The following is a 450693-nucleotide window of genomic DNA, read 5'->3' as shown; positions in this document are numbered from 1 at the left end:
GGATCGAAGGGGTCGACGACTCGGCTTTCGGCCACCGTGGCGCCTTCTTTCGCCTTGTACCGCCGTACCTCCGCTGCATCGACCCGCACGATCTCCGGCCGCAGCCGGTCAGAGCCAGGCACTCGGTGCCACCGGCAAATCACCTGACTCTTCTCACCGACCAGCCAGCTTGGTGCCAGCGGGATGTAGTAGTCGCAGCCCTCGGGTTTGACCTCGACGCAATAGAGGAATGCGTCGGCGCGCTCGCCTCGATCGTTGTGCTCAATACCCCAGGTGGTGACCTGCTCGTCAGCAGCCTTCATCGCCGCGGCCTGTAGGCTCATCACTTCCCTCTGCACCTCGGGTCCGCCCCCTAGCAGGTTCAGGCTCGCCCATGTCAGAAGCCCGGCCACCGGGTTCAGGTCGGAACCGAAGGAGTCGCAGCCGATGCGTGCCGCCTCAAACGGGATCGATCCGCCGCCGCAGAAGGCGTCGCCCACACGCGGCCGGTGGCCGAGCTCACGTTGACCAAGCTGCTCCACCAGCTCCGGCAAGCTGCCCGCGTTCGTGCCGAGGTGGGCGTTGATTGCGGCCCAGGCCTGGGGAGAGGGGCCAGCGATACTTTCCGGTCGGTCGCAGTTTGCGATGCGCTCGGCGTAGGACAGAGCGTCGAACGCGGCGCGGCCGAGCTTGCGTTGCGCAGCCGGCTTACATCGCGCCCAGGCACCTTCGTCGTCCATCGTGAGGATCTGCAAGAAGACCTCTCGGTCCTTCTTCGCATCGTTACTAGACGGCATCAGCAGACCGAGGATGGCCGCTCGAACCAGGATCAGCGGCTTGCGGCCCCACCATTTGCCTAGGCGGGTCAGTGTCTGGTTGCCACCCTTCCGCTCCTTGTAGGACTCAACCGACAGACGCGCGATGGGGAACTGTGTCTCAATGAAGGCGGGCATTGGCAAGCGGCGAATCAGATTTCTACAGGCTGAGCGAGAGCTGTGAGTGCCCGAGCAGTTCGCGCCGGGCACGCGGCGACAGGCCCTCGCCCTTGACGAAAGGGTTGTCGGCGATCGCGGCGCGCAGCGCCTTGCGCCAGCCAATGCCCTTCTGCAGCGCCTGGCCCGTGGTGGCAACCGTCATCGTGTAGAGCCACCAGCGCTCCTCAGGGGCCAGCGCCTCCCAGTTGCGCACCGCGTTAGGAATATCGTCTGGCGGCGCGTCCTCCACCGCCCAGCACAGCACGCACAACTCCTTGCCGAGCGAGGCGTGCAGCGGCACCGGGTTGCCCGGGTTCTTGACGAAGCGGGCCACCGGCAGGCCGTTGGCGCGCAGGCGGCGGTTGGCCTCTTCCCAGAACGCGGGCGCGAGCGCGAGCCAGCGCGTGCGATCGATCAGCACACGCAGGCCGGTGTCGGCCGGATTCGGCGCCGCGCTGTGGCGGTGGCCGAGCTGGTCGAGGTCGGCGCCGCGGTGCTCGGAGATGCAGACAAGCTCACCCGGGCCACTGCCCTTGGGCACGTCGACCAGGAAGCCGTGGCGCGCCTCATCAGGCAAGAAGCCCAGGCCGATGGCCTTGCGGCCCGTGGAGCGGGATGCGGATGCCATCGCTCAAACCTGCTGCTGCACTTTGGCCGCGTCGAAGGGCTGATTGGTCGCCCGCAGCCAGTCCAGGAGGGCTTGACCCGTCGCGAAGCCGAGCGAGCCCACGGTCATGCGCAAGGTGCCGACCCCCACCATCTCCTGAAGCTTGTCGGCGGACGCCCTCAACGTCGCCGCCGTGTAGCCGACCTCCAACGCACCGGAGTACTCGACGTGCTGCAGACCGTCGGCGCTCTCCGCGGTGAGCTGCAGGTCGTAGGCGATCACCGTTGCGGCTTCGTCCAGGCGCTGGATGAAGTCCCACACCGCGCCACTGTCGTCGAGCTTGGTCCGCTGAATCCAGCGCGCCGGACTGGCGGGATCGAGCTTCGGACCCGTGCCGCCGGGCTGCGGGATGGCGATGCGCAGCACCTCCGAGGCAATGCCGAAGGCCGAGGCCACCGCCACAGCGCACACGAGCCGGCTTCCCGCCTGGACGCGGAACGCGCCAGAGTAGGCGGCTGCGCCAACATGGGTCGGCGCCGACCCGTCCGTGGTGTAGCGGATGTCGACGCCTCCAGCGAGCGGCAGCGCGCGCAACTCGACCTCGAAATGATCGCCACGGTTGTGGAGTTGGTACTTCAGCCGCAGGCGCGCCGTCCACTCCTTGACCGGGCTGATACGCGTGAAGTCGGCCGGGTCATGCGCCAGGAAGCGGTAACGCAGGGCCGTGGCCTCGAAGCGAGCGGGGGTGGGCACCGGGCTCGATGCTGGCGTGGGCTCGGCGTCGCCGGTCTCGAAGACGACGGCCGGCGCGTGCAGCGGCTCGACCTTCAGGTAGGTGCGGCCGTCGCCGTCGTCGTCGACCGACAGCTCGCGGATCTCCACCGACGGCGTGGGCGGCGGGAAGGGGCCGCGCCGAACGTGGTTGCCTTCCTCGCGCCACAGGCCACGGCGCAGGCAGTCGGTCTTCAGGTCATCGAGCGCCGAGGTCTTGTGCAGCGGCCAGTTGGTGTTGACTGCGGCGTTGCGTTTGAAGTCGGCCCACAGCACGACCTTGCTGTCTGCGCCCCCGAAGAGCCGCGCCTCGGCCCGCGAGCGGAAGGCGTCGTCGTCGATCTTCGTGGTGAACTTCTGCGCACCTTCCAAGGTCTGGCGGATCGTCGCCTCGCCGCTGCGGTTGCCGGCAAAAGCCAGGTCGACCCCGGTGGCGCGCATCGCGGTGTTGATCGACGGGTAGACGATCTGGTCGAAGGCTTCCTTCAGTGCGGCGCTGAACTGGAGCGCGATGCGGTCGCGCAGGCCGTCGAGCGCGCGCCACTGCGGATCGTCCGCGGGGGTCTGCTCCTGACGCAGCTCGTCCTCGATGCTCTGCAGCGCGCGGGTCTGGCGCGCGGCGTCGATCACCTTCTGGAAGGTGTCGCGCGAGCCGGTGAGGAAGAGCACGCGGTTCTTGTAGGGCTGTTGCTGCCACCACGCCTGCCAGTCCCCCGAGATCGGCAACTGGTTCGCCTGGCCGCCGGGCCGCACGACCACGAGCGTGGTGCGCTCCTGTTCGAGCTGCACTTCGTCCAGCGGGGGCAGCACCTTCACGAGCTGGTAGCAGTCGCGGAGGCTGGCGGTGAACTGCTCTTCCAGGTGCTCGCGCAGCATGCGGTCCACCGTCTCGGCGTGCAGCGACAGCGCCGTGGCGCGCAGCTTGGCCGCGAGGTTCTGCTGGTTCTTGAAGAACAGCCGCCCGTCGGCCGAGTTGTGCAGATACCAGGCCCGCGTGGCGAGCTTGTCTAGCACGTTGGCCTTGAAGGTGGACAGGTCGCGGCCAGGGCGCTGCAGCGCATCGACGAGCTGGTACTCGCGAAGACCGTGGATGGCGCCCGGCGTCGTCGACAGCGACGCGATCAGGATCAGGCGCGCCGCCTCGGAGGCGTCGGGGTTGCCGTTGGCGAGGTCGATCTGCTCGACCTCGGCATCACCGCCGTGCGCGATGTCATGGGCGATGGCCTCACTGAGCGAGGGATTGATCGTGCGGATCTCGGACGCGATCTCGTCGACGTTGAGGTCGATGTCGTACGGGTGGATCAGGTCCTTGGCCTCGGCCTTGCGCGAGTTCCACAGGTCGGCCACTACCATCTGCATCAGGCGGATGACGCCGCGCGTCTGCTGGAAGCCGTCGTTCTCCTTGAACTTGCCGACCAGCTCACGCAGGTCGGGGTGGAATGGGTAGGCGTCGACGACCCGGGTGTAGTGCGACTCCGGCGACGTGGTCGTGAGGTTCATGCGTGCGGCTTCGCGCAGCGCTTCGCGGTACGCGCCGGCCACCCGTTCAATCTCCGGCTTCGGTGCCACCGATTCAAACAGGCGCTTGCGCAGGATGTGGTACAGCTCGTCGCCGTTCGGATTGACGGGCGTGATGGGCACGGCAATGCGCTTGGATTCGGCGCTGATGCCCTGTACGGCACGGTCAAAGGCGGCCTGGAGGTTGGACTGTCCGATCGCAAAGTTCGTCCCCGCCAGGTCAGACAGAACCAGACAGACGTTGTCCATCTCGGCCACCGCGACGAAGAGATTGGCCAGCGCCGTGGTCGTGACGACGCCGAGGTCCGCATGGCCCACCGGCACGGCGACGGCGTACTCCAGATATGGCGGCAACTCGTCGAGGAACAGCACCAGGGGGTCGCCGCCGAGGAGCTGCTTCCACGCCTCAGGACCGGGTGCGCTGAGCAGGGGCGACACATAGCGGGCGAATTGCTCGGCCTTGCCGAGCTGCTCCGCGATCGAGCCCCAGATGCCGCCTGGGGCGTCGGTGCTGCGGCCGTTGAAGCCGACGACGCGGCAGCGGCCAAGTTTGGGAGCCGGGTCGCGCTCAGCCAGCACTCGGCGGCGCAACTCTGGGTCTTTGGCCAGCAGGCCCAGCGCGATCATGCTGTGCGTCTTGCCGCCGCCCATCGCCTGGGACAGCAGGAACACCGACGAACCGGCGGTGCTGCCGGCGAGGTGCCGGAACGCGCGGTCGACCAGCGTCAGCATGCCGGTGGTGAAGTAGTTCTCGTCGAAGAACTCGCCGCCGTGGACTTTGCCCCCAAGGAAAGCGTCGAGGCTCAGAACGGTGGCCCGGCGATCGGAAGCGAAGACGGAACGCCGCGGTACGCAAGTCTGCTTGAGAGTCATGGGGCCTTCATCAGGGTTGCCGGTCTGCCGCTGGGCTGCCGCGGATCGTTGGGGATGCTACGGGAAACATCCCTGGGCAACGCTAACCCCGCTCACTGTCGCACTGGGCGACACCCTCTCTTCAAGCCAAATGCCTGCCGCGACCCAGGATCACACGGCGAGCTCGTCAGTGGCATCCGCCGCGGCGGCGTCATACTTCGACGACCAACGCCCGCGCGATTCCTTGACGACGATGCGCTGCCCGGTCAGCCGCTCCACGGTGCGGATGCGATCCATCGCGCGGCGGATCGACACGTTGCCATCGGCATGCGCCAGGTACAGAAGCCGCACCAGCTTGTCGGCCCACTTGGGGACGCGGCCAGTCTTCTCCCAGCGTGCGACCGATTGCCCGTCGGCACCCATCATCTTGCCCAGGGCAGGCTGGGACAGAAGCATCCCGCTGCTGCGGAGATAGCGGAGTTCTGCACCGGTCAGTGCCCCGGGCTTCTTGGTCAGCGCCGTGCAGATCGCCATCGTCAGCCCGTCCAGGTCGTGAATCGACACGCCTTCGCCGAACGGCGTGCGGTGCCGGGTGTAGCCGTTAACCAGCCACACGTTGCGCAGTCCGCCGTCGGTGTAGTGGTACATGCTCATCCTTCGCTCACGTCGATCACCGTCACCACGATCAGCGCCGGCTGTGGGTACTCCACGTACACCACGGCCGCCACGTTCACGCCGGCCACAAGGCGGCGCATCTCGCACTTCAGTCCCGGATGCCGCATGTCGGGTTCCGGGCGTCGTGCCAACAGCCCCATCTTCAACGTTTCCGCCAACATCGCCCGCGTGATGCGCCGTTGCTTCATCCGTCGCTCGGCATGTAACGTCAGCACGACGTTCGCCGAGTCGGCTGCACTGGCCCGGATGTGTCTTTCGAGTTGGCGGTCAGTGGGGCCGGACACGGGGCAACGATACTATCAAAATGATAGGGTGCGCGCAGTTCAAGCGGCAGGCTTGAAGCGGCCCAAGATCACGCGGCCTGAGCCCATCAAGGCTTCGATGGTGTCGGCCCATTGCTGCAGCATTTCGCGACGCTGCGTGGCGTACTCAGCGCGGTTATAGACCCCGCGAACGCCGCCGATGGTGTGGTTCAGCGCCTTTTCCACCACGTCTGACGGCCAGCCGTTCTCATGCAACAGCGTGGATGCAGTGCGGCGCAGGTCGTGGACCGTGAAGGCTGGAATGTCCTGCCCGGCCAGTGCCACCTTCAGCGCGTTGTTGATCGCGTTGTGCGCAAAGGGCTTGGTGAGGCTGCCGCGGCCGGGCATCACCAGCGAGCTTCCGCCGGCCAGCGCCTGCAGTTCCCTGAACAGCGCCACGGCCTGCGTGGACAAGAACACGATGTGTGGCTTGCCGGTCTTTGAGTGCTCGACCGGGATGTGCCACTCGGCTGCGTCGAAGTCCACATGCTCCCAGCGCGCCAAGAGTAGTTCGGACTTGCGCACCATTGTCAGCAGGATCAAGTGCAACCCGATCTTGAACTGGCGCCGAATGTTGGACTCGAAGGCAGCGCGCAGGAAGGTCTTGATTTCCTCTGGCGACAGTGCGCGCTCGCGGGCCTTGGCCTTGTGAACGTGACGCATGGGCAGCGCCAGGACCGGATTCGTCGTCACAAGCCCCGCCGTCATGGCGAAGTCGAACAGCCGCTTCAATACACCGCGAATCTGTCCGGCGGCAGCGTCGAAGCCCTCGTCCTTCTTGCGCCAGATGATGGCCCTCACGTCCTCGGTGGTCACGTCACGCACCGGCTTGGCGCCAATGGCAGGCACGATGGCCTTGTCGAAGTACCGGCGGGGGATGGTCAGGTCGGCGCGGTCCTTCGCCACGATCTCGGCGAAGAAGCGTTCGCCAAACTCGGCCACGGTCGTTGCATCGGCTGCCGCCACCTTGGCGAGTTGCTTCTGCTGGGCTGGTGACGTCCCCATCGCCACCGCCTCGGCGGCCTCGTCCCGCTTCTTGCGGGCGTTCTTCAGCGTCAGCGCCGGGTACTTGCCCAGGGTCAGCTTCTCCAGCTTGCCATTCAGCCGGTAGCGGTAGCGCCAGACCACGCCGCCCGTGGGGAACACCTCCACATACAACCCCCGGTCGTCTGCCACCGTGAACACCTTATCCATGGGCTTCAGCGCCTTCAACGCCGTGTCGGTGAGTGCCACTTCCCGTACTCCTATGTCCAAGTTGTCGGCGTCTTCGTGTCCAAGCGTCAGTATGGACACGTTCTTGGACACCAAAAGCCTAGGCTTGTGTTGGGTCAGCTAGGACATTGTAGGAACAAAAAAGCCGCGTCTGACAGCGGCTTGTGTGCGTTGACTAGATTCCGTTGGACGACCTAGGAACTCATGTTATTTCCCGATGCAGAAGTTCGAGAAGATCTCGCCCAGCAGGTCCTCGACACCGAACTGACCGGTGATCTCGCCCAGCGCCCGGTGCGCCAGGCGCAGTTCCTCGGCCAGCAGGTCCAGCGGCGCGTCGTGGTGCGCCGCCAACGGTGACGCCAGCGTCACCGCCACCTCCAGATGCCCGCGGGCGCGTGACAGCGCCTGCAGGTGGCGCGTGCGCGCGATCGCCACGCCCTCGGCGGCCGCCTGCCAGCCGGCCCGCCGCAGCAGGTCGGCACGCAGCGCGTCCAGCCCGGCACCGGTGCGGGCCGACAGCACGATGGCGCCGTCGGGCAGGCCGTTGGCGGTGACCGGTGCCGCATCGGCCTTGTTGAACACGTGCAGCACGGCCGCGGCCGGCAGCTCGGCGGCGATGGCCGCGTCGGCCGCCTCGTAGGCCAGCTCGCCACGCCGCGTCAGGTCGTGCAGGAAGAGCACGGCATCGGCGTCGCGGATGGCGTCCCAGCTGCGGCCGATGCCCAGGCGCTCGACCTCGTCGGCCGCCTCGTCGTGCGCGCGCAGGCCGGCGGTGTCGACCACGTGGACCGGCACGCCTTCGATCTGGATCGTCTCGGCCACACGGTCGCGCGTAGTGCCAGGGATCGGCGTGACGATGGCCAGCTCCGCGCCAGCCAGTGCGTTGAGCAGGCTGCTCTTGCCCACGTTGGGCTGGCCGGCCAGCACCACGCGCATGCCCTCGCGCAGCAGCGCGCCCTGGCGCGCGCCGGCGGTGGCGGCATCCAGCGCGGCCAGGATCTCGTCGAGCTGGCGCCGTGCCTGGGCCTGTTCCAGGAAGTCGATCTCCTCCTCCGGGAAGTCCAGCGTGGCCTCGACCAGGGTGCGCAGGTGCACGATGCGCCCCGCCAGCGCGTCGATGCGCTGCGAGAAGTCGCCGGCCAGCGCCCGCGCCGCACTGCGGGCCGCGGCCTCGGTGCCGGCCTCGATGAGGTCGGCCACCGCCTCGGCCTGGGCGAGGTCGAGCTTGTCGTTGAGGAAGGCGCGCTCGGTGAACTCGCCCGGCCGCGCGAGCCGCAGCCCCGGCAGCACCGCCAGGCAGCGCGCCAGCAGCAGTTGCAGCACCACCGGGCCGCCGTGGGCCTGGAGTTCCAGCACGTCCTCGCCGGTGTAGCTGTGCGGTGCCGGGAAGTACAGCGCCAGGCCCTGGTCGATCGCCGAGCCGTCTTCGGCCTGGAACGGCCCGTAATGCGCCACCCGCGGTGTGAGCGAGCGCCCACACATCGCGTCGATCAGCGGCTGCAGGCCCCAACCGGAAACGCGCACGATGCCCACCGCACCGCGCCCGGGGGCGGTGGCGATGGCGGCGATGGGTTCGGTGGGCGCCGGTGGCGCGGCGGGGCCGGAGCGCATGGTGGCCTGATTCTGGCGCGCCCCGGCGGAAGATGGCGCGGGTGGAGAGGCCCGGCTGGCCGCGTGGCCGACGGGCCGGGCTCCTGAGCCGGCATGTGCCGGGTCGACCCGCATGACTGCATCGTCGGCCCTGGGCCGGGCCGGATCAACCCCCGTGGCAGCGGACAGACGGCGGTGGCCGTGAACTAAGCCTGCATTCGGCCATCGGCCCCGGCAGCCACCGCCCGACCATCACTTGCCCAGCACGCCCAGCCGCTTGTTGATGTACCACTGCTGGGCAATGGACAAAATGTTGTTCGTCAGCCAGTACAGCACCAGACCGGCCGGGAAGAAGAAGAACATCACGCCGAAGGCCAGCGGCATGATCCACATCAGCCGGGCCTGCACCGGGTCCGGCGGCGTCGGGTTCAGCCACACCTGGAACAGCGACGACGCGGTCATCAACACCGGCAGGATGTAGTAGGGGTCGATGGCCGCCAGGTCGGTGATCCAGCCGATCCACGGCGCATTGCGCATCTCCACGCTGGACAGCAGCACCCAGTACAGCGCGATGAAGAACGGCATCTGCACCACGATGGGCAGGCAGCCGCCCAGCGGGTTGACCTTTTCCTCGCGGTAGATGCGCATCATCTCCTGCTGCATCTGCTGCGGCTTGTCCTTCAGCCGCTCGCGCATCTCCATCACCTTGGGGTTGATGGCCTTCATCTTGGCCATCGACGCGTAGGCCTTGGCGTTGAGCCAGTAGAAGGCGATCTTCAGCACCACCACCAGGGCCACGATGGCCCAGCCCCAGTTGCCGATGAGGTTGTGCAGCTGGGTCAGCAGCCAGAACAGCGGCTTGGACAGCACGGTCAGCCAGCCGTAGTCCTTGACCAGGTCCAGGCCTGGCGCCAGCGCGGCGAGCTTGTACTCCTCCTGCGGGCCGACGTAGAGCGTGGACGACTGCGTGGTGCTGGCACCCGGCGCCACCTCGCCCATCGGCGTCACCAGCGCCACCGAGTACAGGTTGTCGGCCACCTTGGCGGTGCGGAACTCGCGCTGCGCACCCTCGGGCAGCAGCCAGGCGCTGGTGAAGTAGTGCTGCACCATGGCGGCCCAACCTTCGGTGGCCGGCGACGGCAGGTCCACCTTGCCCTTGGCGATGTCGTCGAAGTCGATCTTCCTGAACTTCGTGGCGTCGGTGTAGACCGCCGGGCCGGTGAAGGTGAAGTAGAAGCTCGACTCGCCCTCGGGCTTGTTGCCGTCACGCGTGAGCTGCAGGTAGAGCTGCGGGTTGACGGCCGCCGCACCGGCGTTGACCACCTCGTGCGTGACGCCGATGGTGTAGGCACCGCGCGGGAAGCGCAGCGTCTTGCGCAGCGTCAGACCCTCGGGCGTCGTGCTCTCGAAGCTGACGCTCACTTCCGTGGCCTTGTCGCCCAGCCGGCGCTCGCCCGGCAGCACGCGCATCGGCGTCAGGTGGTTGGGCAGGCTGACGCCGTTGGTCTGCGCGATCAGGCCGGTCTGCGCCAGGTACACGCGGGTGGCGCTCTGGTCGAGCAGCTTGACCTGACGGGTGGCGTCGTTCTGGTCGGCGTACTTCAGCAGTTCCAGCCCCACCAGCGTGCCGCCGCGGCTGTCCAGCGTGGCGCGCACCACGTCCGTCTCCACCGTCACCGTCTCGGCTGCTGGTGCAGCGGGAGCAGCCGGCACACCCGCGGCTGCGGCGGTGCCCGCGGTGGTGGCAATGGCCGCCGGCACGCCGCTGGCCGCCGTGGCGCCCGGGGCGGTGCCCGGCGCCGACGCTGCGGGCCGGGCCTTGGGCATGCCGAAGATCGTCGGCTGGCCGGTGTGCTTGTTCCACGCGTCCCAGAGCAGGACGAGCGACATCGTGAAGACCACCCACAGCAGGGTGCGGCGAATGTCGGTCATGAAGGAGTCCGATGCGAGAAGTCGGGAGAGTCGGGGTCGGCGCCCAGGCCCAGGCGCGTGAAGAGGCCGGGCGCGCGCGCGGGCACATGGTCCAGACCGCCGTCACACCAGGGGTGGCAGCGCAGCAGGCGGCCCGCGGCCAGGCTGCCACCAGCCACGGCACCGTGGCGGCGCAGCGCGTCCAGCGCGTACTGTGAGCAACTGGGTTCGAAGCGGCAAGCGTTGCCCAGCCAGGGCTTGAGCAGGTAGCGGTAGGCCAGCACGATGCCGATCATCAGCTGGCGGGGCCATTGGCCCATGCGGCGCCAAAGGGTGGTCACGGCGCATGCCCTCCGGTGGCGCGGGCGCCGCGATCCGGTCGTGACGCGCTCCGCCCTGCCGTCCCGAGGGCAGCATCCAGTTCGCCGCGGGCAGCCGCACGCAGCACTTCCGACGCCGCGGACACGAAGTCGCTGCGCGCAAAGCCGCTGCGCAGCCGCACCACCCACAGGCCACCGGGCAGCGACCCGGCGTGCCGCTGCAGCGCCGCGCGGATCTGCCGCCGCAACAGGTTGCGTGTGACCGCCCGTCGAGCCAGACGCTTGGGGAGCACGGCACCCAGCCAGAACCGCCCGCTCAAGTCATCCACAGGTTGCGGTGACTTGTTCACGTCGTCTGTGGATAACTCTTGCCGGGCAGCCTGCTTTCCAGCAGGACGGGGGCGTGACGGCGCCGCCGGCAGGTGATGCACGGCGAAGTGGGCACTCCGCGACCAGGGCGGCGTGGACAGCAGGCGTTGGAAATCGGCGCTGTGCACAAGGCGCCCGATCATCGCGGCCGGCGATGGCAGCCTGCCACCGATGTCGCCGCTCAGGCCAGGCGCTTGCGGCCCTTGGCGCGTCGCGCCTTGATCACCGCACGGCCGCCGCGCGTCTTCATGCGGACGAGGAAACCGTGGGTGCGCGCGCGGCGGGTCTTGGAAGGCTGGTAGGTGCGCTTCATGATGAAGTCCTGGACGGTGATGGCGCCGTCACCTGGCGCCGGAGGCTGCGAAAAAGCCCAGGCCGGGCGGGTGGCCAGGCACAGGTCGAACCGGGAACATGCCTTGGGGCGGATGGGTGGATGCCGACCTGCCTGATGTGCCCTCGGCACGCGCAGGGGAACGGGCCTGCAACGACCACCCTGGACACAGCCCCTGTGGATTCGGCATCCCCGGCACCCTGGCGCACCGGCACCTGCAGGGGCCCGCCTCGAAGGGCGGGCCGCGCGAGCGCACGGCCGTTGCCAGATCGGCACATTCACGTGCCGCCCCCGCATTTTTCCGGATCCGGGGAACCCTTCATTAGAGCAGAAAAGCCTTTTCCGGTCAAAGACTTGCACCACAACCTGCGGTGATGCGCAGGGCTTGACCATTGGCGCGACATTGTGGATAACTGCCCTCCCCGCAGCGTCAGGACCCCCCTGCGCGGCGCCGAGACAAGAAGATTTCCACACCCCACCGGTATGACGCCCGACTTATGGCAGCGTGGCTGCGAGCGCCTCGCGAGCGAACTGCCTGAACAGCAGTTCAACACCTGGATCCGCCCGTTGCCCCCGGCCGAAGTGCTGCCGCAGGACGACGACACGATGCGGGTGGCGCTGCGCGTGCCCAACCGCTTCAAGCTCGACTGGATCCGCAGCCAGTACGCCGGCCGCATCGAAACCGTGCTCAGCGACTTGGCCGGCCTGCCGGTGCGGCTGGACCTGCAACTGGCGCCGCGTGAGCTGCCCCCCGTGCGCCCGGGCCCCGCGGCGAGCACGTCGCCGGCCCATGACGCGGCGCCGGGCCTGGTGGCGGCGAGCGCAGCCACCAGCATTGCCACGTTGGCCGCAGCAGCCGACGGCACCGCCACGCCTCCCCCGGCGGCCAGCCGCCACAAGCTCAACCCGGCGCTGACCTTCGACACCCTCGTGGCCGGCCGCGCCAACCAGATGGCGCGCACCGCCGCACTGCACGTAGCCGGTGCGCCGGGCGCCATGTACAACCCGCTGTTCATCTACGGCGGCGTGGGCCTAGGCAAGACCCACCTGGTGCACGCCGTGGGCAACGCCCTGCTGAAGGACCGCCCCGACGCCCGCGTGCTGTACCTGCACGCCGAGCAGTTCATCAGCGACGTGGTGCGCAACTACCAGCGCAAGACCTTCGACGAGCTCAAGGCCAAGTACCACCAGCTCGACCTGCTGCTGATCGACGACGTGCAGTTCTTCGCCGGCAAGGAGCGCACCCAGGAGGAGTTCTTCAACGCCTTCGAGGCGCTGCTGGCCAAGCGCGCGCACATCATCATGACCAGCGACACCTACCCCAAGGGCCTGGTCGACATCGACGAACGTCTCACCAGCCGCTTCGACGCCGGCCTGACGGTGGCCATCGAGCCGCCGGAGCTGGAGATGCGGGTGGCCATCCTGATCCAGAAGGCGCGCGTGGACGGCGTGGAGATGCCCGAGGACGTGGCCTTCTTCGTGGCCAAGAACGTGCGCGCCAACGTGCGTGAGCTCGAGGGTGCACTGCGCAAGGTGCTGGCCTACGCGCGCTTCACGCACAAGGACGTGAACATCGCGCTGGCCCGCGAGGCGCTGAAGGACCTGCTGTCGATCCAGAACCGGCAGATCAGCGTCGAGAACATCCAGAAGACGGTGGCCGACTTCTACAAGATCAAGGTCGCCGACATGTACAGCAAGAAGCGCCCGGCCTCGATCGCCCGCCCGCGCCAGATCGCCATGTTCCTGGCCAAGGAGATGACGCAGAAGAGCCTGCCCGAGATCGGCGAGCTCTTCGGCGGCCGCGACCACACCACGGTGCTGCACGCGGTGCGCAAGATCGGCGGCGAACGGCAGAAGAACAGCGAACTGAACCAGCAGCTGCACGTGCTGGAACAGACGCTCAAGGGGTGAGGCAGGACGTACAGGTCCGCCTGCGCGGACCCGTTCGCCTGTGGAACCGGCCTGGCATGCTTGCCGGGCCGTGAGCGAACCGCCCGAGCGCTGCGAGGGCGTAGGGTGCCGTGCCGAACAACAGACACCTTCACAACCCTGTGCACATCTCCCGAACAACCGCGCCCTTGTCCACAGCCCCTGCCCGCACCCCGGTTTTGTCCCCAATCCGCGACGCCGCCATCCCTGTTCCCACCCACAGGGTTCGTGCCCGACTAAAGCCTTGATCAATCAGGCGAAAATAGCGTTGTTCACAGCCCAGGCCGGGGCCTACTACGGCTACCAGGCTTAAAAAGGTAAAGACATGATCGTCCTGAAGGCAGCCCAGGAAAACCTGCTCGCCGCCCTGCAGTCGGTGGCCGGCATCGTGGAACGTCGGCACACCCTGCCCATCCTGGCCAACGTGCTGCTGCGCAAGAACGGCCCGGCCATCGAGTTCACCACCAGCGACCTGGAGATCCAGGTGCGCACCACGGCCGAACTCGGCGGTGACGCCGGCAGCCTGTCGGTCACCGTGGGCGCGCGCAAGCTCATCGACATCCTGCGTGCGCTGCCGGCCGACCAGACCGTCACGCTCAGCGCCAGCGGCTCCAAGCTCACCCTCACCGGCGGCAAGAGCCGCTTCACGCTGCAGACCCTGCCGGCCGACGACTTTCCGCTGGTCAACGAGGCGGTGGACTTCGGCCCCGCGTTCTCGGTGCCGCAGAAGACGCTCAAGGGCCTGATCAACCAGGTGCACTTCGCGATGGCGGTGCACGACATCCGCTATTACCTCAACGGCATCCTGTTCATCGCCGAAGGCAGCACGCTGACCCTGGTGGCCACCGACGGCCACCGCCTGGCCCTGGCCCAGGCCACGCTGGACCACGAGGTGCCCAAGCAGGAGGTCATCCTGCCGCGCAAGACGGTGCTGGAACTGCAGCGCCTGCTCAAGGACGACAAGGACAACGACGACGGCGCCATCGAGATGCGCTTTGCCGCCAACCAGGCCAAGTTCGCCTTCAGTGGCATGGAGTTCGTCACCAAGCTGGTCGAGGGCAAGTTCCCCGACTACAACCGCGTGATCCCGAAGAACCACAAGAACCACGTCACGCTGGGCCGCGTACCGCTGCTGGGCTGCCTGCAGCGCGCGGCCATCCTGACCAGCGAGAAGTTCAAGGGCGTGCGCTTGAACATCGAACCCGGCGTGCTCAGGATCGCTTCCAGCAACGCCGAGCAGGAAGAGGCCAAGGAAGAGCTCGAGATCGACTACAACGGCGACGCCATCGAGATCGGCTTCAACGTCACCTACCTGATGGACGCGCTGACCAACATCCCGCAGGAGATGGTCAAGCTCGAGCTGCAGGACAGCCAGGCCAGTGCGCTGCTGACCGTGCCGGAGCAGGCCGGCTTCAAGTACGTGGTCATGCCGATGCGCATCTGAGGCCACGCGCCGCAGACCAGCGTCCAGCGGGCTCCGGCCCGCTGTCGTGTTTCCAGAGAAAGCCACCATGAGCGAGAACACCACGCCGCAACCCGGTTCCGACGCCTACGGCGAAGGCAGCATCCAGATCCTGGAAGGCCTGGAGGCCGTGCGCAAGCGGCCCGGCATGTACATCGGCGACACGTCCGACGGCACCGGCCTGCACCACCTGGTCTTCGAGGTGGTGGACAACTCCATCGACGAGGCGCTGGCCGGCCACTGCGACGACATCGTCGTCACCATCCATACCGACAACAGCATCAGCGTCGTCGACAACGGCCGCGGCATCCCCACCGGCGTGAAGATGGACGACAAGCACGAGCCGAAACGCTCGGCGGCCGAGATCGCGCTGACCGAACTGCACGCCGGCGGCAAGTTCAACCAGAACAGCTACAAGGTCTCCGGCGGCCTGCACGGCGTGGGCGTGAGCTGCGTCAACGCGCTGAGCAAGTGGCTGCGGCTGACGGTGCGCCGCGACGGCCAGGTGCACTACATCGAGTTCCGCAAGGGCATCCCGCAGGACCGCGTGCTGGAGATGCGCGACGGTGTCGAAGTCAGCCCGATGAAGATCACCGGCGCCACCGACAAGCGTGGCACCGAGGTGCACTTCCTGCCCGACGAGGAGATCTTCACCGCCAACACCGACTTCCACTACGAGATCCTGGCCAAGCGCCTGCGCGAGCTGAGCTTTCTGAACAACGGCGTCAAGATCCGCCTGGTCGACGAGCGCAACAACAAGGAAGACAACTTCGGCTACGTCGGCGGCGTCAAGGGCTTCGTCGAGTTCATCAACCAGGGCAAGAAGACCCTGCACCCCAACATCTTCCACGCTACCGGCGACCGCACCAGCGACAACGCCACCAACATCGGTGTCGAGGTGGCCATGCAGTGGAACGACGGCTACAGCGAGAGCGTGCTGTGCTTCACCAACAACATCCCGCAGCGGGATGGTGGCACCCACCTCACCGGCCTGCGCGCGGCGATGACGCGCGTGATCAACAAGTACATCGACGACAACGAGCTGGCCAAGAAGGCCAAGGTGGAGATCAGCGGCGACGACATGCGCGAAGGCCTGTGCTGCGTGCTCAGCGTCAAGGTGCCCGAGCCCAAGTTCAGCAGCCAGACCAAGGACAAGCTCGTCAGCTCCGAAGTGCGCGGCCCGGTGGAGGACGTGGTGGCCAGCAAGCTGGGCGAGTGGCTGCTGGAGAACCCCACCGACGCCAAGATCGTCTGCGGCAAGATCGTCGAGGCGGCCAAGGCCCGCGAGGCCGCGCGCAAGGCACGCGAGATGACGCGCCGCAAGGGCGTGCTCGACGGCCTGGGCCTGCCTGGCAAGCTGGCCGACTGCCAGGAGAAGGACCCGTCGCTGTGCGAGATCTACATCGTCGAGGGCGACAGCGCCGGCGGCAGCGCCAAGCAGGGGCGTGACCGCAAGTTCCAGGCGATCCTGCCGCTGCGCGGCAAGATCCTCAACGTGGAGAAGGCGCGCTACGAGAAGCTGCTGACCAGCAACGAGATCCTGACGCTGATCACCGCGCTGGGCACCGGCATCGGCAGCGCCGGCGGTGGCGGCGACGACTTCAACCCCGACAAGCTGCGCTACCACCGCATCATCATCATGACCGACGCGGACGTGGACGGCGCCCACATCCGCACCCTGTTGCTGACCTTCTTCTTCCGCCAGATGCCGCAGCTGGTGGAGCGCGGACACATCTACATCGCGCAGCCGCCGCTGTACAAGGTCAAGCACGGCAAGCAGGAGCAGTACCTGAAGGACGGCCACGAGCTCGACGCCTACCTGCTGAAGGTGGCGCTGGACGGCGCGCGCATCGACCCCGGTAACGGACAAGCCGAACTGGCGGGAGAGCGCCTGGCCGAGCTGGCCGCGGCCTACCTGCGCGCCAACAGCGTGGTCAACCGCCTGTCGGCCTGGATGGACGTGGAAGGCCTGCGCGCCATCGCCGACGGCCTGGTGCTGGACCTGGACACGGCCGAAGCCGCCGAAGCCAGTGCCGTGCGCATGCAGGCTGCGCTGCACGACGCCGAGGTGGCGGCCGAATACGACGCGCGCAGCGACAAGCACCTGCTGCGCATCAGCCGCCGCCACCATGGCAACGTCAAGAGCAGCGTGATCACCACCGACTTCGTCCATGGTGCCGACTACGAGGCGCTGAGCCAGGCCGGCCGCACCTTCCAGGGCCTGCTGGGTGCCGACGCCGTGGCCCGGCGTGGCGAAGGCGACAAGCAGAAGGAACAGAAGGTGGCCGACTTCCGCGCCGCCATGGCCTGGCTGATGCAGCAGGCCGAGAACAGCGTGGGCCGTCAGCGCTACAAGGGCCTGGGCGAGATGAACCCCGAGCAGCTGTGGGAAACGACCATGGACCCCGGCGTGCGCCGGCTGCTGAAGGTGCAGATCGATGACGCGATCGAGGCCGACCGCGTGTTCACGATGCTGATGGGCGACGAGGTGGAGCCGCGCCGGGACTTCATCGAGAGCAATGCGTTGAGGGCGGCGAATATCGACGTGTGATCCGGGACTGCCTCATGCGCGCCTATTACGCCAACTCCATCGGCGAATACCTGGCAAGCGATGAGGACAGCGTCCTAGGTGCGCTGACGGCGGCGAGCACGTTTGCCGTCGATATCGCCCAGCGCAACGCGTGGCTGGAGGAGATTCGGCTCCTGCGCGAGACCCTGCCCGCCTTTCCTTCGGGTGAACTCCTCCTGGAGTTCGTGGTGCCGCGGCTTGGCAAACGGATCGATGCGGTCCTGCTCCTGAATGGCGCGGTGGTCGTCATCGAATTCAAGACCAATGCGACGGCCTTTGCCCGGGCCGATGTGGAACAGACCTGGGACTACGCGCTCGATCTGAAGAACTTCCACGAGACCAGCCATCACCGAACGATCTACCCGGTGCTCGTGATCACCGGTGCAAGCGGAGAACTCCGTCGAGGTGAACACCGTTCGACGGACGGGGTGGCCGATCCTAGCCTGGTCTGTGCCGATCGCTTCGCGGAGTTGCTGCAGCAACTCGTTGGCCAGCGTGTTGAAGAAAGCGCACCCCTTGGTCATTGGGAAAGTGGCCGCTATCGGCCCACGCCCACGATCATCGAAGCGGCGACCAGCCTGTACCGGCGTCATTCGGTGCAGGAGATCGCGCGACATGGGGCCGACGCCAAGAACCTGACTTGCACTTCGGAGAAGGTCGCGGCCATCATTCGGCAGTCGCGTGACTCGTCGAGCAAATCGATCTGCTTCGTGACCGGTGTCCCAGGCGCTGGCAAGACACTGGTTGGACTCGACGTGGCGACGCGATTCCAGGATGCCTCGAGTGAACTGCACAGCGTCTACCTGTCAGGCAACGGCCCACTGGTCGCCATCCTGACCGAAGCCTTGGCGCGGGACCGCATCCAGCAGGAGCGGCTCCAGGGTCGTGCCGTGAAGAAGGGCGAGGCCCGGCAGGCCGTGAAGGCCTTTATTCAGAACGTGCATCACTTTCGTGACGAAGGACTGAAGGATCCCACGCCGCCGCCCGAGCATGTGACCATCTTCGACGAAGCACAGCGCGCCTGGAATCTGGCGAAGACGGTCGACTTCATGCAGCGCAAGAAGGGTCACCGCGGCTTTCAGCAGTCCGAGCCTGACTTCCTGATTTCCTGCCTGGACCGACACCCAGACTGGGCTGTGGTCGTGTGTCTGGTCGGGGGTGGCCAGGAGATCAACACCGGTGAGGCGGGCATCGGGGAATGGCTGGAGGTGATCAGGACCAGGTATCCCGATTGGCAGGTGCATCTGTCGTCGGAACTGACCGAGTCCGAGTACGCGGCGGCCGATGCCATCGCGGTGCTGGCGGCGCAGCGTGTGGTGCACTTCGACGACGACCTGCACCTGCCGGTTTCGATGCGCTCGTTCCGGGCCGAACAGGTGTCCCCGTTCGTTCGCCATGTGCTGGACCTGGAGGTCGACGTGGCTTCCGACCTCTACCGCTCGATCGCCCGTCAATTTCCGCTGGTGATGACCCGCAGCGTGGAACAGGCCAGGCGCTGGCTGCGCCGTCAGGCTCGGGGCAGCGAGCGCTACGGCCTCGTGGTCTCGTCACAGGCGCTGCGCCTGAAACCGCACGCCATCGATGTGCGCGCACCGGTCGATCCTGTCCATTGGTTTCTGGATGATCGGGACGACGTCCGCTCGTCCTTCTATCTCGAGGACGTGGCCACCGAGTCCCAGGTTCAGGGGCTGGAACTCGATTGGGTCGGGGTGGTCTGGGACGCGGACCTCCGGCGTCACGGCACTGGCTGGCAGCATCATTCCTTCGTGGGCAGCCGGTGGCAGCGCATTCTCAAGCCCGACCGACAGGCCTACCTCAAGAACGCCTACAGGGTGCTGCTGACCCGAGCACGCCAGGGCATGGTGATCGTGGTGCCGCGTGGCGAACCCGACGACCCGACGCGCGACCCGGCCTTCTACGACGGCACCTACCGGTACCTGCGCTCGATCGGCATCCCGGAATTGGGGTGATGCCAGGGCTGTGTGTTGTCGACAGACCAGGAGCGGTCTGGTGCCATGGGTGCAACGGCAGGTTGTCCTGACGGTCGGCACTCTTGAATGCAGTCGTCCCGAGGACAGGGCCGAGCCAAGCCGGTGGTCTGAGCGCTTGGACCAGGTCATCTGTTGGTCAACGTGTATGAAGGAGCCGAACTTCTATTCATGTCGTGGCTGACATGCACAGCCTATCGACACGTCCCTTGTACGTCGGCCGGGCCGCTGACCGGCCAGCCTGTCCGCAGGTGCTGAAGATGTGTCGATAAACGACAGGAATATCGACGCGTTCTGGCATCATGTCGATCCGATGAACATGTCCCGGCGATAAGTCGATCCTGGGCGCCTTGATCGACACATGCCCTTCGACCCGACCCACGCCTTCAACGACCTGCCGGCACTCCCGCCAGCCGTCGACGTGGAGTCGCGGGCGGTTCTCAAGGCCTGCATTTCAGCGCGCGCCGCGGTGGCCGAACTGAAGGCCGCCGGCCGGCTGATTCCCAACCAGGGCGTGCTGATCAACTCGATCCCGCTGCTCGAGGCCCGGGCCAGCAGCGAGATCGAGAACATCGTGACCACCACGGACCAGATGTTCCTCTTCGACGGCGTCAGTGAAGGCGAAGCCGACCCCGCGACCAAGGAAGCCCTGCGCTACCGCACTGCGCTGTGGCAAGGCCATCAGGCGCTGAAGAACCGCCCGCTGTCCACGAACACGGCCATCCAGATCTGCCGTGTGATCAAGGGTGTCGACATGGACATCCGCAGGACCCCGGGCACGACGCTCGCCAACGACCATACCCGCCAGGTCGTCTACACGCCGCCTGAAGGGGAGGCCCTGCTGCGCGAGAAGCTGGCCAACTGGGAACGCTGGATGCACGGCACCCTGCCGGGGTCGGCGGAGATCGATCCGCTGGTGCGCATGGCCGTTGGGCACTACCAGTTCGAGGCCATTCACCCGTTCACCGACGGCAATGGCCGCACCGGGCGCATCATCAACCTGCTGTACCTGGTCGAACAAGGACTGCTCGACATCCCGGTGCTCTACCTGAGCCGCCACATCCTTCGCCACAAGGCCGGTTACTACGGTGGCCTGTCGGCCGTCACGGAGGCCGGGGCCTGGGAGCCATGGCTGCTCTACATGCTGGCCGGCGTGACAGACACCGCGCGCTGGACCCTGGACAAGATCCTGGCGGTGCGTGCATTGCTCGAGGAGACGGCCGAGAGGATGCGTCGCGACGCCGGCCCGGTCTACTCCCGTGAACTGGCGGAACTGGTCTTCGTACGGCCTTACTGCCGAATCGCCCATGTCGTGGAGGCCGGGCTGGCCAGGCGCCAGACCGCGAGCGTCTACCTCAAGGCGCTGGTCGCGGCCGGCATCCTGCGTGAGCACAAGGTCGGGCGCGAGAAGGTCTTCCTGAACCCCGCCTTCCTCGACCTCCTGAAGCAGGACTGAACGCCGCGGCGCCCAACCGTCACCGCGCCGCCCCCAGCACCATGGTCCAGTAGGTCCGGTACGTGTTCCCGCTGCCTCCGGCCACACACGCCAGGCCGATGTCGCCGAAGCGTGCATTCATGATGTTGGCGCAATGCCCTGGGCTGGCCATCCACGCCGCCACCACGGCGTCCACCCCCACCTGCCCGGCGGCGATGTTCTCGCCCCAGGTGCGCCAGGTGTAGCCGGCGGCGGTGGCGCGCTGGCCGGCGTTGCTGCCGTCGCTGCCGGTGTGGTTGAAGAAGTTGCCGGCCACCATGTCCTCGCTGTGCACCAGCGCGGCCTGGGTCAGCGTGGCGTTCCACGCCAGGTCGGCGGCGGCCGGGTAGGCCTGCGTGCCACAGGTGGCGCCGCGCGCCCGCCAGGCGTTCACCGCGGCCATCACGGTGGCCTCGAAATCGGGCAGGTCGCAGGTGGCGCGGGTGCCGGGAACCGGGGCAGGCGAGGGTGCCGGTGCCGGTGCCGGTGCCGGTGCGGGTGCAGCTGGCGCCGCCCCGGTCGGCGGACTGGCCGACGCGGCCGTGCCGTCGTCGCCGCCGCCACCCCCGCCGCAGGCGGTGACGGCAGCGGTCAGGCACAGCAGCGCCAGCAGCGCAGGGCGGTGGGGTCGGGCGTGGGTGGCGCGCATGCGCTCAGCATCGGCCATCGCGGCGGCAGCTGATGGCCAGATGCTTCACACGCCGCCCGCCTGAAACATGCGGCAACACGCACCCGCGGCAGGCGTGACTTCCTGCCGCGCCTGCGGGCAGGCGGTGGCCGGACGGCGGGCTTCAGTGCGCCGGCTGCACGGCCGCCGCGGCCGGCCGCTCCCGCGGCAGCCACAGCACCGTGAACGCGGTGCACAGCGCCACGCCGGCCAGCAGCAGCAGCACGCTGTCGAAGCCCATGCGCTTGACCAGCGGGCCCAGCAGCCACACCGCCAGCGAACTGATGCCAAGCGACACCGCCAGCCGCAGCCCGGCCACACGGGAGCGCATGCGGTCGTCCACGTAGCGGGCGATCATCGCGTCGGTGAATGGGATGGCGCCGAAGACCAGGATCATCGTGCCCAGCAGTGCGGCATACAGCCACCAGCCCTGGGCCTGCGACGCGGCCGACAGCACCGGCACCTGCAGCAGCGCCACGCCCAGGTACAGCGGCCTGAGCGCAAAGCGGTCGATCAGCCGCCCCACCACCACCTGTGCCAGCGACGCCACCGCATACACGCCGGCCAGCAGCAGGCCCAGCGTGGCCGGGTCGTCCATCACGCCGGCCAGGCGTTCGCTCAGCAGCTGCGGGTTGCCGTTGGTCGTCAGGTTGAACAGGATGCCGCCGGTGGCCGACGCCACCGTCATCACCACCAACGCCCGCGCCACGTCGGCCCGCGACAGCGCCACGGTGGCACCGCCCTTGCGACGCACGGGCGGCTCGGTCTCGCGCGGCACCACGCGCACGAAGAGCACGCCCAGGGCCAGGCACGCCAGACCAGGCACGGCAAAGGCGGCGCGCCAGCCGGCCCACTGCACCAGGGCACCGGTCAGCACCGCGGAGACGGCAATGCCCAGGTTGCCCGCCAGCCCGTTGACGCCGATGACGGCCCCGGGCCGCGCCGCACCCTGCAGCAGCATCGGGATGCCCACCGGGTGGTAGATGGCGGCAAAGCTGCCCACCAGCGTCAGCGCCGCGGCCAGCTGCCACGGGCCCTGCGCCAGCGCCGCCAGCAGCAGCGAGACACCGATGCCGAAGAAGAACACCACCATCATCGCGCGCCGGCCCCACAGGTCGCCCAGCCGGCCGGCGGGCAGCGACCCCAGCCCGAACATCACGAAGGCACCCACGCCGAAGGGCATGAGGTCCTCCCAGCGCGCAAAGCCGAAGTCGCTGGCGATGCGCGCCACCGCGGCGGCAAAGATCAGCAGCGCCATGTGGTCCACCGCGTGGGCCACGTTGAGCAGCAGGATGGCGCGGCGGGGGTGCATCGGGCGTGGAGCATAGGCGCTCCGGGGCCTGGCAGGGGGATCTTTCCGTGGTGTGGGCAAGAGCGTGGGTGACCGGTGGGGGCCCGGCCCTCGGGGTGGCCGGCTCACGGCCCCCAGTAGCGCGCCTCGCCCAGCATTCCGGTGCAGACCACGCGGCGCGTGACGCCGTCGGCCGCCAGCCGTTCCAGCGCCCCGGGCTGCAGGGACTGCACCATCCAGGCGTCGCCATATGCCGGCGGGATGGCGTGCTCCGGCTGCAGGCCCCAGCGCGCGGCGGGTGCAAAGCCCAGGCGCGTGTAGTAGCCCGGGTCGCCCAGCACGAAGACCAGTGCGGTGCCGGCGTCGCGCAGCTGCGCCAGACCCTCGCGCGCCAGCCGCTGGCCCAGGCCCTGGCGCTGCAGCGCCGGGTCCACCGCCAACGGGGCCAGGATGGCGGCCGGCACGGCCGGTGTGGGTGCCGGGGCCAGTGCCACCGGCGTGAACAGCACATGGCCGCACAACCGCCCGCCCGGGTCGGCCGCCGCCAGCGACAGCGCCTGCGGGTGGCCGCCGGCGACGATGGGGTGGCCCAGCAGCCCGTGCAGCAGCGCGGCGATCTCCGGGCCCTCGTCGGGCCCGAAGGCGGCGTGGGCCAGGGTGGACAGCGCCGGCAGGTCGGCGGCCGTGGTGGGGCGACAGGTCAGCGGGGCGCTCATTCGTGACATCGGGCCCATTTTGTACACGCGTACCGGTTCCCGCATGGGGATGCCCCGCCTCAAGTGCGGCGCCCAGGGCCCGATACCCCAGGTTCCCTCGCCCGATCACAAGACGAGCCGCCATGAACCTCGCCGCCCTCACCCGCATCCCTGGCAGTGCCCGCTGGGCGCTGGCCCGCATCAATGAAGGCGCCGCGGCCCTGAACACCCGTGTGCTGCCGCTGACCCCTGTGGCCTGGGCGGTGTCGAGCTTCCTCAGCCGCATCCGCGGTCTGGTGCTGGCGGCACGCGGCGGCAGCATCGTCACCGCCACCAACGTGGCCCACCTGAAAAAGCACGTGGAGCTCACCGCCACCCGGGCCGAACAGCAGCTGGGGGACGCGCAGAGCCTGCAGCAGGCCGCCGCGCGCGTGACCGAGCTGTCGCAGGCGGTGGAAGGCGGGGCGCAGACGATTGCCGAGATGTCGTCGCGCAACCTGGCGTCGGCCGACGGGTCGATGACCGAACTGCAGCAGGTGCGCGCGCGCATGGCCGAGATGGAGGCCACCGTGGCTGCCTTCGGCACCACGGTGCAGCAGCTGGCCGAAGGCGCGCGCGCCATCGAGGCCATTGGCACCACCATCCGCGGCATCGCCATGCAGACCAACCTGCTGGCGCTCAACGCGGCCATCGAGGCGGCCCGTGCCGGTGAAGCAGGCCGCGGCTTCTCGGTGGTGGCCGCCGAGGTGCGCGGCCTGGCCGCGCGCGTGAACCACGAAACCAGCGAGATCAGCACCCGCAGCAGCGCGATGCTGGCGCTGGTGCAGCAGACGATGGACGGCACGGCGTCCATCACCGCCGGTGTCACGCAGTCGGCCGGCAGCATCGACAGCACCGCCCGCCGTTTCGAGGGCCTGGTGGACGACTTCCGCAGCATGGCGGCCACGGTGCAGCAGATCGCCGGATCCATCGGCGAACTCGCCGGCGTCAACCGCGACATGAACTCCCGCATCGGCGCGGTGTCGGACTCCGCCCGCGTGGTGCACGAGCTGATGGGCCATTCGGCCGCCCGCGTGGACGACCTGCGCCAGAGCACCGAGACCATCCAGGGCACGCTGGCGGAGTTCCGCACCGGCGGCACCACCTTCGATGCGCTGGTCGAGGCCACGACCCGCCTGCGCGACGACACCGCCGCCGCGCTGCAGCGCCATGCCGACGCCGGCGTGGCCATCTTCGACCAGGACTACCAGCCCATCGCCGGTTCCAACCCGCCCCGTTTCACCACGCGCTACGACCAGGCCGTGGAGGCCGAACTGCAGGCGCTGTACGACGCGCTGCTGGGCCAGCTCGACGGCGCCCTGTACGCGCTGGCCGTCGACAACAAGGGCTATGCACCGGCGCACAACCGCAAGTTCTCCGAGCCGCCCAACGGCGACTACGACCACGACCTGGCCAAGAGCCGCCACAAGCGCATCTTCGACGACCCGGTGGGCGCCAAGCTGGCCCGCAACACCAAGCCCTTCCTGTTCCAGACCTACCTGCGCGACACCGGCGAGGTGGTCAACGACCTGTCCATGCCCATCATGATCGGCGGCCGCCACTGGGGCGCCATCCGCGTGGGCTTCGACAGCGAACGGCTGAAGTGACGGTGCGCGGCGCGGCGCGCCGTCAGCGCCGCACCGCCTGCCAGGTGCCCCAGGTGGCCACCGCCGACAGCACGGCGCAGCCGACGATCACGCCGCCGTAGCTGCCGCTGGCGTCGAACACCCACCCTGCCAGCCAGGGCCCGGCCACGTTGCCCAGCGCCGCCCCGGTGTAAAGCGTGCCAATGATGGACGCCACCGCCCGCGCGCCGTAGAGGTCCATGCACAGCGCCGGCATCAGCGAGACGATGCCGCCGTAGCTCAGCCCCATCCACAGCGCAAACACCGCCAGCGCCACGTAGCCGTCGGCCGCCCACCACAACGCCATCGACACGCCCAGCGACGCCTGCATCGCCACGAGCGTCAGCGGCCGGCCCACGCGGTCGGCCAGGCTGCCGATGGCGAAGCGCCCGGTCAGGCTGCCGATGCCGATCAGCCCCACCAGGCCCACGGCCTGTGCCTCGCCGATGCCGAGGTCGCGCGCAGACGCCGACAGGTGGGCGAACGGGATGAACATGCTCGGTGCGGCCAGCACGCACATCGCGTACAGCCAGCGGAAGGACCGGCTGCGCAGCGCCTCGCGCAGCGTCATGCCGGGCACCGTGCCACCGGACCGCCGTGTGGCCGCGGGTGCCGGGCGCAGCAGCACCGTGGCCGCCAGCCCCAGCACGACCACGCCAGCGGCCAGCGCCAGCATCGCGCCCCGCCAGCCCCACCACGCGATGGCCGCCGTGGCCAGCAGCGGCACGGCAAAGGTGCCGGCCCCGATGCCGGCGCTGGCGATGCCGGCGGCCAGACCGCGCCGGCGCGTGAACCAGGGCTGCACGCAGCCGATGGACGGCGTGTAGACCAGCGCGATGCCCACGCCCAGGCCCAGGCCGTAGAACAGCGTCAGCTGCGTCATGGACGTGGCCTGGCTGCCGCCGGCCAGCGCGGCGGCGATGCACAGCATGCCGGCGCTGGTGACCACGCGCGGCCCGAAGCGGTCCGAGAGCATGCCGCCGAAGGCGCCGAGCACGAAGTACAGCAGGCCCGACAGGCCGAAGACCAGGGACACGTCGGCCCGGCTGGCGCTGAAGGTGGCCTCGAACGGCGCGAAGAACGCGGCGAAGGCATAGGCCACGCCGAAGATCACCGCCAGCGCGGTGAAGGCCGCGCCCACGATCACCCACCCGTAGGGCGCTTCGTCGGTCGCGGCCGGGGGCTGGGTGGGCGCCGTCACGACACCGTCGCCGGCCAGGTGGTGTGGAACATCTGCCCGGCCGGCCGGTCGGTGCGCTCGTAGGTGTGGGCGCCGAAGAAGTCGCGCTGCGCCTGCAGCAGGTTGGCCGGCAGGCGGGCGCTTCGCGCCATGTCGTGGTGGGCCAGCGCCGCACCCATGGCCGGCAGCGGCACGCCGGCCTGCACGGCCGTGGCCACCACGCTGCGCCAGGCGGCCTGTGCACCGGCCAGGGCGTCGACGAAATACGGCACCTGCAGCAGGTCGGCCGCGCCGGCACCGGCCGCGGCCACACGGCCCAGGAAACGCGCGCGGATGATGCAGCCGCCGCGCCACAGCCGCGCGATGGCGGCCAGGTCCAGGCCCCAGCCCTTTGCCTGGCTCGCGGCCTGCAGCAGCGCCAGGCCCTGGGCGTAGGCGACGATCTTGCTGGCGTACAGCGCCTGCGCCACCTGGTCGGCCCAGGCGGCGGGCTCGACACCGGTGATGCGCCCCGGCGGCCCGGCCAGCCGTGTGCTGGCGGCCACGCGTGCGTCCTTCAGCGCCGAGAGCAGGCGCGCATCCACCGCGGCCGTCATGGTGCCGATGGGCACGCCCTGCTCGGCGCCGGCCACCAGGGTCCAGCGGCCGGTGCCCTTCTGGCCGGCGCGGTCCTGGATCACGTCCACGATCGGCGCGCCGGACTCGGGGTCGCGCGTGGCCAGGATCAGGCCGGTGATCTCGATCAGGTAGCTCTGCAGCACGCCGGTGTTCCAGCGCCGGAACACGGCGGCCATGGCGTCGGCGTCCAGGCCAGCGGCCTGCAGCAGCGCGTAGGCCTCGCCGATGAGCTGCATGTCGGCGTACTCGATGCCGTTGTGCACCATCTTCACGAAGTGGCCGGCACCGCCGGGGCCGATGTGGCTGACGCAGGGCTCGCCGTCCACCTTCGCCGCGATGGCCTCGAACACCGGGCGCAGCGCGGCCCAGGCCTCGGCGCTGCCGCCGGGCATGATGGCCGGGCCCGTGCGCGCGCCTTCCTCGCCGCCGGAGATGCCGGCGCCGACGAAGTGCAGCCCGTGCGCTGCCCAGGCCGCGGCGCGGCGTTCGGTGTCGGGCCAGTGGCTGTTGCCGCCGTCGACGACGATGTCGCCTGGCTCGAGCAGCGGCCGCAGGCCATCGAGCACCGCGTCCACCGGCGCGCCGGCGTTGACCATCATCAGCAGCCGGCGCGGGCGCTTCAGCGCGGCCACCAGGCTGGCCAGCGTGGCGTGGCCGGTGGCGGCGGGGCCAACCGCGGCCACGGCGTCCACGCAGCGCGCCACCGCCGCGGCGTCCTGGTCGTGCACCGCCAGCGTGATGCCGTGGCCGGCCAGGTTGAGCGCCAGGTTGCGCCCCATCACGCCGAGGCCGACGAGGGCGAAGTCTTGCAGGGGGGTCATCGGCGTTGTCCGGCGGAACGTTTCTGCGGCGCTCAGTGCTGCAGGATCCGGGAGAGGAACAGCTGCGCCCGTTCGCTGCGCGGGCTGCCGAAGAAGTCGTCCTTGGGCGCGTCCTCGACGATCTCGCCGCGGTCCATGAAGATCACCCGCCCGGCCACCTTGCGCGCGAAGCCCATCTCGTGGGTGACGACCATCATCGTCATGCCCTCCTCGGCCAGCTGCACCATCACGTCCAGCACCTCGTTGATCATCTCCGGGTCGAGTGCCGAGGTGGGTTCGTCGAACAGCATCGCGATCGGGTCCATCGACAGCGCCCGGGCGATGGCCACGCGCTGCTGCTGGCCGCCCGAGAGCTGGCTGGGGAACTTGTCCTTCTGCGCGATCAGGCCCACGCGGTCCAGCAGCTTGAGGCCGCGCTCGACGGCCTCGTCCTCTCGGCGGCCCAGCACCTTCACCTGCGCCAGCGCCAGGTTGCGCGTGATCGACAAGTGCGGAAAGAGCTCGAAGTTCTGGAACACCATGCCGATGCGCGCGCGCAGCTTCGGCAGGTCGGTCCCCTTGGCGCCGACGTCGATGCCGTCGACCGTGATGCGGCCCTGCTGAAAGGGCTCCAGCGCGTTGACGGTCTTGATCAGCGTGGACTTGCCCGAGCCCGAGGGCCCGCAGACGACGACGACCTCGCCCTTGCGGACCTGCGTGGTGCAGTCCTTGAGCACCTGGAAGCTGCCGTACCACTTGCTGACACGGTCCATCTCGATCATCGGCATGCGGCCCTCACTCCGGAGACGCGACGATTGTCGGCCCTCTCGAGCCCCGGCAGCCTTCTAGAAGACACGGTGCGCGCCGAGATCGGCATGGCCTTCCCCGCGCAGCAGCTGCGCATAGTGATCTGCCAGCGTCCGCGTGCCCCAGGCGGGTGTGGCGTCGGCGTCGTAGCGCTGCGCCTGCATGTCCCACACCAGCATGGACTCGGTGGCGTAGTAGTGGCCGATGCGCGCCAGCTCGGCCTTGGCCGCCAGTACCGGGCGCACGCGCGCGGCCAGGTCCAGCATGCCGGCGATGCCGCGCAGCAAGCCCGGAGGCACACTGCGAAAGCACGGCGGGCGGCCGGCCAGGCGGCACAGCAGCTCGCCCTGTTCGCGCGGCGTGATCGCCGGGCCGGGGCCGCCGATGGGCAGCACGCGGTCCCAACGTGCCGGGTCGTCCAGGCAGCCGGCGAGGTAGTCGGCCAGGTCCTCGTCGGCGATCGGCTTGCAGGCGGTCAGGCGGCCGTTGCCGAAGAGCAGGAAGGGCTTGCCGGCCTGCACCCGCGCCACCTGACCCGACAGCGACTTGAAGAAGGCCGTGGGCCGCACGATGCTGTGGCGCAGGCCGCTGGCGGCCAGTTCGCGCTCGAAGGCCAGCTTGGCCTGCTGGAAGGCCAGGCGCGGCTTCTGCACGCAGATGGCCGACAGGAGGACGAAGTGTTCCGCGCCGGCGTCGCGCAGTGCCGTCAGCGCCTGCACATGGGCACGGTGGTCCACCGCCCAGGCGTCGGCCGGCACGCCGTTGCGCGACGCGAGGCACGACACCGCGGCGTCGAAGCGTTCGCCGCGCAGGCCGTCGCGCTGCAGCGATCCGGCGTCCAGCACATCGCCGTCGCGCAGCACCACGCCGGCAGCGGCCAGCGCCTGGCGAACGGCCGGGTCGCCGCCCGGCCGCACCAGCGCCACCACCTCGTGCCCGCGTGCCGCCAACGCCCGCGCCGTGGCCTGGCCGATGGTGCCGGTGGCGCCGAGCAGGAAGATCCGGCGAGGACGGCTGCCAGGCATCGGATGCGACGACGCCTCAGCGCCCCTGGAACCGCGCCGGCCGCTTCTCGACGAAGGCGCGCACGCCTTCGGCCGCGTCGTCGGACTGCGCCAGCCGCTGCTGGGTGGCGATGAACTCATGCATCGCCGCCAGCGGGCCCTGCTCCACCGCCTTCAGCGCGTTCTGGCGCGTGGCCACCACGGCCAGTGGCGCCTGCGCGGCAATCGCCTCGGCGATGCCGATGGCCACGTCCCGCTGCGTGCCCGCGGGCACCACCTTCTGCACGAAGTTCAGCCGCAGCGCCTCGGCGGCGTCGAACACGTCGGCCGTGAGCAGGTGCAGCAGTGCGTTGCCCAGGCCGGCGCGTTCGGCCATGCGCAGCGTGGCACCGCCGGTGGCCATGATGCCGCGCTGCACCTCCAGCTGGCTGAAGCGGCAGTCGTCGGCAGCGACCACGATGTCCGCGGCCAGCATCAGCTCGATGCCCAGCGTGTAGGTGATGCCCTGCACGGCGCAGACCATCGGCTTGGTGCGCCGCCGGTAGCCGGGGGTGCCCAGGTCGGTGGGCTCGACGAGACCGAAGTCGAAGGCCTTCTCGCCACGCTGCATCAGCGGCGCGAAGGATGGCAGGTCCAGCCCGGCGGTGAAGTGCGCACCGTGCGCGAACAGCACGCCCGCGCGCAGCGCCGGGTCGTCGTCCAGCCGCGTGTAGGCCTCGGCCAGCTGGCGGAACATGGCCGGCGTGAAGCCGTTGCGCTTGGCCGGGCGGTCGATGCCGATCAGCAGCAGGCCGTCGCGGGCTTCGCTGGTGATGCGGCCTTCGGGGGTGGCGTCGTGGGCGGACATCGGGAGGCTTCCAGTCAGTAGTGGGGCGGCAGGTCGTCGCGCAGGCTGCGCGGTGCGTCGCCTGGCCCGGCGGCCACCTGGGTGCGCAACTCGGCAAGGGCGCGGCTCAGCGTATCGATCTGCAGCTGCTGCCGTGCCACCGTCGCGTTGAGCGCCTCCAGCAGATCGTCAGCCCAGCTGGCCTTGAGCTCGAGGTCGACCAGGCGTTCTTCCAGCCTGTCGTCGGGGCTTGGTGGTGGAGCGTGCGTCATCCGGCCATCGTAGCGGCGCTACGCTTGCGGCCATGGCAGACACGAACATGTCCATGGACGCCCTGAGCGGCGTCAAGGTGCTGGAACTCGGCCAGCTGATCGCCGGCCCGTTTGCCGGCAAGACCCTGGCCGACTTCGGTGCCGACGTGATCAAGGTCGAGCCTCCGGCCGGCGGCGACCCGCTGCGCCAGTGGCGGCTGCTGCGCGAGGGCACCTCGGTGTGGTGGGAGGTGCAGTCGCGCAACAAGCGCAGCGTGGCGCTGGACCTGCGCACGCCGGAAGGTCAGGCCGTGGTGCGCGCGCTGGCGGCCGAGGCCGACGTGCTGATCGAGAACTTCAAGCCCGGCACGCTGGAAGGCTGGGGCCTGGGCTGGGACGCGCTGCACGCGCTGAACCCCGGGCTGATCATGCTGCGCATCTCCGGCTACGGGCAGACCGGGCCGTACGCCGGCAAGCCGGGCTTCGGCGTCATCGCCGAGGCCATGGGCGGCCTGCGCCACCTGACGGCCGAGCCCGGCCGCGTGCCGGTGCGCGTGGGCGTGAGCCTCGGCGACACGCTGGCGGCGCTGCACGGCGTGATCGGCGTGCTCACGGCGCTGCGCCACCGCGAGGTCCACGGCGGCCAGGGGCAGGTTGTCGACGTGGCGCTGTACGAGGCGGTGTTCAACGTGATGGAGAGCCTGCTGCCCGAGTACGACGCCTTCGACGTGGTGCGCCAGCCCGCGGGCAGCGCGCTGCCGGGCATCGCGCCCAGCAATGCCTACCGCTGTGCCGATGGCGCCTGGGTGCTGGTGGCCGGCAATGGCGACGGCATCTTCCGCCGGTTGATGACGGCCATCGGCCGCGCCGATCTGGCCGTCGACCCCGGCCTGCAGGGCAACACCGGGCGCGTGGCGCGGGTGGCGGAGATCGACGGCGCCATCGGCGACTGGACGGCGCAGCACCCGATCGAGCACGTGCTGGCCACGCTGGATGCGGCCCAGGTGCCGGCCGGGCGCATCTACACCGTGGCCGACATCGCCGCTGACCCGCAGTACCAGGCGCGCGGCATGGTCGTGCAGACGCAGGACCACGCCGGCCGGCCGCTGAAGGTGCCGGGCATCGTGCCCAAGCTGTCGGCCACGCCGGGACGGCTGCGCACCCCGGCGCCGACCCTGGGCGCGCACGACGACCAGCTGGCCGGGCAGGGCTGGCCCGCGCCGGAGGTGCCGAACACCTAGGCCGAGGCCGCGCCCGCCAGTGCCGAGAACAGCGCCTTGGCGTCGAGCGCACCGTCGGCGGTCAGCACGCGGGCCTGGTCGAACGCCGTGTGCCCCTGTGCCGCGACGATGGCCTGCACCGCCGCCACGTCCGTGCCTTCGTCGACCAGGCACACGGTGCGTGGCAGCGCGCCTTCGCGCGCGAGCAGGCCGATCTCGTAGGCCGTGCCGTCGCGCCGGCGGGTGAAGCCGCGCAAGTCCAGCAGCACCACGTCGCTGCGCGCCAGCAGTGCCTGCACGCCGGCCTGCCAGACGTTGGCGAAGCAGAACAGCTCGTTGACGCGGTAGCGGCGGTCGGGGTCGGGGTGCAGGTCCAGCGTCTCGACGCGCTGCGCCAGCTGCTCGCGCGTGGTGACGAACTGCTCGCGCGCCCGGCCGCGGATGAAGGCCAGCAGCTCGTGTGGGTCCAGCGTCTGCTGCGCCATGTCGGGCCCGCCGATCATGTGGATGGGGCCGATGAAGCGCCAGCGGAAGGCGGTCTCGTCGAGCAGGCGTTCACCGCGTTCGTCGTGGGCGAACACGCGCAGCAGCAGCAGCGAACGCGGCTGCGGCCACGCCGGTACGCGATGCAGGCCCACCGCGTACACGGCCAGCGCCACCACGTTGGCCGCCAGCAGCAGCGGCAGCCATGGGCCGCTGGCCTCGCGCTCGAAGCCCAGTACCGCCAGGGCGACGAACACCGTCAGCGTCAGCAGCCAGCTGCCCGTCTGCAACTGCGCGTCGCTGACGGCCTTGCGCTCGTAGCGCTGGCTCAGCCAGTGCACCAGCCGCCACGCGAACCAGGCCGTGCCCAGCGCCGGCACCAGCGCCGCCAGCACGGCCAAGCCCAGTGTGGCCTCGTCGGCGCAGCGTCCCACCACCAGCAGCACCCACAGCACACCTGCCATGCCGGCGTACAGCGTGCCCATCAGCACGTTGAGCAGCGGTGCCACCTGGCGCGCGTGGCGCCGCGCCACGGCCACCCAGAACAGCGCGACGAAGCAGCCGCCGAGGAACAGCGCGATGAAGGCCATGCCCAGCGTGGCGCCCTCGCTGCCGTCGGTGTGCACCGACCAGCGCAGCGCGGCTGCGGCCAGGAACAGCGGCACGAAACGGCGCCAGTACAGGCGCGTGAAGCGCGGGTGGGCGGTGCCGATGAGCACGATGGGCATGCACAGCGCACCGACCAGCAGCGCGTCGAAGAGCACGGTCAGCCCCCACTGCAGCGGCGTGCGGTCGGGCAGCGCCGCGGCGGCCTTGGCATCCAGCACCACGTCGGGCGAGAAGGTCATCATCAGCCCGGCCACCAGCGAGTACACCGCGCACGCGGCCACCAGCACGTTGCGCAGGCGCTTCTGACGCGCCGCGGCCTCGATGGCGAGCTGCCCGGGCGCCAACGGGGCGGCCTCCGCACGGCCATGGGCCGGCAGCGCGTCGGCGTCGACCTCGTCGCGCTCGGCATCGTCGCGCGCCGACATCAGCGCCACCACCCGCCGCCGGTACAGCCACATGACCAGCGGCGTGCCCAGTGTCGACACCACGAACATCAGCAGCACGAACACGCCGGCGCCGAACACCATCACCTGGTTCAGGCTGCGCCAGGCGCTGTCGGCCACGCAGGCCAGGTCCATCGACTCCTCCCGTGGGCGCGATGCTCCCGGCAAGGCCGGGGGCCGTCAACCGGGGTGCGCCCGCGCAGCCCGCGGTTCAGCCGCCGCCGGAGGCTGGCGACGTCGGCCCGGGCGCGGCGGCCGACGCCGCAGAGGCGGCCGGTGCGGAGGCCGGCAGCACGACGATGTCCATCATGCCGCCCACGCAGCCCCGCAGCTGCCCCGGCGCGCACGGCGGCGGTTCGGCGAACTTGAGCGCCAGCGCGGCGCGCACGGCGGCGGCGTGCGGCGTCAGCATCGCCAGCCCGATGGTCAGCGTGGTGCCCAGGGCCAGACCGGCGATCACCAGCCGCCGGCGCAGGCTGGTGGGCCGGAACGGGTCGTCGGGCAGGCCGCGCGGCAGGGGGTCTGGCGACGTCAACCCAGCGCCTCCAGGGTCAGCGGGTCCGGCTGGCCGCCGTCGAAGCGGGCCAGCACGGCGGCAAACAGCGGCTCGCTCGGCACGGCGGCGGCGAACAGCGTCATCGAACTGCGCAGCTTCAGGTGGTCCGGCGGGCCCAGGATGTCCAGGCTGCTGCGGCCGGGGGGCGCCTGCAGCAGCCAATCACAGGCCGCGCGCAGCCGCGCGCCTAGGACCGGGTGGGCCGCGTAGGCGCGGGCGTCGTCCAGACCCGTCAGGCCGAAGTGGCGCGCCGTGGCGCTGCGGCCCAGCACCGCCAGCTGCGGGAAGACGAACCACATCCAGTGGCTGCGCTTGTCGCCGGCCCGCAGTTCGGCGGCCACTGTGTCCCAGACAGGATCCTGGGCGGCGACGAAACGCTGCAGGTCGTGGGGGTCGGCGGCGGGCGGCATGGGGGGCGGAGCGTACCGGATTCCACACCGACCTTCGGCGCGCAGGGGGGGCGGAGAGGCGACGTCATGCGACGGTCGCGCGCATGCGGCATGCTTGGGCCATGTTCCAAGCGCCCATCCTGCGCTCGCTGAGTTGCGGCACCGTCGTCGTCAACCCGGCCGGCGAACTGCTGCTCTGCCACGTCACCGGCCACGACCACTGGGACCTGCCCAAGGGCCGGCCCGACCCGGGCGAGACACCGCTGCAGGCCGCGCTGCGCGAAACCCGCGAGGAAACCGGCCTTGCGCTGGACGCCCGCACGCTGCTCGACCTCGGCCGCCTGGCCTACCGGCCGCGCAAGGACCTGCACCTCTTCGCCGCACTGCAGCCGCGCTTCGACCCGGCCACGCTGCACTGCGAGAGCCGCTTCCGCGACGCACGCGGGCAGCCGCAGCCGGAGATGGACGGCTTCGGCTGGTTCCGCTTCGACCTGGCACCGCTGCGCGTGACGCATCGGCTGGCCACCGTGCTGACGCAGCGGCTGGACCTGCACGACCTGCTGCGGCGCCTGCAGCAGATGGCCCCGGCGGCAGCATGACCGCGGTGCGTCGTCCCGGGCCCGAGCGCTGGCAGGTGGATGCCGGCGAGGCCGACATCGCCGTGTTGACCGTACCGCCGGTGCTGCGCCGCGAGCGTCTGTTCGACCTCGACCTGCAGTTCCGCGTGAAGCTGCCGGCGGCCGATGCCCCGCCCGGGGAACCGTGGCTGGCCGTGACGCTGGAGATCGACGGCCGGCGCGAATGGACGCGCCGCATCGACGCCCGCGGCCCCGGCGACACCGACGTGCTGGACTTCCATTGCCGCCGCGCGCTGCCGGCCGGCAGCGCCCTGCGACTACGTGCGGTGACGCAGGTGGGCGGCGGCGCGAAACGCCAGCGTCTGGTGCTCAGCGCCGAGGCGGCTGGCGATGACTGAGCGCGCCGCACCGCAGCCGGACCTGCCCGGCCTGGCCTTCAGCCCGGCGGCAGAACGCAACCGCGGCCCGATCGCCGCGCAGTTGACGGCGCACCTGCCGGCCGACGCGGCGGTGCTGGAAATCGCCAGCGGCACCGGGCAGCACGCTGCGCACCTGGCGGCGGCGTGCCCGCGCTGGCACTGGCAGCCGACCGATGTGGACGCAATGGCGCTGCAGACCATCGCCGCGCGCTGTGCGGGCCTGCCCAACGTCGCGCCGCCGCGCCGGCTGGACGTCTGCCGCGATGCCTGGCCAACGCACCCCGGCCCGGCCGGCGGGTGGACCGCGGTGTTTACGGCCAACCTCGTGCACATCGCGCCCTGGGCAGTGACACCAGCGCTGATGCGCGGCGCCGCGTCGGTGCTCGCCCCCGGCGGCTGGCTGCTGCTGTACGGCCCCTTCGTCGTCGACGGCGAGCCGCTGGCCGACAGCAACGCGGCCTTCGATGCCAGCCTGCGTGCCCGCGACCCGGCGTGGGGACTGCGGCGTCTAGCGGACCTGCAGGCCGAGGCCCTGGCCGTGGGCCTGCAGTGGGCGGGCCGGCAGACCATGCCGGCGAACAACCTCTTCCTGGCCTGGCGACGGCCCGGCTGAACCGCTGCATCCGTCACGGTCGAGGCGGCTGCGCGGCCGCGGCTCCCAAGGACTAGGGGCGGGGTTTCCCGCCCCTTACGGGGGGTAGGCCCTAGGCTGGTGCCTGTGGTGCAATCCTTGCGTGTCCGGAAGTTTCCTTCCGGGCATGGAGCGACGAACAGACGAGGCCGACGATGCAGCTCCAGACCCTCACCTCCCCGACCTTCCGGCTGCCAGCGTCGCTGGGACCGTTGCGCCGTCGCGCCGCGTGGCTGTGTGTGGCGGTGCTCGCGTCGGGGGCGGTGGCCGCGCAGGCCGCGGAGTCCCGCCACGCGCTGGTCATCGGCAACAGCCGCTACGCGCAGATGCCGCTGGACAACCCGGCCAACGACGCGCAGGCCATGGCCAAGGTACTGCAGCGCGCCGGCTTCCAGGTCGACCTGCAGCTCGACGTTGACCAGCGCCGCATGGACGCCGCCATCCGCAGCTTCGGCGACCGCCTCAAGGGCGACAGCATCGGCCTGTTCTACTTCGCCGGGCATGGCGTGCAGGTCAAGGGCCGCAATTTCCTGCTGCCGGTGGGCCAGCCCATTGAGCGCGAGGACGAGATCCCGTTCAAGGCCGTCGACGCGCAGCAGGTGCTCGACAAAATGGCTGCGGCGAAGAACCGCGTCAACATCGTGGTGCTCGACGCCTGCCGTGACAACCCGTTTGCCACCGCGTCGCGGTCGGCGGCCGGCAACGGAGGCCTGGTGGCCATGGATGCGCCCAGCGGTTCGCTGCTGGCCTTCGCCACCGCGCCCGGCGGCGTGGCCAGCGACGGCAAGGGCGCCAACGGCCTCTACACGCAGCACCTGCTGACCAACATCGAGCGCCCGGGCCTGACGGTGGAACAGGTCTTCAAGCGCACGCGCCTGGGTGTGCGGCTGGATTCACGCGGCAAGCAGGTGCCCTGGGAGAACACCTCGCTGGAGGGCGACTTCTTCTTCATCCCGCCTGTGGCCGGCAGCACGCCGGTGAACCCGGCCCTGCTGCCGCCGCCGCCCAGCGTCGAGCACATCCTGCGCACCGAGAAGGCCTACGAGCTGCTGCGCCAGCGCCAGCTCGACGCCGCCGAACGTGAGTTCCAGGCCCTGGCCGGCGTGAGCACCCACCCCGAGGTGGCGCTGATGGGCCGTGAGGGCCTGGCCGAGGTGGCGCTGGCGCGCGGCAACCCGCAGGCGGCGCTGCAGGCGGCCAACGACATCATCGCCACCTCGCCCACGCGCAGCGCTGCCTACCTGATCCGTGGCCGGGCGCTGGCCGCCAGCGGCCAGGTTTCCGAAGGCGGTGCGGCACTGAAGCAGGCCGCTGCGGCGCAGACCGAGGCCGACTTCGCCTGGCAGAAGGCACAGGCCCATGTGGCCGTGGGCAACCTCGAGCGGGCGCAGAACCCGCAGGCCGCCGTGCAGCGCTACGAACAGGCGCTGAAGGAAGACCGCCACTCGGTGCCGGCGCTGTCCAACCTGGCGGTGGCACTGAACCAGAGCGGTCAGCCGGCGCGCGCCAAGGCGCTGCTGGAGCGCGCCCAGGCGCTGGACCCGCAGGACACCATGACCGCGGCCCTGCTGCGCCAGGTGCGCGACAACCTTGCCGCCGAGCAGGACGCCGCGAAGCAGAAGTACATCGACGACACCGTCAAGGCCCTCGCCGCGCGGATGCAGGCCGGTCCCGCCAAGGGCGCCCCCCCGGCCGACGACTGGACCTCGCCGGTGATGGCGTTGAGCGTGCTGCCGTTCCAGGACCGCTCGCTCGAATCGCTGACCGGCCGCATCGGTTTCGACAGCCTGCTGCAGGAAGCCCTGATCGGCGAGCTCCAGGCGCGCGGCTTCACGCTCGTCGAGCGCCGGCTGCTGGACAAGCTGATCGCGGAGATGAACCTTGGCGCCTCGGCGCTGGCCGACCCCGACGCGCAGACCCGCCTGGGCCGCGTGCTGGCGGCGCGGCTGATGGTCTCCGGCGTGCTCAACAGCCAGGGGCCGCAGCTGGCGGCAGCGCTGCGCGCCATCGACGTCGAGACCACCCAGCTGGCGCTGGTGCGCACCGAGCTGGCGCCCACCCCGGCCGACCCGGCGGCGCTGGCCAGCGCGATGGCGCAGCAGATCGCCGCCACCGTGGCGCAAAAGTACCCGCTGAAGGGCCGCGTCGCGGCGGTGGACGGCGAACAGATCATCATCAACCTCGGCAGGAAGCACGGTGTGAAGGCCGGCCAGTCCTTCAACGTGCTGATGCGCGGCGAGGCCATCGAGCTCAACGGCCGCGTGCTCGGCTACAAGGACAGGCGAATCGCCCGCCTGACCGTGACCCAGGTCGACGACGGCCTGGCCTACGCCAGTGCCGCCGACGTCAGCGGCGCGCTCGAGAAGAACCAGCGCATCGTCGCCCGCCTGGAATGAACCTGCACGCGTCCGCCCCCCTGCACGGCGCGCCCGGCTTGACCCGGCGCGCCGCGCTGCTGTGGGCGGCTCTGTCCACAGCGGCGGTGGCAGCACAGACGCCCACCGCGCCAGCGGGCTCGCCACGTCTGCCGGCGGTGGTGGTCTGGGACTTCGAGGACCGCACCGTGCCGGCGCTGTCGGCCGTGCCCCGCGGCCAGGCCGACTGGTTGCGCCGCGCGCTGGCAGAGGGCCTGGTCAGCGCCCTGCTGCGCACCCCCGGCCAGGCCGTGGTGGACCGGCTGCGCCTGCGCGAGGTGCTGGCCGAGCAGAACCTGGGCAGCGCCGCGCTGGCCGACGACGAGGCGCGGCTGCGCCTGGGGCGCATCGTCGGTGCCGAGCGCATGGTCTTCGGCAGCTTCTTCGTCGTCGGAGATGCGGTGCAGGTCAACCTGCGCCTGGTCGACAGCGCCACCGGGCGCGTCCTGTTCGCCGACGAGAACACGGCTCCTTTCGACACCGTGATGACCGACCAGCCGCAGTGGGCGGCCCGTGTCGTGCGAGCCCTCGGCGGCGGCGCGCCGGCCGGTGGTGCCTATCCGGCCGACCTGTGGCAGGCCCACGACGCGGCGGCGGCCCTGGCCGACGCCGGGCGCTTCGACGACGCCGTCGCGGCGCTGCAACGCCTGCTGCAGCAGCGCAGCGACTTCGAACCCGCCGAAAGGCTGCTGTCGGCGTTGTTGCAGACGATGGCACGCCGCTGATGGCCCCAACCTCCATGCCCGCCTTGCGCCTGAACCCCCTCCTGCTGGCCGTCGCCCTGGTGCCGGCCGCCCTGGCGCCCGCCATGGCGCAGACCGGTGCCGGCCCGCTGCTGCAGCAGCAGCGCCAGGACAACCGCCCGCTGCAGCCGCCGGCGCCGGCGCCGCAGGTGCTGGAAGCGCCGGCGCGGCCGACGGTGGAGATGCCCGAAGGCACGACGGTGAAGGTGGAGGGCTTCCGCATCACCGGCGCGCGGTCGTACCCGGTGCCGGAACTGGACGCGCTGCTGCGCCCCTGGGTCGGCCGCACGCTGGACCTCAAGGGCCTCAACGAGGCCGCCGGTGCGCTGACGCGCCGCTACCAGGCCGACGGCCACCTGCTCAGCTACGCCTACCTGCCGGCGCAGAAGGTGGCGGCCGGCATCGTCGAGATCGCGGTGCTGGAAGGCCAGATCGCCGCGGTGCAGGTGGTCACGGCGCAGGAGGTCCGGCTGCGCGATGCCGTCGTGCAGGCCCACACCGCCGGCCTGACGCAGGCCCAGCCGGTGCTGCAGCCGGAGGTCGAGCGCCAGCTGCTGCTGCTCAACGACATCCCGGGCGTTGTTGCCCGCGGCACGCTCACGCCGGGCGCCAGCACCGGCACTGCCGACGTGGTGGTCAGCGTGGCCGAGGACGAACCGCTGGCCCTGCGCGTGCAGGCCGACAACCACGGCAGCCGGTCGAGCGGCGAATACCGCGCCGGGCTGCAGATGCAGCTGCGCGACCTCTCCGGTTGGGGCGACGCGACCACGCTGCAGGCCACGGTGTCCAACGGCGGCGGCCTGGTCAGCGGCAGCATCGGCACCCGCGTGCCGGTGGGCGGCGACGGCTGGCACGTGGGCGCCAGCCTCTCGCGCCTGACCTACGACCTGTCGGGCGACTTCGCCGCGCTGGGTGCCACCGGCGTGGCCACGACGGCCAGCCTCAGCCTCGAATGGCCGATGGTGCGCCGCATGCAGGCCAACCTGTGGCTCGAGGCGGCCATGGACTACAAGCGGCTGAACGACGAGGTGCGCCTGATCGGCCAGGAAAACCAGCGCGCCAGCCGCCTGGGCCAGCTGTCGGCGCGCGGCGACCTGCAGGACGGTCTGTTCGGCGGCGGCGCCAGCGTGGCGTCGGCGGCGCTGTGGGTGGGCGAACTGCGCGCTGGGGATGCCGGCCGCAGCAGCTTCAAGAAGGCCCAGCTGCAGCTGGCGCGCCAGCAGGCGGTGTGGGGCCCGGTGTCGGCCTATGCGCGTGTGCTGGCGCAGTACACGGGCCGGGCGCTGGACAGCTCGGAGAAGCTCAGCCTGGCGGGGCCCACGGGCGTGCGCGCCTACGCGCCGGGTGAAGCGTCGGTGGACATCGGGCGGCTGTGGAGCGCCGAGCTGCGCTACGGCCTGGCCCACCTGGGCGGGCAGATGACGCTGTCGCTGTTCCACGACGCGGCCAGCGGCACGCGGGTGCGGGGCGCCGTGCTGGACGACAACGACGTGCGACTGCGCGCCACCGGCGTCGGCCTGCAGTGGACCGGCGGCGACCTCGGCGTGTCGGCCTCGCTGGCCTGGCGTGGCGGCCGGGTGCCCACGGCCGAGGGCGGAGACCCGAAGCCCCGCGTCTACCTGCAACTCTTCGCCACGCCCTGACGGACACCGGGGACACGCGCCATGGCCCAGAACCGCCCCAACCTGCTGCCGCACCAGCGCCGCATCTCGCGCCTGCTGGCCTCGATGCTGGCGCCGTTCTGCGGCTGGAGCCTGGCGCAGACGCCGCCCCCGGCCGCGCCGGCGCTGCCGGCCGGCGCCCTGCCGCAGGGCGGCCAGGTGCGTGTGGGCAGCGGCACGCTGTCGCTGACCGGCAACCTGCTGCTGATCACGCAGCAGACCGGCCGCCTTGGCCTGGACTGGCAGAGCTTCGACATTGGCCGCGACGCGACGGTGCGCTTCGTGCAGCCCGGGCGGGACTCGATCGCGCTCAACCGCATCACCGGCCAGTCGGCATCGCGCATCTTCGGCCAGCTGCAGGCCAATGGCCAGGTCTTCCTGAGCAACCCCTACGGTGTGCTGTTCGCGCCCGGCAGCCGGGTCGACGTGGGCGGCCTGGTGGCCACCACGCTGGACCTGTCGCAGGCCGATTTCGCCGCCGGCGAGCTGCGCTTCAGCGGTGACGACGACGGCACCGTGGTCAACGAAGGCGAGCTCACCGCCGAGGCCGGTGGCTACCTGGCGCTGCTGGCGCCCACGGTGGACAACCGCGGCAGCCTCACGGTGGACGCCGGTTCCGTCGTGCTCGCGGCGGGGCGTGCCGCCACCGTGAGCATCAGCGGCCATGGCCTGATCTCGGCGGCGGTGGACGCCGGCATGGCCGGCACCGTGCTCAACAGCGGCCGGATCCAGGCCGACGGCGGCACCGTGCGGCTGACGGCGGCGTCGGCCGAGGCGGTGGCGCGGTCGCTGGTCAACAACAGCGGCTTGGTGCGTGCCGACGCGCTGGAGGACCGCGGCGGCGAGATCTGGATCACCGGGGACCGCGTCGAATCGAGCGGCACGCTGCAGGCACGCGGCGCCGGCCGCATCGACGGCGGGCGCATCACCGTGCAGGGCGGCATGGCCAGCGGGGCGCTGGCGCTGTCCGGCGAGATCGATGCCACGGCCGAACAGGGACGCGGCGGCCGTGTCGACACCTCGGCCGCACACGTGCACATCGCCACCGGCACGCGGGTGAACACGCTGTCGGAGGCCGGCACGCACGGCACCTGGCGCATCGACCCCACGGACTTCACCGTCGTCGCCGGCGGCGGCTCGAACGACGGCTCGAGCATCGGCGCGCTGACACTGGCGAGCAACTTGGGCCTGGGCAACGTCGAGCTCGAGACCGCGCCGGGCGGCGCCGAGCCGGGCGACATCCGCGTCAACGCCGATGTGTCCTGGACGGCCAGCACCGTGCTGACGCTGACCGCGGCACGGCACGTGCTGGTCAACGCGAACATCACCGCCACCGGCGGCGGCGCCGGTCTGGTGGTCAACACCGGTGCCGGCGGCGCCTTCACGCTGGACACCGGCGTGCGCGTGCGCCTGCCGGGTGCCAACAGCACGTTCACGCTGGACGGCAACGCCTACACGATGATCCGCACGCTGGCCGACCTGCAGGCCATCGACGGCGACACCACGGCGCTGGCCGGCCGCTACGCGCTGGCCGACAACCTGAACGCCAGTGCCAGCGCCGTCGACGGTTTCAGCCCGATCGGCAACGAAGCCACCACCAGCGTCAACAACGCCAACAGCTTCCGCGGCCAGTTCCAGGGGCTGGGCCACACGATCGCGGGCTTGGTGGTCGATGCACCCGCCAGCAATGCCACCGGTCTGTTCGCGTCGGTGCAGAACGCGCGCATCGAGAACCTCACGCTGAGTGGCGGCTCGGTCGAGGGCAGCCAGGCGGCCGGCGCGCTGGCCGGCGTGGTGGCCGGCAGCACGGTGATCGACAACGTGCACGCGTCGGTGGACGTCACCGCCATCGACGACAGCAGCAGCGGCGTGCGCGCCGGCGGCCTGGTGGGCGACAACAACGACACGCTGGCGGCGGTCATCAGCCGTAGCAGTGCCGCGGGTGCCGTCTCCGCCGAGACCAACACCAGCACCGCCTACGTCGGCGGCCTGGCCGGCAGCACGGCCCGTGGCAGCCTCAGCGATGTTTCTGCCACCGGCAGCGTCACGGCCGTGCTGCGTGCCGGGTCCACCAACGACAGCGGCTTCTACGTCGGTGGCCTGGTGGGCCTGTCCAGCAGCGCCATTGCCGACGCCAGCGCTTCGGGCAACGTGACCGGCGGCCACGAGGCGGGCGGCTTGGTGGGCCGCTACACCCCCGTGGCCGGCGGCGGCATCGTCAACAGCCAGGCCTCGGGCAGCGTCAGCGGGACGGACACCGCCGGTGGCCTGGTCGGTTCGGCCGCCTCGTCGGCCGTTGGCGTGGGCATCGCCGACAGCAGTGCCAGCGGCGCCGTCACGAGCACCGGCACGGCCGCAGGCGGCCTGATCGGCCAGTACGGGCTGGTCGGCGCGCTGGAGCGGGTCGACGCGTCGGGCGACGTCGTGGGCAACACCTACGCCGGCGGCCTGGTCGGTTATGTGCCGGGCGCGGCGGCCATCGACACCGCCACGGCCACCGGCAGCAACGTGACCGCAGCACGTTATGCCGGCGGCCTGGTGGGGTATGGCGGCAGCGGGGCGATCAGCAACGCCACCGCCGAAGCCGACGTGCTGGCCACCAGCACCTCGGGCGTCTGGGTCGGCGGCCTGGCCGGGCGCACCGGCGGCGCGGTCAGCAACGCCACGGCCAGCGGCAGCGTCTCCGCCAGCAATGCCACCGGCCAGGCCTATGCCGGCGGCCTGGTGGGGAGCGCCGATGGCGGCGCCAGCGCCAGCTTCACCGACGTGGCCGCCACCGGTGCGGTCACGGTCGTCTCGACCTCGACCTCCGCCACCCGTGCCGGCGGCCTGATCGGCAACGGCAGCCTCGGCAGCATCACGCGCGCGCAGGCTGACGGTGCCGTCAGCGGCGGTCTCTACACCGGAGGTCTGGTCGGCTACTACAGTGCCAGCAGCGGCACGCTGTCCGACAGCACCGCCAGCGGCGATGTCAGCGGCTTCGGCGATGCCGGCGGCCTGGTGGGCTTCGCCACCGGCACCGGCACCATCACCGACAGCAGTGCCAGCGGTGACGTGGCCAGCAGCGCCACCAGCACCTACAGCGTCGGTGGCGCCATCGGCTACAGCGCCCTCAACGGCGGCGTAAGCGACGTGGCCGCCAGCGGCAGCGTGAGCGGCGGTGCCCAGACCGGCGGCGTGATCGGCTACCACGTCAACGGCGGCCTCAGCGGCCTGACGACCACGATCACGAGCATCGAGGGCCGCGGCTGGGTGGGTGGCCTGGTGGGCTACAGCACAGGCAGCACGGTCAGCGGGCTGGTTTCCGCGGTCGACGTGACGCACACCGGCACCAGCGGTGGTGCCGGCGGTGTGGTCGGCTACCTCAACGGCAGCATCGACGGGTCCAGTGCCAGTGGCAGCGTCACGGCCAATGGCGGCGGCAATGGCGACGTCGGTGGCCTGGCCGGCCAGGTGGCCGGCGGTGCCATCACGGCCAGTAGCGCCACCGGCAACGTCACTGGCGGCACGGCCACAGGCGGCCTGGTGGGCCGCTTCGCCGCCAGCAACGGCAACCTGCTCAGCGATGGCAGCGCCAGCGGCGACGTCACCGGCGCCGGTTCGGCCGGCGGCCTGGTGGGTGTGCTCAGCGGCGCGGGCGGTGTGGCCGATGCCAGCGCCACCGGCAGCGTCGACAGCACCGGGTCGGAGAACGGCGCGAACTACGTCGGCGGTGCGGTGGGGCAGTACGGCGGCTCGGTGAGCCCCGTGGCGCTCACCGCCGCGGGCGACGTCAGTGGCGGGCAGATGACGGGCGGCGTCATCGGTTATCTCAGCAACGGTTCGGTGGCCTTGGCGGCCGGCAGTGTGGTCAGCGTGGTGCCGCCGGGGCAGACGAAGACGGTCAGCGGCCCGCGCTGGGTCGGTGGCCTGGTGGGCTACAGCGACGCCACAGGCCTGGCCGACGGCCTGGGCTTCACCGGCATCGTCGAGGCCACCGGCAGCAGTGGGGCGGCCGGGGGCCTGTTCGGCCGCAGCGCCGGGCCGGTGAGCAACAGCAGCACCAGCGGCACGGTCAGCGGCCTGGGCGACGTCGGCGGTCTGGTTGGCCGTGCGCAGGGCAGCGGCGGCTTCACCGACGTGGCCTCGACCGCCACCGTGACCAACGGCGGCAGCGGTGGTGCCGTGGGCGGCCTGGTGGGCTACTACAACCACGGCGGCACGCTGCTGCGCGGCAACGCGAGCGGGGCGGTGAGCGGTGGCGCCGAGACCGGCGGCCTGGTGGGCTGGGCCAGCAGCGGCACGGCCGGTACCGGCATCCAGAGCAGCGGTGCCACCGGCGACGTGACCGCCGCGGGCGGCACCTATGTCGGCGGTCTGGTGGGGCGCTACGGCATGCCGGGCGAGATGACGGCGGTCACCGCCTCGGGCGACGTGCTCGGCGGCAGCAACTCCACCGGCGGCCTGGTGGGCTACTACAACAGCAATGGCGCGCTCAGCGATGCCACCCCCAGCGGCGCCACGGTCACGGCCACGGCGGGCTGGATCGGCGGCTTGATCGGCTATGCCGATGCGCCGGCGATCAGCGACGTGACGGCCATCGCCGACGTGCGCAGCACCGGCTCCGGCACGGTCTACATCGGCGGCCTGGTCGGCCGCACCGCCGGCACCATCAGCAACGCCAGCGCCAGCGGCAGCGTGACCACCGACGGCGACACCGGCGGCGTCAACGCCGGCGGCCTGGTGGGGCAGAAGGACGGCAGCGGCAGCCTCACGGACGTCAGCGCCACCGGCACCGTGTCGGTGGCGTCCACGTCCAGCGGTTCCATCGGTGGCCTGGTGGGCTATGTCAGTGGCGGCGGCATCGAACGCGGCCTGGCCACCGGCGACGTCTCGGGCGGCCGCTACGCCGGCGGTCTGGTGGGCTACTTCTCGCCAAGCACCGGCTCCATCGTCGACAGCGACGCCGGCGGCGACGTCAGCAGTTTCGGCGACGCGGGTGGCCTCGTGGGCTTTGCCAATGGCACCGGCAGCATCGCCACCAGCACCGCCGGCGGCACGGTCACCAGCAGCGATGCCGGCAGCTACAGCGTGGGCGGCGCGGTCGGCTACTACGGCATGACCGGCAGCCTGGCAGGCGTCAGCGCCGCGGGCAACGTCAGCGGCGGCGGCAACACCGGTGGCGTCGTCGGCTACCACTTCAGCACCGCGGTGCTGGACGACGTGTCGACCACGGCCACGTCGGTCAGCGGGGTGACCTGGGTCGGTGGCATCGTCGGCAACAGCCGCGCCGCCTCGATCAGCGGCCTGGCCGGGACGGCGACGGTGACGCAGTCCGGCAACGGCGGCGGCGCCGGCGGCCTGGTGGGCTACAGCGGCGGCGACATCACCGCCAGTTCGGCCACCGGCGCAGTCACCGGGGGCAACGGCGACGTCGGTGGCCTGGCGGGTCAGGTGCAGGGCGCGATCGCCGACAGCAGCGCCAGCGGCACCGTGACCGGTGGCAACGGCGACGTCGGCGGCCTCGCGGGCTACGTCAACGGTGCCGTGAGCAACAGCACGGCCAGCGGCACGGTGACGGGCGGCAACGGCTTCGTGGGTGGTCTGCTGGGTCAGCATCACAACGGCGTCTTGAGCCAGCTCACGGCCACGGGCGATGTCACCGCCGGCTCCAGCGGCTCGGCCGGTGGCCTGATCGGCTACAGCAACAACGCCGGCGACGCGGTCAACCTGCGCGCCGAGGGCGACGTGACCGCGGGCAGCTACGCCGGCGGCCTGTTCGGCCAGTGGCAGAACGGCACCCGCCTGGCCGACAGCCAGGCCATCGGCCAGGTCGCCTCCGGCAGCTACGCCGGGGGCCTGGTGGGGCAGGCCAGCAGCAACGACACCGGCATCGTCAACAGCAGCGCCAGCGGCACGGTGCGCGGCAGCACCTACGTCGGCGGCCTCGTCGGTTATGCCACCTACACGCCGATCGACCGCGGCGAGGCCAGCGGCGCGGTCACCGCGGTGTCCACGAACGGCGGCACCGTCTACGCCGGTGGGCTGGTGGGCTACTACGCGCAGTACACGGCCGGTGGCGGCATCGTCGACAGCAGTGCCAGTGGTGCCGTGCTGGCCGATGCCAATGGTTCCGACGCCGGCGGCCTGGCGGGCCGCATCGACGCCGGCAGCGTCGAGCGCAGCAGCGCCAGCGGCACGGTCACGGCCCAGGACAGCAGCGGCAGCTCGACCTCGCACCGCGCCGGCGGCCTGGCCGGCAGCTACAGCAGCTACCCCGGCATGGTGTTTGCCGACAACGCCGCCACGGGCCACGTGTCGAGCGCCGGCAACGCCGGCGGCCTGGTGGCCAACTACAGCGGCTACCCCGGCGTGGCGGCCCCGAGCAACGTCTCCGCCTCCGGCAACGTGAGCGGGCATGGCGACGTCGGCGGCCTGTTCGGCCGCCTGGACTACATCGGTGTCGACAACGGCAGCGCCACCGGCGACGTCGTCAACAGCAACGGATCTGGGCGGACCGGCGGCCTGGTCGGCCGCCAGTACCGCTACTACGCCGGCTCGACGATCAGCGACAGCCGCGCCACCGGGCATGTGTCCGGCGGTTACTACGCCGGCGGCCTGGTCGGCGAGGCGACGGACTACTGGTTCAACGTCGGCACGGTCAGCTACGGCATCGTCGCCAGCGAAGCCAGTGGCGATGTCAGCGACGCGTTCATCGCCGGCGGGCTCGTCGGCTACTACTACGGCGGCTACGGCAGCGGCGCCGATGCCAACACGCCCATCGACCTGGGCATCCGCGACAGCCAGGCCAGTGGTGCCGTCCAGGCCAGCTACACCGCCGGCGGGCTGGTCGGCAGCATGGCCAGCTACGGTGGCATCGTGGGCAGCCGCGCCAGCGGCGACGTGACCCTCAACGCCGAGAGTTCCGCTGCCACCGCTGGCGGCCTGGTCGGCGAGCTGACGGCCTACAGCGGTGCCGCGGGCGACGGTCGCATCCAGCAGAGCACGGCCAGCGGCAGCGTGACCCTGGCCGCCGGTACGGGCCCGGTGGCCGGCGACAACTACAGCGAGCTGCATTTCGGCGGCCTCGCTGGCCGCCTCAGCGGCCCGAATGCTACGGCGGTGGTGGTGTCCGACAGCTATGCCACCGGCGCTGTCTCGGCGATTGCCGACGGCGGCCGCGTGCGCGCTGGCGGCCTGGTGGGCAGCACCGACAGCAGTGTCGAGCGCGTCTACGCCACGGGTGCCGTGACAGGCACGGGGCTCGAGGCCTCGCGCCTGGTCGGCGGGCTCGTCGGCCAGATTCGCCGCGACGGCGTCACGGCGGCCGCCAGCTACTGGGCCACCGACGCCAGTGGCCAGGCCACCAGCGCCGTTGGCACCGCCAGCACGCTGGCGGCCATGCGCGACCCGGCCACGTTCGACGGCTGGGACATTGCCACCGCCGGCGGCAGCACAGCCGTCTGGCGCCAGTACGAGGGCCAAAGCCTGCCGCTGCTGCGCCGCTTCCTGACGCCGCTGACGCTGACGCTGGACGACGTGAGCCGCGAATACGACGGCACGGCGGGCCTGGGCAGCGGCACGCTGGACTTCGGCGGCGTGCTGGTCGACAACCCGGGTGCCATCGTCGTGGACGGCGCGGCGGTGGACGTCGGCAGCTACGCCATCAGTGCCGGCAACCTGGTGTCCACCCAGGGCGGCTACGACCTGGACATCAGCGGCAGCGGCACGCTGACGATCACGCCGCGCACGCTCGGCCTCACCGGCGTGGTGCTCGACAAGGTCTACGACGGCACCACCTCCGCCACGCTGGCCGCGTCGCCGGCCTTCGGCAACCTGGTGGCCGGCGAGGACCTGCAGTTCGTGCCCGGCGGCGGTTTCGCCGCCGCCTTCGCCGACCGCAACGCCGGCGTCGACAAGACCGTGGTGCTCAGCGGCAGCTACGGCATCGCCGATGGCGCCGTGGGCAAGGCCTCGAACTACAGCCTGCCCGGCGGCCTGACCACCACCGCGACGATCACGCCCAAGCCCGTGACGGTGGGCGCCATCACCGCCGTCGACCGTGTCTATGACGGCACCACCGTGGTTGCCGTCGACGCCGCTGCCGGCGCGCTCGGCGGTGTGATCGCCGGCGACGTGGTGGCCTTCGACCCCGACAGCGTCACCACCGGCAGCATCCCCGACAAGAACGTCGGCACGCGGCCGGTCACCGTGGTCGGCGCCACGCTGACCGGGGCCGATGCCGGCAACTACACGATCACCGGACTCGACGGCATCACGGTACAGATCACGCCCAAGGCCCTGACGCTCGACGGACTGGCGGCACGGGATCGCGTCTACAACACCAGCACCATCATCAGCATCGACACGTCGGGCGCGACGCTCACGGGCGTCGTGGCCGGCGACCTGGTGCTGCCGCAGACCAGCGGCGTCTACGGCGAGATGGCCGACAAGCACGTGGGCGTGGGCAAGCCGGTGGACATCATCGGTGCCGGCCTGCGCGGGCCGGATGCCCTGAACTACACGGTGACACCGGGCGCGGTGACGGTGGACATCTCGCCGTACCAGCTCACGGTCTACCTGGCGCACCAGGGCTCTTCGTCGCGCGTCTACGACGGCACCAACAGCGCCGCCACCTACTGGCCCACCTACTGGTACGGCGGCGACGACATCACCGTCAACGCCACCAGCATTGGTTATGCCGACAAAAACGTGGCCTACAACGGCAGCGGGCAGGTGGTGGCCAAGACCATCACCGCCAGCGGGCTCACGCTGTCGGGTGCCGATGCCGGCAACTACGCGCTGCAGAACACGACCGCCACGCTGCAGGGCACGATCACGCCGAAGGCGCTCACGGTCACCGGCGTGGCCGCCGTGGACCGCGTCTACGACGGCACGGTCAACGTGCAGGTGGACATCGGCAGTGCCGCGGTCGACACCGGCGGCGTGATCGCCGGCGACACGGTCAGCGTGCTCGTGCCTGGCGGCGGCACCGTCACCGGTCTGATGGCGGACAAGCATGCCGGCAGCGACAAGGCGGTCACGGTGCCGGGCCTGTCGTTGACCGGCACTGACGCTGGCAACTACACCATCACCGGCAGCGGCAGCGGCGTGACGGTGGACATCGCGCGCCGCGACCTCACGGCCACCTACACCGGCCAGGACAAGGTCTACGACGGTTCGCCCTACGCACTGGTCACCGCCACGCTCGACGCCGTGGTCGACGGGGATGCCGTCAGCCAGTACATCAACGACTACTGCAGCTACATCTACTACGGCTGCGCCGTCTACACCGAGCCGGGCGGCACACCCGACAGCTACACGGCTAACCGACACGCCGGCACCGACAAGCCCATCGTCGTCGTCTACAACGCGCTGCTGGGCAGCGATGCGGCCAACTACCGGCTGCTCAACCCGACTGGCAGCGCCACGCCGTCGGACGTCACGCCCAAGCCGGCGACGCTGGCCTTCACCGGCGACAGCAAGGCCTACGACGGCACCACGGCCGCCACGGTCACGCTCAACCGCTCGGGCTCGGGCATCGTCGGTGGCGACACCGTCGAGACCACGCAGAGCGCCCTCTTCACAGGTGACGGCGCGAAGAACGTGGGCGCCGGCAAGCCCATCGCCGTGGCCGACATCCTGCTGTCGGGCACGCATGCCGGCAACTACACGGTGCTCAACGACACCGCCACCAGCAGCGGCAGCGTGACCGCACGACCGGTGGTGATCTCGGGCATCGAGGCCGCCTCGCGCGCCTACGACGGCACGACCACGGTCGCCGTGTCGGCCCCGGGCGCCATCGGCTCCAGTGGCTTCGTCGATGGCGACACCGTCAGCGTCGTGCAGCCACCCGAAGGCCTGAGCACCGGCACCATCGCCACGCCCGACGTGGGCAGCGCCAAGTCGGTCACCGTCACCGGGCTGTCGCTGGCCGGCGCCGACGCCGGCAACTACCTGATCGACCCCGCGGCCAGCGGCATCACGGTGGACATCACGCCGCGCCTGCTGACGCCCAGCTTCGACGGGCTGACCAAGGTCTACGACGGCGGCGTCACCGCCAGCGTGGTCTCCACCACCGCCGGCATCATTGACGGCGACGTGCTGACCTTCTCGCAGCTGGCGCTGTTCACCGGGGCCGGTGCAAAGAACGTCGGCACCGACAAGCCCATCGCTGTCAGCGACATCCGTCTCTCCGGCGCCGATGCCGGCAACTACGCGCTGGCCAGCACCACGGCGCAGGCGACCGGCGACGTGACGCCCAAGCCGGTGGCGCCGCTGTACACCGGCGGCAGCCGCGTCTACGACGGCGTGGACAACCGCAGCGCGCCGGTCACCGGCGATTCGCTGGGCTTCGTCAACACCGACACCGTCGGTCTGGGCCAGACCGCGTTGTTCACCGGTGACGGCAGCGCCGGCGCCGGCAAGGCCGTGAGCGTGACCGACATCGTGCTCGTCGGCGCCGACGCCGCCAACTACACGCTGACGGCCAGCACCGCGAGCACCACCGCCACCGTCACGCCGCGGCCCATCCGGGTGGCCGGCGTCACCGCCATCGACCGCGTCTACGACGGCACGACCACGGTGCAGGTCAACGTCACGGGCGCCAGCGTCGACACCAGCACCGTGATCGCCGGCGACGATGTGGACATCGCATTGCCGCCCGAGGGCATCAGCACCGGCAGCGTGGCCGACCGCTTCGTCGGCAACAACAAGACGGTGACCATCAGCGGCGCCGTGCTCACCGGCGCCGCTGCCGGCAACTACCAGATCGTCGGCGCTACCGGCCTGGTGGTGGACATCACGCCGCGCACGCTGACGGCGGTCTACACCGCGGCCGACAAGGTCTACGACGGCACCGCTTCTGCCACCATCGCCGCCACCACGGCCGACCTGCTCGGCGTGGACGCCGGCGGCGTGGCCATCCTGGCCAGCGGCGTGTTCAGCGACGGCCGCAACGCCGGCACCGACAAGGCCGTGGCGGTCACCGGCGGCTTCCTCTCCGGCGCCTTCGCCGGCAACTACACCCTGGCCAATGCCAGCGGCAGCACCACGGCCGACATCACGCCGCGCCCGTTGACGCTGAGCTACACCGGCGGTGAACGGGTCTACGACGGCACGGTGGCCGCGCCGGTCACCGGCACTTTGGGCAACCGCATCGGCGGTGACGTGCTGACGCTCACGCAGACCGCGGTGTTCACTGGCGACGGCGCGAAGAACGTCGGCAACGCCAAGCCCATCGCCATCAGCGGCATCGTGCTCGGCGGTGCCGATGCCGGCAACTACCTGCTGCCCGCCGACACCGCCAGCGCCACCGGCCGCATCACGCCACGGCCGGTGGTCGTCGAGGGTCTGGCGGGCGTGCAGGCCGTGGACCGCGTCTACGACGGCACGCTGCTCGTGGACGTCAACGTGCCCGGCGGCATTTCCGGCACGCCGCGTGCCGGCGACCTGATCGCCGGCGACTACGTGCTGCTCTCGCTGCCGGCACCGGGCACCGCGGTGGGCCGCATGGCCGACCGCCATGCCGGCACCGACAAGCCGGTGCTGGTGGACGGCCTGGGCCTGTCGGGCGCCGACGCCGGCAACTACGTCATCGCCGCCGCCAGTGGCGTCACGGTCGACATCACGCCGCTGACCATCAGCGCCGCCTACGCCGGCATCGACCGCGTCTACGACGGCAGCACCAACGCCCCGGTGGCCGTGACGCTGGCCGGCGTGCTGGCCGGCGACGTGCTCTCCGGCAGCGCCAGCGGCCTGTTCACCGACGGCAAGAACGTCGGCGTGGCCAAGCCGGTGGCCGTCAGCGGCGGCCAGCTGATCGGGCTGGACGCCGGCAACTACCGGCTGGACAACACCAGTGGCAGCACCACCGCCAGCGTCACGCCGCGCAGCGTCACCGCGGTCTACGCAGGTGGCACGCGGGTCTACGACGGCGGCACCGCCGCGCCGGTCACCGGCAGTGTCGACGGCATGGTGGCCGGCGACAGCCTGGTGCTGTCGCAGAGCGCCGTGTTCAGCGACGGGAAGAACGTCGGCGACGCCAAGCCGGTGGCCGTCAGCGGCATTGCGCTGTCGGGCACCGACGCCGGCAACTACCAGCTCACCGGCGACACCGCCAGCACCACCGCCAGCGTCACGCCGCGGCCGGTGGTCATCGAAGGCCTGAGCGTCAGCGCCGAGGGCCGCGAATACGACGGCACCACCACCGTCACCGTGCAGGTCAGCGCGGTGGACGGTGCCGGCCCACGACCGGGCGACCTGATCGCCGGCGACGACGTGAGCGTGCTCGTGCCGCCGTCAGGCGCCACCACCGGCCAGATGGCCGACAAGCACGCCGGCGCCGACAAGGCCATCGTCGTCGACGGCCTGGGGCTGGCCGGCGCCGATGCCGCCAACTACCTGATCGTCGGCAGCGCCGGCCTGACTGTGGACATCGCGCCGCGCACGCTCACGGTCAGCTGGGCCGGCGTCTCGCGCGTCTACGACGGCACCGACGTCGCCAGCGCCATCGGCAGCGGCGACCGCGTGGTGGCCGGTGACGACCTCGCCATCGCAGGCAGCGGCGTCTTCGAGGCCGGCCGCCATGCCGGCACCGGCCTGGCGGTGCGCATCGACACCAGCACGCTGGGCGGTGCCGATGCCGCCGACTACGTGCTGGCCAACCCCACGGGCACCGCGCTGGCCGACATCACGCCCAGGCTGCTCACCGTCAGCTACAGCGGCGGCACGCGGGTCTACGACGGCACCGTGACGGCACCGGTCAGCGGGTTGCTGGCCGGGCTGATCGACGGCGACAGCGTCACGCTGGCGCAGACCGCGGTCTTCACCGGCGCCGGGGCCAAGAACGTCGGCACCGACAAGGCCGTGGCCATCAGCGCGATCACGCTGCAGGGCACCGATGCCGGCAACTACGTGACGGACGTCGACAGTGCCAGCAGCACGGCCAGCGTCACGCCGCGCCCGGTGGTGCTCGAAGGCCTGACCGCCAGCGCCACCAGCCGCGAATACGACGGCACCACCGCGGTGGTGGTGGACCTGGTGGCCGTTGGTGGCGTGGCGCCGCGCGCCGGTGACCTGATCGTCGGCGACGACGTGGGCGTCACCGTGCCCGGCACCGGCCAGACCCTGGGCCACATGGCCGACAAGCACGTCGGCACCGGCAAGGCCGTGGTCATCGACGGCCTGGGCCTCACCGGCGCCGACGCCGCCAACTACGTCATCGAGGGCGTGCAGGGCGTCAGCGTGGACATCACGCCGCGCACGCTCACCGCCGTGTGGGTGGGCGTGGACAAGGTCTACGACGGCACGGCTGCCGGCACCGCCACCGGCAGTGGCGACCGCGCCGTGGCCGGCGACGACCTGGTGCTGTCGGCCAGCGGTGTCTTCGCCGCCGGCCGCAACGCCGGCAACGGCCTGCTGCTGAGCTTCGACAACGGCACGCTCGGTGGCGCCGACGCCGGCAACTACCAGTTGCTGAACTCCAGCGGCAGTGTGACCGCCAGCATCCTGCCGCGCACCGTCACGGCCGTGTACACCGGCGTGGACAAGGTCTACGACGGCACCACGGTGGCCCAGGTCAGCGGCGTGCTCGACGGCGCCATCGATGGCGACGTGCTGACGCTGACGCAGACCGCGGTCTTCAGCGGCGGCCGCAACGCCGGCGCCGGCAAGGCCGTCAGCGTGGGCGGCATCACGCTGGGCGGCGACGACGCGGCCAATTACGTGCTGGCCGACACCACCGCCAGCACCACCGCCAGCATCACGCCGCGGCCGCTGACGGTCACCGGCCTGGGCGGCCTGAACGCGGTGGACCGCGAGTACGACGGCACGCTGCTGGTCGCGCTCAACGGCGCGCTGGAAGGCACGGCCGGGCTGGACGGCCTGGTCAGCGGCGACGACGTGAGCCTGGGCGTCGGTGGCCTGGTGCCGACGCAGGGCCTGATGCTCGACAAGCACGTGGGCACCGACAAGGGCGTGGTCATCGAGGGCCTGTCGCTGTCCGGTGCCGACGCGCTGAACTACGTGCTGGCCGACACGCTGGGCCTCACGGTCACCATCACCCCGCGCACGCTGACGGCCAGCGGCCTGGCGGCGATGGGCCGCGTCTACGACGGCAGCACCCGCGTGGCGCTGGACACGTCGGCCGCAGCCCTGGCCGGCGCCGTGGCCGGCGACGACCTGAGCCTGCGCCTGGACGGGGCCACGGCCAGCATGGCCGACAAGCACGTGGGTGTGGACAAGGCCGTGGTGCTGGACGGCGCGGCGCTCGACGGTGCCGATGCCGGCAACTACCGGCTGGTAGCCGACGCCGACCTGCGGGTGACGATCACGCCGCGCACGCTGCAGGTCACTGCCAGTGCCGCCAGCAAGGTCTACGACGGCAGCACCGCCGCCAGCGTGACCGTGACCGACGACCGCCTCGACGGCGACGCGCTGACGCTGGGCACCAGCGCCAGCTTCGCCAGCGCCGGTGCCGGGGTGGGCAAGGCGGTGAACGTCGGCCTGACCCTGGGCGGCGACGACGCCGGCAACTACCTGCTGCTGGCCGACACGCTGGCGCTGACGGCCGACATCGAACGCCGCGCGCTGGAGCTGGCGGCACCCACGCTGGCCAAGGACTACGGTGACGCCATCGTGCTCGACGGCAGCGAGTTCATCGCCAGCGGCCTGGTGGCCGGCGAGACCATCGGCCGTGTGCAGTTCGCCAGCGACGGCCTGGCGGCCACGGCTGCGCCTGGCAGCTACACCCTGAGCATCGGCGACGCGCAGGGCGGCAGCTTCGACCCGGCGAACTACGTGCTCAGCTACCGCGCCACGGCGCTGCTGGTCAGCCCGCGCCCGCTGACGCTGACCGCGCTGCTGCAGTCCAAGGTGTATGGCGACCTGTTCGCCTTCGGCGACGGCAGCTACAGCATTGGCGGCCGAGGGCTGGCCAACGGAGAGACCCTGGGCAGCGTGGACATTGCCAGTGCCGGCGCCGCCGCACGTGCCGGGGTGGGCGTCTACGACATCACCATCGGCAACGCCGGGGGCGGCAGCTTCAGCGCCCTCAACTACGCCATCACCTACGAAGGCGGCACGCTGACGGTGACACCGCGCCCGCTGACCGTGGCCACGCAGAGCGTGGTGCGTTTCGCCGACGAGCCCAACCCGGCCAGCTTCGGCTACGCGCTGGGGGGTGCCGGCCTGGCCAGCGGCGACGTGCTGGCCGGCGTGCTGCAGCCGGTGCCGCCGGGCAGCGTCGGGGCCCCGGGCGGTTCGATCTTCGAGCTGCGGCCCACGGGCCTGGACTTCGCCAGCGGCAGTGCCGCGAACTACGCGGTCAGCTACGTCAGCGGCCTGCTGATCGTGCTGCCGACGCCACCGCGCATCGACGACCCCGACGGTGGCACCACCGGTGGCGACACGCAGTTCGCCGTCGTGCTCGACCCGGCCACGCTGGCGCGCGCGGAGGACGCGCTGCGCCGCAGCAGCGAGGCCCTGGGCGGCGCCGGCGGTTCGGGCTCCGGCGCCACCGGCGGCAATGCCGGCCCGGCCGAGCTGGATGCCGAAGCCGCCGCCGTGATCGCCGCGCTGCTGCGTGGCGAGACGCAGCAGGTCTCGCTGCCGGTGCTACTGCGCCTGCCGCTGCTGTCCATCGACCCCACCCTGCGCCGGCAGCTGCTGAGCGCCGTCACGACACCATGACCTTCCTGCGACGACGCACCGCCGGCCTTCGCCGCAGCGCCACCACGCTGCTGCTGGCCGCTGCCCTGGGCACGGCCGCCGCTGCGCCGCTGGACGACCTGCGCCGGCTGGTCGAGAGCAGCCAGTTCGAACAGGCCGTGATGCTGGGCCAGCGCCACCCGGAGCTGATCGGCGACGTGCACTTCGACTTCCTCTACGGCATCGCCGCCGTCTCTGCCGGCCGCGTGCCCGAAGGCCTGCTGGCGCTGGAGCGCCACCTGGCCGCGGTGCCGGCCAACGACCGCGCGCGGCTGGAACTGGCGCGTGGCTACTTCCTGGTCGGCGAGTACGCGCGGGCGCGCTCGGAGTTCGAGTTCGTGCTGCGCTACAACCCGCCGGCGGCCGTGCGGCGCAACATCGAGGGCTTCCTGGCCGCGATGCAGCTGCGCGACGACCGCCGGCGCGCCAGCAGTGCGCGCGTCTACCTGGAAGCCGGCCTGGGCCACGACAGCAACGTCAACAGCGGCACCACGCTGGACGAGATCGACCTCATCTTCGGCACCGTCAGCCTGGCCGATTCGCCGTCGCAGGCGGTGGCCGACGGCTTCCTGCAGCTGGCCGCCGGCGCCCAGCAGGCCTGGCGCGTGAGCCCGCAGTTCTCGGTCTTCGCCGGTGCCGACGTCGACCACCGCGAGCACTTTCGCGAGCGCAGCTTCAACCAGAGCAACATTGCCTTCAACGCCGGCTTCACGCAGCTGCGCGGCGAGGCGCTGTACCGCTTCACGCTCGGCCTGGGTGAACTGCGGGTGGACGACGACCGCTACCGTGACACCTTCTCCGTCGGCGGCGAAGCCAGTTTCACGCGTGGCCCGCAGCACAGTGCCACGGCCTTTGCGCAGTACTTCGAGTACCGCCACGCCGGCGCCGACCAGGTGCGCGACGCACGCGCCGTCACCGTCGGCGGCAGCTGGACCTGGGGTCTGCCCGAACTGGCCGGTGCACCCCAGGTGGGCCTGCGTGCCAGCTGGACGGTGGAACACAACAGTCGCCTGCGCGACGACCTCAGCCGCGACGTGCCGCTGCTGCGCCTGTTCGGTTCGGCCTCGCCGATGGCCAGGCTGCGCGTGGCCGGAGGGCTGACGGTGTACGGCCAGAAGTACCGCGGCCGCGACATCGGCTTCGGCAACACGCGCAGCGACACGGCGGTCAATGTCGACCTGGCCGCCACCTACGCGCTCGATCCGCGATGGTCGCTGCGGGCGGAATGGAGTTCGTTCTGGAACCGGTCCAACCAGGACCTGTACGACACCGAACGCCACACGCTGACGGTGAAGACCCGCTACCAGTACTGACGAGACCGACGAGAAGGCCACGGCATGAAACACACCCTGATCACCCTGGCGGCGCTGCTGGCCTGCGGCACGGCGTGGTCGCAGGCCCGCTTGGTGCATGCCGAAGGCACGGTCACGCTCGACGGCCGCCCGGTGGTCGAAGGCACCGACTTCGACCAGGGCCGCGTGCGTACCGCCGACGGCGGCACGGCCCAGCTGCGCTTCATCGACGGCACGCTGCTGATGCTCGGCAGTGCCAGCGAGGTGGCGCTGCCGCGCGCCGGCTTCAAGGAACTGGCGCTGACCGCCGGCGGGCTGCGCCTGGCCACCGGATCGCCGGACTGGTACGTGCTGGTCGGCGACGGCCAGGCCGGCGAGCGTCAGCTGCGCGCCACCGGTTTCTTGAAGCTGGAATGGTGCCGTGCCGACGCCGGCTGCACGCTGACGCCAGGGCTGTACGGCAGCGTGGCCCAGGGCGAGGCGGTGCTGGAGTACCAGGGCGGGCGCTCGGTGCTGCGCAACCGGCACTTCCGCTGGGACGGCGCTGCCGTGCGGCCGGAGATCCTGGCCCAGCCGCCGCTGCTGGCGGTGGACCAGCCGCGCCGCGAAGCCGCCGAGCAGGCGCGCGTGGCCGTGGCCGCGCAGCTCAAGGCCGGCATCGAGGCCTTCGGCGCCGAGCAGGATGCCGTGGCTGCCGAGGCGCTGAAGCGGGTGCGCGAAGCGGCGCCAGGCGAACCGCTGGTGCCCTACTACCTGGGCCTGATCGCGCTGCGCCAGGGCGACAACGCCGAGGCGCTGCGCCAGCTGCAGCAGTACGCGCGCGAGGACCCCGAGGGCGCCACGGCGCGCGAGGTACCCAAGACGCTGACCGTGCTCAGCTCGGCCCAGCTGCAGCAGGAGGTGCAGGCGGCGGTGGCGCGCGAGCGCGAGGTGGCCGTGGCCGAGCCCGAGCCCGGCAGCATCGCGGTGCAGGCCTTCGTCAACCGCGGCGACGAACAGTACCGCGCCATGGCCAAGGGCCTGGCGGCGATGATCATCGCCGACCTCACCAAGGTGCCCGGCCTGACCGTGCTCGAGCGCGAGAAGGTGCAGCTGCTGCTCGACGAGATGAAGCTCGGCGACGCCGGCCTCGCCAACCCCGACGGCGCCGTGCGCTCGGGCCGGCTGATGCGGGCCGAGAAGGTCATCGTCGGCAACTTCGAGGTGCAGTGATGAACCGCCGGACGACCCTTTCCGCGGCCCTGCTGGTCGCCACCGCGCTGGGCAGCGCGGCCCTGCCTGCGGTGGCCCAGACCACCCCCCCGCAACGCTTCGTGCTCGAAGGCGCGGTGATCGACAGCCGCAACGCGCAGAACCTGGGCGTGACCAGCGAGAGCGGCGAGATCGCGGCGCTGTTCCGCGCGCAGAAGACGCTGACCTTCGGCATCCTGCGTTCCGCCGGCATCGACCTGGACACCCTGCCGCCCGAGGTGCGCGCGCGCATCGAGCGTTTCCAGACCACCAACGTCGAGGCGTTCCGCGCCTTTTCCAACGGCCTGGACCTGAAGGACCAGGGCCGCTTCGCCGAGGCGCGCGAGCAGTTCCGCCGCGCGGCCGAGCTGGACCCTGGCTTCGCGCTGGCGGTCGAGCAGCAGCAGGCCATGCCCGAGATCACGCTGGGCACGCAGGTGCAGATCCGTGCCGTGGTGGCCGCTGCCGCCGGCCAGGCGGTGGACCGCGGCAAGGCCACCTACGTGATCGACGCGGCGCGCGCCGTGGCCGCCATCCAGGCCGGCCAGACCGTGGTGCAGGTGGCCGCGGCCGCGCCCACGGATGCCACCGCGCTGTCGGCCGGCGACCGCAGCCGCGACTACACCAGCAACCCCGCCGGGTCGGGCACCGACTTCGTGCCCAACCTGGCCACGGGGCTGGCCTTCAACGTCACCAACGCCGGCCAGCCCACGCTGGGCTACGGCCTGAACACCGAGTGGAAGGGCGACACCTACCGCGTCAGCGACACCGGCGCGCTCGAGTCCGTGGGCCGGGCCGGCGACTTCCAGGCCCAGCGCGCTGGCGCCACCCAGCAGGCGCTGGGCAGCAGCACGCTGGCCGACGGCACCGTGGCCTACTGGGGCCGCTGGCTGTCCACGCCGGACGCCAGCGCCAGCGTCACGCTGGGTGGGCAGGTCGTGCGCGCGCCGGCCCTGGGCGCGGTGGACTGGATCGCCGGCGACGCCACGCGCGGCATGCCCACCACCGGCACCGCGGTCTTCACGCCGGCCGGTGGCGGCAACCTGACCGGGGTCAGTGGCAGCGTGGCGGTGAACTTCGTGACCCGCGACGTGGGCGTGCAGAACCTCGGTTTCACCGTCGACGGCCTGGTCTTCAGCGGCCTCAACGGCAGCACGCGATTCGACGCGCGCACGCTCTCGGGCGCGTTCTCCGGCAACTACAGCAGCGGCAGCTGCACCGGCTGCACCGGCTTCGTGCCGCAGTCGTCGGTGTTCGGCGGCAACTTCCTGGGCAGCAACGCCGACGGGCTGATCTTCTCGACCATCCTGCTGGACGGCGCCGCCACGCACGGCGGCACGACGCTGCTGAAGCGACCCTGAGCCTGGTCGCCCAGGCCCAGGGCGCCCACTCTGTGGGCTCAGTGCGACCCCGGAGCCCGCCCTGCGGGCTCAGTGCGACATCAACACCGGCACCGTCATGGACTTCAGCATCGTCCGCGTGACGCCCCCCAGCGCCAGTTCGCGCAGGCGAGCGTGGCCGTAGCCGCCCATCACGATCAGGTCGGCATTCGTATCCGCGGCATGCGACAGCAGCGCCTCGGCCACCGGCACGTCGGGCGTCCAGCCGGCACCCAGCAGGCCGGCAGACAGCGGCGCCGACCCGCGTGCCACCACGTGCACCGTGGCCTCCACGCCATGCCGGCGCAGGTAGCCGCACACGCCGTCCAGCGGCGGCTCCTCGCCGTCGGCGTCGGCCAGGGTCACCAGTTCCACGGTCTGCGCCATGGCCAGCAACGGCATCGCGTCGCGCAGCGCGCGAGTGCTCTCGCGCGTGGGCGCCCAGGCCACCAGCACGTGGTGGCCGCAGCGCGGCGCGCCGTCGGCGTCGGCGGGCAGGGCGTCCACCGACGGCACGAACAGCAGTGGCGCTCCGGCACCCACCAGCACGCTGCCGGCGAACCCGGCCACCTGGCCGTCGCCTGGCGTGTGCTGCGCCAGCACGACGAGGTCGCTGTGGTGGGCGGCGGCCAGCGCCGCGGCCACGGCATCGCTTTCTGCCGGTGCCAGCGGGATCGCCAGCCCGTGCGACTCGGCCGCGGCGGCCACGCGGGCCGCGGCGCGGGCCTGTCGCTCCGCATCGGCCTGCGCCGCGTATTCGATGGCCAGGCCGGCGGCCTCGGGTGACAGGTAGCCCCCGGCGCCTGCGGTGGCGGTGGGCACGGCGTGCAACGCCTGCACGCTGGCGCCGTGGCGCGTGGCCAGCTGCGCGGCCAGAGCCAGCACGGCGTCTGCCCGCGGGCCGTCGTCGATCAGGGCGAGGATCTGGCGGATGGAACTCATGGCACACCTCCTGTGCCCATGATGCGGCGCCGGCCTCTCGACGCGTTGACCGATGTCAAGCGCTGGCCGGGTCGTCGCCGCGTTCGCGCACCAGCGCCTCGACGGCCGCGGCCACCTGGGCCGGCGTGCCACGGGTGTCCAGCACCTGCAGGCCTTCGTCGGCCGCGGGCCGCTCAGCCACGCGCTGCTGCAGCGCCAGCACGGCGGTGTCGGCGTCGGACGCGTCGGTGCCTGCGGCCTGCCGGCGGCCGATGCGCGTGGCGAGCACGTCTGCGGGCGCATCGCACCACAGGCCCATGAAGCACGCACCGGCGGCCTGCGCGGTCGCACGCAGCGTGTCGCGCTCACCGCGCCTCAGGGCCGCGGCATCCACGATGACCGACACGCCGCTGTTCAGCGCCGTGGCCGCCACGGCGTTCAGCCGCGCATAGGTGCGTAGGGTGGCGTCGGTGCCGTACAGCGTCGCCGTGTCGGCCGGCCGCGCCGTGGGCGCCAGGCCGTGCAGGCGCTTGCGCTCGACGTCGCTGCGCACGCGCACGGCACCGGCGGCCTCCACCAACTGCTGCGCCACCGTGCTCTTGCCGCTGCCCGAGAGCCCTGCCGTCAGCCACAGCGTGGGCCGGGGTGTGGCGGCCAGACGGCGCGCCAGCGCCAGCCGTCGGCCAGCCACGGCGGCCCGGCCTTCGATCAGCGCCACCTTGGCGCGCACCGCAGCGCGGTAGGCGGCCTGCCAGTGCAGCAGCGGCAGCGCGTCCTGGTCGCCGCCGGCCTCGCACCAGGCGCTGACGAAACGCCAGGCCAGCCGCGGCAGTCCGTGGTCCAGCAGGTCCATGAAGGTGAAGGCGGGATCGGCGCCGCGGTCGCCGCAGCGCAGCTCGGGTTCGAACTCCAGGGCGTCGAAGAGCACCGGCGCGCCGTGGTGCCAGACGATGTTGCCCAGGTGCAGGTCGCCATGGCCCTCCACGGTGCAACCCTGCGCCTGCCGTTCGCGCAGCAGCGGGGCCAGTGCCGCCGCCTGTGCCGCGTCCCAGGCGATCAGGTCGTCCAGTGGGCCGGCCACCTCGGCGGTGCCGGGCAGGGCCTGCAGTTCCCGCAGGTTGGCCGCCGCCCAGCGCGTGGCCACGTCGGCGGCGTCGAACGGCCCGTGCACCGCCGGCAGCGTGGCCTGGAACGCCGCCACCGCCTGCGCCAGCGCGTCCACCTGCAACGCTTCCAGCGTGCCGGCCTCGGCGAGCGTGTGGAACAGCTGTGTCTCGTCGAAACGCCGCATCCACACCGCCGGCTCGCCTGCGATGTGAACCACGCCGCGGTACAGCGCGGGCGCGGTGCGGCGGTTCAGCCGCAGCTCCTCGTCGCAGAAATGCTGGCGCAGCACGCGCGTGGAGAAGTCGGCGAACGGCAGCTTCACCGGCCGCTTGAACTTGAAGACCTGGTCGCCGGCGAACAGCAGCGACGAGATGTGCGTGCGGTGCAGCCGGAAGTCGTTCATCCCGCCGTATGCATCAGCGCGGCGCCGCCAGCGCACGCGCGATGCGCTGCCGCCCCACGCGCGCCTTGGGGACCGGGAAGTCGAACCAGGCGCGCACGTCCTCGTCCAGCCCGATGCCGTGCATGAAGTTGTAGACCGCCTTCTTCAGCCCCGGGCCCAGCGCGTCGTGGTCGGTGCCGGTGGGGTCGTCGAAGGCGACGTCGTTCTTCGCGAAGCTGCCGGGCGGCAACGGGCGCAGCGTGACGCCGTACTGTGCCGGGTGCAGCCCCACCGGCGAATGCACGGTGCAGGCGAAGCGGTGCCAGAAGCCGCTGTGGAGGCAGCCTTCGGCGAACAGCTGGCGCACCGTCTCCAGCGCGTCCACGGTCTCCTGCAGCGTCTGCGTCGGGAAGCCGTACATCAGGTAGGCGTGCACCAGGATACCGGCGTCGCTGAAGGCCTTGGTCACGCGCGCGGCCTGGTCCACGGTGACGCCCTTCTTCATCAGCGCCAGCAGGCGGTCGGACGCCACCTCCAGCCCGCCGCTGATGGCGATGCAGCCACTGTCGGCCAGCTGCTCGCACAGCTGCGGGGTGAACGTCTTCTCGAAGCGCACGTTGCCCCACCAGCTGATGGCCAGCCGGCGCCGCTGCAGCTCCGCCGCCAGCGCCTTCAGCGACTTCGGCGGTGCCGCCTCGTCGACGAAGTGGAAGCCGGTCTGACCGGTCTCGGCGACGATGGCCTCGATGCGGTCGGCCAGGGTCTCGGCGGTGGCCGCGTCGTAGCGGCCGATGTAGTCCAGCCCCACGTCGCAGAAGCTGCACTGCTTCCAGTAGCAGCCGTGCGCCACCGTCAGCTTGTTCCAGCGCCCGTCGCTCCACAGCCGGTGCATGGGGTTGAGCATGTCCAGCAGGCTCAGGTAGCGGTCCAGCGGCAGGCCGTCCCAGGTGGGCGTGCCGGCCTCGGCGAACGGGATGTCGGGCTCGGCCAGGTTCAGGTAGCGCACCGTGCCGTCGATGCGGGTGAAGGTGCGCACCAGGCGGCTGGCGCCGCGTTGGCCCTGCAGGTGTTCCAGCAGCGCCAGCAGCGGCCGCTCGCCGGCGTCCAGCGTGACGAAGTCGAAGAAGTCGAACACGCGCGGTTCGGCCAGTTCGCGCAGCTCGGTGTTCACGTAGCCACCGCCGAGCACGGTGACGATGTCGGGGTCCTTGGCCTTCACCGCCTGCGCGATGCGGAAGGCCGCGAAAACCGCGCCGGGGAACGGCACTGATACCAGCACCACCTGCGGCGAATGGCGGGCCAGGGCGTCCGTTACCAGGCGCTGCAGCGTGCCGTCCACCAGGTTGGGCGGTGCCGCCAGGGCGTCGGCCAGCGGGTCGAAGCTCGGCTGGCTCATCGCCAGCCGCTCGGCGTAGCGCACGAACTCGAAGCGTGGGTCGGCCGCCTCGCGGATGACGTCGGCCAGGTCGTTGAGGAACAGCGTGGCGAGGTGGCGCGCCCGGTCCTGCACGCCCAGGCTGCCGAAGGCCCAGGCCAGCGGGTCGTCGCCTTCGTCGTCGCCTGCGTCGGGAGGCCCGTAGGCGTCCAGCACCGCGAAGCGCGGCCCCTCCGGCAGGAAGGCCCGGCCGGCGATGCGGTGCGCCAGCGTCGGGTCGCGCCCCTGCAGGAAGGCGATTGCCGGGCCGATGGCGGCGCGGCAAGCGTCGAAGGCCTCGACGAAGCCGCGCGACAGCGGCCCGGGTGCGGGCTGCGCGTCGATCGCTGCCTTCAGCGCATCCAGCCCCGCCGGCGAGAGCAGTTCCAGCGCCAGCGCCAGCGCCAGGTCGGCCTGCGCCGCGGGCACGCCGCGGCTGCGCAGGAAGCCGGTGAGGTAGGCGGTGGACGGGTAGGGCGTGTTGAGCTGCGTCATCGGGGCGATGAACGACAGCACGCGTGGCGGGGAGGGACTCACCCCACGATTGTCGGCCTCACGGCGACGCGCCTGCGGCGCCGGGGCATCAGCGCTTGTGACGCTCCGCGCGTTCGCGCCGCGCCACGTCCAGCTGCGCGTCGAGATCGGCCTCGCTGATGCGCTTGAGCACGCAGAAGTTGGCCTTGGTCAGCGGACTGGACTCGAACTGGCGCAGCAGCAGCGCGCGCTCGCGCTGCGCGGGGTCCTGCGGCTCCGGCGCTTCGGCGGCCGGCGCGGGGCGTTGGGCCGGGCGGGCATCGGGCCGGCGGTCGGGCCGGTCCGCGCGCGGCGGCCTGCCCGCGCTGCCGCGGGGGCCGTCATCGCGACGGCGATCTGGGCGACCGTCGCGCGGCGGGCGTGGGGGGCGGTCGTCACGCCCGGCACCGCGATGGGCGCCACGATCACTGCCGCGCTCGCCTGCGCGCTGGCCATGGCGTTGCCCCTCGTGCTGCCCGTCACGACGCGGCCCGCGCTCGGGGCGAGACCGTTCACCGCCTGCGCGCTCCGCGGTCTCGCCCGCGGGCGCGCCGGCCCGGCCCTGTGCACCCGCGCGGCCGGTGCCGCGTTCCGCGGCCCGTTTGGCGATCGCGATCTCGCGGCGCCGGGCCAGTTCCGCCACCGCGGCACTGCGATGCTCCTCGGTGACCTCGCCGGCAGGCTGGCCATCGAGGTCGAAGCGCTCGGTGGCCGTGCTCAGCACCTTCAGGTACGCATTGCTGGTGGTGTAGCGCGCGAAGAAGGGGCCGAGCACGCGGCGCGAGAACACGCCGGGAGCCCGCGCCTGCAGGTCCACGTGGATGCGCAGCTTGATCGGCTTGGGCGGGCCTTCGGTGCCGAACAGCGCCGGGAACAGCTCGGCGAGCCTGGCGCCGCAGGCAGCGGGGCTCATGCCGGGCGGCGTCGGGGCCGGTGCCTCGACGGGCGCGGACGCCTCGGCGGGCAGCTGCCCCACCGCTGCGTCCAGGGGTGTCGCCTCCGCCTCGGCCGGCGCCAGAATCTCCATCGGCATGGCCGCGGCGGCAACGTCCTGCGGCGCATCGGCCGACACCCCGGCAGGGACCTCGGCGGGCGGGGTCGGGGCGTCGTTCGGTGGCACGGCAGGATCGGACATCACGGGCAGGACAGGACAGTGGGGCCGCGATTGTCGCCGCTGCGTGTGCACAGGGTCCAGCGCGGGACTACAGTGCGGGCATGCCCGCAAGCATTGCTCCCGTCCCGCGGTCCCGGCGAATGGCCTGGACGGCGCTCGTCGTCCTGTCCATCCTGCTGCCTGCCACCTCGGCGCTGGCGCAGAGCCCGCCGCCGGACCGCGGCCGGCTGCTCTACGAGACCCACTGCATCGCCTGCCACACGACGCAGATGCACTGGCGCGACAAGCGCGTGGTGCAGGACTGGGCCAGCCTGCTGGGCCAGGTGGGCGCTTGGCAGGCGCGCGCGAAGCTGGGCTGGAATGCGGCCGACATCCGCGCGGTGGCCGAGCATCTCAACGCCAGCATCTACCGGCTGGCCGATGCGCCGGTGCGCGGCGAATGAACGCCGCCGACCGCGCGCGCTGACCGCTGCGCTCAGCCGGCCGCGGTCGGCTCCGTCGCCGGCGGCACCATCGCCGCGATCACATCGCTCATCGTGATCACGCCCAGGTGCTTGCCCTTGGCGTTGACCACGTTGGCCGCCTCGCGGTTCTCGGCGCTGAGCAGGCGCGCGGCTTCCTCGATCACCAGCCCGGGGTCCACGGTGGGCCCTTCCACGGGCGCACCGGCCGTCATCAGCGTGCGGCAGCGGACCACGCGGCCGCGGTTCACGTCCTTGACGAAGTTGCTGATGTAGTCGTCGGCCGGCTTGAGCACGATCTGCTGGCCGGTGCCCTGCTGCACCACCTCGCCGTCGCGCAGGATGGCGATGCGGTCGCCCAGGCGCAGCGCCTCGTCGAGGTCGTGGGTGATGAAGACGATGGTCTTGCCGATCTCCTGCTGCAGGTCCAGCAGCACGCTCTGCATGTCGCTGCGGATCAGCGGGTCCAGCGCCGAGAAGGCCTCGTCCATCAGCAGGATGGGTGCGTCGTTGGTCAGCGCGCGCGCCAGGCCCACGCGCTGCTGCATGCCGCCGGAGAGCTGGTTGGGGTAGTGCTCGCCATAGCCGGCCAGGCCCACGCGTTCGATCCAGCGCGTCGCGCGCTTGGTGCGCTCGGCGCGCGGCACGCCCTGCACCGCCAGGCCGTACTCGGTGTTCTCCTGCACCGTCATGTGCGGGAAGAGCGCGAACTTCTGGAACACCATGGCCGTCTGCGTGCGCCGGAACTGGCGCAGGGCCATGGCGTCCATCTGGACGACATCCACCTCGCGGCCGTCCACCTGCACCATCACCTCGCCGGCGGTGGGATCGATCAGCCGGTTGATGTGGCGGATCAGCGTGCTCTTGCCCGAGCCCGACAGGCCCATCACCACCTGGATGCCGGCCGGCGGCATCTCGATGGAGATGTCGCGCAGGCCCAGCACGTGGCCGTGGGTGTCGCGCAGTTCCTGCTTGCTCATGCCGTCGCGCACGGCGTCGAGGAACTTCTCCGGCGTCGGGCCGAAGATCTTGTAGAGGTGGCGGATGGAGATGCCGGTGGCCGAGGATTCGGCCGCCGCTGCGGGGGCGGGCGCCTCCTGGTCGGCTCGCAGGACGGCTTCAGCCATGCTGGACCTCCAGGTGCCGCTGCAGCCGCTTGCCGTAGGCCTGCGAGACGCGGTCGAAGATGATCGCGATGCCCACGATGGCCAGGCCGTTGAGGATGCCCATCGTGAAGTACTGGTTCGAGATCGCCTTGAGCACCGGCTGGCCCAGGCCCTGCACGCCGATCATCGACGCGATCACCACCATCGCCAGCGACAGCATGATGGTCTGGTTGATGCCGGCCATGATGGTGGGCAGGGCCAGCGGCATCTGCACCTTGCTCAAGCGCTGCCAGGTGGAACTGCCGAAGGCGTCGGCGGCTTCCAGCAGGTCCTTGTCCACCAGGCGGATGCCCAGGTTGGTGAAGCGGATCACCGGCGGGATGGCGTAGATCACCACCGCAATGACGCCCGGCACGCGGCCGATGCCCAGCAGCATCACCACCGGGATCAGGTAGACGAAGCTGGGCATGGTCTGCATCACGTCCAGCGCCGGCGTGATCAGGCGCTGCAGGCGGTCGGACCGGCTGGCCAGCACGCCGATGGGCACGCCCAGCACCAGCGCCACCACGGTGCAGACGAAGATCATCGACACCGTCTTCATGGTGTCGTCCCACATGCCGAACAGGCCGATGGCCATCAGCGTGACCACCGTGCCGACGACGATCTTCCACGAGCGCGACGCGAACCAGGCGATCAGCGCGATGACGCCGATCACCACCGGCCAGGGCGACTGCGTCAGCAGCCGCTCGCTGAACAGCAGGAACTCGCGCAGCGGGTCGAACAGTCGCTCGAGCACTTCGCCGTATTCACGCGTGAAGCTGCGAAAGGCGCCGTCGATCGCGCGGCGCAGCGCGCTGAGCGTTTCCGCGCCCAGCGCCGGGAAATCCTCGAACCAGCTCATGCCGGCGCCGCCGCGGTCAGGCGGCGTCCAGGGCGGCACGCACCTTGTCGGCCACGTCCTTGCTCACCCAGGCTTCCCAGACCTCGGGCTGCGTCTTCAGGAAGTGGCGTGCGCCGTCCTCGCCGGTGGCCTGGTTGTCGCTCATCCACGCCAGCAGGCCGTTGACGGTGTCGTTGCCCCAGCTGCGCTTGGCCAGGTATTCCACCGCCGGGCCGCCGGCCTTCTGGAAGCGGTCGGTGATCACGGTGAAGACCTCGGCGCTGGCCCAGTCGTTCTTCTGCGGCTTGTCGCACTCGGTCTTGGAGTTGCAGGCCTTCCACGCGGCGTCATCGTGCGGCACGCCGGCGTCGAGCTTGACCATCTCGTACTTGCCGAGGATGGAGGTCGGCGCCCAGTAGTAGCCCAGCCAGCCTTCCTTGCGCTCGTAGGCCTTGGCGATCGAGCCGTCCAGGCCGGCGGCCGAGCCGGTGTCCACCAGCACGAAGCCCTTCTTCTTCGCGTCCCAGGCCTTGAAGGCGTTGCCGGTGGTGATCTGGCAGTTCCAGCCCGACGGGCAGTTGTGCACAGCGCCCTTGCCCTTGGCCTCAGGTGCAGGGAACAGCTCCGGGTGCTTCAGTGCGTCGTCGATGGTCTTGATGCCGGGGTTGGCGTCGGCCACGTACTTCGGGATCCACCAGCCTTCGACGCCACCGTCCTTCAGTGACTCCGCGGCGTAGTGCAGGCGGCCTTCCTTGACCGCGGCGTCCAGCGGGTCGCGCACGGCGTTGATCCAGGCCTCGGGGGCCACGTCGGGCTCGCCCTTCTCCATCATCGACGTCAGCGTCGGCATCGTGTCACCCGGCACCAGTTCAACCTCGCAGCCGTAGCCCTTGCCCAGGATGAAGGCGTCGATCTGCGCCAGCACCTCGGCCGACTGCCAGTTCATGTTGGCCACCGTGACCTTGCCGCAGGCGGCGGCCACCGGGGTGGCGGTGGGCGCCGGCGCCGGGGCCGGCTCCTCGGCCTTGCCACAGGCGGCCAGCAGGGCGGCGCCAGCCAGGGCGGCGAACGTCAACGACAGGCGGGGGGACAGAGTGCGCAGGAACATGAAGGTCTCCGGAATCTGGTGGGCGGGCCGTTCGCACCGCCACGGTGCGTATCGCGACCCGTGACGGTCCCGGTCACAGCTGAACTGTGTGGGGAAAACAACAGAGTATACTCGAATGTTTTGTGCAAATGTGATTGCGACAAATGCAAATCACCGGCCGACCGGCCCGGCGCCTTTGCCCCGACTTGCCCCGCCTGAGGAAACCTCCATGACCCGAACCCGAAACCCCTTGATCCGTTCCGCCGTGGCGGTTGCCGCGCTGACCGCTGCCGGTGCCGCCACGGCCGCGAACTTCACGCTCTCCGGTGCCTTCGACATCGGCGTCTACCGTGGCTTCGACGAACAGAAGCACATGGGCACCGTGCAGCGCAGCAACATCACCCTGGCGGGCAGCGAGGACCTGGGCGGTGGCCTGAGCGCCACCTTCCGCCTGCAGCACCGCTTCGAGGCCGACACTGGCAGCACCGAGTTGGCGGGCAAGCCGTTCTGGCACGGCGAGTCCACGGTGGGCCTGAAGGGCGGCTGGGGCCACCTGCGCCTGGGCCGTGCGCTGGACGTCGTCTCGAACAACGACTGGGCCTTCGACCCCTGGTACAACTACGACCGCATCGCGTCGCCGGCCTGGAACAACTGGCACTGGAACTACGCCACCGACCGCACCAGCAACAGCGGCAATGCGGAGTACGGCCGGCTGAACAACGGCATCTTCTACGACTCGCCCAAGGTGGCCGGCTGGTCGCTGCACTACAGCGGCGCCTTCGAGAACGCACCCGGTGACACCGGTGGCAACAACAACGGCCTGGCCGTGCAATACGGTGCCGGCGGCATCGCGGCGATGGCCGCCACTTCCAAGAACCGCAGCGGCGACACCGTGCGCTTCTTCGGCCTGGCCTGGACCACCGGCGCCTGGACGCTGATGGGCGCGCTGGACCGCAGCGTTTACGACGACGTGGTCGACTCCACCGCCAAGGTCACCAGCCTGGGCCTGCGCTACGCGATGGGTGCGGCCAACCTGAAGGCTGGCTGGGCCAGGCGGGACGTGGACGGCGCCAAGTCCAATTTCATCGGCCTGGGCGCCGACTACGCCCTGTCCAAGCGCACCAGCGTCTACGCCAGCTTCGGCCGCCAGGACCCGGACGCCGGCGACACCCGCAATGCCTACGGTGTGGGCATCACCCACACCTTCTGACCGGGCTGCCCGACGGCCCGGCCGTGGAGGCTGGGCCTTCCCCGTGGTCAGCCTGGCGCCGGCGGGCGCTCGAACACCGGCCCGATCTTGAAGATGCCGCTGGCGCGCGCCACCGGGGCGCCGTCGGCGGTGACCAGGCCCTGGATGAAGGCCAGCGTGGTGGTGCTGCGCAGCACCTGGGCCTCGCCCTCCACCCAGGCACCCAGCGGCGATGGCGCGAGATAGTCGATCTGCAGGTTGATCGTCGGCAGGAAGCGCCTGGCCAGCGCGGGTTCCTGGTGGTGCGCGCAGATCGGCAGCAGCATGTCGCAGAAGCTGGCCATCATGCCGCCGTGCAGGATGCCCGCCGGGTTGGTGTGCCTCGACTCCACCCGGAAGCCCAGCCACGCCCGGCCTTCGCCACGCTTGAGGTACAACGGCCCGTTGGCCCGGATGAACTCGCCGCCCAGCGCGGCGGGCAGGAAACCGTCGGGCACGTTCGCCGCCGTCATCGAACCGTCTCCTGCGCCACGTCGGCCTGGAAGTCCTGGCCCTGCAGGGCCTGCCCCTGGTCGCCCCAGCCCGGGTAGGTGGCGCGGAAGCTCTCGACGATGGCCGCCAGCGGCACGTCGTCGAAGCTGCCGCGCTGCGCCACGTATTCCATGTGGCGCTGGCCGGCGGCGTCGAAGGGGTGGTACAGCGAGTCGCCGCGACCGTCCCACTCGAGTGGCAGCAGCCCGAAACGCTCGCACAGCGACAGGTTGAAGGCCGGCGTGGCCTTGAACCAGTGGCCGCCGTCGCCGTGGTCCAGCCAGACCTCCGTGTAGCCGTGCCAGACGAACAGGTCGGTCTTCATCGTCTGCCGCATGCGTTCCGTGCTGAGGTGATTTCGCACGTCGGCATAGCCCACGCGGGACGGGATGCCGACGGCGCGGCAGGCCGCGGCCAGCAGCGCGGCCTTGGGCACGCACCAGCCGTGGCCCTGCGCGATCACCGCGCTGGCCCTCATGCCGGCGGGGCTGAGGTCGATGCGGTACGGGTCGTAGCGGAAGCCGTCGCGCACGGCCAGGTACAGGGCCACGGCGCGCTCGCGGTCGTTTGCGCCCTGGGCATGCGTGGCGGCGAAGGCGGCCACGGCCGGGTGGTCGCTGTCGATCAGTGTGGTGGGCGCCAGGGTGGCAGCATGGGGTGGCATGGCGCGAGCGTAACCGCAACGCTGCCCGGCCGCGGCTATGCTCGCCAACCATGTACGCGTCGTTCTTCGGCCTTCACGACGAACCCTTCTCGGTGGCGCCGGACCCGCGCTTCATGTACCTCAGCGACGCCCACCGCGAGGCGCTGAAGCACCTGGACATCGGTCTGCGCGGCGGTGGCGGCTTCGTGCTGCTGACCGGTGAGATCGGCGCCGGCAAGACCACCGTCTGGCGCGCCTTCCTCGAGACCCTGCCGCCGGACGTGGACATCGCCACCGTCGTCAACCCGCGGCTGAAGGTCGAGGCCCTGCTCGCGCGCGTCTGCGAGGACCTGGGCGTGGCGCGGCCCGAGGGGGCCGCCGAGGCGGCCTTCGACCCGATCGACGCCCTGCACGGCCACCTGCTGCTCACCCACGCCCAGGGCCGGCGCACGCTGATCGCGGTGGACGAGGCGCAGGCGCTCTCCGACGACGTGCTCGAGCAGCTGCGCCTGCTGACCAACCTGGTGACCAGCGACCGCAAGCTGGTGCAGGTGCTGCTGATCGGCCAGCCGGAACTCAACGACCTGCTGGCGCGGCCGGTGATGGAACCGCTGGCGCAGCGCATCGTGGCGCGCTACCACCTGCCCGCGCTGCCGGAGGCCGAGACCCGGCGCTACATCGCGCACCGCCTGGCTGTGGCAGGCGCCGGCGGCCCGCTGCCCTTCGACGACGACGCGTTGGCCCTCGTGCATGCCATGTGCCGGGGCATCCCGCGCCGCATCAACGTGTTGTGCGACCGCGCCATGCTGGCCGCATACGAGGCGCGACAGCCGCGCATCGGCGCCGGGCGCGTGGCCGGCGTGGCCTCGCAGGTGTTCGTGCGCCAGGCCGACCCGCCGGCGGCGGCCGACGAGACGGCGGCGCCGGTGGCAGACGTCGCGCAGCCTCCGGCTGTGCCCGACGTGGCCGAGCCCGCTTTGCCGCCGGCCTCGCCGGCCCCGCCGCATGCGCCCACGCGCGTCTGGCCGTGGCTGCTGGTGGCCGGCATCGCCGGCGTGATCGTCGCACCCTGGGTGCGCGGCCTGTGGGCAGGCCCTGCGCCGGTGGTGCCGACCACCGCGACGGTGCCGGCGCCGGCGACGACGGCAGCAGGCCCCGCGGTGGCCGAGCGCACCGTTGAAGCAGGGGCCACGAACCAGGTGCCCACGGCGGTGTCACCGGCGCGCCAGGTCGCTCCGTCCGCCCTGTACGCCCGCGCCTGGGACGAGCCCGCGGCCTGGCGACACCTGGCCACGCTGTGGGGATGGCCCGCCGCCGGTACGGAGCCCTGCGCCGCCGCCTCCGCCCAGGGCCTGCTGTGCCACCGTGGCAGCGGCGGGCTGGCCGTCATCCGCACCCTGGACCGGCCGGTGATCCTGTCGCTGGCCGACGATGTCGGGCGCGCCGCGCAGGTGGTGCTGCTCGGGGAACAGCAGGGTCTGGCGCGCCTGGCGTCGGCCGACGGCGAGGTGCGGGTGCCGATGGTGGAACTGGCGCGCCACTGGCGCGGCGACTTCGCCACCCTGTGGCGGGTGCCGCCGGGCTACCGCGAAGGCCAGCTGGTCACCGCCGCCGAGCCGGCGCTGGCCGACTGGCTGGCCCAGCGCCTGGCGCGACTGGACGGCGGCGTGGGCGGCAGCCTGGCCGAGCGCGTGGCCGCCTTCCAGCGCGCCCAGGGCCTGACCGCCGACGGGCTGGCCGGCGCGATGACGCTGATGCAGCTCAACCGCGCCAGCGGCGTGGACGAGCCCAGACTCGCCGCTGCGGATTGACCTGCGGCGCGATGATCCCCCATCCACCGTCCCTTCGGAGGCCTCGGCCATGAGATCCCTTGCTGCCCTTGCCACGCTGACCCTGGCCGCCTGCGCCGCACCGGCCATCGCCACCGAACCCCGCACCGAACCGCAGCCGGTGGCCGACACGCTGCTCATCGGCGGCACCGTCTACGACGTGCGCTGGGGCCTGCCCGCGGGTGAGCCGCTGGCGCTGGCCATCGTCGAGCATGGCTTCACGCGCCGCTGCGACAACCTGCGCGGCACGCTGCAGGCCTGGGTCGACGCCGGCCTGATGACGCTGTGCATCGACGCATCGATGGTGGCCGGCAACCCGGAGCTGGCCGACGCGCTGGCCGAGTTGCTGGTCACCGAGGGCCTCGTCGGACCCGGCGGCCAGCCGGTGCCGGCACGCACCGTGGTCGGCGGTCACAGCGCCGGTGGCGCCTTTGCCGTGCGCCTGGGCTGGCAGCTGGCGCAGGCCGCCCCCGACCGCATCGCCGGCGCGGTGCTGTTCGACCCGGTGGCCTCGGGCGCGCGCTTCGTCGACGAACTGCGCGGCCTGGCCGCCTTCGGCCAGCGGCCGGTGCTCGCGGTCACGGCCAACGCCAGCGGCTGCAACGCCCAGCACAACGCCTACCCTGGCCTGCGTGCCGCCGCCGCCGACGACATCGCGGCCGGCGGCGACGGCTTCGTCGGCGCGCAGCTGCTGCAGTCATCCACCCATGTGGACGCCGAGGGTGGCGACAGCGACCTGCTCGGCTGGGTCGCCTGCCGCCAGGGGCCGCCCCGGCCCGGCAACGTGAAGGCGCTGCGCGAGCTCACGGCCACATGGGCCGCCGACGTGGCGCGGGGGGTGCGCACGCCATCGGCCTACCCCGGCGGCGCCCTGTTCGAGCGCCTGCGCGACGCCGACCGCGCCGCCACGATCGATTGACCCCGGTCAAGTGCGTTGCGGGGGCGTCAGCCGCGCGACAGGGCGGACGCGCTAATCTCGGGGTTTCCCCGCAACTTATCCCCCGGAAGGAGACAGGCATGAGCCAACGTGATGTGGTGGTGCTGGGCGTGGCGCGCTCGGCGGTGGGTACCTTCGGCGGCAGCCTGTCGGACATCGAGCCGGCGGAACTGGCCGGCCAGGTGATGAAGGCGGCGGTCGAGCGCAGTGGCGTCGACCCCAAGGCGATCAACTACGTGACGGTGGGCAACACCATCCCCACCGAGAGCCGCTTCGCCTACGTCGCGCGCGTGGCCAGCATCCAGGCCGGGCTGCCGATGGACAGCGTGGCGATGGCCGTCAACCGCCTGTGCAGCTCCGGCCTGCAGGGCATCGTGACCACGGCGCAGAACATCCTGCTGGGTGACTGCGACTATGGCATCGGTGGTGGCGTGGAGGTGATGAGCCGCGGTGGCTATCTCAGCCCGGCCATGCGCACCGGCGCGCGCATGGGCGACACCAAGCTCATCGACATGATGGTGGCCACGCTGACCGACCCGTTCGGCGTCGGACACATGGGCATCACCGCCGAGAACCTGACGGTCAAGTGGGGCATCACCCGCGAGGAGCAGGACGCGCTGGCCGTGGAAAGCCACCGCCGCGCCGCCGCCGCCATCGCCGAGGGCCGCTTCAAGAGCCAGATCGTCCCGGTGGTCAAGCAGACGCGCAAGGGCGAGGTGGTCTTCGACACCGACGAGCACTGCAAGCCCGGCACCACGATGGAGAGCCTGGCCAAGCTGAAGCCGGCGTTCAAGAAGGACGGCAGCGTCACCGCCGGCAACGCGTCGGGCATCAACGACGGCGCCGCCTTCTTCGTGCTCGGCGACGCCAAGGTGGCCGCGGCCCACGGCCACAAGCCGATGGCGCGCCTGGTGAGCTACGCCGTGGCCGGCGTGCCCAACGAGATCATGGGCGAGGGCCCGATCCCGGCGTCCAAGCTGGCGCTGAAGAAGGCCGGCCTGACAGTGGACCAGCTCGACGTGGTGGAGAGCAACGAGGCCTTCGCTGCCCAGGCCATCGCGGTGACGCGCGGTCTGGAACTGGACCCGGCCAAGACCAACCCCAACGGCGGCGCCATCGCGCTGGGCCACCCCATCGGTGCCTCGGGCGCCTTCATTGCCACCAAGGCGATCTACGAGCTGCACCGCACCGGCGGCCGCTATGCGCTGGTGACGATGTGCATCGGCGGCGGCCAGGGCATCGCAGCGGTGTTCGAGCGGCTGTGATCCATCGCACGGGACGGCGCGCCGTCCCGTGTTCTTGGGGCTTGGCCCGGGCCTGAAATCGGCTGTCCCGAAATACATTCGGTGGTTTTCCATCCCTGGAGCCCCGAATGACCGTTCGCCCGTCCCGCCGTCGCGCCACCTCGCGTGCACCCCGTGCGATCCTGGTGCCGCTGGTCCTGTCGGCGTCCATCAGTGCGGCCTACGCGGCCTCGGTCACCGTCGGCGGCACGACGGGCACGGCGGGCACCAATGGCCAGACGTCGGGCAGCTCCGGCGGATCGGGCAGCGCCGGCGGTTCGGCCAATGCCAATGCCGCCAGCGGCGCCACCAACACCGCGTCCGCGTATGGCGGTAGCGGGGGCTCCGGGGGATCGGGTGGTGGCGGCACGGCCTCCATCAAGGGGGGCAACGGTGGCGCCGGCGCCCAGGGCGGAAGTGCCAGTGCGACGGCGTCGACCAGTTCCTCGAATCCCGCGCAGGCAACCGCCTATGCCTACGGCGGCCAGGGAGGCTCCTCAGGTTCACCCGGCGGTGACGGCGGCGCCGGCGCTGGCAACGGCAGCAGTGGCGGCAGCGGCGCCAGTGCCTCGGCCAGCGCCAGTTCGACGGCGACGACGGGCAACACCTCCAATGCCACGGCCTATGCGGCAGGCGGCGGCGGCGGTTACGCGATCAGCCCGGGACGCACCGGCGGCAGCGGCGCCTCGGCCAGTGCGTCGGCCTATGGCAGCTCGGCCGGAGGCTCGGTCAGCGTCGGGGCCTCGGCCGTTGGCGGCGCGGGCGGCACGGGCTACACCGGCGCCAACGGCGGCGCCGGCGCATCGGTCTCGCAGGGCAGTTCGGTCAACGGGGCCACCACGGGCACCATGTCCTGGTCGCAGACCGCGGGCGCAGGCTCGGGGGGCTTCAGCTACGGCGGGCAGGCGGGCAACGGGGGCAACGCCAGCACGTCACTGAGCCGCAGCAACAACAACGCGGCGGTGTTGAACGTGACGGTGTCCAGCACCGGTGGTGCCGGGGGTGGCGCCATCGACGGGGGTGGCACGGGCACGGCGGGCACGGCGACCTCCAGTGCGTCCATCAACGCGAACGCCGGGAACCTGACCCTGTCGGCGAACAGCTTCGGCGGATCCGGCGGTGGTTCCATCGGCGGCGCCAGCGGCAAGAACGGAGCGACGGCCAGTTCAACGGCCAGCGGCTCGGTCAGCGGCAGCGCGAGCGCGGGCATCCAGGCCCAGTCCTACGGTGGAAATGGGGGCACCGGGGCCGGTGCAGGCCGCAGTGGCGGCCACGGTGCCAGCGCGACAGCCAATGCCAGCGGCACAGCCGGCAGTGGCAGCCTGAACGTGAACGTCTACGCGTACGGGGGTACCGGCGGTTCGGGCACGGGGTCGGCCAATGGTGGCAACGGTGCGGCGCAGACCCTCGCGAATGCCGTCAGCGCCAGCGGCACCGGTGCAGTGACGCTGACGCAGGGCGCGACCGGCGGACAAGGGGGTGCCAGCGATGGCGGCACGGCTGGTGCGGGCGGGGCGGCCAGCAGCACGCTGACGCGCACGGTCAATGGCGCGGCCACGCTCACCGCGTCGGTCTCCGCCAATGGCGGACATGGCGGCGGCACCAACGGGTCCACCGGCACAACCGCTGCTGGCGGTTCTGCCACCAGTTCGTCAACGATCAATGGCAGCGCCTCGGTCAACAGTACGGTCTACGCCTACGGCGGCAACGGCGGCGCCGGTGGGGCGTTGTCCAGCAGTGGCTCGTCAGGCGCGACGGGATCGGCCGAGTCCCAGGCCAACACCACCGGCAACAGCGTGGCCACCGCCAGCGCCTCGGCCGTGGGAGGCAGCGGTGGCTACGGGCAGGGCAATGGCCGCACCGCGGGCACAGGTGCCACCGCCAGTGCCTCGGCCTATGGCAGCTCCAACGGGGGCCATACCTCGGTGTCTGCGACGGCCAGCGGCGGTGCGGGCGGCACCGGGTACAGCACGGCCAACGGCGGCGCGGGCGCGGCGGTGACCCAGGGCAGTTCGGTGAATGGCAGCACCACCGGCACGATGTACTGGACCCAGACCGCCAACGGGGGTTCCGGCGGCTATTCCTATGGCGGACAGGCTGGCGCCGGCGGCAATGCCAGCACGACGCTGAGCCGCAACAACAACACCGCGTCGACGCTGAATGTCGCCGTCACCAGCAGCGGTGGTGACGGTGGCGGCAGCACCGACGCCGGCGGCACCGGTGTGGCTGGCACGGCCTCCTCCGACGCCACCGTGAATGCGAAAGCCGGTGCCTTGAGCCTGAGTGCCGCCGCCACCGGCGGCAGCGGCGGCAGTGCCGGCAGCAATGCCAACGGCAAGAAGGGCGGCAATGCCAGCACCACGGTGAACGGATCCGTCCTCAACAGCGCCAATGGGGCGGTCCAGGGCACCGCCTATGGCGGCGCCGGTGGAACAGGGACGGGCAGTGGGCGCAGCGGAGGGCTGGGGGGCACGTCCAGCGTCAGCGCCACGGGCACGGCCGATACGGGCAGCCTGACCGTGTCGGCCTATGGCTACGGCGGGTCAGGCGGCGCTGGCAATGGCTCGGCCAACGGCGGCAATGGTGCCGTGCAAGTCCTGAACAACGCGGTCAATGGCACGGGCAACGGGACGCTGACGCTGACGCAGTACGCCGTCGGCGGTCACGGCGGCAGCAGCAACGGTGCCGTGGCCGGCAACGGTGGGGGGGCCAACAGCAGCCTGTCGCGGACCAAGAACACGGCCAGCCATCTGGCGGCCAATGTGTCCGCGAGTGGCGGCCTGGGGGGTTCGACCAGCGGTGCGCCGGGGACCGCTGGGAACGGTGGCAATGCCACGGCGTCGGCGGTGATGTCGGGCAGTGCGACGGTCAGCACCGCCGTCACTGCGTATGGCGGCGCTGGCGGCGCCGGTGCGGCCACCACGGGCAGCGGCGCTGCGGGCGGAACGGCGAGCAGCAGCGCGCAGGCCAACTCCAGCGCCAACAGTGCGGTCACCGCAACCGGCACCGCCAACGGCGGCGGCGGGGGTTATGCCCAGGGCGCTGGACGCACCGCCGGGGCGGGCGGTACCGCCACCGCGTCGGGGTACGGCACCTCTGTGGGTGGGCAGACGAGCGTCGCTGCCACCGCCAGCGGGGGCAGCGGCGGCACGGGCTACGGCGATGCGAATGGCGGTGCCGGCGCGTCGGTGACCTTGGGCAGTGCGGTCAATGGCATCACCACGGGCACGATGTACTGGACGCAGACGGCCAATGCCGGCGCCGGTGGATTCAGCTATGGCGGGCAGGCGGGTGCCGGTGGCGACGCCAGCAACACCTTCAGCCGCAACAACAACAATGCTTCGGCGTTGAACGTGTCGGTGTCCAGCTCCGGGGGCAGCGGTGGCGGCAGCGCCGATGCCGGCACCACCGGCCAGGCCGGAAATGCCAGCACCTCGGCCACGGTGTACGCCAAGGCCGGCAACCTGAGCCTGACCGCGTCGGCCCAGGGCGGGCAAGGCGGCACCGCCAGCAGCGACGCCAGCGGCCAGAACGGCGGTACGGCCAGCGCCACGGCCAATGGCATGGTGGACGACAGCGCCAGCGGCACCGTCGTGGCCCAAGCCAGCGGTGGCACCGGCGGCACTGGCGCCGGCGCGGGCCGCAGCGGCGGTGATGGCGGCACGGTGTCGCTCACGGCCATCGGCAACGCTGGCACCGGTGCCCTGAACGTCAGTGCCCATGCCTACGCCGGCGCCGGCGGCGCCGGCAGCGGCGGCGCCGCCGGGGGCGCGGGAGCCGATGCCACACTGACCAATGCGGTCAACGGCCTCGGCAGCGGCTCCGTCACGCTGACGCAGAACGCCACCGGGGGCAATGGCGGTGCCAGTGCCGGCGGCCTGGCCGGCGCGGCCGGGTCGGCGTCCAGCAGCCTGACCCGCACCAACAACACGGCGACCAGCCTGACGGGGACCACCTCGGCCACGGCCGGTACGGGCGGCGCCAGCACCGGCGCCAGCGGCACGGCCGGCGCGGGTGGTGACGCCAGCGCCACCACCGTGCTCACCGGCAGCGCCAGCGTCACCTCCTATGCTCGCGCTTATGGCGGTGCGGGCGGTGCGGGCGCGGCCACGTCCAGCAGCGGCGCTGCGGGTGGCGTCGCCGCGAGCAACGCCCAAGCCAACAGCAGCGTCAACAGTGCGGCGTCGGCGACAGCCCAGAGCACCAGCGGCGGCGGCGGTTATGCGCAAGGGAATGGCCAGGTCGGCGGTACCGGCGGCGACGCAACGGGGGCAACGGCCTATGCCAGTTCCACCGGCGGCGTGGTCAGCGTCTCGGCCCAGGCCGGTGCCGGCAGTGGCGGCACGGGTTACAGCGGCGCCGATGGCGGTGCTGGCGGCTCGGCGACGCAGGGCAGCTCGGTCAACGGCGCCACCAGCGGCACCATGTACTGGTACCAGTCCGCAGCCGGCGGCAGCGGTGGCTACAGCTATGGCGGCCAAGGCGGGGCGGGTGGTGACGCCAGCACCACGCTGAGCCGGAACAACAACAACGCCGCCGCGCTGAACGTGACGGTGGCGAGCAACGGCGGCGCCGGCGGCGGCAGCAATGGTGGCGGTGGCACCGGGGCGGCCGGCGCGGCCAGCACCAGCGCCACGGTGGGGGCCGCAGGCGCGCTGAGCCTGACCGGCACCAGCACCGGCGGCGGCGGCGGCGCAGCGGGCAGCGGGGCCAGCGGCCAGGCCGGCGGCGCAGCGACCACGGTGGCCACGGGCACCGTCAGCGGCGGATCCACCGGCACTGTCTCGGCCACCGCCTACGGTGGTGCGGGCGGCGCCGGCGCAGGCAGCGGGCAGACCGGCGGCGCGGGCGGCACGGCCGATGCCAGGGCCGTGGTCAATGGCGCGGCCGGCAATCTCGCCGCGTCGTCGTATGCCTATGGCGGCGCCGGTGGCGCCGGCAGCAGCGCCGCTAGCGGCGGTGCCGGCGGCGATGTGAGCCTGGACAACGACGTCAATGCCGTCTCCGGCGGGCAGGGCACGGTCACCCAGTTGGCCTACGGCGGCACCGGCGGCAGCAGCAGCGGCGGCACCGCGGGCCGTGGCGGCAACGCCAGTTCGGTGCTCAATCGCGTGTTCGCCAGCCAGACCAGCACCCAGGTGAGCCTGCAGGCCTATGGTGGCGCAGCAGGGGCGGTTTCGTCCGGCGCCGCCGGTGCGGCGGGCGGCACCGGCCATGTCGGCGCCGATATCGAGCAGACCACCGCGGGCAAGCCCCTGAACGTGCAGGGCTATGCCAACGGCGGCACCGGCAGCGGCGGTGTCGCCGGTGGCGACGCCAGCGCCTCGATGGTGGCGCGGTCGACGCAGAACGTCACCCTCGGGGCCAACCTGCAGGCCGGTGCTGGCGGCAACGCCACGTCGAACATCACGGCCAGCAGCACCGGCGCCACTGCCAATGTCTACGCCACGCAGACCGTCACGGCCAGCACCGGCGAGGCCAGCGGCACCGCGCGGACTGAAGGGGTCGACAGCGCCGCGCTGTGGTCTCGCACCACGACCAACGGCGTCAGCGGCACCGCCTCGGCCATCAGCACATCGACGTCGGGCACCCGTTCGGTGTCGTCCGAAGCGCACGCCGGCACCAGCGGCAGCACGCTGGCCGATGCCACGGCGAGCTATGCAGCGGCATCCACGCTGTCGCTGCCCAATCTCAACGGCGGCAGCAACGGCTTGCAGGCGTTCGCGTACAGCTACGGTGCCCTGAACAGCACCGCGCTGAACAACATCATGCTGAACAACCCGAACGTCGCCGCGGCGGTGGGCGGGTCCTTCGACCTGATCGGCGGGGGCGTGCTGGGCGCGAACTACGGCAGCGGCGCCAGCGGCAGCCAGACCTACACGGCGGTGGCCAACTACACCTTCACGGTGGATGCGGCCACCCCGGTCAGCCTGGGCCTGCTGGACTTCACCCACCACGGCGGCGGCTTCGACAGTCTGACCCTGACCGCCACGCGCGGCGGCGCCACCCTGTTCTCGACGAGTTTCAACAACGTGGGCGACGCCGCGGCCTTCCTGGACGACCGGGTGGTCTCGCTGGGCAACTTCAACGCCGGCGTGCGCAGCGTCAAGCTCACTTACACCCTGGTGGCCGACTCGGCGCAGGGGGCGGACATGAGCTACCTGCTGACGGCCAACGCCGGCTCGGTGGCCAGCGGGGCGCCGGCGACGGCTGCGGCCACGCCGAGCACGCCGACGACGACGGCCTCGCGGCTGAGCGGCCTGATGCCCACGCTGTTCGGCACCGAGGCGGTGCTGCGCAGCCTATCGCCGTCGGTGGCGGTCGCGGAGAGCGCCGGGTCGCGGCGCAGCCCGGTGCCGGCGCGGCGCGACCTGCCGGCGTTGCGCGAACGCTAAGGGCGCGCGCGGGGCCGCCCCGGGCCCCCGTGCCCGGCGGCGTACGATCGCGACGAACCCGACCCGTCCCGACCTTGCGTTGACTCCGCCCTCCTCGACCCACCGGCGCTGCCGGCTGCTTGCGGTGTGCCTGGCCGGCGGCCTGGCCGCCCCAGCCGTCGCCGACACGGCACCGGCGCCCGAGGTCGACACCGGCCCGCGCTGGGCACTGACGCTCAGCGTCGGCCTGGGCGACGACGACAACCTCTCGCTGCTGCCGGTGGCGCCGGTGCGCGGACGCTACCTGCTCGCCTATCCGTCGCTCACCGCCACCTGGGCCGGTGGCGGGTACACCACGACGCTGCAGGCGCGCGCCGAGTGGCTGCGCCACGACGGCCATCCCGAGTTCGACCGCACCAACAGCGAACTGGGGGCGGGCGGCGTGGCCGCGCTCGGGGAGCACGCCGCCACCGCCTGGCGCGTGGTGCTGCAGGACTGGCACGACCCGGTCGGCACCGGGGCGCTGGCCCGGCCCGACGACGAGCCGGACCACTTCGTCGCCGGCGCCGGCGGCGTCGTGTTCCGCGTCGACGCGATCGACGCGCCGGCCCGCCTGGAGGCGGAGCTGAACGCGTCGCGCAAGCGGTACCAGAATCACCGCGCCGTGACCGTGGCCGGCGACCTGTCGACGCGCGGCCTGGTGCTGCGCGCCGCGCGGCCGGCCCCGCCCGGTGCGGTGCAGGGATCGGTCGAGCTGCGTAGCCTGGTCGCCGACTACGACTACCGGCCGCTGGCCCTGTCGCACGAAGACCACCGGCTGCTGTTCGGGGTCCAGATCGAGCCCGAACCGGGCTCCGCGGCGCCCTGGGCGCTGAAGCTGCAGGCGGGCTGGCAGCGCCTGGGCTTCGCGCGCCTGCGGCCGACGCGGACCGGCTTCGCGTGGGAAGGCCAGGGCCAGTGGGCGCCGCGCCCGGCCACGGCGCTGGAGCTCGGCGGGCGGCGCCAAGTCGGCGTGCTCGCCGGCGACCTGGCCGATGCCGTAGGCGAGCGCACGCTTCGTCTGTCGTGGACCGAGCGCTGGGGCGACGCCTGGTCCTCCACGCTGGCGGTGGCCGATACGCGCCTCGACTACCGCTATGGCGGCTTTGCAGACGGCGAGCCGCGCATCGAGCACGTGCGCGCGGCGGACCTGGAACTGCGCCGCCGGCTGGACGAGCGCCGGTCGTGGGTGGCCAGCGCCTCCACGCTGCGCCGCGACAGCGGCGACCCGGCGTTGCGCTACCAGCGCCGCGTGCTGCGCCTCATGCTCGAGATGCAGTGGTGAGTCGGAGGCGCACCCGCGAAACCCCTGCCTTGCCGCGGCACGCCGCTTGCTAAATTCGATGCATCACCCGCTGACACGAGGAGTCTGTCGTATGTCCCTGTCCCGCCGCACCACGCTGGGCGTCGCCCTGGCCACCGCCGCCACGCTGGCGGGTCTGCCCGGCCCGGCGCTGGCCCAGGCCAAGCTCAAGGTGGCCGCCATCTACACCGTCCCGGTGGAACAGCAGTGGGTCAGTCGCATCGACAAGGCGCTGAAGGCGGCCGTGGCGCGCGGCGAGATCGAGTACGTCTTCAGCGAGAACGTGGCCAACGCCGACTACGAGCGCGTGATGCGCCAGTACGCCGAGCAGGGCAACACGCTGATCGTCGGCGAGAGCTTCGCGGTCGAGGCCGCCGCCCGCAAGGTGGCCAAGGACTACCCCAAGGTGGCCTTCCTGATGGGCAGCAGCGGCAAGCCGCAGGCGCCCAACTTCAGCGTCTTCGACAACTACATCCAGGAGCCGGCCTACCTGACCGGGCTGATCGCCGGCGGCATGAGCAAGAGCGGCAAGATCGGCATGGTGGGCGGCTACCCCATCCCCGAGGTCAACCGCTTGATGAACGCCTTCATGGCCGGCGTGAAGGAGATGAACCCGAAGGCGGAGTTCATGGTCACCTTCATCAACAGCTGGTTCGACCCGCCCAAGGCCAAGGAAGCGGCCTTTGCGATGATCGACAAGGGCGCCGACGTGATGTACGCCGAGCGCTTCGGCGTCAGCGATGCGGCCAAGGAGCGCAAGGTGCTGGCCATCGGCAACGTGATCGACACCCAGGCCCAGTACCCCGACACCGTGGTGGCCAGCGCGCTGTGGCACATGGAGCCCACCATCGACGCCGCGATCAAGGCCGTCAAGGGCGGCAAGTTCAAGGCCGAGGACTACGGCCCGTACTCGATGATGAAGCCGGGCGGTTCCACGCTGTCGCCGCTGGGCACGTTCGACGCCAAGGTGCCGCAGGCCGTCAAGGACAAGGTGGCCGCGCGCCAGAAGGAGATCCTGGCCGGCAGCTTTAAGGTCAAGGTGGACGACAACCCGCCGAAGGCGAAGTGATCGCCCGTTGATTCAGCGGTGACGACGCCCGTCCTGCGCCTGCAGGGCATCACCAAGCGCTTCGGCGCGCTGACCGCCAACGATGACATCTCGCTGCAGCTCGCGAGCGGCGAGGTACTGGCGTTGCTGGGCGAGAACGGCGCCGGCAAGAGCACGCTGATGTCCATCCTCTTCGGCCACTACTTGGCCGATGCGGGCGCCATCGAGGTCGACGGCCGGGTGCTGCCGCCGGGCCAGCCGCGGGCAGCGCTGGCGGCGGGCATCGGCATGGTGCACCAGCACTTCACGCTGGCCGACAACCTCGGCGTGCTGGACAACGTGCTGCTCGGCCGCGAAGCGCTGTGGCAGCCGTTCTCGCGCCGCGCGGCGGCGCGCGCGCGGCTGCTGGCGCTGGCACAACGCTTCGGGTTGGTGGTGGACCCGGAAGCCCGGGTGGGCGACCTGTCCGTCGGCGAGCGGCAGCGGGTGGAGATCCTCAAGGCGCTCACGGCCGCGGAAACCGCGGGCGGTGGCGCGCGCGTGCTGATCCTCGACGAGCCGACCGCGGTGCTGACGCCGCAGGAGACCGCGTCGCTGTTCGCGTCGCTGCGCCAGATGGTGGCCAGCGGCGTGGCGCTGATCTTCATCAGCCACAAGCTCGACGAGGTGCTGCAGATCGCGCACCGCGTGGCCGTGCTGCGCGGCGGCCGCCTGGTGGCCGACCTGCCTGCGGCCGACGTCGACAAGCCGATGCTGGCCGAGGCCATGGTCGGCCGCACGGTGGCGCCGGCGGTGCGGCGAGAGCACGCGCGCGGCGAAGCCGTGTGCAGCGTGCCCGGCACGCCACTGGTGCTGCACGCCGGCGAGATCGTCGCCATCGCCGGCGTGGCGGGCAACGGGCAGGCGGCGCTCGCCGAGCGGCTGTGCGGCCTCGGGCCAGGCACCGTGCTGCTGCGTGGCCGCACGCTGCCGGCCAGGCCGCGCGAGTTCGTGGCTGCCGGGGTGGCGCGCATCCCCGAGGACCGGCACGCTGTCGGCCTCGTCGGCGACCTCGCGCTGTGGGAGAACGCGGTGCTGGAGCGTTACGCGACGCCGCGCTTCGCGCGTGCCGGCGTGATCCGCCGCGGTGCGGCACGCGCCCATGCCCAGGCCATCGTCGAGCGCTTCGACGTGCGTGGTGGCGGGCTCGACCGCCCGGTGCGCGCGCTGTCCGGCGGCAACATGCAGAAGCTGATCCTCGGCCGCGCGCTGATCGACGGTGATGCCACCCTCATCGTCGCCGACCAGCCCACCTGGGGCCTGGACGTCGGCGCGGTGGCCGACGTGCACCAGCGCCTGCTCGACGCGGCCGCCGGCGGCGCGGCCGTGCTGCTGATCAGCGAGGACCTGGACGAGATCTTCGCGCTGGCCGACCGCATCGCCGTCATCCATGCCGGCTTGCTCACCGAGGCCAGAGAGGCGGCGCAGTGGACACTGGCGGACATTGGCCTGGCGATGGCCGGTCATGCGGGCAACGCGGAGGCCGTGGCCTGATGCGGCTGGAACGCCGGGACCAGACGCCCGCCGCGCTGCTGCTGGCCGCGCCGGCCGGCGCGCTGCTGTTCACGCTGGCGGTGACGTCGCTGCTCGTGGCCTGGGCCGGCGCGCCGGTGGGCCGCGCCTACGCGCTGCTGCTTGAGGGCGGCTTCGGCTCGCGCTTCGCGTGGACCGAGACCCTCACCCGGGCCACGCCGCTGATCCTCACCGGCCTGGCCGCCGCCGTGGCCTTCCGTGCCCGCCTGTTCAACATCGGCGCCGAGGGCCAGCTGTACGCCGGTGCGCTGGCCGCGGTGGCCGTGGGCACGCTGGACGGCCCGCCGGCGCTGCTGTTCCCGGCCATGCTGGCGGTGGCCATGGTGGCCGGTGCGCTGCTGCTGCTGGGCCCGGCCTGGGCCAAGAGCCGGCTCGGCGTGGACGAGGTGGTGACCACGCTGCTGCTGAACTTCATCGTGCTGCTGTTCGTCTCGGCGATGCTCGACGGGCCGATGAAGGACCCCACCGCGATGGGCTGGCCGCAGAGCGCCGCGCTGCCGGACGAACTGCAGCTGTCCAAGCTGCTGGAGCGCAGCCGCGTGCACACCGGGCTCGTGGTGGCGGGGGTGGCGGCCGTGGCCTGCTGGGCGCTGCTGCGCTTCACCACTGCTGGTTTCGCGGTGCGTGCCGTGGGCGCCAACCCGCGCGCCGCGGCCTTCGCCGGTGTGCCGGTGCGCGCCACCACGCTGGGTGTGGCGCTGCTGTCGGGCGCGCTGGCCGGTCTGGCCGGTGCGGTGGAGGTGGCGGGGCGCACCGCCTACGTGACGCTGGACATGAGCCCGGGCTATGGCTACAGCGGCATCGTCATCGCGATGCTGGCCATGCTGCACCCGCTGGGCGTGGTGGCGGCGTCGGTCTTCGTCGCCGGCATGCTGGTGGGCGCCGACAGCATGAGCCGCGCGGTGGGCGTGCCGACCTACATCGCCGACGTCATCGTCGCCGTCGCGCTGATCGCGATGCTGGTGGCGACGATGCTGACACAGTACCGGGTGCGACGATGAGGCAGGTGCGCAGCGCCCTGGGGGCCAGATGACCGAGACGTTCGAGCTGCTGCTCGCCGCGCCCTTCTGGGTCTCGGTGCTGCGCATCGCCACGCCGCTGATCCTGGGCACACTGGGCGTGCTGCTGTGCGAACGCGCCGGCGTGCTGAACCTGGGCATCGAGGGCATCATGGTCGCCGGGGCCTTCGTCGGTTGGCTGGTGGTGTGGCAGGGCGCGGGGCTGTGGACCGGCGTGGCCGCCGCGGCGCTCACCGGCGCGCTGTTCGGGCTGCTGCACGCCGGGCTCACCGTGGGCCTGGCGCTGTCGCAGCACGTGGCAGGGCTGGGCATCACGCTGCTGGCCACCAGCCTGGCCAGCTACGCCTACCGCGTGAGCTTCCCTAAGGTGGACAGCCCGCCGACCGTGGAGCCCTTTGCGCCGATGAGCAGTCTTCCGATCCCGGTGCTGGATGCGCAGACGCCGCTGACGCTGCTGGCGCTGGCCCTGGTGCCGCTGCTGGCCTGGGGCCTGAACCGCACGCCGCTGGGCCTGGCGCTGCGCATGGTGGGCGAGAACCCGGCCGCGGTGGAGAGCCAGGGCCTGAGCGTGGCGGGCCTGCGCACCGGCGCCATCGCCGCCGGGTCGGCGCTGATGGGCGTGGCCGGCGCCTTCCTGACGCTGTCGGCCTTCAACGCCTTCTACTTCAACATGGTCAACGGCCGCGGCTGGGTCTGCGTGGCGCTGGTGGTGTTCGCCTCGTGGCGGCCGGGCATGGCGCTGCTGGGCGCGCTGCTGTTCGCCTTCTTCGACGCGCTGCAGCTGCGCCTTCAGCAGGCGGGCGATGGGGGCGTGTTCGGCCTCGACCTGCCCTATCAGGTCTACCTGATGCTGCCGTACGCCATGGCCATCGTGGCGCTGGTGCTGGTGGCGCGGCGCGCGCGTTACCCGCAGGCGCTGATGAAGCCGTACCGCAAAGGCGAGCGCTGACGGCGCCCATGGCGTTCATGGTGCCTGCGGCGCCCGTGGCGTCTGTCGCGCCCCCGGCACGCGGTGTCGCCATGCGCGGGCAATTTGCGCGATCATGGGCCTTTCGCGCGAACGAGAGCACACGATGGCCGACGCGCCCCGCGAAGCATCACCGACACCCCGCCACATCCGGCTGACCTCGCACCCCGGCCAGGGGGCTGGCGGCGCGTTGCCGCTGCACTGGGGGGCGGCCGACCCGCAAGGGCGCGGTCCGGTCGTGGGCACCACCACGCAGCGTGCGCAGCGCAATGTGGTCGGCACCCACAGCGGCAGCTACGGCGTCTACCGTGCGCTGGCCGTGGCCGCCGGCAAGATGGTGCGCGGCCACCGCGCCGACCTCACCGACACCGCGCCCACCGACGCCATCGGCCCACACTCGGCCTGGTCCGACCCGGAACGCATCGTCTCCATCGACCCCTGGGGCGCCAGCGTGCAGCAGGTGTTCGCGCCGCAGATCGCCGCGGGCGTGGACATCCGGCCCACCATCGCCGTCACCAAGGCGCACGTGCACCTGCCGGAAATCAAGCAGGCGCTGGCCTTCCAGCGCCTGCAGGTGGACGGGCGCATCCTGCTCGACGACGCCAGTGCCGCGGTCACCAAGATCGCCGTCGAGCCGGTGTGGTGGCTGCCCGGCGTGGCGCGGCGCTTCGGTGTCAGCGAGGCCGACCTTCGCCGCGCGCTGTTCGAGGAGACGGGCGGCATGTACCCGGAACTCGTCACGCGCAGCGACCTCGAGGTCTTCCTGCCACCCATCGGCGGGCAGACGCTGTACGTCTTCGGCCGCGTGCAGGACCTGGCCGATGCATCGGTGACGCTGACCGCGCGCGTGCACGACGAGTGCAACGGCTCCGACGTCTTCGGTTCCGACATCTGCACCTGCCGGCCGTACCTGACGCACGCCATCGAGGAATGCATCCAGGGCGCGCAGCGCGGTGGCGTGGGCCTCATCGCCTACAGCCGCAAGGAAGGCCGGGCGCTGGGCGAGGTCACAAAGTTTCTCGTCTATAACGCCCGGAAACGTCAGGTTGGCGGCGATTCGGCCGACAAGTACTTCCTGCGCACCGAATGCGTGGCCGGCGTGCAGGACATGCGGTTCCAGGAGCTGATGCCCGATGTCCTGCACTGGCTCGGCATCACCCGGATCCACCGCCTGGTCAGCATGAGCAACGACAAGTACGACGCGATCACCGGCAGCGGCATTGCCGTGGACGAGCGCATCAAGATCCCGGATGCGCTGGTGCCGGCAGACGCCCGCGTGGAGATCGAGGCCAAGATCGCCGCCGGCTACTTCACCGACGGCGCGGTGCCCGACGCCAGCGCGCTGGCGGCCGTGAAGGGGCGCGGCCTTGACTGAACACACCAGCTTCACCGGCCTGGACGGCACGGGCAAGGACGCCGTCGCCGAAGCCGTGCGCCTGCTGCGCAAGCCCAGCGTGGTGCGCGAGCGCTGCGCCAACATCAGCGCGGCGGTGGCGGCCGACCGTTCGCCGCACTTCCGGCTCGAACGCGCGCGGCTGACCGACGTGGTACGCCGTGTCGCCCGGCTGACGCAGGAACGTTTCCCTGGTGGCGAGGTGCCGCTGCACAGCCGCTGGCGGCACTTCGAGGCCGGGCGCGTGGACCGCAAGGCGCTGCTGGACGCGCGCATCGCCGACCTGTCGATCGCCGAACAGGCGCGCACCCGCATCGACCTGGCCGTGGTCAGCGTGCTGCTGGATGCCGGCGCCGGGCCCGACTGGCGCTTCACCGAGCCCGGCACCGGCCGCGCCTACGCGCGCAGCGAGGGCCTGGCAGTGGCGAGTTTCCACGCCTTCGTCGGCGGCGCCTTCTCGTCGGACCTGCGGGTGCCGATGCGCGTGGACGCCAATGCGCTCGAGCGCCTGGACGCTGCGCAACTGGCCCGGCTGTTCCAGGTGCGCGAGGACAACCCGCTGGTCGGCCTCGACGGCCGCGTGGCCCTGCTCAAGCGCCTGGGCGCGGCGCTGAAGAAGCGGCCCGACGTCTTCGGCAACCCCGGGCGGCCGGGCTACCTGTTCGACCTGCTGACGCACCCGATGGTGGGCGTGCCCGGCTCCACGGTGCAGCGCATCGCGGTCAAGCGGGTGTCGGCGGCGCAGATCCTGCGCACGCTGCTCAAGGCCTTCGGTGGCATCTGGCCCAGCGGGCAGGTGCTCGGCGGGCGGCCCATCGGCGACACCTGGCCGCATCCGATGGCCGGCGGCGAGGGGCCGAGTGCCGGCCGCGTGCCCTTCCACAAGCTCAGCCAGTGGCTGGCGTACTCGCTGGTGGAGCCCTTCCAGTGGGCCGGCATCACCGTCGAGGGCCTGGACGAACTGACCGGCCTGCCCGAGTACCGCAACGGCGGCCTGCTGCTGGACGCCGGCGTGATCGTGCCGCGCGACCCGGCGTACGCCGCCACCGCCTACACCGTGGCCGACCCCTGGGTCATCGAATGGCGGGCGCTCACCGTGACCCTGCTCGACGAGGTGGCCCGCGGCGTGCGCGCCGAGCTCGGCCAGCCCACGCTGCCGCTGGCGGCCGTCCTTGAGGGCGGCACCTGGCTGGCCGGGCGGCAGATCGCACAGGAGCGCCGGCCCGGCGGCCCGCCGCCGGTGCGCGTGGCGAGCAACGGCACGATCTTCTAGCTCGATGGACGTCGCGGTGGCCGGGTTCGGCATGCTGCTGCGCCACTGGCGGCGCCAACGTGCACTGACGCAGGAGGCACTGGCGCTGGACGCCGGCGTGTCGACGCGCCACCTGTCCTGGCTGGAGACCGGCCGCGCAATGCCGAGCCGCGCGATGCTGCTGCGCCTGGCCGAACGGCTGGACGTGCCGCTGCGCGAGCGCAACCACTGGCTGCGCGCCGCCGGGATGGCCGCGTTGTACCCCGAGCATGCGCTGTCGGCGCCGGCGCTGGACACCGTCCGCGCGGCGCTGCAGCACCTGCTCGACGCACACGACCCCTGGCCCGCGCTGGCCGTGGACCGGCACTGGAACCTGGTGGCGGCGAACGCCGCCGTCGGCCGCCTGCTGGCGCGTCTGCTGCCGGGCCGTGCCCTGCCGCAGCCGCTGAACGTGCTGCGCCTGTCTCTGTCGCCCGAGGGCCTGGGCCCGTTCGTGCAGGGGCTGGCCGCGTGGCGGACCCATGTGCTGGTGCGCCTGCAGCGGCAGATCGACGCCACTGGCGACGGCACCCTGGTGCGCCTGCGGGCCGAACTGCAGGCTCTTTCGGTGCCGGCGGACGATGCGCCACCGATCGGCCCGGACGCGGTGGTCATCCCGCTGTCGCTGCGCACGCCTGATGGGCCGCTGGACTTCGTCAGCACCGTCACCGTGTTCGGTGCCCCGCACGACGTGACCACGGCGGAGCTGGCGGTGGAGACGCTGTTGCCGGCCGACGCGGCCAGTGCGGCCCTTCTGCGCCGCTGGCAGGCCGAAGACGCGCCGACGCCGGTCAGCCCCTGAACGGGTTGGCGGTGGCGAACCACAGCCCGATGCCGGTGGCGATGATGAAGGCGCCGTCGAGCACGCCCACGAGCAGGAAGACCTTGGTCTGCAGCGGCTCCATCAATTCCGGCTGGCGCGCCGAGGCCTCCACGTACTTCGACGCCAGAAAACCCACGCCCAGGCAGGACCCCACGGCCCCGAGGCCGATCATGTGGCCCACGGCCAGTGGCAGATACTCGCTCATCGTGTGCTCCTTCGCGTGCTGATCTGCCGCCATCGTGGCCGGCGGCGCAGGGGGCGTCCATGACTCCGGAGGTCAAGTGATCCACACCGTCGACCACCCGCTGGTGCAGCACAAGCTCACGCTGCTGCGCGAGAAGGACCGCAGCACCAACAGCTTCCGCCGGCTGCTGCACGAGATCGCGATGCTGATGGCCTACGAGGTCACGCGCGACACGCCCACACAGCTCATCGAGATCGAGACGCCGCTGGCGCGCATGCGCTCGCCGGTGATCGACGGCAAGAAGACCGTGTTCGTCAGCGTCATGCGCGCCGGCAGCGGCTTCCTCGACGGCATGCTGGAGGTGGTGCCTGGCGCGCGCGTGGGGCATATCGGTCTGTACCGCGACCCGAAGACGCACGTGGCCGTGGAGTACTACTTCAAGATGCCGCAGGACATGCACGAGCGGGATGCCGTGGTGCTGGATCCCATGCTGGCCACCGGCAATTCCGCAGTGGCGGCGGTGGAGCGGCTGAAGGAGACCTCACCGAAGTCGATCCGCTTCGTCTGCCTGCTCGCCGCGCCCGAGGGCCTGGCCAACTTCCAGCGTCACCACCCGGATGTGCCTGTCTTCACGGCCGCCATCGACGAGCGGCTCGACGAGCACGGCTACATCCTGCCCGGCTTGGGCGACGCCGGCGACCGGCTGTTCGGCACGCGCTGAGCCGCACTGAGCCGTGCTCTGCCCGGCGGCGAGACCGGTCTACGCGCGGCCGCATGCCGACAGCGTGCCCGGCGCCTGGGCACGGCCGGTGGCCAGCAGACGAGCCACCGTGGCGTAGAGCAGGGCGATGTCGATGGGCTTGGTCAGGAAGGCGTCCATGCCGGCGTCCAGGCAGCGCTGACGGTCGTCGTCGAAGGCATTGGCGGTCAGGGCCACCACCGGCGTGTGCTGGTTCGGGCCGGCGGCCCGCAGACCGGCCGTCACCTCCAGCCCACCCCGGCGCGGCATCTGCATGTCCATCACGACCAGCGCGTAGGCCCGCTGCGCGGCGAGCGTTGCAGCGGTCTCGCCGTCCTCCGCCGTTGTCACCACGAGCCCGGCGCGCTGCAGCAGTTCGGTACAGATCTCCCGGCTCACCGGGTCGTCCTCGGCCAGCAGGACGGCGCTGCCGGCGAAATCCCGGGACAGCGTGTCGCGCAGCCCGGGACCATCCGAGGTGGGCAGCGTCGGCATGCCGGCGAGCCGGCTGGCGCGGCGCAGGCGCACGGTGAACCAGAAGCGGCTGCCACGGCCGGGCTCGCTATCCACGCCGATGTCGCCACCCATCATGCGCACCAGTTCGCGCGCGATGGCCAGGCCCAGCCCGGTGCCCCCGTGCCGATGGCCGGCGACATCGTCCGCCTGTTCGAACGGGCGGAACAGGCGCTCCCGATCCGCGGGGGTGACGCCGATGCCGTCGTCGACGACGTCGAAGCGCAGCATGTCCTCCGGCAGCAGCTGGACGAACACCTGCACGCCGCCGTGTGCCGTGAACTTGATGGCGTTGTCCACCAGGTTCAGCAGCACCTGCTTGAGCCGCAGGGCGTCGCCCATCCAGGTGCTGCCCTCGAGTGCCGGGGCCAGCGTGTGCTGCAGCAGCAGGCCCTTCTCCTGCGCGCGCGTGCCCGCCAGGCGCTTCACGCTGTCGAGCACGGGCTCGAGTTCGAACATGGCGTCCCGCAGGACCATGCGTTCGGCCTCGATCTTCGACAGGTCGAGGATGTCGCTGATCAGGCCCAGCAGGTGCTGGGAGGCCTGCTGCATGGTGTCGAGCTGCTGGCGCAGCGCCGGGTCGGTGACTCGCTCGCGCGCCAGGCTGGCGGTGCCGATGATGGCGCCCAGCGGTGTGCGCAGTTCGTGGCTCATGTTGGCCAGGAAGCGGCTCTTCGCGCGGTTGGCCGACTCGGCCGCCGCCATGGCCTGACTCAGCGCGGCCGTGCGCTGCGCCACCAGCTCCTCGAGGTGGTCGCGGTGGCGCGCCAGCTCGGCCTGTGCACGTCGGCGCTCGGTGACGTCGCGGCAGATTGCCAGCACGCTGCTCACCGTGCCGTCGATGTCGCGCTCGGGCACGGTGCGGCAGCTCACCGTGCGGCGCCCGCGCGGGGTGTCGATCTCGAACGACGACTCCTGGGGTTCGCCGCTGCGCAGCACCTCGGCCAGGGTGTCGTTCCAGTACCGGCACTGGTCTTCCGGCAGGCCGAGCTCTTCGTGCGTGCGGCCCAGGATGGCGCTGACCGGTATCGGCGTCAGCGTGGCGATGTTCTCGGAGACGAACAGGTGCCGGCCCTCGCTGTCCAGCCGCATGATCACGTCGGGCAGGGCGGCGATCAGGGTGCGCTGCGCCATCTCGCTGCGCTGCAGCGCAGCACGCGCCTCGCGTTCCTGGGTGACGTTCTGCACCATGCCCACGGCGCGCGTCGGCACCCCCTGTGCGTCGCGCTCGCAGACGCGGCCGCGGTCGAGGACCCACACGTACTGGCCATTTCGGTTGCGCAGGCGGTATTCCGCCTCGTAGCGGGCGCGCCGGCCCTGCAGGTGCTGGTCCAGCAGGTGCTGGACCCGGGCCGCATCGTCAGGGTGGATGTTGTGTGCCCAGGTGGCCAGGTCCGGCGCCATCTCGTCTGGGCCGTAGCCCAGCATGCGCTTGAGCTGCGGGCTGAAGAACACATGGCTGCTGGGGATGTCCCAGTCCCACAGGCCGTCCATGGCCTCGTTGAGCGCGAACCAGAGCTGCTTTTCGCGCGACTTGAGCTCGGCCTCCAGCGCCACGCGGCGTGTGACGTCGCGCGCCGCGGAGAGGAAGTACTCCCGGCCCTGGTCGAAGAATCGTGTCGTGTTGACCTCCACCGCCACCTCGTGGCCCGCAGCGTGGCGGTGGCGACCGACGAAGGTGTAGCAGGGCATGCTGCGGATCACCGCGGCGATCTCGCTCCACTGCGGCGCGCCGGTGACGTCCATCTGCAGGCTCAGCACGCTGTGGTCCAGCACCTCTGCCGCGCTCAGCCCCAGGCTTTCCCATGCGGCGCGGTTGCCCCAGACGATGCGTGACGTCTCGGGGTCGAGCAGGTAGACGGCGTCTGCCAGGTGCTCGAACAACGTGAGCGCGGCTGGCACGGCCACCGTGTCAGAGGACTCGACCGCCATCTCGCGGTTCTCCCTCAGGTGAAGGCCCGGTCATGCTGGCGCTGCCGGTGCGAAGTTGTTGGTTTGAGGCGCAGATCGTAGCGCCTTATGCCTGCCGTAGCATCGTTGAAGACCCGAGGAGCGCCGATGACCACCGCCTTGCTGATCCGCAACGCCACACTGCCCGACGGCCGCACCGGCATCGACCTGTTGTTGCAGGCCGGCTGCATCACCGCCCTGGGACCGGCGTTGCCCGTGCCAGCAGGCGCCGAGACCCTGGATGCCGCCGGCTGGCTGCTGAGCCCGCCGTTCGTGGATGCCCACTTCCACATGGACGCCACGCTGTCCTACGGCCTGCCGCGCGTGAACGCCAGCGGCACGCTGCTGGAAGGCATCGCGCTGTGGGGCGAGCTCAAGCCGCTGCTGACCCAGGAGGCCATCGTCGAGCGCGCGCTGGCCTATTGCGACTGGGCGGTGGCGCGCGGCATCGGCGCCATCCGCTCGCATGTGGACGTCTGCGACCCGCGGCTGCTGGCGGTGGAGGCGCTGCTGCACGTGCGCGCGCAGGTGAAGCCCTACCTGGACCTGCAGCTGGTGGCCTTCCCGCAGGACGGCGTGCTGCGCAACGCTGGCGCGCTGGACAACCTGAAGCGTGCGCTGGACCTGGGCGTGGACGTGGTCGGCGGCATCCCGCACTTCGAGCGCACGATGGCCGAAGGTGCCGAAAGCGTCAGGCTGCTGTGCGAACTGGCGGCCGAACGCGGCCTGCGCGTGGACATGCACTGCGACGAGAGCGACGATCCGCTGTCGCGGCACGTCGAGACGCTGGCCTGGCACACGCAACGGCTGGGCCTGCAGGGCCGGGTCACGGGCTCGCACCTGACGTCCATGCACTCGATGGACAACTACTACGTCAGCAAGCTGATCCCGCTGATGGCCGAAGCGCAGCTGCACGTGGTGGCCAACCCGCTGATCAACATCACGCTGCAGGGCCGCCACGACACCTACCCCAGGCGCCGCGGCATGACCCGGGTGCCCGAGCTGCTGGCCGCGGGCGTCAACGTGGCCTTCGGCCACGACTGCGTGCTGGACCCCTGGTACAGCGGCGGCTCGGGCGACATGCTGGAGGTGGCCTCGATGGGCCTGCACGTGGCGCAGATGACCGGGCTGGCGGCCATGCGCCAGTGCTTCGACGCCGTGACCGTCAACGCGGCCTGGGCGCTCGGCCTGGCGGGCTATGGCCTGGAAGTGGGCGCTCGCGCCGACATGGTGCTGCTGCAGGCGCGCAGCCCAGAGGAGGCGATCCGCCTGCGTGCAGCCCGCCTCGCCGTGGTGCGTGGCGGGCGCATCGTGGCGCGCGGCGCGCCGGCAACCATGACCCTGGACCTGCCGGGCCGTCCCTCGTCCGTGGACTTCACGCGACACCCCCCTCGATAGAATGGCTGGCGTCAGGGAAGCCTCCATAACATGCCATCCATGAAGCTCATCGGATCGCCGACCAGCCCTTACGTGCGCAAGGTGCGCGTGGTGCTGGCGGAGAAGAAGCTCGAGGTCCAGCTGGCCTACGAGGATCCCTGGAGCGGCGACGCCGTCATCAAGAACAACCCGCTGGGGAAGGTGCCCTGCCTGGTGATGGAAGGCGGCGAGGCGGTGTTCGACTCGCGCGCCATCGTCGAGTACCTGGACACGCTCAGCCCCGTGGGCAAGCTGATCCCCGGCAGCGGGCGCGAACGCGTGGAGGTGCGCACCTGGGAGGCGCTGGCCGATGGCGTGCTCGACGCCGCCATCCTGGCCCGCCTGGAAGCCACCTGGCCCGGCCGGGCCGATGGCGAGCGTTCCCAGGCCTGGATCGACCGCCAGATGCGCGCCGTTCAGTCGGCGCTCAAGGCCATGAGCCAGGGCCTGGGCGACAAGGCCTGGTGCCACGGCAACAGCTTCACGCTGGCCGACATCGCCGTCGGCTGCGCGCTGGGTTACCTGGACTTCCGCTTCCCGCAGATCGACTGGCGCGGCAGCCACCCCAACCTGCAGAAGCTGCACGACAAGCTTTCGGCGCGCCAGAGCTTCATCGACTCGGCCCCGCCGGTGGCCTGAACGGCGGCGTCAGCGGCTCAGTGCCGCGGCCTCGCCCTCGGCCGGCACGGCCGTGAAGCTGGCGCTGGACGCCAGCGGCCAGTACAGCCGGTAGACGTTGTGCGGCCAGTCCACCCGGCCTTCCATCGCCGCCAGCAGCACGCCCGGCGCCACCTGCGGCAGCAGGTTGCGCAGCAGGCGCACGTCGCTCTTGCTCACGCGGCGCACGATGTGCGCCATCGTGAACGCGTGCGGGTGGTCCAGGCCGGCAGCCTGGGTGAGCTCCTGCAGCGCGTGCAGCGTGTGGCGGTGGTAGCGATAGACCCGCTCGGCCTTGTCGGGCACCACCAGGGCGCGCTGGCGCCAGGGATCCTGCGTGGTCACGCCGGTGGGGCAGGTGCCGGTGTGGCAGCTCTGCGCCTGGATGCAGCCCAGTGCGAACATGAAGCCGCGTGCCGAGTTGCACCAGTCGGCGCCCAGCGCCATCGCGCGGGCGATGTCGAAGGCGCTGACGATCTTGCCGGCGCAGCCGATGCGGATCTTCTCCCGCAGGTTCAGCCCCACCAGCGTGTTGTGCACCAGCAGCAGGCCTTCCTGCAAGGGCGCGCCCACGTGGTCGGTGAACTCCAGCGGCGCCGCGCCGGTGCCGCCCTCGGCGCCGTCGACGACGATGAAGTCCGGCAGGATGTTGGTCTCCAGCATCGCCTTGCAGATGGCGAACCACTCCCAGGGGTGGCCGATGCACAGCTTGAAGCCGGTGGGCTTGCCCCCGGAGAGCTCGCGCAGCCGCTCGACGAACTGCAGCAGTTCCACCGGCGTCGTGAAGGCGCTGTGCGCCGCCGGGCTGATGCAGTCCACGCCCACCGGGATGCCGCGCGTCTCGGCGATCTCCGGCGTCACCTTCGGCCCGGGCAGCATGCCGCCGTGGCCGGGCTTGGCACCCTGGCTGAGCTTGATCTCGATGAGCCGCACCTGCGGTTCTGCCGCCTGCTGCGCGAAGCGCTCCGGGTCGAAGCGGCCGTCGGCATCGCGGCAGCCGAAGTAGCCCGAGCCGATCTCCCAGACCAGATCGCCGCCGTGCTCGCGGTGGTAGCGGCTGATCGAGCCCTCGCCGGTGTCGTGCATGAAGCCGCCCTTCTTCGCGCCGCCGTTGAGCGCGAGGATGGCGTTGGCCGACAGCGAGCCGAAGCTCATTGCCGAGATGTTGAACACGCTGGCCGAGTACGGCTGCGCCCGGCCTTCGCCGATGGTGACGCGGAAGTCGTGGCTGGGCAGCTGCGTCGGTGCCAGCGAGTGGTTGATCCACTCGTAGCCCTCGGCCTGCACGTCGAGCTGGGTGCCGAAGGGGCGCTTGTCGCCTTCGGACTTCGCGCGCTGGTAGACCAGGCTGCGTTGCTGGCGCGAAAACGGTGCGGCCTCGTGGTCGGCCTCGATGAAGTACTGGCGGATCTCCGGCCGGATGAATTCCAGCAGAAAACGCAGGTGGCCGATGACCGGGTAGTTGCGCAGCACCGCATGGCGCTTCTGGCGCGCGTCGCGCAGGCCCAGCAGCGTCAGGAACAGCCCAAGCAGAGCCAGCCCGCCGCCGACACCGAAGGCCACCCAGGTGAAGGTGGCCAGCAGACAGAGCACCGAGCAGGCCAGCCAGGCCCACCAGCGCACCGGAAAGTAGGCGTCCAGTCGGCGCAGCCACTCGTGCATGGGGCAGTCTCCATCGGCCGTCGGAGGCGGCCGTCTTGCTGCGCGCGACGATAACCGCGGTCGCTATACTTGCGATGCGCCGATTTGTTCCGGATTGCGGGCGCTTTATCAAATGCCGCTAAAAGGGGACGCCGACCCGGTGTCCGCCTTTGCCGGCGGCACCGGGTTTCTCGTTCATGGCCTCCCTCGGACTCGTCACACCGCAGCGCATGCACTTTGCCGAGCCGCTGCCGCTGCGCAGCGGCGCGGCACTGGCCGAATACACGCTTGTCTACGAGACCTACGGCACGCTCAACGCCGCGCGCAGCAACGCCGTGCTGGTTTGCCACGCGCTCAACGCCAGCCACCACGTGGCCGGCGAGGACGCCGACGGCCAGCGCGGCTGGTGGGACAACCTGGTGGGCCCCGGCAAGCCGGTGGACACCGACCGCTTCTTCGTCATCGGCGTCAACAACCCCGGCTCCTGCTTCGGCTCCACCGGGCCGATGCACACCAACCCGGCCACGGGCGAGCCCTGGGGTGCGGACTTCCCGGTGATGACGGTGGAGGACTGGGTCGACGCGCAGGCCCGCCTGCTCGACCGCCTGGGCATCGATCAGCTGGCCGCGGTGCTGGGCGGCAGCCTGGGCGGCATGCAGGCGCTCAGCTGGAGCCTGCGGCACCCGGCGCGCCTGCGCCACTGCGTGGCCGTGGCTACCGCGCCCAACCTGTCAGCGCAGAACATCGCCTTCAACGAGGTGGCGCGGCGCGCCATCGTCACCGACCCCGACTTCCACGGCGGCCACTTCTACCGCCATGGCGTGGTGCCGGCGCGCGGCCTGCGCGTGGCGCGCATGATCGGCCACATCACCTATTTGTCGGACGACTCGATGGAGGCCAAGTTCGGCCGCCAGCTGAGGGAACAGACCCTGGCCTACAGCACCCAGGCCATCGAGTTCCAGATCGAAAGCTACCTGCGCCACCAGGGCGAGAAGTTCGCCGGCTACTTCGACGCCAACACCTACCTGCTGATCACGCGTGCGCTGGACTACTTCGACCCGGCGCGTGAGCACGGCGGCAGCCTGGCGCGCGCCTTTGTGCCGGCGCAGGCCAGGTTCCTGCTCGTGAGCTTCACCACCGACTGGCGCTTTTCGCCGGCGCGCTCGCGCGAGATCGTCAAGGCGCTGGTGGACAACCGCCACAGCGTGAGCTACTGCGAGATCGACGCGCCGCACGGCCACGACGCCTTCCTGCTCGACGACCCGCGCTACTTTGCGGCGATGCGCGCCTACTTCGACAACATCGCGCGGGAGTGCGCCTGATGGACGCCCGCAGCGGCCTCGCCCACATCGCCGAACTCGTGCCGCGCGGCAGCCGCGTGCTCGACCTGGGCTGCGGCAGCGGCGCCTTCCTGGCCCAGCTGCGCGACGAGCGCGGCTGCCGCGGCATCGGCATCGAGATCGACGACGCGATGGTGGCGCAGTGCATCCGGCGCGACGTGAAGGTGCTGCAGCTCAACCTCGAGGACGGCCTGAGCCTGTTCGACGACGACAGCTTCGACGTCGTGCTGCAGCTCGACACGCTGCAGAACCTGCGCCACACGGAACAGCTGCTGCGCGAGACCGCGCGCGTGGGTCACCAGGCCGTCGTCAGCTTCCCGAATTTCGCGCACTGGCCCAACCGGCTGAGCGTGCTCCGCGGGCGCATGCCGGTGACCAAGGCACTGCCCTACCAGTGGTTCGACACGCCCAACATCCGCGTGGGCACCTTCGCCGACTTCGAGCTGCTGGCGCGCCAGTGCGGCCTGCGCGTGCTGGACGCCTTTGGTCTGCACGAGGGCCGGCGCATCGACCGCTGGCCGAACTGGCGCGCCAGCACCGCGGTGTTCCACTTCGAGCGCGGCTGACGCGATCGCTGCGCCGGGGAATCTCCGGCGGTTTGCTGCTTTCTCCGGTACGGGCCCGCGTGGAGGCCCCTCGGAGGAAGACCATGACCGCCCCTGACCTGACCCCGCCCACCCCGTCACGCCCGCTGCGCCTTCGCCATCTGGCCGCCGCCGCCGCACTGTGCCTGGCCGCCGCGACACCCGCGACCGCGGCCACGGCCCAGCAGTCGTTGCTGTTCAACAGTGGCACCCAGAGCATCTGGGGCTCGGGCGGGTCGGCCGGCTTCGGCGCCAGCGGCTACGCCGTCGGCAACCATTCGCTGGGCATCTCCTACAGCCTGAGCGCCAGCAGCGGCACCGTGCGCTCGCAGGTCGGTGCGCAACTGGGCGCCGATTTCGCGGACACCGTGGCCTGGGACCAGCGCAACGCCGTGCAGGTGGGCTTCGACTTCTTCGGCAACCCCTCGGCCAGCCAGTTCAGCACCGACCTCGGCGCGCACGCTCGGGTCTCGGCGCACCTGAACCTGAACCTCGGCGTACCCATCGGCTGGAACCCGGCGCTGATGGACGTGGACTACCGGCTCGACATCGACCGCAGCTTCACCGCGGCGCTGCCGCAGTCCGTGACCGGCTCGGATGCCTTCACGCCGGCGAGCATCGGCGTGGGCCTGCCCACCTTCGGCATCGGCCTGGCCGGCGGCGCCGGTGTGGACCTGGACGTGCGGCAGAACGCGCAGTTCAAGCTCGACGGCCTCAGTGGCCTGGTGCAGGCGCGCCACCGCGACAGCGGCGACACCGTGCTGCAGGCGTTGACGCTGGACAGTTCGGCCGAGCAGTGGCTGAGCTTCGACCTCGCCAGCGCCGGCACCTGGGACTTCAGCTACCTGGACCTCAGCCTGGCCAACCGCTTCACGACCCAGTTCGCGATGGACATGCTGGCCTACGTGGAATACGGCGTGGGCGTGTACTGCGGCGACCTCGGCACCGACGACGACAACTTCGCCTGCACCGACGACCGCCTGCGTGCCAACCTCGCCGGCGTCAACCTCTTCCGCAGCCCGGAGATCCAGCTCGCCTTCGGGCCGCTGGACACCGGCACCGCCTTCAGCGTGGAGGTGCTCGCGGCCCCCGTGCCGGAGCCGGCGTCCCTGCTGCTGATGCTGGCCGGCAGCGGCGCGCTGCTGATGCGCCGGCGGCGGCTGCTGATGGCCGACGGCGGGCGCGTCGATCAGGCCAGCTGATCGCGCAGCCAGGCCTTGGCGAAGCGCAGCTCGGTGTCGATGGTGGAGGGCGACAGTTGCATCACGGCGGCCATCTCGTCGTAGGTCAGGCCGCCGAAGTAGTGCAGTTCCAGGATCTGCGCCTTGCGCGCGTCGAAGGCCTCCAGCCGCTGCAGCGCGTCGTCGAGGTCGCTGATCTCGGCGCTGGGCGTGCCCACCACGTCCAGCGCTTCGTCGAGCTGCGCGTGGACCATGCCGCCGCCACGCTTGGCGGCGCGGTGCGCCTCGCCATGGTTGACGAGGATGCGCCGCATCTGGCGCGTGGCGATGGCGTAGAAGTGCGCGCGGTCGGCCCAGTCCACCTTGGCGTCGGCCAGCGCGATGAACGCCTCGTGCACCAGCGCCGTGGTCTGCAACGTGTGGTCCGGCCGCTCGCCGCGCATGGCGCCACGCGCCAGGCGGTGCAGCTCGCGGTAGACCAGTGGCGTCAGCTGTTCCAGCGCCTGGGCATCGCCGCTGCGCCATGCGGCCAGCAGTTGCGTGACGTCGCTCATGGCTGTAGGGACTCAAGGCGCGCCATGGTGCGATGGTAAGGTCAGGCGGCCACGTCAAGGAGAGCAGGCCATGGACGGCCCACGCTGGCAGCGTCTGCAGCAGTTGTTCCAGGATGCCCTGGCGCTGCCGGCAGAGGCACGCCACGGCATGGTGGCTGAACTGGGGGCCGAAGACCCCGAGTTGGCCAATGCGCTGCGCCGCCTGCTGGCCCAGGACGCGGCCGACGACGCCACCGTGCGCGGCGCCATTGGCCAGGCCGCGGCGCGGCTGGTGGGCTCGCGGCAGGCGTCGCGCATCGGCGAGCGGCTGGGCCCCTGGCGCGTGGTGGCCCACCTGGCCGACGGCGGCATGGGCGCCGTCTACCGCGGCGAGCGCGACGATGGCCAGTACGCGCAGCAGGTCGCCATCAAGCTGCTGAACCCGGCCTTCGCGTCCAACGACGCGAAGGCGCGGCTGGAGGTCGAGCGGCGCATCCTCGCGCGGCTGGAACACCCGGCCATCGCCCGCCTGCTCGACGGCGGGCGCACCGACGACGGCGTGCCCTACCTGGTGATGGAGTACGTCGACGGCGAACCCATCGACGCCTGGTGCGAGCACCGCTGCCTGGGCACGGCCGCACGGCTGAGACTGTTCGTGCATGTCTGCCGCGCGGTGGACCACGCGCACCGCAACCTGGTGGTGCACCGCGACCTGAAGCCGGCCAACATCCTCGTCGACACCGAGGGCCGGCCCCGGCTGCTGGACTTCGGCATCGCCAAGCTGGTGGACGGCGCGCCCGGCGTCACGCGCACCGGCGAGCGGGTGCTCACGCCCAGCCACGCCAGCCCGGAGCAGATCACCGGCGGTGCGGTGACCACGGCCACCGACGTCTATGCGCTGGGCGTGCTGCTGTACGACCTGCTCACCGGCCGCGCACCCTACGGCGGCCCGGGCACGCCGCCGGCGGCGCTGGCGCGGCAGATCGTCGAGACGCTGCCGCCGCGGCCCAGTGCGGCGGTGACCGAGGGCCACAGCAGCCGGCGGCTGTCGGCCGCGCGCGCCCGCGGCGAGCGTCTGACGCCGCAGCGGCTGGCGCAGGAGCTCAGCGGCGACCTCGACAACATCGTGCTGATGGCGCTGCGCAAGGAACCCGAGCGCCGCTACGCCACGGTGGCCGCCCTGGCCGACGACATCGAGCGCAGCCTGGCCCATCTGCCGGTGCGCGCCCGGCCCGACACGCTGGGGTACCGCGGCGCCAAGTTCCTCCGCCGGCATCCGGTGGCGGTGCCGGTCAGCGCATTGGCGGTCGTGCTGGCCGTCGGTGGCGCCGGTGCCTTCACCTGGCAGCTGGCGCGCGAACGTGACCGGGCGCTGGCCGCCGAGACCAGCACGCGGCGCACCGCCGAGGTGGTGTCGTCGCTGCTGGAGAGCACCACCGCCGAGCAGGGCGGCTCGGCCGAGGTCTCGGTGCGCGACATGCTCGAGCGTTCACGCCGGCGCATCGAGAGCGAGCTGGCCAACGAACCCGAGGTCGCCGCGCGCCTGCGCCACGTGCTCGGGCGCGCCTACTACAGCTGGTACGACTACGACGCGGCGCTGGCGCAGCAGCAGGCTGCGCTGGACATGCTGCGTCGGCTGCACCCGGAACCCAACGAGGACGTGGCCCGGGTGTACACGTCACTGGGCAATGTCACCCACGGCCTGGGCCGATTGGACGAGTCGCTGGACTGGGCCCGCCGCGCCGAAGCCGAATGGCGGGTGGTGGGCACGCCGGTGCAGCGCGCCGTCGCCGTCGGCGATGTCGGCGCCGCGCTGAATTCGCTGCGCCGGCTGGACGAGGCGCGCGACCTGCTGGAGCGGGCGGTTCGCGAACTGCGGTCCGCCGTGCCGGGCGACCACTTCGAACTCGCGTACTACCTGCAGTACCGGGCCTACAACCGCTATCGGGCGGGCGACCTGGAGGTCGCCCTGGCCGGCTACCGCGAGGCCCTGGCGATGTACCGCCGCCTGGGCACCCGGCTGCCGCAGGTGGTGGACCTGCAGGAAACCATGGCGGCGCTGCTCGACGACCTGGGCCAGATCGAGGAGTCCGAACAGCTTTCGCGCGGGCTGCTGCCGCTGGTGGTCGAGCTCTACGGTGGCGACGGCGGCGGCAGCGTGGTCGGCCTGCACAACCGGCTGGCGTCGATCGCGCTCGCGCGCGGTCAGTTCGACGATGCCCTGCGGCAGGCCGACCTTGCCCGCGAGGCCTCGGTGCGCCATCTCGGCCCGCGCCACCGTTACGAGGCCTCCCAGTGGCTGCAGCGCGCCAGCGCACTGATGGGTCTGGGCCGGCTCGACGAGGCCGAGGCCGCCGTCCGAGAGGCCGAGTCGGTGCGCCGCACGGCTGTCACCCCCGACTCGCCAGACCACCTGACCACCGCCGTCGCCCAGGCCCGGCTGGCGCTGGCGCGCGGCCAGCCAGCGGAGGCCGAGGCGCGCCTGCAGCCCTGGCGCGACCAGCGCGCGCCGACGCAGCGCAACCAGGTGGCCTTGGAATGGCATCTGGCCCTGGCCATGGCGCTGCAGGGCCGGCGCGACGAGGCCCGTGCATTGGCCGCCCTGCGGGACCTGCCACCGTTCGTGGCCGAGCCGTCGGTACAGGCGCTGGACCGGGCGCGTGCGGTGCACGACGCGTTGCTGGCCCGCCTGGGACCGGGCGCACCGGCCGTCGCGGATCTGGCGGCTGCGATGTGGCCTGCAGGCCCACGCTGAGCTTCGGACCTGGTGCGAGGCGGTGCGCATCGGGTGCCGCACCGACACGGAAAAGGGCGGCCACGACGTGGCCGCCCCTTGCGCCGGCCCGTCACCGGGCCGAAAGGCCTCACCAGTTGCGCTGCCCGCTGCGCCCCGGCTGCCCGTTGCTGCCGTTGGTGCCGCTGGTCGAGCCGCCGCCGCCGGGATTGCCGATCGTGAAGGTGTTGCCGTCGCCCAGGGTCGGCAGCACGCCGTCGAACGGGTCGATGTCGTACAGCGTGAAGCTGTAGCCGCCTTCGCCGCCGTTGCCGCCGGTGCTGCCGGCACCGCCGCTGCCGCCGTTGCCGCTGGTCAGCACATTGCCGGCCACGCTGGCTGCGACGTCGGGGCCGAACACGACGGCGAACGAGGGCCCGCCGCCGCCGGCGCCGCCACGGCCACCGCTGCCGCCCGAGCCGCCGTCGCGGCCGGAACCACCACCGCCACCGCTGCCCAGCACGCCCAGGTCGTCGCCCGCGGCTCCGCTGCCACCGTCCCCGCCCGAGCCCCCGCTGCCGCCGGCGCCACCGGTGCCACCGGCCCCACCGGTACCGGCCGCGATGGTGTTGGCCATCACCTCGGACTGCGCCACCGCGTACAGCCAGACCCCGATCGACGCGCCGCCGCCCCAGCCGCCAGTGCCGCCGCTGCCGCCTGCGCCGCCTTCGCCGCCACCACCACCGCCACCGCCGACCACGCCGACGTTGTTGGCCTCGCCGCCGCCGCCGCCGCCGCCGCCGCTGCCGGCGCCACCGGTGCCGCCGGACCTGCCGCGATCCGCCACGAAACTGGCACTGTCGCTGCCGGCGCCGCCACCGGCCGCGCCAGGCACCCCCGGGCCACCGGTGCTGCCGAATCCGCCGGCGCCGCCACCGTCGGCGTCGTTGCCGCTGCCGGCGCTGCCAGCGGTGCCGCCGGAAACGGTGCCACCCAGCGGTGCCGAACCATTGCCGCCTGCAGCACCTGCGCCGCCGTCGCCGTTGACGCCGCCACCGCGCTCACCGCCGCTGCCACCGTTGCCCCCGGGCCCGCCGCTGCCACCCGGGGCACGCCGGCCGCCGTCACGGTTGCCGTTGCTGCCGTTGGCGCCATCGGCGCCGCGGCTTCCGCTGGTACCGGCGGCGCCGTGGCCGCCGGCACCGGCCGTGATGCTGTTGTCGTGCACCGCCGCATGGGCCATGCGGAACACGTAGACCCCGTAGCTGCTGGCCGGGCTGTCGGCCGTGCCTGGGCCCACGTCGCCAGCCACCACATCATTGAAGGCGACCGTCATGCGCGCCGAGCCGTTGCCGGTGGCGGCGATGCCGGTCACGCTGTCGCTGGCGCTGGCCGAGCCGGCGGCAAGGACCATCAGGCCGCTGACCCAGGTGTCGTGGTTGACGGCGCTGTATTGCACACCCGACGAGTTGGTGCGCACTTCGGCCTTGCGGGCTTCGGCGTCTCGCACCCACCCGTTGCCGTAGCCACCGTACAGGCTGGTGCCCGAGGGCATGGCCAGCGTGCTGCCCGACTCGTCATAGGTCTGGCCGCTGCCGCTGCGCAGATAGAGGTCACCCTGCGTGCTGCCCACCTGGGCCAGCGCATGGCGGATCGTGGCGTACGGCGCGTCCATCGAGCCGCTGCCGCTGCTGTCGCTGCCGGCCGTCGCGTCGACGAAGAGGGCATTGGCCGCATCCTCGAGCACGTGCACCGTCAGGCGGTCGCCGGGGCTGCTGGCCGTGCCGTCGTTGACCACCAGCTCGAACTCCAGCGTCTGCACGTCGGTGGGCGCTGTGAAGCTGGGCGTGGCGCCTTCCAGCACGCCGGAGCCGCCGGTCACGTCCGCGCCAGCCGTCTGGCGCCAGCGGTAGGTCAGGGTGTTGCCATCGGCGTCGCTGCTGGCGCGGCCATCCAGGGTGACGGACGTGGTGCGCGAGGCCAGCACGTCGGCGCCGGCGTCGGCCACCGGAGGCGTGTTGCTGGTGCCACCGCCGCCATCACCTCCACCGCCGCCGCCACCGCAGGCGGCCAGGGCCATCGCCGCCGCCGCGGCCAGGGTGCTCTTGCTGAATCGGGTCATCGTTGCTGCTCCTGGGTTGACGCGGGCATCGACGGCCCACGAGGGTTGAAGCAGAAATGGGCGGGCGATTCCCCGACCCCCGAATCGGGGGTGCCTACAATGACAGGCCCTCTCCAACGACCTCGCCATGGACCTGAAACTGCCCATCACCATCGTCGACGAGTTCAGCGACGACGAAGTGCGGGCCACCGGCGTGCTCGACCTCGCCAGTGGCGACATCTACGACGTCAAGCACCAGGACTACGACGTGGCCACCGAGGGCCTGCCCGCCGAACGCGAGGACTACGAGTTCAGCTGCGGCATCCTGTCCAACGGCAGCAAGGAAGTGGAGTTCCGCGTCGAGGTCAACGCGGTCACTGGCCGCTACTCGGTGACGCCCAGCGAACTGCTGGAGCTCAAGGGCCGGGCCGCCAAGCTGTTCAGCGCCCCGCCCGGGCGCTGAGCGTCACGACGCGGCAGTTCGCGGCGGCAGCGGCGGCGGTGCCAGCACCGGCCGCGGCGTGAAGGCCGGGCGGCTGACGCCGTCGCGCTCGATGGCCGCCAGCACGGTGTCCAGCGCCGTCTCCAGCTGCCGGTCGCGGCCGGCGGCGGCGTCCTGCGGCGCGTTGTCCACGGCCACCTGCGGGTCGGTGCCGTGGTTCTCCACACCCCAGCCCACGTCCTCGAACCAGAACGAGAACTCGGGCTGCGTGGTCGTGCTGCCGTCGGCCAGCGTGTGCCGTGGCCAGATGCCGATGACGCCGCCCCACGTGCGCGTGCCCACCAGGGTACCCAGCTTCAGCAGCTTGAAGCCGTGGCTGAAGATGTCGCCGTCACTGCCGGCGTGTTCGTTGGTCAGCGCCACCACCGGGCCGGCGCGCGACTCGTCGGGGTAGGGCGCAGGCCGCTGCCAGCGCGCCATCACGTAGCCGAGCCGACGGCGCGCCAGCTTCTCCAGCAGCAGCTCGGAGACGTGGCCGCCGCGGTTGTAGCGCACGTCGACGATCAGGCCATCACGGTCGCACTCGGTGCGGAAGTAGCGGTGGAACTCGGCGAAGCCGGCGGACATCATGTCCGGCAGGTGCAGGTAGCCCACGCGGTCGCCGCTGTGCTGGTGCACCCAGGCGCGCCGTGCCTCCACCCAGGCGCGGTAGCGGGCAGGGGTTTCGTCGGCCAGCGGCTGCACCAGCACCTCGCGCGTGCCTCGTTCGCCAGCCAGCGTGAGCGCCACCTTGGCGCCGGCCTGCCGGCGCAGCAGCGCCTGCGGCGGCCGGTCGGCCGCCAGCGTCTGACCGTTGACGGCCACGATGCGCTCGCCTATGCGCGCCTGCACGCCGGCCAGCGCCAGGGGTGACGTGGCCTCCGGGTCCCAGGCGTCGCCTTCGGCCAGCGCCGTGATCGCCCAGCCCTGGCCGTCCCAGGCCAGGTCGGCGGCCAACTGGCCCAGCGCCAGGTCCGGCGGCTGGCGGTGGTCGCCGCCCATCTCGTAGGCGTGCGAGGTGCCGAGCTCGCCCTGCAGCTCCCAGATCAGGTCCGACAGGTCGGCGCGCGTGCAGACCTTGGGCAGCAGGGGCGCATAACGCTGCCAGACGGCGTTCCAGTCGATGCCGGACATGTCCTCGACCCAGAACTGGTCGCGCTGCAGCCGCCAGACCTCGCGCAGCATCTGTCGCCACTCGGCGGGTGGGTCGAGCATCAGGCGCACCCGGCCGAGGTCCAGCCAGCCGCTGCGGCGCGACGGCTTGTCGTCGTCGGGTCTGTCCTTCGGGTCGGCGTCGGCGGCGATCACGCGCAGGCGCTGGCCCATGCGCTGGCCCATGCGCAGCAGCACGGTCGTCGCGTCGGCGGCGACGACGAAGGCGTCGACCCCCTCGCACAGCGTCTTGGCCTCACCGGCGGCGAAGTCGTAGCGCTCGAGCGTGCCCGGCCCTTCCTTGTGGCCGCCGCGGCCGTGGGCGCCGGCGATCGGCAGCCGCGTCCACAGCACGCGGCCGCCGGCCGCCCCGGCGATGTGGCCAAAGCGGCCTTCGGGCACCGGGAACGGCAGCACACGCTGCGCCAGGCCGTCGAGGTCGATGCGGGTCAGGCCACTGGATGCGGCCGCAGGCTTGTCGGGTTCGGCCTTGGCCAGCCCGCGCAATGCCGGCTCGAACGGCGACGCGGCATCGGCGCGCAGCAGCACCGCATACGGGCGCGCGCCACGGGGAAAGCTGAGCTCGAACTGCAGGCTGTCGTAGACCGGGTCGAAGGTGCGGTTGGACAGGAAGTACAGGCAGCGACCTTCGGGGTCGAAGGCGGGGCTCCAATCGTGGAACTCCGGCGACGTGACGGGCGTGATCCGGCCGGTGGCGAGCTCCAGCAGCCGGACGGCACGGTGGCGGCCGCTGGTCCAGCAGGCATAGGCCAGCCAGCCGCCGCAGGGCGACCAGGCCAGGTCGTCGATGCGGCCGGCGTCGCTGTGGTCGGCCAGCTTCAGCTCGCCGCTGCCGGTGTCGCCGACCCAGAGCTGGTTTCGGTGGTTGGCCAGGGCCACGTGATCGCCGCGCGGGGCCGCGGCCATCTCCACCACGCGCCCCAGCGATGCGGCCGGCCAGGGCAGCACACTGTGGCCGTCCGGGCGGTGAAGGGCCACGCACTCCTCGCCGTCGGCACCGCCGTCGGCCACTACCACCAGCGTGCGGCTGTCGGCCAGCCACTGGCCATGGCGGTGGCGTACGCCGTCGGCCGGGCCATGCTGGCGCACTGCCCCCTCCCAGAGGCCGAAGCTGACCAGCTTGCCACGCACCTCGAGCGCCACCGAATGGCCCTGCGGGTGCAGGTGCGCGGCGCCGACGTGGGCCGCGGCGTCGACCGCGCGCGGCGCGGTCTGCGCGCGTGCGGCCGGCACGTCCAGCGGCAGGGCCCGCGTGGCACCGCTGGCCGGGTCGAAAAGCCACAACTCGGCGGCGCACTGGTAGACGATGCGGCGGCCATCGGTGGCCGCGTGGCGGGCGTAGTGCTCGGCGTGGTCGGTGTGGCGCTGCAGATCCTCGCCCTGCGGCGTGCAGCTGTAGAGGTTGCCCACGCCTTCGTGGTCGCCCAGGAACCACAGGCGCTGGCCAATCCACATCGGGCAGGTCACGTTGCCCGGCAGGGCCAGCGGCCTGAACTCGCCATCGCCGGTGGCATCGACCCACAGCCGTCCGGCGGTGCCGCCGCGGTAGCGCTTCCAGCGTGCCGGGTCGGCGGTGTTGCGGCCGATCACGCGTTCGCCACCTGGACCATGGGCCAGGTGGTTGACCTGACCCAGCTGCAACGGCACCGGCCCGCCGCCATCGACGTCGATGGCCCAGGCCTGGTGGTTGCGCACGAAGGCCTGGCCGGCGGTGCTGATGCACAGGATGCGGCCATCGGGCAACCAGCCGCGCACCTGGGTGTCGGCGCCGAACCAGGTCAGCCGGCGCGCCGGCCCGCCCGCGGCGGGCATCACGAAGACCTCGGCATGCCGTTCGTCGCGGCCGGTGTAGGCCAGCCACTGCCCGCAGGGTGACAGGCTGGGCCAGGCCGGCTCGCCCCGCCCGCTGCTGACGCGCCGCGCCGCGCCGCCGCCCATGGTGGCGGTCCACAGGTCGTCGTCGCAGACGAAGGCCAGCCGATCGCCGGCGATCGTGGGCATGCGCAGGTACGGGGACAACATCTGGGGCGACTCTCGGCGGGGCAATGCAACCCTGCGAGCTTACGCCCGGGGGCATCACGGCATGGGCACCGTGCGTCCCCCGTCGGGGGGCCACCTTGCGGTGGATGGTCATCGCGGGCGCGTGGGTGCACGATGCGCGCGTCAGGCTGTTGCGTCTGGCGCTCGTCCGAACCCAAGGAGAACCCCGTGCACTTCCAGGAACTCACCGAGGGCGCCTACCGGATCTACGTGGGCGCGCTGGAATCACCGATCGGCGACGGCTACACCGCCGCGCTCGTGGTGCAGCCGCGCCACGGCGGCCGCGAGATCTTCAGCGATGACCGCCTGTCCTGCGGGCACCGCTGGGCCACCGCGGACGACGCCATGTCCTACGCGCTGCGCAAGGGCCGGGCGCTGATCCGCGAACGGGTGGTGCAGGTGGCCTGAACCGGACGGCCGGCCCGGCGGCGTGGGGGGTGGCCGCCGACAAAGGGGCGAGCGCATGCTTGCGCGAGCGCGGCCTGCAAGGTTGAGCGGCATCGCCAGCCACCTGCCGAGTCCACGGCAGCGGCGGCCGCTCGCCGGCTCAGAGCTTGAAGTCGTAGTCGATGGTCAGCGGCGCGTGGTCGCTGAACTTGCGGTCCTTGTAGATCGCGGCGCTGCGGGCCGTGGCCGCCAGCTTCGGCGTGGCCAGGTGGTAGTCCAGCCGCCAGCCCACGTTGTTGGCATAGGCTTGGCCGCGGTTGCTCCACCACGTGTAGCAGGCCTCGGTGGTGTCGGGATGCAGGCGGCGGTAGACGTCCACCAGCCCCGCGTGCCCCGGCTCGGTACCCAGCAGCTTCGTCATCCAGGCCCGCTCCTCAGGCAGGAAGCCGGAGTTCTTCTGGTTGCTGCGCCAGTTCTTCAGGTCCTGCGCCTGGTGGGCGATGTTGATGTCGCCCACGAGGATGAACTCGCGTTCGGCCTTCAGCGCCAGCAGGTGCGGGTAGATCAGGTCCAGGAAGCGGTACTTGGCCGCCTGCCGGTCCTCGCCGCTGGAGCCGCTGGGGAAGTAGCAGCTGATCACGCTGAGCTTGCGGCGCGCCGTGTCGTAGCGCGTCTCCACGTAGCGGCCCTCGCCGTCGAACTCGCCGCCGTCGAACCCGATGATCACGTCGCTGGGCGCCTTGCGGCTGTACAGGCCCACGCCGGAGTAACCTTTCTTCTCGGCGTAGTGGAAGTGGCCATCGAGGTCGCCCACCTTGGTGAAGCGCTCACCCACCACGTCTGCCTGGGCCTTGATTTCCTGCACGCCCATACAATCGGCGCCCGTTTGCGCCGCCCATTCGACGAAGCCCTTGTCGGCCGCCGACCGGATGCCGTTGAGGTTGAGGGTGACCAGACGGAACAAGGGAACCTCCATGACAAGCACACAGAACCCCGCCCACGGGGTCGATCCCCTGGCCCAGGAATTCGTGCGTTTCGCGGTGGACGCGCAGGTGCTGCGCTTCGGCGAATTCAAGACCAAGGCCGGGCGGCTCTCGCCGTATTTCTTTAACGCCGGCCTGTTCGACGACGGCGCCAAGCTGGGCCGCCTCGCGGAATTCTATGCACGCCGCCTGCTGGCCTCGGGCATCGCCTTCGACATGCTGTTCGGCCCGGCCTACAAGGGCATCACGCTGGCCGCGGCGGTGGCCATCGAGCTGGCGCGGCTGGGCCGCAACGTGCCCTTCGCCTACAACCGCAAGGAAGCCAAGGACCACGGCGAGGGCGGCACGCTGGTCGGCGCCAAGGTCGCCGGGCGCGTGCTGATCATCGACGACGTGATCTCCGCCGGCACCTCGGTGCGCGAGTCGATCGCGATGATCACCGCCGCCGGGGGCACCCCCTGTGGCGTGGCCATCGCGCTCGACCGCCAGGAGATGGCCACCGAGAACGGCAGCGACGTGCCGTGGTCGGCCGTGCAGGATGTCCGCAATCGGCTGAAGCTGGAAGTGGCGGCGATTGCCACCCTTGATGACCTGCTTCAGTATCTGCAATCCGGGCAGGATCCGGCCTTGCAGGCGGCATTGGCGCCCGTGCAGGCCTACCGCAGCCGATACGGTGCGCAGGCCGCGTGAACCATCGCCCGCTGCCGGAGTCTGCCCAGCCTTGCCCATGAGCCCCCGCCGCCGTCCCGTTGCCGCCCCCGCCGCCCGCTGCCTCGTGCTGGCGGCCGCGGGCGCGCTGGCCCTGCCGGCGCTGGCGCAGCGCACGCCGCCGGCTTCGGCCGCCGGCCCCGGCATCTACACCTGCATCGACGACCAGGGGCGGCGCCTGACCTCCGACCGCCCGATTCCAGCCTGCACGCACAAGGAACAGCGCATCCTCAACCGAGACGGGTCGCTCAAGGGCGTGCTGCCGCCGACCCTGACCGCCGAGGAACGCGCCGCCAAGGAAGCGCGCGAACGTGCCGCCGCCGAGGCCCGTGCCGCGCAGGCCGACGCGGTGCGCCGCGACCGCAACCTGATGAACCGGTTCCCCGACCAGGCGGCGCACGACAAGGCGCGCCACGCGGCGCTGGACACGGTGCGGCTGGCCATCCGGGCGTCCGAACTGCGGCTGGAGGCGTTGAGCCTGGACCGCAAGCCGCTGCTCGACGAAGCCGAGTTCTATGTCGGCAAGCCATTGCCGGCCGCGCTGAAGGCGCAACTGGACGCCAACGATGCCGCCGTGGCGGCACAACGCTCGGCGATGCACACCCAGGAAGCCGAGGTCGAGCGCATCAACCGGCTCTACGACGCCGAACTGGCCCACCTCCAGAAGCTGTGGGCCGGCGCGCCGGCGGGGTCGATCGGTAGCGTGGCGGTCGCACCGGGCCGCGGCGGCCGCCCCCGGGAATAGTTCGCCCCGGCAGGCCTGGTCCGGCGATCAGCCCGCCAGCAGCTTGCGCAGGATCTCGCTGGCCTGGCCCGGGTTGGCCTTGCCCTGCGTGGCCTTCATCACCTGGCCCACCAGCGCGTTGAAGGCCTTGTCCTTGCCGGCGCGGAACTCCTCCACCGACTTCGGGTTCTTCGCCAGCACCTCGGCGGCGATGGCCTCCAGGGCGCCGGTGTCGTTCATCTGCTTGAGGCCCTTGGTGGCGATCACCGCATCGACGTCGTCGGCCTCGCCCGACCACAGTGACTCGAAGACCTGGCGTGCCGCGTTGTGCGAGACCGTGCCGTCCTGCACCCGTTGCAGCAGCGCCGCCAGCAGCGCCGGCGACACCGGGCAGGCCTCGATGCCGGCGTCGGTCGCGTTCAGGCGCTTGCTGATCTCGCCCATCAGCCAGTTGGCCACCATCTTCGCCGGCGCTCCCGCGTCACGCGCGGCCTCGTAGTAGCGCGCGAAGGCGAGGCTCTGCGTCATCATGGCCGCGTCGTAGGCCGGCAGGCCGTCGGCCTGCTGGAAGCGCGCCGCCATCGCGCCCGGCAGTTCCGGCATCTCCGCGCGCGCGCGCTCCACCCACTCGGGCGCAATCACCAGCGGCGGCAGGTCCGGGTCGGGGAAGTAGCGGTAGTCCTGCGCGTCTTCCTTGCTGCGCATGGCCCGCGTCTCGCCGGTGTCGGGGTCGAACAGCACGGTGGCCTGGTGGATCGGCAGGTCGTCCTCCAGGCTGTCGATCTGCCACTGGACCTCGAAATCGATCGCCTGCTGCAGGAAGCGGAAGCTGTTGAGGTTCTTGATCTCGCGCCGCGTGCCCAGCGGCGCGCCGGGGCGGCGCACCGAGACGTTGGCATCGCAGCGGAAGCTGCCTTCCTGCATGTTGCCGTCGCAGATGCCCAGCCACACCACGAGGCGATGCAGCGCCTTGGCGTATTCCACGGCCTCGGCGCTGCTGCGCAGGTCGGGCTCGGTCACGATCTCCAGCAGCGGCGTGCCAGCGCGGTTGAGGTCGATGCCGCTTTGCCCGTGGTAGTCCTCGTGCAGGCTCTTGCCGGCATCCTCTTCCAGATGCGCGCGCACCAGGCGCACGCTGCGCTCCTGGCCATCCAGCAGGTAGCCGACGCTGCCCCCCTGCACCACCGGGATCTCGTACTGGCTGATCTGGTAGCCCTTGGGCAGGTCGGGGTAGAAGTAGTTCTTGCGCGCGAAGATCGACAGCGGTGCGATCTTCGCGCCCACCGCCAGCCCGAAGCGGATGGCCCGCTCAACCGCACCGCGGTTGAGCACCGGCAGCGTGCCGGGCAGGGCCAAGTCCACCGCGCAGGCCTGGGTGTTGGGCTCGGCGCCGAAGGCCGTGCTGGCGCCGCTGAAGATCTTGCTGGCGGTGGACAGCTGGGCATGGGTCTCGAAGCCGATCACGACTTCGTAGCCGCGGACGAGGGGGGCAGTGCTCATGTGGGGCTGCGGCGGTGGAAGTCCGTCGCCTGCTGGAAGGCGTGCGCCGCGTGCAGCAGCGCGCCCTCCTGGAAGTAGTTGCCGATCAGCTGCAGGCCGACCGGGAGTCCGCCGGCGCCGAAGCCGGCCGGCACGCTCATGCCGGGCAGGCCGGCCAGGCTGGCGGGCAACGTGAAGATGTCGGCCAGGTAGGCCTTGACCGGGTCGTCGCCCTGGTCGCCCAGGGACCACGCCACGGTGGGCGCCACCGGGCCGGCGATCAGGTCGCACTGCGCGAAGCAGGCCTGGAAGTCGTCGGCGATCATGCGCCGCAGCTTCTGCGCCTGCAGATAGTAGGCGTCGTAGTAGCCGTGGCTGAGCACATAGGTGCCGATCATGATGCGTCGCTTGACCTCGGGACCGAAGCCTTCGGCGCGGGTCTTGCGGTACATGTCGACCAGATCGTCGTACTGCGCCGCGCGGTGGCCGAACCTCACGCCGTCGAAGCGGCTCAGGTTGGAACTGGCCTCGGCCGGGGCGATGATGTAGTAGACGGGGATCGACAGTTCCGTGCGCGGCAGGCTCACGTCGACCAGCGTGGCGCCGAGCTTCTCCAGCTCGGCCAGCGCCACGCGCACCGCACCCGCGACGTCCGCGGCCAGCGCCGCCGGGAAGAACTCCGTCGGCAGGCCGATGCGCAGGCCGGCCAGCGGCCGGGCCGCGGTGGCGCCTTCGCGTGGCGCGAGCATCTGGGCGTGGAAGTCCTGCGGCGGGCGCTCGGCGCTGGTGGCGTCGCGCGGGTCGAAGCCGCTCATCGCCGACAGCAGCAGGGCGCAGTCCTCGGCGCTGCGCGCCAGCGGCCCGGCCTGGTCCAGGCTGGAGGCGAAGGCGATCATGCCGTAGCGGCTGCAGACACCGTAGGTGGGCTTGATGCCGGTGACGCCGGTGAAGCTGGCGGGCTGGCGGATGGAGCCGCCGGTGTCGGTGCCGGTGGCGCCGGGCACCAGGCGCGCCGCAACCGCCGCGGCCGAGCCACCGGACGAGCCGCCGGGCACCCGCGTGCGGTCCCAGGGGTTCCTGGCCGGGCCATAGGCCGAGTTCTCGTTGGCCGAACCCATGGCGAACTCGTCGCAGTTGAGCTTGCCCAGCGTGACGGTGCCGGCGTCGGCCAGGCGCTGGACCACGGTGGCGTCGAACGGGCTGGCATAGCCGGCCAGCATCTTCGAGCCGGCGGTGGAGGGCAGGCCACGGGTGACGAAGATGTCCTTGTGCGCCACCGGCACGCCGGTCAGCGGCCCGGCCTGACCCTGTGCACGGCGCGCATCGGCCGCGCGCGCCTGGGCCAGCGCGGCATCGGCATCGACGGCGAGGAAGGCGCCGAGCTCGGTGTCGGCGGCAACTCTCGTCAGCAGATGTTGCGTCAGTTCCGTGCTGGAGACACGGCCACCGGCCATCGCCCGGGCCGCCTCGGCCACGCCCAGTTCGTGCAGGTCGGCGCTCATTCGATCACCTTCGGCACCAGGAACAGCCCGTCCTCGACGGCCGGGGCGCTCTGCTGGTTGACATCGCGCTCGTTGGCTTCCGTGACCGCGTCGTCGCGCAGGCGCAGCGCCACCTGCTGCACGGCCGACAGCGGTGTGTACAGGGGCTCCACGCCGCTGGTGTCGACGGCGCTCATCTGCTCGACGATGCGGAAGAAGCCGCCGAGCTGGGTCAGCATCGCCGCCTGTTCGGCGGGCGAGAGGTCCAGCCGCGCCAGGCTGGCGATGCGGCTCACGTCCTCGGGGGTCAGGGCCATGGTTCGGTGGGCGGTCTGGGGGGCTGTGCCGGAAGCGGAAAACCCGCGAAAACGCGCACGATGCGGGCGTTTGCGAGGGGCGATGCAGTATTATCCCCGGTTACCTGAAAGCCTCGGGCCAACCGCGTTTGTTCGCTAGCGTGGGCCCATGACCCGCACGCTTTCACTGCGCCCCCGCCACGACCCCGACATCGCGCCACTCCGGCCGCCCGCCAAGGCTCTCATGTTTGCCTCCATGCGCCGTTACTTCTCGACGGACCTCGCCATCGACCTCGGCACCGCCAACACCCTGATCTACGTCCGCGGCAAGGGCATCGTGCTCGACGAACCTTCGGTGGTCGCCATCCGCCACGAAGGCGGGCCCAACGGCAAGAAGACCATCCAGGCCGTCGGCGCCGAGGCCAAGGCCATGCTGGGCAAGGTGCCCGGCAACATCGAGGCCATCCGGCCGATGAAGGACGGCGTGATCGCCGACTTCACGGTCACCGAGCAGATGCTCAAGCAGTTCATCAAGATGGTCCACCCGCGGTCCGTCCTGAAGCCCAGCCCGCGCATCATCATCTGCGTGCCCTGCGGCAGCACCCAGGTCGAGCGCCGCGCCATCCGCGAGAGCGCCCTGGGTGCCGGCGCCAGCGACGTCTACCTGATCGAGGAACCCATGGCCGCGGCCATCGGCGCCGGCCTGCCGGTGTCCGAAGCCTCCGGCTCGATGGTGGTGGACATCGGCGGCGGCACCACGGAAGTCGGCGTCATCTCGCTCGGCGGCATGGTCTACAAGGGCAGCATCCGTGTCGGCGGCGACAAGTTCGACGAGTCCATCATCAACTACATCCGCCGCAACTACGGCATGCTGATCGGCGAGCCCACCGCCGAGGCGATCAAGAAGAACATCGGCAGCGCCTTCCCCGGCAGCGAAGTCAAGGAGATGGAGGTCAAGGGCCGCAACCTCTCCGAAGGCGTGCCGCGCAGCTTCACCGTCAGCTCCAACGAGATCCTGGAAGCCCTGACCGACCCGCTGAACCAGATGGTCAGCGCCGTGAAGAACGCGCTCGAGCAGACGCCGCCTGAACTTGGCGCCGACATCGCCGAGCGCGGCATGATGCTCACCGGTGGCGGCGCCCTGCTGCGCGACCTCGACCGCCTGCTGGCCGAGGAAACCGGTCTGCCGGTGCTGGTGGCCGAGGACCCACTGACCTGCGTCGTGCGCGGCTGCGGCATGGCGCTGGAACGCATGGAGCGCCTGGGCTCGATCTTCACCTCGGAATAAGGCGCCCGCGCCGTGCCCCTGGGCACCCTGGACCGCACGCCGCCGCCCTTCTTCCGCCAGGGCCCGTCGGCCGTCACCAAGCTGGCGGTCTGCGCCGCGCTGGCGCTGTTCCTGATGGTGGCCGACGCCCGCTTCACCGTCGTTGCGCCGCTGCGCACGGCCGTCGCCACAGCACTCCTGCCCTTGCAGCGTGCGCTGATGGTCCCGGTGGAGCTGATGCGTGGCGGCGGCGGCTACCTGCAGGGCCTGCAGCAGGCCCAGGCCGAGGCGGCCGAGGCCAGGCGGGCACAGGCCTTGCTGTCACAGCAGGCCGCGCGTGCCGACGAGCTGGCGCGCGAGAACCAGGCCCTGCGGGAACTGCTGGCACTGGCACCGGCGCGCGTGCCGCGGCAGCGCGCGGCGGAGGTCCTGTTCGAGTCGCCCGACCCGTACAGCCGCAAGCTGGTCATCGACCGTGGCCAGGCCCAGGGCCTGCGCCCCGGCTCGGCCGTGATCTCGCCGGACGGCGTGCTGGGCCAGGTGACGCGGCTGTACCCGCTGTCGGCCGAGGTCACGTTGCTGTCGGACCGCGACGCCGCGATCCCGGTGCTCAACCTGCGCACCGGCCAGCGCGCGGCCGCCTTCGGGGGTGTCCGTGGCGAAGGCGACGCGACGATGGAACTCCGCTTCGTCGCTGCCAACGTCGACATCGCCGAAGGCGACCGGCTGCAGACCAGTGGCCTGGACGGCATCTACCCGTCCGGGCTGGCCGTGGCCACGGTGCGCCGTGTCGAGCGGCGCGCCGAAGGCGGCTTCGCGCGCGTGCTTCTGGCGCCTGCCGCGCCCGGCGATGGCGTGCGCCACGTGCTGGTGATCGATCCGCTCGAGGGGGCCACCGCCGCCGCACCTGCCGCCTCGGCCGCGGCGTCGGCCGGCTCACCGCAGGAGACCGCCCGATGATCATGCGCCGCGGCGAGGCCCTGCTGCTGCCGGCCAGCCCCTGGTTCATCGGCCTGACGCTGCTGCTGGCGCTGGGCGCCAACGTGCTGCCCTTCGGCCGCGTGCCGGCCATGCCCGACCTGCTGGCGCTGGTGCTGGTGTTCTGGGCCGTGCACCAGCCGCGCCGCGTGGGCATCGTCGTGGCCTTTGTCTTCGGGGTGGTGATGGACGTGCACCAGGGCGCGCTGCTGGGCCAGCACGCACTGGCCTACACGCTCATGTCGTTCGGCGCGGTGGCCATGCACCGGCGGCTGCTGTGGTTCGAGCTGCCGGCGCAGATGCTGCAGGTGCTGCCGCTGTTCGTGCTGGCGCAGGTGACGATGCTGGGCGTCGGCCTCGCCGCCGGCGGCATGTTCCCGGGCTGGTCGATGTGGCTGGCACCGGTGTTCCAGGCCCTGCTGTGGCCCGTGGCCACGTTGCTGTTGCTGGCACCGCAGCGCCGCGCGCCCGATCCGGACCAGAATCGACCGCTGTGACCCGCCGATTCGCCACCGCCGCACCGGCGCTGAAGGACATCGACAGCGAGCTCGACCGCTTCCGTGGCCGGCTGCTGGCCGCCGCGGCGCTGGTGCTGCTGTGCTTTGCGCTGGTGGTGGCGCGCCTGGTGTGGCTGCAGGTGATCCGCCACGACGAGCTGGCCACACAGGCCGAGGCCAACCGCATCGCGGTGCTGCCGGTGGTGCCCAACCGCGGCCTGATCGTCGACCGCCACGGCGTGGTGCTGGCCAACAACTACTCGGCCTACACGCTGGAGATCACACCGTCGGAGGTGGGCGGCCGCGCGGAGCTGGAGGCACTGATCGACGAACTGGCGCAGGTGGTGCCCATCGATGCCGGCGACCGCCGCCGCTTCCGCCGCCTGCTGGAGGAAGGCAAGCGTTTCGACGCCGTGCCCATCCGCAACCGGCTCACCGACGCCGAGGTGGCGCGTTTCATGGCGCAGCGCTTCCGCTTCCCCGGCGTGGATGTCAACGCCCGTCTGTTCCGCCACTACCCGCTGGGCGAGACCGCCAGCCACCTGCTGGGCTACATCGGCCGCATCAACGCCGCGGAAAAGAAGCGCATCGACGAGTGGCCCGAGGAGGAACAGGCCAACTACCGCGGCACCGAGGTCATCGGCAAGCTGGGCCTGGAGCAGCGCTACGAACCCGCACTGCACGGGATCACCGGCTTCGAGGAGGTGGAGCAGACCGCCGGCGGCCGCGCCGTGCGGCGGCTCAGCAGCCACCCGCCCACGCCGGGCGACAAGCTGGTGCTGTCGGTGGACATCCGGCTGCAGGCGCTGGTGGAGCAGCTGTTCGGCAACCGGCGTGGCGCCTTCGTCGCCATCGACCCGCGCAACGGCGAGGTGCTGGCGCTGGTGAGCAAGCCCACCTTCGACCCCAACCTGTTCGTCGACGGCATCGATCACGACAGCTGGCGTGCACTCAACGAGAGCCTGGACAAGCCGCTGTTGAACCGGGCCCTCCGGGGCACCTACCCGCCCGGCTCCACCTACAAGCCCTTCATGGCCATGGCTGCGCTGAACACCGGCAAGCGGCGCGCCGACACGGTGATCCACGACGGCGGCACCTTCACGCTGGGCAACCACACCTTCCGCAGCCATGGCGACGTCGGACTGGGTGCGGTGGACATGAAGCGCTCCATCGTCAAGTCGAGCAACGTCTATTACTACGAACTGGCCAACGACATGGGCGTGGACCTGATCCACGACCAGCTCGCGCCCTTCGGCTTCGGCCAGCGCACCAACATCGACCTGGACGGCGAGCTTACCGGCGTGCTGCCGTCCACCGCCTGGAAACGCGCCGCCTACAAGCGGCCGGAGCAGCAGCGCTGGTATGCCGGCGAGACCATCTCGCTGGGCATCGGCCAGGGCTACAACCACTTCACGATGCTGCAGCTCGCCAGCGCCACGGCCACGCTGGCCAGCGGCGGCCAGCGCTTCCAGCCGCATCTGGTGCGTGCTGTCGAGGACGCGGTCAGTGGCCAGCGCCGTGAGCTGACTGGTGAGGCGCTGACGCCGCTGCCGCTGAATCCGCAGCACGTGCGGGTGATTCTCGACGCCCTGGAGGGGGTGGTGCTCGAAGGCACGGGCGCGCGCGTGTTCGCCGGTGCGCCGTACCGCAGCGGCGGCAAGACGGGCACCGCGCAGGCGGTGACGATCCGCCAGAACGAGAAGTACGACGCCCGCAAGCTGGCCGAGTACCAGCGCGACCACTCGCTCTACATGGCCGTGGCGCCCATCGACGCGCCCACCGTCGCGCTGGCCGTCATCGTCGAGAACGCCGGTTTCGGCGCGGCCGCCGCGGCGCCCATCGCCCGCCGGGCGCTGGACTACCTGCTGGCCGGTGTGGTGCCCAGCGAGGCCGACATCGCCGCGGTGCAGCGTGGCGAGGCGGGCGCGCCCATCGGCACGCCACGGCCAGCGGCCGAGTACGTGCTGCCGGGGCTGGCCGACACGCCGCCGGAGGCCGCGCCATGAGTGCCGTCTTCGAGCAGCCGTCACTGGCGCACCGCACCTGGCGCGTGTTCCAGGGCTTCGACGGCCCGCTGCTGTTCGCGATCGCCTGGCTCGGCGCGCTGGGCCTGGTGGTGATGTATTCCGCCGGCTTCGACCACGGCACGCGCTTCGTCGACCATGCGCGCAACTTCGCGCTGGCGCTGGGGGTGATGTTCGTCGTCGCCCAGGTGCCGCCGCAGCGGCTGATGCAGGTCGCCGTACCGCTGTACACCATCGGCGTGGCGCTGCTGATCGCCACCGCGCTGTTCGGCGTGACGAAGAAGGGCGCCACGCGCTGGCTCAACGTGGGTGTGGTGATCCAGCCGTCGGAGATGCTGAAGATCGCGATGCCGCTGATGCTGGCCTGGTGGTTCCAGAAGCGCGAGGGCCAGCTGCGTGCGGCTGATTTCGGTGTGGCGGCACTGATCCTGGGCCTGCCGGTGGCGCTGATCCTCAAGCAGCCGGACCTGGGAACTTCGCTGCTGGTGGCCGCGGCGGGGCTGTTCGTCATCTTCTTCGCCGGCCTGTCCTGGCGGCTGATCGTGCCGGTGCTGGCCGCCGGCGCCATCGGCATCGTGGCCATCGTGGCCTTCGGCGACACGATCTGCCAGGAGGGCGTCAAGTGGCCTGGCATGCGCGATTACCAGAAGACCCGCGTTTGCACGCTTCTGGACCCGACGCGCGACCCGCTGGGCAAGGGATTCCACATCCTGCAGGGGCAGATCGCCATCGGCTCCGGCGGGGTCACCGGCAAGGGCTTCATGCAGGGCACGCAGACACACCTGGAGTTCGTGCCCGAGCGCACCACCGACTTCGTCTTCGCCGCGCTGTCGGAGGAGTTCGGGCTGCTCGGCGTGGTGGTGCTGGTGGTGGGCTACCTGGCCCTGATCGGCCGCGGTCTGTGGATCGCCGGCATGGGGCCGACGCTGTTCGCGCGCCTGCTGGCCGGTGCCATCACGCTGAGCCTGTTCACCTACGCCTTCGTCAACATGGGCATGGTCAGCGGCATCCTGCCGGTGGTGGGCGTGCCGCTGCCCTTCATCAGCTACGGCGGCACGGCGATGGTGACGCTGGGCCTGGGGCTGGGCATCCTGATGTCGGTGGCGCGGGCGCGCCGGCTGATGCCGTCCTGAACGGGCCTGGAGGAGGGGCATGAGCGCCGAAACGGTGGGCATCGTCGGTGTCGGCAACATGGGCGGCGCGATGGCGCTGCGCCTGCGCGAACTCGGCCATGCCGTGGCGGTGCGCGACCTCCGGCCGGAGGCCGAGGCGGTGTGTGTCGCTGCCGGCGCATCGGCCCATCCGACCCCGGCGTCGCTGGCCCGGCACTGCGCGCTGGTGATCGTCTGCGTGGTCGATGCGGCGCAGACGCGCGAGGTGCTGTTCGGCGCCGAGGGTGTCGTGCAGGGCCTTGCCCCCGGCGGCACGGTGATGCTGTGCCCGACGATCGCCCCCGAGGACGTGGCCGAAGCCGCCTCTGCACTGGCAGCCCGGGGCCTGCACTGGCTGGACGCGCCGATGTCCGGCGGCCCGGCGCGTGCCCGCGACGGCACGATGAGCCTGATGGTGGCCACCGAGGACGCCACCTGGGCGCGCTGGCAGCCGCTGCTGGCGCAGTTGGCCGCACGCCTCTTCCGTGTCGGCACGCGGCCGGGCGACGGCGCGCGCACCAAGCTCGTCAACAACCTGCTGGCGGCCATCAACCTGGCCGGCGCGGCCGAGGCGCTGCGCCTGGCCGACGCCCTGGGGCTGGATGCGGCGCGCACGCTGGACGTCATCGAGCAGTCCAGCGGCCAGAGCTGGATCGGCAGCGACCGTGCGCGGCGCGTGCTCGCCGGCGATGCGGCGCCGCGGGCGCACATGACGCTGCTGGCCAAGGACTCGGCGCTGGCCATGGCGGCGGCGGCCACCACCGGCCTGACCCTGCCCGTGGCGGGCCGGGCCGCCGAGGCCTTTGCCCGCGCCTGCCGGGGCGGCCTGGCCGACGCGGACGACTCAGCGCTCTGGCGCGGCCGGGCTGTCGACTGACGGCGTCCTTCCGCCGGGCTCCCCGGCGCCGCCGGCGGCAGCGCCGACAACCGGCTGCAGCGGAAACCGGATCGTGAAGCGTGCACCGGGGCGCCCCGGCGCGGCCGGCCGTTCCTGCGCATCCTCCACCGTGATGGTGGCGCCGTGCTGGCGCACGACCTGGTGCACGATGGACAGGCCAAGGCCGCTGCCGTCGACGTCCGTGCCCAGCGCACGGTAGAACGGCTGGAACACGTGCTCACGCTCGGCCGCCGGGATGCCCGGACCGTTGTCCTCCACCTGCAGCACCAGCACCTGGCCGAAGGGGTCGGCCATCAGGCGCACCGTCACCGTGCCGCCGGTGGGTGTGTAGCGCAGCGCGTTGTCGACCAGGTTGCGCAGCATCTCGCGCAGCAGCACCGGGTGGCCGCGCAGCGTGGTGCCGCCGGGCGAGGGTGCCTTCTCGTAGCCGAGGTCAATGCGTCGGTCCAGCGCCTGCGGCACGAGGTCGCGCACCACGTCGGTGGCCACGTCCTCGAGGTTGACCGCCTGCCAGCCCAGGGCCTGCGTGCGCTCCTCCGCGCGGGCCATCGACAGCAGCTGGTTCACCATGTGCGCCGCGCGCTGGCTGGACAGCGCGATCTGGTGCAGCGTGTGCTTCATCGACTGCGGGTCGCCCTGGCCGCGGTCGATCTCGCGCTCGGCCAGCTCGGCCTGCATGCGCAGGCCGGCCAGCGGTGTCTTCAGCTGGTGCGCCGCGTCGGCCAGGAACTGCTTCTGCTTGCCGATGGAGTCGTCCAGGCGCACCAGCAGGTCGTTGACGGAGCGCACCAGCGGCACCACCTCGTCGGGCACGTCGCGTTCGGCGATCGGGCTCAGATCAGTGCTCTCGCGGCGGCGGATGCGTTGCTGCAGGTCCGACAGCGGTCGGATGCCGCGTGCCAGCGCGAACCACACCAGCACCACCGCCACCGGCAGGATGATGAACTGCGGCAGGATCACGCCCTTGACGATCTCGGTGGCCAGCTGCGAACGCTTGTCCAGCGTGGAGGCCACCTGCACCAGGGCCGCGTACTTCGGCTGCCCCTGTGGCCCGGGCAGCCACAGGTAGGCCACGCGCACGGGCTCGCTCTTGACCGCGTCGTCTCGGTAGCGCAGCGCGGTGTCCGGGGCGATGGTCTCGTCGGGCACCGGCAGGTCGAAGTCGCCGCTGAGGAACTCGCCGCGCACGCCCAGCACCTGGTAGTAGATGGTGTCGACGTCGTCGCTGCGCAGGATCGACGTGGCCGCGTCGGGCAGCTGGATGGACACGGTGGGCGGGCCGCTGCCGGTCACCGGCGCGGTGATGCGCACCTGGCGTGCCAGCGACTGCGCCAGTTCGGCCAGGTCGCGGTCGTAGGGGCCGTTGGCGATGCCCTGCGCCACGGCGTAGGTCAGCGCGATGCTCATCGGCCACAGCAGCAGCAGCGGCGCGAGCATCCAGTCGAGGATCTCGCCGAACAGCGAGCGCTGCTCGGGCGGGCGTGAACTCATCGGCACGGCGCGATGGTGCCCGAAACCGCGACGTTGCCGCTCAGGCCCGAGGCCGGGCCGTCGTCATGCCGCGATCTTTTCCAGGCAGTAGCCCAGACCGCGCACGGTGGCGATGCGCACCGGCCCGTGCTCGATCTTCTTGCGCAGGCGGTGGATGTAGACCTCGATGGCGTTGTTGCTGACTTCCTCGCCCCATTCGCACAGGCGCTCGACCAGCTGGTCCTTGCTGACCAGGCGGCCCGAGCGTTGCAGCAGCACCTCCAGCAGGCTGAGTTCCCGGGCCGAGAGCTCCAGCATCTGGTCGTTCAGGTAGGCCACGCGGCCGGTGGCGTCGAACGACAACGGACCGTGCTTGATGACGCTGCTGGCCGTGCCCAGGCCGCGGCGCGTCAGCGCCCGCACGCGTGCTTCGAGCTCCTGCAGTGCGAACGGCTTGGCCATGTAGTCGTCCGCACCCAGGTCCAGCCCCTTGACGCGCTGCTCCACGCTGTCGGCCGCCGTGAGGATGAGCACCGGCACCGACGAGCCCCGTGCGCGCAGCTTGCGCAGCACGTCGAAGCCGTGCAGCTTGGGCAGCCCCAGATCCAGGATCAGCAGGTCGAACTCGTGCGAGGCCAGGGCGGCGTCGGCTTCGCTGCCGCTGCTGACCTGATCGACCGCGTAGCCTGACGCGCGAAGCGAGCGCAGCAGGCCGTCGGCCAGGACCTGGTCGTCTTCGGCGATGAGGATGCGCATGCGGCTGTCTCCTGGTGTGCCGGGCGTGGGCGCCCGGTCTGTTCGCGTCCCGGATTCTAGGAAACCGGCACGGCCGTCGGAATTGACCGCGGTCAATTGCATGACCCCCCAGGATGCAAGGCTTGCAGAGCACTGTACAGGCATCCAGCTTCTGCCATAATCGGGCCCATCGAGGAGAACGCCCATGGACGCACCAGTGAAAGCCCTGAACACCGAAAAAGCCAAGGCCCTGCAGGCCGCGCTCGCGCAGATCGAAAAGCAGTTCGGCAAGGGCACCATCATGCGCCTGGGCGACGGCGAGGTCGTCGAGGACATCCAGGTCGTCTCCACCGGCTCGCTGGGCCTGGACATCGCGCTGGGCGTCGGCGGCCTGCCGCGCGGCCGCGTGATCGAGATCTACGGCCCGGAAAGCTCCGGCAAGACCACCCTGACGCTGCAGGTCATCGCCGAGATGCAGAAGCTCGCCGGCACCTGCGCCTTCATCGATGCAGAACACGCGCTGGATTCGCAGTACGCGCAGAAGCTAGGCGTCAACCTGCAGGAACTGCTGATCAGCCAGCCTGACACCGGCGAGCAGGCGCTGGAGATCGTCGACGCGCTTGTGCGCTCGGGCTCGGTGGACCTGATCGTGGTCGACTCGGTCGCGGCGCTCACGCCGAGGGCGGAGATCGAAGGCGAGATGGGGGACAGCCTGCCCGGCCTGCAGGCCCGGCTGATGAGCCAGGCGCTGCGCAAGCTCACGGCCACGATCAAGAAGTCCAACTGCATGGTCATCTTCATCAACCAGATCCGGATGAAGATCGGCGTCATGTTCGGCAGCCCCGAAACCACCACCGGCGGCAACGCGCTGAAGTTCTACGCCTCGGTGCGGCTGGACATCCGGCGCACCGGCAGCATCAAGAAGGGTGACGAGGTCGTTGGCAACGAGACCAAGGTGCGCGTGGTGAAGAACAAGGTGGCGCCTCCGTTCAAGGAAGCCGAGTTCGACATCCTCTACGGCGAGGGAATCAGCCGGGAAGGCGAAGTCATTGGGCTCGGTGTCGAGGCCAAGGTCGTCGACAAGTCGGGTGCCTGGTACGCCTACAACGGTGAAAAGATTGGGCAGGGTCGCGACAATGCCCGCGAATTCCTGAAAGCCAACCCCGATCTCGCCCGCGAGATCGAGAACAAGGTGCGCGAGGCGCTAGGCGTGCCGCTGCTGGCGCCGGTGCAGGCGGCCGCTGGCGACAGCGAGTGAGCCATCGGGCTGGGCGGTGAGCCCGCGCGGGCTGTCGCTAAAGGCGCGCGCGCTGCGCTTCCTGGCGATGCGCGAGCATTCCCGTGCCGAACTGGCGCGCAAGCTGGCCCGGCATGTCGAAGACACCCCGGAGGACCCAGCCGGGCCGCGCATCGAGCGCCTGCTGGACGAGCTCAGTGCGCATGGCCTGTTGGACGAACAGCGCGCGGCCGACGCCTTGGTGTCGGCGCAGGCGCACCGCTTCGGGGCGCTGCAGCTGCGCCAACGTCTGCGTGCGCGCGGCGTGGCGCACGAGGCTGCTGCGGCCGCACTGGCGGGCGTGGCCGCCGGCGAATTCGAGCGCGCGAAGGCCGTCTGGCAGCGCCGCTTCGGCGCACCGGCGGCCGACGCTGCCGAACGTGCCCGGCAGGCCCGCTTCCTGGCGGGCCGGGGCTTTTCCGCCGACGTCATCCATCGCGTCGTGCGCGGCCTCGACGACAGCTGACGCTGCGGCACGGCGGGCTGGGCGACAGCTGCGGGCTCGACGGGTCAGGCCAGGACCCCCGGTGGCGGGTGTCGAAGCCTGGAAACGGGTGCTGCCGCTGTAAGCTGTTGTTGCGTTGCAGCATGCTACATTCGCCGGCTGCCCCCCGAGGTTGGAGCCAAAGGGGTGCATTGCAGCTCCAGACGATGCCGCTTACGCCTGCCCAGGTTCCTTGCCTGCTCGACGCACCCTGTCGCGTCGAGACGCGGGCCTTTCCGCGCGCTCCAGCCGCCCGTCCGCACCGATTTCCCGGCAGGTTCCGGCCCGCTGCGGCCTGACCCACGCCCCACTGCCCTTCCCGAACGAACGAGGGACCTCCCATGAAAATCCATGAGTACCAGGCCAAGGAACTGCTGCGCGCCCACGGCGTGCCGGTGCCGCGGGGCTATCCGGCCTTCACCGTGCGCGAGGCGCACGAGGCCGCGCAGAAGCTCGGCGGCAGCATCTGGGTCGTCAAGGCACAGATCCATGCCGGTGGTCGGGGCAAGGGCGGTGGCGTCAAGCTGGCCAGGTCGCTGGACGAGGTGCAGCAGCTCTCCGAGCAGATCCTGGGCATGCAGCTGATCACGCACCAGACCGGCCCCGAGGGCCAGAAGGTGCGCCGGCTTCTGATAGAGGAAGGTGCCGACATCAAGAAGGAGTACTACGTCGCCGCGCTGACCGACCGTGCGACGCAGAAGGTGGCCATGATGGCCAGCTCCGAAGGCGGCATGGACATCGAGGAAGTGGCGCACGCCACGCCGGAGAAGATCCTCAAGGTCTTCATCGACCCCCTGACCGGCATGACCGACGCGCAGGCCAAGGAACTGGCCGCCGGCATCGGCGTCCCGGAGGCCTCGCAGGCCGAGGCGATGGACGTCTTCAAGAAGCTCTACGCCTGCTACATGGCCACCGACGCCAGCCTGGCCGAGATCAATCCGCTGATCCTGGAAGGCAACGGCCACATCAAGGCCCTGGACGCCAAGTTCAACTTCGACAGCAACGCGCTGTTCCGCCACCCGGAGATCGTGGCCTACCGCGACCTCGACGAGGAAGACCCGGCCGAGGTGGAGGCCAGCAAGTTCGACCTCAGCTACATCAGCCTGGACGGCAACATCGGCTGCCTGGTCAACGGCGCCGGCCTGGCGATGGCGACGATGGACACCATCAAGCTCTTCGGCGGCGAGCCGGCGAACTTCCTGGACGTCGGCGGCGGCGCCACCGCCGAGAAGGTCACCGAGGCCTTCAAGATCATGCTGAAGAACGAGAACGTCAAGGGCATCCTCGTCAACATCTTCGGCGGCATCATGAAGTGCGACACCATCGCCGAAGGCGTGATCGCGGCCTGCAAGGCGGTGAACCTCAGCGTGCCGCTGGTGGTGCGCATGAAGGGCACCAACGAGGACCTGGGCAAGAAGATGCTGGCCGACTCCGGCCTGCCCATCATCTCCGCCGACACCATGGCCGAAGCTGCCACGAAGATCGTGGCCGCGGTGAAGTAACGCCCAGCGAGGACACACCATGAGCATCCTGATCAACAAGGACACCCGCGTCATCACGCAGGGCATCACCGGCAAGACGGGCCAGTTCCACACCCGCATGTGCGTGGCCTATGCCAACGGCAAGAACTGCTTCGTCGCCGGCGTGAACCCGAAGAAGGCCGGCGAAGACTTCGAGGGCATTCCCATCTATGCCAGCGTCAAGGACGCCAAGGCGCAGACCGGCGCCACCGTCAGCGTGATCTACGTGCCGCCGGCGGGTGCAGCCGCGGCCATCTGGGAGGCGGTGGAGGCCGACCTGGACCTGGCCATCTGCATCACCGAAGGCATCCCCATCAAGGACATGCTGGAGGTGCGCAACAAGATGAAGGCCAAGGAGGCCGCCGGCGGCAAGCGCACGCTGCTGCTGGGCCCGAACTGCCCGGGCACGATCACGCCCGAGGAGATCAAGATCGGCATCATGCCGGGCCACATCCACAAGAAGGGGCGCGTCGGTGTTGTCAGCCGCTCCGGCACGTTGACCTACGAGGCCGTGGCGCAACTGACCGAACTGGGCATCGGCCAGAGCAGTGCCGTGGGCATTGGCGGTGACCCGATCAACGGCCTCAAGCACATCGACGTGATGCAGGCCTTCAACGACGACCCCGACACCGACGCCGTGATCATGATCGGCGAGATCGGCGGGCCCGACGAGGCCGAGGCCGCGCGCTGGTGCAAGGCCAACATGAAGAAGCCGGTCGTCGGCTTCATCGCCGGCGTCACCGCCCCCCCGGGCAAGCGCATGGGCCACGCCGGCGCGCTGATCTCCGGCGGCGCGGACACCGCCGACGCCAAGCTGGCGATCATGGAAGAGTGCGGCTTCACCGTCACCCGCAACCCCTCGGAGATGGGTCGCCTGCTCAAGGGCCTGCTCTGACACCAGCCCCGTGCAGCGGGTCCGGTTCGCCGGTGCCTGCGTAGTTCCCGAAACCACCCAAACGGCGCCGCGGCCTACACTGCGGCGCCGTTTCCCGTTCAACCGCTGCCGCAGGACACCCATGGAAGAGTTCTTGACCCCCGCCTTCTGGATCGCGGTGGGCCAGATCATCATGATCGACATCCTGCTCGGTGGCGACAACGCGGTCGTCATCGCCCTGGCTTGTCGCAAACTGCCGCCCAAGCTGCGCACGCAGGGCATCCTCTGGGGCACGGCCGGCGCCATTGCACTGCGCGTGGTTCTGATCTTCTTCGCGCTGACCCTGCTGGCGATCCCGTTCCTCAAACTCGTGGGTGCCATCCTGCTGGTGTGGATCGGCATCAAGCTGCTGTTGCCCGAACATGATGACGAGCACGGCAACATCCAGGCCAGCGACCGCCTGTGGGCCGCGGTCAAGACCGTCATCGTGGCCGACCTGGTGATGAGTGTCGACAACGTCATCGCCATCGCCGGCGCCGCCCAGGCTTCAGGCAACGCCGATCATCAGATGCCGCTGGTCATCTTCGGCCTGCTGGTCAGCATCCCCATCATCGTCTGGGGCAGCCAGCTGGTCATCAAGCTCATGGACCGCTTCCCGCTGATCATCACCGCTGGCGGCATGCTGCTGGGCTGGATCGCCGGCACCATGGCCATCAGCGACCCGGCCGTGGCCAACCCGGACGCCTGGACCTGGGTGCCCAAGCTGCCGCAGACCGACACCGTCAAGTACGCCGCAGGCGTGGCCGGCGCCCTGCTGGTCCTGGCCTGGGGCCGCTGGCTGGCGAGCCGCGCCGGCCAGTCACCGTCACCGGGGGCGGGCGCGGCGTGACCACCCGCGCTCCGCTGCAGGAAGGCCAGCGCTTCGCCGGCTGCATCGTCGCGCGTGAGCTCGGCCGCGGTGAACAAAGCATCGTGCACGCGGCCTACGACGAACGAGCGCAGGCCTGGCGCGCCCTGAAGCTGCTGCTGCCGTCGGACGATGGCGACGCGGCGCGGCGCGCGGCTGCGCGCAAGCGGCTGCTGCAGGAACTGACGGTTGCCGGCCAGTTGCAGCACCCGGGCATCGTGCGCGTCTACGACTGCGGCGAAACCCGTGACATGGCCTGGCTCACGATGGAGTTGCTGCCCGGGACCGACCTGACCCGGTACACCAGTTCCGTCCGACGCCTGCCCGTGCCGGTGGTGGCCGCCATCGGTGCACGGATCGCCGACGCCCTGGCCTGCGCCCATGCCAGTGGGGTGGTGCACCGCGACCTCAAGCCGGCCAACGTGATGATCGACTGGGCCAGCGACCGGGTGGTGCTCACCGACTTCGGCCTCGCCCGCGCCGACGATGCTGAACGCACCCGCACGGGGCTGGTGCTGGGCAGCCCTGGCTTCATGGCGCCTGAACTGCTGGCGGGGCAGGCGCCGACGGCCGCCAGCGACCTCTATGCCCTGGGCGTGCTGCTGTTCCAACTGTTGGCCGGGCGCCTGCCCTTCGAGGCGCCTGGCCTGGGCGCCCTGCTGCGCGAGGTGGCCACGGCGCCCGTCCCGCCACTGGCGCCGCTCGTGCCACCGCCCCAGGACGACACCCTGCCTGCCCTGGAGGCCATCGTCACCCGCCTGCTGGCCAAGCGCCCCGGCGACCGCCTGGGCGACGCCACCATGGTGGCGGCATCGCTGCGCGCCCTTCTGCCGGCCGCCACGTCGGCCGCCCCCGCAGGGGTTGGCGACCACACCGCTGCGGGACCAAAGTCACACGGCCTGCGCGACTGAGGGGGTGTGGCCGTCGCATGGGTCGGCGCGTGCGCCATTAGGATGCACAATCGCCACGCCAGACACTGCGTCACCCCAGCGCCACACCGTGCCCCTGACACTCGAGCTCCAGGCCGCCGTCGACGCGGGCCGCGCGCGCAGCAACAACGAGGACTCAGTCGCCACCGACCCCGAGACCTCGCTGGCCGTGCTGGCCGACGGCATGGGGGGCTACAACGCCGGCGAGGTGGCCAGCAACATGGCCACGTCCTTCATCTGCACCGAGCTCGGCCGCTGGCTGCGGGAAGCCAGCGCCCAGGCCGGCGACCAGGACGTCCGCCGGGCGATGGACATCTGCGTGGACAACGCCAACCGCGCCATCTTCAACGCGGCCAACTCCAACCCGCAGTACGCCGGCATGGGTACCACGCTGGTCGTGGCCCTGTTCCGCGACGGCCGCCTGCTGGTCGGTCATGTCGGCGACTCCCGGGCCTACCGGCTGCGGGCAGGCCGCCTGCAGCAGATCACCCGCGACCATTCGCTGCTGCAGGAGCAGATCGATGCCGGGCTGATCACGCCGGAGCAGGCTGCGTTCTCGGCCAACAAGAACCTGGTGACCCGGGCCGTCGGCGTCGAGGACACGGTGCTGCTGGAGACCCACCAGCACGACGTGCAGCCCGGTGATGTCTACCTGTTGTGCTCCGACGGCTTGTCGGACATGCTCGACGACAACACGATCGCGCAGATCCTGCAGTCCCACGAATCGTTGGAGACCTTGTGCGCGTCGTTGATCGAAGCCGCCAATGATGCGGGTGGAAAGGATAATATCTCGGTGATCCTGGTGCGCGTCGGTGGCGGCACCACGGCTGCGCCGCGCTCGTGGTGGCCGTTCCGGCGCTGACTGGCGCCGACGCCCGGGCAGACAAGAAGGAGGCCGCATCGCCGCTGGCGCTGCGTGCAACAACGGGGAAATCGATGGGCAAGCTGGTGGTTTCGCTCGACGGGGTCGTGATCAAGGAAGTGCAGATCACGAAGGACAAGACGACGCTCGGCCGTCGCCCCTACAACGACATCGTGATCGACAACCTCGCCGTCAGCGGCGAGCACGCCGTGCTGCAGATGGTGGGCGCCGACGTCTTCATCGAGGACCTCAACAGCACCAACGGCACCTACATCAACGGCAAGGCCATCAAGAAGCAGTTGCTGGCCCACAACGACACCGTCGAGATCGGCAAGTACAAGATCAAGTACCTCGTCGACGAGAGTGGCGAGTACGAGAAGACGATGATCATGCGGCCCGGTGCCGCGGCGGCCGCCGCCGCGGGGGCGGCGGCGCATGCCAACTCCGGGTTCGGGTCGCTGGCCGGGGGGCAGGTGCCATCCATGCAGCCGGCCACCATCAAGGTGCTCAACGGGGCGGCCGCCGGTCGCGAGGTGGCGCTGACCAAGGTCGTCACCACCGTGGGCAAGCCTGGCGTGCAGGTGGCCTCGATCACCCGGCGTCCCGGGGGTTATGCCTTCGCCCACGTCGAAGGCGCGTCGCGCCCCAGCGTCAATGGCGTGCCGTTGACCAGCGACTCGATCCCGCTGCGCAACGGCGACGTCATCGAGCTCGCCGGCACGCAGATGCAGTTCATCCACCCCTGACGGTCCGGCGCCACGGCCGCCGCGCCTGCGGCGCGTTGCCGCCGGCGACCTGTGTCCGGGGTCACGTGAAGCGCGTCACGCGTCCCGCTGCCAGCTGACGGCGGCGCCAGCGCCGGCCAACGAGAATCGCCCGAGGAGTCCCTCGGTCCATGCGCATCCGTGTCCTCGGCTGTTCGGGTTCGATTGCCGCCGGCAGCCGAACCACCTCGTTCCTGGTCGACCAGCATCTGCTGGTGGATGCCGGCACCGGCGTTGGCGACCTCACGCTCGACGAGATGGCGGCTATCGACCACATCGTGCTCAGCCACTCGCATCTCGATCACGTGCTGGCGATCGGACTGCTGGCCGACAGTGTCACCCGGCGCCGGCGCGGGCTACCCCCCGTGCGCGTGCACGCCCTCCCGGAAACGCTGGATGCCCTGCGGCAGCACGTGTTCAACGGCGTCATCTGGCCTGATTTCACGCGTCTGCCCACGGCCGAGCAACCGGTGCTGGCCTTCGAGCCCTTCGGCGTTGGCCAGATGCTGACGCTGGGCGGGCGACAGGTGGAAGTGCTGCCCGCCAGCCACACCGTGCCGGCCTGCGGCTTTGCCGTCTACGCTGACGACGGTGGCGCGTGGGTCTATACGGGCGACACCGGCCCATGCCCGGTGCTGCGCCAGCGGCTGACCGCGCTGGACCTGCGCGCCCTGGTCATCGAGACCGCCTTCGGCAACGACGAACAGACGCTTGCGCGCATCAGCGGCCACCTGTGCCCGGCCACGCTGGCCGATGAGCTGGCACCGCTGCCCGAGACGACGGAGGTGTGGATCACGCACATCAAGCCGGGCGAGGTGCGCGCGGTGATGGCCGAAGTGGCCCCGCTCGCCGGCGGGCGACGGCTGCGCGCATTGCAGACCGGCCAGGTCATCGCCGTCGGCAACGGGGGCTGAGCCAGGACGACGAACAGTCCCTGCGGACTGTTCATCGCCTGGCGAAGCGGCCGAGCTCTGCGAGGCCGTGGGAGCGTCTGGACGACGAACAGTCCCTGCGGACTGTTCGTCGCCTGGCGAAGCGGCCGAGCTCTCCGAGGCCGTGGGAGAGGCAGGACACGGATCAGTCCCTGCGCACTGTTCGTCGCCTGGCGAAGCGGCCCGGCGTGCTTGCCGAGGCGGGATCAATGCACCCAGTTCTCGACCTGGAGCGCAGGCACGCGCTCGAACTCGTGCAGGGTGTTGCTCACCAACGTCAGCCCCTCGCTTCGCGCGTGTGCGGCGATATGCAGGTCGTTCACGCCGATCGGCTGCCCGGCGCGTTCCAGGGTGGTCCGGATGGCGCCGTAGTGCGCCGCTGCCTTGGCGCCATACGCCAGCACCTCCAGTCGGCTGCAGAAGTCCTCGACCACGGTCAGGTTCACGTCGGGCCGGCTGCTCTTCTCGGCGCCGTGCAGCAATTCGGCCAGCGTGACGGTCGAGATCGCCATCCGGCCGGCATGGCGGTTGAACAGCACTCGGGCCTCGGGCGGACGCTGCTTGATCACATAGATCACGATGTTGGTGTCCAGCAGGTAGCGCAGCATGACGGTGCCGGGCTCACAACTCGGGGCGGGGTGCCTCGGTCTGCTCGGCACGTTCGGCCAGGAAGTCTTCCGTCGCCTGCGGCCCGCCGATGAAGAAGCTGTCCCAGCTGCTGTGTTCCGGCGCTATCACCCGCTCGGCGCCCCGCGCCCGCACCACCACGCGCTTGACGCCTTCAGGCAGCCGCATTTCAGCCGGCAGGCGCACGGCCTGTGTGCGGTTGGTGGTGAACACGGTGCCTGTGGCCATGCTGCGCTCCGGTTGACTGGGTGTATACCGCACGAGTATATACACTCGGACAACCCAAAAGGGACACTGCGTCGTGGGCGACATGTCTGCGCACGTGCCTCGGGCGCCTCAGAGGGTGACCGAAAGCGTCAACCTATGCCGAGTCCCGTCGCCCGGAAGTGACGCTTTGCGTCAGCCCGCGTGCAAACCTCACGCACCAATGGCCGTTTCGGCCTGGCACGGCCCCTGCATTCGAGGGGGTGTCCCTCCCCCCAACACCTCTCCCTTAGGAGTCATCCATGAAGCGCGTTCAACAAGGTTTCACCCTCATCGAACTGATGATCGTCGTGGCGATCATCGGCATCCTGGCCGCCGTGGCCCTGCCGGCGTACCAGGACTACACGATCCGTGCCCGTGTGACGGAAGGTCTGTCGCTGGCCAACGGCATGAAGCCGACGATCTCGGAGAACATCGCCGCGAGCCCGACCGATGACTCGACTTGGTGTGCCGGTGTCACCAACCTCGGCGCGACCGGTTCCGTGGCGTCGGTTGTGTGCGCTGCCGGTGTCGTGACCACGACCATGGGTGCCAATGCCGCCGATGTGGTCCTGACGCTGACCCCGGACAACAGCACCGGCACGGCCGTGACCTGGACTTGCACCGTGGGTGATGCCGCGGATTCCAAGTACGTGCCGTCGACCTGCCGCTCGACCTGATCGACGACTGACGCAAGAGAATGGGGCCTTCGGGCCCCATTTCCTTTTTGGCTTCCAACCACGTCACAAAGGACGCATGTACCGCTACGTGTCGCCTATGGCCCTGGGTGCCGCCGTTGCCTACGTGCTGACGGTACCCGTGGTGCTGGTCGGCATCGGAGGCTGGAGCGGCTACGACCTCGCCCGTTTGCTGCAATGGCCCGTGCTGCTGCTGGCCACCCTGGCGAGCGCCTTGTCGGCCACGCCTGCTCGTACTGGATCGGGGTTGCCCGGCGGCCTGTGGCTGGCCATCGCTGCCATCGGTGCACTTGCCGTTGCCCTGTCTCCGGTACCCTCCATGGCGCTACGCGAAGCCGCGTTGATCGGCGGGCTGCTGGCGCTGGCTGGTCTGGTGTCGCGGGCCGGCGACTGGCTCGAGGCGCTGCTGCGCGTGGTGCTGGTGGCGGCCGGCGGCTATGCCCTGCTGATCGCCGGCTTGGCGATCACCGTCACTCTGGCCGGCGACACCGTCAGCCGGCGCGACCTCTTCGTCGGCTACGACAACCATCGCTTCTACAGCCATGTGCTCACGGTCGCGATCCCGCTGGCGCTGGCGGCCCGGCTCACGCTGACCGGGCGCGCCTGGCGGCGGGGGGCGGATGCCACACTGGCGCTGCTGGGCCTGATGCTGTTTGCCACCGGCGGCCGTGGCAGCATGGTGGCGCTAGCGGGTGGAACGGCGCTGGTGCTGATCCGCCTCGGCCGCGCGGCGTTCTGGCCAGCCGTCCGGCCTCTGGTGCTGGGCCTGGCCGTCGGCCTGGCCGGCTTCGTGCTTCTGTTCGTCTGGGCGCCGGCCAACGACCCAGCGTCGTCGGCGGCGCTGGCCGACTACAGCGCCTCCAGGCTGGCCAGCGATCAGGCGCGCCTGCCCCTTTGGCGGCACGCTGTCGACATGGCGCTGGCCTCACCGTGGTTCGGTGCGGGCCCCATGCACTTCGCGCAAGGCCCGAACGCCATCGCCGCGCACCCGCACAGCCTGCCACTGCAGATCGCCGCCGAGTGGGGCCTGCCGATGCTGGTGCTGGTTGGCCTCGTCATCGCCCTGGTGCTGCGCCGGATATGGCAGCGGCTGGGCACGGCCGACGGCGCGTCGGGGCTGGGCATCGCGCTGAGCATCGGCGCCGTGGCCGTGCTGCTGGACGCACTGGTGTCGGGCAACTTCGTCGTGCCGATGAGCCAGGTCTGGATCGCCGTGCTGCTCGGGCTGTTCTGGGCGTGGCTCCACCCGGAGAACCGCGGATCGCAGGCGTCAGCCGAGATGGCCGGCCGGCGGTGGCTCTCGCCCGGCCGCCTGGCCGCCGTCGTGGCCCTGCTACTACAGTTGTGGCTCGGCACCCAGATGCTGCCCGAGGCGGCGCGGATCGGTGAACACATCAAGGACGCGCGGGCAGCCTTTCCCACGGAGCGGTACCAGCCCCGGTTCTGGTCGCACGGGCGGTTCTGACCCCACATGCGCAGGCGCCGGAACCCAGCCGTCCTGCCCCCCGCCTTGCCTCACCAAGTGCGTGCATCCCGCTTGTGCTTGCCCCGCGCACATCCCCCCTATGCGAAAAGGAGGTGACCCGTTCGCCAGTTGCGGCATCGATATAGAATCAGTTGAACGACGAGGAGATCGTTGCCGTGACCCAGCTGACTCTGTCCTCCAAGTTCCAAGTCGTCATCCCCAAGGCGATCCGCGAGGCGATGCAACTGACGCCCGGCATGCCCATGCAGGTGCTCCAGTTCGGTGATCGCATCGAGTTCATTCCCGTCCGTCCGGTCCAGGAGTCGCGTGGCCTGTGCAGGGGCATGGACACGCACTTCGAGCGCGATGACGATCGCTGACCTGGCACCGTGAACATCGTTGACACCTCGGGCTGGCTGGAGTACCTGGCTGACAGTCCTCGTGCGGGACAGTTTGCTGCCGCCATCGAAGACACCGAGCATCTGCTGGTGCCGGTCATCGTGATCTACGAGGTGTTCAAGAAGATCGCCCTGGCATTCGACGAGAGCCGGGCGATCCAGGTGATCGGTGTGTTGAAGCACGGACAGGTCGTCCCGCTGGACGAGGCGATGGCCATGGGCGCAGCCAAGCTGAGCCTGGAGCGCAAACTGCCGATGGCCGATGCGCTGATTTACACGACGGCCCTGCGCCACGGCGCCACCGTCTACACGCAGGATGCCCACTTCGAGGGCCTGCCGCAGGTGCGCTTCTTTCCCCGGTCCGAGGGTTGAACAGCAACGGCATGTCCGTCCAGCACCTGGCCGCCGCCCTGGCGGCCACGCTGCCCTCGCTGCTGGCCTACAACCCGCCGCCCTCGCCCACGCTGCTCAACCAGGCGCTGGCGCTGGCGGTCTGGGGCCTCTTTGCCGCGGTGGCGGCCGGCGCCTGGCGCTCGGCGCGGCCGGCCTGGCCGCTGGGGCTGGCGCTGGGGGGCGTGGCGCTGGGGGTGGTCGGGTCCTGGGGCCCAGGCGCCCTGCCGTCCAGCCTGGCGCTGTCGGCACTGGGCCTGTTGCTCGCCGCCGCGGTGATGGTGGCCGCCGGTGCGTCGGCGCGCAGCACGGCGTCGGCCCAGGCCCTGTTCGCGGCCTTCTGCTGGGGCTGGGTGGTGGCCGGGGGCGTCAACCTGGCCATCGCCGCCGTGCAGGTGTTCGCACCGGCGTGGCCCGACGGCACGTGGCTGGCACGTTCGGGCCTGCCCGGGCGTGCCGTGGGCAACCTGCGCCAGCCCAACCACCTGAGCAGCCTGCTGATGTGGTCGGCGCTGGCCGTCGTGGCGCTGCACCAGATGGGGCATTGGCGGCCACGGCCGGCGGCGGCGATGTTCGCCGCGCTGGTGGCCGGGGTGGTGCTCACGGCCTCGCGCACCGGTCTGGTCAGCGTGCTGCTGCTGGCCGGCTGGGGCCTGGTGGATCGCTCGCTGGCGCGCGACGTGCGCCGCCTGCTGGTGGCCGCACCGCTGCTCTATGGCTTGGCCTGGGGTGCGATGTGGGCCTGGGCCCATGCCGAAGGGGGAACCTTCGGCGGCGAGGCTCGGCTGCGCGAAACCGACATCTCCAGTTCGCGCTTCGGCATCTGGGCCAACGCGCTGACGCTGATCGCCCGCCAGCCGTGGACCGGGGTGGGCTTCGGTGAATTCAATCTCGCATGGTCGATGACGCCGTTCCCTGGGCGGCCGACGGCCTTCTTCGACCATGCGCACAACCTGCCGCTGCACCTGCTGGCCGAACTGGGCCTGCCGCTGGGCGGCGCCGTCTGCGTGCTGTTGGGGTGGTCCTTGTGGCGTGCGCTGCGGGCCGCGCCCGGCCAGCAGGCGCCGTGGCAGCGCTGCGCGGCGATGTTCGCGCTCATGATCGGTGTGCACAGCCTGCTCGAGTACCCGCTGTGGTACGCCTACTTCCTGCTGCCGCTGGCCTGGGTGTGGGGTTTTGCGCTTGGCCGGCCGGTGGGTGCGGCCGAACCGGCACCGACGGCCGTGACCGCCAGGCTGCGCCCAGGCCTGGCCGCCGTGGTCGTGCTGGCGGCGTTGGCGGTGGTGGCCGACTACCAGCGCGTGGTGCGCATCTTCGAGGCGCCCGCCGGTGCCGCGCCGCTGGCCCAGCGCATCGCGGACGGGCGCGCCAGCCTGCTTTTCGCCCACCATGGCGACTATGCGGCGGCCACCACCGGCCTGCCCCAGCCCGACGGCCTGGGCGCCTTCGATGATGCACGCCACTACTTGTTGGACACGCGGCTGATGCGGGCCTGGGCCGAAGCCCTGGCGCGCGAAGGCCGCCTGGACGAGGCGCGCTGGGTGGCCGCACGCCTGCACGAGTTCGGCCCGGCGCGGGCCGGCGACTTCTTCGCGCCGTGCGCCGACCCGGCGTCCGCGCCCGGTGCCTGGGTCTGCGGACCGCCGCCGGCGCTGAATTGGCGCGCGCTGCAGCGTGACTGAGTACCATGGCGACCATGCGCCTGCAGCCGCAAGAACGCGAGACGATCCGTGAACTGGGCCTGCGTCACTTCGGTGTCGTGCCCAGGCTGTTCGGGTCGCGCCTGGACGAGTCCCGCGGCGGCGGTGACATCGACCTGTTGATCGTCACCACGCTGCCGGCCGCCGAGGCGGCCCGCAAACGTCTGGACCTGCTGGCCGATCTGTGGATCGCGCTGGGCGAACGAAAGGTCGACATCCTGCTCGACGATGGCCGGGTTGATGCGCCGGTGTACCGGCGGGCGCGGGACGAGGCGGTGCCGGTGTGAGGCGCGGGCATCCATGACGCAGCCCTTGCGCGAGGCGCTGGCCCAGTGCCGCCGGCATGCCGTCGTGCTGGCCCAGGCGCGCGCCGATCTGCCGCCCCGGTTCGACACCGCGCACGTGCTGTCGCCGTCCGACGCCCTGGTGCGCGCTGGCGACCAGTTCGTGCTGCGGTTCATCAAGCTGCAGGACACCCTGGGAGAGCAGGTGCTGCGGCCCTTCACCGTGGAGGTGCTGGGTGAGCCGGTGTCCGACCTGCCGCTGATCGACGTGCTCAACCGGCTCGAGCGCTACGGCTTTCTGCGCCTGCACGACTGGGCCCGCTGGCGTGCGCTGCGCAACGCGCTGACACACGAGTACCCCGACCGGCCCGACCTGCGGGTGGCCGTGCTGAACGACGCGCTGGACGCCGCCGATGGGCTGGCCGCTCTGCTGGGGCGGTTGGAGGGCCGCTCGGCGGTGTCCGGTGCGGGCGGCGCCGAGGACTGACCTCGACGGCAGCCTCAGCCGCGGTCGGCCACCCAGTGCCCCGACTTGCCGCCCTGCTTCTCCAGCAGCTGCACGTCGGAGATCACCATGCCGCGGTCGGCGGCCTTGCACATGTCGTACACGGTCAGCAGGCCCACCTGAACGGCGCACAGGGCCTCCATCTCCACGCCGGTGCGGCCCAGCGTCTCGACCTGCGCCGTGCAGTGCACGGTGCTGCCGGCCTCGTCGAGGTCGAAGTCCACCGCCACACGCGTGATCGGCAGCGGGTGACACAGCGGCACCAGGTCGGCGGTGCGCTTGGCACCCTGGATGGCGGCGATGCGGGCGATGCCGATCACGTCGCCCTTCTTCGCCTGCCCACCGGCGATCAGCGCAAAGGTGGCCGGCTGCATGCGGATGCTGCCGGTGGCGCGTGCCACGCGGTGGGTCACATCCTTGGCCGCCACGTCCACCATGTGGGCCTGGCCGGCAGCGTCGAAATGGGTCAGCGGTGAGGTCATCGGCGGCGGAAACATGCGGGCAATGCAGCGCTGTCATGATAGCCACCGCATGACACGCCCCCTTACGGCCCCCTTCTGGCGTCGCGCCGCCTGCACCTTGCTGGCGGCCGCGCTCGCGCTGCCGGTGGCACCGCTGCACGCCCAGGCCGTGGGTAGCGGCTCTGGCTCGGTCCCGGGCGCGCTGCCGGCCCTGGGCGACAGCGCCTCCGAGGCGCTGGACGTGGCCGAGGAGGGCCGCATCGCGCGCGAGATCCTGCGCAGTGCGCGCGGCGACCCGGCCTTCCTGGACGACCCGGTGCTGCAGGGTTACCTCGAATCGATCTTCCTGCCGTTGGTGGATGCCGCCCGCCGCAGCGGCCAGATCGGCACCGACATCGACCGGCCCTACGTCTGGACCTCGTTCCTCGTGCGCGATCCCAGCGTCAACGCGTTCGCGATGCCTGGTGGCCTGATCGGCGTGCACCTGGGCCTGATCGCGATGACGGCGCACCCGGACGAACTGGCCTCGGTGCTGGCCCACGAACTTACGCACGTCACGCAGCGCCACATCGCACGCAGCATCAGCGGCACGCAGCGCACCAGCCTGCTGGCACTGGCGGCCATGATGGCCGGCCTGGTGATCGCGGCACGCGGCGGCAACGTGGACCTGGCGCAGGCGGCTGTCACCGGCGGTCAGGCCGCGATGCTGCAGGGGCAGCTGAACTACTCGCGCGACATGGAGCGTGAGGCCGACCGCATCGGCTTCGGTCTGCTGACGGCCACCGGTCACAGCCCGGCGGCCATGGCGTCGATGTTCGAGCTGCTCTCGTCGGCCAACCGGCTCAACGACAGCGGGAGCTACCCCTACCTGCGCAGCCACCCGCTGACCACCGAGCGCATCGCGGAGGCGCGCGCGCGTGTGCCCGACGGGGCACCTGCCGTGCCACCGGCGCCTCCGCTGCACGACCTCATGCGGGCGCGTGCGGCGGTGCTGATGGACCCGTCCACCGAAGCCCTGCAGCGCTGGCTGCAGGCACCCGGCGAAGGCCTGGACGGCCTCTACCGGCGTGCGCTGGCGGCGGCCCGGCTGCAGGACGCGGCCGCCGGCGACGCGCTGTGGCCGGCGCTGCAGCAGGCCTGGGTGCAGCCTGGCCTGCCGGCGGACGCGGCGCGTGCGCTGCGCCTGCTCGGCGCCGAGCTGCAGCTGGCGCTGGGCCGGCCGCAGGCGGCCGGCTTGCTGGCGGACGCGGCAGACCGCTCCCGTGCAGCGCTGCTGCTGCGCGCCGAGGTGGCGCGCAGCCAGCCGGACGCGGCGCAGCCCGGGTCGGCCCGCGCGGCCCTGGACGCCAGCGTGCAGGCGCTGCAGGCCTGGGTGATCGAGCACCCGGAGGATGCCGGCGCCTGGTGGGCGCTGGCGCAGGGCGCGCGCCTGCTGGGCCAGCCGGTGCGCGCCGGGCGTGCCGAGGCCGAGGCGCGCTGGTCCAGCGGTGACCTGGGCGGTGCGCTGGCCGCGCTGCAGGCGGCGCGCCGCCTGCCAGCCGGCAGCGAGGCCATCGAACTGCACGTGGTCGAAGCCCGCTGGCGGGTGCTGGAGGCCGAGCGCCGCCAGCGCATGGAAGCGGCACGGGCGCGGGGGCGCTGAGCGGCTCGGCAACGGCCCACCCGCCCGGTGTCACCGCCCGTGACAGGCGCGCTGTGCCGAGGAGTTACCATCCCGCCCGCCGCGACCCGACCGGTCGCGACCCGACACCCGTCCACGAATCCACTGGGAGACACCCATGGCCACCGCCAAGAAGACCGCAGGCGCCGCGCCTGCCCGCAAGCCCAACGCCGCCTTCATGAAGGCGATGACGCCCAGCGCCGCGCTGGCCGCCATCGTCGGTGCCGACCCGCTGCCGCGCACCGAGGTCACGAAGAAGGTCTGGGAATACATCAAGAAGCACGGCCTGCAGGACAAGGCGAAGAAGACGCTGATCAACGCCGACGCCAACCTGCACAAGGTGTTCGACAAGGCGCAGGTCACGATGTTCGAGATGACCAAGCTCATCAACAACCACCTGAAGTGATCGCGCCGGCGCGGCGCGTGCGGCTGCTTATCCGTTCAGCCCGCGTGCCGTGCCATCAATTGCTGCAGGAAGCGCCCCGTGTGGCTGGCCGCGCAGGCCGCCACCTGCGCTGGCGTGCCGGCCACCACGATCTGGCCGCCGCCGCTGCCGCCCTCGGGCCCCAGGTCCAGCAGCCAGTCGGCGCAGCGGATCATGTCCAGGTTGTGCTCGATCACGACCACGGTGTTGCCGGCGTCGCGCAGCTGCAGCAGCACGTCCAGCAGCAGCCGGATGTCCTGGAAGTGCAGGCCGGTGGTCGGCTCGTCCAGGATGTACAGCGTACGGCCGGTGTCGCGCTTGCCCAGTTCCTGCGCCAGCTTCACGCGCTGCGCCTCGCCGCCGGACAGCGTGGTGGCGCTCTGGCCCAGGCGCACATAGCCCAGGCCCACGTCCAGCAGCGCCTTGAGCCGGCGCGCGATGTTGGGCACGGCGCCGAAGAAGTCGTGCGCCTCCTCGATGGTCATGTCCAGCACCTGGGCGATGTTGCGCCCGCGGTAGAGGATCTCCAGCGTTTCGCGGTTGTAGCGCAGGCCCTTGCAGGTGTCGCAGGGCACGTAGACGTCGGGCAGGAAGTGCATCTCCACCTTGATGACACCGTCGCCCTGGCAGGCCTCGCAGCGCCCGCCGGCCACGTTGAAGCTGAAGCGCCCGGCGCCGTAGCCGCGCTCGCGGGCCGCCGGCACCTCGGCGAACAGCTCGCGGATCGGCGTGAACAGGCCGGTGTAGGTGGCCGGGTTGCTGCGCGGCGTGCGGCCGATGGGGCTCTGGTCGACGTTGATGACCTTGTCGAAGGCCTCCAGCCCGTCGATGTGGTCGTGCGGTGCCGGCTCGGCGTGGCTGCCGTAGAGCTTGCGCGCGGTGGCGGCGTACAGCGTGTCGTTGACCAGCGTGCTCTTGCCGGAGCCGGACACCCCGGTCACGCAGGTGAAGCGGCCCACCGGGAACTCGGCCGTCACCTGCTGCAGGTTGTGGCCGCGCGCGCCCACCACGCGCACCACCGGCGTGTCGGGCGTGGTCACCGGCCCCGGCGGGGCGCTGATGCGCAGCACGCCGGCCAGGTAGCGGCCGGTGAGCGATTCTGGGTCGGCTTCCACCGCCGCCGGCGTGCCCTGCGCGATCACGCGCCCGCCGTGCACGCCGGCGCCCGGCCCCATGTCCACCACGTGGTCGGCGGCACGGATCATGTCCTCGTCGTGCTCGACCACGAGCACCGAGTTGCCCAGGTCGCGCAGGTGCTGCAGCGTGGCGATCAGGCGCTCGTTGTCGCGCTGGTGCAGGCCGATGCTGGGCTCGTCGAGCACGTACATCACCCCCGACAGGCCGCTGCCGATCTGTGAGGCGAGCCGGATGCGCTGCGCCTCGCCGCCGCTGAGCGTGTCGGCGCCGCGGTCCAGGCTCAGGTAGGTCAGGCCCACGTCGACCAGGAAACGCAGGCGAGAGCGGATCTCGCGCACCACCTTGTCGGCGATCTCGGCCTTGGCGCCTTCGAGCGCCAGCGTGTCGAACCAGTCGCGGCAGCGTGCCAGCGTCCAGCGCTCCAGCTCGTACAGCGGCGGCCCGGGTTCGGTGCTGGCCGCCGGCTGCAGGAACACGTGGCGAGCTTCGCGCCGCAGCCGGCTGCCGGCGCAGGCGGGGCAGGGCTTGGCGGCCTGGTAGCGCGCCAGGTCCTCACGCACGGCGGCGGAATCGGTCTCGCGGTAGCGGCGCTCCCAGTTGGGGATGATGCCTTCGAAGGGGTGGCGCTTCGTCACGCTGCGGCCCTTGCCGCGTCCGGCGGATTCCGCCGTGTAGGTGAAGGCGATCTCCTCGTCGCCGGAGCCGTAGAGCACCACCTGGCGCACGGGTTCGGGCAGCGCCTCGAAAGGGGTCTCGATGTCGACGCCGTAATGCGCCGCCACGCTTTCCAGCAGCGCGTGGCTGTAGGCGTTGCGCCGGTCCCAGCCCTTGATGGCGCCGCCGGCCAGGCTCAGCTGCGGGAAGGCGACCACGCGTTCCGGGTCGAACACCGTCACCTGGCCCAGCCCGTCGCAGCTGGGGCAGGCGCCCACCGGCGAATTGAAGGAGAACAGCCGCGGTTCCAGTTCCGGGATCGAGTAGCTGCACTTCGGGCAGCCGAAGCGGCTGCTGAAGGCGTGCTCGCGTTCCGTGTCCATCTCCAGCGCGATGGCCTTGCCGTCGGCCACGCGCAGCGCGGCCTCCAGGCTCTCGGCCAGGCGCTGGCGCATGTCGGGGCGCAGCTTCAGGCGGTCGATGACGACATCGATGTCGTGCTTGTCGTTCTTCTTCAGCGGCGGCAGCGCGTCGGCCTCGACCACCCGGCCACCGACGCGGAAGCGCACGTAGCCCTGCGCCTGCATGTCCTGGAACAGTTCGGTGAACTCGCCCTTGCGGTCGCGCACCACCGGCGCCAGCACCATCAGGCGCGTGTCCTCGGGCAGGGCCAGCACAGCGTCGACCATCTGGCTGACGCTCTGCGCCTGCAGCGGCAGCGCGTGGTCGGGGCAGAACGGCGTGCCGGCGCGCGCGTAGAGCAGGCGCAGGTAGTCGTGGATCTCGGTGACGGTGCCGACGGTGGAGCGCGGGTTGTGGCTGGTGGCCTTCTGCTCGATGCTGATCGCCGGGCTCAGGCCCTCGATCACGTCGACGTCGGGCTTGTCCATCAGCTGCAGGAACTGGCGAGCGTAGGCGCTCAGGCTCTCCACGTAGCGCCGCTGGCCCTCGGCGTACAGCGTGTCGAAGGCGAGGCTGGACTTGCCCGAACCCGACAGCCCCGTGATCACCACCAGCGCGTGCTTGGGGATGTCGAGGTCGACGTTCTTCAGGTTGTGGGTGCGCGCCCCCCTGACCTTGAGCAGCGGCGACTCCGGCGGCACGGCGGGGGAAGAGGGCATCGGCACCTGAGGCGGCAAAACCGGTCATCATAGCCACCGTGATCCCGCTGCGCACCGACCCCACCGCGCCCTGGAACCCGCAGGCGCAGGTGTGCCTGGCCTGTGGCGTGCGGCGCTTTGCGCTGTTCGGGGTGCTTGACGACGCGGAGCTGGCCGCCATCCATCACCGCATCGCCGACATCGCGCTGGAACCGGGCCAGCGCCTCTACGACGCCAACGACCGTGGCACCGCCGCCTACACGATCCGTGAGGGCGTGCTGCGCCTGGAGCGCAGCAGCGAACGCGGCGACCGCCGCATCGTGCGCCTGGCCGGCCGCACGCAGCTGGTGGGCATGGAGGCCATGCTGGGCCAGACCTATGCCGCGGACGCCATCGCCTGCACGCCGGTGCGCGCCTGCCGGCTGCCGCGCGCGCTGGTGGACGAACTGGCCGAGCACCGCCCGGAGCTGCTGCGCGACCTGATGAAGCGCTGGCAGAGCGCGCTCGACGAAGCCGACGAGTGGCTGACCGAGCTCAGCGCCGGCAGCGCGCGCTGGCGTGTGCTGCGCCTGCTGCTCAAGCTCACCGAATACGGCGAGCCCGACGGTCGGCTGTGGCTGCCCACGCGCGGCGAGATGGGCGCGATGCTGGGGCTGACGGTGGAGACCACCAGCCGGCTGGTGGCCGCGCTCAAGCGCGAAGCCGTGCTGGAGCCGCTGGACGCGCGCCACGCCCGGGTGGACATGACCGCGCTGGCCGCGGCCTTGAAGGCGGAGTCGGACGCGGCGGGCTGATCAGTCGGGCGCGCTGGTGACGTGGCCGGCTTCGTCCCAGTCGGGCGGCGGTGCGTCATCCAGCCAATCCGGCGCGCCACTGGCGTCTTCTTCGGGCCCGGCGGAGGCGCCGCCCGCCTGCAGCACGCGCAGGATCTCGCGCCCGTAGGCCTCGAGCTTCTTCGCACCGACGCCGCTGATCGTGCCCAGCGCGTCCAACGCGGTCGGTCGCGCGCGCGCCATCTCGGCCAGCGTGGCATCGTGGAAGACCACGTAGGCCGGCAGGTTGTGGGCCTTGGCCACCTCGCCGCGCCAGGCTTTCAGCGCCGCGAAGCGCTGCAGCGCCGCGTCGTCCAGCGGCAGCGGGGGCGCCTTGCCGGCGCCGGCAGACCCTCTGCGACCGGCCTTGGCGGCCTTGGCACGACGCGCCTCCGACGGCTGACGCAGCCGCAGCGACACCTCGCCCTTGAGCACCGCGCGCGCCGATTCGTCGAGCACCAGCGTGTGCCACTCGCCCTCGGCGCGCACGTGGCCCAGCGCGATCAGCTGGCGCAGCACGCCGCGCCACTGTGCCTCGCTGATGTCGGCGCCGATGCCGAAGGTGCTGAGGTGGGCGTGGCCGTGCTGGCGCACCTTGTCGGTGGTCTTGCCCCGCAGCACGTCGATCAGGTGGCCCGAGCCGAAGGCCATGCCGCCATGCTGCTGGAAGCGGTAGATGCAGCTCAGCGCCTTGCGCGCCGCTTCCGTGGCGTCCCAGGTGGCCGGCGGCTGAAGGCAGTTGTCGCAGTTGCCGCACGGCGCCGACGCCTCGCCGAAGTAGGCCAGCAGCCGCACGCGCCGGCAGTCGTGCGCCTCGGCCAGGCCGAGCAGGGCGTCGAGCTTGTCGCGCTGCAGGCGCTTGTAGTCGTCGCCGGCTTCGCCCTCGTCGATCATGCGGCGCTGGTTGACCACGTCCTGCAGGCCGTAGGTCATCCAGGCGTCGGCCGGCAGGCCGTCACGGCCGGCACGGCCGGTCTCCTGGTAGTAGCCCTCGATGTTCTTCGGCAGGTCCAGGTGGGCCACGAAACGCACGTCGGGCTTGTCGATGCCCATGCCGAAGGCGATGGTGGCCACCATCACCAGGCCCTCCTCGCGCAGAAAGCGGTCCTGGTGGCGGCGGCGCGTGTCGGCGTCCAGCCCGGCGTGGTAGGGCAGGGCGGGCACGCCCTCGCCCACCAGCCAGGCGGCGGTTTCCTCCACCTTGCGCCGGCTCTGGCAGTAGACGATGCCCGCATCGTCTTCGTGCTCGTCGCGCAAAAAGCGCAGCAGCTGCGCCTTCGGGTCGGCCTTCTCGACGATGGTGTAGCGGATGTTGGGGCGGTCGAAGCTGCTGACGAACAGCCGCGCGTCGTCCAGCGCCAGGCGCTGCACGATGTCGGCCCGCGTGTGGGCATCGGCGGTGGCCGTCAGGGCCAGGCGCGGCACGTCGGCGTAGCGCTCGTGCAGCGCGCTCAGGCCCAGGTATTCAGCGCGGAAGTCGTGCCCCCACTGGCTCACGCAGTGCGCCTCGTCGATGGCGAACAGGCTGAGCTTGCCGCGCTCGTGCAGCGAATCCAGCATGGCCAGGAAGCGCGGCGTCAGCAGCCGTTCCGGCGCCGCGTACAGCATCACCAGGCGGCCGGCGAGCAGGTCGCGCTCGATGCGCCGGGCCTCGTCGCCGTCCAGCGTGCTGTTGAGGAAGGCCGCCGGCACGCCCAGTTCGTCCAGTGCACCCACCTGGTCGTGCATCAGCGCGATCAGCGGGCTCACCACCACCGTCACGCCGCGCCCGGCGCGGTGGCGGGCGATGGCCGGGATCTGGTAGCACAGGCTCTTGCCGCCGCCGGTGGGCATCAGCACCAGGGCGTCGCCGCCGTCGATGGCGTGCTCGACGATGGCCTGCTGCGCGCCGCGGAAGGCCGGGTAGCCGTAGACCTCGTGCAGGATCGCCAGCGGGTCGGTGACGGGGCGGCGGGTGGCGGTGGCGGGGTCGGCGGTCACGGGCACGATCGTACCCGGCACCCTCCGACGCCCCGGCCCGCCGACGGGGGCCCACCCCGGGGCGAACCCCTGCGGAGGATGGCCGATGCCGGGGCGGCGGCGATAATCCCGTCACTCCCCCACACCGCCAACACCACCCAGGAGCACGCCATGGCGTCGGTCAACAAGGTCATTCTCATCGGCAACCTCGGGCGCGACCCGGAGGTGCGCTACGCCCCCAGCGGTTCGGCCATCTGCAACGTCACCATCGCCACGTCGCGCCAGTGGAAGAACAAGGACAGCGGAGAGCGTCAGGAAGAGACCGAGTGGCACCGTGTGGTCTTCTACGACCGGCTGGCCGAGATCGCCGGCGAGTACCTGAAGAAGGGCAAGTCGGTCTACGTGGAGGGCCGGCTGAAGACCCGAAAGTGGACCGACAAGGACGGCGTGGAGAAGTACACCACCGAGATCATTGCCCAGGAGATGACGATGCTCGGCGGCCGCGAAGGCGGCGGTGGCGGCGGCTACGGTGGTGACGACGGCGGCATGGGCGAGGGCCGCGACAGCCGCCCGGCGCGCAGCGCGCCGGCCCCGCGTGCCCCGGCGCCCAAGCCGGCCGCGAAGTCGTCGACCGGCTTCGACGACATGGACGACGACATCCCGTTCTGACGCGCCCACATTGACACTGGCGCGTCACTGCGCCGTCATCACCGCGGCATGCGGCGCGGGTCGAATCCCCCGGATTCGGCCCGATGCCCATGCCGCGCGGTTTCTTCTGGCTCCTGAGTGCGCAGTTCGTCTCCGGCCTGGCCGACAACGCGCTGCTCATCGTCGCCATCGCACACCTCCCCGGCTGGGGCCTGCCGGCCTGGGTGGCGCCATTGCTCAAGCTCAGCTTCACGCTGGCCTACGTGGGCCTGGCGCCGCTGGTGGGGGCACTGGCCGACGCGGCGCCCAAGGCCCGCGTGATGATGGCCAGCAACGCGCTCAAGGCTGCGGGCCTCGTGGCCCTGATGGCCGGCCTGCACCCGCTGGCGGCCTTTGCCGTCATCGGCCTGGGCGCGGCGGTGTACGCCCCCGCCAAGTACGGGCTGGTGACGGAGCTCGCCCCCTCGGCACGCCTGGTGGCGGCCAATGGCTGGCTGGAGGTGACGATGGTGGGCGCCATCCTGCTGGGCACCGTGGCCGGTGGCGGCTTGTCGGTGCCGGGGTGGCTGCCGCTGGCGATGCCGGCGGTGCTGGCGCTGTACACGCTGGCGGCCATGCTGAACCTGGGGGTGCCCGCCAGCGGGCGGGCGGTGGTGCTGCTGCCAGCGCCGCTGCACGCAGCGCCCCGGCGGCTGTGGCGGCAGTTCGGCGTTGCCCAGCGCACGCTCTGGCGCGACCGCGAAGGCGCACTGTCGCTGGCCGCAACCACCCTGTTCTGGGGTGCCGGTGCGACGATGCAGTTCGCCGTGCTGCGCTGGGCCACCGAACGGCTGGGCCTGTCGCTGGACCGTGCTGCGCTGCTGCAGGCGGTGGTGGCCGTGGGCGTGGTGGTCGGCGCCGCTGCGGCCGGGCGCTGGGTGCCGCTGCACGCTGCCCGGCGCGTGCTGCCCTGTGGCGTGGCGCTGGGGCTGCTGGTGCCCGTGGTGGCCCTGGTCGACTCGGTGGCCCTGGCCGTGCCGCTGCTGGTGGCCGTGGGTGCCATGGGCGGCGCCCTCGTGGTGCCGATGAACGCGTTGCTGCAGCACCGCGGCGTGCAACTGCTGAGCCCGGGGCGGTCGATCGCGGTGCAGAACTTCAACGAGAACGCCAGCGTGCTGGTGATGCTGGCCGTCTACGCGGCGCTCGGCGCGCTGCAGGTGCCGCTGCTGCCGCTGATGGCCGGCTTCGGCCTGGTGGTGGCCGCAGCTTCGGCGGTACTGGTCAGCTGGTCCGCGGGCGCGGCAGGAAGCGGCCCGAGGCCTGCGGCCGCGGGCCGGCGGCCATGGCGCTGAGGTAGGTTCGCTCCACCTGCTGCACGATGCGCTCCCAGTCCAGCGCCGCCGCAGTGGCGCGGGCCTGGCGACCCAGCTGCTGCACGAAACCGCGCTGGCGGGCCAGCTGCACCGCCTGTTCGACGAAGGCGGCCCGCCGGCCGGCGGGGGCCAGCAGGCCATCGACGCCGGGGGTGATCAGCTGGCCGGCGGCGGCCAGGTCGTAGGCCAGCACGGCCAGGCCGCTGGCCATGGCCTCGGGCACCACGTTGCCGAAGGTCTCGGTCTCGCTGGGGAAGAGGAACAGGTCGGCGCTGGCGTAGTGGGCCGCCAGGTCCGGCCCGCGGCGTTGTCCGGCGAAGATGGCGTCGGGGCAGGCCTGTTGCAGCGCGCCGCGCGCCGGACCGTCGCCCACCAGCACCAGCTTGAGCGCCGGGTCCACCTGGCGCATGGCGGCCAGCGCCTCCAGCAGCAGGCCCAGGTTCTTCTCCGGTGCGAGCCGGCCCACGCAGGTGACCACGCGCTCGCCGTCGCCTACGCCCCAGGTGCGGCGCAGCGCTTCGCTGCGGTGCATTGGGCTGAACTGCTGCGTGTCGACGCCGCGCGCCACCACCTGCAGGTTGTCGAAGCCGGCGGCCGCCAGCTGGCGCCGAAGCGCCTCGGTGGGCACCATGGTGCACAGCGTTCGGTTGTGGAACTTGCGCAGGTAGCCGACGATGGGCTTCTTCAGCCACCCGATGCCGTAGTGCGCGCTGTAGGCATGGAAGTTGGTGCGGAAGTCCGACACCACGGGCAGCTTCAGCAGCTGCGCCGCCTGCAGCGCCGACCAGCCCAGCGGGCCTTCGGTGGCGATGTGCACGAGGTCGGGCCGCTGCAGCGTCCACAGCTCCACCAGGCGCCGCTTGCTGGGCACCCCCATCTTCAGGTGCGGGTATCGCGGGATCGGCAGGCCGCGCAGCAGCACTTCCTGCCAGCCCTCGTCGGCCCACGCGCCTTCGGCCACGCCGTTGTCCTGGCGCGTCTGCCGCGGGCGCACGAGTTGCAGCGCGTGGTTGCGGCCCCGCAGACCATCGACCAGCCGCGCCAGCGTCATGGCCACGCCGTTGACCTCCGGCGGCCAGGTCTCGGTGACCATGGCGATGCGCAGGCTGCGCTGCGCCGGCGCCAGTTGTTCGACCCAGATCTCGTCGGTGGCCAGCGTCTCCATGCACCGATGGTGTGGCGCTTGCACGTCAATTCGATGACAGCGGACGTGTCGCGCCGCTGTCACTGCCGTGTCACGCCGGATTCACCGCCGCTGGTCACGATCCGGACACATCGTGTGCCGCCACAGGAGCCCGTGTGACCGACCTGATCCGTGAATTCCGCCGCCAGCTGGCCATCCAGCGCTGGGACGACCACCGCTACTACCACCAGAGCCGCATCAACCAGACGCTGCACCTGATCAGCGCGCTGAGCTTCCTGGTGGCCTACGGCCTGCTGTTCATCGACCCGGCGGCCGCGGCCCTGGTGGGCTGGCTGGTGTCGATGACCACGCGCCAGGCCGGCCACTTCTTCTTCGAGCCGCTGGGCTTCGACCACGTCAACCAGGCCACGAACGAACACAAGGAAGCCATCAAGGTCGGCTACAACCTGCGCCGCAAGGTGGTGCTGCTGTCGGCCTGGGTGTTGCTGCCGGCGCTGCTGTGGGTCGACCGCAGCCTGCTCGGCCTGATCGAACCGAGCACGGGCTTCGCCGGCTGGGTGCACGACGTGGGCCTGCTGTGGCTGGCGCTGGGTGTGGGCGGCCTGCTGTTCCGCACGCTGCACCTGTTCGTGCTGAAGAGCCCGCTCGAGGGTCTGGTGTGGATGACCAAGATCCTCACCGACCCGTTCCACGACGTCTACCTCTATCACAAGGCACCTCTGGCCTTGCTGCGCGGCGAACGGCTCGACCCGATGACGCACGTGCGGCAGGTGATGGCGGCGCAGGCCGCGCCGAAGTCGGACGACGACGGCGAGGCTGCCGTCGAACTCCAGCGCTGATCGCGATCAGCGCCGCCGCCGCTGGTGCGGCGGCGGCCCCTTCCTCAGACGCCGAACCGCGCGTGCAGCAGCTCGCGCAGGATGCCGCGGCGGATGTCCTTGTCGGTCAGCGCGTCGTCGCGCCACCACCAGCCGTCGGCCGCCATCGCGCGGCCGGCCTCGACGAAGCGGCGCACCACGTCGTCGAAGGCCGTGTCGTCGAAGCCATGCGTGAAGATCAGACGCCCCGTCCCTACCCAGCTCAGCGCGATGCCGGCGGCACGCAGGTAGTACTGCAGCAGCCAGTGGTAGCGCGAGGGCTGGGTGAAGCTCACGGTCCACACGCTGGTCAGGTTGGCCACGCGCAGCGGCAGGCCGGCGGCCTGCAAGGCCTGGTTCATGCGCGCGGCGCGGCCGTTCCACACCGTGTCCAGGTCGCGGTAGGTGGCCTGGACCTCCGGGGTCTCCAAGCGGTCGAGGAAGGCGCTCATCGCGCCCATGACGTACGGGTGGGCGTTGAAGGTGCCGCGCGCGAAACACAGGTCGGCCGGCCGGTCCTCGCGGAAGCGCTTCATCAGGTCGGCACGGCCGCAGACCACGCCCACCGGCAGGCCCCCGCCCAGCGTCTTGCCATAGGTGACGAGGTCGGCCTTGACGCCGAAGTAGTCCTGCGCTCCGCCCGGTGCCAGCCGGAAACCCATGAAGACCTCGTCCATGATCAGCACGATGCCGCGCCGCGTGCAGACCTCGCGCAGCTGCTGCAGCCAGGCGGTGTAGGCGGCCTTGTCGAAACCGGCGCGCCGGCTGCCGTCGACCAGCGACGAGTCCCCTGGGGCCGCCTTGTTGGGGTGCAGCGCCTGCAGCGGGTTGACGAGCACGCAGGCGATGTCGCGCCGCTTGCGCAGCACGCGCAGCGTGGCCTCGCTCATCTCCTGCAGCGTGTAGACCCTGCCCGGCGGCATCGGGTTGCCGGGGCCGGGCTGCACGTCGTCCCACCAGCCGTGGTAGGCGCCGCTGAAGCGCACCAGATAGCGCTTCTTCGTGTGGTAACGGGCCAGGCGCACCGCCTGCATCACCGCCTCGGTGCCCGACATGTGGAACGACACCGCGTCCTGGCCGGAGAGGGCCCGCAGGCGCGCGACGTTGTGCGCCACCACCGGGTGCAGGCTGCCCAGCAGCGGGCCGAGTTCGGCCACCTGGGCGCTGCCCTCGGCGATGCAGGCCTTGTAGAAGTCGAGCCCGAACAGGTTGACGCCGTAGGACCCGGTCAGGTCCACGAAGCGGTTGCCGTCCAGGTCGGTGAGCATGTGGCCCTCGCTGCGGGCCATGAAGCTGCCGATCTTCAGGTGCTGGCGCAGCACTGGTGCGAACTGGAAAGGCACACGGTACGCGCCGGTGAGCTGCAGGTCCGGCAGGTGGGTGGCGGCCTCGGCGGACAGCGCCAGCGTCTGCGGATAGCGCTCGCGATAGAACGCCGCCAGCCGCGCCAGCCCGGCACGGCGCTGCGCAATCACCTCGTCGGGCGCACCGTCGCAGGCGAAGAACCGCGCCTCGTCGTAGGCGTAGCCCGGCAGCCAGCGCGCCACCCGCTGCGCCATGCGCGCGTGGCCGGTCAGCGACCGGTGCTTGGCCAGCGACAGCTCGAGCCGGCGCTGGGCCTTGGGCAGCACGGCGGCTGCAGCCACTGCCGCGGCGCCGAGCGCGAGGGTTCCATCCATGTACGTCCTTCGAAGGTGTCGAAGGTGACCACTTGACTGCAAAGCGTTGACAGGCGAATGAAAAACCCCGAGACCACGGCCCCGGCGTCTCGCTGGCGCGACCGCCTGCTGATGCAGGAGGACCTGAACTTCCTGCTCACCAATCGCGTGCCCCGCCTCCTGCTGACACGGCTGATGGGCCGCTTCAGCCGCATCCGCAGCCGCTGGCTGACACGGCTCTCGGTGGCCGTGTGGCGGCAGTTCACGCCGCTGGACCTGAGCGAGGCGGCACCAGCCGACTTCGACAGCCTGCACGCTGTGTTCACGCGCGCGCTGAAGCCCGGCACGCGGCCGGTGGACCCCCGGCCCGACGTGCTGGTGAGCCCCTGCGACGCCATCGTCGGCGCCTGCGGCGCGGTGCGCGACGGGCAGGTCTTCCAGGCCAAGGGCATGCCGTACGCGATGGCCGACCTGTTCGGCGGCGACCCGCTGGCGGCCGACTTCGTCGGCGGCAGCTACGTCACGCTGCGCCTGACCTCGGCCATGTACCACCGCTTCCATGCGCCGTGCGACGCGCGGCTGGGCGACGTGATCTATCTCAGCGGCGACACCTGGAACGTGAACCCCATCGCGCTCGCGCGCGTGGAACGGCTGTTCTGCCGCAACGAACGCGCGGTGCTGCCGCTGACGTTGCCGTCCGGCGCGCGCATCGCCTTGGTGCCGGTGGCGGCCATCCTGGTGGCCAGCCTCCGCCTGCACGCGCTGGACGTGCGCCTGCACCTGCGCTACCGCGGCCCGAACCGTTTGCCCTGCGACGTGCCGGTGACCCGGGGCCAGGAACTGGGCTGGTTCGAGCACGGCTCGACCATCATCGTGTTCGCGCCGCCGGGGTTTCGGCTCGCGCCTGGCATCGCCACCGGCACCCACATTTGCATGGGGCAGGCCCTGTTGCTGGAGCCCCTGGTGTCGGCCGGACGCGACGGCGACACGCCGCTGTCATCGGCCGCCACGACCATGGATGCCCATGCGCCGTGACGACATGGACCCCGGTGACACCGGCGACGCCACCGAGCCGCCGGGGCCCAAGCTGCGCGTGCGCACGGCCTGGATCTCCGACATCCACCTGGGCACACCTGGCTGCCAGGCCGTGCAGTTGCTGGATTTCCTGCGCGCGCTGGAGTGCGAGACGCTGTACCTGGTGGGCGACATCATCGACGGCTGGCAGCTGCGCCGCAGCTGGTACTGGCCGCAGGCGCACAACGACGTGGTGCAGAAGCTGCTGCGCAAGGCGCGCAAGGGCACGCGCGTGGTCTTCGTGCCGGGCAACCACGACGAGTTCGCGCGCAAGTACGTGGAGCACAACTTCGGCGGCGTGGACGTGGTCGACGAGGCCATCCACACCACCGCCGACGGCCGGGCCCTGTGGATCACCCATGGCGACCTGTTCGACGGCGTCATCCAGTACGCCAAGTGGCTGGCCTACCTGGGCGACACGGCCTACGAGTTCCTGCTCAAGCTCAACCGGCACCTGAACTCGCTGCGCGCGCGGATGGGCCTGCCGTACTGGAGCCTGTCGAAGTACCTCAAGCTCAAGGTCAAGCGCGCCGTCAGCTACATCGGCGACTTCGAGGTCGCCGTGGCGCGCGAGGCGCGCCGGCGCGGCCTGCAGGGCGTGGTCTGTGGCCACATCCACCATGCCGAGATGCGCGACATCGACGGTGTGCTCTACGCCAACGACGGCGATTGGGTGGAGAGCCTGACCGCGCTGGTGGAACACGCCGATGGTCGGCTGGAGGTCGTAGACTGGGTCGCCTGGTCCGGCGCGCAGGCCGAAGCGGAGTTCCCGGTCGGCGCCGGTGTACTGACTTGATACCCTGGTGGGTATGTGATAGGATACCTGCCAAGGTATCCGAACACATCCCGCCATGTCATCCCGAACCCCTCTTCTCGCCACCGCGGTTGCCGCGCTGATCGCCGGCGTGTTGCCCGTGGGCGCCGCGTGGGCCCAGGCTGCTCCCGGCGCCGTGCCCACGGCCGTGCTGGCGGCCGCACCCGATCGCGCCGGTTTCGTGCTGACCGGTGAGCTGCAGGCCCTGCGCCAGAGCACCGTGGCGGCGCAGACCGCCGGAAACGTGCTGGAACTGGCCGTCAAGGCCGGCGACCGGGTGCGTGCCGGCCAGGTGCTGGCACGCATCGATGAGCGCAGCGCGGCCGCCGGGCTGGCCGCGGCCGACGCCGGCGTGGCGCAGGCCGAGGCCATGCTGGCCAACGCCCGTGCCCAGGCCGAACGCACGCGCGAGCTCAAGCGCCAGGGCTTCGTCAGCCAGGCGGCGCTGGACGCCGCCGAGACCCAATTGCGCGCCGCCCAGGCGGGCCAGGACCAGGCCCGGGCCGGCCGTTCCCAGGCCGCGCTGGCGCGCAGCTTCGCCGCGGTGACGGCCCCGTTCGATGCCGTGGTGCTGGCCACCCATGTGGAGGCCGGCGACCTGGCTGCACCCGGGCGTGCGCTGGTGACCCTGTATGCGCCCGGCCGGCTGCGCGCCGTGGCCCAGGTGCCGTCCACGCGCTCGTCGCTGGCGCGCGCCGCCAGCACGGTGGAGGTGCAGCTGCCGGACGGCCGCTGGGTGGCGCCGGTGTCGCGCACCGAACTGCCGTCGGCCGACCCGGTGGCGCAGACGGTGGAATGGCGGCTGGATCTCGCCCCGGAAGCCGCAGCCGCGTTCGCGCCGGGCCAGTCGGTCCAGGTGCGCTTTGCCGGCGCTGCCGCGGCGGCTGCCGGCGCCGTGGTGCGCCCGGTGCTGCCGGCCGCGGCCGTGCTGCAGCGCGGCGAGCTCAGTGCCGTCTACGTGGTGCAGGACGGCCGCTTCGTGCTGCGCCCGGTGCGTCTGGGCGCGGTGCAGGGCGACGCCGGGATCGAGGTGCTGGCCGGGCTGAAGGCCGGCGAGCGCTACGCCACCGACGCGGTGAAGGCCGGCCTGGCCGGCGCGCAACCCGCGAACTGACGCCACGTGGCCATGACCGACCAACCCACCCTCGGCGTCTCCGGCCGCCTGGCCGCGGCCTTCCAGGCCAGTGCCATCACGCCGCTGCTGGCCCTGGTGGCCCTGCTGCTGGGCCTGTTCGCCGTGCTCGTCACGCCGCGCGAGGAAGAGCCGCAGATCAACGTGACGATGGCCAATGTGCTGATCCCCTTCCCGGGGGCCGACAGCACCGAGGTGCAGAACCTCGTGGCGCGGCCAGCCGAGCAGGTGCTCGGCCAGATCGCCGGCATCGAGCACACCTACTCCGTGGCCCGCCCGGGCATGGCGCTGCTGACGGTGCAGTTCCAGGTCGGCGTGCCGCGCACCGAGGCGCTGGTGCGCCTGTACGACGTGCTCAACGCCAACCAGGACTGGCTGCCCGCCGGCCTGGGCACCCTGACCCCCATCGTCAAGCCCAAGGGCATCGACGACGTGCCGGTGCTGGCGGTGACGCTGTGGTCCAGGGACGCCGCCAGCGCGCTGGAACTCGAGCGCGTGGCCGCGTCGATGGAGACCGAGCTCAAGCGCGTGCCGGGCTCGCGCGAGGTCAAGACCATCGGCGGCCCGGGCCAGGTGATCGCGGTGGCGCTGGACCCGGCCCGCCTGCGCGCCCGCGGCGTGGACCTGATGCAGCTGCAGCAGGCGCTGCAGGCCGCCAACCTGGCCATGCCGGCTGGCAGCGTGGCGAACCCCGCCGGGTCCGGCCTGCTGGCGGTGGAGACGGGCGAGTTCCTGAAGAGCGCCGACGACGTGGCCGAGCTCGTGGTCGGCGTGCACGCCGGCAAGCCGGTCTACCTGCGCGAGGTGGCCACGGTCACGCCGGGCGCAGGCCAGCCGAAGCACCACGTCTGGTACACGCCAGGGGGTGATGCCGGCGGCGGCGCGTACCCGGCCGTCACCGTCAGCGTGACCAAGAAGCCGGGAGAGAACGCGGTGGACGTGGCCCGGGCTGCCCGTGCGCGCGTGGACGAACTGCGCAACACCGTGATCCCGCCGGGGCTGGAAGCCACCGTGACGCGCGACTACGGCGAGACGGCGGCCGAGAAGGCCAACAAGCTGATCCAGAAGCTGGCCTTCGCCACCGGCTCGGTGATCCTGCTCGTGGGCCTGGCGCTGGGCCGGCGCGAGGCGGTGATCGTCGGCGGCGCGGTGATCCTGACGCTGACGGCCACGCTGTTCGCCAGCTGGGCCTGGGGCTTCACGCTTAACCGCGTGAGCCTGTTCGCACTCATCTTCAGCATCGGCATCCTGGTCGACGACGCCATCGTGGTGGTGGAGAACATCCACCGCCACCAGCAGCTCACGCCCGGCCGGCCGCTGCGCGAGATCATCCCGGTGGCGGTGGACGAGGTCGGCGGGCCGACCATCCTGGCCACGCTGACCGTGATCGCGGCCCTGCTGCCGATGGCCTTCGTCAGCGGGCTGATGGGCCCGTACATGAGCCCGATCCCGATCAACAGCAGCCTGGGCATGGCGCTGTCGCTGGCCATCGCCTTCACGGTGACGCCGTGGCTGGCGCTGAAGCTGATGAAGTCCGGTGGCCACGGCCACGCCGGCCACGACGACGCCGCCGCGCACGAGGCGCCGCAGAAGGGCATCGCCGGCGCGCTGGCCCGTCTGTTCTCGGCCCTGCTGCGTCCGTTCCTGGAGAGCGCCCGCAAGCGCTGGCTGCTGCTGGCGGGCATCCTGGCCGCCCTGATGCTGTCGGTGGGCCTGGCCGTGGTGCAGTGGGTGGTGCTGAAGATGCTGCCCTTCGACAACAAGAGCGAGTTCGCGCTCGTGGTCGACATGCCGGCCGGCAGCGCGCTGGAAGACACCGCCGCGGCGCTGCAGGCCATGGGCGCCTATCTGGTCAAGCAGCCCGAGGTGCGCGACCTGCAGGGCTACGCCGGCACCGCCAGCCCGATCACGTTCAACGGCCTGGTGCGCCAGTACTACCTGCGCGCCGACGCCGAAATGGGCGAGCTGCAGGTCAACCTGGTGGACAAGGCGCACCGCGACGACCAGAGCCACGTGATCGCACAGCGCCTGCAGCCCGAGCTGCAGCGCATCGCCGCGCAGCACGGCGCGCGCCTGAAGGTGGTGGAGGTGCCGCCCGGCCCGCCGGTGATGAGCCCCATCGTGGCCGAGGTCTACGGCCCGGACGAAGCCGGCCGCCAGCAGCTGGCCGAACGCCTGGCCGCAGAGTGGGCGAAGCACCCGGACATCGCCGGCATCGACACCACGCTGCGCGACGACGCGCCGCAGGCTTTCCTGCGCATCCACCGCGCGCGCGCCGAGGCGCTGGGCATCCCGGCGGCGGTGGTGGCGCAGACAGTGGCCGGCGCACTGTCGGGCCTGGACGCCACCTGGCTGCACGACGGCCGCAGCAAGTACCCGGTGCCTGTGCGCCTGCAGCTGCCGCGCAGCGCCCAGGTGGGGCTGGACGCGCTGCTGGCGCTGCCGCTGCGCGCGGCCAACGGGCAGCTGGTGCCGCTGTCTGAACTGGTGCGCGTGGAGCAGGGGGTCATCGACAAGCCGCTCTACACCAAGGACCTGCAGGGCGTGAGCTACGTGTTCGCCGACGTCAAGGCCGGCGGCGCCACGCCCGACTCACCGCTTTACGGCCTGTTCGGCCTGCGTGGCAGCCTGCAGACGGCCGCGCTGCCGGGCACCGGCACCGTGGGCGAGTACTGGATCTCGCAACCCAGCGATCCGTATCGGGCCTATGCCGTGAAGTGGGACGGCGAGTGGCAGGTCACCTACGAAACCTTCCGCGACATGGGCGCCGCCTACGGCGTGGGCCTGATCCTGATCTACCTGCTGGTGGTGGCGCAGTTCAAGAGCTACGGCACGCCGCTGGTGATCATGGCGCCGATCCCGCTGACCATCATCGGCGTGATGCCGGGCCACGCCCTGCTGGGCGCGCCGTTCACCGCCACCAGCATGATCGGCATGATCGCGCTGGCCGGCATCATCGTGCGCAACTCCATCCTGCTGGTGGACTTCATCGACCTGCAGGTGGAACGTGGCATGGCCTTCAAGGAGGCCGTGGTGCAGTCGGCCGCCGTGCGCGCCCAACCGATCGCGCTGACCGGCCTGGCGGCCATGATCGGCGCCTTCTTCATCCTCGACGACCCCATCTTCAACGGCCTGGCGATCTCGCTGATCTTCGGCATCTTCGTCTCCACGCTGCTGACCCTGGTCGTCATCCCGGTCCTGTACTACGCGGTGAACCGGCGACGCCTCGAATCCCTGCAACTGTCCTCATCGAAGGAGTGATCCCATGACCGTCGAACGCTACATCCGCATCTTCGCGGGCCTGTTCATCCTGATCTCGCTGGCGCTGGGCGTCGAGGCCAGCCCGCTGTTCGTCAGCCCCTGGTGGCTGGCCTTCACGGCCTTCGTCGGCCTGAACCTGTTCCAGTTCGGCTTCACCAACTTCTGCCCGCTGGCGCTGATCCTGAAGAAGCTCGGCGTGCCGGAATCGAAGCTCGCCTGCGCCAACTGAGCATGGAGGCCACAATGGCGCTTTCCGACGACCTGATCCGCCAAGAGGATTGCGCCATGGCCGTGTTGACCGACGAGAAGAGCCGCACCGACCTGCTGAACCGCCTGAAGCGGGCCGAGGGCCAGTTGCGGGGGATCCAGCGCATGATCGAGGAAGGCCAGCCCTGCCTGGACATCGCCAGCCAGATGGCGGCGGTGCGCAAGGCGCTGGACAGCACCTACGTGCGCATGACCGTCTGCTTCATGGAGCAGGAGCTCGGCGCCCGCCTGGGCGCTGACGCCGCCGTGCAGGCCCAGCTGGCGCCGATGCTCGACGACGTGCAGACCCTGCTCGGCAAGGTGAGATGAGGCTCAGATGAGCGACGGCCACATCAGCCTGCGCCTGGTGCAGGCCGAAGACTACGCGTTCGACGTGGATTTCGGGGATGGTGTGGCCGCGCTGCGGGTGGACGAGCCGCCGCCGCTGGGTCAGGGCGCCGGGCCGTCGCCGGTGCAGCTGCTGGCCGCCGCGGTGGGCAACTGCCTGAGCGCGTCGCTGCTGTTCGCGCTGCGCAAGTTCAAGCAGCAACCCGAGCCTATCCGCACCGAGGTGACGGCCGAGGTCGGCCGCAATGCCGACGGCCGCCTGCGCGTGCTGGGCATGCAGGTGACGCTCACCCTGGGGGTGCCGGCGGCGCAACTGCAGCACCTGGACCGGGTGCTCGGCGGCTTCGAGGCCTACTGCACGGTGACGCAGAGCGTGGCCGGGGCCATCCCGGTGACCGTGTCGGTGCGCGATGCCGACGGCGAGGTGCTGAAGTAGGCGGGGGGCAGTCCGTGAAACCGAAGCTCGCTTACCTCTATCCGGGCTGGTACGCCATCGTCATGGGCCTGACCGGGCTGGCGCTGGCCTGGCACCGGGCCGTGCCGCTGATGGGCGAGATGGCGTCGGCCTTCGCCCTGCTGGCCGGGACGGCCGGCGCGGCGGTGTTTGTCGCACTGCTGGTGTTCACGGCGCTGCGCGGGTGGCGGCATCCCGAAGCCTGGGCCGAGGACAGGCGCCATCCGGTCCGTCACACCTTCATTGCGGCACTGCCGATCGGCGCCATGCTGGTGGCCACGGTGGCCGTGGCCCTGTTCGGCGTGCACCCTTTGGCGCGTGCGCTGTGGTGGGCGGGTAGCCTGGGCCAGTTGGGCATCACGGCCTGGGTGCTGGCCCGCTGGTGGGGCCGGCCGGCCTGGCCGTCGGTGACACCGGCGCTGTTCGTGCCCATCGTCGGTAACGTGCTCGCGCCGTTGGCGGGCGTACCGCTGGGCCATGCCGACTGGTCGGCGGCGCAGTTCGGCATTGGCCTGCTGTTCTGGCCGGTGGTGCTGACGCTGGTGGTGGTGCGCCTGGCCGTTCAGGGCCCGTGGCCGGAACGGCTGGCGCCCACCACCTTCATCGTCATCGCGCCACCGGCGGTCGTGGGATTGGGCGCGCTGCAACTGGACGCGCCCCCCACGCTGGCCTGGATGGCCTGGGGCATGGCGCTGTTCGCGCTGCTGTGGGCCGGTGCGCGCGCCAAGGCCATCGCCGCCATGCCCTTCGGCATGACGCATTGGGCCTTGTCGTTCCCGTTGGCGTCGCTGGCAGCGCTCACGCTGCGCCTGGCCCAGCCGGGCACGATCATGGCCGTGCTCGGGCCGGTGCTGCTGGCGCTGGCGTCGCTGGTGATCCTGGGCCTGGCGTTCGCCACCGTGCGAGGGCTGCGCGACGGCTCGCTGCTAGCACCGGAGCCGGTGGCTCCGCTGACTGTCGCCAGCTCTTAGCCCCGGCTCCGATGCCCGGCCTGTGCCCGAATTTCAGGCCCAGCCGCCGGTCTTGGGCAGACCAAACACTTCCATGAGGGCTTCAACGAAAAGAGACATGGTGAACTCCGGTTGGTCCGTGAGCAATTCCACGGTTACCTACATTTCACCTAAATGCTCACGCAAGCGCACCTACCAAAGTTGCTAGGTAGCCGACACCCGCCCTGCACGGGCTGGTCAAGGTACGTCAAAGCAGCCCAAGTGCCATGGCCCTGAGCACGGCTTGATGCTTGCCTGCCACACAAAGCTTGCGCTCGGCGTTGCGCAGGTGGAAGTTCACAGTACTTTCGGTGACCTCCAGCACCTGGGCCACGCTCCAAGCGTCTTTGCCCACCATCGTCCAGCGCAGCACCTCAAGCTCGCGGGTCGTCAACGAGGGAATCTCGCCAACGGCCAGGGCCTCGTCGAGCAGCACACGCAGCGCCGCTTCCTGGGTATGCACGGCCAGCAACTGCAGGTCGGCCATCAGGCGTGTCATGGCTCGGTCGTTGCTCGGCAATCGTTCGTGTCGGTCCACACCCAGCAGGAAATGCCGGCCTCCCGGCAAGTGCAGCGCCATAGCTACACCATTGCGATAGCCGAAGGGAGCCTGCTCTTCCCACAAGCCACCTTCCCCGGCAGCAGCGTAGAAGGACTGGTCGTACACGATGGGCACTGACGCAGTCTTGAGCTTGTGCAGGACCGGGTCGCGTCGACCCTTTGAAACATCGTTCTGGATGTCCGCATAAGCTTGTGGGGTCTCGTTGACCGAAACCATGACTGCAGGCGCGCCCGGCTGTTCGATGACCAGCGTGGCCGACAGGAACGGAAATCCCAGCGACTGGGCCACGCCGACCAGGCGCGCGTGCAGGGCAGCCTTGTCGGCCGCGGCGCTCACGTCGAGGAGGTCCTGGCGTCTCATGCCCTGTCAGAGTTGCTAGCTTGTCCGCTGACCGCTGATTGTCCGATATTGGACCCCTTTGCAGGGGAGTCTGGAATGACTGCGATGAGCAATCTGCCGCCCTGGGCGGTGACATCGATGCCAATGGTCTGGCTGAACGACTGCGACCCCGAGGGCGCGGCGCGCAGTTTCCGGCCGGTCAGCTTCACCGCGCACCGTGCTTCGCCGGGGTCGGACATGGTCCGCTTTGGCCAGGTGCTGTGGGCCAGCCGCCTGCAGCGCAGCGAGGTGGCAGTGGCCTGGGACTGGGTCGAACTGCCGCGGAAGACCATCGCCATGGCCGACCCGATGCAGGTGGTCTCCAACATCCAGCTTCAGCACGGCGACGGACGCTGGATGAACGAGCGTCAACGGATCCTGTGGCTGAACGACCTCGTGCACGCGCTGCCCTGGCAGGCAGAACTGGTCGTGCCGGTGGTTGACCCCTTTCTGGACGTGAAGCCGCGCCTGGCGGCCTGATCCCGGTGCGGCGGCCTGGTGATGCCGCCACACCGTCTTGCGGCGGGCGCGGGATGCGTCCGCCCACGTGGCGCCACCTCGGCCCGGACTCCGGCCGAGGCCGAGGTGGCGCCCTTTTTTTCCGGGCCCGGGGGCCTGGTCAGCGCACGGCGGCGCCCTTCAGCTGGCGGGCCACATAGCCCAGCGCCAACACCACGACGCCCGCGCACACGGCCAGCGGCAGCAGGTGGTCCAGCGGCCCGACGACTTCGCCGCGCAGCACCCGCCCCATCAGCGTGATCTGGGCCAGTGCCGGCACGGCCAGGTGCCAGGGCTGTTCGCCGTCCTGGTTGAACATCGTGGCCAGGGGCAGCATCGACACCACCAGCAGCACGATGGTGGCGTTGGCCTGCGCTTCCTTGAAGGTCTTGCAGCGGATGGCCACGGCCATCAGCAACGCCGACAGCGCTCCGGCCAGCGGCAGCAGGAGCAGCACGAAGCGCGCAGCCTCCGGCGCACCGAAGCGGAACAGCGCCGCCAGCGTCTCGCTCTTGAGCAGCCACTGGCCCGGCAGGAAGCTGAAGCACGACAGCACCGCGATCAGCATCGCGACCACGGCCACGGCCCCCCACTTGCCGGCCACCAGCGCGCCACGGGCCGGCGGGTTCATCAGCAGCGGCTCCAGCGACCCGCGTTCGCGTTCGCCGGCGGTCGTGTCCAGTGCGGCGTTCAGCGCGCCGTAGAGCACCGCCATCAGCACGAAGAAGGGCACCAGCGTGCCCAGCTGCGCGGCGCGTGCCCCGGCGTTGGCGAGGTCACGTTCCTCCACCTGCACCGCCTCGAGCGCGGAGGGCGCCACGCCGCGCACGGCCAGCCGCAGCGTGGCCTGCTCGCGGTTGTATCCCTGCACCAGGTTCACCAGGCGCCGCATGCCGGTGCTGGCGCGCTGGTTGCCGCTGCTGCCCACCACCTCCACCACTGGCGGCGTGCCGCTGGCCAGGGCGGTCTCGAAGTCGGCCGGGATCACCAGCACCGGGTCACCCAGCTTGCTGTCGGTGAGCAGGCGTTCCCAGTCGGCCGGGGCGTCCTTGAGCGTGTAGGTCTGGCGCTGCAGGTAGTTCACCAGCGCGGGGCCGTGTTCGCGGCCCACCACCACCACCTCGCGCGCCTCGGCGCGCTGCTCGATGCCGGAAACCAGCGTGGACAGCAGCACCAGCACCACCGGCCCCATGGCCACCGAGCTCAGCAGCACCATCAGCAGCGTGCGGCGGTCGCGCAGCGCGTCCAGCAGTTCCTTGCGGAAGACGGTCCAGGCGTCGCGCATCATGCGGCGGCTCCTTCACGTTCGGCGGCATCGAAGGCCAGTTGCACGAAGGTTTCCTCGAAGTCGGCCTGCCCGGCCTGCGCATTGAGCTCGGCCACCGTGCCCTCGGCCACCGTGCGGCCGTGGGCCACGAGCACCACGCGGTCGCAGAGGTAGGCCACCTCCTGCATGATGTGGGTGGAGAAGACGATGCACTTGCCCTGCTCGTCGCGCAGCCGGCGCAGCGTCTCGCGAAGCGCGCGCGTGGCCAGCACGTCCAGGCCGTTGGTCGGCTCGTCGAGGATGATGTTGGCCGGGTCGTGCACCAGAGCGCGGGCGAGCGCGGTCTTCATGCGTTCGCCCTGGCTGAAGCCTTCGGTGCGGCGGTCCAGCAGCGGCGTCATCTCCAGCAGGTGGGCCAGGCTCTCCGCGCGCGCCGCGGCGGCGGCCGTGCTCATGCCCTGCAGGCGGCCGTAGTAGACGATGTTCTCGCGCGCCGTCAGCCGCGGGTAGAGGCCGCGGGCGTCGCTGAGCACGCCCAGGCGGGCCAGTGCGGCGCGTGGTTCACGGGCCACGTCCAGGCCGTCCACCGCGCAGCGGCCGCTGTCGGGGGCGATCAGGCCGGCCACCATGCGCAGCGTGGTGGTCTTGCCGGCGCCGTTGGGGCCGAGCACGCCGGTGATGGCGCCGTCGGCGGCCGTCCAGCTGACGCCGTCGACGGCCTGCACCACGCGCGCCTTGCGCCCGCGGCCCTGGGTGAAGCGCTTGGTCAGTGCGCTGACTTCGATCATCGGGCGCTCCCTGAAGCTGCGATGGCGGCACGCACCGGCTGGAACGCCGGCGGCCGCGGGATGGATTCGACGCAGGCGGTGTCCACGGCCAGCGCGTCGGCGTCGGTGTCGGCGTCGATGAAGCGGTACAGCACGTCGCGCATGCAGCCGATGCCCATCACGCCGTGCCCGGCCTGCGGCACGACCACGTGGCGCGCCTTGGCCCCCAGCGCCTGCGCCGCGCGTTCACCGTGCCGCGGCGGCGTCACGGGGTCGATGCCGCCGGACAGAACCAGCGTGGCGGCCGGGGCCGGCGGCATCGTGTAGAAGGCCTCGGGCACGCTGCCGCGCGGCCAGGTGGCACAGGTGTCGCGGTAGAGGTCGGCAAAGGTGGTGCCGAAGGCCGGGGCGGGTGCGGCCGACGTGCCTGCCAGCCGCGGCGCGTCCTCGGCGCAGACCACCGAGAAGTGCATGCCCTCGGCCAGCTGCTGTTCCTTGCGCCCGCCGCCGAGTGCGCCGCCGAGCCCGAACAGTGCCTCGAAGCGCCCGGCCGCGGCCTCGCTGATGGCCAGCGGCAGCGCGGACGCCAGCGCCGGCACGTACAGCGGGCCGCGCAGCATCGAGCCGGCGATGTCGCGTGTCAGCGTCAGCCGCTCGGGCTGGCCGGTGACCGGGTGCGTGACGCCGATCTCGCGCGGCAGGCTGTCCAGCAGCCGCTGCCATTGGCCCGCCAGATCCGGGTAGCGCGAGGCGCAGGCCGGCTCCGCGGTGCAGGCCGAGGCCAGCGCGTCGAACGCGGCCTGGCCGTCGGGGCCGAAGGTGGCCGGCAGCACCATGTCCGGCGGCGCCACGCCGTCGATCACCGCGCGGCGCACCGCCTGCGGGAACTGCCGCAGGTATTCCAGCGCGGCCCGCGTGCCGTAGCTGCCGCCGACCACGTTGACCTGCGCGGCGCCCAGCGCCTGGCGCACGGCATCGGCGTCGGTCATCGCGATCGTGGTCGTGTACTGCCGCAGGTCGCCATGCGGCAGGGCCTGCAGGGCCGTTCGGCAGCGCTGCAGCCGGGCGCGCACCGCGGCCATGTCGGCCAGATCGCGCAGCGGCATCGCCGGGTCGGGCGTGTCGCAGGTCAGCGGCGCGCTGCGGCCGGTGCCGCGCTGGTCGACCAGCACCACGTCGCGGCGGTTGCCCAGCCGGGTGAACAGGCGGCTCATCGGCCCGGCCAGCGCGATGGCGCTCTGGCCCGGCCCGCCGGCGAAGAAGAGCACCGGGTCGGGCTTCTTGTTGCGCGCCAGGGCCGGCAGCACGACGTAGTGCACGTCGATGCGCGGCCCGTCGGCGCGGGTGGGGTCCAGCGGGCGCGAGACGCTGCCGCAGCGGGCATCGTGCTCGACGCCGGGCAGCCGGCAGGGTGTGGGCGGGGCGTCGGCCGCCAGCGCGGGAGCGCCGGTCAGCGCGAGCGCCAACCCGAGAGGGGCAAGGCGGTGTCGCATGGCGGCGGATTGTGGGCGCGCCGGCGTGGCCAGCCCAGTACAACGGGCGAATTGCCGATCCCGGCGCTGGACGGCCGGGAGCGGGCGACGAACGGCGGCGCCACCGGGCCGTGCTGGCCGGCAGCCGTCGCCTGTCAGCTGGCGGCGGGCTTGAGCACCGCGCTGCAGGCTGCCCGGTCGGCAGCGTCGACCTTGGCGCAGACGCCGTCGAGCTGGACCTGCAGCCGCTGGAGCACCCCCGCATGGGCCGGGTCGCCACCCCAGGCGCTGAGCTTGCGGCCCAGGCGCTGAAGCACGCGGGCACTGCGGCCGCTGAAGGCGCCGTCGTCCTGCGCCGCCTCGCCGATCAGCTGGGCGGCGGTCTGCTCGATGCGCCTGGCGTCCTTGGGCGCCAGATCCACCAGGGCGCTCAGATAACCCGTGCCCCACTGCAGCCGCGTGGCCGGGCCTTCGCTCTTGGCGTAGGCCTCGCCGTACCAGCGCAGGGCGTCGTCGGTGCGGCCCTGCTTGCGCGCGTTGCCGCCGAGCTGGCTCATCAGGTAGTAGGGCGAATGGCTCCTGGCCAGGTTGGCCTGCAGCAGGGCGTCGCTCTCGGCCCAGAGGCCGACCTGTCCGAGCGCGTAGGCACCGGCGGTGATCACGGCCTGGCGCTCGTAGCCGTCGCGGATCTCACGGTCGTCCGTTGCAACGTGAGTGCGTACTTCGTTCACGAGGGCTGCCGGCAGGTCCACCTTGACCGCATCCCGCGGCAGGCCCAGGCGCGCGATCTGCACGCGGCCGATGAGCGCCGAGATGCGGTCGCCGCGCGACAGGGTCGCGTCGCGGGCCAGGCGTTGCAGGGCGGCGTCGAGCGCCGTGACCAGCGGCTTGCGCTCGGCGCTGCCGTCTTCGCTGAGCGCGCGCAGCAGTTCGGGGGCGTTGTTGGACAGCACGTCGGCATGGCGCCGGGCCGCGGACGGGTCCGCCAGCACCGCCTGCACCCGCGCGCGCACCGCGGCGTCGGCCTTCAGCCCCTTGCCGTCGTCGCTGGCGGCCACGGCCTTGAGCCACAGGCGGGTGGCCACGTCCACGTCCCCTGCCGGTGCCTTGCGCGCCAGGTCGGCCAGCACGTCGGGGCGGTCGGCCTCGGCCACCAGCTGGTCCTGGTCGGTGTCCCAGGAATAGAAGGCCAGCATGCGCCAGGCACCGGTCGGCAGCGGCTTGCCGGCGCGGGCGTCGGCCAGCACGTCGGCCATCGGGCGGCCCCCCGACAGACCCAGCCGCAGCACGGCCATCATGCGCTCCGGGTCGGCCTCGCCGGGCAGGCGGGTGATCTCGCGGCCCTCGGGTGAGAACAGCACCACGGTGGGGTAGCCACCGACCTTGAAGCGCGTGCCGAGTTTCTGCGCACCAGGCCGGTCGCCATCCACGTGCACGGCGATGAAGCCGCTGGCGGCCTGGGCGAAGTCCTGCCGGTTGAAGAAGGTGGCCTTGAGCTGGTTGCAGGGGGGGCACCAGGTGGCGCCCCAATACAGCAGGACGGGCTTGTTCTGGGCGCGGGCCTGGGCGAAGGCAGTGTCGATGTCGGTGGGGGCGGCGGCGGCGAGCCAGGGGATGTTGGTTGACGGGGCCTTTATGGCAGCGATTGCGTGTGGGGTCCACGACAGAAACCACGCCGCGGCCACGGCATTGATGAACAAATTCCCAGGGCGCATGGCGCAAAACTCCTGACGCAGCGGTCCGAACAGATCGCGCCATTCTGCATTGCGCATCACCAATGTGCCGCAGGTTTCACGGGCCCAGTCCATGCGCGGGGTATACGGCCCCGCGCACCGTCGGGACAATCACTAGCTTGTTTCAAGGGATCGGATTCATGGCGCCTCGTATGTCGAGAAGTTTGCGCGGCCTGGTGGCGCTGTCGGTGGCGACCGCGGCCGCATTGGCTGGGGCCTCGCCCGAAAGGGCCGCTCAGTTCTACGAAGACGCAAGATCTCTCTACGACAAGCGTGACCTTCCGGCTGCTGCCATCCAGTTGAAGAATGCGCTGCAGCAGGACGGCAACATGCTTGCGGCGCATCTGCTCCTGGGCAAGGTGCTTTTTGAAGCAGGCCAGCTCAATGCCGCCGAAGTGGCGCTCGACGAAGCGCTGAAGCGAGGGGTCAATCGCTCCGAAGTCATGCCTGTGCTTGGCCGCGTCTACCTCCGGTTGGGCGAGCCGGCAAAACTGCTGGATCGAGTCGATACGGCCGGTGTGCCGCCGGAACTGCATGCTGACATCCTGACGATGCGCGGCAGCGCCGAAGCCATGGCCGGCAAACTTTCAACGGCATCCGCCACCTTCGAGAGAGCCCGGAGGGCGAACCCCAAGTCCGCGGAGCCCCTGGTTGCCGAAGCGCCAATGCTGTTGCGTTACGGCCAGGTGCAACGCGCGCTGGAGGTGGCCTCAGCGGCCACGAAGCTTGAGCCTGGGAACGCCATGGCCTGGCACCAGCTGGGCAACATCCAGCAGGCACTTGGCGATATGAAGGCCGCTTTGGATGCGCAGGAGCGCGCCACGGCGCTCGCGCCCAAGTTCGTGGATGCCCACGTTGCGCGTGCCACGGTGCTGATCGCCGTCGGCCGCACGGCCGATGCGCGTGCACTCCTGGAACAGTTGAAGACCTGGAAAGTCAGCGAGCCGCGGGCGTCGTATCTTCGAGCGACACTGTTGGCCGAAGCGGGCGACATGGCTGCCGCCACCGAAAGCTGGCGCGAGGCAGCTGACTTGATTGATGTGATGCCCTCGGCGTTGCGCGCGTCGAGTGAGCCGCTGCTGTTTGCCGGCGCGCTTTCGCATCGCGCGTTGGGCAACCTGCAGAAGGCCAGGGAGTACCTGGACATCCTGCTCGGTCGAAACCCGCGCCATTTTGCGGGGCGTGCCATGCAGGCGTCTTTCCTGCTCGCCGCCAACGAGTTTGCGAAGGCCAAGCCCGTGGTGGATGAACTGCTGCGTCAGGCGCCTGAGGAGCCGCAGATTCTCTACCTCGCCGGGCAAATGAGCCTTGCTCGCAGGGAATACGAACAAGCCACAGAGTTCTTTGAGCGGGCCCAGTCGGCCGGTGCGGGCAACATGGCGCTTCGCGACCTGGCCCTGAGCCAGTTCGCTCAAGGGCAAGGCAAGGTGGCCCTGGCGAACCTTGAGCGTGCCTACGCAAAGGACGCCAAGGACACCCGCGCCGGCATCGAATTGGCGGTGGCGTATGCCCGGTTGGGTCAAGGCCGACGCGCGGTCGACCTGGCGCAGAAACTGGTCGCGCGCCAGCCCGACGACCCCGTACTGATCAATTTTCTGGGCAACATCCATGGCCGGCTTGGCGATCGCGCCAACATGCGCGTGGCCTTTGAGCGCGCCCTGGCCACAGCACCGGACTATCGGCCGACCGTCATCAACCTCTCCCGCCTCGACCTTGACGAGAACCGGCCCGATGCGGCACGGGCCCGCCTTCAGGCCTGGGTCAAAGGGCACGAGAAGGATGTCGAGGCGCTCTACTACCTGGGGGTTGCCGAGCGAAGTGCCGGGCGGATGGTCCAAGCCCTCGAAGCCTGGGAGCGGGCCACTGGCGCCGACCGGCGGGACCCGCGTTCGGCGATGGCGACTGTCGATGTGCTGATCGCACAAGGCCGAACGGATCAGGCCGTGACCGTCGCCAGGGCAATGGCCGTCAATGTGCCCAATGTGGTGCCGGTGCAGCATGTGCTGGCGCGGGCCTACGCCGTCGCAGGACAACGCGACGCCGCACGCTCAGCGCTCAAAGAGGCACTGAAGCTTGCCGGTTTCGAGCCCGGCCCCATCGTCCAGACCGGCCGCATGATGCTGCAGGTTGGCGACCTCGACAGCGCCGGCTATGCCGCCCTCAAGGCGCTCCAGGCCTCGCCGGATGCGCTGGATGCGATGTTGTTGTCCGTCGAGGTTGCGGCGCGTCGCGGCGATGCTGCAGCGGTGGACAAAGGCATGGCGGAGCTGACGGCCCGACACCGCAATGCGACGCCTGTCCTGGTGACTGCGGGGCATGTCGCGATGTCCCGGCGCCAATACACGAAAGCCATCGCGTCTTATCAGCAGGCGTACGAGAAGGAACCATCGACCCCGATCGCCTTGCTTCGCAGTCGGGCACAGGTGGCTGCCGGGCAGCCGGCAGCGGCCTTGAGCGGGCTGCTGGATGCACGGCGAAAGTCGCCGGACGATGACACCCTGCTCAGGGCCATTGCCGAAGTACGGGTACTGGCCGGCAAGCCTTCAGACGCGGTGCGCGATTTCGAGGCCTTGGTGGTGCGCCGGCCCACTGACGCTGAGCTGCACGGCAGCTTTGCGGAAGTTCTGTTCGCGCTGAAGGACCCGCGGGCAATCGGCATGGCGGAAACAGCGAGCAAACTTGCGCCCACGACGGCCCGTCATGGCGCGCGTTATGGGTGGATGCTGGTGCTGGCGGGCCAGCTTGACCTCGGTGTCCGGGTCCTTCGCGATGCGCGGCTGCGCGACCCGGCAGACGGGCGGATTCGCTGGCAGCTGGCGGAAGCATTGCAGCGCGCCGGGAAGTCTGCCGAGGCGCGCGACGAGCTCCGGGCTGCGCTGGCGTCGGGCAATCCGCCGCGGCCGGGGCCGGAACTGGATCGGCTGCGCCAACAGCTGGGGGTGTGATCGATGCACGGCTGCCGCTTGTCGGTGGCTTTGACAGCCCGCGCGGCCGCCGAGACTTGGGTTGGTGAATGTCTTTGAAAATCAATAAGTTACAAGACTGGCCCAACAATTGCTTAAATGAATGACAAGAGACGATGTCGAAGTGGCTGGACGCTTGATCATGGGGTTCTGCATGCCCTGGTCTGTGTGTAAGCTGCTGCTGAATGTAAGGATTCTGGCTATGAACATGAACAGCAACTGGGTGTCCCGCGGACGCATCGCTGCCATCGCGCTGGCGTTGGCCTGTGGTGGGGGTGCTCACGCCATCAGCCTGCAATCAACGGATTCGAAGGGTTCTTCTCATCGGCTGAACGACTTCGACAGCCACACTGATGACTACGGGTGGTGGACCGGCGCGAACAAGATGAGCGCTGACGGCGGTAGTTCCTTCTGGGTCTACTGCATCGACCCGAAGACCACGTTTCAGTCGAACCAAAATTACTACACCACGGCCTCTTTGAACAGCTTTCTCCAGACTGACCTGGGCAGTACGGGAAAGACGGGGTACGAGCAGCAGTTCATGACTGGCGGCGGATCCGGCGACAACACCGCGTATTCGAATCTCGACTACACCCTCCAGGACCCGGGCCGGGTGGAAAGCAACCTCATTGAGTTGTTTTCTCACGCCTACTACGACAGTCTGACGGACGCGACCAAGGCCGCCGCGTTTGGTTACGTCGTCTGGGAGATCATGGGTGATTCCGGCGCCGACGGCACCTATGCCAGTAACGACAACCGAAACGACGGTAGCAGCCTTGGTGGTGGGGCGTTGCGGTCATGGGGGAGCGTGCGTGGGCAGTCGGACGACCTCGACACCCAGATCGACGCCTACCTGACCGCGCTGAACAACAACACATGGTCCAGCGTGAACGGCTCGAACCTTTCGACCGCCACGAACTTTGTGTACACGGTCTACTTTGACCAAGACGCGCACAAGTCGCAGAATTTCCTCGGGGTTGTCGAAGCCCCTACGGGTGGCGGCGGCGGCAATGGCGGCAATGTGCCCGAGCCTGCTTCGCTGGCCTTGGTGGCCGTGGCGTTGGTGGGGGCCTACGGTGGGCGCCGCCGGATGGTTGGCACGCGTTGAACCTGTCTGCATTTGCACTGGAAGGGCCGGCTATCGCTGGCCCTTTTTGCGTCTGGCTTCAAGTCTGTTCACCATTGACGTGAAGCGGCTGCTGCGCTGCGCGGATCCGTCATGGATACATTGAGCCTATGACAGATCGTCGTCCGTCACGCCGCCCTGTCGAACGCCTCGTCACCGGCCAGCCCACGCAGGATGGCGCGGGTGTGAAGCTGATCCGCGTCCTCACGCAGGACCTGCAGCGCCGGCTCGACCCGTTCCTGATGCTCGACGCCTTCGGCACCGACAACCCGGGCGACTACATCGCCGGCTTCCCGGACCACCCACACCGGGGCTTCGAGACCGTGACTTACATGCTCGAAGGCCGCATGCGCCACCGCGATTCGGCGGGCAACGAAGGCCTGCTCGGCCCGGGTGGCGTGCAGTGGATGACGGCCGGCCGCGGCGTGATCCACAGCGAGATGCCGGAGCAGGCCGACGGCCGCATGGAAGGCTTCCAGCTCTGGCTCAACCTGCCGGCGGCGCAGAAGATGCGTGCGCCGTGGTACCGCGACATCCCGGCGGGCGACATCCCGGAGCGCACGCTGCCCGGCGGTCGCGTGCGGGTCATTGCCGGTCAGGCGGCTGACACGAGCGGGGCCATGCAGCGAGACACCACCGAGCCCCTCTTCTTGGACATCTGTCTGGAAGCGGGCGCCAACTTCGGACAGATGCTGCCACCCGCGCACAACGCCTTCGTCTATGTCTACCGCGGTTCGCTGACGATCGCCGGCACCGCTGTGCCACGCCAGCGCATGGCGATCCTGGCCAACCGGGCTGACGCCGACGGCGTGGTGCTCGAGGCCGGCCCGGAGGGCGCGCGGGCCATCCTCGTGGCCGGTGCGCCGCTGAACGAACCCATCGTCCAGTACGGGCCGTTCGTGATGAACAGCAAGGAAGAGATCTTCCAGGCGGTGGAGGACTTCCGCCGCGGCGTGCTCGCCTGAACCTCAGCCGCGGCGCCTCGTCCGCAGCGGTCCGGGATCCGGCCGCGTGGCGCGCGGGGCCGCCCGCCGGCAGGTCAGTCGACGACCTGCACGCCCTTCCAGAACGCCACCCGGCCCTTGATCTCCGCGGCCGCCTCGCTCGGGTCCGGGTAGAACCAGACCGCGTCCGGGTTCATCTCGCCGTTCACCAGCAGGCTCAAGTAGTGGGCCTGGCCCTTCCAGGGGCAGCTGGTGCGGTGGTTGCTGAAGGTCACGTAGGCGCGGTTCAGCGACGCCTCGGGGAAGTAGTGGTTGCCTTCGACGACCACCGTGTCGTCGCTCTCGGCGATGGTCACGCCGTTCCAGAGGGCCTTCATGTGTTCTCCAGCAGTGGGGGGCGCGCCTCAGCGGTCCTTGCGCAGGATGCCGGTGGCGGTGGATTCCGCACCGACGACGAACAGCGTGTACACGCTGCCGGCCGCCAGCACCTGGTCGTCGGCCTGCCACAGTGGGCTGCCGCGGCCCGGTGCGGTCACCGACAAGGCGCCGGTGGTCACGGCGTCCACCTGCGCGGACGGTGAGGCCGTGCCAGCCGCGACACCGTCGGCCACCGGGTTGAAGTCCAGCGTCAGCGCGATCGCATCCGTCACGTCGGCCAGGCCGTGCACCAGCCTCAGCTTGGCGCGCCCGCTGACCGTGGGAAGCCGGTTGTCGTCTGCCATCCAGGCGGCAACCGCCGCATCGGCCGGGCCGTAGACCAGCAAGGTGTAGTCGCGCCCGGCCGTCAGCGCCGCCGCGGGCACATCGATGGCGCGGCCGTCCACGCTGGCGCTGGCCCCGGCCTCGCCCGCGGGCACCAGGCGGTAGGCACCCGCGGCCGGGGCGCCGGTGCCGTTCATCAGCGTCACGCCGCCCGCGCTGGCGGCCACGGCCCCGCTGGCGGTGACGCCGGCCACCACGCGCACGCGGGCGGCGGTGCCCGCGCGCAGCGTCACCTCGGCACGCTGCACCAGCACCAGGGCATCGACCAGCACGCCGCCCGCACCGGGTGTGAGCACCAGGGTCACGACGTCGCGGCTGGCCAGCGTCAGCGCGGGCAAGTCCAGGCGAAGGTCATCGCGGTCGCCGGCGGCCGTGACGCGCAGCCGCCAGGTCGCGGCGTCGGCGGTGACCAGCGCCGAGACGGTGCCGGCACCCGCGTTGGCCTGGGCCGGCTCGGCGTCGGCCAGGTCGACGTCGGCCGCGGTCAGGTAGACATCCAGCGCGCCGGCATCGGGCGCGGCGTTGAGCACCCGAATGCGGGTCTTGCCGCTGTCCGGCGCGCCGACGTTGTCGTCGATCACCACCGTGGCCAGGCTGCTGCCGTTGCTGTAGGCCACCAGGCTGTAGCGGTCGCCCTCGGCCAGCACCGGCGCGGGGCTGGCCAGCGGCGTGGTGCTGCCAGCCCGCGTGACGTCGAGGTCGGCGTCGTCCGGGTCTACCTCGGCGTAGCCGGCGTCGCCGCCGAAGGCCACGGCCGCCTTCAGGCGGCGCCCCTGCTCGTCGTAGAGGTCCAGCGCGCCATGGTCGACGCTGGCGTTGATCAGGCGGATCTGCGCCTTGGAGCGGTCCTCGCCGCCGCCACAGGCCAGCAGCAGCAGGGCCGAGCCTGCAAGCAGCACTGCGATGCAGGCGCGGCGCAGGCTGGGCAGGACCTCGGGGCGATTGGGGTTCGGCATGGCGGCACTCTACCTCGACTGCACCGCGTCAGACGTCCCCAAGAAAAGCGGCGCCCGGGGTGCCAGCCCGCGGGCGCCGAAAGGAGGAGTGGTGGTCCCTTCGAGGACCGGGGTCGACTCTAGGCGCCCGGTCCGGCATCGACGACCCCACTGCGACGGATGACGGCTTCGCCGCGATGAGCGGCATCGTCAGCGGACGGGCGTGCGCACGGCGTCCAGTTCCCATCCCAGCCACCAGGACAGCGGGATCTGGTTGACCACCGCATCGACGTCCCGGTGCTCGGTCACCTGCAGCCCGTGGTGGAGGTCGTGGCTGGAGTCGAACCAGCCGCAGCCCCGAGGGCGTTCGTCGGTGGACGCGGCCACCTCGGTCCGGTCGGGCTGTCGAAGCCGCACCGCCAGACGGTCTGGCATGGCGCGCGAACGGATCAGGCAGGACAACAGTGGCATGGTGGGCTCCGTGCGGGTGTCGATGGCGCCATGGTCGGCCGACCACCGCCTGCCGGCCATCGCCCGCCGGCAGGAACGAGGGGCGACACCCGGCCGGGGGATGCGAAGATCCACCCCCATGTGCGGGCGCTACGTGGTGGCCTACGACCCCGAGACCCTGGTCTCGGGCTTCTCCGTCGTGCGCGTGCTGCCCTTCCCGAAGCGCTGGAACGTGGCGCCGCAGTCCGAGGTGCCGGTGGTGCACGAGACGCGCGAGGGCGAGCGTGTCGTCACGCTGATGCGCTGGGGCCTGCTGCCGCACTGGGCCAGGGACCCGGCGCTGGCCCACAAGCTCAACAATGCGCGCGCCGAAGGTGTCTTCGACAAGCCCAGCTTCCGCCAGGCCGCCCGCCGCCGGCGCTGCCTGCTGCCGGCCAGCGGGTTCTATGAATGGCAGGCCACGCCGGGCGGCAAGCAGCCCTGGTACATCTCGCGGCGGGACGGCACCCCGTTCGCGATGGCCGGGCTGTTCGAGGCCTGGCGCGCGTCCGAAGCCGGCGACTGGCGCCTGACCTGCTGCGTCATCACCACCGAACCCAACGCGCTGATGGCGCCCATCCACGACCGCATGCCGGTGATGGTGGCTCGGGAAGACTGGGCGCGCTGGCTGGCCAGGGGCGAGCAGGACCCGACGGACATCGCGCCGCTGCTCAGGCCCTGCGACCCTGCCGAGATGCAGGCCTGGCCGGTGTCCCGCGTGGTCAACCGGGGCAGTGCCGAGGGCGAGGACCTGATCCTGCCCATCCCGACCGTCGGCTGACGCGCCGTCGGCTCGCGCCCCGGCCCGCCGTCATCGGCCGAACGGCGAGATCCCGAACAGCGCCTTGTGGGCCCAGAACGCGAACACCGCCCAGGCCACCACCCCAACGACCACGGTGACCGCGGTCTTCACCCCCTGCCCGGCTGGGTAGACCGTGCCATTGGCCCGGTCGCGGCCGCGTGCGGCGCGGAAGTCCAGCACCGCCCAGAGCAGGAAGCTGCCGAACAGCAGCAGGTCGGCCAGCGTGTTGTTGGCCAGCAGGTGGGCCAGCGCCCAGACCTTCACCGCCAGCACCATCGGGTGGTGCAGCCTCGCCTTCAGGTGGTTGCCCGGCACGTACGCCGCCGCCAGCAGCACGAAGGCCACCAGCACCAGCAGTGACGCCAGGTGGCGTGTCCACACCGGCGTGGCCCACAGCACGGTGGGGTCCAGGCGCGCGTGGCCATAACCCCAGACCAGGGCCACGAAGCCGACCAGCGAGGCCACGCTGTACAGGCCCTTCCAGGCGCCTTCGCCCAGGCGCGCGATGGTGCGCTGGCGCCAGCCTTCGGCCACGATGCGCACCGAGTGCACGCCCAGGAAGAGCACGAGTCCGACGATCAGCAGGGTCATGGCGTTGGTGACTGTGTCAGGTTGAAGCGCGGACTGTAGCCCGCCCTCGTTATCCTGCGCAGGCCATGCCACAAACGACTGCCACGCTGCCCGACGCCGCCGCGCGCCTGCATTGGGAGGACTTCCCCGAAGGCTCCGTGCACCCCTTCGGCGGCGCCACGCTCACGCGGGAGGCCATCGTCGAATTCGCCCGCCAGTTCGACCCCCAGCCCTTTCACCTGGACGAAGAGGCGGCGCGTGCCTCGCTGTTCGGCGGCCTGTGCGCCAGCGGCTGGCACACCTGCGCACTGACCATGCGCATGATGTGCGACGCCTGGCTCAACCGCAGCGCCAGTCTGGGCTCGCCTGGGCTGGAGAACATCCGCTGGCTCAAGCCCGTGTACGTGGGTGACCGCCTGCACGGCACGATGACGGTGCTGCAGGCCCGCCCGATGGCCAGCAAGCCGCAGGTGGGCCTGGTGCTGCAGCGCTGGGAGGTCTGCAACCAGCATGGCGAGCCGGTGATGACCATGGAAGGCTGGGGCATGCTGCGGCGCAGGGAACCTGCGGCGCCCGGCGAGAGTCCACGGCCGGCCGGGTGACAACGTTGTTGCCGGACAATCCGCTCTTCCCTTTCTTCAACCTCAGCCCCGACCGCCGCCATGAAGCTCTCGCCCCGACTGCTCGTCGCCGCCCTCGCATCCTCGCTGGCCTGGGCCGGCACCACCGCGCAGGCGCAGAACACCGAACCCAAGGTGCTCAACGTCTACAACTGGGCCGAGTACATCGGCGAGGACACGCTGAAGAACTTCGAGAAGGAAACCGGCATCAAGGTCCGGTACGACAACTACGACACCAACGAGATCCTGCACGCCAAGCTGGTGGCGGGGAAGACCGGCTACGACATCGTCGTGCCCAGCGCGCATTTCGCGAAGACGCAGATCCAGGGCGGGCTGTTCCAGAAGCTGGACAAGTCGCTGCTGCCCAACTGGAAGAACCTGGACCCGGCGCTGCTGGAACAGCAGCAGAGCGTGGACCCGGGCAACCAGCACCTGGTGACCTGGCTGTGGGGCTACGTCACGGTGGGCATCAACACCGGCAAGGTCAAGGCCGCGCTGGGCAGCACGCCGATGCCGGAGAACCCCTGGGACCTGATCTTCAAACCAGAGTACGCCGGCAAGCTCAAGAGCTGCGGCATCAGCGTGCTCGATTCCGCCTCCGAGGTGCTGCCGGTGGCCATGATCTACGCCGGCCAGCAGCCCTACAGCACCAACGCCAAGGACTACGAGGCCGCGCGCAAGGTGCTGATGGCCGCGCGCCCCTTCCTCACGCGGCTCTCGTCCTCGGGCTACATCGATGAGCTGTCCAAGGGCGAGCTCTGCGCCGTGATGGGCTACTCCGGCGACATCAACATCGCGCGAAACCGTGCCATCGAGGGCAAGACGGGGCAGGACATCGTGGCCCTGATCCCGCCCAAGGGCGCCACGCTGTTCTTCGACTCGATGGCCATCCCCAAGGATGCGCCGCACCCGAAGAACGCGCACGCCTTCATCAACTACATCCTGCGCCCGGAGGTGCACGCGTCGCTGACCAACGCGGTCTTCTACGCCAACCCGAACGCGGCGTCCAAGCCCTTCGTCGACAAGTCGGTGGCCACCAACCCCACGGTGTTCCTGTCGGCTGCCGACATGAAGAAGATGACGCCGCCGGACGCCGTGCCGCAGGACATCCGCCGCCTGCAGACGCGCATCTTCACCAGCTACCGCGCCAACGTGAAGTGACCGTGGGATGACGCCTGCCGACACCGAGGTCCTGGCGTTCTGGTTCGGCGCGCCGCCACTGGCTGTGCGCGCCGAATGGTTCCGCAAGGATCCGGCGTTCGACGAGGCCATCCGCGCGCGCTTCGGCGCGCTGGTCGACGACGCGATCGACGGCCGCCTGCCGGCGCTTGATCCGTCTGCCGGGCCGGACGCCGTGCTGGCGCGTCTGATGCTGCTCGACCAGTTCCCGCGCAACCTGTTCCGCGGCCAGGCGCGCGCCTTCGCCGGCGATCCGCTGGCCCGCACACTGGCGCTGAGCCTGATCGACAGTGGTGCCGAGCACGCGCTGCACCCGCTGCAGCGCTGGTTCGTCTACCTGCCGCTGGAGCATGCGGAAGACCTGGCGCTCCAGGACCGCAGCGTGGCCCTGTTCGCCGCGCTGGCGGCCGAGGCACCTGGCTTCGACAGCGCGCTGGACTACGCCGAGCGCCATCGCGACGTGATCCGCCGCTTCGGCCGCTTCCCGCACCGCAATGCGGCGCTGGGCCGTGTGAGCACGGCCGACGAAGAGGCTTATCTGGCGACACCGGGCAGCGGGTTCTGACCGGCCCTGCCGCGGATGCCGCCTAGAACTCGTGCGCCGCGATCGTGCGCACGATGCGCTCGAGCCGGTCCTGCTGGTGCTCCACGTTGCTCAGCACCACGATGACCGCGTTCTGTTCCGGGAACAGCGCCAGGATGGCGCTGAAGCCGTCGATGCCGCCGGTGTGCCCGAAGACCGGCATGCCGGCCAACTCGCCGGAGACCCAGCCGAAGCCGTAGCGCCCGTCACCGAAGACTTCCGCCAGCTCATCGGCGGTGAGCAGTCCGCCCTCGGTGAACGATGCTGCCCAGCGCATCAGGTCGTCCGCGGTGCTCACCAGCCCGCCGGCCGCGTAGGCCACGCTCAGGTCGTGCTCACGCGCCCGCTGGCTCTGCGCCAGATCGGTGTACCCCAGCGCATAGGCCGGGCCTTCGGGCGCCGGGCTGCCGTACTCGGTGTCGGTCAGCCCCAGGGGCCGCCAGACGTTCGCCTGCAGGAACTCGGCATACGGCAGGCCGCTGAGCGTCTCCGTCAGGTGCCCGAGCAGCACGTAGTTCGCGTTCGAGTACAGGAAGTCCGTGCCCGGCGCGAATGCCAGCGGCAGGTTCTCGAATGCACGCACCAGTTCGGGCGGCGTATGGGGTTCGCTGGTGTCCACCCGCCCCACGTAGTCCGGGATGCCCGAGGTGTGCGTCAGCAGCTGGCGCAGCGTGATGGCGGAGCCGTTCGGGTAGTCCGGCAGGTGGCGCGACAGCGTGTCGTCGTAGCTGTCGATGGCGCCTGCCCGCTTGAGCAGGACGGTGGACACGGCGGTGAACGATTTCGTCAGCGACGCGATCCGGTACCGGGTCTGCATGTCGTTGGGCCGCTGCTGCGCGCGGTCGGCGTAGCCGTAGCTGGCCCGCATCAGGTCCTCGCCGTCCTTCCGGACCACGATGGTGCCCACCAGGCCTTCGGCGGCCACGTAGCTGCGCAGGTCGCCATACGGCACCTCGTCCTGCGCGTTGCCGCCACCGCCACAGGCGGACAGCAGGACTGCGGCGGCCAAGGCCAGGCTGCGCACGCGGCCATGTGCGGCGTGTGGACGGAACTGGCGGGCGGCCGAGTTCGACACGAGCTCCCTTCGGATGCAGGAAAAGGGGCCGATGGTACGGACTCCGGTCAGTCCGCCAGCAGCGGCGACTGCGCGAACTGCGCGTTCAGCCACGCCACGAAGGTGGCCACCGGCGCCCGCCGGCGGCTGGCCGGGTTGACCGCCAGCACGTGCCGGTAGCCCACCGGCATGCGCCACTGCGGGAAGGGCATCACCAGGTCGCCGCTGGCCACCGCGTCCTGCAGGAAGGGCGAACGCACCAGGGCCACGCCCTGGCCGCGGATGGCGGCCTGCACCGCCTGGTCGGCGAAGGAGAACACCAGCCGCCCGGCCTGTGGCGCCACGGTGCCGGCCCCGGCGAAGTCGAACCACGTGGCCCAGTTCAGCCGCCGCGTGCCGGGCACGCTGTGGTCCAGGTCCAGCAGGGGCCAGCGTGCCAGGTCGGCGGGCCCGCTCAGCGTCACGCCCTCGAGCAGCCGCGGGCTCATTGCCGGCGCGGCCAGGTCCTCGATCAGCGAGGTGGCGCCCACCGGCACGCGGTCCAGCGTCACCCAGCGCACCGCCACGTCCACGTCCTCGGCGTTCAGGTCCACCACGCGGTCCGACGCGTCCAGCCGGATCTCGATCTCCGGGTGCTCGCGCTGGAACAGCGCCAGCCGCGGCACCAGCCACAGCGACGCGAAGGACGCATAGGTGGTCAGCGTGACGCGGTGGGCCCCGGACTGGCCGCGCAGCTCGTCCACGCACAGGTCGATGCCGGCCAGGGCCTGCTGCACCGCCTGCTGCAGCTGTCGCCCGGCGGCGGTGAGCTCCAGCGCACGCGTGCGGCGCAGGAACAGCGGCCGGCCGACCTCCTGCTCCAGCGTGGCCACCTGGCGGCTGATCGACGACTGCGTGAGGTGCAGTTCGGTGGCCGCGTCGGTGAACGACAGCCGCCGGGCCGCGGCCTCGAAGCCACGCAGGGCGGCCAGGCCAATGGGGCGAACGCGGCGGGTCGGGCGTCTTCGTGGCGCGGCGGGCGTGGACATGTCTCGACCATACATGCGCCAAACGCATGCATCAACTGCAGTCTTTTCGTTTGTCTCTGCAGCGGGAAAGCGATGCAATGTCAACAACCCGGCCATGAATGCGCCGGATGCATGGAGAAGCCCATGGCCCCGATCTCAGAGATCGTTCGTACCGTGCACCTGGAGCACGACCAGATGCTGATCCTGGAAGACCTCCGCACCGGTCGCGTGCGCGTGCTGCACGGCGGCGTCTGGCTGACCGAGCCAGGGGAAACGCGCGACCACTTCCTGCAGCCTGGCGACGCGCTCCCGGTGCGGTCGGCCGGTGCCCTGGTGCAGGCGCAAGGGCCGACGCAGGTGGAGCTCACCCGCCTCGGCCGCCGGCCGCGCGCGGCCTGGTGGCCGCGGCTGCGCGCCCTGGCCGCACGCTGGCACCTGGGACCGGTGCCCGATACGTGCGCGTGACGGCGAATCTCAGCCCAGGCGCTCGGCGTGCCAGCGCAGGTGGTCCGCCACAACGCTCTGGATGAAGAAGTAGCCGTGGTCGTAGCCCGCGTGCCGGCGCAGCGTCAGCGGCTGGTCGGCTGCGCTGCAGGCCGCTTCCAGCGCCTCGGGCTTCAGCTGTTCGACCAGAAACTTGTCGGCCAGGCCCTGGTCGACGAGGATGCCCGCCGGATACGGGCAGCGCGCCTGCCGCATCAGCGCGCTGGCGTCGTGTGCGGCCCAGGTGCCGCGGTCCTCGCCAAGGTAGCGCGAGAACGCCTTCTCGCCCCAGGGGCAGGTGCTGGGTGCAGCGATGGGTGCGAAGGCCGACAGCGACCGGAACCGCCCCGGGTGGCGCAGCGCCAGCGTCAGGGCACCATGCCCGCCCATCGAATGCCCGGTGATGCCGATGCGCGCCGCGTCCAGCCCCAACGCGTCCACCAGCAATGGCAGCCATTCGGTCAGCAGCCAGCTTTCCATGCGGAAATGGCGCGCCCAGGGCTCGGCCGTCGCGTCCAGGTAGAAGCCGGCGCCGCTGCCGAAGTCCCATTCCACGTCCTCGCCGGCGATGCCGGTGGCGCGCGGGCTGGTGTCGGGCATCAGCAGCGTCAGGCCGAGTTCGGCGGCCACGCGCTGTGCGCCGGCCTTGATGGCGAAGGTCTCCTCGGTGCAGGTCAGCCCGGCCAGGCAGACCAGCGCCGCGCCCGACGGCTTCGGCGGCTGGTAGACCGCAAACCGCATCGGCAGCCCGATCACCGCCGACGTGTGACGGCAGAAACGCTGCACGCCGCCGAAGCAGGCGTGCTCGGCCGTGGTCTCGAACGGGACTTCGGCGCCGGCAGCCATCAGTAGACGACCACCGAGCGGATCGACTCGCCGCGCTTCATCAGCGCGAAGCCTTCGTTGATGTCCTCCAGCTTCAGCCGGTGCGTGATCAGGTCGTCGATGTTGATCTTCTTCTCCATGTACCAGTCGACGATTTTCGGCACGTCGGTGCGGCCGCGCGCGCCGCCGAAGGCCGAGCCTTCCCACTTGCGGCCGGTGACCAGCTGGAACGGCCGGGTCCTGATCTCCGCACCCGCCTCGGCCACGCCGATGATGATGCTGCGCCCCCAGCCCTTGTGCGTGCACTCCAGCGCTTGGCGCATCACGTCCACGTTGCCGATGCACTCGAAGCTGAAGTCCGCCCCGCCGTCGGTCAGCTGCACGATGGCGTCGACCACGTTGGGCACGTCCTTCGGGTTCACGAAGTGCGTCATGCCGAACTGGCGCGCCATGGCCTCGCGCGCCGGGTTGATGTCGATGCCGATGATCTTGTCGGCCCCGGCCAGCTTCGCACCCTGGATCACGTTCAGGCCGATGCCGCCGAGCCCGAACACCGCCACGTTGGCACCGCGTTCGACCTTGGCGCTGAAGATCACCGCGCCGATGCCGGTGGTCACACCGCAGCCGATGTAGCAGACCACGTCGAACGGCGCGTCCTCGCGGATCTTGGCCAGCGCGATCTCCGGCACCACGATGTGGTTGGCGAAGGTGCTGGTGCCCATGTAGTGCAGGATGGGCTTGCCGTCGAGCGAGAATCGCGACGAGCCGTCCGGCATCAGCCCCTTGCCCTGGGTGGCACGGATCTTCTGGCACAGGTTGGTCTTGCGGCTGAGGCAGAACTTGCACTGCCGGCACTCCGGCGTGTAGAGCGGGATCACGTGGTCGCCGGCCTTCAGGCTGGTGACGCCAGCACCCACCTCGCGGACGATGCCCGCACCCTCGTGGCCCAGGATGGCGGGGAACAGCCCCTCGGGGTCGGCGCCGGACAGCGTGTACCAGTCGGTGTGGCAGATGCCGGTGGCCTTGACCTCCACCAGCACCTCGCCGGCGCGCGGGCCGTCGAGGTCGACTTCTTCGATGGTCAGCGGGGCGGCAGCTTGCCAGGCGACGGCGGCGCGGGTCTTCATCGGGTTCCTCCAGGGTACGTCTTGGTGGCTCGACCCTACATCAGACGCACGGTTCATCCGCGTGGCGGGCGGTTCGTCCGCTGGTCCGGCGGTTCGTCGCAGGCCGCTGGCACGCACGGGGCGGCAGCGGCACAGTTCAACCATCGACAGACGCACCGCAGCACGCACAAGGACACCGCCATGAACACCGCCCGCCACGCCCACATCGCCGCCCTGGCCTTCGCCCTGGCCACCACGCTGAGCATCTTTGCCGGTGTGGCCGACCTCTGGACGGTGGAACCGGCGCAGCAGCTGTTCGTGCAGGCCACGGGTGCGGTGACCGACCGCGGCTGAGATCGCTGGCCGGCTAGAGTCGGCCCGGTTTCCAAGGAAAGGGCCCCGCCTCGCGGGGCCCTTTCGTTTTGCATGGCATGGGTCAAGCGCCCCGCCGATGTGGGGCCCGGCGTCGAACCGGATCCATCGATGTCGTTGGCGCGCAAGCGAAGCACTTCAGCGGCCTGGCCGACACAGCGGCGCACAGCCGAACGGCGCCGCACCTGGACCGGTTGCCCGCAGTGGCAGGGCGGCGAGGCGGCGCCCGTTCATCCACCGTGACGACGTTTCGTCCGTCGGCCCCGCGGTTCATCGGAAGCGACTTTCAGCGCCGCACGCATCGGCGCACAGTCCACCCATCGACACACGACGCAGCCCCGAAAGGAACCCGATCATGACCACCCGCTTCAGCCTTCAAGCCCGACATCAAGCTGCCGCCTTCGTCCTCGCCCTGGCCAGCACGCTGGTCATCTTCTCCGGCGTCGACCGCCTCTCCACGCCGTCGCAGGCCGATGCGATGCTGGTGAAGGCGCAGCCGACCTCGACGCAGGCCTGATCACCCGGCTGCGTCGCACGCTCAGCGCCCCGCTTCGGCGGGGCGCTTTGCATTTCAGGAAGGCAAAAAACGCAGGATCGCAGCGCGAAGGTCCTGCCCGGCCGCGAAGCCCATGGCAGCTGCGGCCGCGTTCACGCGCGAGATCACGCCATGATCCCAGTGATCCTGTGCATCGCCGATGCGTGCCGATGAATGCGCCACCGTCACCGCCGCGCGGCCTGCGGCCTGCAACAGGACCAGTGCGGCCACACCGGCCTCGTCCTTGCCGATGCCGGCATCGTTGAACACCGCCAGCCGCAGTGGCACGGCCAACGCGTACTGCGCCGAGCTCACACCGCCATGCGATCCGCTGACCGCCACCACCCCGGCGTCACCGGGTTCCAGCTGCGTGATGCTGTCCACCAGCAGCACGCCCGGCGCGGCAAAGGTGCGGGTGGTGCCACTCATCGGGCCATTCCGTTCGTCGCCGCTGCGGGCCGCTCGCACGGCCTGCACCGCGGTTCATCGCAAGTGGCTGGTGATGTGGTCGGCATGGGCCGAAGATTCATCCATCGCAACGCTGAACCCCTCTCCAAGGAGCCCGACATGACCACCCCCCGCACCCAACGCTTCGTCGCCTTCACGCTGTCGCTGTTCACCACGCTGGTGATCTTCTCCGGCGTCGTGTCACTCTCCTCGCCGGACCACGCCGGCCTGCTGCTGGCCAGCACGCCGACGACGCAGAGCGCGCACGGTTGACAGCAGTTCGGCGTCGCGAACCCCACAGCAGGGCCCTTCGGGGCCCTGCGCCGTTTCCGGGGCCGTCCTTGGCCGGGCAGTTCAGCGTGCGAACAGCTGCTCCATCTCGCGCCGCAGCGCATAGGCCCGGGTGCCGGTGTCCATGGCCACGTCGGCCCAGCTCAGGCTCTGGCCCTGCTTCACCGGCCGCACCAGCTTGACGTCGTGCGCCAGGCCCAGCGGCAGGCCGCCGATGGCCGCGCTGGTGGCCGCCGGCAGCAGCTTGCCCCAGACACAGTAGCCGCCTTCGCCGTCGAGCACCTCGCCGGGCTGCAGGTCGCGCTTGGCGGTGGCCACCACGTCGGCGTTCCACTGCGATGCGGCACCGGTGTGCTCGCCGCGCAGCGCCACGCTGGCCACGCTGAAGCCCACCTCCAGGCCGATCAGGTGCCAGCGCTTGTAGAGCGTGAAGTAGCGCCCGCTCGGGTCGGTGTGGGCCTTGTATTCCTCGAAGCAGTTGCGGATGTATTCGGTCTCGCCTTCCACCGTGACCCACACGCCCATGCGGATGTCGTAGGGGATGGTGCGGCCGTCGGGCTCCAGGCAGCTGATGACCTCGACCATGCCCTTCTTCTCCAGCACGCCGCCTTCGCTCTTCGGACGGGTGACGAAGGGGATGTCCTCCACGCTGGCCGGCGGGTAGAGCAGGCCGTCGCTAGGCACGGCCAGGCCGGTGGCATTGGCCACTGCGGTGCTCTCGATGCTGGGCTTGGAGCCGTCCAGGAAGCTGTTGAACATCTTCGGGTTCAGGCCGCCGCGCTCGGCCTGCTCCGGCGTCAGGCCGTAGTAGCCCCACACCGTCTGTGGCGTGCTCTGTGCGAAGTGCGGCAGCCACTTGTGGCCGCGCCCGGCGGCCACCACCGGAAAGCCGCAGCAGCGCGCCCAGTCCACCAGGTCGCAGATCAGCGCCGGCTGGTCGCCGAAGGCCAGCGAATACACGACGCCGGCCTCCTGCGCGCGGCGTGCCAGCAGCGGGCCACAGAAGGCATCGGCCTCCACGGTGACGTTCACCACGTGCTTGCCGTGGGCGAAGGCCTCCAGGCAGTGGTCCACGGCCGCGATGGGGTGGCCAGTGCATTCCACGACCACGTCCACCGCCGGGTGGCGCACCAGGGCCTGCCAGTCGTCGCCGACGTGGGTGCGGCCGTCCTTCACTGCGGCGTCCAGGCTGGGCGCGGTCAGGCGCTCGGCCGCCCAGCCCACGCGGGCCAGGTTGCGGCGGGCGCCGTCGAGGTTCAGGTCGGCGATGCCCAGCAACTGCACGCCCGGCGTGCGCGGGATCTGCGCCAGGTACATGCTGCCGAACTTGCCGGCGCCGATGAGGCCCACGCGCACCGGCCGGCCTTCGGCGGCGCGCTGCTGGAGCTTGGCGAAGAGAGGGGTAGACATCTCAAGCCGCCTTCAGCTCGTCGATGGACGTCTGCAGCGCGCTCGCCGGCATGCCGTCCTTCCATGGCAGGTCCACCGGGACGTCCTTCAGCAGGCAGTCGTCGGGCAGGGTGATGATGGGCGTGAAGTCGCGGTGGGCGATGTACTCCGGCCGCTTGAAGCGGCGGATGTGGTTGGTCACCGCACACAGGCTCAGGTAGACGCTGACCCGGTTCCAGGGGCTGAGGTTGCTGGTGCTGGCATGCAGCAGGCAGCCGTGGAACAGGATCATCGAGCCCGCCGGGCCTTGGGGCGAGACGATGCCGCCGTTCTTGCCGCCGGCGCGCTGCACCAGCTGCGCGATCAGCGCGTTGTCCACCGTCCACAGCGGATAGCTGGTGGTCGTGAGGTCGTGCTTCGCGTCCACCACGCCCAGCCGGTGGCTGCCGGGGATGAACATCAGCGGGCCGTTGAACTGATTGACGTCGTCCAGGAAGATGGCCACGTTCATCGCCCGCGGCTCGGGCATCAGGTCGTCGTTCTTCCAGGTGCCGTAGTCCTGGTGCCACTGCCAGACGTCGCCCTCGAAGGCCATCTTGCCGTTGATCTTGAACTGGTGCATGTACAGCGCGTCGCCGAAGATCTGCTGCACCGGTTCCACCATGCGCGGGTGGCGCGCCAGCTTCGCGAACGGCTCGCTGTAGAGGTGGGCCGCGAAGTTGGTGCGCACCGCGTCGCTGCCCTTCTCGCGCACGTTGTAGGCCTCGCGCCGCGCGTACAGGGCTGGTACGGCGTCGGTGAGCGTCTTCACCTCGTCGGGCGAGAACAGAGACGGGAAGAACAGGTAGCCGTCGCGCTCGAACTGCGCGATCTGCTCGGGGCTGAGTTTCATGCGGTGTCTCCTCGTTTCAACGGCGCCGTCAGCGCGGCGCCCAGGTGGTGGCCGGCCCGTTCGGCGTGCTCGCGGGCCAGGCGTTCGGCGGTGTCGCCATCGCCGGCGGCGATGGCCGCGGCGATGGCCGCGTGTTCGTCCCAGATGGCGGCGCGGGCCGGCCCGTCCTGCAGCACGGCGCCCATGGCGCGGCGGATCTGGCACCAGTGCGGCGCTGCGCTGCGCTCGACCAGCGGGTTGCCGCTGGCGGCATACACGGCCTGGTGGAAGGCAAGGTCGGCGTCGATCATCGCGGCCACGTCGCCGCTGCGCGTGGCGGCGCGACCGGCGCGCATCACGGCCGCCGCAGGCGCGGCGTGGTGCGCCGCGGCCAGCCGCGCCGCCAGCCCGTCGAGCGCGCCGCGCACGGCGTACACCTGCGCGATCAGGCCGGCGTCCAGCGGCGTCACGCGCAGCCCGCGGCCCGGGGCGTCCTGCACCAGGCCGTCGGCCTTCAGCAGGCGCAGCGCCTGCAGCACCGGCTGGCGCGACACCGCCAGCTGCTCGGCCAGTGCCTCCTGCACGATGCGCTCGCCCGGCGCCAGCGCGCCGCTGCTGATGGCGTCCACCAGGGCACGGTAGGCCTGGTCGACCAGGTCGGGGGCGGTGGCGAGGCGATGCAGCGTGGCCATGGCGTATTCCGTATACAGAACAGCGTAGACCTCGGGCTGGCGGCCGTGAACCGGGTCAACCCTGGGGTGCCGGTGCGTGGTGCCTGGTGCGTGCTGCCCGGCGTGCACGGCGTGCACGGCCGTGTCGCAGTGTCAGGGGCGCCTGGCGGCGCTGGACGGGTACCGCGTGGTCGTTCAGGCGGCTGCCGGCAGGTTCAACGTGACCGTGGTGCCCTGGCCCGGCACGCTGGCCGCCGTGGCGCGCCCGCCGTGCAGGGCCACGATGCGCGCCACGATGGCCAGCCCCAGGCCATGGCCACCTTCGCTCTTGCGGTAGAAGCGCTCGAAGAGGTGGGGCAGGTCGTCCGGCGCGATGCCGCAGCCGCTGTCCTGCACCTGTACCTGCAGCGCCCCGTCCACCAGCGCCCCCCGCAGCACGATGCGGCCGCCCGCCGGGGTGAAGCGAAGGGCGTTGTCCAGCAGGTTGGCCAGCGCACGTTCGAACAGTTCGACGTCCAGCCGCGCCGGCAGTGGCGTGTCGCCGGTGTCGGTGACCAGCGTCACGCCCTGCAGCGCGGCGCGGCTGGCGAAGCGGCGGGTCAGGTCGTCGATCAGCTCGCCGGCGTCCAGCGCCACCGGTTGCAGCCGGTAGGACGGCTCGTCCAGCAGCGCGAAGTCGCCCAGCGCGCGCACCATGCCGGCGGCGGTGCCGGTGTTGCGCAGCGCCACGTCCAGCAGCGCGCGGTCGTCGGCGCGCGCCGGGTCGTGGGCCCAGCGCGCCTGCAGCGTCTCCAGGCAGGCGGTGGTGGCGGTCAGCGGCGAGCGCAGGTCGTGCGACAGATTGCTCACGCCTTCGCGGCGGAACCGGTCCAGGCGCTGCAGGCGGTCCCACTGCGCGCGCAGCGTGGCCAGCATCTGGCCGAAGCCGCTGCGCAGGCGGGCGAACTCATCGTGGCCCGCCGGCGCTGCGGCCGGCAGCGCGGCGGCGGCCTCGAAGCCGTCGCGCGTGGCCTGGTCGACGGCATCGCTGAGCGCGCGCAGCGGCCGCGTCACGGTGCCGATGATCCAGGCCGCGATGAGCGCGCCCAGCAGCACCACGGCCAGCACGCCGGCCAGCGCCGGGCCGGCCACGCTGCTGCCCAGCAGCTCGACCTGTCCCGGCGGCAGCGGCCGCTTCTGGCACACCAGGTACAGGTAGCCGCCGGCGTTGGCGCCGGGGGCGATGGTGCTGGCCTGCAGCATGCGCGCCGCGATCACGGTGTCCTCTGCCATGTACTGCGGGTCGTCGCCCATCACGTAGGCGGCGCGCGCGCGATCCCCCGCGACCATGATGGCCTCCTGCACCGGCCCGAGCTTGACCTTCAGCCCCGGCGCGATGGGCATGTCGCCGCTGCTGGCCAGCACCGTGCCGTCGGCCGCCAGCAGGTACAGCCGCGAATCGGGTTCGAACAACAGCAGGTTGCGCAGGAAGCCGGTGAAGCCCTGCGGGTCGCGCGCATGCAATTCCAGCAGGTCGGGGTGGGTGGCCACCACGCGGCCGATGAAGCCGTTGGCGCGCTCCCAGGTGCTCTCGTGCTGGAAGCGCTGGAAGGCGGTGGCCACCGTCACGATCACCGCCAGCGCGGTGACCAGGCCGGTGAGCAGGATGGTCAGCGCCAGGCGGGCACGGACGGTCATCGGGCGCGAGGCCGGAGCCCCCTCATTCCTTGAACTTGTAGCCGGCGCCCCGCACCGTGAGCACCCACTCCGGGTGCATCGGGTCACGCTCGAGCTTGGAGCGCAGCCGGTTGATGTGCGTCGTCACCGTGTGCTCGTAGCCGTCGTGCGAGTAACCCCACACCGCGTCCAGCAGCTGCGAGCGCGAGAACACCCGCCCAGGGTGCTGCGCGAAGTGCAGCAGCAGGTCGAACTCCAGCGCCGTCAGCTCCACCGGCTGCGCGCGCACGGCCACCGTGCGCTTGGTGGGCCAGATCTGCAGGTCGCCCTGCACGATCGGGCGCTCACCGCCGGCCGCACCCCGCGCCGCCTGGGCCGCGTCGCGCACCTCGGCGCGGCGCAGCAGCGCCTTCACGCGGGCCAGCAGCTCGGCCATCGAGAAGGGCTTGGTCAGGTAGTCGTCGGCGCCCAGCTCCAGGCCCAGCACGCGGTCCAGCTCGGTGCTCTTGGCGGTGAGCATCAGGATCGGCGTGTCGCTGTCGCGCGCGCGCAGGCCCTTGCAGACCTCCAGTCCGTCCAGGCCCGGCATCATCAGGTCCAGGACCAGCAGGTCGTGCGGCTGGCGGTCCTCGGCGTCCAGCGCAGCCGCGCCATCGGGCACGGCGTCCACGGCGTAGCCCGCCTGCTGCAGGTTCATCACCAGCAGGTCGCGGATGTCGGCCTGGTCTTCGGCGACGAGGATGCGGCGGGGCATGCGAGGCGGTCGCAGCATGGCGCGCGACCTTACACCGATGTGATCTTCCCGTGAGGAACGGTGAGCACCACGTGAGCCGCGGTCGCCACAGTCTGGCCATCGACCGTGGAGCCTTGCCCATGCACACCGCCACCGCTGCCCATCCCGATGCCCTTGCCCCCGCCTTCACGCCTGCCGCTGCGCCCCTGAGCTGGGCCGACGTGCTGCCCTACCGCGGCGACCTGCTGCGCTACGCCCGCCGCAAGCTGATGGACCCCAGCCTGGCCGAGGACCTGGTGCACGACGTGTTCGAGGCCGTGGCCACCGGGCGTGCAGCCTTCGGCGGGCGCTCGGCGCTGCGCACCTGGCTGGTGGGCATCCTCAAGCACAAGATCGTGGATCTGGTGCGCGAGCGCGCCGCGCACGAACCGCTGGCCGACGCCGACGACGCCGGCTTCTCCGGCACCGCCAGTCTGGTCAGCGCGCAACCCGGCCCCGACGAGCAGGTCGCCTGCCGCCAGCGCCTGGCGCAGGCGATGGCCCGGCTGGAGACGCTGACCCCGGGCGTGCGCCAGGCGTTCGAGTTGCGCGTGCTGCAGGAGCGCTCCACCGAAGAGGTCTGCAGCGCACTGGCGATCACCGAGGACAACCTCTTCGTCCGCCTGCACCGGGCGCGGCGGGCGCTGGCCGCCTGAGGGCGGAGCGCGCAGGCGCCGGCGCGGGATCGGCTCCCACGGCTTGACCCCACAAGGCCTGGGAACTCCTGGGGTCTCCCGGGGTCGCTGTCGACGCTCGCACCCACAATGGGCGCTGAAACGACAGAGGAGTCCCGATGAAGAACTGGTTCCTGGGCGTGCTGATGGCAGCGGTGGCCGGCGCCTTCGTGCCCGAGGTGGCCGAGGCCAAGCGCTTCGGCGGCGGCATGAGCAAGGGCATGCAGCGCAGCGCTCCGGCCAAGCCGGCGCCCCAGCAGCCGCCGGCGCAGCAGCCGGCCACGCCGGCGCAGTCGCCGCAGACCCCGGCCACGCCGGCCGCCGCCACGGCCGGCGCCACCGCCGCGGCGGCGGGCACGGCGGCCAAGCGTTCGTGGCTGGGCCCGGTGGCCGGCCTGGCCGCCGGCCTGGGCTTGGCGGCCCTGGCCAGCCACCTGGGCTTCGGCGAGGAACTGGCCAGCTTCATGCTGCTGGCGCTGCTGGCCATCGCCGCGGTGGTGGTGATCCGTCTCGTGATGCGGCGCATGGGCGGTGCCCAGCCGGCCATGGCCGGCGCTGGTGCGGACACGGGCACCGGTGCGGCCGGCGGCATGACCCCGCTGGCGCGCGCGCCCCTGCGACCGGTGACGCCCGCGGCGGCGGCCACGGGGTCGCCCGGCCAGGCGGCGCCGGCGGCCTTCGGCGGCCTGCAGATCGGCGCCGCGGTGCCGGCCGGCCAGTTGCCGGCCGACTTCGACCGCGAAGGCTTCGAGCGCGTCGCGAAGATGATCTTCATCCGCATGCAGGCGGCGCACGACGCGGCCGACCTGGACGACCTGCGCCAGTTCACCACGCCGGAACTCTTCGCCGACATCCGCCTGGACCTGCAGGACCGCGGTGCGGCGGCCGACCACACCGACGTGCTGGCCATCGCCGCCGAGGTGCAGGATTTCGCCGAGGAGGATGGCCGCCAGATCGTGAGCGTGCGCTATACCGGCCAGGTGCGCGAAAGCGCCGATGCCGCACCGGCCGACGTGGACGAGACCTGGCACCTGGTGCGCCCGGCCGACGGCAGCCGCAACTGGGCCATCGCCGGTATCCAGCAGGCGGCCTGAGTTCGGCCGCCGCCGGCTGGCGGCGGTGATTCAGCGCTGGCCGGCTGCGGCCAGCGCGTCTTCCAGCCACGGCAGCATCGCGTCCAGCACCTGCGTCAGGGCCTGGGACAGCGCCTGCACCGCCGCGGCGGCCGTGGCCTCGCCGCTCAGCGGCGGTTCGGCGCTGAAGGACCGCCGCGCCACACGCTGGCGCGCCCGCCGGTCGTAGAGCTCGGCGGTCACGGCCAGCCGGCCGCGTCCCGGCGCCGGCAGGCTGGCGTGGTGAAGTTCGTCGATGGTCAGCGTCAGCAGCCAGTCGGCCTGCTGCGGGTCTCCCAGCAGCGCCGTCACGCCGGCGCTGCCGCGGACTTCCAGCCGCTGCTGCAGCGCGCGCGGCAGCACGCGCAGCGGGCGCTCGGCCCAGCGCGCGTACTGGTAGGTGGCCAGCGCGCCGCCTTCGCGCGTGTAGACGAGGTTCAGCGTGTCGGCCGCGGGCGCCCCCGGCATGGCCTGCAGCAGCAGCGCATGCACCAGCGGGCGCTCGCGGCGGGACGGCGGCGGCCCCAGGTCGCGCCAGCGGTACTGCAGCTGGGCCTGCGTCGGCCCGTCCAGACCCAGCGACACACAGCCGCCGAGCCCGCCGGCGGACAGGGCCTGCACCAGGCCGGCACCGAGCACGACGCGGCGCGTCACGGGTCGCGTCATGGCGTCTTCTCCCCTGGGCCCAGTTGCACGGGTGCTGGCCCCAGCAATGCGGCACGCGGGTCCTGCAGCTGGTCCAGCACGCGCAGCGCAGCGTCGGCGCTCAGGCGCAGGTCGGACACCGCGGCGGCCAGCTGGTCGTCCAGGCCCTGCGCCGTGCCTTGCAGGCTGCGGCTGGTGGCCTGGGCCTCGCGCTGCAGCGTCTCCGTGGCCGCGGCCAGGCGGGTGATGGCGCTGCGCGACTCGGCCATCAGCCGCTCGGCCTCGACGAGCGTGCCGTCCAGCCGCGCACCGCCGCGTTCCACAACGCCGGCGATGCGGTCGCCGGCGCGGCCGAGGTCGGTCACCGCGGTCTGCACCGGCGTGGCCAGGGCGCCGATGCGGTCGGCGGCGCGGCCCACCTGGGTGGCGGCGGTGTCCAGCGTGTCCAGTCGGCCGCGCAGGTCGTCGGCCAGCGCGCGCAGGCTGCGCACGGTGTCCATCATGGTCTGCCGGTTCTCCGGCGCCAGCAGGGCGTTGAGCTGGGTCAGCGCCACCGTGGCCGCCTCGCCCACCTGGCTGACACGGCCGGCGATCTGGTCGAGGTCGGAGCGTCCTTCGCCGATCACCGGGTGGCGTTCGCCGGCCGGCGTGTCGGTGAGCAGCGCGCCCGGCGGTTCCGGCGTCACGAGCGTGATCTTGGCGATGCCGGTGACGAGGTTGCGCGTGACCACGGCCACGGTGTTGGTGCGCACCGAGGCCTGGTCGTCGACGCGCACGTCCACGCGCACGCGGTTGACGCTCTCGGCCTCGAGTTCATAGCCTTCCACGCGGCCGACACGCACGCCGCGCAGGCGCACCTCGCCGCCGATCTCCAGCCCATCCAGGGCCTGTTCCTCGAAGTGGATGGTGTACAGGCGCGAGCCGGCGCGGTCGCCTTGGCCGCCCAACCACAGCAGGGCCGCGACGAGCAGGGCCACCAGCACCAGCACGCCGGCGCCGACGGCGGTGTAGCGGGCTTCAGCTTCCATCGTCCGGTCCTTCGCGAACCATTCTACGAACCGAGAAGTAGTCGCGGATCCAGGCGTCGTCGGTCCGGATGACCTGCGCCACCGGGCCGTCGGCGGCCACCACGCCGTCGGCCAGCACGATCAGCCGGTCGACCACGCCGAGCAGCGTGTCGAGGTCGTGCGTGACCAGCAGCACCGTCAGGCCCAGGTCGTCTACGAGGTTGCGCACCAGGCGGTCGAAGCCGCGCGCGGTGATCGGGTCCAGGCCCGAGGTCGGCTCGTCCAGGAACAGCAGCTCCGGCTCGAGCGCGATCGCGCGTGCGATGGCGGCGCGCTTGCGCATGCCACCGGAAAGTGCGCTCGGCGCCTTGTGCGCGGCGTCGGCCGGCAGCCCCGCCTGCGCCAGGCGCAGCGCCACCAGCGCGTCCACCGCATCCGCCGGCAGCGTGGTGTGCTCGCGCAGCGGCACGGCCACGTTCTGCGCCACCGTCAGCGACGAGAACAGCGCGCCGTCCTGGAACATCATGCCGAAGCGCCGGCGCACGCGGTCCAGCTCGGCGGCCGATGCAGCCCAGACCTCGGTGCCGAACAGCCGCACCGTGCCGGCCGTGGGCCGCTGCAGGCCGACGATCTCGCGCAGCAGCACGGACTTGCCGGTGCCGCTGCCGCCGATCAGCGCGATCAGCTCGCCACGCCCGGCGGTGAAGCCCACGCCACGGTGCACCGTCTGCGTGCCGAAGCGCGTGACGATGCCGTCGACGGCGAGCAGCGGGGCGTCGTGATCGCGCATCGGTCTCACCAGCCCAGGGCCTGCAGCACGACGGCGAACACCGCGTCGAGCAGGATGACGGCGACGATGCACTGCACCACCGTGGAGGTGGTCGCCCGCCCCAGCGCGGCGGTGTCGCGCGGCGCGGCCAGGCCCATGCGCACGCCGATGACGGCGATCACCAGCGCGAACACCGGCGCCTTGGCCAGGCCCACCAGCACGTGGCGCAGCGGCAGGGCCTCCTGCAGCCGTGTGACGAAGGCCGTCGGTGTGATGTCCAGCATCGGCTGCGCAATCGCCATGGCGCCGAGCAGGCTGGCCACGTCGCCCACGAACACCAGCAGCGGCAGCGCCAGCACCAGCGCCAGCACGCGTGGCAGCACCAGCACCTGGCGCGGCGACAGGCCCAGCGTGCGGATGGCGTCGATCTCCTCGGTCAGGCGCATCGAGCCCAGCTGCGCGGTGAAGGCCGCACCCGACCGGCCGGCGACGATGACGGCGACGATGATGGGCGCGAACTCGCGCGTGGCCCCGATGGCCACGCCGTCGACGACGAAGAGGTTGGCGCCGTACTTCTCGGCCTGCAGGCCCAGCAGGTAGGCGATGACGACGCCGATCAGCGCCGTCACCAGGGCCACCACCGGCAATGCCGACAGGCCGGCCTGCGACAGCTGCACCGTGAGTTCGCGCACCCGCAGCCGGGCCGGGTGGCGCAGCACCTCGCCGAGCGCGACCACGGTCTCGCCCAGCATGGCCAGGTGGCCGCGGGCCAGCTGGCCAAGTTCGACGCTGCTGCGGCCCAGTTGGGCCAGGGTGCGCAGGCGGCGTGGCGCAGGCGGTGGGGCCGCCTGCACCAGGTGCTCGGCCACACGGGCCAGCGTGCGCGCGTGGGCCGGGTCCAGGCCGTGCCACTGGCCCGGCGGCGGCGCATGGCCGCCGAGGGCGCGCAGCAGCAGCAGCGCGCTGGCACTGTCCAGCGCGGTCAGGCCCTGGGCGTCCACGGCGGCCAGCACGGGCCACACCGTGGCGCGCAGTTGCTGCGTCAACGCCGGCAGGCGGTCCATGCGCCAGCGGCCCTGCAGCACCAGCGTGGCCTGGCCCGTGGTGTCGATGCGGAACCCGGCGTCGTCGGCGGCCATGCCGACGAGGATAGCGGTTCACCCGTACTGTTGGCCCTGGGCCAGCAGCGCCGGCGTGCCGATGACGGCATTCAGGCCGTCGAAGTCCAGCATGCGGTCGCGCCAGGGGCCGGTGCTCCCGTGTGCAGCCAGGCTGGCGTAGTAGCCCTGCAGCGTGTGCGCCACCGCACGTGCGGTGCCGCCGGGGAAGATCACGATGCGGAAACCGCGCGCGCCGAGTTCGGCGGCCGACTGCACCGGCGTCTTGCCGCCTTCGACCATGTTGGCCAGCAGCGGCACGCGCTGCGCGAAGCGCGCACAGGCGGTGTCCATGTCGGCCGGCGTGCGCAGCGCCTCGATGAACAGGGCATCGACCCCGCAGGCCAGGTAGGCCTCGGCACGGTCGAGGGCCGCGTCCAGGCCTTCGACCGCCAGTGCATCGGTGCGCGCCAGGATCAGCGTCGTGTCACGCGTGCGGGCATCCAGCGCCGCGCGCAGCTTGCCCTGCATCTCGGCCACCGGCACCACGCCCTTGCCGTCGAGGTGGCCGCAGCGCTTGGGGAAGGTCTGGTCCTCGAGCTGGATCATGGCCGCACCGGCGCGCTCGAAGGCGTGCACCGTGCGCAGCACGTTCAGCGCGTTGCCGAAGCCGGTGTCGGCATCCACGATCACCGGCGTGCGCACGCGTTCGGTGATCTGGGCCAGCGTGTCGGCCACCTCGGTGGCGGTGGTCAGGCCCACGTCGCTGCGGCCCAGTCGCGTGTAGGCGATGCTGGCGCCGCTGAGGTACAGCGCCTCGAAGCCGGCCTGTTCGGCGACCAGCGCCGTCAGCGCGTCGTAGACGCCGGGGGCCAGCAATGGCCGGGGTTGCTGCAGGCGCTGCTTCATCGCAGGGTTTCCTCGAGGGTGCGTGCGGCGATGAAGCCGCCGGCCACGGCGCTGAGCATGCCGTTGCCGGAGAGGTAGCCCCAGACCGCGTCACCGCTGACGCCGCGGGCGGCGCCACCGGCCGCCAGCAGCGTGGGGAAGACGCCGCCGTCGGCGCGGCGCACGCGGCAGTGGTCGTCGATGTCCAGCCCGCCCTGGGTGTGGAACAGCGCGCCGGTGACCTTGACGGCGTAGTAGGGCGGGGCCAGGTCGGCACCGCCCAGATCCACGTCGGCGCAGCCGATCAGCCGCGCCAGCGCGTCGAGGTCAGGCGCCACACGCAGCGCGCCGGCGGCTTCGGCATCGCGAAAGTCCGGGAACCCGCGTGCCAGGGCGAGCTGCGGTTCGGCGAACACGTTCCAGGCCACGCCGCCGGGCTGGGCCAGCACGTGCACCGCGGCTTCGCTGTAGCCGGCGGTCTCGTCGTGGAAGCGGCGGCCCTGGGCGTTGAGCTGCACGCCGCCCTGCATCATCACCGCCCAGGTCATCAGCGCACCCTGCGGCACCACCCAGGAGCCGTGGCCCTGGTAACCACCGAGGTCCGCGGTGGCGGCGCCCAGCCCGCGGCCCAGGTGGATGGCCGTGCCGTCGTTGCCCGTGTGGCCTGCAAAGAGCGCATCGCGCATCTCGGGCAGGAACTCGCGCACCATGGCCGGGTTGCCGCCGAAGCCATTGCAGGCCAGCAGCACGGCGCGGGCGGTGAGCGACTCGGTGGCGCCATTTGGGCGGGCGGCGGTGAGGCGCCAGCCCTGGCCTTCCGGCTGCAGGCCGACGACGCGTGCCTCCGTCAGCACGTCGGCCTGCGCCGCCCGCTCCAATGCTGCCATCAGCGCCGCGCCGGTGCGCTCGCGCAGCGCGTGCATGCGGCGGGCGTGGTGGCCCGGGTAGAGAAAGCCGTCGAGCAGTTCAAATTCCACGCCATGGCGGGCCAGCAGGTCCAGTGCCGGCGCGCTGGCTTCGGTGTAGGCCTTCACCAGGTGCGCTGCGGCACGGCCTTTCGCCTTCGCCTGGATGTCGGCGGCGAACGCCTCGGGGCTGTCGTGCACGCCGGCGTCGTGCTGCCAGCGTGTGCCGGCGGCCGGGATGAAGCCGCTGGACAGCGCCGTGCTGCCGCTGGGCGTGGCGTCGCGTTCCAGCAGCAGGCAGCCGATGCCCGTCTCGCGCAGCGCGGTGGCCGCGGTCAGGCCACAGGCGCCGGCGCCGACGATGGCGACGTCGATGTCCAAGGGGCTCAGGCCGTCGGCCGGTGCAGGTACTGGCCGCGCGGCTGGCCCAGAACCTCGCCGTTCTCGCAGATCTTCATGCCGCGCAGGAAGGTGGTGGTGACCGCGGCGCTGAGCTCCAGGCCTTCGAAGGGCGTGTAGCCCTGGGTGGACGGCGAAGCCTCCGCACGGATGGTCCAGGTCTTCGCCGGGTCCACCAGGGCGAGGTCGGCGTCGAAGCCGATCTCGATGTCGCCCTTGCGGTTGAGGCCGAAGCGCTGCGCCGGGTTCCAGCTGGTCACGCGCGCCATGTGGTTGTAGCCCATGCCGCGCCTCGTGCCTTCGCTCACCAGGGCCGGCAGCAGGTACTCCGTGCCGCCGAAGCCGCTCTTGGCCATCCAGATGTTGCCGAAGTAGCGGCGCGGGATCTTCATCTCCTGGCGGCAGCAGGCGTGGTCGCTGACCACCCAGTCCAGTTCACCCGACAGCAGGGCGTCCCAGAGGAACTCCACGTCCTCGCGCGGGCGGATCGGCGGGTTCACCTTGGCCAGTTCCGCGGCCTTGGACGTGGTGTCCAGCATCAGGTGGCCGATGGTCACCTCGCGCCGGAAGTCGATGTGCGGGAAGACCTCGGCCATCATCATCGCCGCCTGCACCGCCTTGCGCGAGCTCAGGTGCAGCAGGTTGATGTTGGGCAGCGCGGTCTCGTTGGCCAGATAGGCCGCGATGAACACCGCCAGACCTTCGGAGTGCTGCGGGCGCGACGCGCTGTAGGCCGCCAGACCGCTGAGCGACTTGTCCTTCTCCACCAGCTTGGTGTAGGCGGTCATGATCTCCGCCGTCTCGCAGTGCAGGCTCAGCGAGATCTGGCGGGCCTTGTCGGGGAACTGCTCGCGCGCGGCCTGGATGCCGCGCATGATGAACTCGAAGTGCGCCAGGTCGTAGCGCTCGTCCTCGCCGATCATCAGGAACTCGCGCTGACTGTCGCTCTTGCCGTGCAGGCCGTGCGAGCCGTAGAACATGAAGATCTTGAAGCTGCTGACGCCGTGCTTGTCGATCAGCATCGGGATCTCGCCGATGTGCGTGCGGTCCATCGGCGCCAGGTGGTAGCCGTAGTCGACGTGGAAGCGGTTCTTGCTGATCTTCAGCACTTCGGGGAAGAACTTCTTGTACGCCCCGCCCTTGTTCAGGTAGTACTGGCCCGTGCGGAAGTAGTTCAGCGAACTGGTCACGCCGCCGATGGCTGCGGCCTTGGACTCGGTCACCGCATCCTCGGCCAGCGGCGAGTAGATGCCGCTGTGCATGTGGGCGTCCACCACACCGGGGAACGCCAGCTGGCCGCGGCCGTCGTGCACGGCCTTGGCGCGTGTGGGGTCGATGCCCGGCGCCACCTGCGCGAAGCGTCCGTCCTTAACCGCGATGTCGGCCTCGTGCACCACGTTGCCGTGCGGGCGCACGACACGCACGTTCTTGATCAGCAGGTCGAATTCAGGGGTGTTCACGGGCAAGCCTCTTCTGGAGTTGGGGCAGCAGGCCGCCGGCGTCGACCATGTCGAGCAGGAAGCCGGGGATGGGTTCGGTGGGCAGCATGCGGCCGTCGGCCAGGGTGACGCGGCCGGCGCGGGCGTCGAACTGCAGCGACGTGCCGTCGTCGATCTCGCCAGCACGCGGGCAGGTCAGCAGCAGCAGGCCCAGGTTGAAGGCGTTGCGGAAGTACAGGCCGGCAAACGACGGGGCGATCACCGTCGCCACGCCCAGGTGCACCAGCACGCCGGCGGCCTGCTCGCGCGACGAGCCGATGCCGAAGTTCGCGCCGGCGACGATGACGTCGCCCGGCTGCACGTCAGCCGCGAAATCCGGCCTCACCGCCTCCAGGCAGTGGCGGGCGATCACATCCAGGCCATGCTTCATCGTGTGGCCGGGGGCCAGCTGGTCGGTGTCGACGTCGGCGGGGAGGCGCCAGGTTCTCATGGCCGCGCTCCCATGGCTGCTTTCGACCCAAAGCGGCCGGTGAAGTGCGGTCGGCCGGAAGGCCGACTCGTCAATCTGGCTGGAGTCCCCCTCCCGGAGGGGGGCTGGCGGGGAGCCGTCGAACGCGCTGGAGCCCCTTCTCGGAGGGGGCTCGGGGGAGCCCACGGAAGTCGGGTCGCCAGACCCAAAGCAGCTGAAGGCTGCTTTGGGTCGCAAGCCGCCATCATCCCAACACCTCCCGCGCATCCGCAATGCGCCCCATCAGCGCCGAGGCCGCCACCGTGTACGGCGACCCCAGGTAAACCTGCGCCGTGGCTGCCCCCATGCGCCCCTTGAAGTTGCGCGCGGTGGAGCTGATGACGGTGCTGCCCTCGGGAATCGCCGCGCCGTAGCCGGCGCAGGCGCCGCAGCTGGTGGGGAGCAGGGTGGCGCCGGCGTCGCGCAGGCGGTTGAGGATGCCCTCGCTCTCGGCGCGCTCGCGGTCCTTCACGCTGGCCGGTGCCACCAGCAGCGTCACGTGCGGCGCCACGTGGTAGCCGGCCAGCACCTGTGCCGCGGCGCGCAGGTCGTCGAGCTTGGCGCCGGTGCAGGCGCCGATGTAGGCCACGTCAATGCGCGTCGGCTCCAGCCCGTCCACCGCGCGCACGTTGGCCGGGCTGTGCGGCAGCGCCACCTGCGGCGCCAGCACCGAGGCGTCGAAGGCATGGCGCACGGCGGGCGCGTCCTCGTCGCTGCTCCATTGCGCCAGCTCGGCGGGGTCGAGGTCGGGCGCACCGTGGCGGGCCAGCCATTCCAGCGTCACTGGGTCGGGCGCCACCAGGCCCACCTGCGCGCCGAGTTCAGCACTCATGTTGCACAGCGTCATGCGCTCGGCCATGCTCAGGGCCTGCACCGCCACGCCGGTGTATTCCACCGCCTGGTAGCGCCCGCCGTTCATGCCGAAGCGGCCGATCATGGCCAGCATCATGTCCTTGGCCGACACCCCGTGCGCCAGCCGCCCGCTCCAGCGCATCGAGATCGTCTGCGGCACCTGCAGCCAGATCTCCCCGGTGACCACCACGCCCAGCATCTCGGTGGCGCCGATCCCGAACATGTAGGCGCCGAAGGCGCCGCCGGTGGGCGAGTGCGAATCGCCGCCCACCGCGAACATGCCCGGCCGCAGGTGGCCGTGCTGCGGCACCACCACATGGCAGATGCCCTGCGTGTCGTAGACGTGCGGCAGCGCCTGCTCTCGCGCCCAGTCGCGCGCCAGGTGCACGATGCGGCGCGATTCGTCGTCGGCCGCCGGCACGTAGTGGTCTAGCACCAGCACCACGCGCTGCTTGTCCCAGATCTGCGCGCCGAGCGCGTCGAGCATCGGCTTCAGCCGGCGCGGCCCGGAGGAGTCGTGGAACATGGCCAGGTCCACGCCGCAGGTGACGATCTCGCCCACCTGCACGGTGGTGCGCCCCGCCGCGCGCGCGATCAGCTTCTGGGCCAGAGTCTGCGCTGGCATGTCAGCCTCGCACGGCCGCCCGAAGGGGCTGAAGCGCCCCTCGTGGGCCGCGAACGAAGTGAGCTGGGGGCCTCATGTCACATGCCCAGGTACGCCGCCTTCAACTCGCGGCTGGCCAGCAGCTCGGCCGGGGTGCCGGCAAATCGCAGGCTGCCGTTCTCCATCACGTAGGCGCGCTGCGCGATGTCCAGCGACTGCGCCACGTTCTGCTCAACCAGCAGCAGCGACAGCCCCTCGCCATGCAGCCGGCGGATAAGCGTGAACATTTCCTCCACCAGCAGCGGCGACAGGCCCAGCGACGGCTCGTCCAGGATCAGCAGCTTCGGCTCGGCCATCAGGCCGCGGCCGATGGCCAGCATCTGCTGCTCGCCGCCGCTCATCGTGCCGGCCTTCTGCGTGCGCCGTTCGGCCAGGCGCGGGAAGGTGGTGAAGACACGGTCCAGGTTGCCCGGGCGACGGTCGCGGGCGCGGGCATAGGCGCCGAGCTCCAGGTTCTCCAGCACCGTCAGGTTCGGGAACACGCGCCGCCCCTCGGGCACCTGGATCAGCCCGGCCTGCACCACGGCGCGCGGGTGGGCGCCGGTGAGGTCGGCGCCGTCGAAGCGCACCGTGCCGCGCCAGGGCTTGACGAGCCCGCTGACGGTGTTGTTCAGCGTGGACTTGCCAGCGCCGTTGCTGCCCAGCAGGGCCACGATCTCGCCCGGCTGCACGGCCAGCGACACGCCGCGCAGCACCTCGGTGCGGCCATAGCCGGTGGCCAGGTCGTCGATCTGCAGCAGCGGGCTCACGTGCCCATCTCCGCCAGCCGTGCCGCCGTGCCATGGCCCAGGTAGGCCTCGATCACCCTGGCATCGCGCGTCACCACCGATGGTGGCCCCTCGGCGATCAGCGCGCCCTGGGCCAGCACCCAGACGTGTTCGGCCAGGTGCATCACGGCCTGCATCACGTGCTCGATCATCAGCACCGTGACGCCGTCGTCCGCCGAATCGTCGACGATCTGGCGCACCACCGGCACCATCTCGGCGATCTCCTGCGGGTTCAGACCGGCCAGCACCTCGTCGAGCAGCAGCAGTTTCGGCCGTGTGGCCAGCGCGCGCGCCAGTTCCAGCCGCTTGCGGCCGGCCACCGTGAGGTCGGCCGCGGGCTTGTCGAGCTGCGCGGCCAGGCCTACGCGCTCGGCCACGCGTTCGGCCTCGGCCAGCGCGGCGGCCCGGCCGGGAAGGTGCAGGTGCGCACCGACGGCGATGTTCTCGCGCACCGTCTGCGCGGCAAACGGCTGCACGATCTGGAAGGTGCGCGCCATGCCGGCGCGGGCGTTGAGGTGCGGGGCGCGGCCGGTGATGTCCTGGCCGTCGAAGTGCACGCGGCCGGTGTCGGGGCGCAGGAAGCCCGAGACGATGGCGAACAGCGTGGTCTTGCCAGCGCCGTTGGGGCCGATCAGCGCGCCCAGCGTGCCGGCGGGCAGCGTCAGGCTCACGTCCTGCACCGCCTGCAGGCCGCCGAAGGCGATGCCCACGCCCTGCAGGCTCAGGATCGCCGGCGTCGGTGGCTTTGTCGTTGTTGCCATTGCTGCCACAGCCCCGCGATCCCGCGCGGCATGAACATCACGATGAGCACGAGCACCGTGCCGTAGACCACCAGGTTCAGGCCCGGCAGCTCGCCGAAGAGGTTGCGCGTCAGGTCGGCCAGCGTGTGCAGTGCCAGCGCGCCCAGCACCGGCCCCCACAGCGTGCCCATGCCGCCGACGATGGCGCCCACCAGCGCCTCCACGCTGACGTGCGGGCCGTAGGCGATGGCCGGGTCGATGTACTGGAACACCTGCACGTAGACCGCACCGGCGGCGCCGGTGAAGGCGCCCGACAGCGCGATGGCGCCGAGCTTGGTGGCAAACGGGTCGACGCCGACGGCGCGCGCGGCGTCCTCGTTGTCGCGCACCGCCTGCAGCCGGGCACCGAAGCGCGAGTGACGCAGCCAGGCCGTGACGATCAGGGCGGCCACCAGCAGCGCACCCAGCACCAGCACGTAGCCGGGACGCGACGTGAACTGCAGGTTGGTGGCCGAGGCCTGCAGCGGCAGCATCAGGCCCACGCCGCCGCCGGTGAAGTCCACGCTCAGCGCCACGATGCGGAAGACCTCGGCGAAGGCCAGCGTCACCAGCGCGAAGTAGCTGCCCTTGAGCCCGTAGCGGAAGCTCAGCGCGCCGACGATGGCGCCGACCACCGCGGCCCCGACCATGGCCAGCGCCAGGGCGACCCAGGCGTTGAGCCCGAACTGCAGCTGCGCGACGGCCTGCACATAGGCCCCGGTGCCGAAGAACACCGCGTGGCCGAAGCTGAACTGGCCACCAAAGCCGCCCAGGATGTTCCAGGCCTGGGCCAGCAGCGCGCCGTATAGCGCCAGCATCACGAAGGTGAGCCAGACGCCGGACTCGACGACGAGGGTGGTGCCGACGATGAGTGCGGCGAACACTGCGATGCCGGACAGGTCGCGCGCGAGGCTCATGCGCGCGCCCCGAACAGCCCTTGCGGCCGGAACAGCAGCACGGCGATGAAGATCACGAAGATGCCGATCTGGCCCAGGCTCTCACCCAGGTAGAGCCCGCCCAGCGACTCCACCACGCCGATCAGCAACCCGCCCAGCAGCGCACCGGCGAAGCTGCCCATGCCGCCGAGCACGACGATGGTGAAGGCCACCAGCACGAAGCCCGAACCCACCTGCGGGTTCACGTAGTAGGCCGGCAGCAGGAAGCAGGCCGCCGCGCCCAGGCAGGCCAGGCCGATGCCGAAGCTCATCGCGTAGACGTGGTCCACGTCGATGCCCATCAGCCTTGCGCCCTGCTTTTCCTTCGCCACCGCGCGGATGGCGCGCCCGAGGTCGGTGCGCGTGATCACCGCCATCAGCAGCGCGGCGAACACCAGCGCGCCGCCGAAGGCCACCAGCTTGGGCACGGCGATGAACGCCGGGCCGATCTGCACGGTGCTGAGCGTGTAGGCGGTGTCGATGGTGCGCGTGTCCGAGCGGAACCACAGCAGCGCCAGGTTCTCCAGCACGATGGACAGGCCCAGCGTCACGAGCAGGATGTTCTCGTCCTTGCCGTGGCTGGCGCGGCCGACGATGCCGCGCTGCAGCGCGTAGCCCAGCGCGAACATGCCCGGCACCACCAGCGGCAGCGCCAGGTAGGGGTCCACGCCCAGCGCCACCTTCAGCCAGTAGACGGCGTACAGCGCCACCATCAGCAGCGCGCCGTGCGCGAAGTTGATGATGTGCAGCACGCCGTAGATCAGCGTCAGCCCCAGCGCCACCAGCGCGTAGACCGCGCCGGTGGTCAGCCCGTTGAGGACCGAGGGGAACAGGACGTCGAAGCCGTACACGGGCGGCCGGAAGCGCTTCGTGGTGGTGGCGGTGAGGGGCCGTGCGTCAGGCCTTGACCGGGAACACCGGGTCCACCTGCCTGTAGTCGCGCGGCACGATGACCTTGATGTCGCCCTTGACCACCTGCGTCATCAGCGGCTGGGCGCCGGTGTTCTGGCCGTCGACGAACTTCGTGTCGCCGTAGGGCATGAAGTGGTTGCTGAAGGTGCTGGACGCCAGCGCGGCGGTGATGGCACCGCGGTCGGCGCTCTTGGCGCGCTCGATGGCATCGGCCAGCAGCATCACCGCGGTGTAGGTGTTGAAGACCTCGTAGGTGAAGAACAGGCCCTGCTTCTCGGTGCGCTGCTTGAGCGCGAAGGCGCGCTTGTCGTTGGGGTTGAACCAGTGGTTGCAGTCGATGATGCCTTCGGCCGCGTCCGGGAACTCCTTGACGAACTTGTAGCTCGACGCCGCACCGCCCAGCACCGAGTAGATGGCCTTGGGCACCACCTTCTGCTGCTGCATCGTGCGCACCAGCAGCGCGTACTCGTTGTAGTAGTTGGCCGGGATCACGATGTCGGGGTTGATCGACTTCATGCGCAGCACGATGTTGTTGAAGTCGCGCGTCGGGTTGGCGTGCTTGACGACCTCCTTCACGTCGAAGCCGAAGCCCGGCAGCTCGCGCGCCAGCAGGTTGGCGGTGCCGGTGCCGAACAGGCTTTCCTCGTGGATGATCATCACCGTCTTTGCCGGCTTGCCGGCCACGGTGTTGAGCACGTGCAGGTTGTTCACCGCGATCTGCGCGCAGGTGGCGTAGCCGGGGCCGAAGCGGAAGGTGTTCTTCAGCCCGCGCTTGACGATCTGGTCGGCCACGCCGATGTCCACCACGTGCGGGATGTCGTACTTGGCCGCGGCCTGCGTGGTGGCCAGGCAGATGGCCGACGCGTAGGCGCCCACGATGGCCGAGGCGCCGGCCTCGTTCATCTTCTCCACCTCGGCCGTGCCGGCCTGCGGCGAGCTCTGCGCGTCGCCCAGCAGCACCTCCAGCTTGGCGCCGCCCAGGCTCTTGATGCCGGCCTTGTTGATGTCCTCGATGGCCATCAGCGCGCCGGCCCGGCACTGGCCGCCGGAGTAGGCCAGCGCCCCGGTCACAGGGTGCAGGATGCCCACCTTCACCGCCTTGGGCTGCGCGCCGGCGACGAGCGGGAACGACAGCGCCGATGCGGCGGCGGCGGAGTGCTTCAGGAAGCTGCGGCGGTTGCTCATGGCGGTCTCCTCGGGGTTGGAACGGGGTCAGTGGAACTGGGCGGTCAGCGCGGTGCTGACCCACAGCTTGGCGTCGACGGTGCCGACGCGGGACAACTGCATCTGGTACTGGTAGCGGTCGGGCCGGTACAGGCCCTGCAGCCACTGCACCGGCCGGTCGTCGGCGTCGAAGATCAGGCGTTGCACGGCCAGCAGGGCCGAACCCACGTCCACCTGCAGGTGGCGCGCGACGTCGGCGTCGGCCAGGCGGGCGCTGATGGCCTGCTCCGCGCGGCCGATGCGCACGCCCTGGCCCTCCAGCAGCAGCAGGATGGGCTGCCTGGCCAGTTCACGCCGGCCGAAGCCGCGCGCCAGCGGCTCCGGCACCCAGGTGGTGATGTGCGACAGCGGGCCTTCGCGCGTGGAGCGCACGCGCACCGCCTTCTGCACCGGCGCGCCGGTGGGCAGCGCCAGCGGGCGGGCCACCGCTTCGGGTGCCGCCACCACGTCGCAGGCCAGCACCTTGACGGCGGTGCGCAGGCCCATGCTGACGATGTTCTCCAGCAGGCCGGTGAGCTGGGCGCGCTCGGGCGCCGCCGGCGGCTCGCCGCGCTTGACCGGCACCGTGCCACGGCCGGGCGTGCGCTCGATCAGGCCCTCGGCTTCCAGCCGTTCCAGCGCCTTGCGCACGGTGACGCGGGCGACCCCGAACTGCCCGGCCAGGGCCAGTTCACCCGGCAGGCCGGTGTCGTGCCGGCCCTCGGCCAGCTGCTCACGCAACACCAGGTAGAGCTGGTGGTACTTGGGCAGCGGCATCGCGGAAGCCATGGGCCGCGAGACTGAACCGGTTCCATTGTCCTGTCAATAGGACAAATGGCGGCAACAAGAAGCCGGCCCGTCCGGGCCGGCTGGTGAGGGGCCTGCGCCGGCAGGCCGGCTGCGCCCGGTCAGAACCCGCGCTTCGCGCGCAGGATGGCGGTCACCGTTTCGTTGGAGGCCTGCGCGAACTTCGAACCGCTGCCCAGCAGGTGGTTGGCCTGGTCGTAGGCGCTGCGGTTGATGTTCTCGGCCATCTGGCCGGCGGCGCGGTGGAATCCGGCGTGGGCGTCCAGCAGCGTGGTGAAGCCCGGGCTGCTGCCCCAGCGCGCGCCACCCGGGCCGTGCAGCCAGCGGCCCAGCGGGCACTGGTGGTCGCGGCAGATCGTGGCGGCATCGAGCTGTTCGCGATTGTCGATGGCGCTGCGCAGCTTGACCTTCCAGTTGCGGTGCGCCTTGATGTGGCGGTGTCGAAGTCGAAGTCGGCCACCTACGGTGCGCGCTCGAGCACCACGGCGCCCCCGTCACCCTCCGGCAGCTTGAACCGCGCCACGCGGCCGGACAGCAGCCTGGCCTGGTCCTTCAGCGCGGCGGCGGCGGCTGCCGTCTGTTCCACCAGCGCGGCGTTGCTTTGCGTGGTCTGGTCCAGCTCCTGGGCCGCGCGACCGACTTCCTCCACACCTTGCGCCTGTTCCCGGGTGCCCGTGGCGATCTGCTCGATCAGGGTGCTGACCTCGCCGGCGTTGGACACCACGCGTTCGATGGCCTGGCGCGCCTGACCGACGACGCGGGTGCCCTCCTGCGACTGCTCGACGCTGGCCTGGATCAGGGTCTTGATCTCGCGCGCCGCTTCGCTGGAACGGCGGGCCAGTGAGCGCACCTCGCTGGCCACGACCGCGAAGCCGCGGCCGGCGTCGCCTGCGCGCGCCGCCTCGACCGCAGCATTGAGCGCCAGGATGTTGGTCTGGAAGGCGATGCCGTCGATGACACCGATGATCTCGCCGATGCGCGTCGAAGACTGGCCGATGCCGTCCATCGTGCGCACCATCTGCGTCATCACCTGGCCCCCCTCGGTGGCTGCGGCGGCGTTGGTCCGTGACAGGCCGGCGGCCTGTTCGGCGTGCGACGCGGTGTTCTTCACCGTGCCGGAGATCTCCTCCATCGACGCCGCGGTCTGCTGAAGGTTGGCCGCGGTCTGCTCGGTGCGGCTGGACAGGTCCATCGCGCCGGAGGCGATCTCGGTGCTGGCGTGCAGGATCTCGTCGCTGCCGTTGCGCACCTCGTGCACGATGGCCCGCAGCGAGGCCTGCATCTCGCGCAGGTTCAGCATCAGCCGTGCCGCCTCGTCCTGGCCCCAGGGCTCCGGGTGGGTGGTCAGGTCGCCGCCGGTCATGGCCTGCAGGTGGCGCGTGACTTCCTTCAGCCCGCCGTGCATCACCAGGTAGAAGCTGTAGAACAGGTAGGCGGCCAGCGACAGGGTGACGACGATGACGGCGGCCACGGTGGCCTCGTTGGTGCGCATGCCGGCCACGCGCGCGGCCAGCAGCTCGTCGAGCTGGTCGAGCATCAGCGACTGGGACGCCAGCATGGCCTCGATCACCTTTGTGCCGTCCTGCTGGATCCGTGCCGCGTCCGTCATGGCCTGCGCCGTTTCGTGGAAGCGGTGCATGGCCTGCTCCGCCGCTTCATAACGCAGTGCGGCAACCGTGCCCGGGTGCAGGGCCTCCACCTTGGCCAGGCCGCCGACCATGTCGGCATCCAGCCGGTCGCTGTTGAACTCGGCGCGCACCAGGGCGTCGGTGCGCTCGCGCGTCGGCTCGGCACCGCTGGCGATGGCCCCCGCCAGGGTCCGCATGGCACCGATATCGTTCAGCAGGCCCGGCACACGGAACACCGCCGCGTCCATCAGGTAGTAGCTGTCGACGTCCGGGTCCAGCGTCAGGTTGGAGCCATCGCTGATCAGCGTGATCAGGGCGATCGTGGCATCCACCGCGGCGGTGTGCTTGTCGAAGTCACCGCCGGACAGGCTGGCCACCTGGGTCTTGAGCCTGGCCACGGCCTGGCCCACGCCCATCGGGTCGCCCGCCGGCACGGCTTCGGCCTCCAGCTTCTGCATCAAGCGGGGCAGCTCCGCATCCAGCGCGGTCAGCTCCGCCGGCGCCTGACCGGTGGCCGTGGCCTGGGCGGCGAACATCCGCCGCGTCATCAGCGCCTGCTGCACCGGCATCGCGGCGCGCACGGCGGCCACGCCCAGGCGTTCCTTCTGCGAGAAGGCGATGTTGTCGGACTGAATCTTGAACCACGCGAAGGTGACCACCGCCAGCGGGATCAGGAAACACAGGGTGAGCAACGTGGCCTTGGCGCTGAACCCGAGCTTGCGGAACAGCCGGACGCCGGGCGCCCAGACGCCGTGGTGGGTGAAGAAGCCGGTCCGCTGACGGGCGGTCAAGGCAGAGTTGGACATCACGCAAGCCTCATGGGGGTTGTCGAGCACGTGGGCGAATCGATGCGTCGCCCACCGCGGTTCATGACAGTCCCAGGCATATCGCGCCTTCCTGGCAACACTTGAGGCCCCGGGCCCCGAAATTTGTTACCGCCTCACAAATGCGTGGTCGGTGCGTGCGGAGGCGTGCACGAATCCGCGGATGGGATCCCCGGCCTCGCCCTGCAGCCAGTTCTCCCCGGCGTACCGGGCCCGCCCGTCGGTCACGTGCAAGGTGCACGCCATGCGGGGTGCGGCCGAGCGGTTGGCGGCACTGCCGTGGGGCAGCAGGCCGTGGAAGACCACCAGCGTGCCGGCGCCGACCTCGAGCGGCCAGCACTCGGCCTCGGCGGGCCAGGGCGTGTCGTCCAGCGCCTGACGCACCATCCGCGCACCGTCGCGCACGAAGCGTTCGCGCAGCGGCCCGCGGTGACCGCCCGGCTGCACCCACAGACAGCCGTTGTCGCGCGTGGCGTCGTCCAGTGCCCACCAGAATGTCGTCACGGTCTGCGGGGTCGTGAAGAAGAAGCTGGCGTCCTGGTGCCAGCGCACGGCGCCGCCGATGCCCGGTGGCTTGAAGATCACCTGGCTCTGCCACAGCAAGGGGTCCGCCAGCCCGATGGCTGCGGCGATGGCGGCCAGCCGCGGGTCGCGGAAGAGGCGGTCGAAGAACGGGTCGCGGTCGTGCAGCGAATGGCCTATCTTGTTGACGGCCTGGCGCAGCGGGCGCGTGAGACGGCCCGCGGCGTCCAGGGCTTCGGCTTCGAAGAAGCAGCGCACGTCCCGGGCGGAGGCGAAGAGTTCGGCGTCGGTGGTGAGCGCTCGCTCCGCCGACGAGAAGACGGCGGCCTGGCCGCCCGGCGGCGGGCATGCGTCCACGATGGACCAGACGCGCTCGTGCGTGGCGGCCACGACGTCGGGCGCCAGGAACCTCGGTAGCGTGAGGAAGCCGTCTCGGTGGTAGGCCTGGACCTGGTCGGGGCTCAACATGTGGTCATCGTGCAACGGGTCTGGCGGGCGCGCCGGCGCCGGCCGATGATGCACGCTTTCGGCACGCGCCTTGCTGCCGCGCCCGCCCAGACCACCCCCGGAGGATCCATGCGCGCCCTGAAGAAGCTCCCGCCGCACCATGCGGTCGCCCTGGCCGTCCTGGCCCTGCCCCAGGCTGGTGCCTGGGCGCAGCAGACCACGCAGCTGCAGACGGTGACCATCACCGCCGAGCGGCGCGAGGAAAGCATCAAGGACGTGCCCAACTCCGTCAGCACGCTGGCCGGCGAGTTCCTGGACGTGCTCAACACCAGCGGCCAGGACGTGCGGGGCTTGTCGGGCCGGGTGCCCAGCCTGAACATCGAGTCCTCCTTCGGCCGCGCCTTCCCGCGCTTCTACATCCGCGGCTACGGCAACACGGACTTCCGCCTCAACGCGTCGCAGCCCGTGTCCCTGGTCTACGACGACGTGGTGCAGGAGAACCCCATCCTCAAGGGCTTCCCGGCCTTCGACCTGGCGCAGATCGAGGTCGCGCGTGGCCCGCAGGGCACGCTGTTCGGCCGCAACACGCCCGCGGGCGTGGTGAAGTTCGACTCGGTGCGCCCGGGCCGAACGATGGAGGGCTACGGCAGCATCGGCATCGGCACGCTGGGCACCACCAACCTGGAAGGCGCGATGACGATCCCGCTGTCGCCCACGGTGTCCACGCGGATCTCGGTGCTCGACCAGCGCCGCAGCGACTGGGTTGACAACGACTACGACGCCGGCCCGACCCAGAAGCTCGAGGGCTACCGCGACAGCGCCCTCCGCGCCCAATTGCGGGTGGAGCCGAGCAAGGACTTCAGCGCGCTGTTCAACCTGCACGCGCGTGACCTGGACGGGTCGGCCCGCCTGTTCCGCGCCAACATCATCGAGCCGGGCACCAACGACCTGGTCGATGGCTTCGACCGGGAGACCGTCTTCTACGATGGCAAGAACGAGTCCAAGTTGCAGACCGTGGGCGGCAGCGCACGGCTGAAGTGGAACCTGGGCGCGGTGACGCTGCACTCGATCACCGGCTACGAGAGCCTGGACACCTTCAACCGCGGCGACATCGACGGCGGCTTCGGCGCCAGCTTCCTGCCCGATTCCGGCCCCGGCGTGATCCCGTTCGCGTCGGAGACGGCCGACGGCATCCCCAAGCACCGGCAGCTCACGCAGGAGTTCCGCGTCGAGTCCAACGGCAGCGGCGCCCTGGGTTGGCAGGCCGGCGTGTACCTCTTCGACGAGAGCTACGACGTCGAGAGCTTCAGCTACGACTCGCTGGCCGGCGGCGCGCAGGACGGTTACCAGCGCATCCGCCAGAGCAACGACGCCTCGGCGCTGTTCGGCGCGCTGACCTGGCAGGCCACGCCGGCGCTGCAGCTGCGCGGCGGCCTGCGCTTCTCGCGCGACAAGAAGAAGCTCAGCGTGCTCGAGTACACCAACAGCGGGTTCGTGCCCTGCGTGCTGTCGGGCAAGTGCACGCTGGCGGAACTGGCGGCGCAGGAACCCGATGGCGATCTCTCCGCCAGCCCCAGCGACAGCAAGACCAACTGGGACCTCAGCGCCGTCTACGCGCTGAACAAGGACGTCAACATCTTCGCGCGCGCCGCCACCGGTTTCCGCGCCAGCAGCGTGCAGAGCGCCAGCGCGTTCAACGGCAAGTCCGTCGCCGGGCCGGAGAACAACACCTCGTTGGAGATCGGCGCCAAGGCCGACCTGTTCGACAAGCGCGCCCGCGTCAGCTTCTCGGCCTTCAGCTACACCGTCAAGGACCTGCAGCTCACCGCCGTGGGTGGTGCGGCCAACGCCAACATCCTGCTCAACGCCGAGAAGGCCACCGGCCAGGGCTTCGAGCTCGACCTCACCGCCTACCTGACGGAGAACATCCTGATGACGCTGGGCGTGGGCTACAACGACACCAAGATCAAGGACCCGGGGCTGGCCGTGGCTGTCTGCGCGAGCTGCACGGTGACCGACCCGCTCACGCCCGGCGGCCAGGCGCTGATCGACGGCAACCCGCTGCCGCAGGCGCCCAAGGTCACGACCAACCTGGTGCTGCGCTACGGCCGCGAGATCGCCGGCGGCGACTTCTACGTGCTCACCGACTGGGCCTACCGCAGCAAGGTCAACTTCTTCCTCTACGAGAGCACCGAGTTCACCGGCAAGGCCAGCCTGGAAGGCGGCCTGCGCGTGGGCTACATCTGGGGCAACGGCAAGTACGAGGCCGCGATCTACGGCCGCAACATCACCGACACGGTGCGCATCGTCGGCGGCATCGACTTCAACAACCTCACCGGCTTCATCAACGAGCCGCGCACCTGGGGCGTGCAGTTCAAGGCCCTGTTCTGAAGATGACGCGATGGTTCGGTGTGGCGGCCCTGGCGGCTGCCGCGGCCGCCGGCGTGCAGGCTGCGCCGGCGGTCATCTACGAGATGGGCGGCAAGTTCGACAAGAGCTTCAACCAGGCCGCCTGGGAGGGTGCCGAGCGCTGGAAGCAGGCCACCGGCAAGGCCTACCTGGAGTTCGAGATCGCCAGCCCGGCGCAGCGCGAGCAGGCGGTGCGCCGCTTTGCCGAGCGCGGCGCCGACCCGGTGGTGGCCATCGGCTTCCCGATGGCCAGCGCGATCGACAAGGTGGCTGCGGCCTTCCCGAAGACGCGCTTTGCCATCGTCGACATGGTGGTGAACCGGCCCAACGTGCAGAGCGTCGTCTACCGTGAGCACGAGGGCGCCTTCCTCGTCGGCATCCTGGCAGCGATGGCCACCAAGACCGGCACCATCGGCTTCGTCGGCGGGCAGGACATCCCGCTGGTGCGCAAGTTCCTCTGCGGCTACGAGCAGGGTGCGGCCTGGGCCGTGCCGACGGTGAAGGTGGTCTCGGCAATGACTGGCACCACGCCGCAGGCTTGGGTGGACCCGGTGCGCGGCGGCGAACTGGCCAAGGCGCAGATTGCCCAGGGCGCGGACGTGGTCTGGGCTGCGGCCGGCACGACCGGCCTGGGCGTGATGCAGGCCGCCGCCGATGCCGGCAAGCTGACCATCGGCGTCGACAGCAACCAGAACCACCTGCACCCGGGCCAGGTGCTGACCTCGCTGATCAAGCGCGTGGACCGCGCGGTGTTCGAGGCCTTCAATGGCGTCAAGCCGGGCGTCAGCGCGCTCGGGCTGAAGGAAGGCGGGCTGGATCTGGCCATGGACCAGCACAACGCCGCGCTGATCACGCCGGCGATGACGGCCAAGGTGGCCGAGGCGCGTGCCGCCATCGTGGCCGGCACGCTGCCGGTGGTGGACTACACCGCGGCCAACCGCTGCCGCTGACCGGCGCCTCCATCGGCGCCGGTGCTGCTCAGGCCGCGGCCGCCACCGTGTGGTGCCGCCGCCGGTGGTTGAACTGCAGCGCCACACCCAGCACCGCCACGCCGGCCCCGGCCAGCAAGGCTGCGGTGCCGACCCGGCCCACCAGCGCACCGCCCGCGGCCGCGCCGGCCGACTGGCCCAGGAAGAAGCAGCCGGCAAAGGCCGCCACCGCCGCGCCGCGGCGCTCCGGCGCCATCTGCGTGGCCTGGGTCTGCAGCGTGTTGTGCAGCATGTAGAAGCCCAGGCCCATGGCCACGAAGGCCGGTGGCGTCCAGCCCCAGGCCGGGGCCAGGGCCACCACCACCAGCATCGCGGCCACCGTGGCCCCGCCGGCGGTCACGAGCCAACGCTCGCCCAGGCGCGCCACCCACCAGCGCGCGCCCAGCGCGAACAGCAGGCCGCCGGCGGCGAAGCCCACCATCAGCCCGCCCGCGGTGGCCAGCGAGACGCCGAAGCGCTGGTGCAGGTGCGCGGCCACGAACGGGAAGGCGCCGAACAGGGCCGCGCCCTCGAGGAACACCGTGGCCAGCACCACGCGCGCCCAGGGCAGGGCCAGCACGGCGCCGAACTCGGCCCGCAGCCGCGGCCGCGCTGCCGAAGGCGCAGGGCGTGCCCCGGCAGCCGGCACCCGGCGCTGCACCTGCACCAGGCCCAGCGCCAGCAGGCCGAAGGCGGCGGCCAGCGCCAGGAAGGGCGTGCGCCAGTCCAGGTGTTCGGCCGCGAAGCCACCCAGCCACATGCCCAGCGCCATGCCGGTGATCTGGCCGATCAGGAAGCGCGCCAGCACCGGCTGGCGCTGCGCGTAGGGCACCACGTCGCCGATCCAGGCCATCGACAGCGGGATCACCGCCGCCGCCGTGGCGCCGGCGGCCAGCCGGGCGGCCGTGAGCCCGGCCAGGCCCGGCGCCAGCGCGCAGGCCAGCGAGGTCAGCGCCGACGCGCCGCAGGCCCAGGCGATGACGCGGAACTTGCCGAAGCGGTCGCCCAGCGGCCCGAACACCAGCTGCGCCAGACCGTAGGCCACCGCGAAGGCCGTGACCACCTGCGCCACCTGGCCGAGCGAGGTGCCGAAGTCCTGCGCCAGCCGCGGCAGCATCGGGTCGGCCACGCGCAGCGCCATGCCGCTGACGCCGGCGGCCAGCGACAGCGCGGCGATCGCGCGCACCGGAACCGTCATGCCGACCGGGCGGGCAGCGCGGTGTCCGCCCAGTGGTCGATCAGCGCCCTGGCGGCCTTGCGTGCCGACGCCGGCAGGAAGGACGCGTCGGCTGCGGCCCGCGTCATCTGCAGCAGGTCGGGCACCGTCAGGCCGCAATGGCGGACCATGTTCTGCGCCTCCTGCGCCAGCGACACCATCGACATCAGCCGGTTGTCGGTGTGGAAGGAGCAGGAGACCCCGGCGCGCCACAGCGCCGTGATCGGGTGCGCCGCCAGCGAGGGGTAGGCGCCAGTGTGCACGTTGCTGGTGGGGCAGACCTCCAGGTGCAGGCCGCGGGCGATGACGGCGTCCACCAGGTGGCGGCGTTCCGGGTCCGCAAGCGCGTCGGCCAGGTGCACGCCATGGCCGATGCGCACCGCACCCAAGTCGGCCGCTTCCAGCACACGCTCGGCCTCGTCGGCCTCGCCCGCGTGCAGCGTGATCGGCACGCCGGCCTCGCGCACGCGCATCAGCGCGTCGGCGTGGGCCGACGGCGGAAAGCCGGCTTCCGGCCCGGCGAGGTCGAAGCCGACGACGCCGTGGCCGTGGTAGCGCACGGCCAGATCGGCGGTGCGGGCCACCTGGCCGTCGAACTGGTGGCGCATGCCGCACAGGATGAGCCCGCTGGGCAGCGGGCTCTTCGCCAGGCCGGCCAGCATGGCCTCGATGGCAGCCTCCGCCGGCACGCCGTGCGGCTCGAACAGCAGCGGCGCGATGCGGAACTCCGCCAGCACGGCGCCGTCGGCACGGGCGTCCTCGGCCGCCTCGAAGGCCACGCGTTCCAGCGCCGGCAGGCTGGCCATCGCCGCGACCGTGAGGTCGAAGCCCTTGAGGTAGTCCACCAGGCTGTGCGCGAAGGCGTGGGTCTCGAACCAGTGCGCCAGGCGAGGCACGTCGGGCGCCGGGCTGTCCAGGCCGCGTTCGTGCAGCAGGTCCAGCAGGGTGGACACGCGCAGGCCGCCATCCAGGTGCTCGTGCAGCAGCACCTTGGGGCTGTGACGGGCCAGGGTCTCGGCGTCGGATGTCGGGGATGCAGGCGCGGGCATGAAGGATCGTAGCCCGGCCGGCCCGCGGCTTGCTATCCTGCGCCGCCATGTCCCCGACCGGAATCCGCGACATGGCTGCCTCCCTGATCCGCCCCGCCCTGGCCGCCGCCGCGCTGGCCGCCAGCCTCGGTGCCGCCGCCACGCCGGCGGTCGTCTACGACCTCGGCGGCAAGTTCGACAAGAGCTTCAACGAGGCCGCCTACCGCGGCGCCGAGCGCTGGAAGCAGGAGACGGGCAAGACCTACCTGGACTTCGAGATCGCCAACGCCACGCAGCGGGAACAGGCCATGCGCCGCATGGCCGACCGCGGCGCCAACCCCATCGTCGGCGTCGGCTTCAGCCAGGGCAGCACGGTGGCCAAGACGGCCAAGGCCTACCCCAAGCTGCAGTTCGCCATCATCGACGACGTGGTGGACCTGCCCAACGTGCAGAGCATCCTGTTCAAGGAACACGAGGGCAGCTTCCTGGTCGGCATGATGGCCGCGCTGGCCAGCAAGACCGGCAAGGTCGGCTTCGTCGGCGGCATGGACATCCCGCTGATCCGCAAGTTCCAGTGCGGCTATGCGCAGGGCGCCAGGCACGCCAACCCGAAGGTGGAGGTGCTGGCGGCAATGACCGGCACCACGCCCGCGGCCTGGGGCGACCCGGCGCGCGGCGGCGAACTGGCCAAGGCGCAGTTCGCCAAGGGCGTGGACGTGGTCTTCGCCGCTGCCGGCGGCACCGGCGTGGGCGTCTACCAGGCGGCCAAGGACGCCGGCAAGCTGGCCATCGGCGTGGACAGCAACCAGAACCACCTTCAGCCGGGCACCATGCTCACGAGCATGGTCAAGCGCGTGGACGTGGCGGTCTTCAACGCCTTCCAGGGCGTCAAGCCCGGCGTCAGCGCGCTGGGCCTGAAGGAAGGCGGCGTGGACGTGGCGATGGACGAACACAACGCGAAGCTGGTCACGCCCGAGATGAAGGCCAAGGTGGACGCGGCCCGCGCCGACATCATTGCCGGCCGCATCCAGGTGGTGGACTACATGGCCAAGAACGCCTGCCCCATCTGATGGCATCCCCCCGGCCACCGGCGGTGGCCATGCGTGGCATCCACAAGCGCTTCGGCGCCGTGCAGGCCAACCAGGACGTGGACCTCACGGTGCCGGCCGGCACGGTGCACGGCATCGTTGGCGAGAACGGTGCCGGCAAGAGCACGCTGATGTCGGTGCTCTACGGCTTCTACGCCGCCGACGCCGGCGACATCGCCATCGATGGGCAACCGCTGCGAATAGCTTCGGCGCGCGATGCCATCGCCGCGGGCATTGGCATGGTGCACCAGCACTTCATGCTGGTGGACGACTTCAGTGCGCTGGACAACGTGCTGCTCGGCGCCGAGCCGCACTGGCAGCTGCCGCGCGCGCGTGCCGCGCTGCGCGCCCGGCTCGACGCGCTGATGGCGCAGACCGGCCTGGCGGTGCGGCTGGATCGGCCGGTGGCCCAGCTGCCCGTGGGTGAGCGCCAGCGGCTGGAGATCCTCAAGGCCCTGGTGCGCGGTGCGCGCATCCTGATCCTGGACGAACCCACGGCGGTGCTGACGCCGCAAGAGACCGACCAGCTCTTCGGCGTGCTGCGCACGCTGCGCGTGCAGGGCACCACCATCCTGCTGATCACGCACAAGCTGCGCGAGATCATGGCGCTGTGCGACGCGGTGACGGTGATGCGCGCCGGCCGCGTGGTGCTGGACACGGCGGTGGCCGACACCTCGGTGGACGCGCTGGCGCAGGCCATGGTGGGCCGGCGCGTCAACCTGGGCCGTGACGCGCACGCCGCCCAGCCGGGTGCCGCGTTGCTGCGCGCCGAGCACCTGACCTGGCGGGACGCGCTGGGCGTGCCGCGGGTGGACGACGTGTCGCTGGCGCTGCACGCCGGCGAGATCGTCGGCATCGCCGGCGTCTCGGGCAATGGCCAGAGCGAACTGCTGGAGCTGCTGTCGGGTCTGCGCGCGCCGCAGCAGGGCCGGCTGAACCTGGGCGGCCAGACCTTCGAACCCGGCCACTGGCTGGACCCTCGACGGGCCCGCGCGTTGAAGCTGGCCCACGTGCCGGAGGACCGCCACGCCCGCGCCCTGGTGATGGACTTCCCCGCCTGGGAATCGGCCGTGCTGGGCTACCACCGCTGGCCGGCCTTCTGCCGCCGCGGCTTCATGCGCGCGGCGGCCATGCGTGACGCCACCGTGGCGATGATGCAGGGCTACGACGTGCGCCCGCCCGACCCCGGCCTGTCCAGCCGGAAGTTCAGCGGCGGCAACCAGCAGAAGCTGGTGCTGGCACGCGAGGCTTGGGCGCAGCCGCAGGTGCTGCTGGTGGGCCAGCCCACGCGCGGCGTGGACATCGGCGCCATCGAGGCGATCCATGCGCGTTTGCGCGCGCTGCGCGACGCCGGGGGTGCGGTGCTGGTGGTCTCGTCGGAACTGGACGAGGTGCTGGCGCTGGCCGACCGCGTGATCGTGATGAACGCCGGCCGCATCGCCGGCGAGCGCCCGGTGGCGCTGTGCGACGAGACCACGCTGGGCCGCCTGATGGCGGGTCTGGGCACCACGGAGGCCGCCCATGCATGACGGCGACGCGCTGCCGCGCTGGATGGACCTGCTGCTGCTGCCGCTGATCAACCTGACGCTGGCGATGGCCGTGGCCGGCCTGGTGGTCTGGGGCGTGGGTCAGGACCCGTGGCAGGTGCTGACGCTGCTGGTGCAAGGCGCCTTCGGCAGCCGCAGCGGCATCGGCTACACGCTGTACTACGCCACCACCTTCGTCTTCACCGGCCTGGCGGTGGCCGTGGCGGTGCATGGCGGCCTGTTCAACATCGGCGCCGAGGGCCAGGCGCTGATGGGCGGCCTGGGCGCGGGCCTGGTGGCGCTGTGGTGGTCCGACGCGCTGCCCGCACCGCTGATGCTGCCGCTGATGGTGCTGGCGGCCATGGCCTTCGGCGCCGCCTGGGCCGCGGTGCCGGGGGCGCTGCAGGCCTGGCGCGGCAGCCATGTCGTGATCACCACCATCATGTTCAACTTCATCGCGTCGGCGCTGCTGGCCTGGCTGATGGTCAACGTGCTCAAGGAGCCGGGCAACATGACGGTGGAGAGCCGGGCCTTCGCCGACAGCGCGCTGATGCCCGGCGTGCACGTGCTGCTGGGCGCGCTGGGCGTGGACTGGCCGGCCACGCCGCTGAACCTGAGCCTGCTGCTGGCGGTGGCCGCGGCGGTGCTCGTGTGGCTGTACCTGTGGAAGTCCGGCGCCGGCTACGCGCTGCGCACGGTGGGCTTCTCGCCGTCGGCCGCGCTGTACGGCGGCATCGCGCCGGCCGGGGGCATCGTCTCGGCCATGGCGCTGTCGGGCGCGCTGGCCGGGCTGGTGGGTGTCAACGAGATCGCCGGCGTGCACGGCCGGCTGCTGCTGGACTTCGTGGCCGGCGCCGGCTTTGCCGGCATCGCCGTGGCGCTGATCGGGCGCAACCACCCGCTGGGCGTGTGGGCGGCGGCGCTGCTGTTCGGCGCGCTGTACCAGGGCGGCGCCGAGATCGCTTTCGAGGTGCCGGGCTTTTCCCGCGACATGGTGTTCATGCTGCAGGGGCTGATCGTGCTCTTCGCCGGCGCGCTGTCGCACCTGGCCGCGCCCTGGCTGCTGCGGCTGCTGCGCATGGCACGGCCCCGCGAGGTGGCGCATGGATGAGCTGCAGCTCGGTGCGCTGATCGCCTCGTCGCTGCGCATGGCCACGCCGCTGGTGCTGTGTGCGCTGGCCGGGGTGCTCAGCGAACGCGCCGGCGTCATCGACCTGGGCCTGGAAGGCAAGATGCTGATGGCGGCCTTTGCCGCCGGCGCCGCCGGGGCGGCCAGCGGCAGCTTCGCCGTGGCCCTGGCCGCGGCGCTGGCGGTGGGTGTGGCGATGTCCATGCTGCACGGCTGGGGCTGCGTCACCCACCGCGGCGACCAGGTCGTGATGGGCATGGCGCTGACCCTGACCGCCGGCGGCCTGACGGTGGTGTTGGGTCTGGCCTGGTTCGAGCTCGGCGGGCAGACGCCGCCGCTGCCCGACGCGCTGCGCCTGCGGCCGCTGTGGGCCGTCGACCCGGCCACCCTGCCGGCCGGCCTGCGCGGGCTGGCGCTGGCGCTCGGCTCGCACAATGCCCTGGTCTACGGCAGCTTCGCGGCGGTGGCCGCGGTGTGGTGGCTGCTCTACCGCACGCGCTTCGGCCTGCGCCTGCGCGCCACCGGCGAGAACCCGGCGATGGTGGACGCCGCCGGCGTCAGCGTCGCCGGCATGCGCTATGCGGCGCTGGCGCTCAACGGCGTGCTGGCGGCGCTGGCGGGGCTCTACCTGGTGATGGCGCTGAATGCCAGCTTCAGCCCCAACATGACCGCCGGCCGCGGCTACATGGCGCTGGCGGCGATGATCTTCGGCAAGTGGCACCCGGTGGGCGCACTGGCCGCCTGCCTGCTGTTCGGCTTCCTGGACGCGTCGGCCATCCAGCTGCAGGGGGCGGCGCTGCCGGCCTGGCTGGGCGGCGGCGAGGTGCCGGTGCAGGCCATCCAGGCGCTGCCGTACGTGCTGACGGTGGTGCTGCTGGCCGGCTTCATCGGCCGTTCGCGCGCACCGGCGGCGCTGGGCCGGCCGTACGTCAAGGCCCGGTGATGGTGGGCCCCCTGATCGTCATCGCCCAGTTGCCGATGCACTGGACGCTGGCAGAGAACCTGCGCGAGATCGAGGCCGCCATGTGCTTCGCGGCCGACGAAGGCGCGGCGCTGTGCGCCTTCGCGGAACTGGCCGTCACCGGCTTCCACCGCGGCATCGTCACCGAGGGCGTGCCGCAGAAGGTGGACCCGGCGCTGCAGTGCATAGCCGACTGGGCGGCCGAACTCGAACTGGCCGTGGCCGTGGGCGCGCCCAGCTTCACGCCGGCCGGCCGCTTCAACAGCCATGTGCTGATCGACGAACACGGCGCGGTGCCGGCCCGGGTGCACAAGAACGGCCTCACCGCGCCCGAGGCCACCTTCTTCCAGGCCGGCACCGAGCGCCCCGTGGCCACGCTGGCCGGCCTGCGCTGCAGCGCCGTGATCTGCCGCGAGATCGAGGACCATGCGGCGGTGCTGGCGCAGCTGCAGGACGAGGCACCGGACCTGCTGTTCTGGCCGGGCCAGATGCGGCCCGATCCCGACAAGCCTCCGGTCGAGCCCTGGGCCCACGTGCAGGACGCGATGCGCCTGGCCCGCGACATGGGGGCCTGGATCGTGCAGAGCAACTGGCCCAACGCGCTCAACCGGCCCGAGGAGAGCGCGCTGACCGGCGCCAGCGCCATCGTCGCGCCAGACGGCCGGCTGGTCGCGCAGCTGCCGGTGCAGGGCTTAGGCGTCGGGCTCGTCGTGCTTGGTGACGACACCGTGCGCTGGGTGCCGCTGGACGCCGTGCACCGCACAATGCAGGGCTGATGGACGCCGACCTGCGCACCCGCCTGACCGCCGCCGCCACCGCGGTGCGGCAGCACGCGCACGCGCCCTACAGCGGCTTTGCCGTGGGCGCCGCGCTGGCCGACGAACACGGCCGCATCCACGTCGGCTGCAACGTCGAGAACGCCGCCTACCCGCAGGGCCTGTGCGCCGAGGCGGTGGCGCTGGGTGCGCTGGTGGCCGCCGGCGGGCGCGCGATCAGAGCCGTGGCGCTGGTGGCCGGCCAGGGCCGCCCGGCCACGCCCTGCGGCGGCTGCCGGCAGAAGCTGCGCGAATTCGCGGGTGATGCCGTGCCGGTGCACTGCCGCAGCGCGGACGGCGCGGTGCTGGACACCACGATGGGCGCGCTGCTGCCGCTGTCCTTCGGCCCGGAGGCCTTGGCGTGAGCGGCGGCAGCATCGGCACCGACGCCACCATCGCCGCCGAGCGCATCCGCGCCGCCTGCGACGGCCGCGTGCCGCGGCTGGCGCTGCTGCTGGGCTCCGGCTGGGCGCCGCTGGCCGCAAGCTTGCAGCCGCGCGCGGTGCTGGACTACGCCCAACTGCCGGGTTTCCCGGCGCTGGCCGTGGGTGGCCACGTCGGGCAGGTGCGCGTGGGCACGCTGCATGGCGCCGAGGTGCTGCTGCTGTCGGGCCGCAAGCACGCCTACGAGGACGGCGACCCGCGCGCGATGAAGGGTGCCATCCAGGCCCTGGCCGTGGCCGGCGTGACCACGCTGCTGCAGACCAACGCCGCCGGCAGCCTGGACCCGGCCATGCCGGCTGGCCGCCTGATGCTGCTCAACGACCACCTCAACCTGGTGCAGGCCAGCCCGCTGGTGGGCGAGCGCGACGACCGCCGCTTCGTCGACATGGCCGCCGCCTACGACCCGGCGCTGGCCGCGCTGGCGCGGCAGGCTGCACGGCAGGCCGGCGTGCCGCTGCACGAAGGCGTCTACGCCTGGGTGCTGGGCCCGCAGTTCGAGACGCCGGCGGAGATCCGCATGCTGCAGCGCCTGGGTGCGCAGGCGGTGGGCATGAGCACGGTGCCGGAGACCATCCTCGCGCGCCATGCCGGGCTGCGCGTGCTGGCCCTGTCGATGATCACCAACATGGGCTGCGGCCTGGCGCCCGAGGCGCTGAGCCACGCCCACACGCTGGCCGGCGCAGCGCGTGCGGCCGACGATGCGGCGCGGTTCATGGCCGCGCTGCTGCCGATGCTGGAGGCGGTGTGAGCACCCCGATGACGCCCCCCGAGGCCGCCCGGCTGGCGCTGGCCTGCCTGGACCTGACGACGCTGAACGACGGCCACGACACGGCAGGCGGCGAGGCAGACGTGGACGCGCTGGCCGCGCGCGCCCGCGGGCCCTTCGGCCCGCCCGCGGCGCTGTGCGTGTGGCCGCGCCTGGCCGCCTTCGCGCGCCGCGCGGCGCCACCGGGCGTGGCCGTCGCCGCGGTGGCCAACTTCCCGCATGGCGGCACCGACGTCGACGCCGCCGTGCGTGACACGGCGGCCATCGTCGACGCGGGTGCGCAGGAGGTGGACGTGGTGCTGCCCTGGCGCGCCTTCGCCGCCGGCGACGAGGCAGCGGCGGCGGCCGTGCTGCGTGCCGTGCGCCGGGCCTGCGACGGTCGCGTGCTGAAGGTCATCCTGGAGACCGGCGAACTGGCCGACGACGCCCGCATCCGCCGCGCGGCCGCGCTGGCGCTGGCCGAGGGCGCCGACTTCCTCAAGACCAGCACCGGCAAGGTGCCCGTGGGCGCGACTCCCGAGGCGGCACGGGCGCTGCTGGAGACCATCGCGGACACGCCAGGTTGCCGCGCCGGCTTCAAGGCCTCCGGTGGCGTGCGCACGGTGGCCGACGCGGCGCTGTACGCCGGCCTGGTGCGCGAGATCCTCGGTGCCGATGCCCTGGCACCTCAGCGCTTCCGCCTGGGCGCCAGCGGGCTGCTCAACGACATCGAGGCCGTGCTGGGCGGGTCGGCGCCCGCGGCCCCGTCCTCGGCCTATTGAAGCAGGTGGGGAAGGTGGGGCCGATGCGCCTGCTGGTCTCTGCGGTTGCCGCCCTGCTGCTCGCGGCCTGTGCCGCCACGCCGACCGGCCCGGTCACGGTCCAGGTCCTGGCCATCAACGATTTCCATGGCCACCTGGAGCCGCCGCGCGGCGGCTTCCGGCAGCCCGACCCGGCCGATCCGGGCAAGACCCTGGCCACGCCGGCCGGCGGCATCGCCCACCTGGCCACCGCGGTGCAGCAGGCGATGGCCGCGTCGCCGCACAGCATCTTCGTCGCCGCCGGCGACCTGATCGGCGCCAGCCCGCTGATCTCCGCGCTGGCGCAGGACCGGCCCACCGTCGACCTGCTTTCGCGCATCGGCCTGGTGGCCAGCGCGGTGGGCAACCACGAGTTCGACCGCGGCGCGCAGGCGCTGCTGGACCTGCAGCGCGAGGCTGGCTTCCAGTGGCTGGCCGCCAGCACGGTGGACAAGCGCACCGGCCGCACGATCCTGCCCCCGTACATCGTGCGCCGCTTCGACGGCATCGACGTCGCCTTCATCGGCCTGACGCTGGCCGCCACGCCCAGCATCGTGGCCGCCGACGGCGTGGCCGGCGTGGAGTTCCGCGACGAGGCGCAGACCGTCAACGCGCTGGTGCCCGGGCTGCGCGCCCGCGGCATCGAGGCCATCGTGCTGCTGATCCACGAAGGCGGCTTCCCGGCCAGGGGCCCCAACGACTGCCCGGCGCTGTCGGGCCCGATCACGCAGATCGTGCCCAAGCTCGACCGGGCCGTCGACGTGGTCATCAGCGGCCACACGCACCGCGCCTACAACTGTCGCATCGATGGCCGCCTGGTCACCAGCGCCGACCGCTACGGCACCGTGCTGTCGACCATCACGCTGACGCTGGACCCGCGCACGCGCGACGTCACCGACGCGAAGGCCGACAACGTGGTGGTCGCCACCGAGCGCTTCGCCGCCGACCCACGCATCGCCGCCGCGGTGGCCGCCTATGCCGAGCAGGTGCGGCCGCTTGCGGAGCGCCCGGTGGGCCGGTTGGCGTTGGCCTTGTCCAACGAGGTGGCGCCGACCGGCGAGATGCCGGCGGGCCGCCTGATCGCTGATGCGCAGCTGGCGGCCACCAGCGCCCCCGAGGCCGGCGGCGCGCAGATCGCGCTGATGAACCCGGGCGGCGTGCGCACCGCCCTGCGCCCTCGCGCCGATGGCATGCTGACCTTCGGCGACCTGTTTGCCGCGCAGCCGTTCTACAACAACCTGGTCACGATGACGCTCACCGGCGCCGAGCTTCAGGCGTTGCTGGAGCGCCAGTGGGCGGGCCAGCCGATGCCGCGCGTGCTGCAGGTCTCGCGCGGCTTCGGCTACACCTGGGACGCCGCGCGCCCGCCGGGCCAGCGCATCCTGCCCGGCAGCCTGCGCCTGCACGGCCGCGCCGTCGGGCCCGACGAGCCGCTGCGCATCACCGTCAACAGCTTCCTGGCCAGCGGTGGTGACCTGTTCGACGGCTTCAAGGCCGGCCGCGACCGGCGCACCGGCATGATGGACATCGACGCGCTGGAGGCCCACGTGCGCGGCGGCGCGGTGGTGGACGACACGCCGCGTCTGGTGCGGCTGAACTGATGCTGCCGGCCGAGGTCATCCGCCGCCAGCGCAGTGGCCAGGCCCTGTCCGCCGACGAGATCCGGGCATTCGTGCGCGGGCTGGTGGACGGCAGCTGGTCCGACGCGCAGGTCGGTGCGATGGCCATGGCCGTCCTCTGGCGCGGGCTGGACACGGCTGGCACCGTGACCTTGACCGAGGCGATGACGCACTCCGGCGCCGTGCTGGACTGGTCGGCCGAGGGCTTCGCCGGCCCGGTGCTCGACAAGCACTCCACCGGTGGCGTGGGCGACAAGGTCAGCCTGGTGCTGGCGCCTCTGCTGGCCGCCTGCGGCGCGGTCGTGCCGATGATCAGCGGCCGCGGACTGGGCCATACCGGGGGCACGCTGGACAAGCTCGAGGCGCTGCCCGGGTACACCGTGGACGTGCCGCGGCAGCGCCTGGCGACGGTGCTGCACGCCGCTGGCTGCGCCATCGTCGGCGCCAGCGCGGCCGTGGCGCCGGCCGACCGGCGGCTCTACGCCATCCGCGACGTCACCGCCACCGTCGAATCGCTGCCGCTGATCGTGGCCAGCATCCTGAGCAAGAAGCGCGCGGCCGGCCTGCAGGCGCTGGTGATGGACGTCAAGTGCGGCAACGGCGCCTTCTGCCCCACGGCAGCCGAAGCGATGCCGCTGGCGCAGGCCCTGGTGGACGTGGCCGGCGGCGCCGGCCTGCCCACCGTGGCCCTGGTGACCGACATGGACGCCGTGCTCGGCCGCAGCGCCGGCAACGCCCTGGAAGTGGCCGAGGCGATGGTGCTGCTGCGCGGCGAGCGCAGAGACGACCCGGCGCTGAGCCGCCTGCGCGACCTGTGCCTGGCGCTGGCCGCCGAGGCGCTGGTGCTCGGCGGGCTGGTGCCGGACGTGGGCGCCGCGCAGGCCCTGGCCGCGGCACGTTTGGCCGAGGGCCACGCGGCCGAGCGTTTCGCATTCATGGTGGCGGGCCTGGGCGGGCCGGCCGACGTCTGGCAAGAGGCCGGGCTACCGGTGGCACCGGTGCGCTGCCCCGTGCCAGCCGCGCGCGACGGCGTGATCGGCCGACACGACACGCGGGCGCTGGGCCTGGCGGTCGTGGCCCTCGGCGGCGGTCGCCAGCGACCCGGCGACGCCGTGGATCCGCGCGTGGGCCTGGCCGACGTGCGCGCGCCCGGCGAGGCGGTGCGCGCCGGCGAGCCGCTGGCCTGGGTGCACGCAGCCGACGCCCGCAGCGCCGAAGCCGCCATGACCGCGGTGGCGGCGGCGATGCCGGTGCAGGACGCTGCGCCCCCGGCTTCGGCCCTGGTGCAGGCCGTGCTGGGCCGGTGACAGCGGTGTGACTGTCACAATCCGCCCCGACATCGGGAGCGGGTGATGGAATTCAGCAGCCTCAAGAAGTTCGAGAAGGCCGGCAAGCGCGGGCGGAGCGAATCGATGCGCCTGGGCGTGGGCCTGCTGTTCGCGGTGGCCATCATGCTCTACACCGCGCTCACGCAGGGCGTGGCCGGGCCGCAGGGTGTGTTCCTGGTGGCCGCCGCGGTGATCGGCGGCTACATGGCGATGAACATCGGCGCCAACGACGTGGCCAACAACGTCGGCCCGGCGGTGGGCTCGCGGGCGATCTCGCTGGTGGGCGCCATCGCGCTGGCGGCGGTGTGCGAGATGGCCGGGGCGCTGATCGCCGGCGGCGACGTGGTCTCCACCATCCAGAAGGGCATCGTGAAGGCCGACGCGGTGGCCGACCCGGCACACTTCGTCTGGCTGATGACGGCGGCACTGCTGGCCGGTGCGCTGTGGCTGAACATCGCCACCGCGTCGGGTGCGCCGGTGTCGACCACGCACTCGATCATCGGGGCCGTGCTCGGCGCCGGCCTCGCCGCCGGCGGCCTGGACGCGGCCAATTGGGGACGCCTGGGCGAGATCGCCGCCAGCTGGGTGATCTCGCCGCTTTTGGGCGGTGGCATCGCCGCGGCCTTCCTGTACTGGATCAAGCGCGGCATCACCTGGCAGACCGACATGGTGGCGGCCGCGCGCCGCATGGTGCCGTTGCTGATCGCGCTGATGGTCGCGGCCTTTGCCACCTACCTGGCGCTCAAGGGGCTGAGCAAGCTGGTGAAGGTGGGCATCGGCATGGCGCTGGCCATCGGCGCCGTGCTGGGCGTGCTGGGCTGGCTGGGCAGCCGCGCCTGGGTGGAGCGCCAGGTGCCGTCGATGTTCAACACCAAGGACAGTATCAACGGCCTGTTCACGCTGCCGCTGATCTTCTCCGCCGCGCTGCTGAGCTTTGCCCACGGCGCCAACGACGTGGCCAATGCCGTGGGCCCGCTGGCCGCCATCGCCGAGGTGGTGCGAAGCGGCGCCGTCGGCGGCAAGGCGCCGATCCCGCTGTGGGTGATGTTCGTCGGCGCCGTCGGCATCGCGCTGGGCCTGCTGCTCTACGGGCCGCGGCTGATCCGCAAGGTGGGCAGCGAGATCACCGAGCTCGACCAGATGCGGGCCTTCTGCATCGCGATGTCGGCCGCGGTGACGGTGATCGTGGCCTCGCAGCTGGGCCTGCCGGTCAGCTCCACCCACATCGCGGTCGGCGGCGTGTTCGGCGTTGGCTTCCTGCGCGAATACCTCAAGCGCCGCCATGCCGGCGCGCTGGAGTTCATCAAGCTGCACCACGCCGGCGAGGACAAGGCGGTGGTCGAGCGCTTCATCGACCAGTTCCAGGCCGCCACGCTGGAAGGCAAGCGCGAATTGCTCGACCAGCTCAAGCAGCATGCCGCGCCCGCGGTGCTGAGCAAGTTCGAGCGCAAGCAGCTGCGCAAGGTCTACAAGCAGCAGCTGGTCAAGCGCTCCGAGGTGCTGAAGATCGCGGCGGCCTGGGTCATCACCGTGCCGGCCACGGCCGTGATGGCGGCGCTGCTGTACTACATGATCTTCGGCATGGTGCACGCCTGAGCGGGACGGCCGCCAGCGAAGGGGCGAGCGCATGCCTGCAAGGACGCGCCAGAATCCGGCAGGTGGCCGCTCTCCTCCGCATGCAAGTGCTTGATGTGGGCGGCGGAAGCGGCCACGACCCAGTTCACCTGTCGGGTGAGCACGCTGCGCACCCGATCGAGCCGCCCTCGACCACGCTGGCCGCGTTGCGAATGCTCGCCATGGCACGGGCCATTGCTGTGCTTTGCGCCTTGCCAGCGCGGCCGGTGACGACTCGCTCGGGCGCGCCCAACTGCCGGATCCAGGCTGAGTGGTGGCCGACAGCCCGGCCCCCGGCGCCCTGATCAGCGCTGACCCGTGCGGCGCGACCGAAGCCAGGGCACCGCCGCCATGCCGCACAGCCACAAGGCCAGGGGCGATGGCTCGGGCACGGCGGCGGTGAGGCCGGCGTAGTCGAAGGCCAACCCGGAGTCGTACGCCCAGTCGCCCCAGTTCACGACGCCGAGCTCCAGCTGCAGGCGGGCATCCGATGCGAAGGTGATCTGCGACTGCATCCAGCCGGTGTAGCCGCAGCCCGGCGCGTTGTCCTTCCAGCAGCTGCCGTTGGACACGCCCAGGGGCGCCCAGTCCACCGGATCCTCGGCCGACTTGCTGACGAACTCCCAGCTGTCGAAGTCCACGATGCGTTCATCGGGGTCGAAGTCGGCCTTGTCGAGCACGTCGCCGGGTACGACCTTGCCGGTGTTGCTGTTGGTGGCGGCGGCGGCGAACAGCCAGGCCACCACGGTGCCGTCATCGGCGTCGACCAGGCGCGCCCAGGCGTAGTCGTCGTAGCCCTTGCCGTCGGTGGACACGAAGTTGAACCACACCGACAGGGTGTCCCCGGCGTCGACGTCGAACGTCGCCGAGGTCCAGCGCGATCCGTTGGTCTCGGTGCCGCTGCCGCGGCTGTTGCCGTCCAGCAGCAACGGCGAGGTGCCCACGGCCTCGGACCCGGCCGTGGTCACCAGGCCGTAGCGGGCACTGCCGGCCGGCGAGAGGCCGATGTCGCCGGTGGCCGGCGCGCTGGCGCAGTGCCCGACACAGGTGCCAGGGCCGGATGGCGGGGCGACCTCGGCCGCCTGCAGGCCGGGGCCTGCCAGCAGGCACAGGGCCGCGGCGCTGACGGTGTGGGAGATCCTCGGGGGGCGGTGGCGGGTGCGCATGGGTGTCCTGCCGGTGGCGTGGTGCGCGTCTGCAGCAAGCACCGTGCCCGCCTGGTCCACCCGGTCGGGCGGCGGACGAGCTGGGCCTGTGGGTGCTGTCACCCAATGTCGGTGGCCGATGGCTGGGTCAGTGGCCCCAGTGCGCCCAAGTGCCCCCAGTGCCCGGCCAGCGCCCCGAAGCCGTCGACCACCACATCGAACTCCTCGGCCACGTGAGCCGCGGTGCCACGCCCGGCGCCGAACTCGTCGGGCCGCAGCACCAGCGCCGTGCCCAGGCCGCAGCGGGCGGCGGCGCGCAGGTCGTCGGGGTGCGCTGCCACCAGCGTGACCTCGGCCGGCGGCAGGTCCAGCAACCGGCAGGCGCCGAGGTAGGTCTCGGGGTCGGGCTTGTAGTGGCCGAAGAGTTCGGCCGAGAACAGCGCGTCCCAGACCAGTCCGCCGTGGCGCGCCAGGTCCAGCAGCAGGCGCAGGTTGCCGTTGGACAGCGTGGCCACCGGCATCATCGCCTTCAGCTGGGCCAGGCCCTGCGGCACGTCGGGCCAGGGGTCCAGCCGGTGCCAGGCCAGGTTCAGGTCGGCGCGCGCCGCCTCGGGCAGGTCGAGGCGTTGCTCCGTGAGCAGACGGTCCAGGATGCGCCGGTGCAGGCCGTCGATGGTGGTCCAGGGCAGCACACCACGCCGCACCTCGTCCATCGCCGGCGCATAGCCGGCGCGCCAGGCGCGGGCGAAGTCCTTGGCGTCCACCGGCAGCCCGGCACGGCGCACCTCGCGCGCCACCGAGCCATGCCAGTCGACCACGGTGCCGAAGACGTCGAAGACCAGGGCGCGGGGCGGAGTGTCAGTTTTCATGGACGTCAGTGTGTCAAGAGACATTGACATGGCGCAAGTCCGCATCCGTGACAGGCGCCGACGATGGACCTCGACGAGGAGACCCGAGATGCGCATTCTGCTGCTGCACCCGAACTACCACTCCGGCGGCGCCGAGATCGCCGGCAACTGGCCGCCGGCCTGGGTGGCCTACCTCACCGGCTACCTCAAGGCCGCCGGCTACACCGATGTGACCTTCGTCGACGCGATGACGCACCACCTCGACGACGAGCAGGTGCGCGCGCGCATCGTCGAACTGCAGCCAGACATCGTCGGCTGCACCGCCATCACGCCGGCGATCTACAAGGCCGAGCGGCTGCTGCAGGTGGCCAAGGAAGTGAACCCCGGAATCGTCACCGTGCTCGGTGGCATCCACGGCACCTTCATGTACCCGCAGGTGCTCAAGGAGGCGCCGTGGATCGACGCGGTGGTGCGCGGCGAAGGCGAGCAGGTCTTCCTGAACCTGGTGCGCGCGGTGGACGACGGCAGCTTCGCGCGCGACCGCAGCGGCGTGCGCGGCATCGCCTATGCCGAGGCCGACGGCACCGTGGTGGCCACGCCGGCCGAGCCGCCGATCCAGGACCTGGACCGCATCAGGCCCGACTGGGGCATCCTGGAGTGGGACCAGTACATCTACATCCCGATGAACCGGCGCGTGGCGATCCCCAACTTCGCGCGCGGCTGCCCCTTCACCTGCAGCTTCTGCAGCCAGTGGAAGTTCTGGCGCGACTACCGCATCCGCGACCCCAAGGCCGTGGTCGACGAGATCGAGGACCTGGTGAAGAACCACCAGGTGGGCTTCTTCATCCTCGCCGACGAGGAGCCCACCATTCACCGCAAGAAGTTCATCCAGTTCTGCGAGTTGCTGATCGAGCGCCAGCTCGACGTGCTGTGGGGCATCAACACCCGCGTGACCGACATCCTGCGCGACCAGAAGCTGCTGCCGCTGTTCCGAAAGGCCGGGCTCATCCACGTGAGCCTGGGCACCGAGGCGGCGGCGCAGCTCAAGCTCGACCGCTTCAACAAGGAAACCACGATCGCGCAAAACAAGCAGGCCATCCAGTTGCTCCGGGATGCCGGCATCGTTACCGAGGCGCAGTTCATCGTCGGCCTGGAGAACGAGACCGCCGAGACGCTGGAGGAAACCTACCGCATGGCGCGCGACTGGAACCCCGACATGGCCAACTGGGCGATGTACACGCCCTGGCCCTTCAGCGATCTGTTCCAGGAACTGGGCGACAAGGTCGAGGTCTTCGACTTCGAGAAGTACAACTTCGTCACGCCCATCATGAAGCCCGACGCCATGGACCGCGGCGAGCTGCTCGACCGCGTGATGAGCAACTACCGGCGCTTCTTCATGAACAAGAGCTTTTTCCAGTACCCCTGGGAGAAGGACAAGGCCAAGCGCAGCTACCTGATGGGTTGCCTGAAGGCCTTTGCCAAGAGCGGCTTCCAGCGCACCTTCTACGACCTGGGCCGGGTGGGCTACTGGGGCCCGCAGACGAAGAAGTCGGTGGACTTCAGCTTCGACGGCAACCGCCGCATCGCCCCGGAGACGGCCGACGCACTGGCACAGGTGGACGACGGCTGGGTCACGATGCACGGGCCGAAGATCGAGATGAAGCGCCGCAAGGGCGACGAGAACTTCGAGATCGCCGAGGCCGCGATGGCCTGCGGCGGCGGCGCCGGGCAGCTCAGCGACGCGCAGATGGACGCGGTGAAGTGAGGGCGTCGCGGCCCAGGGCTGGGCGCCCATGAACGCGGCCATCGCCGGCCGCATCGGGCCGAACGCCATCACGCGCGTGGCCGAGGCCCTGGGCCCGGTCCGGGCGCCGCCGGTGTTCCGGCATGCCGGGCTGGCCGCCTACCTCCAATCGCCCCCGCAGGCGATGGTCGACGAGCGCGAGGTCATCGCGCTGCATGCCGCGCTGCGCGCCGACCTGGGCGACGCCGAAGCGCGCCGCGTGGCCGACGACGCCGGCCGCCGCACCGCCGCATACCTGCTGGCACACCGCATCCCGGCGGCGGCGCAACGCCTGCTCAAGGTGCTGCCCGCGGGCATGGCCGCGCGCGCGCTGCTCCGGGCCATCGGCGGCCACGCCTGGACGTTTGCGGGCAGCGGGCGCTTCTTGGCACGGTTCACGGGTGACCGTGCCCGGCCCGTGGTGCTGACCATCGCGCACAACCCGCTGTGCCGCGGCGTGCACAGCGCCGAGCCGGCCTGCGACTACTACCGCGCGGTGTTCGAGTGGCTGTTCCGCGCCCTGGTGCACCCGGGCGCGAGGGTGGTGGAAGCCGCCTGCGAGGCCTGCGGCGACCCGGCCTGCGTGTTCGAGGTGCGCTGGTAGGGGATCGGGGGCCACGGCGGGGGCGCCGCCTAGAATCCGAGGGTTAGATTCCTGCCGCCGGCGCACCGTCCCATGTCCTCCGTCACCACCCTCAGCGCCCTCACCGCCCTCTCGCCGCTGGACGGCCGCTATGCGCCGAAGACGGCGGCGCTGCGCCCGCTGCTGTCGGAATTCGGCCTGATGCACCGCCGCGTCCAGGTCGAGGTGGAGTGGTTCATCGCGCTGTCCGACGCCGGCTTCAGCGAGTTCAAGCCCCTGTCCGAGGCGGCGCGCGGCCTGCTGCGCGGGCTGGTGCTGCGCTTCTCCGAGGCCGATGCGCAGGCCATCAAGGACATCGAGAAGACCACCAACCACGACGTCAAGGCCGTGGAGTACTGGCTCAAGCAGCGCTGCGAGGCGCTGCCGGAGCTCAAGGCGGCCAGCGAGTTCATCCACTTCGCCTGCACCAGCGAGGACATCAACAACACCAGCCATGCGCTGATGCTGCAGGCCGCGCGCGAGCAGGTGCTGCTGCCGGCGCTGGACCGCATCGTCGACCGCCTGGCCGCCATGGCGCACGCGATGGCGGAGGTGCCCATGCTCAGCCGCACGCATGGCCAGACCGCCAGCCCCACCACCGTGGGCAAGGAGATCGCCAACGTGGTGGCCCGCCTGCGCACGGCGCGCGAGCGCATCGCCGGCGTGCAGCTGCTGGCCAAGATGAACGGCGCCGTGGGCAACTACAACGCCCACCTGGCCGCCTGGCCCGACTTCGACTGGGAGGCCTTCGCCAGGCGCGTGGTCGAAGATCGCCTGGGCCTGGTGTTCAACGCCTACACGATCCAGATCGAGCCGCACGACGCGATGGCCGAGCTGTTCGACGCCGTGGTGCGCAGCAACACCATCCTGATCGACTTCGCGCGCGACGTCTGGGGCTATGTGTCGCTGGGCTACTTCCGGCAGAAGCTCAAGGACGGCGAGATCGGCAGCTCCACGATGCCGCACAAGGTCAACCCGATCGACTTCGAGAACGCCGAAGGCAACCTGGGCCTGGCCACCGCGCTGCTCACGCACCTGAGCCAGAAGCTGCCCATCAGCCGCTGGCAGCGCGACCTGACCGACTCGACCGTGCTGCGCAACATGGGCGTGGCCCTGGGCTACACCGTGCTGGCGCACGACAGCCTGGCGCGCGGGCTGGACAAGCTGCAGGTGGACGAGGCCGCGCTGGCCGCCGACCTGGACGCGAGCTGGGAGGTGCTGGCCGAGGCGGTGCAGACCGTGATGCGCCGCCACGGCCTGCCCAACCCCTACGAGCAGCTCAAGGCGCTCACGCGTGGGAAGGATGTCACGCGCGAGTCGCTGGCGGCCTTCATCGACGGCCTGGCGCTGCCGATGGACGAACGGGAGCGCCTGAAAGCCATGACGCCGGGCAACTACACGGGCCGCGCGGCCGACCTGGCGCGCCGCATCTGACCACGAAGGGAGACCGCTTGAAGTTCACCGACACCCTGGCCGCCGCCACCCGGCGCCATGACTCCCTGCTTTGTGTCGGCCTGGACCCCGAGCCCTCCCGCTTCCCCGGCGCCTGGAAGGGGGACGCGGAGCGCATCTTCGACTTCTGCGCCGGCATCGTCGACGCCACCAAGGACCTGGTCTGCGCCTTCAAGCCGCAGATCGCCTACTTCCACGCCCACCGCGCGGAGGACCAGCTCGAACGGCTGATGGCCCACGTCCGCCGCGTCGCGCCCGGCGTGCCGGTGATCCTGGACGCCAAGCGCGGCGACATCGGCGCCACCGCCGAGCAGTACGCCCGCGAGGCCTTCCAGCGCTACCAGGCCGACGCGGTGACGCTGTCGCCCTTCATGGGATTCGACTCCATCGAGCCCTACCTGCGCTGGGACGGCAAGGGTGCCATCCTGCTTTGTCGCACCAGCAACCCCGGTGGCGACGACCTGCAGGCGCAGACGCTGCAGGGCGGCGAGAAGCTCTATGAACGCATCGCGCGGCTGGCCGCCGGCGAATGGAACCGTGGCGGGCAGCTGGGGCTGGTGGTCGGTGCCACCTACCCTGCCGAGATCGCCCGTGTGCGCGAGCTGGCACCCACGCTGCCGCTGCTGATCCCCGGCGTCGGGGTGCAGGGCGGCGATGCCGAGGCCACGGTGCGCGCCGGGCTGCGGCCCGGCGGGCCGATCGTCGTGAACTCCTCGCGTGCCGTGCTCTACGCCAGCGCCGGTGACGACTGGGCCGCGGCTGCCCGCCGTGTGGCCGATGCCACGCGCCGGCAGCTGGGCGTGGCCGCCGCCACCTCGGTGGTCTGATCATGCGGACCGTCGACGACGCGGTCGACGTCCGGGACGACCCACCTTCGCTGCTGACGGCCGTGGTCAAGCCGGTGCGCGGCGACGCTGCCAAGCGGTTGGATCGGCTCACGGCACGGCTGACCCGGGTCTACATGTTCGCCACGGCGGCGGCGATGATCTTTTTCAGCGCGGTGCTGTGGCTGTTCTCCCAGCCAGTGGGTTCCGTCGGCGTGGTGGCCGTGGCCTGCCTGATCGCCGGCGGCATCGCGCTGGCCGCCGCGTTTGCCGTGCCCCGTGTCCCCGTGTTGCCGCTGACTGTGGGGCCGCTGGCCGCCGTGGTGGCCATCGGCGTGGCGGCAGTCGGTCTCGGCTGGGGTGTGACGGCGCCGGGCCTGGGTTTTGTCGCCTTGCACGCTGCGCTGGCCATGGCTCTGGGTGGGCCGCGCTCCGGCCTGCCGGTGGCGGGTGCCGGAGTGCTGCTGATCGGGGCGCTGGTGCTCGGCCATCTGCAGGGCCGGTTTGGCAGCCTGGGCAGCGGTCAGCCGTTGGCACTGGTGGTCACGGTTCAGCTGCTGCTGATCACACTGGCCGCGAGCGGCGGGCATGTGGCGGCGCACCTGATCCGCCGCTTCACGCGGGTCGCCGACGAGCGCGAGCAGCGCTTCAGCAGCCTGCTGCGCATCTCCGCCGACGCCTACTGGGAACTCGACCCCACGATGCGCCTGGTCGACCTGCGGCTGGAGCGTTCCGGCGAACCGGTGCGCTCCGGCGGTGAGGCCCTGGGTGCCGTGCCCTGGGAACTGCCGCACTTCCTTTGCGACCCCGACGTGCTGGACAGCCTGCAGGCCGACCTGGGCGCGCGGCAGCCGCTGCGCGACGTGCCTGTGGCCTGGCAGGGGCGCCGCAGCCTGCGGCACTTCCTGGTCAGCGGTGAACCGCGCTTCGGCCCCGGCGGTGTCTTCCAGGGCTACTGGGGCGTGGCCCGCGACGTGACGCCGACGATGCAGGCGCAGCATGCGCTGTTGCGCACCGAGGCCCGCTACCACGATCTCTTCGTCAGCATCCCCAACCCCCTGGTGCTGCACCGCGACGGCCGAATCCTCGACGCCAACCCGGCGGCGGTGACGCTGTTCGGCTACGACGACCTGCCGCAGATGATCGGCGGCTCAGTGCTTGAGGCCTACGACCCGGGTGACCGCGAACGAGCCCTGCGCCGTGCCCAGCAACTGCAGACCATGGCACCGGGAGAGGCCTTGCCAGTGGCCGAGTTCCGGCTGCGCCAGGAGGACGGCCGCCTGCTGCAGGTGCGTGCCACCGGGGTTGCGGTCGACACGGAGCGCGGTGCAGCGGTCCTGTCCATCTACGTCGACGACACCGAGCGCCAGGCGGCCGAGGACGTGCTGCGCCGCTCCGAAGCCCTGCTTTCGCACCTGTTCGCCAGCAGCCCCGATGTGATCACGCTGACGGAGCTCGACACGGGCCGCTATGCGATGGTCAACCGCAGCTTCGAGCGCATCACCGGCTGGCCCACCGAAGAGGTCATCGGCCGCACGTCCACCGAGATCGGCATCTGGTTCGACGTCGCCGACCGGCAGCGCTTCGTGCATCAGGTGCAGACCCTGGGACGCATCCAGGACATGCCGGTGCGCTTCTGTCGCCGCGATGGCACGCCGGTGCCGATGCTGGTCTCCGGCGCGCGCTTCCAGGCCGACCGGCGCGACTACCTGGTGATCAATGCGCGCGACATGACCGACGTCGAGCAGCATCGCCTGGAAACCGAGGCCATCCTCGAGAACGCCTCGCTGGGCATTGCGCTGACGCGCGAAGAGACCTTCCAGATGGTCAACCCGGCGTTCGAGGCCATGCTGGGGTGGCCCGACGGCAGCATCGTCGGTCAGCCGGGCACCTGCGTCTGGCCGAGCCAGGACGCGTACCGCGAGATCGGTCGGCAGATCGGCCCGCTGCTGGCCAAGGGCGAGCAGGTCGAGGTCGAGTGCGAGGTCCGCCGGCGCGACGACAGCACCTTCCTGTGCCGCATGCTCGCGCGGGCGGTTGACCCGTCGCACCCCAGCCGCGGTGGCACGATCTGGGTGGTCGAGGACATCACCGAGAAGCGCCGCATGGACGAGGCGCTGGCGCGTGCGCGTGATGCTGCCGAGGCGGCCAGCCGCGCCAAGAGCGCCTTCCTGGCCAACACCAGTCACGAGCTGCGCACGCCGCTCAACGGCCTGCTGGGGCTGGCGCAGCTGGCACGCACGCCCGGGCTGGAAGAGGCACGGCGCAGCGGTTACCTGGAACAGATCGTCGACAGCGCCCGCTCGCTGGCCGACATCGTCTCCGACATCCTGGACCTGTCGAAGATCGAGGCCGGCCGGCTGACGCTGGAGTCCGCTGCCTTTGACCTCGACCTGCTGCTCGGCTCCCTGCAGCGCGGGTACACCACGCTGGCCGCCGCAAGCGGCCTGGTGCTGCGGCTGGAGGCCGGACCCGGCCTCGGCCCGGTCAGCGGCGATGCGCTGCGCGTGCGCCAGATCCTCACCAACTACCTGGGCAACGCGCTGAAGTTCACCGACCACGGGGAGGTGCGCCTGAGCGCCCGCCGGCTGGATGCCGATCGCGTGCGCTTCGAGGTCAGCGACACCGGGCCCGGCATCGACGAGGCCACGCAGGCGCGGCTGTTCCAGCCCTTCACGCAGGCCGACCAGTCGACCACGCGGCGCTATGGCGGCACCGGGCTGGGGCTGTCGATCTGTCGCGAACTGGCCAGCCTCATGGGCGGCTCGGTGGGCGTGCACAGCGAGGTCGGGCGCGGCAGCTGCTTCTGGGCCGAACTGCCGCTGCCGGTGGCGGCCGGCGCGCCTGTGGCTGCGGCGGCCGAAGCCGACCCGGCTGCGGTGCTGGGTGCGCATGTGCTGCTGGTTGACGACAACGAGGTCAACATGATGGTGGCCGTGGCCCAGCTCGAGCAGGTGGGCGTGCGCGTGGGCCAGGCGGCCGACGGGCGGCAGGCGCTGGACGCCGTGACCGCCGCCGAGGCCGCCGGCGACCCCTACGACCTGGTCATGATGGACCTGCAGATGCCCGACCTCAGCGGCTACGAGGTCACCGCCGAACTGCGCCGCCGGCACGGCCCGCAATCCCTCCCCATCATCGCCCACACCGCCGCCGCGCTGGTCAGCGAACGCGAGGCGGCGCTGGCTGCGGGCATGAACGACTTCCTGCCCAAGCCCACCGACGTGGCCCAGTTGCGCGCCATGGTGGCGCGCTGGGCGCGCCGCACGGACCCGGGCACCGGCTGATCAGGGCCAGATCCGCGCCGCCAGCGCGGGGAAGTCCGGCGCGTCCATCCAGCCCGGGCAGGCGATCTGCGCCGGCAGGCAGCTGTAGCGGTGCAGCAGCAGCAGGCGCAGCAGAGGCTCGCGCAGCGCGCGGTCGAAGGGCCGGCCGATGTAACCGTCGAACAGCGCGTCGAGCCGCGGCGCACTGCCCGCGGCCAGGAAGCACATCGGCCCCAGCCAGTCGTAGGCGCGCGGGCCCACGAGCCCGTCGCCGAAGTCGAACATCGCGCTCAGGCGGCCCGGCTGCGCCGGGTCGTGCAGCAGGTTCATCGGCGTGTATTCGCCGGTGAGCGGCACGTCGGCTTCGTCGGGCGCCGTGAGCGCATCGGGCAGCGGGCCCTCCAGGAACATCGCCAGCTGCGCCAGCAGGTGCGCAGGCAGGCCGGTGCGGGCCTGGCGCCGCGCGCAACCGGCACGCTGGCGCTGCAGGAACTCCGCCCACGGCGGTGCCCAGGCGCGCAGCGGGTCGACCGGCAGCGCATGCACGGCGGCCATCGTGGCGCCGATCTGGCGCAGCACCGCCAGGCGCGCCGGTTCGTCCAGCCGCGGCCACGCGGCGGTCAGCGGTTCGCCACGCAGCTGCGTGATCCACAGCCAGGGCCAGGTGCCGCCGTCGCCGGCTGCCCCGTCGGCGACCAGCACCGGCGTGGGCAACGGCAGCCGGCCTTCGACGTGGCGCAGCATCGCGCGCTCGAAGGAGAAGTGGTCGTGCAGGAAGGGCGGGTACACCTTGAGCACGTGGGCCTGGCCCACCAGGGCCACCAGCGCCGTGCCTTCGGTCATGGGTTGCACCGCGTCGGGTGACAGGCGCACCGCGATGGCGGCCACGTCGTCTCGCCATCGCGGCGGGTCGTCGTGCAGCGCATCGAACTCGGCGACGCCGATCTGCGCCGGCAAGGTCACGCAGCGGCCTCTGGCCCGGCCAGCGGCAGGCGGCGCAGCCGCTGCCCGGTGAGCGCGAACCAGCCGTTGGCCAGCGCCGGCGCCACCGGAGGCAGGCCCGGTTCGCCCATGCCGGTGGGCGGGTGCTCGCTGGCCACGACATGGGTCTCGATGGCTGGCGTGTCGGCCAGCGTGAGCAGCGGCAGGTCCGGCAGGTTCTTCTGCTGCACCACGCCGGCGACGATGTCCACCCGCCCGTGCAGCGCCGCGGCCAGGCCGAACATCACCGCCGACTCGAGCTGCTGCGCCACGCCGTCGGGGTGGACCACGGTGCCGCAGTCCACCGCGGCGACCACGCGCTCGGCGTGCGGCCGGCCGTCGCGGGCCGAGACCTCGATGACCATGGCCACGACGCTGCCGAAGCTCTCGTGCAGCGCCAGGCCGCGCGCACGGCCTTCGGGCAGCGGTGTGCCCCAGCCGGCGCGCTCGGCCGCCAGTGCCAGCACGGCCCGGTGCCGCGGTGCCTCGCCCAGCAGGCGCAGGCGGAAGGCCAGCGGGTCGGCGCCGGCGGCATGCGCCAGTTCGTCGACGAAGCCTTCGCTGAAGAAGGCGTTGTGCGAGTGGCCCACGGCGCGCCAGTACCCCACGGGCACGCCGCTGCGCGTGGCGCTGTGGGCGATGCGCTGGTGCGGCACGGCGTAGGGCAGGTCGTACAGACCTTCGGCCGTGGTCTTGTCCGGCAGGTCGAACGGGCCGGCCAGTGCCGGCAGCGTGCGCGCCATCCAGCGCGGCACGATGGCGTCGCCGGCGCTGTGCCAGTCCAGCGCGGTCACACGGCCTTCGGCGTCGAGCCCGGCGCGCAGCCAGGCCGCGGCAGCCGGGCGGTAGAAGTCGTGGCCGATGTCCTCGTCGCGCGGCCACACCAGCTGCACCGGCCGGCCGCCACAGTCCATCGCGATGCGCACGGCCTGTGCCACCACATCCACCTCCAGCCGCCGCCCGAAGCCGCCGCCGAGGTAGGTCACGTGCACGTCGACGGCGTCCTCGTCCACGCCGGCTACGCGGGCCGCGGCGGCACGCGCCAGGCCCGGCACCTGCGTGGGCAGCCACAGCGTGACGCGGCCTGCGGCCACCCGTGCGGTGCAGTTCGGCGGCTCGAGAGTGACGTGAGCCAGGTAGGGCGCCTCGTACAGCGCTTCCACATGGCTTGCTGCACTGGCCAGGGCGGTGGCAGCGTCACCGCGGCTGTGGAAGACGTGGCCATCGCCGCCGCGGGCTGTGGCCGCCAGGTCGGCCGCGATGGCCACGCTGTCGAGGTCGCCGGCGGGCCGGCCACGCCGCTCCACGCGCAAGGCACGCGCGCCCTGCATCGCGTGCCAGGTGGTGCGGCCCACGACGGCCATCGCCGCATCTGCGCCACCGGCCGCGGCATAGGGCGGCAGGCGCACCACGCGCTCGACACCGGGCAGCGCGAGCGCCGGCGCCACGTCCACCGCGCCGGGGCTGCCGCCCAGGGCCGGCGCGTGGCGGATGACGGCGAACCATTGGTCCAGCAGGCGCACATCCAGCCCGAAACCGGCGCTGCCGTCGACCTTGGCCGCGACATCGACCCGCGGCACGGACTGGCCGATCACGCGCCAGGCGCTGCGTGGCTTGGGCTGCACGCCGCTGACGGGCGTGATGGCCGCACGCGCGGCCAGGTCGCGGAAACCGGCGCGCTGGCCCGAGGGCGGGTGGTGGATGACGCCCGCTTCGCAGCGCATCTCGGCCACCGGCAGCCGCCACGCCAGCGAGGCGGCCCCCAGCAGCTTGGCGCGCGCGGTGGCCGCGGCCAGCCGCAGCGGCTCCCACAGGTCGGCCACGCTGGTGGAGCCGCCGGTGGCGTTGAGCCCGAGTTCGCGGGCCAGCTTGCGCACCATCCACTCGGTGGCGCGCACGCCTGCGCCAGGGTGCTCGCGGTCCTGTGGATGCAGCGGCAGGCCGCCGACGAACATCGCGACGTTGCCGTAGAGGCTGTCGAAGCCGGCGGGCACGCGTTGCACGGCGTCCAGCGCCACGTCCAGCTCCTCGGCCACCAGCATCGTCAGCGCGGTGTGCACACCCTGGCCCATCTCCGAGCGTGGCATCACCAGCTGCACCGCGCCGTCGGCGCCGATCCGGATCCAGCCGTTGAGTGCCACCTCCGGCGCGCCTTCGAGCGCGTCGGGCTCGCCGAGCCGGCTGCGCGGCGGCAGCGCGGCGAAGCCGACGATCAGGGCGCCGGTGGCGCCAGCGCCGGCCAGCAGCAGGGTGCGGCGTTTCATGGGCACTCAGCCCAGCAGCCGCGGCGCACGGCGCGGCATGCCTTCGGCGGCTTCGCGGATCGCGGCGCGCCAGCGCGGCGTGGTGCCGCAGCGGCACAGGTTGCCCAGCGCGGCGTCGATCTCGGCGTCGCTGGGGTTCGGGCGGCGCGCCAGCAGCGCGGCGGCGGCCATCAGCACGCCGCTCTGACACCAGCCGCACTGCGGCACCTGGTGGGCGATCCACGCCGCCTGCACCGGGTGCAGGCCGTCGTCGCTGCGCAAGGTCTCGATGGTCCGCACGCGCTTGCCCTGCACCGCCGACAGCGGTGTGACACAGCTGCGCACCGCGTGCCCGTCCACGTGCACGGTGCAGGCACCGCAGGCGCCGATGCCGCAGCCGAACTTGGTGCCGGTGAGGCCGAGCAGGTCGCGCAGGGCCCAGAGCAGCGGCATCGCCGGGTCGGCGAGGGCGTCGTCGAGGTCCTGGGGCTGGCCGTTGACGTTAATGTTCATGTCAGTGGCCCCGGGGCGTACCGTGAACAGCAGATTTCGCCTCGCTGTGATCCTTCTTGTTCGAGCGCTCGTGGTCCTCGAGCTCCACCGCCGCTGCAGCAGGGTGGCGGCGTCGCCCGCGTTCTCCGGCCCACGCTCGCGGGGCGCTGCCTTGGCTCATCCGCGGCCGAGGCTTCAACGCCGCCAGTGGTGAGTCGGCGTCCAGGCGACCGCGAATGGGGCCTGCGCCCGCAGGCGCCGCCGCCACCCTGCGACACCTGCTCGCTGTTCCCGGGGACCGACGCCTCGGCGCTACGAAGGGACGGGGGTTCGGGTGGGCGGGCGCAGGCCCCATTCGCGGTTGCCTCGTCGGTGACACACCGACGCCGGTGTTGATGCCTCGTCGGTGGCCCACAGCGGGCAGCGCCCCGCGAGCGTGGGCCGGAGAACGCCTGCCCGGACCCCCGTGCACGCTGAACGGCGGCGTTGATGGACCACCGAACGTCCGCCCCGGGTCGAAAGCCGTCACCTGCCGCTCAATCCAGCGTCACTTCCGTGTGCACCGCCCCCGCCCGGTCGGCGCTGGCGCTCAATGCCAGCCGCGTGCCCACTGGGGCCTTGACGATCCACTCGGCCACGGCGCGGTCGCCGGTGAGCTCGCGCGTGGGCAGGAAGGCCAGCAGCGTGGCCTTGGGCGCATGGCCGGCCAGGTGGCCCTTCTCCTCGCGCGGCTTGCCGCTGACCAGGGAGGCGCCTTCGGGCAGGTGGATGCTGAAGACCGTGCCGCGCACGGTCTTGCGTTCGATGGCGCGGTGGCTCACGTGGCTGGGCAGGTAGCCGGCGTTGGCCACCGCGAAGCGCACGCGCCAGGTGTCGGGGCCGAGTGCGCGCACCTCGGTGCGCAGCACTTCCAGTTTCGGCAGGCTCAGACCCAGCGTGGTCAGCCAGGCCGGGAAGCGCGCCGCCTCGCGCTCGCGCAGCGACGGTGGCGGGTTGCGCCAGTAGTTCATCTTGTCCCAGCCGCCGATCTCCACCATGCCCAGCTGCGGGTGGCGGAACGGCCGCCAGTCCACGTAGGCCTGACCGCCGCACTGCTCGTCGCTCCACTTCAGCAGCTTGAGGTCGTCCTCCACCGGATGGTCGCGGTACCAGTCCACCCACTTGTAGTCGGTGATGCCGGCTTCCTTGTTCGGCGCCCAGATCTCCACCGTCCAGAACAGCGCGCCCAGGTGCTCGTAGACCCAGTCCTGGGTGCCGGTGATGACCTCCTTGGGGTGGTACTTGAAGTCGTGCCAGATGCTGATGGCCGGGTAGCCGGTGAGCTGGGCGCCGAGGTCGCTCAGGCGCTGGTAGACCCACAGGTCCTCGGGCGTCATGTCGTCGTCGCTCTGCGTGCCCATGGGTCGCAGGATCACGCCGCTGTGCGTGTGGAAGCTCACCGCCGCGCCGATGTTGGGGTGCTTCACGATGAAGTCCACCATCGCGCGCACCTCGGGCTCGCTGGTGGGGTAGGGGCCGGCGCCGACCTGCTCGAACTCCTGCCGCCAGTAGGCGGGGAAGTTGCGGTTCAGGTCCAGGCCTTCCTTGTCCTTGTTGACCTTGATGCTCAGGCCGTCGTAGTTCTCCAGCAGGCCTTCGGGCACGACGCGGAAGTATTCGCCGCCGAACTCGCCCGGCGCGCGCGGCACCATCACCCGTGGTTCGTCGGGATGCTTCTTGTAGGGGCCGTGCGGATCCGGGATGCGCATGCTCAGGATGCGACCGTCGCCGTCCACGTCCTCCACCGTCAGGCCGTCCACCGGGTCCTCGTCCCAGGGGTAGGGGCGCGTGCTGCTGCGGATGTGGCGCGGGCGGTCCGAAAGCGCCAGCTCGGCGCCGTCCGGGTTCAGGCGGGGCACCAGGTAGACGGTGCGCGTGTCCAGCAGCTGCGTGATCTCGCGGTCATGGCCGTGGCCGCAGACCAGCTGGTGCAGCCAGTACAGACAGGCGGTGCTGGCGGTCAGCTCGGCGGCGTGGATGTTGCCGTCGACCCAGATCGCCGGCTTCTCGGCGTGGTCGCCGGTGGCTTGGTGCGTGACGACCACGAGCCAGATGTCGCGCCCCTCGTGGCTGCGGCCCAGGCTCTGCAGCTCGACGAGATGGGGGGCCGCCGCTGCATAGTCCTGCAGCAGGCGCGTCAGTTCGGGGTGGCGGTAGAACTGGTCGAAGCGGGGGACGGGAATGGCGGGCATGACGTGATTGTCGCGCGCTCCGGCCAGAGGCCTGCCAACCTCACTGCCCCTTGAACAAGCCCTGGAACGGGCGCGACACCGGCAACGTCTCCGGGCGGCCGCGCAGCGTCAGGTGCATGTGGCCCTCGTCGATGCGCACGGCACTGGCCACGTGGCGACGCGCCACGATCACCGACCGGTGCACCTGCAGGAAGGCGCGTTCGTCCAGTTGCGCCAGCAGTTCCTTCAGCGGCGTGCGGATCAGCGCCTCGGCGTCGCCATCGCTCGCGCTGTCCTGGCGGTACACGACGCGCGTGTAGCGGGCGTCGGCCTCGAAGTAGATGACGTCGTCGACGCGGATCTGGCGCACCTCCTTGCCCACGCTGGCCTGGATGATGTCCAGCGGCGCAGGGCGGCGCTGCTGGCTGGCCAGCTGGGCCAGCAGGGCCTGCAGCGTGTCCGGCGTCGCGGTGGGCGGGGCGGGCGCCTCCACGCGCGGCCGAACGCGCTCCACGGCCTGCGTCAGGCGCTGCGCATCCACCGGCTTCATCACGTAGTCCACCGCGCCGGCGTCGAAGGCCGCCAGCGCGTGGTCGCCATAGGCGGTCACGAAGACCACCGGCGTGCGGCCGTCGATGCGGCGCGCCACGTCGATGCCGGTCATGCCTGGCATGCGGATGTCCAGGAAGCACACCGCCGGCTCGTGCTCCAGCCAGGCGTCCCAGGCGTCGACGCCGTTGCGGCACTCGGCCACGATCTCCAGGCCGGGCCAGGCCTGCAGCAGCGCGGCGCGCAACTGTTCGCGCGGGGCTTCCTCGTCGTCGGCGATCAGGGCGGTGATGCGGCTCATCGGATCGAACTCTCCTCCAGGGGCATGTCCAACGTGGCCAGGCAGCCACCGTCGGGTGCATTGTCCAGCCGCAGCGTGGCGCGGTCGCCGAAGGCCTGGGCCAGCCGGGCGCGGCTGTTGGCCAGGCCCACGCCGTCGGTGGCGGCGGGGTCCAGCCCCGGGCCGGTGTCGCGCACGGTCAGCTGCACACGGCCGTCGGCGGCCACGGCCTGCACGCTAACCTCGGCGCCGGACAGCGACGGCTGCACGCCGTGCTCGACGGCGTTCTCCACCAGGGTCAGCAGCAGGCCGGGCGGCACCGCGGCGCGCGCGACCTCCGTGGGCACGTCCACCGACCAGCGCAGCCGGTCGCCCAGGCGCAGCGCCATCACGGCCAGGTACTGGCGCACGGCGTCGGCCTCGTCGCCCAGGGCCAGTCGTTCGCGGTTGAACAGCGGCAGCGTGGCGCGCAGGAAGCCGGTGAGCGCGGACAGCATCGGCGCGGCGCGGTCGTCCTTGGCCTGCACCCAGTGCTGCAGCGCGGCCAGCGCGTTGTAGAGGAAGTGCGGCTGGATCTGCGCCGCGGCGAGCTGGCGCGCCATGTCCAGCGCGCGCTGCTGCTCGGCCAGCTCGCGCAGGCGGCCTTCGATGCGGTGGGCGCGGTAGATGGCCACGAACCACCACACCACCGACAGCAGCAGGGCCATCACCGCGCCGGCGCCCAGGGCCCAGGCGCGCGGCATGCTGCCCTCGGCCAGCCCCTTGAGCTCCACCGCCAGCACCGACACCAGCATGCTGGCCAGCACGCCGAAGAACGTCCACAGGCCGAGGCCGCGCCGCGTGGGCCGGCGCCACAGCCGCAGTGCGCCCTGCCAGCCGATCAGCCCGCACAGCGCCAGCACCAGGGTCAGCGCCGCGGTGGCCGCCGGTGGGGCGAACTGCATCAGCATGAAGCCGAGCAGTGCGTAGTTCACCATCGCCGCCATCACCAGCGTCCGGCCCGGGCGCTCGTGGCCGGCCAGCGCCAGCTCCTCGGCGGTGAAGACGCGCGTCGGGCCGGGGTACCAGACCTGGCTCCAGTCGACACGGTCTTCCCGCGTGCCGGCGGGCGGCGGGGCGGTGCAGGGGAGCTTCTTCATGTGGCCTCCGGCAGGGTCAGCACGGCCTCGGTGCCGCGGTCCAGCGCCCTCAGTGCCAGCGTGCCGCGCCCGTCGCCGTGGTGGCGCAGGCGCTCGCGGCAGTTCGCCAGGCCGGTACCGTCCTGCCAGCCCGGCGCCAGGCCGGCGCCGTCATCGCGCACGGTGATGGTGGTGCCCTGCTCGTCGCAGCGCGTCTGCACCTGCACCGTGCCGCCGTCCAGCGCCGGCGCGATGCCATGCTCGATGGCGTTCTCCACCAGCGTCAGCAGCAGGCCCGGAGGCAGGCGGCGGTCGGCGCAGGCCGGGTCGATGTGGACCTCGCTGCGCAGCCGGTCACCCAGCCGCGCCTGCATGATTTGCAGGTACTGGGTCACGGCCTCGCCCTCGGCGCCCAGGGTGACGGTGTCGCGGCCCAGCAGCTCGGTGGAACCGCGCAGAAAGGCCGTCAGCGTGCGCAACAGGGCGGGGGCGCGGGCGTCGCCCACGTCCACCCAGTGCTGCAGCGCCGCCAGCGTGTTGAAGATGAAGTGCGGCTGGATCTGTGCCTGCAGCAGCTTCAGCCGCGCTTCGGCGGCGTGGCGCGCGGCGGTGTCGCGCTCGCGCGCCAGGCGCTCGCGCTCGACCTCGCGCTCCAGGATCTGACGCCGCGTCTGGGCCACGCCCCAGGTCAGGAAGAGCACGGCCGCGGCGCCGGCCAGTACGGCGGGCACGAGCACCGTGGTACCCCGCCAGAGCGCATCGAGCAGACGCTCCAGATCCAGGCTGCCGTGCTTGATCACGTGGCCCACGATGAACCCGGCGAGCCCTCCCAGCAGCGCCAGCAGGAAGAACCCGGGCAGCTTGCGCCGCAGCGTGGGCCCGGTGAACTTGCCCGGCACCAGCCAGGCGCCCAGCAGCGAGATCGGCAGCCCGATCCAGAGGAACAGGGCGATCAGCAGCGCCGCGCTGGTGGGCATGCCCGCGAAGCGCAGCCCCGCCGTGGTGCCGACCACCGACCCCAGCAGGCCCAGCCACACGCCCAGCCCGCGGCGGCTGTAGAGGAATCGGTCCATCAGCTCGGCCTGCTCGCGCACCGCCGGCTCCATGCGGGCGTAGTGCGGCGCCGCCCAGCGGGCGTAGGCACGTTGCAGGCGGTTGCCTTCGGACAGCGGCGGGGCGTTCATGGCGGCGCAGTGTAGGCAGCGCCGCGCCGGGTCAGGCGCTTCGTCGGGCGAAACGCGGGATCGGGCGCATGAGCGGCAGGTTCAGGTGCCGGCCAGCGGGGCCCCGTCCACGAACACCTGCAGTTCCCCCGGCGCCATCGCCGTCCAGGCCTCGTCGGCCGTCAGCGGCTCGGTGGCCACCACGGCCACCCGGTCGGCGGGCGTGGTCAGCGCGGCGAAGTCCACGCTCAGGTCCTCGTCGGCCAGCGTGGCGGCGCCGAAGGGGTGCTGGCGCACCACCCAGTGCAGCTTCGTCGTCGCATGCGCCCACAGCGCCTGCCCGTTGCTGAGCAACAGGTTGAAGCTGCCGCAGGCCGCCACGCGCGGCAGCAGCTCGCGCAGCGTGTGCGTCAGCTCGGCCACGCTGGGCACGTCGGCATGCGCCTTGGCCAGCTCCTGCATCAGCCAGCAGAAGGCGTGCTCGCTGTCGGTGTCGCCCACCGGGCGGAAGTGGCCGTGCAGCGGCAGGGCCTGCGCCAGCGGCGCGTGCTTCAGGTCGCCGTTGTGCGCAAAGACCCAGTAGCGGCCCCACAGCTCGCGCACGAAGGGGTGGCAGTTCTGCAGCGCCACCGCGCCCACGGTGGCCTTGCGGATGTGGGCGATGACGTGGTGGCTGCGGATGGGGTAGCGCCGAACCATGTCGGCCACCGGCGAGGCGCGGGCGCTTTCCGGGTCGATGAACAGGCGCAGGCCGCGGCCTTCGAAGAAGGCGATGCCGAAACCGTCCTTGTGCTCGTCGGCGCGGTGCGACAGGCCGGCGAAGCTGAACATTACGTCGGTGGGCGTGTTGGCGTTCATGCCCAGCAGCTGGCACATGCGGCGTGTTCCCTCAGGTGAACAGCAGCTTGCCGATGCCGCGCCAGCTCAGCAGCCGGCCGGGGTTCTGCGTCTCGTCGAGCACGCCGCTCATGCGGCGCAGGATGCCGGGGCTGCGGTTGGCGCGCCAGATCACGAGGTCGGCCAGCCACGGGTGGCGGTTGACGTTCTCGGCCTTGGCATACAGGTCGAAGCGCGGCTTGAGCGCCTGCAGCGCAGCCGCGTAGCGCGCCTGAACGACCGGGTCGTCGCCACCTTCGGCGATGGCCTCGGCGGCCAGCAGCCCGGTTTCCAGCGCCTTGCCGATGCCTTCGCCGGTGAAGGCGTAGGTGCTGCCGATGGCCTCGCCGGTGCCCAGCAGGCCGGGGCGCGACCAGCGGGCGCCGTCGAGCGAGCAGCGCAGCGGCGCGCCCTTGGGCTCGGCCAGCCAGGTGCCGCCGTCGACCAGCGCGCGGGCGTCGGGGTGCACGCGGCAGAAGGCCTCGAAGACCTGGCGCAGGTTCTTCGCGCCGTAGTCGCCGGTGAGGCCGGCACCGATGTTGAAGGCGCCGCCTGGGGCCGGGAAGATCCAGCCGTAGCCGCCGGCCAGCGCCTTGTGCCAGACGATCTGCAGCGTGCGGATGCGCGCGGCCACTGCCGGGTCGGCGGGGCGCACGTAGCCGCGCAGCGCCACGCCGCTGGCGCCGCGGCGTTGGCACAGGCCGGCAGCCTCGAGCGGGCCGGCGGCGGCGCCGGTCGCCAGCACCACCCAGCGGGCGCCGACCTCGTGCGTGGTGTCGCCGGCGCGCAGGCGCGCACCGACGACCCGTCCTTCGTCTTCCCGCGGCGCTTCGAAGCGGGCTGGCGGCAGCAGGGCGGCGCCCGCCTGCACGGCGGCGCGCAGCAGGATGTGGTCCAGCGTGCGCCGCGGCAGCACGGCCAGGCGGCCGGGCACGTCCACGCGGCCACCGCGCGGGCCGAAGCAGCTCACGTGCTGCACCGACTGGGCCTGCGCCATCACCTCGTCATGCACGCCCAGACGCTGCAGCGCGGCGTGGGCGTCGGGGATCAGGCCGTCGCCACAGACCTTGTCGCGCGGGAAGGCGTGCTGGTCCACCATGGCCACCTGCAGCCCCGCGCGGGCCAGCGCCTGTGCGCAGGCGCTGCCGGCCGGGCCGGCACCGACCACGAGCACGTCGCAGCGGGCGGGCAGGGTGGGCTCGGGTGTGGACATGGGGCGACGATTCTAGGAGGGGGCATCGGGGCCTTGATGCGAGTCAAGGCGCGATGGCGCGCCCCGGCGCACGATGGCAGCGAAGACAAGGAGACCCGCATGAGCACCCACCTTACCGCCGGCCAGCATGCCTTGCTGGAGGCCGAACTGCAGCAGCGCCAGCGTGCGTTGCGCGGCCAGTTGGACGAGCACCTGCACGGCCAGACGCGTGCCGAGCGCGCGGCCGAGCGGCTGGCCCAGGATGGCGACGATGCGCCGCAGCGCGCGCCGGAACTGGCGATGGCCGCTGCACTGACCGACCGCGAGCAGCGTGAACTCGAGGCCGTGAGCGCCGCGTTGCAACGCCTGGGCCGTGGCGAGTTCGGCAGCTGCGTGGACTGCGGCGTCGACATCCCGTTCGACCGCCTGAAGGTCGAGCCCTGGGCCGAACGCTGCGTGCCCTGCGCCACGAAGCGCGAACAGCATTCCCGTTGAACCTTCAGACCCCCGAGAAAGACGACACGATGACGACATTCCATGCCGTGGTCCGCATCGACCACCAGCACGCCGAGATCCTGCAGTTCGACGCCGAGCACGTGCAGGCGCAGAAGGTCAAGGCGCACAGCCACCACACGGCCAAGCATGGCAGCGGCGTGCGTACCGAACACGAGTTCTTCGGCCATGTGTGTGACGCACTGGCCGGCATCGCCGAGGTTCTGGTCGTGGGCTCGAAGACGGCGCAGGCCGACTTCCGGCACTACATCGAGAAGCACCGCCCGGCGCTGGGCAAGCAGGTGGTGGGCTACGAGACGGTGGACCAGCCGACCCAGAACCAGCTGGTGGCCTTCGCACGCCAGTACTTCCTGAAGTACGACCGCATGGCCGGCACGCCGACGCCGACCTGATCGCAAGGGGCCCCCGCCCGGCGGCGTAAGCTGCCGACATGGCACCAACATGCGACCTGCGCGCCGCGCTCACCGCCTTCTCACGAACCTACACCGAGGCGCGCGGCAAGTTCCTCGACGCGGCGCGAGCGGCCGGCGCCGCCATCACCCATCACCCGCACCCGCTGCCCGGCCCAGCCGGCGAGGCCCTGGCCACCGACACGGCCTGGCTGGGCCCGGACGACGCGTCGCGCGTGCTGGTGGTGCTGTCGGCCACCCACGGTGTGGAAGGCCTGGCGGGCAGTGGCCCGCAGGTGCACTGGTTGCGCCACCCCGACGCGCTTCCGGCGGACACCGCCGTGCTGCTGGTGCACGCCGTCAACCCGCACGGCTTTGCGTGGCTACGGCGGGTGACGGAGGAGAACGTCGACCTCAACCGCAACTGGGTCGACTTCTCAAAGCCATTGCCGGAGAACCCCGGCTACGCCGAACTGCACGCGCACTACGTGCCGCGAGCCCTGGATGCGGGCACGCTGGCCGCCGCTGACGCCACCATTGCCGATTTCCGCCGCCGCCATGGCGACGAGGCCGAGCGCGTGGCGCGGAGCAGCGGGCAGTACACGCACGCCGACGGCCTGTTCTTCGGCGGGACCGGGCCGACCTGGGCACGCCGCACCAGCGAGGCCATCCTGGCGGCGCACCTCGGCCGGGCGCGCACCGTGGCCATCGTCGACCTGCACACCGGCCTCGGGCCCTACGGCTACGGCGAGCCGATTTGCAACCACGCCCCGGGCGGCGAGCGCGTGGCCCGCGCCCGGCGCTGGTGGGGTGACAGCGTGACCGAGCCGCTGCTGGGCACGTCCAGCAGCCAGCCCAAGTGGGGGCTCACCGAGTTCGGTTACGAGCGCGCGCTGGCGCACGCCGATATCGCCTTCGTGGCGCTGGAGTTCGGCACCTATTCACCACCGCGTGGTGCGGCGGTGCTGCGAGACGACGCCTGGCTGTGGACGCATGGCAATCCACGCGGGCCGGAGGCCGAGCCGATCCGCCAGGCACTGCGTGACCACTTCTACCCGCCGTTCGCCGACTGGCAGGAGATGGTGCTGTTCCGGTCGCGGCAGGTGTTCCGGCAGGCGCTGCAGGGGCTGGCGGCCGAGTGAGCCGGCCGCCAGGCGACGCCACTGTCGTCAGGCCGATCCTCAGGCCTTGGCGCCCGACTTCACCTTCAGCCGCCAGGCGTGCAGCAGCGGCTCGGTGTAGCCGCTGGGCTGCTGCACGCCCTTGAACACCAGGTCGCTGGCGGCCTGGAAGGCCGCGCCGTCGAAGGCCGGGGCCATCGGCGTGTAGGCCGGGTCGCTGGCGTTCTGGCGGTCCACCACCTTGGCCATGCGCTTGAGCGTGGCCTTCACCTGGGCCTTGGTCACCACGCCGTGCAACAGCCAGTTGGCCATGTGCTGGCTGCTGATGCGCAGCGTGGCACGGTCCTCCATCAGGCCCACGTCGTGGATGTCGGGCACCTTGGAGCAGCCCACGCCCTGGTCGACCCAGCGCACCACGTAGCCCAGGATGCCCTGGGCGTTGTTCTCCAGTTCCTGGCGCTTCTGCTCGTCGGTCCAGTCGGCCTTGGGCGCCACCGGCACGGTCAGCAGGCCGGCCAGCAGCTTGTCCGCATCCATCGGCGCCTTGGCGATCTGCTTCTGCACCGCGAACACGTCCACCTGGTGGTAGTGCAGCGCGTGCAGCGTGGCGGCGGTGGGGCTGGGCACCCAGGCGGTGTTGGCGCCGGCCAGCGGGTGGCCGATCTTCTGCTGCAGCATGGCGGCCATCAGGTCGGGCATGGCCCACATGCCCTTGCCGATCTGCGCGCGGCCGCCCAGACCGCACTGCAGGCCCACCTGCACGTTGTTACGCTCGTAGGCCTGGATCCAGGCCGTGGTCTTCATGTCGCCCTTGCGCAGCATCGGGCCGGCCTGCATGGCGGTGTGCATCTCGTCGCCGGTGCGGTCCAGGAACCCGGTGTTGATGAAGGCCACGCGCGCCTTCGCGGCGGCAATGCAGGCCTTCAGGTTCACGCTGGTGCGGCGCTCCTCGTCCATGATGCCGAGCTTGACGGTGTGCTTCGGCAGGCCCAGCAACTTCTCGACGCGGCCGAAGAGCTCGTCGGCGAAGGCCACCTCGGCCGGGCCGTGCATCTTGGGCTTGACGATGTAGATGCTGCCGGTGCGGCTGTTGCGCCGGCTCTTGAGATCACGCATCGCGATCGCGGTGGTGACCACCGCGTCCATGATGCCTTCCGGGATCTCCCGGCCATCGGCGCCCCAGAGGATCGCCGGGTTCGTCATCAGGTGGCCGACGTTGCGCACGAACAGCAGGCTGCGGCCGTGCAGGGTGACCGTGCCGCCCTTCGGTGCGGTGTAGACGCGGTCGGCATTCAGGCGGCGGGTGAAGGTGCTGCCGCCCTTGGCCACTTCCTCGGTCAGCGTGCCGTCCAGGATGCCCAGCCAGTTGCCATAGGCCTGCACCTTGTCGGCGGCATCCACCACGGCCACGGAGTCTTCCAGGTCGAGGATGGTGGACAGTGCGGATTCGATGACCAGGTCGCACACGCCAGCCGGGTCGTCCTTGCCGATGGCCGTGCCGCGGTCGATGCGGAGGTCCAGGTGCAGGCCGTGGTGCACCAGCAGAACGCCAGAGGGCGCGTCGGCCTTGCCCTCGTAGCCGACGAACTGCTTCGGCTGCTTCAGCGGCTGGCTGCTGCCGTCCTTCAGCGTGACGACCAGCGCGCCGGCCTTGACCGCGTAGCCGGTGCTGTCGACGTGGCTGCCCCGCTTCAGCGGTGCCACACGGTCGAGCACGTGGCGCGCGTAGGCGATGACCTTGGCGCCGCGCACCGGGTTGTAGCCCTTGCCCTTCTCTGCGCCGTCGGTTTCCGGCAGCACGTCGGTGCCGTAGAGCGCGTCGTACAGGCTGCCCCAGCGGGCGTTGGCGGCGTTGAGCGCATAGCGCGCGTTGGTGATCGGCACCACCAGCTGCGGGCCGGCCTGGCGCGCCAGCTCGGCGTCCACGTTCTTCGTCGTGGCCTTCACCGGGCCCGGATCGGGCACCAGGTAGCCGATCTTCTGCAGGAACTTGCGGTAGGCCGCGGCCTTCTTCACGGGGCCGGGGTTGGCGCGGTGCCAGGCGTCCAGCTCGGCCTGCAGGCGGTCGCGCTCGGCCAGCAGGGCGGCGTTCTTCGGCGCCAGGTCCGTCACCAGCTTGTCGAAGCCGGCCCAGAAGGCGGCGGCGTCCAGGCCGCTGCCGGGCAGCACCTGCTGGTCGATGAAGTCCTTGAGGACGGTGGCGACCTTCAGGCCGTGGACGGGGGTGCGGTCGGTCATGGCAAGACTCACTCGGGAAGGATCAGGCAGGGAAGAAGGAAAGCACGTCGCGCAGGCTGCTGCCGATGCGGGTGGGTTCGGTGTCCAGCGCCTCCAGCGGCAGGCCGCCGCGGTTGACCCACAGCGTGGTGTAGCCGTACCAGGTGGCGCCGATGGCGTCCCAGCCGTTGCTGGACACGAACAGGATGTCGCGCGCCGGCAGGCCCAGGGCCTGAGGGCCCAGCGCGTAGGTGGCGGGGTCGGTCTTGTAGCGGCGCGTGGCGTGCACGCTGAGTACCGGGTCCAGCAGGTCGGCAAAGCCCGCGCTCTTGACGGCCACGCCCAGCATGTCGGGGTCGCCGTTGCTCAGCACGCCGGCGCGGATGCCGCGCGCCTTCAGCGCCAGCAGCACCTCGCGGTTTTCCGGGAAGGCCGACAGGTGGCGGTACTGGTTCATCAGCTTCGCCTCGGCCTCGTCGCCCAGCGTCAGCTTCAGGCGTGCAGCGGCAAAGCGCAGGCCTGCCCGCGTGATGTCCCAGAACGGCCGGTAGTGCTGGCCCTGGCCGCCGCTCATCGACACCAGGCGGCTGTACTCGATCTGCTTGTCGCGCCAGACCTGGGCCAGCGCGTCGCCCTGGCCCGGGAACAGCTGTTCGGCCAGCAGGCCGACGCTGTAGACGTCGAACAGGGTGCCGTAGGCGTCGAACAGCACGGCCTTGGGCGCGGTGGCGGTGGTGCGGCCAGTGTCCATGGCGACACTGTATTCCACCGCTGAATCGACATTAATTCCCCATACCGTCTTTGATCTTTGTGTCGAGTACGCATAATCGCGCCATGGATCGGCTCAAGCAGATCGAGTCCTTCGTCGCCGTGGCGGCCAAGGGCAGCCTCACGGCGGCGGCGCATGCCGAGGGCGTGGCACCCGCGGTGATCGGCCGCCGCATCGACGCGCTGGAAGCCCGCCTGGGCGTCAAGCTGCTGGTGCGCACCACACGGCGAATCACGCTCACCCACGAAGGCAGCGCGTTCCTGGAGAACTGCCAGCGCTTGCTGGCCGACCTGGCCAGCGCCGAAGCCAGCGTCAGCGCCGGTGGCGTGAAAGCGAGCGGCCACTTGCGTGTGACGGCCCCCGGCGGCTTTGGCCGCCGCCACGTGGCGCCGCTGGTGCCTCGCTTCCTGGCCGAGCACCCGGACGTGAGCCTGTCGCTGAACCTGTCAGACCGCGTGGTCGACATGGTCAACGAGGGCTTCGACTGCGCCGTGCGCGTGGGCGACCTGCCCGATTCCAGCCTGATCAGCGTGCGCCTGGCGGACAACCGACGGCTGTGCGTGGCGGCACCGGCCTACCTGAAGCGCGCCGGGGTGCCGAAGTCGCCGTCCGACCTGATGCGGCACCAGTGCCTGACGCTGTCGTCCGACGCCAGCCAGACCCGCGGCTGGGCCTTCACGGTGGACGGCCGGCTGACCCACCTGCGCCCTGGCGGCCGGCTGGACTGCAGCGACGGCCAGGTGCTGCACGACTGGTGCCTGCAGGGCCTGGGCATCGCCTGGCGCAGCACCTGGGAGGTCGAGAAGGAAGTGGCCGACGGCACGCTGCAGGTGGTGCTGGCCGATTTCGCCGCGCCGCCCAACGGCATCTACGCCGTCTTCCCGCATGCGCGCCACCTTCCGCTGCGGGTGCGGCTGTGGATCGACTTCCTGAAGCACCACTACGGCGACGCGGCCTACTGGACTGCGGCCTGACCCGGCGCGCCGGCAGCGCCGGCCGGAGGACCTAGAGGATCCTGCGCGGATGCGCCAGCTGCTCGTGCGCTGCGTGCAGCCGCCGCACCAGCACGTGGATGAAGGCGGCGTCGAACAGGTGGCGGGTGTTCGGGCTCAGATGTTCCATCGCCTCCGGGTTGAAGCTGATGGTCGTGGCCGGCTCGGTGACCAGGATGTCGGCGCTGTGCTGGCGCAGCGCCGGGCTCGGTGCCAGGTAGGCCATCTCGCCGACGGACGTGCCCACGCCCAGCTGCGCCACGCGCTGGCCGTCGCGGTAGACCTCGATCTGGCCCTGGGCCAGGATGTGGAAGCTGTTGCCCTCGTCGCCCTTCTTGTAGATGGCATGGCCGAACGGCAGGCGCTGCCAGGTGGCGCGGTGCACCACCTCCCACAGCTCCACGTCGCCGAAGCCCTTGAAGAAGTCCAGCGTGCGCAGCAGGTTGAAGCGCTCGGAGTCCAGCACCTCCTGGGCTGCCGCGCGCGGCACGGCCTGCGTGGCCACCAGGTCCGACAGCGCCTGGGCATAGTCGTCCCAGCTGGCGAAGCGCTGCTGGCGGTCCTTGGCCAGGCCGCGGTGGATCAGGTCGTGCAGCGCGTCGCTGACGCCCTCGCGCAGAGACTTCAGCGGCGGCGGCTCGGCGCTGTAGATCTGATGCATGATCGCCGCCTGCTGCGTGGCGTCGAACGGTGGGCGGCCGGCGATCAGGTGGTACAGCACCGCCGACAGCGAGTACATGTCGGCCCGGCAGTCCAGCGTGTCGCCGTCCAGCTGCTCGGGCGACATGTAGGCCAGCGAGCCCACCCGGTACACCTGGGTGCGCTCCGAATCCATCGCGAAGACGCTGCCGAAGTCGCTGATCTTCACGTCGACCACGGTGTCACCGTTGGTCACGGCCAGGATGTTGGCGGGCTTCACGTCACGGTGGATCAGGCCCTGGCGGAAGACGTAGCCCAGCGCCTTGGCGCACTTGAAGCCGATTTCCACGATCTGCGCCAGCGGCAGCAAGGCGTCGGCGCGGCAGAAGCGCCGCAGCGTGATGCCGGGCACGTACTCCATCACCAGGTAGGAGCCGTCGGTGCACGGCACCGCGTCGTAGATCTGCACCACGTTCGGGTGCTGCAGGCGGCCGACCAGGGCCGCCTCGGCGGCAAAGAAGTGGGCCTGGAAGTGCCCCACGCGCGAGTCGAACACCTGCCCGCTGCGCACGCGCTTGATGGCGACGTCCCGCTCGCGGAAGCCGTCACGAGCCAGGAAGACCTCGCTGGTCGCGCCTTCGCCGATCTTCGCCCGCACCTCGTAGGGGCCGATGCGCGCCGGCAGCGGCTGGGTGAGGACGTCGGGAGGCAGGGCGGCAGACATGGTCGGACGATCATGCGGCGCAGGTGCCCTGCACGGTCGCCGGAATAGGGCCGGCTTTCCGGCCCTCCGCGACCCCCACCCTACAATCGCCAGCATGATTCAAGCCAAGCAGGAGCTGCTGCAGGCGCTGCAGGCGGCGCTCGACCAGCTGGCCCCCGGCGCCGCCCCGAAGGCCGCCTTCGAGAGCCCCAAGCAGGCCGCCCACGGCGACCTGGCCATCACCGCGGCCATGGGCCTGGCGCGTGCGCTCAAGCGCAACCCGCGCGAGCTCGGCACCGAGCTCGTGGCCCTGCTGCAGGCGCAGCCGGCGGTGCAGCGCTGGGTGCAGGCGCTGGAGATCGCCGGCCCGGGCTTCGTCAACCTGCGCCTGGCGCCGGCGGCCAAGCAGGCCGTGGTGCACGAGGTGCTCGCCGCGGGTGAGTGTTTCGGTCGTCAGCCGGCCAACGGCCAGCGGCTGATGGTCGAGTTCGTCTCCGCCAATCCCACCGGCCCGCTGCACGTGGGCCACGGCCGCCAGGCGGCACTGGGCGACAGCCTGTGCCGGTTGTTCGAGACCCAGGGCTGGCAGGTTCACCGCGAGTTCTATTACAACGACGCCGGTGTGCAGATCGGTAACCTGGCCATCTCCGTGCAGGCCCGCCTGCTGGGCCTGAAGCCGGGCGATGCCGACTGGCCCGAGGCGGCCTATAACGGCGAGTACATCGCCGAGATCGCGCGCGACTACGCCGCCCGCGCCACCGTGCACGCCGACGACCGCGCCTACACCGCCAGCGGTGATGCTGGCGATCTCGACGCGATCCGCCAGTTCGCCGTGGCCTACCTGCGCCACGAGCAGGACCTGGACCTGCGCGCCTTCGACGTGCGCTTCGACCACTACTACCTCGAGTCGGGCCTGTACAGCAGCGGCCGCGTCGAACAGACGGTGCAGCGGCTGGTGGAGGCCGGCAAGACCTTCGAGGACGGCGGTGCGCTGTGGCTGCGCAGCACCGACTATGGCGACGACAAGGACCGCGTGATGCGCAAGTCCGACGGCGCCTACACCTACTTCGTGCCCGACGTGGCCTACCACGTGCACAAGTGGGAGCGCGGCTTCACCAAGGTCATCAACGTGCAGGGCAGCGACCACCACGGCACCATTGCCCGTGTGCGTGCCGGCCTGCAGGCCGCCGCTGCCGGCATCCCGCAGGGCTGGCCCGACTACGTGCTGCACAAGATGGTCACCGTCATGAAGGGCGGCCAGGAGGTCAAGATCTCCAAGCGCGCCGGCGGCTACGTCACGCTGCGCGACCTGATCGACTGGACCAGCCGCGACGCCGTGCGCTTCTTCCTCATCAGCCGCAAGGCCGACACCGAGTTCGTCTTCGATGTCGACCTCGCCGTGAAGGCCAGCGACGAAAACCCGGTCTTCTACGTGCAGTACGCGCACGCCCGCATCTGCTCGGTGCTCGCCCAGTGGCAGCAGCAGAAGGGCGGCGACGAAGCCACGCTGCCGCAGGCCGACCTGACACGGCTGACGGCGCCCACCGAGACCGCACTGATGCTCAGGTTGGCGGAGTACCCGGAGATGCTGACCCGCGCGGCTGCCGACCACGCACCGCACGACGTGGCCTTCTGGCTGCGCGACCTGGCCTCGGCCTTCCACAGCTGGTACGCCGCCGAGCGCTTCCTGGTCGACGATGCCGGCCTGGCCGCGGCGAGGATGGCGCTGCTGGCGGCCACGCGCCAGGTGCTGGCCAGTGGCCTGGGCGTGCTGGGCGTGGGGGCACCCGTACAGATGGCGCGCGAACCGGAGGTGGTGTGATGGCACGCGCGAAGAAGTCCCCGAAATCCGGCAGCCGCGGCGGCTTTGCCATCGGTCTCGTCGTCGGCCTGCTGGTCGGCCTGGCGCTGGCGCTGGGCGTGGCGCTTTACATCGCCAAGGTGCCGGTGCCCTTCGTCGACAAGCTGCCGCAGCGCACGGCCGAGCAGGACAAGGCCGAGGCCGAACGCAACAAGACCTGGGACCCGAACGCCCCGCTGGCGCCGAACCCGCAGCCGCTGCCCAGCGTGGCCACCCCCATGACGCCCGTCGCGCCGGCCGTCGCCGGCAGTGCACCGGCCGCGCGCGACCCGGCGGCCATCCTGTCCGGCGCACCCACGGCGCCGGCGCCGTCCACCGGATCGGCCCCGGCCGCGTTCACGTATCTCGTCCAGGTCGGCGCCTACACGCGGGCCCCGGACGCCGAAGCCCAGCGTGCGGCGCTGGCCATGCAGGGCTTCACGGCCAAGGTGCACGAAAGAGAGCAGGCCGGGCGCACCGTCTACCGGGTGCGGCTGGGGCCCTTCGACACCAAGGCCGAGGCCGACGCCTTGCTGCTCAGGCTGCAGGGGGCCGGCATCGAAGGCCAGCTGGTGCGCGTGCAGAAGCCCTGAAAGGATGACGATGAAGCGACGTGAGTTCTCCCAGGCCCTGGTGGCCGGCAGCCTGACCTTGACCGCCGGCGGTGCCGCGCATGCGCAGGGTGCCCCGGTCGAGGGGCGGGACTACGTCAAGCTGTCCCAGCCCGTGCCCGTGAGCCTGCCCCCGGGCAAGAAGGTGGAGGTCATCGAGTTCTTCTGGTACGAGTGCCGCCACTGCAACGACTTCGAGCCGTTGCTCGAGGCCTGGGTCAAGCGCCTGCCGGCCGACGTGGAGTTCCGCCGCGTGCCGGTGGGCTTCACGGCCCGCCACCAGATCGCCCAGAAGGCCTTCTATGCGATGGAGGAGATCGGCATGCTCGACGCCCTGCATTCGCGCGTCTTCGCCGCCATCTTCGTCCAGGGCCGCCAACTGCTGTCAGAGCAGGCCTATGCCCAGTTCGTCGCCGCCAACGGTGGCGATGCCAAGAAGTTCAGTGACGCCTTCCGCGGCTTTTCGGTGAACACCAAGGCCAACCGTGCGCGGCAGCTGTCCGACGCGTACAAGATCGACGGTACGCCGGCGATGGGCATCCAGGGCCGCTTCTATACTGGGGCGGGCCGTGCCGGTGGTCACGCCGGTGCCCTGCGCGTCACCGACTACCTGATCCAGCAGGTGCGCTGACCGGCGCGGCGTGGCGCGGCGCCACCCGTGGCGCCGGTCACGCCGACCGCGGGTCGTTCGTGTCGCCGGCTGCGATGGCCCTTGTGGCGAGGGCGCTTGGGGCTAGAATGCCTGCAAGTTTCGTGCCGCCACAATGCCCCGCCTGTCCTCCTGCCGCCCCCTGCTGCCCCATGCGCTGCTGACGGCCCTGTTGCTGGGCGGCGTCACCGTGGTCCAGGCCGAGAAGGCCGACCGGCGCCAGCCCATCGTCGTCGAGGCCGACAAGCCAGGGGTGCTGGACCTGCAGCGCCAGGTGATCGTCTTCAACGGCAACGTGCAGATCGTGCAGGGCACGATGATCATCCGTGCCGAGCGCATCGAGGTGCGCGAGCAGGCCGGTGGGACGCGCAACGCCGTGGCCACCGGGGCTCCCGGCCAGCCGGCCACCTACCGCCAGAAGCGTGACGGGGTGGATGAGGTGGTGGAAGGCTCGGCGGACCGAATCGAGTACGACGCGGCCGCCGGCACCCTGCGCTTCGTCGGCAACGGCGCCGTGCGCCGTCTGCGGGCGGGTGTGGTGGCCGACGAGATCACCGGCGCCGAGATCCGCTGGGACGACGCCGCGCAGCAGTTCAGCGTGATCGGCGGCGATGCGGCCAGTGGCGGGCGCGTGCGAGCGGTGCTCACGCCGCTGCCCGAGGCGGCCGCCTCCAAGCCAGCCGCCGTGCCGGCGGCCGGCGGCCGATGAGCGCGGTGCCGGCAACGTCCGCCGCGGTGGGCCGGCTGGAAGCCAGCGGCCTGCAGAAACGCTATGGCGCGCGCACCGTCGTGCGCGACGTGCACCTGGCGGTGAATGCGGGCGAGGTGATCGGCCTGCTCGGCCCCAACGGCGCCGGCAAGACCACCACCTTCTACATGATCGTGGGCCTGGTGCGCGCGGACGCCGGCTCGCTGCACATCGACGGCCAGGCAGCCCAGGACCTGCCGATCCACCGCCGTGCCCGCCTGGGCCTGAGCTACCTGCCGCAGGAGGCGTCGATCTTCCGCAAGCTGACGGTGGAGGAGAACATCCGCGCCGTGCTCGAGCTGCAACTCGGCCCCGACGGCCGGGCACTGCCGTCGGCGCAGATCGAGAAGCTGCTCGACGAACTGCTCGACGAGCTGTCCATCACCAAGCTGCGTGCCTCCCCGGCGCCGGCGCTGTCCGGCGGTGAACGCCGGCGGGTGGAGATCGCCCGCGCGCTGGCCACGCAGCCGCGCTTCATCCTGCTCGACGAGCCCTTCGCCGGGGTCGACCCGATCGCGGTGATGGAGATCCAGCGCATCATCGCCTTCCTGCGCGCGCGCGGCATCGGCGTGCTGATCACCGACCACAACGTGCGCGAGACGCTGGGCATCTGCGACCGCGCCTACATCATCAGCGAAGGCAGCGTGCTGGCCGAAGGCACGCCAGCCGAGATCGTCGACAACCCGCAGGTGCGCAAGGTGTACCTGGGCGAGCACTTCCGGATGTAGGGCTGGCGACCATGAAGCCGTCCCTGCAGGTCCGCCTCAGCCAGCATCTGGCGCTCACGCCCCAGCTGCAGCAGTCGATCCGCCTGCTGCAGCTCTCGACGCTGGAACTGCACCAGGAAGTCGAGCAGATGCTCGAGCAGAACCCCTTCCTCGACACCGAGGAAGAAGGCGGTTCGGCCTTCGACGCACCGCCGGCCGAGCGCTCGCAGCAGACCGAGCGCGACGACAGCGCGGAGCTGTCCGGCGGCGGCGATACCGAGGCGCCGGTGGCGGAGATCGGCGCTGGCGAGTTCGGCACCACCGAGCGCGAAGACTGGGAGAACGGCACCGAGCGCGACGACTTCGACGGCATCTCCGAGGTGCCCTCGGCCGGCGGCGGCCAGGGCGAGGACGACGAGATGGAGGGCCGCGAACGCGGCGCCGGCGCCGGCAGCCTGGCCGACCACCTGCGCCGCCAGGCCCTGGGCCTGCGCCTGTCGCCCGAGGATGCGGCCGCGCTTGAGGTCCTGATCGACTCGCTGGACGGCGACGGCTACCTGGCCGACCCGCTGGACGAGATCGCCGAACGCCTGGCCGAGATGCTGGACATCACCGGCGATGAGGCGCGCGAGGACCTGCAGGACCGTCTGCGCTGCGCGCTGCGCTGGCTGCAGAGCCTGGAGCCCACCGGGGTGGGGGCACGGTCGCTGGCCGAATGCGTGCTGCTGCAGCTGCGCACGCGCGAGCCGGGCGCAGCGCGCGAGGTGGCCATGGCCATCGCACGCGACCACCTGGAACTGCTGGCACGCAAGGACATCAAGCGCCTGGTGGCCGCCACCGGCGCCGACGAGGACCTGATCCGCGACGCCCAGGCGCTGATCCGCGGCTGCGAGCCCAAGCCGGGGCGGCCATTCTCCGAAGCCGAATCCAACGTCATCGTGCCCGACGTCATCGTCAGCCGCAGCGGCCGCGGCCTGAAGGTGGCGCTGAACCCGGACGTGATGCCCAAGCTGCGCATCAACGACCTCTACGCCCAGGCCATGCGCGGTCAGCGCGGCGGTGGCGGCGGCATGAGCGGGCGGCTGCAGGAGGCGCGCTGGTTCATGAAGAACATTCAGCAGCGCTTCGACACCATCCTGCGTGTGAGCAAGGCCATCGTCGACCGCCAGCGTAACTTCTTCACCCACGGCGCCATCGCGATGAAGCCGCTGGTGCTGCGCGAGATCGCTGACGAGCTGGGCCTGCACGAGAGCACGATCTCGCGCGTGACCACGGCCAAGTACATGGCCACGCCGCACGGCACCTTCGAGCTGAAGTATTTCTTTGGCAGCAGCCTGAACACCGAGGCCGGCGGCAACGCCAGCAGCACCGCGGTGCGGGCGCTGATCCAGCAGCTGGTGGACGCCGAGGACCCGGCCAAGCCTCTGTCGGACAGCCAGCTCAGCACCATGCTCGAGGAGCAGGGCATCCAGGTGGCGCGGCGCACGGTGGCCAAGTACCGCGAGGCGCTGAAGATCGCGCCGGCCTCGCTGCGCAAGGCGCTCTGAACAGGGCGGCGCGCTTGCGCCCCGCTCGGCCGGCCTTCAGCCTCGGTGGCGCGCCCGCCAGCCCACGGCCGCCAGGCCGGCCACCATCAGCGCCCAGGTGCCCGGTTCCGGGATCGGCGGCGGGGCGATGAAGCCCGACACGCGCACGATGCGGCTTCCGCCACCGAAGGTGGAGAACAGGAAGTCGCCGGTCAGCGGGTCGATGGCCGCACCTTCGGCGCCCGTGAGGCCGCTGATGAAGGTGCGCCGCGTGGCCACCAGCGGGTTGCCCTGCGCGTCGACCTCGTAGGCCCCGACCATGCCGGCGGAGTACTCCGAGATCAGCATGCTGTTGGCCGCGAAGCCGGCGTTGCCGGCGGCGATGTAGACGAAACCTTCCGGCCCGCCGGGCACGTTCTGCACGCCGCCGGCCAAGAGATCCAGGTCCACGGCCGCTAGGCCGACGAGGTCGTAGGTGCCGTTGCCGTCGGGGCTCAGGCCGGCGCTGTACCACTGGCCACCGCTCCAGGACACCAGCTTGATCTGCCCCGCGCCGCCGAAGCCGGCCGGCACGAAGTTGATCGCCGCCAGCGAACTGGCCACGCCCAGCGGCGCCAGTTCGATGATCTTGTCCTCGTCGATGCTGCCGGGCAGCGTCTGGCCAAGACCGTTGATCGGCCAGCGGGCGGTGAACAGCACGCCGCCGGGCCCGAAGGTCACGCCGCCGTCGTTGTACTCGCCCACCGTGCCGCCGGGCCCGCCGTAACGCTGGGCGGTGCCGCTGAAGCCGGTGATGGCGCCTTCGGTGTCGCGCACCACGTCGATGGTGTAGAGGCTGCCGCTGGCGTTGTTGGCCGAGCCGCCGATCAGGATCGTGTCGCTGTCCAGGAAGGTCAGCCCGCCGTAGTTGCTGGGCAGGCCGGCCACCGAGCCGAGGTTGGTGACGCTGTAGTCGTCGGTGAAGCCGGTGCCCAGGGTCTGGGCCGCAGCAGGCGCCAGCGCAGCGCCGCCCAGGAGCGCGGCGACCAGCGTGAGAACATGCGGGGTGCGAAACATGGCCAACCTCCAGACGTGAACTGCCCGATTCCAGCGCCGGATTGCCCGCCTGCCCATCCCGGAACCATGGGGGGCGGCGCGTGAAAGCCGCGCTGTTCCTGCCCTGCGCCGGCGGCGTCGAGCCGCTGCTGGCCGACGAGGTGCAGCGCCTGACCGGTGCCCGCGCCGAAACGGCCCGCGGCGGCGTCTGGGTGCGTGGCGACGCGCGCACGGCCATGCTGCTGAACCTGGAATCGCGGCTCGCGCAGCGGGTGCTGTGGCCGGTGGCCGAAGGTCGCTACCGCGACGAACACGACCTCTACCGTGCCGCCCGCGAGGTGGACTGGACGGCCTGGATCACCCCTGCGCAGACCCTGCGCGTGGACGTGTCGGCCCAGCGCAGCCCGCTGACCAGCCTGAACTTCGCCGCCCTGCGCATCAAGGACGCGGTCTGCGACACGCTGCGCGACGCCACCGGCGCACGCCCCAGCGTCGACACCCGCCGGCCCGACCTGCCGCTGGCGCTGTTCGTTGGCCCGGAGCACTTCACGCTCTACGTGGACACCTCGGGCGAGGCCCTCTTCAAGCGCGGCTGGCGGGAAGCCAAGGGCGAGGCGCCGCTGAAGGAGACGCTGGCCGCGGCCATGCTGGCGGCCATCGGCTGGCAGGGCCGGCCCGAGGATGGCCCGCTGCTGGACCCCTGCTGCGGTGCCGGCACCATCGCCATCGAGGCGGCGCAGATCGCCTGCGGCATCGCGCCGGGGGCGCAGCGGCGCTTTGCCTTCGAGGGCCAGATGCCGTTCCGCGGCCAGCAGGCGGCCTGGCGCGACCTGAAGCGTGCGGCGCAGGCGCGGGTGCGCCCCAGCCCGGTGCCGATCTTCGCCGGCGACGTGAGCTTCCGCATGACCGACTTCGCCACCCGCAATGCCGAACGGGCCGGTGTCAGGGGCGCCATCGAGTTCAAGACCATGGACGCGCTGCAGCGCCCGCCTCCGGCAGCCACCGGCACGATCCTGATGAACCCGCCCTACGGCGAGCGCATTGCGCCGAAGGGCCAGGGCCAGGGCGGTGACCGTGCCGCGCGCCAGGGGTTCGATGGCGGCGGCAGCGCCGGCGACTTCTTCGCGGCGCTGGCGTCGCACTGGAAGCACCACTACCCCGGCTGGACCGCCTGGCTGCTGAGCCCGGAGATGAAGCTGCCGGGCCTGATGCGGCTGAAGGAGAGCCGGCGCGTGCCGATGTGGAACGGGCCCATCGAATGCCGGCTGCTCCGCTTCGACCTGGTCGCCGGCTCGGCGCGCGCGCCGGCCGGCTGACCGGCGCCGATCAGCGCAGCAGCGAGCCCAGCAGCGCGCCCAGGTCCTGGCCGCCACCGCCCAGCTGCGGCAACTGGCCGCCGGGCGAGAGCTTGTCCACCGCCTGCGGCAGCATCTGCGACAGCTGGCCGGCCAGGTCACCCTGGCCCATGCCGAACTGCTTCGCGAGGATCCCGAGCAGGTCGCCACCCAAGGCGCCTTCGAGCTGAGCCGGCGACACGGCCTGGTTGGGGCCGGTGGATACCCACGAGGCCGCGGCATCGGCCAGCCCGCCCTGCTGCAGCTTGGCCATCAGCCCTTCCAGGCCGCCGGCCTGCTGCACCAGGGCCATCACCAGGCGCATCAGATCCGGCTGGCCGCCGCCGTCACCGCCGCCACCCATCGCACCCACCACGGCATCGAGCAGTCCCATGTCCATTTCCTGGCGTCGTGAAAGAAGCGTCGATCCTAAGCGCCTTGGCAGGTGCTGGCTGGCAGGTGCGGGCTTGTAGGTGCGGGCGGGCAGGTGCCGGTATCAGACCGCCGTCAGCAGCGCCAGGGCCGCCAGCGGCGCGGTCTCCGCGCGCAGCACGCGCGGGCCCAGCGACAGTGCCTGCGCGCCTGCGGCCAGCGCCCGCGCCAGTTCGCCGTCCGTGAGGCCACCTTCTGGCCCGCTGAGCAGCCAGTGTGGCCCCGACATGCTGCGCAGCACCGACGCCGGCTTTGCACCGGGTGCCACGCTGAGCACCCAACCCTGGCCACCGGCCCCCGCAGACGGCAACGCCTCGGTTCCTGCCAGCGCGCGCACGGGGTGCACCATCGGCACCCGCGTGCGGCCGCACTGCTCGGCCGCCGCCACGGCCACGGCCTGCCAGTGCTGGCGCTTGCGCTCCGCGCGTTCACCGTCCAGGCGCAGCACCGAACGCTCGGTGACCAGCGGCCGGATCTCGGCCACGCCTAGCTCGGTGGCCTTCTCCACCAGCCAGTCCATGCGGTCGTTGGCCGGCATGCCCACGGCCAGCGTCACCGCGCAGGGCGCCTCGCGTTCCACCGGGTCGTGCGTGCCCACCAGCACCGTGACCTGGGAGCGCCCCATCTGCTGCACGGTGGCGGCCCACTCGCCCCCTCGGCCATCGAACACCGTGAGCGCATCGCCCGGCTGCAGGCGCCGCACCTGCACGTGGCGCGCCGGGCCGGGCGGCAGGTCCAGCACCTGGCCGGTGGCCAGCGGTGCCGGCGCATCGACGAACAGGCGCAGGGTCACTCGGTGAAGTCAGGCAGCGTCGCGCAACTCGCGCCGCAGGATCTTACCCACCGGCGTCTTGGGCAACTCTGCGCGGAACTCCACCAGCTTGGGCCGCTTGTAGCCGGTGAGGTTGGCCTCGCAGAAGGCCCGGATGTCGTGCTCGGTGACGGCCGGATCCTGCTTGACCACGACCACCTTCACCGCCTCGCCGGCCTTGGGGTCGGGCACGCCTACGGCGGCGCATTCCAGCACGCCGGGCATCTGCGTGATCACGTCCTCGACCTCGTTGGGGTACACATTGAAGCCGCTGACCAGGATCATGTCCTTCTTGCGGTCGACGATGCGCAGCCAGCCGCGGGCGTCCATGGTGCCGATGTCGCCGGTGCGGAAGAAGCCGTCGGCCGTCATCACCTTCGCGGTCTCGTCCGGGCGCTGCCAGTAGCCGGCCATCACCTGCGGCCCGCGGATGGCGATCTCGCCCGGCGTGCCCGGCGGCACCGCATGGCCGTGGTCGTCGAGCAGCATGACGTCGGTGCCGGGCAGGGGCAGGCCGATGGTGCCGGTGAAGCTGCTGCTGTCCACCGGGTTGCAGGTGGCAGACGGGCTGGTTTCCGACAGGCCGTAGCCCTCGACGATGGGGCAGCCGGTCTTCTCGAGCCACAGACGCGCGGTGGCGCTCTGCACTGCCATGCCCCCACCGATGCAGACCTTCAGCGCGCCGAAGTCCACGTGGGCGATGTCGGGGTGGTGGGCCAAGGCCTGGAACAGCGTGTTCACCGCCGGCAGGCTGTGGAAGCGCTGCGCCGCCAGGGCCTTGATCGTGGCCGGAAGGTCGCGCGGGTTGGGGATCAGCACGTTCAGCCCGCCCAGCCGGATGCCCAGCAGCAGACAGGTGGTGAAGGCGAAGATGTGGTACAGCGGCAGCGCGCAGATGTTCACGTATTGCTCGGCCGGCGCCAGCTGCGCCAGCGCCGGCTGGTTCCAGGCTTCGGACTGCAGCATGTTGGCCACCAGGTTGCGGTGCAGCAGCACCGCGCCCTTGCTCACGCCGGTGGTGCCGCCGGTGTACTGCAGCACGGCGATGTCGTCGGGCCCGAGCGTCGGCGGCTGGAACACACCGCGCCGGCCGGCGGCCAGGGCCTCGCGCCAGCGCACCGCCTCGGGCAGGCGGAAGGCCGGCACCAGCTGCCGGATCCGGCGCACCACGTGGTTGACGACGGCGCCCTTCAGCGGGCCGAGCATGTCGCCCATGCTGGCAAGCAGCACGGCCTTGGTGGGCACCTGGGGCAGCACCTGCTCCAGCGTGGCCGCGAAGTTCTCCAGGATCACGATGGCGCGCGCGCCCGAATCCTTCAGCTGGTGCTCGAGCTCGCGCGCCGTGTACAGCGGGTTGACGTTGACCACCACCAGCCCGGCACGCAGCACCGCGGCCACGGCCACCGCGTACTGCGGCACGTTGGGCATCATCAGCGCCACGCGGTCGCCGCGCACCAGCCCCTGCGCCTGCAGCCAGGCGGCCAGCGCACGCGAGTCCGCGTCGAGCTGCGCATAGCGCACGTCCTGCCCCATGAAGCGCAGGGCCGGCCGCTCGGCGTGGCGCGCAAAACTCTCGTTCAGCAGGGCCGGCAGCGAGGCGTAGGCATGCACGTCCACGTCCGCCGGCACGCCCGGCGGGTACTGCTGCAGCCAGGGTCTGTCCATCGACGGCACGTCCTCTCCTCGCCGCCGATTCTGACGGTGGGCTGACGTGGCGCCATCAGGGGATTCGATATCGGCACGGACCCCTGGCGGGTGGCTTCCTAGAATGCTTTCATGGAGCCCGCGCTGCCCGCTTCGCCCGCGATGGCGCCGCCCTGGCACCTGCGCCTGCTGGACACCGTGTCGCTTGCCGATCCGCAGGGGCGCCCGGTGCCCCTGCCGGGGCGCATGGCACCGCTGCTGCTGGCCCGCCTCGCGCTGGCGCCACGGCGAGCGTGGCCGCGCGAGACCCTGGTGGCGCTGCTCTGGCCGAACGCCGACCCGGCGGTGGGGCGCAACCGTCTGCGCCAGCTGCTGTCGGCCCTGGGCAGTGCGCTGGTACCTTTCGGTGGCCCCCCTCTGATCCAGGCCGACCGTGACAGCGTCGGCCTGAGACCCGGCGCCCTGTATTGCGACGCCGACGACCCCCGTGCGCGTGGCGAGTTGCTGCCCGGCCACCAGGCCGAGTGGGTGAACGACGAGCGCCGCGCGCGTGAACGTGACGAGCCTGCTCCAGCCCCGGCCGCGTTGCCGCACCCGCCGACACGCTGGCTCGGCGACCCGGCGCTGCTGGTGCGCCTGCAGGCCGCCGTTCAGACCCGGCGCATCGTCACGTTGTCGGGCGCCGGCGGCAGCGGCAAGACGCGCGCCGCGCTCGAAGTGGCTCATGCCTTGCAGGGGCACTTCGACCGCATCGCCTGGGTTGCCCTGGCCGACTGCCGAACGGCGGCCGCCATGCAGGAGCGTTGGCTCATCGCACTCGGGCTTGGCGGGCACGGTGATGCCGTCGGCACCCTGTCTACCGCGCTGGCCGGGCGTCGGGTGCTGCTGGTGTTGGACAACCTCGAGCAGATCGCGGTCGACGCCGGGTCGCCGCTGGCGCAACTTGTGTCGCGCACACCGGGCCTGCATCTGCTGCTGACCTCGCGTTGCGCGCTGGAGATCGACGGCGAGGCTGTCTTTCCATGGGCCGGCCTGGGTGAACCGGCCCCGCGTCTGCCGCTGGACACGCTGGCACGCCACCCGGCGATGGCCCTGCTGATCGACCGCGCCCAGGCCGTGAGACCCGGCTTCCGGCTCGAACCGTCGAACGCCGACGCCCTGGTCGCGCTGCTGCAGCGACTGGGCGGATTGCCGCTGGCCATCGAACTCGCCGCCAGCCGCCTGCGTGCCACCGAACCGGCGACGCTGCTGGCCCTGTTGCAGGACCGGGTGCAGGCCGCTGCGCTGCTGCAGCGCGGCGGTGAACGCAGCGGGCACGATTCGCGCCCTGCATCGCTCCAGGAGACCATGCGCTGGAGCTGGAACCTCTTGTCGCCGCCGGCGCGCGCGGTGCTGGATGCCGTCAGCAGCTTCGACGGGGCTTTCGATGCCGAGGCCGCGGCCGCGTTGCACGGTGCTCCGGTGGCGCTGGCCCTGGACGAGCTGGTGCGTCACTCGCTGCTGCAGTACACACCGGGGCCGTTGCCTTACACCATGCACCCGTTGATGCGTGACGACCTGCGGCATGCGATCGCACCCGAGACGTCACGACGCTACAGCACGCGGTTGCGTGCCTGGACGCTGGCCTGGGCACATGCGCTGCCACCGAGTCCGCCGCTCGGCCCGCTGCGGCGCCAGCTGCCCCTGCTGGCACATGCCATCGCCAGCGCCGAGACCGAGGGCACGCCGCAGGAGGCCGTGGCGCTGTTCATGGCGTTGCAGCGGGGCCTGTCCGACATTTCGCTGCCGCGTTCGACGCGCGAAGTGTTGTCGCGCTGCATCGCCACGTTGGCGGATGCCGACAACCGTGCCGTGGCGCGGGCCGCGCTGGCGCGCGCTGCGCGCCGGGGACGCCGCACAGGCCGAGCCGCTTGCGGCCCTGGCCGTGCAAGAGATGCCGGCCGGTGGTGCCGCACGCGCAGCCGTGCTGGCGCGCGTGGCCTTTCTGCGCTGGCGGCTGCACCGCGATGCCGGCATCGCCCCCTGGCTCGACGAGGCCCTGGCGCTGGCACAGGCCGCGGGTGACCGGGCGCTCGAGGGCAGCGTGCTGTCGGTGCAGGGCGCCATGTGTCGCGGCCGCGACCCTGCTGCCGCTGCGCTGCTGCATCGACAGGCGATCGACGCCTGGGCCGCTGCGGGTGATGCGCACGGCGTGCAGACCGGGCGCTACAACCTCGCCCTGGCACTCAGCGTGGCGCCGCCCACCCGGGCGCAGGCGCTGGCGGAGATCGACCAGGTGATCGATGCCACCCGGGCCGCCGAGGACTGGGGGCAGCTGGCCGCCGCGTGGAACCAGCGCGGCGAAGTCCTGCGGGCCGAGCGGCGGTGGGCCGAAGCCGCTGCCGCGTACCGCCGTTCGCTGCGCGTGGCCGACGAGGCGCTCGAACGCCTCCTGCTGCTGTACGCCCTGTGGAACCTGCCGCTGGCCCTGGTGCACCTGCAGGATGCGGCGCGCGCCGCGCTGCTGATGGGCCATGCCGAGGCGGCCTGGGTGGGCGTGCTCGGCCAGCTGAAGGACGAGGACCGGCGCGACCTGACCCGCGTGCGACGCCTGGCCGCCCGGCAGATCGGCACGGAACGCACCGCGCGCGCCTGGCGCGAGGGTGCGACGCTGCCGCTCGGTGCAGTGCTGCGTCTGGCGCTCGGCGGCGAGTTGCCCCCCTGAGCGAGTGGGAGCAGGGGCCGCCTGCGCTAACGGTGCGCTAGCGGTGACCGGTCAGAGTGTGGCCACCCCGTCCTGTCCCTGGAGCCGCACGATGACCGCCCCTCGCCCCGCCCCTCGCCCCGCCCCGATCCTGGCCGCCGCCCTCTGTGTGCTGAGCCTGGCTGCCGCGCCCGCCCGCGCCGAGCAGGACTTCGGCACTTACGGCAGCTTCACCGACTTCACCACCTGGACGCTGTTGGGCAGTGCGTCCGCCACCACCTTCGCCCCGGGCAACGGCTTCGTCTACAGCACGCTGACGCTCACCGACACCGGCGTCGGCGATCAGGCGGGCGCCGGGTGGGCACCCGAGGCGCTGTCGCTCGACTTCAACCAGGCCTTCAGCGCGAGCTTCCCGTTCTTCATCGCCGAGGGCTCGGTGGTGCGCGGCGACGGCATCGTCCTGGTGCTGGCGGCCACGCCGGGCCTGGGCAACGGTGGCAGCGACCTGGGCTACAACGGCCTGGGCGCCAGCGTCGCCTTCGCGATCGACACCTTCCACTTCGACGGTGAGCCGGTCTCGCCCAGCCTGCAGATCCTGCAGGGTGGCAACGTCACGCCCCTGGCCGCCACCGAGACCGGACTGGGCGACGACATCCGTGACCCCGCGCTGCAATGGGTGGCCACGCTGAGCTATGCCCCATCGGGCCTGGACGACAACGCCGGCACGCTCACCGGCACGATCTGGCGCCCGGATCTCGGCAGCTTCAGCGTCTCCGCCGGCATCGATTTCGCCGCCGAAGGCCTGGCGGGGAGCCCGGTCCACTGGGGGTTCACCGGCGGCAACGGCCTGGCCGACGACGGGCAGTACATCACCTCGGCCATGCCGGTCCCCGAGCCCGGCGCGTGGGCGTTGCTGGCCGCGGGGCTCGGTGCCGTGGGCTTCGTGACGCGCCGACGCCGTTGAACCCAGTCCCGCGAGTCCGGCCTTCATCCCTGGAGAACCACATGCCCATCGCACGCACCCTGCCGGCCATCCTGCTGGCGCTGCTTCTGGCGGCCCTCCCGCAGCCCGGCCACGCCAAGTCGCTCTACACCGAGGACTTCTCCGGCATCGCTCTGGGCCTGCTCGCACCGAGCTTGCCGGGCAGTGACTTCGAACTGGTGGACGGCCACGCCCAGGGCCGGGACGACGCGCCGCCTCAGGACCGCTACCTGTGGTTGGGCGCGGGCTGGTACGCCGAGGCCTACGACCCGCTGACCCAGGTCGGCGACACCGTGGTGCAGAGTGCCGCCGCCTTCGACCTCCAGGCCGGGCGGACCTACGTCCTGTCGTTCGACTGGTCGCGCGGGCTGGTGGCTGGGGGCAACGGCCCGTTCTGGCTGACGATCTCGGCCCAGGTGGGCAGCCAGGCGGTGACCTACGGCGACGTCACGGGCTTCTACTTCCCCACCGACTGGCAGCCGGGTGAACTGCGCTGGACCCAGGCGACCGACGAGGCCGGCGTGCACCTGCGCTTCACCGCCACCGGCCTGGCGTATTCGGCGGCGGCCATCGACAACATCCGACTCAATGTCTCGCCGGTGCCCGAGCCCGACGCATGGGCGATGTTGACCGCGGGACTGGCCGCGTTGGGCGTCACGCTGCGGCGGCGGCGGCCCTGACGCCGCGAATCCCAGGCCTGGGCACCGGTCGGCAGGGCGGCCGGTGACCCAGGCGCCATCGACTCACCCGTGCAGCGCGGCCAGCACCTCGTCGAGCATCTTCTTCGCGTCGCCAAACAGCATGCGGTTGTTGTCCTTGTAGAACAACGGGTTGTCCACGCCGGCATAGCCGCTGGCCATGCTGCGCTTCATCACGATGCTGGTGCGCGCCTTCCACACTTCGAGCACCGGCATGCCGGCGATGGGGCTGCCCGGGTCTTCCTGCGCCGCCGGGTTCACGATGTCGTTGGCGCCGATGACCATCGCGACGTCCGTGTCCGGGAAGTCGTCGTTGATCTCGTCCATCTCCAGCACGATGTCGTAGGGCACCTTGGCCTCGGCCAGCAGCACGTTCATGTGGCCCGGCATGCGCCCGGCCACCGGGTGGATGCCGAAGCGCACCGTCACGCCCTTCTCGCGCAGGATCTTCGTGATTTCGTTGACCGTGTGCTGCGCCTGCGCCACCGCCATGCCGTAGCCGGGCACGATGACCACGCTCTTGGACTCGCGCAACAGTTCGGCCGTCTCCACGGCGCTGATGGGCTGCACCTCGCCGGCCGGCTGGGCGCCGCCGGCTGCGGGCGAGGGCGCGCCGCCGCCGGTGCCGAAGCCGCCGGCGATGACGCTGATGAAGTTGCGGTTCATCGCCCGGCACATGATGTAGCTGAGGATGGCGCCCGACGAGCCCACCAGCGCGCCGACCACGATCAGCAGGTCGTTGCTCAGCATGAAGCCGGTGGCCGCGGCGGCCCAGCCGGAATAGCTGTTGAGCATGGACACCACCACCGGCATGTCCGCCCCACCGATGGCCATCACCATGTGGATGCCGAACAGCAGCGCGATCACCGTCATCACCAGCAGGGCCACCATCCCGGCATCGTGATCCGCGGCCTGCAGGAAGACCTTGCCGAACCAGATCACCACCAGCAGCGCCACCAGGTTCAGCCAGTGCCGAGCCGGCAGCAGCAGCGGCTTGCCGCCGATGCGGCCGGAGAGCTTGCCGAAGGCGACGATGGAGCCGGAGAACGTGACCGCGCCGATCAGGATGCCGATGTAGACCTCGACCTCGTGGATCGTCTTCTCTGCCGGCGTGGGAAAGACGGTGGACGTGTCCACGTAGCTCGCGAAGCCCACCAGGCAGGCCGCCAGGCCCACCAGGCTGTGCATCAGCGCCACGAGCTCGGGCATCTGCGTCATCTGCACCTTCTTCGCCGCCGTCAGGCCGACGACGGCGCCGACGAGCAGCGCGCCGACGATCCACGCATAGCCGGCGGGCGTGACGCGCGGGCCGAGCACGGTGGCCAGCACGGCGATCGTCATGCCGACGATGCCGAACAGGTTGCCGCGGCGGGCGGTCTCGGGGTTGGACAGTCCACCCAGGCTCAGGATGAACAGGACGATGGCGCCGATGTAGGCGACGGTGGCCAGACCTTCAGACATCTTCGTGCCCTTCGCTTTACTTGCGGAACATGGCCAGCATGCGACGCGTGACCGCGAAGCCGCCGAACATGTTGATGGCGGTGAGCACCAGCGCCAACACCGACAGGCCGAGGATCAGGCCCGAGGGCCTATCGCCCTCGATACCGATCAGCGGTGGCGCCACCTGGATCAGCGCGCCGATGGCGATGATGGAGCTGATGGCGTTGGTCACGCTCATCAGCGGCGTGTGCAGCGACGGCGTCACGTTCCAGATCACCATGTAGCCGATGAAGCAGGCGAGCACGAAGACCGTGAAGTGGGCCAGGAAGCTCGCCGGCGCGAAGGCGCCCACCAGGGCGAACAGCGCCGCGCCGACGCCGAAGACGATGGCCAGCGACTTGGCCGACATCGGCTCGCCGGGCCCGTGGCCGTGGGCCTTGGCCGCGGGCGCCGCCGCCGCCTTGGGCTTGGGCGGTGCCGCCGGCATCTGGATCGGCGGTGCGGGCCAGGTCAGCTCGCCGTCCTTGATGACGGTGAGACCGCGGATCGCCTGGTCGTCGAAGTTGACGTCCACCGTGCCGTCCTTGGCCTTGCACAGGTCCTCGGTCAGGCGCAGCAGGTTGGTGGCGTAGAGCGTGGACGACTGCTTGGCCAGGCGGCTGGCCAGGTCGGTGTAGCCGATGATCGTCACGCCGTGGCGCACGGCCGCCTCGCCGGGCACGGTGAGCTCGCAGTTGCCACCCTGCTCGGCGGCCATGTCCACGATCACGCTGCCCGGGCGCATGGTCTTCACCATCTCGGCCGTGATCAGCTTCGGTGCCGGCTTGCCGGGGATCAGCGCGGTGGTGATGACGATGTCGGCGTCCTTCACCTGCTCGGCGTACATCTGGCGCTGCGCGGCCTGGAAGCCTTCGCTCATCACCTTGGCATAGCCGCCGCCGCCGGAGCCTTCCTCTTCGTAGTCGACCTTGACGAATTCGCCGCCCAGCGAGACCACCTGGTCGGCCACCTCGGCGCGCGTGTCGTTGGCGCGCACGATGGCGCCCAGGTTGGCCGCGGTGCCGATGGCCGCGAGGCCCGCGACGCCGGCGCCGGCGATGAAGACCTTGGCCGGCGGCACCTTGCCTGCGGCGGTGATCTGGCCGTTGAAGAAGCGGCCGAAGGCATTGGCCGCCTCGATCACGGCGCGGTAGCCGCTGACGCCGGCCTGCGAGGTCAGCGCGTCCATCTTCTGCGCCCGCGACAGCTGGCGCGGCAGCGCGTCGATGGCCAGCACGGTGGCCTTCTTTGCCTGCAGCGCCTGCATCAGCTCGGGGTTCTGCGCCGGCCAGACGAAGCCGATCAGCAGGCCGCCCTCGCGCATCAGCGCCACCTCGTCCATGCTGGGCGGGCGCACCTTGAAGACGATGTCGCTGCCGGCCCAGAGCGCTTCGGCGCTGTCCACCACCTCGGCACCGACGGCGCGGTAGCTGTCGTCGTCGCAGTTGGCCGCGTCGCCGGCGCTGCTCTGCACGCTCACGCTGAAGCCCAGCTTGATCAGCTTGGCGACCACGTCGGGCACGGTGGCGACGCGCTTCTCGCCCGGCGTCGTCTCCAGGGGCACTCCGATCCGCAACGGCATGGTTTCGCTCCTCGGGGGTGTGTCGTCGGCCGGCGTCGCCGGCGTGAACCTTGGGGTTGGGCGCCGAGTTTACGGGGAGAGCCCATCGCGGCGCCTGACCCGGGCCCGGGCTAGCATCCCGGGATGAGCGACGAACGTTGGCGCCCGAGCGTGACCGTGGCCGCCGTGATCGAACAGGGTGGCCGCTACCTGCTGGTCGAGGAGCACACGCCAGAGGGCCTGCGCCTGAATCAGCCCGCCGGCCACCTGGACCCGGGCGAAAGCCTGCTGCAGGCCGTGGTGCGCGAGGTGCGCGAGGAAACGGCCTGCGACTTCACGCCGCAGGCGCTGCTGGGCGTGCACCTGGCGACGTTCACCCGGGCCGCCGAGACGATCACGTACCTGCGCTTCGCCTTCTGCGGCGTGGCGGGCACCCCGGTGCCCGGCCGCGTGCTGGACACGCCCATCGTGCGCACGCTGTGGCTCACGCCCGAGGAGATCGCCGCGCGGGCCGCGGAGCACCGCAGCGTGCTGGTGCAGCGCTGCATCGACGAACACCGGGCGGGGCTGCGCTTCCCGCTGGACGTGCTGCGGGGCATGGCGTGAGCGGTGAGCGTGTGGTCGTCGGGCTGTCGGGGGGTGTCGATTCCGCGGTCACCGCCTGGCTGCTCAAGCAGCAGGGCTACGAGGTCGTCGGCATCTTCATGAAGAACTGGGAGGCCGACGACGACGACGAGTACTGCTCCAGCAACGCCGACTTCGTGGATGCGGCAGCGGTAGCCGACGTCATCGGCATCGACCTGGAGCACGTGAACTTCGCCGCCGAGTACCGCGACCGCGTGTTCGCCGAGTTCCTGCGCGAATACCAGGCCGGCCGCACGCCCAACCCGGACGTGCTGTGCAACGCCGAGATCAAGTTCAAGGCCTTCCTGGACCACGCGATGCGGCTGGGCGCCACGAAGATCGCCACCGGGCACTACGCGCGGGTGCGCGAACGCGACGGCCGGTTCGAATTGCTCAAGGGCCTGGACAACACGAAGGACCAGAGCTACTTCCTGCATCGGCTGAACCAGGCGCAGCTGTCGCGCACGCTGTTCCCGGTGGGCGAACTGGCCAAGACCGAGGTGCGCGCCATCGCCGAGCGCATCGGCCTGCCCAACGCGAGGAAGAAGGATTCCACCGGCATCTGCTTCATCGGCGAGCGGCCGTTCCGCGAGTTCCTGAACCGCTGGCTGCACCAGCAGCCGGGCGACATCGAGGACGAACGCGGCCGCCGGATCGGCCGGCACGTGGGCCTGAGCTTCTACACGCTGGGCCAGCGGCAGGGCCTGGGCATCGGCGGGCTCAAGCACGGGGGTGGCGACCACGTGCCCTGGTACGTGGCGCGCAAGGACCTGCCCCGCAACGTGCTGGTGGCGGTTCAGGGGCACGACCATCCTCTGCTGATGTCGTCCACGCTGCAGGCGGCCGACACCAGCTGGGTGGCCGGGGAGCCACCGCCACCGGGCACCTACGGCGCGAAGACGCGCTACCGGCAGGCGGACGCGGCGTGCCGCTTCGCCCCGCAGGGCGACGGTGTGTTTGCGCTGGATTTCGCCCAGCCGCAGTGGGCCGTCACACCCGGCCAGTCGGCCGTGCTCTACGACGGCGAGGTCTGCCTGGGCGGGGGCGTGATCACCGGCTGATCAGGCCAGCGACCTCCACCAGGTGGTCAGGGCGTCGGTCACCGGTTCCGGCCGCTCCCAGGTCAGCATGTGGCCGCAGTCGGCCAGGATCTCCAGCTGCGCCTGCGGCACCGCGGCCGCGATCTCGCGTGCGCAGTCCGGCGGTGTGAGCCCGTCGCTGTCGCCGCCCATCACCAGCAGCGGGCAGGCGATGTCGGCGAGGTGGGGCCGCAGGTCCTCGCGCGCCATCACCGCGCGGTTCTGCGCCACCAGCTGGGCCACGCCGGCGCGGCGGATCATGGCGCCATAGTCGGCGGCCAGCCGCCCGGCGTTGGTCGGGTGGAACGCGAAGACCAGGTTGGCCGTGAGGACCTCGTCCATGCGCCCGGCTTGGAAGGCCGCGATGCCCTCGTTGCGCAGGCGGATCTGCGCCGGCGTGTCGGCCCTTGCCGTGGTGCCCAGCAGCGCCAGGCCACGCACGCGCTCGGGTGCCAGCCGCCAGACGTGCAGCGCCAGCATGCCGCCCATCGACGCGCCGGCCAGCGCCAGCGGCCCGGGATGCTCTGCCAGCAGGCGCGCGGCCATCGCCGGCAGCGTGGCCTCCCGCGTGTGCACGTCGGCCACCTGGACGCGGCCGAGCGCGGCTCGGGCCTGCAGGGCCGGCACCTGATCCCGGAACAGCGCGGCGTCGCAGGCCAGGCCGGGCAGCAGGACCAGCGGGATCATGGCGCGGCCGGGTAGTCGATGTAGCCGGCGTCGCCGCCGCCGTAGAACGTCTTGCGGTCGGGCTCGGCCCAGGGCAGGCCGTCGCGCAGGCGCCGCACCAGATCCGGGTTCGAGATGAACGGCCGGCCGAACGCGACCAGGTCGGCACCCTGCGCCAGCGCGGCATCGGCCAACGCGCGGTCGTAGCCGTTGTTGACCATCCAGGCGCCGGTGCCACCGGCGTCGCGGTAGGTCTGGCGCAGGGCCGCGTAGTCGAACGGGCGTTCGGGCAGCTCGCGCGGGCCACCGGTGGAGCCCTCGATCACGTGCACGTAGGCCAGGCCCAGCGGCGCCAGGCCGCGCAGCAGGTGCTCGAACAGCGGCTGCGTGTCTTCGGTGTCGGCGTCGTTGGCCGGTGTCACCGGCGAGACGCGGATGCCCGTGCGCTCGCCACCGATGGCCGCGGCCACCGCCTGCGCCACTTCCAGCGCGAAGCGTGCGCGGTGCGGGATGGGACCGCCGTAGTCGTCGTCGCGGTGGTTGCTGCCGGTCTTCAGGAACTGGTCGATCAGGTAGCCGTTGGCGCCATGGATCTCCACGCCGTCGAAGCCGGCGGCCACCGCGGCGGTCGCGGCGCGCGCGTAGTCGGCCACGATGCCGGGGATCTCGGCGCGCGACAGCGCACGCGGCGGCGAGACGGGCACGAACTCGGCCGTGCCGTCGTCCTTGAGCAGCACGGTCTTGGCCTTCGCGGCGAGGGCCGACGGCGCCACCGGGTCGCGCCCGCCGGGCTGCAGCGCCACGTGGGAGATGCGGCCCACGTGCCAGAGCTGGCAGACGATGCGGCCGCCGGCGGCGTGCACCGCGTCGGTCACGGCGCGCCAGCCGGCCAGCTGGGCCGGGGTGTACAGGCCGGGCACGTCGGCGTAACCCTGGCCCTGCTGGGTGATGGCCGTGGCCTCGCTGATCAGCAGCCCGGCGCTGGCGCGCTGGGCGTAGTAGGCCGCCACGCGCGGTGCCGGCACGCCGCCGGGGCTGCGGTTGCGCGTCAGCGGCGCCATCACGACGCGGTTGGGCAGGCGCCACGCGCCCACGGTGCAGGGTTCGAAGAGGGCAGGAGAAGTGTTCGTGGAAGAGGTCGTCATCACGCTATGCTGCCAGGGATGCAGATCTCCCCCTTCCATCTGGCCTTTCCGGTGCACGACCTGGCCGCGGCACGCAGCTTCTACGGCGGCCTGCTGGGCTGCCCGGAAGGGCGCAGCAGCGCCGAGTGGATCGATTTCGACCTCTTCGGCCACCAGATCGTCGCCCACCTGTCACCGGGCCGGGCACCCGACCACCACAACCCGGTGGACGGCCATGACGTGCCGGTGCCGCACTTCGGCGTCGTGCTGGACTGGGACCACTTCCACGCCTTCGCGCAGCGGCTCAAGGACCACGGCGTGAAGTTCGTCATCGAGCCCTACATCCGCTTTGCCGGCCAGGTGGGCGAGCAGGCCACGATGTTCTTCCGCGACCCGTCGGGCAACGCGCTGGAGTTCAAGGCCTTCAAGGACCGTTCGCAGCTGTTCGCGAAGTAGTCGCAGCGGTCACCGCGCCGCCGTGCGCCTGCCCAACCTGCTGGAAACGCGGCTCGGCCGGCTGGTCGCGTTCTTCTTCCTCTACGTCACCGAAGGCATCCCGCTGGGCTTCGGCGCGGTGGCCATCGCCACCCAGCTGAGGCGGCAGGATGTCGGCCCGGCGGAGATCGGCGCCTTCGTCGGCGCGTTCTACCTGCCCTGGGCCTTCAAGTGGGCCTTCGGGCCCTTCGTGGACGTCTTCGTCTCCGAGCGTCTGGGCCGCCGGCGTGGCTGGATCCTGGGCACGCAGATCGGCCTGGTGGCCACGCTGCTGGCCTGCGTACCGCTGGACCCGGTGTCGCAGCTGGGGCTGCTCAGCGCGGTGCTGCTGGTGCACAACAGCTTCGGCGCGATGCAGGACGTGGCCATCGACGCACTGGCGGTGGAGACGCTGCACGTCGACGAGCGCGGCCTGGCCAACGGCGTGATGTTCGCCGGCGCGGCGCTGGGCATGGCGCTGGGCGGCGCCGGCGTGCTGTTCATGATGGGATGGATCGGTGTGCCCGGCGGCTTCGTCTTCGTCGCCGGCTGCATCGTGGCGGTGACCGTGTTCATCGTGCTGCCGCTGCGCGAGGCGCCCACGCCCGCCGCAGCCCGCCGCGCGGCCGGCTGGGCCGCAGCCGCCGCCGAGATGCGGCGCTTCGCGGTCGACGCCTTCCGTGCCTTCCTGGGCACGCGCGGCGCCTTCGCCGGCCTGGGCTTCGCGCTGCTGCCGGCCGGCGCGATGGCGTTGGGGCTGGCACTGCAGTCCAACCTCGCGGTGGAACTGGGCCTGGACGACGACAGCGTGGCCTGGCTGAACCTGTGGACGCAGGTCATCTCCGCCGGCTGCATGGTGCTGGGCGGCTGGCTGTCCGACCGCTGGGGCCGCCGGCGGACGCTGGCGGTCTACATCGTGCTGATGAGCCTGCCGGTGCTGTGGCTGGCCTGGCAGCTGCAGCTGCACCAGTGGGTGATGCCGGTGGACGCGGCCGCGCGCGCCACCCGCGTGGTGCCGCCGGCGCTGGTGACGGCGCTGTGGATCGCGGTGCTGGCCTACTCGGTGGGCCAGGGCCTGATGTACGGCACGCGCTCGGCCATCTTCATGGACGTGACGAACGCCAAGGTCGCGGCCACGCAGTTCACCGCCTACATGGCGATGATGAACCTGGTGATCTCCTACTCGGCCACCTGGCAGGGCATTGCCGCCGAGGCCATCGGCTACCCGCGCACGCTGCTGATCGACGGCCTGACCGGCCTGCTGTGCCTGGCGCTGCTGCCGCTGATCCGGCCGGCGCTGACGCCGGAGCGCGATGGCGCCGCGGCGCGGCGCGCGCGGGCGCTGGCCGCCGTGCTGGCGCTGGGCTGTCTGGCCTGGGGGCCGTTCCGCCTGCAGTGGTGGAGCGCTGGCGCCGCCGCACCGATGGTCGAGACGCTGTTCACGCTTGTCTTCGTGGCCTCGGCGGTGTTCCTGGGTGCAGCGGCATTGATGCCAGGCGCCGGCAACGCGGCGCGCCGGATCGGCGGCCTGATGGCGGTGCTGCTGCTGGCCATGCACCTGCGCAAGTGGTTCCCGGCGCTCGAACCGGCCTATCTGGCCGTGCCGCTGGCGGGTGCCCTGGCGCTCGCGTGGCTTGCGCGCTCCGGTTTGCCCGGCCTGAGGGGGCACACGGGCTGAACGCGGCGCGCTGCGGCGTGTTCAGTGCCCGATGATCTTGGCCAGGAAGTCCTTCGTCCGCTCGCTCTGCGGGTGGTCGAAGAAGTTGTGCGGGTCGTTCTGCTCGACGATCTGGCCCTGGTCCATGAAGATCACGCGGTCGGCCACGGCCTTGGCGAAGCCCATCTCGTGCGTCACGCAGAGCATGGTCATGCCCTGCTCGGCGAGCTCGATCATCACGTCGAGCACCTCCTTGATCATCTCCGGGTCGAGCGCCGAGGTGGGCTCGTCGAAGAGCATGATCTTGGGTGTCAGGCACAGCGCGCGCGCAATGGCCACGCGCTGCTGCTGGCCGCCCGAGAGCTGCAGCGGGTACTTCTTCGCCTGTTCGGCGATGCGCACGCGCGTGAGCTGCTGCATCGCACGCTCCTCGGCCTCCTTCTTGGGCACGTGGCCCACCCACATCGGCGCCAGCGTCAGGTTCTCCAGCACCGTCAGGTGCGGGAACAGGTTGAACTGCTGGAACACCATGCCGACCTGCTTGCGGATCTGCTCGACGGCCTTGACGTCATCGGTCAGCGCGATGCCATCGACCGTGATCTGGCCTTCCTGGTAGGCCTCCAGCGCGTTGACGCAGCGGATCAGCGTGGACTTGCCGGAGCCCGAGGGGCCGCAGATCACGATGCGTTCACCCTTGCGCACCGACAAGTCGATGTCGCGCAGCACGTGGAAGGCATTGCCGTACCACTTGTTGACCTTGTCGAAACGGATGATGGCGTCTTCGTTGGGCATGGGTATTCCGGTCAGCGCACGCGGCTCACGGCGACCTGCTTTTCGACCCACAGGCTGTAGCGGGACATCGCGAAGCAGAAGGTGAAGTAGATCGCGGTGATGAAGAAGTAGGCCTCGAGCTTGAACGGCCGCCAGTCGACGTCGGAGTTCAGCGCCAGACCCAGGGCACCGGTGAGCTCGTACAGGCTGACGATGGTGACCAGCGAGGTGTCCTTGAAGATGCTGATGAAGTTGTTCATCATGCTCGGCACCGTCATCGCCAGCGCCTGCGGCAGCACGATCTTGCGCTGCGTCTGCCAGTAGGTCAGGCCCAGCGTGTCGGCGGCTTCCAACTGCCCCTTGGGGATGGCCTGCAGGCCGCCGCGCACGATCTCGGCCATGTAGGCCGCGGCGAACAGCGTGATGCCCACCAGCACGCGCACGAGCACGTCGATCGTCGTGCCCTGCGGCATGAACAACGGGAACATGAAGCTGGCCATGAACAGCACGCTGATCAGCGGCACGCCGCGGATCAGTTCGATGTAGACCACGCACACGGTGCGGATCGCGGGCAGGTTGCTGCGCCGGCCCAGCGCCACCAGCACGCTGAGCGGGAAGGCCAGGAAGATCGACAGCGTGGCCAGCATCACCGTCAGCGGCAGGCCACCCCAGAGGTCCGTGCGCACCGGCTCCAGGCCGAGCACGCCACCGCCCATCAGCACGAAGAACACGGCCAGCACGCCGACCCACAGCGCCGCCAGCCAGGGCTTCCAGAACCAGCGGATGCAGCTGACGACCAGTGCGCCGACCATCAGCGCGGTGGCCAGTTCCGGGCGCCACTGCTGCTCGAAGGGGTAGCGGCCGAAGACGATGAGCCGCCATTTCTCGGTGACGACGCCCCAGCAGGCGCCGCTGCCGCGTGCGGCCTGACAGGCGTTGGCGTCGGCACCGAACACGGCCTGCACGACGGCCCAATTCGCGGCCTGCGGCAGCAGGTAGAGCGCCACGCCCAGCAGCACGATCGTGGTGAGTGCGCTTTTCCAGTCGCCGAAGAGGTTGCGCTTGACCCAGGGGACGAAGCCCTCGGTGTCGACCGGGGCCGGGCGAGGGGCGATGGGGGTGAAAGTATCGGCCACCGGCTTACCTTTCCTGGATGGCCACGCGCTTGTTGTACCAGTTCATCAGCGCCGAGGTGCTCAGCGACGTGGTCAGGTACACGAGCATGATGATGGCGATGCACTCCACCGCGCGGCCGCTCTGGTTGAGCGTGGTGTTGGCGATGGAGACCACGTCGGGGTAGCCGATGGCCACCGCCAGCGACGAGTTCTTGGTCAGGTTCAGGTACTGGTTGGTCAGCGGCGGGATGATCACGCGCATGGCCTGCGGCAGCACCACCAGTCGCATGCGCTGGCGTGGGCTCAGGCCGAGTGCGCTGGCGGCTTCGGTCTGCCCGTGGCTAACCGACTGGATGCCGCCGCGCACCACCTCGGCGACGAAGGCACCGGTGTAGAGCGTCAGGCCGATCAGCACGGCCAGGAACTCCGGCGTGGCGCTGATGCCGCCGTCGACCATGAAGGCCAGCTGTTCGGGGACGGACCACTCGCGCGGCGCGCCGCCGGCGGCCCAGCCGAGGCCGGCACCCAGCACCACCGCGGCCAGCGGCAGCGCCCAGCGGTTGCGGTCCTGCCCGGTGCGTTCGAATTCGCGCTGCGCCCAGCGCCGGTAGCCGACGCCGGCGACGAGGCCGACCAGCGCGCCGAGCGCCATCCACGCATGCCCCGGCGCCCACACCGGCGACGGGAACGCAAAACCGCCCTTGCTCAGGTAGAACAGGTTGCCCGCGTTCCAGGCCTCCTGCGGCGGCGGCAGCACCTCGACGAAGAACAGGTACCACATCAGCAACTGCAGCAGGATGGGCACGTTGCGGAAGGTCTCGACGTAGGCGTAGCACACGCCGCGCACCAGCGCGTTGTGGCTGAAGCGGCCGATGCCCATCAGCACGCCGACAAGCGTGGTCAGCACGATGCCGATCACCGCCACGCGCAGCGTGTTGAGCACGCCAACCCACAGCGCCTTGCCGTAGGTCTCGCTGGGGTCGTAGGCGACCATGGTCTCGCCGATGTCGAAGCCGGCGGACTGGCTCAGGAAGTCGAAGCCGCTCTGGATGCCCCGTTCACGCATGTTGACCTGCGTGTTGTGGGCCAGGAAGGCGACGACGGCGGCCACGGCGGCCAGCGCCAGGGCCTGGTACAGCCAGCCGCGCACGGCTCGGCTGCGCAGCGACCAGACGGTCTTCTTGCGCGGTGGCTCTCGGGTGCTCAAGCGGCGCTTTCGGAAGGTCAGAGGCAGGCCGGCGGGCACGCGGGTGCCACGCCGGCCAGGAAAGCCCTGGCGGGCTCAGCCGAAGGTCAGCGCACGGGCGGCGCGTACATCAGGCCGCCGTTGGTCCACAGGTTGTTGGTTCCCCGGGGCAGGCCGATCGGCGTGTTCTCGCCGACGTTGCGCTCGAAGATCTCGCCGTAGTTGCCCACGGCCTTGATGGCACGCAGCGCCCATTCCTTGTCCAGGCCCAGCACCTTGCCGGTGTCCTCGGTGCCGGCGCCCAGCAGGCGCATCACGCCGGGGTTCTTGCTCTCGGCGCGCATCTTGTCGGCGTTGGCGGCGGTGATGCCGTACTCCTCCGCTTCCAGCAGCGCATTGAGCGTCCACTTGGCGATGGCGAAGAACTCGTCGTCACCGCGACGGATCGACGGGCCCAGCGGCTCCTTGCTGATGAGCTCCGGCAGGATCACGTGGTCGGCCGGGTTCTTGGCTTCCTTGCTGCGTACCGAGGCCAGACCCGAGGCGTCGGTGGTGAAGACCTGGCAGCGGCCGCTGAAGTAAGCGCCGGTGGCGGCCTCCTGCTTCTCGAACACGATGGGCTTGAGCTGCAGGTTGTTGGCGCGCGAGTAGTCGGTGAGGTTCAGCTCGGTGGTGGTGCCCGACTGCACGCAGACCTGCGCGCCCTTGAGCTGCTTGGCGCTCTTGACGTTCAGGCTCTTGGGCACCATGAAGCCCTGGCCGTCGTAGAAGGTCACGCCGACGAAGTGCATGCCCAGCGAGGCGTCGCGCGTCAGCGTCCAGGTGGTGTTGCGCGACAGCACGTCGATCTCGCCCGACTGCAGGGCCGTGAAGCGCTGCTGCGCCGTCAGCGGGGCATGGCGCACCTTGTTGGGGTCACCGAGGACGGCGGCGGCCAGCGCGCGGCAGTAGTCCACGTCCAGGCCGGTCCACTTGCCCTGGCTGTCGGCGGCCGAGAAGCCCGCCAGGCCGGTGTTGACGCCGCACACCAGCGTGCCGCGGGACTTGATGGCGTCCAGGTCCTTGCCGGCGAAGGCGGGTGTCGAGGCGCCGAAGCCGACGGCGACGAACGCGGCGGCCATCACGGCACGGGTGGCAAAACGGGTCATGAGATCTTGGCTCCTGTGATGAGTGATCAGCGTGGTGGCACCGATCCGGTGCGTCCCCGGAAGGTAGCAAGCCACGGGCCAGGAATGTCTGCGACCGTCGCGCCCCAGGCATCGGGTCGAACCCGATGTATGCCGAAAGCGCATGGCCCAGCACAACACGACATGACGCGACAGGGTCTGGTGACCGACCAGGGTCGATTCGCCGCGCATGCCGACATCGAGCCGTTGATCGTCAATGCCTGGCGCCTGCGTCACGACGACACGCGGCAGGCGCGCGGCATGGCCTTGCAGGCGCTTGCTGTCGCGCAGACGCGTGCAGACGACCGGGGCAAAGCCTGGGCCGCCCTGCGGCTGACGGTGTGCAACCAGGTCATGGCTGTCGAGCCCGAGGCTGAACTGCCGCGTCTTCACGAGTGCGTGACGGCCATGCGCGCCCTGGGCGGAGGCGCGTGCCTGCGGCGAGGGTGCGCTGTGCCTGGTTCAATCGGCCGGCAACGTGCGGGCCATCGCCTACGCTCACGCCGGACGGGGCTGACCGAACTCCTGGCCGGGGATGTGCCGACCGCTGTCCGGCATCTCGAGCTGTGCTTTGCCGCGGCCGTGCGGACGGAGGATCGCGCGCTCGAGTGCACCGCGCTGACCCGGCTGGCGCAGGCGCGGCTGCTGCTGGGTGAGGTGGATCAGGCGCGAGAACTGCTGGGCCATGCGCAGGCCATGGCCAGGCGCACCGGCAACGTGCGCGATGCCGGCCGGGTCTGCCTGGTCTGGGGCCTGCTCGAGCGCGCGTGCGGTCGTGCCGACCGTGCCGAGGTGCACTTCGAGGCGGCCATGCACGAGGCCCGACGAAGCCATGACCTCAGCCTGGTGAGCGAGGTCGAAAGCGCGCGCGCCGCGCTGGCGTGCTGACGCTCAGACCGGCGGAATGGTCCCGATCGGGTCGAAGTCGGCCGCCGTCTTCGCCTTCCACGCCGCGATCGCGCGGTGCATCTCGTCGAGGTCGAAGATGGCGCTCTGCAGCAGCGTCATCTGCTGCAGCGCCTCGTGCGTGGGGTGGTCCACCGCGTAGTTCAGGGCGCGCTTGCTGCCGGCGATCGCCAGCGGCGACTTCTCGGCGACCTGCCGTGCCAGATCCAGCGCGTGCGCCAGCAGCGCGTCCGCATCGGGCAGCACGGCGTTCACCAGACCCATGGCCAGTGCACGGTCGGCACCCACGCGCTCGCCGGTGTAGGCCATCTGGCGCGCCATGGCCGGCGGCACGATCTTCGGCAGCCGCTGCAGCACGCCCATGTCGGCCGCCATGCCGATGTGGATCTCCTGCACGGTGAAGAAGGCATCGCTGCTGGCCACGCGGATGTCGCAGGCCGTGGCCAGGTCGAGCGCGCCGCCGACGCAGCCGCCCTGCACGGCGCAGATCACCGGGAAGCGCGCCGTCTCGAGCACGTCCACCGTCTGCATCAGGCGGCGCAGGCCGTCCTGGAACGCCAGGCGCTTGCGCGCCGAGCCGGTGTCGAGCATCGGCAGGCCGCCGTCGAAGGTCTCCAGCGCCATGCCGGCGCTGAAGTGGCGGCCGGTGGACGAGATGACGAGCACGCGGGTCTCGCCGGCGTCGTCCAGCGCCTGCACCGCGGCGCGCAGGCTGCGGAAGAAGGCCGGCGTCAGCGCGTTCAGCCGCTCGGGCCGGCAGAGCTGCAGGTGGGCGATGCCGGGGGCCGGCGTGTCGATGCGGAAATCGGGGCTGTCCATGGCGCCAGCATAGCGGCGGCATGCTCCAATCCCGCCCATGGAAAGCCTGGATCGACTCGCGCTGGCCGACGGGACGCAGCTGCGCCTGCGCACCTGGCCGGCACCGGCCCGGCCCCACGGCCGTGTCCTCATCGTGCACGGCCTCGGCGAACATGGCGGGCGCTACGCCCACGTGGCGCAGGCGCTGGCGCGGGCCGGCTGGGCCAGCGTCGGCTACGACCACCGGGGCCACGGCGACAGCGACGGCGTGCGAGGTGGCATCCCGCAGCACGACAGCCTGTGTGCCGACCTCGCGGCCGTCATCGACCACCTGCGCGCCGGCGAAGGGCCGTTCGGCGGGCCCTTCGTGCTGCTGGGCCACAGCATGGGCGGTCTGGTGGCGGCACGCTTCGTGGCCGAGGCGCTGGCCGCGTCACCGGCCGCGTGGTCAAGGCCGGTCGATGCGCTGGTGCTGTCGTCGCCGGCGCTGGACACCGGCCTGGGCGCGGCGCAGCGCGCGCAGCTGTGGCTGGGCGAACACCTGCTGCCCGACCGGCCCATGCCCAACGGCCTGAAGCCCGACTGGGTGTCGCGTGACCCGCAGACGGTGCGCGACTACGTGGCCGACCCGCAGGTGCACGACCGCATCACCGCCCGCCTGGCCCGCTTCATCGTCAGCGAGGGCGAGACCGTGCGCGATGCCGCACTGCGCTGGCGTGTGCCCACGCTGCTGATGTGGGCTGGCGCCGACCGCTGCGTGGCGCCCGCGGGTTCCGCGGCCTTCGCCGCTGCGGCGCCGAAGCCCTTGGTGCAGGCGCGATGCTTCGAGGGCCTGGCGCACGAGATCTTCAACGAACCCGAGCGCACCGAGGTGCTCGGGCACCTGACCGCCTGGCTGGCTGGCATCAGCGGCCCCACGCTGCCCGGCACCCGGCCGGCCGCGCCCGCATGATCGTGCACGCTGTGCCACAGTGTGTGCCTGTCGAAGGAGAGCCCGATGAACGCCCGTGACCCGAACCTGCCGCTGCAACCCGACGAGGCCAGCGCGCTCGGCCGCTTTGCCGACGCCGCCTGGGACGAACGCATCCTGCCGGCGCTGACCGACTACGTGGCCGTGCCGGCCAAGAGCCCGATGTTCGATGCCGACTGGTCGGCCCACGGCTTGATCGAGCGCGTGGTGCGCGACGCCGCGCTGTGGGTGGAGTCGCGCCGTGTGCCGGGGCTGCGGCTGGAGGTCATCCGCCTGGAAGGCCGCACGCCGGTGATCTTCTTCGAGGTGCCGGCCACGAAGGCGGATGCCTCGGACACCGTGCTGCTGTACGGCCACCTGGACAAGCAGCCCGAGTTCACCGGCTGGCGTCGCGACCTCGGCCCCTGGACGCCCAAGTACGAGGACGGCCTGCTCTACGGCCGGGGCGGCGCCGACGACGGTTACGCGGTCTACGCCGCCATCAGCGCCATCGAGGCGCTGCAGGCCCAGGGCCTGCCGCATCCGCGCTGCGTGGGCCTGATCGAGACCTGCGAGGAAAGCGGCTCCTACGATCTGCCGGCCTACCTGGACGTGCTGCGCCCGCGCCTGGGCAACGTGGGCTTGGTGGTCTGCCTCGACAGCGGCGCCGGCAACTACGACCAGCTGTGGCTCACCACCAGCCTGCGCGGCATGGTCAGCGGCGTGCTGAAGGTGGAGGTGCTGACCGAAGGCATCCACAGCGGCGACGCCAGCGGCCTGGTGCCCAGCAGCTTCCGCGTGATGCGCCAGGTGCTCGACCGGCTGGAGGATGCCGAGACCGGGAACCTGCTGCCCGGGTTCTTCCACTGCGAGATCCCGGGTTCGCGCATCGAGCAGGCCCAGGCCACCGCCGCCGTCCTGGGCGACGAGGTCTGGAAGCGCATGCCCTGGGCCTGCGGTGCCGACGGCGGCCCGGTGCTGCCGACCACCACGGACCCGGTGGAAGGCCTGCTGCGCCGCACCTGGCGGCCCACGCTCAGCGTCACAGGCGTCGACGGCTTCCCGGAGCTGAAGAACGCAGGCAACGTGCTGCGCCCGCACACCGCCTTCAAGCTCAGCCTGCGCCTGCCGCCGCTGGTGGACGGCCACGAGGCCAGCGTGCGTCTGAAGGCGCTGCTGGAGGACAACGCGCCCTACAACGCCAAGGTCACCTTCCACCCCGACGGCCGCGCCGGCGCGCTGGGCGCCACCGGCTGGAACGCGCCGGAGCTGTCCACCTGGCTGGAGGACGCGCTCAACGCCGCGTCGACCGCGCACTTCGGCGCGCCCTGCGGCTACATCGGCCAGGGCGGCACGATCCCGCTGATGAGCATGCTGCAGCAGGGCTTCCCGGCGGCGCAGATGATGGTCTGCGGCGTGCTGGGCCCGAAGAGCAACGCGCACGGGCCCAACGAGTTCCTGCACGTGCCCTATGCCAAGAAGCTCACCGCTGCGGTGGCGCAGGTGATCGCGGCCTGCCCCTGACCGGGTGCCGCACGGACGATGGCGGGGCCTTCGGGCCCCGTCGTCGTTTCTGAGTGCAACCGACAGGTTCCTCAAAAAACCGTACAGTTCATCTGGAATACCAAACGGTTCAAACTGGTGTGGTTCCGGTGGCGTCGTGCTGCCGGTGTGCAACCCCCGAACGCCAGGAGAACCACCCGATGCAACGCCGACACCTGCTGCTGGCCACCAGCGCCGCCGTGCTCTTGACCGCCTGCGGCGGCGACAGCGACCCGAACCTGATCGAGGCGCTGGAGGTCGATGCCGATCTCTCGCTGCTGCTGGAGGCCGTGCGCGCCGCCGGCCTGGAGGGCACGCTGCGCGGCAGTGGCCCGTTCACGCTGTTCGCACCCACCAACGCCGCCTTCGTGGCGCTGCTGACGGAGCTGGGTACCACCAAGGACGCGGTCTTCGGCGACACCGCGCTGCTGACCGCGGTGCTGACCACGCACGTGCTGGGCGCCGAGGTGCGCTCGGCCGGCGTGCCGGTGGGCCAGGCGGTGACGACGCTGCAGGGCGGCATCGTCAAGCCGGTGGCCGTGGGCGGCGGGCTGGGCCTGGTCGACGGGCGCAACCGCACCGCCAACGTGATCGCCGCCGACATCCGCTGCAGCAACGGCGTCATCCACAAGATCGACCGCGTGCTGCTGCCGGCCGACAAGGACATCGTGCAGACGGCCATTGCGACACCGCAGTTCAGCATCCTGGTCGAGGCGGTCGTGGCCGCCGGCCTCGTCGACGCCCTGTCGGCGCCCGGCCCGCTGACGGTCTTCGCGCCGACCGACGACGCTTTCGCCGCCTTGCTGGCCGAACTCGGCATCACCAAGGATGCGTTGCTGGCCGACACGGCGCTGCTGACCGCCGTGCTGACCTACCACGTCGTGCCTGGACGAGTGCTGGCCTCGGGCGTGCCGGCCGGCGAGGCGGTGACGACGCTGGAAGGCGGCATCTTCAAGCCCACCGCCATGGCGGGCGGGCTGGCGATCAGCGACGGCCGCAACCGCGTGTCCAACATCGTCGTCACCGACGTTCTCGCCAGCAACGGCGTCATCCACGTGATCGACAAGGTGCTGCTGCCGGCCGACAAGGACATCGTGCAGACGGCCATTGCGACGCCGCAGTTCAGCATCCTGGTCGAGGCGGTCGTGGCCGCCGGCCTCGTCGACGCCCTGTCGGCGCCCGGCCCGCTGACGGTCTTTGCGCCGACCGATGACGCCTTCGCCGCCCTGCTGACCGAACTCGGCATCACCAAGGACGCGCTGCTGGCCGACACGGCGCTGCTGACCGCGGTGCTGACCTACCACGTCGTCGACGGCCGCGTGCTCGCCTCGGGTGTGCCCATCGGCGCCGACATCACCACCCTGCAGGGTGGCACGTTCAGCGTCGATGCGGACCTTGCGATCACCGACGGTCGCGACCGCATGGCCAGCATCGTGGCCACGGACGTGCTGGCCAGCAACGGCGTGATCCACGTGATCGACCGCGTGATCCTGCCGGCGGCCTGATCGCTGCTTTCCGTTCCCCGTTCGTTTCCTCAACCCCCTCAGGAGTGAAGCCATGAAGAAGTTCGTGATCGCTGCGGCCGTTGCCGCGTTCGGCCTGGCCGCGCAGGCCAAGGACATCGTCGACACCGCCGTGGCCGCCGGCAGCTTCAAGACGCTGGCCACCGCGCTGCAGGCCGCCGGCCTGATCGACACGCTCAAGGGCCCGGGCCCGTTCACCGTGTTCGCGCCCACCGACGAGGCCTTTGCCAAGATCCCGAAGGCCCAGCTCGACGCGCTGCTGGCCGACAAGGCCAAGCTCACCGCGGTGCTGACCTACCACGTGGTGCCGGGCAAGGTGATGGCCGCCGACGTCAAGGCTGGCGAGGTCAAGACGGTGCAGGGCAGCACGCTGACGGTGTCCACCACCGGCGGCGTGAAGGTCGACGCGGCCAACGTCGTGAAGACCGACATCGTGGCCAGCAACGGCGTGATCCACGTCATCGACAGCGTCGTGCTGCCCTGAGCGCAGGCCGCAACCCGGGCAGGCCGTGTGCGCCGCACGGCCCTGGTTGCGGCCGGTCTGGCGGCCGGTGACCGTGCCAGGGTTTCCCTCCCCCCGCCGACGCGGGGTTGTCCGGTTGGCAGCGGGGTTTTCAGCCTTGCCTTGGCACGGCGCTCGCTATCGACTTGCGTGGGGCGCACCAGTGGTGCGCCCTGCGTCTACAACAGCCTTGGAGGGATACCCCGAATGACGAAAAAGAGGATCAATGTGCTGGCGCTGGCAGCAGCGCTGGCGTTCTCTGCGCCTGCCTTTGCGGCGCAGAAACCGGCGACGGCGTCGTCGCCGTTCACGAGCGTGGGCACCACGGTGCTTGCGCCCGTGAGCATCAGTGCCACGGAGGTCGTGTTCGACGTCTCCGGCATCAGCAGCAACGAAGGCTTCGGCAATGCCCTCAACGAGGTCTACAGCCTGGCCGTCGGCGCGGGTGCAACCATCGTCTCGGCAGCATGGGACGTGACGCTGACGGCCACCAGCCCCAGCTGGCTGTCGGAGATGCGCATCGACTTCACCGACTCGGCCATCACCGACGGCTTCAGCCTGACCGTCGCCACCGGTGTGAACAGCTCGGGCACGCAGAGCTTCGACAGCGGCGGCACGCTGTTGCTGGGCGACTATGGCCTGGAGTTCGCCGTCGGCGCCGATGGCCTGCTGCGCCTGGAGTTCTGGGAGTCGTACAACGACATCACCGGCGGCGCGGACGGCGTCTGGGACAGCGGCACGCTCACCTTCGGCATCGCGCCGGTGCCGGAACCCGGCACCTACGGCCTGATGGCCCTGGGCCTGCTGGCCGTGGGCGCGGCAGCGCGCCGCCGCGCGGCCTGACAGCCGCACCGCCTGCCGGGTCGAGGCTCGGCAGGCGCTGTCGCCCAGCCCGCCACCGTGGCGGGCCTTTTCATGCCTCGCCCAGGAAGCCGCCGCTCTGGTGCGCCCACAGCGCCGCATAGTGGCCCTTCAGGGCCAGCAGTTCTGCGTGCGTGCCGGTCTCGACGATGCGCCCGGCCTCCAGCACGACCAGCCGGTCCATGCGCGCGATGGTCGACAGCCGGTGGGCGATGGCGATCACGGTCTTGCCCTCCATCAGGCCCAGCAGCTGCTCCTGGATCGCGAGCTCGACCTCGCTGTCCAGCGCGCTGGTGGCCTCGTCGAGCACCAGGATCGGCGCGTCCTTGAGCACCACGCGCGCAATGCTAATGCGCTGGCGCTGGCCGCCGCTGAGCTTGACGCCGCGCTCGCCCACGTGGGCGTCGTAGCCGGTGCGACCCTGCCAGTCCTGCAGGCCGAGGATGAACTCGTGCGCCTGCGCCTTCTTCGCCGCAGCGACGATGTCGTCCAGCGTCGCGCCGGGCCGGCCATAACGGATGTTCTCGGCGATCGAGCGGTGCAGCAGCGAGGTGTCCTGCGTGACCATGCCGATGGCCGCGCGCAGGCTTTCCTGCGTGACGCCGCGGATGTCCTGGCCGTCGATGCGGATCGCGCCCTGCTCCACCTCGTGGAAGCGCAGCAGCAGGTTCACCAGCGTGCTCTTGCCGGCGCCGGAGCGGCCCACCAGGCCCACGCGCTCGCCGGGGCGGATGGCGAGGTCGAAGTCGTCCAGAACCCGCTTGCCGTCGCTGCGGCCGTAGGTGTAGGTCAGGTGCTCGAAGCGGATGCCGCCTTCCGGGACCTGGAGCTCGCGGGCGTCGGGCGCGTCCACCATCGTGTGCGGCACGGCGATCGTCTCCATGCCCTCCTGCACCACGCCGATGTTCTCGAACACGCTGGTGACTTCCCAGCTCACCCAGCCGGCGACGTTGGCGATCGTCCAGGCCAGCGGCAGCGCGGTGGCCACGGTGCCGGCGTCGATGGTGCCGGCGGCCCAGAGCCACACGCCGATGGCACCGGTGCCCACCAGCAGCAGCGCGTTGAGCACCGACAGCGTGGTCATGAAGCGCGTGATCAGCGCCATGTGGGCGCGGATGGCGCCGGTGTGCTCGTCGATCACGTCGCGCACGTAGGCGTCCTCGTCGCGCGCGCGGGCGAACAGCTTGACGGTGAGGATGTTGGTGTAGCTGTCCACCACCCGGCCCATGACCTTGCTGCGCAGTTCGCTGCTGGTCTTGGACAGGTCGCGCACCTTGGGCACGAAGTGACGCAGGAAGACCACGTAGCCGGCGAACCACAGCAGCGTGGGCAGGGCCAGACGCCAGTCGCTGGAGGCCATCAGCACCAGTGCGGTGATGCCGTAGGCCACGATGTACCAGACGCCGCGGATGCTGGAGACCACGCTCTCGCGCACCGCGTTGCTGGTCTGCATCACGCGGTTGGCGATGCGGCCGGCGAAGTCGTTCTGGAAGAAGGGCCAGCTCTGCCGCACCACGTGCCAGTGGCTCTGCCAGCGGATCAGGCTGGTCACCCCGGGCACGACGATGATGTTGCGCACCACGCTGTCGGCCAGCAGCGCCAGCGGCCGGCCCAACAGCACCAGCGCGGCCATGCCCAGCAGCATGGGCAGCGCGCCCTGCACGGCGGCAGCGCGGTCGGCCGATTCCATCAGCCGCACCAGGCGGCCGATGAACAGCGGGATCACGGTATCGATCAGCGCCACGCCCAGGCCGGTGACGAACAGCGCGGCGTACAGCCCGCGCGACTGGCGGATGAAATGCCAGTAGAAGGCCCAGAGCCCGGTGGGCGGCGCGCTGGCGGGAACGGCGGTGGGGCGCAGGCGCGCCCAGGACAGGGAGGGCATGGCGGCGCCTAGAAGGTGAAGCCTTCGCCGACGCGCTGGCCGCTCATCGGCGCCAGCAGCGGCAGCAGCGGGCGCAATGGCGCGTAGCGGTTGGCCACCTTGGTGGCATAGGCGAAGAAGCGCGGCAGGTCGGCGGCATAGGCCGGCTTGCCGTCACGGTGTTTCAGCCGGCAGAAGATGCCCAGCACCTTCAGGTGGCGCTGCAGGCCCATCCATTCCAGCGCGCGCCAGAACTCGCCGAAGTCGTGCGCCATCGCCTCGCCCAGCGGCACGCCGGCACGCCGCGCCTGTTCCCACCAGCGCACGGCCCAGTCGATCTCGCGTTCCTCCTCCCAGGAGAGGAAGGCGTCGCGCAGCATCGAGGCCACGTCGTAGGTCACCGGGCCGCGCACCGCGTCCTGGAAATCGAGGATGCCGGGGTTGGGGTCGGCCAGCATCAGGTTGCGCGGCATCCAGTCGCGGTGCACCGCCACCTGCGGCTGGGCCAGCGCGCTGTCCATCAGCACGCGGCAGATGCGGTCCCAGGCCGCGCGCTCCTTGTCGGACCAGGTGATGCCGAATTCGCGCTGCACGCACCAGTCGGGAAAGAGGGCCAGTTCGCGGGCGAGCAGGGCCTCGTCGTAGGGCGGCAGGTCGTCAGCCGCCACGTGCTGCTGAAAGTGCACCAGGGCCTGCAGCGCCTGGCGCATCAGGTGGTCGGCCTCGGCCGCGTCGCACTGCTGCAGGCGGTTCAGGTAGAGCTCGCTGCCAAGGTCGCCCAGCAGCAGGAAGCCCTGTGCCTCGTCGGCGGCCAGCACCGGCGGCGCGTTCAGGCCGGCCTGGGCGATGCGGCGGGCCATGCGCACGAAGGGTCGCACGTCCTCCTGCGGCGGCGGCGCATCCATCACGATGCAGGAACCCTCGCTGCCAGCCACGCGGAAGTAGCGGCGGAAGCTGGCGTCGGCCGACGCCGATGCCAGTGTCTCGCGCCGCAGGCCGTGGGCCGGCGTCACGCCGGCGAACCAAGCCTCGAAGGCCGCTTCACGCGCCGGGTCGGCCCACGTGATCGGGGTGGCGGGCGCGGGGTCGGCGGCGGCGGGTTCGGCGGCAGGGGGCATGGATAATTCATTCTACGAATGTTGGTTCCCCGCCTTGCCCTGCGTCGGCTCGCCTGGCTGGCCTTGACGGCTTCCGTGATCGGCCTGCCGACGGCTCGGGCGGCCGAGCCCGCGCTGACCAGGCCTGCCGCTGCGCTGCCGATCGAACTCAGCGCCGAGCGGCTCACCGTCACCACCGACCGCGAGACCGTGGCCGAAGGCGACGTGCGCCTGCGCCAGGGCGGCCTGCTGATCCGCGCCGACCGGCTGAGCTACCGCCCGCCGACCGACCGCGCCGCCGCCAGCGGCGGTGTGCGTCTCGAGCGCGAGGGAGCCATCTTCCGCGGTGATGCCGCCGAACTGACCGTGCGCGACTTCAGCGGCTGGTTCGTGGCGCCGCAGTTCGACTTCCCGCCGCTGGGCACGCGCGGCGAGGCCTCGCGCATCGACTTCGCCAGCCGCACGCAGCTGACGGCGGCCGACGCGCGCTACACCAGCTGCCCGCGGCCCGAGGACGGCAGCGAGCCCGACTGGCAACTGCAGGCACGGTCCGTGACCATGGACTTCGACGCCAACGAAGGCCGCGCCGAGGGCGCGCGGCTGCGTTTCCAGGGCGTGTCCATCCTGGCCCTGCCGCGGCTGAGCTTCCCGGTCACCGGGGCGCGCAAGACCGGCTGGCTGCCACCGACGGTCGGCCTGGACAGCCGCAGCGGCCTGGAGCTGGCCGTGCCCTGGTACTGGAACCTCGCGCCCGACCGCGACCTGACGCTGACGCCACGCGTGCTCACGCGCCGCGGCGTGGGCCTGGACACGCAGCTGCGCTGGCTGGCGCCAGAGCATCAGGGCCAGGTCGACACCCAATGGCTGCCCGACGACCGCGTGGCCGGCCGCGCGCGCGGCCTGCTGGCGCTGCGCCACCAGCACGCGCTGGGCGCGCTGGGCACGCTGCGCGTGGACGGCGTGCGCGTGTCCGACGACGACTGGTGGAAGGACTTCCCGCGTTTCGGCCGCCTGCTCACGCCACGCCTGCTGGACGCGTCGGCCCGGCTGGACCGGCCGATGACCCTGGGCCCGCTGGCGCTGAACGCCTACGCGCAGGTGCAGCACTGGCAGGTGCTGCAGGACGCCGAGGCGCCCATCGTCGCGCCCTACGCCCGTGCGCCGCGCCTGGGCCTGTCCGGGCGCGGCCGTGGCGGCTGGCTGGGGCCGCTGGAGGTCAGCGGCGAGCTCGAACTCAACCGCTTCGAGCGCCCCGACGACGACAGCGGCGGCCTGCGCCCCGAGGCCTGGCGCTGGCACGCGCTGGGCCAGGTGGCGTGGCCATGGCGGGCCGGCGGCGTGAGCCTGGTGCCGCGGCTGGCGCTGAATGCGGCCCGCTACCGCACCGACGAGCCGATGGCCGACGGCCGCCGCGAGGCCGGTCGCCTGATCGGCACCTTTTCCTTCGACGCCGGCCTGCGGCTGGAGCGCGACGCCGAAGGCTGGTTCGGCCGCACGTCGCTGCGCCAGACGCTGGAGCCGCGTCTGCTGTACGTGCGCACGCCCTACAAGCGGCAGGACCACCTGCCCAACTTCGATGCCTACGGCAAGGACTTCAACCTCAGTTCGATCTACACCACGAACGCCTTTTCCGGCATCGACCGCGTCTCCGACGCCAACGAGCTCACCGCCGGTGTCACCAGCCGCCTGATCGACCCGGGCGACGGCGCCGAGCTGCTGCGCGTGGGCATCGTGCAGCGCTTCCGCTTCGCCGACCAGCGCGTGGCGCCGCAGGCCGACGGCGACGTCGACGGCCCGGTGCAGGACCAGCGCCTGTCGGACATCCTGCTGTTCGGGTCGACGACGCTGCTGCCGCGCTGGACGCTGGACGCGTCGATGCAGTACAGCCCGGACATCGGCCGCCTGCAGCGCTCCATCCTCGGGGCCAGCTACCTGGCCGGGCCGTACCGCACGGTCAGCGGCCGCTACCGCCTGGCGCGCGGGGTCAGCGAACAGTTCGAGCTCGGATGGCAGTGGCCGCTGAACGCGCCGGCTGCCGGCGGCCGCCCGCGCAGCAGCTGCAGCGGCACGTGGTACGGCGTGGGCCGCATCAACTACAGCCTGAAGGACAGCCGGATCACCGATTCGCTGGTCGGCGCCGAGTACGACGCCGGCTGCTGGATCCTGCGCATGGTGGCCGAGCGCCAGTCCACCGGCGTGTCGGCCGCCACCACTCGGCTGATGTTGCAACTGGAACTCGTGGGCCTGTCGCGACTCGGACCGAGCCCGCTGCAGGTCCTGAAGGACAATATCCCCGGCTACCGCCTGCTGCGTGAAGCCGACGATGCGCCCGCCGGCGCGGCCCCGACACCATGACCCGACATTCCCTTCTCCGCCAGGCCCTGGCCGCCTGCGCCGCCCTCAGCACGCTGGCACCGGCCGCGGCACAGCGCGTGGCCGAGCCGCGCGTGGTGGCCACGCCCGGCGACCACATCGTGGCCGTGGTCAACCAGGAGCTCGTGACCGCCGTGGAACTCGGCCGCCGGCAGGCGCTGATCCGCCAGGGCGCCCTGCGCGCCGGGCAGCCGGTGCCGCCCGCCGACGCGCTGCTTGCGCAGGCGCTGGAGAGCCTGATCGAGGAGCGCGTCATCGTCACGCACGCGCGCGACCTGGGCTGGCGCATCGACGAGGCCGAGATCGACCGCGCCGTGGGCAGCGTGGCGGCGCAGAACCAGATGACGGTGGCGCAACTGCGCGAGCGGCTGCAGATCGAGGGCCTGGACATGACGCGCTTTCGCGCCCAGCTGCGCGACCAGATCGCGGTGGAGCGCACACGCGAGCAGGAGGTCATCGGCCGCATCGTCGTCAGCGAGGAGGAGGTCGACCGCGAGCTTGCGGCCGAACGAGAGGCGTCACGTGCCAACGCCGAGGTCAACATCGCGCAGATCCTGGTGGCGGTGCCCGACGGTGCCGATGGCACGGCACTGGCCGAGCGTCGGCTGCGCGCCGAGCAGGCGCTGTCGCGGGTGCGCGCGGGCGAGGACTTCGCCGCCGTGGCGCGCGAGCTGTCCGACGATGCCAGTCGCGAGCGTGGCGGCGAGCTCGGCCTGCGCCCGCCAGAACGCCTGCCGGATCTCTTCGTCGACGCGGTGCGTGGCCTCGAGGTGGGCCAGGTGGCGGCGGCATTGGTGCGCAGCGGCGCCGGCTTCCACGTGCTCAAGCTCGTCGATCGGCAGGCGCAGGCGGCCGACGATGCGGTGGTCGAGACCCGTGCTCGGCACATCCTGCTGCGCACCTCGCCACAGGCGTCGCCCGAACAGGCCGCGCGCCGGCTCCGCGACCTCAAGCGCCAGATCGAAGGCGGCGAACGCCGCTTCGAGGACGTGGCGCGCGAGGTCTCGGAGGACGGTTCCGCCGCGGCCGGCGGTGACCTGGGCTGGTACGGCCCGGGCGTGATGGTGCCGGAGTTCGACGAGCCGGCCAGCCGCCTGGCGCCGGGCGAGATCTCCGAGCCGGTGGCGTCGCGCTTCGGTGTGCACCTGATCCAGGTGCTGGAGCGTCGCCGCGCCGCCATGGCACCGGCCGAGCGGCGCGAGCAGGTGCGCAACATCCTGCGCGAGCGCAAGTTTCAGCAGGCCTACCAGGACTGGGTGGACGAACTGCGGGCCCGCGCCTACGTCGAGGTCCGCGAGCCGGACCTCGCCACGGCCCGCCGGTGAGCCGCCACGGCACGCCCCAGGCGGGCCATGTCGCGCGCAAGCGCTTCGGCCAGCACTTCCTGACCGACAGCGCCATCATCGGCGCCATCGTGCGCGAGATCGACCCGCGGCCTGGGCAGGCGCTGGTCGAGATCGGCCCGGGCCTGATGGCGCTGACGCAGCCGCTGCTCGAACGCTGCGGTGCCCTCACCGTCATCGAACTGGACCGCGACCTGGCCGCGCGCTTGCGGGCGCGGGCCGGGCTGCAGGTGGTGGAGGCCGACGTGCTGACGGTGGACTTCGGCGCCCTGGCCGATGCCGCGGCGCCGAAGCCGCTGCGCGTGGTGGGCAACCTGCCCTACAACATCTCCAGCCCCATCCTGTTCCACCTGCTGCCCTGGGCTGGCCGCGTGGCCGACCAGCACTTCATGCTGCAGAAGGAGGTGGTGGACCGCATGGTGGCCACGCCCGGCGGCAAGGACTACGGCCGCCTGTCGGTGATGCTCCAGTGGCGCTACCACATGGAGAGCGTGCTCGACGTGCCGCCCGAGGCCTTCGACCCACCGCCGCGGGTCGACTCCGCCATCGTGCGCATGCTGCCGTGGCCGCAGCCGGCGGCCGTGGACCCGGCGGTGCTGGAGGCGCTGGTGCAGTCGGCCTTCTCGCAGCGTCGCAAGCTGCTGCGTCACAGCCTCGGGCGCTGGCTCGAGGCGCGCGGCTACACCGGACACTTCGACCTGCAGCGGCGGGCGGAGGAGGTGCCGGTGGCGGCATACACGACCCTGGCCGCCGAGCTGGGCCCCGCAGGCAAGGATTCCGACACCCCTCCGACGTGACAAGGGGCCCCGCGGGGCCCCTGGGATGATCAGGAGGACCCGACGACCGTCAGGCGGCGTTGAGCCACATCGCGGTGTCGAAGGCGCTGCTCATCATCGGCATGTTCATGCCGAAGTTCGGGTTCACGCCGTTCTTGCTGGCCACCTTGGCCGCCGGCTTGGCCGGGGCGGCGATGGGCGCAGCCTCGCCGCCCTTGCCGTCCCAGGCGCCGCTGTCCTGGCCGCGACTGACCGCGAACGAGTAGAAGCAGCGGAACGGGATGCGGCGGTCGGCCCAGAAGTCGGCCGCGTCGCGGAAGGCGTCCAGCAACTGCTCGCGGGCCTCGCGGTCGAAGCGCGGGCTGTCGGGCAGCTGCTCGAGCACGACGACGAAGCCCGGCTGCGGGCCGGCCTTGTGCACGAGGTCGGTCAGGCAGTCGTAGAGCGCGTCCAGGTTCTTGCCGAAATGGGCCGGGAACATGAAGGCCGTGGCAATGCCTTCGAGCACGTCCTGCTTGGACTGCATGTCGGCCAGGTTGACGTACAGGAAGTGCTGCCCCGCCTGCTCGGCGGCCCGCATCAGGTCGTCCACGTGGTAGGCGCGGATGGCCTGCACGATGTTCGGACGCACGGTCTGCAAGATCATGGTCGCGATCCTTCGATGGTCAGAAATGCTCGGAACCGGTGGGCCGCTGCTCACTGCACGATGCGGCTGAAGCTCGCGTAGTGGTCGGCGGTGTAGTAACAGGTGTCGGGGAGGGTCGGCCGCTGCCCGCCGCAGACAATGCGACGGGCGCCACGGTGACTCACCCCGGGCGTCTTCACGGTGTATTCCCTGTAGTAGCCCCTGGGGTGCAACGGCAGCAGGCGCTCACGGTTGACGAACACGGATCCGTCCTTGTGCGGGTACGGAAACGGGCCGCCAGCCAGGATGCGCGCATGCGTCTGACGAGCCTGCGGCGGCAACGTGGCCAACGCCACCACCGCTTCGCCGTCCTTCAGCAGCGCTTCTCTGGCGACGACGGGTGCCGTGGCGGAAACCGCCAGGACTGCACCTGCCAATGCCACACCAGCCACAACGCCCTTGGTCAACCACGAAGCAAGCACTGACTTGCGGGCGACCTGGGCGGGCTGTTTCGACGCGCCGACCGACATCCGGACCGGAACCTCAGGAGACACGGGAATACCCTGAAAACCAGTCCGGAATGGTACCGGAAACCCCCTAAAAGCTCAAGTCGCCCGCCCCATTCCGGGGCGATTCCAGGCAAAGAAGTACGTGCTCACGTAACGAAAATCAACGCTGTGCGTTGGCGTCCGCCACGGTCAGTGCCGTCATGTTGACGATACGGCGCACGGTGGCCGACGCGGTCAGGATGTGCACCGGCTGGTCTGCACCCAGCAGCACCGGGCCGATGGCGATGCCGCCACCTGCAGCCGTCTTCAGCAGGTTGTAGGCGATGTTGGCCGCGTCGATGTTCGGGAACACCAGCAGGTTGGCCTCGCCGGTGAGCGCACTGCCGGGCATCAGCGCCTGCCGGCCGGCGGCGTCGAGTGCGATGTCGCCATGCATCTCGCCGTCCACTTCCAGCCACGGGGCCTGCTCGCGCAGCAGGGCCAGCGTGCGCCGCATCTTGGCCGCGCTGGGGATCTCCAGGTTGCCGTAGTTCGACGCCGACAGCAGCGCCGCCTTGGGCTGCAGGCCGAAGCGCCGCATCTCCTCGGCGGCCATCACCGTGATCTCGCACAGTTCCTCGGCCGTCGGGTCGACGTTGACGTGGGTGTCGACCAGGAACACCTGCCGCCCGGGCAGCAGCAGGCCGTTCATGCTGGCGTAGACGCGCACGTCCTGCGGCGTGCTCGGACTGCCGCCGGCACGCTGGCCGATGACCTGGTCGATGTACTGCAGGTGGTTGGCCGTGGTGCCCCAGGTGCCGCAGAGCATGCCGTCGACCTCGCCCTTCTTCAGCAGCATGGCCCCGATCAGCGTCAGGCGCCGCCGCATCTCGATCTTCGCGAGCTGCTGGGTCACGCCCTTTCGCTCGGTCATGTGGTGGTAGGTCTGCCAGAAGTCGCGGTAGCGGTGGTCCTGGTCGACGTTGACGACGTCGTAGTCCAGGCCCTCGCGCAGGCGCAGGCCGAAGCGCTCGATGCGCTGCGCGATCACCGCGGGCCGGCCGATCAGCGTGGGGCGCGCCAGGTTCTCGTCGACGACGATCTGCACCGCGCGCAGCACGCGCTCCTCCTCGCCCTCGGCGTAGGCCACGCGCTTCTTCGTGGCGTTCTTCGCCGCGATGAAGATCGGTCGCATCAGCTGGCCCGACGCGTAGGCGAAGGACTGCAGCTTCTCGCGGTAGGCCACCATGTCGGCGATCGGGCGCAGCGCCACGCCGGATTCGGCCGCGGCCTGCGCCACCGCCGGCGCGATCTTGCCGATCAGCCGCGGGTCGAAGGGCTTGGGGATCAGGTACTCCGGCCCGAAGGCCAGGCTTTGGCCGGCGTAGGCGGCGGCCACCACGTCGCTCTGCTCGGCCTGCGCCAGCTCGGCGATGGCGCGCACCGCGGCGATCTCCATCTCGTCGGTCACCGTGGTCGCACCGCAATCCAGCGCACCACGGAAGATGTACGGGAAACACAGGACGTTGTTGACCTGGTTCGGGTAGTCGGTGCGCCCGGTGGCCATGATCACGTCGGGTCGCACGGCCTTGGCCTCCTCCGGCAGGATCTCCGGCGTCGGGTTGGCCAATGCGAAGATGATGGGGTGGTCGGCCATCGCCGCCACCATCGCCGGCTTGAGCACGCCACCGGCCGACAGGCCCAGGAACACGTCCGCGCCTTCGATGACCTCGCCCAGCGTGCGCGCCGCCGTGTCCTGCGCGAACTGCGCCTTGTCCTCGTCCATCAGCTCGGTGCGGCCGCTGTAGACCACGCCCGCGAGGTCCGTCACCCAGATGTTCTGGCGTGGCACGCCCAGCTTGACCAGCAGACCCAGGCAGGCCAGCGCCGCGGCGCCGGCGCCGCTGGTGACGAGCTTGATCTGCTCGATCTTCTTGCCCGAGACCTTCAGCGCGTTGAGCAGCGCCGCGCCGACGACGATGGCCGTGCCGTGCTGGTCGTCGTGGAAGACCGGGATCTTCATGCGCTCGCGCAGCTTGCGCTCGACGTAGAAGCAGTCCGGCGCCTTGATGTCTTCCAGGTTCACGCCGCCGAAGGTGGGCTCCAGCGCGGCGATGATGTCCACCAGCTTGTCCAGGTCCTTCTCCTGGATCTCGAGGTCGAAGACGTCGATGCCGGCGAACTTCTTGAACAGCACGCCCTTGCCTTCCATCACCGGCTTGGACGCCAGCGGGCCGATGTCGCCCAGACCCAGCACCGCGGTGCCATTGGTCACCACCGCCACGAGGTTGCCGCGGCTGGTGTAGCGGAAGGCGTTGGCCGGATCCGCCACGATCTCCTCGCAGGCCGCGGCCACGCCGGGCGAATAGGCCAGCGACAGGTCGCGCTGGTTGGACATCGGCTTGGTGGCGTGGATGGCCACCTTTCCCGGCACGGGGAACTCGTGGTATTCGAGGGCGGCGCGGCGCAGCGCCGCACGCTTGTCATCGGCTTCGGACATTCGCTCTTCCTGTCTCGTCCTGGGGCAGTCCGCGGGTCGGCCGCGGCTCCGGGGGGCCTGCAGTGTGCGCCGACCGCCATGCGCCACCCATGCGCGAAACTGCGTAGCACTCCTGACCCGAGGCGTCCTATTCTCGGCGACGCTGGCCAAGTCCGTCGTCCGCCTGTGCCGGCCAGCGCCCGAATCCGCCCCTGCCGCCGTCCGTGACCCCCGCGCCCTACGCCGCCATGACCCCGCCGCCCCGCTGGACGCGCCGGCGGCGCATGCTGCTGTGGTCGGCGCTGCTGACCGGGCTGGTGGTGGCGCAGAGCCTGCTGGTGGCGCTGACGCTGAACTACGAGGCCACGCGCACGCAGGAAGCCACGGAGGTCGTTGCGGCCGAGGTGGCCGGCGAGACGCGGCGGGAACTGCTGGCACTGCAGCAGCAGCTGCAGGCCCTGGCCGCCGAGCCGGCCGATGCCTGGTCTGCCGCCGCCACCACGCTGCTGCGGCGCCACCGCACGCTGGTGCGCCTGGAACGTCGGGACGCGGCCGACCAGGTGGCGGCGGCGGTGGACTCCCCGTTCCAGGCGCCGCCGTTCCTCAGCATCCGCCGCGAGGAGAGCGATGTCGAAACCGAACTGGCCTGCGCCGCCGCGCGGCGGTCGCTGGTGCCGGCGTTCTCGCGCAGCTACTTCGTGCCGCTGCCGGGGGGGCTGGGCCAGGAGCTGATCGACCTGTGCGTGCCGGTGGCGGCCGTGGGGCAGGTGCAGGGCTACGTGGTCGGCGCCCTGGCGCTGGGTGCCGTGCTGGAGTCCGCCACCACCACGGCGCAGGCGCGCGGCCATGAGCTGAGCTTCGTCGAAGGCGACGGCACGCGGCTGGTGCGCAGTGGCCTGCCGCGCGGTGCCGGCGTCTTCCGCGCCGAGCGCCTGGTGGACCTGCCCGGCACCACGCTGCAGCTGCGCGTGGACAGCGCCACCGGCGCGCCGCGGCTGATCCCCAACCTGTCCACGGCCCTGGTGCTGGGCCTGTCGCTGGGCCTGTTCGCGCTGGTGGCGCTGCTGGCCTACGACGTGCGTCGCCGCGCCCTGGCCGAACGCGCGCTGGCCGAAGCGTTGGCCTTCCGCAAGGCGATGGAGGACTCGCTGGTCACCGGCCTGCGCGCGCGCGATCTGCAGGGCCGCATCACCTACGTCAACCCCGCCTTCTGCACGATGGTCGGCCTCAGCGCCGACGAGCTGCTGGCGGCCGACGAGCCGCCCTACTGGCCGCCCGAGCACCGCGACGACTACCGCCGCCGCCAGGCCACGCGGCTGGGGCCGGAGGCCGCCGCGATCAACGCCGCCGCACGCGAGGGCTTCGAGACCGAGTTCATGCGCAAGAACGGCGAGCGCTTCCCGGTCATGATCTACGAGGCGCCGCTGGTCGACGGCAGCGGCGCACAGGCGGGCTGGATGAGCGCGGTGCTCGACCTGTCGGCGCAGCGCAGCGTCGAAGAGCTCTCGCGCCAGCAGCAGGAACGGCTGCAGGCCACCGCGCGCCTGGCCACGGTGGGCGAGATGGCCTCGCTGCTCAGCCACGAACTGAACCAGCCGCTCGCGGCCATCGCCAGCTACGCCAGCGGTTCATTGAACCTGCTCGACGCGCCCGACGGCGACACCCACGCCATGCTCCGGCAGGCCCTGGGCCGCATCGCCGAGCAGGCCGAGCGCGCCGGCCGCGTGATCAAGAGCGTGCACGACTTCGTGCGCCGCCGCGAGCAGATGCACGAGGCCATCGGCGTCGACCAGCTGCTCGACGCCGTGCTGCCCCTGGTGCGGCTGCAGGCCCGCAAGAGCGGCACCCGGATCGAGCTCGACGTGCCCACCCCGGCCCCGCGCGTGAGCTGCGACCGCACGATGGTCGAGCAGGTGCTGCTCAACCTCACGCGCAATGGCATCCAGGCCATGGACGGCGCGACGCCCGTGGCCGACCGCGTGCTGCGCATCGGCGTGCAGCAGACGCACCCGCGGTGGGTAACGTTCAGCGTGGCCGACGCCGGCCCGGGCATCCCGCCGGACGTGGCCGCCCGCCTGTTCACCCCCTTCTTCACCACGCGCCGCGAGGGCATGGGCCTGGGCCTGAGCCTCTGCCGCACGGTGATCGAGCAGCACGGCGGCGCGCTGGACTTCGGGCCCGCCGCACCCGAGGGCGGCGGCACGCTGTTCCGCTTCACGCTGCCGGCGCCGCGCGTGGCATCCTCGGTGCCTCGTCCCGTGGACAGCTCGACCACCGCCACACCATGACCCTCGACCCTGCGCTCGGCATCCCGGTGGTCTACCTCGTTGACGACGAGGACGTGGTGCGCGACGCCCTGGCCTGGCTGCTGCGCTCGCGCCGCCTGCTGTCCGAAGGTTTCGCCAGCGCCGAGGCCTTCGAGGCCCACGTCGCCGACCAGCCCGAGCCGTTCCCGTCGGCCCCGTCCTGCCTGGTGCTGGACGTGCGCATGCCCGGCACGAGTGGCCTGGTCCTGTTCGAGCGGCTGATCGAGCGCGGCCTGCTGGCGGCACTGCCGGTCATCTTCCTCACAGGCCACGGCGACGTGCCCACGGCGGTGTCGGCGGTCAAGCGCGGCGCCTTCGACTTCGTGGAGAAGCCCTTCTCCAACAACACCCTGGTCGACCGTGTCGAACACGCGCTGCAGACCAGTGCCGACACGCTCGCGGCGCGCCGGCAGGTCGACGCGGTGCAGCGCCTGCTGGGCGAACTCACCGAGCGCGAGCGCGACGTGATGCGGCTGGTCATCGAGGGCCGGCCCAACAAGCTGATCGCCGACGCCCTGGGCATCAGCGTGCGCACGGTGGAAGTGCACCGGGCGCGCGTGTTCGACAAGATGGGCGTGAAGTCGGCCGTGGAACTGGCCAACCTGCTGCGGCAGGCCTGATCAGGCTGGCTCTACCCTTCTAGCCGCCCGCCAGACGCCGCGCGACGAAGTCCAGCCGGTCCTGGCCCCAGAAGATCTCGCCGTCGATCACGTAGCTGGGCGCGCCGAAGACACCGGCGTCGATGGCCTGCTGCGTGAAGCCATCGAAGGCCTCCGCCGCAGCGGGTGTGGCCGCAGTCTCCATCAGCGTGGCTGGCAGGCCCGCCTCGGCCAGCAGCGCCTGCAGCGTGTCGGCAGCGGCGAGGTCGCGTTCCTGTTCCCACACCGCCCGACCGCAACGCCCGGCCAGGTCCAGCGCGGCGGCGTTGCCCTGCGTCTGCGCGGTGGCGATGATCAGCCGAGATGCCGTGCCGGCGTCCACCGGGAAGTGCTTCGGCTGCACGTTCAGAGGCACGCCCAGGTGGTCGGCGAAGCGGCGCAGTTCCACCAGCCGGTAGGCCTGGCGCTGCGGCGCCCGCTTGGGCAGCGGCAGGCCGCCGGAGACCGGGAAGATGCGGCCGTAGTCCACCGGCCGCACGCCGACCGTGGCGCCATGCTGCTGCAGCAGCTGCGCGAAGCGCGCGTGGCCCAGGTGGGTCCAGGGAGACACCGGGGTGAAGTAGTAGTCGACGTGCATGGACAGGGCGGGGTGGCGCGGATGAGGAGCGCCGCACGCTATCCTGTCCGCCCATGATCGACAAGATCGTTTCCACCCCGGCCGAGGCGCTGGCCGACGTGCGCGACGGTGCCACGGTGATGATCGGCGGCTTCGGCACCGCGGGCCTGCCCGACGAACTGGTCGAGGCGCTGATCGACCAGGGCGCACGCGACCTCACCGTGGTCAACAACAACGCCGGCAACGGCGACGGCGGGCTGGCGGCGCTGATCGGCGCCGGCCGCGTGCGCAAGATCGTCTGCAGCTTCCCGCGCCAGGTGGACTCCTGGCACTTCGACCGCGCCTACCGCGAGGGCCGCATCGAACTCGAGCTGGTGCCGCAGGGCAACCTGGCCGAGCGCATCCGCGCCGCCGGCGCCGGCATCGGCGGCTTCTTCACGCCCACCGGCTACGGCACCGCGCTGGCCGAGGGCAAGGAGACGCGTTTCCTCGACGGCCGCTGGCAGGTCTTCGAGACGCCGCTGCACGCCGACGTGGCGCTGATCAAGGCCGAGCGCGGCGACCGTTTCGGCAACCTGACCTACCGCATGACGGCGCGCAACTTCGGGCCCATCATGGCCATGGCCGCCCGGTGCACCGTGGCCACGGTGCACGAGCTGGTCGAGCCCGGCGCGCTGGACCCGGAGGGCGTGGTCACGCCGGGGATCTTCGTGCAGCGCGTGGTGCCGGTGCCGCGCCGCGCCACGGGCGCCGGCGGCTTCGCGAAGTCGGCCTGACGATGAGCACCCCCGCACACACCCCGTGGAGCCGCGCGCAGATCGCGCAGCGCGTGGCCGCCGACCTGCCCGACGGTGCCGTCGTCAACCTCGGCATCGGCGCGCCCACGGCGGTGGCCAACCACCTGCCGCCGGGCAGGGAGATCCTGCTGCACAGCGAGAACGGCGTGCTCGGCATGGGCCCGGCGCCGCCACCAGGGCAGGAGGACTACGACCTGATCAACGCCGGCAAGCAGCCGGTGACGCTGAAGCCCGGCGGCTGCTTCTTCCACCATGCCGACAGCTTCGCCATGATGCGCGGCGGCCACCTGGACGTCTGCGTGCTCGGCGCCTTCCAGGTGGCGGCCAACGGCGACCTCGCCAACTGGCACACAGGTGCACCGGATGCGATTCCTGCCGTCGGCGGTGCGATGGACCTGGCCATCGGCGCGCGCCAGACCTGGGTGATGATGGACTGGCGGACCAAGGCCGGCGAACCCAAGCTGGTGCCGGCGCTCAGCTACCCGGTCACGGGCCTGGGCTGCGTCAGCCGCGTCTACACCGAACTGGCGGTGCTGGCGCTGCAGGGCGGGCAGGTGCAGGTGCTGGCGCTGTGCGACGGCATGACGCTGGAGGCGCTGCAGGCGCTCAGTGCCGTGCCGCTGGCGCCCGCCTGATCACGCGCGCGAGACCCGCACGATCACGATGACGGTGTCGCCGCTGCGCGGAGTCGCGCTCGTGCTCGCTGCCGCGGCGCTGTGGGGCACCACCGGTACCGCGCAGAGCCTGGCGCCACCGCAGCTTGCTTCCGTGTGGGTGGGGGCGCTGCGGCTGGCCGTGGCGGGGCTGTTCTTCGGCGCCTGGCTGGCGATCGCGCATGCGCGGCGCGGCGCGGCCGAGCCGCCCACTGCGCGGCTGCCGTGGCCGCTCGTCGTGGCCGCTGCGGCCTGCATGGCGGCCTACAACCTCGCCTTCTTCGCCGGCGTGCGCGCGCTGGGCGTGGCCGTGGGCACGGCGCTGGCCATCGGCAGCAGCCCGCTGTGGGGCGGGTTGTTGCAGGCGGTCTTCACGCGGCGGCCGCCGGTGGGCGTCTGGTGGGGGGGCACGGTGCTGGCGGTGGCCGGCGGCGTGCTGCTGGTGGGTGAAGGCGCACGCACGGCCTCGGTGTCGGTGGGCGGCGTGCTGGCCTGCCTGGCTGCGGGGCTGTCGTACGCCGCCTTCGCGCTGCTCAACCATGGCCTGGTGGCGCGCGCCGACCCGGGCCGCGTCACCGGCGCCGTGTTCACGCTGGCGGCGCTGCTGGCGCTGCCCGCCGCCGCCGCGATGGCCGGGGTGCCGGCCATCGGCACGCGCGACCTGCTGGTCGTGGCCTGGCTGGGCGTGGCCAGCACCGGCGTGGCCTACCTGCTGTTCAGCCACGGTCTGCGCCACATCAGCGGCGCCACCGGCGTGTCGCTGGCGCTGTTCGAGCCGGTCACGGCCTTCGTGCTGGCGGTCGTGGTGGTGGGGGAGCGGCCGGGCGGGATGGCCGTGGCCGGGCTGGTGGCCGTGCTGGCGGGCCTGGCGCTGGTGGTGCGGGCCGAAGTGCGGTGAAGTGCGTGACAATACACGCAACATAGTGCATATTTGCGGCAACATCCGGTCGCAGCATGCAGCCCATTACCTTTTTTGACGCTTCCTCGGCCCAGCAGCGCCGGCGGCGCCAGCCCAAGGGCCGGCAGGTCGACCCGGCGGCGCGGGCCGACATCGTGGCGTGGCTGGGCGAGACCCCGTGGCCGCGCGACCGCCTGATCGAGGCGCTGCACGTGGTCAACGACCGCTGCGGCCGCCTGCCGGCGCCGCACCTGGTGGCGCTGGCGGCGTGGATGAAGCTGTCGATGGCCGAGGTCTTCGAGGTGGCGAGCTTCTATCACCACTTCGAGGTGGTGCGCGAGGATGCCGATGGCCGCCTGCCCGCCGCGCCTGCGCTCACCGTGCGCGTGTGCGATGGCATCGCCTGCGAGATGGCTGGCGCACGGGACCTGCTGGCGCGGCTGCCGGCGGTGCTGGGCGCGGACGTGCGTGTGGTCGCCGCGCCCTGCATCGGCCGCTGCGACACGGCGCCGGCGGCCCTGGTGCACCGGCACCCGGTGCCGCACGCGGATGTCGATGCGGTGCAGGCCGCGGTGCAGTCGGGCCGTCGTGAGGAGCGGGTGACGCCGGCCGTGGGCTTCGATGCCTACCGGGCCAGCGGCGGCTACATGCTGTGGCGCGACCTCGTCGAAGGCCGACGCAGTGCCGAGTCGGTGATCGACGTGCTCGACACCGCCGGCCTGCGCGGCCTGGGCGGCGCCGGCTTTCCCAGCGGTCGCAAGTGGCGCATCGTGCGCGACATGCCGGCGCCGCGGCATCTCGCCGTGAACCTGGACGAGGGCGAACCCGGCACCTTCAAGGACCGCTGGATCCTCGAGCAGGACCCGCACCGCATGCTTGAGGGCCTGCTGATTGCCGCCCACGTGGTCGGCATCGAAGCGGCGTGGCTCTACCTGCGCGACGAGTACCCGGGCCTGCGCACGATGCTGGCCGCGGAACTCGACGCACTGCGCGCCTGGGCGCCGCACCCGCTGCCGACGCTGGACCTGCGGCGCGGCGCCGGTGCCTACGTCTGCGGCGAGGAGTCGGCGATGATCGAGTCCATCGAAGGCAAGCGCGGCCTGCCGCGGCTGCGGCCGCCCTTCGTCGCCGAGGTCGGCCTGTTCGGCCGGCCCACGCTGGCGCACAACGGCGAGACGCTGTACTGGGTGCGTGAACTGGTGGAGCAGGGGCCCGAGGTCTTTGCCGCGCAGGGGCGCCACGGCCGCCAGGGCCTGCGGCGCTTCTCCGTCAGCGGCCGCGTCAACAAGCCGGGCGTGCACCTGGCACCGGCCGGCATCACGCTGCGCGAACTGGTGGACCAGTTCGCCGGTGGCATGCCCCCCGGCCACACGCTGTACGGCTACCTGCCTGGCGGCGCCAGCGGCGGCATCCTGCCGGCGCGGCTGGCCGACCTGCCGCTGGACTTCGACACCTTGCAGCCGCACGGTGCCTTCATCGGTTCGGCGGCGGTGATCGTGCTGTCGCAGCATGACCGTGCGGTGGACGTGGCGCGCAACGCGATGCGCTTCTTCCGCGACGAGAGCTGCGGCCAGTGCACGCCCTGCCGCGCGGGCACCGCCAAGGCGCTGGCGCTGATGCAGGGCCCGCGCTGGGATGCACCGCTGCTGGCGGAACTGGGCCAGGTGATGCGCGACGCATCGATCTGCGGCCTGGGCCAGGCGGCGCCGAACGCCTTCGACAGCGTGTTGCAGCACTTTCCGGACGAACTGGCATGACGACGACCCCCAGCTCGCTTCGCTCGCGGCCCCCGAGGGGCGCGTCAGCACCTTCGGACGGCCGGGCGGTGCTGACATGAGCATTGCCTTCACGCTCGATGGCCGCGCCGTCGCCGCCGAGACCGGCGAGACCCTGCTCGACGTCGCCCTCCGCGAGGGCATTGCCATCCCGCACCTGTGCTTCAGCGACGCGCAGGGTGCGGCCGGCAACTGCCGCGCCTGCGTGGTGGAGGTCGATGGTGAACGCACGCTGGCGGCGTCGTGCTGCCGCGTGCCACGCGACGGCATGGTGGTGCACAGCGCCAGCGAGCGTGCCCGGCGCGCGCAGCGCGGGGTGCTGGAACTGCTGAAGAGCGACCTGCCGCCCACGCCGTTGAAGGTGGACGACGAGGTGGCGCGTTGGTGCGATGCGCTGGGCGTGGGCACGCCGCGCTATCCAGCCCGTGTGTCCATCGACGCGGACCGCTCGCACCCGGCCATCGCGGTGAACCTGGACGCCTGCATCCAGTGCACGCGCTGCGTGCGCGCCTGCCGCGACGTGCAGGCCAACGACGTCATCGGCCTGGCCTTCCGCGGCGAGCAGGCGCAGATCACGTTCGACCTCGGCGACGCCATGGGCGCGTCCACCTGCGTGGCCTGCGGCGAATGCGTGCAGGCCTGCCCCACCGGCGCGCTGGCGCCGGCCAACGGGGCGGCGGCCGAGGTGCCGGACAAGCGTGTGGACTCCGTTTGCCCGTTCTGCGGCGTGGGCTGTGCGCTGACCTGGCAGGTCAGGGACGACCGCATCGTGGCCGTGGAGGGCCGCGATGGCCCGGCCAACCGCGGCCGGCTGTGCGTCAAGGGCCGCTACGGCTTCGACTACCCGCGCCACCCGCAGCGGCTGACGGTGCCCCTGATCCGCCGCGACGATGCACCCAAGGACGCCGACGCGTCCACCGACCCGGCCGTGGCCCGCCAGTGGTTCCGCGAAGCCACGTGGGAAGAGGCGATGGCCCGCGCCGGCGGCACGCTGCGCCGGCTGCGCGATGCGCGCGGCCCGCGCGCGCTGGCCGGCTTCGGCTCGGCCAAGGGCAGCAACGAGGAGGCCTACCTGTTCCAGAAGCTGGTGCGCGCCGGCTTCGGCAGCAACAACGTCGACCACTGCACGCGGCTGTGCCATGCCAGCAGCGTGGCGGCGCTGCTGGAAGGCATCGGCTCCGGCGCCGTCAGCAACCCGGTGACCGACGTGGCGCAGGCCGACGTCATCGTCGTCATCGGCGCCAACCCGGTGGTCAACCACCCGGTGGCGGCCACGTGGATCAAGAACGCCGCGCGGCGAGGCGCCAAGCTGGTGATCATCGACCCGCGGCGCAGCGAACTCGCGCGCCACGCCACCCACCACCTGGCTTTCCGCCCGGGCAGCGACGTGGCCCTGCTCAACGCGATGATGCATGTCATCGTCGACGAGGGCCTGGTCAACGCCCCCTTCATCGCCGACCGCACCAGCGGCTACGAGGCACTGGCCGCCAAGGTGCGCGCCTTCTCGCCCGAGGCCATGGCGCCGGTCACCGGCATCGACGCGGAGACGGTGCGCACGGTGGCACGGCTGTACGCCATCAGCCCGGCGGCGATGATCCTGTGGGGCATGGGCGTCTCGCAGCACGTGCACGGCACCGACAACGCGCGCTGCCTGATCTCGCTGGCGCTGATGACGGGCCAGATCGGCCGCCCCGGCACCGGGCTGCACCCGCTGCGCGGGCAGAACAACGTGCAGGGCGCGTCCGATGCCGGGCTGATCCCGATGATGTTCCCCGACTACCACCGCGTGGACGACGCGGCAGCGCGGGCGCAGGTGGCGCAGGCCTGGGGCATGCCGGTCGAGCGGCTCGACGCGCAGCCCGGGCTGACGGTGGTGGAGATCCTGGCGGCCATTGACCGCGAAGAGATCCGCGGCATGTTCATCATGGGCGAGAACCCGGCGATGTCCGACCCCGACGCCCAGCACGCCCGCCACGCGCTGGCACGGCTGGAGATGCTGGTGGTGCAGGACATCTTCCTCACCGAGACCGCGGCGCTGGCCGACGTGGTGCTGCCGGCCAGCGCCTTCGCCGAGAAGGATGGCACGTTCACCAACACCGACCGCCTGGTGCAGCGCGGCCGGCGCGCGCTGTCGCTCCCAGGGCAGGCGCGGCAGGACCTGTGGTGCATCGTCGAGCTGGCGCGCTGGTTCGACCTCGACTGGTCGTCGTATGGCGCCACGCCGCTGGACTGCGAGGCTGCCGCGGCGGCGGTGTTCGACGAGATGCGCACGCTGATGCCCAGCATCGTTGGCGCCAGCTGGGCGCGGCTGGACCGTGAGGGCGGCGTCACCTACCCGGTGGCCCGCGAGGACGAACCCGGCCACCCCATCGTCTTCGTCGACCGCTTCCCCACCGCCGACGGCCGCGGCCGCTTCGTGCCGGCCGACGTGCTGCCGCCCGACGAGCAGCCCGACGACGCCTACCCGCTGGTGCTGATCACCGGCCGCCAGCTGGAACACTGGCACACCGGCAGCATGACGCGCCGCGCTGCGGTGCTCGACGCGCTGGAGCCGGAGCCGGTGGCATTGCTGCACCCGGCGGAGCTGGCACGCCACGGCCTCTTGCCCGGCGGGCTGCTGACGCTGCAGTCCCGCCGTGGCGAGGTCAGCCTCTACGCGCGCGCCGACGAGGGCATGCCCACGGGCACCGTGTTCGTGGCCTTCTGCTGGTACGAGGCGGCGGTGAACCGGCTCACCAACCCGGCGCTGGACCCGGTGGCGCGCATCCCGGAGCTCAAGTACTGCGCGGTGCGGCTGCGCGCCGGTGGCACGGCGCCGGCTGAAGGTGGCTTCCGCGCTGCCTTGCAGCCGACGGCATAGGCTGACCAGCGGCTCAGCCGCCGGAGCGCTTCGCGTCGAAGCCCTCGGCCTGCAGCCACACCGTCACACGCTCGGCGTGGTCACCCTGCAGTTCCAGCGTGCCGTCGCGCACCGTGCCGCCGGTGCCGCAGGCGCTGCGCAGGCGTTTTCCAAGCGCCGCCAGGTCGTCGGCGTTCAGTGCCAGACCCCGCACCACCGTGACGGTTTTGCCGCCGCGCCCGGCCTTCTCGCGGGACACCCGCACCCGGCCGTCACCCAGAACGGCCTGGCGTGCCTCGGTGGCGCAGCGGCAGGCCGTCAGCGCCTGGCGGCAGGCCGGGCAGGTGCGGCCGGTGTCGGTCGAATACACGAGGCCGCCGGAGTTGGAGGAGCGCATCGGGAAAACCTGGCGAGAAATGCGAAGGACATCCAAAATGCTAGCAAGCCTGGATGGCCAACGCGTCAGAATCCAGACATCGTCGAGCCTGTTCCGATCCACCCGCCTGCGATGACGACGACACCACCGGACGACCCGGCGCAGGGGCGCGAACAGGTCTTCGACCACGTGGGCGACGGCGTCTGCGTGTTCGACGCCGGCCTGACGCTGCGTTCGGCCAACCCGCGCGTGGCCGAGGTGCTCGGCCTGCCTGCCGCGCTTCTGGCGCCGGGCACGCCGGTGCAGGGCTGGCTGCGCCACATGGCCGAGGCCGGGCACTACGGCCCGGGCGAGGTCGAGCACGAGGTCGCCTGGCGGCTGGAGCGCCTGTCGCAGCCCGAGCATCAGATCGTGCAGCGCGCGCGCCCCGATGGCCGCATGATCGAGACGCGTCGCACGCCGCTGCCCGATGGTGGCTTCCTGATGGTGTGCGTGGACGTCACCGAGCGCCTGGTCTCGGAGGCGGCGCTGTTCGAGAACCGGCAGACCCTCGAGGTGCTGCTGGCCAAGACCGAGGAAGGCTTCTGGTTCATCGACAACGCGCACCGCACCACCGATGCCAACCCCGCGATGTGCCGCATGCTGGGCCTGTCGCACGACGAACTGCTCGGCCGCACGATCTGGGAGTTCGTCGACGCCGAGAACGAGGCCATCTTCCGTGCCCAGGTCGCGCGCCGCAATGAAGGCCGCGCCAACACCTACGAGATCACGCTCACGCGGGACGATGGCGGGCGGGTCACCTGCGTCAACAACGCCACCCCGATCCACGACGCGCAGGGCCGCAAGATCGGCGCCATCGGCCTGTTCTCCGACGTGACCGCCGAGCGCCAGGCCTCGGCTGCCGCGCGCGATGCGATGGCGCTGGCTGCGGAACAGTCGCGTGTGCTGGCGCTGACGCTCGACAGCCTGTCGCAGGGCGTGATGGGCTTCGATGCCGACCTGCGGCTTCGCAGCTGGAACCAGCGCGCTGTCGAGCTTCTCGAGCTGCCGGTCGAACTGCTGCAGACCCATCCCTCGCTGATCGAGATCGGCCGCTGGCAGCTGGCGCATGGCGCGTTCGGCCAGGAGATGGATCTCATCGAGGACGACGCCGACCGCGATGCCGTGCGCCGGCACATAGCCGACAGGCTTTCGGCGGGTGAAGAGCCCGTGCTGTACCGGCGCAGGCGACCGGACGGGCGCGTGCTCGAGGTCCGCTCGCACCTGGGCCGTGACGGTGGCCAGGTGCGCACCTACACCGACGTCACGGCCGAGGTGCAGGCGTCGGCCGCGCTGGTGGCGGCCCGCGACGAGGCCGAGCGGGCCAACCGCGCGAAGTCGGCGTTCCTGTCGCGCATGTCGCATGAATTGCGAACGCCCCTGAACGCCATCCTCGGTTTCGGCCAGCTGATGCAGAGCGACCCGGCACGGCCACTCGAACCGACACAGCGTCAGCGGCTGCAACAGATCCTCCGCGGGGGCGAGCACCTGCTGGCCTTGATCAACGATGTGCTGGACCTTGCGCGCGTGGAAACCGGCGCGCTGCCGATGCACGTGGCACAGGTCGATGCCGACGCCCTTGCCGACGAGTGCCTGAACATGGTGGCGCCCGTGGCGACCCAGCGACCCGTGCGACTGCTGCCGCGCGAGGGGTCGGCAGGCACGGTGCTGGCGGACCTGACGCGTCTGCGCCAGGTGCTGCTGAACCTGCTGGCCAACGCCATCAAGTACAACCGTGCCGGCGGCGACGTGCGCCTCGTGTGCCGCGTCAATGCCGAGCGCGTGCATATCGACATCGTCGACACCGGGCCCGGGCTCGACGAGGCGCGGCAGCAGCGCCTCTTCCAGCCGTTCGAGCGCCTGGATGCCGACCGTGACGCCATCGAGGGCACCGGCATCGGCCTGGCACTCAGCCGCATGCTCATGGAGGCCATGGGTGGCCGCATCGGCGTGCGCAGCGCGCCTGGCGCGGGCAGCACGTTCTGGATCGAGTTGCCAAGGGCCGACGGCGTGGCGCAGATGCCATCCGCAGCGGCGGCATCGGCATCGGGCGCCGCGGTCAGCGATCGCCGGCACGTGCTCTATGTCGAGGACAACCCGGTCAACCAACTGGTGATGCAGGGCATGCTGTCCCACCGGCCGCATGTCGAACTCGCGCTCGCCGCCACGGCCGCCGAAGGCCTGGCACAGGCGCGGCGACAGCGACCCGACCTGGTGCTGATGGACATCCAGTTGCCCGGTGCCAGCGGCTACGAGGCGCTGGCCCAGATGCACGCCGATCCTGCGCTGCGCGCGGTGCCGGTGCTGGCGGTCAGTGCGAACGCCATGCCCGCCGACGCACAACGGGCGCAGGCCGCAGGGTTTGCCGACTACCTCACCAAACCCCTGGACCTGCCCACGTTGCTGGCCACCGTCGACCGCTGGCTGGCGACAACGGCAGGCTGACCACAGCGGCTTACTTGGCCGCCTTCTTCGCCGGGGCCTTCTTCGCTGCGGCGTTCTTCACGGGTGCCTTCTTGGCGGGGGCCTTCTTGGCGACAGCCTTCTTCGCCGGGGCCTTCTTCGCGGCGGCCTTCTTCGCCGGCGCGGCCTTCTTGACTGCAGCCTTCTTGGCCGGTGCTGCCTTCTTCGCCGCCGGCTTCGGTGCGGCGGCCTTCTTGGCGCCACCGGCGCGCTTCTCCGCCTGCTGCACCGCCTTGTCCAGCGCCTTCTGCGCCTTGGCGATCATGTTGTGCAGGCGGGATTCCGCGCGCTTGAGCGCCGTCTCCACCTTGCCCTGCACCTTGTCGGTCTTGCCACGCGCGGCGGCCTTGACCTTGTCGAGTTCGCTCGACGCGGCACCACGCAGGTCGTCGATCTTGCCCTGCAAGGCCTGGCGCACGTGCTGCGCAGCGCTGCCGAGATCGTCCACGGCCTTGGCGAGTTGAGGATTGGCGGGTTTGCGAGTTGCCATACGTGTGTCCATTGCGTGTTGTAGGGAACCCGACTTTACCCCGCGATGTCGCGTGCGCCGCTGTGGCGGTGGCCCGCCCGCGCGCTGACGATAATCCGCGGCATGGGGGAATTCGAGCTCATCGATCGCTTCTTTCGCCGCAACGGCGCGGCGGCGGCGAACGCGCCATCAGGTGTGGTGCTCGGCATCGGCGACGACTGCGCGCTGCTGGCGCCGCGGCCCGGCATGCAGCTCGCCGTGTCTTGCGACATGCTGGTCGAAGGGCGCCATTTCCTGTCCACGGTGGCGCCGGAGATGCTCGCCCACAAGGCGCTGGCGGTGAACCTTTCGGATCTCGCCGCCTGCGGCGCGCAACCGTTGGCCTTCACGCTGGCGCTGTCGATGCCGCGGGCCGACGAGGCCTTTCTGGCACCCTTCGCACGCGGCCTGTTCGCGCTCGCCGATGCGCACGGCATCGCGCTGGTCGGTGGCGACACCACCGCCGGGCCGCTGAACGTGTGCGTTACGGTGATGGGCGAGGTGCCCGCCGGCCAGGCGCTGCGGCGCAGCGGTGCCCGTGCCGGCGATCGCGTCTGGGTCAGCGGCCGGCTCGGCGATGCACGGCTGGCGCTGGAGGTGTTCCGCGGCACGCTCACGGTGTCCGGCGACGTCTTTGCCGACACACGTCGCGCCATGGAGATGCCACAGCCGCGGGTGGCCCTGGGCGTTGCCCTGCGCGGCGTGGCCAGCAGCGCTGTCGACCTGAGCGACGGGCTGCTCGGCGACCTGGGCCATGTGCTGAAGGCCTCTCACGTGGGCGCCACCCTCGACGAGGCGACACTGCCCTGCAGCGATGCCGTCGCCGCCCTGGACATCCCGTGGCGGCGCACGTGCCTGCTGCATGGGGGCGACGACTACGAACTGCTGTTCACCGCGCCCGCCGCCAGTGATGCCGCGGTGATGGCCGCCGCCGCGACGGCCGGTGTGCCGGTGACGGCCATTGGCCGCATCGACGCCGAGCCGGGCCTGCGTCTGCGCGATGCGCAAGGCCAGGCCGTTGGCGCGCCGCTGCGCGGCTTCGACCACTTCGCCGCCGAGACCACGGCGACCGTGCCGTGACCCGCGCCACTGCCGGCTTCATGCTGCGCCATCCGGCTCGGTGGATCGCGCTGGGGTTCGGCAGCGGCCTGGCGCCCAAGGCGGCCGGCACCGTGGGCACGCTGTGGGCCTGGGTGGCATTCCTGGTGCTGGACCGCTGGCTCGACGACCGCGGCTGGGCGCTGTTGCTGGTGGCGGGTTTCGCCGTCGGCTGGTGGGCATGCACGCGCACCGCGCAGCACCTGGGCGTGGGCGACCCTGGCGCCATCGTCTGGGACGAGATCCTGGCCTTCTGGCTGGTGCTGTGGATCTGGACGCCGGCAGGCTTCGTCGGCCAGCTGGCGGCGTTCGCGCTGTTCCGCTTTTTCGACGCCGCCAAGCCGCCGCCGGTGGGCTGGGCCGATGCACGCTACAAGCTGCGCCCCGGCACCGCCATCGGCTGGCGCGAGGGGTTCGGCATCCTGTTCGACGATCTGGTGGCCGCGTCGTGCACGCTGCTGCTGCTGGCCATGTGGACAGTGGCATGGAACTGATGCGGTTCGAGCCCGGCGTGCGTGCGCTCGGCGAAGCGTTGCGCGCGCGCGGCTGGATGCTGGCCTCGGCCGAGAGCTGCACCGGCGGCGCCATCGCCGCGGCGTGCACGGCGGTGGCCGGTTCGAGCGATTGGTTCGAGCGCGCCTTCGTCACCTACAGCAACGCGGCCAAGACCACGATGCTGGGTGTGGATGCAGCGCTGATCGCCGCGCACGGCGCGGTCAGTGAACCGGTGGCGCGCGCGATGGCCGAGGGTGCGTTGAACCACGCGCCGGTGCAACTGGCGGTGGCGGTGACCGGCATTGCCGGCCCCGGCGGTGCGGTGCCCGGCAAGCCGGTGGGCACGGTGTGGCTGGCCGTGGCAGGCGGGGGCAGCACCATGGCCGAGCGCCTGCAGCTCGATGGCGACCGCGACGCCGTGCGCGCACAGACGGTGGCCGCCGCGCTGGCGCGCCTGCTGCAACGCGCCTGGCCCGTCAGCTGACGGGCAGCGCCAACGTCAGCAGCAGGGCCGCGAATTCGTCCGCCGGCAGGGCGCGCGCCCACAGCCAGCCTTGCTGCAGGTGCGGCCCGCAGCCCAGCAGCCAGACTCGATGCGCCTCGGTCTCGACGCCTTCGGCCACCACCTCGACGTCGAGCGCGCGGGCCATGCCGAACATCGCCTGCACCAGCGCACCATCGCCCGCGCTGTGGGGCAGATCGCGGACGAAGCTGCGGTCGATCTTCATGCGGTCGGGCTGCAGCATCTTCAGCGTCGCCAGCGACGAGTAGCCGCAGCCGAAATCGTCCACCGCCAGGCGCACGCCAGCGGCCCGCAGCGCCGCCACGGCGCGATGCGTGGCGTCGCCGTCGGCCAGCAGGGTGACCTCGGTCAGCTCCAGTTCCAGGGCATGACGGGGCAGGCCGTGGCGGCGCACCGCCGCCGCCACCCGCGCCGGGAAGCCCTCGTCGCGCAGCTGAAGTGCGGAGACGTTGATGGCCAGTTGCAGGCCCTCGGCACCTGCGGCATGCCAGGCCGCCAGCTGCGCGCAGGCCGTCTCCAGCACCCAGCTGCCCAGTGGCACCACCAGCCCGCAGCCCTCAGCCACGTCGATGAAGCGGTCGGCGCCGAGCAGGCCGCGCTCCGGGTGGGCCCAGCGGACGAGGGCCTCGGCACCGACGATGTGGCCGTCGTGCGGGTCGACCACGGGCTGGTAGTGCAGGCGCAGCTGCCCTGCATCGATCGCGTCGGCGAGTTCCCGCTCGAGGGTCCGGCGGACCCGCAGTTCGGTGTCCATGTCGACGTGATAGAAGCCGTGTCGGCCGCGGCCGAGCTGCTTGCTGCGGTACATGGCCACGTCGGCGGCATGCACCAGGGCGTCGAAGTCTTCGGCGTCGTCGGGGAAGCGGGCGATGCCGATGCTGCTGCCGATGCGCAGGGCCTCGGCCACGCCGTGCAGCGGCTGCGGCTGCCGCAGCCGGTCGATGACGCGGGTGGCCGCGTGGTCGGCGGCAGCATCGTCGCAGTCAGGCATCAGCACCAGGAATTCGTCGCCGGCCATGCGGCAGACCACGTCGGACTCGCGCAGGCACTGCCGCAGGCGCGTGGCCACGGTCTGCAGCAGCGCGTCGCCTGCCGCGTGACCGTGGGTGTCGTTGACGGCCTTGAAGTGGTCGAGGTCGACAAACATCAGCACCAGTCGACTGCCGTCGCGCCGCGCCTGGGCCGCCGCCACCGTGAACAGCTCGCGCAGCAGCGTGCGGTTCGGCAGGCCGGTGAGCGCGTCGTGCATCGCCATCTGGCGCAGCGCCTCGTTCTTGTGTTCGAGCTCGTCGATGAGCTGCCACACCTGCGTGTGCACGCTGGTCAGGTGCCGACCGAGCTGCCCCAGTTCATCGTCGTCCGTCCATTCGGGCGCTGGATCGGATCGCCGGTGGGTGAGGCTGTCCGCCTGCCGCTTCAGCGCCTCGATGGGCCGCACGAGGCGCGACGACATCAGCCCCGCGATCACGACGCCGCCGGCGAGCACCTGCAGCGCAACCAGCCATAGGGTGCTCAGCCGGCGCTCGAGCAGCAGGCGGTCGAGTTCGCGGTCGTCGAAGTGCACGCGCACGCGGGCGACGGTCTGGCCTTCGTAGCGCACGGCCGCCTCGCGCACCACCGCGGGTGGCGATGTGGGGCAATGGTCGCGCCGGAGGTCGGGTGCATCGACCGTGGGTTGCAGGTCCAGCACCTGCACCCCACAGACCGACGGTTCGCGCAGGATGCCCTCGATCGCCGCCTGCAAGCCAGGCGTGCTGAGGGTCCATGCGGGCTCGGTGAGCGCCGCTGTCGCGAGCGCGACGACAGCACTGCGTGTACGGTCGACCACCGGCTGCTGGGACTGGCGTGCGTTGTAGTCGCCGATGACGATGACCAGGGCCGCAGGCAACACCACACCGGCGACGATGGCCGCCAACACCGCGCGGCGCAGCGACAGCCAGGGGCTGTGCATCAGCGGATGCTGGCGATGGCGCGGTCGATGCGCGCCATCCACTCCGCCGGGACGGCGCGGTTGCAGTAGAGGTGCCGGGTCTGGCCCTGCGGCTCATCTGCCAGCGGGATCAGGCGCAGGCCGGGTGCCATCAGCATCGCGGCTTCCTCGGGTGCCACGGGCATCCAGTCGGCGCGGTCGGAGGCCAGCATGCGCGCCATCTGGACGGGGTCCACGCTGGTGCGCAGCGGCGGATGCGCCGCCGCGGCGATCAGCGCGTCGAGGCGCGGACCGTAGGAATAGCCGTCCTTCACCAGCAGGCGCAGCCCGGGCGTGGCCAGCAGCGTGGTGGCGTTGGCCGACGGCTCGCGCCAGGCGCTGTCGCGCATCAGGGCCGCCAGCGGGCTGTCACGGTAGAGCGATGCACTGAAGCGGCCCAGGGCCTCGCGATCGGCGTTGCGGAACCAGCCCACGCCGCAGTGCAGGCCCGTGGCCTCGCCCTGGATCAGCGCGAGTTGCCGTTGGTTGGGCGTGCGCGCCCACGCGAACACGATGCCGGCGGCCTGCAGTGCGCGGGCGGCGGGCTCGGCCACCAGGCCGCTCACCTGTCCATCGGTCCTGGTGGCGGAATAGGGCGGGCGTTCCTGGTAGTGCAGGGTCAGCGCGGGGGCGGCATGCGCCATCGACCCCGCAGCCAGCGTCAGGTACAGCAACAGGCAGCGCATGCCTGGATTCTGGTCTGCGCTAGCCTCGCCGTCCATGGACATCCTGCTCTGTGGCCGATTCGACACCGGCGAACGTGAACTCTGGCGATCGGCGCTGGCTGCGGCGTGGCCCCAGGGCCACTGGCTCGACGAAGCCGGGGCCCGGGCCGCGCCAGAACAGGTGCGTGCCGCGGTGGTGGCCAACCCGCCACCCGGCGCGCTGCAGGGGCTGCCGAACCTGGCACTGGTGCAGTCGCTGTGGGCGGGGGTGGAGCGGCTGGTGACCGACCCGACGCTGCCGGCCCAGGTGCCGCTGGCGCGCATGGTCGACCCGATGATGAGCGTGGCCATGGCAGAGACCGCTCACTGGGCCGTGTTGTCCCTGCACCGGGACTTCGTGGCCTATGCCCGTCAGCAGCGCCAGCGGCAGTGGCTGCCGCACCCGCAGCGGCGTGCCGATGAGGTGCGCGTGCTGGTGCTCGGCCGCGGCGAACTCGGTCGCACCGTGGGCCGGCGACTGGCCGATGCCGGTTACCAGGTGGCCTTCTGGGCGCGCGATGACGACCTCGACAGCGCGCTGCCGCAGGCCGATGTCGTCATCAACCTGCTGCCGTTGACGCCGGCCACGCGCGGCCTGATCGATGCCCGCTTCCTGGCACGTCTGCCGGCGGGGGCGGCGCTGGTGAACCTGGCGCGCGGGGGGCATGTCGTCGAGGCCGACCTGCTGGCCGCTCTGGAGCGTGGCCCTCTGCGGCATGCGGTGCTGGACGTCTTCGCACAGGAGCCGCTGCCGTCCGACCACGCCTTCTGGACCCACGAGCGCGTGACCGTGCTGCCGCACGTGGCCGCGGCCACCGACCCGCGCAGCGCGGCAGCTGTGGTGGCGGCCAACCTGCAGGCCCTGGCCGACGGGCGGCCGCTGGCCCATCTGGTGGACCGCACCCGCGGCTACTGAAGGCTGTTGGTTCTGCCGGCTCCGCCACGGACCGGGCCTGCATGCCGGGCTGCTTCGCCAGGCGTGAAACCGTCCGCAGGGACGGTTTCAGGTCCAGGCTCAGCCAGCGTGCAGCACCAGCCGCGTGACCGCCTGGCCCCGCGGCGTGGCGGTGCGGGTGGCCATCACGGCCTGCAGCGCCATCAGCACCAGCTGGCGCAATGCGTCCCAGGGCTCGTTGGGCCAGTCGGGGTGGCGCAGGCCCTTGACCAGGCCGTCGCAAATGCTGGCGGCCTCCACCAGGTGGGCCAGCGTGTGCGCCGGCAGGCCGGGCAGCACGCGCTCGAACAGGCGCTGGCGGGCGCCCCACACGCGCGCCTCCTGCAGCGCCATCGGCAGCGGCCGGCCGGTGTCGAGCGCGTCGCGCGCGCGCTTGAGCGCCTGCAGGTCGGCCGCCAGCGTCCAGTGCACCAGCACCGCCGCCTCGCCTTCGGCGCGCAGGCCGTCGAGCATGCGCAGCGCGCGTGCCGTCTGACCCTGCAGCACGGCCTCGGTGAAGCGCCAGACGTCGTAGCGCGCCACGTCCAGCACCGCGGCCTCGATCTGGTCGAAGCTGAGTTCGCCTTCGGGGTACAGCAGGGCCAGCTTCTGCAGCTCCTGGTGCGCCGCCAGCAGGTTGCCCTCGACGCGGTCGGCGAAGAAGGCCAGCGCCTGCTGTCCCGCCTCGCCGTCGGCCACGCGCTGGCCCTGCGCCGAGAGCCGCTGCGCGATCCACGCCGGCAGGGCGCGGCGCTCCACCGGCTCCACGCGCAGGGTGGCGCCGGAACGGTCCAGCGCGGCGAACCACGCGCTCTTGAGCTGCTGACCGTCCAGGCGCGGCAGCTGCACGATGGTCAGCACGTCGTCGCCGAGCTGTTCGCAGTAGCGCTGCAGCGCCTCGGAGCCTTCCTTGCCGGGCTTGCCGCCGGGGATGCGGATCTCGATGAGCTGGCGGTCGGCGAACAGGCTCATCGACTGCGCGGCGCCGAGCACGCCCGCCCAGTCGAAGTGCGCACCGCCCACGGCGAAGACCTTGCGCTCGGCGTAGCCGGCGGCGCGCGCGGCGGCGCGGATGGCGTCGCAGGCTTCCTGCGCCAGCAGCGGCTCGTCGCCATGCACGGTGTAGAGCGGGCGCAGGCCGCGCTGCAGGTGCGCGGCCAGCTGGTCCGGTCGGATCTGCATGCGGCCGAGCCTACACCGGCAGCGCGGCCAGGCGACGCAGCAGCTGGGCCACCACGTCGTCCTGCATCTCGCGGAAGATTTCCGCCTCCTCGGCGGTCTTGGCCAGCGTCGCGGCCTCGGTGGTGCTGAGTTCGCGCACCAGGCGCAGCGCCACCGGCGGCATCAGCGCCCGGCCGGCGGGCGTGTCGGCGCGCACGGTGGCCAGCAGGCGCAGCTGCAGCTCGCGCACCTGGCCGGCGGCGGTGGTGGCCGCGGCGCTGCGTTCGCGCCGGTCCACCAGCGCCTGCAGCACCACCTCGGCCTCGGCCGGCACCTCCTTGACCTCGACACGGCCGGCGAGGGCGCGCCGCAGGTCGGCGGCCAGCGGCGAGCCAGGCGCAAAACCGACCAGCGCGATGCTGCGGAACGGGTAGCTCGGCGGCGCGGCCAGGCGGAAGCCACAGCCCGCCAGAGCCGATGCCGCCGTGGCGGCCAGGGTCGTCAGCACATGGCGACGGCGCATGCCGTCAGACCACGATGTTGACCAGCCGCCCGGGCACGATCACGACCTTGCGCACCGGCTTGCCGTCCATGAAGCGCTGCGCATCGGAGTTGGCGAGTGCGGCAGCCTCGATGGCGGCCTTGTCGGCCGACGCCGGCACGGTGATGGACCCGCGCAGCTTGCCGCCCACCTGCAGCATCAGCTCGATCTCGCTGCGCACCAGCGCTGCCTCGTCCACCGCGGGCCAGGGGGCGTCGACCAGGTCGCCGTGACGCTCGGCGAAGCCCAGCGGCGTCCACAGCGCGTGCGCCAGGTGCGGCGCGGCCGGGTAGAGCGTGCGCAGCAGGATGCCGTAGCCCTCGGCCCGCACCGCGGCGTCGGCGGCGCTGTCGGTGAGCGTTGCGTCTTCCAGCGCGTTGAACATCTTCATCGCGCCGGAGACCACGGTGTTGTACTGCAGGCGCTCGTAGTCGGCGCTGACCTGCTTGAGCAGCTCGTGCATCGTGCGGCGCAGCGCGCGCGCGGCGTCGCTGCAGCCGTCGACGCTGCTGCCGGCGCCGGCAATCAGCGCCTGCTGGCGGTGCGCAGCCGCCCACACGCGGCGCAGGAAACGGAACGCGCCTTCGGCGCCGCTGTCGCTCCAGGCCGCGCTCTGGTCCGGCGGGCCGGCGAACATCACGAACAGGCGCGCCGTGTCGGCGCCGAAGCGGGCGATGATGTCCTTGGGCTCGACGACGTTGTTCTTGCTCTTGGACATCTTCTCGATGCCGCCCAGCACCACCGGCAGGCCGTCGGCCTTGGCCGTGGCGCGCACCGGGGCGCCGCGGTCGTCGTACTCGATGTCGACCTCCGACGGATAGAACCAGCGCCGCTTGCCGCTGGCCTCCTCGCGGTAGAAGCACTCCATGCCCAGCATGCCCTGGGTGAACAGCTTGGTGAACGGCTCGCCGAACTTGACGAGGCCGAGGTCGCGCATGGCCTTGGTCCAGAAGCGCGCGTACAGCAGGTGCAGCACCGCGTGCTCGATGCCGCCGATGTACTGGTCCATCGGCATCCAGTAGTCGTTGCGCGCGTCGACCATCGCATCATGGCTGTCCGGGCACGTGTAGCGCATGTAGTACCAGGCGCTGTCGACGAAGGTGTCCATGGTGTCGGTCTCGCGCCGCGCCGGCTTGCCGCACTGGGGGCAGGGCACGTTCAGGAAGGCCGCGCACTTGTTCAGCGGGTTGCCGCTGCCGTCGGGCACCAGGTCCTCGGGCAGCACGACCGGCAGGTCCTTCTCCGGCACCGGCACGGAACCGCAATCGTCGCAGTGGATGATGGGGATCGGCGTGCCCCAGTAGCGCTGGCGGCTGATGCCCCAGTCGCGCAGGCGCCAGGTGGTCTTCTTCTCGCCCAGGACCTTGGCCGACAGCACGCCGGCGATGGCGTCCACCGCACCCTGGTGCGACAGCCCGTCGAAGTCGCCCGACTGGCAGGTGACGCCGCGCGCCTTGTCGGCGTACCAGTCCTGCCAGCGCGTCGCGTCGAAGGTCTCGCCATCGACCTGCACCACCTGCCGGATCGGCAGGCCGTACTTCAGTGCGAAGGCGAAGTCGCGCTCGTCGTGCGCCGGCACGCCCATCACGGCGCCGTCGCCATAGCTCATCAGCACGTAGTTGCCCACCCACAGCGGCACGGCCGCGCCGGTGATCGGGTGGGTCACGGTCAGGCCGGTGTCGCGGCCTTCCTTGTCCTTCAGCGCCAGTTCGGCCTCGGTGGTGCCGCCCTTCTGGCATTCGGCGATGAAGGCGGCCAGCTCGGGGTCGGACGCGGCGGCGTGCTGTGCCAGCGGGTGCTCCGGCGCCACGGCGCAGAAGGTCACGCCCATGATGGTGTCGGCACGCGTGGTGAACACGTACATGCGGCCGTCGTCGATCAGCGCGCCGTCGGCGCCGCGCACGTCATGCGTGAAGGCGAAGCGCACGCCGGTGCTCTTGCCGATCCAGTGCTCCTGCATCAGGCGCACACGTTCCGGCCAGCCGGCCAGGTAGTCGGGATGGCTGGGGTCGGTCACGCCGGCCAGCAGTTCCTCGGCGTACTGCGTGATGGCCAGGTAGTAGCCGGGGATCTCGCGCTTCTCGACGATGGCGCCGCTGCGCCAGCCGCGGCCGTCCACGACCTGCTCGTTGGCCAGCACGGTCTGGTCCACCGGGTCCCAGTTGACGACCTGGGTCTTCTTGTAGGCGATGCCCTTCTCGAGCATCTTCAGGAAGAACCACTGGTTCCACTTGTAGTAGCCGGGGTCGCAGGTGGCGACCTCGCGGCTCCAGTCGATGGCCAGGCCCAGCGGCTTCATCTGGGCCTTCATGTCGGCGATGTTGGCGCGCGTCCAGTCCGCCGGCGGGCGCTTGTTGTCGATGGCCGCGTTCTCCGCCGGCAGGCCGAAGGCGTCCCAGCCCATCGGCATCAGCACGTTGTGGCCCTTCATGCGCAACCAGCGCGCCATCATGTCGTTGATGGTGTAGTTGCGCACGTGCCCCATGTGCAGCTTGCCGCTGGGGTAGGGCAGCATGGAGCAGGCGTAGAACTTCGGCCGCGACGGGTCCTCCGTCACGCGCGACAGGTTCTGCGCATCCCAGTGCGCCTGGGCGGCGGCCTCGACTTCGGCGGGCACGTACTTGTCTTGCATGCCCGGATTGTAGGGAGCGGGCCCGCTATTTCGGCGGTGCGGCAGCGGCCGCGGGCACCTCGGTGACGAAGCCGATGCGGTTCAGCCCGGCCTGCTGCACCAGGCCGATGAGCTCGGCCACGCGGCCGTAGGGCACGGCCTGGTCGGCGCGCAGCTGGACCTCGGTCTCCGGGTCGCGGCGGGCGGCCTCGCGCACCGCGTCGGCCACGGCCTCGGGCGTGGCCGGGTTGCCGGCCAGGAACAGCTGGCCCTGGGCGTCGAGCGCCAGCGCCACGAAGGCCGGGGTCTCGTTGGGCGTGCCGGCGGCCGTCGTCGGCAGGTCGAGCTTCAGGCTCTGGCCGATCAGCGGCGCGGTGACGATGAAGATCACCAGCAGCACCAGCATCACGTCGATCAGCGGCGTCATGTTGATGTCGCTCATCGGCCGCGAGGCGGCTGCGCGCTCCAGGCGGCCAAAGGCCATCAGGCGCGCTCCGCGGGTTCGGCGGCGGCAGGCCGGTACTGCAGCACCATCTGCCGCAGGTCGTGGGCGAAGCCCTCGAGCTCGGCCTCGCTGGCGGCGATCCACTGGCCGAACAGGTTGTAGGCCAGCACCGCCGGCACCGCCACGGCGATGCCGGCGGCGGTCATGATCAGGGCCTCGCCGATGGGGCCGGAGACCTGGTCGATGCCGATCGCGCCGGCACCGGCGATGCCGGCCAGCGCGTGGTAGACGCCCCAGACGGTGCCGAACAGGCCAACGAAGGGCGCCGTGCTGCCCACAGAGGCCAGCAGCACCTGGCCGAACTGAAGGTGCGCCAGGCCGCGGTGCAGCGCATCGCGCAGGCGGCGGGTGAGCTGGTCCTCGCGGGCGCCGTTGGCTTCGAGCGAGCCACGGGCCGGTGCGGCCACGGCGGCGTCGAACAACGGCAGCAGCACGCGTTCACGGTCCATGGCCGACAGGCGCTTGCGGCCGTCGGCCAGGTTGGACCCGGCCCAGAAGGCCGGCATGGCCTGGCGGATGTCCCGCGCGGCGCGGCGCAGCACCCAGCCCTTCCAGAGGATCACGACCCAGGCGCTGACCGACATGCCCAGCAGCAGCACGGCCACGAAGGCGCCGACGGCGTCGGTCGAGGCCCAGAAGGCTTGCCAGCCCGACATGCGCGCGTTGCCGCTCAGCGCAGGCCGAGCACGTCGGCCATGTCGTACAGGCCGGGCGCGCGGTTGGCGAGGAAGTGCGCCGCGCGCAGGCTGCCCTGCGCGTAGCCCTGGCGACTGTTGCTGCGGTGCGCGATCTCGATGCGTTCACCGGTGCCGAGGAACATCACCTGGTGGTCGCCGATGACGTCGCCGCCGCGGATGGTGGCAAAGCCGATGGTGCCGGGCTCGCGTTCGCCGGTGTGGCCTTCGCGGGCGTACACGGCACAGTCCTTCAGCGCCTTGCCCTGCGCCGCCGCGATGGCCTCGCCCATCGCCAGCGCGGTGCCGCTGGGCGCGTCCACCTTGTGCTTGTGGTGGGCCTCGACGATCTCGACGTCGTAGCCGGTGGCCAGCGCCTTGGCCGCCATCTCCAGCAGCCGGAGCGTGACGTTGACGCCCACGCTCATGTTGGCGGCGAAGACGATGGGGATCTCGCGCGCCGCGTCGGCGATCGCGGCCTTGCCGGCATCGTCGAACCCGGTGGTGCCGATGACCATGCGCACGCCGGCGGCGCGGCAGGCGGCCAGGTGGGCCAGCGTGCCTTCGGGACGCGTGAAGTCGATCAGCACGTCGGCGCCGGCCAGGCCCTGGGCGAGGTCGGCGGTGATGGCCACGCCGCAGGGGTGTCCGAGTAAGGCCGCGGCGTCCTCGCCCAGCGCCGGGCTGGCGGCGTGGTCGAGGGCGCCGCTGAGTTCGTCGCCGGCGCTGGACAGCACGGCGTCGATCAGCATGCGGCCCATGCGGCCGGACGCGCCGGCGATGCAGAACTTCATCGTGTGTTCCGGACCGGGTTCACTCGCCTTCCAGCGGCGGGTAGGGCCGCACGGGGCCGCTGGGCTCGGCTGCCGACGCGGCACGCGCCGGCGGCTTGGGCAAGGCGGCGCGCTCTTCCTCTGTGAGCTCGAGCTTGCGGTCGGGGTACTTCGCCTCGCGTGTGATCGACGAGACGAACTGCTGCTCGGTGGGCAGTTCGCCGGCGTCGATGCTGGCCAGCACGTCGCCATCGAAGCGCAGCACGACGTTGCGCCGCTGGGCCTGCTGGCCCTGGCGTTCGATGACGAAGACGTAGTCCCAGCGGTTGCCGTGGAAGACGTCGGTCAGCAGCGGCGTGCCCAGCAGGTCGCGCACCTGGCGCCGGTTCAGGCCGGGCCGCACGCGGGCCAGCAGTTCCTGCGTGATGACGTTGCCCTGCACCAGCTCCATGCGGTAGGGCGTGACCAGGCCGAACAGGGTCTGGCTGGTCTGCAACTGCGACGCGCAGCCCGCCAGGAGGGCGGCTGCGGCCGTGGACAACAGGAGTCGGATCATGGATTCCCCGCGCGCAACGGAGGTTTGCGCTGGCGGGCTGGCTATGATCGGCTGATTCTAGCGGGCCCCTGCCCGCCGGGCTGCCCGCGAGATTGGCCATGACGCACGTCGAAGAACTCAAGAGCAGCGGCCTGAAGGCCACGCTGCCCCGCATCAAGATCCTGGAGGTCTTCCAGCAGTCCGAGCGCCGCCACATGACGGCCGAGGACGTGTTCAAGGCGCTGCTGGCCGACGGTTCCGACATCGGCCTGGCCACCGTGTACCGCGTGCTGATGCAGTTCGAGCAGGCCGGGCTGCTGTCGCGCAGCAACTTCGAGTCGGGCAAGGCGGTGTTCGAGCTCAACGAGGGCCAGCACCACGACCATCTCGTGTGCCTGAACTGCGGCCGGGTCGAGGAGTTCTTCGACCCCGAGATCGAGGCCCGACAGCGTGCGGTAGCCGAGTCGCGCGGCTTCCAGTTGCAGGAGCATTCGCTGGCGCTGTACGCCAACTGCACGAAGACCGACTGCGAGCACCGGGGTGCGAAGTAGGCTGCCAGTAGGCCGCTCTCGCCGCCCACGGCCCGGCTGTGCATGCCGGGCCGCTTCGGCAGGCTGAAGACAGTCCGCAGGGACTGTCTTCAGTCCAGGTCCTCCCCCGGCCTCGCAGAGCTCGACCGCTTCGGCAGGCTGAAGACAGTCCGCAGGGACTGTCTTCAGTCCAGCCTCAGCCCAGCGGCTCGCCCTTCTCCATGGCACGCTGGTGGCGTGCCACGAACTCCTGGTAGGTGTCGATGCCGCGCAGCTGCAGCACGGTGTTGCGCACGGCGGCTTCCACCAGCACCGCGAGGTTGCGACCGGCATCCACCGCGATCACCACCTTGCGCACCGGGATGCCCAGCACCTCCTCGTACAGCGGCTCGTAGGGCAGGCGCTCGAACTCGCGCTCCATCGTCTCCTTGCGCACCAGGTGCACGATCAGCTGCACGCGCATCTTCCGCCGCACGGCGGTCTCGCCGAAGATGGCCTTGATGTCCAGCAGGCCGATGCCGCGCACCTCCAGCAGGTTCAGCAGCAGTTCGGGGCAGCGCCCCTCCAGCGCCGTCTGGCTGATGCGGTAGATGTCCACCGCATCGTCGGCCACCAGGCCATGGCCGCGGCTGATCAGCTCCAGCCCGAGCTCGCTCTTGCCCAGGCCCGATTCGCCGGTGAGCAGCACGCCCAGGCCCAGGATGTCCATGAACACGCCGTGCCGCGTGGTTCGGTCGGCGAACAGCCGCGCCAGCCAGCCGCGCACGACGTCGATCGTGTGGCCCGCCGACTCCGCGGTGACGAACAAAGGGATCTCGGCGCGGTCGCAGATGGCCACCAGGCGGTCGGGTGGCACCTCGCCGTCGGCGACGATGATCACCGGCGGCTCCAGCGTGACGATGCGCGAGATCCGCCGTTCCTGGTCCTCGGGCGACGAGGCCTTCAGGTAGGCCACCTCGCGCTCGCCGACGATCTGCACCCGGTAGGGGTGGATGTAGTTCAGGTAGCCGACGAGGTCGGCCGCGGAGCGCGCGTCTCGCACCGCGGCTTCGTCGAAGCGGCGGTCGGGCTGCGCATGGCCGGCCACCCATTCCCAGCGCAGTGCCGCGCGGTGCTGTTCGAAGAGCGCCTCGGCGCTCATCGAGGTGGGTTTCATGGCGCGGACGGCCGGTTGCCGCCGGTGGACATCAGGCCACCGACTTCAGCGGTTCCCAGTCCTGGATGAGCTTGTGAACGCCGGCCGCGTCGGGCTCGGTCTTCAGGCGCTCGCGCAGGTCACGGTCGGACAGCATCTCGGCGATTTCCGACAGGATTTCCAGGTGGCGCTGGGTCGCCGCCTCGGGCACGAGCAGGAAGATCAGCAGCAGCACCGGCTCGTCGTCGGGCGCGTCGAACGGGATGGGCTGCTGCACGCGCAGCACGGCCGCCAGCGGGTTCTTCAGCCCCTTGATGCGCCCATGCGGAATGGCCACGCCGTGCCCCAGGCCCGTCGAGCCCAGGCGTTCGCGGGCGAACAGGTTGTCGGTGACAGTGCTGCGGGCGATGGCGTGCAGGTTCTCGAACAGCAGGCCGGCATGCTCGAAGACACGCTTCTTGCTGCTCGCCTCCACGTTCACCAGCACGTTGCCTTCCGGCAGGATGGCGGCAAGACGGTTCATGGGGTCGGTGATGCGTGCGCCACCGCGGATCTCGTTACAAGTGAGAGGGAATTATAGGAATCGCGGTCTGGCGTTTGTGTGCACTGCACCACCGATGTCGGTGGAAGTCAACGGCGGCGCGGCACAGGGACAACAGTTTCCGGCAAACGAAAGCGGCCCGAAGGCCGCACGCAGAAAAGGGAGATCGGCGCTCAGGACAGTTCCGCGCCCAGCCGCTTGGGCGAGGTGTGGTGGTGGTCCTGCAGGCGGTCCTTGTGGCGGACGACCTGGCGGTCGAGCTTGTCCATCAGCTGGTCGATGGCGGCGTACAGATCCTCGTGGGACTGTTCGACGAAGATGTCCCGCCCTTTGACGTGCAGGGTCACCTCGGCCTTCTGTCGGCGTTCCTTCTCCTTCAGCTTCTCCACGGTCAGCAGCACGGTCACGTCGACCACCTGGTCGAAGTGGCGCGTCACCCGATCTAGCTTGGTGAGCACATACTCTCGCAGAGCCGGCGTCACTTCGAGATGATGTCCGCTGATCGTCAGGTTCATCAGGGCTTCCTTTCAGGTCATTGGGGTCTCGTGTCGGGCCATCTGTCAAGCTACCCGACAGACCCAGTGTGCGCCCGAAGGACCCCCGTGACAAGCTTGTGAAATCCCGCCCTTCGCGGCAGGATGCACAGATTGGCAGTAAGGTCGACAGCACGTTCTCCGGGGGTGCTTCGCCGTGCTTTTCGACCTGATCTTCGGCAGCCGTGCTGCGGCCGCGCGCGCGTGTTCGCTCTGCTGCGCGGTGCTGGCGTGGCCGGCCGCCCCGGCGTTCGCGGCGCCGCCTGCGCTGCCCCTCTTCGACGCCCACCTGCACTACAGCCACGATGCCTGGGACCAGCTCCCGCCGGCGCGTGCTGCCGCCCTGCTGCGCGAGGCCGGCCTCAAGGCGGCCCTGGTGTCGAGCAGCAGCGACGAGGGCACCCAGCAGCTGTACGCCGCGGCCCCCGACATCGTGTTGCCGGCACTGCGGCCCTACCGGCAGCGCGGTGAACTCGGCACCTGGATGCACGACCCGTCGGTCATCCCCTACCTGGAAGACCGCCTGCGCCGCTTCCGATACGTGGCCATCGGCGAGTTCCATGCCTATGGCGACCAGGCGGACACGCCGGTGATGCGCCGCGTGGTGCAGCTCGCACGCGAGCACGGGCTCTACCTGCATGCGCATGGTGATGCCGACGCCGTCGAGCGCCAGTTCCGGCAGGACCCGCAGGCCCGCATCCTCTGGGCGCATGCTGGCTTCGACACGCCCGAGCGCGTGGCGCAGATGCTGCGCCGCCACCCCAACCTGTGGTGCGACCTGGCCTTCCGCAGCGACCATGCCAGTGACGGGAAGGTCGACCCGGCGTGGCGCGCCGTGTTCCTGGCGTTTCCCGACCGTTTCCTCGTCGGCACCGACACCTTCACGCCGGAACGCTGGCACTACGTGGTACCGCATGCGCAGTTCAGCCGCGCCTGGCTGGCCGATCTGCCCGCCGACGTGGCCGAGCAGATCGCCTGGCGCAACGGCGAACGCCTGTTCGGCGCGATGCGGGCGGCGCTGCAGCGGTGAGCTGGCGTTCGCTGTTGGCCGCCAGCGTCGGCCTGCTGATGCTGCCCGGTGCCGGTGCCTGCCCACTGCAGGCCGTCGACGGCTGGCGGGTGGCGGGGGAGGGTGTGGCCTTGGCCTGGCGGGTGCACGACGATGGCCCCGCCGATGCGGCCCCACCGCTGGCGACGCCCTTCGCGCTGCAGGTGCGGCTGTGCCCGCCGCAGGCCGAACTGCTGGCCGTCGATGCCACGATGCCGGCGCACCGCCACGGCATGAACTACCGGCCGTCGCTGCAGGCGCTCGGCGGCGGCCGCTGGCGGGTCGATGGCCTGCTGTGGCACATGCCCGGCACCTGGGCGCTGCGGCTGGAGGTGCGGCTGGACGGGCGCACCCAGGTGCTGCAGCAACGCGTCGACCTCCAGTGATGGGGTTGGCGCCGACCCGCGTGTGGCGCCGTGTCGCCCCGGCGCGTGCGGTGGCCGCGCTGGCGTTGGCCAGCCTGGTCTGCGGTGCGCAGGCCGCCGAGGGCCTGCTCGACTTTTCCACCGAAGAGCGCCAGGCCATCGCCGCCCACGGGCCCTGGCCGCCGCCGGCGGCCATCGACCCCAGCAACCGCCGGCAGCGTGACGCCAACGCCGTGGCCCTCGGCCGCCGCCTCTTCTTCGACCCGGGCCTGTCGGCCAGCGGCCAGGTGTCCTGCGCCAGCTGCCATGTGCCGGCACGAGCCTTCCAGGACGGCCGCCCGGTGGCCGTCGGACAGGGCCCGGGCGTGCGCAACACACCGGGCCTGATGGACGTGGCGGGCCAGCGCTGGTTCGGCTGGGGTGGCAGTGCCGACTCGTTGTGGGCTGCCAGCCTGCGCGCCCTGCGTGACCCGGCGGAGATGGGCGGCGACGAGGCCGCGCTGCAGCGCCGGCTGGCCCGCGAACCCGCGCTCGCCGCGGTGCCCGAAGGCGATGCCCGCCTGGTGGCGGCCGCCAAGGCGCTGGCTGCGTTCCAGGCCCGGCTCGTGTCGCCGCGCACGGCCTTCGATGACTTCCGCGATGCCCTGTTCCGCGGAGACGATGCGGCCGCCGCGCGCTACCCGCTGCCGGCCCAGCGCGGCCTGCGCCTGTTCGTGGGCCGCGGTCGCTGCCACCTGTGCCATGTCGGACCACGCTTCAGCCACGGCGAGTTCGCCGACATCGGCGTGCCGTTCTTCGTGCCCGGCGGCGTGGACCCTGGGCGGCACGCGGGCCTGCAGGAGGTGCGCGGCAGCCGCTTCAATCGCCTCGGCCCGTTCGCCGACGACGGCGGCGCCAGCGGTGTCGCCACCCGCCATCTGCGCAGCGAGCACCGCCACTTCGGCGAGTTCCGCGTGCCCGGTCTGCGCAACCTGCGCCAGACCGCGCCGTACTTCCACGCCGGTAGTGCCGCGACGCTGACCGAAGTGGTCCGGCACTACTCGACGCTGGATCCAGACCGGCTGCACGCCGACGGCGAGCGCATCCTGGTGCCGTTGCAACTGCGTGACGACGAGGTGGCGGACCTGGTGGCCTTCCTGGAGACCCTGTCGTCATGAATGCCGCCACCGGCGCGCCTACACTGCGGCGCATGCGCATCGACCTGATCTCCGACGTCGCCTGCCCCTGGTGTGCCATCGGCCTGGCCGGCCTGCAGCAGGCCCTCGACCAGCTCGATGGCGAACTCGACGTCGAGCTGCACTGCCAGCCCTTCGAGCTCAACCCCGACATGGGGCCCGAGGGCCGCGACATCGTCGAGTACCTGGGCGAGAAGTACGGCAAGTCGCCGCAGGACATCGCGCAGACGCAGGCCATGATCCGCGAGCGGGGTGCCGCGGTCGGCTTCAGCTTCGGCCCGCGCACGCGCACCTGGAACACCTTCGACGCCCACCGCCTGCTGCATTGGGCCGGGTTGCAGGGGGCGGTACAGCAGCTGGCGCTCAAGCGCGCGCTGCTTCAGGCCTACCACGGTGATGGCCGCAACCCCTCCGACCCGGTCGTGCTGGCCGATGCCGCGCAAGCCGCCGGCCTGGACCGTGCGGCGGCGCAGGCGGTGCTGGCCGAGGGCCGCCATGCCGACGAGGTGCGCGCCGCCGAGCGCCACTGGCAGCAGCAGGGCATCCGCGCCGTGCCTTCGGTGGTGGTCGATGGTCGGCACCTGATCCAGGGCGGGCAGCCGCCGGCGGTCTATCTGCAGGCACTGCGCCAGATCGCTGCGGAGTCGGCGGCCGAGCCGGCCGGCGCTCAGCGGTAGGCGTCCAGCGCGTCCAGCCGCGCGTCGATGCGCGCGAGCATGGCCTGGTAGGCCGGCGCGCCCACGGCGCCGAAGCGCGCCTCGAACTCGGCGCGGCCCATGAACTCGGGCAGGTCGGCCACGGCGGGCAGCAGGTCGTGGTCCGGCGGCGCTGCCGCCAGCAGCGTCTGCACGCGGCGCGGGTCGCGCACCGCCAGTTCGCCCAGGCGTGCGCCGGCGCGGTTGACGGCGATGTCGGTGAAGCTGAAGCCGCTGCCGCCGCGCGTGTCGCCCACCTCCTTCATCGCCCCCAGCGCATCGGCCAGTGGCCCGCCGGCTTCGGCGGCCAGGGCGGCGGAGACCAGGTAGTGCTGCGCGAAGTCGCCGCGGCCGCCGAACTGTGCGCCGCGCGGCGGCACGCGCGGCCAGTCGCCGGCCTGCGGCCACCAGCGCGCCGCCGGCTGCCCGCCGGCGTAGGCGGCCAGCACCAGCAGCGCGGCGCGGTTCTCGGCGGCGGCATCGCCGGCCATGCTGCGCTGTGCGGCGAGCGTGAACAGCGGCGCCATCAACGCCGTCAGCGGCTGCGGCGCGCGCGAGCGCAGCACGGCTGCGCGCAGCGCATCGTGGTAGGGCCGCAGCGTGGCCAGCCGGTCCGCCGGCATCACCCAGGCGGCCAGCTGCTGCGGCAGGTCGGCGCGCCAGCGGTAGCTCAGCAGCACCTGCTGCGGTTGCAGGCGCAGCGCCTGCAGCATGGTGTGCCACGGTGCCGCACCGGCCGCCGGCCGGTCCCACCAGGCCAGGGCCAGCCTCACGGCGGTGCTGGCCAGTGGGCGCGGCAGATGCAGATGCCCGATGCGGGCGGTCTCCACCAGTGCGTGCAACTGCCGCCCGTCGCGCAGCACCAGGTCCACGTTCAGCCAGCGTGAAGGCGCCGCCGCGCCGGGCCAGCGCAGCGGCAGGCTGAACTGCAGATCCAGGCGGCCGGCGGCCAGCTGCGTGCGTGCCGCGCCGCCGGCCAGATGGGCGGCCTGGTCGGCCAGCAACTCCAGTTCCTCGGCGGTGGCCTGCACCCACAGTACCCGCCCATCCCGCGTGCGCCGCGGGTCGTGCTGGCGCAGCCAGTGGTGCAGGTGCGTGCCGGCACCGGCGGTGGCGGCGCTGTTGCCGCTGACCCGTGGTGCAGGCTCGGTGGCGAGCCACAGTGTGGCGGCCGCGAGCAGCAGTGCACCGACCGGCATGGCCAGCCAGGGCCAGCGCCAGGCGCGGTTCGGCGCCGACGAAGGCGAAGACGATGGCGCAGCCATGGCGCGCAGTCTGCCACCGGGGCCGCGGGCGCATGCCGCGGCGCGATAATCCCCGGGTTTCCCCGCCGCCTTGGCGGACAGCCCTGTCTCCTTCACCATGTTCAACGTGTTCACGCTGGCCAACGGCCGGTTGATCCAGCACGAGATCGACGATCCGTCGGCGCTGGCCAGCCTGCAGCCGGTGTGGGTGGACCTGGAGGCGGCCTCGCCCGAGGAGAAGGGCTGGATTCAGGCCCGTTTCGGGCTCGCGATCCCGGCGGACGTGGACGACGACGACCTCGAGGAATCGGCCCGCTTCTACGAGGGCGATGCCGGCGAACTGCACATTCGCAGCGACTTCCTGATCGAGGGCGACAGCAGCCCCGACGGCGCACTGGCGCAGAACGTGCGCGTGGCCTTCATCCTGTTCAACAACGTGCTGTTCTCGCTGCACGCCGACGACCTGCCGGTGTTCCGGCTGCTGCGCCTGCGGGCGCGCCGCATCCCGGCGCTGATCGAGGACGCGAAGGACGTGCTGCTCAAGCTCTTCGACGCCGACGCCGAGTACTCTGCCGACGTGCTCGAGGGCATCTACGACAGGCTGGAAGCGGTCAGCGCCCGCGTGCTCAAGCAGGACGTGGACGACCGCACCGCCGGCGAGGCGCTGTCGGCCATCGCCCGCGAGGAGGACCTCAACGGCCGCATCCGCCGCAACGTGATGGACACCAGGCGCGCGGTGAGCTTCATGATGCGCAGCCGGATGCTCAACGCCGAGCAGTTCGAGGAGGCGCGGCAGATCATGCGCGACATCGACTCGCTCGACTCGCACACCGCGTTCCTGTTCGACAAGATCAACTTCCTGATGGACGCCACCGTCGGCTTCATCAACATCAACCAGAACAAGATCATCAAGATCTTCTCGGTGGCCAGCGTGGCCCTGCTGCCGCCGACCCTGATCGCCAGCATCTACGGCATGAACTTCCGCTTCATGCCCGAGCTCGAATGGCGCTACGGTTACTTCTTCTCACTGGCGCTGATGGTCTGTTCGGTGGCCGCGCCCTTCCTGTACTTCCGCCGCAAGGGCTGGCTGCGCTGACGGTGTTGCATTTGTCGCAAAGCTCGCTCGCCGGGAGGACGCCGCGCCCCCGGCGCTGCGCTAGATTCCAGCCTGCCGGAGACCGAGGCTGCCGATGAAGACCGTCCTGCTGACCCTGACCGTTGCGCTGATGCTGGTTGCCGGCACGGCGAGCGCGCAGTTTGCCGCCGTGCCCGCGCCGCTGACGCAGGGCGCGCCGGCGCCGTCGCAGGCCGAGTCACCCGATGACTACAAGAAGGATTTCGCGGCCCACATCTACAAGGCCTACCCGATGCGCATCTATCGGGGAATGCTGCCGCCTCTGCTCTACAGCGTGATGATGACGGAGACCCAGCTGGACGAGCAGGGTAATGTGGTTGATGTGTCCGTTCGGCGTCCGCCTGCCGTGGCGGCGGTGGCGCCGTTCATCGTTCAGTTGATCAAGCGCGCCGCACCCTTCCCAGCACCGGCAAAGATGGGTGCCGGCACTGTCTCTGAGGTCTGGTTCGTCGACAAGTCTGGCAACTTCCAAGTCATGACACTGACCGAGGGCCAGAAGTAGAGTCCTGCTGGCGCAGGTGCTCAGGCTTTCAGGTGCCAGCCCGCCGCTTGAGCCAGCGCATCAGCGCGCCCACCACGGGCAGCTTCTCGTAGAGTTCCTCGGCCGCATCCCAGTAGTCGCGGTGCAGCGCGATGCGGCCGTCGGCACCGAAGCGCAGGTGCGTGCCACCGTGGATGGTCTGCTCGCCGCGGTCGAACCGCTTCATGCGGAAGCGGAAGTCCCAGGTCAGAAAGCACTGGTCATCCTGCACCACCACGTCCCGGACCTCGAACCGTGGTGCGTCCAGCGCCTGGAACATGTGGGCGAAGATGCCGCGCAGTGCGGCCTGTCCGCGCACGTCGTTGAACGGATCCTTGAAACGCGCGTCGTCGGCGTACAGCGCACACAGCGTATCCAGGGTGTCCGGCGCCAGGGCCTCGAACGCGTCGACCAGGCTCGCCACGCGCGGGTTGTCGTGGCGGGACAGGGCGGCCGTCACAGCCCGGTGGACCGCCGCACGGCCGCGAAGTAGGGCCGGTAGGCCAGCATCTGCAGGGCCTTCAGCCACAGCGTGAAGCGCTTCGGGAAGTGGATCTCGAAGCTGCCGCGCCGCCAGCCGCGCAGGATCTCGTCTGCCGCCTCCTCCGGCGTGATCAGGGCCGGCATGTGGAAGGCGTTCTGCGCCGTCAGCGGCGTCTCGACGAAGCCCGGGTTGACCACCGACACCCCGATGCCACGTGGGTGCAGGTCGAGGTACAGGGTCTCGGCCAGGTTGATCAGCGCCGCCTTCGTGGGCCCGTAGGCCAGCGCCTGCGGCAGGCCGCGGTAGCCGGCCACGCTGCCCACCAGGCTCAGGTGTCCGCGACCCTGCTTCAGCAGCACCGGCAGCACGGCATCGAGCAGGTGCAGCGCTCCCACGTAGTTGACCTGCTGGTGCTGCAGGGCCACGTCGAGGTCGAACTCGGTGGCGCGCATCGCCCGGTAGGTGCCGGCGCAGTACACCACCACGTCGAGGCGACCGCGGCGTTCGACGATGCCCTGGGCCGCGGCGCGCGTGGCGTCGCGGTCGGTGGCGTCCAGCGGCAGCGCCTCGCTGCCGGGATGCTGCTGCGCAAAGGCCTGCAGCGCCGCCGCGTTGCGGGCGGAGACGACCACGTGCGCACCGGCGGCGTGCAGCCGCGCCGCGGTGGCGCGGCCGATGCCGGTCGACGCGCCCACCAGCCACACCACCTGGCCGGCCCAGTCCTTCAGTGACGGGTTCATGGCTGCTTCCGGGTGAACGACAGCGTGACCTCGCCCAGCGTGATCCCGAACTTGCTCATCACCGCCTTGTTCAGCATCACGCGGTCGTCCATCAGCACCATCCAGTCGTCGAACTGCACGTGCCACACGCGGCCGTCCACCGGCAGCGCCAGCGTGTAGCGCCAGTTCAGCGTGTTGCCGGCGGCCACGCCTGTGGCCACGCCGACCACGTCGTCGGCTCGGCCCTCCCAGCGGCCGCCGCCCAGGTCGGTGAGCCGCCAGACCCGGCGTTCCGTGCTGCCATCGTTGTAGGTAAATCGCTCGTCGAGCGTGCCCTGGCCACCCTGCCAGGTGCCGGTCATGTCCACGGTGAAGCGACGCACGATGCGCCCGCTGCGGTCGGTGAACATGCCATGCGCGACCAGTTCGCCGTCGAAGTAGCGGCGCAGGTCGAGCACCGGCTTCTCGGCGGCGTAGTCGGCGGGCAGCGGCCCGGCACAGCCAGCCAGCAGGGCACTGCCGGCGGCGAGCATCAGCAGGCGTCTTTTCATCGGGAGATCTCCTCGGGAACGGTGTCGGGGTGGCGGATCCAGCGCCACCACAGCAGGGCCGCGGCCAGCGCCTTCAGGGCGCAGGGCAGGGCGCAATAGGCCAGGGTCAGGGCATTCAGCGCGCCGTCGTCGCGGCTGCCGGGCGTGTAGCCGAAGGCCGCCAGCAGCGGCAGCGCGATGCCGGCGGCCAGCGCCAGGTTGAGCTTGGTGGCGAAGTTCCACCAGCCGAAGTACGCGCCTTCGAGCCGCCCCTGGTGACCGCTGCGCTGCACCACGCCGGCCAGCAGCGCGCCAGGCAGGGCCAGGTCGGCACCCAGGGCCACGCCGGTGGCCACGCACACGGCCAGGAAGGCCGCGCCGTCGCCGGCGCCCAGGGTGGCCGCCCAGACGAAGGCGGCGATGGCCAGTGCCATGCCGGCCAGCCACGAACGCGCCAGGCCCCAGCGCGCCACGGCGCGCACCCACAGCGGCATCGACAGCGCGCCGGCGGCGAAGTAGGCCGCCAGGAAGGGCGGCTCCCAGGCTGGCAGCTGCAGCCGGTCGCGCACGAAGAACAGCACCAGCGTCGCCGGCACCGCGCTGGCGATGCCGTTGACCAGGTAGATGGCCAGCAGGCGGCGGAAGGCCGGCGTGCGCAGCGGCAGTGTCATCGGCAACGGCGGTTGCGGCACGTCGACCTGCGGGCGGGGCGCCACGGTCAGCAGTCCGACGCCGGCCGCCAGCGCGACGGCAAAGACGGCGGTCGCCACCCCCAGCCCGGCCAGCGATGGCAGCACGCTGGCCACCATCACGCCCAGCAGCGCCAGCCCTTCGCGCCAGGAGACGATGCGTGCGCGCTGGCCTTCGCCACCGCCCAGCCGCGCCCCCCAGGCCTGGTGTAGCACGCTGAGCACGCTGTAGGCCAGGTAGGTCAGCACGAGCAGCGCCGCGGCCCAGGCCAGCAGCGCCGGTCCGTCGGTGACCGGCGGGAAGAACAGGCCGCGGAAACCCAGCGCCAGGGCCACGGCGGCGACCACCATGCCGGCGAGCAGCCGGGTGCGCGGGCCCGAGAGGCCGTGGTCGACGAGGCGGCCGATCCAGGGGTCGGCCACGGCATCGAACAGCCGGGCGGCCAGCAGCAGCGCACCCAGCGTGGCCAGCGGCACGCCGAAGGCTTCGGCATAGTGGTTGGGCAGCACCACGTACAGCGGCAGCGCGACGAAGGCCAGCGGCAGGCCGAGTGCGCCGTAGCGCAGGCCGTCGCCCAACCCGCCGCGCCAGCCGGCGGCGACCGAGCCGACGCCGGCCGTCATCGGCCCCCCGACAGCAGGCGCTCGCGCAACGACGGTTCGGAGGTCTGCGGGGCGAGCCAGATGCCGAAGAAGCGGCGCGCGAAGCCGGCGTCGCGCACTTCGCCGCGGAACGCGCCGTTGTAGAAGAAGCGCGCCGCCGCCTGGGGCAGGTGGACGCCGGTGAGACGGTCGCCGTCCTTCACGTCGGGGAACAGCCGGGTCATCTCGGCCAGCCAGCGTTCGGCCACCGGCGTGGCGATGTCACCCTGCCGGCGCATCTCTTCCAGGGAGCGTTCGGCGATGGCCTGGCCGTACAGCGTGCGTGCGTAGGCCAGCTCCAGTGCCAGCGGGGCCTGCGCCCAGTCGTCGGCCCCAACCGGCGCCGGGGCCCAGAGACGGATGTCGTAAACCTGCAGGCCGAAGAAGCGCAGCCGGCCTTCCCCCTGCAGCCGCGCGTCGGGCAGGGCCTGCGCGAGTTCGGGTGGCCGCAGCGACGCCATCGCCGGCCACGCGAGCAGCGCGGCGGGCAGGGCGGTCAGCAGAGGGCGGCGGCGCAGCATGGCGGCGAAGGGGCTGCTTCAGGGTCGGCGCAGCGTGAACTGCACGACGTTGGTGTTGCCGGTGGCGAATGCCGCTTCGCAATACGCCAGGTAGAACTCCCAGATGCGCATGAAGCGGGTGTCGAAGCCCAGCTGGCGCACCTGGCCGTCGCGCGCCAGGAAGGCGGCGCGCCAGCGGCGCAGCGTCTCGGCATAGTCGGCGCCGAAGGCCAGTTCGTTGACCACCTCCAGGCCGGCCTTGGCCGCCTCGGCGCGGAAGGCCTCGGCGCTGGGCAGCAGGCCGCCGGGGAAGATGTACTGCTGGATGAAGTCCGTGGAGCGCACGTAGCGCTCGAACAGGTCGTCGCGGATCGTGATGCTCTGGATGCAGGCGTGGCCGCCGGGCTTGAGGGCGCTGCGCAGCGTGCGGAAGTAGTCGCCCCAGTACTCGCGGCCGACGGCCTCGAACATCTCGATGGAGACCACGGCGTCGAACGGCTCGGTCTCGGCCTGCATGACCTCACGGTAGTCCTGCAGGCGCAGGTCGGTGCGGTCGGCCAGGCCGGTGCGCTGCATGCGCTCGCGGGCGAAGGCCAGCTGTTCGTCCGACAGCGTCAGGCCGACCACGCGGGCGTGGAAGTCGCCGGCCGCGCATTCGGCCAACGCGCCCCAGCCGCAGCCGATCTCCAGCACCCGCTGCCCCGGCTGCAACTGCACCTCGCGCAGCGCGCGCATCACCTTGGCGCGCTGCGCGTCGGCCATCGGGCGCGTGGTGTCGCCCTCGAACAGCGCGCTGGAGTAGTTCATCGTCTCGTCCAGCCACAGGCGGTAGAACGGGTTGCCGATGTCGTAGTGCGCGTGGATGTTGCGGCGGCTGCCGCGGCGCGAGTTGCGGTTGAGCAGGTGGCGCGCGCGCGCCAGCAGGCCGCCCCACCAGCTGCCGTAGACCACCTGCTCCAGCGCGTCGCGGTTGGCGAGGAACAGCTTCAGCAGCGCCACGATGTCGGGGCTCGTCCAGCGGCCTTCGATGAAGGCTTCGGCGAATCCGATGTCGCCGCGCTTGAGCGCCATGCTGCAGGCGGTCCAGTCGAACAGGCGGATCGCCGCCCGCGGCTCGGCGCCACGGCCGAAGCGGGCCTGCGTGCCATCGGGCATCTGCAGGTCCAGCGTGCCCACGGGCAGGCGCTGCAGCAGGGCCAGGATGCGGCGTGCCGAAGCCGGCGTGCCGGCGGGCAGCGTGTGGGGCGCGGTGGTGGTGTTGGCGTGCATCGGTGAGGTCAACGTGAGACGAAGGCCTGCGGCGGTTCGGGCTTGGTGAAGAAGGGCACGCGCTTGCGCCAGAGCTTCAGGGCCTGCCAGTGGATGCGGGCGATCACGCCCAGCGTCATCAGCGGCATGCCCAGCAGCGCGCGGCGCGTGGCGGCAGCGGTGAGCGGTTCCAGGCGGCCGCTGACGCTGGTCTGCAGCAGGGCGCCAGTGTCGTCGTCGTGATCCACCCGGGCGACGATGCGGTCGGCGGTGCGCATGAAGCGGAAGCGGTAACGCCCTTCGACGCGGCAGAAGGGCGAGACGTGGAAGACCTTGCGTGCCTGCTGCTCGCGGCCGAAACCCAGCTGCGGGCCGGCCAGCAGGTAGACGTGGCGTTCGCCGAAGGTGTTGTTCACCTCGGCCAGCACCGCCGCCAGCGTGCCGTCGGCGCGGTGGCAGTACCAGAAGCTCACCGGCTTGAAGGCATAACCCAGCACGCGGGGGTAGGTCTGCAGCCAGATTTCGCCGTCGGCGTCGTCGATCCCCTCGGCGGACAGCAGGCCTTCGGCCCAGGCCAGCGCGTCGGCGCTGCCGTCGCCGTGGTCGGCGTCGTGGAAGCTGACCAGCCCGGCGCGGTTGCGCGGCAGCGACGCGGCGGGCTGCCGGCGCAGCGCGCGCATCGGCAGCAGCACGAACCAGTTGCGGTACGCGAAGGCGTGCCGCGCCGGACGCAGCCGCGTGTGGCGCACCTCGCCGGTGGCCAGCAGGGGCTGTGCGGGCGGCGGAAGGCTCACGCCGCCCTCGCGGTGTCGGCCGGCATCTCGGCCCAGCGCGCGCGCAGCGCGGTGGCCACCTCGAGGCCCGACGACAGGCCGTCCTCGTGGAAGCCGTAGCGCGCCCAGGCGCCGCAGAACCACACGTGCGACCGGCCCTGGATCTGCGGCAGCTGGCGCTGCGCCTCGATGGCGGCGAGGTCGAACACCGGGTGGTCGTAGTGCCATTCGCCGAGCACGGTGGCCGGGTCGATCGGCCGTGCCGGATTCATCGACACGATCACCGGCGTGGACCACGGCAGGGGCTGCAGCCGGTTGATCCAGTAGTGCAGGCAGACCGCGGCCTGCTCCTGCTGCAGGTCGCCGGCACGCTCGTAGTTCCAGGCCGCCCAGGCGCGGCGGCGGCTGGGCATCACCGACGCGTCGGTGTGCAGCAGCGCGCGGTTGCCGTGGTAGCGGATGCGGCCGAGCACCGCCCGTTCGCCGGGCGTGGCGTCGTCCAGCAGGGCCAGGGCCTGGTCGCTGTGGCAGGCCAGCACGACGTCGTCGAAGTGCTCGCTGCCGGTGTCGGTGCGCACCATCACCCCGGCGTGGCCCTGGCCGGGCGGCAGGCGCTTGATGCCGCGCACCGGTGTGCGAAGGCGAGCGTCGGGGATGCGCTGGAGCATCCGCTGCACGTAGTGCTTGGAGCCGCCGCGCACCGTGTGCCACTGCGGCCGGTCGCTGACCTGGATGAGCCCGTGGTTGTGGCAGAACCGGATCATCGTCGCCACCGGGAAGCGCAGCATCTGGTCGGTGGGGCAGGACCAGATGCAGCCGATCATCGGCAGGAAGTACCAGGCCCGGAAGGTGGCGCCGAAGCCGTGCCGGTCCAGGAAGTCACCGATCGGCTCCTGCAGTTCCTGCTCGCGGCTGGCCTGCGCGATGGCGGTGGTCAGCCGGTTGAAGCGCATGATCTCCGCCAGCATGCGCAGGAAGGCCGGGCGCAGCAGATTGCGGCGCTGGGCGAAGACGCTGTTCAGATCGGAACCGCTCCATTCCAGGCCCGACGCGCGGGCCTGGACGGAGAACGACATGTCCGACGCCGCCGTCTCCACGCCCAGCGTCTCGAACAGGCGCACCAGGTTCGGATACGTGCGGTGGTTGAAAACCAGGAAGCCGGTGTCCACACCATGGGTGACCGGGCCCTGCGGCGTCGGCAGCGTGATGTCCACCGTGTGCGCGTGGCCGCCGAACCAGTCGGCGGCCTCGAACAGCGTGACCTGCGCCTCGCCGGCCAGGCGGTGCGCGACCGCCAGACCGGAGACGCCGGAACCGATGACGGCGACGCGGCGCATCATGCGCCCCCCGCCGGAAGAAGATCTGCCGCGCAGCGCCCCGGGGTCAACGAGGGAGGGAGGGAGGAGGAGGAGAGGAACCCCGGGATTGCAGCCGTGGCGTCACGGCGGCTGCGCGGCAGGAAAACCGTTTTGGCGTCACACCGCAGACCATGCTGCAGGCCGTCACACCATGGCCGATGTGACCCGACCGGTGCGCTGAAGTTCCCTGCGAGGCTTGTCATGGTGCGGATTGGGCGTGAACTCGACAGTCGTAATGTGACTGAGTAGTGTTGTTCGGACAAGATCGAGGACCCTTGACCCTGCTGGCCACTCGGGTTCTGCCGGCGCATCGGCTGGACTGGCGGTGCAACGGGCGGGAGCTTGCCAGTCTTCCTACGCGGCTGGCTTCGGATCGGATGCGACTTTAGACCGCAAGGTATCAGAAATGAACTGATCGGTATAGACTGCCTGCTGCGACACAGTTGGCCAGTCTGTCCTGGACAAACGCCGCAAGGAGCCTTGATGACCGATCCGACCTCCCGCAGTGTCCTCACCTTGTCCATCGCCGCGGTCGAGCGCGACACCGGGCTGAGCAAGGACACGCTGCGTGTGTGGGAGCGCCGCTACGGCTTTCCCAACCCCGAACGCGACGGCAGTGGCGAACGTGCCTACCCGCTGGAACAGGTCGAGCGGCTGCGCCTGGTCAAGCGGCTGCTGGACGTGGGGCACCGCCCGGGGCGCGTGGTGGCCCTGGAGGTCGACGACTTGCAGCGCCTGGTCGACGCCAGCGGCGCCGAGGTGCTGCCGGCCACTCCGCTGGCGCCGGGCAGCGCCGAGTCGGTGGACGAGTGCCTGGCGCTCATCCGCCAGCACGACCTGATCGGCCTGCGCCGCCAACTCGGGCGGGACATGGCCCGCCTGGGCCTGCCGGCCTTCGTGCTCGAGCGCGCGGTGCCGCTGACCCGCGCCATCGGTGACGCCTGGCTGCGAGGGCAGATGCAGGTGTTCGAGGAGCACGCCTGTACCGAGGTGCTGCAGTCGGTGCTGCGCGGTGCGCTGGCTGCACTGCCACCGGCCGAGCCGCTGGCCACGCCGCGGGTGCTTCTGGCCACGTTGCCGGGCGAGCCGCATGCGCTGGCCCTGCTGCTCGCCGAAGCGCTGCTGGCCACCGAAGGGGCGGTCTGCGTGCCGCTGGGGCCGCAGACGCCGGTCTGGGACCTGGTGCTGGCGGCCGACGCCTACCGCGTCGACATCGTCCTGCTGGCCTGCAGTGGCACCACCGGGACCACGCCGATGGTCGATGCCTTGGCCGAGCTGCGCGACAAGCTGCCCGTCGGCGTGGCGCTGTGGGTGGGCGGCAACGCGCCGGCGCTGCACCGCCGGCCGGTGGACGGCGTGCTGCCGTTCCAGGCGCTGCAGGACCTGCTGCCGGCGCTGGCCGACTGGCGCGCGCGACAGCCCTGACGGCCGTGCGCGGCCGTCAGCCCGCTCAGCCCTTGGCCTGCGCCTTGGCCGCCATTGCCGCTTCGGCGGCCTTGCGGTCGGCCACCACGCGCTGCGCGCTCGGGCGGTCGCCCACCAGCTTCACGTAGCCCTTCCAGTCCACGCCGGCGGCGGCGAGCATGTCCTCGCCGAGCACCAGTTTGGTGGCCAGTGCCACCAGCGGCAGGCTGACGAAGGCGGAGGCATCGGCCAGCGTGAAGCGCTCGCCGGCCACGTAGGGCGCGAACTTTGCCAGGCGCTGGAAGCCGCCGATGTGGCGTGCCAGCAGCTTGCGCACGCGGGCCTGTGTGGCCTCGTCCACCGTGCCGCCGAAGAAGGCCTGCGGGTAGAGGTCGCGGGCGACGAGTTCCAGGTGCAGGTCGACGAAGGTGGCCAGCTCGCGCACCTTGGCGGCCTCGAACGGGTCGCTGGGCACCAGGGCCGGTTCCGGGTAGGCGGCCTCCAGCCAGTCGACGATGACCTGGCTCTCGCACAGCGCGCCCTGCGGCGTGCGCAGGAACGGGATCTTGCCCAGCGGCGAGCAGGCCAGCACCGCCTCGTCGGTGCTGCGCACCATCACCAGCTGTTCCTCGAAGGGCAGGCCCTTCTCCAGCAGCACCAGCTTGACCTTGTTGTAGTAGTTCGAGATCGGGAAACCGCACAGCGTCAGCATCGAATCGTCTCCAGGCTTCGAAGGTCTTCAGCGGCGCCCGACCTTGTTGACGAGCGCGATCCCCAACGATACCGCGGCCAGCGCCACCACCAACCGCAGCGTCACCGGCTCGCCGAGCAGCGCCACACCAGCCAGCAGGCCGAACACCGGCGTGAGCAGCGTGAAGGCCGACAGCCGCGTGGCCGGGTAGTGGCGCAGCAGCCAGAACCAGGTCAGGTAGCTGGCGAAGCTGACGACCACGGTCTGGAAGGCCAGCGGCCACAGCGACGCACCGGTCAGCTGCAGCGGCCAGGGTTCGCCGACGGCAAACGAGGCCGCGGTCAGCGCGAGCCCCGACACGGCCAGCTGATAGAGCAGCGTCTTCTCCGGCAGCGCCGTGGCCAGGCCACTGCCGCGCAGCACCAGCGTCGTCAGGCCCCACAGCAGCGCCGCGACCATGCCCAGCGCATCGCCCCACCACTGCTGCGGGCCGGCGGTGGGCGCGGTGAAGCCGCCGGCAAAGGCCCAGACGACCCCGCCGAAGGCCGCCACCAGGCCGGCGGCCTGCCAGCGGTCCAGACGTTCGTTCGCGGCGATGAACGGCATGCCCAGCGCGACGACGAAGGGCGACAGGTAGATGAACACCGCCATGCGCGAGGCCGATGTGTACTGCAGGCCCAGGAAGATGCAGGCGAACTCCGCCGCGAAGAGGCCGCCGGCCAGCAGCCCGGCGCGCAGCGTGCCGTCGCGCCGCCACATCGGCAGCCCGCGCGCCTGGGCGAAGGCCACCAGCAGCAGCGCCGCGCCCAGCGAGCGCACGCCGGCCTGCAGCAGCGGCGGGATCTCCGCCAGGGCCACCTTGGCCGCCACCTGGTTGACGCCCCACAGCGCGGTGCACAGCACCACCAGGGCGATGGCACGGGGGTCCAGGGTGAGTTTGCGGTCGGTCATCGGGGCGCGATTGTCGGGGGCACGCGCCGGCCCAGCCCCAGCACCAGTGCGCACAGCGTGCCGGCCATGGCGCCCGCGGCGTGCGCCAGCGGCGCCACCGCAATGTCCCAGCCGGCGGGGTGAGCCAGCGGGCCGGCCCAGGGGCGCTCCAGCAGCAGCTTGGCCAGCAGGCCGAAGGCGATGGCCGCGCCGATGGCGCGTTCGCGCCCTTGCCGCGCGATCAGCGCGACCGCCACCACCGCCACGCCCGCGTGCAGCACCCCCGAGAGTCCGCCGTAGTGCGCCAGAGCAGGCTGCGCCAGCAACGCCGCGTGGGTCAGCGGCCAGGCCAGCCCCCAGGCCAGCGCGGCCCGCCACGGCAGGGCCGCTGCGGCACCCAGGGCGGCCAGCACCGCGCAGCCGGCCAGGTTGGCGGCCAGGTGCAGCGGGCTCCAGTGCACGAAGGCCGCGGTCCAGAGCCGCCAGGGCTCGGCGGTGACCTGCGCCGGCTGCCAGTCCAGGGCCATCGCCGGCGCCAGCCAGGCGATGCAAGCGCCGGCCGCGGCCAGCGCGCACAGGCTCAACCAGGCGCGGCGGCCGGCTGCCTGGTCAGCCAAAGACCGCCTGCCACAGCGCGCGCACGGCGTCGTGCTGGACCTGGAAGCGCGCGGGCTCGAACTGCGTGGGCTTCTCGTCGAGGCGCGCCACGTGCTGGGCGCGGCGCAGTTCGCGGTACGCGTCGGCCGCAGCCTGGCCCACGCCGGCGGGCAACAGGCCCGCGGCCTCGGCGCGCTGCAGCAGGGCGATGTTGCCGGCGTTGTCCTGCAGGGGCGGGTGCGCCGCGGCGTGGGCCAGCACCAGGACCTGCACCGCGAACTCCACGTCCATCATGCCGCCCGGGCTGTGCTTGACGTCGAAGCGCTCGGCCGGCACCGGGCGCGCCTCGCGCACCTTCTCGCGCATGGCTTGCACCTCCTGGCGCAGCGCCTCGGGGTCGCGTGGCGCCGTCAGCACGGCGCGACGCACCTCCTCGAAGGCGGCGCCGATGCCGGCATCGCCGGCGGCGAAGCGGGCGCGCGTGATGGCCTGGTGCTCCCAGGTCCAGGCGGTGTTGCTGCCGCGGCCTGCCTGATAGCGCTGGAACGCGGCGATCGACGTCACCAGCAGGCCCGAGTTGCCGTTGGGCCGCAGCGCGGTGTCGATGTCGAACAGCTCGCCGGCGGCGGTGCGCAGCGTCAGCCAGGTGATGAGCTTGCGCACGAAGGCAGCATAGACCTCCTGCGCCTGGTCGGCGTCGGCCTCGTCGCTGTCGTCGTAGAGGAAGACGACATCCAGGTCGCTGCCGTAGCCCAGTTCCTTGCCCCCGAGCTTGCCATAGGCGATGACGGCGAAGCGCGGCGTCTCGCGGTGCCGCTTGTTCAGCCGCGCCCAGGCCCAGCGGATCGCGACCTCGAGCACCGTGTCGGCCAGCGCGGACAGGTCGTCGGCCACCTGCTCCACCGTGAGGTCGCCCTCCAGGTCGCGCACCAGGGTGCGGAAGACCTCGGCGTGGTGGGCGCGGCGCAGCGTGTCCAGCAGCGCCTCCTCGTCGGCCTCGCCGGCGCGGGACAGCGCGGCATGGCGGTCCTCCAGTTCGGCGGCGAAGGCGACGCGGTCGAAGCGCTGGTGCAGCAGGCGGCCGTCGGCCAGCTCGTCGACCACGCCCGGGTGGCGCATCAGGTACTGCATGGGCCAGCGCGCCAGGCCCAGCAGCTTGAGCAGGCGCTCCTGCACCTCGGGCCGCTCGGCCAGCAGGGCGAGGTAGCTCTCGCGGCGCAGCAGCGGCTCGACCCAGTCGACGAAGCGCAGCGCCGCATCGGGCGTGCAGGCACCGTCGGCCATGCAGCGGCCGGCGCGTTGCATCAGCCGGCCCAGGCGCAGCCGGCTCTCGTCGCGCAGCGCCGCCACGCGCGGCTGCTTCACCCAGCTGCGCAGGCGCGTGGCCAGCGCCTCGGGCAGGCGGTCGAGCAGGGTGTCGCTGTCCACGGGCGCCGGCCCGGGGCCGCAGCGCTTGCAGCCCTTGTCGGCGCCAGGCCCCGGTGACTGCCCGTCGTGCAGCAGGGCATCGAACTCCGAGGCGACCAGTTCCCGCACCTGCCCGAGCCGGTCCAGCAGTTCGCAGGCGTCGGCGTTGCAGGACAGGTCCAGGCTGGCGGCGATCCAGCCCAGGTCGGCATCGGCCTGCGGCAGCAGGTGCGTCTGCTGGTCGTCCAGGTACTGGATGCGGTGCTCCACCTGGCGCAGGAAGACGTAGGCGTCGGCCAGCGCCGCGGCGGTCTCGGCCGTCATGAGCCCCTGCGCCACCACGCGCCGCAGGCCGCGCAGCGTGGAGCGCGTGCGGATCTCTGGGAACTGCCCGCCGCGCACCACCAGCATCAGCTGCACGATGAACTCGATCTCGCGGATGCCGCCGCGCGAGAGCTTGACGTCGTTGGCGCGCTCGGGCCGGCCCGCGGCCCGCTTCTGGGCCTCGTCGCGGATCTTGCGGTGCAGCTGGCGCAGGCCTTCGAAGATGCCGTAGTCCAGGTAGCGCCGGTAGACGAAGGGCGTGACGAGGTCGCGCAACTGCAGCGCGCGGCCGCTGGTCACGGCGGCGCGGGGCGCGACCACGCGGCTCTTGAGCCAGGCAAAGCGCTCCCACTCGCGGCCCTGGACCAGGAAGTACTCCTCCAGCATCGCCAGGCTCACCACCGGCGGGCCGGAGTTGCCGTTGGGCCGCAGCGCCAGGTCGACGCGGAAGACGAAGCCGTCGTCGGTGGTGTCCCCGATCAGCGCGTACAGCCGCTTGGCCACGAAGGCGAAGTACTCGTGGGCCGAGGTGCCGGGCCGGCCGTCGAGGCCGTCGGTCTGGCCGTCCTCCTCGTAGACGTAGATGAGGTCGATGTCCGACGACACGTTGAGCTCGCGCGCACCGAGCTTGCCCATGCCGACGACCCAGAAGTCGATGCGCTCGCCGGCCTCGTTGCGCGGCACGCCGAAGCGGGCGTCGGCATCCGCCAGGGCCTGCGCCAGGGCGCGGTCCAGCGTCGCCTCGGCCAGCGCCGACATCGCGTGCGTCACCACCTCCAGCGGCGCGCGCTGCTCCACGTCCAGCACCGCCAGGCGCTCGATGACCAGGTGGCGGGCCACGCGCAATGCTGCCGGCAGGTCGCGCCCGCCGTCGAGCAGCTGCTGCACCAGCACGTCGACGCCGGCGGCGTCCGGCGCGCCCGACGGCAGCAGCGTGGTGGCATCGCCCCAGCGGCGGCGCACGCGCTGCACGAATCGGCTGTGGTCGGCGCGCGCGGTGCGCGGCGGCAGGGCGGCGGCCATCAGCAACGGCGGGGCAAAGCCCCTGTGCTAGATTGGTTCGCGTGCCCGGTGGCGATCCATCGGCGGCCCGCCGGCGTGTTGCCGCCGGCCCTTCTGCGCCTGCCCCCTCGTCCGCATGTCGTCACTGCCGTTCCTCCGCACCGCGGCCCGCGTGGCCGCCGGTGTCCTGCTTGCAGCGTGGAGTGTCGCGCTCATCGGGTGGTTGACGCTGCACTGGGGCATTCTGCCGCGCCTGGACGGCTGGCGCCCGCAGATCGAGCAGCGCGTGGGCCAGGCCCTGGGCGTGCCGGTGTCCATCGGCGCCATCCGCGTGCGCAGCGGGGGCTGGGTGCCGGCCTTCGAGGTCGACGATGTGCGCCTGCTCGACCGCGAAGGCCGCGTCGCACTGCGCCTGGGCAAGGTCTCGGCGGCGTTGTCGCCGCAGTCGATCTGGGCGCTGGAGCCGCGCTTCGCGCAGCTGCACCTGCAGGGTGTGGGCCTGGACGTGCGCCGCGCGGCCGATGGCCGGGTGCGCGTGGCCGGGCTGGACCTGGGCGATCCCGCGGCGGCGGGCAGCAGCGACCCGGTGCTGCTGGACTGGTTCCTGCAGCAGCAGGAGTTCGTGATCCGTGCCGGTGCGCTGCGCTGGACGGACGAGTTGCGCGCCGCGCCACCGCTGGTGCTGTCCGACGTGGACATCGTGCTGCGCAACGGGCGCCGGCAGCATTCGTTGCGCATCGACGCCACGCCCCCGGCCGACTGGGGCCAGCGCTTTGCGCTGCGGGGCAGCTTCACGCGGCCGCTGGCGTCGCGGCCCTCGGACTTCGCGCGCTGGCAGGGCACGCTCTTTGCCGAGCTGCCGGAGGCCGACGTGTCGCAGCTGCGCCGGCACGTCGACCTGCCGTTCGCGCTCGAGCAGGGGCGGGGCGCGCTGCGCGGCTGGTTCGACTGGGCCGACGGCCGGCCCGCCGCCGCCACCGCCGACCTGGCGCTCAGCGCCGTCGTGCTGCGCCTCGGTGCGGACCTGCCGCCGTTGGCGCTGGCCGAACTGCGCGGCCGGGTGCAGGCGCAGCAGGACGCCGGCGGGCTGGCGCTGGCCATCGAACAGCTGGGCTTCACCACCGACGACGGCCAGGCCTGGGCCTCGAGCACCTTGCGACTGGCCCTCAAGCGCGACCCGGCGGCCACCGCCGACGCACCCTGGGCCAGCGGCGAACTGCAGCTTGACCGCCTGTCGCTGGCACCGCTGGCGCGCCTGGCGGCGCGGCTGCCGCTGCCGCCGGCCGCCCACCGGGCCCTCGTCGACCTGGCCCCGCAGGGTGAGGTCAGTGCGCTGGCGCTAGACTGGAGCGGCCCGCCGCAGGCCCCGTGGCGCTACCGCGCCGCGGCCCGCATCGCCGGCCTGGCGCTGCAGGCCGGCCCGGCCGGTCCCCCGGCCTATGGCCTGCCGCAGACCGCCGGGCGGCCCGGCCTGCGCGGCGCCACGGTGCAGCTGGAAGCCACCGAAAGGGGTGGCCAGGCGCAGCTGGCGCTGGAGGCCGGGGCCGTGACCCTGCCCGGCGTCTTCGAACAGCCCGAGCTGGCGCTGGACAGTGCGCGCGCCGAGCTCGTCTGGACGGTGGTCGCCGGCGCCGACGGCGCACCGCCGGCGGTGGTGCTGGAGGTGCGCGACGCGCAGCTGGCCAATGCCGACCTGGCGCTGGCGGTCGATGGCCGCTGGCGCACCGGGCCCGGCACCGGCTTCGGCACCGGGCAGCGCCTGCCCGGCGCACTGACGCTGCAGGGACGGCTGCTGCGCGGCGACGCCGCGCGGGTGGCGCGCTACCTGCCGCTGGGCGTGCCCGAACATTCGCGCCGCTACGTCGAGCGCGCCTTCACCGCCGGCCGCGTCACCGGTGGCGAGCTCGTGGTCGACGGCGACCTGTGGCAGTTCCCGTTCATCGACGGCAGCCCAGGCCGCTTCCGCATCCGCGCCCAGGTCGAGGGCGTGCGCTATGCCTTCGTGCCCAGCGAGCCGGGCTGGACCTCGCCCTGGCCGGCGCTGGACGGGGTGACCGGCACCCTGGAGTTCGACCGCGCCGCGATGCGCATCGTGGACGCCCAGGCCACGCTGGCGGGCGTGGCGCTGTCGGGGGTGGCCGGCGGCATCGAGGACCTGGTCCACACCCAGCTGCTGCGCCTGGACGGGCAGGCCCGTGGTGCGCTGCAGGACATGCTGCGCTTCGTCAACGCCACGCCCGTGGGCAGCTGGACCGGCGGTGCCCTGGCCCAGGCCCAGGCCACGGGTGCGGCCGACCTGACCCTGTCGCTGGCCATCCCGCTGCCCGACCCGGCGGCCGCCAAGGTGCGCGGCGGCCTGCAGCTGGCGGGCAACGACCTGCGCCTGCTGCCCGAGGCGCCGTTGCTCGGCCAGGCGCGTGGGCGGGTTGACTTCACCGAACGCGGCTTCACCGTGCAGCCGTCGCGGGCGCAGGTGCTGGGCGGGGAACTGGCGTTCGACGGCGGCACCCAGGCCGACGGCAGTCTGCGCTTCCGCGGCCAGGGCCAGGCCACGGCCGAGGCCCTGCTGCGGCCCGGCGCCCTGTTGCCACTGGCGCCCCTGCTGCCCTGGGCTGGCGTGGACAGTACTGCGGCGGCCAGGCCACGCCTGCGCGGCCAGGCCGCCTACACCGTGCAGATGGACCTGCGCCAGGGCCGGCCGGAATGGCTGGTCACCAGCCCGCTGACCGGTCTGGCGCTGGACCTGCCGGCACCGCTGGCCAAGCCGGCCACCGCGACCTGGCCGCTGCGGGTGCAGACCCGGCTGGCGTCGCCGGCCGGGCGGCCGGCCGTGGAACTGCTGAGCGTCGACGTCGAGGGCCGGGCCCAGGTGCGGCTGGAACGCGCGGCCGACAGCGGGCAGCTGCTGCGCGGCAGCGCCGGTGTCGGCACGGCGGCGCCGGGCCTGCCGTCCACGGGTTTCGACCTGCGCCTGGCCGCGCCGCGGGTCGACCTCGACGCCTGGCAGGCGGCCGCACCGCCCGGCGGCATGGCCGCAGGCGAAGGGCAGCCGTTGCAGGTGACGCTGGACACGCCGGAGCTGCGCCTGGACGGCCGCCGCCTGCAGCAGGTGGCGCTGACGCTGCAGCAGCGGGCTGCGGGCCGCGTCAGCGTCTGGCGTGCCGAAGGCCGGGCGGACCAGGGCGAAGGCTGGATCGAGTGGGAGCCGGGGCTTGGCCCCGACGCGCCGGGGCGAGTGCGCGCGCGCCTGAGCCGGTTGAGCCTGCCCGAGCGCGAGACCCCGGAGGCCGGCCTGCCGCGCGCCGACGCGGCGGCCAGCACCGCGGTGGTCAACGTGCCGTCGTTGTCCCTGGTGGTCGATGCGCTGCAGTGGCGTGGCAAGGCCCTGGGCCGGCTGGAGGTGGATGCGGAGAACCGGCGTGGCGACGGTGGCGGCACCGAGTGGCAGCTCGACCGCCTGCGCCTGGCCACGCCCGAGGCCACGCTGCTGGGCCGCGGCCTGTGGCGCGCCGGGCAGCGCAGCTCGCTGGCCTTCGACATCAACCTGACCGACGGTGGCGCCTTCTTCGAGCGCCTGGGCGCGGGCAAGGCCATGCAGGGGGCGGCGGGGCGGCTCGAAGGCGAGCTGTCCTGGCCCGGGTCGCCGCTGGCGCCGGCGCTGGACCGTGTGCGCGGCGAGCTCAAGGTGGCGCTCAAGGAAGGCCGCTTCCTGGACGCCGAGCCTGGCGTGGCGCGGCTGTTCGGCGTGCTCAGCCTGCAGGCCCTGCCGCGGCGGCTGCTGCTGGACTTCCGCGACGTGTTCCAGCAGGGCTTTGCCTTCGACCGCATCGACGGCGAGATCACGCTGGCCGACGGTCTGGCGCGCACCAGCAACCTGCGCGTGCTCGGCGTGCAGGCGGCGGTGCTGGTGGAGGGTCAGGCCGACATCGTGCGCGAGACGCAGGACCTGCGCATCGTCGCCGTGCCCGAACTGAACACCGCCGGCGCCAGCCTGGCCTGGGCGGCGCTGAACCCGGCCGTGGGCATCGGCGCCTTCGTCGCGCAGCTGCTGCTGAACAAGCCGGTCACCGCTGCCGCCACCCGCGAGTTCCACGTCACAGGGCCCTGGGGCGAACCCAAGGTGGTCCGGGTGGAGAACGCCGATGCACCCGGCGCCGAGGCGGCGTCCGCCCCCGCCTCCGCGGCGCGCACCACGAGCCCTTGAGCACGACGCCATGAACGCCCCCACCCGCATCGCCGCCATCCAGATGGTGTCCGGCCCCGAGGTCGACGCCAACCTGGCCACCGCCGGCCGGCTGCTGGCCGAGGCCGCCGCCGGCGGCGCCCGGCTGGCGGTGCTGCCGGAGTACTTCTGCCTCATCGGCCGCCGCGACACTGACAAGCTGGCCGTGGCCGAAACCCCGGGCGATGGCCCCATCCAGCGCTATCTGGCCGACGCGGCGCGCCGCCACGCGATGTGGGTCGTCGGCGGCACGCTGCCGCTGAGGACCGGCGACCCGGCACGCGCGCTGAACGCCAACACCGTGTGGGCGCCGGACGGCACGCAGGCGGCGCACTACGACAAGATCCACCTGTTCAGCTTCGAGCAGGGCAGCGAGCGCTACGACGAAGGCCGCGTGCTGCACGCCGGCAGCACGCCGGTGGCGGTGCAGGCCGGTGCGCTGCGCGTGGGCCTGTCGGTCTGCTACGACCTGCGTTTCCCGGAGCTGTACCGCGCGCTGATGCACCCGCCCTGCGACCTGCTCAGCGTGCCGGCCGCTTTCACCGTGCCCACCGGGCGCGCGCACTGGGAACTGCTGCTGCGTGCGCGGGCGGTGCAGAACCAGTGCTACGTGGTGGCCGCCGCGCAGGGCGGCGAACACGCTACCGGCCGCCGCACCTGGGGCCACAGCATGGTCGTCGACCCCTGGGGCGAGGTGCTGGCCGTGCAGCCCGAAGGCGAGGGCGTGGTCTTCGCCGACGTGGACCCGGCGCGGCTGGCCGACGTGCGCACGCGGCTGCCGGCGCTGGCGCACCGGCGGCTGTGATCAGTCGCGGCCCTTGCCGCTGAACACGCGCTCGATCGCGGCGTCGATCACGATGCCGCAGACGCTGTAGATCAGCGAGCCGATCAGCGCCGCGCCGAAGCCGCGCACGGCAAAGCCGTCGAGCACGTTGGCCGCGGCCCAGAACATGGCGGCGTTGATGACGAAGAGGAACAGGCCCAGGGTGATCAGTGTCACCGGCAGCGTCAGGATCACCAGGATGGGCCGCACGAGCGTGTTGAGCAGGCCCAGCACCAGCGCGGCGATCATCGCGCTGCCGAAGCTGAGCACCGCCACGCCGGGGTAGACATAGGCCACGAAGAGCAGGGCCGCCGCCAGCAGCAGCCATCGAACGATCAGTCTCATGCGCGAAGCTTAACGGCTGCCGTACATCATGCGCCGCGCCAGCAGCGCCTTGGCCGGGCCCGCACGCTCCAGCGCCGCCAGCCCCAGCCCGCGCAGCAGCGAGGCACCGGGCAGCCGCCAGGTGAAGCTGCGGGCCAGGAAGTCGGTGGCGGCGATCATCGCCCAGCGGTCGGGCGCGCGCGCCCATTCCACGCGCCGCAGCGCGGCATCCACGTCGTGCTCGAAGCGCAGCGCCTCGACCAGCTGGTGGGCGTCGCGCAGACCCAGGTTGAGCCCCTGGCCGGCCACCGGGTGCAGGGTCTGCGCGGCGTTGCCGATGCGCACGGTTCTGCCGTCGACCAGCGTGCGTTCGGCGTTCAGGCCGAGCGCGAAGTCCTTCAGCGGGCTCAGCGCCACCAGCCGCCCGGCCTCGCGCGGGAACACGGTGTTCAGCACCGCCAGGCGCTGTGCGGCGTCCAGGCCGCGCACCGGGTCGTCGGCCGCGTCCACGCACCAGACCAGCGCGGCGCGGCGTGCGCCGTCGGCGGCCGGGGGCAGCGGCAGCAGCGCCGCCGGACCCTGGCGCGTGAATCGCTCCACCGCCAGGCCGCGCGTGCCGCCTTCCAGCGTGGCCGTGCCCACCCAGGCGGTCTGGCCGTAGTCGCGGGCGATGGCCTTGCGCGCCTGCTCGGCGAAGACACCACCTTCGGCGACCACGGCCAGGTCGAAGCCCTCGACGATGCCGGCGTCCACCTCCACGCCGCCGGGTACCGGCTTGACCGCCGTCACCGCCGTGCCGAAGCGCGTGTGCAAGCGCTGCGGCGCAGTGGCAGCCGCCTGCAGCCAGGCCGCCTGCAGCGGCGCCAGTAGCGCACCGTAGGCCACCACGGCGCCGAGCATCGGCACCTGCTGCTCGGCCGCGGTGATGCGCACCTGCGCCTGGCCGAAGGACGGCGGCGCCTGCGACACGTGCACCGTGAGGATGGGCTCGGCCGTCGCGGCCGGCCAGGCACCGAGCTGCTGCAGCCATTGCACGCTGCCCAGCGACAAGGCCAGCGTGCGCGGGTCGGCGGCCACGTCGCGCGCCACCGGGCGCGCGTCCAGGACCGTGATCTCCGCCCGCGGCAACTGCCGCGCCGCGTGCAGGGCCAGCGCCAGCCCGGCCGGGCCGGCGCCGATGACGGCAATGCGCAGGGACATGCAGGCATGATACGAAGCGTGGCGCCGGAACGCCGGTGCGGATGCCAACATGACCACCTTCGACCGTCGCGCCTGCCTGCACGCCGCCGGGGCCCTGGGCCTGACGGCCTGGGCAGGCCTGCCTCTGCACGCCCAGACCCCGCCGGCCAGCGAGTCCAAGGCACCGCCGCTGCCCGCGCTCGGCAGCCCGCTGCTGGTGCCGGAGACGCCGCTGCTGGACGGCGGCCGCTTCGACCCCGCCGGCGCCGAAGGCCAGGTGCTGGTGCTGTACTGGTGGGCCAGCTGGTGCCCGTTCTGTGCCGTGGTCTCGCCGCTGATGGACAAGCTCTGGCGTGCGCAGGCACCGCGCGGCCTGCGCTTCCTGGGCCTGTCCATCGACAAGAAGCCGCAGGACGCGGTGGCCTACCTGGCCAGGCGCGGCTACGGCTTTCCCAGCGCCTGGGTGTCGCCTGAACTGACCAAGGCCCTGCCCAAGCCCAAGGGCCTGCCGGTGACGCTGGTGCGCGGGCGGGACGGCAAGCTCGTCATGGCCGAGGCCGGGCAGCTGTTCCCGGAGGACGTGGCCGACATTGCTCGCTTCCTCTGACCCCCCGAAACCGGGGGATAGGGATTGCGCTCTGCGTCGGGAGGTCACCGATTCCGGGGGGCTGACGAATTCGGTGCCGCACTTATGCTTCGCACGTCCATGTCGTCCTTCATCGCCACCCTGCAGATCTTCCTGCTGCTGCCGGCCCTGCCGCTGGCCATGATGTCGCACCGCACGCCGCGGGCGCGGCGCAGCCGCCATGGCAGCTACATGGCTGCGGCCAGTCTGCTGGCCCTGGGCGCGGTCATGGGCACGCTGATCAGCCTTTCGCTGAGCCTGAGTGGCGAGCACGACATCGACCCGTTGCTGAGCTTCGTGGTGCCTGCGCTGACGCTGGGCGCCTGCGGCTTCGTCGTGCGCCGGGGCATGCTGGCACCGCCGACGCGCCGCCACCGGCCCGGGTAAGCTCGCCGGCTTCGTTTCCACGGAGCCTTCCGTGCAATACCGCCGTCTCGGCCGGGCCGGGCTGCGCGTCAGCACGCTGTCGCTCGGGTCCTGGGTCACGTACCACAACCAGGTCGACGTGAAGTCGGCCGCCGAGATGATGGCCGCGGCCTTCGATGCCGGCGTCAACTTCTTCGACAACGCCGAGGCCTACGCTGGCGGCCACAGCGAAGAGATCATGGGCGCGGCCCTGAAGCAGCTGGGCTGGCCGCGGCTGAACTACGTGGTCTCGTCCAAGTACTTCTGGGGCCTGGACCGCCAGGGCGATGCCGTCAACCGCAAGGACACGCTCAACCGCAAGTACCTGATGCAGGCGGTGGACGGCAGCCTGAGGCGCTTCGGCCTGGAGCACATCGACCTGATCTACTGCCACCGCCCCGACCCGCACACGCCGGTTGAGGAGACGGTGCGCGCGATGAACGACCTCATCGTGCAGGGCAAGGCGCTGTACTGGGGCACCAGCGAGTGGAGCGCGGCCGACATCCGCGCCGCCTGGGACGTCGCCGACCGCCACGGCTGGCACAAGCCCGTGGTGGAGCAGCCGCAGTACCACCTGTTCCACCGCCGGCGCGTGGAGCAGGAGTACGCGCGGCTCTACGACGACATTGGCCTGGGCCTGACCACCTGGAGCCCGCTGGCCAGCGGGCTGCTCACCGGCAAGTACCGCGGCGGCGTGCCCGAAGGCAGTCGGGGCGCGATGGAGACCATGGCCTTCCTGCGCGACGGTCTCACCGACACGGCAAAGAACGCCGCGGTGGCGCAGCTGGATCCCATCGCAGCCGAACTCGGCGGCACGCTGGCGCAGCTGGCGCTGGCCTGGGTGGCGAGCAACCCGCGCGTGAGCAGCGTGATCACCGGCGCCTCGAAGGTGTCGCAGCTGCAGGACAACCTGGGTGCGCTGGCACTGCTGGAGAAGCTGACCCCAGAGGTCAAGGCGCGCATCGACGCGATCACGGCGCCGCTGGCCGCCTGAGTGCGGGGGTCATTCACGAGTCTGTCACGGCGCCTGCGCACAGTGGCTTGGCCGGCGCATTCGCGCCGACACCACACCACTGTCGCCAGCAGGAGCCAGCAATGAAGGGCAAGTCCCATCCGACCAACGACCTGACGATCAACCCGTCGGGCAATCCCTCGATCTACGACGTCATCGACCGCGTCGACGTTTCCCGCCGCCGTTTCGTGCAGGGTGGGGTTGGCGGTGCCGCTCTCGCCGCCGCCGGCGGCCTGACGTTGGGCGGCCTCGTCAACACCGTGCATGCCGCGCCGGTGCCGCCGTCGCTGGGCTTCCCCGGCATCGGCTTCGAAAGCGTGCCGCCCAGCCTGGCGCCGGTGGCCGACCGCGTCACCGTGCCGCAGGGCTATACCGTGCAGGCCTTCGTCTGCTGGGGCGACCCGATCGCCCCCGGCGGCAAGAACTTCATCGGTGATGCGTCCGAGACGGCTGCCGACCAGGCGCTGCAGTTCGGCACGCACAACGACGGCATGCACTTCTTCCCGATCGGCGAAGGCAGCGACCGTGGCGTACTGTGCGTGAACAACGAGTACACGCACGAAGAGATCCTGTTCCCGGACGGCCAGGTCGGCAGCGGCTACACCATCGCCAAGACCCGCAAGTCGCAGACGGCGCACGGCGTGTCGGTGCTCGAAGCGCGCCGCATCCGTGGCAACTGGACGGTCAACGCCCGTTCCCGCTATGGCCGCAAGATCACGTCCAATACGCCGATGGCCATCAGCGGTCCCGCTGCCGGCCATGCGCTGATGCAAACCGTCGAGTTCACGATCACCGACGCGGCCAGCGTCCCCACGGGCGGCACCACCGACGGCCGCGTGGTCTACGGCACGGTCAACAACTGCGCACACGGCTACACGCCCTGGGGCACCTACCTGACCTGCGAGGAGAACTTCAACGGCAACTTCGGCGGCACCGGCGCGGTGGATACCAGCACGGGCACCGAGATCGGCAAGCTCAACCGCCGCTACGGCATCAGTGCCGGCGGCTTCGGCTACCGCTGGCACACCACCGACCCGCGCTGGGACGTCAGCACCAACCCCAACGAGCCGCACCTGTTCGGCTGGATCGTCGAGATCGACCCGTTCAACCCCAACAGCACGCCGGTCAAGCGCACGGCGCTGGGCCGCTTCAAGCACGAGAGTGTGCAGTACGTGGTCGACGCCGACAGCCGCATCGCCTTCTACATGGGCGACGACGAGCGCAACGAGTACATCTACAAGTACGTGGCGCGCCGCAAGTACAACGCCCAGCGCAAGTTCCTGAATCGTGGCCTGCTCGACGACGGCACGCTGTACGTGGCCCGCTTCGACGCCGACGGCACTGGCGCCTGGCTGCCGCTGGTGCCGGGCACGGTCGGCGTGGATGGCGTGGCGCTGCGCGACAACCCGAACTTCGCCGGTGCCGACGACGCCGAGGTGCAGGCCAAGATCCTGATCAAGACCCGCATGGCGGCCGACGCCGTGGGCGCGACGATGATGGACCGCCCGGAGTGGACCGGTGCGCGCCCGCGCATCGACGGCTTCCAGGAGATCGAGGTCTACTGCACGCTGACCAACAACAACCGTCGTGGCACGAACACGCCGTCGGTCAATGCGGCCGACGGCAGCACCGCCGCAGGTAGCGCCCGCCCGCCGGTGGACGCTGCCAACCCGCGCGAGGACAACGACTACGGCCACATCATCCGTTGGCGTGAAAACGGCCGCAGCGTGGCCGCCACCTCGTTCACGTGGGACCTGTTCGTGCAGGCCGGCGACAGCCAGACTGCGAAGGCGCCGCTGCCCACCAACGACTACAAGGGCAACATCGTGGCCGACCCGGCCGGTAGTGCCGACTATGGCGCGCCGGACGGTCTGTGGTTCGACGATTTCGGCCGCCTGTGGGTGCAGACCGATCAGTCGGGCGATGCGTCGGGCGACTGGGTCAACATCGGTGCCAACTGCATGGTGTGTGCCGACCCGAACACCGGAACGACTCGTCGCTTCCTGACGGCGCCGCCGAACGCAGAGGTCACCGGTGTGACGATGACGCCTGATGGCAAGACGATGTTCGTCGGCCTGCAGCACCCGGGCGAGGATTCCACCGCCGCCAACCCGACGCAGTTCTCCAACTGGCCTCAGAGCCAGTGGGCGGTCAAGGCCGACGGCGTGACCGCGCTGCCGGGCGGTCGCCCGCGGTCGAGCGTTGTCGTCGTCACCAAGGACGACGGCGGCATCATCGGCAGCTGATGCCGACATCGGCGCCTTCGGCGTCCTGACAACGGCCGGGCCATGCCCGGCCGTTGTGCATTCCAGGCTGTCAAACGAATGTCACACAAAGGCGTCACGATTCGGTCGTGATGCCCTCGCACGCCTCCGATGCCGCCTTTCGACGCCACGCCGCCACCCGTGACGTGCTCGTCATCGTCGAGGACGCCATGCTGCGCGAGTTGATCGCTGCCCACCTGCGACATCAGGGCCATATCGTGCTGCCCGCCGGCAGCGCGGCCGACGCCTGCCGGCTGATCAACGAGGTGCAACCCGACCTGGTGTTGCTGGACGGTGACACCGCATCCGCCCGCGACGCGACCCTGGCGACCCTGCTGCAGGGCAGCGACGACGACAGGTCAATACCGCTGGTGCTGCTGCAGTCCGGCGCTGTCGAGGACGACAACCTCGCGCCGCGCCTGCGTGTTGCCAAACCCTACAGGCCCCAGGCGCTGGCCGACGCCGTGCATCGACTGTTGCAGGCCGGACAGGCCGCGATGCGCACGCCGCTGCCGACCGCTGGCCGCCTACGCGCCGGCACCCTGGAACTCGACTTCGAGATGCGTGCCGTGCAGCGCCTGGGCGCAACCCCGACGCGATGGGCCGACCTGGCCCCCACCGAGCTTCGTCTGCTGCAACACCTGTTGCAGCACCCCGACCGCACCCATTCCCGGGCCGAACTGGTCGACGCGGTCTGGGGTGTCGGGGCCGAGGTCGATACGCGCACCGTGGACCAGTACGTGCGCCGTTTGCGCGAGGCGCTGGCGACGGTGCAGGCGGAAGCGGCGCTGAAGACCGTGCGAGGCGTGGGTTACCGAATTGACCAGAGTGCCACCCATGCAGACGCATGACTGTCAAGGACACGGCATGGTCCTGTCACAAAACCTTCTTATTCCATCGGCAGCATTCGATGCTGTCGTTTGACGATCACCACACGATCCGCAGGAGCTTAACCATGAATTTCCGTCACACCCTGATCGCCACTGCCGTGGCCGCCGGCAGCCTGTTCGGCGCCAGCCACGCCCAGGCCCGCGACACCATCCAGATCGCCGGCTCGTCCACCGTGCTGCCGTTCGCCTCCATCGTGGCCGAGGAGTTCGGCAAGTCCTTCAGCCAGTTCAAGACCCCGGTGGTCGGCTCCGGCGGTTCGTCGGGCGGCCTGCGCCAGTTCTGCCAGGGTGTCGGTGCCAACACTATCGACATCGCCAACTCGTCGCGCAAGATCAAGTCCTCGGAGGTCGAGGCCTGCGCGAAGAACGGCGTGGCCAAGATCCTCGAGGTCAAGATCGGCTACGACGGCATCGTCTTCGCGTCGCGCAGCGACAGCGGCAAGTTCGCGCTCGAGCCCCGGCACGTCTTCCTGGCCGCGGCCAAGGAAGTGCCGCAGGGCGGCAAGATGGTGGCCAACCCGTACACCAAGTGGTCTCAGATCGACAGCAAGCTGCCCGACCAGGAAATCGTGCTCGTGATCCCGGGCAGCAACCACGGCACGCGCGAGGTCTACGAGGAGAAGACGGTGTTCGTCGGCTGCCACGGCTACGACGAGGTCAAGGCGATGGAAAAGGCCGACAAGAAGAAGGCCGAGAACTTCTGCAAGGCCATCCGCACCGACGGCCGCGTGATCGAGGTCGCCGGCGACTACACCGAGACCCTGGCCCGCCTGGACGCGCAGAAGACCGCCGTCGGCGTCTTCGGCCTGAGCTTCTACGACCAGAACAAGGACCGCCTGCAGGTGGCCACGATGAGCGGCGTGATGCCCAGCCTGGAGACCATCGAGTCGGGCAAGTACCCGGTGTCGCGCCCGCTGTTCTTCTACATCAAGGACGCGCACGTCGGCGTGATCCCGGGCCTGCTGGAGTACGCGCAGTACTTCCTGGCGCCGCAGGTGGGCGGCATGGGCAGCCCGCTGGAAAAGGCCGGCCTGATCCCGCTGAACGCCAAGGAGCGCGCCGAGATCGTGGCCAAGGTCAAGGCCCGCACCGGCCTGTGACGCGGGCCTGAGCCCGACACACCGGCGGGAGGGCTGATGCGGCCCCCCGCCGGCGAATGCCTCCAAGAACAACGACTACGAACGCCACCCATGAACACCTTGATGGTCGCCGTCGTGCTGCTGGTGCTGGTGGCGCTGGCCTACCAGGTCGGCCTCGTGCGCAGCCGCCGCGTGGCCGGCGCGGTGCCGGCCGAGCGCATGCATTCGCGGCCCGGCTACCACGGTCTGCTTGCGGTGCTGCGCGCTGCGGTGCCGGCCGCAGCCGTCTACGTGGTCTGGCGCGTCGTCGGCGGCCCGCTGATCGACAACATGGTGCTCGGTGGCATCCCGGTCGAGCATCTGCCGGCGGACGACTTCCAGCGTCAGGCGCTGCTGCAGCGCATCGGCAACCTGGCCTCGGGCTTCGGGCTGATGGGCGAGGCCCAGGGCTTCGAGCAGGCGGCGGCCGAGACCATGAATCGGCTTCGGGGCACCGGCCACGCCATCGTGGCGGCGGCCATGGCCACGGCCGCCGCGGCGGGCCTGGCCTGGACCTGGCGCAGCACCACGCCGGCCACCCGCGCCCGCAACAAGGTCGAGCGCGCGGTTCAGGTGGCGCTGATCCTGTGCTCTACCGTGGCCATCCTCACCACCGTGGGCATCGTGCTGTCGATGCTGGGCGAGGCGCTGAACTTCTTCCGCATCGTCAGCCCGACCGACTTCTTCTTCGGCACCACCTGGAACCCGCGTTTCCAGACCGTGGACGGCGCGGCGCAGACCGGCTTCGGCATGCTGCCGCTGATGGCCGGCACGCTGCTGATCGCCGGCATCGCCATGCTGGTGGCCGTGCCGCTGGGGTTGATGACGGCCATCTACCTGTCCGAGTACGCGGCCCACGCCACACGCGCCTGGGTCAAGCCGGTGATCGAGGTGCTGGCCGGCATCCCGACCATCGTCTACGGCTTCTTTGCGCTGGTCACCGTCGGCCCCTTCCTCAACGGCCTGGGCACGATGCTGGGGCTGGAGATCCGCGCCACTTCCGCGCTGACCGCGGGCGTGGTGATGGGGATCATGATCATCCCCTTCATTTCGTCGCTGTCCGACGACATCATCACCCAGGTGCCCAAGGCCATGCGAGACGGCTCGCTGGCGCTGGGCGGCACGCGCTCGGAGACGGTGGCCAAGGTGGTGCTGCCGGCGGCGCTGCCGGGCATCGTCGGCGCCATCCTGCTGGCCGTCAGCCGCGCCATCGGTGAGACCATGATCGTCGTGCTGGCCGCCGGCAACGCGCCGGTGCTCACGGCCAACCCCTTCGAGGCGGTGTCCACCGTCACCGTCTCCATCGTCAACCAGCTCACCGGCGATCAGGACTTCGCCAGCGCGCAGTCGCTGGTGGCCTTTGCACTGGGCCTCACGCTGTTCGTCATGACGCTGGTGCTCAACGTGGTGGCGCTGGTGGTCGTGCGCAAGTACCGGGAACAGTATGAGTGAGCTCGCCAAGTCAACGGCTGGCAAGGCCGGCTATGCGGCCGTGCAGCAGCGCGTGGAGTCGTCGCTGAAGGGCCGCAAGCGCAAGGAAACGCGCTTCCGCGCCATCGGCCTGTCTGCGGTGGCGGCGTCTCTGGCCCTGGTGGCGCTGCTGTTCACCACCATCCTGAGCAAGGGCGTGCCGGCGTTCTGGCAGGCCACGTTCGTGCTCGACGTTGCGTTCTCGCCCGAGCTCGTCTCCATCGGCCCCAAGCCCGTGGCCGAACCTGCAGAAACGCCTGCGGCTTACCAGCAGCGCCTGCAGGCGTGGCAGACCGAGCTCGGCTTCATCGACTTCAACCAGCTGATCCTGGGCGCGCTGGCCAAGGTCCTGCCGGAGACCGCGGAGCATCCACGTGACGCGCTGCGCCTGGTCACCAGCGGCGAGCGCTTCGCGCTGCGCGACATGGTCGAGGCCGACCCGTCCATCGTGGGCAAGACGCTGAAGCTGAACCTGCTGGCCGACGCCAATGTCGACGTCTGGCTCAAGGGCAACATCGACCGCAGCCTCCCCGACGCACAGCAGCAGCTGCCGGCGCGCACGCGTGCCTGGGCCGACCAGCTCTACGCCAGCGGCGTGATCCAGAACAAGTTCAGCACTGCGATCTTCATGAACGTCGATTCACGCAGCTCGCTGGCCTCGGCCGGCCTGGCCGGCGCGTTCATGGGCTCACTGATGATGATGGTGCTGGTGATCCTGCTGGCGGTGCCCATCGGCGTGGCCTCGGCGATCTACCTCGAGGAATTCGCGCCGCAGAACAAGTTGACCGACCTGATCGAGGTCAACATCAACAACCTGGCAGCGGTGCCGTCCATCGTCTTCGGTCTGCTGGGCGCGGCGGTGTTCATCCTGTGGTTCAAGCTGCCGCTGTCGGCACCCATCGTCGGTGGCCTGGTGCTCACGCTGATGACGCTGCCGACGGTGATCATCGCCACCCGGGCCACGCTCAAGGCCATCCCGCCGTCGATCCGCGAGGCGGCGCTGGGTATCGGCGCCTCCAAGGTGCAGGCCATTACCGACCACGTGTTGCCGCTGGCGCTGCCGGGCATCCTGACGGCCACCATCCTGGGCGTGGCGCAGGCCCTGGGCGAGACCGCGCCGCTGCTGCTGATCGGCATGAGCGCCTTCGTGGCCAGCGTGCCGGCCACGCCGTTCGACCAGTCGACGGCGCTGCCGGTGCAGATCTACCTGTGGCAGGGCAACGAGCTGCGCAACTTCTTCGAGGGCCGCACCTCGGCGGCCATCATCGTGCTGCTGGCGCTGATGCTGACGCTCAATTCGCTGGCCATCTGGCTGCGCAAACGTTTCGAGGTGAGGTGGTGATGAATTCCGTCGGGTCCACAGCAGGAGCAGTCACGATGCAGGCGATGGTGCCTACTGCACGCAGCGAGTCGGCCACGGCTGCCGGGAGCGTCAAGCTCAAGGCCGAGGACGTGCGCGTCTTCTACGGCGAGAAGGAGGCGCTGCACGGCGTCTCTATGGACATCGTCAGCAACGAGGTCATCGCCTTCATCGGCCCCTCGGGCTGCGGCAAGTCGACCTTCCTGCGCTGCTTCAACCGCATGAACGACACGGTGGCCAGTGCGCGCGTGACCGGCCGCATCACACTGGACGGCCGCGACATCCACGACCCGAATCTGGACGTGGTGCTGTTGCGCGCCCAGGTGGGCATGGTGTTCCAGAAACCCAATCCGTTCCCCAAGTCCATCTTCGAGAACGTGGCCTACGGCCCGCGCCTGCACGGCCTGGCCAGCAACCGCAGCGACATGGAGCAGATCGTCGAGTCCAGCCTGCGCAAGGCGGGCCTGTGGGACGAGGTCAAGGACCGGCTCGACGCGCCGGGCACCGGACTGTCTGGCGGCCAGCAGCAGCGGCTGTGCATCGCGCGAGCCATCGCGGTGAGTCCCGATGTGATCCTGATGGACGAACCCTGCTCGGCACTGGACCCCATCGCCACCGGGATCATCGAGGACCTGATCACCGAGCTCAAGCGCAACTACACCATCGTCATCGTCACCCACAACATGCAGCAGGCCGGCCGCGTGGCCGATCGCACCGCCTTCTTCCACCTCGGCAACCTCGTCGAGATCGGCGCCACGTCGCAGATCTTCATGAACCCGCGTGAACGGCGCACCGAGGACTACGTGACCGGCCGCTACGGCTGATCATCCAGGACACCCCGCCATGAGCGACAAGCACATCTCCAGCCAGTTCGACGCCGAGCTGCGCAACGTCTCCACCCGCGTGCTGGAAATGGGCGGCCTGGCCGAAGCCCAGGTGGCCCAGGCCATGTACGCGCTGACGAACTTCAGCAGCGAGACCGCCAGTCAGGTGCTTCGTCAGGAAGAGAAGCTCAACCAGATGGAGGTCGACATCGACGGCGACCTGCAGCGCATCATCGCGATGCGCCAGCCCGCCGCCATCGACCTGCGGCTGCTGATCGCCATCTCCAAGGCCATCGCCAACCTCGAGCGCGTGGGCGACGAGGCGGCGCGCATCGCGCGCACCGTGCAACGCCTGGTGGGCGCCGGCGTCTCGTCGCGACTGCGCGTGCCGGTGGGCGACCTCGGCTACGAGGCCGAGCTGGCCTCGGCGGCGCTGCGCAAGTCGCTCGACGCCTTCGCGCGGCTGGACGCCGAGCAGGCGCTGTCGGTGCTGGAGCAGGACAACCAGATCGACCAGGAGTTCGACGGCCTGATGCGCAAGCTGGTGACCTACATGATGGAAGACCCGCGCACGATCTCCGCGGCGATCGACCTCGTCTTCGTCGCCAAGGCCATCGAGCGCGTGGGCGACCATGCCAAGAACCTGGCCGAGGCCACCATCTACATCGTCAAGGGCGCCGACGTCCGCCACGCCACCGTGGCGCAGGTCGAGAACGTCGTCCGCTGACCACCACCACAGGAGTTCCGATGAGCCGAGTCCTCGTCGTCGAAGACGAACCCGCAATCGCCGAGCTGGTGGCGCTGCACCTGCGTCACGCCGGCTTCGAGGTGCTATTGGCTGCCGATGGCGACGCCGCGGCCAGCGCCGTGGACCGTGTCCTGCCGGACCTGGTGCTGCTCGACTGGATGCTGCCTGCCACCAGCGGCCTGGCGCTGCTCAAGCGCTGGCGCTCGCAGGCGCGTACGCGCGAGCTGCCGGTGATCATGCTCACCGCCCGCGGCGAGGAGGCCGACCGCGTGGCCGGCCTGGACGGTGGCGCCGACGACTACCTGGCCAAGCCCTTCTCCCCCAGCGAGCTGATGGCACGCATCCGTGCCGTGCTGCGCCGCCGTGCGCCCGAGGCTCTGGATGCGGCGGTGGACATCGGCGGCCTGCGCCTGGACCCGGCCACGCGCCGCGTCACCGGTCTGGTGGACGGCCAGCGCTGCGAGCTGAAGATCGGCCCCACCGAATTCCGCCTGCTGCACTTCCTGATGACGCACCCTGAGCGCGTGCACAGCCGCGCGCAGATGCTCGACCGCGTCTGGGGCGACCACGTCTTCATCGAGGAGCGCACGGTGGACGTGCACATCAAGCGCCTGCGCGAGGCGCTGCAGCCGGCCGGCTGCGCGGCGCTGATCGAGACCGTGCGCGGCGCCGGCTACCGGCTGACGCGGCCGGTGGAGCAGCCGGTGGCATGAGCGCGCCGGGCCGCTCCCAAGCGCTCATCCCGGAGCGCGAAGCGCGGAGGGTCGTCCAGTGAGCGCGCCGGGCCGCTCCCAAGCGCTCATCCCGGAGCGCGAAGCGCGGAGGGTCGTCCAGTGAGCGCGCCGGGCCGCCCCAAGGGCGAATGCCGGAGCCCTTCGAGGGCGAAGGCTGTCCAGTGAACCCCGTCTGGCCACGCGCCGGTGCGCTGGCGCTGGCGATGGCGGCCGGTGCCGCGTTGGGCGGGCTGGCCGGTGTCCTGCTCGGCCTGGCCGCTGCCGGCGCCGCGCTGGGCGTCGCCGTCGCCGCCCTGACCTGGTGTGTGGCCGACGCCCAGGCGCTGGGCCGCGTCACCGCCTGGACCCGTGACCCCGAGGGGCCGCCGCCGGTGGCCCTGGCCGGCCCGTGGGACGAGCTGGCGGCACGCGTGGACCGTGCCCTGCGGCGCGCGCGTGACGAGACCCAGGCCGAGGCGCGGCGGCGGCTGCAGTTCGTCACCGCCATCGACGCCTCGCCCAACGGCGTGCTGCTGCTCGGGGGCGACGGCGAGATCCGCTGGTTCAACGCCATGGCCGCGGCCCACCTGGGGCTCGATCCGGCGCGCGACAGCGGTCAGCGCCTGACCCACCTGGTGCGCGTGCCCGCGGTGGTGGCCTACCTCAAGCAACCCGACCCGCGGCCCGCGGCCGTCGTGCCGGCGCCGGACGGCCGCACCCAGCTGCAGGTGCAGGCCCGGCCCACCGGCGACGGCCAGACCCTGCTGATCACGCAGGACGTGACCGAGCGCGAACGGGCCGACGCCATGCGGCGCGACTTCGTCGCCAACGTCTCGCACGAGATGCGCAGCCCGCTGACCGTGCTCGGGGGCTTCGTGGAGACGCTGCAGACGCTGCCGCTGGTGGCCCGCGAGCGCGACCACGTGCTCCGGCTGATGCAGCAGCAGACGGCGCGCATGCAGTCGCTGGTGACCGACCTGCTGACGCTGGCGCAGATCGAGGGTGCGCCGCGCCCGGCGCTGGACCGCTGGCTGCCGGTGGGGCCGTGGCTGCAGCAGATGGCCAGCGACGCCCAGGCCCTGGACCAGGGCCGCCATCGGCTCGAGGTCGCCGAAGGCGACGGCGCCGAGATCGGCGGCAACGCCACCGAACTGCACAGCGCCGGCTGGAACCTGGTCAGCAACGCGCTGCGCCACACGCCCGAGGGCTGCACCGTGCGCGTGCGCTGGCGCGTTCGAGACGATGGCCGCGGCGAGCTCAGCGTGGCCGACGACGGCCCGGGCATCGCGCGTGAACACCTGCCGCGCCTGACCGAGCGCTTCTACCGCGTGGACCCCAGCCGCTCGCGCGAGACCGGCGGCACCGGCCTGGGTCTGGCCATCGTCAAGCACGTGGTGCAGCGCCACGGCGGCGAGCTGGAGGTGGACAGCGAGCCCGGCCGCGGCACCTGTTTCCGCATCCTGCTGCCCGCGCACCGCGTGCGCGTGTCGGTGGCCGAGGCGGTGCCGGCGGCCTGATCAGGCGCCGTCGGCCGCGCCGGCGTCGAGCGCCGCCCAGCGTTCGGGGGTGCCCACGTCGGTCCAGGCACCAGCCCAGCGCTCGCCACCAGCGCGCCTGGCGGCGATGGCGTTGTCCAGCACGGGGCGCAGCGGCAGGCGCGTGCCCGGAACGATGCTGGCGAAGAGGGACCGCCGGAACAGGCCCACGCTGGCCCATGTCAGGCGCGGGCCGTCGCCGCCCGTCACCAGCCGGCCGTCGGCCGCGAGGCCGAAGTCACCGCCCGGGTGGTGCGGCGCGTTGGGCACCATCCACAGGTGGCAGTCGCGGTCGTCCGGCAGCCGGCCGGTGAAGGGGAAGCCGGGCAGGAACACGTCGCCGGAGACGACCCAGAACACCTCGTCGAGTAGCGGCAGCGCCTTGGCGATGCCGCCCGCGGTTTCCAGCGCACCGCCGTGGTCGCGCCCCTCCATCGAGTAGTGCAGGCGCAGGCCCCAGCGCGCGCCGTCGCCCAGCGCAGCGGGAAACTGCTCCTCCAGCCAGGCGGTGTTGATCACCACCTCGTGCACGCCGGCCGCCGCCAGGGCCTGCAGGTGCCAGGCGATCAACGGCCGGCCGCGCACCGCCAGCAGCGGCTTGGGGCAGTGGTCGGTGTGGGGCCGCAGCCGCTCGCCACGCCCGGCCGCGAGGATCAGCGCGCCGGCCGTCACGCGGCGGCGCGGTTGCGGGCCGCCGAGGTGGTCCGTCCAGGCTCAGCACGCGCCTGCAGGTCGTCCGGCGACTCGGGTGCCGGAAGTTCGTCGCTGGCGGCGGCGCCAACTTGCACCGTCCAGCCCGCGGCGACCTGCCGGCAGCCCTCGCTGCAGCGCTGCACCAGGGCCGCGAGCGCGGCCGTGCCGGTGTGCGGCAACAGCAGTGCAAAGCCGCGGGGTGCCGTCCTGGCCAGCAGGTCGCCCGGGCGACGTGCACAGCCCGCCAGGTGCCGTGCCAGCGCCTGCATCGGTGCATTGCCGTCGCCCGCGTCCGGGGGTGCTTCGATGTGCACACGCAGCAGGGCCAGCGGCGTGCCATGCCGGCGGGACCGGGCCCATTCGCGCGTCAGCGCCTGCTCGAGCGCCGCCGCGCTGGCGGCCCCGGTGTCGGGGTCCTGCCCCAGCAGCTCGGACAGTCGCGCATTGGCATGGTCGAGCTGCCGGTTCAGCGCGGCCAGCGTCTGTTCGCGTCGCACGAGCGCGGTCACGTCGGCACGCACACCCGCGACGCCACCGCTGCGCGTGCGGCGCTCGTCGATACGCAGCCAGCGGTTGCCCGGCAGCTCCTGGAGCACAGGCGGGCCGGGTTCCCGGTGCGCCTGAACACGCTCGGCCAGCCAGGCGTCCTCGCGGCCAGCGGCCTGCGGGTACTGGCCGTGCGCCAGGCCGTAGCGCAGCACGTCGATGAAGGCCACGCCGGGGCGGATCGCCGGGGCGGATTCGCGGTAGATCGTCCGGTAGCGCTCGTTGCAGAGCACCAAGCGGTCGTCGGCGTCGAACAGCGCAAAGCCGTCGGGCAGCGCCTCGATGGCCTCTTGCAGCTGCTGGCGCATGGCCTCGGTGGTCTCGCGATGGCGGATCTCTTCCGTCACGTCGATGCGGACGTTGATGATCCCGCCGTCGGCCGTGTGGCGTTCGTACAGGCGGAACCAGCGCCCGGTCACGTCGATCAGGTTGTCGTTGTCGCCGGCCCGGCGTTGCGCCAGGCGACGGCTGATCCAGGTGTCCAGGTCACCCGGCAGGTTGGGCAGCCCGCCGGCGGCGTGGTTGGCGCGCACCAGTTGCTCGAACGTCGGCTGCTGGGCGAACAGCTCACGGATCAGCGGGAACAGGTCCCTTGAGTGCCCGTTGGCCAGCACCAGACGGTCGTCGGCGTCGAACCACTCGATGCCCGCGGGCAGGACCTCGATGGCCTCGAGCAGGCGCGCGCGCGAGCGATCCGCTTCGGCCCGCGCCTGCTCCAGGTCCTGGCCCTGGGCCACCAAGGCCGTGACGTCGATGCTGTAGGACACCATGCCGCCATCGGCGAGGTAGCGTTCGGTGATGCGACGCCAGCGTCCGTCGGCCATCTGGCACAGCAGCGGCTCCCCGGGTTGACGGTGCTGTGCCAGGCGCTCGGCCACCCAGGCGTCCTCGCGCCCCTGAGCGGCTGGCACCGCGCCCTGGCGTACCGCCGAGCGGAGGATGTCCTCGAAGCGCATGCCCACCCGCATGTCGCGGGCCACTTCCGGGTAGAGCCGCAGATAGTCGGCGTTCCACTGCACGACCCGGTCCTCGGCATCGAACACCAGCAGGCCGATGTCCAGCGTGTCGAAGACCTCCTGCGCCTGCCTGCGCTCGACGTTGACGCTGTCCTGCAACCGCCGCCATTGCCCATGCCAGTACAGCGCCACCAGCAGCGGCAGACCGCCAACTGCAAGCACAGCCAGCAGGTACGGCCAGGCATTGTTCATGCGCGGATTATGCAGAGCATGCACGGCGCGGCTTTCGTCGGTGGACCGCACCGGGGCTCAACGCGGGGACGTGCCGGGCGGGATGAATCGGCGGCCTGATCCCGTGCGCGGCGCGAGTCGTCGTTCGCCAGGCGAGAGACAGTCCGCAGGGACTGTCTCTCGTCCGGGCTTGTCCCAGCCTGCCCGCGCGAGACGCGGGCAGTCGTTCGTCAGGACACAAGACCGTCCTAAGCACGGTCTTGTGTCCTGACTCACCCCAATCCGATCGGGGCGGGGGCGGCCATCGCGATGCGGTGGAACAGGGCGCGGTACTCGTCGCCCGGCTCGTGGCCGGTCAGCGGGTCGCGGTTGGCCTCGAAGGCAGCGTCCAAGGCCAGCCAGTCGTCGGCGTCGAAGACCTCGCGGGCCGCGGGCAGCACCTGGCTCTCCTCGATGGCCATGTGCTCAAGGTAGAAGCCGATGTAGCGCTGCACCGCGGCCTCGAAGGCCTCGCGGCGCGACGGGCCCATCACCTCGAAGGCCAGCAGTGCATGCTCGAGCTCGCGGATCGCGGCCTCGCCCCGTTCATGGTCGCGGTCGAGCTGGTCGAGCACCGGGGCCATCGCCGGGGCGCGCTCGCGCAGCAGCGGGAACAGCAGTTCGCTCTCCTTCGTGTGGTGCAGCCGCTCGGGGAACTCGTCGATGTAGAACATCATCGCGCGCAGCACGTCGAAGTCGGGCAGGGCACCGTGGCGCCGGGCGTGCGCGAGCAGCATGGACAGCGAACGCAGCATGGCCGCCAGCGCCTGGTGTTCGTCGCGGATGATCTCGAGGGTGCGGATGCTCATGGGGGTCTCCTGTGCAGCCCGCAGGTTCGCAAGCCAGGGGCGCGGTCGTCTTGCGCCACGTCAAGCCGCAGGGCCTTGGTGGGCTGGCGGCCTCGTAGAATCGCGGGCTTTCCCCAAGTTCGACCCCGAGGCCCGCATGCCGCTTTCGCCCGACCGCGACCCCCGTCTGATGGCCAACGCCATCCGCGCCCTGGCGATGGACGCCGTGCAGCAGGCCAACTCCGGCCACCCCGGCGCGCCGATGGGCATGGCCGAGATTGCCGTGGCCTTGTGGGCCGGCCACCTGAAGCACGACCCCGCCGCCCCGCACTGGGCCGACCGCGATCGCTTCGTGCTCAGCAACGGCCATGGCTCGATGCTGATCTACGCGCTGCTGCACCTCACCGGCTACGACCTGCCGATGAGCGAACTGCGCAGTTTCCGCAAGCTGCACAGCCGGACGCCGGGCCACCCGGAGGTGGACGTCACCCCCGGTGTGGAAACCACCACCGGCCCGCTGGGCCAGGGCATCACCAACGCCGTGGGCATGGCGCTGGCAGAGAAGCTGCTGGCCAAGGAATTCAACCGCGACGGCCACACCGTGGTGGACCACCGCACCTGGGCCTTCCTGGGCGACGGCTGCCTGATGGAGGGCATCAGCCACGAGGCCTGTGCGCTGGCGGGCGCCTGGAAGCTCGACAAGCTCACCGCCATCTACGACGACAACGGCATCAGCATCGACGGTCAGGTCGCGCCCTGGTACGTGGACGACGTGCCGGGCCGCTTCCGCGCCTACGGCTGGCATGTCGTCGGCCCGGTGGACGGGCATGACGCCGCCGCCGTGGACGCGGCGCTGGCGGCCGCGAAGGCGCACCGCGGCCAGCCCACGCTGGTGATCTGCAAGACCACCATCGGCAAGGGCTCGCCCAACCGCGCCGGCAGTGCCAAGGCGCACGGCGAGGCGCTGGGCGCCGAGGAGATCAAGCTCACCCGCGAGGCCATCGGCTGGGCGCACGCACCGTTCGAGATGCCGGCCGAGGTCTACGCGATGTGGGATGCCAAGGCCACCGGCGCCACCGCCTCCGCGGCCTGGCAAGCCGGTTTCGACGCCTACCGCGCGGCGCACCCGGACCTGGCCGCCGAGTTCGAGCGCCGCATGGCCGGCCGGCTGCCGGCGAACTTCGCGCAGGTGGCGGTGGATGCGGCCATCGCCGCGCACACCGCTGCGGCCACCGTGGCCACGCGCAAGGCCAGCCAGATTGCGCTGGAGGCCTTCACCGCGGCGTTGCCGGAACTGCTGGGCGGCTCGGCCGACCTCACCGGCTCCAACCTGACCAACACGTCGCACACGCCGGCCCTGCGCGTGGACGCCGACGGCACGCCCAACGGCGGCCGGCACATCAACTACGGCGTGCGCGAGTTCGGCATGGCTGCCATCATGAACGGCGTGGCGCTGCACGGCGGCTACATCCCCTACGGCGGCACCTTCCTCACCTTCAGCGACTACAGCCGCAACGCCATCCGGATGGCCGCGCTGATGAAGCGGCGCGTGGTGCACGTGTTCACGCACGACAGCATCGGCCTGGGCGAGGACGGCCCCACGCACCAGAGCGTGGAACACGCCGCGAGCCTGCGCCTGATCCCGAACCTGGACGTCTGGCGCCCGGCTGACACCGCGGAGACCGCCGTGGCCTGGACGCGCGCCCTGCTCAACGAGGACCGACCCACCGCGCTGCTGCTGAGCCGGCAGAACCTGCCCTACCTGCCCAAGGCCGGGCTGGACGAGATCGCCAAGGGCGCCTATGTGGTAGCCGAGCCGGCCGAGGTGGGGTTGAAGAAGAAGGCCCAGGCGGTGATCGTCGCCACCGGGTCCGAGGTGCATGTGGCGCTGCACGCACAGGCACAACTCGCGAAGAATGGCATCGCCGTGCGCGTGGTCAGCATGCCCAGCACCACCACCTTTGACCGCCAGGCCACGGCCTACAAGACTGCCGTGCTGCCCGCGAAGCTGCCGCGCGTGGCGGTGGAGGCCGGCGTCACCGACGGCTGGTGGAAGTACGGCTGCGCCGCCGTCGTCGGCATCGACCGCTATGGCGAGAGCGCCCCGGGCAACGTGCTCTTCGAGCACTTCCACTTCACCGCGCAGAACGTGGCCGACACGGTGCGCAAGGTGCTGAAGGGCTGATCGGCATGGCGCGCTGGCATCGGCTCGCGGCGGCGGTGCTGGCGTGGGGATGTGCCGGCACGCTGGCGCAGACCGTCTCGCTCCCGCCTTCGGAGGCGCTGGCCTGCATGACGCCACCGGAGGCGGAGCGCGGTACTCCGGCCTACCCGCAGGCCCTCGTCGATGCACGGATCGGCGACACGATCAAGGTCGAACTGGTCTTCACCGGCCCGCAGGCGTCGCCCGAGGTCCGGTTGCTGGAGGACCGCGTGCACGACCGTGTGCTGACCGAGTCGGTGCGCCAGCATGTCTCGGCTTGGCGGGTGCCCTGCATGCGCGCCGGCGGCGAGCCCGTGCGCATTGCCCAGACCTACGTCTTCCGGCCGGACGACGGGCGCAACGTGGTGGCCCTGCCGCCCCGTGATGCCGGCGAGGCGGCGCGTGAGCGTCAGCGCCAGTGCCTGACCCGCATCACGCCCGACAGCCTGCCCGACTACCCGACGCGTGCCCGCAGTGCCGAAGAGCAGGGCAGCTTTCTCGTTCGGCTGCGCTTTGCCACGGCGGTCGACGCGCCGGACATGCAGATCGTCGCAGGGCCGAGGTCCAGCGCCTTGCGCCGGGCGCTGGCGGATTTCGTGCCGGGCTATCGCCTGCCGTGTCACGCGGGTGAGGGGCCGGTCAGCCTGGACTTCCTGTTCGTCTTCCGGCTGCAGGACACGCGTCGCGTGGTGCTGGAGGACATGACACTGACCCGTTTCCTGGGCGCAGCGCGCGAGGTGCCGCCCGCGCGCTTCGACACCGGCGCCATGGGGTGCCCGTTCGACCTGCGCGTCCAGCACTTCCAGCCCTTCAAGCCGCACGTCGTCGGTCAGCTCGGCGAGGCGCGCCCCGAGCGCCTGGACCTGATCGAATGGCTGTCGCGCATCGAGCTCAAGGTCGAGCGGCCGACTGCGCTCGCCCTGCTCGGCGAGGAGTTCACCCTCAGCGTGCCCTGCGGCACGCTGAATTTCTGATCCACCGTCCCACCCTGAGGAGATCCACATGAGCATCAAGATCGGCATCAACGGCTTCGGCCGCATCGGGCGCATGGTGTTCCGCGCCGCCGTGGCCAACCATTCCGACATCGAAGTCGTCGGCATCAACGATCTGCTGGAGCCCGACTACCTGGCCTACATGCTGAAGTACGACAGCGTGCACGGCCGCTTCAAGGGCGAGGTCAGCGTCGACGGCAGCACCCTGGTCGTCAACGGCAAGAAGATCCGCCTGACCGCCGAGCGCGACCCGGCGGCGCTGAAGTGGGGCGACGTGGGCGCCGACATCGTCGTCGAATCCACCGGCCTGTTCCTGACCAAGGAGACCTGCCAGAAGCACCTCGACGCCGGCGCGAAGAAGGTGATCCAGAGCGCACCCAGCAAGGACGACACGCCGATGTTCGTCTACGGCGTCAACCACCAGACCTACGCCGGCCAGGCCATCATCAGCAACGCCAGCTGCACCACCAACTGCCTGGCCCCGGTGGCCAAGGTGCTCAACGACAGCTTCGGTATCAAGCGCGGCCTGATGACCACGGTGCACGCCGCCACCGCCACGCAGAAGACCGTGGACGGCCCGAGCAACAAGGACTGGCGCGGCGGCCGCGGCATCCTGGAGAACATCATTCCCAGCAGCACCGGCGCGGCCAAGGCGGTGGGCGTGGTGATCCCCGAGCTGAACAAGAAGCTCACCGGCATGAGCTTCCGCGTGCCGACGTCCGACGTGTCCGTGGTCGACCTGACCGCCGAGCTGGTCAAGGAAGCCAGCTGGGAGGACATCTGCAACGCGATGAAGGCCGCCGCCGCCGGCCCGATGAAGGGCGTGCTGGCCTACACCGAGGACAAGGTCGTGGCCACCGACTTCCGCGGCGAGCCCTGCACCAGCGTGTTCGATGCCGACGCCGGCATCGCGCTGGACAAGACCTTCGTCAAGGTCGTGGCCTGGTACGACAACGAGTGGGGCTACTCCAACAAGGTGCTGGAGATGGTGCGCGTGATGGCGAAGTGATCGCCGCCTGATCGCGTCATCGGCATGAAGTACAACGGGGCCCGCGGGCCCCGTTGTTCATGGTGCAGGCCGCAGGGTCAGAAGCCGCTCACGTCCAGCCGACCGCCGGTCACGGTCTTGCCGGCCAGCGACGGCGTGGGGATCGTCGCGGCCAGGATCGCCGCCTTGATCTGCGCGCCGGTGGCGTTCGGGTTCAGCGACTTGTACAGTGCCACTGCGCCGGCCACGTGCGGCGACGCCATAGACGTGCCGGAGTACGAGCCGTACTTGGACTGGAACTTGAACCGCCCTGGCAGCGTGGACCAGATGCCGGTGCCCGGGGCGCCCAGGTCCACCCGCGTGGCGCCGTAGTTCGAGCTGCTCGACAGGGCACCGGTGGACGTGATGTTGGCCACCGAGATGATGTTGTCGCTGTCGTAGCCGGCGGGGTAGGAGTTCGAGACCTCCATGTTCGCGCTGCCGTTGCCGGCCGCGGCCACGAACAGGATATCGGCCGCGCCGGCGCGGTCGATCGCGTCCTTCAGGCCCTGCGAAAAGCCGCCGCCGCCCCAGCTGTTGTTGGTGGCCACCAGGTTCAGGCCGTGGCGGGTCTTCAGGTCGGTCATGTAGTCCACGGCCAGGATCGCGTCGGCCGTGCTGCCGCTGCCCTCCAGGAACTTGGCGTTGACCAGCTTGACGTTCCAGCACACGCCGGCCACGCCCTTCGCGTTGCCGCCGCTGGCGCCCACCGTGCCGGCGACGTGGGTGCCGTGGTCGTCGGTGCGGCCGTCGAAGACGCTGGCGTCGTTGTTGAAGAAGTCCCAGCCGTTGACGTCGTCGATGTAGCCGTTGCCGTCGTCGTCGATGCCGTTGCCGGCGATCTCGCCCGGCACCGCCAGGATGTTGGCGCGCAGGTCCTGGTGGCGCACGTGCATGCCTTCGTCGATGATGCCGACGACGACGTCGCTGCTGCAGGTCTTGCCGGCTTCCCAGGCCGCGGCGGCACCGCTGCCGTAGGGGTTGGCCGGTGTGGTGCCCGCGCCCTGCATGCCCCAGAGCTGGCCGCTGGTGTAGTACGGGTCGTCGGAGACATCCTGGGTGGTGTAGAGCCAGTTCGGCTCGGCGAAGTCCACCGCGGGGTCGGCCTGCAGCGCCCGCATGGCCGCCGCGATGTCGATCGTGCGGCTGAACCGCACCCGCACGAGGTCACCGCGGCCGTCACGGCGCTGGGCGCCGGCGCGCAGCGTCTGCACCACGTCGGCGGCGTAGATGCCGGTCAACGGGCGGGTGCGCGACGCCGGGGTCACGCCGGCGCGGTACTGCACCAGCAGTTCGCCCGGCACGTGGGCGGCACCGGCGGCCAGAGACTGGGCCACAAGGTCGGGCCGGCCCTGGGCCTGGGCGGACCCGATCAGGGCAGCGGCCGCTGCAGCCAGCAGGGTCAACGAGGTACGAAGGTTCACGGGGACACTCCAGTAAGAAATGACGGCGCGCGGATGATGAAGGCGGCATCGTGACGCGACCACCCCTAAACCGGTGCCCCCGGGGCGGGCTCGCGACCTGCGTGTCGGGGCGTGCCGACGCTCGACTGGCCGACGAACGCAGGTCACCTCCGGTTGCCACTCACGCCGGCGTCCCTCCTACACTTGGCCATGCGTTGCATCCGTCTGACCATCGCCTCGGCCCTGGCCGCGCCCCTGCTGTGCTGGGGCGCCACCGCCTCGGGAGCCGACACCGCCCGCGTGATCGTCGCCTTCAAGCCGGGTGCCGCCGCATTGCAGGGTTCCGCCCGGGCACTCGCGTCCGACACCGCGGCGCACACGGCCGAGCGCCTGCAGCGGCGCGCCGACGCGCTGGCCGCCGTGGCCGGCCGCCCGCTGCGTGCCGGCCGCCGCGTGGCCGAACGCTGGCAGGTGGTGCAGGCCGACGGCCTGGACAGCGCCGCGCTGGCCGTCCGCCTGGCCACGCACCCGGACGTCGCCTGGGCCGCGCCCGATCTTCGCCGCCGCGCGCTGGCGGCACCCAACGACCCGCTGTACCCGGCGGTGAGCGACGGTTCGCGCCCGCAGGGGCCGGACGCCGGCCAGTGGTACCTGCGCGCGCCGGACGCCAACGTGCGCTCGGCCGCCAACCTGGAGGCGGCCTGGGACCGCAGCACCGGCAACGGCGTGGTCATCGCCGTCATCGACACCGGTGTGCGACCGGAACACCCTGATCTTCAGGGGCGCCTGCTGCCGGGCATCGACACCATCGACGAAATCGCCACGGCCAACGACGGCGACGGTGCCGACACCGACGCCACCGACCCGGGCGACTGGGTCACGGCCGCGGAGAGCCGCAGCGGGCCGCTGGCCGGCTGCCCGGAGGGCATCAGTTCCTGGCACGGCACGCAGGTGTCCACCATCGCCGCCGCGCTGAGCAACGACGACAACGGCATGGCCGGCGCGGCGCCGGGCGCACGCATCGTGCCGGTGCGCGTGCTGGGCAAGTGCGGCGGCTACGACTCCGACATCATTGCCGGCATGCTCTGGGCGGCCGGCCTCGAGCGGGTGGCCGGCGTCGTCAACGCCAACCCGGCGCAGGTGCTGAACATGAGCCTGGGCGGGTCGGGAGCCTGCACCGCTGCCTACGTGGACGCGGTGCAGCGCATCAACGCCGCCGGCGCCGTGGTGGTCGCCGCCGCGGGCAACGACGTCGGCAAGGCCGTAGGCACGCCGGCAAACTGCCCGGGCGTGATCGGCATCGGCGGCCTGCGCCATGCCGGCAGCAAGGTGGGTTTCAGCGACCTGGGGCCCGAGATCGCGCTCAGCGCGCCCGGTGGCAATTGCGTCTTCGACAACAACCTGCAGCCCTGCACCTACCCCATCCTGGCCGGCACCAACACCGGCCTGCAGCGGCCCGTGGCCTCCACCTGGACCGACAGCGTCGACTACGGCGTGGGCACCAGCTTCGCGTCGCCCATCGTCGCCGGCGCCGCCGCGCTGGTGATGGCCCAGCGCCCGGCGCTGACGCCTGCCGAGGTGAAGCAGGTGCTGCAGACCACGGCGCGCCCGTTCCCGCAGGACGGCGCCACCAACGAGCCGCTGAGCAGCGACCCCGTGCCCGCCTGCGTGGCGCCGAGCACGGCCGAACAGCTGCAGTGCTACTGCCAGGTGGGCCTGTGCGGCACCGGGATGCTCGACGCCGCGGCCGCGGTGGCGGCCGCCGATGGTGCCTTCGCCCGCATCGCCGTGCGCACGGCCTCGCCCACCGCCGACGCGCTGCTCGAGCTCGACGGTGCCACCAGCCTGGTGGCCGTGGGGCGCACCGTGGCCGGCTACGCCTGGCGCATCGTCGATGGCGGCGGCATCGTCGCCGGCTTCAGCGGCGCGGCCAATGCGGCCCAGGCCAGCCTGCTGCCCACCGGCGCCGGCAGCGTCACCGTGGCACTCACCGTCACCGACGACCAGGGCGCCACGGCCGTGGCACAGACCACGGTGACGGTGGCGGCGGCGCCCGGCACGTCGACGCCGACGCCGCCGAGCACCGGTGGTTCGTCCGGCGGTGGTGCCGTGCAGCCGCTGTGGCTGCTGGCTCTGGCCGGTGCCGCCTGGGCGCTGCGGCGCGTCAACGGCAGGGGCTGAACACTGGCGCGCTGGCCGCCAGCGCTGCGGCGGCGCGCAGGGCCTCCTGCTCATCGCTGGCGAGGCCCGGTACGCGCAGCGTGGCGCCACCTTCCCCGTCCGGCCACGTCCAGCGCGCCGCGTCGATGCCGGCGCTGCGCAGCAGGCCTTCCGCGGCCGACCGGGCTGCGGCGTCAGGCAGCCCGGTGGCTTCCAGGCAGGCCGTCGCTCGCGGTGCCGCGGCCGGTGTGTTGCCGGGCGCCTTGGCCGGCAGCACGGTGATCGCCTCCGGCCGGATCTGCTGCTGCAGCCGCTGCGGCTCACGCTGGGCGTCGGGGTCGGGGAAGGGCAGCCAGGCCATCGGCAGCCAGCCGTGCGTCGCCGCCCACCAGAACGCGTTGGCGGCCAGCAGCAGCACCAACAGCGCTCTCAGCATGGCCGCACGCTGACTTCGCCGCTGCCCACGCCGTGCAGGCGGCCATCAGCCATGCGCAGCTGAAGCACGCCCTGGGCATCGACACCGGCACCGGTGCCTTCGAGCACCACCGCCCCCTGGGTGCGCAGCGGCCGGCCGGCCAGCAGGTCGCGGCGCGCGAACGCGGCGGCGAACGGGGCGAACCCACCGGCCTCGAACCGGCGCAGCGCCTGCACCAGCGGCGGCGCCACGCGGGCCAGCACCGCCGGTGGCGTGGCGGCCGGGTCGAGTTCGTCGACACAGCCCAGGCCGCTGGCCAGTTGCGCCGGCTCGGGTGCGGCCGGCACATGCACGTTCAGGCCCATGCCGATCACGACCATGCGCTGCGTCCCCACCGGCGTGGTCTCGATCAGGATGCCGCCGAGCTTGCGGCCACCACCCGGCGCGTCGTCGTCGCGCAGCCAGAGGTCGTTGGGCCACTTCAGCATCAGCGCCGGCGCGCCGTGGGCGGCCGGGTCATCGGCCGGGTCCAGCGCGTCGGCCAACGCGCAGCCCACGGCCAGCGACAGCCCGGACCAGCCATGGGCCGGCGCCAGCGGCAGCGCCAGCGAAAACGTCAGCGACGCCCCCGCCGCCGACTGCCAGCCCTTGCCCTGACGCCCGCGGCCCGCGGTCTGGTGTTCGGCCACCAGCAGGGCCGGCTGCAGGTCGGCCTGGCGGCGCCCCAGGCGCGGCGTGCCGTCGGCCGCGCCGGTGCTGTCGGGCTCGCCGCGTGCACGCGCCAGCAGCGTGGCGTTGGTGGACCCCACGCGGGCCAGCACCTCCACGTTCAGGCCTGGCAGCAGCGGATGCAGCCTCTGCCACAGGGCGTCGGCCTGCCAGTCCAGGTGCGGTGGCGGCGGTGGCGACTCCGTCATCGAGCGTGGCAGGTGCGCTGATCCGTGGCTCAACGCCGCTTGGGCGCGAGCATGGTGCCGCGGCAATCCGGGCTGCCGCAGCGGCAGGCGTATTCGCGCTTGAGCTTGGGCGTGTAGCGCTCGTCGATCACCAGGCCGTAGTCGTAGAACAGCTCCTCGCCCGGGTGCAGGTCACGCAGCGCCTTGATGTAGACACGGCCGTCGTCGGCCACTTCCGACTCGCAGTTCGGCGCGCAGGCGTGGTTGATCCAGCGCGCGGCGTTGCCGCCGTACTTGGCGTCGATGACCCGCGTGTCGTCGACGTGGAAGTAGAAGGTGTGGTTCGGGTCCGCCGGGTCGTGCGGGTGGCGGCGCTGCGCCTCGGGCCAGGAGATGACTTCGCCGGTGTACTCGATGATGCGCTGCCCGGCGGCGATGGGCTGCACCGCGTAGACACCCTTGCCGTGCACGCCGGAGCGGCGCACCTGGATGCGCCGCCCACCTGACCGCGGCACCGACCGCGGCACCGGTTGCGGCATCGTGGCGGCCGGCTTCGGCGCACGGCGGGAGGCCCGATTTCCGCTGGTGGCTTGCGCGGTCTTCGTCATTCGGTACATTGAATTGGTGGGCGCGCGCGCGTGTGCGTGCGCGCGAGAGCGACGGCATTGTAGGCATGGACCGGGCACGGACCCGGCAGGAACCCGAGGACCAGGAACGCATGGGCAAGGCGATCATCATTGCGGAGAAGCCGAGCGTGGCGCAGGACATCGTGCGCGCGCTGACACCGGTGGCCGGCAAGTTCGAGAAGCACGCCGAACATTTCGAGAACGACCGCTACGTGGTCACGTCGGCCGTGGGCCACCTGGTGGAGATCAAGGCCCCGGAGGCCTACGACGTCAAGCGCGGCAAGTGGAGCTTCGCCCATCTGCCGGTGGTGCCGCCGCACTTCGACCTCGCCCCTATCGACAAGGCCAAGTCGCGGCTGAACGCCGTGGTCAAGCTGTGCAAGCGCAAGGACGTCGACGAGCTCATCAACGCCTGCGACGCCGGGCGCGAGGGCGAGCTGATCTTCCGCCTGATCGAGCAGTACGCCGCCGGCGCCAAGGGCACCCTGGGCAAGCCGGTGAAACGGCTGTGGCTGCAGAGCATGACGCCGCAGGCCATCCGTGACGGGTTTGCCCAGCTGCGCAGCGACGAGCAGATGCGCGGCCTGGCCGACGCGGCGCGCAGCCGCAGCGAGGCCGACTGGCTGGTGGGCATCAACGGCACGCGCGCGATGACGGCCTTCAACTCGCGTGACGGCGGCTTCTTCCTGACCACCGTCGGCCGCGTGCAGACGCCCACGCTGAGCATCGTCGTCGAGCGCGAGGAGAAGATCCGCAAGCACGTGGCACGCGACTACTGGGAGCTGCGCGCCAGCTTCGCCGCGCAGGCCGGCGAGTACGAGGGCAAATGGTTCGACCCGGCGTGGAAGAAGGACGCCAACGACCCGGAGAAGCGCGCCGACCGCCTGTGGACGGCCGCGGATGCGCAGGCCATCGCCCAGGCCTGCCGCACGCAGCCGGCGCACGTGACCGAGGAGGCCAAGCCCAGCACCCAGGCCAGCCCGCTGCTGTACGACCTGACGACGCTGCAGCGCGAGGCCAACTCGCGCTTCGGCTTCAGTGCCAAGACCACGCTGAGCATCGCGCAGGCGCTGTACGAGAAGCACAAGGTGCTGACCTACCCACGAACCGACTCGCGCGCCCTGCCCGAGGACTACCTGGGCACGGTCAAGCAGACCATCGGCATGCTGGCCGACGAGGATCTGCCCGGGCCGATGCGGGAGATCGCGCTGCACGCCCGCAAGGCGCTCAACGAGGGCTACGTGAAGCCGAGCAAGCGCGTGTTCGACAACGCCAAGGTCTCGGACCACTTTGCCATCATCCCCACGCTGCAGGCGCCGAAGTCGCTCAGCGAGCTGGAGCTCAAGCTCTACGACATGGTGGTCAAGCGCTTCCTGGCGGTGTTCTACCCGAGCGCGGAGTTCCTGGTCACCACGCGCATCAGCAAGGTGGCCGCGGCCGGTGCCACCCACCACTTCCAGACCAACGGCAAGGTGCTGGTGAACCCGGGCTGGCTGGCGGTCTACGGCAAGGAGGCCCAGGACGAGGACGCCAACCTGGTGCCGGTGGCCGCCGGCGAGGTGGTGCGCACCGAGGCCGTGGACGTCAAGGCGCTGCAGACCAAGCCGCCGGCGCGCTACACCGAGGCCACGCTGCTCAGCGCGATGGAAGGCGCGGGCAAGCTGATCGACGACGACGAGCTGCGCGAGGCCATGCGCGAGAAGGGCCTGGGCACGCCGGCCACGCGGGCGCAGACCATCGAGGGCCTGATCGCCGAGAAGTACATGCTGCGCGAGGGCCGCGAGCTGGTGCCCACGGCCAAGGCCTTCCAGCTGATGACGCTGCTGCGCGGCCTGGGTGTGGAGGACCTGACCAAGCCCGAGCTCACCGGCGCCTGGGAGCACCGCCTGGCCGAGATGGAGCACGGCAAGCTGGCCCGCGAAACCTTCATGGCCGACATCGCCAGGATGGCCGAGCGCATCGTCAAGAAGGCCAAGGAGTACGACCGCGACACCATCCCCGGCGACTACGCGACGCTGGCCACGCCCTGCCCGCACTGTGGCGGCGTGGTCAAGGAGAACTACCGGCGCTTCGCGTGCACGGCCTGCGAGTTCAGCATCCCCAAGATCCCCGGTGGCCGTGCCTTCGAGGTGGCCGAGGCCGAGGCTCTGCTGCGCGACAAGAAGGTCGGGCCGCTGGAAGGGTTCCGCTCCAAGGCCGGCTGGCCGTTCACGGCCGAGCTCAAGCTGGTCATGGACGAGGCGATCGACAACTGGAAGCTGGAGTTCGACTTCGGCGACGACGCCAAGCAGGCGGAAGCCGACGGCGAGCCGGTGGACTTCAGCGGCCAGGCCAGCCTGGGGCCCTGCCCCAAGTGCCGGGGCCACGTCTACGAACACGGCACCAACTACGTCTGCGAACACGCCGTGGGCCCGAAGCAGACCTGCGACTTCAAGACCGGCAAGATCATCCTGCAGCAGCCGATCTCGCACGACGAGCTCGGCAAGCTGCTGACCACGGGCAAGACGTCGCTGCTCGACGGTTTCGTCTCCAACCGGACCAAGCGCAAGTTCAAGGCCTTCATGGCCTGGGACCCGAAGGAGGGCAAGGTCAGCTTCGAGTTCGAGCCGCGCGCGGCGCGGCCGGCCGGCAAGACCCCCGCAAAGAAGGTCGCGGCGAAGAAGGCCGCCTGACAGAATCGCCGCCATGAAGACACTTGCCCTTTCCCTGACCGCGGCGCTGCTGGCCTCCACGGCCGCGGCGCAGACCCTGAATCCGGCCCCGGCCCCCGGCCTGTGGGAAACACAGTTCAAGCTCACCGTCAACGGCCAGGACCTGTCCGCGGCGATGAACAACGCGATGGCCGCGGCGCTGAAGGACCTGCCGCCGGACCAGCGCGCGATGGCCGAGCAGATGATGAAGGCCCAGGGCGGCGCGATGATGGGTGGCCCGCAGCAGGAATGCCTGAGCGCCGAGACCGCGAAGCGCCGCAGCGATGCGCGCAGCATGCTGGCCGACCTGCAAGAGGACGCCCCGCACTGCCGCTACGAACCGGTGAAGATCAGCGGCGGCACCGTCAGCTTCAAGGGCCGTTGCAACGACCCCGACGGCTTCAGCGGCGACATCGCTGGCGAGATGACGATGGGCAGCGCCAAGGCCTGGACCGGCCGCTGGACGGGCACCGGCCGCATGGCCGGCGACATGGGCAGCATGCCGGGGCTGAAGGTCGCCGCCGATGGCCGCGTGCAGATGGCCTGGAACGGCAGCGGCCGCTGGCTGGGCGCGTCCTGCGGCAACGTGAAGCCGGAATGACCCCGGCCGGGCGGCGGCGGTGACCGCCGCGGTCTTCTACAAGCTGCTGGCGATCTTCCTGACCGTCGGCGTCGGCTGGGTGGCCGGCCGCCTGCGCTGGCTGGACAGCGGCGCCGACGCGCGCGACCCGGCGCGGGTGCTGGGCAACGCGGCGTTCACGATCTTCGTGCCGGCGCTGCTGTTCCGCACCACGGCGCGGCTGGACTTCGCGGCGCTGCCCTGGCGCATCATCGCCGCGTTCTTCGTGCCGGCGGTGCTGTACGCGCTGGCCGTCTATGTCTGGCAGCGTCGCCGGGCCCAGCCGGACACGACCCCGGCGGCCCCAGCGGCGCGCATGGTCACGGCGTCGTTCGGCAACTCGGTGCAGCTGGGCATCCCGATGGCCACTGCGCTGTTCGGCGAACCCGGCCTGGCCATCCACATCACCCTGGTCAGCCTGCACGCGCTGATCCTGCTGACGCTGCCCACCGTGCTGGTGGAGATGGACCTGGCCCGCGCCCAGCCCGGCCCGCGCGACATCGCCGCTACGCTGCGCAGCACGGTGCGCAACACCCTGGTGCACCCGGTGGTGCTGCCGGTGGTGGCCGGCATCGCCTGGAACCTGGCCGGCCTGCCGCTGCCGGCGGTGCTGGACGAGACGCTGGCGGCACTGGGCTCGGCCGTGGTGCCGGTGTGCCTGGTGCTGATCGGCCTGAGCCTGGCCTACTACGGCGTGCAGGGGCAGTGGCGCGGCGCGCTGCAGCTCAGTGCGCTGAAGCTGGTGGTGCTGCCGGCCGTGGTGGTGGCCATCGCCCACTGGGGCTTCGGCCTGGCCGACCTGCCGCTGGCGGTGGTGGTGCTGATGGCCGCCCTGCCCACCGGCAGCAACGCGCTGATCTTCGCGCAGCGCTACGACACGGGGGCCACCGAGGCCACGGCGGCCATTGTGGTCTCGACGCTGCTGTTCGTGCTCAGTGCGTCGGCGTGGTTGGGGGTCCTGACGCTGTTGGGGTGACAATCACGCCCATGCAGATCGACGACATCGCCGCCTACATGGCCCACGTGGGCGCCGCTGCGCGGGCTGCCTCCACGGCCATGGCGGCCGCGTCCACGGCCTCCAAGGACCGCGCGCTCCGGGCGCTGGCGGCGCGGTTGCGCTCGTCGGCCGACGCGCTGGCCATCGCCAATGCCTGCGACATCGCCGCCGCCGAATCCGCCGGCCTGGCCGCGCCGATGGTCGACCGCCTGCGCCTGACGCCCAAGGTCATCGAGACGGTGGCCGAAGGCTGCGAACAGATCGCCGCCATGCCCGACCCCATCGGCGAGATCACCGGCGTCAAGCGCCGCCCCAGCGGCATCAGTGTGGGCCAGATGCGGGTGCCGCTGGGCGTGTTCGGCATGATCTACGAGAGCCGGCCCAACGTGACCATCGAGGCCGCCAGCCTGGCCGTCAAGAGCGGCAACGCCTGCATCCTGCGCGGCGGCTCGGAGGCCCTGCACAGCAACCTGGCGCTGTGGGCGCTGGTGCAGGCGGCGCTGGCCGATGCCGGCCTGCCGCCCGACGCGGTGCAGCTGGTGCAGACCACCGACCGCGCCGCCGTCGGCAGGCTGATCACGATGCCCGAGCGCGTGGACGTGATCATCCCGCGCGGTGGCAAGGGCCTGATCGAGCGCATCAGCGCCGAGGCCCGCGTGCCGGTGATCAAGCACCTGGACGGCAACTGCCACGTGTACGTCGACGCCGAGGTCGACCTGGACCTGGCGGTGAAGGTCACCGACAACGCCAAGACGCAGAAGTACAGCCCCTGCAACGCCGCCGAGAGCCTGCTGGTGCATGCGGCCCAGGCGGCGGCCTTCCTGCCGCGCATCGGCGCGGTGTTTGCTGCCAAGGGCGTGGAGGTGCGTGGCTGCGAGCGCACGCGCACACTGCTGCCGCAGGCGGTGGCGGCCACCGAGGCCGACTGGGCCACCGAGTACCTGGCGCCGGTGATCAGCGTGAAGGTGGTGGACTCGCTGGACGAGGCGATCGCGCACGTGAACCGCTGGGGCTCGCACCACACCGACGCGATCCTGACGACGAACCACCCGAACGCCATGCGCTTCCTGCGCGAGGTGGATTCCGCCAGCGTGATGGTCAACACCAGCACGCGCTTCGCCGACGGCTTCGAATACGGCCTGGGCGCCGAGATCGGCATCAGCACCGACAAGTTCCACGCCCGCGGCCCGGTGGGGCTGGAAGGGCTCACGTCGATGAAGTGGGTGGTGCTGGGGCAGGGCGAGATCCGCCAGTGAGCGCGCGCCCATGACCGGCGGGCAGATGGCGGCGCTCGCGGTGGCCGCGGTGCTGGTGTTCTGGATGGTCGGCGCCTACAACCGGCTGGTCGGCCTGCGCAACAAGGTGGGGGCCGCCTGGCAGCAGGTGGACGAGGCACTGCAACGCCGCGGCGAGGCGGTGGCGCCGCTGGTGGCCGCGGTGCGTGACGGCCTGGTCGGTGAAGGCGCGGCGCTGGACGCCCTGCTGACGGCACAGGCCCAGGTGGCTGCGGCGGCCGATGGGCTGCGACCCCGGCCCGTCATCGCCGACGCCGCGCAGGTGCTGGTGCGCGCCGAGGCGCTGATGGCCGCGGCCAGTGCGCGCGTGCTGGCGCTGCTGGACCTGCAGGCCGAACTGCGCGCCAGCGACGCGGTGGCGCCGCACGTGCAGGCCCTGCGCGACGCCGAGCCACGCCTGGCCTTTGTGCGCCAGCTGTTCAACGACGCGGTGCAGGCCTACAACGACGCCGCCCGGCAGTGGCCGACCCGGCTGCTGACGCGGCTGTTCGGGTTCGGCACCGCTGGGCGGCTCTGACGCCCGGCAGCCTCGGCTGCCGGGACTTCATGGCAGAGGTCAGCTCGCCGGGCAGGGCCGCAGCGCAGCCGCGGTGGGCCGCAGCGCCTGCGTGGTGCCGCTGTCGTCGGCGCCCAGCGTGTTGTCGGTGAAGCGGCAGCCGTAGTCGCTGGCGCCCACCGTGGCGGCGTCGAGCATGTCGTCGCCCTCGGGCTTGTCCCCGCCCTGTTCCCAGGCCACCATGTCCTCGAAGGCACGCACCTGCTCGGCGATGGTGAAGTCGCAGTGGCTCACGCCGCGGATGGCGCGCTGCACCAGCATGCCGCTGCTGCCAGCGGCGGCGGCGCGCTGTGCATAGACCTGCTGCATGTTGAAGGGCACGAACAGGTCACCCAGCGTGTGGATGGTGACCACCGGCACGCTGAATTCGCCATTGACCTGCGGGATCCAGCGCAGGCCGTCGGTGCGCAGGCGGTTGGCGTCGGCCTCGGCCACCAGGCGCTGCGCCGCGGCGTTCAGGGCCGCGCTGGCGTCGGCCTGGCCGTCGATGGTGTAGACCACGTCCTGCGTGTCGAGCACGTTCTTGTTCAGGATGCCGGTGATCGTGCCATCGCCGCCCAGGTTGCCCCACATGAACGGGAAGCTGCCGCCGAAGGCCAGGCCGAGGTCGAACATCGGCCGCGGCCCGCCGGTGAGGTTCTGCAGCACCGACACAAAGGGCAGGCCGGCGGTGGTGGGCGCGATCTGTGCCTGCGGTGCCGCCGGGTTGGGGAAGCTGCTGAACAGCGTGGCCGTCACCGGGCCGACGATGCTGGTCCAGTCGGCCGTGGGGTGGTCGGGCACGCCGGCCAGCACCTGCGCAGCCACCTGCACGGCGGCGAAGGTGTCGAAGAGCTTGGTGTCGCCCATCACGCCGCACATGGGCACGGCGCCGTGGTAGGCCACCTTGTTGACGGCCGTGGCCAGGGTCTCGGCCTCCACCGCGGCACCGGCGATGTGGCCGCCCATCGAGTGGCCGATGATGTAGATGCGCTCCGGGGCCGCCAGCGGGCGGCCGGCGGCTTCGGCGATGCGGTTGAAGGCCAGCGCCAGGGCGTTGGTGTCCTCCACGCCGGCGCGCACGTCGTAGTAGTTGGCCCGGTAGCTCGACGCCGCCCAGGCGTAGCCGTTGTCGATCAGGTGGCGGCGGATCGAGGGGTTCTGCACCGCCAGGTCCGGGCCGTTGCCCGCGTAGCCGTGCGCGTACATCACGAGGCGGCCGTTCCAGTTGGCCGGCACCTCCACACGGTAGGCGGCGCCGTCGATCACGCCGGCCCAGCGGCTGGTGTTGGCCACGTTGGTCTGGTCGCCGGCGCCCACGGTCAGCGCAGCGAAGGTGGTGGAGGCCACGTCCGCGGTGAACACGCGGCTGTCGTGCTCGCGTGTCTCCTCGGCCACCGGCGGCGGGGGTTCGAAGGTGGGGCCGTTGTCGTCGCTGCCACCGCAGGCGGCCAGCAGCACCGCCGCAGCCAGCGCGGCCGGGCGGAACAAGGGGGTCGGGGTCATGGGTGTCTCCTGCACTGCGTGGGCCCGGTCGGGCCGGGACACGACAGGCTAGCGGCGCGCGGCCCGATCCAGCATCGGGAAAGCCCGCTGGCGGCGCGTCGCGCAGGCGACAGCGGGCCGCCCGGCCCGCTCAGGCGCGGTCGCCGGGCTGCAGGGTCAGGCGATCGGCGGCCGGCATCTCGACGTCGTCGTCGGCCTCCAGGGCAATCTGCATGCACACGGCCCGGCACAGCGTGGCCGCACGCTCGTTGCCGATGCGGTAGTAGATCTGCGTGGCGTCACGCCGGCGGCTCAGCACGCCGGCGCGGTACAGCGTCGACAGGTGCTGGCTCATGTTGGGCTGGGTGGTGTCGATCTCGTGCAGCAGCTGCGAGACGTTCTTCTCCGTCTGGCACAGCGCGCTGATGATCTTCAGCCGGATGGGCGTGGACAGCAGCCGGAACAGTTCGGCGGCCGAGGAGAAGACCTCGTCGGATTCGCCCAGCGCCTCGTCGACGACCGCCGGTGCTCCATCAGCCTCTGATTTCATGCGCATATCCATCTATTCGGCTCCGATGATGTTGTGCGCGAACGCAGGCCGTCAAGCCCGCGTTCAGCGGGCGGGCGGACGGGGGCTGAACCGGTAATGGTCGCGCTGCAGCACGGCGGCCACGGCGGTCACTTCCTCGGGGAACAGGCCCAGGTTCAGTTCGGTGCTGCAGTAGTCGACCATGCCGCGCAAGGCGCCCGGCGTGTTGATGCGGCCCTGCGGCTTGTAGATGGCGCTGCCGTCACCGCCCACGCGGCGGATGTGGCAGGCGTTGCACTTGTGCTCGACGATCAGCTGTTCGCCGAGCTTCAGGTCGGCACCGTGGAACAGCGCCGGCGTGCCGGCGTCCGCGAACGCGGACAGGGGCAGGGCCGCCAGGGCGGCGGCCCGACCCAGGGCCCGCGTCAGTGAGGTTGCGCGGGCCCAGGCCATCACTTGGCGCCGCCCAGGATCCAGGTGGCCAGCGTGTTCAGGTCGGCGTCGCTGAGCTGCGCCTGGGGCGGCATCGGCACCGGGCCCCACTTGCCAGAACCGCCGGCCTTGATGCTGGCCTTGAGCTTGTCGACGGCGTCCTTCTGGCCCGCGTACTTCTTGGCCACGTCGGCGTAAGACGGGCCGACCAGCTTCTTGTCCACCGCATGGCAGGCCATGCAGGCGTTCTTCTGCGCCAGCGCCAGGTTGGCGAAGGCCGGCGTGGCGGCGGCACCCAGGGCGAGCGCGGCAACGGCGAGAGACAGACGGGACATCGATCGGTTCCTTGTCGAACGGGGGTTGAGGAATGAGAACGTCATCGGACCAGGGCGGCCAGGGCCATCACGTCGGCTTCGGCCATTTCGCCGGGAATGATCTCCCGCAGCCGCCCCTGGCGGTCGACCGTGATTGTCAACGGAATCACCCGGCGTGCGGCTGACAGGGTGGCGAAGCCGGCCTGGTCCAGTGTCACCGGAAAGGCAAAGCCTTCGCGATCCATATGGCGGCGAACGGCCTCGGCGTCGCGGTCGCCGGCCACGCCCAGCACCTGCAGCGGCGCGTCGGCGGGCAGGGACCGCACCAGCGCGTTCAGGTGCGTGTTGTGCCGGCGGCAGAAGCCGCACCAGGTGGCCCAGCGCACGATGATCTGGGCATGGCCCGGTTTCGGTGCCCAGGGGTTGCCGTCCAGCAGGGTCACGCCGTCGGGCCAGGCGACGATGTCGCCACGCGCGATGGCCGAGGCTCCGCCGGCGCAGGCCATGCCGGCCGAGGCGAGGAGCAGCGAACGTCGCCTCATCGCCCTTGCCGCTCCATCAGCAGGTAGGTGTTGTAGGCGTTGATGCGGTTGGCGGCACGGAACAGCGGCAGGTGTTCGAAACGCGACCAGTCGGTGTGCGCGTAGGCGTCCTCGAAGGGCTCGAGGTCGGCGGCGGCCTTGCCCATGCTGTTGCGCAGGTGCAGCAGGTAGTCGCGGGTGAGCTGCAGGTCCTCTCTGGCCTGCGCCGATACGGCGCCGTGGCCGGGCACGATGAGTGCCGCGTCGTAGGCCAGCAGCCGGTCCAGCGCCTGCACCCAGGCGCCGCTGTCGGCCAGGCCGACGAACGGGATGCGGCCGCGGAAGACCAGGTCGCCGACGAAGAGCACGCGCTTCTCCGGCACCCAGACCACGATGTCCTCGGGCGTGTGGGCCGGGCCGGCGTGGCTGATCTCGAAGCGCAGGCCACCCAGGGTCAGCGTGACCGGGCCGGTGAGCCGACGGTCGGGCGGCACCAGGTGTGTGGTCTCGTCGACCCAGGGGAACAGGTCCTCGCGGCTGGCCTCAAGGCGCAGCCGGGCGGTGTCGGATTGCAGGTACTCGGCCGAGCGTGCGTGCGCAATGACCTCCGCACCCGCGGCCTTGAAGGTCTGCAGGCCGTAGACGTGGTCGGCGTGGTAGTGGGTGACGATGACCTGGCGCACCGGCTTGTCGGTGACACGGCGGATCTCGGCCAGCAGTTCCTGCGCCAGCGGCGGCGAGCCCAGCGCGTCGATCACCACCACGCCGTCGTTCGTGACCACGAAGGCGGCATTGGAGATGAAGTTGCGGTTGGCCGCCGAGCCCAGCGCCGACACGCCCTGCACGAACCACACGCCCGGCACCACCTCCTCCGCCTTGGGCACCTGCGCCCATGCGGCAGCGCAGACGGCCCAGAACAGGCCGCCGAGCAGGAGCCAGGAGCGCAGCATCATCACGGGCGGGACGTCATCGAGGTCCGGCAACTATATTCGAATGTACGAATATTAAAGCGCCGACCCTGCGCGGTCATGGGGATGAACCCGGCATGGCGGGCGCGCTGCCTTCCGGCGCCGGGCCCATGGGGCCCGACCAGCCGGTCAGCCGACGATGGTCCCGCGCGCCTCGCCCAGCCCGATGCGGGCCTTGCCCGGCCCGCTGCACACGGCACGCAGGATCACGGTGTCGCCGTCCTGCAGGAAGGTGCGCGTCTCGCCGGTACTCAGCGTCAGCGGCGCCTTGCCGCCGTTCGTCAGCTCCAGCAGCGAGCCGCCCTGGCCGGGCGCGGGGCCGCTCTGCGTGCCGCTGCCCAGCAGGTCGCCGGGCTGCAGGTTGCAGCCGCCGGCGGTGTGGTGGGTCAGCAGCTGCGCCACCGTCCACCAGCTGTCGCGGAAGTTGCTCTGCATCAGCTTCTGCGGCGCGCCCATCTGCGCCGTCTGCAGCCAGACCTCCAGCGTGATGTCCATCGCGCCGGCGGCGGCGTCGAGCGCCGCGTTCAGGTAGGGCAGCGGCTGCGGCTCGCCAGATGGATGGGCGAAAGGCACGCGGTAGGGCAGCAGCGCCTCGCGCGTGACCACCCAGGGCGAGATCGTGGTGGCGAAGTTCTTCGACAGGAACGGGCCCAGCGGCTGGTATTCCCAGGCCTGGATGTCGCGCGCCGACCAGTCGTTGAGCAGCACCAGGCCGAACCAGTCGGTCTCGGCCTGCTCCATGGTCTTCGGGCTGCCGAGCTCGTTGCCGGTGCCCACCAGGATGCCCAGTTCCAGTTCGTAGTCCAGGCGCTTGCAGGGGCCGAAGGCCGGGGTGGTGTCGCCGGCGGCGGGCGCGGTCTGGCCCATCGGGCGCTTCACCTGCTGGCCGCTGACGCCGATCGACGACACGCGCCCGTGGTAGCCGATGGGCACCCACTTGTAGTTGGGCAGCAGCGGGTTGTCCGGCCGGAACAGCTTGCCCACCGCGGTGGCGTGGTGGATGCCGGTGTAGAAGTCGGTGTAGTCGCCGATGGCACAGGGCAGGGCCATCTGCGCCTGGTCCTGCGGCAGCAGGCACAGCTCCAGGAAGGGGCCCTGGTCGCTACCTTCGGCCAGCGCGGTCGACAGCGCTTCGCGCAGGCGTTTGCGCGCGTCCAGGCCCAGCGCCATGAAGGTGTTGAGGTCGCCGTCGGACAGCGGGCGCAGCAGCTCGGGCACGCCGTCGCCCCAGGGGCACTGTTCGGCGGCCAGCTTGAGGTCCAGGATCTGGTCGCCGATGGCCACGCCGATGCGCCAGGGCTCGTCCGTCTTCGCGCGGCGGAAACGGCCGTAAGGCAGGTTCTGGATCGGGAAGTCGGTGTCGGCGGCGTTGGCCGATTCGACCCAGCTGCGCAGCTTCGGGTCGTGGGTGGCGTCGGTGAGGTTCATGGGCGCTTGAAGTTGTCGGCGAGTCCTGACCAGCACTCAGCGTACCGCGCATCGCGCGCGCCGTCGCGCATGGCCCACGCGGTGGGCTTGAAGCGCCAGCGGCTCTCGAACATGAAGGCCAGCGTGGCGTCGAGCTTGTGCGGCGCCAGCGGCGCGCTGCTGGCCTTGGTGAACGCTTCGGTGTCGGGCCCATGCGGCACCATGCTGTTGTGCAGGCTGGCGCCGCCGGGGCGGAAGCCCTCGGGCTTGGCGTCGTACTGGCCGTAGACCAGGCCCATGAACTCGCTCATCACGTTGCGGTGGTACCAGGGCGGGCGGAAGCTGTCCTCGGCCACCAGCCAGCGCGGCGGGAAGATCACGAAGTCGCAGTTGGCCACCCCCGGCGTGTCGCTGGGGCTGGTGAGCACGGTGAAGATGCTGGGATCCGGGTGGTCGAAGCTGATCGAGCCGATGACCATGAAGTGCCGCGTGTCGTAGCGGCAGGGGGCCAGGTTGCCGTGCCAGGCCACCACGTCGAACGGCGTGTGGCCCTGCGTGGCGCGCCAGAACAGGCCGCCGGTCTTCTTGACGATCTCGTAAGGGCCGGGCGTGTCCTCGAAGGTGGCCACCGGGTGCTCGAAGTCGCGCGGGTTGGCCAGGCCGTTGCTGCCGATGGGGCCGAGCTCGGGCAGGCGGAAGGGCGCGCCGTGGTTCTCGCAGACGTAGGCTGTGCTGGGGCCGTCGACCGCCACCTTGAAGGCCAGGCCACGCGGCAGCAGCACCACCTGGCCGGGTTCGGCCTGCAGCACGCCGAGCTCGGTGGTGAACGTGAAACGCCCGCTCTGCGGCACGACCAGCATCTCGCCGTCGGCATTGACCAGCGCGCGCCGGTCCATCGAGTGGTTGGCGAAGACCACGTGCGCGGCCACCCCGGTCTGCGCGTCGGCATCGCCGTTGAGCACCAGCGTGCGCAGGCCGTCGATGAAGTCGACTTCGCCCTCGGGCGCCGCGGCCGGGTGCCAGCGCAGCGGGTCCGGCGGCACGTCCACGCCCGCGGCTGCGCCGGTGCGCCAGAACGGGAGGTCCAGCGCCTCGTAGCCGCCGACCACCACGCTGGGCTGGCGGCGGTACATCCAGGTGCGGCGGTTCTCGGCGCGCGGCGCGGTGAAGGCGCTGCCGGACAGCAACTCCGCGTACAGCCCGTGGGCCACGCGCTGCGGGCTGTTGCGGCCCACCGGCAACGTACCGGGCACGGCTTCGGTGGCGAACTGATTGCCGAAGCCGGTGAGGTAGGCCAAGGTCATGGGCGCACCTGTTCCACGCCGTCGCGGGCGACCGCGATCGCCTCGTCCAGCACCCGCAGGTCGCCGATGTGGTTGGCCAGCAGCAGCACCAGGCGAGCGTTGAGCATCTCGCTCTGCGCGTCGCTGAGGTCGCGGTGGGCGCTGACCAGGCGGTCGTAGAAGGCGTCGCCCGGCATGTAGGGGTGGCGGTAGCGCTCGCCGGGGACGCCGAAGTTGGGCCGGGTGTTGAGATGGGTCGTGTTCATCGTGTCGGCTCCTCAGTGGCCCGTGGCGCGCGCCAGCGCGCTGCGCACGGCATCGGCGTCGAAGGCCCGCCAACGCGCCGCCACGTGCTGGTCGGGGCGCACCAGCAGGCAGCCGCCCGGGGGCAGGCCGCAGCGGCGGGCCACCAGGCCTTCGACGTCCTTCACCGTGGTGAAGCCCGCGGCCTCGCCGTCCACCAGCAGGGTGGCCAGCGGCAGCGCCTTCAGCGCGGTCTGCATGGCGGCATCCGGCGTGCCGAAGTACAGCAGGGCAAAACCTTCGCCCAGGTGCGGCAGCAGCCACGACCCGCGCGGGCCCTGCACCGGCGCGTCGTCCATCGGTGCGCCGGGTTGCATCCAGCCGTCGAAGGCCTCCCCGTCTGGTGTGTTCAGCGGTGAATCGCCATAGGTGCTGGGCACCGACAGCCGCCCGCTGTTGACCAGCGCACGCACACCCGGCACCGTGGCGGCCAGGCTGAGCACGGCGTCGCGCAGCGTCTGCGCGGCACGGCTCTTGGGCGTCATGAAGTCGGTGGCGCGCGTGGAGTTCAGGATGTTCTCGTCGGCCGCGAGTTCGCGCTCGAACGCGTAGCTGTCCAGCAGCGACTCGGGTGCCTCGCCGCGGATCACCGCGGCCAGCTTCCAGACCAGGTTGTCGGTGTCCTGGATGCCGGAGTTGGCGCCGCGCGCGCCGAACGGGGACACCTGGTGCGCCGCGTCGCCCACGAACAGCAGCCGGCCGTGGCGGAAGTCGGTCATGCGCCGGCACTGGAAGGTGTAGACGCTCACCCACTCCAGCTTGAAGCCGATGTGGGCGAAGCCCTGCTGGTCCAGCGCCTGGCGGATGCGCGGCTCCACGCGCTCCGGCTGCTTCTCCGCCTCGGGGTCGGCTTCCCAGCCCAGCTGGAAATCCAGCCGCCAGACGTCGTCGGCCTGGCGGTGCATCAATGCGCTCTGGCCGGCGAAGAACGTGGGGTGGAACCAGAAGCGGCGCTCGGTCTTGTCCAGCGGGAAAGGTTCCGCGTCGAGCACCACGTCGGCGATCAGGAAGCGGTCCTGGAAGACGTGGCCCTCGATGTCCAGGCCCATCGCGCGGCGGATGGGGCTGCGCGCGCCGTCGGCCACGATCAGCCAGTCGGCGTGCAGTGTGTAGGGGCCCTGCGCGGTCTCCACCTGCACGATGGCGCCGTCGTCGCGCGCCTCCACCGACACCACCTTGTGTTTCCAGCGCAGGTCCAGCGCCGGCAGGTCGCGCGCGCGGTCGACCAGGTATTCCTCGAGGTAGTACTGCTGCAGGTTGACCATGCCCGGGCGCTGGTGGCCCGATTCCGGCAGCAGGTCGAAACTGAAGACCTCGCGCTCGCCCTCGAAGGTGCGGCCCACGTTCCATGTGACGCCCTTGTCCAGCACGCGCTGGCCGGTGCCCAGCCGGTCCAGGATCTCCAGCGTGCGCTTGGCGTAGCAGACGCCGCGCGAACCGACGGAGACGGTGTCGTCGTCGTCCAGCAGGATGGGCTGTAGGCCGCGCTGGGCCGCGTCGATGCCGGCGCACAGGCCCACCGGGCCGGCACCGACGATGACCAGCGGCACGCGCCGCACGGGGCCGCCGACCTCCGGGGCCGGGCTGGCTTGAAACTTGGGCCAGGTGTAGGTGGAGAGCATGGCGTCAGGCTCCGGTGCCGGCGAACTCTTGTTCGTGCATCCACGCGGCGTGCTTCGGTGCGCGCCGGGTCTTGGCCCACTCTTCCAGCATCTCCCACTTCACCGCGTCGAGCTTCGCGTTCATGTCCGGCGTGGCCGTGTCGCAGGCCAGCTCCAGCCGGTGGCCGTTGGGATCGAAGAAGTAGATCGACTTGAAGATGGTGTGGTCGGTCACGCCCACCACCGGGATGCCCGCGGCCTCCAGCTTCGCCTTGGTGGCCTCCAGCTCCTCGACGCTGCCGACCTTGAAGGCCAGGTGCTGCACCCATTCGGGCGTGGCCTCGTCGCGGCCCATGTCCGGCGAGTTGGGCAGTTCGAAGAAGGCCAGCACGTTGCCGTTGCCCGCATCCAGGAACACGTGCATGTAGGGGTCGGGCGCGTGCGTGGACGGCACCTTGTCCTCGGCGATCGCGAGCACGAAGTCCATGCCCAGGTGCTTGCCGTACCACTCCACGGTCTGCTTGGCGTCCTTGCAGCGGTAGGCGACGTGGTGGATGCGTTCGATGGCCATGGCGGGTCTCCTTCGGGTTCAGGCGGGCAGCAGGATCAGGACTCCAGGGCCTTCCACATCTCGATGTCGCGCTCGGCGGTCCAGATGCGCGGGTCGCGGTACTGCGTGGCCTCATCAAAGGCGCGCGTCACGTCGAAGGGCATGCAGTGGTCGAAGATCACCCAGTGGCCGTACTTGGGCCGCACGGCGGCCATGGTCTCCTGGTAGACGGCCTTCAGGTCCTTGCCGGCGGCGGCGCCGGCCTTCACGGCGGCGTAGACGTCGGCAATGAAGGCGCGCGTGCCGGCCAGGCCCTGGGCCACTTCGTCGGCGTTCTGCAGCGCGGCGCCGCGGCCGGGCACCAGCTTCTCGGGCTTCAGCGCGGCGATGTTGTCCAGCGTCTGCGGCCAGTCGCTGAAGTAGGCGTCGCCGGCATAGGGCGTGGCGTCGAACTCCACCAGGTCGCCGCTGAACAGGATTCTTTCCTGCGGCAGCCAGACCACGGTGTCGCCCTTGGTGTGGCCGCGGCCGAGCTGGATCAGCTGCACTTCCAGCTGGCCCAGCCACAGCGTCATCTTCCCGGTGAAGGTCATCGTCGGCCAGGTCAGGCCCGGCGGCACGCTCTCGACATTGCGGAACAGGCGCGGGAAGCGGCCGATCTCGCTGGCCTTGTCCTGCTCGCCACGTTCCTTGATCAGGCTCAGCGTGTCCTCGCTGGCCAGGATGTGCTCCGGCTGGTAGGCGCTGGCGCCGAGCACGCGTACCGCGTGGTAGTGGCTCAGCACCACGTACTTGATCGGCTTGTCGGTGACCTCGCGGATGCGGCGGATCACGTCCTGCGCCATCACCGGCGTGGCCTGGGTGTCGATGACCATCACCGCGTCGTCGCCGATCACGATGCCGGTGTTCGGGTCGCCCTCGGCGGTGTAGGCGTAGGCGTGCTCGGACAGCTTGGTGAAGCTGACCTTCTTCTCCTCGAGGTCGGCCTGGCTGGCGAAGGCTTTTGTCGTCATCGCGAAGACTCCTGTTGAACGCGTTTGTCTATATTGAACTTGACGGGATTCTCCGTCAATCGTTCAATCATGTCCAATGCATTCAATATCAGCGAAAACCCGGACATGAAAGCACAACGCGGGATCCAGAGCGTGGAGGTGGGCGGCCGGCTGCTCCTGGCCCTGGTGCACGAGGGCAGGCCCATGGCACTGAAGGACCTGGCCCAGGCTGCCGGCATGGCGCCACCCAAGGCCCACCCCTACCTGGTCAGTTTCGGCAAGCTGGGCCTGATCGCGCAGGACGAAGCGAGTGGCCACTACGGCCTGGGGCCCCTGGCCATGCAGCTGGGCCTGATCAGCCTGCAGCAGAGCGACCCGGTGCGGCTGGCCAGTGCGCAGCTGCCGGGGTTGGCGGACGTGGTGGGGCAGACCGTGGGCATCGCCGTCTGGGGCCCGCGCGGCGCCACCATCGTGCGCACCGAACCCGGGCCGCTGCCGGTGCACGTGGCCATGCGCCACGGCACGGTGATGAGCCTGCGCGGCACCGCGTCGGGCACGCTGTTCGCCGCCTGGCTGTCGCACGCCGAGATCCGCGCCAGCGACCCGGGCGCAGTGTTCGATGCCGCCTTCGAGCGTGACCTGGCCGCCGTGCGCGATGCCGGCATCGCCACCGCCAACGACGGCGTGGTGGCCGGCGTGTCGGCGCTGGCCGCACCGGTGTTCGACGCCGGCAACCGCCTGGTGCTGAGCCTGACGGCCATCGGCCCGAGCGCCAGCTTCGACGTGCGCCCCGACGGCCCGCCGGCGCAGGCGCTGAAGGCTGCGGCGGCGGCACTGTCCCGGCAGTTGGGCGCACGCAGCGCGGCGACACGCGTCGATTGATGCGGATCAAGCCGGCAGGCACCGGCCACGCCTAGAGTCGCGCCATACCCTCAGACGTATAGGCGCAGACGATGAACCGACAGCGGTGGGCCGCGGCCCTGGCGACCGTGGCCGTGGTGGCCGTGGCTGCCGGCGCGGGTTGGTGGCGCTTTGGCCGGGCCGTGGCGGTGCCCGTGACCACTGTGGCCGAAGGCACGGTGGCCGTGCGTGTGCAGGGCCCGGGCACCGTGCAGGCCCGCGTGCCGCTCACGCTGGCGGCGCGCCTCACGGCCACCGTCACGGCGGTGAACGCCGACGTCGGCGACACCGTGCAAGCCGGCGACCTGCTGGTGGCGCTGGACGACCGCGACCTACGCGCCCGCCGCGACACCGTGGCCGCGCAGCGCGGCACCCAGGCGCGCAACATCGAGGCGGCCGAGGCGGCGCTGCGCAAGGCGCAGGCCGACCTGGCGCTGGCGCGCAGCCGCGCCCAGCGCGACGCCGCGTTGCAGGCCCAGGGTTTTGTCTCCACGGCCGGGCTGGACAGCACGCAGGCGGCGCTGGACGCGGCCGTGGCCGCCGAGCAGAGCGCCGCCGCCACGCTGGCCGCGCGCCGGGCCGAGCTGGCCGCGTCGGCACATGACCTGGCCGCCGCAGACGTCACCGCCTCGTTCGCGCAGCTGCGTGCACCGGTGGACGCGCTGGTGATCCAGCGCCTGGTGGAGCCGGGCAGCACCGTGGTGGCCGGCACGCCGCTGCTGCGCCTGGTGGACCCGGCCAGCGTCTGGGTGGCCATGCGCGTGGACGAGGCCCAGCTGGCGGCACTGCAGCCGGGGCAGCCGGCGCGCATCCGCCTGCGCACCGGCGCCGAGCACGCCGGCCGGGTGGCGCGCATCGCGCGACAGTCGGACCCCGCCACGCGCGAGATCGAGGCCCACGTCGCCTTCGACACCCTGCCGGCACGGTTCGCCATCGACCAGCAGGCCGAGGTGACGGTGATGGCCGGCGAGCAGCGCGGCCTGCGCGTGCCCGCCAACGCGCTGCTGCGCGACCGTGACGGCCGCCCCGGCGTGCTGACGGTGACCGACGGCCGAGCCCGCTTCGTGGCGGTGAAGCCCGGCACCACCGACGGCGAGCAGCTGCTGCTGGCCGACGGCCCCGCGGCCGGCACCGCCGTGGTGGCGGTGGCTGCCGGCGTGCGCGACGGCATGCGCGTGCGCGCCGCCGACTAGACCAAGTCGGCCATGGACCTCGCGGTCAAGGATATCCGCCGGCACCTCGGCAAGTTCGTCGCCACCATCGTCGGCGTGTCGATGCTGCTGGCCATCGTGCTGGTGATGAACGGCATCTACCGCGGCAACATCGCCGATGGCGTCTGGCTGATCGAGAACCTGCGCACCGACCTGTGGGTGGTGGAACGCGGGCGTGGCGGCCCGTTCAACGAACCGTCGCGGCTGCCGCTGGACAGCTTCAAGAGCGTGGCCGCCACGCCCGGCGTGGCGCAGGCCAGCCCGCTGGTGCTCTACACCGCGCAGCGCGCCCTGGGCCGCGGCGCCGAGCAGCAGTTCACCGTGATCGGCTACGACGTCTTCGGCGGTCTGGGCGGGCCCGGGCGACTGGTGGAAGGCCGCACCATCCGTGCCGCGCACTACGAGGTGGTGGCCGACCGCAAGCTCGGCCTGGCGCTGAATGATCGCTTCGTGCTTTCCGGCGACACCTACACCGTGGTCGGCGTCAGCGCCGGCGCGGTGGACGCGTCGGGCAACCCGCTGCTGTGGATGTCGCTGGCCGACGCACAGGACGTGCAGTTCGAGCAGGACCCGCGCGCGGTGGACCAGTCGCGCGCCGCCACGCTGCAGCGGCTGTCTGCCGCCGGTTATGGCGACGCGCAGGCCGAGCGGCTGCTGCCCCTGGTGAGCGGCGCGCCGGCGCAGATCAACGCCGTGCTCGTGCGCCTGCAGCCCGGCGCCGACCGCGCCGCCGTGGCGCAGCACCTGCGTGACTGGCTGTACGTCAACGTCTACACCACAGACGAGGAGCGCACGCTGATGCTGGAGGGGCGGCTGAAGCGCATCTCCGGCGTGCTGGGCCTGTTCCGCACCCTGCTGGTGATCGTCTCCATCGTGATCATCGCGCTCATCGTCTACGTGCTGACGATCGAAAAGATCAAGTCCATCGCGACGCTCAAGCTCATCGGCGCGCCCAACAGCGTGATCGTGCGCCTGATCCTGGAGCAGTCGCTGGCGCTCACGCTGGCCAGCTTCGCCGGTGCCTGGCTGCTGCGCAACCTGATCGCGCCGGGCTTCCCGCGCACGCTGAGCTTCGCGGCGTCGGAGACGGCCATCACCTTCGCCGTGATGCTGGCCGGCGGTGTGCTGGCCAGCGGCATGGCCATCTGGCATGCGCTGCGCACGCCGCCGCAGCTGGCGCTGGGGGGGTGAACGTGAGTGCTGTGCTTTCGGTCGACCACGTCAGCCAGACCTTCGGCAGCGGCGCCACGGCCGTGCAGGCGCTCAAGCCGACTTCGCTGGACGTCCAGCCCGGCGAACTGGTGGCGCTGCTGGGCCCCAGCGGTTCGGGCAAGAGCACGCTGCTGCTGGCCATCAGCCTGATCACGCCACCGACGACCGGCCGCATCGTGATCCGCGACCGGCTGCTCTGGGACGACGGCCCCACCGGTGTCGACGCGCGTGCCTTCCGCCGCCAGCATGTCGGTTTCATCTTCCAGCAGCACAACCTGATCCCGTTCCTCACCGTGCAGGAGAACGTGGCCCTGGTGATGCAGCTCAACGGCGTGGGCGCGCGCGAGGCCGGCCGCCGCGCACGCGAGTTGCTGGCCTACCTGGAGATCGACCATCGGGCCGACATGCTGCCGGCGCGCCTGTCCGGCGGCGAACAGCAGCGCGTGGCCATCGGCCGTGCGCTGGCCAACGAGCCGCCGCTGATCCTGGCCGACGAGCCCACCGCCGCGCTGGACACCGACCGCGGCAACAAGGTCATGGCGCTGCTGCGGCGCATCGCGCGCGAGCGTGGTTCGGCGGTGATCACCGTCACCCACGACCACCGCATGATCGCCGGCTTCGACACCGTCTACCACCTGGAGGACGGCGTGCTGGTGGACGTGCAGCGCAACGCCGACCCCGCCACCGCCGCCGCCTGAAGCCGACGGCCGCGCCGGGATGTTCGCGCCCGGGCAGAATCGCGCGCCCGCTCCCGGGTCCTGCTGCGAGTCCGCATGTCCGAGCCGTCGCCCTGCACCACCTGCGGTGCCTGCTGCGCCACCTACCGCGTGTCGTTCTACTGGGCCGAGGCGGAGCCGCTGCCCGCCACGCTGACCCGGCCCCTGGGCCGCTGGTACGCCTGCATGGCGGGCACCGAGCAGCCCCGGCCGCGCTGCGAGGCGCTGGCCGGCGACATCGGCGGTTCGGTGGCCTGCACGGTGTACGAACAGCGCCCGTCGCCCTGCCGGGAACTGCAGCCGGGCGAGGACAAGTGCCAGCGCGCGCGGCGGCGGCACGGACTCCCGCCGCTGGGGATCGAGGTCGGCCTGGACCTCAGCATCGACGGTGGAGGGCCCGGCGATCCGCCCACCGATCCATTGCCGGCACCAATGCCCAACGCGGTGCCATTGCCGGTCGTGGCGGCCGAAGGCCCGTCGGACCCTCCGCCGCTCGCCCACTGACCCGGGTCAGCCGCTGGCCCGCTGCAGGCAGCGCCGGTACCGCTCGTCGACCCGCCGCGCGAACCACTCGGTGGTCAGCCGGCGCGTGATCTTCGGGCTCTGCAGCACGATGCGCGGCACCACCGCCCGCGGCTGGGGCTGGCCGCTGCGCTGCTCGGCCAGCGCGAAGACCTTGATCGCCAGGTCGCTGCGGTCGAAGTCCTCGCCGCGGCTGCGCTCCAGATCGCGCCGGATGGCGCGGTCGCTCATGCCCAGCGCGTCGCCCAGGCTGCGTGCGGCCGCTTCGGTCTGGCCGGGCTGCGTCGGGTCGGGCAGGAAGAGGTCGCCGTCGAGGTCGAGCTTGCGCCCGCTGGCCACCGCCAGCGCCTGCTGGAAGGCGGCGTTGCGGCTGGCCCAGCGGCCGGCGTTGAAGTCGGCGAAGCGGTAGAGCATGGTGCCGCCGTAGGCGGCGGCCGGGTAGTCCAGCAGGTGTGCGGTGCCGAAGTACAGGCCGCCGCGGCGCGTGAAGACTTCGTGGCGCACGGTCTGCGCCGCCGGGAACGGGTAGGGCCGCTGCTGCACGTGGGCCTCGGCGAAGTCGATGCTCACCTGCATCGGCCCGCCGGTGCGCACCGGGTTGAAGCCGGCGAACAGGCGCTGGCCCAGCGGCACCTGGCCGATGAAGGCCTCGTAGATGGCGCTGAGCTCGCGTTCGGTCTTCACCGCGGCCAGGCGGTCGGCATAGCTGCGGCCGTCGGGCGAGCGCAGCTGCAGGGCCAGCGTCACCGCCACCTCGGGCACGCCCAGGCGCCCGGCGCGGCGCACGATCTCCTCGCGCGCGATGCGGCCCAGGTTGGGCACCGGCGGGTCGGGGTTGAAGGTGGATTCCTGCTCCGTCACCGCCAGCACGGCGCAGACGTTCTCGGTGGTCGGCGCCAGCTTCAGGCCGGCGAACACCAGCTGCAGGTCCACCGCCCAGGCCGCGCGCTGCGGCACACGCGGGGGCAGCAGGGCCTCGATGTCGGCCTGGATGGCCTCGGCGCTGCGCTGCGGCGCTGAAGGGCCTTCGACGGCGCAGCCGGCCAGCAGGGTCAACAGGAGCGCGCAAGTCAGGGCCGACCAAGCCGGCCCGAGGCTGCGACGCCTCAGCTGTTCTCCTCCCGCCACAGCGTGTACTTCAGCCATGCCGCCGATCCTGCCACGATGCCGGCCACGGCGATGAAGCTGCCGATGGCCAGCGTGGAGATGCCACTGAGCCCCTGGCCCACGGTGCAGCCCAGCGCGGTGACGCCGCCGAAGCCCATCAGCACGGCGCCGATCAACTGCTGGCGCAGGTCGGTGAAGCTCGCAAAGCCCTCCCAGCGGAACTTGCCCGTGAGCAGCGCCACCGCCGCAGAGCCGGCCACCACGCCGATCAGCGTGGCGACGCCGAAGCTCAGGTGCAGCGAGCTGTCGGTCCACAGCAACAGCAACTCCAGGCTCCAGGCCGTGGGGCCGACGAAGCTCATCGACTCCAACGCCCGCGTGTTGGTGGCGAAGAAGACCTGCTCCATCGTCTCCGGGTGCTCACCGTAGCCCAGATGGCCGGTGACGTACCAGCCGGCCACCACGATGAGGCCGATGGCCACGCCGCCCAGCCACTGCACCGTGTTGCCGCGGAAGCGCGCGTCCTTGAACGCGAACACCGCCAGCGCGCCGGCCATGACGGCGGCCACCGTCCACAGCGCCGTGCCGGGTGCCATGCCGGTGGCGCGCGCCAGCGCCGTGCCCAGGCCCTGGTCGGCCCAGCCGGCGTCGCCGAGGTTGATGGCCACCGGGTCCAGGAAACTCGCACGCCACTGGCCGAACAGGCCGCGCATCGTCATGTAGGCGGCGATGCCCATGAACACCAGCACCACCACCGAGCGCAGGCTGCCGCCGCCCACGCGCACCAGGTTCTTGTTCGCGCAGCCGCCGGCCATCGTCATGCCCACGCCGAAGGTCAGGCCGCCGACGAGCAACGACAGCCAGGTCAGCACCGGCCGCTGCGTGACCGCCTTGGACAGGTCCACCAGCCCGCTGGCGCCCAGCGCCGTGGTGCCGACGATGGCCACCGCGATGGCCAGCAGCCACATGCGCATGCGACCCCAGTGCGACATGTTGACGATGTCGGAGATCGCCCCCATGGTGCAGAAGTTGGTCTTGTTGGCCACGGCGCCGAAGGCGACGCCCAGGGCCAGGCCGCTGCCGATGACGAGGTTGGACAGGTCGGTGGGTTCGCTCATGGAGACGGTCTCCGTCGGTCGCGTGTCGCGGTGGGATGCTCAGGGGTTGCCGGCCAGGCGCTGCATGGTCGCGTGGATGGCCTCCGGGGCCTGCATGATCCGCATGAACTGGCCCATGCCCAGCGCGGGCCAGGCCAGTGCGATGCGGTAGCGGGCGTAGAAGGCACGCACCTCGCCACCGACGATGAAGATCTCGTACGGCAGCGCAGCCTCGTGGTCGGCGCCGATGGTACCGGCCCACCAGCCCTCGCCCTGTTCCGCGTCGTTCAGTGCCACGCCGAACACGGCCAGCTGCCGCTCCGGCAGCACCACCTCGTAGACCTTGGCCGTCTGTCCCAGGCCCTTGCCCAGGTTGGCCTGCACCGCACGCAGCGCGTCGTCGAAGCTGGCGTGGCGCTGCAGCACGTTCTTGCCGGAGTCGATGCGCTCCATGCCGAACATGTAGCGGTACTCGGGCAGGTCGGCCTCGGGTACGTCGCCGCCGAAGGGCGCGCCGGCGCCCAGCGCACGCGCCAGCCGCTGGGCGGCGTCACGCACCGCCGGCTGCGCCGCGCCGAAGCCCTGCTGCAGGTAGGCCCGGTACCAGTAGTCCGGGTTCATGTAGGAGACGCTGCCGTCCGCGCGCACGCCCACGCGGATGCCGGCACCGGCGATCGCCGCGCCACCGGCGGTGCCGATGGCGAGCAGCAGCGCCGGGTCGGTGACGATCAGCGAACCGTGCCCGGCCAGCCGCGGCGGCAGGTGCCGGCCGACCACCGTGAAGCCCTCGGCCTGCAGGCGCTGGGCCAGCGGCGCCATCTGCTCGGCCACCGGCGCCGCCGGGCGGCGTTCGCCGGCGATGTAGGGGCTGACCGCCAGGGCCAGCGCGGTGTGCAGCAGCATGGCCAGGCCGGCCAGGAGTCTTTTCACGCGGTGTCTCCTCGGGTGGCCGCGGCACCTCTTCGGGTGCTCGCCGCGCGTGCGGTCAGTTCAACGGGCGAAAGGCCATCCGGGATGGCCTCTCACCGGCTCAGATGAACAGGCAGACGTCGGTCTCGCCGGCGAACTTCATGAAGGTCGCGGCGCCACCGTACTCGATGCCGTCGATGAACATGTCCCGGGTGAAGTCGAACAGGTCCACCGTCATCTGGCAGGCGATGAACTTGACGTCGGCCTCGATGCACAGGTCGCGCAGTTCCTGCAGCGACGCGACGCCTTTCTTCTTGATCTTGGCCTTCATCATCGACGTGGCCATGGCTTCCATGCCCGGCAGCACCGACACCACCACCGGCATCGGCACCGGCATCGGCATCGCCGGGTTGGCCAGCGGGCTGATCGCGATGCCGTCGAGGTTCTTGCGCAGCAGCTGCAGGCCGTAGAAGGTGAAGAAGATCTGCACGTCCCAGCCGAGCGCGGCGGCCGTGGAGGCGAGGATCAACGGGGGGTACGCCATGTCCAGCGTGCCCTTGGTGGCGATGATCGCCATCTTCTTGGTCGGCATGGGGGTGGTCTCCGTGGTTGTCAGTGTGGGCGGGCCGCCAGGGAGGGCGGCATGCCACCGCACCCCACGCCCGGCCTGGCAGGGCCGGGCGCTTCTGTTACTCGCACGCCCGGCCTTGCCAGGCCGGGCGCTTCGTCAGGCACGAAGAGGTCCGCAGGGACCTCTTCGTGTCCTGACTCAGCCCTTCTTGATGAAGAAGACGTACTTGCCGCCCTCCTCCTTCGATTCGAGCAGCGGGTTGCCGGTCTGCTCGGCGAAGGCGGCCATGTCGCACACCGAGCCGGGGTCGGTGGCGACCACGCGCAGCACCTGGCCCGGGGTCATGTCGGCGAGCGACTTCTTCGTCTTGACGATGGGCAGCGGGCAGGCCAGCCCGGAGGCGTCGAATTCCTTGTCGTGGTTCATGCAGGGTCTCCGTGAGTGGAAGGGTCAGCCGGCCGCGATGCCGGTGCCCGCGCAGGTGCATGCGAATGCCCTATTGGCGGGCCGGGCGGGGGTGCGCGTCCATCACCGAGATGGCGTGCGCCCCATCACCCATCCGGATGATGGGGTTGTCCCGGTCAGAAGCGGTGGCTGTACATCAACTGTACGTTCGTCTGGCGGTGGGTCACGGTCACGCCCTGGCCGTTGGTGACCGTCACCTTGGGCGCCATCGTCAGCGACGCGTTGATCTCACCGGCCCCCGACAGCTTGTAGCCCAGGCCCAGCGTGTAGTGGTCCTCCTCGGTGGCCGGGAACAGCGGGTTCACGAAGGCCTCGGGGATGGGGTTGCTGGACAGGTTGGCGCCGGCACGCAGCGTCAGCGCCGGCGTGGCCTGCCAGGCGATGCCCAGGTTGGTCACGGTCTCGTCCCTCCAGTTCTGCGGCAGCGCGAAGCTCACCGAGCCGTCAAAGGGCGCGGCCGTGCTGTCGAACTTCATGCGGAAGTCCTTCATCACACCCTTCCAGCCGATGCGCTTGACGTCTGCCGCCAGCAGCACGCTGGGCGTGACTTGCCACGCGGCGCCGACGGCCAGCATCGACGGCCACTGGAAGTCCACCACGGTGATGCGGCCCGGGATCGTGCCCATGCCCTGGATGCTCAGGCCGGCGCCGCCGCTGCCGGTCTTCATGTCGCCGAGGCTGGACTCCAGCTGGTACGAGGCGCCGACCGTGAACGTGGGGCTGGTGCGCCAGACCATGCCCAGCTTGGCCGCCCAGCCGGTGGACTTGGCCTTGCCGGTGAAGTCGCTGCTGTCGCTGAAGTCGATGCGTGCCCAGGTGCCGGCCGGCAGCGTCGGCAGCGTGGCACCCAGGCCGGCGATCAGGTTGCCGCTGCCGCCGGTCACCAGGGCGCCCAGGTCGCTGGCCGGCGCGGCCATGCGCAGGTCCAGGCCCGCCCACATGAAGTCCAGCGTGGCGCCGACGGCGAAATCCGGCGTCACGTTCCAGGCCAGCGGCAGCAGCACGCGGCCGACGCCGAGTTCGGACCGCACCGGCTCGCCCGAACCGGCGGCCAGGAAGGTATTGGCGCCGTACTCCGTGCCCATGCCGCCTTGCGCGAACATGCCGATGCCATAGGTGAGGTCACCGTTGCGGCGCACGTAGCCGAAGGCCGGCATGACGTAGGACGTGCCGCCGGACTTGGCGCTGAACGGCCCGGCACTGCTCCTGACGTCCGGCCCGAGCAGACCCAGGGCCACGTCCACCCGCGCGCCGGGCCCGCCGAGCGCCAGCGTGGCCGGGTTCTGCGCCATCGCCGCAGTGCCGTGGTCCATCGCCTGCGACGCACCGCCCATGCCGGTGGAGATGGGGCCGTAGCCCTCCATGTTCATGCCGTTGGTGGCCGCCGCGGGCAGCGCGGCCAGCAGGCCGGCGGCCAGCGCCGTGAGGGTGAGGGCGCAGGGCAGGCCCTGGCTGTGCCGGAACGTCCGCATGGTTGTCTCCTTGTCGGGGTCGGTGATCGGGTGAGGGACGGAGGGGGAGTCGGGGCCTTGAAAGCGGGCCATCACCAGCGGGCCAGCAGGCGTCCCTTGACCACCTTGCAGTCCCATTGCTTGAGCGGGCAGTCGCCCTTGGCCGTGCAGTCGCCGCTGCGGATGTCGAACTGCCACTGATGCTTGGGGCAGGTCAGCGTGTCGCCCTGCAGCGCCAGGTCGGGGATGTTGGTCACCTGATGCGGGCAACGGCTGTCGTAGACCCGCCAGCCGTCGGCCCGGCGATGCACGAAGAGGCCGCGGCCATCGCAGTCCACGCGCGTGGTCTGGCCGACCTTGAAGCCCTTGGTGGCCATCACGTCGTGCCAGCTGCCTTCGGCGCCCATGGCCGCCGGCTGGAACTCCGGCAGGTCCATCGCCAGGATGATGTCCACCGCCCAGACGATCTTCGCCAGCCCCAGCGTCGGGAAGGCCATCAGCAGGGCGTCCAGCACCTCGGCCGGCGTCGCGCCTTCGCGCAGCGCGCGGCCCAGGTACTGGCGGAAGCCACGTTCCGTCTGCGCATGCACCTTGGTGATCACGGAGATCAGGTTGCGCGTCTTCGGGTCCAGCTTCGTGCCGCAGGCCTTCAGGAAGGCGAAGTAGTGGCCCACGGCATCGGGCCGGGCCTTGACGAGGTAGGCGAGGGCGTCACTCATGGGATGTCAGCCTCAGGGAGAGTCCGTGGCCGGTGGCACGACGAGCACCGGGTGCTCCGCCAGCCCCACCACCTTCTGCGCCGTGCCGCCGATCCAGGCGCGGCCGAGGAAATCGCCGCCGTGGCGGCCGACGACGACGAGGTCGGCGCCCAGCGTGCGCGCGGCGTCGACGATCTCGCGGTGCGGCGCGCCGTCGCGCAGCACCACGTCCACCGTCAGGCCGCCGGCCCGCCAGGCGCGGGCCTGCACCTCCAGGCCGGCGCGCAGCGATTCCGGGCCCACGCTCAGCAGCGTCAGCGGCAGACCGCAGCGGCGCGCGATGCCGGCAGCCACGCGCAGCGGGCCGTCGTCCGGCTCGCCGGGGGCCAGCGACACCAGCACGCGCTGCTGCCACATGCGCGCGGCGCGCGGGCACACCAGCACCGGGCACGGCGCGTGCGCCAGCACCTTGCTGACCATGTCGCCGATGAGCACGTTGGCCAGCAGGCCAGGCCGGCCACGGCGGCGGATCACCAGCAGTTCGCTGCCCAGGTCGCGTGCCTGCTCGACGATCTCGCGCCACAGTTGCAGGCCGTGGCGCACCTGCAGGTCCAGCGTGATGCCGGCGGCGGCCGCTTCGCCGACGAAGGCCTGCCGCCGCTCGGCCGCGGCGCCGTCGGCACGCGCGGCGGCCTGCGGCGTGGTGGCCTCGTACTCGGGGTTGGAGATCACCGGCATCACCACCGGCAGCGGCAGGCCGCAGTGGCGGGCCAGCGCCAGCCCCAGGGTCTCGGCGCCGTGGTCGTACTCCGAGTGCTCGGTGGCCAGCAGCAGCCGCTCGAACGGGGCGCGCACGGCTTCAGCCGACATGGATCACCCCCGAGGCCGACAGCGCCAGCACCGCCGCCTGCGCCCCGCACAGCAGCACGTAGAGCCGGTCGCCGCGCGCCCGGTACAGCAGCGCCACACCGAGCACGCAGGGCAGCGAGCACAGCGCCAGCATCGCCACGCCGAGCTCGCCGACGATGTCGCCATGGTCCAGCTGGCGCAGCCAGGCCCAGCCGGTGGGCGCGCCGGTCTGTGCCAGGAACTCGCCCACCGGCAGCCCCCAGAGCGCACCCAGCCGGTCCAGCGGCAGCAGCGGCGACAGCAGCCCGGTCACGTAGAGCACGAAGCCCAGCGCCATTGCCGCCAGGCTGGCGCCGGCGCCCAGTTCCAGCCAGCGCGCATAGCGCAGCTGCACCGCGTCGTGATCGGCGTCCAGGCGGACCGGCGGCGTGCCGCTCACCAGCCCAGCCCCTTCATCAGCGACCGCACGCCGGCGAACAGCAGCACCGCGATCACCATGCGCCGTACCGACGCGCCCTTGAGCACGCCCAGCAGCCGTGCGCCCAGGCGTGCGCCCAGCATCATCCCGGCGATGGCCGGCACCGCCAGCACCGGCAGCACCGCGCCGTGGTTGATGTACACCCACACGGCCGACGAGTCCACCAGCCCGAGCACCAGGCCCGAGGTGCCCGCGGCCACCTTCACCGGCACGCCCATCAGCAGGTTCAGCGCCGGCACGTTGGCCCAGCCGGCGCCGATGCCGAAGACCCCCGCGAGCACGCCGATGCCGGTGAAGGCCGCCAGGCCCGGCAGCGTGCGGTGCGCCTGCCACTCGATGGTGCGGCCGCTGGCGCGGTCGGTGAACACGCCGTGCAGCGACAGCGCGCGCGACAGCGCGTCGGGCGCCGGCACGCGCGGGATCTCCGACTGCCTGGCCATCAGCATCACGCCGACGATGGCGAGCACGACCACGCCCAGCGCCACCTGCACCACGTCGGCCGGCAAGGCCAGCCCGACCAGCGCGCCGACGATGGAACTGGCCGACGCCAGCGCGGCCAGCGGCAGGGCCAGACGCAGGCTGGCCAGGCCGGTGCGCAGCAGCGTGGGCCCGGCGGCCAGCGCGCTGGCCAGCGCCACCATCAGCCCGATGCCGCGCACGAAATCGAGGTGGAAGGGGAAGAAGCTGCTCACCAGCGGCACGAACAGCGTGCCGCCGCCGATGCCCGCCGGCACGGCGATCAGGCCCATCACGAAGCAGGCGGCGAACAGCGCCAGCGGCCAGACCCACACCGGGGTCGTCCCCGCGGGCGCAGCGGCCAGCACCGGCGCGCTGGTGGTCAGCAGGGCCAGGGCGGTCGCCGCATGGGCGCGCCTTCGGCTCACGCAGCCTCCCGGTCGGGCAGGGTTGTCTCCATCGGTCTCGGTGGGCCACGGTGCGGGGGCCCATGGCGGTCTCTGTTGTGGAGACCATTGGGCGCGAGTGCCCCTGCTGGCGTCTATTACCGGTACGGGTAGCGGCGTCTAGCCCATCTGGGTGATGGACCCGGTCTGCGTGCGTGCCGCCTGACGGATGCGCACGGCCTCCTCCTGGTCGGTCAGCGTCAGCTGCTCGTCGATGCGGCCGAGCGCCTGCGCGACCTCCGGCAGCAGCACGTTCTCCAGCGCCAGTGCGCGCCGCTCGGTGCGCCGGTACTCGCTGGCCAGTCGCTCCAGGTTGCCGGCGGAGACCGCCAGCGCGGCCAGCGGCGCCAGCAGCGCGGCGAATGCCGCGCGGCAGGCCTCGGCATCCGGTGAGGGGTCGGCCGCCGTCGTTGCGGGGACACGGGCTTCGTCGTCGGGCCGCTCTGCGGGCGCGACCTCGAGCACCGTCACGCCCAGGAAGCGCGCGGCCTGCAGGCCCGGCGCCACGGCCGGCGAGGCCACAGGCTGGGCCGCGAGGCCGCTGCGCCCGTGGCGCTGCAGGGCTGCGCGCAGTGCAGCGGCCGCGGCCTGCAGGGCCTCCACCAGCGCCGCCTCCTCGGCCTGGTGCGCCCGCAGCCGGCGCATCGTCTCGGTGGCCAGCAGCACGCGCTTCTCGTCGAGGAAGGTGTGGCCCTGGCGCATCAGCGTGCGCTCGTCGGCCAGCGCCATCCGGTTGGCCTGGGTGGCGGGCAGGTCAGCCATCGCCGGGCTCCGCGGCCGGGTCCGGACCAAGATGACGCGCGATCTGCGCATCCGACAGCCGCGTCAGGTCCGCCGCCGGCAACGCCTGCAGCAGCCGCCAGGCGAGCGCCAGGCTCTGTTCCAGCGTGCGCGGGCCGTCCTGTGCCACCAGCTCGCGCTCGAAGCGCTCGGCGAAGGCCAGGTGGCGCCGGTCGTCGTCGGTCAGCCCGTCGGCGCCGACCACGCTGGCCAGCACCCGCACGCGCACCGCCTTCGCGTAGGACGCGAACAGCTGCTTGGCCAGTGCCGGGTGGTCGACGTCGGTGAAGCCTTCGCCGGTGCCCTGGTCGAACAGGCGCGACAGGCTGGGCAGCACGTGGATGGGCGGGTACACGCCGCGGTGGTCGAGCGCGCGGTCGAGCACGACCTGGCCTTCGGTGATGTAGCCCGTGAGGTCGGGCACCGGGTGGCCGATGTCGTCGGCCGGCATCGTGAGGATCGGCAGCTGCGTGACCGTGCCACGGTGGCCGCGCGCCGAGCCGGCGCGTTCGTAGATCGTGGCCAGGTCGGAGTACATGTAGCCCGGGTAGCCCTTGCGGCTGGGGATCTCGCCATGGCGTGCAGAGACCTCGCGCAGCGCCTCGCAGTAGTTCGTCATGTCGGTCAGGATGACCAGCACGTGGCGGCCCTCGTCGTAGGCCAGGTACTCGGCCGCGGTGAGCGCCACGCGCGGCGTCAGCAGGCGCTGCGGGCTGGGCTCGCTGGCCAGGTTGAGGAACATCGCCGTGTGGCCCAGCGCGCCGGAGTCGGCCATCGCGCGGCGGAAGCCCTCCGCCGCGTCGTACGACACGCCGATGCCCACGAAGACGATGGCGAAGGCCTCCGTCGCGGTGCCGCGCAGCCGTGCGTGGCGCGCGATCTCGATGGCCAGACGGTCGTGCGGCAGCCCGCCGCCGGAAAACACCGGCAGCTTCTGGCCGCGGATCAGGCTGTTCATCAGGTCGATGGCGGAGATGCCGGTCTCGATGAAATCGCGCGGCAGCGCACGCTCGGCCGGGTTCAGCGCGTGGCCGTCGATCGGCCGCCAGGCGTGCGCCGCCACGGGCGGGCCGCCGTCGGCCGGCCGGCCCAGGCCGTCGAACACGCGGCCCAGCAGGCCCGGGCCCACGCCCAGGCGCAGCGGTTCGCCGCGGAAGCGCACGCGCACGCCGTCCAGCCGCAGGCCCTGCGTGCGGTCCAGCACCTCCACGACGATGCGCTCCTCGTCCAGCCCGGTGATGCGGCCGATGCGCGGTGGCTCGTCGCCGAGCTGCACCTCCACCGCCTCGCCCAGGCTCACCTGCACGTTGCGGCGCAGGAACAGCAGCGGGCCGTCGATGCGCTGCACCGTGTCGCGGGTGGCGGTCTCGATGCCCATGCTCAGGCGCCTGTCTCCGGCACCGGTGCCGCGGCCGGCGCCAGCGCGCCGAACTCGCGCTCCAGCTGCGACCACAGCGCGTCGAAACCGGCCATCGCGTCCTCGCCGATCTCCTCGCCCATGCGGCGCAGCCGGCGCATCACCGGCAGCGCGCCGACGGCCTCGGGGGCGGTGCCGGCCGCCACCGCGTCGCGCGCCAGCGCGCTGAAGCGCATCACCAGGCGCAGCATCTGGCTCTGCCGCGCCGGCGAGCAGTAGCGGTCCACCGGCGAGAAGGCCGACTGGCGCAGCAGCGCCTCGTTGACCAGCTCGGCGGCCACCAGCGTCAGCTGCTGCTCCGGCGGCAGCGCGTCCTTGCCGACGATGCGCGCCATGCGCTCCAGGTGTGCCTGCTGCTCCAGCATCGCCAGCAGCCGGCCCCGCTGCACGGCCCACTCGGCGTTGCCGTTCGCCGTCCACCACGGCGCGAATCGCTCGGCGTCCAGCGCGTAGGACTGCAGCGGGTGGATGGCCGGGTAGAAGCGCGCCTGCGCGCGCTCGCGGTCCAGGCCCCAGAAGCAGCCCACGTAGCGCTTGGTGTGGCTGGTCACCGGCTCGGAGAAGTCGCCGCCCGGCGGGCTGACGGCGCCGATGATGGTCAGCGAGCCCTCGCCGCCGGCCAGCGTGCGCACGCGCGCCGCGCGCTCGTAGAACTCGGCCAGCCGAGAGCCAAGGTAAGCCGGGTAGCCGGCCTCACCCGGCAGCTCGCCCAGGCGGCCGGCCACCTCGCGCAGCGCCTCGGCCCAGCGGCTGGTGGAGTCGGCCATCAGCGCCACGTGCAGGCCCTGGTCGCGGAAGTACTCGGCCACCGTCACCGCGGTGTAGATGCTGGCCTCGCGTGCCGCCACCGGCATGTTGCTGGCGTTGGCCACGATGACGGTGCGCTCCATCAACGCGCGGCCGGTGCGCGGGTCGGTCAGCTGCGGGAACTCCTCCAGCACCTCGGCCATCTCGTTGCCACGCTCGCCGCAGCCCACGTAGACGATGATGTCCGCGTGGCACCACTTGGCCAGCGTCTCCTGCAGCACCGTCTTGCCGGTGCCGAAGCCGCCCGGGATCGCCGCCCGCCCGCCGCGCGCCACCGGGAACAGCGTGTCCAGGATGCGCTGGCCGGTCACCAGCGGTTCGTCGGCCGGCAGCCGCGCGGCCACCGGCCGCGGGTCACGCACCGGCCAGCGCTGCCACAGGCCGGCGGTGCGGGTGCGGCCGGCGTCGTCGGCCAGCGTGACCAGCACGTCGTCGTCGCCGACCTCGCCTTCGGCGGCGACGGACCGCACCGTGCCACCGACGTCGGGCGGCAGCAGGCACAGCCGGGCGTGCGGGCGGTCCGGCAGGGTGCCGAAGGCGCTGCCGGGGGCCAGCCGGTCGCCGGGCCGTACCGTCGGCACGAAGCGCTGGCGCGGCCCGGGGTCGTCGCCGTCCAGCCGGCGCAGCAGGCCGTCGTAGATGTGGCCCAGCAGCCCCGGCCCCAGCGGCACCGACAGCGGCAGGCCGCTGCCGACGACGGCGTCGCCCGGCTTGAGCCCGGTGGTGTCGTCGTAGACCTGGGCCACGAGGTGGTCGCCCTCGAGCCGGATCACCTCGCCCGGCAGTGCGTGCTCGCCCACGGCCACCGCCTCGCCGACGGCGAACGGGCCTTCGACCTGGGCATGCAGCACCGGGCCGTGCAGCGCGACGATGCGGGCGCGGCTCACGGCGTGGTGCCTTCCCGCCCGTGTTCGCCCTCCAGCGCGGCCCGCAGCAGTGCGTCGACCTGCGAGCGGTCGGCCAGCAGTGCCGCTGGCGTGGCGTCCACCCAGGCGCCGTCGGCGTCCACCCGCAGCCCGGCCTCCAGCGCGGGGTCGGCCTGCGGTGCCGCCCCGAGCTGCTCGGCCAGCGCGGCCACCTCGTCGGCCGGCATCGTGGCCGGGTGGTGCAGCACGCGACCGCTGGCGGCCAGGCGGGGCCCGGCCACTGCCGCCAGCGCCTTTGCCCAGGCCTGGCGCGCGGCCGGCTGCTGCCAGCGTGTCACCAGCGCGGCCTGCAACAACGGCCGGGCCAGGGCCAACGCCGCGACCGTTCGTGCGGCCTCGGCAGCGCGCGCGTCGGCCTCCTGCGTGGCTTGCAGCTGCCGCAGGCGCTGCCGTGATGTGTCGCGCAGCGCTGCCGCGGCCTGCCGGCGCTGGCGCCGGGCCTTGTCGCGGGCCTGGGCCAGCAGGGTGGCCGCGTCGGCCTCGGCAGCTGCCCGCAGCGCCGCCACCTCGGTGTCGCGACGCTGGGCAATGGCGTCCACCAGCGCGTCGGCCTGCAGCGTGGACGGGGGCGCGGTCACGCGGCCCTCCCGGCGGTGTTGTCCAGCCCCATCAGCCGGTGCAGGCGGCCCACGAAGGCGGCGTCCGTGGCCGGCGCGGACAGCGGCGGCAGCACCGCCACCGGCGGCTGCCCGCGGCGCCGCGCGGCGTCGATCACCGTCGGCGGCAGGGCCGCCGCGGCGCTGGTGCCCAGCAGCACGAGGCCGGCGTGGCGCAGTGCGGCGTCGAACGCGGCCGGCACGTCGGCCGTTGCGGTCGGCCGCGCATCCACACCGGCCAGGCGGAAGCCGGCGCACGCCAGATCGTCGCCGATCAGGACCACCGTCGCAGGCGCCATCGTTCAGGTCCGGTTGAGGATCAGGATGGCCACGATCAGCCCGTAGATGGCGATGCCTTCGGCCAGCCCGACGAGGATCAGCACCCGGCCCAGCAGCTCCGGCTTCTCGGCCAGCGCGCCGACCGCGGCGCTGCCCACCACGGCCACCGCGTAACCGGCCGCCAGCGTGGCCAGGCCGGCCGCGGCCGCCGCGGCGGCAAAGGCCCAGCGCAGCACCGACGGGTCGGTGGCGCCGGCCGCCGGCGCGGCAGCGGTCATCTGCGCGCTGGCCGGCAGCGCGAACATCAGGGCCAGCGCGGTGCCGACGATCGCCAGCGCGATCACCAGCAGGACGAGGGGCGCGGCGCGACGGGCGCCGGCGGGGACGGGCAGGGACATGGCGGATCTCCGGGTCAGGGGCTGAGCGGATGCGGGGTGGGCGGCGGTGCCAGCGGGCGGAAGGCCCGGCCGCGGCCGCTGAGGAAGCGCAGGAAGAACTCGAACAGCAGCAGCCGCGTGGTCTGGATGCCGACCACCAGGCCCTCGAGCACGAGCACCAGCAGGTTGCCCAGCACCATCACCGGCCACTGGCCGATGGGGCCGGCGGCGTCCGCGATGCCGGTGATGGCCGCCGACAGGCCGGCGTGGGCGAGGGCGAACGCGCCCACGCGCGCGAAGGACACGGTGTTGACCGCCAGCTGCAGCGCCTGCTCGACGAAGGCCGCAAGCCCGCGCAGGAAGCCACCGGTGCGGTGGCCCCGGCTGTCTGCCGCCGCCGCGGTGCCCAGCGCCATCCACAGCGCGCCCACGGCCACGGCAGCGAGCGCCGCCGGCCACCACGGCGCGGCCAGTGCGCCCGCGTACGCGAGCACCAGGGCCGCGTCGCGGGCCCACCAGCAGCGCAGGTCGCGCCGCCAGGCGGCCGAGAGCGCGTTCAGCGCCAGCCCGGCGAGCAGGATCGCGGCGCCGAGCGCCACGGCGGCGATCAGCAGGTCCACCGGGTGCGCCAGCGGGTGGCCCCAGGCGGCCGAGATGAGGTCCTCGCGGCCGAACACGCTGCCGAAGGCCACGCCGAAGCCCATGGCGGCCATGCCGCCGGGGATCAGCATCGCCAGCGCCGGCCAGCGCCGGCGCAAGGCCAGGCCGGCCAACAGCAGCACCGCGCCCTGGCCGACGTCGCCGAACATGAAGCCGAACAGCAGCGGCGCGATGACGGCCAGCAGCCGGCTCGGGTCGGCCTCGTCGCGGCCCGGCTGCCCGAGCAACTGCGCCAGGGCCTCGAAGGCCCGCGCCCAGGGCGGGTTGGCCAGGCGCGACGGCGGTTCGGCGTCGTCTGGCGGCGGCGTGAACTGGGCCAGGCCGTGCAGACCGGCCTGGCGCAACGGTGCGCACAGCGCGTCGGCATCGGGCGCGGTGGTCCAGCCGGTGATCCACACCAGGCGCGTGCTGGCAGCCAGGGCGCGGCCGTGTTGCACCAGCCAGGCCACGCGATTCACGGTGGCCAGCGCGTCGGCCAGGCGGTGGCGGGTGGCCAGCGCCTGCAGCGCGCGCGACCGCGTCTCGGCGGCCAGTGCCGCGCCGGCCTCGGCGGCCGCGATCGTGGTGGCGGCGGCGGCCCAGTCGCCGTCCAGCCCGGGCAGCCAGGGCAGGGTGCGGGCCTGCACGGCCGCCAGCCGGGCGTCCACCGCCGCCAGCGCCGCGGCCGGGCCGATCAGCAGCGTGGCCCAGGCGCCGGCGGCGTGGGACGGGTCCGCCGCGTCCTCCTGCAGCGGCAGCACGGCGCGCAGCACGTCGGCCGGCAGGTCGGCCGCGGGTGTTGCCACGGGGCCCACGGCCAGCCGACGGCCCAGGTGGCAGGTGCCGGCGGCCGAGATCAGCGCCGGGCTGGGCCAGGCGTTCGGCTGTCGCTGCGCCGCCGCAGCCACGCGTGCCAGGTCCTGCAGCCCGCGTCGCCGGGCGGCCCCTCGTTCGTCCTCGGCCAGCAGCGGGTCGGCCTCGTCGCGCCACGCGTCCAGGCGCGCCATCGCGTCGTGCAGGGCCGCAGCCGGGTCGGTGAGCGCGGCGGATGGCAGGCCCGCGGTGGGTGGCGGCCAGTGCGCCGCGTGCGTGCGGGCCAGGGCGGCATAGCGTTCGAGCAGCGGCGCAGCGTCGGCCAGCACCAGCGGGGGCGCGACGGCCTCCACGCGCGCCTGAAGTTCGACCTGGCCGCCGTGCGCCAGCGCCTCCAGCACGGGCGCGAGCGTGTCCCGTGGTGCCACGAGCTCGAACCAGCGGCAAGGCTGGGGGCGCAGCATCAGGCCGCCTCCGTCTCGGTCTCGAACATCGCGCGCGCGACCAGGGCGCCGCGCAGCCGCTCGAGGTCCAGTGCCGCGAGCGCCAGGTAGGCGAAGGCTGGCACGGCGGTGCCGGCGTGGCCGCGGAACAGCCGCACCAGGGCCCGCTCCGCGGCGCCGGACCGGGCCGGGCGACCCACGGTGTCGCCGCGCAGGCGCGGGCACAGCTGCTCGGCCGCGGCGCGCCAGGGCACACCGGTCGCGGCATCCGCGGGCAGTGCCCGTGGCCACGCCGCGGCCCAGTCGGCCAGCCGGTCGGCGCCATCGTCGGAGGCGGTGTCTTCCGCCGCCAGCGGCCAGGGCGCGAGGCGGCCTTGCAGGTGCACCGCCGCGCGCCAGCGCGGCGGCAGCCAGCCGGCCACCGTGGCCACCTCGCGCGCCCAGCGCTGGCGCAACCGCTGCTCCAGGGCGGCAGCCTCGTCGGCCTGCGCGACGCCGTCGAGCCAGTGCGTCAACGGGCCCTGGCGGGTCACCGAGAGGGCCTGGGTGGTGGTCTGCGCCGCCTCCAGGTCGCGCCAGTGAGCGTCGGACGGGCGCGCGCCCAGCCTCGCCTGCAGCCGCGCGAGCGCGTACGCGAGGTCTGCGTGCGCTGTCATGGCCGGCTCAGCGGACCGGCAGGCCGCCGGTGAGCATGGCCGCCACGCGGGCCACTGCGGTGGCCATGGCGGCGTCCGTAGTCTTGGCCGCATCTGGTGGCATGCCGGCTTGCGCCTGCAGCCGCTGGATGCGCTGTGCCAGCGCCTGGGCATGGCGCTGCTGGCGCGCGGCGATGCGTGCGGCGGCGCCGTCGACCAACGCACGCGCCGCATCGCGCGCCGCGTTCACCTGCGCCTGGGCGTCGCGCCGTGCCTGCGCCACGGCGGTGGCGGCGTCGCGTTCGGCGGCGAGCACGCGTGCCATGGCCTGGGCCACGGTCTCGTCGCGGGGCGGCGTGGCCATGCCAGGCACCGGGGACCGCTCAGTCCGCCAGCTGCGCCGCCACCAGCTCCAGCAGGCTTTCCGGCGACTTGCTCCACTTCGCGTGGCGCGCCCCCTGCTCCAGCGTGATCCGGCACTGGCCGCAACTGGTCAGGAAGTGCTCGGCCCCGGTGGCGTCCACCTGCTGCTGCTTGAGCGCGAAGACCTTGTGGCGTAGCGGCGTGGCGCGCACGTTGGACACCACGCCGCCCCCGCCGCCGCAGCACATCCCCGTGGTGCCGTGCTGCGCCAGTTCGCGCAGTTCGAAGCCCAGCGCGGCGATGATGCGCCGGGCTGCCGCCTCCAGCCCGCCACGGCGCACGATCTGGCAGGGGTCGTGGAAGGTGGCGCTGGTGGGGTCGACCTTGCGCACCTTGATCCGGCCGCTGGCGATCAGCTCGTCCAGGAACTCGGTCATGTGCACCACGCGCACCGGCAGCGCGCTGCCGTACCAGCGCGACGCTTCCCAGCGCGCCGCGCCGTAGGCGTGGCCGCACTCGGGCAGCAGCACGGTCTTGGCGCCGATCTTCACCGCGGTGTCGATCAGCGACCGCGTGAGCTTCTCCTGCAGTTCCAGGTCGCCGTTGGTGAAGCCGATGTTCGACGCATCGAAGCCCTCGCTGTGCATCGTCCAGCGCACGCCGGCGCGGTTGAGTACCTTCGCCGCCGCAGCCAGCGCGCCGGTGTGCTCGCCCAGTTCCGCCGGTGCGGCGGTGACCAGCACGTCGGCCTGGGCGAGGTTGCAGGGGATCTCCACGCCATGTTCCTGCGCCGTTTCGGCCAGGATGTCGGCCAGGTCCTCGCCGGGGGTGGCTGTGCTGTTCCACTGGCGCGCGGTGCGATCCATCAGCGCCAGGCGGTCGGGCATCAGCCCGGCCTTGTACATGCCGTGGCGTGCCTCCTTGACCAGTTCCGCGATGTCGATGCCCATCGGGCAGGCCATGGTGCAGCGGCCGCACATGTTGCAGCTGTCGTAGAGCAGCTCCTGCCACTGCTGCAGTTCGTCAAGGGTCGGCGCCTTCACGAGGCCGAGTGCCTTCACGAGTGGCCCGAGCGCGCTCGCCTCGCGCAGGTAGGTGCGGCGGAAGGGCTCGAGCTTCAGCGCCGGCGTGTACTTGGCTTCGCCGGTGGCCAGGTAGAACTGGCAGGCCTGGGCGCACAGGCCGCAGTGCACGCAGGCCTCCATGTGGATGGCCGAGGTGCGGCCGAACTGGCTGGCGAAGCTGGACATCGCCTGCGCGACGCGTTCCGCGTCGGGGCGGTCGCCCTGCTGGTCGAAGCCGGCGTGCGTGGCCGTGGTGGCGGTGGTGGTGGCGTTCATGCGCTGACCCCCCGATGGCTGAAGCGGCGGCCGGTGGCGGCGCGCGAGAGCGGGAACAGCACGGCATGCATCAGCTTGCCGAACGGGAACCACACCAGCAGCAGTTCCAGCGACAGCAGGTGCAGCGCCAGCGGCAGCCTGTAGAGCACCGCGTCGCGTGCCAGGATCTGCGCCGACGGCTCGCTGGCCACCGCCATGCCGGTGACGAAGGGCAGGAAGGTGACCACCCAGGTGACGTAGTCGTCACCGCTGGACAGGCGGCGCCGCACCGGGTCGTCGAGCCGGCTCCACAGCGCGAACAGCAGTGCGTAGATCACCGCCGCGGCCGACAGGTACATCACCGCGTCGGGCAGCGCCGGCCAGCCGATGCCCAGGTGATGGCGGATGAAGGCGATGTGCGGCGCATAGGCCAGCACCACCAGTGCCAGGCCGATGTGCAGCACGTAGCCGTTGACGGTGGTCACCATCGCGCTCTGGCCGAACACGCGCCGCGGCCACAGGCCGCGCAGGATGGCGCGCCCGGCACCGGCCATCGGGCTGGGGGCGCCTTCGCGCGGCGGCGAGCGGTCGCGCTGGGACGGCAGGCGCCACAGGCCCCACAGGCGCCAGGCCACCCCCAGCAGGAACACCGTCACCGCCAGCACCCAGCCGGGGCCGCGGGCAAAGTCGAGCAGGTCCATCGTCACCTCTTCCATGCTGTGGCGGGCACCCTGGGGGGCATCCGATGGGCGTCACATTAGGACTGCCGGGCGGGCAGGGCTTGACGTTCGTCAACAAGTGCACAGGCTCCGGGTAGATACCTAGGCGGGTGTCGGGATCGTCCGGTGGTCAAGTGCCCGGGAAGGGCGTCCAATGCGGGCTGGTCGACCGTGGATGGCCGCGGTCGGCGCGACCGTGCCCATGTCCTCGAACGCTCCCTTGACCCCCGAAGCGCCGCCCGGCCACCCGGCCCTGCTGGCGCAGATCACCGCCGACCTCGCCGGTGGCGCCGATCCGACCGCGCTCCTTCGACGCTTCCTGCCGCAGATGGTGGCCGTCTGCGGTGCCGAGGCCGGCGTGATGCGCGTGCTCTCGGCCGACGGCCGGGGCTTCGAGCTGGTGGCCGACCAGGGCCTGCCGCCGGACCTGCGCCTGCTGGAGATGGCGGTGGAGGCCGATTGCGGCGTCTGTGGTGCGGTGGCCGGCTCGCTGGAGGTGGCGTGGAGCGATGCCGGCAACGCCTGCGCGCGACGCCACCCGCACCCCTTCCTGGCGGCGCCCGGCCGCCGCGTACTGGCCGTGCCGCTGGCGCACCGCGGACGCGTGCTGGGCGTGTGCAGCCTGTTCTTCGGGCCGGGCGGGGACGTCAGCGCGCAGGTGATGGCCCTGCTCAAGACGCTGGGCGAGGTCGTCGGGCTGGCGCTGCATGGCGCGCGCATGGAGGCGCAGGCGCTGCAGACCGCCGTGATGGCCGAGCGGCAGATGATGGCCGCCGAGGTGCACGATGCCATTGCGCAGACGCTGTCGTTCGCCAAGATGCGGCTGCCGCTGCTGGCGGCGGCGGTGGATGGCGGTGACCGTGAAGGCGCCCGGCGCTACATCGGCGACCTGCGCAGCGCCGTCGGCCAGGCGCACGGCGACCTGCGCAACGTGCTGTCGCACCTGCGCGAGCCGATCGATGCCCCCGACCTGCGGCATGTGCTGGAAGCCGGCCGGCGCGCGCTGCGCGAGCAGGCCGCGGTGGCGCTGGAGGTGCGCGACGACGCGCCCGAACTGCAGCTGCCGCCGCCGCAGGCCCACCAGGTGCAGCGCATCGTGCAGGAGGCGCTGACCAACATCGCCCGCCACGCCGGCGCTCGGCATGCGTGGCTGAGCATCGAGCGCCATGGCTGTGAGCTCGAGATCCGTGTCGACGACGACGGCCGTGGCCTGCCCGACCGCCCGCCGGGCACCGACGAGCGCCACTACGGCCTGGACATCATGCGCCAGCGCGCCGCGCTGCTGGGCGGCGACATCGAGATCGCGCGCCGGCAGGAAGGCGGCACCTGCGTGCGGCTGCACTTCCCGGTGGACGGGATGCCCTCATGACGGAAGCCACGGCCACCCCGCTGCGCCTGGTGCTGGTCGACGACCACGCGCTGTGCCGCACCGGCCTGACCGACCTGCTGCACCACCGTGGCGGCATGCAGGTGCTGGCGGCCTTGTCCGACCCCGACGAGGTGCTGCGCGTGCTGCGAGAGCAGCGGCCCGACCTGGTGGTGCTGGACCTGCGCATGCCGGCCATCGACGGCCTGACCCTGCTGCGCCGCCTGCGCGCCGAAGGCGTGGACACGCCGGCGATGATCCTGACCATGAGCGATGCGGAGGCCGACCTGTCGGCGGCGCTGCGCCTGGGCGTGCGCGGCTACCTGCTCAAGGACATGGAACCGGAGATGGTGATCGCGTCGATCGAGCGCTGCGCCCGCGGCGAACTCGTCGTGGCGCCGGCGATGACGCTCAAGCTCGCGCGCATGCTCGAAGGCGGCCCCGCGGCCGGTGCCGACCGCCGCGGCCAGCTGGCGTCGCTGACCGAACGCGAGCGCGAGATCCTGGACCACGTGGCCCGCGGCGAGAGCAACAAGGCCATCGCCCGCGCGCTGGACATCAGCCACGACACGGTGAAGCTGCACGTGCGCCACATCCTGGCCAAGCTGAACCTGAGTTCGCGCGTGGAGGCGGCGGTGTTCGCGGTGGAGGCGCGCAGCGAGCCGGACGGAGGGCGGTAGCGCGCGGTCGGGCCCCGTGGCCACGCGGGGTCAACGTCCCAGGATGCTGGAGTCCCACTGGTCCCGCAGGCGCCGGTCCTGTGCCGCCTCGGCCTCGAGACTGTCCTGCGGCAGCAGCTTCAGACATTCCTCCATCGACAGGCCCTCGGTGGTGCGGTCTGCAACGGTCGCCGCGGCCGGCACCCGCGTCACGCGCGGTGGCTCGCCCTGGCCGTCCCAGACGAAGGGGTTGCGGAACGCCGGCGGGTCGGGCAGGCAGTCGTCGCGGTAGACCGGGGGGCCGTCCGACGCATCGGGCGTGAAGGAGATCGTGCGCTCGAAGACCAGGGGCCGGCCGGTCGGTGTCGGCGGCAGCGGCGGCATCTGTTCGATGGCCAGGCGCGCACGCTGCTCGGCGACGGCCGAGGTGGTCCAAAGCGTCTCCAGGCGGGCCAGGCGGCCATCGGGCGCGATCTCCACGCGGAAGCGCACGTGACCCTGGTCCGGCCCGGCCACCGCGGTACCCATCATGCTGCGCACCTGCTGACCCCAGCTGTAGCGGTAGCCCTTGCTGTTCTTGAGCGGGTAACGCGCGGCGAAGGCCCATTCGGCGGCCGTGGGGGCGGCTGGCGCAGCCTGGGTGGCCGGGGGCTGGTCGGTCCGAGGCGGCGGCGTCTCGGCCGCGCGCTGCATCGTCGCCCGTTGCCGGGCTTGGGTGATGACCGGCGCCGGTGCCGGCGATGCCTGAGGCTGCGGTGCGCTGAGCGAAGGCATCAGCAGCACCGTCGTCTTCGGCGGCGCAGGCGAGGGCGGTGAGGGCGCGAAGGACAGCCTGGCCAGTCCCAGCAGGACCAACCCATGCACCGCCAGCGACACGCCGACGGCCAGGCCCTGCGGCATCCGGTTCGGGCGAGCCGACGGGGCGATCATGCGGGGCGACACGCCCGCATCGGCCAGCGCAACGGCCCGAACCATGCGCCGCCGGCCATCGTGGTCGCGTTCACCGTGCCATACACCACCAGTGCCAGGGCCTGCGCGGCGAAGACGCCCGCCAGACCCCAGCCCCAGTGCACGGCGGCCAGGCCGCCGACGGTGGCCACGCCCAGGCGGCACAGGTTGCCGATCACCGGCCAGCGCAGCCGCCCCGCGCCCTGCGACGCGAAGTACAGCACCAGCCCGAGCCCGAAGAAGCCGTACAGCGGGCCCACCGTGCGCAGGTACCTGCTGCCCGCCGCGAGCATGGCCGGGTCGTGGTCGAACAGCGACAGCCAGGCGTGCGGAAAGGCAGCGGCCGCCAGGCCGATGGCTTCCGTCATCGCGAAGGCCAGGGCGGCGCCGGTCCACGCGGCGCGCAACGCACGCTCTCGCTGGCCGGCGCCGATGCAGGTGCCCACCATCGCGATCAATGGCGCGCCCAGGCCGAACACCAGCGGCACCAGCAGGTACTCCAGCCGCGTGGCGGTGCCGTAGCCGGCGATCGCCGCGGTGCCGAAGGCGCCCGCCAGCGCGGTGCCGATCACGATCACCAGACTGGTCGACACCGTGGACACCATGCCCAGCAGGCCCACGCGCAGGATGTCGGCGAACAGCGTGGTTCGCCAGACGAGGCCACGGAGGTGGGGGCGAAGGGCGCTGCGCCCGGCCCACAGCCACGCCGCCAGCCAGGCGGTGCCGATGGCGTAGAAGCCCAGCAGGGCCACCGCGCCACCCACGATGCCCAGGCCGGGCCAGGCACCCCAGCCGAAGATCAGCAGCGGCGACACCGGCACCAGCACTGCCGTGCCCAGCACCGTGACCAGTGCCGGCATGGCCATGTGGCCCGTGCCGCGGATGACGGCCGACAGGGCGTTGAACCACCAGATCAGCACCGCGCCGCCGAAGACCCAGCCGGAATAGGCCAGCGCCGCCTCCAGCGCCGCGCCGTGGCCGCCCATGGCCGCGTACAGCACGCGTCCGCCGCCGATCACGACGACCATGAAGGCGAGGCCGAACAGCGTGGCGATCAGCAGCGCATGGCCCACCAGCGCATTGGCGTCGTCGCGACGGCGCGCGCCCAGCGCGCGGGCGATGGCCGAGGCGATGCCGCCGCCCAGGGCGCCGGCCGAGGTCATCTGCATCAGCATGACCATCGGGAACACCAGCGCCATGCCGGCCAGCGCGTCGGTACCCAGGCGGCCGACGAAGTAGGTCTCGATCAGGCCCGCCGCGGCCTGCGCCAGCATCACCAGCACGTTGGGCGCGCCCAGCCGCAGCAGGGTGCGGGTGATGGGCCCTTCGAGCAGTTCGCGCGTGCGCGGGTCGAGGGCGGGGTGTGGCTGGTCAGCGGGCATCGGCGGCCTCACTGGCCGCCGATGCCGCGGGATCGAGCCGGGCCAGCGCGTCGTCGAGCATTGCATGCAGCGCCGCCGTGCGCGCCTGGCCGAGCGCGGCCTGCAGACCCTCCTGAGCCGCCCGCCACCGGCGCTGGGCTTCGGCCCGCTTGACGCGGCCCGCCGCGGTGAGCTCGACGCGGCGCGACCGGCCGTCCGGGCCGGGCTGCAGCGTCACCCAGCCGGCGGCCAGCAACGGCTTGAGGTTGCGCGTCAGCGTCGAGGCGTCCATGGTCATCGCCCGGGCCAGCTCGCCTGGCGCCACCGGCCCCAGCGCCTGCGCGTGCGACAGCAGCGAGTACTGCGTGGTCTTCAGGCCGGCGGCGGCCAGCTCGGCGTCGTAGCGGCTGGCCACGCACCGCGTCAGCTGTCGCAGCTTGAAGCTGGTGCAGCCGCGGGGCGTGGCAGACGCGGTGGACGTGGGCGCACGAGTCATGCAAATAATTGTAGCTACAATACTTGCATCTGCAACGTTTGAATGCCTACCCGATGTCCGATGTCACCTCGCTGCAGTGGAACGAAGAATTCGAAGCCGTGCGCCAGCGCATGCGTGCTGCCCAGGCCGGGCCCGGCTTCATCACGCCGACCCAGGCGGCCGGCCGCACCGGGCTGGAGGTGCTGCAGGCCATGCTCGCCGGCGAACTGCCCTACCCGCACATCGCCGATACCCTGGACTTCGGCCTCGTGTCGGTGGCACCTGGCGAGGCGGTGTTCCAGGGCATGCCGCAGCGCAAGCACCTCAACCCGATGGGCGGCGTGCACGGCGGCTGGTACGCGACGCTGCTCGACTCGGCGCTGGGCTGCGCCGTGCACACCCTGATGCCGGCCGGGCGCGGCTACACCACGGCGGAGCTGAGCGTGAACATCGTGCGCGGCGCCACGCCCGCGCAGGGCCCGCTGCGCGCGATGGCGAAGGTGCTGCACTGCGGCCGGCAACTCGCCACCGCGGAAGGGCGCATCGTCGGCCCGGACGGGAAGCTGTACGCCCACGGCACCACCACCTGCCTGGTGTTCGAGATGCCGGCGCGTTGACGCGGGCGGTGCCTGCTGCGATGGCCGGCGCGGTCGGTCAGGCGCTGGTGGCGTGGTCCGTCAGGTCGGTGCCGTGAGTCGCCTCGCGTTGGCCGAACCACGCCAGCGTGCCGTGCAGCGACACCACCTCGCCCACGATGGTCAGGCAGGGCGACTTCAGCCCGGCTTCGGCCACCCGCTGCGGCAGGTCGGCCAGCGTGCCGGTGACCACGCGCTGGCCGGGCAGCGTGCCCTGTTCCACCACGCCGGCCGGGTGGGTGGCCGGCAGGCCGTGGGCGATCAGCTGCGCGCAGATCTCCGGCAGGCCGGCCAGGCCCATGTAGATCACGGTGGTCTGCTTCGGCCGCGCCAGCGCCGGCCAGTCGAGGTTGCAGCTGCCGTCCTTCAGGTGGCCGGTGACGATCAGGCAGCCCTGCGCGAAGTCGCGATGGGTCAGCGGGATGCCGGCGTGCGCCGACACGCCGCAGGCCGCGGTGATGCCGGGCACTACCTCGTAGGGCACGCCGGCCTCGGCCAGCGCCTGCAGTTCCTCGCCGCCGCGGCCGAAGACGAACGGGTCGCCGCCCTTGAGCCGCACCACCCGCTTGCCCTGGCGCGCCAGCGCCACCAGCAGGCTGTTGATCTGGTCCTGCGACAGGCTGTGGTTGGCGCGCTGTTTGCCCACGTAACGGCGCTCCACATGCCCGGGCACCAGGTCCATCACGCCGCCGCCCACCAGCGCGTCGTAGACGACGACGTCGCAGGCGGCGAGCAGCCGTGCGGCCTTGACCGTGAGCAGTTCGGGGTCGCCCGGGCCGGCGCCGACCAGGGCCACGCGGCCGGTGGCCGGCGGCGCATTGGCGGGCAACTGCACCCGGGCCAGCAGGGCGTCGAAATCGGTCATGCGGTTCATCGGCAAGCTCCTCAGCCACCGCAGCGGTTGCAGCCGCCGCTGCCGCAGCCACCGGCGGGTGCCGGATCGACGGTGTCGTGTTCGGGCGTCTGCGCCACGCAGACGAAGTCCAGCCGCCCGGGGGCGACCTCCACGTAGTCCAGCATCGCGTCGTCCAGCAGCGCCTGCGACGGCTGCGCGATCAGCAGCGGCACGCCCTCGATCTCCAGCGGCATGTCGCCTTCGCGCGCTTCGTCGAAGCCCATGCCGAAGGCCAGCGAGCCGTCGGTCTCCAGCCGCGCGGCAACGCGCAGGGCCAGACCATCGGCGCCGCTGCGTGGCATCGCGGCGCGGATCTCGGCAGCTGCGGCGGACGTGAGCGTGAACATGGGGGGCGTCTCCGGTCAGGCGGCGTGCGCCAGGTGGGTGGTGCGGCACTGGCGCACGTGGGCGACGAAACGGGGTGCCCAGGCGTCGCGTGCCGTGCTGCGGCGGTGCGCGTAAGAGGCCAGCAGGTTGTGGACCAGCAGACCATCGTGCCCGCCGTCGATGCCGTGGCCGCGTTCGACGGTGTAGGCATAGCGCACACCAGGATCGATGGCCTCCAGCCGCGAGTGGTGGAACTCGTGCGCCTGCAGCAGTGCACCGGCGCTGCCGCCGGGCCAGGGCATGGCCGCGGTCTCGCGCAGGCGCATGTAGCCGCGGCCCACCGGGCGGGGCTGCATCACCGCGTCGCCGGGGATGGCGCCGACCATCGGCACGCGCCGGCCCTGCCAGCTCAGGCTGCGCGACAGCCACATCAGGCCGCCGCACTCGGCGTAGGTGGGCAGGCCGGCTTCGATGGCCTGTTTCACGCCGGTGCGCAGCGCGGTGTTGGACGACAGTGCGTCCATGCAGGTTTCCGGAAAGCCACCGCCGACGAAGAGGCCGTCGCAGGTCGGCAGGCGGGTGTCGTGCAGCGCGTCGAAGAAGACCAGGTCGGCGCCGGCGGCCTGCAGCGCGGCGAGGTCATCGGGGTAGTAGAAGCCGAAGGCACGGTCGCGGGCGATGGCGATGCGCATGCGTTCGCCGGCGGCGGCCATCGTGCGTGGCAGGGCGGGTGCCATCGGCTGCGCGCCGGCGCTGCGCGCCAGGGCGAGCACCGCGTCCAGGTCCACGGCGGCCGTGATGGCCTGCGCGATGGCCCCGACGCGCTCGTCGGCATCGTCCAGTTCCGCCGTGGGCATCAGGCCCAAGTGGCGCTCCGTCACCGCCAGCAGCGGCTGTTCGTGGATCGCGCCGAGCACCGGCGCCTCGGGGCAGTAGTGCGCCAGCACCTCGCGCAGCCGGGCCTCGTGGCGCGCGCCGCCCACGCGGTTGAGGATCAGGCCGCCGATACGCAGGGCAGGGTCGAAGGCCAGATGCCCGCGCACCAGTGGCGCTATGCCGCGCGTGCTGCCGCGCACGTCCACCACCAGCAGCACCGGCGCCGCCAAGCGCTTCGCCACGGCGGCGTTGCAGTCGCTGCCGTCCAGCGCCATGCCGTCGAACAGGCCATGGTTGCCCTCCACCAGCGCCACGTCGGCCGTGGCCGATTCGCGCGCGAACAGCGCATCGATCTCGGCACCGTCCATCAGGTGCGGGTCGAGGTTGAAGCAGGGCGAACCGCTGGCGCGGCCCAGCCACATCGGGTCGATGTAGTCCGGGCCCTTCTTGAAGGCCTTCACCGCCACGCCGCGGGCGTTCAACGCGGCGGCCAGCCCTAGCGTGACCGTGGTCTTGCCCGAGGACTTGTGCGCGGCGGCGACGAACAGGCGCGGTGTCGTCATGTCATGCCTTGAGGTTCTCGTCGCGTGGCATCACGTCCAGCACACGCACGCCGACCGTCGTCAGCACGAAGGCCGCGCCCAGCCCGCCGAGGCCCAGCAGCCATTCCGGCAGCTTCGGCACGTAGTGCGCCACGTGGCCGTCGCCGAAGCTGCTGCTGGCCGCCCAGCCCGGGAAGATCTCCAGCGGGAAGGCCTGGCCGCCGATGATGAAGACATAGAGGAAGGCGAAGGCGCCCAGCACCACCAGGGTCGCGGCCACCAGCGTCCAGCGCGGGTTGGCGAAGCGGGCGCTGAACAGCATCACCATCGGCAGCACCGACCCGACACCGACGAAGCCCACCCACAGCAGCCCGGCGAACAGGTCGCCGCCGTTCTGGCCCAGCAGGATGAAGGCCTCGAAAGCCTGCTGGCGTGCGAAATACAGGTTGGTGAGGTGGTACACCGCCACCAGGTACAGTGCCGCGGCGACGAAAACGCCCAGCAGCCGGTTCAGACGGCGCTGCACGTCGCCGGGCATGGCCTGGCCGTTCCAGCGCATCATGGCCGCCTGCACCAGCAGGAAGACCGCCAGGCCCCAGCCGAAGGACAGCACGATGAACATCGGCGCCAGCAGGGCCGACTGGTAGGCCTGGCGCGCGACCAGGAAGCCGAAGATGGAGCCGGTGCCCGTGGTCAGCAGGAAGCGCCAGACCAGCGCCGCGAGGCCCGCGGGCTTGCTGTACGGGTTCAGGCGTCGCTCGGCCATCGTCCACAGGTAGACCGCGACGATGCCGACCATGCCGGAGTACAGGAACACGTTCCAGGCGAAGACCGACGTGAAGTTGTAGTGCGTGGCAGCGACGATCACGCGGTCGGGGCGGCCCAGGTCCAGCATCAGCACCATCAGGCCGCCGGCCAGCATCGCGATGCACAGCAGGCCCGACAGCGGCGCGCGCACCTTGTACGCCGGCTGGCCGAAGACCGAGCCGACCGACGCCACGTTGAGCACGCCCGAGGCGGCCACGATCATGAAGATGGCGAACACGTGGGGCAGGCCCCAGACGACCTGGTTGTCCATGCCGGTGGCCACGTGGCCCGCAGTCTCCATGTGGTGAGCGGCGAGCAGGCCGATGCCGGTGACGGCGGCGCCGAGCGCCAGCAGCATCCAGAACAGGCGGGTCTGGGCCTGTGGCGTGGGACGAAGGGCGGCGGTGGTGTTCATCACAGGCCCTCGTAGCGCACGCCTGGGTCCAGCCGGAGGTCGGCGCGCAGCTGCGTGCTGCGGATCTCGCGCACGCGCTTGGCGATGGCACTGTCCGGGTCGTTGAGGTCACCGAACAGGATGGCGTCGTGGCCGGCCTTGGTGCAGGCCTCGGCGCAGGCGGTGACCCGTTCGCCTCGGTCGATGCGGTGCACGCACAGCGTGCAGCTTTCGACGCAGCCCTTGCCGCGTGGCACGTCGGGCTGCTGGTCGGTCAGCGGCTCGTGCACGAAGCTGCGCGCCTTGTAGGGGCAGGCCATCATGCAGTAGCGGCAGCCGATGCAGCTGTGGCGGTCCACCAGTACGATGCCGTCGGCGCGCTTGAACGAGGCGCCGGTGGGGCAGACGTCCACGCAGGGCGGCTCGGCGCAGTGCTGGCACATCACCGGCACCGAGGCCGTGCGCCCGGTCTTGATCTCCTTGATCTCGACCTTGCGGATCCACTGCGGGGTGGTGGCGCGCGTGTCGGCCTGCAGGCCGTTTTCGGTGTTGCAGGCGGTGACGCAGTCGTTGCAGCCCGGCGCGCACTTGGTGGTGTCGATCAGCAGGCCCCAGCGCACCTTGGCATCCGCACCCGCGGATGGCGCGGCGTTCGCGACCTCGATCAGGTGGATGCCGGGTGCCAGCAGCGCGCCGCCGAAGGCGGCCACGCTGCCCAGGAAGGCCCGACGCTTGGTGTCGGGACTCATGGCGCGCCTTTCGCCACGGATCTCGCCACGGCCGTGCCCGGCTTGCCACCGGGCTTGCCAGTGTGGCACTCGAAGCAGTCGATCTTCACCGCCGCATACTGATGGCAGGCCTGGCAGAAGTCGCCCGCCTGCGCCGATACGCTGCCGCTCGTGGTCGTGGCGTGGCAGGCCACGCAGTCCTTCAGGCTGTGCTTCGCGCCGCGGATGCCGCCGAACACCGTGGCATCGCGCTGGTGCTTCAGGTACGCCATGTGGTGCCGGCGCATGTCGGCCGGGTCCTCCACGCATTGCGTGCCGGGCTGGGCCTTGGGCACGGCCGGCAACGGTGGCGCCGCCACCGCGGCCAGTGCCGTCGTGGTCAGCAGGGCCAGCACCCAGCGCCGCATGGGCTTACTCCCCCAGCCCCATCTGGATGTAGCCGGTGGGGCACACGTCATGGCAGATGTGGCAGCCGATGCACTTGTTGTAGTCGGTGTCCACGTAGCGGCCGGTGGTCGACTGCGACTTCTTGACCTTGAACACAGCCGTCTGCGGGCAGTAGACGACGCAGTTGTCGCACTCGAAGCACAGGCCGCAGCTCATGCAGCGCTTGGCCTCGGCCTGCGCCTGCGCCTCCAGCAGCGGCAGCATGCGCTCCTCGAAATTGGACAGGGCTTCCTCGGCGCTCAGCGACACCACCTTGCGCTTGTTGCGTTCGGTGTAGTTGAAGTGGCCAAGGAACAGGTCCTTGTGCGGGATGACGTAGCGGTCGGACCGGTTGTCGAAGTTGTGCACCGCGCCGGTGGAGGTGTCGGTGCCGCGCAGCGGCTCCTCGATGGAGCCGACCGGCAGGCCCTTCTCGACCAGCTTGCGCATCAGGTCGAAGCTGTGCACGTCGATCTTCGGCCGCTTGTCCAGCGCCTCGCCCTGCAGGAAACGGTGAATGCCCTCGGCAGCGATGGCGCCGTGGCCAATGGCCGTGGTCAGAAGGTGCGGGCGGATCACGTCGCCACCGCAGAACATGCCGGTCTGGCCCGCCACCTGGTAGTTCTTGTCGGCGTTGATCGCGCCCTTGCCGTTGTTCAGCGCCTCCAGCCCCGAGAAGTCCACGGCCTGGCCGATGGCCGAGACGATCAGGTCAGCCTCGATGACCTCCTCGGTGCCCTCGACCGGCTTGATCTCGAGCCGGCCGCCGACCAGCTTGGCCTCGCACTGCGCCACCTTCAGACCGGTGGCGCGGCCGTCGGCGCCGACGACCACGGCCAGCGGCACCATGCTGCCGCGGATCGTGATGCCCTCGCCCAGCGCATGCTCCACCTCGTGCTTGCTGGCCTGCATCTTCTCCACGGCGAACACCGAGGTCAGCGTGACCTCCGCGCCCTGGCGGCGCGACAGCATCGCCGCGTCGTGCGCCGCGTAGCCGGTGTCGCCGGCGATGGCCAGCTCGGGCCGGTCGGCCTCGTGGGTCTGGTCGATGTGGCCCAGCCGGCGCGCCACCGTGGCCACGTCGATGGACGTGTCGCCGCCGCCGACCACCACGACGCGCTGCCCCACGTGCTGCAGGCGCCCGTCGTTGAAGGCTTTCAGGAACGCGGTGGCGGTGACGACGTTGGGCGCGTCGGCGCCCTCCACCGGCAGCGGGCGGCCGCTCTGCGCGCCCATGCCCAGGAAGACGGCGTCGAACTGCTGCTGGATCTGCTCCAGCGTGATGTCGGTGCCGATGCGCGTGTTCATGCGCGCCTGCACGCCCAGGTCCAGGATGCGCTGGATCTCGGCGTCGAGCACGTCACGCGGCGTGCGGAAGCCGGGGATGCCGTAGCGCATCATGCCGCCGAGTTCGGCGCGCTCGTCGAAGATCGTCACCGCGTGGCCCTTGAGCGCCAGCTGGTAGGCCGTCGACAGCCCGGCCGGCCCGCCTCCGATCACGGCCACGGTCTTGCCGGTCTTGTGCTCGGGCGCGACGAACTTCAGGCCGTGCTCGATGGCCCACTCACCCAGAAAGTGCTCCACCGAGTTGATGCCGACGAAGTCCTCCACCTGGTTGCGGTTGCAGCCCGATTCACACGGTGCCGGGCACACGCGACCCATCACCGACGGCAGCGGGTTGGCCTCCGTCAGGCGGCGCCAGGCGTACTCCTGCCAGGTCACGTCCTTCGGCGGCTTCTCGACGCCGCGCACGATATTCAGGTAGCTGCGGATGTCCTCACCCGACGGGCACGAACCCTGGCAGGGCGGCGTGCTCTGGATGTAGGTGGGGCACTTGTGCGAGTGGTCGGCGTCGAAGATCTCGTCCTGCCACCGGCGCACCTTGGTGTCGCCATCCTTGTAGCGGCGGAAGGTCAGCGGCTTGACTTCGGAGCTCGGGACGGACATGGCAACCTCACTTTCCGGCCAGGCGCACGATGCCCAGCGCCTTCAGCACGTATTTCTCGTAGACGGGTTCGGAGGTGCCGGACTTCATCTTGCGCATGAAGTACTTCTCGAAGGCGATCTTCGCCAGGTGCACCCACTTGCCCTTCTTGAACCAGTTGACGTTGCGCGGCGGGATCTGCGGCAGCGCCACGAAGGCGGCACCGGTGTCGCCCATGTCGGCCAGGCAGATCGCGTTCCAGGTGGCGCGCGTGTCCGGCTGCTGGCCGGCCAGTTCGTCGGCGATGTTGTGCACGATGGCGGTGACCATCGTCTCGATCATGTAGCCGGTCTTCGGTGCGCCGGTAGGCACCGGGGTCGCCTCCACCGGCGGGATCGCCACGCAGACGCCGGCGGAGAAGATGTTCTTGTAGGCCTTGCTGCGCTGCAGGTCGTCGATGAGCACGAAGCCGCGCGGGTTGCACAGGTTCGGCACCGCGGCCACCGCATCCACGCCCTTGAAGGCCGGCAACATCATGGCCAGCTTGAAGGGCACCTCGTGGTCCTTCAGTTCCTTGCCCTGCGCATCGAGCTCGGTGACGAACAGCTTGCCGGCCTCGACCTTGGTGGTCCTGGCGTTGGTGATCCACTTCATGTCGTGGCCGCGCAGCTCGCTCTCGAGCATGCTCTTGCTGTCGCCCACGCCGCCCAGGCCCAGGTGGCCGATGTAGGGTTCGCTGGTGACGAAGGTGATGGGCACCTTGTGGCGCAGCTTGCGCTTGCGCAGGTCGGCGTCGACGATGAAGGCGAACTCGTAGGCCGGGCCGAAGCAGCTGGCCAGCGGCATGGCGCCGATGACGATGGGGCCGGGGTTCTGCAGGAAGGTCTCGTACTCGCCCCAGAAGCGCTGCGCGTGGTCGACGGTGCAGACCGAATGCGTGTGCCCACCGTGCGGGCCGGCGCCGGGCACCTCGTCGAAGCTCAGCTTCGGGCCGGTGGTGATGACCAGGTAGTCGTAGGCCAGCGGTTCGCCCTCGGCGAACTCCAGTTTCGAGTTCTCGGCGTCGATGCGGGTGACGGCCTTGGGGACGAAGCCGATGCCCTTGCGCTCCAGCAGCGGGCCCACCTTCAGGCAGATCTCCTCGCGCGACCGCCAGCCCACCGCCACCCACGGGTTCGACGGCACGAACTGGAAGTAGTCCACCGCGCTGACCACGGTGACGCGGTGCTGCTTGCCCAGCTTGGCGCGCATCTCGTACGCGGCGGGCATGCCGCCGATGCCGGCGCCCAGGATGACGATGTGGGCCATGTGGGGTTCTCCTCAGTTCGGCTCGCCCAGCCGGATGGCCGTGCTCACCAGTTGGTGCACGCCGCCCACCATCGACATGTCGAAGCCGTAGTACGGCAGCACCTTGCTGAACTGCGCCTTGCAGATGGCGCAGATCGTGGCCATGAAGTTCACGCCGTGCTGTTCCTTGACCTGCTGCAGCGACTCCATGCGCGGCAGCGCGCCCTTGACGCGGATCTCCATCAGGTCGTCGGTGAGCAGGCCACCACCACCGCCGCAGCAGAACGTGGCCTCGTGCGTGGTGCCCGGGGCCATGTCGTGGTAATGGTTGGCGACGGCGCGGATGATGTCGCGCGGGATCGTGAACTGGCCGCCCGGCGTGTCGCCCATGCGCGAACCGCGCGCCACGTTGCAGCTGTCGTGGAAGGTCACGATGCGGTGGTCGTTCTTCTCCTTGTCGAAGCGCAGCGCGCCGCGCTGGATCAGGTCGTGCGTCAACTCGCAGATGTGCGTGGGCTGCTTGTGGCGGTGGTCCAGCTGCTGCTGCAGCATGCGGGCGAACGGGTCGTCGCCGCCGTCCCCGATGCCGGTGAGCGTGTTCCAGAAGCTGTAGGCCACACGCCAGGCGTGGCCGCATTCGCCCACCACGATGCGCTTGCAGCCGAGTTCCAGCGCCGCTTCGCGGATGCGCAGCGCGATGTTGCGCAGCTGCTCGTAGTTGCCGATGAACAGGCCGAAGTTGCCGGCTTCGCTGGCCTTGCTCGAAAGCGTCCAGGAGATGCCCGCGGCGTGGAAGACCTTGGCGTAGCCGATCAGGCTGTCGACGTGGGGCTCGCTGAAGAAGTCGGCCGACGGCGTGATCAGCAGCACCTCCGCGCCCTTCTGGTCAAGCGGGAAGCGCACGTCGACACCGGTCTCGTCCTTGACGTCCTCTTCCAGGCCCTCCAGCGTGTCGGCCAGCGCCGGCTCGGGGATGCCCAGGTTGTTGCCGATGCGGTGGACCTTGCCGATGATCTCGTTGGCGTACTTCTGGCCCATGCCCACCGAGTCCATGATCTCGCGCGCGGCCATCGTCACCTCGGCGGTGTCGATGCCGTAGGGGCAGAAGACGCTGCAGCGGCGGCACTCGGAGCACTGGTTGTAGTAGCTCCACCACTGGTCCAGCACGTCCTTGGTCAGGTCCACCGCACCCACGAGCTTGGGGAAGTGCTTGCCGGCGAAGGTGAAGTGGCGCCGGTAGACGCCGCGCATCAGGTCCTGGCGCGCCACCGGCATGTTCTTCGGGTCGCCGGTGCCCAGGAAGTAGTGGCACTTGTCGCTGCAGGCGCCGCAGTGCACGCAGGCGTCCATGTAGACCTGCAGGCTGCGGTACTTGCCCAGCAACTCGCCCATCTTGGCGATCGCGCGCTGCTCCCAGCCCTCGGTCAGCTCGCCGGGGAAGCCGATCGTCTCGTTGATCTTTGGCGTGGCGACATACGGCTTGCTGTGCGCCATCGCGCCCTCGGCCACCAGCGGGATCACCGGGAAGGGCTTCAGCGCAGGGGTGTCGAACTTGGGCGCCGCCATCTCACTTCTCCAGGGCCGAGGCCCAGCTGGCGACGTGGCGCGCCTCGCGCGGGTTGTCGACCTGGTGGCGCGTGGGGCTGAAGAACAGGCCCGGCGCATGCAGCAGCTTGCTGATCGGGAAGACGATCATCAGCACCGCCACCAGGGTCAGGTGCAGCAGCAGCAGCGGGTCGGCCGGCAACGGCTGGACCGAGAAGCGCATCAGCCCCAGCATGAAGGCCTTGACCGCGACGATGTCGGTGTGCGCCACGAAGCGCATCGTCAGCCCCGACAGCCCGATGGCGATCAGCAGCGCCAGGTGCAGGTGGTCCGATGGCGTGGAGATGTAGCGCACGCGGTCGACCAGGAAGCGGCGGGCCCACAGCCCGGCCAGTCCCGCCACCATCGTCAGCCCGGCGTAGGTGCCGAAGAACTGCACGAAGACGATCGGCGCCCAGACCGGTTCCTGGAAGTAGCGCACGTGGCGCAGCAGCACCAGCAGCAGCGACGCATGGAACAGCCAGCCGAACAGCCAGGTCCACTTGCTGCCCTTGAACAGGCTCTCGAAGAAGACCACCTCGCGCGTCATGCGCAAGGCCACGCCGCCGGCCGTGGTGGGCGCCGGCGTGGTGGGGATCTTCAGCGGCGAGGGCGTGCGCGCGTACTGGCGGATCTTCAGCGCCGTGCCCACGACCAGCATGGCCGTGGCGGCGTAGAAGAGCAAGGCGTAGCCCAGCGCGAGCGCCTGCATGGCTGCCGCGTCCTGTGTCGGGGCGTGGAAAGCGCGTGCCGGCGCGTCAGACGCAGCCGGTGGGCTTGGGCAGGCCGGCGATCTTGCAGGCCTGCTTGGCCGGGCCGTAGGGGAACAGCTCGTAGAGGTACTTGCTGTTGCCCTTCTCCTCGCCGAGCTGCTTGCCGATGGCCTTGGTCAGCACGCGCACGGCCGGGGCGATCTGGTACTCGTCGTAGTACGAGCGCAGGAAGTTCACCACTTCCCAGTGGTTCTCGGTCATGTCCACGTTCTCGCCCTTGGCGATCTCGTTGGCCACGTCCTCGGACCAGTCGGACAGGTTGACGAGGTAGCCCTCCTCGTCGGTTTCGATGCTGTTGCCGTTGACTTCGATGGGCATGCTTGTCTCCTAGGGATCGGCGCTCAGAGCCAGGATTGGTTGTTGGGATGCGTGGCGACGAGCTCGACGAAGCCGGCGTAGTCGACCGTGGTGATGCCGGGCTGCAGGCGGCCGGCCACGCCGCGCGCGGCCAAGTCGGGCTGCAGTGCGTAGACCTTCAGCGACGCGGCGGCGTCGCCCAGCAGGTCGGCTCGGGTGGCGGCGAGCACGCCGTCCTCGATCAGCAGCACGGCATGGCCGGGCTGCGCGAAGCGGCGGCAGACGTCGAGCGAGGCGGTCTTGTTGACGATGTGCAGCATGGCGGCCTCAGAAGGAATAGACCACGTCCTGCTCGGACATCAGCGCCGCCATCTCGGCGCTGGACAGGACCTTGACGTCGACCAGCAGGTCGTCCTCTGTCAGGCCGCGGGCGGCCAGCGAGTCGCGGTCGACATAGAGCTTCTCGACGTCGTAGCCCTCCAGCGCGCGGTAGGTCTTGCTGTGGTTCTTGATGCCGATGCCGGCCGTGTCCTGGCCCTTGACGATCTCGTAGACGCCGTCGTCCAGGAAGACCAGGCTCACGTCCTGGTCGAAGGTGGCGGCGATCAGCACGACCTCCAGGCTCTCCAGCGCGTAGATCGTGCCGTAGGGGGCCTTGCGGTTGACGAACATGAACTTCTTCATCGTGGCCATGGCATCAGTCTCCGAACGTGACCGTGCGGTCGGCCTTGATGCCGGCGTCCACCAACTGGCCCAGGCCGCTGATGCGGAAGCCCGGCGCCAGCACCTCGTCCTTGATGCCACGCCGCAGCGCGGCGGCCACGCACACCACGAGATCCACGCCGTGCTCGGTGTTGAGCTTGCTCCAGCGGTTGACGATGTGGCGGTCGTCCTGCGGCGGCTCGGTGAGCTTCGTCGCGTTGTAGACACCGTCGTGATAGAAGAAGACGCGCATCACCTCGTGTCCGGCCGCGATGGCGGCGCTGGCGAAGTTCCAGGCCGTGTCGCTGGCTTGGTGCGTGTACGGGCCTTCGCTGACGAGCAGGGCGAACTTCATCGGGCTCAGAACCTAATGTGCGTCGACGCGTTGAGGTTGGCCCGCGAGCCGCGCCAGTCGTCGATCAGGTACTTGGTGAAGGGCAGGTCGCACTTCTCGAAAAAGCGCGGCCAGCCGATGCGCTCGATCCAGTCGCTCAGGCGCTCCCAGCTGCGCGCGTCGTTCTTGTAGACGTGCAGGATGCGCTTGACGATCTCGCTCACCTCGGGCCAGCGCGGCGGGTTGTTCGGCAGGCCGCTGGCCACCATCTTCATGAAGGTGGGCTTGCCGCGCGCGTTGGAGTTCTTGCCGCCGACCCAGATCGCCAGCTTGGAGTGTTCCGGATCGTTGATCTGCATCGGCGGGCACGGGGGGTAGCAGGCGCCGCAGCAGATGCACTTCTTCTCGTCGACCTCGAGCGAGGGCTTGCCGTTGACCAGCGCCGGCCGGATGGCGGCCACCGGGCAGCGCGCGACGACGGCCGGGCGCTCGCAGACGTTGGCCACCAAGTCGTGGTTGATCTTCGGCGGCTTGGTGTGCTGCACGATGATCGCGATGTCGGCCTGGCCGCCGCAGTTGATCTCGCAGCAGCTGGTGGACAGGTGCACCCGGTTGGGCATCTCCTCGCGGATGAACTCCTCGTGCAGCTCGTCCATCAGCGCCTTCACGGCGCCCGAGGCGTCGGTGCCCGGGATGTCGCAGTGCAGCCAGCCCTGGGTGTGCGCGATCATGCTCACCGAGTTGCCAGTGCCGCCCACCGGGAAGCCGCTCTCCTGCAGCGCGCTGATCAGCGGTGCCACCTTGTTCGGGTCGGCGACCATGAACTCGATGTTGCTGCGGATCGTGAAGCGCACGTGGCCGTCGGCGTAGGTGTCGGCGATGTCGCAGAGCTTGCGGATCGTGTAGACGTCCATCTGGCGCTGCGTGCCGGCGCGCACCGTCCACACCTCGTCACCGCTGTGCGAGACGTGGTGCAGCACGCCGGGCCGCGGCCGGTCGTGGTACTTCCAGTTGCCGTAGTTCTTCAGCAACGTGGGGTGCATGAACGGCTTGGGGTCCGGGGCGCCGCTCTCGATGGGGGTGCGATGGGCCATGGTGTCTCGTCTCCCCTCAGGCGGCCTTGGCGGCGGCCTTCTTGGCGTTGATCTTCGCGACCTCGTCGTCCCAGCCGTCGGTGCGCACGTATGGGTTCGTCCGCGGCGTGGCGACCATGTTGGGGTCGATGTCGACCTCGATGCCCTCGAGGAAGTTGACCAGGCCGATGCGCTCGATCATCTCGCCGGTGCGCTCGTGCTCCAGCGCGTTCTCGGCGAAGAAGTCAATCACGCGCTTGCCCAGGTCGACCAGTGCGTCGTAGTCCTCTTCCGTCTTCAGTGGCAGGAAGGGCACGACCACGGTGCCCATCAGGTCACCGATCTTCAGCGTGCGCTTGCCGCCGATGAGGATGGTGGCGCCGGTGTCCGTGCCCTTGGCCAGCGCACCGGTCATCACGTTGATGCAGTGCATGCAGCGCACGCAGTCCTTGTTGTCGATCTCCAGCGCGTGCGTGTCGCTGACCTTCACGGTGGTGAGGTGATCACCTTCGCGCAGGTCCTTGACCTCCTTGAGCATGATGGCCTTGGTGGGGCAGCGCGCCACCACATCGTTGACCAGCTCGTTCATGCCGTGCTTGTCGAACCACTTGCGCGCCAGCGGCTCGTCGCTGCGCATGTTGTCGCGCCAGGTGCCGATGATGGCCATGTCCGAACGCTGGATGGAGTTCATGCAGTCGTTCGGGCAGCCGCTGAACTTGAACTTGAACTTGTAGGGCAGCGCCGGGCGGTGGATGTCGTCGACGAAGGCGTTGATCACCTGGCGGTGGGCGCGGCCCTCGTCGTAGCAGCTCTGCTCGCAGCGCGCGGCGCCGACGCAGCTCATGCTGGTGCGCACCGCCGGGCCGGCACCGCCGAGGTCGAAACCCAGCTCGTTGAGCTCGTCGAAGGCCTCCTGCACCTTGGCGGTGGTGGCGCCCTGGAACATGATGTCGCCGCTCTGGCCGTGGAAGGCGATCAGGCCGGTGCCGTGCTTCTCCCAGATGTCGGCCATCTTGCGCAGCACGTCGGTGGTGTAGTGCATGCCCGGCGGGGGCTGCACGCGCAGCGTGTGCAGTTCGGCGGCGTCGGGGAAGACGGGCGTGCCGTCCTCCTTCTTCAGCTCAGTGAAGCGCGGGATCACGCCGCCGCCGTAGCCGAACACGCCGACCGTGCCGCCCTTCCAGTAGCCCTTGCGGGTGCGGTAGCTGGTCTCCAGCGTGCCGAGCAGGTCGACGACGTAGTCCTTGTCCTGCGCCAGCCGCTTCAGCCCGGTCACGAAGCTGGGCCAGGGGCCCGACTCCAGCTCGTCGAGCATCGGCGTGTCATGCATCTTCTTGGCCATGGCCCTGTCTCCTTGCGGGGATGCTCCCGTCTTCCGGCGGATGCTAGGTGGCACGAGGGCGTGGCCGCCATACGCACCATGGGTGGCCGTGCCCCTACCCGGATGGCGTAGTCGGCGCCTCCCCGTGCCGGGTATGGACGCCACCCCGGCCGCCCCTGCTCAATGCGTCACTGGAGACAAGCCCCCCGACCCGGATCACCGGGCGATGCCGATGACGCAACTGACACCGCTGTGCAAGCTGCGCGCGCCCCTGGGCGGCCAGGAGATCGAGCTGCAGCAGATCGACTTCGACGCCGGCGGCATGGCGATGCTGCGCACGCGCATCCGCGAGAAGAGCCGCTTCACCATCTTCGACATCGATCCGGTCACCGCGCGCGCCTGGGGCGAGGCGCTGCTGGTCTGGGCCGACGCGCAGCCCGGCCGTGGGGTTGTCCCGGTGGGCGAGGGCGACTGAGCATGCTGGTGGACCTGGCCTTTCCCGTGCAGGGGCCGGCCGTGCCGGCGGACCACCGCGCGCTGCTGGCCGCGGCCCTGGCCGAGCGCCTGCCGTGGCTGGGCGTGCTGCCTGGCACCGGCATGCATCGGCTCAATCTGGCGCACGGTGGCGGCGGCCTGCTGTCCGGCCGCACGCGGCTGACCCTGCGCGTGCCGGACGACCGCGCCGATGTTGCAGCGCAGCAGCTCAGCGGTGTCGAGCTTGCGCTGGGTGGCGTGACCCTGCGGCTGGGCGCGCCCACGCTGCGCCCGCTGCTGCCGCACCGCACCCTGTACGCGCATTTCGTCGATGCCGAGGGCGACGACGAACCGGCGTTCCTGGCGCGCATGGACCGCGAACTGCAGGCCCTGGGCGTGGCCTGCAGCACCGTCTGTGGCCGCGAGCAGGCCCTGCCGGTGCCCGGCGGCCAGCTCGTCGGCTACAGCCTGCTGCTCGACGGCCTGGTGCCGGACACCGCGCTGCGCGTGCTCGAGGCCGGCCTGGGCGCCCACCGCGCCATGGGCTGCGGACTGTTCGTGCCCCACAAGTCCGCCGCCGCTGTCGGCGCCTGAACCGAACCCACGAGGAGAACCCCGACGATGCCCTACACCGTCAACGGCGAGGAACTGGAGACCGACGACGAAGGCTTCCTGCTGGAAGCCGACTTCAGTGACGACGTCGTGCCCGTGATCGCGGTGGCCGAGCAGATCGAGCTGACCGATGCGCACTGGCAGGTCATCCGTTTCATGCGCGAGCGCTACAAGGAGGACGGCCAGACGCCGAACTTCCGCAACATGGTGGCCCTGCTGCAGGACGAGGACGACAGCGTGGACTGGAAGAAGCGCCTGTACGAACTCTTTCCGATGCAGCCCAACCGGCAGTCGGCCAAGGTGGCCGGTCTGCCCAAGCCTTTCGGCAAGGGCGGGTACTGATCGTCGCCATGTCGATGTCGAACCCCGCGCCGCCGCCCAACATACGCGTCAAGAGCCGCTGGTTCAAGGCGCCGACGGACAAGACGCCGGAGGAGCAGGCCAGCGCCGTGGGCTTCATCGCCTGGCGGGTGGCGCAGCAGATGCTCAAGCGCATGCGCAGCGCCGGCTTCGACATCGACCCCGGCCCGGCCTACTTCGGCTTCATGCGCGAGGTGCTGGTCTTCCTGCTGGTGGTGGCCGACCGGCTGGCCTTCGACGCGTTCGAACCCGAGGTGCGGCAGCGCTTCACGCCAGCGCTGGTGCTGCGCGTGGCGGACTTCCTGCAGGACAACGAAGGTGACCTGCTCGGCCCGCCGGAGGGCGAAGGCGATGGACAAGGCAATTGGGCAGACCGCTTCATCGACCAGTTCAACGTGCTGCAGGGTCACTACGCCGAGTTTGGTGCGGACCCCGACAGCGACACGGCCGAAGGCTTCGTGCCCGACTTCGCCTTCTACCGCTACCTGGGCCACCGCATCGAGCCCGGGCTGCCCGAGAAGGACCGGCGCTGGGTCATCGACCAGGTGATGGCCATCGAGGCGCCCGACGCCGTGGCCCTGGTGACCAGCGCGATGCGCGACCTGCACGATCCCACGCCGCGCGCGAAGCGCCGGTCGTCGATGACGGGCGAATGATCCGATGAGCGCCGTGCTCGCCCCCCCACAGGCGTCGACGAACCCGTTCGACCTCGGCGACGAGCGTGCCTACCACGCCTGGCGGGCCCGCAAGCTGGCCGACCGGCCTGGCAGCGTCGCCGACCTCGTCGTGGACATGGCCGACCCGCGCACGCCCACCGTGGCCGAGCGCCATGCGCTGCTCGACCGCCTGGCCCGCTTCAACATGGCCGTCTACCGCAGCCCGGTGACCGATGCCGACCCCGGCCTGCCACGCACGCTCGGCCGCGCCCTGGGTCTGCACCGGCTGGACGCCAACTGGCTGGCCGACGAGGACGGCATCTCGCGCATCGCCGTGGCGGTCCATGGTGACGGCGCGCCGAAGGGCGAGTTCATCCCCTACACAGACCGCGCCATCGGCTGGCACACCGATGGCTACTACCACCCGGCGGCGCGCCGCATCCGCAGCATGATCCTGCATGGCGTGCGGCCGGCGGCGCAGGGCGGCGAGAACCGGCTGCTCGACCCGGAACTGGTCTACATCGCGCTGCGCGACGCCGACCCGGCGCATGTGCGCGCGCTGATGGCGCCCGACGCGATGACCATCCCCGCCCGCGACGACGAACAGGGCGAGGCCCGGGCCGCGCAGGCGGGGCCGGTGTTCTCGGTGGACCCGGTCGACGGCCAGCTGCACCTGCGCTACACCGCACGCACGCGCAGCATCGTCTGGAAGGACGACGCGCCGACGCGCGCGGCCGTGGCCGCGCTGGCCACCTGCCTGCAAGGCCCCGACGTGCTGACGCTGAGGCTGGCCGCCGGCATGGGAATCGTCGCCCACAACGTGCTGCACGACCGCAGCGCCTTTGTCGACGACCCGGCCGCGCCGCGCCTGCTCTACCGCGCGCGCTACCTCGACCGCTGCTGCCGCAGCACGGAGCCGCCATGGCGCACTGGGTGAGCGTCTGGCGCGCCGCGCAGCTGGTGGGCGTGCCGCGCGGCGTGCTGCAGCAGCGCGTGCGCCGCGGCGAGATCGCGCTGCAGGACGGCCTGGTGTCCACCGACACGCTGCTGGCGCTGTACCCGCAGGCCGAGCTGGAATCGCAGGGCCTGTTCGAGCGCGTGACGCAGATCCGCGAGGACGCCTTCGCCCGCCGGCTGCGCGAGCGCCTGCTGCCCAGCCAGGAGGTGCTGGCCCAGCGCCTGTTCCGCCAGGGCCAGGAACTGGCCGACACGCAGCGCCACCTGCAGCGCTACCACGCGCTGGTGATCGCGCTGCGCGACCACATCCGTGCGCAGCGCGCCGATGGGGACGACGCGCGCCTGCAGGACCTGGAGCGCCAGCTGAACGACGGGCTGGCGCGCGCCCTGGCCACCGAACCGGTCGACATGCTGGACGTGATGGACGATGTACTGAAGGTGGTGTCCGCGCAGGTCACGCTGCGGCCCAGCGGCCACCAGTTCACCGTGGAGGGCCGCGACACGCTGCTGCAGGCCGGCCTGAAGGCCGGGCTGAAGCTGAACTACGGCTGCGGCAACGGCACCTGCGGCCTGTGCAAGGTGCGCGTGATGGCCGGCGAGGTGGCGCGCACGATGCCCACGGACTGCCCGGTGACCGACCTCGAACGCGCGCAGGGCGTGGTGCTGGCCTGTGCCCACACCGCCGCCAGCTCGGAACTGACCCTGGAGACGCTCGAGGCCAGCGGCCCGGCCGACATCGCACCGCAGTCGCTGGTGGCCACCGTGCGCGCCGTCAAGCCGCTGGGCGTCGACACGCTGGAGCTGCACCTGCAGACGCCGCGCACGCACCGCCTGCGCTTCCTGGCAGGCCAGGCGGTGACGCTGGGACTGGTCGGCGCCGACGGCGAGGACGTCGCCGCCACCTACCCGGTGGCCAGCTGCCCCTGCGACGACCGCAACCTGCACTTCTACGTGCCACGGCGCGACGACGACCCGCTGGCGCTGCGCCTGTTCGATGGCGCCGTGCGCGCCGGGGCGGCGATGGGCGTGCGCGGCCCGCTCGGGGACTTCGTGCTCGCCGACGGCGCGCGCCCGCTGGTCTTTGCCGCCTGCGACACCGGCTTCGCGCCGGTGAAGAGCCTGATCGAGCACGCCATGTCGCTGGACGCGGCGCCGTCGATGAGCCTGTTCTGGCTGGCCACGCGGCCCGACGGCCATTTCATGGGCAACCTGTGCCGGGCCTGGACCGAGGCGCTGGACGGCTTCGAGACCACGCTGCTCGACGGCGAGGACCCCGGCGCGGGCGCGCGTCAGATGGCCGAGGCCATGCGCGCCGACCTGTTCGAGGTCGACTGCGACTTCTACCTGGCCGGGCCGCCGGCCTTCGTCGACGGGCTGGGCGGTGCGCTGCAGCGTGCTGGCGTGCCGCCGCGGCAGGTGCGGAGCCTGGTGACATGAACATGCACCCGTCCGACGTGGCGAGCAGCGGCGGCTGCGACGGTGGCGAGGTCTTCGCGCTGCGCGTGATCGGCCACAGCATGGCACCGGAATTCAACGAGGGGGAGATCATCATCATTGAGCCCGATGGCGCCCTGCGCGACGGGCGCTACGTGCTGGCGCGCCAGGCGGATGAATACATCTTCCGGCAACTGGTGGCCACGCCCGCCGGCGGCTGGCTGCTGCGGGCGCTGAACCCGGCCTGGCCGGACCTGCCGCTGCCCGACGGCCTGGCGGCGGTGCATGGCGTCGTCATCCAGAAGGCCGTGCCCGGGCGCCGGCGGCTCACGCGGCACTACCTCTGATGCCCTACTACCTCTTCAGCATCCGTTCCTTCGGCCGCATCGAGAAGCGTGGCGAGCACAGCGGCTTTCGCGAGGCGTCCGCGGCGGCCAAGCTGATGCGCCAGGGCCCGCTGGCCGATGGCGAGCAGATCAAGGTCATGTTCGCCGAGGACGAGGACCAGGCCATCGAACTGCTGTGCCAGCCCCGCCAGGCCGGGCCGGCCGGCGACGACTAGCGCCCGCCCGGAACACATGCCGCGATGGGCAGCTGCGACGACACCGACCGTGGCTGCGTGTTCTCGCGGGCGCTGCTGTCGCGTGCCGCGGCCTGCGACTGCATGGCCCGGCGCACGCTGGGCGAGCGCGAGGTGCTGGAATGCACCCAGCCCGTGGCGCGCACCAACTGCAGCCTGCTGCGGGCGCTGATGCGCGAACGGGCCCGGTTCGCGCTGAAATTGCCGCCCGGCGAGGCGCCGCTGGTGCACGCCCAGGTGCTGCGCCTGCAGTGTGGTGGCCTGCTGGGGCTGCAGCAGGTGCTGGGCGCCGGGCATTCCGACGTGCACCCCGACGTGCACCGCCTGGTGGTTGAGGCCCAGGCCCGGCACGGCAGCCTGATGGCGCTGCCCTGGGAACCCATCGTCGCC

409 protein-coding genes (2 of these 409 only partly in view) are annotated in these 450693 nt (G+C 71.4%); 198 read left to right on the top strand and 211 right to left on the bottom strand.

Annotation, left to right across the window (positions count from 1 at the left end):
- From ENE75_RS10055 to rpmH, 11 genes are all read right to left on the bottom strand, one after another.
- Positions 1-932 carry the 5' portion of a DUF1156 domain-containing protein gene (locus tag ENE75_RS10055; RefSeq protein WP_128198117.1) on the bottom strand. 529 nt of this gene lie to the left of the window's left edge, so 932 of the gene's 1461 nt are visible here — the first part of the coding sequence; the start codon lies at positions 930-932; its stop codon lies off the left edge, out of view.
- Positions 933-954: 22 nt separating this feature from the next.
- Positions 955-1581 carry a DUF3780 domain-containing protein gene (locus ENE75_RS10050; protein WP_128198116.1) on the bottom strand — a complete coding sequence of 209 codons (627 nt, stop codon included), beginning with the start codon at positions 1579-1581 and terminating at the stop codon, positions 955-957.
- Between the two features lie 3 nt (positions 1582-1584).
- The gene (locus ENE75_RS10045; protein ID WP_128198115.1) at positions 1585-4722 is read right to left on the bottom strand and encodes a DUF499 family protein; all 3138 of its coding nucleotides are present in this window, start codon (positions 4720-4722) and stop codon (positions 1585-1587) included.
- Between the two features lie 150 nt (positions 4723-4872).
- Positions 4873-5349, bottom strand: a complete 477-nt coding sequence (locus ENE75_RS10040; protein ID WP_128198114.1) for a hypothetical protein — start codon at positions 5347-5349, stop codon at positions 4873-4875.
- Positions 5350-5351: 2 nt separating this feature from the next.
- Positions 5352-5660: a DUF4258 domain-containing protein gene (locus ENE75_RS10035; protein WP_128198113.1), complete on the bottom strand. Its 309-nt coding sequence runs from the start codon at positions 5658-5660 to the stop codon at positions 5352-5354.
- A 39-nt stretch (positions 5661-5699) separates the two neighbouring features.
- On the bottom strand, positions 5700-6911 hold the full coding sequence (locus ENE75_RS10030; protein WP_128198112.1) for a tyrosine-type recombinase/integrase: 1212 nt from the start codon (positions 6909-6911) through the stop codon (positions 5700-5702).
- A gap of 186 nt (positions 6912-7097) precedes the next feature.
- Positions 7098-8501 carry a tRNA uridine-5-carboxymethylaminomethyl(34) synthesis GTPase MnmE gene (mnmE, locus tag ENE75_RS10025; RefSeq protein ID WP_128198111.1) on the bottom strand — a complete coding sequence of 468 codons (1404 nt, stop codon included), beginning with the start codon at positions 8499-8501 and terminating at the stop codon, positions 7098-7100.
- Positions 8502-8732: 231 nt separating this feature from the next.
- On the bottom strand, positions 8733-10412 hold the full coding sequence (gene yidC / locus ENE75_RS10020; protein WP_128198110.1) for a membrane protein insertase YidC: 1680 nt from the start codon (positions 10410-10412) through the stop codon (positions 8733-8735).
- The gene (yidD, locus tag ENE75_RS10015; RefSeq protein WP_128198271.1) at positions 10409-10711 is read right to left on the bottom strand and encodes a membrane protein insertion efficiency factor YidD; all 303 of its coding nucleotides are present in this window, start codon (positions 10709-10711) and stop codon (positions 10409-10411) included. Before yidD ends, yidC begins: the two co-directional genes overlap by 4 nt.
- A gap of 17 nt (positions 10712-10728) precedes the next feature.
- The gene (locus ENE75_RS10010) at positions 10729-11223 is read right to left on the bottom strand and encodes a ribonuclease P protein component (RefSeq protein WP_128198109.1); all 495 of its coding nucleotides are present in this window, start codon (positions 11221-11223) and stop codon (positions 10729-10731) included.
- Between the two features lie 38 nt (positions 11224-11261).
- Positions 11262-11393 carry a 50S ribosomal protein L34 gene (gene rpmH, locus ENE75_RS10005; RefSeq protein WP_128198108.1) on the bottom strand — a complete coding sequence of 44 codons (132 nt, stop codon included), beginning with the start codon at positions 11391-11393 and terminating at the stop codon, positions 11262-11264.
- Positions 11394-11894: 501 nt separating this feature from the next.
- On the opposite strand from rpmH, the gene dnaA reads away from it, so the two are divergent.
- From dnaA to fic, 5 genes are all read left to right on the top strand, one after another.
- Positions 11895-13322 carry a chromosomal replication initiator protein DnaA gene (gene dnaA / locus ENE75_RS10000; protein ID WP_128198107.1) on the top strand — a complete coding sequence of 476 codons (1428 nt, stop codon included), beginning with the start codon at positions 11895-11897 and terminating at the stop codon, positions 13320-13322.
- A 343-nt stretch (positions 13323-13665) separates the two neighbouring features.
- A complete protein-coding gene (dnaN, locus tag ENE75_RS09995) occupies positions 13666-14784 on the top strand; it encodes a DNA polymerase III subunit beta (protein ID WP_128198106.1) in 1119 nt (372 codons plus the stop codon).
- Between the two features lie 67 nt (positions 14785-14851).
- The gene (gene gyrB / locus ENE75_RS09990) at positions 14852-17353 is read left to right on the top strand and encodes a DNA topoisomerase (ATP-hydrolyzing) subunit B (protein ID WP_128198105.1); all 2502 of its coding nucleotides are present in this window, start codon (positions 14852-14854) and stop codon (positions 17351-17353) included.
- A gap of 14 nt (positions 17354-17367) precedes the next feature.
- Complete coding sequence (locus ENE75_RS09985; protein WP_128198104.1) at positions 17368-19341, top strand: DUF2075 domain-containing protein; 1974 nt, start codon at positions 17368-17370, stop codon at positions 19339-19341.
- A gap of 379 nt (positions 19342-19720) precedes the next feature.
- On the top strand, positions 19721-20815 hold the full coding sequence (gene fic, locus ENE75_RS09980) for a protein adenylyltransferase Fic (RefSeq protein ID WP_128198103.1): 1095 nt from the start codon (positions 19721-19723) through the stop codon (positions 20813-20815).
- Between the two features lie 19 nt (positions 20816-20834).
- Here fic and ENE75_RS25080 read toward each other — a convergent pair whose 3' ends face one another.
- The 3 genes from ENE75_RS25080 to ENE75_RS09965 form a co-directional block, all read right to left on the bottom strand.
- Positions 20835-21482, bottom strand: coding sequence for a CAP domain-containing protein (locus ENE75_RS25080; RefSeq protein WP_199232255.1), 648 nt, complete (start codon positions 21480-21482; stop codon positions 20835-20837).
- 142 nt (positions 21483-21624) lie between these two features.
- A complete protein-coding gene (locus tag ENE75_RS09970) occupies positions 21625-22812 on the bottom strand; it encodes an MFS transporter (protein WP_233259004.1) in 1188 nt (395 codons plus the stop codon).
- 104 nt (positions 22813-22916) lie between these two features.
- Positions 22917-23507, bottom strand: a complete 591-nt coding sequence (locus ENE75_RS09965) for a GNAT family N-acetyltransferase (protein ID WP_128198102.1) — start codon at positions 23505-23507, stop codon at positions 22917-22919.
- Positions 23508-23629: 122 nt separating this feature from the next.
- Here ENE75_RS09965 and ENE75_RS09960 point away from each other — a divergent pair, with 122 nt between their 5' ends.
- Positions 23630-25132 carry a methyl-accepting chemotaxis protein gene (locus tag ENE75_RS09960; protein ID WP_128198101.1) on the top strand — a complete coding sequence of 501 codons (1503 nt, stop codon included), beginning with the start codon at positions 23630-23632 and terminating at the stop codon, positions 25130-25132.
- 22 nt (positions 25133-25154) lie between these two features.
- Here the strand turns inward: ENE75_RS09960 and ENE75_RS09955 are convergent, their stop codons facing one another.
- From ENE75_RS09955 to ENE75_RS09930, 6 genes are all read right to left on the bottom strand, one after another.
- Complete coding sequence (locus tag ENE75_RS09955; RefSeq protein WP_158288906.1) at positions 25155-26351, bottom strand: MFS transporter; 1197 nt, start codon at positions 26349-26351, stop codon at positions 25155-25157.
- Entirely contained in the window at positions 26348-27769 is a 1422-nt protein-coding gene (gnd, locus tag ENE75_RS09950; protein ID WP_128198099.1) for an NADP-dependent phosphogluconate dehydrogenase, read from the bottom strand. Before gnd ends, ENE75_RS09955 begins: the two co-directional genes overlap by 4 nt.
- Positions 27770-27801: 32 nt before the next feature.
- The gene (locus ENE75_RS09945) at positions 27802-28530 is read right to left on the bottom strand and encodes an amino acid ABC transporter ATP-binding protein (RefSeq protein WP_128198268.1); all 729 of its coding nucleotides are present in this window, start codon (positions 28528-28530) and stop codon (positions 27802-27804) included.
- Positions 28531-28593: 63 nt separating this feature from the next.
- Positions 28594-29580 (bottom strand): NAD(P)H-binding protein, encoded by a 987-nt coding sequence (locus tag ENE75_RS09940; RefSeq protein WP_128198098.1) that lies wholly within the window; start codon positions 29578-29580, stop codon positions 28594-28596.
- Between the two features lie 16 nt (positions 29581-29596).
- Positions 29597-30406 (bottom strand): crotonase/enoyl-CoA hydratase family protein, encoded by an 810-nt coding sequence (locus ENE75_RS09935; RefSeq protein ID WP_128198097.1) that lies wholly within the window; start codon positions 30404-30406, stop codon positions 29597-29599.
- A gap of 14 nt (positions 30407-30420) precedes the next feature.
- Positions 30421-30657, bottom strand: coding sequence for a SlyX family protein (locus tag ENE75_RS09930; RefSeq protein WP_128198096.1), 237 nt, complete (start codon positions 30655-30657; stop codon positions 30421-30423).
- A gap of 53 nt (positions 30658-30710) precedes the next feature.
- Between ENE75_RS09930 and ENE75_RS09925 the strand changes: the two genes are divergently transcribed.
- Positions 30711-31877, top strand: coding sequence for a CaiB/BaiF CoA transferase family protein (locus ENE75_RS09925; protein ID WP_128198267.1), 1167 nt, complete (start codon positions 30711-30713; stop codon positions 31875-31877).
- Here the strand turns inward: ENE75_RS09925 and ENE75_RS09920 are convergent.
- The 3 genes from ENE75_RS09920 to ENE75_RS09910 all read right to left on the bottom strand — a co-directional run bounded on the left by ENE75_RS09920 (position 31874) and on the right by ENE75_RS09910 (position 34357).
- The gene (locus tag ENE75_RS09920) at positions 31874-33526 is read right to left on the bottom strand and encodes a hypothetical protein (RefSeq protein WP_128198095.1); all 1653 of its coding nucleotides are present in this window, start codon (positions 33524-33526) and stop codon (positions 31874-31876) included. The genes ENE75_RS09925 and ENE75_RS09920 overlap by 4 nt on opposite strands.
- A gap of 76 nt (positions 33527-33602) precedes the next feature.
- A complete protein-coding gene (locus ENE75_RS09915) occupies positions 33603-33926 on the bottom strand; it encodes a hypothetical protein (protein ID WP_128198094.1) in 324 nt (107 codons plus the stop codon).
- Entirely contained in the window at positions 33923-34357 is a 435-nt protein-coding gene (locus ENE75_RS09910) for a DUF1810 domain-containing protein (protein WP_128198093.1), read from the bottom strand. Before ENE75_RS09910 ends, ENE75_RS09915 begins: the two co-directional genes overlap by 4 nt.
- A 101-nt stretch (positions 34358-34458) precedes the next feature.
- Here ENE75_RS09910 and ENE75_RS09905 point away from each other — a divergent pair, with 101 nt between their 5' ends.
- The 10 genes from ENE75_RS09905 (at position 34459) to ENE75_RS09860 (ending at position 60352) form a co-directional block, all read left to right on the top strand.
- On the top strand, positions 34459-34935 hold the full coding sequence (locus tag ENE75_RS09905; RefSeq protein WP_128198092.1) for an NUDIX domain-containing protein: 477 nt from the start codon (positions 34459-34461) through the stop codon (positions 34933-34935).
- Positions 34932-35312, top strand: coding sequence for a hypothetical protein (locus ENE75_RS09900; RefSeq protein WP_128198091.1), 381 nt, complete (start codon positions 34932-34934; stop codon positions 35310-35312). Before ENE75_RS09905 ends, ENE75_RS09900 begins: the two co-directional genes overlap by 4 nt.
- A complete protein-coding gene (locus ENE75_RS09895; protein ID WP_128198090.1) occupies positions 35305-35946 on the top strand; it encodes a DUF938 domain-containing protein in 642 nt (213 codons plus the stop codon). The genes ENE75_RS09900 and ENE75_RS09895 overlap by 8 nt, the downstream gene beginning before the upstream one ends.
- Positions 35947-36119: 173 nt before the next feature.
- The gene (locus ENE75_RS09890; protein WP_128198089.1) at positions 36120-38360 is read left to right on the top strand and encodes a caspase family protein; all 2241 of its coding nucleotides are present in this window, start codon (positions 36120-36122) and stop codon (positions 38358-38360) included.
- Complete coding sequence (locus ENE75_RS09885) at positions 38357-39103, top strand: CsgG/HfaB family protein (RefSeq protein WP_128198088.1); 747 nt, start codon at positions 38357-38359, stop codon at positions 39101-39103. Before ENE75_RS09890 ends, ENE75_RS09885 begins: the two co-directional genes overlap by 4 nt.
- Positions 39104-39117: 14 nt before the next feature.
- Entirely contained in the window at positions 39118-40764 is a 1647-nt protein-coding gene (locus ENE75_RS09880) for a ShlB/FhaC/HecB family hemolysin secretion/activation protein (protein WP_158288905.1), read from the top strand.
- 21 nt (positions 40765-40785) lie between these two features.
- Positions 40786-56451 carry a YDG domain-containing protein gene (locus ENE75_RS09875; RefSeq protein WP_128198086.1) on the top strand — a complete coding sequence of 5222 codons (15666 nt, stop codon included), beginning with the start codon at positions 40786-40788 and terminating at the stop codon, positions 56449-56451.
- Positions 56448-57782, top strand: a complete 1335-nt coding sequence (locus ENE75_RS09870; protein WP_128198085.1) for a porin family protein — start codon at positions 56448-56450, stop codon at positions 57780-57782. Before ENE75_RS09875 ends, ENE75_RS09870 begins: the two co-directional genes overlap by 4 nt.
- 24 nt (positions 57783-57806) lie before the next feature.
- On the top strand, positions 57807-58973 hold the full coding sequence (locus ENE75_RS09865; protein WP_128198084.1) for a CsgG/HfaB family protein: 1167 nt from the start codon (positions 57807-57809) through the stop codon (positions 58971-58973).
- Positions 58973-60352, top strand: a complete 1380-nt coding sequence (locus ENE75_RS09860) for a tetratricopeptide repeat protein (protein ID WP_128198083.1) — start codon at positions 58973-58975, stop codon at positions 60350-60352. The genes ENE75_RS09865 and ENE75_RS09860 overlap by 1 nt, the downstream gene beginning before the upstream one ends.
- Before the next feature lie 69 nt (positions 60353-60421).
- On the opposite strand, the gene ENE75_RS09855 is transcribed toward ENE75_RS09860, so the two are convergent.
- The 4 genes from ENE75_RS09855 to ENE75_RS09840 form a co-directional block, all read right to left on the bottom strand.
- Complete coding sequence (locus tag ENE75_RS09855; protein ID WP_128198082.1) at positions 60422-61312, bottom strand: universal stress protein; 891 nt, start codon at positions 61310-61312, stop codon at positions 60422-60424.
- A gap of 55 nt (positions 61313-61367) precedes the next feature.
- Positions 61368-62801 carry a bifunctional aminoglycoside phosphotransferase/ATP-binding protein gene (locus ENE75_RS09850; RefSeq protein ID WP_128198081.1) on the bottom strand — a complete coding sequence of 478 codons (1434 nt, stop codon included), beginning with the start codon at positions 62799-62801 and terminating at the stop codon, positions 61368-61370.
- Between the two features lie 13 nt (positions 62802-62814).
- Complete coding sequence (locus ENE75_RS09845) at positions 62815-64689, bottom strand: B12-binding domain-containing radical SAM protein (protein WP_128198266.1); 1875 nt, start codon at positions 64687-64689, stop codon at positions 62815-62817.
- 88 nt (positions 64690-64777) lie between these two features.
- Positions 64778-65842 carry a ProQ/FINO family protein gene (locus ENE75_RS09840; RefSeq protein ID WP_128198080.1) on the bottom strand — a complete coding sequence of 355 codons (1065 nt, stop codon included), beginning with the start codon at positions 65840-65842 and terminating at the stop codon, positions 64778-64780.
- A 119-nt stretch (positions 65843-65961) separates the two neighbouring features.
- Here ENE75_RS09840 and ENE75_RS09835 point away from each other — a divergent pair, with 119 nt between their 5' ends.
- On the top strand, positions 65962-66264 hold the full coding sequence (locus ENE75_RS09835; RefSeq protein ID WP_128198079.1) for a cytochrome c: 303 nt from the start codon (positions 65962-65964) through the stop codon (positions 66262-66264).
- A gap of 32 nt (positions 66265-66296) precedes the next feature.
- On the opposite strand, the gene ENE75_RS09830 is transcribed toward ENE75_RS09835, so the two are convergent.
- From ENE75_RS09830 to ENE75_RS09820, 3 genes are read right to left on the bottom strand one after another with little or no spacing between them, the layout of a single operon-like run.
- Positions 66297-67409 (bottom strand): quaternary amine ABC transporter ATP-binding protein, encoded by a 1113-nt coding sequence (locus ENE75_RS09830; RefSeq protein ID WP_128198078.1) that lies wholly within the window; start codon positions 67407-67409, stop codon positions 66297-66299.
- Positions 67402-68289: an ABC transporter permease gene (locus ENE75_RS09825; RefSeq protein ID WP_128198077.1), complete on the bottom strand. Its 888-nt coding sequence runs from the start codon at positions 68287-68289 to the stop codon at positions 67402-67404. Before ENE75_RS09825 ends, ENE75_RS09830 begins: the two co-directional genes overlap by 8 nt.
- Positions 68290-68305: 16 nt before the next feature.
- Positions 68306-69376: an ABC transporter substrate-binding protein gene (locus tag ENE75_RS09820; protein WP_128198076.1), complete on the bottom strand. Its 1071-nt coding sequence runs from the start codon at positions 69374-69376 to the stop codon at positions 68306-68308.
- Between the two features lie 208 nt (positions 69377-69584).
- Between ENE75_RS09820 and ENE75_RS09815 the strand changes: the two genes are divergently transcribed.
- Positions 69585-70565, top strand: coding sequence for a porin (locus ENE75_RS09815; RefSeq protein WP_128198075.1), 981 nt, complete (start codon positions 69585-69587; stop codon positions 70563-70565).
- A 47-nt stretch (positions 70566-70612) separates the two neighbouring features.
- On the opposite strand, the gene ENE75_RS09810 is transcribed toward ENE75_RS09815, so the two are convergent.
- Complete coding sequence (locus tag ENE75_RS09810) at positions 70613-71056, bottom strand: PaaI family thioesterase (RefSeq protein ID WP_128198074.1); 444 nt, start codon at positions 71054-71056, stop codon at positions 70613-70615.
- Entirely contained in the window at positions 71053-71739 is a 687-nt protein-coding gene (locus tag ENE75_RS09805; RefSeq protein WP_128198073.1) for a transglutaminase-like domain-containing protein, read from the bottom strand. The genes ENE75_RS09810 and ENE75_RS09805 overlap by 4 nt, the downstream gene beginning before the upstream one ends.
- A gap of 50 nt (positions 71740-71789) precedes the next feature.
- Between ENE75_RS09805 and ENE75_RS09800 the strand changes: the two genes are divergently transcribed.
- The 12 genes from ENE75_RS09800 (at position 71790) to ENE75_RS09745 (ending at position 91575) form a co-directional block, all read left to right on the top strand.
- Positions 71790-73529: an ExeA family protein gene (locus ENE75_RS09800; protein ID WP_128198072.1), complete on the top strand. Its 1740-nt coding sequence runs from the start codon at positions 71790-71792 to the stop codon at positions 73527-73529.
- A gap of 49 nt (positions 73530-73578) precedes the next feature.
- Positions 73579-74466, top strand: a complete 888-nt coding sequence (locus tag ENE75_RS09795; RefSeq protein WP_128198071.1) for an alpha/beta fold hydrolase — start codon at positions 73579-73581, stop codon at positions 74464-74466.
- A 98-nt stretch (positions 74467-74564) separates the two neighbouring features.
- On the top strand, positions 74565-75749 hold the full coding sequence (locus ENE75_RS09790; RefSeq protein ID WP_128198070.1) for an acetyl-CoA C-acyltransferase family protein: 1185 nt from the start codon (positions 74565-74567) through the stop codon (positions 75747-75749).
- A 107-nt stretch (positions 75750-75856) separates the two neighbouring features.
- Positions 75857-82162: a beta strand repeat-containing protein gene (locus ENE75_RS09785; protein ID WP_128198069.1), complete on the top strand. Its 6306-nt coding sequence runs from the start codon at positions 75857-75859 to the stop codon at positions 82160-82162.
- A gap of 79 nt (positions 82163-82241) precedes the next feature.
- The gene (locus ENE75_RS09780) at positions 82242-83465 is read left to right on the top strand and encodes a porin family protein (RefSeq protein ID WP_128198068.1); all 1224 of its coding nucleotides are present in this window, start codon (positions 82242-82244) and stop codon (positions 83463-83465) included.
- 91 nt (positions 83466-83556) lie between these two features.
- Complete coding sequence (locus ENE75_RS09775; RefSeq protein ID WP_128198067.1) at positions 83557-84552, top strand: BMP family protein; 996 nt, start codon at positions 83557-83559, stop codon at positions 84550-84552.
- Between the two features lie 18 nt (positions 84553-84570).
- A complete protein-coding gene (locus ENE75_RS09770; RefSeq protein ID WP_128198066.1) occupies positions 84571-86064 on the top strand; it encodes an ABC transporter ATP-binding protein in 1494 nt (497 codons plus the stop codon).
- Entirely contained in the window at positions 86064-87104 is a 1041-nt protein-coding gene (locus tag ENE75_RS09765) for an ABC transporter permease (RefSeq protein ID WP_199232254.1), read from the top strand. The genes ENE75_RS09770 and ENE75_RS09765 overlap by 1 nt, the downstream gene beginning before the upstream one ends.
- Before the next feature lie 28 nt (positions 87105-87132).
- Positions 87133-88071, top strand: coding sequence for an ABC transporter permease (locus ENE75_RS09760; RefSeq protein ID WP_128198065.1), 939 nt, complete (start codon positions 87133-87135; stop codon positions 88069-88071).
- 124 nt (positions 88072-88195) lie between these two features.
- Entirely contained in the window at positions 88196-89464 is a 1269-nt protein-coding gene (locus ENE75_RS09755; protein ID WP_128198064.1) for a GTP cyclohydrolase II, read from the top strand.
- A complete protein-coding gene (locus ENE75_RS09750; RefSeq protein ID WP_233259003.1) occupies positions 89457-90755 on the top strand; it encodes a URC4/urg3 family protein in 1299 nt (432 codons plus the stop codon). The genes ENE75_RS09755 and ENE75_RS09750 overlap by 8 nt, the downstream gene beginning before the upstream one ends.
- 4 nt (positions 90756-90759) lie before the next feature.
- The gene (locus tag ENE75_RS09745; RefSeq protein WP_128198063.1) at positions 90760-91575 is read left to right on the top strand and encodes a helix-turn-helix domain-containing protein; all 816 of its coding nucleotides are present in this window, start codon (positions 90760-90762) and stop codon (positions 91573-91575) included.
- On the opposite strand, the gene atpE is transcribed toward ENE75_RS09745, so the two are convergent.
- Positions 91565-91801, bottom strand: a complete 237-nt coding sequence (gene atpE, locus ENE75_RS09740) for a F0F1 ATP synthase subunit C (RefSeq protein WP_128198062.1) — start codon at positions 91799-91801, stop codon at positions 91565-91567. The genes ENE75_RS09745 and atpE overlap by 11 nt on opposite strands.
- A 76-nt stretch (positions 91802-91877) precedes the next feature.
- Here atpE and upp point away from each other — a divergent pair, with 76 nt between their 5' ends.
- A complete protein-coding gene (upp, locus tag ENE75_RS09735; protein ID WP_128198061.1) occupies positions 91878-92501 on the top strand; it encodes a uracil phosphoribosyltransferase in 624 nt (207 codons plus the stop codon).
- A gap of 39 nt (positions 92502-92540) precedes the next feature.
- On the opposite strand, the gene ENE75_RS09730 is transcribed toward upp, so the two are convergent.
- On the bottom strand, positions 92541-94964 hold the full coding sequence (locus ENE75_RS09730) for a PAS domain-containing hybrid sensor histidine kinase/response regulator (protein ID WP_128198060.1): 2424 nt from the start codon (positions 94962-94964) through the stop codon (positions 92541-92543).
- 126 nt (positions 94965-95090) lie between these two features.
- Between ENE75_RS09730 and ENE75_RS09725 the strand changes: the two genes are divergently transcribed.
- The gene (locus ENE75_RS09725) at positions 95091-96380 is read left to right on the top strand and encodes an amidohydrolase family protein (RefSeq protein WP_128198059.1); all 1290 of its coding nucleotides are present in this window, start codon (positions 95091-95093) and stop codon (positions 96378-96380) included.
- A 39-nt stretch (positions 96381-96419) separates the two neighbouring features.
- Positions 96420-97037: a glutathione S-transferase family protein gene (locus ENE75_RS09720; RefSeq protein ID WP_128198058.1), complete on the top strand. Its 618-nt coding sequence runs from the start codon at positions 96420-96422 to the stop codon at positions 97035-97037.
- Positions 97038-97046: 9 nt separating this feature from the next.
- On the opposite strand, the gene ENE75_RS09715 is transcribed toward ENE75_RS09720, so the two are convergent.
- Complete coding sequence (locus ENE75_RS09715; RefSeq protein ID WP_128198057.1) at positions 97047-98717, bottom strand: FMN-binding glutamate synthase family protein; 1671 nt, start codon at positions 98715-98717, stop codon at positions 97047-97049.
- A gap of 176 nt (positions 98718-98893) precedes the next feature.
- Here ENE75_RS09715 and metX point away from each other — a divergent pair, with 176 nt between their 5' ends.
- The 3 genes from metX (at position 98894) to ENE75_RS09700 (ending at position 101822) form a co-directional block, all read left to right on the top strand.
- Positions 98894-100018, top strand: coding sequence for a homoserine O-succinyltransferase MetX (gene metX, locus ENE75_RS09710; RefSeq protein WP_128198056.1), 1125 nt, complete (start codon positions 98894-98896; stop codon positions 100016-100018).
- Positions 100018-100602 carry a methionine biosynthesis protein MetW gene (metW, locus tag ENE75_RS09705; RefSeq protein WP_128198055.1) on the top strand — a complete coding sequence of 195 codons (585 nt, stop codon included), beginning with the start codon at positions 100018-100020 and terminating at the stop codon, positions 100600-100602. The genes metX and metW overlap by 1 nt, the downstream gene beginning before the upstream one ends.
- 83 nt (positions 100603-100685) lie before the next feature.
- Entirely contained in the window at positions 100686-101822 is a 1137-nt protein-coding gene (locus ENE75_RS09700) for a PEP-CTERM sorting domain-containing protein (protein ID WP_128198054.1), read from the top strand.
- On the opposite strand, the gene ENE75_RS09695 is transcribed toward ENE75_RS09700, so the two are convergent.
- Positions 101810-102355, bottom strand: a complete 546-nt coding sequence (locus ENE75_RS09695; RefSeq protein ID WP_128198053.1) for a sigma-70 family RNA polymerase sigma factor — start codon at positions 102353-102355, stop codon at positions 101810-101812. The genes ENE75_RS09700 and ENE75_RS09695 overlap by 13 nt on opposite strands.
- Positions 102356-102425: 70 nt before the next feature.
- Between ENE75_RS09695 and ENE75_RS09690 the strand changes: the two genes are divergently transcribed.
- The gene (locus ENE75_RS09690) at positions 102426-105089 is read left to right on the top strand and encodes a serine/threonine-protein kinase (protein ID WP_158288904.1); all 2664 of its coding nucleotides are present in this window, start codon (positions 102426-102428) and stop codon (positions 105087-105089) included.
- Positions 105090-105198: 109 nt separating this feature from the next.
- On the opposite strand, the gene ENE75_RS24845 is transcribed toward ENE75_RS09690, so the two are convergent.
- Positions 105199-107169 (bottom strand): PKD domain-containing protein, encoded by a 1971-nt coding sequence (locus ENE75_RS24845; protein WP_158288903.1) that lies wholly within the window; start codon positions 107167-107169, stop codon positions 105199-105201.
- 127 nt (positions 107170-107296) lie between these two features.
- On the opposite strand from ENE75_RS24845, the gene ENE75_RS09680 reads away from it, so the two are divergent.
- A complete protein-coding gene (locus tag ENE75_RS09680; RefSeq protein WP_128198051.1) occupies positions 107297-107611 on the top strand; it encodes a hypothetical protein in 315 nt (104 codons plus the stop codon).
- A gap of 3 nt (positions 107612-107614) precedes the next feature.
- Here ENE75_RS09680 and ENE75_RS09675 read toward each other — a convergent pair whose 3' ends face one another.
- Complete coding sequence (locus ENE75_RS09675; protein WP_128198050.1) at positions 107615-110824, bottom strand: S41 family peptidase; 3210 nt, start codon at positions 110822-110824, stop codon at positions 107615-107617.
- A 186-nt stretch (positions 110825-111010) separates the two neighbouring features.
- Between ENE75_RS09675 and ENE75_RS09670 the strand changes: the two genes are divergently transcribed.
- Positions 111011-111250, top strand: coding sequence for a hypothetical protein (locus ENE75_RS09670; protein ID WP_128198049.1), 240 nt, complete (start codon positions 111011-111013; stop codon positions 111248-111250).
- Between the two features lie 139 nt (positions 111251-111389).
- On the opposite strand, the gene ENE75_RS09665 is transcribed toward ENE75_RS09670, so the two are convergent.
- Positions 111390-112193, bottom strand: a complete 804-nt coding sequence (locus ENE75_RS09665; protein WP_375138475.1) for an exodeoxyribonuclease III — start codon at positions 112191-112193, stop codon at positions 111390-111392.
- Between the two features lie 10 nt (positions 112194-112203).
- On the opposite strand from ENE75_RS09665, the gene pyrE reads away from it, so the two are divergent.
- Together pyrE and ENE75_RS09655 are read left to right on the top strand one after the other, a co-directional pair.
- Positions 112204-112902 (top strand): orotate phosphoribosyltransferase, encoded by a 699-nt coding sequence (gene pyrE / locus ENE75_RS09660; protein WP_128198047.1) that lies wholly within the window; start codon positions 112204-112206, stop codon positions 112900-112902.
- 37 nt (positions 112903-112939) lie between these two features.
- Positions 112940-113665 (top strand): hypothetical protein, encoded by a 726-nt coding sequence (locus ENE75_RS09655; RefSeq protein WP_128198046.1) that lies wholly within the window; start codon positions 112940-112942, stop codon positions 113663-113665.
- Between the two features lie 27 nt (positions 113666-113692).
- Here ENE75_RS09655 and gatB read toward each other — a convergent pair whose 3' ends face one another.
- The 3 genes from gatB to gatC are packed head-to-tail and all read right to left on the bottom strand — an operon-like array spanning position 113693 to position 116921.
- A complete protein-coding gene (gene gatB, locus ENE75_RS09650; protein WP_128198045.1) occupies positions 113693-115144 on the bottom strand; it encodes an Asp-tRNA(Asn)/Glu-tRNA(Gln) amidotransferase subunit GatB in 1452 nt (483 codons plus the stop codon).
- Positions 115141-116625 carry an Asp-tRNA(Asn)/Glu-tRNA(Gln) amidotransferase subunit GatA gene (gatA, locus tag ENE75_RS09645; protein ID WP_128198044.1) on the bottom strand — a complete coding sequence of 495 codons (1485 nt, stop codon included), beginning with the start codon at positions 116623-116625 and terminating at the stop codon, positions 115141-115143. Before gatA ends, gatB begins: the two co-directional genes overlap by 4 nt.
- Positions 116622-116921: an Asp-tRNA(Asn)/Glu-tRNA(Gln) amidotransferase subunit GatC gene (gatC, locus tag ENE75_RS09640; RefSeq protein WP_128198043.1), complete on the bottom strand. Its 300-nt coding sequence runs from the start codon at positions 116919-116921 to the stop codon at positions 116622-116624. Before gatC ends, gatA begins: the two co-directional genes overlap by 4 nt.
- A 223-nt stretch (positions 116922-117144) precedes the next feature.
- Between gatC and ENE75_RS09635 the strand changes: the two genes are divergently transcribed.
- From ENE75_RS09635 to ENE75_RS09610, 6 genes are read left to right on the top strand one after another with little or no spacing between them, the layout of a single operon-like run.
- On the top strand, positions 117145-118188 hold the full coding sequence (locus tag ENE75_RS09635) for a rod shape-determining protein (protein WP_128198042.1): 1044 nt from the start codon (positions 117145-117147) through the stop codon (positions 118186-118188).
- Positions 118189-118200: 12 nt separating this feature from the next.
- The gene (mreC, locus tag ENE75_RS09630; protein WP_128198041.1) at positions 118201-119127 is read left to right on the top strand and encodes a rod shape-determining protein MreC; all 927 of its coding nucleotides are present in this window, start codon (positions 118201-118203) and stop codon (positions 119125-119127) included.
- A complete protein-coding gene (gene mreD / locus ENE75_RS09625; protein ID WP_128198040.1) occupies positions 119124-119642 on the top strand; it encodes a rod shape-determining protein MreD in 519 nt (172 codons plus the stop codon). Before mreC ends, mreD begins: the two co-directional genes overlap by 4 nt.
- On the top strand, positions 119639-121648 hold the full coding sequence (gene mrdA / locus ENE75_RS09620) for a penicillin-binding protein 2 (protein ID WP_233259002.1): 2010 nt from the start codon (positions 119639-119641) through the stop codon (positions 121646-121648). Before mreD ends, mrdA begins: the two co-directional genes overlap by 4 nt.
- A complete protein-coding gene (gene rodA, locus ENE75_RS09615) occupies positions 121645-122799 on the top strand; it encodes a rod shape-determining protein RodA (RefSeq protein WP_128198039.1) in 1155 nt (384 codons plus the stop codon). Before mrdA ends, rodA begins: the two co-directional genes overlap by 4 nt.
- 19 nt (positions 122800-122818) lie before the next feature.
- Positions 122819-123694 carry an NAD(P)-dependent oxidoreductase gene (locus ENE75_RS09610; protein ID WP_128198038.1) on the top strand — a complete coding sequence of 292 codons (876 nt, stop codon included), beginning with the start codon at positions 122819-122821 and terminating at the stop codon, positions 123692-123694.
- Here the strand turns inward: ENE75_RS09610 and ENE75_RS09605 are convergent.
- Positions 123662-125206, bottom strand: a complete 1545-nt coding sequence (locus ENE75_RS09605) for a sensor histidine kinase (protein WP_128198037.1) — start codon at positions 125204-125206, stop codon at positions 123662-123664. The genes ENE75_RS09610 and ENE75_RS09605 overlap by 33 nt on opposite strands.
- A gap of 63 nt (positions 125207-125269) precedes the next feature.
- Positions 125270-125941, bottom strand: coding sequence for a response regulator (locus tag ENE75_RS09600; RefSeq protein ID WP_128198036.1), 672 nt, complete (start codon positions 125939-125941; stop codon positions 125270-125272).
- A gap of 184 nt (positions 125942-126125) precedes the next feature.
- Between ENE75_RS09600 and recA the strand changes: the two genes are divergently transcribed.
- From recA to ENE75_RS09555, 9 genes are all read left to right on the top strand, one after another.
- On the top strand, positions 126126-127178 hold the full coding sequence (gene recA / locus ENE75_RS09595) for a recombinase RecA (protein ID WP_128198035.1): 1053 nt from the start codon (positions 126126-126128) through the stop codon (positions 127176-127178).
- A 16-nt stretch (positions 127179-127194) separates the two neighbouring features.
- Entirely contained in the window at positions 127195-127662 is a 468-nt protein-coding gene (gene recX, locus ENE75_RS09590) for a recombination regulator RecX (protein ID WP_128198034.1), read from the top strand.
- Positions 127663-128021: 359 nt separating this feature from the next.
- On the top strand, positions 128022-129182 hold the full coding sequence (gene sucC / locus ENE75_RS09585; RefSeq protein WP_128198033.1) for an ADP-forming succinate--CoA ligase subunit beta: 1161 nt from the start codon (positions 128022-128024) through the stop codon (positions 129180-129182).
- 19 nt (positions 129183-129201) lie between these two features.
- Positions 129202-130095, top strand: a complete 894-nt coding sequence (gene sucD / locus ENE75_RS09580; RefSeq protein ID WP_128198032.1) for a succinate--CoA ligase subunit alpha — start codon at positions 129202-129204, stop codon at positions 130093-130095.
- A gap of 121 nt (positions 130096-130216) precedes the next feature.
- Entirely contained in the window at positions 130217-130963 is a 747-nt protein-coding gene (locus tag ENE75_RS09575; RefSeq protein ID WP_128198031.1) for a TerC family protein, read from the top strand.
- Positions 130960-131892, top strand: a complete 933-nt coding sequence (locus tag ENE75_RS09570) for a serine/threonine-protein kinase (RefSeq protein WP_233259001.1) — start codon at positions 130960-130962, stop codon at positions 131890-131892. The genes ENE75_RS09575 and ENE75_RS09570 overlap by 4 nt, the downstream gene beginning before the upstream one ends.
- A gap of 94 nt (positions 131893-131986) precedes the next feature.
- Positions 131987-132772: a Stp1/IreP family PP2C-type Ser/Thr phosphatase gene (locus ENE75_RS09565; protein ID WP_128198260.1), complete on the top strand. Its 786-nt coding sequence runs from the start codon at positions 131987-131989 to the stop codon at positions 132770-132772.
- 74 nt (positions 132773-132846) lie between these two features.
- Positions 132847-133518, top strand: a complete 672-nt coding sequence (locus ENE75_RS09560) for an FHA domain-containing protein (protein WP_128198259.1) — start codon at positions 132847-132849, stop codon at positions 133516-133518.
- A 149-nt stretch (positions 133519-133667) separates the two neighbouring features.
- Positions 133668-134450 carry an MBL fold metallo-hydrolase gene (locus ENE75_RS09555; protein WP_128198030.1) on the top strand — a complete coding sequence of 261 codons (783 nt, stop codon included), beginning with the start codon at positions 133668-133670 and terminating at the stop codon, positions 134448-134450.
- A 224-nt stretch (positions 134451-134674) separates the two neighbouring features.
- Here the strand turns inward: ENE75_RS09555 and vapC are convergent, their stop codons facing one another.
- A complete protein-coding gene (gene vapC / locus ENE75_RS09550; RefSeq protein ID WP_128198029.1) occupies positions 134675-135076 on the bottom strand; it encodes a type II toxin-antitoxin system tRNA(fMet)-specific endonuclease VapC in 402 nt (133 codons plus the stop codon).
- 13 nt (positions 135077-135089) lie between these two features.
- Complete coding sequence (gene vapB, locus ENE75_RS09545) at positions 135090-135323, bottom strand: type II toxin-antitoxin system VapB family antitoxin (RefSeq protein ID WP_128198028.1); 234 nt, start codon at positions 135321-135323, stop codon at positions 135090-135092.
- Positions 135324-135601: 278 nt separating this feature from the next.
- On the opposite strand from vapB, the gene ENE75_RS09540 reads away from it, so the two are divergent.
- From ENE75_RS09540 to ENE75_RS09510, 7 genes are all read left to right on the top strand, one after another.
- On the top strand, positions 135602-136018 hold the full coding sequence (locus ENE75_RS09540; protein ID WP_128198027.1) for a pilin: 417 nt from the start codon (positions 135602-135604) through the stop codon (positions 136016-136018).
- Between the two features lie 76 nt (positions 136019-136094).
- Entirely contained in the window at positions 136095-137501 is a 1407-nt protein-coding gene (locus tag ENE75_RS09535) for an O-antigen ligase family protein (protein ID WP_158288902.1), read from the top strand.
- Between the two features lie 152 nt (positions 137502-137653).
- Complete coding sequence (locus ENE75_RS09530; RefSeq protein WP_233258999.1) at positions 137654-137881, top strand: AbrB/MazE/SpoVT family DNA-binding domain-containing protein; 228 nt, start codon at positions 137654-137656, stop codon at positions 137879-137881.
- A 9-nt stretch (positions 137882-137890) separates the two neighbouring features.
- On the top strand, positions 137891-138271 hold the full coding sequence (locus ENE75_RS09525) for a type II toxin-antitoxin system VapC family toxin (protein WP_128198025.1): 381 nt from the start codon (positions 137891-137893) through the stop codon (positions 138269-138271).
- An 11-nt stretch (positions 138272-138282) separates the two neighbouring features.
- A complete protein-coding gene (locus tag ENE75_RS09520; RefSeq protein WP_128198024.1) occupies positions 138283-139971 on the top strand; it encodes a PglL family O-oligosaccharyltransferase in 1689 nt (562 codons plus the stop codon).
- A 5-nt stretch (positions 139972-139976) separates the two neighbouring features.
- A complete protein-coding gene (locus ENE75_RS09515; RefSeq protein ID WP_158288901.1) occupies positions 139977-140276 on the top strand; it encodes a nucleotidyltransferase domain-containing protein in 300 nt (99 codons plus the stop codon).
- Between the two features lie 13 nt (positions 140277-140289).
- The gene (locus tag ENE75_RS09510; RefSeq protein ID WP_128198022.1) at positions 140290-140760 is read left to right on the top strand and encodes a hypothetical protein; all 471 of its coding nucleotides are present in this window, start codon (positions 140290-140292) and stop codon (positions 140758-140760) included.
- A 14-nt stretch (positions 140761-140774) separates the two neighbouring features.
- On the opposite strand, the gene moaC is transcribed toward ENE75_RS09510, so the two are convergent.
- Positions 140775-141260, bottom strand: a complete 486-nt coding sequence (gene moaC, locus ENE75_RS09505) for a cyclic pyranopterin monophosphate synthase MoaC (RefSeq protein ID WP_128198257.1) — start codon at positions 141258-141260, stop codon at positions 140775-140777.
- A 49-nt stretch (positions 141261-141309) separates the two neighbouring features.
- Between moaC and ENE75_RS09500 the strand changes: the two genes are divergently transcribed.
- Positions 141310-142881 carry a M48 family metalloprotease gene (locus ENE75_RS09500; protein WP_128198021.1) on the top strand — a complete coding sequence of 524 codons (1572 nt, stop codon included), beginning with the start codon at positions 141310-141312 and terminating at the stop codon, positions 142879-142881.
- Positions 142882-143017: 136 nt separating this feature from the next.
- Positions 143018-143305: an SWIB/MDM2 domain-containing protein gene (locus tag ENE75_RS09495; protein WP_128198020.1), complete on the top strand. Its 288-nt coding sequence runs from the start codon at positions 143018-143020 to the stop codon at positions 143303-143305.
- Positions 143306-143340: 35 nt separating this feature from the next.
- Here the strand turns inward: ENE75_RS09495 and uvrA are convergent, their stop codons facing one another.
- On the bottom strand, positions 143341-146235 hold the full coding sequence (uvrA, locus tag ENE75_RS09490) for an excinuclease ABC subunit UvrA (RefSeq protein WP_128198019.1): 2895 nt from the start codon (positions 146233-146235) through the stop codon (positions 143341-143343).
- 38 nt (positions 146236-146273) lie between these two features.
- Here uvrA and ENE75_RS09485 point away from each other — a divergent pair, with 38 nt between their 5' ends.
- A complete protein-coding gene (locus tag ENE75_RS09485; protein WP_128198018.1) occupies positions 146274-147008 on the top strand; it encodes a Crp/Fnr family transcriptional regulator in 735 nt (244 codons plus the stop codon).
- Here ENE75_RS09485 and recQ read toward each other — a convergent pair whose 3' ends face one another.
- Positions 147009-149006 carry a DNA helicase RecQ gene (gene recQ, locus ENE75_RS09480; protein ID WP_199232251.1) on the bottom strand — a complete coding sequence of 666 codons (1998 nt, stop codon included), beginning with the start codon at positions 149004-149006 and terminating at the stop codon, positions 147009-147011.
- 150 nt (positions 149007-149156) lie between these two features.
- Between recQ and ENE75_RS09475 the strand changes: the two genes are divergently transcribed.
- Together ENE75_RS09475 and lplT are read left to right on the top strand one after the other, a co-directional pair.
- Positions 149157-149654, top strand: a complete 498-nt coding sequence (locus tag ENE75_RS09475; protein WP_128198016.1) for a single-stranded DNA-binding protein — start codon at positions 149157-149159, stop codon at positions 149652-149654.
- An 83-nt stretch (positions 149655-149737) separates the two neighbouring features.
- A complete protein-coding gene (gene lplT, locus ENE75_RS09470) occupies positions 149738-150964 on the top strand; it encodes a lysophospholipid transporter LplT (RefSeq protein WP_233258998.1) in 1227 nt (408 codons plus the stop codon).
- Here the strand turns inward: lplT and ENE75_RS09465 are convergent.
- A complete protein-coding gene (locus ENE75_RS09465; protein WP_128198015.1) occupies positions 150894-152150 on the bottom strand; it encodes a glycosyltransferase family 4 protein in 1257 nt (418 codons plus the stop codon). The genes lplT and ENE75_RS09465 overlap by 71 nt on opposite strands.
- A gap of 134 nt (positions 152151-152284) precedes the next feature.
- Between ENE75_RS09465 and ENE75_RS09460 the strand changes: the two genes are divergently transcribed.
- Positions 152285-152968, top strand: coding sequence for a hypothetical protein (locus ENE75_RS09460; protein WP_233258997.1), 684 nt, complete (start codon positions 152285-152287; stop codon positions 152966-152968).
- A 44-nt stretch (positions 152969-153012) separates the two neighbouring features.
- Here the strand turns inward: ENE75_RS09460 and ENE75_RS09455 are convergent, their stop codons facing one another.
- Positions 153013-154665, bottom strand: a complete 1653-nt coding sequence (locus ENE75_RS09455) for an aminotransferase class III-fold pyridoxal phosphate-dependent enzyme (protein WP_128198014.1) — start codon at positions 154663-154665, stop codon at positions 153013-153015.
- A 57-nt stretch (positions 154666-154722) separates the two neighbouring features.
- Between ENE75_RS09455 and asd the strand changes: the two genes are divergently transcribed.
- The 8 genes from asd to ENE75_RS09415 are packed head-to-tail and all read left to right on the top strand — an operon-like array spanning position 154723 to position 162944.
- Positions 154723-155679 (top strand): archaetidylserine decarboxylase, encoded by a 957-nt coding sequence (gene asd / locus ENE75_RS09450; RefSeq protein WP_128198013.1) that lies wholly within the window; start codon positions 154723-154725, stop codon positions 155677-155679.
- The gene (locus ENE75_RS09445) at positions 155669-156514 is read left to right on the top strand and encodes a UDP-2,3-diacylglucosamine diphosphatase (RefSeq protein WP_375138474.1); all 846 of its coding nucleotides are present in this window, start codon (positions 155669-155671) and stop codon (positions 156512-156514) included. Before asd ends, ENE75_RS09445 begins: the two co-directional genes overlap by 11 nt.
- A 55-nt stretch (positions 156515-156569) precedes the next feature.
- A complete protein-coding gene (locus tag ENE75_RS09440) occupies positions 156570-157646 on the top strand; it encodes an efflux RND transporter periplasmic adaptor subunit (RefSeq protein ID WP_128198011.1) in 1077 nt (358 codons plus the stop codon).
- Between the two features lie 12 nt (positions 157647-157658).
- The gene (locus tag ENE75_RS09435) at positions 157659-160925 is read left to right on the top strand and encodes an efflux RND transporter permease subunit (RefSeq protein WP_128198010.1); all 3267 of its coding nucleotides are present in this window, start codon (positions 157659-157661) and stop codon (positions 160923-160925) included.
- A 4-nt stretch (positions 160926-160929) separates the two neighbouring features.
- Positions 160930-161154: a YgaP family membrane protein gene (locus tag ENE75_RS09430; protein ID WP_128198009.1), complete on the top strand. Its 225-nt coding sequence runs from the start codon at positions 160930-160932 to the stop codon at positions 161152-161154.
- A gap of 56 nt (positions 161155-161210) precedes the next feature.
- The gene (locus tag ENE75_RS09425) at positions 161211-161501 is read left to right on the top strand and encodes a metal-sensing transcriptional repressor (protein ID WP_128198008.1); all 291 of its coding nucleotides are present in this window, start codon (positions 161211-161213) and stop codon (positions 161499-161501) included.
- Positions 161502-161508: 7 nt separating this feature from the next.
- A complete protein-coding gene (locus ENE75_RS09420) occupies positions 161509-161955 on the top strand; it encodes an OsmC family protein (protein ID WP_128198007.1) in 447 nt (148 codons plus the stop codon).
- Between the two features lie 14 nt (positions 161956-161969).
- The gene (locus ENE75_RS09415; RefSeq protein WP_233258996.1) at positions 161970-162944 is read left to right on the top strand and encodes an SLAC1 anion channel family protein; all 975 of its coding nucleotides are present in this window, start codon (positions 161970-161972) and stop codon (positions 162942-162944) included.
- A gap of 226 nt (positions 162945-163170) precedes the next feature.
- Here ENE75_RS09415 and ENE75_RS09410 read toward each other — a convergent pair whose 3' ends face one another.
- Positions 163171-163884 carry a LuxR C-terminal-related transcriptional regulator gene (locus ENE75_RS09410; RefSeq protein ID WP_128198006.1) on the bottom strand — a complete coding sequence of 238 codons (714 nt, stop codon included), beginning with the start codon at positions 163882-163884 and terminating at the stop codon, positions 163171-163173.
- A gap of 84 nt (positions 163885-163968) precedes the next feature.
- Between ENE75_RS09410 and ENE75_RS09405 the strand changes: the two genes are divergently transcribed.
- Entirely contained in the window at positions 163969-164382 is a 414-nt protein-coding gene (locus ENE75_RS09405) for a DUF4902 domain-containing protein (protein WP_128198005.1), read from the top strand.
- Between the two features lie 139 nt (positions 164383-164521).
- Here ENE75_RS09405 and ENE75_RS09400 read toward each other — a convergent pair whose 3' ends face one another.
- The 4 genes from ENE75_RS09400 to ENE75_RS09385 form a co-directional block, all read right to left on the bottom strand.
- Positions 164522-165688 (bottom strand): ABC transporter permease, encoded by a 1167-nt coding sequence (locus tag ENE75_RS09400; RefSeq protein WP_233258995.1) that lies wholly within the window; start codon positions 165686-165688, stop codon positions 164522-164524.
- Positions 165685-166455 (bottom strand): ABC transporter ATP-binding protein, encoded by a 771-nt coding sequence (locus tag ENE75_RS09395; protein WP_128198004.1) that lies wholly within the window; start codon positions 166453-166455, stop codon positions 165685-165687. Before ENE75_RS09395 ends, ENE75_RS09400 begins: the two co-directional genes overlap by 4 nt.
- Positions 166452-167927 (bottom strand): alpha/beta fold hydrolase, encoded by a 1476-nt coding sequence (locus ENE75_RS09390; RefSeq protein WP_128198003.1) that lies wholly within the window; start codon positions 167925-167927, stop codon positions 166452-166454. The genes ENE75_RS09395 and ENE75_RS09390 overlap by 4 nt, the downstream gene beginning before the upstream one ends.
- Positions 167928-168061: 134 nt before the next feature.
- Positions 168062-169621, bottom strand: coding sequence for a thioredoxin family protein (locus ENE75_RS09385; RefSeq protein ID WP_128198002.1), 1560 nt, complete (start codon positions 169619-169621; stop codon positions 168062-168064).
- A gap of 137 nt (positions 169622-169758) precedes the next feature.
- On the opposite strand from ENE75_RS09385, the gene prsT reads away from it, so the two are divergent.
- From prsT to ENE75_RS09370, 3 genes are all read left to right on the top strand, one after another.
- Positions 169759-172584, top strand: coding sequence for an XrtA/PEP-CTERM system TPR-repeat protein PrsT (prsT, locus tag ENE75_RS09380; RefSeq protein WP_158288900.1), 2826 nt, complete (start codon positions 169759-169761; stop codon positions 172582-172584).
- A gap of 220 nt (positions 172585-172804) precedes the next feature.
- Positions 172805-173710 (top strand): PEP-CTERM sorting domain-containing protein, encoded by a 906-nt coding sequence (locus ENE75_RS09375; RefSeq protein WP_158288899.1) that lies wholly within the window; start codon positions 172805-172807, stop codon positions 173708-173710.
- 128 nt (positions 173711-173838) lie between these two features.
- Positions 173839-174693 (top strand): pirin family protein, encoded by an 855-nt coding sequence (locus ENE75_RS09370; RefSeq protein ID WP_128197999.1) that lies wholly within the window; start codon positions 173839-173841, stop codon positions 174691-174693.
- Positions 174694-174767: 74 nt separating this feature from the next.
- On the opposite strand, the gene ENE75_RS09365 is transcribed toward ENE75_RS09370, so the two are convergent.
- From ENE75_RS09365 to ENE75_RS09355, 3 genes are all read right to left on the bottom strand, one after another.
- Positions 174768-175049 (bottom strand): DUF427 domain-containing protein, encoded by a 282-nt coding sequence (locus ENE75_RS09365; protein WP_128197998.1) that lies wholly within the window; start codon positions 175047-175049, stop codon positions 174768-174770.
- Positions 175050-175076: 27 nt separating this feature from the next.
- Positions 175077-176390, bottom strand: a complete 1314-nt coding sequence (locus ENE75_RS09360; protein WP_128197997.1) for a DUF4397 domain-containing protein — start codon at positions 176388-176390, stop codon at positions 175077-175079.
- A gap of 189 nt (positions 176391-176579) precedes the next feature.
- Entirely contained in the window at positions 176580-176840 is a 261-nt protein-coding gene (locus ENE75_RS09355) for a hypothetical protein (RefSeq protein ID WP_128197996.1), read from the bottom strand.
- 100 nt (positions 176841-176940) lie between these two features.
- Between ENE75_RS09355 and ENE75_RS09350 the strand changes: the two genes are divergently transcribed.
- Positions 176941-177639, top strand: coding sequence for an SOS response-associated peptidase (locus ENE75_RS09350; protein ID WP_199232250.1), 699 nt, complete (start codon positions 176941-176943; stop codon positions 177637-177639).
- A 30-nt stretch (positions 177640-177669) separates the two neighbouring features.
- Here ENE75_RS09350 and ENE75_RS09345 read toward each other — a convergent pair whose 3' ends face one another.
- Positions 177670-178251, bottom strand: coding sequence for an NnrU family protein (locus ENE75_RS09345; protein WP_128197995.1), 582 nt, complete (start codon positions 178249-178251; stop codon positions 177670-177672).
- Between the two features lie 65 nt (positions 178252-178316).
- Between ENE75_RS09345 and ENE75_RS09340 the strand changes: the two genes are divergently transcribed.
- Genes ENE75_RS09340 through ENE75_RS09330 form a run of 3 tightly spaced genes read left to right on the top strand, consistent with a single transcriptional unit; the run spans position 178317 to position 180594 of the window.
- On the top strand, positions 178317-178832 hold the full coding sequence (locus ENE75_RS09340) for a MaoC family dehydratase (RefSeq protein ID WP_128197994.1): 516 nt from the start codon (positions 178317-178319) through the stop codon (positions 178830-178832).
- A 60-nt stretch (positions 178833-178892) separates the two neighbouring features.
- The gene (locus ENE75_RS09335) at positions 178893-180011 is read left to right on the top strand and encodes a polyamine ABC transporter substrate-binding protein (RefSeq protein ID WP_128197993.1); all 1119 of its coding nucleotides are present in this window, start codon (positions 178893-178895) and stop codon (positions 180009-180011) included.
- A 7-nt stretch (positions 180012-180018) separates the two neighbouring features.
- Positions 180019-180594, top strand: coding sequence for a DUF924 family protein (locus ENE75_RS09330; RefSeq protein ID WP_128197992.1), 576 nt, complete (start codon positions 180019-180021; stop codon positions 180592-180594).
- 22 nt (positions 180595-180616) lie between these two features.
- On the opposite strand, the gene ENE75_RS09325 is transcribed toward ENE75_RS09330, so the two are convergent.
- Both ENE75_RS09325 and ENE75_RS09320 read right to left on the bottom strand, forming a co-directional pair.
- A complete protein-coding gene (locus ENE75_RS09325) occupies positions 180617-181687 on the bottom strand; it encodes a serine hydrolase domain-containing protein (RefSeq protein ID WP_128197991.1) in 1071 nt (356 codons plus the stop codon).
- A 47-nt stretch (positions 181688-181734) separates the two neighbouring features.
- Positions 181735-182694 (bottom strand): LysR substrate-binding domain-containing protein, encoded by a 960-nt coding sequence (locus ENE75_RS09320; protein WP_158288898.1) that lies wholly within the window; start codon positions 182692-182694, stop codon positions 181735-181737.
- Between the two features lie 123 nt (positions 182695-182817).
- Here ENE75_RS09320 and ENE75_RS09315 point away from each other — a divergent pair, with 123 nt between their 5' ends.
- A complete protein-coding gene (locus ENE75_RS09315) occupies positions 182818-183138 on the top strand; it encodes a DUF2917 domain-containing protein (protein WP_158288897.1) in 321 nt (106 codons plus the stop codon).
- A gap of 9 nt (positions 183139-183147) precedes the next feature.
- Here the strand turns inward: ENE75_RS09315 and fghA are convergent, their stop codons facing one another.
- Complete coding sequence (gene fghA / locus ENE75_RS09310) at positions 183148-184002, bottom strand: S-formylglutathione hydrolase (RefSeq protein WP_128197988.1); 855 nt, start codon at positions 184000-184002, stop codon at positions 183148-183150.
- Complete coding sequence (locus ENE75_RS09305) at positions 184002-185108, bottom strand: S-(hydroxymethyl)glutathione dehydrogenase/class III alcohol dehydrogenase (protein ID WP_128197987.1); 1107 nt, start codon at positions 185106-185108, stop codon at positions 184002-184004. Before ENE75_RS09305 ends, fghA begins: the two co-directional genes overlap by 1 nt.
- A 180-nt stretch (positions 185109-185288) precedes the next feature.
- On the opposite strand from ENE75_RS09305, the gene ENE75_RS24840 reads away from it, so the two are divergent.
- Entirely contained in the window at positions 185289-185441 is a 153-nt protein-coding gene (locus tag ENE75_RS24840; protein WP_158288896.1) for a hypothetical protein, read from the top strand.
- Positions 185442-185814: 373 nt separating this feature from the next.
- Positions 185815-185976 (top strand): hypothetical protein, encoded by a 162-nt coding sequence (locus ENE75_RS24835; RefSeq protein WP_158288895.1) that lies wholly within the window; start codon positions 185815-185817, stop codon positions 185974-185976.
- Between the two features lie 54 nt (positions 185977-186030).
- Here ENE75_RS24835 and ENE75_RS09300 read toward each other — a convergent pair whose 3' ends face one another.
- Complete coding sequence (locus ENE75_RS09300; RefSeq protein WP_128197986.1) at positions 186031-186423, bottom strand: hypothetical protein; 393 nt, start codon at positions 186421-186423, stop codon at positions 186031-186033.
- 138 nt (positions 186424-186561) lie between these two features.
- On the opposite strand from ENE75_RS09300, the gene ENE75_RS24830 reads away from it, so the two are divergent.
- Positions 186562-186714: a hypothetical protein gene (locus ENE75_RS24830; RefSeq protein ID WP_158288894.1), complete on the top strand. Its 153-nt coding sequence runs from the start codon at positions 186562-186564 to the stop codon at positions 186712-186714.
- A gap of 81 nt (positions 186715-186795) precedes the next feature.
- Here the strand turns inward: ENE75_RS24830 and ENE75_RS09295 are convergent, their stop codons facing one another.
- From ENE75_RS09295 to ENE75_RS09275, 5 genes are all read right to left on the bottom strand, one after another.
- Positions 186796-188142: an NAD(P)H-dependent oxidoreductase gene (locus tag ENE75_RS09295; RefSeq protein ID WP_128197985.1), complete on the bottom strand. Its 1347-nt coding sequence runs from the start codon at positions 188140-188142 to the stop codon at positions 186796-186798.
- Position 188143: 1 nt separating this feature from the next.
- Positions 188144-189013 carry a phytanoyl-CoA dioxygenase family protein gene (locus ENE75_RS09290; protein WP_128197984.1) on the bottom strand — a complete coding sequence of 290 codons (870 nt, stop codon included), beginning with the start codon at positions 189011-189013 and terminating at the stop codon, positions 188144-188146.
- Positions 189010-189684, bottom strand: coding sequence for a GntR family transcriptional regulator (locus ENE75_RS09285; RefSeq protein ID WP_128197983.1), 675 nt, complete (start codon positions 189682-189684; stop codon positions 189010-189012). Before ENE75_RS09285 ends, ENE75_RS09290 begins: the two co-directional genes overlap by 4 nt.
- A 174-nt stretch (positions 189685-189858) precedes the next feature.
- On the bottom strand, positions 189859-191340 hold the full coding sequence (locus tag ENE75_RS09280; RefSeq protein ID WP_128197982.1) for a sensor histidine kinase: 1482 nt from the start codon (positions 191338-191340) through the stop codon (positions 189859-189861).
- A 22-nt stretch (positions 191341-191362) separates the two neighbouring features.
- Positions 191363-192091: a response regulator transcription factor gene (locus tag ENE75_RS09275; RefSeq protein ID WP_233258994.1), complete on the bottom strand. Its 729-nt coding sequence runs from the start codon at positions 192089-192091 to the stop codon at positions 191363-191365.
- A gap of 101 nt (positions 192092-192192) precedes the next feature.
- Between ENE75_RS09275 and ENE75_RS09270 the strand changes: the two genes are divergently transcribed.
- Complete coding sequence (locus ENE75_RS09270) at positions 192193-192747, top strand: RNA polymerase sigma factor (RefSeq protein WP_128197980.1); 555 nt, start codon at positions 192193-192195, stop codon at positions 192745-192747.
- A 137-nt stretch (positions 192748-192884) separates the two neighbouring features.
- Positions 192885-193859 carry a Tim44 domain-containing protein gene (locus tag ENE75_RS09265; protein ID WP_128197979.1) on the top strand — a complete coding sequence of 325 codons (975 nt, stop codon included), beginning with the start codon at positions 192885-192887 and terminating at the stop codon, positions 193857-193859.
- A gap of 30 nt (positions 193860-193889) precedes the next feature.
- Here the strand turns inward: ENE75_RS09265 and ENE75_RS09260 are convergent, their stop codons facing one another.
- The 18 genes from ENE75_RS09260 to ENE75_RS09175 all read right to left on the bottom strand — a co-directional run bounded on the left by ENE75_RS09260 (position 193890) and on the right by ENE75_RS09175 (position 211895).
- Positions 193890-194543, bottom strand: a complete 654-nt coding sequence (locus ENE75_RS09260) for an ABC-type transport auxiliary lipoprotein family protein (RefSeq protein WP_128197978.1) — start codon at positions 194541-194543, stop codon at positions 193890-193892.
- Positions 194540-195550 carry an MlaD family protein gene (locus tag ENE75_RS09255; protein ID WP_128197977.1) on the bottom strand — a complete coding sequence of 337 codons (1011 nt, stop codon included), beginning with the start codon at positions 195548-195550 and terminating at the stop codon, positions 194540-194542. Before ENE75_RS09255 ends, ENE75_RS09260 begins: the two co-directional genes overlap by 4 nt.
- On the bottom strand, positions 195540-196319 hold the full coding sequence (locus ENE75_RS09250; protein WP_128197976.1) for an ABC transporter ATP-binding protein: 780 nt from the start codon (positions 196317-196319) through the stop codon (positions 195540-195542). Before ENE75_RS09250 ends, ENE75_RS09255 begins: the two co-directional genes overlap by 11 nt.
- 5 nt (positions 196320-196324) lie before the next feature.
- Complete coding sequence (locus tag ENE75_RS09245) at positions 196325-197437, bottom strand: MlaE family ABC transporter permease (protein ID WP_128197975.1); 1113 nt, start codon at positions 197435-197437, stop codon at positions 196325-196327.
- Positions 197438-197455: 18 nt separating this feature from the next.
- Positions 197456-198304 (bottom strand): isocitrate lyase/PEP mutase family protein, encoded by an 849-nt coding sequence (locus ENE75_RS09240; RefSeq protein ID WP_128197974.1) that lies wholly within the window; start codon positions 198302-198304, stop codon positions 197456-197458.
- Positions 198301-199569: an FAD-dependent oxidoreductase gene (locus ENE75_RS09235; protein WP_375138473.1), complete on the bottom strand. Its 1269-nt coding sequence runs from the start codon at positions 199567-199569 to the stop codon at positions 198301-198303. Before ENE75_RS09235 ends, ENE75_RS09240 begins: the two co-directional genes overlap by 4 nt.
- A gap of 5 nt (positions 199570-199574) precedes the next feature.
- Positions 199575-201047, bottom strand: a complete 1473-nt coding sequence (locus ENE75_RS09230) for a dihydroorotase (protein WP_128197972.1) — start codon at positions 201045-201047, stop codon at positions 199575-199577.
- Positions 201034-201516: a LeuD/DmdB family oxidoreductase small subunit gene (locus ENE75_RS09225; RefSeq protein WP_128197971.1), complete on the bottom strand. Its 483-nt coding sequence runs from the start codon at positions 201514-201516 to the stop codon at positions 201034-201036. Before ENE75_RS09225 ends, ENE75_RS09230 begins: the two co-directional genes overlap by 14 nt.
- A gap of 223 nt (positions 201517-201739) precedes the next feature.
- A complete protein-coding gene (locus tag ENE75_RS09220; protein ID WP_128197970.1) occupies positions 201740-203011 on the bottom strand; it encodes a 3-isopropylmalate dehydratase large subunit in 1272 nt (423 codons plus the stop codon).
- A 77-nt stretch (positions 203012-203088) separates the two neighbouring features.
- Entirely contained in the window at positions 203089-203799 is a 711-nt protein-coding gene (locus ENE75_RS09215) for an ABC transporter ATP-binding protein (RefSeq protein WP_128197969.1), read from the bottom strand.
- Positions 203796-204578, bottom strand: coding sequence for an ABC transporter ATP-binding protein (locus tag ENE75_RS09210; RefSeq protein ID WP_128197968.1), 783 nt, complete (start codon positions 204576-204578; stop codon positions 203796-203798). The genes ENE75_RS09215 and ENE75_RS09210 overlap by 4 nt, the downstream gene beginning before the upstream one ends.
- Positions 204539-205513: a branched-chain amino acid ABC transporter permease gene (locus ENE75_RS09205; RefSeq protein ID WP_128197967.1), complete on the bottom strand. Its 975-nt coding sequence runs from the start codon at positions 205511-205513 to the stop codon at positions 204539-204541. Before ENE75_RS09205 ends, ENE75_RS09210 begins: the two co-directional genes overlap by 40 nt.
- Positions 205510-206382 (bottom strand): branched-chain amino acid ABC transporter permease, encoded by an 873-nt coding sequence (locus tag ENE75_RS09200; RefSeq protein ID WP_128197966.1) that lies wholly within the window; start codon positions 206380-206382, stop codon positions 205510-205512. The genes ENE75_RS09205 and ENE75_RS09200 overlap by 4 nt, the downstream gene beginning before the upstream one ends.
- 46 nt (positions 206383-206428) lie before the next feature.
- Entirely contained in the window at positions 206429-207628 is a 1200-nt protein-coding gene (locus ENE75_RS09195) for an ABC transporter substrate-binding protein (protein WP_128197965.1), read from the bottom strand.
- Positions 207629-207655: 27 nt separating this feature from the next.
- Positions 207656-208423: a GntR family transcriptional regulator gene (locus ENE75_RS09190; protein WP_233258993.1), complete on the bottom strand. Its 768-nt coding sequence runs from the start codon at positions 208421-208423 to the stop codon at positions 207656-207658.
- Positions 208424-208554: 131 nt separating this feature from the next.
- Positions 208555-208842: a CZB domain-containing protein gene (locus ENE75_RS25990; RefSeq protein WP_510645185.1), complete on the bottom strand. Its 288-nt coding sequence runs from the start codon at positions 208840-208842 to the stop codon at positions 208555-208557.
- Between the two features lie 71 nt (positions 208843-208913).
- Positions 208914-210887, bottom strand: coding sequence for a methyl-accepting chemotaxis protein (locus ENE75_RS09180; protein WP_233258992.1), 1974 nt, complete (start codon positions 210885-210887; stop codon positions 208914-208916).
- 126 nt (positions 210888-211013) lie between these two features.
- Positions 211014-211895 carry a phytanoyl-CoA dioxygenase family protein gene (locus tag ENE75_RS09175; RefSeq protein ID WP_128197963.1) on the bottom strand — a complete coding sequence of 294 codons (882 nt, stop codon included), beginning with the start codon at positions 211893-211895 and terminating at the stop codon, positions 211014-211016.
- Between the two features lie 108 nt (positions 211896-212003).
- Here ENE75_RS09175 and ENE75_RS09170 point away from each other — a divergent pair, with 108 nt between their 5' ends.
- Together ENE75_RS09170 and ENE75_RS09165 are read left to right on the top strand one after the other, a co-directional pair.
- Positions 212004-214265, top strand: coding sequence for a TonB-dependent receptor (locus tag ENE75_RS09170; protein ID WP_128197962.1), 2262 nt, complete (start codon positions 212004-212006; stop codon positions 214263-214265).
- A gap of 2 nt (positions 214266-214267) precedes the next feature.
- Positions 214268-215233, top strand: a complete 966-nt coding sequence (locus ENE75_RS09165) for a BMP family lipoprotein (RefSeq protein ID WP_128197961.1) — start codon at positions 214268-214270, stop codon at positions 215231-215233.
- A gap of 28 nt (positions 215234-215261) precedes the next feature.
- Here ENE75_RS09165 and ENE75_RS09160 read toward each other — a convergent pair whose 3' ends face one another.
- On the bottom strand, positions 215262-216449 hold the full coding sequence (locus ENE75_RS09160; protein WP_128197960.1) for an MFS transporter: 1188 nt from the start codon (positions 216447-216449) through the stop codon (positions 215262-215264).
- The gene (gene add / locus ENE75_RS09155; protein ID WP_128197959.1) at positions 216446-217516 is read right to left on the bottom strand and encodes an adenosine deaminase; all 1071 of its coding nucleotides are present in this window, start codon (positions 217514-217516) and stop codon (positions 216446-216448) included. The genes ENE75_RS09160 and add overlap by 4 nt, the downstream gene beginning before the upstream one ends.
- 71 nt (positions 217517-217587) lie before the next feature.
- Here add and ENE75_RS09150 point away from each other — a divergent pair, with 71 nt between their 5' ends.
- Genes ENE75_RS09150 through ENE75_RS09100 form a run of 11 tightly spaced genes read left to right on the top strand, consistent with a single transcriptional unit; the run spans position 217588 to position 229546 of the window.
- The gene (locus ENE75_RS09150; protein WP_199232249.1) at positions 217588-218565 is read left to right on the top strand and encodes a BMP family lipoprotein; all 978 of its coding nucleotides are present in this window, start codon (positions 217588-217590) and stop codon (positions 218563-218565) included.
- Entirely contained in the window at positions 218565-220112 is a 1548-nt protein-coding gene (locus tag ENE75_RS09145) for an ABC transporter ATP-binding protein (protein WP_128197957.1), read from the top strand. Before ENE75_RS09150 ends, ENE75_RS09145 begins: the two co-directional genes overlap by 1 nt.
- A complete protein-coding gene (locus tag ENE75_RS09140) occupies positions 220105-221220 on the top strand; it encodes an ABC transporter permease (protein ID WP_128197956.1) in 1116 nt (371 codons plus the stop codon). The genes ENE75_RS09145 and ENE75_RS09140 overlap by 8 nt, the downstream gene beginning before the upstream one ends.
- Entirely contained in the window at positions 221213-222181 is a 969-nt protein-coding gene (locus ENE75_RS09135) for an ABC transporter permease (RefSeq protein WP_128197955.1), read from the top strand. The genes ENE75_RS09140 and ENE75_RS09135 overlap by 8 nt, the downstream gene beginning before the upstream one ends.
- Entirely contained in the window at positions 222181-222975 is a 795-nt protein-coding gene (locus tag ENE75_RS09130; RefSeq protein WP_128197954.1) for a carbon-nitrogen hydrolase family protein, read from the top strand. The genes ENE75_RS09135 and ENE75_RS09130 overlap by 1 nt, the downstream gene beginning before the upstream one ends.
- Positions 222975-223379 carry a cytidine deaminase gene (locus tag ENE75_RS09125; protein ID WP_128197953.1) on the top strand — a complete coding sequence of 135 codons (405 nt, stop codon included), beginning with the start codon at positions 222975-222977 and terminating at the stop codon, positions 223377-223379. The genes ENE75_RS09130 and ENE75_RS09125 overlap by 1 nt, the downstream gene beginning before the upstream one ends.
- Positions 223376-224206: a purine-nucleoside phosphorylase gene (locus tag ENE75_RS09120; RefSeq protein WP_233258991.1), complete on the top strand. Its 831-nt coding sequence runs from the start codon at positions 223376-223378 to the stop codon at positions 224204-224206. The genes ENE75_RS09125 and ENE75_RS09120 overlap by 4 nt, the downstream gene beginning before the upstream one ends.
- An 8-nt stretch (positions 224207-224214) precedes the next feature.
- Complete coding sequence (gene deoC, locus ENE75_RS09115) at positions 224215-224985, top strand: deoxyribose-phosphate aldolase (RefSeq protein ID WP_128198249.1); 771 nt, start codon at positions 224215-224217, stop codon at positions 224983-224985.
- Positions 224986-225008: 23 nt separating this feature from the next.
- Positions 225009-226604, top strand: a complete 1596-nt coding sequence (locus ENE75_RS09110; RefSeq protein WP_128197952.1) for a bifunctional metallophosphatase/5'-nucleotidase — start codon at positions 225009-225011, stop codon at positions 226602-226604.
- Positions 226601-227929, top strand: a complete 1329-nt coding sequence (locus ENE75_RS09105) for a thymidine phosphorylase (RefSeq protein ID WP_375138481.1) — start codon at positions 226601-226603, stop codon at positions 227927-227929. Before ENE75_RS09110 ends, ENE75_RS09105 begins: the two co-directional genes overlap by 4 nt.
- Before the next feature lie 45 nt (positions 227930-227974).
- Entirely contained in the window at positions 227975-229546 is a 1572-nt protein-coding gene (locus ENE75_RS09100; protein ID WP_128197950.1) for an inorganic phosphate transporter, read from the top strand.
- Between the two features lie 323 nt (positions 229547-229869).
- Here ENE75_RS09100 and ENE75_RS09095 read toward each other — a convergent pair whose 3' ends face one another.
- Positions 229870-230730, bottom strand: a complete 861-nt coding sequence (locus ENE75_RS09095; protein ID WP_128197949.1) for an NF038132 family protein — start codon at positions 230728-230730, stop codon at positions 229870-229872.
- A 98-nt stretch (positions 230731-230828) separates the two neighbouring features.
- Positions 230829-231578 (bottom strand): haloacid dehalogenase type II, encoded by a 750-nt coding sequence (locus ENE75_RS09090; RefSeq protein WP_128197948.1) that lies wholly within the window; start codon positions 231576-231578, stop codon positions 230829-230831.
- Positions 231579-231666: 88 nt separating this feature from the next.
- Here ENE75_RS09090 and bchE point away from each other — a divergent pair, with 88 nt between their 5' ends.
- From bchE to ENE75_RS09065, 5 genes are all read left to right on the top strand, one after another.
- On the top strand, positions 231667-233322 hold the full coding sequence (bchE, locus tag ENE75_RS09085; protein WP_128197947.1) for a magnesium-protoporphyrin IX monomethyl ester anaerobic oxidative cyclase: 1656 nt from the start codon (positions 231667-231669) through the stop codon (positions 233320-233322).
- 28 nt (positions 233323-233350) lie between these two features.
- Positions 233351-233944, top strand: a complete 594-nt coding sequence (gene bchJ / locus ENE75_RS09080) for a bacteriochlorophyll 4-vinyl reductase (RefSeq protein WP_128197946.1) — start codon at positions 233351-233353, stop codon at positions 233942-233944.
- A 72-nt stretch (positions 233945-234016) separates the two neighbouring features.
- On the top strand, positions 234017-235396 hold the full coding sequence (purB, locus tag ENE75_RS09075; protein WP_128197945.1) for an adenylosuccinate lyase: 1380 nt from the start codon (positions 234017-234019) through the stop codon (positions 235394-235396).
- Between the two features lie 17 nt (positions 235397-235413).
- The gene (gene pyrF, locus ENE75_RS09070; RefSeq protein ID WP_128197944.1) at positions 235414-236241 is read left to right on the top strand and encodes an orotidine-5'-phosphate decarboxylase; all 828 of its coding nucleotides are present in this window, start codon (positions 235414-235416) and stop codon (positions 236239-236241) included.
- A gap of 2 nt (positions 236242-236243) precedes the next feature.
- Positions 236244-239522: a PAS domain-containing hybrid sensor histidine kinase/response regulator gene (locus ENE75_RS09065; protein WP_128197943.1), complete on the top strand. Its 3279-nt coding sequence runs from the start codon at positions 236244-236246 to the stop codon at positions 239520-239522.
- Here the strand turns inward: ENE75_RS09065 and ENE75_RS09060 are convergent, their stop codons facing one another.
- From ENE75_RS09060 to ENE75_RS09020, 9 genes are all read right to left on the bottom strand, one after another.
- On the bottom strand, positions 239523-240464 hold the full coding sequence (locus tag ENE75_RS09060; protein WP_128197942.1) for a phosphotransferase family protein: 942 nt from the start codon (positions 240462-240464) through the stop codon (positions 239523-239525).
- Positions 240461-242746 (bottom strand): xanthine dehydrogenase family protein molybdopterin-binding subunit, encoded by a 2286-nt coding sequence (locus ENE75_RS09055; RefSeq protein ID WP_128197941.1) that lies wholly within the window; start codon positions 242744-242746, stop codon positions 240461-240463. Before ENE75_RS09055 ends, ENE75_RS09060 begins: the two co-directional genes overlap by 4 nt.
- 6 nt (positions 242747-242752) lie before the next feature.
- Positions 242753-243238: a (2Fe-2S)-binding protein gene (locus tag ENE75_RS09050; protein ID WP_128197940.1), complete on the bottom strand. Its 486-nt coding sequence runs from the start codon at positions 243236-243238 to the stop codon at positions 242753-242755.
- Between the two features lie 515 nt (positions 243239-243753).
- Positions 243754-245448, bottom strand: a complete 1695-nt coding sequence (locus ENE75_RS09045; RefSeq protein ID WP_128197939.1) for a M14 family metallopeptidase — start codon at positions 245446-245448, stop codon at positions 243754-243756.
- A 40-nt stretch (positions 245449-245488) separates the two neighbouring features.
- A complete protein-coding gene (locus ENE75_RS09040) occupies positions 245489-246277 on the bottom strand; it encodes a LytR/AlgR family response regulator transcription factor (RefSeq protein WP_128197938.1) in 789 nt (262 codons plus the stop codon).
- A complete protein-coding gene (locus ENE75_RS09035; protein WP_128197937.1) occupies positions 246274-247395 on the bottom strand; it encodes a sensor histidine kinase in 1122 nt (373 codons plus the stop codon). Before ENE75_RS09035 ends, ENE75_RS09040 begins: the two co-directional genes overlap by 4 nt.
- Entirely contained in the window at positions 247392-248558 is a 1167-nt protein-coding gene (locus ENE75_RS09030) for a sensor histidine kinase (RefSeq protein WP_128197936.1), read from the bottom strand. The genes ENE75_RS09035 and ENE75_RS09030 overlap by 4 nt, the downstream gene beginning before the upstream one ends.
- An 81-nt stretch (positions 248559-248639) precedes the next feature.
- Positions 248640-249413, bottom strand: coding sequence for a class II glutamine amidotransferase (locus ENE75_RS09025; RefSeq protein WP_128197935.1), 774 nt, complete (start codon positions 249411-249413; stop codon positions 248640-248642).
- 13 nt (positions 249414-249426) lie between these two features.
- Positions 249427-250626 (bottom strand): NAD(P)/FAD-dependent oxidoreductase, encoded by a 1200-nt coding sequence (locus ENE75_RS09020; protein ID WP_128197934.1) that lies wholly within the window; start codon positions 250624-250626, stop codon positions 249427-249429.
- 99 nt (positions 250627-250725) lie between these two features.
- Here ENE75_RS09020 and ENE75_RS09015 point away from each other — a divergent pair, with 99 nt between their 5' ends.
- The 3 genes from ENE75_RS09015 to ENE75_RS09005 are packed head-to-tail and all read left to right on the top strand — an operon-like array spanning position 250726 to position 252649.
- Positions 250726-251100, top strand: a complete 375-nt coding sequence (locus ENE75_RS09015; protein ID WP_128197933.1) for a TraR/DksA family transcriptional regulator — start codon at positions 250726-250728, stop codon at positions 251098-251100.
- 29 nt (positions 251101-251129) lie between these two features.
- Positions 251130-251510 (top strand): hypothetical protein, encoded by a 381-nt coding sequence (locus ENE75_RS09010; protein ID WP_128197932.1) that lies wholly within the window; start codon positions 251130-251132, stop codon positions 251508-251510.
- Between the two features lie 38 nt (positions 251511-251548).
- Positions 251549-252649, top strand: a complete 1101-nt coding sequence (locus tag ENE75_RS09005) for a M14 family metallopeptidase (protein ID WP_128197931.1) — start codon at positions 251549-251551, stop codon at positions 252647-252649.
- A 39-nt stretch (positions 252650-252688) separates the two neighbouring features.
- Here the strand turns inward: ENE75_RS09005 and ENE75_RS09000 are convergent, their stop codons facing one another.
- Together ENE75_RS09000 and ENE75_RS08995 are read right to left on the bottom strand one after the other, a co-directional pair.
- Positions 252689-254866 (bottom strand): malate synthase G, encoded by a 2178-nt coding sequence (locus tag ENE75_RS09000; RefSeq protein ID WP_128197930.1) that lies wholly within the window; start codon positions 254864-254866, stop codon positions 252689-252691.
- A gap of 22 nt (positions 254867-254888) precedes the next feature.
- Positions 254889-255596, bottom strand: a complete 708-nt coding sequence (locus ENE75_RS08995) for a haloacid dehalogenase type II (RefSeq protein ID WP_128197929.1) — start codon at positions 255594-255596, stop codon at positions 254889-254891.
- A gap of 83 nt (positions 255597-255679) precedes the next feature.
- Here ENE75_RS08995 and ENE75_RS08990 point away from each other — a divergent pair, with 83 nt between their 5' ends.
- Complete coding sequence (locus tag ENE75_RS08990; protein ID WP_128197928.1) at positions 255680-256588, top strand: LysR family transcriptional regulator; 909 nt, start codon at positions 255680-255682, stop codon at positions 256586-256588.
- A gap of 31 nt (positions 256589-256619) precedes the next feature.
- On the opposite strand, the gene ENE75_RS08985 is transcribed toward ENE75_RS08990, so the two are convergent.
- Positions 256620-257969: a protein kinase domain-containing protein gene (locus ENE75_RS08985; protein WP_128197927.1), complete on the bottom strand. Its 1350-nt coding sequence runs from the start codon at positions 257967-257969 to the stop codon at positions 256620-256622.
- Between the two features lie 94 nt (positions 257970-258063).
- Between ENE75_RS08985 and argS the strand changes: the two genes are divergently transcribed.
- From argS to ENE75_RS08955, 6 genes are all read left to right on the top strand, one after another.
- Complete coding sequence (gene argS / locus ENE75_RS08980) at positions 258064-259770, top strand: arginine--tRNA ligase (protein WP_128197926.1); 1707 nt, start codon at positions 258064-258066, stop codon at positions 259768-259770.
- Positions 259770-260381 (top strand): SPOR domain-containing protein, encoded by a 612-nt coding sequence (locus tag ENE75_RS08975; protein ID WP_128197925.1) that lies wholly within the window; start codon positions 259770-259772, stop codon positions 260379-260381. The genes argS and ENE75_RS08975 overlap by 1 nt, the downstream gene beginning before the upstream one ends.
- A gap of 10 nt (positions 260382-260391) precedes the next feature.
- Positions 260392-261030: a thiol:disulfide interchange protein DsbA/DsbL gene (locus tag ENE75_RS08970; RefSeq protein ID WP_128198248.1), complete on the top strand. Its 639-nt coding sequence runs from the start codon at positions 260392-260394 to the stop codon at positions 261028-261030.
- 133 nt (positions 261031-261163) lie between these two features.
- The gene (lptA, locus tag ENE75_RS08965; protein WP_128197924.1) at positions 261164-261757 is read left to right on the top strand and encodes a lipopolysaccharide transport periplasmic protein LptA; all 594 of its coding nucleotides are present in this window, start codon (positions 261164-261166) and stop codon (positions 261755-261757) included.
- Positions 261754-262524: an LPS export ABC transporter ATP-binding protein gene (gene lptB, locus ENE75_RS08960; protein ID WP_128197923.1), complete on the top strand. Its 771-nt coding sequence runs from the start codon at positions 261754-261756 to the stop codon at positions 262522-262524. The genes lptA and lptB overlap by 4 nt, the downstream gene beginning before the upstream one ends.
- Before the next feature lie 11 nt (positions 262525-262535).
- Entirely contained in the window at positions 262536-264050 is a 1515-nt protein-coding gene (locus tag ENE75_RS08955; RefSeq protein WP_128197922.1) for an RNA polymerase factor sigma-54, read from the top strand.
- Positions 264051-264086: 36 nt separating this feature from the next.
- Here the strand turns inward: ENE75_RS08955 and ENE75_RS08950 are convergent, their stop codons facing one another.
- A complete protein-coding gene (locus ENE75_RS08950; protein WP_158288893.1) occupies positions 264087-265085 on the bottom strand; it encodes a PEP-CTERM sorting domain-containing protein in 999 nt (332 codons plus the stop codon).
- A gap of 80 nt (positions 265086-265165) precedes the next feature.
- Here ENE75_RS08950 and ENE75_RS08945 point away from each other — a divergent pair, with 80 nt between their 5' ends.
- Positions 265166-266380, top strand: a complete 1215-nt coding sequence (locus ENE75_RS08945; RefSeq protein WP_128197920.1) for a THUMP domain-containing class I SAM-dependent RNA methyltransferase — start codon at positions 265166-265168, stop codon at positions 266378-266380.
- Between the two features lie 10 nt (positions 266381-266390).
- On the opposite strand, the gene ENE75_RS08940 is transcribed toward ENE75_RS08945, so the two are convergent.
- The 3 genes from ENE75_RS08940 to ENE75_RS08930 all read right to left on the bottom strand — a co-directional run bounded on the left by ENE75_RS08940 (position 266391) and on the right by ENE75_RS08930 (position 269306).
- Positions 266391-266792, bottom strand: a complete 402-nt coding sequence (locus ENE75_RS08940; protein WP_128197919.1) for a YidB family protein — start codon at positions 266790-266792, stop codon at positions 266391-266393.
- A gap of 102 nt (positions 266793-266894) precedes the next feature.
- The gene (locus ENE75_RS08935) at positions 266895-267623 is read right to left on the bottom strand and encodes a 16S rRNA (uracil(1498)-N(3))-methyltransferase (protein ID WP_128197918.1); all 729 of its coding nucleotides are present in this window, start codon (positions 267621-267623) and stop codon (positions 266895-266897) included.
- Positions 267624-267632: 9 nt separating this feature from the next.
- Entirely contained in the window at positions 267633-269306 is a 1674-nt protein-coding gene (locus tag ENE75_RS08930; RefSeq protein ID WP_128197917.1) for a long-chain-fatty-acid--CoA ligase, read from the bottom strand.
- 111 nt (positions 269307-269417) lie between these two features.
- Here ENE75_RS08930 and ENE75_RS08925 point away from each other — a divergent pair, with 111 nt between their 5' ends.
- The 4 genes from ENE75_RS08925 (at position 269418) to ENE75_RS08915 (ending at position 273630) form a co-directional block, all read left to right on the top strand.
- Positions 269418-271349: an ATP-binding protein gene (locus ENE75_RS08925; protein ID WP_128197916.1), complete on the top strand. Its 1932-nt coding sequence runs from the start codon at positions 269418-269420 to the stop codon at positions 271347-271349.
- A complete protein-coding gene (locus ENE75_RS24825) occupies positions 271261-271989 on the top strand; it encodes a hypothetical protein (RefSeq protein ID WP_158288892.1) in 729 nt (242 codons plus the stop codon). Before ENE75_RS08925 ends, ENE75_RS24825 begins: the two co-directional genes overlap by 89 nt.
- A gap of 91 nt (positions 271990-272080) precedes the next feature.
- Entirely contained in the window at positions 272081-272932 is an 852-nt protein-coding gene (locus ENE75_RS08920; protein WP_128197915.1) for a PEP-CTERM sorting domain-containing protein, read from the top strand.
- A 41-nt stretch (positions 272933-272973) separates the two neighbouring features.
- Entirely contained in the window at positions 272974-273630 is a 657-nt protein-coding gene (locus ENE75_RS08915) for a PEP-CTERM sorting domain-containing protein (protein ID WP_128197914.1), read from the top strand.
- Positions 273631-273693: 63 nt separating this feature from the next.
- On the opposite strand, the gene pntB is transcribed toward ENE75_RS08915, so the two are convergent.
- Positions 273694-275109, bottom strand: a complete 1416-nt coding sequence (gene pntB, locus ENE75_RS08910; protein WP_128197913.1) for a Re/Si-specific NAD(P)(+) transhydrogenase subunit beta — start codon at positions 275107-275109, stop codon at positions 273694-273696.
- A 16-nt stretch (positions 275110-275125) separates the two neighbouring features.
- Positions 275126-276709, bottom strand: a complete 1584-nt coding sequence (locus tag ENE75_RS08905; RefSeq protein ID WP_128197912.1) for a Re/Si-specific NAD(P)(+) transhydrogenase subunit alpha — start codon at positions 276707-276709, stop codon at positions 275126-275128.
- A 123-nt stretch (positions 276710-276832) separates the two neighbouring features.
- Here ENE75_RS08905 and ENE75_RS08900 point away from each other — a divergent pair, with 123 nt between their 5' ends.
- Together ENE75_RS08900 and mnmA are read left to right on the top strand one after the other, a co-directional pair.
- A complete protein-coding gene (locus ENE75_RS08900) occupies positions 276833-277294 on the top strand; it encodes an NUDIX hydrolase (RefSeq protein ID WP_128197911.1) in 462 nt (153 codons plus the stop codon).
- Entirely contained in the window at positions 277291-278373 is a 1083-nt protein-coding gene (mnmA, locus tag ENE75_RS08895) for a tRNA 2-thiouridine(34) synthase MnmA (protein WP_128197910.1), read from the top strand. Before ENE75_RS08900 ends, mnmA begins: the two co-directional genes overlap by 4 nt.
- On the opposite strand, the gene ENE75_RS08890 is transcribed toward mnmA, so the two are convergent.
- Together ENE75_RS08890 and ENE75_RS08885 are read right to left on the bottom strand one after the other, a co-directional pair.
- The gene (locus ENE75_RS08890) at positions 278374-279078 is read right to left on the bottom strand and encodes an alpha/beta fold hydrolase (RefSeq protein ID WP_128197909.1); all 705 of its coding nucleotides are present in this window, start codon (positions 279076-279078) and stop codon (positions 278374-278376) included.
- Positions 279075-280202 carry an alkene reductase gene (locus ENE75_RS08885; protein WP_128197908.1) on the bottom strand — a complete coding sequence of 376 codons (1128 nt, stop codon included), beginning with the start codon at positions 280200-280202 and terminating at the stop codon, positions 279075-279077. Before ENE75_RS08885 ends, ENE75_RS08890 begins: the two co-directional genes overlap by 4 nt.
- 18 nt (positions 280203-280220) lie before the next feature.
- On the opposite strand from ENE75_RS08885, the gene ENE75_RS08880 reads away from it, so the two are divergent.
- Positions 280221-280637, top strand: coding sequence for a VOC family protein (locus ENE75_RS08880; protein ID WP_128197907.1), 417 nt, complete (start codon positions 280221-280223; stop codon positions 280635-280637).
- Positions 280638-280659: 22 nt separating this feature from the next.
- A complete protein-coding gene (locus tag ENE75_RS08875) occupies positions 280660-282333 on the top strand; it encodes an MFS transporter (RefSeq protein ID WP_158288891.1) in 1674 nt (557 codons plus the stop codon).
- Positions 282334-282354: 21 nt separating this feature from the next.
- Here the strand turns inward: ENE75_RS08875 and ENE75_RS08870 are convergent, their stop codons facing one another.
- From ENE75_RS08870 to ENE75_RS08855, 4 genes are all read right to left on the bottom strand, one after another.
- Positions 282355-283104, bottom strand: coding sequence for an amino acid ABC transporter ATP-binding protein (locus ENE75_RS08870; RefSeq protein ID WP_128197905.1), 750 nt, complete (start codon positions 283102-283104; stop codon positions 282355-282357).
- An 11-nt stretch (positions 283105-283115) separates the two neighbouring features.
- Positions 283116-284219, bottom strand: a complete 1104-nt coding sequence (locus ENE75_RS08865) for an amino acid ABC transporter permease (protein WP_128197904.1) — start codon at positions 284217-284219, stop codon at positions 283116-283118.
- Positions 284220-284223: 4 nt separating this feature from the next.
- A complete protein-coding gene (locus tag ENE75_RS08860) occupies positions 284224-285405 on the bottom strand; it encodes an amino acid ABC transporter permease (RefSeq protein ID WP_233258990.1) in 1182 nt (393 codons plus the stop codon).
- Between the two features lie 86 nt (positions 285406-285491).
- Positions 285492-286532 carry an amino acid ABC transporter substrate-binding protein gene (locus ENE75_RS08855; protein ID WP_128197903.1) on the bottom strand — a complete coding sequence of 347 codons (1041 nt, stop codon included), beginning with the start codon at positions 286530-286532 and terminating at the stop codon, positions 285492-285494.
- Between the two features lie 180 nt (positions 286533-286712).
- Between ENE75_RS08855 and ENE75_RS08850 the strand changes: the two genes are divergently transcribed.
- Entirely contained in the window at positions 286713-287438 is a 726-nt protein-coding gene (locus ENE75_RS08850; protein WP_128197902.1) for a hypothetical protein, read from the top strand.
- Positions 287439-287441: 3 nt separating this feature from the next.
- Here ENE75_RS08850 and ENE75_RS08845 read toward each other — a convergent pair whose 3' ends face one another.
- Positions 287442-288275: an enoyl-CoA hydratase-related protein gene (locus ENE75_RS08845; RefSeq protein ID WP_128197901.1), complete on the bottom strand. Its 834-nt coding sequence runs from the start codon at positions 288273-288275 to the stop codon at positions 287442-287444.
- Between the two features lie 37 nt (positions 288276-288312).
- On the opposite strand from ENE75_RS08845, the gene ENE75_RS08840 reads away from it, so the two are divergent.
- From ENE75_RS08840 to ENE75_RS08820, 5 genes are all read left to right on the top strand, one after another.
- The gene (locus tag ENE75_RS08840) at positions 288313-289206 is read left to right on the top strand and encodes an alpha/beta hydrolase (protein WP_128197900.1); all 894 of its coding nucleotides are present in this window, start codon (positions 288313-288315) and stop codon (positions 289204-289206) included.
- Positions 289207-289251: 45 nt separating this feature from the next.
- Entirely contained in the window at positions 289252-290727 is a 1476-nt protein-coding gene (locus ENE75_RS08835) for a M20 family metallopeptidase (RefSeq protein ID WP_128197899.1), read from the top strand.
- Positions 290728-290906: 179 nt separating this feature from the next.
- On the top strand, positions 290907-292250 hold the full coding sequence (locus ENE75_RS08830; protein ID WP_310733628.1) for a fasciclin domain-containing protein: 1344 nt from the start codon (positions 290907-290909) through the stop codon (positions 292248-292250).
- Positions 292251-292302: 52 nt separating this feature from the next.
- The gene (locus ENE75_RS08825) at positions 292303-292752 is read left to right on the top strand and encodes a fasciclin domain-containing protein (RefSeq protein ID WP_128197898.1); all 450 of its coding nucleotides are present in this window, start codon (positions 292303-292305) and stop codon (positions 292750-292752) included.
- Between the two features lie 225 nt (positions 292753-292977).
- Positions 292978-293613: a PEP-CTERM sorting domain-containing protein gene (locus ENE75_RS08820; protein WP_128197897.1), complete on the top strand. Its 636-nt coding sequence runs from the start codon at positions 292978-292980 to the stop codon at positions 293611-293613.
- A gap of 70 nt (positions 293614-293683) precedes the next feature.
- Here ENE75_RS08820 and ENE75_RS08815 read toward each other — a convergent pair whose 3' ends face one another.
- Together ENE75_RS08815 and ENE75_RS08810 are read right to left on the bottom strand one after the other, a co-directional pair.
- Positions 293684-295516: an ABC transporter ATP-binding protein gene (locus ENE75_RS08815; RefSeq protein ID WP_128197896.1), complete on the bottom strand. Its 1833-nt coding sequence runs from the start codon at positions 295514-295516 to the stop codon at positions 293684-293686.
- Between the two features lie 8 nt (positions 295517-295524).
- Positions 295525-296613, bottom strand: a complete 1089-nt coding sequence (locus ENE75_RS08810) for an aminoglycoside phosphotransferase family protein (RefSeq protein ID WP_128197895.1) — start codon at positions 296611-296613, stop codon at positions 295525-295527.
- A 63-nt stretch (positions 296614-296676) separates the two neighbouring features.
- On the opposite strand from ENE75_RS08810, the gene ENE75_RS08805 reads away from it, so the two are divergent.
- Genes ENE75_RS08805 through rsmA form a run of 3 tightly spaced genes read left to right on the top strand, consistent with a single transcriptional unit; the run spans position 296677 to position 301105 of the window.
- Entirely contained in the window at positions 296677-298947 is a 2271-nt protein-coding gene (locus ENE75_RS08805; protein WP_158288890.1) for an LPS-assembly protein LptD, read from the top strand.
- Complete coding sequence (locus ENE75_RS08800; RefSeq protein ID WP_128197893.1) at positions 298944-300290, top strand: peptidylprolyl isomerase; 1347 nt, start codon at positions 298944-298946, stop codon at positions 300288-300290. The genes ENE75_RS08805 and ENE75_RS08800 overlap by 4 nt, the downstream gene beginning before the upstream one ends.
- Positions 300287-301105 carry a 16S rRNA (adenine(1518)-N(6)/adenine(1519)-N(6))-dimethyltransferase RsmA gene (rsmA, locus tag ENE75_RS08795; RefSeq protein WP_128197892.1) on the top strand — a complete coding sequence of 273 codons (819 nt, stop codon included), beginning with the start codon at positions 300287-300289 and terminating at the stop codon, positions 301103-301105. Before ENE75_RS08800 ends, rsmA begins: the two co-directional genes overlap by 4 nt.
- Before the next feature lie 49 nt (positions 301106-301154).
- Here the strand turns inward: rsmA and ENE75_RS08790 are convergent, their stop codons facing one another.
- From ENE75_RS08790 to ENE75_RS08780, 3 genes are all read right to left on the bottom strand, one after another.
- Positions 301155-301730 (bottom strand): barstar family protein, encoded by a 576-nt coding sequence (locus ENE75_RS08790; protein WP_128197891.1) that lies wholly within the window; start codon positions 301728-301730, stop codon positions 301155-301157.
- 50 nt (positions 301731-301780) lie between these two features.
- Positions 301781-302239 (bottom strand): guanyl-specific ribonuclease, encoded by a 459-nt coding sequence (locus tag ENE75_RS08785; protein WP_128198246.1) that lies wholly within the window; start codon positions 302237-302239, stop codon positions 301781-301783.
- Positions 302240-302378: 139 nt separating this feature from the next.
- Positions 302379-304697, bottom strand: coding sequence for an NADP-dependent malic enzyme (locus ENE75_RS08780; RefSeq protein ID WP_128197890.1), 2319 nt, complete (start codon positions 304695-304697; stop codon positions 302379-302381).
- A gap of 227 nt (positions 304698-304924) precedes the next feature.
- Between ENE75_RS08780 and ENE75_RS08775 the strand changes: the two genes are divergently transcribed.
- The gene (locus ENE75_RS08775; protein WP_128197889.1) at positions 304925-306964 is read left to right on the top strand and encodes a sensor histidine kinase; all 2040 of its coding nucleotides are present in this window, start codon (positions 304925-304927) and stop codon (positions 306962-306964) included.
- Positions 306961-307602: a response regulator transcription factor gene (locus ENE75_RS08770; RefSeq protein ID WP_128197888.1), complete on the top strand. Its 642-nt coding sequence runs from the start codon at positions 306961-306963 to the stop codon at positions 307600-307602. The genes ENE75_RS08775 and ENE75_RS08770 overlap by 4 nt, the downstream gene beginning before the upstream one ends.
- Before the next feature lie 19 nt (positions 307603-307621).
- Here ENE75_RS08770 and ENE75_RS08765 read toward each other — a convergent pair whose 3' ends face one another.
- On the bottom strand, positions 307622-308218 hold the full coding sequence (locus ENE75_RS08765; RefSeq protein ID WP_310733627.1) for a 2-hydroxychromene-2-carboxylate isomerase: 597 nt from the start codon (positions 308216-308218) through the stop codon (positions 307622-307624).
- 53 nt (positions 308219-308271) lie between these two features.
- On the opposite strand from ENE75_RS08765, the gene ENE75_RS08760 reads away from it, so the two are divergent.
- The 5 genes from ENE75_RS08760 (at position 308272) to fdhF (ending at position 315180) form a co-directional block, all read left to right on the top strand.
- Positions 308272-308973 carry a 3-oxoacid CoA-transferase subunit A gene (locus ENE75_RS08760; protein ID WP_128197887.1) on the top strand — a complete coding sequence of 234 codons (702 nt, stop codon included), beginning with the start codon at positions 308272-308274 and terminating at the stop codon, positions 308971-308973.
- A gap of 2 nt (positions 308974-308975) precedes the next feature.
- On the top strand, positions 308976-309629 hold the full coding sequence (locus ENE75_RS08755) for a 3-oxoacid CoA-transferase subunit B (RefSeq protein ID WP_128197886.1): 654 nt from the start codon (positions 308976-308978) through the stop codon (positions 309627-309629).
- A gap of 28 nt (positions 309630-309657) precedes the next feature.
- On the top strand, positions 309658-310545 hold the full coding sequence (locus tag ENE75_RS08750) for a DMT family transporter (RefSeq protein WP_128197885.1): 888 nt from the start codon (positions 309658-309660) through the stop codon (positions 310543-310545).
- A 56-nt stretch (positions 310546-310601) separates the two neighbouring features.
- Positions 310602-312302 carry an NADH-ubiquinone oxidoreductase-F iron-sulfur binding region domain-containing protein gene (locus ENE75_RS08745; RefSeq protein ID WP_128197884.1) on the top strand — a complete coding sequence of 567 codons (1701 nt, stop codon included), beginning with the start codon at positions 310602-310604 and terminating at the stop codon, positions 312300-312302.
- A gap of 76 nt (positions 312303-312378) precedes the next feature.
- Positions 312379-315180, top strand: coding sequence for a formate dehydrogenase subunit alpha (gene fdhF, locus ENE75_RS08740; RefSeq protein WP_128197883.1), 2802 nt, complete (start codon positions 312379-312381; stop codon positions 315178-315180).
- Between the two features lie 13 nt (positions 315181-315193).
- Here fdhF and ENE75_RS08735 read toward each other — a convergent pair whose 3' ends face one another.
- Positions 315194-315556, bottom strand: coding sequence for a translation initiation factor Sui1 (locus ENE75_RS08735; protein WP_128197882.1), 363 nt, complete (start codon positions 315554-315556; stop codon positions 315194-315196).
- Positions 315557-315667: 111 nt separating this feature from the next.
- On the opposite strand from ENE75_RS08735, the gene ENE75_RS08730 reads away from it, so the two are divergent.
- Complete coding sequence (locus tag ENE75_RS08730; protein WP_128197881.1) at positions 315668-318019, top strand: PAS-domain containing protein; 2352 nt, start codon at positions 315668-315670, stop codon at positions 318017-318019.
- 10 nt (positions 318020-318029) lie between these two features.
- Here the strand turns inward: ENE75_RS08730 and ENE75_RS25075 are convergent, their stop codons facing one another.
- Positions 318030-318527, bottom strand: coding sequence for a hypothetical protein (locus ENE75_RS25075; protein WP_199232248.1), 498 nt, complete (start codon positions 318525-318527; stop codon positions 318030-318032).
- A gap of 102 nt (positions 318528-318629) precedes the next feature.
- On the opposite strand from ENE75_RS25075, the gene thiL reads away from it, so the two are divergent.
- Genes thiL through ENE75_RS08710 form a run of 3 tightly spaced genes read left to right on the top strand, consistent with a single transcriptional unit; the run spans position 318630 to position 320622 of the window.
- Positions 318630-319625 (top strand): thiamine-phosphate kinase, encoded by a 996-nt coding sequence (thiL, locus tag ENE75_RS08720; RefSeq protein ID WP_128197880.1) that lies wholly within the window; start codon positions 318630-318632, stop codon positions 319623-319625.
- A gap of 20 nt (positions 319626-319645) precedes the next feature.
- Positions 319646-320137 carry a phosphatidylglycerophosphatase A family protein gene (locus ENE75_RS08715; RefSeq protein ID WP_128198243.1) on the top strand — a complete coding sequence of 164 codons (492 nt, stop codon included), beginning with the start codon at positions 319646-319648 and terminating at the stop codon, positions 320135-320137.
- Positions 320128-320622, top strand: a complete 495-nt coding sequence (locus ENE75_RS08710; protein ID WP_128197879.1) for a CinA family protein — start codon at positions 320128-320130, stop codon at positions 320620-320622. The genes ENE75_RS08715 and ENE75_RS08710 overlap by 10 nt, the downstream gene beginning before the upstream one ends.
- Here ENE75_RS08710 and ENE75_RS08705 read toward each other — a convergent pair.
- On the bottom strand, positions 320615-322612 hold the full coding sequence (locus ENE75_RS08705; protein WP_128197878.1) for a putative bifunctional diguanylate cyclase/phosphodiesterase: 1998 nt from the start codon (positions 322610-322612) through the stop codon (positions 320615-320617). The genes ENE75_RS08710 and ENE75_RS08705 overlap by 8 nt on opposite strands.
- Entirely contained in the window at positions 322612-323316 is a 705-nt protein-coding gene (locus tag ENE75_RS08700; protein WP_128197877.1) for a transporter substrate-binding domain-containing protein, read from the bottom strand. The genes ENE75_RS08705 and ENE75_RS08700 overlap by 1 nt, the downstream gene beginning before the upstream one ends.
- Positions 323317-323350: 34 nt before the next feature.
- Between ENE75_RS08700 and ENE75_RS08695 the strand changes: the two genes are divergently transcribed.
- Complete coding sequence (locus tag ENE75_RS08695) at positions 323351-324250, top strand: 2-hydroxyacid dehydrogenase (RefSeq protein WP_128197876.1); 900 nt, start codon at positions 323351-323353, stop codon at positions 324248-324250.
- A gap of 99 nt (positions 324251-324349) precedes the next feature.
- Here the strand turns inward: ENE75_RS08695 and holA are convergent, their stop codons facing one another.
- From holA to ENE75_RS08660, 7 genes are read right to left on the bottom strand one after another with little or no spacing between them, the layout of a single operon-like run.
- Positions 324350-325450, bottom strand: coding sequence for a DNA polymerase III subunit delta (holA, locus tag ENE75_RS08690; protein ID WP_128197875.1), 1101 nt, complete (start codon positions 325448-325450; stop codon positions 324350-324352).
- A 10-nt stretch (positions 325451-325460) separates the two neighbouring features.
- Positions 325461-325952 (bottom strand): LPS-assembly lipoprotein LptE, encoded by a 492-nt coding sequence (locus ENE75_RS08685; RefSeq protein ID WP_128197874.1) that lies wholly within the window; start codon positions 325950-325952, stop codon positions 325461-325463.
- Positions 325953-325956: 4 nt separating this feature from the next.
- Positions 325957-328602 (bottom strand): leucine--tRNA ligase, encoded by a 2646-nt coding sequence (leuS, locus tag ENE75_RS08680; protein ID WP_128197873.1) that lies wholly within the window; start codon positions 328600-328602, stop codon positions 325957-325959.
- Between the two features lie 25 nt (positions 328603-328627).
- Positions 328628-329065, bottom strand: a complete 438-nt coding sequence (locus tag ENE75_RS08675; protein ID WP_128197872.1) for an ExbD/TolR family protein — start codon at positions 329063-329065, stop codon at positions 328628-328630.
- Positions 329065-329742 (bottom strand): MotA/TolQ/ExbB proton channel family protein, encoded by a 678-nt coding sequence (locus ENE75_RS08670; protein WP_128197871.1) that lies wholly within the window; start codon positions 329740-329742, stop codon positions 329065-329067. Before ENE75_RS08670 ends, ENE75_RS08675 begins: the two co-directional genes overlap by 1 nt.
- 14 nt (positions 329743-329756) lie before the next feature.
- Positions 329757-330554: a 4-hydroxy-tetrahydrodipicolinate reductase gene (gene dapB, locus ENE75_RS08665; RefSeq protein WP_128197870.1), complete on the bottom strand. Its 798-nt coding sequence runs from the start codon at positions 330552-330554 to the stop codon at positions 329757-329759.
- A gap of 19 nt (positions 330555-330573) precedes the next feature.
- Positions 330574-331089: an outer membrane protein assembly factor BamE gene (locus ENE75_RS08660; RefSeq protein ID WP_128197869.1), complete on the bottom strand. Its 516-nt coding sequence runs from the start codon at positions 331087-331089 to the stop codon at positions 330574-330576.
- A gap of 98 nt (positions 331090-331187) precedes the next feature.
- Here ENE75_RS08660 and fur point away from each other — a divergent pair, with 98 nt between their 5' ends.
- Entirely contained in the window at positions 331188-331619 is a 432-nt protein-coding gene (fur, locus tag ENE75_RS08655; protein WP_128197868.1) for a ferric iron uptake transcriptional regulator, read from the top strand.
- Positions 331620-331794: 175 nt separating this feature from the next.
- Here fur and hprK read toward each other — a convergent pair whose 3' ends face one another.
- From hprK to hpf, 3 genes are all read right to left on the bottom strand, one after another.
- Positions 331795-332754 (bottom strand): HPr(Ser) kinase/phosphatase, encoded by a 960-nt coding sequence (gene hprK, locus ENE75_RS08650; RefSeq protein ID WP_128197867.1) that lies wholly within the window; start codon positions 332752-332754, stop codon positions 331795-331797.
- A gap of 31 nt (positions 332755-332785) precedes the next feature.
- On the bottom strand, positions 332786-333256 hold the full coding sequence (gene ptsN / locus ENE75_RS08645; protein ID WP_128197866.1) for a PTS IIA-like nitrogen regulatory protein PtsN: 471 nt from the start codon (positions 333254-333256) through the stop codon (positions 332786-332788).
- A gap of 191 nt (positions 333257-333447) precedes the next feature.
- The gene (hpf, locus tag ENE75_RS08640) at positions 333448-333789 is read right to left on the bottom strand and encodes a ribosome hibernation-promoting factor, HPF/YfiA family (protein WP_128197865.1); all 342 of its coding nucleotides are present in this window, start codon (positions 333787-333789) and stop codon (positions 333448-333450) included.
- Between the two features lie 175 nt (positions 333790-333964).
- Here hpf and ENE75_RS08635 point away from each other — a divergent pair, with 175 nt between their 5' ends.
- From ENE75_RS08635 to ENE75_RS08625, 4 genes are read left to right on the top strand one after another with little or no spacing between them, the layout of a single operon-like run.
- Positions 333965-334837 carry an amidohydrolase family protein gene (locus ENE75_RS08635; protein WP_199232247.1) on the top strand — a complete coding sequence of 291 codons (873 nt, stop codon included), beginning with the start codon at positions 333965-333967 and terminating at the stop codon, positions 334835-334837.
- Entirely contained in the window at positions 334834-335241 is a 408-nt protein-coding gene (locus tag ENE75_RS24820) for a hypothetical protein (protein ID WP_158288889.1), read from the top strand. Before ENE75_RS08635 ends, ENE75_RS24820 begins: the two co-directional genes overlap by 4 nt.
- A gap of 20 nt (positions 335242-335261) precedes the next feature.
- Entirely contained in the window at positions 335262-336377 is a 1116-nt protein-coding gene (locus tag ENE75_RS08630) for a cytochrome-c peroxidase (RefSeq protein ID WP_158288888.1), read from the top strand.
- Positions 336374-337072, top strand: coding sequence for a DsbA family oxidoreductase (locus ENE75_RS08625; RefSeq protein WP_128197863.1), 699 nt, complete (start codon positions 336374-336376; stop codon positions 337070-337072). Before ENE75_RS08630 ends, ENE75_RS08625 begins: the two co-directional genes overlap by 4 nt.
- On the opposite strand, the gene ENE75_RS08620 is transcribed toward ENE75_RS08625, so the two are convergent.
- Positions 337063-338355, bottom strand: coding sequence for a hypothetical protein (locus ENE75_RS08620; RefSeq protein WP_128197862.1), 1293 nt, complete (start codon positions 338353-338355; stop codon positions 337063-337065). The genes ENE75_RS08625 and ENE75_RS08620 overlap by 10 nt on opposite strands.
- Before the next feature lie 97 nt (positions 338356-338452).
- Between ENE75_RS08620 and corA the strand changes: the two genes are divergently transcribed.
- Complete coding sequence (gene corA, locus ENE75_RS08615; protein ID WP_128197861.1) at positions 338453-339430, top strand: magnesium/cobalt transporter CorA; 978 nt, start codon at positions 338453-338455, stop codon at positions 339428-339430.
- Positions 339431-339524: 94 nt separating this feature from the next.
- Positions 339525-339971: a hypothetical protein gene (locus ENE75_RS08610; protein WP_128197860.1), complete on the top strand. Its 447-nt coding sequence runs from the start codon at positions 339525-339527 to the stop codon at positions 339969-339971.
- Between the two features lie 28 nt (positions 339972-339999).
- Here ENE75_RS08610 and ENE75_RS08605 read toward each other — a convergent pair whose 3' ends face one another.
- From ENE75_RS08605 to ENE75_RS08570, 8 genes are read right to left on the bottom strand one after another with little or no spacing between them, the layout of a single operon-like run.
- Positions 340000-340413, bottom strand: coding sequence for a nuclear transport factor 2 family protein (locus ENE75_RS08605; protein WP_233258989.1), 414 nt, complete (start codon positions 340411-340413; stop codon positions 340000-340002).
- 32 nt (positions 340414-340445) lie between these two features.
- The gene (locus tag ENE75_RS08600) at positions 340446-341213 is read right to left on the bottom strand and encodes an SDR family NAD(P)-dependent oxidoreductase (RefSeq protein WP_128197858.1); all 768 of its coding nucleotides are present in this window, start codon (positions 341211-341213) and stop codon (positions 340446-340448) included.
- Positions 341210-341743 carry a DUF3833 domain-containing protein gene (locus ENE75_RS08595; protein ID WP_128197857.1) on the bottom strand — a complete coding sequence of 178 codons (534 nt, stop codon included), beginning with the start codon at positions 341741-341743 and terminating at the stop codon, positions 341210-341212. The genes ENE75_RS08600 and ENE75_RS08595 overlap by 4 nt, the downstream gene beginning before the upstream one ends.
- On the bottom strand, positions 341740-343035 hold the full coding sequence (locus ENE75_RS08590; protein WP_128197856.1) for an MFS transporter: 1296 nt from the start codon (positions 343033-343035) through the stop codon (positions 341740-341742). Before ENE75_RS08590 ends, ENE75_RS08595 begins: the two co-directional genes overlap by 4 nt.
- Complete coding sequence (locus ENE75_RS08585; protein WP_128197855.1) at positions 343032-343574, bottom strand: chalcone isomerase family protein; 543 nt, start codon at positions 343572-343574, stop codon at positions 343032-343034. The genes ENE75_RS08590 and ENE75_RS08585 overlap by 4 nt, the downstream gene beginning before the upstream one ends.
- Positions 343575-343592: 18 nt before the next feature.
- Complete coding sequence (locus ENE75_RS08580) at positions 343593-344822, bottom strand: SAM-dependent methyltransferase (protein WP_128197854.1); 1230 nt, start codon at positions 344820-344822, stop codon at positions 343593-343595.
- An 8-nt stretch (positions 344823-344830) separates the two neighbouring features.
- Positions 344831-345595, bottom strand: coding sequence for a DUF1365 domain-containing protein (locus tag ENE75_RS08575; protein WP_199232246.1), 765 nt, complete (start codon positions 345593-345595; stop codon positions 344831-344833).
- Positions 345592-346911: an NAD(P)/FAD-dependent oxidoreductase gene (locus ENE75_RS08570; protein WP_199232271.1), complete on the bottom strand. Its 1320-nt coding sequence runs from the start codon at positions 346909-346911 to the stop codon at positions 345592-345594. Before ENE75_RS08570 ends, ENE75_RS08575 begins: the two co-directional genes overlap by 4 nt.
- A gap of 504 nt (positions 346912-347415) precedes the next feature.
- Between ENE75_RS08570 and ENE75_RS08565 the strand changes: the two genes are divergently transcribed.
- Positions 347416-348357, top strand: a complete 942-nt coding sequence (locus ENE75_RS08565) for a MerR family transcriptional regulator (protein WP_128197850.1) — start codon at positions 347416-347418, stop codon at positions 348355-348357.
- A 25-nt stretch (positions 348358-348382) separates the two neighbouring features.
- Here ENE75_RS08565 and ENE75_RS08560 read toward each other — a convergent pair whose 3' ends face one another.
- From ENE75_RS08560 to glnE, 4 genes are read right to left on the bottom strand one after another with little or no spacing between them, the layout of a single operon-like run.
- Positions 348383-349048 (bottom strand): glutathione S-transferase, encoded by a 666-nt coding sequence (locus tag ENE75_RS08560; protein ID WP_128197847.1) that lies wholly within the window; start codon positions 349046-349048, stop codon positions 348383-348385.
- A gap of 27 nt (positions 349049-349075) precedes the next feature.
- Entirely contained in the window at positions 349076-349978 is a 903-nt protein-coding gene (locus tag ENE75_RS08555) for a DMT family transporter (RefSeq protein WP_128197844.1), read from the bottom strand.
- Entirely contained in the window at positions 349975-350574 is a 600-nt protein-coding gene (gene rrtA, locus ENE75_RS08550) for a rhombosortase (protein ID WP_128197842.1), read from the bottom strand. Before rrtA ends, ENE75_RS08555 begins: the two co-directional genes overlap by 4 nt.
- Entirely contained in the window at positions 350567-353308 is a 2742-nt protein-coding gene (gene glnE, locus ENE75_RS08545; protein WP_128197840.1) for a bifunctional [glutamate--ammonia ligase]-adenylyl-L-tyrosine phosphorylase/[glutamate--ammonia-ligase] adenylyltransferase, read from the bottom strand. The genes rrtA and glnE overlap by 8 nt, the downstream gene beginning before the upstream one ends.
- Positions 353309-353423: 115 nt before the next feature.
- Between glnE and ENE75_RS08540 the strand changes: the two genes are divergently transcribed.
- A complete protein-coding gene (locus ENE75_RS08540) occupies positions 353424-357491 on the top strand; it encodes a YhdP family protein (protein WP_128197838.1) in 4068 nt (1355 codons plus the stop codon).
- 10 nt (positions 357492-357501) lie between these two features.
- Positions 357502-358314 carry a carbon-nitrogen hydrolase family protein gene (locus ENE75_RS08535; protein WP_128197836.1) on the top strand — a complete coding sequence of 271 codons (813 nt, stop codon included), beginning with the start codon at positions 357502-357504 and terminating at the stop codon, positions 358312-358314.
- On the opposite strand, the gene ENE75_RS08530 is transcribed toward ENE75_RS08535, so the two are convergent.
- Positions 358315-358677 (bottom strand): phage holin family protein, encoded by a 363-nt coding sequence (locus ENE75_RS08530; protein ID WP_128197834.1) that lies wholly within the window; start codon positions 358675-358677, stop codon positions 358315-358317.
- Positions 358678-358686: 9 nt separating this feature from the next.
- Positions 358687-359856 (bottom strand): FAD-dependent monooxygenase, encoded by a 1170-nt coding sequence (locus ENE75_RS08525; protein ID WP_128197832.1) that lies wholly within the window; start codon positions 359854-359856, stop codon positions 358687-358689.
- A gap of 49 nt (positions 359857-359905) precedes the next feature.
- On the opposite strand from ENE75_RS08525, the gene ENE75_RS08520 reads away from it, so the two are divergent.
- From ENE75_RS08520 to phoR, 12 genes are all read left to right on the top strand, one after another.
- The gene (locus tag ENE75_RS08520; RefSeq protein WP_128197830.1) at positions 359906-360442 is read left to right on the top strand and encodes a TlpA family protein disulfide reductase; all 537 of its coding nucleotides are present in this window, start codon (positions 359906-359908) and stop codon (positions 360440-360442) included.
- Positions 360443-360541: 99 nt separating this feature from the next.
- On the top strand, positions 360542-360847 hold the full coding sequence (locus ENE75_RS08515) for a hypothetical protein (RefSeq protein WP_128197828.1): 306 nt from the start codon (positions 360542-360544) through the stop codon (positions 360845-360847).
- Between the two features lie 31 nt (positions 360848-360878).
- Complete coding sequence (locus tag ENE75_RS08510) at positions 360879-361859, top strand: potassium channel beta subunit family protein (protein ID WP_128197826.1); 981 nt, start codon at positions 360879-360881, stop codon at positions 361857-361859.
- 101 nt (positions 361860-361960) lie between these two features.
- Positions 361961-364123 carry a PhoX family protein gene (locus tag ENE75_RS08505; protein ID WP_128197824.1) on the top strand — a complete coding sequence of 721 codons (2163 nt, stop codon included), beginning with the start codon at positions 361961-361963 and terminating at the stop codon, positions 364121-364123.
- A 164-nt stretch (positions 364124-364287) separates the two neighbouring features.
- Entirely contained in the window at positions 364288-364992 is a 705-nt protein-coding gene (locus tag ENE75_RS08500; protein ID WP_158288887.1) for a winged helix-turn-helix domain-containing protein, read from the top strand.
- A gap of 104 nt (positions 364993-365096) precedes the next feature.
- Positions 365097-366131 carry a substrate-binding domain-containing protein gene (locus ENE75_RS08495; RefSeq protein WP_128197820.1) on the top strand — a complete coding sequence of 345 codons (1035 nt, stop codon included), beginning with the start codon at positions 365097-365099 and terminating at the stop codon, positions 366129-366131.
- 90 nt (positions 366132-366221) lie between these two features.
- Positions 366222-367601: a phosphate ABC transporter permease subunit PstC gene (gene pstC, locus ENE75_RS08490; protein ID WP_128197818.1), complete on the top strand. Its 1380-nt coding sequence runs from the start codon at positions 366222-366224 to the stop codon at positions 367599-367601.
- On the top strand, positions 367594-368961 hold the full coding sequence (gene pstA, locus ENE75_RS08485; protein WP_128197816.1) for a phosphate ABC transporter permease PstA: 1368 nt from the start codon (positions 367594-367596) through the stop codon (positions 368959-368961). Before pstC ends, pstA begins: the two co-directional genes overlap by 8 nt.
- 35 nt (positions 368962-368996) lie before the next feature.
- Positions 368997-369803: a phosphate ABC transporter ATP-binding protein PstB gene (pstB, locus tag ENE75_RS08480; RefSeq protein ID WP_128197813.1), complete on the top strand. Its 807-nt coding sequence runs from the start codon at positions 368997-368999 to the stop codon at positions 369801-369803.
- 19 nt (positions 369804-369822) lie between these two features.
- Positions 369823-370530, top strand: coding sequence for a phosphate signaling complex protein PhoU (phoU, locus tag ENE75_RS08475; RefSeq protein WP_128197811.1), 708 nt, complete (start codon positions 369823-369825; stop codon positions 370528-370530).
- Between the two features lie 20 nt (positions 370531-370550).
- A complete protein-coding gene (gene phoB, locus ENE75_RS08470; protein ID WP_128197808.1) occupies positions 370551-371264 on the top strand; it encodes a phosphate regulon transcriptional regulator PhoB in 714 nt (237 codons plus the stop codon).
- Positions 371265-371446: 182 nt separating this feature from the next.
- Positions 371447-372781, top strand: a complete 1335-nt coding sequence (gene phoR / locus ENE75_RS08465) for a phosphate regulon sensor histidine kinase PhoR (protein ID WP_233258988.1) — start codon at positions 371447-371449, stop codon at positions 372779-372781.
- On the opposite strand, the gene ENE75_RS08460 is transcribed toward phoR, so the two are convergent.
- The 3 genes from ENE75_RS08460 to ENE75_RS08450 form a co-directional block, all read right to left on the bottom strand.
- Positions 372782-373471, bottom strand: coding sequence for a nucleotidyltransferase family protein (locus ENE75_RS08460; RefSeq protein ID WP_128197806.1), 690 nt, complete (start codon positions 373469-373471; stop codon positions 372782-372784).
- Positions 373468-375246 carry a sensor domain-containing diguanylate cyclase gene (locus tag ENE75_RS08455; protein ID WP_128197804.1) on the bottom strand — a complete coding sequence of 593 codons (1779 nt, stop codon included), beginning with the start codon at positions 375244-375246 and terminating at the stop codon, positions 373468-373470. Before ENE75_RS08455 ends, ENE75_RS08460 begins: the two co-directional genes overlap by 4 nt.
- Before the next feature lie 251 nt (positions 375247-375497).
- Positions 375498-376073: a hemerythrin domain-containing protein gene (locus tag ENE75_RS08450; protein ID WP_128197802.1), complete on the bottom strand. Its 576-nt coding sequence runs from the start codon at positions 376071-376073 to the stop codon at positions 375498-375500.
- 136 nt (positions 376074-376209) lie between these two features.
- Between ENE75_RS08450 and tkt the strand changes: the two genes are divergently transcribed.
- The 3 genes from tkt to gap are packed head-to-tail and all read left to right on the top strand — an operon-like array spanning position 376210 to position 380256.
- Positions 376210-378237 carry a transketolase gene (gene tkt / locus ENE75_RS08445; protein WP_233258987.1) on the top strand — a complete coding sequence of 676 codons (2028 nt, stop codon included), beginning with the start codon at positions 376210-376212 and terminating at the stop codon, positions 378235-378237.
- A gap of 5 nt (positions 378238-378242) precedes the next feature.
- Entirely contained in the window at positions 378243-379229 is a 987-nt protein-coding gene (locus ENE75_RS08440) for a hypothetical protein (RefSeq protein WP_128197800.1), read from the top strand.
- Between the two features lie 28 nt (positions 379230-379257).
- Entirely contained in the window at positions 379258-380256 is a 999-nt protein-coding gene (gene gap, locus ENE75_RS08435) for a type I glyceraldehyde-3-phosphate dehydrogenase (protein ID WP_128197797.1), read from the top strand.
- Positions 380257-380333: 77 nt separating this feature from the next.
- Here the strand turns inward: gap and ENE75_RS08430 are convergent, their stop codons facing one another.
- The gene (locus ENE75_RS08430; protein WP_199232245.1) at positions 380334-381698 is read right to left on the bottom strand and encodes a S8 family peptidase; all 1365 of its coding nucleotides are present in this window, start codon (positions 381696-381698) and stop codon (positions 380334-380336) included.
- A 189-nt stretch (positions 381699-381887) separates the two neighbouring features.
- Here ENE75_RS08430 and ENE75_RS08425 point away from each other — a divergent pair, with 189 nt between their 5' ends.
- A complete protein-coding gene (locus tag ENE75_RS08425; RefSeq protein ID WP_128197795.1) occupies positions 381888-383858 on the top strand; it encodes a S8 family serine peptidase in 1971 nt (656 codons plus the stop codon).
- Here ENE75_RS08425 and ENE75_RS08420 read toward each other — a convergent pair.
- Genes ENE75_RS08420 through ENE75_RS08410 form a run of 3 tightly spaced genes read right to left on the bottom strand, consistent with a single transcriptional unit; the run spans position 383842 to position 385687 of the window.
- Positions 383842-384273, bottom strand: a complete 432-nt coding sequence (locus ENE75_RS08420) for a hypothetical protein (RefSeq protein WP_128197793.1) — start codon at positions 384271-384273, stop codon at positions 383842-383844. The genes ENE75_RS08425 and ENE75_RS08420 overlap by 17 nt on opposite strands.
- Positions 384267-385169, bottom strand: a complete 903-nt coding sequence (locus ENE75_RS08415) for a biotin--[acetyl-CoA-carboxylase] ligase (protein WP_128197790.1) — start codon at positions 385167-385169, stop codon at positions 384267-384269. Before ENE75_RS08415 ends, ENE75_RS08420 begins: the two co-directional genes overlap by 7 nt.
- Before the next feature lie 29 nt (positions 385170-385198).
- The gene (locus ENE75_RS08410; protein ID WP_128198238.1) at positions 385199-385687 is read right to left on the bottom strand and encodes an SET domain-containing protein; all 489 of its coding nucleotides are present in this window, start codon (positions 385685-385687) and stop codon (positions 385199-385201) included.
- A gap of 179 nt (positions 385688-385866) precedes the next feature.
- On the opposite strand from ENE75_RS08410, the gene ENE75_RS08405 reads away from it, so the two are divergent.
- Genes ENE75_RS08405 through ENE75_RS08385 form a run of 5 tightly spaced genes read left to right on the top strand, consistent with a single transcriptional unit; the run spans position 385867 to position 391892 of the window.
- Complete coding sequence (locus tag ENE75_RS08405; protein WP_128198237.1) at positions 385867-388446, top strand: DNA topoisomerase III; 2580 nt, start codon at positions 385867-385869, stop codon at positions 388444-388446.
- A gap of 13 nt (positions 388447-388459) precedes the next feature.
- Complete coding sequence (locus ENE75_RS08400; RefSeq protein ID WP_128197788.1) at positions 388460-389065, top strand: DUF3617 domain-containing protein; 606 nt, start codon at positions 388460-388462, stop codon at positions 389063-389065.
- Positions 389066-389084: 19 nt separating this feature from the next.
- On the top strand, positions 389085-390059 hold the full coding sequence (locus ENE75_RS08395; protein WP_128197785.1) for an AEC family transporter: 975 nt from the start codon (positions 389085-389087) through the stop codon (positions 390057-390059).
- A gap of 11 nt (positions 390060-390070) precedes the next feature.
- Positions 390071-391336 carry a glutamate-5-semialdehyde dehydrogenase gene (locus ENE75_RS08390; protein ID WP_128197783.1) on the top strand — a complete coding sequence of 422 codons (1266 nt, stop codon included), beginning with the start codon at positions 390071-390073 and terminating at the stop codon, positions 391334-391336.
- Positions 391337-391346: 10 nt separating this feature from the next.
- The gene (locus tag ENE75_RS08385; protein ID WP_128197780.1) at positions 391347-391892 is read left to right on the top strand and encodes a LemA family protein; all 546 of its coding nucleotides are present in this window, start codon (positions 391347-391349) and stop codon (positions 391890-391892) included.
- Between the two features lie 39 nt (positions 391893-391931).
- Here the strand turns inward: ENE75_RS08385 and ENE75_RS08380 are convergent, their stop codons facing one another.
- The 12 genes from ENE75_RS08380 to ENE75_RS08325 form a co-directional block, all read right to left on the bottom strand.
- The gene (locus tag ENE75_RS08380) at positions 391932-393416 is read right to left on the bottom strand and encodes an alpha/beta hydrolase family protein (protein WP_128197778.1); all 1485 of its coding nucleotides are present in this window, start codon (positions 393414-393416) and stop codon (positions 391932-391934) included.
- A gap of 130 nt (positions 393417-393546) precedes the next feature.
- Positions 393547-393945 carry an ArsR/SmtB family transcription factor gene (locus ENE75_RS08375; RefSeq protein WP_375138472.1) on the bottom strand — a complete coding sequence of 133 codons (399 nt, stop codon included), beginning with the start codon at positions 393943-393945 and terminating at the stop codon, positions 393547-393549.
- A gap of 63 nt (positions 393946-394008) precedes the next feature.
- Entirely contained in the window at positions 394009-394377 is a 369-nt protein-coding gene (locus ENE75_RS08370) for a hypothetical protein (protein WP_128197772.1), read from the bottom strand.
- A complete protein-coding gene (locus tag ENE75_RS08365) occupies positions 394377-394691 on the bottom strand; it encodes a c-type cytochrome (protein WP_128197770.1) in 315 nt (104 codons plus the stop codon). The genes ENE75_RS08370 and ENE75_RS08365 overlap by 1 nt, the downstream gene beginning before the upstream one ends.
- Before the next feature lie 41 nt (positions 394692-394732).
- Complete coding sequence (locus ENE75_RS08360) at positions 394733-395113, bottom strand: TlpA family protein disulfide reductase (protein WP_158288886.1); 381 nt, start codon at positions 395111-395113, stop codon at positions 394733-394735.
- Between the two features lie 95 nt (positions 395114-395208).
- The gene (locus ENE75_RS08355; protein WP_375138480.1) at positions 395209-396141 is read right to left on the bottom strand and encodes an MBL fold metallo-hydrolase; all 933 of its coding nucleotides are present in this window, start codon (positions 396139-396141) and stop codon (positions 395209-395211) included.
- Between the two features lie 147 nt (positions 396142-396288).
- Positions 396289-397587 (bottom strand): fumarylacetoacetase, encoded by a 1299-nt coding sequence (gene fahA, locus ENE75_RS08350; protein WP_128197764.1) that lies wholly within the window; start codon positions 397585-397587, stop codon positions 396289-396291.
- Positions 397584-398870, bottom strand: a complete 1287-nt coding sequence (hmgA, locus tag ENE75_RS08345; RefSeq protein WP_128197762.1) for a homogentisate 1,2-dioxygenase — start codon at positions 398868-398870, stop codon at positions 397584-397586. Before hmgA ends, fahA begins: the two co-directional genes overlap by 4 nt.
- Positions 398867-399115: a DUF2783 domain-containing protein gene (locus ENE75_RS08340; RefSeq protein ID WP_128197760.1), complete on the bottom strand. Its 249-nt coding sequence runs from the start codon at positions 399113-399115 to the stop codon at positions 398867-398869. The genes hmgA and ENE75_RS08340 overlap by 4 nt, the downstream gene beginning before the upstream one ends.
- A gap of 12 nt (positions 399116-399127) precedes the next feature.
- A complete protein-coding gene (locus tag ENE75_RS08335) occupies positions 399128-400774 on the bottom strand; it encodes an FAD-dependent oxidoreductase (protein ID WP_128197757.1) in 1647 nt (548 codons plus the stop codon).
- A gap of 4 nt (positions 400775-400778) precedes the next feature.
- A complete protein-coding gene (locus ENE75_RS08330; protein WP_128197755.1) occupies positions 400779-401324 on the bottom strand; it encodes a VOC family protein in 546 nt (181 codons plus the stop codon).
- A 35-nt stretch (positions 401325-401359) separates the two neighbouring features.
- A complete protein-coding gene (locus tag ENE75_RS08325) occupies positions 401360-402316 on the bottom strand; it encodes an MBL fold metallo-hydrolase (RefSeq protein ID WP_128197753.1) in 957 nt (318 codons plus the stop codon).
- A gap of 105 nt (positions 402317-402421) precedes the next feature.
- Between ENE75_RS08325 and ENE75_RS08320 the strand changes: the two genes are divergently transcribed.
- The 5 genes from ENE75_RS08320 (at position 402422) to ENE75_RS08300 (ending at position 406838) form a co-directional block, all read left to right on the top strand.
- Positions 402422-403177: an IclR family transcriptional regulator gene (locus tag ENE75_RS08320; RefSeq protein WP_233258986.1), complete on the top strand. Its 756-nt coding sequence runs from the start codon at positions 402422-402424 to the stop codon at positions 403175-403177.
- 71 nt (positions 403178-403248) lie between these two features.
- Positions 403249-404388 (top strand): efflux RND transporter periplasmic adaptor subunit, encoded by a 1140-nt coding sequence (locus ENE75_RS08315; protein ID WP_128197748.1) that lies wholly within the window; start codon positions 403249-403251, stop codon positions 404386-404388.
- A 12-nt stretch (positions 404389-404400) separates the two neighbouring features.
- On the top strand, positions 404401-405597 hold the full coding sequence (locus tag ENE75_RS08310) for an ABC transporter permease (protein ID WP_128197746.1): 1197 nt from the start codon (positions 404401-404403) through the stop codon (positions 405595-405597).
- Positions 405598-405599: 2 nt separating this feature from the next.
- Positions 405600-406316: an ABC transporter ATP-binding protein gene (locus ENE75_RS08305; RefSeq protein ID WP_233258985.1), complete on the top strand. Its 717-nt coding sequence runs from the start codon at positions 405600-405602 to the stop codon at positions 406314-406316.
- A 75-nt stretch (positions 406317-406391) separates the two neighbouring features.
- A complete protein-coding gene (locus ENE75_RS08300) occupies positions 406392-406838 on the top strand; it encodes a YkgJ family cysteine cluster protein (RefSeq protein ID WP_128197741.1) in 447 nt (148 codons plus the stop codon).
- A gap of 6 nt (positions 406839-406844) precedes the next feature.
- On the opposite strand, the gene ENE75_RS08295 is transcribed toward ENE75_RS08300, so the two are convergent.
- The 21 genes from ENE75_RS08295 to ENE75_RS08195 form a co-directional block, all read right to left on the bottom strand.
- Positions 406845-407912 (bottom strand): DUF1615 domain-containing protein, encoded by a 1068-nt coding sequence (locus ENE75_RS08295; protein WP_233258984.1) that lies wholly within the window; start codon positions 407910-407912, stop codon positions 406845-406847.
- Positions 407913-407962: 50 nt separating this feature from the next.
- Positions 407963-409081, bottom strand: a complete 1119-nt coding sequence (locus ENE75_RS08290) for a YeeE/YedE family protein (protein ID WP_128197737.1) — start codon at positions 409079-409081, stop codon at positions 407963-407965.
- A gap of 39 nt (positions 409082-409120) precedes the next feature.
- A complete protein-coding gene (locus ENE75_RS08285) occupies positions 409121-409990 on the bottom strand; it encodes a hypothetical protein (protein WP_128197735.1) in 870 nt (289 codons plus the stop codon).
- A 100-nt stretch (positions 409991-410090) separates the two neighbouring features.
- Positions 410091-410561: a sulfur carrier protein DsrE2 gene (dsrE2, locus tag ENE75_RS08280; protein ID WP_128197733.1), complete on the bottom strand. Its 471-nt coding sequence runs from the start codon at positions 410559-410561 to the stop codon at positions 410091-410093.
- A 177-nt stretch (positions 410562-410738) separates the two neighbouring features.
- Positions 410739-410966, bottom strand: coding sequence for a sulfurtransferase TusA family protein (locus ENE75_RS08275; protein WP_128197731.1), 228 nt, complete (start codon positions 410964-410966; stop codon positions 410739-410741).
- 155 nt (positions 410967-411121) lie between these two features.
- Positions 411122-412477 carry an OmpP1/FadL family transporter gene (locus tag ENE75_RS08270; RefSeq protein WP_158288885.1) on the bottom strand — a complete coding sequence of 452 codons (1356 nt, stop codon included), beginning with the start codon at positions 412475-412477 and terminating at the stop codon, positions 411122-411124.
- A 71-nt stretch (positions 412478-412548) separates the two neighbouring features.
- Positions 412549-413175: a Rieske 2Fe-2S domain-containing protein gene (locus ENE75_RS08265; protein ID WP_128197726.1), complete on the bottom strand. Its 627-nt coding sequence runs from the start codon at positions 413173-413175 to the stop codon at positions 412549-412551.
- A gap of 12 nt (positions 413176-413187) precedes the next feature.
- The gene (locus ENE75_RS08260; protein WP_128197724.1) at positions 413188-414024 is read right to left on the bottom strand and encodes a universal stress protein; all 837 of its coding nucleotides are present in this window, start codon (positions 414022-414024) and stop codon (positions 413188-413190) included.
- Complete coding sequence (locus ENE75_RS08255) at positions 414014-414442, bottom strand: hypothetical protein (protein WP_128197721.1); 429 nt, start codon at positions 414440-414442, stop codon at positions 414014-414016. The genes ENE75_RS08260 and ENE75_RS08255 overlap by 11 nt, the downstream gene beginning before the upstream one ends.
- Positions 414439-415365: a sulfite exporter TauE/SafE family protein gene (locus ENE75_RS08250; RefSeq protein ID WP_128197719.1), complete on the bottom strand. Its 927-nt coding sequence runs from the start codon at positions 415363-415365 to the stop codon at positions 414439-414441. The genes ENE75_RS08255 and ENE75_RS08250 overlap by 4 nt, the downstream gene beginning before the upstream one ends.
- A gap of 138 nt (positions 415366-415503) precedes the next feature.
- Entirely contained in the window at positions 415504-416145 is a 642-nt protein-coding gene (locus tag ENE75_RS08245) for a V-type ATP synthase subunit D (RefSeq protein ID WP_158288884.1), read from the bottom strand.
- Positions 416138-417541, bottom strand: a complete 1404-nt coding sequence (locus ENE75_RS08240) for a V-type ATP synthase subunit B (RefSeq protein ID WP_128197714.1) — start codon at positions 417539-417541, stop codon at positions 416138-416140. Before ENE75_RS08240 ends, ENE75_RS08245 begins: the two co-directional genes overlap by 8 nt.
- A 2-nt stretch (positions 417542-417543) precedes the next feature.
- Positions 417544-419274 carry a V-type ATP synthase subunit A gene (locus ENE75_RS08235; protein ID WP_128197712.1) on the bottom strand — a complete coding sequence of 577 codons (1731 nt, stop codon included), beginning with the start codon at positions 419272-419274 and terminating at the stop codon, positions 417544-417546.
- Positions 419271-419891 carry a hypothetical protein gene (locus ENE75_RS08230; RefSeq protein WP_128197710.1) on the bottom strand — a complete coding sequence of 207 codons (621 nt, stop codon included), beginning with the start codon at positions 419889-419891 and terminating at the stop codon, positions 419271-419273. The genes ENE75_RS08235 and ENE75_RS08230 overlap by 4 nt, the downstream gene beginning before the upstream one ends.
- Positions 419888-420208 carry a V-type ATP synthase subunit F gene (locus ENE75_RS08225; protein ID WP_128197707.1) on the bottom strand — a complete coding sequence of 107 codons (321 nt, stop codon included), beginning with the start codon at positions 420206-420208 and terminating at the stop codon, positions 419888-419890. Before ENE75_RS08225 ends, ENE75_RS08230 begins: the two co-directional genes overlap by 4 nt.
- Positions 420209-420211: 3 nt before the next feature.
- A complete protein-coding gene (locus ENE75_RS08220; protein ID WP_199232244.1) occupies positions 420212-420586 on the bottom strand; it encodes an ATP synthase subunit C in 375 nt (124 codons plus the stop codon).
- 14 nt (positions 420587-420600) lie between these two features.
- Entirely contained in the window at positions 420601-422481 is a 1881-nt protein-coding gene (locus ENE75_RS08215) for a V-type ATP synthase subunit I (RefSeq protein ID WP_128197705.1), read from the bottom strand.
- On the bottom strand, positions 422481-423116 hold the full coding sequence (locus ENE75_RS08210; protein ID WP_128197703.1) for a hypothetical protein: 636 nt from the start codon (positions 423114-423116) through the stop codon (positions 422481-422483). The genes ENE75_RS08215 and ENE75_RS08210 overlap by 1 nt, the downstream gene beginning before the upstream one ends.
- 7 nt (positions 423117-423123) lie before the next feature.
- Complete coding sequence (locus ENE75_RS08205) at positions 423124-423459, bottom strand: SPFH domain-containing protein (RefSeq protein WP_128197701.1); 336 nt, start codon at positions 423457-423459, stop codon at positions 423124-423126.
- A gap of 19 nt (positions 423460-423478) precedes the next feature.
- Positions 423479-424798: a (Fe-S)-binding protein gene (locus tag ENE75_RS08200; protein WP_128197699.1), complete on the bottom strand. Its 1320-nt coding sequence runs from the start codon at positions 424796-424798 to the stop codon at positions 423479-423481.
- Positions 424795-425478, bottom strand: coding sequence for a hypothetical protein (locus ENE75_RS08195; protein ID WP_128197696.1), 684 nt, complete (start codon positions 425476-425478; stop codon positions 424795-424797). Before ENE75_RS08195 ends, ENE75_RS08200 begins: the two co-directional genes overlap by 4 nt.
- 238 nt (positions 425479-425716) lie before the next feature.
- On the opposite strand from ENE75_RS08195, the gene ENE75_RS08190 reads away from it, so the two are divergent.
- Together ENE75_RS08190 and ENE75_RS08185 are read left to right on the top strand one after the other, a co-directional pair.
- Positions 425717-426865: a GAF domain-containing sensor histidine kinase gene (locus ENE75_RS08190; protein ID WP_158288883.1), complete on the top strand. Its 1149-nt coding sequence runs from the start codon at positions 425717-425719 to the stop codon at positions 426863-426865.
- Entirely contained in the window at positions 426862-427542 is a 681-nt protein-coding gene (locus ENE75_RS08185; protein ID WP_128197692.1) for a response regulator, read from the top strand. Before ENE75_RS08190 ends, ENE75_RS08185 begins: the two co-directional genes overlap by 4 nt.
- Before the next feature lie 30 nt (positions 427543-427572).
- Here ENE75_RS08185 and ENE75_RS08180 read toward each other — a convergent pair whose 3' ends face one another.
- From ENE75_RS08180 to ENE75_RS08170, 3 genes are read right to left on the bottom strand one after another with little or no spacing between them, the layout of a single operon-like run.
- Positions 427573-428451 carry an energy transducer TonB gene (locus ENE75_RS08180; RefSeq protein WP_128198235.1) on the bottom strand — a complete coding sequence of 293 codons (879 nt, stop codon included), beginning with the start codon at positions 428449-428451 and terminating at the stop codon, positions 427573-427575.
- Complete coding sequence (locus ENE75_RS08175; RefSeq protein WP_128197689.1) at positions 428448-429851, bottom strand: MATE family efflux transporter; 1404 nt, start codon at positions 429849-429851, stop codon at positions 428448-428450. Before ENE75_RS08175 ends, ENE75_RS08180 begins: the two co-directional genes overlap by 4 nt.
- Positions 429841-430326, bottom strand: coding sequence for a MarR family winged helix-turn-helix transcriptional regulator (locus ENE75_RS08170; RefSeq protein ID WP_128197687.1), 486 nt, complete (start codon positions 430324-430326; stop codon positions 429841-429843). Before ENE75_RS08170 ends, ENE75_RS08175 begins: the two co-directional genes overlap by 11 nt.
- A gap of 53 nt (positions 430327-430379) precedes the next feature.
- On the opposite strand from ENE75_RS08170, the gene ENE75_RS08165 reads away from it, so the two are divergent.
- Complete coding sequence (locus ENE75_RS08165) at positions 430380-430922, top strand: PaaI family thioesterase (RefSeq protein ID WP_128197685.1); 543 nt, start codon at positions 430380-430382, stop codon at positions 430920-430922.
- A 37-nt stretch (positions 430923-430959) separates the two neighbouring features.
- Here the strand turns inward: ENE75_RS08165 and cobA are convergent, their stop codons facing one another.
- The 16 genes from cobA to dsrA are packed head-to-tail and all read right to left on the bottom strand — an operon-like array spanning position 430960 to position 445251.
- Positions 430960-431814, bottom strand: a complete 855-nt coding sequence (cobA, locus tag ENE75_RS08160) for a uroporphyrinogen-III C-methyltransferase (protein WP_128197683.1) — start codon at positions 431812-431814, stop codon at positions 430960-430962.
- An 11-nt stretch (positions 431815-431825) separates the two neighbouring features.
- Positions 431826-432182, bottom strand: a complete 357-nt coding sequence (locus ENE75_RS08155) for an iron-sulfur cluster assembly accessory protein (protein ID WP_128197681.1) — start codon at positions 432180-432182, stop codon at positions 431826-431828.
- A 15-nt stretch (positions 432183-432197) separates the two neighbouring features.
- On the bottom strand, positions 432198-433601 hold the full coding sequence (locus ENE75_RS08150) for a cobyrinic acid a,c-diamide synthase CobB (RefSeq protein ID WP_128197679.1): 1404 nt from the start codon (positions 433599-433601) through the stop codon (positions 432198-432200).
- Between the two features lies 1 nt (position 433602).
- A complete protein-coding gene (gene nrfD / locus ENE75_RS08145) occupies positions 433603-434802 on the bottom strand; it encodes an NrfD/PsrC family molybdoenzyme membrane anchor subunit (RefSeq protein WP_128197676.1) in 1200 nt (399 codons plus the stop codon).
- Entirely contained in the window at positions 434802-435530 is a 729-nt protein-coding gene (gene dsrO / locus ENE75_RS08140; protein WP_128197673.1) for a sulfate reduction electron transfer complex DsrMKJOP subunit DsrO, read from the bottom strand. The genes nrfD and dsrO overlap by 1 nt, the downstream gene beginning before the upstream one ends.
- On the bottom strand, positions 435527-435916 hold the full coding sequence (locus ENE75_RS08135) for a hypothetical protein (RefSeq protein WP_199232243.1): 390 nt from the start codon (positions 435914-435916) through the stop codon (positions 435527-435529). Before ENE75_RS08135 ends, dsrO begins: the two co-directional genes overlap by 4 nt.
- A gap of 4 nt (positions 435917-435920) precedes the next feature.
- A complete protein-coding gene (locus tag ENE75_RS08130) occupies positions 435921-437882 on the bottom strand; it encodes an NAD(P)-binding protein (protein ID WP_128197671.1) in 1962 nt (653 codons plus the stop codon).
- A gap of 7 nt (positions 437883-437889) precedes the next feature.
- Positions 437890-439167 (bottom strand): NAD(P)/FAD-dependent oxidoreductase, encoded by a 1278-nt coding sequence (locus tag ENE75_RS08125; RefSeq protein ID WP_128197669.1) that lies wholly within the window; start codon positions 439165-439167, stop codon positions 437890-437892.
- A gap of 12 nt (positions 439168-439179) precedes the next feature.
- Entirely contained in the window at positions 439180-440712 is a 1533-nt protein-coding gene (gene dsrK / locus ENE75_RS08120) for a sulfate reduction electron transfer complex DsrMKJOP subunit DsrK (RefSeq protein ID WP_128197666.1), read from the bottom strand.
- A 1-nt stretch (position 440713) separates the two neighbouring features.
- Positions 440714-441442: a respiratory nitrate reductase subunit gamma gene (locus tag ENE75_RS08115; protein ID WP_128197664.1), complete on the bottom strand. Its 729-nt coding sequence runs from the start codon at positions 441440-441442 to the stop codon at positions 440714-440716.
- 46 nt (positions 441443-441488) lie between these two features.
- Positions 441489-441821, bottom strand: a complete 333-nt coding sequence (locus ENE75_RS08110; protein WP_128197662.1) for a TusE/DsrC/DsvC family sulfur relay protein — start codon at positions 441819-441821, stop codon at positions 441489-441491.
- 23 nt (positions 441822-441844) lie between these two features.
- Positions 441845-442120, bottom strand: a complete 276-nt coding sequence (tusB, locus tag ENE75_RS08105) for a sulfurtransferase complex subunit TusB (protein WP_128197659.1) — start codon at positions 442118-442120, stop codon at positions 441845-441847.
- A 7-nt stretch (positions 442121-442127) separates the two neighbouring features.
- Positions 442128-442493, bottom strand: coding sequence for a sulfurtransferase complex subunit TusC (tusC, locus tag ENE75_RS08100; RefSeq protein WP_128197657.1), 366 nt, complete (start codon positions 442491-442493; stop codon positions 442128-442130).
- A gap of 4 nt (positions 442494-442497) precedes the next feature.
- Positions 442498-442857 (bottom strand): sulfurtransferase complex subunit TusD, encoded by a 360-nt coding sequence (gene tusD / locus ENE75_RS08095; RefSeq protein WP_128197654.1) that lies wholly within the window; start codon positions 442855-442857, stop codon positions 442498-442500.
- Between the two features lie 5 nt (positions 442858-442862).
- Positions 442863-443930, bottom strand: coding sequence for a dissimilatory-type sulfite reductase subunit beta (gene dsrB, locus ENE75_RS08090; protein ID WP_128197652.1), 1068 nt, complete (start codon positions 443928-443930; stop codon positions 442863-442865).
- 16 nt (positions 443931-443946) lie between these two features.
- A complete protein-coding gene (dsrA, locus tag ENE75_RS08085) occupies positions 443947-445251 on the bottom strand; it encodes a dissimilatory-type sulfite reductase subunit alpha (protein WP_128197649.1) in 1305 nt (434 codons plus the stop codon).
- Between the two features lie 205 nt (positions 445252-445456).
- Here dsrA and ENE75_RS08080 point away from each other — a divergent pair, with 205 nt between their 5' ends.
- The 9 genes in view from ENE75_RS08080 to ENE75_RS08040 are tightly spaced (at most 27 nt apart) and all read left to right on the top strand, a layout consistent with a single transcriptional unit that may run on beyond the window.
- Positions 445457-445705, top strand: a complete 249-nt coding sequence (locus tag ENE75_RS08080; RefSeq protein WP_233258983.1) for a DUF6967 family protein — start codon at positions 445457-445459, stop codon at positions 445703-445705.
- A gap of 2 nt (positions 445706-445707) precedes the next feature.
- Positions 445708-446298, top strand: coding sequence for a type I-MYXAN CRISPR-associated protein Cas6/Cmx6 (gene cas6 / locus ENE75_RS08075; RefSeq protein WP_128197644.1), 591 nt, complete (start codon positions 445708-445710; stop codon positions 446296-446298).
- A 27-nt stretch (positions 446299-446325) separates the two neighbouring features.
- Positions 446326-446658 carry a TusE/DsrC/DsvC family sulfur relay protein gene (locus tag ENE75_RS08070; RefSeq protein WP_128197642.1) on the top strand — a complete coding sequence of 111 codons (333 nt, stop codon included), beginning with the start codon at positions 446326-446328 and terminating at the stop codon, positions 446656-446658.
- A gap of 8 nt (positions 446659-446666) precedes the next feature.
- A complete protein-coding gene (locus ENE75_RS08065) occupies positions 446667-447332 on the top strand; it encodes a hypothetical protein (protein WP_128197640.1) in 666 nt (221 codons plus the stop codon).
- A gap of 4 nt (positions 447333-447336) precedes the next feature.
- Positions 447337-448269: a TauD/TfdA family dioxygenase gene (locus ENE75_RS08060; protein WP_128197638.1), complete on the top strand. Its 933-nt coding sequence runs from the start codon at positions 447337-447339 to the stop codon at positions 448267-448269.
- Complete coding sequence (locus ENE75_RS08055; protein ID WP_128197636.1) at positions 448254-449726, top strand: 2Fe-2S iron-sulfur cluster-binding protein; 1473 nt, start codon at positions 448254-448256, stop codon at positions 449724-449726. The genes ENE75_RS08060 and ENE75_RS08055 overlap by 16 nt, the downstream gene beginning before the upstream one ends.
- The gene (locus ENE75_RS08050; RefSeq protein ID WP_128197633.1) at positions 449723-450070 is read left to right on the top strand and encodes a S24 family peptidase; all 348 of its coding nucleotides are present in this window, start codon (positions 449723-449725) and stop codon (positions 450068-450070) included. The genes ENE75_RS08055 and ENE75_RS08050 overlap by 4 nt, the downstream gene beginning before the upstream one ends.
- Complete coding sequence (locus ENE75_RS08045) at positions 450070-450285, top strand: hypothetical protein (RefSeq protein WP_128197631.1); 216 nt, start codon at positions 450070-450072, stop codon at positions 450283-450285. Before ENE75_RS08050 ends, ENE75_RS08045 begins: the two co-directional genes overlap by 1 nt.
- A 24-nt stretch (positions 450286-450309) precedes the next feature.
- Positions 450310-450693 carry the 5' portion of a hypothetical protein gene (locus ENE75_RS08040; RefSeq protein WP_128197629.1) on the top strand. The gene runs 51 nt beyond the window's last position, so only the first 384 of its 435 coding nucleotides appear in the window; the start codon lies at positions 450310-450312; its stop codon lies beyond the right edge, outside the window.

Source organism: Rubrivivax albus, from assembly GCF_004016515.1.
Lineage (GTDB): Bacteria > Pseudomonadota > Gammaproteobacteria > Burkholderiales > Burkholderiaceae_C > Rubrivivax > Rubrivivax albus.
The sequence above is the reverse complement of the archived record's forward strand: the minus strand, read 5'-3'. Positions and strand labels throughout refer to the sequence as shown.

What these genes read in the sequence shown, in the direction of transcription:
- ENE75_RS09365 (WP_128197998.1), bottom strand. Translation starts at nt 175,049, where the DNA reads ATGAAGGCCCTCTGGAACGGCGTGACCATCGCCGAGAGCGACGACACG.
- ENE75_RS08620 (WP_128197862.1), bottom strand. Translation starts at nt 338,355, where the DNA reads ATGGCTGCGCCATCGTCTTCGCCTTCGTCGGCGCCGAACCGCGCCTGG.
- ENE75_RS09800 (WP_128198072.1), top strand. Translation starts at nt 71,790, where the DNA reads ATGTACGCGTCGTTCTTCGGCCTTCACGACGAACCCTTCTCGGTGGCG.
- dsrK (WP_128197666.1), bottom strand. Translation starts at nt 440,712, where the DNA reads ATGGCGGCGCCCAAGTTCGACACCCCTGCGCTGAAGCCCTTCCCGGTG.
- ENE75_RS09870 (WP_128198085.1), top strand. Translation starts at nt 56,448, where the DNA reads ATGACCTTCCTGCGACGACGCACCGCCGGCCTTCGCCGCAGCGCCACC.
- cas6 (WP_128197644.1), top strand. Translation starts at nt 445,708, where the DNA reads ATGCTGGTGGACCTGGCCTTTCCCGTGCAGGGGCCGGCCGTGCCGGCG.
- nrfD (WP_128197676.1), bottom strand. Translation starts at nt 434,802, where the DNA reads ATGAACACCACCGCCGCCCTTCGTCCCACGCCACAGGCCCAGACCCGC.
- ENE75_RS09875 (WP_128198086.1), top strand. Translation starts at nt 40,786, where the DNA reads ATGGCCCAGAACCGCCCCAACCTGCTGCCGCACCAGCGCCGCATCTCG.
- ENE75_RS09315 (WP_158288897.1), top strand. Translation starts at nt 182,818, where the DNA reads ATGGCCCCGATCTCAGAGATCGTTCGTACCGTGCACCTGGAGCACGAC.
- ENE75_RS09790 (WP_128198070.1), top strand. Translation starts at nt 74,565, where the DNA reads ATGAGCCAACGTGATGTGGTGGTGCTGGGCGTGGCGCGCTCGGCGGTG.
- ptsN (WP_128197866.1), bottom strand. Translation starts at nt 333,256, where the DNA reads ATGAACCGTCTTGCCGCCATCCTGCCGGAAGGCAACGTGCTGGTGAAC.
- ENE75_RS08525 (WP_128197832.1), bottom strand. Translation starts at nt 359,856, where the DNA reads ATGTCCCTGCGCATTGCCGTCATCGGCGCCGGCCCGGCCGGGCTGGCG.
- ENE75_RS09190 (WP_233258993.1), bottom strand. Translation starts at nt 208,423, where the DNA reads ATGCCGCTGCCCAAGTACCACCAGCTCTACCTGGTGTTGCGTGAGCAG.
- ENE75_RS08755 (WP_128197886.1), top strand. Translation starts at nt 308,976, where the DNA reads ATGAGCACCCCCGCACACACCCCGTGGAGCCGCGCGCAGATCGCGCAG.
- recA (WP_128198035.1), top strand. Translation starts at nt 126,126, where the DNA reads ATGGACGCACCAGTGAAAGCCCTGAACACCGAAAAAGCCAAGGCCCTG.
- ENE75_RS08560 (WP_128197847.1), bottom strand. Translation starts at nt 349,048, where the DNA reads ATGCTGACGCTGTGCGGTTTCCCGATCTCGAACTACTACAACAAGGTC.
- ENE75_RS08565 (WP_128197850.1), top strand. Translation starts at nt 347,416, where the DNA reads ATGACCGATCCGACCTCCCGCAGTGTCCTCACCTTGTCCATCGCCGCG.
- ENE75_RS09430 (WP_128198009.1), top strand. Translation starts at nt 160,930, where the DNA reads ATGACCGTCGAACGCTACATCCGCATCTTCGCGGGCCTGTTCATCCTG.
- ENE75_RS08300 (WP_128197741.1), top strand. Translation starts at nt 406,392, where the DNA reads ATGTCCGAGCCGTCGCCCTGCACCACCTGCGGTGCCTGCTGCGCCACC.
- ENE75_RS08495 (WP_128197820.1), top strand. Translation starts at nt 365,097, where the DNA reads ATGAATTTCCGTCACACCCTGATCGCCACTGCCGTGGCCGCCGGCAGC.
- ENE75_RS09895 (WP_128198090.1), top strand. Translation starts at nt 35,305, where the DNA reads ATGACTGAGCGCGCCGCACCGCAGCCGGACCTGCCCGGCCTGGCCTTC.
- ENE75_RS09900 (WP_128198091.1), top strand. Translation starts at nt 34,932, where the DNA reads ATGACCGCGGTGCGTCGTCCCGGGCCCGAGCGCTGGCAGGTGGATGCC.
- metW (WP_128198055.1), top strand. Translation starts at nt 100,018, where the DNA reads ATGGACGCCCGCAGCGGCCTCGCCCACATCGCCGAACTCGTGCCGCGC.
- dsrB (WP_128197652.1), bottom strand. Translation starts at nt 443,930, where the DNA reads ATGGCCCATCGCACCCCCATCGAGAGCGGCGCCCCGGACCCCAAGCCG.
- ENE75_RS09885 (WP_128198088.1), top strand. Translation starts at nt 38,357, where the DNA reads ATGAACCTGCACGCGTCCGCCCCCCTGCACGGCGCGCCCGGCTTGACC.
- ENE75_RS09280 (WP_128197982.1), bottom strand. Translation starts at nt 191,340, where the DNA reads ATGACCGTCCGTGCCCGCCTGGCGCTGACCATCCTGCTCACCGGCCTG.
- ENE75_RS09925 (WP_128198267.1), top strand. Translation starts at nt 30,711, where the DNA reads ATGGACGCCCTGAGCGGCGTCAAGGTGCTGGAACTCGGCCAGCTGATC.
- hmgA (WP_128197762.1), bottom strand. Translation starts at nt 398,870, where the DNA reads ATGACCTTGGCCTACCTCACCGGCTTCGGCAATCAGTTCGCCACCGAA.
- ENE75_RS09320 (WP_158288898.1), bottom strand. Translation starts at nt 182,694, where the DNA reads ATGTCCACGCCCGCCGCGCCACGAAGACGCCCGACCCGCCGCGTTCGC.
- ENE75_RS10045 (WP_128198115.1), bottom strand. Translation starts at nt 4,722, where the DNA reads ATGACTCTCAAGCAGACTTGCGTACCGCGGCGTTCCGTCTTCGCTTCC.
- ENE75_RS09435 (WP_128198010.1), top strand. Translation starts at nt 157,659, where the DNA reads ATGACCGACCAACCCACCCTCGGCGTCTCCGGCCGCCTGGCCGCGGCC.
- ENE75_RS08135 (WP_199232243.1), bottom strand. Translation starts at nt 435,916, where the DNA reads ATGCGGCGCTGGGTGCTGGCCCTGCTGACCACGACGGCACTGGCCGCG.
- hprK (WP_128197867.1), bottom strand. Translation starts at nt 332,754, where the DNA reads ATGAAACCCACCTCGATGAGCGCCGAGGCGCTCTTCGAACAGCACCGC.
- ENE75_RS09035 (WP_128197937.1), bottom strand. Translation starts at nt 247,395, where the DNA reads ATGAAGAAGCTCCCCTGCACCGCCCCGCCGCCCGCCGGCACGCGGGAA.
- ENE75_RS08225 (WP_128197707.1), bottom strand. Translation starts at nt 420,208, where the DNA reads ATGGCGCCTGCGACGGTGGTCCTGATCGGCGACGATCTGGCGTGCGCC.
- ENE75_RS09065 (WP_128197943.1), top strand. Translation starts at nt 236,244, where the DNA reads ATGCGGACCGTCGACGACGCGGTCGACGTCCGGGACGACCCACCTTCG.
- ENE75_RS08930 (WP_128197917.1), bottom strand. Translation starts at nt 269,306, where the DNA reads ATGGACAGACCCTGGCTGCAGCAGTACCCGCCGGGCGTGCCGGCGGAC.
- ENE75_RS08070 (WP_128197642.1), top strand. Translation starts at nt 446,326, where the DNA reads ATGCCCTACACCGTCAACGGCGAGGAACTGGAGACCGACGACGAAGGC.
- ENE75_RS09890 (WP_128198089.1), top strand. Translation starts at nt 36,120, where the DNA reads ATGCAGCTCCAGACCCTCACCTCCCCGACCTTCCGGCTGCCAGCGTCG.
- rpmH (WP_128198108.1), bottom strand. Translation starts at nt 11,393, where the DNA reads ATGAAGCGCACCTACCAGCCTTCCAAGACCCGCCGCGCGCGCACCCAC.
- ENE75_RS09020 (WP_128197934.1), bottom strand. Translation starts at nt 250,626, where the DNA reads ATGTCCACACCCGAGCCCACCCTGCCCGCCCGCTGCGACGTGCTCGTG.
- ENE75_RS08590 (WP_128197856.1), bottom strand. Translation starts at nt 343,035, where the DNA reads ATGACGGCCGGCGTCGGCTCGGTCGCCGCCGGCTGGCGCGGCGGGTTG.
- ENE75_RS09905 (WP_128198092.1), top strand. Translation starts at nt 34,459, where the DNA reads ATGTTCCAAGCGCCCATCCTGCGCTCGCTGAGTTGCGGCACCGTCGTC.
- ENE75_RS09840 (WP_128198080.1), bottom strand. Translation starts at nt 65,842, where the DNA reads ATGTCCGATCCTGCCGTGCCACCGAACGACGCCCCGACCCCGCCCGCC.
- ENE75_RS09965 (WP_128198102.1), bottom strand. Translation starts at nt 23,507, where the DNA reads ATGAGCGCCCCGCTGACCTGTCGCCCCACCACGGCCGCCGACCTGCCG.
- ENE75_RS08340 (WP_128197760.1), bottom strand. Translation starts at nt 399,115, where the DNA reads ATGAACACGACCCATCTCAACACCCGGCCCAACTTCGGCGTCCCCGGC.
- ENE75_RS08515 (WP_128197828.1), top strand. Translation starts at nt 360,542, where the DNA reads ATGTCGTCCTTCATCGCCACCCTGCAGATCTTCCTGCTGCTGCCGGCC.
- ENE75_RS08265 (WP_128197726.1), bottom strand. Translation starts at nt 413,175, where the DNA reads ATGAGTGACGCCCTCGCCTACCTCGTCAAGGCCCGGCCCGATGCCGTG.
- ENE75_RS08595 (WP_128197857.1), bottom strand. Translation starts at nt 341,743, where the DNA reads ATGAAAAGACGCCTGCTGATGCTCGCCGCCGGCAGTGCCCTGCTGGCT.
- ENE75_RS09850 (WP_128198081.1), bottom strand. Translation starts at nt 62,801, where the DNA reads ATGAACGACTTCCGGCTGCACCGCACGCACATCTCGTCGCTGCTGTTC.
- fur (WP_128197868.1), top strand. Translation starts at nt 331,188, where the DNA reads ATGACGCACGTCGAAGAACTCAAGAGCAGCGGCCTGAAGGCCACGCTG.
- ENE75_RS09555 (WP_128198030.1), top strand. Translation starts at nt 133,668, where the DNA reads ATGCGCATCCGTGTCCTCGGCTGTTCGGGTTCGATTGCCGCCGGCAGC.
- ENE75_RS08760 (WP_128197887.1), top strand. Translation starts at nt 308,272, where the DNA reads ATGATCGACAAGATCGTTTCCACCCCGGCCGAGGCGCTGGCCGACGTG.
- ENE75_RS09730 (WP_128198060.1), bottom strand. Translation starts at nt 94,964, where the DNA reads ATGGCGGTCGAGTCCTCTGACACGGTGGCCGTGCCAGCCGCGCTCACG.
- ENE75_RS10040 (WP_128198114.1), bottom strand. Translation starts at nt 5,349, where the DNA reads ATGTACCACTACACCGACGGCGGACTGCGCAACGTGTGGCTGGTTAAC.
- ENE75_RS08410 (WP_128198238.1), bottom strand. Translation starts at nt 385,687, where the DNA reads ATGCCGCAACCGGTGCCGCGGTCGGTGCCGCGGTCAGGTGGGCGGCGC.
- ENE75_RS08585 (WP_128197855.1), bottom strand. Translation starts at nt 343,574, where the DNA reads ATGCTGCGCCGCCGCCCTCTGCTGACCGCCCTGCCCGCCGCGCTGCTC.
- ENE75_RS09655 (WP_128198046.1), top strand. Translation starts at nt 112,940, where the DNA reads ATGAGCCCCCGCCGCCGTCCCGTTGCCGCCCCCGCCGCCCGCTGCCTC.
- ENE75_RS09005 (WP_128197931.1), top strand. Translation starts at nt 251,549, where the DNA reads ATGGCACCAACATGCGACCTGCGCGCCGCGCTCACCGCCTTCTCACGA.
- ENE75_RS08845 (WP_128197901.1), bottom strand. Translation starts at nt 288,275, where the DNA reads ATGGACAGCCCCGATTTCCGCATCGACACGCCGGCCCCCGGCATCGCC.
- ENE75_RS09000 (WP_128197930.1), bottom strand. Translation starts at nt 254,866, where the DNA reads ATGACCGACCGCACCCCCGTCCACGGCCTGAAGGTCGCCACCGTCCTC.
- ENE75_RS09810 (WP_128198074.1), bottom strand. Translation starts at nt 71,056, where the DNA reads ATGACGGCGGCGAACGTGCCCGACGGTTTCCTGCCCGCCGCGCTGGGC.
- ENE75_RS08535 (WP_128197836.1), top strand. Translation starts at nt 357,502, where the DNA reads ATGAACGCCCCCACCCGCATCGCCGCCATCCAGATGGTGTCCGGCCCC.
- ENE75_RS09935 (WP_128198097.1), bottom strand. Translation starts at nt 30,406, where the DNA reads ATGTCCGCCCACGACGCCACCCCCGAAGGCCGCATCACCAGCGAAGCC.
- ENE75_RS08675 (WP_128197872.1), bottom strand. Translation starts at nt 329,065, where the DNA reads ATGGCCTTTGGCCGCCTGGAGCGCGCAGCCGCCTCGCGGCCGATGAGC.
- ENE75_RS08800 (WP_128197893.1), top strand. Translation starts at nt 298,944, where the DNA reads ATGACCCGACATTCCCTTCTCCGCCAGGCCCTGGCCGCCTGCGCCGCC.
- ENE75_RS08900 (WP_128197911.1), top strand. Translation starts at nt 276,833, where the DNA reads ATGAGCGACGAACGTTGGCGCCCGAGCGTGACCGTGGCCGCCGTGATC.
- ENE75_RS08270 (WP_158288885.1), bottom strand. Translation starts at nt 412,477, where the DNA reads ATGCGGACGTTCCGGCACAGCCAGGGCCTGCCCTGCGCCCTCACCCTC.
- pyrE (WP_128198047.1), top strand. Translation starts at nt 112,204, where the DNA reads ATGACAAGCACACAGAACCCCGCCCACGGGGTCGATCCCCTGGCCCAG.
- ENE75_RS08440 (WP_128197800.1), top strand. Translation starts at nt 378,243, where the DNA reads ATGGCGCGCTGGCATCGGCTCGCGGCGGCGGTGCTGGCGTGGGGATGT.
- ENE75_RS09050 (WP_128197940.1), bottom strand. Translation starts at nt 243,238, where the DNA reads ATGAACATTAACGTCAACGGCCAGCCCCAGGACCTCGACGACGCCCTC.
- ENE75_RS08695 (WP_128197876.1), top strand. Translation starts at nt 323,351, where the DNA reads ATGGACATCCTGCTCTGTGGCCGATTCGACACCGGCGAACGTGAACTC.
- ENE75_RS08200 (WP_128197699.1), bottom strand. Translation starts at nt 424,798, where the DNA reads ATGAACGCCACCACCACCGCCACCACGGCCACGCACGCCGGCTTCGAC.
- ENE75_RS08205 (WP_128197701.1), bottom strand. Translation starts at nt 423,459, where the DNA reads ATGGCCACGCCGCCCCGCGACGAGACCGTGGCCCAGGCCATGGCACGC.
- ENE75_RS09205 (WP_128197967.1), bottom strand. Translation starts at nt 205,513, where the DNA reads ATGAGCCTCGCGCGCGACCTGTCCGGCATCGCAGTGTTCGCCGCACTC.
- lptA (WP_128197924.1), top strand. Translation starts at nt 261,164, where the DNA reads ATGCCCCGCCTGTCCTCCTGCCGCCCCCTGCTGCCCCATGCGCTGCTG.
- vapB (WP_128198028.1), bottom strand. Translation starts at nt 135,323, where the DNA reads ATGGCCACAGGCACCGTGTTCACCACCAACCGCACACAGGCCGTGCGC.
- ENE75_RS08990 (WP_128197928.1), top strand. Translation starts at nt 255,680, where the DNA reads ATGGATCGGCTCAAGCAGATCGAGTCCTTCGTCGCCGTGGCGGCCAAG.
- ENE75_RS09090 (WP_128197948.1), bottom strand. Translation starts at nt 231,578, where the DNA reads ATGAAAACTGACACTCCGCCCCGCGCCCTGGTCTTCGACGTCTTCGGC.
- ENE75_RS08385 (WP_128197780.1), top strand. Translation starts at nt 391,347, where the DNA reads ATGACCGGCGGGCAGATGGCGGCGCTCGCGGTGGCCGCGGTGCTGGTG.
- ENE75_RS09225 (WP_128197971.1), bottom strand. Translation starts at nt 201,516, where the DNA reads ATGAGAACCTGGCGCCTCCCCGCCGACGTCGACACCGACCAGCTGGCC.
- ENE75_RS08260 (WP_128197724.1), bottom strand. Translation starts at nt 414,024, where the DNA reads ATGTCGGCTGAAGCCGTGCGCGCCCCGTTCGAGCGGCTGCTGCTGGCC.
- ENE75_RS08055 (WP_128197636.1), top strand. Translation starts at nt 448,254, where the DNA reads ATGGCGCACTGGGTGAGCGTCTGGCGCGCCGCGCAGCTGGTGGGCGTG.
- ENE75_RS09455 (WP_128198014.1), bottom strand. Translation starts at nt 154,665, where the DNA reads ATGGATGGAACCCTCGCGCTCGGCGCCGCGGCAGTGGCTGCAGCCGCC.
- ENE75_RS09775 (WP_128198067.1), top strand. Translation starts at nt 83,557, where the DNA reads ATGTCCCTGTCCCGCCGCACCACGCTGGGCGTCGCCCTGGCCACCGCC.
- ENE75_RS09745 (WP_128198063.1), top strand. Translation starts at nt 90,760, where the DNA reads ATGGACGTCGCGGTGGCCGGGTTCGGCATGCTGCTGCGCCACTGGCGG.
- ENE75_RS09145 (WP_128197957.1), top strand. Translation starts at nt 218,565, where the DNA reads ATGGCATCCCCCCGGCCACCGGCGGTGGCCATGCGTGGCATCCACAAG.
- ENE75_RS08540 (WP_128197838.1), top strand. Translation starts at nt 353,424, where the DNA reads ATGTCGTCACTGCCGTTCCTCCGCACCGCGGCCCGCGTGGCCGCCGGT.
- ENE75_RS08715 (WP_128198243.1), top strand. Translation starts at nt 319,646, where the DNA reads ATGCTGCGCCATCCGGCTCGGTGGATCGCGCTGGGGTTCGGCAGCGGC.
- argS (WP_128197926.1), top strand. Translation starts at nt 258,064, where the DNA reads ATGATTCAAGCCAAGCAGGAGCTGCTGCAGGCGCTGCAGGCGGCGCTC.
- uvrA (WP_128198019.1), bottom strand. Translation starts at nt 146,235, where the DNA reads ATGCCCTCTTCCCCCGCCGTGCCGCCGGAGTCGCCGCTGCTCAAGGTC.
- ENE75_RS09130 (WP_128197954.1), top strand. Translation starts at nt 222,181, where the DNA reads ATGGTGGGCCCCCTGATCGTCATCGCCCAGTTGCCGATGCACTGGACG.
- ENE75_RS09500 (WP_128198021.1), top strand. Translation starts at nt 141,310, where the DNA reads ATGACACGCCCCCTTACGGCCCCCTTCTGGCGTCGCGCCGCCTGCACC.
- ENE75_RS09195 (WP_128197965.1), bottom strand. Translation starts at nt 207,628, where the DNA reads ATGAGCAACCGCCGCAGCTTCCTGAAGCACTCCGCCGCCGCCGCATCG.
- ENE75_RS09600 (WP_128198036.1), bottom strand. Translation starts at nt 125,941, where the DNA reads ATGCGCATCCTCATCGCCGAAGACGACCAGGTCCTGGCCGACGGCCTG.
- purB (WP_128197945.1), top strand. Translation starts at nt 234,017, where the DNA reads ATGTCCTCCGTCACCACCCTCAGCGCCCTCACCGCCCTCTCGCCGCTG.
- ENE75_RS09985 (WP_128198104.1), top strand. Translation starts at nt 17,368, where the DNA reads ATGCGCGCCTATTACGCCAACTCCATCGGCGAATACCTGGCAAGCGAT.
- ENE75_RS09520 (WP_128198024.1), top strand. Translation starts at nt 138,283, where the DNA reads ATGTCCGTCCAGCACCTGGCCGCCGCCCTGGCGGCCACGCTGCCCTCG.
- ENE75_RS08685 (WP_128197874.1), bottom strand. Translation starts at nt 325,952, where the DNA reads ATGCGCCGTCGCCATGTGCTGACGACCCTGGCCGCCACGGCGGCATCG.
- ENE75_RS09795 (WP_128198071.1), top strand. Translation starts at nt 73,579, where the DNA reads ATGAGATCCCTTGCTGCCCTTGCCACGCTGACCCTGGCCGCCTGCGCC.
- ENE75_RS09175 (WP_128197963.1), bottom strand. Translation starts at nt 211,895, where the DNA reads ATGTTGAGCCCCGACCAGGTCCAGGCCTACCACCGAGACGGCTTCCTC.
- ENE75_RS09055 (WP_128197941.1), bottom strand. Translation starts at nt 242,746, where the DNA reads ATGAAACGCCGCACCCTGCTGCTGGCCGGCGCTGGCGCCACCGGCGCC.
- gatB (WP_128198045.1), bottom strand. Translation starts at nt 115,144, where the DNA reads ATGAGCACTGCCCCCCTCGTCCGCGGCTACGAAGTCGTGATCGGCTTC.
- ENE75_RS09340 (WP_128197994.1), top strand. Translation starts at nt 178,317, where the DNA reads ATGCCACAAACGACTGCCACGCTGCCCGACGCCGCCGCGCGCCTGCAT.
- ENE75_RS09765 (WP_199232254.1), top strand. Translation starts at nt 86,064, where the DNA reads ATGCGGCTGGAACGCCGGGACCAGACGCCCGCCGCGCTGCTGCTGGCC.
- ENE75_RS08885 (WP_128197908.1), bottom strand. Translation starts at nt 280,202, where the DNA reads ATGACGACCTCTTCCACGAACACTTCTCCTGCCCTCTTCGAACCCTGC.
- ENE75_RS08195 (WP_128197696.1), bottom strand. Translation starts at nt 425,478, where the DNA reads ATGGACCTGCTCGACTTTGCCCGCGGCCCCGGCTGGGTGCTGGCGGTG.
- ENE75_RS08275 (WP_128197731.1), bottom strand. Translation starts at nt 410,966, where the DNA reads ATGAACCACGACAAGGAATTCGACGCCTCCGGGCTGGCCTGCCCGCTG.
- ENE75_RS09725 (WP_128198059.1), top strand. Translation starts at nt 95,091, where the DNA reads ATGACCACCGCCTTGCTGATCCGCAACGCCACACTGCCCGACGGCCGC.
- leuS (WP_128197873.1), bottom strand. Translation starts at nt 328,602, where the DNA reads ATGCAAGACAAGTACGTGCCCGCCGAAGTCGAGGCCGCCGCCCAGGCG.
- ENE75_RS08370 (WP_128197772.1), bottom strand. Translation starts at nt 394,377, where the DNA reads ATGGCCTGGGCCCGCGCAACCTCACTGACGCGGGCCCTGGGTCGGGCC.
- ENE75_RS08995 (WP_128197929.1), bottom strand. Translation starts at nt 255,596, where the DNA reads ATGGACACTGGCCGCACCACCGCCACCGCGCCCAAGGCCGTGCTGTTC.
- ENE75_RS09930 (WP_128198096.1), bottom strand. Translation starts at nt 30,657, where the DNA reads ATGACGCACGCTCCACCACCAAGCCCCGACGACAGGCTGGAAGAACGC.
- ENE75_RS08710 (WP_128197879.1), top strand. Translation starts at nt 320,128, where the DNA reads ATGGAACTGATGCGGTTCGAGCCCGGCGTGCGTGCGCTCGGCGAAGCG.
- ENE75_RS08155 (WP_128197681.1), bottom strand. Translation starts at nt 432,182, where the DNA reads ATGTTCACGCTCACGTCCGCCGCAGCTGCCGAGATCCGCGCCGCGATG.
- rodA (WP_128198039.1), top strand. Translation starts at nt 121,645, where the DNA reads ATGAGTGCCGTCTTCGAGCAGCCGTCACTGGCGCACCGCACCTGGCGC.
- ENE75_RS09335 (WP_128197993.1), top strand. Translation starts at nt 178,893, where the DNA reads ATGAAGCTCTCGCCCCGACTGCTCGTCGCCGCCCTCGCATCCTCGCTG.
- ENE75_RS08730 (WP_128197881.1), top strand. Translation starts at nt 315,668, where the DNA reads ATGACGACGACACCACCGGACGACCCGGCGCAGGGGCGCGAACAGGTC.
- ENE75_RS09025 (WP_128197935.1), bottom strand. Translation starts at nt 249,413, where the DNA reads ATGTGCCAGCTGCTGGGCATGAACGCCAACACGCCCACCGACGTAATG.
- ENE75_RS09110 (WP_128197952.1), top strand. Translation starts at nt 225,009, where the DNA reads ATGCGCCTGCTGGTCTCTGCGGTTGCCGCCCTGCTGCTCGCGGCCTGT.
- ENE75_RS24845 (WP_158288903.1), bottom strand. Translation starts at nt 107,169, where the DNA reads ATGACCCGATTCAGCAAGAGCACCCTGGCCGCGGCGGCGGCGATGGCC.
- ENE75_RS08150 (WP_128197679.1), bottom strand. Translation starts at nt 433,601, where the DNA reads ATGACGACACCGCGCCTGTTCGTCGCCGCCGCGCACAAGTCCTCGGGC.
- ENE75_RS09390 (WP_128198003.1), bottom strand. Translation starts at nt 167,927, where the DNA reads ATGCGACACCGCCTTGCCCCTCTCGGGTTGGCGCTCGCGCTGACCGGC.
- ENE75_RS08790 (WP_128197891.1), bottom strand. Translation starts at nt 301,730, where the DNA reads ATGATCTTGCAGACCGTGCGTCCGAACATCGTGCAGGCCATCCGCGCC.
- ENE75_RS09425 (WP_128198008.1), top strand. Translation starts at nt 161,211, where the DNA reads ATGGCCGTGTTGACCGACGAGAAGAGCCGCACCGACCTGCTGAACCGC.
- ENE75_RS09210 (WP_128197968.1), bottom strand. Translation starts at nt 204,578, where the DNA reads ATGGCAACAACGACAAAGCCACCGACGCCGGCGATCCTGAGCCTGCAG.
- ENE75_RS08335 (WP_128197757.1), bottom strand. Translation starts at nt 400,774, where the DNA reads ATGCTCTCCACCTACACCTGGCCCAAGTTTCAAGCCAGCCCGGCCCCG.
- ENE75_RS08840 (WP_128197900.1), top strand. Translation starts at nt 288,313, where the DNA reads ATGGAAAGCCTGGATCGACTCGCGCTGGCCGACGGGACGCAGCTGCGC.
- ENE75_RS25080 (WP_199232255.1), bottom strand. Translation starts at nt 21,482, where the DNA reads ATGCGCGCCACCCACGCCCGACCCCACCGCCCTGCGCTGCTGGCGCTG.
- add (WP_128197959.1), bottom strand. Translation starts at nt 217,516, where the DNA reads ATGCCCGCGCCTGCATCCCCGACATCCGACGCCGAGACCCTGGCCCGT.
- ENE75_RS25075 (WP_199232248.1), bottom strand. Translation starts at nt 318,527, where the DNA reads ATGGCAACTCGCAAACCCGCCAATCCTCAACTCGCCAAGGCCGTGGAC.
- ENE75_RS08750 (WP_128197885.1), top strand. Translation starts at nt 309,658, where the DNA reads ATGACGGTGTCGCCGCTGCGCGGAGTCGCGCTCGTGCTCGCTGCCGCG.
- ENE75_RS08815 (WP_128197896.1), bottom strand. Translation starts at nt 295,516, where the DNA reads ATGCCCTCCCTGTCCTGGGCGCGCCTGCGCCCCACCGCCGTTCCCGCC.
- ENE75_RS08775 (WP_128197889.1), top strand. Translation starts at nt 304,925, where the DNA reads ATGACCCCGCCGCCCCGCTGGACGCGCCGGCGGCGCATGCTGCTGTGG.
- mnmE (WP_128198111.1), bottom strand. Translation starts at nt 8,501, where the DNA reads ATGCGCTCCGGCCCCGCCGCGCCACCGGCGCCCACCGAACCCATCGCC.
- ENE75_RS09140 (WP_128197956.1), top strand. Translation starts at nt 220,105, where the DNA reads ATGCATGACGGCGACGCGCTGCCGCGCTGGATGGACCTGCTGCTGCTG.
- ENE75_RS08455 (WP_128197804.1), bottom strand. Translation starts at nt 375,246, where the DNA reads ATGAACAATGCCTGGCCGTACCTGCTGGCTGTGCTTGCAGTTGGCGGT.
- ENE75_RS09535 (WP_158288902.1), top strand. Translation starts at nt 136,095, where the DNA reads ATGTACCGCTACGTGTCGCCTATGGCCCTGGGTGCCGCCGTTGCCTAC.
- ENE75_RS08890 (WP_128197909.1), bottom strand. Translation starts at nt 279,078, where the DNA reads ATGATCCCGCTGGTCCTGCTGCCCGGCCTGGCCTGCGACGCCGCGCTG.
- tkt (WP_233258987.1), top strand. Translation starts at nt 376,210, where the DNA reads ATGCCGCTTTCGCCCGACCGCGACCCCCGTCTGATGGCCAACGCCATC.
- ENE75_RS08705 (WP_128197878.1), bottom strand. Translation starts at nt 322,612, where the DNA reads ATGCACAGCCCCTGGCTGTCGCTGCGCCGCGCGGTGTTGGCGGCCATC.
- ENE75_RS08080 (WP_233258983.1), top strand. Translation starts at nt 445,457, where the DNA reads ATGCCGATGACGCAACTGACACCGCTGTGCAAGCTGCGCGCGCCCCTG.
- ENE75_RS09150 (WP_199232249.1), top strand. Translation starts at nt 217,588, where the DNA reads ATGGCTGCCTCCCTGATCCGCCCCGCCCTGGCCGCCGCCGCGCTGGCC.
- ENE75_RS09350 (WP_199232250.1), top strand. Translation starts at nt 176,941, where the DNA reads ATGCGAAGATCCACCCCCATGTGCGGGCGCTACGTGGTGGCCTACGAC.
- ENE75_RS09560 (WP_128198259.1), top strand. Translation starts at nt 132,847, where the DNA reads ATGGGCAAGCTGGTGGTTTCGCTCGACGGGGTCGTGATCAAGGAAGTG.
- dnaN (WP_128198106.1), top strand. Translation starts at nt 13,666, where the DNA reads ATGATCGTCCTGAAGGCAGCCCAGGAAAACCTGCTCGCCGCCCTGCAG.
- tusC (WP_128197657.1), bottom strand. Translation starts at nt 442,493, where the DNA reads ATGGCCACGATGAAGAAGTTCATGTTCGTCAACCGCAAGGCCCCCTAC.
- mreD (WP_128198040.1), top strand. Translation starts at nt 119,124, where the DNA reads ATGATCATGCGCCGCGGCGAGGCCCTGCTGCTGCCGGCCAGCCCCTGG.
- ENE75_RS08955 (WP_128197922.1), top strand. Translation starts at nt 262,536, where the DNA reads ATGAAGCCGTCCCTGCAGGTCCGCCTCAGCCAGCATCTGGCGCTCACG.
- tusD (WP_128197654.1), bottom strand. Translation starts at nt 442,857, where the DNA reads ATGAAGTTCGCCCTGCTCGTCAGCGAAGGCCCGTACACGCACCAAGCC.
- ENE75_RS08505 (WP_128197824.1), top strand. Translation starts at nt 361,961, where the DNA reads ATGAAGGGCAAGTCCCATCCGACCAACGACCTGACGATCAACCCGTCG.
- ENE75_RS08925 (WP_128197916.1), top strand. Translation starts at nt 269,418, where the DNA reads ATGGAGCCCGCGCTGCCCGCTTCGCCCGCGATGGCGCCGCCCTGGCAC.
- ENE75_RS08320 (WP_233258986.1), top strand. Translation starts at nt 402,422, where the DNA reads ATGAAAGCACAACGCGGGATCCAGAGCGTGGAGGTGGGCGGCCGGCTG.
- ENE75_RS08240 (WP_128197714.1), bottom strand. Translation starts at nt 417,541, where the DNA reads ATGGGCATCGAGACCGCCACCCGCGACACGGTGCAGCGCATCGACGGC.
- ENE75_RS08600 (WP_128197858.1), bottom strand. Translation starts at nt 341,213, where the DNA reads ATGAACCCGTCACTGAAGGACTGGGCCGGCCAGGTGGTGTGGCTGGTG.
- ENE75_RS08870 (WP_128197905.1), bottom strand. Translation starts at nt 283,104, where the DNA reads ATGCCCAACGAAGACGCCATCATCCGTTTCGACAAGGTCAACAAGTGG.
- ENE75_RS09760 (WP_128198065.1), top strand. Translation starts at nt 87,133, where the DNA reads ATGACCGAGACGTTCGAGCTGCTGCTCGCCGCGCCCTTCTGGGTCTCG.
- ENE75_RS09375 (WP_158288899.1), top strand. Translation starts at nt 172,805, where the DNA reads ATGAACATGAACAGCAACTGGGTGTCCCGCGGACGCATCGCTGCCATC.
- ENE75_RS08420 (WP_128197793.1), bottom strand. Translation starts at nt 384,273, where the DNA reads ATGCTGAGAGCGCTGTTGGTGCTGCTGCTGGCCGCCAACGCGTTCTGG.
- ENE75_RS08400 (WP_128197788.1), top strand. Translation starts at nt 388,460, where the DNA reads ATGAAGACACTTGCCCTTTCCCTGACCGCGGCGCTGCTGGCCTCCACG.
- ENE75_RS09290 (WP_128197984.1), bottom strand. Translation starts at nt 189,013, where the DNA reads ATGAAACTCAGCCCCGAGCAGATCGCGCAGTTCGAGCGCGACGGCTAC.
- ENE75_RS24835 (WP_158288895.1), top strand. Translation starts at nt 185,815, where the DNA reads ATGACCACCCGCTTCAGCCTTCAAGCCCGACATCAAGCTGCCGCCTTC.
- fahA (WP_128197764.1), bottom strand. Translation starts at nt 397,587, where the DNA reads ATGAACCTCACCGACGCCACCCACGACCCGAAGCTGCGCAGCTGGGTC.
- dnaA (WP_128198107.1), top strand. Translation starts at nt 11,895, where the DNA reads ATGACGCCCGACTTATGGCAGCGTGGCTGCGAGCGCCTCGCGAGCGAA.
- ENE75_RS09945 (WP_128198268.1), bottom strand. Translation starts at nt 28,530, where the DNA reads ATGATCGAGATGGACCGTGTCAGCAAGTGGTACGGCAGCTTCCAGGTG.
- gyrB (WP_128198105.1), top strand. Translation starts at nt 14,852, where the DNA reads ATGAGCGAGAACACCACGCCGCAACCCGGTTCCGACGCCTACGGCGAA.
- ENE75_RS08970 (WP_128198248.1), top strand. Translation starts at nt 260,392, where the DNA reads ATGAAGCGACGTGAGTTCTCCCAGGCCCTGGTGGCCGGCAGCCTGACC.
- ENE75_RS09255 (WP_128197977.1), bottom strand. Translation starts at nt 195,550, where the DNA reads ATGGAAGCTGAAGCCCGCTACACCGCCGTCGGCGCCGGCGTGCTGGTG.
- ENE75_RS08825 (WP_128197898.1), top strand. Translation starts at nt 292,303, where the DNA reads ATGAAGAAGTTCGTGATCGCTGCGGCCGTTGCCGCGTTCGGCCTGGCC.
- ENE75_RS08180 (WP_128198235.1), bottom strand. Translation starts at nt 428,451, where the DNA reads ATGATCGCCCCGTCGGCTCGCCCGAACCGGATGCCGCAGGGCCTGGCC.
- ENE75_RS08610 (WP_128197860.1), top strand. Translation starts at nt 339,525, where the DNA reads ATGAAGACCGTCCTGCTGACCCTGACCGTTGCGCTGATGCTGGTTGCC.
- ENE75_RS08330 (WP_128197755.1), bottom strand. Translation starts at nt 401,324, where the DNA reads ATGGCCATCGAACGCATCCACCACGTCGCCTACCGCTGCAAGGACGCC.
- ENE75_RS08835 (WP_128197899.1), top strand. Translation starts at nt 289,252, where the DNA reads ATGAACGCCCGTGACCCGAACCTGCCGCTGCAACCCGACGAGGCCAGC.
- ENE75_RS08670 (WP_128197871.1), bottom strand. Translation starts at nt 329,742, where the DNA reads ATGTCGGGCTGGCAAGCCTTCTGGGCCTCGACCGACGCCGTCGGCGCC.
- ENE75_RS08855 (WP_128197903.1), bottom strand. Translation starts at nt 286,532, where the DNA reads ATGACCCGTTTTGCCACCCGTGCCGTGATGGCCGCCGCGTTCGTCGCC.
- ENE75_RS09360 (WP_128197997.1), bottom strand. Translation starts at nt 176,390, where the DNA reads ATGCCGAACCCCAATCGCCCCGAGGTCCTGCCCAGCCTGCGCCGCGCC.
- thiL (WP_128197880.1), top strand. Translation starts at nt 318,630, where the DNA reads ATGGGGGAATTCGAGCTCATCGATCGCTTCTTTCGCCGCAACGGCGCG.
- lplT (WP_233258998.1), top strand. Translation starts at nt 149,738, where the DNA reads ATGCCCATGCCGCGCGGTTTCTTCTGGCTCCTGAGTGCGCAGTTCGTC.
- ENE75_RS08570 (WP_199232271.1), bottom strand. Translation starts at nt 346,911, where the DNA reads ATGCGCCGCGTCGCCGTCATCGGTTCCGGCGTCTCCGGTCTGGCGGTC.
- ENE75_RS09540 (WP_128198027.1), top strand. Translation starts at nt 135,602, where the DNA reads ATGAAGCGCGTTCAACAAGGTTTCACCCTCATCGAACTGATGATCGTC.
- dapB (WP_128197870.1), bottom strand. Translation starts at nt 330,554, where the DNA reads ATGAAGTTCTGCATCGCCGGCGCGTCCGGCCGCATGGGCCGCATGCTG.
- ENE75_RS09010 (WP_128197932.1), top strand. Translation starts at nt 251,130, where the DNA reads ATGACGACATTCCATGCCGTGGTCCGCATCGACCACCAGCACGCCGAG.
- phoU (WP_128197811.1), top strand. Translation starts at nt 369,823, where the DNA reads ATGAGCGACAAGCACATCTCCAGCCAGTTCGACGCCGAGCTGCGCAAC.
- pstB (WP_128197813.1), top strand. Translation starts at nt 368,997, where the DNA reads ATGCAGGCGATGGTGCCTACTGCACGCAGCGAGTCGGCCACGGCTGCC.
- ENE75_RS09835 (WP_128198079.1), top strand. Translation starts at nt 65,962, where the DNA reads ATGGCCTGGACGGCGCTCGTCGTCCTGTCCATCCTGCTGCCTGCCACC.
- ENE75_RS08215 (WP_128197705.1), bottom strand. Translation starts at nt 422,481, where the DNA reads ATGCTGCGCCCCCAGCCTTGCCGCTGGTTCGAGCTCGTGGCACCACGG.
- ENE75_RS08210 (WP_128197703.1), bottom strand. Translation starts at nt 423,116, where the DNA reads ATGACAGCGCACGCAGACCTCGCGTACGCGCTCGCGCGGCTGCAGGCG.
- ENE75_RS09045 (WP_128197939.1), bottom strand. Translation starts at nt 245,448, where the DNA reads ATGCCCGCCATTCCCGTCCCCCGCTTCGACCAGTTCTACCGCCACCCC.
- ENE75_RS08325 (WP_128197753.1), bottom strand. Translation starts at nt 402,316, where the DNA reads ATGACGACAAAAGCCTTCGCCAGCCAGGCCGACCTCGAGGAGAAGAAG.
- ENE75_RS08245 (WP_158288884.1), bottom strand. Translation starts at nt 416,145, where the DNA reads ATGGCTGACCTGCCCGCCACCCAGGCCAACCGGATGGCGCTGGCCGAC.
- ENE75_RS08045 (WP_128197631.1), top strand. Translation starts at nt 450,070, where the DNA reads ATGCCCTACTACCTCTTCAGCATCCGTTCCTTCGGCCGCATCGAGAAG.
- ENE75_RS09700 (WP_128198054.1), top strand. Translation starts at nt 100,686, where the DNA reads ATGACCGCCCCTGACCTGACCCCGCCCACCCCGTCACGCCCGCTGCGC.
- ENE75_RS09860 (WP_128198083.1), top strand. Translation starts at nt 58,973, where the DNA reads ATGAACCGCCGGACGACCCTTTCCGCGGCCCTGCTGGTCGCCACCGCG.
- ENE75_RS09445 (WP_375138474.1), top strand. Translation starts at nt 155,669, where the DNA reads ATGCGCCGTGACGACATGGACCCCGGTGACACCGGCGACGCCACCGAG.
- ENE75_RS08940 (WP_128197919.1), bottom strand. Translation starts at nt 266,792, where the DNA reads ATGGGACTGCTCGATGCCGTGGTGGGTGCGATGGGTGGCGGCGGTGAC.
- ENE75_RS08405 (WP_128198237.1), top strand. Translation starts at nt 385,867, where the DNA reads ATGGGCAAGGCGATCATCATTGCGGAGAAGCCGAGCGTGGCGCAGGAC.
- ENE75_RS09960 (WP_128198101.1), top strand. Translation starts at nt 23,630, where the DNA reads ATGAACCTCGCCGCCCTCACCCGCATCCCTGGCAGTGCCCGCTGGGCG.
- ENE75_RS08390 (WP_128197783.1), top strand. Translation starts at nt 390,071, where the DNA reads ATGCAGATCGACGACATCGCCGCCTACATGGCCCACGTGGGCGCCGCT.
- ENE75_RS09940 (WP_128198098.1), bottom strand. Translation starts at nt 29,580, where the DNA reads ATGCCTGGCAGCCGTCCTCGCCGGATCTTCCTGCTCGGCGCCACCGGC.
- vapC (WP_128198029.1), bottom strand. Translation starts at nt 135,076, where the DNA reads ATGCTGCGCTACCTGCTGGACACCAACATCGTGATCTATGTGATCAAG.
- ENE75_RS09370 (WP_128197999.1), top strand. Translation starts at nt 173,839, where the DNA reads ATGACAGATCGTCGTCCGTCACGCCGCCCTGTCGAACGCCTCGTCACC.
- ENE75_RS09180 (WP_233258992.1), bottom strand. Translation starts at nt 210,887, where the DNA reads ATGTCCAACTCTGCCTTGACCGCCCGTCAGCGGACCGGCTTCTTCACC.
- ENE75_RS08985 (WP_128197927.1), bottom strand. Translation starts at nt 257,969, where the DNA reads ATGTCTGCCGCCCTGCCTCCCGACGTCCTCACCCAGCCGCTGCCGGCG.
- ENE75_RS09815 (WP_128198075.1), top strand. Translation starts at nt 69,585, where the DNA reads ATGACCCGAACCCGAAACCCCTTGATCCGTTCCGCCGTGGCGGTTGCC.
- ENE75_RS09275 (WP_233258994.1), bottom strand. Translation starts at nt 192,091, where the DNA reads ATGCTGCGACCGCCTCGCATGCCCCGCCGCATCCTCGTCGCCGAAGAC.
- ENE75_RS08170 (WP_128197687.1), bottom strand. Translation starts at nt 430,326, where the DNA reads ATGACTCGTGCGCCCACGTCCACCGCGTCTGCCACGCCCCGCGGCTGC.
- gnd (WP_128198099.1), bottom strand. Translation starts at nt 27,769, where the DNA reads ATGACCCCCCTGCAAGACTTCGCCCTCGTCGGCCTCGGCGTGATGGGG.
- moaC (WP_128198257.1), bottom strand. Translation starts at nt 141,260, where the DNA reads ATGACCTCACCGCTGACCCATTTCGACGCTGCCGGCCAGGCCCACATG.
- ENE75_RS09715 (WP_128198057.1), bottom strand. Translation starts at nt 98,717, where the DNA reads ATGCACGAGTGGCTGCGCCGACTGGACGCCTACTTTCCGGTGCGCTGG.
- ENE75_RS09820 (WP_128198076.1), bottom strand. Translation starts at nt 69,376, where the DNA reads ATGTTCCTGCGCACTCTGTCCCCCCGCCTGTCGTTGACGTTCGCCGCC.
- ENE75_RS08785 (WP_128198246.1), bottom strand. Translation starts at nt 302,239, where the DNA reads ATGTCGGTCGGCGCGTCGAAACAGCCCGCCCAGGTCGCCCGCAAGTCA.
- ENE75_RS09165 (WP_128197961.1), top strand. Translation starts at nt 214,268, where the DNA reads ATGACGCGATGGTTCGGTGTGGCGGCCCTGGCGGCTGCCGCGGCCGCC.
- ENE75_RS09260 (WP_128197978.1), bottom strand. Translation starts at nt 194,543, where the DNA reads ATGACGCGACCCGTGACGCGCCGCGTCGTGCTCGGTGCCGGCCTGGTG.
- ENE75_RS08770 (WP_128197888.1), top strand. Translation starts at nt 306,961, where the DNA reads ATGACCCTCGACCCTGCGCTCGGCATCCCGGTGGTCTACCTCGTTGAC.
- ENE75_RS08765 (WP_310733627.1), bottom strand. Translation starts at nt 308,218, where the DNA reads ATGCACGTCGACTACTACTTCACCCCGGTGTCTCCCTGGACCCACCTG.
- ENE75_RS08700 (WP_128197877.1), bottom strand. Translation starts at nt 323,316, where the DNA reads ATGCGCTGCCTGTTGCTGTACCTGACGCTGGCTGCGGGGTCGATGGCG.
- fic (WP_128198103.1), top strand. Translation starts at nt 19,721, where the DNA reads ATGCCCTTCGACCCGACCCACGCCTTCAACGACCTGCCGGCACTCCCG.
- dsrA (WP_128197649.1), bottom strand. Translation starts at nt 445,251, where the DNA reads ATGGCCAAGAAGATGCATGACACGCCGATGCTCGACGAGCTGGAGTCG.
- deoC (WP_128198249.1), top strand. Translation starts at nt 224,215, where the DNA reads ATGACGCCCCCCGAGGCCGCCCGGCTGGCGCTGGCCTGCCTGGACCTG.
- ENE75_RS08220 (WP_199232244.1), bottom strand. Translation starts at nt 420,586, where the DNA reads ATGTCCCTGCCCGTCCCCGCCGGCGCCCGTCGCGCCGCGCCCCTCGTC.
- ENE75_RS09880 (WP_158288905.1), top strand. Translation starts at nt 39,118, where the DNA reads ATGCCCGCCTTGCGCCTGAACCCCCTCCTGCTGGCCGTCGCCCTGGTG.
- ENE75_RS09405 (WP_128198005.1), top strand. Translation starts at nt 163,969, where the DNA reads ATGAGCAATCTGCCGCCCTGGGCGGTGACATCGATGCCAATGGTCTGG.
- ENE75_RS09160 (WP_128197960.1), bottom strand. Translation starts at nt 216,449, where the DNA reads ATGACGGTTCCGGTGCGCGCGATCGCCGCGCTGTCGCTGGCCGCCGGC.
- ENE75_RS08310 (WP_128197746.1), top strand. Translation starts at nt 404,401, where the DNA reads ATGGACCTCGCGGTCAAGGATATCCGCCGGCACCTCGGCAAGTTCGTC.
- gatC (WP_128198043.1), bottom strand. Translation starts at nt 116,921, where the DNA reads ATGGCCCTGACCCCCGAGGACGTGAGCCGCATCGCCAGCCTGGCGCGG.
- ENE75_RS08450 (WP_128197802.1), bottom strand. Translation starts at nt 376,073, where the DNA reads ATGAGCATCCGCACCCTCGAGATCATCCGCGACGAACACCAGGCGCTG.
- ENE75_RS09830 (WP_128198078.1), bottom strand. Translation starts at nt 67,409, where the DNA reads ATGGCTGAAGCCGTCCTGCGAGCCGACCAGGAGGCGCCCGCCCCCGCA.
- ENE75_RS09385 (WP_128198002.1), bottom strand. Translation starts at nt 169,621, where the DNA reads ATGCGCCCTGGGAATTTGTTCATCAATGCCGTGGCCGCGGCGTGGTTT.
- ENE75_RS08660 (WP_128197869.1), bottom strand. Translation starts at nt 331,089, where the DNA reads ATGATCCGACTCCTGTTGTCCACGGCCGCAGCCGCCCTCCTGGCGGGC.
- ENE75_RS09605 (WP_128198037.1), bottom strand. Translation starts at nt 125,206, where the DNA reads ATGAGTTCACGCCCGCCCGAGCAGCGCTCGCTGTTCGGCGAGATCCTC.
- ENE75_RS08380 (WP_128197778.1), bottom strand. Translation starts at nt 393,416, where the DNA reads ATGACCCCGACCCCCTTGTTCCGCCCGGCCGCGCTGGCTGCGGCGGTG.
- ENE75_RS08745 (WP_128197884.1), top strand. Translation starts at nt 310,602, where the DNA reads ATGCAGCCCATTACCTTTTTTGACGCTTCCTCGGCCCAGCAGCGCCGG.
- ENE75_RS09440 (WP_128198011.1), top strand. Translation starts at nt 156,570, where the DNA reads ATGTCATCCCGAACCCCTCTTCTCGCCACCGCGGTTGCCGCGCTGATC.
- ENE75_RS08065 (WP_128197640.1), top strand. Translation starts at nt 446,667, where the DNA reads ATGTCGATGTCGAACCCCGCGCCGCCGCCCAACATACGCGTCAAGAGC.
- ENE75_RS09970 (WP_233259004.1), bottom strand. Translation starts at nt 22,812, where the DNA reads ATGCACCCCCGCCGCGCCATCCTGCTGCTCAACGTGGCCCACGCGGTG.
- ENE75_RS09135 (WP_128197955.1), top strand. Translation starts at nt 221,213, where the DNA reads ATGGATGAGCTGCAGCTCGGTGCGCTGATCGCCTCGTCGCTGCGCATG.
- ENE75_RS08880 (WP_128197907.1), top strand. Translation starts at nt 280,221, where the DNA reads ATGCAGATCTCCCCCTTCCATCTGGCCTTTCCGGTGCACGACCTGGCC.
- ENE75_RS09220 (WP_128197970.1), bottom strand. Translation starts at nt 203,011, where the DNA reads ATGCCAGCGCAGACTCTGGCCCAGAAGCTGATCGCGCGCGCGGCGGGG.
- pstC (WP_128197818.1), top strand. Translation starts at nt 366,222, where the DNA reads ATGAACACCTTGATGGTCGCCGTCGTGCTGCTGGTGCTGGTGGCGCTG.
- ENE75_RS08315 (WP_128197748.1), top strand. Translation starts at nt 403,249, where the DNA reads ATGAACCGACAGCGGTGGGCCGCGGCCCTGGCGACCGTGGCCGTGGTG.
- ENE75_RS24840 (WP_158288896.1), top strand. Translation starts at nt 185,289, where the DNA reads ATGAACACCGCCCGCCACGCCCACATCGCCGCCCTGGCCTTCGCCCTG.
- ENE75_RS08185 (WP_128197692.1), top strand. Translation starts at nt 426,862, where the DNA reads ATGACGGAAGCCACGGCCACCCCGCTGCGCCTGGTGCTGGTCGACGAC.
- sucD (WP_128198032.1), top strand. Translation starts at nt 129,202, where the DNA reads ATGAGCATCCTGATCAACAAGGACACCCGCGTCATCACGCAGGGCATC.
- yidD (WP_128198271.1), bottom strand. Translation starts at nt 10,711, where the DNA reads ATGGGCCAATGGCCCCGCCAGCTGATGATCGGCATCGTGCTGGCCTAC.
- glnE (WP_128197840.1), bottom strand. Translation starts at nt 353,308, where the DNA reads ATGGCCGCCGCCCTGCCGCCGCGCACCGCGCGCGCCGACCACAGCCGA.
- gatA (WP_128198044.1), bottom strand. Translation starts at nt 116,625, where the DNA reads ATGAGCGCCGACCTGCACGAACTGGGCGTGGCCGAGGCGGCCCGGGCG.
- ENE75_RS08780 (WP_128197890.1), bottom strand. Translation starts at nt 304,697, where the DNA reads ATGTCCGAAGCCGATGACAAGCGTGCGGCGCTGCGCCGCGCCGCCCTC.
- phoB (WP_128197808.1), top strand. Translation starts at nt 370,551, where the DNA reads ATGAGCCGAGTCCTCGTCGTCGAAGACGAACCCGCAATCGCCGAGCTG.
- ENE75_RS09300 (WP_128197986.1), bottom strand. Translation starts at nt 186,423, where the DNA reads ATGAGTGGCACCACCCGCACCTTTGCCGCGCCGGGCGTGCTGCTGGTG.
- fdhF (WP_128197883.1), top strand. Translation starts at nt 312,379, where the DNA reads ATGAGCATTGCCTTCACGCTCGATGGCCGCGCCGTCGCCGCCGAGACC.
- ENE75_RS09400 (WP_233258995.1), bottom strand. Translation starts at nt 165,688, where the DNA reads ATGATGCGCGACGCCTGGACCGTCTTCCGCAAGGAACTGCTGGACGCG.
- ENE75_RS10050 (WP_128198116.1), bottom strand. Translation starts at nt 1,581, where the DNA reads ATGGCATCCGCATCCCGCTCCACGGGCCGCAAGGCCATCGGCCTGGGC.
- ENE75_RS09785 (WP_128198069.1), top strand. Translation starts at nt 75,857, where the DNA reads ATGACCGTTCGCCCGTCCCGCCGTCGCGCCACCTCGCGTGCACCCCGT.
- ENE75_RS09100 (WP_128197950.1), top strand. Translation starts at nt 227,975, where the DNA reads ATGGAATTCAGCAGCCTCAAGAAGTTCGAGAAGGCCGGCAAGCGCGGG.
- ENE75_RS08365 (WP_128197770.1), bottom strand. Translation starts at nt 394,691, where the DNA reads ATGTCCCGTCTGTCTCTCGCCGTTGCCGCGCTCGCCCTGGGTGCCGCC.
- ENE75_RS08555 (WP_128197844.1), bottom strand. Translation starts at nt 349,978, where the DNA reads ATGACCGACCGCAAACTCACCCTGGACCCCCGTGCCATCGCCCTGGTG.
- dsrE2 (WP_128197733.1), bottom strand. Translation starts at nt 410,561, where the DNA reads ATGCCGACCAAGAAGATGGCGATCATCGCCACCAAGGGCACGCTGGAC.
- atpE (WP_128198062.1), bottom strand. Translation starts at nt 91,801, where the DNA reads ATGAGCGAGTATCTGCCACTGGCCGTGGGCCACATGATCGGCCTCGGG.
- ENE75_RS08810 (WP_128197895.1), bottom strand. Translation starts at nt 296,613, where the DNA reads ATGCCCCCTGCCGCCGAACCCGCCGCCGCCGACCCCGCGCCCGCCACC.
- ENE75_RS09330 (WP_128197992.1), top strand. Translation starts at nt 180,019, where the DNA reads ATGACGCCTGCCGACACCGAGGTCCTGGCGTTCTGGTTCGGCGCGCCG.
- ENE75_RS09805 (WP_128198073.1), bottom strand. Translation starts at nt 71,739, where the DNA reads ATGCCACCCCATGCTGCCACCCTGGCGCCCACCACACTGATCGACAGC.
- ENE75_RS08735 (WP_128197882.1), bottom strand. Translation starts at nt 315,556, where the DNA reads ATGCGCTCCTCCAACTCCGGCGGCCTCGTGTATTCGACCGACACCGGC.
- ENE75_RS09720 (WP_128198058.1), top strand. Translation starts at nt 96,420, where the DNA reads ATGAAGCTCATCGGATCGCCGACCAGCCCTTACGTGCGCAAGGTGCGC.
- fghA (WP_128197988.1), bottom strand. Translation starts at nt 184,002, where the DNA reads ATGGCTGCCGGCGCCGAAGTCCCGTTCGAGACCACGGCCGAGCACGCC.
- ENE75_RS08920 (WP_128197915.1), top strand. Translation starts at nt 272,081, where the DNA reads ATGACCGCCCCTCGCCCCGCCCCTCGCCCCGCCCCGATCCTGGCCGCC.
- sucC (WP_128198033.1), top strand. Translation starts at nt 128,022, where the DNA reads ATGAAAATCCATGAGTACCAGGCCAAGGAACTGCTGCGCGCCCACGGC.
- ENE75_RS08950 (WP_158288893.1), bottom strand. Translation starts at nt 265,085, where the DNA reads ATGTTTCGCACCCCGCATGTTCTCACGCTGGTCGCCGCGCTCCTGGGC.
- ENE75_RS09305 (WP_128197987.1), bottom strand. Translation starts at nt 185,108, where the DNA reads ATGAAGACCCGCGCCGCCGTCGCCTGGCAAGCTGCCGCCCCGCTGACC.
- ENE75_RS08530 (WP_128197834.1), bottom strand. Translation starts at nt 358,677, where the DNA reads ATGAGACTGATCGTTCGATGGCTGCTGCTGGCGGCGGCCCTGCTCTTC.
- ENE75_RS09755 (WP_128198064.1), top strand. Translation starts at nt 88,196, where the DNA reads ATGGCCGACGCGCCCCGCGAAGCATCACCGACACCCCGCCACATCCGG.
- hpf (WP_128197865.1), bottom strand. Translation starts at nt 333,789, where the DNA reads ATGAACCTGACGATCAGCGGACATCATCTCGAAGTGACGCCGGCTCTG.
- pntB (WP_128197913.1), bottom strand. Translation starts at nt 275,109, where the DNA reads ATGTCTGAAGGTCTGGCCACCGTCGCCTACATCGGCGCCATCGTCCTG.
- ENE75_RS08975 (WP_128197925.1), top strand. Translation starts at nt 259,770, where the DNA reads ATGGCACGCGCGAAGAAGTCCCCGAAATCCGGCAGCCGCGGCGGCTTT.
- ENE75_RS08125 (WP_128197669.1), bottom strand. Translation starts at nt 439,167, where the DNA reads ATGGCCCACATCGTCATCCTGGGCGCCGGCATCGGCGGCATGCCCGCC.
- ENE75_RS09040 (WP_128197938.1), bottom strand. Translation starts at nt 246,277, where the DNA reads ATGAGCCGCATCACCGCCCTGATCGCCGACGACGAGGAAGCCCCGCGC.
- ENE75_RS09825 (WP_128198077.1), bottom strand. Translation starts at nt 68,289, where the DNA reads ATGAGCTGGTTCGAGGATTTCCCGGCGCTGGGCGCGGAAACGCTCAGC.
- ENE75_RS08130 (WP_128197671.1), bottom strand. Translation starts at nt 437,882, where the DNA reads ATGTCCGTCCCGAGCTCCGAAGTCAAGCCGCTGACCTTCCGCCGCTAC.
- bchE (WP_128197947.1), top strand. Translation starts at nt 231,667, where the DNA reads ATGCGCATTCTGCTGCTGCACCCGAACTACCACTCCGGCGGCGCCGAG.
- ENE75_RS08820 (WP_128197897.1), top strand. Translation starts at nt 292,978, where the DNA reads ATGACGAAAAAGAGGATCAATGTGCTGGCGCTGGCAGCAGCGCTGGCG.
- ENE75_RS09270 (WP_128197980.1), top strand. Translation starts at nt 192,193, where the DNA reads ATGCACACCGCCACCGCTGCCCATCCCGATGCCCTTGCCCCCGCCTTC.
- ENE75_RS08625 (WP_128197863.1), top strand. Translation starts at nt 336,374, where the DNA reads ATGAATGCCGCCACCGGCGCGCCTACACTGCGGCGCATGCGCATCGAC.
- ENE75_RS08425 (WP_128197795.1), top strand. Translation starts at nt 381,888, where the DNA reads ATGCGTTGCATCCGTCTGACCATCGCCTCGGCCCTGGCCGCGCCCCTG.
- ENE75_RS09845 (WP_128198266.1), bottom strand. Translation starts at nt 64,689, where the DNA reads ATGACGCAGCTCAACACGCCCTACCCGTCCACCGCCTACCTCACCGGC.
- ENE75_RS09355 (WP_128197996.1), bottom strand. Translation starts at nt 176,840, where the DNA reads ATGCCACTGTTGTCCTGCCTGATCCGTTCGCGCGCCATGCCAGACCGT.
- ENE75_RS09635 (WP_128198042.1), top strand. Translation starts at nt 117,145, where the DNA reads ATGTTTGCCTCCATGCGCCGTTACTTCTCGACGGACCTCGCCATCGAC.
- ENE75_RS08915 (WP_128197914.1), top strand. Translation starts at nt 272,974, where the DNA reads ATGCCCATCGCACGCACCCTGCCGGCCATCCTGCTGGCGCTGCTTCTG.
- yidC (WP_128198110.1), bottom strand. Translation starts at nt 10,412, where the DNA reads ATGACCGACATTCGCCGCACCCTGCTGTGGGTGGTCTTCACGATGTCG.
- metX (WP_128198056.1), top strand. Translation starts at nt 98,894, where the DNA reads ATGGCCTCCCTCGGACTCGTCACACCGCAGCGCATGCACTTTGCCGAG.
- holA (WP_128197875.1), bottom strand. Translation starts at nt 325,450, where the DNA reads ATGCAGATCCGACCGGACCAGCTGGCCGCGCACCTGCAGCGCGGCCTG.
- dsrO (WP_128197673.1), bottom strand. Translation starts at nt 435,530, where the DNA reads ATGAGTCCCGACACCAAGCGTCGGGCCTTCCTGGGCAGCGTGGCCGCC.
- lptB (WP_128197923.1), top strand. Translation starts at nt 261,754, where the DNA reads ATGAGCGCGGTGCCGGCAACGTCCGCCGCGGTGGGCCGGCTGGAAGCC.
- corA (WP_128197861.1), top strand. Translation starts at nt 338,453, where the DNA reads ATGTTCAACGTGTTCACGCTGGCCAACGGCCGGTTGATCCAGCACGAG.
- ENE75_RS09855 (WP_128198082.1), bottom strand. Translation starts at nt 61,312, where the DNA reads ATGAGTTCCATCCGCCAGATCCTCGCCCTGATCGACGACGGCCCGCGG.
- ENE75_RS09125 (WP_128197953.1), top strand. Translation starts at nt 222,975, where the DNA reads ATGGACGCCGACCTGCGCACCCGCCTGACCGCCGCCGCCACCGCGGTG.
- asd (WP_128198013.1), top strand. Translation starts at nt 154,723, where the DNA reads ATGAAAAACCCCGAGACCACGGCCCCGGCGTCTCGCTGGCGCGACCGC.
- ENE75_RS10010 (WP_128198109.1), bottom strand. Translation starts at nt 11,223, where the DNA reads ATGATCGGGCGCCTTGTGCACAGCGCCGATTTCCAACGCCTGCTGTCC.
- ENE75_RS09515 (WP_158288901.1), top strand. Translation starts at nt 139,977, where the DNA reads ATGGCGACCATGCGCCTGCAGCCGCAAGAACGCGAGACGATCCGTGAA.
- ENE75_RS09675 (WP_128198050.1), bottom strand. Translation starts at nt 110,824, where the DNA reads ATGTTGTCCCCGTACCTGCGCATGCCCACGATCGCCGGCGATCGGCTG.
- ENE75_RS08290 (WP_128197737.1), bottom strand. Translation starts at nt 409,081, where the DNA reads ATGAGCGAACCCACCGACCTGTCCAACCTCGTCATCGGCAGCGGCCTG.
- ENE75_RS09475 (WP_128198016.1), top strand. Translation starts at nt 149,157, where the DNA reads ATGGCGTCGGTCAACAAGGTCATTCTCATCGGCAACCTCGGGCGCGAC.
- cobA (WP_128197683.1), bottom strand. Translation starts at nt 431,814, where the DNA reads ATGAACCGCATGACCGATTTCGACGCCCTGCTGGCCCGGGTGCAGTTG.
- ENE75_RS09240 (WP_128197974.1), bottom strand. Translation starts at nt 198,304, where the DNA reads ATGAAGCAGCGCCTGCAGCAACCCCGGCCATTGCTGGCCCCCGGCGTC.
- ENE75_RS08520 (WP_128197830.1), top strand. Translation starts at nt 359,906, where the DNA reads ATGACCACCTTCGACCGTCGCGCCTGCCTGCACGCCGCCGGGGCCCTG.
- ENE75_RS08355 (WP_375138480.1), bottom strand. Translation starts at nt 396,141, where the DNA reads ATGCTGCGCTCCTGGCTCCTGCTCGGCGGCCTGTTCTGGGCCGTCTGC.
- ENE75_RS09295 (WP_128197985.1), bottom strand. Translation starts at nt 188,142, where the DNA reads ATGTCTACCCCTCTCTTCGCCAAGCTCCAGCAGCGCGCCGCCGAAGGC.
- pstA (WP_128197816.1), top strand. Translation starts at nt 367,594, where the DNA reads ATGAGTGAGCTCGCCAAGTCAACGGCTGGCAAGGCCGGCTATGCGGCC.
- ENE75_RS08165 (WP_128197685.1), top strand. Translation starts at nt 430,380, where the DNA reads ATGTCCGATGTCACCTCGCTGCAGTGGAACGAAGAATTCGAAGCCGTG.
- ENE75_RS09865 (WP_128198084.1), top strand. Translation starts at nt 57,807, where the DNA reads ATGAAACACACCCTGATCACCCTGGCGGCGCTGCTGGCCTGCGGCACG.
- ENE75_RS08115 (WP_128197664.1), bottom strand. Translation starts at nt 441,442, where the DNA reads ATGCAGGCGCTCGCGCTGGGCTACGCCTTGCTCTTCTACGCCGCCACG.
- ENE75_RS09095 (WP_128197949.1), bottom strand. Translation starts at nt 230,730, where the DNA reads ATGCGCACCCGCCACCGCCCCCCGAGGATCTCCCACACCGTCAGCGCC.
- ENE75_RS09575 (WP_128198031.1), top strand. Translation starts at nt 130,217, where the DNA reads ATGGAAGAGTTCTTGACCCCCGCCTTCTGGATCGCGGTGGGCCAGATC.
- ENE75_RS09465 (WP_128198015.1), bottom strand. Translation starts at nt 152,150, where the DNA reads ATGGAGACGCTGGCCACCGACGAGATCTGGGTCGAACAACTGGCGCCG.
- ENE75_RS09410 (WP_128198006.1), bottom strand. Translation starts at nt 163,884, where the DNA reads ATGAGACGCCAGGACCTCCTCGACGTGAGCGCCGCGGCCGACAAGGCT.
- ENE75_RS09910 (WP_128198093.1), bottom strand. Translation starts at nt 34,357, where the DNA reads ATGCCGCCCGCCGCCGACCCCCACGACCTGCAGCGTTTCGTCGCCGCC.
- bchJ (WP_128197946.1), top strand. Translation starts at nt 233,351, where the DNA reads ATGAACGCGGCCATCGCCGGCCGCATCGGGCCGAACGCCATCACGCGC.
- ENE75_RS09680 (WP_128198051.1), top strand. Translation starts at nt 107,297, where the DNA reads ATGGACCTGAAACTGCCCATCACCATCGTCGACGAGTTCAGCGACGAC.
- ENE75_RS08905 (WP_128197912.1), bottom strand. Translation starts at nt 276,709, where the DNA reads ATGCCGTTGCGGATCGGAGTGCCCCTGGAGACGACGCCGGGCGAGAAG.
- ENE75_RS09285 (WP_128197983.1), bottom strand. Translation starts at nt 189,684, where the DNA reads ATGGCCACGCTGCATCGCCTCGCCACCGCCCCCGACCTGGTCGACCAG.
- ENE75_RS08415 (WP_128197790.1), bottom strand. Translation starts at nt 385,169, where the DNA reads ATGACGGAGTCGCCACCGCCGCCACCGCACCTGGACTGGCAGGCCGAC.
- ENE75_RS09245 (WP_128197975.1), bottom strand. Translation starts at nt 197,437, where the DNA reads ATGGCCGCCGACGACGCCGGGTTCCGCATCGACACCACGGGCCAGGCC.
- ENE75_RS24830 (WP_158288894.1), top strand. Translation starts at nt 186,562, where the DNA reads ATGACCACCCCCCGCACCCAACGCTTCGTCGCCTTCACGCTGTCGCTG.
- ENE75_RS08060 (WP_128197638.1), top strand. Translation starts at nt 447,337, where the DNA reads ATGAGCGCCGTGCTCGCCCCCCCACAGGCGTCGACGAACCCGTTCGAC.
- ENE75_RS09920 (WP_128198095.1), bottom strand. Translation starts at nt 33,526, where the DNA reads ATGGACCTGGCCTGCGTGGCCGACAGCGCCTGGCGCAGCCTGAACCAG.
- ENE75_RS09015 (WP_128197933.1), top strand. Translation starts at nt 250,726, where the DNA reads ATGAGCACCCACCTTACCGCCGGCCAGCATGCCTTGCTGGAGGCCGAA.
- ENE75_RS09420 (WP_128198007.1), top strand. Translation starts at nt 161,509, where the DNA reads ATGAGCGACGGCCACATCAGCCTGCGCCTGGTGCAGGCCGAAGACTAC.
- ENE75_RS08830 (WP_310733628.1), top strand. Translation starts at nt 290,907, where the DNA reads ATGCAACGCCGACACCTGCTGCTGGCCACCAGCGCCGCCGTGCTCTTG.
- ENE75_RS09265 (WP_128197979.1), top strand. Translation starts at nt 192,885, where the DNA reads ATGAAGAACTGGTTCCTGGGCGTGCTGATGGCAGCGGTGGCCGGCGCC.
- ENE75_RS08050 (WP_128197633.1), top strand. Translation starts at nt 449,723, where the DNA reads ATGAACATGCACCCGTCCGACGTGGCGAGCAGCGGCGGCTGCGACGGT.
- ENE75_RS09170 (WP_128197962.1), top strand. Translation starts at nt 212,004, where the DNA reads ATGCGCGCCCTGAAGAAGCTCCCGCCGCACCATGCGGTCGCCCTGGCC.
- ENE75_RS09030 (WP_128197936.1), bottom strand. Translation starts at nt 248,558, where the DNA reads ATGAACGCCCCGCCGCTGTCCGAAGGCAACCGCCTGCAACGTGCCTAC.
- ENE75_RS09250 (WP_128197976.1), bottom strand. Translation starts at nt 196,319, where the DNA reads ATGCGCGATCACGACGCCCCGCTGCTCGCCGTCGACGGCATCGTCACG.
- ENE75_RS09345 (WP_128197995.1), bottom strand. Translation starts at nt 178,251, where the DNA reads ATGACCCTGCTGATCGTCGGACTCGTGCTCTTCCTGGGCGTGCACTCG.
- ENE75_RS09510 (WP_128198022.1), top strand. Translation starts at nt 140,290, where the DNA reads ATGACGCAGCCCTTGCGCGAGGCGCTGGCCCAGTGCCGCCGGCATGCC.
- ENE75_RS08375 (WP_375138472.1), bottom strand. Translation starts at nt 393,945, where the DNA reads ATGAAATCAGAGGCTGATGGAGCACCGGCGGTCGTCGACGAGGCGCTG.
- ENE75_RS09395 (WP_128198004.1), bottom strand. Translation starts at nt 166,455, where the DNA reads ATGATCGAAGTCAGCGCACTGACCAAGCGCTTCACCCAGGGCCGCGGG.
- tusB (WP_128197659.1), bottom strand. Translation starts at nt 442,120, where the DNA reads ATGCTGCACATCGTCAACAAGACCGCCTCGCTCGACGTCTGCCGCCGC.
- ENE75_RS09610 (WP_128198038.1), top strand. Translation starts at nt 122,819, where the DNA reads ATGAGCGCCGAAACGGTGGGCATCGTCGGTGTCGGCAACATGGGCGGC.
- ENE75_RS09695 (WP_128198053.1), bottom strand. Translation starts at nt 102,355, where the DNA reads ATGAGCGACGTCACGCAACTGCTGGCCGCATGGCGCAGCGGCGATGCC.
- ENE75_RS09690 (WP_158288904.1), top strand. Translation starts at nt 102,426, where the DNA reads ATGGACGGCCCACGCTGGCAGCGTCTGCAGCAGTTGTTCCAGGATGCC.
- ENE75_RS08580 (WP_128197854.1), bottom strand. Translation starts at nt 344,822, where the DNA reads ATGCACGCCAACACCACCACCGCGCCCCACACGCTGCCCGCCGGCACG.
- ENE75_RS09495 (WP_128198020.1), top strand. Translation starts at nt 143,018, where the DNA reads ATGGCCACCGCCAAGAAGACCGCAGGCGCCGCGCCTGCCCGCAAGCCC.
- ENE75_RS08175 (WP_128197689.1), bottom strand. Translation starts at nt 429,851, where the DNA reads ATGCCCGCTGACCAGCCACACCCCGCCCTCGACCCGCGCACGCGCGAA.
- gap (WP_128197797.1), top strand. Translation starts at nt 379,258, where the DNA reads ATGAGCATCAAGATCGGCATCAACGGCTTCGGCCGCATCGGGCGCATG.
- ENE75_RS08110 (WP_128197662.1), bottom strand. Translation starts at nt 441,821, where the DNA reads ATGCCCATCGAAGTCAACGGCAACAGCATCGAAACCGACGAGGAGGGC.